Genomic DNA, 454,606 nt, shown 5'->3' on the forward strand with positions numbered 1-454,606 from the left:
CCGCCGCGCCCGAGGCCCAGCCGGCCGTCGTGGCGCAGAGCCAGGCGACCACGCACGTCGCCGTCCCCGTGCCGCAGGCCGCTCCTAAGGAGCAGGCGGTGACCGTGCCCGAGCCTGCCCCCGAGGCGTCGGCGGCCGTCGCCGCCGAGCCCGTCCAGGCGCCCGAGCCCGTGCTCGTACCGCAGCAGGAGCAACCCCTGGCCGCCGAACCGGCCGAGGAAGCGGCTGTGACCGCTGCCGAGGCCGAGCCTGCCGAAGCCGCGTCCGCCGCCGAAGAGCCGCTCGAAGTGATCAGCGCGCCGCAGCCCGCCGCCGTACCGGAGGCCGCCGCGGAGCCCGAGCCGGAGGCGCCCGCCGAGGCCGAGGAGCTCGCCGAGGCCGAGGAGCTCGCCGAGGTCTTCGAGGCCGCCGAGCAGGCGCCCGCCGCCCCCGGCTACGACGACGCCGAGCGCGAGGCCGTGCTCCGCGTCATGCGCGAGCGCCGCGACATCCGCAACGGCTTCCGCGGCGACCCCATCCCGCACGAGGTGCTGCTCCGCGTCCTGGAGGCGGCCCACACCGCGCCGTCCGTCGGCCACTCGCAGCCCTGGGACTTCGTGGTGATCCGGTCCGCCGAGACCCGTCGCACCATGCACGAACTCGCCCAGCGCCAGCGCGAGGCGTACGCCAAGTCGCTGCCCAAGGGCCGGGCCAAGCAGTTCAAGGAACTGAAGATCGAGGCCATCCTCGAAACCCCGGTGAACATCGTGGTCACCGCGGACCCGACCCGCGGCGGCCGGCACACCCTCGGCCGCTACACCCAGCCGCAGATGGCCCCGTACTCCTCGGCGCTCGCCGTCGAGAACCTGTGGCTCGCCGCCCGCGCCGAAGGCCTCGGCGTCGGCTGGGTCTCCTTCTTCGACGAGCGCGAGATGGTCCGCGCCCTCGGCCTGCCCGAGCACCTCGAAGTCGTGGCCTACCTCTGTGTCGGCTACGTCGACGAGTTCCCGGAGGAGCCCGAGCTGATGCAGGCGGGCTGGTCCAAGCGCCGCCCGCTGTCCTGGGTCGTCCACGAGGAGACGTACGGCCGCCGCGCGCTGCCCGGCGAGGACCCGCACGACCTCCTTGAGGAGACCGTCTCCAACATCCGCCCCCTGGACGCGAAGGCGCTCGGCGAGGCCTGGGAGCGCCAGAAGCGGATGACCAAGCCCGCGGGCGCGCTCGGCATGCTGGAGATCATCTCCGCGCAGCTGTCCGGCCTCTCGCGCAAGTGCCCGCCGCCGATCCCGGAGCCCGCCGCCGTCGCGATCTTCGCCGGTGACCACGGCGTGCACGCCCAGGGCGTCACCCCGTGGCCCCAGGAAGTCACCGGCCAGATGGTCGCCAACTTCCTCGGCGGCGGCGCGGTCTGCAACGCCTTCGCCAACCAGGTCGGCGCAGAGGTCTGCGTCATCGACGTGGGCGTCGCCTCCGAACTCCCGGCCACGCCCGGCCTGTTGCCCCGCAAGGTCCGCGCCGGCACGGCCGACATGACGACCGGCCCCGCGATGACCCGCGAGGAGGCGATCGCCGCCATCGAGGTCGGCATCGAGACCGCCCGCGACCTGGTGGCGGCCGGCAACAAGGCGCTCCTGACGGGCGAGATGGGCATCGCCAACACCACCGTGTCGGCCGCCCTGATCTCCCTCTACACGGGCGTCGACCCGGCCGAGGTCACCGGCCGCGGCACCGGCATCAACGACGAGACGCACGCCCGCAAGGTCGACGTCGTACGCCGCGCCCTCGACCTCCACCAGCCGGACCCGGCCGACCCCATCGGCGTCCTCGCCGCGGTCGGCGGCCTGGAGCACGCGGCCCTCGTCGGCTTCCTGCTCGGCGGCGCCTCGCTGCGTACACCGGTGATCCTCGACGGCGTGAGCACCGGAGCCGCCGCCCTGGTCGCCCGCGCGATCGCCCCCGAGGTGCTCTCCGCCTGCATCGCGGGCCACCGCAGCGCCGAGCCCGGCCACGTGGCCGCCCTCAACAAGCTGGGCCTGCGCCCCCTGGTCGACCTGGACCTCCGCCTCGGCGAGGGAACCGGCGCCCTGCTCGCCCTGCCGGTGGTGCAGAGCGCGGCCCGCGCGATGCACGAGGTCGCGACGTTCGACTCGGCGGGCGTCACCGAGAAGTAGCCCGTAGAGGTACGAGCGGGGGCCGGGGTCGCTGACCCCGGCCCCCTGCCCGTGCCGTACCACCCGCCCGCCCCTTAGGCTGTCCGCGGGACCGCGAACCCCCTCCCACCAGCCGCTTCACCGCAGCAGCGGCACACCGCACGTCACTCCGCCCGAGGAGCACCGCCGCCATGGTCGAACACCCCGCGTACCCCGTAGGCCTCCGCCTCACCGGCCGCCGCGTCGTCGTCGTCGGCGGCGGCCAGGTCGCCCAGCGCCGCCTGCCGGCCCTCATCGCCGCCGGGGCGGACATCACCCTGGTCTCCCCGAGCGCCACCCCCTCCGTCGAGGCCATGGCGGACGCGGGCGAGATCCGCTGGGAGCGGCGCCGCTTCGAGGACGGCGACCTGGCGGACGCCTGGTACGCGCTTGTCGCGACCGCCGACACCGAGGCCAACGAGCGCATCTCCGCCGAGGCCGAGCGCTCCCGCGTCTGGTGCGTACGCTCCGACGACGCGAGCGCCGCCACCGCCTGGACCCCGGCCACCGGCCGCTCCGAGGGCGTCACGGTCGCCGTCCTCACCACCGACAGCCCCGACCCGCGCCGCTCGGCCGCGATCCGGGACGCCGTCGTCGAGGGCCTGCGCGACGGCACCCTCGTCGCCCCGCAGCAGCGCACCCGCACTCCCGGCGTCTCCCTGGTCGGCGGCGGCCCCGGCGACCCGGACCTGATCACGGTGCGCGGCCGCAGGCTGCTCGCCGAGGCGGACGTGGTGATCGCCGACCGGCTCGGCCCCCGAGACCTCCTCGACGAGCTCCCTCCGCACGTCGAGGTGATCGACGCGGCCAAGATCCCGTACGGCCGCTTCATGGCGCAGGAGGCCATCAACAACGCGCTGATCGAGCACGCAAAGGCGGGCAAGGCCGTCGTCCGGCTCAAGGGCGGCGACCCGTACGTCTTCGGACGCGGCATGGAGGAACTCCAGGCGCTGGCCGAGGCCGGCATCACCTGCACGGTGGTGCCCGGTATCTCCAGCTCCATCTCGGTGCCGGGCGCGGCCGGGATCCCGGTCACGCACCGGGGCGTGGCGCACGAGTTCACGGTGGTCAGCGGCCATGTGGCGCCGGACGACCCGCGCTCGCTGGTCGACTGGAAGTCGCTGGCGCAGCTGCGCGGCACCCTGGTGATCCTGATGGGCGTCGACAAGATCGGCGCGATCGCGCAGGCGCTCGTCACGCACGGCAAGAACCCGGAGACCCCGGTCGCCCTCGTCCAGGAGGGCACCACCGCCGCCCAGCGCCGCGTGGACGCCACCCTGGGAAGCGTCGCGGAGGTGGCCAGGGCCGAGGAAGTGAAGCCCCCGGCGGTCATCGTCATCGGCGACGTGGTGACGGTGAACTCCCGCGGGTGACCGCCGTGAACCCACGCCCGTAACCAGCGCCCGAATCTTTGCCCCTTCGCCCGTAACCACCGGTAACGGATCTCCGTCCCAGCCGTTGGCACCTCACCCAGGACAAGGCAGTATCACCCTGTGGCCGATCTCATCACCGTCGAGGACCCCGACGACCCCCGCCTGCGCGACTACACGGGCCTGACCGACGTGGAGCTGCGGCGCCGCCGCGAACCCGCCGAAGGCCTCTTCATCGCCGAGGGCGAGAAGGTCATCAGACGGGCCAAGGACGCCGGCTACGAGATGCGCTCGATGCTGCTCTCGGCCAAGTGGGTCGACGTCATGCGGGACGTCATCGACGAGCTCCCGGCGCCCGTGTACGCGGTGAGCCCGGACCTCGCCGAACGTGTCACCGGCTACCACGTGCACCGGGGGGCGCTCGCCTCGATGCAGCGCAAGCCGCTGCCGGCCGCCGACGAACTCCTCACCACCGCCCGCCGGGTGGTGGTCATGGAGGCGGTCAACGACCACACCAACATCGGTGCGATCTTCCGCAGCGCCGCCGCCCTCGGCATGGACGCGGTCCTGCTCTCGCCGGACTGCGCGGACCCGCTGTACCGGCGCTCGGTGAAGGTCTCGATGGGCGCGGTCTTCTCGGTCCCGTACGCCCGCCTGGAATCGTGGCCCAAGGGCCTGGAATCGGTCCGCGGGGCGGGCTACAGGCTGCTGGCCCTGACCCCCGACGAGAAGGCCTCCGACATCGAGGACGCCGCCCCGCACAAGCTCGACAAGGTGGCCCTGATGCTCGGCGCGGAGGGCGACGGCCTCTCGACCCAGGCCCTTGTGGCCGCGGACGAGTGGGTACGCATCCCGATGGCCCACGGAGTCGACTCCCTGAACGTGGGCGCGGCGGCGGCGGTGGCGTTCTACGCGGTGGCGACGGGCAGGCCGACTGCCTGAGCGCCCCTTGGGCGTGCGGGGCTCAGAACTGCTTGACCGCAGCGATCCCCAGCAGCACGATCAGCGTCACCAGCACGAACACGGTGAGCCGCTGCCGCAGCAGCCGGGGGTTGGCGGGCCGCAGCCCGCCGGAGGTGCGGGACCCGGGCCGAGTGCCCGGACGCCCGCCGGGCCGGGAGGCGTTGCTGCGCGGCCCACCGGGACGCGAGCCCCCCGTGCGCGGCGCGGGCCGGGCCGCCGGGGCCCCAGTGCCCCGCCCGGCCTCGGTGTAGCGCTGGGTCCGGTCGTCGAGCCGCCCCGTGGGCCGGTCGAGCTCGACCCGCTCGCGCTGAGCCGGCGGCCGCGCCTCCGCGACCTGCCCGTGCAGCCCGCCCTGGGCCTCCCGCGCGGCGATCTCCTTGAGCCGCATGGAGAGCTGGAGCGTGCTGGGCCGCTCCTCGGGGTCCTTCGCCAGGCACGCCCGGACCAGCGGGGCCAGCGCGTCCGGCACGCCGCGCAGCTGCGCTTCCTCGTGCACCACGCGGTAGAGCATCACCTCGGAACTGCCGTGCCCGAAGGGCGAGTCGCCCATCGCGGCGTACGCCAGCGTCGCGCCGAGCGAGAAGACGTCGGTGGCCGGCGTGACCGCGGCGCCGCGCACCTGCTCGGGGGCGAGGAAGCCGGGGGAGCCGACGGCGGTGCCGACATGGGTCAGCGTCGAGGCACCGGTGGCCCACGCGATGCCGAAGTCGATGATCCTGGGCCCCTTCGGGGACAGCAGGATGTTGGACGGCTTGAGGTCCCGGTGGACGACTCCGGCCTCGTGCACCGCGACGAGCCCCTCGGACAGCGCGGCCCCGATCGCGGCGGCCTCGGAGGCCGTCAGCGGACCCTCCTCGGCGACCTTGTCGTGCAGCGAGGGCCCGGGGACGTACTGGGTGGCGAACCAGGGCCGTTCGGCTTCGAGGTCGGCGGCGACCAGCCGGGCCGTGCAACCGCCGCGGATCCGCCGTGCGGCCGAGACCTCACGCGCGAACCGGGACCGGAACTCCTGGTCCTCGGCGAGGTCGGGCCGGATCACCTTCAGGGCCACCCGCTGCCCGCGCCGGTCGGAGCCGAGGTACACGACCCCCATGCCGCCCGCGCCGAGACGCCGGTGGAGCCTGAACGAGCCGACGACACGCGGGTCCTCGCGCCGGAGCCGCATCATCGCCATTTTCATCCCCGCTGCCAGTCCTGTTGACGTGGCACAGCTTACGTACCCGTCGCCCGGTGTGCTCATAGGCCGCGCCCTCGCGGCCCGGGCGATTGTCAGTGCCGGGTGGGAAACTTGAAGAGTGGTCAGCAGCCCGTGGATCCAGGGCCGCTGACCCGTGTGAGATCTCAACGGTCCGTCGTAGAAGGGGGTTTGGATCTATGAAGGGTGACCGCGTGGAGATAGTGGTGGACGCGGGAGACACGACCCGGACGTACGAAGTGGTGGCAAGCCGGGCGGGGCGCAGGGTCGAGACGGCGGTCCGTCGCGGGGTGGTGGAAGTGAGTGAAGTCACGCGCAGCGGCACGGTAGTGCGCACGGCCCGCTTCATGGCCACCCGGGTGCTCGCCCTGGTCGAGCAGCCGGTCCCCAGGGAGGACGCGGGGGAGGCGGAGGCCCGTGCGCAGAGCCGCCCCCTCCGGGAAGACCCCAAGGCGTAGGGGGTCCGTCTCCACCCAGGGGAGTACTCCCGGGGGTGACGGCTCATCCCCTGGGAGGCCAGCAGATCGGTACGAGGGCATGACGTACGGCGCCGCACGGATCCCTACTGTTGAAGACAAGCGGCGGGTGGTGCACTCGTCCCCCGAGGTCAGACACCCGCCGCTGCCGACCAACTCAGAGACGTACAGGAGAGGACCATGGCGGACACGGCTGCGCGGACGATCATCCGCACGCAGGGACGCAGGGCGTACAGCGCCGCGTTCGGTGCCCGCCGGTCCGGCCCGCGCCATCCCTTGGTGGCAACGGCCATGGTCCTTCCCCTGGCGGCCCTGCTCGTAGTCGTCTTCGGCGGCTGGGACGCGGTGGTCACACAGGCGTCGTCCGTGGGCGTGATGCTGGGGCGCTGAGCGGCGCCCCGGACCCGGTAGAGCGGACCGGGTCGGGGACATCCGGCCATTACAGCCCCGTGGGGACGGGGGTGCGGCGGACGGCAGCAAAAAGGCGTTGCCCGATCGGCTGGGGAGCCGATCGGGCAACGCCTTTTACGCTTGCGGCGGGGCAGGCCCCGGCTGCCAACTGGACGTCCCGGCAGGGGCGTCCACCGCGCGGGCCGAACGACTGCGGGCCGAATGACAAAACCCCCGGCCTTCGAGAAGGCCGGGGGTTCCGGGTGGTGCGCGATACTGGGATTGAACCAGTGACCTCTTCCGTGTCAGGGAAGCGCTCTCCCGCTGAGCTAATCGCGCGGGACGGTCCCAAACCCTACGGGACCGGTTACTTCGCGTTACTGCGTGCGCGATACTGGGATTGAACCAGTGACCTCTTCCGTGTCAGGGAAGCGCTCTCCCGCTGAGCTAATCGCGCGGGACGGTCCCAAACCTTACAGGACCGGTTACTTCGTGTTACTGCGTGCGCGATACTGGGATTGAACCAGTGACCTCTTCCGTGTCAGGGAAGCGCTCTCCCGCTGAGCTAATCGCGCTTGGAGGTGGAGACGGGATTTGAACCCGTGTAGACGGCTTTGCAGGCCGTTGCCTCGCCTCTCGGCCACTCCACCAGGAGTGCATATGGGGTTCGGGAAGATCCCCCACATCGAGCGGACGACGAGATTCGAACTCGCGACCCTCACCTTGGCAAGGTGATGCTCTACCAACTGAGCCACGTCCGCTTGTCGTTTCCGTTTCGCTTGCGCGTCCCGGCGACGTGTTGAACTCTAGCGGATTCCGGGGCCAGTACAAAAACGCGTTTGTGCAGCGTGCTGCGTTGCGCCTGGTCCGGACCCCGGCCGGGGTCCGGCCGGGTGTTCGCCTCCAGGTCACTCAGGGGCACCCCACCTGCACCGGCCCTAGACTCACAACCGTGCACGACCTCGCTCCTCTGGCCCGCTTCGGCCACCTCGTCGCCTCGGACCTGCGTGATGTCACCAGCGACCCCGAGGCCCTCGACTCCGCCGGCTTCTGGGCCGTCTCCGCCGACTTCGAGGGCCGCCTCGTCTGCGCCCGCTTCGCGGACGTCCGCACGCGGCCGGTCCCCGAGCCCGTGCCCGGCGCCTGGCGCGGGCCCGCCGTCGGCGACTGGACGTCCTCTCTCGACCGCGCCGCGTACACGGCGGGGGTGCGCCGCATCCGCGAGCACATCGCGGCCGGCGAGGTCTACCAGGCGAACCTCTGCCGCGTGCTGACCGCGCCGCTGCCCGACCCGGCGGCTACCGACGTCGACGCGCTCACCGCACTGCTCGCGCGCGGCAACCCCGCGCCCTATGCAGGAACGATCCGGCTGCCCGCGCACGGGGTGGAGATCGCGACCGCGTCGCCCGAACTGTTCCTGCGCCGTACGGGACGGATCGTGGAGTCCGGGCCGATCAAGGGGACCGGGCGGACCGCGGCGGACCTTCTGGAGAAGGACCACGCCGAGAACGTGATGATCGTGGACCTCGTCCGCAACGACATGGGACGGGTCTGCGCCACCGGCTCGGTGACCGTCCCCGCACTGTGCGCCGTCGAGGAGCACCCCGGCCTCGTCCACCTCGTCTCCACCGTGCGCGGCGAACTGCGCGAGGGCGCGGGGTGGCACGAGCTGCTCGATGCCACGTTCCCGCCGGGCTCGGTCACCGGGGCGCCCAAGTCCAGCGCGCTGCGGATCATCGACGCGCTGGAGACGGCGCCGCGCGGCCCCTACTGCGGCGGCATCGGCTGGGTCGACGCAGACCGGGGCGCCGCCGAGCTCGCCGTCGGCATACGTACCTTCTGGGTCGACCGGCCGCACGGCGTGCTGCGCTTCGGCACCGGGGCGGGCATCACCTGGGGCTCGGACCCCGAGCGGGAGTGGGAGGAGACCGAGCTGAAGGCCTCGCGTCTCCTGGCGGTAGCGTCGGGCGCGTATGCCCACAGTGGGCACAGTGGAAGGACCGCGTAAATGCAGATCTGGGTCAACGGCGCTCTGCGCGACGCCGACGCCGCGCAGGTGTCCGTCCTCGACCACGGGCTCACCGTGGGCGACGGCGTCTTCGAGACGGTGAAGGCGACCGGCGGGAACACCTTCGCGCTCACCCGCCATCTCGACCGGCTGACCCGCTCGGCCCGCGGCCTCGGCCTGCCCGACCCCGACCTCGACGAGGTGCGGCGCGCCTGCGCGGCCGTCCTGGAGGCGAACCCCATGCCGCTCGGCCGGCTGCGGATCACCTACACCGGCGGGCTCTCGCCGCTCGGCTCCGACCGGGGGGACGCCGGGCCGACCCTCGTCGTCGCCCTCGGCGAGACGGCTCGCAGGCCCGACACCACCGCCGTGATCACCGTCCCGTGGACCCGCAACGAGCACAGCGCGGTGGCGGGCCTGAAGACCACGTCGTACGCCGAGAACGTCGTCGCCCTCGCGAAGGCGCACGGGGCGGGTGCCTCCGAAGCCCTCTTCGCGAACACCGCGGGGCAGCTCTGCGAGGGCACCGGCTCCAACGTCTTCGTGGTCGTCGACGGGCGCCTGCACACCCCGCCGCTCGCCTCCGGCTGCCTCGGCGGGATCACCCGCGCGCTGACCGTCGAATGGACCGGCGCGTACGAGACCGAGCTCCCGCTGGACGTCCTGGAGAGCGCCGAGGAGATCTTCCTGACCTCCACGCTGCGCGACGTACAGGCCGTACACCGCGTCGACGGGCGGCAGTTGGCCGCCGCGCCCGGTCCGGTCACGACGAAGGCCATGCGGATCTTCGACGAGCGGGCCGGATCGGATCTGGACCCGTAAAAGCTGGTGACGGGCGGCGCCGGGGCAGGTACAACGGCCTTGATGACCACCACCATTCGGCCGACCGAGCCGCTCCAGCAGGGCGCCGACGGCGCCAAGTCGCGTACGTACGACGTGTGTGTGAACAGCCGACGCGTCGGACTGATCCGCATCGCCACCGACACCTCGTTCGGGCCCCGCATGGGCCGGATCGAAGTGCTCCGCATCGACGAGGTGGACCGGGGCCGGGGGAGGGGCACCGTCGCGGCCCTGGCCGCCGAGGAGGTGCTGCGGGGCTGGGGGTGCGGCCAGGTCCGCCTCGCGGTACCGGCCGACGCCGGGGCGGCGCTGCGGATGGCCGGCGCCCTCGGCTACCTGGAGCGCAGCCGCAACATGGTCAAGCAACTCCCGCCCGTGGCACCGGAGTTGCCCGCCGGGGTGACCGGGCGGCCCATGAGCGCGGACGAGTTCGAGGACTGGCAGCGCGAGGAAGTGGAGAGCTACGCGCGCAGCTGGATCGAGCGGGGCGTGCCCGCCGCGGAGGCCCGGGACAGGTCCGCGGCGGAGCACCGCACCCTGCTGCCGGACGGCGTGGCCACCGCCGGGGCGCACTTCCTGGTCCTTGAGGACCGGGGGAGCGCGGTCGGCAGCGTGTGGGTGGCCCGGCGCTCGGCACCCGAGGAGGGCGCGTACGTCTACGACGTCGGGGTCGCCGAGGAGCACCGGGGCCGGGGCCACGGCCGCTCACTGATGCTGCTCGCGGAACGCGTGGCGCTGGCCGACGGCATGGACACCATGGGGCTGCACGTCTTCGCGGACAACACCCCGGCGCTACGCCTGTACGAGTCGCTTGCCTACCGGGTCACCAACTACAACCTCTACAAGCCCCTGCTCTGAGCCGCTCGGCTACTGGGCGAGCAGCCGGTCCGCGATCTCCTCGATGCGTGCGCGCAGCCCCTCCTGGCTCTTGCCGCCGTCCAGGCGCTCGTCGCCGATGACGTACGTCGGAGTGCCGGTCACGCCGATCGCCTTGCCCTCGGCCTGGTCGGCGTCGACGATCAGGATGTGCCGCCCGTCGATGAGGGCGGTCTCGAACTCGTCGGTGTCCAGGGCCAGTTCACCGGCCGCCTCGATGAGCGCGGGCTCGCCCTGTTCGGCGAGGCGCTCGGTGCGGGCGAGGACGGCCTCCACGTACGGCCAGCCGTGGCCCTGCTCGAAGGCCTCCTCGGCGGCCTGGGCCGCGGCGAAGGCGTGCTTGTGCTTCTCCAGCGGGAAGTGCCGCAGCCGGATGTCGAGGCGGTCGCCGTAGCGGGCGCGCAGCGCGCGGATGTCGTCGAGGGCGCTGCGGCAGTCGGGGCACTGCAGCTCGCACCAGACGTCGAGGACGACGGGGCCTGCGGTGCTTGAGGGGGTGGTGTCGCTCATGGGGTCCAGTCTCCCAGCAACCGGGACCTGGGGAGGATCCTGCCCCGGAGATCTCCCTGAGGTCGTGCCCGGCCGTGGCCCGCGGGGCGGGTTCCGGTGCAGGATGGAAGAAGCCATACCCCCCATGCCCGCCATACCACCCATGCCTGGAGGAACCGGATGCTTGCCGAGACCGTCTGCTCCGCCGTTTCCGCGGCCGGACTGGGCATCGCTGCCATCACGGCGTACCGCAAGCGCTTCCTCGCGGCTACGCGCATCGCCGCCTACTCGCTCGTCCCCGTCGGCCTCGTCATGACCGGTGTCGTGCAGTGGGTGTCCGGCATCGTCTTCAAGCCGAGCGTGTGGCTGGGCTTCGGGGTGCTCGGGGTCGCCTGGCTGCTGTTCATGACGACCCGGGCCATCGAGCGGCGCGGCGGCGGCACCCGCAAGGAGCGCAAGGCCGCCGCGGCCGCCGCCCAGCGCGAGGCGGTGGCCCCCGCGGCGTCCGCCCCCTCGCTCGGCGCGGGTCGCACCCCGGCCGCCCAGCCCGTACCGAAGGCGAAGGCCAAGCCCGCCGCGAGCGAGGACTTCAGCGACATCGAGGCCATCCTGAAGAAGCACGGCATCTGACGTTCCCCGGGCGCGCGGGGGCGCGGCGCCCGCGCGCGGCTGTGCCTCCGCGCGCCACAAGATCGGCTTCGCGCGCTACAAGATCGGGCGAACTGCCGCTGCTTATGGGCGTGTTGGTATACCCATGCGGTGCGGTTGGGTCATCATCGCCCCGAGATGCTGGACACTTCCCAGGGCTCCACCCCTGCACCGACCGACAAGCCGAGCGCGCCCGACCCGCAGGCGCGGGGCTGTCTCTTCGCGCTCTCCCAGCCACCCCTGATGATCTTTCTGGGGGTGATCGGCTGTCTGCTGCTCATGGCGGCCGTGCACGACCTCTTCCTGCTCTGAGAGCCGCTCTTGCGCAGGTGCTCAGCCTGCGGCTTCCTTGCGCCGGGCCCGGTACGCGGCCACGTGCAGGCGGTTTCCGCAGGTGCGGCTGTCGCAGTAGCGGCGGGAGCGGTTGCGGGAGAGGTCCACGAAGGCCCGTCCGCAGTCCGGCGCCTCGCACCGGCGGAGACGTTCCTGCTCGCCGGTCACCACGATGAAGGCGAGTGCCATGCCGCCGTCCGCGGCCAGGTGGTCGGCCACCGAGGCGCCGGGCGCGAAGTAGTGCACGTGCCAGTCGTAGCCGTCGTGGTCGGTCAGCTGCGGGGTGGTGCCGGCGGCCGCGACCAGCTGGTTGACGAGCTCGGCGGCGGTGCGGGCGTCGGGCGCCGCGAAGATCTCCGCGAACCTGCTGCGGACGCTCTGGACGCCCAGGAGGTCACCGGTGGAGAGTCGCTCCACACCGCTCACGCTGTGGTCCTGGACGAAGCCGTACAGCGCGTCCACGTCCGCGAGGCGGTCGCTGGCCCCGCTCTCCGGCGCGGTGTTCACCAGATCGACCACCATGTCGAGGGCGATCCGGGTGTCGTGAGGGATCAGCACGATTCGCTCCCTGGCCTGCGGCGGGCGGGCGCCCGTCGATGCTGGCCGACTCTAGCGGCTCGCGCGAACGGCGCACCGGCGCCGTCCCCCACGACGGCTTTCGTGGGGGACGGCGCCGATGGCTGCCGTTATGTGGTTGTCCGCGCGGCGCCGTCGCCCCGAGTCGGACGGCGCCGTGCGGCTCTCTGCCTGGCCTCAGTTGTTCTCGGCCAGGATGTGCGAGAGTTCCGTGTCGAGATCGAAGTGACGGTGCTCGGTGCCGGGCGGCACCGCGGCGTCGGTCCGTTTCAGGAACGACTCCAGGGCCCGCGCCGGGGCTTCGAGCAGGGCTTCTCCTTCCGGCGAGCTCAGGGCGATACAGACGACACCCTGGCCGTGACTGCGTGATGGCCAGACTCTGACGTCGCCGGTTCCGGTGGGCCGGTGCAGGCCCTCGGCGAGGAGGTCGCGAGCGAAGACCCACTCGACGGTTTCCTCGGCTCCGGTGTGGAAGGTGGCGTGCACGGCATAGGGATCGGCCGTGTCATACCGCAGGCCCGCGGGTACAGGCAGTGAGGACTCGCTCGACACAACGAGGCGCAGGTGCAGCTCGCAGCTGACCGTGGTGTTCATAAGCGCCAGGGCCTTTCGCTCAGTGTGCGCTCGGGGATTCGCACGTCGGCGAAATCGACATGCCACCTACGGTGCCGTTGTAAACCCCTCTGACCGTTTTGCAGGCGTTCACGTAGCTCGTACGGCGGACTATTACTTTGCGTTATAGGTCCATTTCGGTGAACCCGTTTCGAGACACCCGTCCGGTAGGTTGGAACGCATGGATACGGGGAGTGACGAACGGGCCGCCGCGGCCCTCGGCTCGCGTGCGCCGGCGTTCATCAAGGCGTCCAGGCCGCTGCACCTGAGCTGGCAGGTCGGCGTTTTCGTGGTGGGCCTGGCGGTCGTGGCCGCGGGCGTCGTGATGCTGCCGCTGCCTGGCCCCGGCTGGCTGGTGATCTTCGGCGGCATGGCGATCTGGGCGACCGAATTCGTATGGGCCCAGCTGGTGCTCCGCTGGACGAAGCGGAAGGTCACGGAGGCCACACAGAAGGCGCTCGACCCCAGGGTGCGGCGCCGCAACATCATCCTGACCGCGGTCGGCCTGGTGATCGTCGCCGCGCTCGTCGGCGTCTACGTGTGGAAGTTCGGCATCGTGGTGCCGTGGAAGATCAACGAGTGACCGCGCGTGGTCAAAGGCCCCGCTGACATGCGGTAATGTTTGCGGTGCGCCCGGGCGATTAGCTCAGTGGGAGAGCGCTTCGTTCACACCGAAGAGGTCACTGGTTCGAACCCAGTATCGCCCACCCGGACCGACGGCCCCGGAGATCATCGAGATCTCCGGGGCCGTCGGCGTTCCCGGCCCCCGCCCGTCCCGCAGACTGGGGGCATGGACTGGTGCCGCTACCGCTTCCGCAGTGTCTGGGACCTGCCCGCGGCGCCCGGCGTCGTGTACGCGGTCCTGGAGCGCGCCGAGGAGTACCCGCGCTGGTGGCCCGAGGTCCGCGAGGTCACCCCCGTCGACGAGCGCACCGCCACCGCCCGGCTCCGCTCGCTCGTCCCGTACGACCTGTTCGTCACCGCCCGTGAGAGCCGGCGCGATCCGGGGGCACGGGTCCTGGAGGTCGAGCTCTGCGGGGACCTCGAAGGGTGGGCGCGCTGGACGCTGTTCGCCCGCGGCGGCGGAACGCGGGCCGTGTACGAGCAGGAGGTCGAGGTGTGCAAGCCGCTGATGCGGCGGCTCGCGGTGCCGGGCCGCCCGGTGTTCCGGGCCAATCACGCGCTGATGATGAGGTCCGGGAGGCGGGGGCTCGTCCGCCTTCTGAATGCCGTTGAAAGCTGGGCCCGGGGGCCTGTATTGTTCAGTGCGTTCCCGGGCGATTAGCTCAGTGGGAGAGCGCTTCGTTCACACCGAAGAGGTCACTGGTTCGAACCCAGTATCGCCCACCGGGAAAGGCCGGTCCGTCATCGACGGACCGGCCTTTTTGCTGTCGACGCTCAGGCGGCCGCCGGGAGTTCGGGCCGCAGCGGCCACGCCGTGTCCACCAGCTCCGGGGTGCCCTGCCGGGTGAACCAGGCCTGCAGGCCGCGCGCCTGGGCCGCGTGCCAGGTCGCCTGGAGCGTGTGCAACTCCGTGGGCGTCAGCCGCTCCAGGCGGGATGCGAACCTGCGCCCCACGGCCCGTACGACCTCCAGGGCGGCCAGCGCGTCGGCGGCCGCGTCGTGCGCGCCCTCCAGCGTCACGCCGTAGTGCTCGCACAGGTCGGTCAGCGTGCGGCGGCCCTTGCGGTAGCGGTCCAGGTGCTTGTCCAGGACCCGCGGATCGAGGACGCGCAGCGGGTTCTGGCCCAGGTAGTGGGACAGCGAGGCCGCGCGGTGACGCCTCAACTCCCGGTCCAGGAGCGTCAGATCGAACGGCGCGTTCATGATGACCAGCGGCCGGCCCGCCGCGCACTGCTCGGCCAGCGACTTCGCGACCTCCTCCATCACGGGGGCCGGCCAGCGCCCGTTCAGCTGGAGGTGTTCATCGGTCAGACCGTGTACGGCCGTTGCGCCCGCCGGGACGGGTATGCCCGGGTTGACCAGCCAGCGGGTCGACCGCGGCCGGGCGTCCGGGCCGTCCTGGATGACCAGTGCGGCCGAAACTATCCGGTCCCCCTCGACGTCCACCCCGGTGGTCTCGGTGTCGAACGCCGCCAGGGGACCCTCGTACCAACACGTCATGTCTACTCAACTCCTCGCGCACTCCCGGCAGATGGCGTGCATCCCCTGCCCGATTCCGTGATACCCGGGCCGTTTGCGACATACGCCGTTTGCGGGGACCCGAGTGCGGAGACAACACAGGTGACGGGACTGGAGTTTGACGGGCCGTCACGGAGAAAGTTCGGCACAGTTCCGGAAGGCATACGACAGCCATGGCGCTCGCGCAGCCCGATCCGGCCGCGCCCGGGCACGGTCTGCTGCCCGAGCGGATCGCACCGCTGCGCGGCTCGCTCGCCACCACCGCCTGCATGGAGACCCTTCAGGTGGGCTACCTGCACGCGGTGGCGGCGGCAGCGGGGTGTTCGCTGTCGCAGCCCTTTCCGGACAACGGGATCGACTGGCACGTGAGCCACAGTGCTCCCGGGCACACGGTCGACGACGAAGTGACGATCAAGGTGCAGCTCAAGTGCACCTACCAGATTCCGCCGCATCCGCCGGGCGGGGCCTTCTCCTTCACGCTGGACAACGCGCACCTGGTGAAGCTTGCCCGCACGCCCGTGTCGGTGCACAAGATCCTGGTCGTGATGCTGGTGCCGAGGAGTCAGGACGAGTGGCTGCGCGCCGGCCACGACCGCCTGGCGCTGCGGCACTGCTGCTACTGGACCAATCTGGCCGGGCACCCGGTGACCGGCCGGCGCAGGACCACGGTGCGAATACCGACCTCGCGGATCTTCGACGACCGCGCGCTCTGCGAGATCATGACGCGGGTCGGGGTGGGAGGGAGGCCCTGATGCGCTGGTCCGACGATGAGCTCGGCGGGATTCTGCCGGGTCCCGGCCAGGTCGATCCGGCGGTGCTCGGGGTGCTGCTCCACCGGCACGGCTGGCGGCGGCGCGGGGGAGCGGCGGGGCGCTACGCGCGCTGGACGCCGCCCGGCGCGATCGGCTCCGGCATGAGCCTGCTCGTCCCGGAGAGCCGGGCCTACCCCGACAGCGAGGACCTGCTCGGCGAGGCCCTGACCGCGCTCGCCCGCAGCGCCGCGCCCTCCGCACGCGAGGTGCTGGTCTCGCTCGCGGTGCCCAGCGACGAGGTGCGGTGGTGGCGCGAGGTGCCCGAGGGGCCGGCCGGCGCCGCCTCCTGGAGCGAGCAGGAACAACTGCGCGGCGCCGCCCACCGGATGCTGGTCGCGGGCGCGCTGGCGGTGCGCGGCCCCGCCGGGTACTACGGGGCCCGCCACCGCAGGCAGGCCCTCGCCTCGCTGGAGGGCGTCCTCGTCGAGCCCGGACCGGGCGGCGGGCTCACCGCGTTCGTCCCGGCGGCGTCCGGGCGGCCCGCGGTGGTCCGCCTGTACGCGGCGCTCAACGCGGTGCGGGACGCGGTCGACTACCAGCGCACCACGGGCGGCATGGAGGCCTTCGACGCGGCCGTACGGGCGGGCGTCAGCAGAGAGCTGACCGAGTCCGTGGTCGCCCTGGTGCGCGGCACCGAAGGCGTCCGGGTCGCCCTCGAATGGGCCCCGGCGGCCGGGGTGCCCGCCGGGTGCGCGGCCCGGCCCGAACCCGTCGACTTCTCGCCCGGCGACCTGCCCGCGCTGCGTGCGGCCGGCGCCCGCTACCTGACCGACGAGCCGTCCCTGCCGGTGCGGATCACCGGCGCCGTGGTGCGGCTGCGCCGCTCGGGACCGCGCGGCTCCGGCGTCGTACGGCTGAGAGTGCTTGCCGGGGCGGAGGTGCCGCACGTGCGCATGGAGCTGGACGAGGAGGCGTACCGCATCGCCGGGCACGCGCATCTGGTCGGGCTGCCGATCCGGGTCGTGGGGCGCCTGGAGAGCCGGGGCGGATTCCGCAGGCTCTCCGCCGCCCGCGAGGTGACCCCGGTGCAGGTGGACGACGCCGAGCGGGACCGTCTGATGAAGTCCCTCCAGGAGAACCTCGACTTCTTCGAGGAGGCCTGCGGGGCGGATGCCGACCCGGCGGCCGACTGAGCGGGCCCCGTATCCGTTTCGCGGCTCACCCCACCGGCTCGGTAGGATCGTCTCGCGTACGCGGCACGCTGCGCGCCCCCCTACGGCAGGAGAAGTCCGGTGTCAGACGTCCGTGTGATCATCCAACGCGATTCCGAGCGGGAAGAGCGCGTGGTGACGACGGGCACTACGGCCGCCGAGCTCTTCGCCGGTGAGCGCACCATCGTCGCGGCCCGCGTGGCCGGCGAGCTGAAGGACCTCGCGTACGAGGTGAAGGACGGCGAGGAGGTCGAGCCCGTCGAGATCTCCTCCGAGGACGGTCTCAACATCCTGCGCCACTCCACCGCGCACGTCATGGCCCAGGCCGTGCAGGAGCTCCACCCCGAGGCCAAGCTGGGCATCGGCCCGCCGGTCCGGGACGGTTTCTACTACGACTTCGACGTCGAGAAGCCGTTCACGCCCGAGGACCTCAAGGCCATCGAGAAGAAGATGCAGGAGATCCAGAAGCGCGGCCAGCGCTTCTCCCGCCGCGTCACCACCGATGAGGCCGCCCGCGTCGAGCTCGCCGACGAGCCGTACAAGCTGGAGCTCATCGGCCTGAAGGGCAACGCCGCACAGGCCGCCGACGGCGCGGACGCGGAGGTCGGCTCCGGCGAGCTGACCATCTACGACAACCTCGACGCCAAGACCGGCGAGCTGTGCTGGAAGGACCTGTGCCGCGGTCCGCACCTGCCGACCACCCGGAACATCCCGGCGTTCAAGCTGATGCGCTCGGGCGGCGCGTACTGGCGCGGCAGCGAGAAGAACCCGATGCTGCAGCGCATCTACGGCACCGCCTGGCCGACCAAGGACGAGCTCAAGGCGCACCTGGAGTTCCTCGCCGAGGCCGAGAAGCGCGACCACCGCAAGCTCGGTGCCGAGCTCGACCTGTTCTCCATCCCGGAGGAGCTGGGCTCCGGCCTCGCGGTCTTCCACCCCAAGGGCGGCATCGTCCGGCGGGAGATGGAGGCGTACTCGCGCCAGAAGCACGAGGACGCGGACTACGAGTTCGTGAACACCCCGCACATCTCCAAGGAAGAGCTCTTCGTCACCTCGGGGCACCTGCCGCACTACGGCGACGGCATGTTCCCGCCGGTGGAGTTCGACGGGCAGAACTACCGCCTCAAGGCGATGAACTGCCCGATGCACAACCTGATCTTCAAGGCGCGCGGCCGCTCCTACCGTGAACTGCCGCTGCGGCTCTTCGAGTTCGGCACGGTGTACCGCTACGAGAAGTCGGGTGTGGTGCACGGTCTGACCCGTGCGCGCGGCTTCACCCAGGACGACTCGCACATCTACTGCACCAAGGAGCAGATGCCGCAGGAGCTCGACTCGCTCCTGACCTTCGTGCTCGACCTGCTGCGCGACTACGGCTTGGACGACTTCGAGCTGGAGCTGTCCACCCGCGACCCGGAGTCGGACAAGTTCATCGGCTCCGACGAGGCCTGGGAGGAGGCCACCGAGGCGCTGCGGCAGGCGGCCGAGAAGCAGGGCCTCCCGCTGGTCCCGGACCCGGGTGGCGCGGCGTTCTACGGGCCGAAGATCTCGGTGCAGGCCAAGGACGCGATCGGGCGGTCCTGGCAGATGTCGACCATCCAGGTCGACTTCAACCAGCCCGAGCGGTTCGGCCTGGAGTACACCGCGAACGACGGCACCAAGCAGCAGCCGGTCATGATCCACCGCGCCCTGTTCGGCTCCATCGAGCGCTTCTTCGCGGTGCTCCTGGAGCACTACGCGGGCGCGTTCCCCGCCTGGCTCGCCCCCGTCCAGGCGGTCGGCATCCCGATCGGCGACGCCCACATCCCGTACCTCCAGGAGTTCGCCGCCGAGGCGAAGAAGAAGGGGCTGCGGGTCGAGGTGGACGCGTCCTCGGACCGGATGCAGAAGAAGATCCGCAACCAGCAGAAGCAGAAGGTCCCGTTCATGATCATTGTCGGTGACGACGACATGAACGCGGGCACCGTCTCCTTCCGCTACCGCGACGGCTCGCAGGAGAACGGCATTCCGCGGGACGAAGCCATCGCGAAGATCGAGAAGGTCGTGGCGGAGCGGACCCAGGTCTGACGTCCTGCCGTACGCCGTGAGGGCCCCCGGGAAGCTCGCCTTCCCGGGGGCCCTCACGCGTTCTGCCACCGGCCACCCGGGCGACGCCCCGGAGCGCCGAAGTCATATGCTGCACACCATGACGACTGAGCCGGAGCAGCAGATCGGAGTGGGGACGCAGGACGCGTTCCAGCGCCTGTGGACGCCCCACCGGATGGCGTACATCCAGGGCGAGAACAAGCCGACGGGGCCGGGGTCCGGCGACGGGTGTCCGTTCTGCTCGATCCCGGCGAAGTCGGACGAGGACGGGCTGATCATCAAGCGCGGCGAGCACGTGTACGCGGTGCTCAACCTCTACCCGTACAACGGCGGGCACCTCATGGTGGTGCCCTACCGTCACGTCGCCGACTACACGGAGCTGGACGCGGCCGAGACGCTTGAGCTCGCCGAGCTCACCAAGCGGGCGATGGCCGCGCTGCGCACCGCGTCGGGGGCGCACGGGTTCAACATCGGCATGAACCAGGGCACGGTGGCCGGTGCCGGGATCGCCGCCCATCTGCACCAGCACATCGTGCCGCGCTGGGGCGGCGACACCAACTTCATGCCGGTCGTCGGCCACACCAAGGTGCTGCCCCAACTCCTCGCGGACACCCGCAAGATGCTGGCCGACGCCTGGCCGCAGGACTAGTCCTACGCGTCGTACAGGTCCGCCTTCCTCGGTGCCGGGTCCTGGACCATGCCACTGAGGATCATCGAGCGGTTGGTGAAGCGGTCGGTGTTCACTCCGTGCTCGTCGAGCACCTTCATGGCGGCGGAGTGCACCACCCGCAGCACGGGGGTGGCGGCCCGCATCGCGTCGTCGGCCATGAAGCGGTGCCGCCAGGGCTTGTCGGCCCAGGCGTGCCGAAGGCCGAACGGCTCCGGCAGCGCTATCTTGCCGCCCAGGTGGTCGAGCAGCGGCGGGTACCAGGTCAGCGGGGCCCGCGCGGCCAGGCGCACCACCTCGGTGGCGTCGACCAGGGGCAGCGCGATCGTCTTCTTCTCCCAGAACCGGAAGGTCTTGTCGACCTCCTTGGTCTTGGGCGCCGGCTTGGTGGTGAACAGGGCGTGCACCGGGCCCAGCGCGTGCCCGGTCACCTCGATCCGCAGCGTCTCGTGCAGCACGGTGACGGTGACCATCATGGTGATGACCAACTGGCCGTCCCAGAGCGTGAACTGGACGCCTAGGTAGTGCCGGTTGCCGCTGGAGAACTGCTGCTCGTTGCAGATCCGCTGGATCTCGTGGGCGCGCACCTGGAAGTTGTCGATGTCCTGGCCGCTGGGCCGGGACACCTCCTTGGCGCCCTCGCCGATCGGCGAGACCACCCAGTTCTTGATGGACGGGGTGGGGAAGCCGCCGGTGTGCAGGGGGCCGCGCTCCAGGAGCTGGAGGCGGTCCTGGATGGCCCGTATGACGTCCCAGCTGCGGAAGCCGTGGATCTCCTTGCCGGCTTCCTTGGGCTCCAGTTCCTCGGCGAGCTGCCAGCTGCCCCAGCGGGTGCCCATGCCCAGTATTCCCTTGGGCCCCGCGTAGAAGACGATGTTGCTCTGGTCCTCGGCGGCCAGCTTGACCAGGGACTGGCGCAACTGTTCCGCGGAGCCCGCCGCCGAGCTCTTGGGCACCGCTTCGGGGATCTTGGCGCCGATGCCGCCGCCGCCCAGCAGGCTGTCCCAGCGCGAGCGCAGGTCCCGCGCGGTCTTCTCGCAGATGAGCTTCGCCCAGTACCAGCCGACGATCGGGGCCACGATCATCGCGCGCAGGTACAGCGCGAGGAAGCCGTTGAAGGGCAGCTTGATCAGGAAGATCAGGGCGAGGATCCCGGCCGCCGCGAGCAGGATGCTGCCGAGCGCGCCGGCCCGCCGGTCCTTGGCGCCGGCCAGGGTGCGGCGCAGCTGGAAGAGGCCGAGCCAGAGCAGCAGGCCGGGCAGGAAGAGCAGCCCGAACACGACCATGACCAGGGTGAGTTTGGTGTCGCGCTCCTTGCGGATGCGGATCGAGGCCAGGCAGTGCTCGACGATGGTCCCGGGCTCGGTGCCGAACGACTGGATGATGCCCTTGCGGGTGGCGCCGAGCATCCGGGACTGCACGGCCCGCGAGAACGCCTCGCCGAGGTTGGGCTCGAAGAGCGACAGCTTGCCCTTCTTCACCTCGGACTCGTGCCATTCGCTGTTGGCCTTGAGTATGTCCTCGACCGGGCCGTCCCGGTACGCGGCCGAGGCGAGCGCCTGGGTCGCGGCCGTCTGGCCCGCGGAGCCCTGGAGCGGCACCTGTGGCCTGGGCAAGAAGTCGAAGAATGGCTCTTCCGTCGTCACTGCCGCCCCCATCGCCGCACACCGTCGCTCCGCGACCCGTTCCCGACTGCCGCACCCCGCACACCTGCTGAGCTGGGACCACAGCGTATCGGGGTCACAGGCTGCCCGTCAGGGGACGTCGGAATGCCGCCCGCCGCAAGGAGATTGCGGTGGGCGGCATTCTGATGACCTGTCAACTATCGCCCTTCTTCTGCCTGTTCGCGAATTTTGTCGGCGAGCTGGGGCGGCATCGGCTCGTGCCGCGCGTAGCTGCGGCTGAACCGTCCGGTGCCGTGGGACAGTGACCTCAGATCGAGCGCGTACCGGCCGATCTCGATCTCCGGGATCTCGGCGCGCACCAGCGTGCGGCCCGGGCCGGCCTGTTCGGTGCCGACCACCCGGCCCCGGCGCCCGGACAGGTCGCTCATCACCGGGCCCACGTAGTCGTCGGCGACCAGGACCTGGACCTCGGCGACCGGTTCGAGCAGATGGATACGGGCCTCGGCGGCCGCCTCCCGCAGGGCTAGCGCGCCCGCGGTCTGGAACGCCGCGTCGGAGGAGTCCACCGAGTGCGCCTTGCCGTCCAGGAGCGTGATGCGCACGTCCACGAGCGGATACCCGGCGGCCACGCCCTTCGCGGCCTGGGCCCGTACGCCCTTCTCGACGGACGGGATGAACTGGCGCGGGACCGACCCGCCGACCACCTTGTCCACGAACTCGATGCCGCTGCCCGGCGGCAGCGGCTCCACGTCGATCTCGCAGATCGCGAACTGCCCGTGCCCGCCGGACTGCTTGACGTGCCGGCCGCGCCCCGCCGCCTTCGCGCCGAAGGTCTCGCGCAGCGACACCTTGTGCGGCACGACGTCGACCTGGACGCCGTACCGGCTGCGCAGCCGCTCCAGGGCGACCTCCTTGTGGGCCTCGCCCAGGCACCACAGGACCAGCTGGTGGGTGTGCGGGTTCTGTTCGAGGCGCATCGTCGGGTCCTCCGCGACCAGGCGCGAGAGCCCCTGCGAGAGCTTGTCCTCGTCGGCCTTGCTGTGTGCCTCGATGGCCAGCGGGAGGAGCGGGTCGGGCATGTCCCAGGGCGCCATCAGGAGCGGGTCCTCCTTGGCGGACAGGGTGTCGCCGGTCTCGGCCCGGGACAGTTTGGCCACGCACGCGAGGTCGCCCGCGACGCACTTGGTGAGCGTGCGCTGCTGCTTGCCGAACGGCGAGGACAGCGCGCCGATCCGCTCGTCGACGTCGTGGTCTTCGTGGCCGCGGTCCTCCATGCCGTGGCCGGACACGTGCACCGTCTCGTCGGGGCGCAGGGTGCCGGAGAAGACCCGCACCAGGCTGATCCGGCCCACGTACGGGTCGGAGGAGGTCTTGATCACCTCGGCCACCAGTGGGCCCTCGACCGTGCACGAGGGGGTCGGCCGGGGCCCGCCCTGCGGGGTCGTGATCTCGGGCGCCGTCCGCTCCAGGGGGGAGGGGAAGCCGCCGGTGACGAGTTCGAGGAGTTCGATCGTGCCGAGGCCCTGCTTGGCGCCCTCGGCGGCCGGCGCCGCGGCCAGGACCGGGTGGAAGGTGCCGCGCGCCACCGCCCGTTCCAGGTCCGCCACCAACGTCTTGAAATCGATGTCCTCGCCGCCGAGGTAGCGGTCCATGAGGGTCTCGTCCTCGCTCTCCGCGATGATCCCCTCGATGAGCCGGTTGCGGGCCTCCTCGATCAGCGGGAGCAGGTCGGCGTCCGGCTGGGTCTCCTTGCGCTCGCCGGACTCGTAGTCGAAGACCCGCTGCGAGAGCAGCCCGGTCAGGCCGGTCACCGGCGCGTGCCCGTCGGGTCCGGCCGCGCCGTGCACCGGGAGGTACAGCGGGAGCACAGCGTCGGGGTCGTCGCCGCCGAAGGCCTCGGCGCAGATCGTCGTCATCGCGTCGAAGTCGGCACGGGCCGCCTCCAGGTGCGTGATCACGATCGCCCGCGGCATCCCGACGGCCGCGCACTCGTCCCAGACCATCCGCGTCGAGCCGTCCACCCCGTCCGCGGCCGAGACGACGAAAAGGGCCGCGTCCGCCGCTCGCAGACCGGCCCTGAGTTCCCCGACGAAGTCGGCGTATCCGGGGGTGTCCAAGATATTGATCTTGAAACCACCCCATTCGACCGGAACCAGCGACAGCTGTACGGAGCGCTGCTGCCGGTGCTCGATCTCGTCGTAGTCGGAGACGGTGCCGCCGTCCTCGACCCTGCCCGCCCGGTTGACGGCCCCGGCCGCCAGCGCGAGCGCTTCCACCAAGGTGGTTTTCCCGGATCCGCTGTGGCCGACCAGCACCACGTTCCGTACGGATGAGGGGTGGTCGGCCGCTGTAGCCCTGCCGGCGGCCCCGGGGTGTGCGTTTGCCTTGTCGCCCATGTCCGTTCCTCCCGGTTTCGTGCGCGGTGAGGTGGTGAGGGGGCGCGGACACGCGGACTCCGCGTGCGGAGGCGGCATCTGCGACGCCCGCGGTAATTCGAGCTTTCCACTCCGGTCACTGTGCGTCCATACGTCGTACGCGACCGCACGCGGACAGTGGCCCGCCGGTCACGCGGCGGGTGCCCGGCGGTGCGGCCGCGCAGTCGTGGCTACGATGGGTCGGCCGGTGGCCAGCAGGGGCCGCGCGGCCACACCGACCCCTCGGGAAGGCCATGCTGAACAAGTACGCGCGTGCATTCTTCACGCGTGTCCTCACGCCGTTCGCCGCATTTCTGCTCCGTCGCGGAGTCAGCCCCGACGCGGTGACCCTCATCGGCACGGCCGGAGTGATGGCGGGTGCGCTGGTCTTCTTCCCCCGTGGAGAGTTCTTCTGGGGCACCATCGTCATCACCCTCTTCGTCTTCTCCGACCTGGTCGACGGCAACATGGCCCGCCAGGCCGGGATCTCCAGCCGCTGGGGCGCCTTCCTCGACTCGACCCTCGACCGGGTCGCCGACGGCGCGATCTTCGGCGGCTTCGCCCTCTGGTACGCCGGGCAGGGCGACGACAACGCGCTGTGCGCGGTCGCCATCTTCTGCCTGGCCAGCGGCCAGGTGGTCTCGTACACCAAGGCGCGCGGCGAGGCGATCGGGCTGCCGGTCGCGGTCAACGGCCTGGTGGAGCGCGCCGAACGGCTCGTGATCTCACTGGTGGCCGCGGGCCTGGCCGGACTGCACAAGTTCGGTGTACCGGGCATCCAGGTGCTGCTCCCCATCGCGCTGTGGATCGTGGCCGTCGGCAGTCTCGTCACGCTGATCCAGCGCGTGGTGACGGTCCGTCGGGAGTCCGCCGAGGCCGACGCGCGGGCGGCCGGTGAGGCGGGCGCATGAAGGACAGGCTGACCGACGCGCTGTACGGCCTTGGCTGGGCCACCGTCAAGAAGCTGCCGGAGCCCGTCGCGAACGGGCTCGGCCGGCGCATCGCGGACCAGGTGTGGAAGCGGCGCGGCAAGAGCGTGCTGCGCCTCGAATCCAACCTGGCGCGGGTCGTGCCCGACGCCACCCCGGAACGGCTCGCGGCCCTCTCGCAGGCGGGCATGCGCTCCTACATGCGGTACTGGATGGAGTCCTTCCGGCTGCCGTCGTGGAGCAAGGACCGGATGGCGAACGGCTTCGTGCCCGAGGACGTCCACCATCTGACGGACGCCCTCGCCTCCGGGCGCGGCGTCGTCCTCGCCCTGCCCCACATGGGCAACTACGACCTCGCGGGCGCCTGGGTCACCACCAAGCTGGCCACCCCGTTCACCACGGTCGCCGAGCGCCTCAAGCCCGAGACGCTGTACGACCGCTTCGTCGCCTACCGCGAGAGCCTCGGCATGGAGGTCCTGCCGCACGTAGGCGGCTCCGCCTTCGGGACGCTGGCCCGACGGCTGCGCGCGGGCGGCCTGGTCTGTCTGGTCGCCGACCGCGACCTGTCGGCGTCCGGAGTCGAGGTCAAGTTCTTCGGCGAGCAGACCCGGATGCCCGCGGGACCGGCCATGCTGGCCCAGCAGACCGGCGCGCTGCTCCTCCCGGTGACGCTCTGGTACGACGACTCGCCCATCATGAAGGGCCGGGTCCACCCGCCCATCGAGGTGCCCGAGACAGGTGACCGGGCCTCCAAGACGTCCTTGATGACACAGACGCTGGCGGACGCCTTCGCCACCGGAATCGCCGACCACCCGGAGGACTGGCACATGCTGCAACGGCTGTGGCTCGCGGACCTGGAGGAGCGACGGCCGTGAAGATCGGCATCGTCTGCCCGTACTCGTGGGACGTCCCCGGCGGCGTCCAGTTCCACATCCGGGACCTGGCCGAGCACCTGATCCGCCTCGGCCACGAGGTCTCGGTCCTCGCCCCCGCCGACGACGAGACCCCGCTGCCGCCCTACGTCGTCTCGGCGGGCCGGGCCGTCCCGGTCCCGTACAACGGCTCGGTGGCGCGGCTCAACTTCGGGTTCCTGTCGGCCGCGCGGGTGCGGCGCTGGCTGCACGACGGCACGTTCGACGTCATCCACATCCACGAGCCGGCCTCGCCCTCGCTCGGCCTGCTCTCGTGCTGGGCGGCGCAGGGCCCCATCGTGGCGACCTTCCACACCTCCAACCCCCGCTCCCGCGCGATGATCGCGGCGTACCCGATCCTCCAGCCCGCCCTGGAGAAGATCAGCGCGCGCATCGCGGTCAGCGAGTACGCGCGGCGCACCCTGGTCGAACACCTCGGCGGCGACGCGGTGGTGATCCCCAACGGCGTCGACGTCGACTTCTTCGCGAGGGCCGAGCCGAAGAAGGAGTGGCAGGGGCAGACCCTCGGCTTCATAGGGCGCATCGACGAGCCCCGCAAGGGCTTGCCGGTCCTCATGAAGGCGCTCCCCAAGATCCTCGCGGAGCGCCCGGAGACCCGGCTGCTCGTCGCGGGCCGGGGCGACGAGGAGGAGGCAGTGGCCTCCCTGCCGGCCGAGATGCGCTCGCGGGTTGAGTTCCTCGGCATGGTCAGCGACGAGGACAAGGCGCGGCTGCTGCGCAGCGTGGACGTGTACGTCGCGCCCAACACCGGCGGCGAGAGCTTCGGGATCATCCTGGTGGAGGCGCTGTCGGCGGGCGCCGCGGTCCTCGCCAGCGACCTGGACGCCTTCGCGCAGGTCCTGGACCAGGGCGCGGCGGGCGACCTCTTCGCCAACGAGGACGCCGACGCGCTCGCCTCGGCGGCCGTACGCCTGCTCGCCGACCCGGCCCGCCGCGCGGGCCTGAGCGAACGCGGCTCGGCGCACGTGCGGCGCTTCGACTGGGCGACGGTCGGCGCGGACATCCTCGCGGTGTACGAGACGGTGACGCACGGGGCGGCGGCGGTGGCCACGGACGAACGCACCGGATTCCGGGCGCGGTTCGGGCTGGCCAGGGACTGACTCCGGCCCCGGCCGGGCTCGGCGGAGGCCGCCGCTCAGGCCGGGGTCAGCAGCGGCCACACATCGGCTGCGGCCGTGGCGCCCCACACCGGGTCGCCGTGGCCGTAACCCGCCACCACGCGGAAGCCGACCCGGCCGTTGCCGCCGGCCCGGATCAGCTCCGCGCCCCGGGGGTGGTCGCCCCGGCCGAGCTCCATGTTCACCCAGACCACCTCGGCCCGGATCCCCGCCCAGTCGATGGCGTACCCCGTCCCGTCGGCGGCCCAGACCGACATCAGGTCGCGCAGCAGCGCGTTCGGCACGAGCCCGCTGCCCAGCGCGGCGGTCGTCTCGGCCCACACCTGCAGCGGGGTGCGGCCGAGCGCGAACCGGTCCTCGGCCGGGGCCGCCCCGAACCCGTACGTCCCGGCGCTGAAGCCCTGCCGGTAGATCCAGTTGGTGAGCCCCGGCAGCGAAGCGGTGCGGATCAGCGCGAAGTGCGCGAGCCCCGCGTTGGTGAACCGGGCCGCCGGATCGACCGGCCACGGTGCCGCGCTCGCCCCGCCGGGATCGGCCACGGCCCGCGCCAACAGCCCTTTCAAGCCAGGGTCGTTGACGTACATGCCCTGGTCGATGAGCCTCTGGAGCGCGGTGCGTGACCGTGCCGCCCGTACCGCGAGACCGCCGGTGTACGGGCCCGTCGTGTCGAGGGCGACCACCCGGCGCAGCCCGTGCGAGGTGTCCTTGGACGCCAGGTCCAGGGCGAGCACCGCCCCGGCCGAATGGCCCACGAACTGGTGGGGGAGCGGCAGCACCCCGGTCACGGCGTCGATGACCGACCGGGCGTCGCGGGCGTGCGCGGCCAGGCCCCAGTCGGCCGTGATGTCGGCGGCGGAGGCCAGGTCCTCGCGCGGGCTGATCCCTACCACCAATTGGCCCGCACCGCGTAGGTGGTGGGCGAGATTGCGGGCGCGCGGCGTGAAGAAGTTCGCGGCGAAGCCGAGGCCGCCGCCGGGCAGCAGGAAGGCGATGCCGGTCGGCGCCCGCCGGGTGTCGGCCACCACGTCCACGCCGAGCGGCACGCCCCGGCCGGGGACCGTGAACCGGGAGTGCGCCCAGCCGTCCCCGGCCTCGACCCGCGTGTCCCGGCCGCCGAGCACCTCGGCGATCCGCCGCGCCGCGTCCCTCGGCACCGCCGCTCCGGCCGTGCCCCTGGTCGCCAACCGGCCTGCGCCCACAGTCCGTTCCCCCTGTCCGTCCGATCCGCCCGCGTCAAGGGACCCAGCCTTCCCTACGGCACCGCGCGTTCCAAGAGCGGGCTCGTCCCATGGGCGGGCCGGCCGTACCCGGCGCCCCGGTAGCCTTGCGGCCCGTGACCGTAACCCTCATCTGGATCGTCGTCGCCCTCGTCGCGATCGGCCTCTATCTCAGCTGGACCGCCGGCCGGCTCGACCGGCTGCACGCCCGCATCGACGCGGCCCGCGCCGCCCTGGACGCCCAACTGCTCCGCCGCGCCTCGGTCACCCAGGAACTGGCCACCAGCGGGGTGCTCGACCCGGCCGCCTCGATCGTCCTGTACGAGGCCGCGCACGCGGCCCGCCAAGCGGAGGAGGAGCACCGGGAGGTCGCCGAGAGCGAGCTCAGCCAGGCGCTGCGGGCGGTCTTCGGGGAGCCGGCGCAGGTGGAGGCCGTACGGGAGGCGCCCGGGGGCGTGGAAGCCGCCGAGGAGCTGGCGCAGGCGGTGCGCAGGGTGCCGATGGCGCGGCGCTTCCACAACGACGCCGTGCGGGCCGCGAGGGCGCTGCGCAGGCACCGTACGGTGCGCTGGTTCCGCCTGGCGGGCCACGCGCCGTTCCCGCTGGCCTTCGAGATGGACGACGAGCCGCCGACGGCCCTGGCCGACCGCCCGGGAACGTGATCTCGTAGCCACTGGGGGTGGCTGACCGGCGAAAACGATCCACCGGGTACACATTGGCCCTTGATGTGGACTGCTCCGCCAGGGTTCTCTCGGGGCAGCAGAATCCCTTCTTCACTCAGTGAGGTCGCTCCGTGTCCAGCACGCCTTCCAGCACCCCCCAGTCCGACAGCCCCGCCATCGGCACCGCCCGCGTCAAGCGCGGCATGGCCGAGCAGCTCAAGGGCGGCGTGATCATGGATGTGGTCAACGCCGAGCAGGCGAAGATCGCCGAGGACGCGGGCGCCGTCGCCGTCATGGCCCTGGAGCGGGTGCCGGCCGACATCCGCAAGGACGGCGGCGTGGCCCGGATGTCCGACCCGAACATGATCGAGGAGATCATCGGCGCGGTCTCCATCCCGGTGATGGCCAAGTCCCGCATCGGCCACTTCGTCGAGGCCCAGGTCCTGCAGTCGCTCGGCGTCGACTACATCGACGAGTCCGAGGTCCTCACCCCGGCCGACGAGGTCAACCACAGCGACAAGTTCGCCTTCACGACCCCGTTCGTGTGTGGCGCCACCAACCTGGGCGAGGCGCTGCGCCGCATCGCCGAGGGCGCGGCCATGATCCGCTCCAAGGGCGAGGCCGGCACCGGCAACGTCGTCGAGGCCGTCCGCCACCTGCGCCAGATCAAGAACGAGATCGCCAAACTGCGCGGCTTCGACAACAACGAGCTGTACGCCGCCGCCAAGGAGCTGCGCGCCCCGTACGAGCTGGTCAAGGAAGTCTCCGAGCTCGGCAAGCTCCCCGTCGTGCTGTTCTCCGCCGGTGGCGTGGCCACCCCCGCCGACGCCGCGCTGATGCGCCAGCTCGGCGCCGAGGGCGTCTTCGTCGGCTCCGGCATCTTCAAGTCGGGCGACCCGGCCAAGCGCGCCGCCGCCATCGTGAAGGCCACCACCTTCTTCGACGACCCGAAGATCATCGCGGACGCCTCCCGCAACCTGGGCGAGGCCATGGTCGGCATCAACTGCGACACCCTGCCCGAGACCGAGCGCTACGCCAACCGCGGCTGGTAGTCACTCATGCACACCCCCGTGATTGGTGTCCTGGCCCTCCAGGGCGACGTACGGGAGCACCTCATCGCCCTGGCCGCGGCGGACGCCGTGGCCAGGCCGGTCAGGCGCCCCGAGGAGCTCGCCGAGGTGGACGGCCTGGTCATACCCGGCGGCGAGTCCACCACCATCTCCAAGCTGGCCGCGCTGTTCGGCATGCTGGAGCCGCTGCGCGAGCGGGTCCGCGCGGGCCTGCCCGTGTACGGCACGTGCGCCGGGCTGATCATGCTCGCCGACAAGATCCTCGACCCGCGTTCGGGCCAGGAGACCATCGGCGGCATCGAGATGATCGTCCGCCGCAACGCCTTCGGCCGCCAGAACGAGTCGTTCGAGGCGACCGTGGAGGTTTCCGGCGTGGGTCCCGTGGAAGGCGTGTTCATCCGCGCGCCCTGGGTCGAGTCCGTCGGCGCCGAGACCGAGGTGCTCGCCGAGCACGGCGGCCACATCGTCGCCGTGCGCCAAGGCAACGCCCTCGCGACCTCGTTCCACCCCGAGCTGACCGGCGACCACCGCATGCACGCGCTGTTCGTGGACATGGTGCGCGCCGCACGGTGACGAGGTCCCGGTAGGATCTCTGCCGAACGACGCAGAATGGGTTACGCGAAGGAGACAGGCAGATGTCCGGCCACTCTAAATGGGCTACGACGAAGCACAAGAAGGCCGTGATCGATGCCAAGCGCGGCAAGCTCTTCGCGAAGCTGATCAAGAACATCGAGGTCGCCGCCCGCACCGGCGGCGCCGACATCGACGGCAACCCGACGCTCTTCGACGCCGTGCAGAAGGCCAAGAAGCAGTCGGTGCCCAACAAGAACATCGACTCCGCGCTCAAGCGCGGTGCCGGTCTTGAGGCGGGCGGTGCCGACTACGAGACGATCATGTACGAGGGTTACGGCCCGAACGGTGTCGCGGTGCTCATCGAGTGCCTCACCGACAACCGCAACCGTGCCGCATCCGACGTACGTGTCGCGATGACCCGCAACGGCGGCTCCATGGCCGACCCGGGCTCGGTCTCGTACTTGTTCAACCGCAAGGGCGTCGTCGTCCTGCCCAAGGGCGAGCTCTCGGAGGACGACGTCCTGGAGACGGTTCTGGAAGCGGGCGCCGAGGAGGTCAACGACCTCGGTGACTCCTTCGAGATCATCTCCGAGGCCACCGACATGGTCGCGGTCCGCACCGCGCTCCAGGCGGCCGGCATCGACTACGACTCGGCCGAGGCCAACTTCGTACCGACCATGCAGGTCGAGCTCGACGAAGAGGGCGCGCGGAAGATCTTCAAGCTGATCGACGCGCTGGAGGACAGCGACGACGTGCAGAACGTCTTCGCCAACTTCGATGTCTCCGACGAGGTCATGGAGAAGGTCGACGCGTAACGCTGCCGCGGATTGAGCGGTTCCGGCGGGCCGATGGGACACGTCCCATCGGCCCGCCGCCGTTGTCAGTGGCAGCGGATAGCCTGGCAGCAAGTCAAAGATCACCGAGGGGAGGGGCCGTGCGCGTACTGGGGGTGGACCCCGGCCTGACGCGGTGTGGCGTCGGCGTGGTCGAGGGGGTCGCGGGCCGGTCCCTGACGATGCTGGGCGTCGGTGTCGTACGGACGCCCGCGGACGCCGAGTTGGGCCACCGCCTCGTCGCCATCGAGCGCGGCATCGAGGAGTGGCTCGATGCCCACCGGCCCGAAGTCGTCGCCGTGGAGCGGGTGTTCAGCCAGCACAACGTGCGCACCGTGATGGGCACCGCCCAGGCCAGCGCGGTCGCCATGCTGTGCGCGTCCCGGCGCGGCATCCCCGTCGCCCTGCACACCCCCAGCGAGGTCAAGGCCGCCGTCACCGGCAGCGGCCGGGCCGACAAGGCGCAGGTCGGCGCCATGGTGACGCGGCTGCTCCGGCTCGACGCCCCGCCCAAACCGGCCGACGCGGCCGACGCGCTCGCCCTCGCCATCTGCCACATCTGGCGCGCCCCCGCGCTCAACCGGCTCCAACAGGCCCACGCCCAGCACTCCGTACGGAAGGTCACCCGATGATCGCCTTCGTCAGCGGCCCGGTCGCCGCCCTCGCTCCCGACACCGCGGTGGTCGAGGTCGGCGGCATCGGCATGGCCCTCCAGTGCACGCCCAACACGCTGGCCGAACTGCGCATCGGCCAGCACGCCAAACTCGCCACGTCGCTGGTCGTACGGGAGGACTCGCTCACCCTGTACGGCTTCGCGGACGACGACGAGAAGCAGGTCTTCGAGCTGCTCCAGACCGCCAACGGGGTGGGCCCCCGGCTCGCCCAGGCAGTCCTTTCCGTGCACACCCCGGACGCGCTGCGCCGCGCGTTCGCCACCGGTGACGAGAAGGCGCTCACCGCGGTGCCCGGCATCGGCAAGAAGGGCGCCCAGAAGCTCCTCATCGAGCTGAAGGACCGGCTCGGAGCGCCCGTCGGCAACGCCCCGGCGGTCGGAGCACCGGTCACCTCGGGCTGGCGCGACCAACTGCACGCGGCCCTCATCGGCCTCGGCTACGCGACCCGGGAGGCCGACGAGGCGGTCACGGCCGTGGCCCCGCAGGCCGAGGCCTCCGACAAGCCGAACATCGGCGCGCTCCTGAAGGCCGCCCTCCAGACCTTGAACCGCGCCCGCTGAGCCCGCGCACCACCCATCGCGACCACGATCCGAGGCACACGTCATGAACTGGGAAGACAGCTCCGACACGGCGGATCTGTCCGCGACGGCCGGGGACCGCCTCGTCGGGTCCGACGCCGACGGAGAGGACACCGCCGTCGAGGCCGCCCTGCGCCCCAAGGACCTGGACGAGTTCGTCGGCCAGGAGAAGGTCCGCGAGCAGCTCGACCTGGTCCTGCGCGCGGCCCGCGCCCGCGGCGCCACCGCCGACCACGTGCTCCTTTCCGGCGCCCCCGGCCTCGGCAAGACCACCCTCTCGATGATCATCGCGGCCGAGATGGGCGCCCCGATCCGCATCACCAGCGGCCCCGCCATCCAGCACGCGGGCGACCTCGCCGCGATCCTCTCCTCCCTCCAGGAGGGCGAGGTCCTCTTCCTCGACGAGATCCACCGGATGTCGCGGCCGGCCGAGGAAATGCTCTACATGGCGATGGAGGACTTCCGGGTCGACGTCATCGTCGGCAAGGGCCCCGGCGCCACCGCCATCCCGCTGGAGCTGCCGCCCTTCACCCTGGTCGGCGCCACCACCAGGGCAGGCCTGCTGCCGCCCCCGCTGCGCGACCGCTTCGGCTTCACCGGGCACATGGAGTTCTACGAGCCCTCCGAGCTGGAGCGGGTCATCCACCGCTCGGCCCGGCTGCTCGACGTGGAGATCGACACCGCGGGCGCCGCGGAGATCGCGGGCCGCTCCCGCGGCACCCCGCGCATCGCCAATCGGCTGCTGCGCCGGGTGCGCGACTACGCCCAGGTCAAGGCGGACGGCGTCATCACCCCCGAGATCGCCTCGGTCGCGCTCGGGGTGTACGAGGTTGACGCCCGCGGTCTGGACCGCCTGGACCGGGCCGTCCTCCAGGCCCTCCTGAAGCTGTTCGGCGGGGGCCCGGTGGGCCTGTCCACGCTGGCGGTCGCGGTGGGCGAGGAGCGCGAAACGGTGGAGGAGGTGGCCGAGCCGTTCCTGGTCCGTGAGGGTCTGCTGGCCCGTACTCCGCGGGGCCGGGTGGCCACACCCGCCGCCTGGGCCCACCTCGGTCTCGTACCGCCGCAGCAGGGCGGTGGCGCGGCAGGAAGCGGACAACAGGGTCTCTTCGGGGCGTGACGGCGCGGAGGGTCGCACCCCGAGGAACCCCGGTGGGATGCTGGGCGTTGTTCCATCTGTGCGGACTCGCTTAGACTCCGCCGATGCCGCCCTTCCCGGCCGGCGTACCCACCCCCAGATCAGGCCGCGCCCCAGGCGTGGTCATGCGAAGGAAGTTCCGTCCCGTGAGCCCTATCACTCTCCTCCCCTTCATTGTGCTTATCGGGGCCATGTTCCTGATGACCCGGTCCGCCAAGAAGAAGCAGCAGGCGGCCGCTGCCATGCGCAATGAGATGCAGCCCGGCACCGGTGTCCGCACGATCGGGGGCATGTACGCCACCGTCAAGGAGATCGGCGACGAGACGGTCCTCCTGGAGGTGGCTCCCGGCGTCCACGCCGTCTACGCCAAGAACGCCATCGGCGCGGTCCTGGACGACGCGGAGTACAACCGCATCGTGCACGGCGACACCGAAGAGGAGCTCCCGGCGGTGCCGGACGACGCCTCTTCGCTGACCGAGGCCGCCGAGGCCGACGCCGAGGACAGCAAGGACGCCAAGATCGACCTGGGCAAGAAGGACGAGGCGGAGGACGCCGCCGAGCTCAAGGACGGCAAGGACGGCAAGGCCGACGGCGGGGCCGACGCGAAGTAGTCACGCACCGGGACCGCACGGCGCCCGACCGGCGCGGGCGGTCCCCGGAGCGCGCCGACTTCCGCGGGGGACGTCCCCACAACACTTCGTGGCCGCCCACGCGCATACCCGGCGCAGGGTGGTTGGACAGGGAGAAACGACAAGGTGGCAGCACCGAACAAGGGCCGCAGGCCGGCGGCGGGGGGACAGAGCAAGCCGGGCCGCGCCCTGGCCCTGATCCTCATCGCCATGGTCGCGCTCGTCGGTGGGATGTTCATTTCCCACCACACCACTCCGAGGCTGGGCATCGACCTCGCGGGCGGTACGAGCATCACGCTCAAGGCCAAGGCCGAGCCCGGCCAGGAATCGGCGATCAACAAGAACAACATGAACACAGCGGTTTCGATCATGAACCGTCGTGTGAATGGTCTTGGTGTGACCGAGGCCGAGGTCCAGACCCAGGGCAGCGACAACATCATTGTCAACATCCCCAAGGGCACGAACTCGGAGCAGGCCCGTCAGCAGGTCGGCCAGACCGCCAAGCTGTACTTCCGGCCGGTCCTGACCGCCCAGCCGACGGCCGCGGTGCCCAACCCGAGCGCTTCCCCGAGCGCCTCGACCAGCGGCAAGCCGACCCCCTCGGGCACCCCGAGCGCCTCCGGCAAGGGCACGCCCAGCGCGGGCAAGCCGAGCGGCACCCCCCAGGGCCGCGCGCTCTCCGACGCGCTGAAGGCCTCGCCCACGCCCGGCGCGAGCAAGCCGGGCAGCCCCGCGCCGAACCCGTCGGCCCCCGCGGGTGACGCGACCGCCGCCCAGCTCCAGGCCAAGTTCGCAGCGCTCGACTGCTCCACCAAGGAAGCCCGCTCCAAGGCCGGCGAGGGCGCCAAGTCCTCCGAGCCGACCGTGGCGTGCGACAAGGACGGCGCGGAGAAGTTCATCCTCGGCCCGGCCGAGGTCGACGGCACGGACGTCTCCAAGGCGCAGGCCGTGATCAACCAGCAGAACGGTCAGTGGATCGTTCAGATGGACTTCACGGGCGGCGGCTCGAAGAAGTTCGCGGCGATCACCGGCAAGCTGTCCCAGCAGCAGTACCCGAACAACCGCTTCGCGATCGCCCTGGACAACCAGGTCGTCTCGGCCCCCACCGTGAGCTCCACGCTCAGCGGCTCCGCCGAGATCTCCGGCAACTTCAACCAGTCGAGCGCCCAGGACCTGGCGAACGTGCTGTCCTACGGCGCGCTGCCGCTCTCCTTCCAGGAGCAGAGCGTCACCACCGTGACCGCGGCCCTCGGCGCCGACCAGCTGCACGCCGGCCTGATCGCGGGTGCCATCGGCCTCGCGCTGGTCATCATCTACCTGGTGGCCTACTACCGCGGCCTCGCGCTGATCGCCATCCTCAGCCTCGTCGTCTCGGCGATCCTGACGTACGCGATCATGACGCTGCTCGGCCCGGGCATCGGCTTCGCGCTGAACCTGCCCGCGGTCTGCGGCGCCATCGTCGCCATCGGCATCACCGCGGACTCGTTCATCGTCTACTTCGAACGCATCCGTGACGAGATCCGTGAGGGCCGCACCCTGCGTCCCGCCGTCGAGCGCGCCTGGCCGCGCGCGCGGCGCACCATCCTGGTCTCCGACTTCGTGTCCTTCCTCGCCGCCGCGGTGCTGTTCATCGTGACCGTCGGCAAGGTCCAGGGCTTCGCGTTCACGCTGGGTCTGACCACCCTGCTCGACGTGGTCGTGGTGTTCCTGTTCACCAAGCCGGTGATGACGCTCCTGGCCCGCAAGAAGTTCTTCGCGAGCGGCCACCCGTGGTCCGGTCTGGACCCGAAGCGGCTCGGCGCCAAGCCGCCGCTGCGCCGCACCCGCCGCACCACCTCCGCCCCCGTCGACAACCCGAAGGAGGCGTGAGATGTCGAAGCTCGGCACTCTCGGCGCCAGGCTGTACCGCGGTGAGGTCGGTTACGACTTCGTCGGCAAGCGGAAGATCTGGTACGGCATCTCGATCCTGATCACCATCACGGCCATCGTCGGCCTGGCGGTACGGGGTCTGACGATGGGCATCGAATTCGAGGGCGGCGCGGTCTTCACCACCCCGAAGACCTCCATCTCGGCCCCGCAGGCCGAGAAGGACGCCGAGGCCGCGTCCGGCCACGACGCGATCGCCCAGAAGCTCGGCGACGGCACGATCCGCATCACCATCGGCGGGGTCGACACGGCCAAGTCCGACCAGATCAAGACCCAGCTCGCCAAGGACCTCAAGGTCGAGGCGAACAACATCAACGCCGACCTGGTCGGCCCCAGTTGGGGCCAGACGATCGCCAACAAGGCCTGGACGGGCCTGATCATCTTCATGATCCTCGTGGTGATCTACCTGGCCATCGCCTTCGAGTGGCGGATGGCGGTCGCGGCCCTCGTCGCCCTGATCCACGACCTCACGATCACGGTCGGGATCTACGCGCTGGTCGGCTTCGAGGTCACCCCCGGCACCGTGATCGGTCTGCTCACGATCCTCGGTTACTCCCTCTACGACACCGTCGTCGTCTTCGACGGACTCAAGGAGGGCCAGAAGGGGATCACCAAGCAGACCCGGGTCACCTACAGCGAGATGGCGAACAAGAGCCTCAACGGCACCCTGGTCCGCTCCATCAACACCACGGTCGTGGCGCTGCTCCCGGTGGCGGGCCTGCTGTTCATCGGTGGCGGCGTCCTCGGCGCCGGCATGCTGAACGACATCTCCCTCTCGCTGTTCGTCGGCCTCGCGGCCGGTGCGTACTCCTCGATCTTCATCGCCACTCCGCTGGTCGCCGACCTGAAGGAGACCATGCCGGAGATGAAGGCCCTCAAGAAGCGGGTGCTCGCCAAGCGCGCTGCGGCCGCCGCCAAGGGCGAGAGCGCGGAGCCCGAGGATGTGGCGCCGTTCGACGACGAGGACGACGACGCCGAGACGGCCGGTGCGGTCGTCGGCCAGCGCCGCCAGCCCACCCGCAACAACCGGAAGCGCCGATGACCGGCGTGTCCACCGAGACCGTGGGGCTGCTGCTCAGCCGCATCCGTGACGTGCCGGACTATCCGAAGCCGGGCGTGATGTTCAAGGACATCACCCCGCTGCTCGCGGACCCGGAGGCGTTCACGGCCCTCACCGACGCGCTCGCCGCGCTGTGCGTCCAGCACGGCGCGACGAAGATCGTCGGCCTGGAGGCGCGCGGCTTCATCCTGGCGGCCCCCGTCTCGGTCCGTGCCGGGATCGGCTTCATCCCCGTACGCAAGGCGGGCAAGCTCCCCGGAGCGACGCTCAAGCAGGCGTACGAGCTGGAGTACGGCACCGCGGAGATCGAGGTGCACGCCGAGGACCTCAGCGCGGGCGACCGCGTCATGGTCATCGACGACGTGCTCGCCACCGGCGGCACGGCCGAGGCCTCGCTGGAGCTGATCCGCCGGGCCGGAGCCGAGGTCGCGGGTGTCGCGGTCCTGATGGAGCTCAGCTTCCTCAGCGGCCGCGAGCGCCTGGAGGGCGCCCTGCGCGGCGCCCCGCTGGACGCCCTGATCACGGTCTGAGCAGGCCGCAGAACACCGCCAGGCGGGCCCGGAGGAATCCGGTGCCCGCCTCCGGTGTTTCTCCAGGCAGAGCCGTCACACCGGCCGAGGGCGAGCGGAGGCTCTTGGCTCGATACCATGGGTACTTCCGGGCCTGACCGGGGGACCCGGACCCTCCCCCAGACTCCGTCCGGGGGGACCCCCAGAGGAGCGCTTTTGCCAGACGAGGCCCAGCCACTCTCCGCCGCGCAGCCCGACCAGCAGGCCACACAGCCCGCGGCGGCCCCGGCCACGCCCTCCGAGCCCGCGGCGAAGCCGAAGCCCGCGGCGCCCGAGGGTGCGCCGGCCAAGGCACCGGCCGAAACCCCCGCTCCGGCGCCGGTCGCCAAGCCCGTGGTGCCGGCCGGCTCCGTGTCGCGCTCCGGCGGCGGCTCCTCCAACCGGGTGCGCGCCCGCCTCGCCCGGCTGGGCGTACAGCGCTCGTCCGCGTACAACCCGGTGCTCGAACCGCTGCTGCGGATAGTGCGCAGCAACGACCCCAAGATCGAGACGGCGACGCTGCGCCAGGTCGAGCGCGCCTACCAGGTCGCCGAGCGCTGGCACCGCGGCCAGAAGCGCAAGAGCGGCGACCCGTACATCACGCACCCCCTCGCGGTGACGACGATCCTCGCCGAGCTCGGCATGGATCCGGCCACCCTGATGGCGGGCCTGCTGCACGACACCGTCGAGGACACCGAGTACGGCCTGGACACCCTGCGCCGCGACTTCGGCGACCAGGTGGCGCTGCTCGTCGACGGCGTCACCAAGCTCGACCGGGTGCAGTTCGGCGACGCCGCGCAGGCCGAGACCGTACGCAAGATGGTCGTCGCCATGGCCAAGGACCCCCGCGTCCTGGTCATCAAGCTCGCCGACCGCCTGCACAACATGCGCACCATGCGGTACCTCAAGCGCGAGAAGCAGGAGAAGAAGGCGCGCGAGACCCTGGAGATCTACGCGCCGCTCGCCCACCGCCTGGGCATGAACACGATCAAGTGGGAGCTGGAGGACCTCGCGTTCGCGATCCTCTACCCCAAGATGTACGACGAGATCGTGCGCCTCGTCGCCGAGCGCGCCCCCAAGCGCGACGAGTACCTCGCCATAGTGACCGACGAGGTCCAGTCCGACCTGCGCGCGGCCCGCATCAAGGCGACCGTCACCGGCCGCCCGAAGCACTACTACTCCGTCTACCAGAAGATGATCGTCCGCGGCCGTGACTTCGCGGAGATCTACGACCTGGTGGGCATTCGGGTACTCGTCGACACGGTCCGCGACTGCTACGCGGCCCTCGGCACCGTGCACGCGCGATGGAATCCGGTCCCCGGCCGGTTCAAGGACTACATCGCGATGCCCAAGTTCAACATGTACCAGTCGCTGCACACGACGGTGATCGGCCCCAACGGCAAGCCCGTTGAGCTCCAGATCCGCACGTTCGACATGCACCGCCGCGCCGAGTACGGCATCGCCGCGCACTGGAAGTACAAGCAGGAGGCCGTCGCCGGCGCCTCCAAGGTGCGCACCGACGTGCCGCGCAAGACCGGCAAGGACGACCACCTCAACGACATGGCGTGGCTGCGCCAGCTGCTCGACTGGCAGAAGGAGACCGAGGACCCCAGCGAGTTCCTGGAGTCGCTCCGCTTCGACCTGTCGCGCAACGAGGTCTTCGTCTTCACGCCCAAGGGCGACGTCATCGCGCTCCCGGCGGGCTCCACCCCGGTCGACTTCTCGTACGCGGTGCACACCGAGGTCGGTCACCGCACCATAGGAGCACGCGTCAACGGACGCCTGGTCCCGCTCGAATCGACCCTGGACAACGGCGACTTGGTGGAGGTCTTCACCTCCAAGGCGGCCGGGGCGGGTCCCTCGCGGGACTGGCTCGGCTTCGTCAAGTCGCCGCGCGCCCGCAACAAGATCCGTGGCTGGTTCTCCAAGGAGCGCCGCGACGAGGCGATCGAGCAGGGCAAGGACGCCATCGCGCGCGCCATGCGCAAGCAGAACCTGCCGATCCAGCGGATCCTGACCGGCGACTCGCTGGTCACCCTCGCCCACGAGATGCGCTACCCCGACATCTCCTCGCTGTACGCGGCGATCGGCGAGGGCCATGTGGCCGCCCAGGGCGTCGTCCAGAAGCTGGTGCAGGCGCTCGGCGGCGAGGAGGCCGCCAACGAGGACATCGCCGAGTCGGCGCCGCCCTCGCGGGGCCGCAGCAAGCGCCGCAAGAACGCGGATCCGGGCGTGGTCGTCAAGGGCGTCGACGACGTCTGGGTCAAGCTGGCCCGCTGTTGTACGCCCGTCCCCGGCGACCCCATCATCGGCTTCGTCACCCGTGGCAGCGGCGTCTCGGTGCACCGGGCGGACTGCGTGAACGTGGACTCGCTGTCCCAGCAGCCCGAGCGGATCCTCGAAGTGGAGTGGGCGCCGACCCAGTCCTCGGTCTTCCTGGTCGCCATCCAGGTCGAGGCCCTGGACCGCTCGCGCCTGCTGTCGGACGTCACCCGTGTCCTGTCCGACCAGCACGTCAACATCCTCTCGGCCGCCGTACAGACCTCCCGCGACCGAGTCGCCACCTCGCGCTTCACCTTCGAGATGGGCGACCCCAAGCACCTCGGTCACGTACTGAAGGCGGTCCGGGGAGTCGAGGGCGTGTACGACGTGTACCGCGTGACGTCGGCGCGCCGGCCGTAGGACACGACGAAGCCCCCGGAACCGCAGGGTTCCGGGGGCTTCGCCATGGGGCGGCAGCCGGATCAGCCGCCGAACTCCTCAAGGCCCTTCAGGGCCTGGTCGAGCAGGGCCTGGCGGCCCTCCAGCTCGCGGCCCAGCTTGTCGGCCTTGGCGTCGTTGCCGGCCGCGCGGGCCGCGTCGATCTGCTTCTGCAGCTTGTCGACGGCGTCCTGCAGCTGGCCCGTGAGGCCCGCGGCACGCGCCCGCGCCTCCGGGTTCGTACGACGCCAGTCGGCCTCCTCGGCCTCCTGGATCGCCCGCTCCACGGCGTGCATCCGGCCCTCGACCTTGGGACGCGCGTCCCTGGGCACGTGGCCGATGGCCTCCCAGCGCTCGTTGACCGAGCGGAACGCGGCGCGGGCCGCCTTCAGGTCGGTCACCGGGAGGATCTTCTCGGCCTCGACGGCCAGCTCCTCCTTGAGCTTCAGGTTCTCGATCTGCTCGGCGTCACGCTCCGCGAACACCTCGCTGCGCGCCGCGAAGAAGACGTCCTGGGCGCCGCGGAAGCGGTTCCACAGCTCGTCCTCGGACTCGCGCTGGGCGCGGCCCGCCGCCTTCCAGTCCGCCATCAGGTCGCGGTAGCGCGCCGCCGTCGTGGCCCAGTCCGTGGACCCGGACAGGGCCTCGGCCTCGACGACCAGCTTCTCCTTGACCTTGCGGGCGTCCTCGCGCTGCGCGTCTAGCGACGCGAAGTGCGCCTTGCGGCGCTTGGAGAACGCCGAGCGGGCGTGCGAGAAGCGGTGCCACAGCTCGTCGTCGGACTTGCGGTCCAGGCGCGGCAGACCCTTCCAGGTGTCCACCAGGGCCCGCAGCCGCTCGCCCGCCGAGCGCCACTGCTCGCTCTGCGCCAGCTCCTCGGCCTCCGCGACAAGCGCCTCCTTGGCGTGCTTGGCCTCGTCGGTCTGCTTGGCCTTCTGGACCTTGCGCTCCTCACGGCGCGACTCGACGGTCTTGACGAGCTTGTCGAGGCGCCCCCGCAACGCATCGAGGTCACCGACCGCGTGATGCTCGTCCACCTGCGAGCGCAGATGGTCGATCGCGGTCTGCGCGTCCTTCGCCGACAGGTCGGTGGTCTTCACCCGCCGTTCGAGGAGGCCGATCTCGACAACCAGGCCCTCGTACTTGCGCTCGAAGTAGGCCAGAGCCTCCTCTGGAGAGCCCGCCTGCCACGATCCGACGACCACTTCGCCCTCGGCTGTACGCACATACACGGTGCCCGTCTCGTCGACGCGGCCCCACGGGTCGCTGCTCACAGCGCCTCCTCCACATGATGCCTGCGCGGGGGGTTCGTCCCCCGGGGCATCGTCCACAGTTTCCCGGCGGGTCTCGCCCGCCCTCCACAGCGCGTACGAGCCCGCGCTGCACAACGCCAATCTAGGCGACCGGCCGCCCGGCTGTCCGCACTCAGCGCGGCCGAATTCAGCGGTTCACGCTCGGTGCCGGGCGCCCGGGGGTGTCACTCTTTGGTGACGGCGGCCTTCTCGATGGTGACGGCCTTCTTGGGCGCCCCGTCGCCCGAACCGCCCTCGACACCCTCCTTGGCGACATCCTCGACGGCCTTGAGGCCTGCCGCGTCCATGGTGCCGAACGGCGTGTAGGTGGGCGGCAGTTTGCTGTCCTTGTACACCAGGAAGAACTGGCTGCCGCCGGTGTGCGGCTGGCCGGTATTGGCCATCGCGACCGTGCCCGCCGGGTAGGTCACCGTGCCGTCCGCGCCCGCCTTGCCGAGGCCGGTCAGGTTCTCGTCCGGGATCGTGTAGCCGGGTCCGCCCTGACCGGTGCCCTGCGGGTCGCCGCACTGGAGCACGTAGATTCCCTGCGTGGTCAGCCGGTGGCACTTGGTGTTGTTGAAGAAACCCTTGTCGGCGAGGTACTTGAACGAGTTCGCCGTGTGCGGGGTCTTCGCCGCGTCCATCACGAACTCGATCTCGCCCGCGTTGGTCTTCAGCGACATGCCGTACTTGGCCTTGGCGTCGACGGCCATCTTCGGCTCCGCCGACGCGCTGGGCTGCGCGGACGGGCTGTCCGACGGGGAGGCGGTGTCCGACTTCTTGTCGCTGTCGCCGGAGAAGGCGCCCGTCGCGTAGGCCGCGCCGCCCGCCGCCACGACCACCGCGAGGGCGGCCGCGATGACGGTGTTGCGGCGCCTGGCCTTGCGCCGCGCTTCCTCCCGGCGCTGCTGCTGCCGCTCGAACTTCTCGCGCGCGAGCTGGCGCCGACGCTGTTCGCTGCTGACCACCGGTCGTCTCCTTGTGCGGTCTCGTGGGGTACGGGTACGTGCGTACGAGCTGACTGTGCCCCGTACCGTATATGGGTTCGCTGTGACCGGAGCAGCGCCGGTAGGCTCTGAGCAGCCGTAATCACCCGCCGCGCAAGAAATCGAGGACGATCGTGCTGATTGCCGGGTTCCCCGCCGGGGCCTGGGGGACCAACTGCTACCTGGTCGCCCCCGCCGCAGGCGAGGAATGCGTGATCATCGACCCCGGCCACCAGGCCGCCCAGGGCGTCGAGGAAACGCTGAAGAAGCATCAGCTCAAGCCCGTCGCCGTCGTCCTCACCCACGGCCACATCGACCACTGCGCCTCGGTCGTCCCGGTCTGCGGAGCCCACGACGTACCCGCCTGGATCCACCCCGACGACCGCTACATGATGAGCGACCCGGAGAAGGCGCTCGGCCGCGCCTTCGGCGCGCAGCTCATGGGCGAGCTCACGGTGGGGGAGCCGGACGACGTCAAGGAGCTCATCGACGGCGCCAAGCTGGCGCTCGCGGGCATGGAGCTCACCGTGTCGCACGCGCCCGGCCATACCAAGGGGTCGGTGACGTTCGGGCTGCCCGAGGCGGAGGACATCCCTCCGATCCTGTTCTCGGGCGACCTGCTCTTCGCCGGCTCCGTCGGACGCACCGACCTGCCCGGCGGCAGCCACGCCGAGCTCCTCGACTCGCTGGGCCGCGTGTGCCTGCCGCTCGACGACTCGACCGTGGTGCTGTCCGGCCACGGCTCCCAGACGACCATCGGCCAGGAGCGCGCCACCAACCCGTACCTGCGGCAGGTGGCCGCCGGCCAGGGAGAGGGCATCGCCTCTCCCCGACGAGGAATGTGACGAGAAGTCTTCCCATGAGTACTTTCCAGGCCCCCAAGGGCACGTACGACCTGCTCCCGCCGGACTCGGCGCGCTTCCTCGCCGTGCGCGAGGCCATCGCGGCGCCCCTGAAGCGGTCGGGCTACGGCTACATCGAGACCCCGGGCTTCGAGAACGTCGAGCTCTTCGCGCGCGGTGTCGGCGAGTCCACCGACATCGTCACGAAGGAGATGTACGCCTTCACGACCAAGGGCAACGACAAGCTCGCGCTGCGCCCCGAGGGCACCGCGTCCGTGCTGCGCGCGGCCCTGGAGGCCAACCTGCACAAGGCGGGCAACCTCCCCGTCAAGCTCTGGTACTCGGGCTCGTACTACCGCTACGAGCGCCCGCAGAAGGGCCGTTACAGGCACTTCTCGCAGGTCGGCGCCGAGGCGATCGGCGCGGAGGACCCGGCGATCGACGCCGAGCTGATCATCCTGGCGAACGACGCGTACCGCTCGCTGGGCCTTCGCAACTTCCGCATCCTGCTGAACTCGCTCGGCGACAAGGAGTGCCGCCCGGTCTACCGCGACGCCCTCCAGGACTTCCTGCGCGGGCTCGACCTGGACGAGGACACGCTGCGCCGGGCCGAGATCAACCCGCTGCGGGTGCTCGACGACAAGCGGGACGCGGTCCAGAAGCAGCTGACGGGTGCCCCGCTCCTGCGCGACTACCTGTGCGACGCCTGCAAGGCGTACCACGAGGAGGTGCGCGATCTCCTGACGGCGGAGGGTGTCGCGTACGAGGACGACGCGCGGCTCGTGCGCGGCCTCGACTACTACACCCGCACGACGTTCGAGTTCGTCCACGACGGTCTGGGCTCGCAGTCCGCGGTCGGCGGCGGCGGTCGCTACGACGGCCTCTCCGAGATGATCGGCGGCCCCGCGCTGCCGTCGGTGGGCTGGGCGCTGGGCGTCGACCGGACGGTCCTCGCCCTGGAGGCCGAGGGTGTCACCCTCGAACTCCCCTCCACGACCAGCGTGTTCGCGGTCCCGCTGGGCGAGGAGGCGCGGCGCGTGCTCTTCGCGAAGGTCACGGAGCTGCGGCGGGCGGGCATCGCGGCGGACTTCTCCTTCGGCGCGAAGGGCCTGAAGGGCGCGATGAAGTCCGCGAACCGCTCGGGCGCCCGCTTCACCCTGGTCGCAGGCGAACGAGACCTGGCGGAGGGCGTGGCCCAGCTGAAGGACATGGAATCCGGGGAGCAGACCCCGGTGGCCCTGGATTCGATTCTGGACGCGGTGCGGGAGCGGCTGGGCTGAGGAGGGCGGGGTGGGCGCAGCCCCCAAGCTCTTGAGGAGCAGGGCGAAAATCAGCCCGTCCGGCGCTTGAGGATCGGGGTCCGGGGCGGAGCTCCGAAGGGGGTGCAGGGGGCGAAGCCCCCGCAGGGGGTCCGGGGGCGTTGCCCCCCCCGGACTCCCACCTCAGCCCCCTCTCACCCCCGGAGGGTCTCGGGAAGGGGCGGGGCGGGGGCTAAATCAGCCCCAACCCCATCGCCCGCGTAACCGCCGCCGTGCGGTCGTCCACCCCCAACTTCCCGAAGATCCGCACCACATGCGTCTTCACCGTCGACTCCGCGACGAACAACCGCCGCCCGATCTCGGCATTCGTGCACCCCTCGGCCACCAGCCGCAGCACGGACACCTCCCGCTCGGACAGCCGCGGCCGCTCCGGCCGAGCACGGAGCTGGTCGACGAGGCGCCCCGCGACGGAGGGCGCCAGAACCGTCTCGCCCCGCGCAGCGGCCCGCACCGCCTGCGCCAGCTCCCCCCGCGCGAGGTCCTTGAGCAGATACCCCGCGGCCCCCGCCTCCACGGCCCGCAGAATGTCCCGGTCCGTTTCGTACGTCGTCAGGACGATCACCCGGCACGGCAGCCCCGAGGCGGTCAGGCGGCCGATCGACTCGACCCCGTCGCCGCCGGGCATCCGCAGATCCATCAGCACGATGTCCGGCCGGAGCTCCGCGCACAGCGCCTCGGCCTGCGGGCCGTTGGCGGCGTCGGCCACCACTTCCAGGTCGGGCTCGGCCGCGAGCATCCCGCGCAGCCCCTCCCGTACCACCGGATGGTCGTCGGCGAGCAGGATGCGGATCACGGAGAGCTCCTCAAGTGCGGTGCGGGGGCGGGCAGTTGAACGATGACCGCGGTCCCCTCGCCCGGCGCGCTGCGGACCTCCGCGGTGCCGCCCACCTCGGCGGCCCGGGCCCGAAGACCGGCCAGGCCGTACCCCGTACGCGGCGCCGAGGGGTCGAAGCCGCTTCCCTCGTCCCGTACGGACACGGTCAACGAGGCCTCACCGTATGCGAGCGTGAGCCGCACCGGTGCCCCGGGGCCCGCGTGCTTGCGGGCGTTGGAGAGCGCCTCCTGGCAGGACCGCAGGGCCACCACTTCGAGCCCGGCGGGCAACTCCCGCACGGATCCCGTCACTTCGAGCCCGGACGGGGGCTCGTGCCGGTCGGTGAGGCGGCGTACCGCGTCGGGCAGTGAGCCGCCGTCCAGGTCCGCGGGGGCGCCGCCGGCGACCAGGGCCCGGGCCTCCGCCAGGTTCTGGCGGGCGGTGGACTCCATGAGGTCGAGATGGCGCCGGGCCAGCGGAACGTCGTGGTCCAGTTCCGTCTGGACGGCCTGCACCAGCATCAGCACGCTGGTGAAGCCCTGCGCGAGGGTGTCGTGGATCTCCCGCGACATCCGCTCCCGCTCGGTGAGCGCGCCGCGCTCCGCCGAGAGCCGGGCCACCTCCTCGCGGCTCGCCTCCAACTCCCCGATCAGCGAGGCCCGTTCCTTGCTCTGCTCGATGATCCGGATGACCCAGGCACCGAAGAACCCGGAGAAGGCGAGGGTGGCCACCGCGAAGACGGAGTTGAAGAAGACCACCTGGGACTCCGGCCGCCAGATCAGCGCCCAGCCCGCCACGGGCACGACGTTCACGACCGCCATCGTGACCATCGCCCTGCGCAGCGGCAGGAGCATGAAGCAGGGAGGCGCGAGCGCGAAGGTGATCAGCCGGGTCTCGCCGACCAGGAACGCGGGCGGCAGGAAGATCACCACCGAGGCCAGGATGTAGCGCAGGGACTGCCGCTCGTCGGCCCTGTCGCTGAGCATCGCGGGCCGCCCGGCCCGCAGATACCAGGGGATGAGCAGCGACATCAGCGCCACCGCGGTGATCCGGTACGGCAGCGACGGGAGGTCGGCGCCGAGCACGAACACCGCGGTCGCCAGCCACACCACCGTGAAGTAGGCGTCCCACGGCAGGAACGAGCGGTCCCACACGTGGGTGTCGCGCGCTCCCGCCGCGGCCGCGAACTCCGTCAGCCGTCGCGGCGGCTCTTCCACCTGAAGGTCAGCAGACACAGGACCAATCCTCCGATGCACCAGGCGCCGAGCACCAGCGCGATCCGTCCGAACTCCCAGGTGCCCGCCTGTTCGAGGACCGCGGCGGACTGCGGCAGGAACACCCCGCGGAAGCCCTGGCACATCCACTTCAGCGGGAACAACGCGCTGATGTCGAGCAGCCAGCCCGGCACCGTGCCCACCGGAATGTAGACACCGGAGATGAACTGGAGCACCAGGAACGGCAGGACGACCACCGAGCTCGCGCTCCTGCCCGACTTGGGCAGGCTGCTGATCGCGATGCCGAGCAGGGCGCAGCCGGTGAGGCCGAGGACGAAGATCCACGAGAACTCCAGCCACTTCGCCGCGGTCGTCGGCAGGTCGAGGCCGAACAGGGTCGAGCCGAAGACCAGCAGCACCGCCGTCTCGGCGACGCCGGTGGCGAGCACCAGCCAGACCTTGCCGAGGAAGTACGCGGCCGGCGGCATCGGCGTGCCGCGCAGCCGGCGAAGGACCTTCTCGTCCCGCTCGATGGCGATCGAGATGCCAAGGGACTGGAAGCTGACCGACATGATGCCCGACGCGATCATGCCGGCGGCGTACAGCTGTGAGGCGGTGATCCCGGCGCCCTCGACCTGGCCGCTGAAGATCGACGCGAAGAGGGCGAGGAAGACGACCGGGAAGGCGAAGGTGAAGATCACCTGGTCCCGTCGGCGGACGAACTGCTTGATCTCCAGGGCGCCGCGGCGCAGGCCGAGTGACCAGGTGCCGGGCAGCCGGGGAGCCGCCGCACGGGAGGAAACGAGGGTGTCGGTGGTGGTCATCGTGCTTCCTCCTGCTGCGGGTCCAGCTGGCCGGTGAGCCGCAGGTAGACGTCCTCAAGGGTGGGCCGGCCGATCCGGAGGCCCGGGATCTCGCCGTCGAAGCGGTGCATCAGCTCGGCGACGGTGCGGGTCGGCGTCTCGGTGCGCAGGGTGCGCGGCGAGCCGTCGGCCTCCGTCCACTCGACGGTGGCGCCGGTGCCGAGGCTCTGCCGCAGCGCGGCGGGCTCGCCCTCGGCGACGACCTTGCCGCCCGCGATCACCGCGAGCCGGTCGGCGAGCGCCTCCGCCTCCTCCAGATAGTGCGTGGTCAGGACGATGGTGGTGCCCTCGCCCGCCAGCAGCCGGATCAGCTCCCAGAACTGGCGCCGGGCCGCCGGGTCGAAGCCGGTCGTCGGCTCGTCCAGGAGCAGCAGTTCGGGGTCACCGATCACACCGAGCGCCACGTCCAGGCGCCGCCGCTGGCCGCCCGACAGGCCCTTGATCCGGGCCGACGCCTTCTTCTCCAGGCCGACCAGCGCGATGACCTCTTCCGGGTCGCGGGGCTTCGGGTAGTAGCGGGCGAAGTGGTGCACGGTCTCGCGGACCGTGAGCTCGGCGGGCGCCGACTCGTCCTGCCAGACGATGCCGACCCGCGAGCGCCAGGCCCGCCCGGCACTCGCCGGGTCGGCCCCGAGGACCGACACCTCGCCGCCGTCCCTGCTGCGGTGGCCCTGAAGGATCTCCACCGTGGTGCTCTTGCCGGCCCCGTTGGGGCCGAGGATGCCGAAGACCTCTCCGTGCCGGATCCCGAGGTCGAGTCCGTCGACCGCGGTGACCTCGCCGTACTGCTTGCGAAGTCCGCGTACATCAACCGCCAGTTGTGTCATGGCAAAGAGCGTCCCGCGGAGGCGTCGGCTCAGGCACCCTCGTGCGGACCTTCTTATGTCCATCGAACGGTGGACAGTGCGCCCGTGCGGCAGAATGAGGCGGCGGCAGCACAGGCAACCACGATGACGGGATGACGGACCGGCGCTATGACCACAACACTTGACGACGTCTCCTCCGACTCCGGACACCGAGAGGTGAGCAGCGAGGGGGCGGTCGGCGGCAGCCGCGCCTTCGCCTGGCTGCTCGTGATCACCGGCGTGGCCGGTCTGGTGGCGGCCTGGGTCATCACGCTCGACAAGTTCAAGCTGCTCGAAAACCCGAACTTCGTGCCGGGCTGCAGCCTCAACCCGGTCGTGTCCTGCGGCAACATCATGAAGAGCGACCAGGCGGCCGCCTTCGGCTTCCCGAACCCGATGCTGGGTCTGGTCGCCTACGGCATGGTCATCTGCGTCGGCATGAGCATCCTGGCGGGCGGCCGGTTCCGCCGCTGGTACTGGCTGACCTTCAACGCGGGCACGCTGTTCGGCGTCGGATTCTGCAGCTGGCTCCAGTTCGAGTCGCTGTACCGGATCAACTCGCTCTGCCTGTGGTGCTGCCTGGCGTGGGTCGCCACGATCTTCATGTTCTGGTACGTGACGTCGTTCAATCTCCGCAAGGGCCTGCTGCCGGCGCCGGCGTGGGCGAAGAAGTTCCTGTCCGAGTTCACCTGGGTGCTTCCGGCGCTGCACATCGGGGTCATCGGCATGCTGATCCTGACCCGCTGGTGGGACTTCTGGACCAGCTGACCTGGGTCCTTCCGGCTCCGGCGGCGTTGTCAGTGCCGTGACATAGGGTTCTTGACGTGGAACCCGACCTGTTCACCGCAGCCGCAGAGGACCGCCAGGAGAAAGACCCGGCGGGCAGCCCTCTGGCCGTACGGATGCGCCCGCGCGTCCTCGACGAGGTGGTCGGCCAGCAGCACCTCCTGAAGCAGGGCTCGCCGCTGCGGCGCCTGGTGGGGGAGGGCGCCGGCGGCCCGGCCGGACCGTCCTCGGTGATCCTGTGGGGCCCGCCGGGCACCGGCAAGACGACGCTCGCGTACGTCGTCTCCAAGGCCACCAACAAGCGGTTCGTCGAGCTCTCGGCGATCACCGCCGGGGTGAAGGAAGTCCGCGCGGTCATCGACGGGGCGCGCCGCGCGATCGGCGGCTTCGGCAAGGAGACCGTCCTCTTCCTCGACGAGATCCACCGCTTCTCCAAGGCCCAGCAGGACTCGCTGCTCCCCGCGGTCGAGAACCGCTGGGTCACTTTGATCGCGGCGACGACGGAGAACCCGTACTTCTCGGTGATCTCCCCGCTCCTGTCCCGCTCCCTCCTGCTCACCCTCGAACCGCTCACCGACGACGACCTGAAGGCGCTCGTCCAGCGAGCGCTCACCGAGGAGCGAGGTCTGGGCGGCGCGGTCACGCTGCCCTCGGACGCCGAGGCCCACCTGCTGCGCATCGCGGGCGGCGACGCGCGCCGGGCGCTGACCGCCCTGGAGGCGGGCGCCGGCTCCGCGCTCGCCAAGTCGGAGCAGGAGATCACGCTCCAGACGCTGGAGGAGACGGTCGACCGGGCGGCCGTGAAGTACGACAAGGGCGGCGACCAGCACTACGACGTGGCGAGCGCCCTGATCAAGTCGATCCGCGGCTCGGACGTGGACGCGGCGCTGCACTATCTGGCCAGGATGATCGAAGCGGGCGAGGACCCCCGTTTCATCGCCCGGCGCCTGATCATCTCCGCGAGCGAGGACATCGGTCTGGCGGATCCGACCGCGCTGCCCACGGCGGTGGCGGCGGCTCAGGCCGTTGCCCTGATCGGCTTCCCCGAGGCGGCCCTGACGCTGAGCCACGCCACGATCGCCCTCGCGCTCGCCCCGAAGTCCAACTCGGCGACGACGGCGATCGCCGCCGCGATGGAGGACGTCCGCAAGGGCTTGGCGGGCCCCGTTCCGCCGCACCTGCGGGACGGCCACTACAAGGGCGCGGCCAAGCTCGGCCACGCCCAGGGCTACGTCTACCCGCACGACGTGCCGGGCGCGATCGCCTCCCAGCAGTACGCCCCGGACGCGGTGGCGGACCGGCGCTACTACGAGCCGACGCGCTACGGAGCGGAGGCGCGGTACGCGGACGTGGTGGAGAAGGTGCGGGAACGTTTGGGCCGGGCCCAGGACTAGCCCCCACCCCGCCCCTTCCCGAACCCTCCGGGGGTTGTCGTTCGGGTGCGGCCCGGTGGTCGTTTCCTGGGGCTCCGCCCCAGACCCCAATCGCGCCTTAAGGGCGCTCGTCCTCAAACGCCGGACGGGCTGAAGATGCCGGTGCCGGCCAGGACCAACCTGCCAGGGGCGCGGGGAACTGCGCGACCAGCCAGCCACGGCCCGCAGTGGAAAACCGACCACATCTAGCCCCTCCGGCGTTTGAGGAGCGGTGGCCCGGAGGCAGCGCCCCCGGAACGGACCTCAGCTCACTCCCACCCTCGGAGGCCACGCGGCGGAGCCGCAGAGTGTCACAGCGGGAAGGGGCGGGGTGGGGACTACCCGGCCGCCGCCTCGAAGAGCTGGTGCATCGCGCGGCGCAGGGCCGTGATGTCCCCCACCGGATCGGGGAAGTCGAACCGCGCGTCGAAGGTGTGGCCGTCGGTCCGGCCGAAACGTACTCGCAGGCCGAAGCGGTCGAGCGCCAGCGGGGTGACCCTGGCCACCCCCTCCCGCTCCACGAGCCCGCAAAGCAGCCGCACCTGCTCGCCGTGCGCGGAGTCGAGGTGCTGGAGCAGCTCGGTCTCGTGCCGTACGAGGGGATCGGGCGCTGCCCGGGCGAAGTCCTCGGGGGCCACCGCGCTCGCGCCCCACAGGTCGTCCACGTAGGCGTCGCCGACTTCGAGGCGGAGCATCATGCGGCCCGGGCCCGCCTGCCCCGGCACCCGGGTCAGCCAGCCGGAGACCCAGGCCCGGCCCCGGATACGGTGGGGGACGGACACCGGAGCCACGTCAGTGATCTCCAGGACGGCCCGGACCTCGTCGTCCTGGGCGTGCGTTGCGGCCCGTACGGCCGGGGAATCGGCGGGGAAGTCCAGGAACAGGTCGCCGTCCGGACCGACGCTGCGGACGTCGGCCGTCAGCTGCTCCGGGCGGGCCCCGGCAAGGCCGGGTACGAGCAGCACCGCCGAGCAGGTACTATGTACGAGAGTTCGTGTGCGCTCGGCTGCTGACGGCATCCGCGCGATTTCAAGTCCGCTGGGACGCGGCTGACCACGATCTGATCGGACCTCCGTCACGTGCCCGGCCCCATGCTTCGACTGGGGGCTGGTGGAGTCGACCCCTCCTGTGGGAGCAAGGTCGGCCTTCTTCGTGCTGTCCGTGATGTGACTGGTGTTCCCCGGACGCGACATGCGATCTCCTTGAGTAAGGTGAGCCTAACCTAACCCAACCATGGAGGTTTGGAGAACGTGCCTAACCAGTCGCGTCCCAAGGTCAAGAAGTCTCGTGCGCTCGGCATCGCGCTGACGCCGAAGGCCGTCAAGTACTTCGAGGCCCGCCCCTACCCGCCGGGCGAGCACGGCCGTGGCCGCAAGCAGAACTCGGACTACAAGGTCCGTCTGCTTGAGAAGCAGCGTCTGCGCGCCCAGTACGACATCAGCGAGCGCCAGATGGCGCGTGCCTACGACCGCGCCAAGAAGGCCGAAGGCAAGACGGGCGAGGCGCTGGTCGTCGAGCTTGAGCGTCGCCTCGACGCCCTGGTTCTGCGTTCGGGCATCGCCCGCACCATCTACCAGGCCCGCCAGATGGTCGTGCACGGTCACATCCAGGTCAACGGTGGCAAGGTCGACAAGCCGTCGTTCCGCGTCCGTCCGGACGACGTCGTGACCGTCCGCGAGCGCAGCCGCGAGAAGGTCCCCTTCCAGGTTGCCCGCGAGGGTGGCTACGCCGGCGAGGGCGAGACCCCGCGCTACCTCCAGGTGAACCTGAAGGCCCTGGCCTTCCGCCTGGACCGCGACCCGAACCGCAAGGAAATCCCGGTCATCTGCGACGAGCAGCTCGTCGTCGAGTACTACGCCCGCTGATCCAGGCGTAACACCGGAGCCTCAGCGCTTCAGCCCGCCGTCCCCCCGCTCCGCACGGAGCGGGAGGCGGCGGGCTTTCGCATGTGCGGCCCCCTCGTGCGGCTGCCCCTCACATCCGGGCGCCAACTCCCGTACGCCGTCGGTCACTTGACCCAGCACCCGGGCCGCCGCGGCGTCCGTGTCGAGGCGGGCGCCGAGCCGCCGGTGCTCCTCGTACGCCGTGTCCCCGAGCCGCTCCCTGGTCCGCTCCTCGCAGAGGACGTGCGCCGCGTAGAAGTACGCCGAGCCGAACAGGGGCAGGCCCACCGATGGCCAGATCCGCTCGGCGGCCCCTTGCAGGACGGCCGCCTCCGCCGGATCCCCGGTGCCCACCTCGACGAGCGCCAGCATCTCCAGGGTGAGCACCGTGCCCACCAGATCGTGGAAGGCGTGGTTGACCGCGAGCGTCTCCCGGAGCAGCCCTTGCGCGCGCTCCGGATCGCCGCCGTACCAGGCCGCGTACGCCAGGACGTACAGCGCGTAGGCGCGCGCCCAGCGCTCCCCGTGGTCCTCGCAGATCTCCACGACCTGCTCGCACACCGAGACGGCCTCCTCAAGACGGCCCCGGAAACCCACCGCCATCGCCATCTCGACCTGGCCCATCAGCACATTGCTGTTGAGCTCGCCGACCTCGTCGTACCCGGCGAGGGCCTCGCGCGGCAGCTCCTCGGCGCGCGGCATGTCGTCGGTGACCAGGGCCAGACAGCCCGTGCGGTGCGCGGCGTACGCCGCGGCCACCGGATCGCCGCAGAGCTCGGCCTCCTCGCGGCACTCCTGCAGCGCGGCGATCGCCGCCACCGCGTCGCCCTGCAGCACCGCCACATGGCCGAGCACCCACAGCGCCTTGAGACGTGAACTGTCGTGCCCGCTCTCGGCGTCCAGCACCTGGGCCAGCCAGTGCCGCCCCTCGGCGAGGCGCCCGCAGCCGGCCCAGTAGAACCAGAGCGTGGCCGCGAGGTACTGGGCCAGGTGCGCGTCCTCGGGCGAGCCGAGCGAGAACTCCATCGCGGCGCGCAGATTGGGCAGTTCGCTCTCCACGCGCGCGGCCACCTCGGCCTGGCGGGGGCTGAACCAGTCCAGCTCGCACCAGGTGGCGAGCCCCAGGTACCAGTCGCGGTGGCGCCGGTGCAGCCGGTCCGCGTCGCCCGTCGCCGCCAGCCACTCGCCGCCGTACTCGCGGACCGTGTCGAGCAGCCGGTAGCGGATGCCGAAGGGGCCGCCCTCGCGCGTCACCACCGACTGGTCGAGCAGCTCGCCCAGGACGTCGAGCACCTCCGCCGGCGGCAGATCGGGGCCCACGCAGATGTACTCGACGGCCTCCAGGTCGAAGGCTCCGGCGAACACGGAGAGCCGCGCCCACAGCAGCCGCTGCGCCGCCGTGCACAGTTCGTGGCTCCAGCCGATGGTCGTGCGCAGCGTCCGGTGGCGGGGGAGCGCCCCGCGCCCGCCGCCGGTGAGCAGCCGGAAGCGGTCGTCCAGTCGGTGCAGCAACTGCTCCACCGACAGCGTCCCGAGCTGGCCGGCCGCCAGCTCCAGGGCCAGCGGAATCCCGTCGAGCCGGCGGCACAGCTCGGCGGCGGCCGCCTCGTGCCCCTCGGCCGGCCGCTCGCCGGCCCGGCCGCCGGCCGCGCGCTCCGTGAAGAGCCGCAGCGCGTCCTCGTCGTACATCGGGGCCAGCGTGAACACCTGCTCGCCGTCGATCCTGAGCGGCAGCCGCCCCGCCGCCAGGACCCGAAGGCCCGGGCAGGCGCGCAGCAGCTCGCGTAAGAGCTCGGCGCAGGAGTCCACCAACTGCTCGAACCCGTCGATCACCAGCAGGGGTTGGCGGTCGGCGAGGTGGTCGAGCAGCAGCCGGCGCGGCGGTCTCGCCGTGTGGTCGGTCAGGCCGAGCGCCTCGACGACCGCGTGGTCGAGCAGGCCCGGATCGTTCAGAGCGGACAGCTCGATCAGGCGGACCCCGTCGCAGTACCGTTCCTGCTCCGCCGCGGCGGCCGCGGCCCGCAGTGCGATACGAGTCTTGCCGACCCCGCCGACGCCGGTCACGGTGACCATGCGCGCCTCGCCGAGCAGTCGGTCCAGACGGTCCAGTTCTCGGTCTCGCCCGACGAAACGGTTCAACTCTGCGGGCAGGTGGGAGCGCATGGAACACGCGGCGTACTCAAGGGTATGCACTGCGTACAATCGGGTTGCGCCGCTCCGCTTGTGGCCGCCCGGAATGCGGTACGGGAAGCCATCCCCGGCGCGATAGGGTCGGAGGACTACCTTTTTCGAGGTTTTCGAGTTCCGACGGGTTGCGGGGAGCGGTGCAAGTGTCCGGTGGAGAGGTGGCCGGGATCCTGGTGGCCGTCTTCTGGGCGATCCTGGTGTCCTTCCTCGCGGTCGTTCTCGTGAGGCTGGCCCAGACGCTGAAGGCGACGACCAAACTGGTCGCGGACGTCACCGACCAGGCCGTCCCGTTGCTCGCGGACGCCTCCACCGCGGTGCGCTCGGCACAGACCCAGCTCGACCGGGTCGACGCCATCGCGTCGGACGTCCAGGAGGTCACCTCCAACGCCTCCGCGCTCTCCACCACCGTCGCCTCCACCTTCGGAGGCCCGCTGGTGAAGGTGGCGGCCTTCGGGTACGGGGTGCGCCGGGCGATCGGCCGCAAGGGCGCCGCCCCCGCCGATGTGCCCGCCCGGGAGAGCCGACGTAACGTGATCGTCGGGCGGACCGTGCCGTCCGCGCGGCGCTCCAAGCGAAAGGGCTGACGCTGCGATGTTCCGCCGTACGTTCTGGTTCACCGCGGGCGCGGCCGCCGGAGTCTGGGCCACCACCAAGGTCAACCGGAAGCTGAAACAGCTCACCCCGGAGAGCCTGGCCGCGCGCACCGCCGACAAGGCGGTCGAGGCCGGCCACCGGCTCAAGGACTTCGCCCTCGACATCAAGTCCGGCATGGCGCAGCGCGAGGCCGAACTCAACGACGTCCTGGGCATCGGCGAGAGCGAGCCGCCGCGCGAACTTCCCGCGCAGCGCCGCTTCGTCGCCATCGAGACCACACAACAGCAGCACACCAAGCATTCGTTCAACCGGAATGAGGACCACTGATGGAGTCGGCCGAGATTCGCCGCCGCTGGCTGAGCTTCTTCGAGGAGCGCGGGCACACCGTCGTCCCTTCGGCGTCGCTCATCGCGGACGACCCGACTCTGCTGCTCGTCAACGCGGGCATGGTCCCCTTCAAGCCGTACTTCCTCGGTGAGACCAAGCCGCCCGCGCCGCGCGCCACCAGCGTGCAGAAGTGCGTGCGCACCCCGGACATCGAAGAGGTCGGCAAGACCACCCGGCACGGCACGTTCTTCCAGATGTGCGGCAACTTCTCCTTCGGGGACTACTTCAAGGAAGGCGCCATCAAGTACGCCTGGGAGCTGCTCACCAGCTCCGTGGCGGACGGTGGCTACGGCCTGGAGCCCGAGAAGCTCTGGATCACGGTCTACCTCGACGACGACGAGGCCGAGCGCATCTGGCACGAGGTCGTCGGGGTGCCGAAGGAGCGCATCCAGCGCCTGGGCAAGAAGGACAACTTCTGGTCCATGGGCGTGCCCGGACCGTGCGGCCCCTGCTCCGAGATCAACTACGACCGCGGCCCCGAGTTCGGCGCCGAGGGCGGCCCGGCCGTCAACGACGAGCGGTACGTGGAGATCTGGAACCTGGTCTTCATGCAGTACGAGCGCGGCGCCGGGGAGAACAAGGAGGACTTCCCGATCCTCGGCGACCTGCCCTCCAAGAACATCGACACCGGTCTCGGTCTCGAACGCCTCGCGATGATCCTGCAGGGCGTGCAGAACATGTACGAGACCGACACCCTGCGCGTCGTCATGGAGAAGGCCACCGAGCTGACGGGCGTGCGCTACGGCGACAAGCACGAGTCCGACGTCTCGATGCGCGTCGTCGCCGACCACATCCGTACGTCCGTGATGCTCATCGGCGACGGCGTGACCCCGGGCAACGAGGGCCGCGGCTATGTGCTGCGCCGCATCATGCGCCGCGCCATCCGCAACATGCGCCTCATGGGCGCCACCGGCCCGGTCGTCCAGGACCTGATCGACGTCGTCATCAAGACGATGGGCCAGCAGTACCCGGAGCTCGTCACCGACCGCAAGCGCATCGAGACGGTCGCCCTCGCCGAGGAGGCCGCCTTCCTCAAGGCGCTGCGCGGCGGCACCAACATCCTGGACACCGCCATCACCGAGACCAAGGCCACCGGCGGCACGGTCCTGGCCGGCGACAAGGCGTTCCTGCTCCACGACACCTGGGGCTTCCCGATCGACCTCACCCTGGAGATGGCCGCCGAGCAGGGCCTCTCCGTGGACGAGGACGGCTTCCGCCGCCTGATGAAGCAGCAGCGCGACCAGGCGAAGGCCGACGCGCGCGCCAAGAAGACCGGCCACGCCGACCTGTCCGCCTACCGCGAGGTGGCCGACGCCTCCGGCGCGACCGACTTCACCGGCTACGCCTCCACCGAGAACGAGTCGACCATCGTCGGCCTGCTCGTCGACGGCGTGCCCTCGCCCGCCGCCACCGAGGGCGACGAGGTCGAGGTCGTCCTCGACCGCACCCCCTTCTACGCCGAGGGCGGTGGCCAGCTCGCCGACCAGGGCCGGATCAAGCTCGACACCGGCGCGGTCATCGAGATCCGCGACGTGCAGAAGCCGGTCCCCGGCGTCCACGTGCACAAGGGTGTCGTCCAGGTCGGCGAGGTGACGGTCGGCGCCTCCGCGTACGCCGCCATCGACACCAAGCGCCGCCGCGCGATCGCCCGCGCCCACTCCGCGACGCACCTCACCCACCAGGCGCTGCGCGACGCGCTCGGCCCGACGGCCGCCCAGGCCGGCTCCGAGAACTCGCCGGGCCGCTTCCGCTTCGACTTCGGTTCGCCCGCGGCCGTTCCCGGCACGGTCCTCACCGACGTCGAGCAGAAGATCAACGAGGTGCTCGCCCGCGAACTGGACGTGCAGGCCGAGGTCATGTCGATCGACGAGGCCAAGAAGCAGGGCGCCATCGCCGAGTTCGGCGAGAAGTACGGCGAGCGGGTCCGCGTCGTCACCATCGGCGACTTCTCCAAGGAGCTGTGCGGCGGCACTCACGTCCACAACACCGCCCAGCTGGGCCTGGTGAAGCTGCTCGGCGAGTCGTCCATCGGCTCGGGCGTGCGCCGCATCGAGGCGCTGGTCGGCGTGGACGCGTACAACTTCCTGGCCCGCGAGCACACGGTCGTGGCCCAGCTCCAGGAGCTGGTCAAGGGCCGTTCCGAGGAGCTGCCGGAGAAGATCTCCACCATGCTCGGCAAGCTGAAGGACGCCGAGAAGGAGATCGAGAAGTTCCGCGCGGAGAAGGTGCTCCAGGCTGCCGCGGGTCTGGTCGACTCCGCCAAGGACGTCCGCGGCACCGCGCTCGTCACGGGCCAGGTGCCGGACGGCACCTCCGCCGACGACCTGCGCAAGCTGGTCCTGGACGTGCGCGGCCGCATCCCCGGCGACCGCCCGGCCGTGGTCGCGCTGTTCACCACGGCCAACGGCCGTCCGGTCACGGTCATCGCCACCAACGAGGCCGCCCGCGAGCGCGGTCTCAAGGCCGGCGAGCTGGTCCGCACCGCCGCCAAGACCCTCGGCGGCGGCGGTGGCGGCAAGCCGGACGTCGCCCAGGGCGGCGGCCAGAACCCGGACGCGATCGGCGACGCGATGGACGCCGTCGAGCGCCAGGTCGCTGAGATCTCGTGAGCGACGAGCGCGCGGCCGCCGGGCCGCAGCTGACGATGACGCCCGCACCTCTGCGCCGCGCGGTCGGAGAAGCGAACAATCGGGCAGGTGCCTGATGCGCCGAGGACGCCGACTGGCGATCGATGTCGGTGACGCCCGGATCGGGGTCGCCTCGTGCGACCCCGACGGGGTGCTCGCCACGCCGGTGGAGACCGTGCCGGGACGCGACGTCCCGGCCGCTCACCGGCGGCTGCGGCAGCTCGTGGCGGAGTACGAGCCGATCGAGGTGGTCGTCGGACTGCCCCGCTCCCTCAACGGGGGCGAGGGCCCGGCGGCGGCCAAAGTCCGCCTGTTCACCCAGGAGTTGGCACGCGGCATCGCCCCGATCGGGGTGCGGCTCGTCGACGAGCGGATGACGACGGTGACGGCCAGTCAGGGGCTGCGCGCCTCCGGGGTGAAGTCCAAGAAGGGACGTTCCGTCATCGACCAGGCAGCCGCCGTGATCATTCTTCAGAACGCGCTTGAGGCCGAACGGGTGTCAGGTAACGCTCCCGGCGAAGGCGTCGAAGTGGTTATCTGATCGCGATACGGTAACGTTCCGGCCGATGCGGAGGCATTCGAACAGTCACCGCACAGCAAAAGAGGCGGACCGTCCGGATGCCTCGCGGCTCTAGGGGACCGATGACTGAGTATGGCCGGGGCGCAGGCTCCGAACCGTGGCACCCGGAGGATCCCCTCTACGGGGACCAGGGGTGGGGAGCGCAGCAGGCTGCCTCCGGTCAGCAGGCTCCGTACGGCGGCCACGAGCAGCAGCCGCAGCAGCAGTACCAGCAGCAACCTCAGCAGCAGTACTACCCGCAGCAGCCGCAGGACCCGTACGCGCCGCAGCCGCAGTACGCCGAGCAACAGTTCCAGCAGGGCTACGCCGAACAGCCCCAGCAGGGCTACCCCCAGCCGCAGTACGCGGACCAGTACGCGGCACAGCCCCAGCAGTACAACGGGAGCGGGGGCTGGGACACCACCACGGGCCAGCAGGCCGCCATGCCGTACGCGGGCCAGCAGCCCGACCCGTACAACAACGGCTACGCCGACGAGGGCCACGACCTCTACAGCACCCCCGAGGCGTATCCGCCGCCGCAGCCGCCCGGCCAGCGGACGGCGCCGGCCGTGCCCGAGGTGCCGGAGCAGGGCGGTGAGTGGGACGCCGAGCCGCAGGAAGAGAACCACCCGTTCTTCACCGGCGCCGATGATGGCGAACGCGAAGACGACGATCCGCGCGAGTCCCGCCGCGGCACCGGCGGCGGTGGCCGCGACCGGCGCGGCAAGACCAAGAAGAAGGGCAAGAGCGGGCGCGCCTGCCTGGTCCTCGCGGTGGTCTTCGCCGTCGGCGTCGGGGGCGTCGGCTACGTGGGCTACGACTTCTACCAGAAGAAGTTCGGCGCGGCCCCCGACTACGTGGGCGAGGGCAGCAGCGAGACCGTCACCGTCGAGATCCCGACGGGTGCGGGCGGCTCCGAGATCGGCCAGCTCCTCAAGCAGGCCGGTGTCGTCAAGAGCATCGACGCCTTCGTCCAGGCCCAGAACGACGACCCCAAGGGCAAGACGATCCAGGCCGGCGCCTACACGATGAAGAAGGGCATGTCCGCGGCCAACGCGGTCAAGCTCATGCTCAATCCGAGCAGCCGCAACTCCCTCATCATTCCCGAAGGCAAACGCAACTCCTGGGTCTACGGGGAGATCGACACCCGGCTCGGCCTGCGCCCGGGCACGACCAAGGACATCGCGCTCAAGAACGCCAACAGCATGGGTCTGCCCGACTGGGCCAAGGGCCACAAGAACGTCAAGGACCCGCTGGAAGGATTCCTCTACCCGGCGAGCTACCCGGTCGCCAAGGGCATGAAGCCCGAGGACGTACTGAAGAAGATGGTCAACCGGGCCAGCTCCGAGTACGGCAAGCAGGACCTGGCCACCGAGGCCAAGAAGCTCAACCTGGACGGCCCCTGGCAGCTCATCACCGTGGCCAGCCTCGTGCAGGCCGAGGGCAAGACGCACGACGACTTCCGCAAGATGGCCGAGGTCGTCTACAACCGCCTCAAGCCGGACAACACCCAGACCAACCAGAAGCTCCAGTTCGACTCGGCGTACAACTACCTCACGGGCAAGAGCAACATCAAGATCGGCCTGTCCGAGATCAACAGCAACCCGGACCCGTACAACACCTACAAGTGGCGGGGCCTGACCCCCGGACCGATCGGCAACCCCGGCACCGACGCGCTGGCCGCCGCGCTGAACCCGACGGGCGACGGCTGGATGTACTTCGTGGCCACCGACGGCGAGAAGAAGACCGAATTCGCCAAGACCCTGACCGAGTTCAACAAGCTGAAGGAAGAGTTCAATGCCCAGTCCGGCCAGTGAGGGCGCGCGACGGGCGGCCGTGCTCGGGTCGCCCATCGCGCACTCGCTCTCCCCGGTCCTGCACCGGGCCGCGTACGCCGAACTCGGCCTCGGCCACTGGTCCTACGACCGGTTCGAGGTCGGCGAGGCGGATCTCTCCCGCTTCTTCGCGGGCCTCGACACATCCTGGGCCGGCCTCTCGCTCACGATGCCGCTGAAGCGGGCGGTCATGCCGCTGCTCGACGCGGTCAGCGCGACGGCGGCCTCGGTCGAGGCGGTCAACACCGTCGTCTTCACGGACGACGGCCGCCGCCTCGGCGACAACACCGACATCCCCGGCATGATCGCGGCCCTGGGCGAGCGCGGAGTGACCCGGGTCGATTCCGCCGCCGTCCTCGGCGCGGGCGCGACCGCCTCCTCGGCGCTCGCCGCGCTCGCGCGCATCTGCACCGGCCAGGTCACGGCGTACGTACGCTCCGAGGCGCGGGCCGAGGAGATGCGCGGCTGGGGCGAACGGCTCGGCGTCGACGTCCGCACCGCCGACTGGTCGCGGGCCGCGGACGCCTTCGCGGCGCCGCTGGTCATCGCGACCACCCCGGCCGGCACCACCGACGCGCTGGCCGAGGCCGTCCCCGAGCGTCCCGGCACCCTCTTCGACGTCCTGTACGAGCCCTGGCCGACCGCGCTCGCGGCCGCCTGGTCGGGGCGCGGGGGAGCGGTCGTCGGCGGACTGGACCTCCTCGTGCACCAGGCGGTGCTCCAGGTCGAGCAGATGACGGGGTGCCCGACGGCCCCGCTCGACGCCATGCGCAAGGCCGGCGAGGCGGCGCTGGCTGCCCGATAGAGGGCACCGGAGGGGGTTTCACGTCCGTCTGATGGACCTCCCGCCGGGTCATCGCTCCGGCCATGGGAGGATCAGGGGTGGCGGGCCAGGGCCGCGCACCCCGGCCGCGCCGTCGGAGTACCAGGACGCGCGAGCAACGAGGAGCACCGTTGAGCAGGTTGCGTTGGCTGACCGCTGGGGAGTCCCACGGACCCGCACTTGTCGCGACGCTGGAGGGTCTTCCCGCCGGCGTGCCGATCACCACGGAGCTGGTGGCCGACCACCTGGCCCGGCGGCGGCTGGGCTATGGGCGCGGCGCCCGTATGAAGTTCGAGCGTGACGAGGTGACCTTCCTCGGTGGCGTGCGGCACGGCCTGTCGATGGGCTCGCCGGTCGCGATCATGGTGGGGAACACCGAGTGGCCCAAGTGGGAGCAGGTCATGTCGGCCGATCCGGTGGCGCCGGAGGTCCTCGCCGAGCTGGCCCGCAACGCCCCGCTGACCCGTCCGAGGCCCGGCCACGCCGACCTCGCGGGCATGCAGAAGTACGGCTTCGACGAGGCCCGGCCGATCCTGGAGCGCGCCAGCGCCCGGGAGACCGCGGCCCGCGTCGCGCTCGGGGCGGTGGCCCGCTCCTACCTGAAGGAGACGGCCGGCATCGAGATCGTCTCCCATGTGGTGGAGCTGGCCGCGGCCAGGGCCCCCTACGGGCTCTACCCGACCCCCGCCGATGTCGAGAGGCTGGACGCCGACCCGGTGCGCTGTTTGGACGCGGACGCGTCGAAGGCGATGGTCGCCGAGATCGACCAGGCCCACAAGGACGGCGACACTCTCGGCGGGGTCGTCGAGGTGCTCGCCTACGGCGTGCCGGTCGGTCTCGGTTCGCACGTGCACTGGGACCGGCGTCTGGACGCCCGGCTCGCCGCCGCCCTGATGGGCATTCAGGCGATCAAGGGCGTCGAGGTCGGTGACGGCTTCGGCCTGGCCCGGGTGCCCGGTTCGCAGGCACATGACGAGATCGTGAACACGGCCGGGGGCGTCCGGCGGACCTCCGGCCGCTCCGGCGGCACCGAGGGCGGCCTGACCACCGGTGAGCTGCTGCGGGTACGGGCCGCGATGAAGCCCATCGCGACCGTGCCGCGCGCGCTCGCCACCATCGACGTCGCCACCGGCGAGGCCGCCAAGGCCCATCACCAGCGCTCCGACGTGTGTGCCGTGCCGGCCGCCGGCATCGTCGCCGAGGCCATGGTCGCGCTCGTCCTCGCGGACGCCGTCGCCGAGAAGTTCGGCGGCGACAGCGTCCCCGAGACCCGCCGCAACGTCGAGTCCTACCTCGACCACCTGCAGATCCGGTGAGCACCGGACCGCTGGTCGTCCTGGTCGGGCCGATGGGCTCGGGCAAATCCACCGTGGGCGCGCTGCTCGCCGAGCGGCTCGGCGCGCCCTACCGGGACACCGACGCCGACATCGTGGCCGCCGAGGGCCGCGCGATCTCGGACATCTTCATCGAGGACGGCGAGCCGCACTTCCGCGCGCTCGAACGGGACGCGGTACGCACCGCGCTCGCCGAGCACACGGGCGTGCTCGCCCTCGGCGGCGGCGCGATCCTCGACGCCGACACCCGCGCACTGCTCGCGCCGTACCCCGTCGTCTATCTCTCGATGGACGTCGAGGAGGCGGTCAAGCGCGTCGGCCTGAACACCGCCCGCCCGCTGCTCGCTGTCAACCCGCGCCGGCAGTGGCGCGAGCTGATGGACGCGCGGCGCCATCTGTACACCGAAGTCGCCCGTGCGGTCGTCGCGACCGACGAGCGCACCCCCGAAGAGGTCGCCCAGGCGGTCCTCGACGCACTGGAGTTGAAGGACGCATGACGGAGCAGGCACCCACCCGGATCCAGGTCGGCGGCGCCGCCGGCACTGACCCGTACGAAGTGCTCGTCGGCCGCAACCTGCTGGGCGAACTGGCCGGACTCATCGGCGACCGGGCCAAGCGGGTCGCGATCATCCACCCGGAGGCCCTGGCCGGCACCGGTGACGAGATCCGCGCGGACCTCGCCGCCGAGGGCTACGAGGCCATCGCCATCCAGGTCCCGAACGCCGAGGAGGCCAAGACCGCCGAGGTCGCCGCCTACTGCTGGAAGGCGCTCGGCCAGTCCGGCTTCACCCGCACCGACGTCGTCGTCGGCGTGGGCGGCGGCGCCACCACGGACCTCGCCGGATTCGTCGCCGCGACCTGGCTGCGCGGGGTGCGCTGGATCTCGGTGCCGACCACCGTGCTCGGCATGGTGGACGCGGCCGTCGGCGGCAAGACCGGCATCAACACCGCCGAGGGCAAGAACCTCGTCGGCTCGTTCCACCCGCCCGTCGGCGTCCTGTGCGACCTGGCCGCGCTCGACTCGCTGCCGGTCAACGACTACGTGTCGGGCATGGCCGAGGTCATCAAGACCGGCTTCATCGCCGACCCGGTCATCCTCGACCTGATCGAGTCCGACCCGGCCGGCGCCCGCACCCCCGAGGGCCCGCACACCGCCGAGCTCATCGAGCGCTCCATCCGGGTCAAGGCCGAAGTGGTCTCCAACGACCTCAAGGAATCGGGCCTGCGCGAGATCCTCAACTACGGCCACACCCTCGCCCACGCCATCGAGAAGAACGAGCGCTACAAGTGGCGGCACGGCGCGGCCGTCTCCGTCGGCATGGTCTTCGCGGCCGAACTCGGCCGTCTGGCAGGGCGGTTGGACGACGCGACGGCGGACCGGCACAGCGCGATCCTGCAGTCCGTCGGCCTGCCGCTCACCTACCGCGGCGACCAGTGGCCCAAGCTCCTGGAGAACATGAAGCTGGACAAGAAGTCCCGCGGCAACCTGCTGCGCTTCATCGTCCTGGACGGCCTCGCCAAGCCGACCGTCCTGGAGGGCCCCGACCCGTCGGTGCTGCTCGCCGCCTACGGCGAGGTCTCCGCATGACCCGGCGGGTGTTCGTCCTCAACGGCCCCAACCTGGGCCGCCTCGGCTCGCGCGAGCCCGACGTGTACGGCGCCACCACCTACGCGGGCCTCGTCGAGGTCTGCGAGGCGCTCGGCAAGGAGCTCGGCTTCGAGGTCTCGGTCCGCGAGACCAACGACGAGGGCGAGCTCATCCGCTGGCTGCACGAGGCTGCGGACGGTCGGATTCCGGTCGTCATCAACCCGGGCGCCTTCACCCATTATTCGTACGGAATGCGCGACGCGGCCGCCCAGCGGACCGCGCCGCTCATCGAGGTCCACATCTCGAACCCGTACGCCCGTGAGCAATTCCGCCACACCTCGGTGATCGCACCCGTAGCCACCGGCACCGTCGCGGGCTTCGGCATCGGCTCCTACCGCCTGGCGCTGCGCGCGCTCGCCGACGAACTGGCGGACGAACTCGGCTGACGGGCACTGTCGCCGCTCCCCGGCCGTTCACACTGTGGCGGCCGGGAGAGGTACGGTTCTGCACCGGGCCGCCCCACACCGACGGGCGCCCGACCAGCGCCAGTTGCCTGTACGAGACGGAGTGGCACCGGATGCAGCACGCAGGGGGGGCTCCACTGCCGCCGCCCCACGCCCCGGGGCAGCCCCCGCACGACTGGGCCCAGCCGATCGAGCCGGAGGCGACGGCTCCGCTGCGCCCCGGCGCGCCCCCGCCCGCGCCGGGCGCCCCGCCCTACCAGCCCGGGCCCCCGCCCGGTTCCGGGCCCGCGACCGCCCAGCTCCCGGCCCACCCGCAGTCGCCGCCCGCCCCGGCCCATCACCCGGGAGCCCCGCACACGGCGGGCACCCAGCAGCCGCCCGGCCAGGGTTGGCACGGGCCCGCCCCGCAGCACGCCTCGGCCCGCCCGCCGTCCCGGGACACCACCGGGCACGTCGCGCTGCCGCCCGGCGGCCCGGTCCCGATCCCGCAGGCGCCCGAGGGGACCGGCGCCACCACGCTCGCGGTGCTCCTCATCGGCCCCGCCGGAGCAGGCAAGACGACCGTGGCCCGGTACTGGGCGCAGCACCGCCGCGTGCCCACCGCCCACATCAGCCTCGACGACGTGCGCGAATGGGTGTGCTCGGGGTTCGCCGACCCCCAGTCGGGCTGGAACGACCACTCCGAGGCCCAGTACCGCCTGGCCCGCCGCACCTGCGGCTTCGCCGCGCGCAACTTCCTGGCCAACGGCATCTCCTGCATCCTCGACGACGCGGTGTTCCCCGACCGGCCGGTCGTCGGCCTCGGCGGCTGGAAGCGGCACGTGGGCCCGGGCCTGCTGCCGGTCGTGCTGCTCCCGGGCCTCGAAGTGGTCCTGGAACGCAACGCGGAGCGCAGCGGCAACCGCCGCCTCTCGGACGAGGAGGTGGCCGGCATCCACGGCCGCATGGCCGGCTGGTACGGCTCGGGCCTGCCGATCATCGACAACTCCCAGTACGACGTGCCCACCACGGCCCGTCTCCTGGACGACGTCCTGGCCAGAACGATCGCGAGCCCGCCGAGCTGGTAACCCGGCCCCCGGTCGGACGCGCTGGAACGGCCGACCCGGCGCCCCGCTCATACGCTCGGGGCATGTCAGAGGTGTTCGCGGTGCGCCGCGGCTGGCTGCGGGACCGCTGCGCGGCCGCGGGCAGCGCGGCCGCGCTGGTCTCCCGCCCGGCCAATGTCCGCTACCTCGCTGGCGGCGCCCCGCCCGGCGCGGTCCTGCTCGTCGGCCCGGCCGAGGACGTGCTGCTGTGCCCGCGCACGCCGTCGGGCGACCTCATCGAGGGGCACCTCGACGAGCAGCTCCGGCTCACCGTGCTGCCCGCCCCCGGCGGCGACCCCGCCGTCGCGGCCGCCGACCTCGCCCAGACCAGCGGCGCCGACTCGCTGGCCGTGGAGGAGCACCACCTGTCGGTGGCCCGCCACCGCGCGCTCGGCTCGGTCGCGCCCCGGCTGCTCCTGGGCGACCTGGGCGGCGCGGTCGAGCAGCGCCGCCTGGTCAAGGACGAGGACGAGATCGCCTGCCTGCGCATCGCCGCCGAGATCACCGATCAGGCCCTGGGCGAGCTCCTGGAGTCGATCCTGGTCGGCCGCACCGAGCGTCATCTCGCCCTGGAACTGGAGCGCCGCCTGGTCGACCACGGCGCGGACGGGCCCGCCTTCATGACCTCGGTCGGCACCGGCCCCAACTCGGGCCGGGCGGGCCACCGTCCGGCCGACCGACGGGTCGAGGAGGGCGACTTCCTCTCGGTCTGCCTGGGCGCCACCTACCGCGGCTACCGCTGCGAGATCGGCCGTACGTTCGTGATCGGCACCACCCCCGCCGACTGGCAGATCGAGCTGTACGACGCCGTTTTCGCAGCCCAGCGGGCCGGCCGGGAGGCCCTCGTACCGGGCGCCGAGTACCGCGCGGTGGACCGCGCGGCCCGCCAGGTGCTGGACTCGGCGGGTCACGCGGAGGCCTTCGGACCGCTCACCGGACACGGCGTCGGGATCGAAATCGACGAGGAGCCGCAGCTCGCACCTGGAGCCATGGGTAAACTGGAGACTTGCGTGCCGGTCACCGTCGAACCGGGGGTCCACCTCCCGGGCCGGGGCGGCGTCCGGATCGATGACACGCTCGTCGTACGCCCCGAGGCGGACGGCGGCCCCGAGCTACTCACCATCACGACCAAGGAGCTGCTAGCGCTCTAGCACGCGTACGTGCCTCGTGTGCGTACCCTCGGTCGTCCACCAGCTTTCAGTCCAGGAGATTCCGCAACCGTGGCTTCCACGAACGACCTCAAGAACGGCCTGGTGCTCAAGCTCGACGGAGGCCAGCTCTGGTCCGTCGTCGAGTTCCAGCACGTCAAGCCCGGCAAGGGCCCGGCCTTCGTGCGCACCAAGCTCAAGAACGTGCTCTCCGGCAAGGTGGTCGACAAGACCTTCAACGCCGGTGTGAAGGTCGAGACGGCCACCATCGACCGCCGCGACATGCAGTTCTCGTACATGGACGGCGAGTACTTCGTCTTCATGGACATGGACACGTACGACCAGCTGATGGTCGACCGCAAGGCTGTCGGCGACGCCGCCAACTTCCTGATCGAGGGCTTCACCGCCTCGGTCGCGCAGCACGAGGGCGCGGTGCTCTACGTCGAGCTCCCCGCCGCCGTCGAGCTGGTCATCCAGCACACCGACCCGGGCGTCCAGGGCGACCGCTCCACCGGCGGCACCAAGCCGGCCACCCTGGAGACCGGTTACGAGATCGGCGTCCCGCTCTTCATCACCACCGGTGAGAAGATCAAGGTCGACACCCGCACCGGTGACTACCTCGGCCGGGTGAACAGCTAACCGTGGCTGCCCGGAACAAGGCCCGCAAGCGCGCCTTCCAGATCCTCTTCGAGGCCGACCAGCGCGGTGAGTCCGTGCAGACGGTCCTCGCGGACTGGGTGCGGCACTCGCGGTCCGACGACCGTCAGCCGCCGGTCGCCGAGTACACGATGCAGCTCGTCGAGGGGTACGCGGGCCACGTGGACCGCATCGACGACCTCATCTCCACGTACGCGGTGGGCTGGACGCTCGACCGGATGCCGGTCGTCGACCGGAACATCCTGCGGCTCGGTGCGTACGAGCTCGTCTGGGAGGACGAGACGCCCGACGCGGTCGTCATCGACGAGGCCGTCCAGCTGGCGAAGGAGTTCTCCACGGATGACTCGCCGGCGTTCGTGAACGGGCTGCTCGCCCGTTTCAAGGACCTCAAGCCGAGCCTGCGCCGCGACTAGCGTCGCAGGCAAAGGCCTACGAAGGGCCCGCAGCACCACGTGTGCTGCGGGCCCTTCGGCATCCCCGCGCCCCATACGCGAAAACGCCGTCGGGCCCGGTGGGAGCGGAGTGCTCCCACCGGACCCGACGGCACGTTTCTGCTGAAGGGGCGTCAGCCCTCTTCGTGGGCGACCGCACGGCGCGCGTCCGCGTCAAGGACGCCCCAGCTGATCAGCTGCTCGGTCAGCACCGAGGGGGACTGGTCGTAGATCACGGCAAGGGTGCGCAGGTCGTCCTGGCGGATCGAGAGGACCTTGCCGTTGTAGTCGCCGCGCTGCGACTGGATGGTCGCCGCGTAACGCTGCAGCGGGCCCGCCTTCTCCGGCGGGACGTGTGCGAGGCGCTCAAGGTCGAGGACCAGCTTCGGCGGCGGCTCGGCGGCCCCGCCCGGCGTGGTGCCCGGCAGCAGCTCCTGCACCGGAACGCCGTAGAAGTCCGCCAGCTCGGCAAGGCGCTGTACGGTCACGGCACGGTCGCCGCGCTCGTACGAGCCGACCACGACGGCCTTCCAGCGGCCCTGGGACTTCTCCTCCACACCGTGGAGGGAGAGGCCCTGCTGGGTGCGGATGGCGCGGAGCTTGGCCCCGAGCTGTTTTGCGTATTCGCTGGACATATAGCTCCCCGGACGCTGTGACAACGTGCGGCTCCGCCGCGCGGCTGTAACTCACTGTGAGGTTACGCAGCGTTACTTGGCCGCGTCAAGCCGAATGGTCCACACCCTCGCCCCGGAGGAGTGACAGGCTCCGCGTGGGCCGGGCCATACAGGTCACGGCGATTCGTCGGGCGCACTCACCCGTTCGAGTGATGGCCCGGTATTGGGTGCCTCCCGGCCCCTGGTACCGTTGGTGACGCAATTCCGACGTCCTTTAAGGTCCGTCCCGTGAGGCGGAGAAGGAGGTCCGTTTCATATGGACACGCAGCACCCGCAGAACCAGCAGGATCCGGCGCACCCCGATGCGGCGCGGCCCGTTCTCGAAGGCCCCGACATCGCCCGCGTCCTGACCCGTATCGCCCACGAGATCGTCGAACGCGCCAAGGGCGCCGACGACGTGGTGCTCCTCGGCATCCCGACCCGCGGCGTCTTCCTCGCCGAGCGGCTCGCCGTGAAGCTGGAGGAGATCACCGGGCGCAAGACCCCGGTCGGCTCCCTCGACATCACCATGTACCGCGACGACCTGCGGATGAAGCCCGCCCGGGCGCTCGGCCGCACCGAGATCCCCGGCGACGTCGACGGTCGCCTGGTCGTCCTCGTCGACGACGTCCTCTTCTCCGGCCGCACCATCCGCGCCGCCCTCGACGCGCTCGGCGACATCGGCCGCCCCCGCGCCGTCCAGCTCGCGGTCCTCGTCGACCGCGGCCACCGCGAACTCCCGATCCGCGCCGACTACGTCGGCAAGAACCTCCCCACGTCGCTGCGGGAGACGGTCAAGGTCCAGCTCGCCGAGGAGGACGGCCGCGACGCCGTGCTGCTCGGTGTCAAGCAGACCGCCCCGGCCGGCGAGCAGTAGGCCCCACACGACTCCGTACGGCCCACCCGGACCCGTACGGCCTGCTTCTGCGCGCCCGCATGCCCAAACCTCCACCACACCTGGAGAACCCCCAGATGATGCGTCACCTCATCTCGGCCGCCGACCTCACCCGCGACGACGCCGTCCTCATCCTCGACACCGCCGAGGAGATGGCCCGCGTCTCCGACCGGCCGATAAAGAAGCTCCCCGCGCTGCGCGGCCGGACGATCTGCAACCTGTTCTTCGAGGACTCCACCCGCACCCGGATCTCCTTCGAGGCCGCCGAGAAGCGCCTGTCGGCCGATGTCATCAACTTCGCCGCCAAGGGCTCCTCGGTCTCCAAGGGCGAGTCCCTGAAGGACACCGCGCAGACCCTGGAGGCGATGGGCGTCGACGCCGTCGTCATCCGGCACAGCGCGTCCGGTGCCCCCTACCGCCTGGCCACCTCCGGCTGGATCGACGCCCCGGTCATCAACGCCGGTGACGGCACCCACCAGCACCCCACCCAGGCGCTGCTCGACGCGTTCACCATGCGCCGCCGCCTGGTCGGCAAGGACGCGCTCGGCCAGGACCTGGCCGGCAAGCGGATCACCCTCGTCGGCGACGTGCTGCACAGCCGGGTGGCCCGCTCCAACGTGGACCTGCTGCACACGCTGGGCGCCGAGGTCACCCTGGTGGCCCCGCCGACGCTGCTCCCGGTCGGCGTCGAGCACTGGACCTGCGACGTGTCGTACGACCTGGACGCCGTGCTGCCGAAGTCCGACGCGGTGATGATGCTGCGTGTGCAGCGCGAACGCATGAACGCCGCCTTCTTCCCGACCGAGCGCGAGTACTCGCGGCGCTACGGGCTCGACGGCGAGCGCATGGCCAAGATGCCCGAGCACGGCATCGTCATGCACCCCGGCCCGATGGTGCGCGGCATGGAGATCACCGCCGAGGTCGCCGACTCCGACCGCTGCACGGTCGTCGAGCAGGTCGCCAACGGCGTCCACACCCGCATGGCGGTCCTGTACCTGCTGCTCGGCGGCAACGAGCCCGCCGTCAGCCACGCCCGTCCCACCGATTCGGAGAACAAGTAACCATGAGCAAGATCCTTATCCGTGGTGCGAAGGTTCTGGGCGGCGAGGTCCAGGACGTCCTGATCGACGGCGAGACGATCGCCGCCGTCGGCACCGGCCTGGAGGCGGGGGACGCGACCGTCGTCGACGCCGAGGGCCAGATCCTGCTGCCCGGCCTCGTCGACCTGCACACCCACCTGCGCGAGCCCGGCCGCGAGGACTCCGAGACCGTCCTCACCGGCACCCAGGCGGCCGCACGCGGCGGCTTCACCTCGGTCTTCGCCATGGCCAACACCTTCCCCGTCGCCGACACCGCGGGCGTCGTCGAGCAGGTCTGGCGGCTCGGCAAGGAGTCCGGCTACTGCGACGTGCAGCCCATCGGCGCCGTCACCGTCGGCCTTGAGGGCAAGAAGCTCTCCGAGCTCGGCGCCATGCACGACTCCGCCGCCGGCGTCACCGTCTTCTCCGACGACGGCAAGTGCGTCGACGACGCCGTGATCATGCGCCGCGCCCTGGAGTACGTGAAGGCCTTCGGCGGCGTCGTCGCGCAGCACGCCCAGGAGCCCCGCCTGACCGAGGGCGCCCAGATGAACGAAGGCATCGTCTCGGCCGAGCTCGGCCTCGGCGGCTGGCCCGCCGTCGCCGAGGAGTCGATCATCGCCCGCGACGTGCTGCTCGCCGAGCACGTCGGCTCCCGCGTGCACATCTGCCACCTGTCGACCGCCGGCTCGGTCGAGATCGTCCGCTGGGCCAAGTCGCGCGGCATCGACGTGACCGCCGAGGTCACCCCGCACCACCTGCTCCTCACCGACGAGCTGGTCCGCTCGTACAACCCGGTCTACAAGGTCAACCCGCCGCTGCGTACGGAGAAGGACGTCATGGCGCTGCGCGAGGCGCTCGCCGACGGCACCATCGACATCGTCGCCACCGACCACGCCCCGCACCCGCACGAGGACAAGGACTGCGAGTGGGCCGCGGCCGCCATGGGCATGGTCGGCCTGGAGACCGCGCTCTCCGTCGTCCAGCACACGATGGTCGAGACCGGAATGCTCGACTGGGCCGGCGTCGCCGACCGCATGTCCCACAAGCCCGCCCAGATCGGGCAGGCCACGGGCCACGGACGCCCCGTCTCGGCAGGCGAACCCGCCAACCTGACGCTCGTCGATCCGGCATACCGTGGTGAGGTGAACCCCGCGGGCTTCGCCTCCCGCAGCCGCAACACCCCCTACGAGGGCCGCGAGCTGCCCGGACGCATCACCCACACCTTCCTGCGGGGCCGGGCAACGGTCGTGGACGGGAAGCTGGCGTGACGTACGCATCACTGATCAATCTGGCCGCGGAGGAGAAGTCCGCCGAGGTGACCAACTGGGGCGGACGGATCGGCTGGCTCGTCGGTCTCGCGCTCTTCGTGGCGCTCGTCTACTGGCTGATGCGCCAGGGCTGGCAGTGGCGCGGCCGCCTCCAGGCCGACCTGCCCGACCTGCCCACCGCGCCAGAGACGCCGGGCGAGGCGAAACTGAAGCTGAGCGGCCGCTACCACGGCTCCACCACCGCCGGGCAGTGGCTCGACCGCATCGTGGCGCACGGCCTGGGCGTGCGCAGCAAGGCCGAGCTCACCCTGACGGACGCGGGCCTGGACGTCGTACGCCCCGGGGCGGACGACTTCTTCGTCCCGGCCGCGCAGCTGCGCGAGGCCCGGCTCGACAAGGGCATCGCGGGCAAGGTTCTCACCGAGGGCGGCCTGCTCGTCGTCACCTGGAAGCACGGCGACAAGCTCATCGACTCGGGCTTCCGCTCCGACCGGGCCGAGCAGCACCCGGCCTGGGTCGAAGCCATCAACTCCATGACCGAGACCTCTGAACAACCCACCAACACGACGGAAGGCGCCGCACGATGACGACCTCCACCCGGGGAGCCGCCAAAGCTCCCGCCGTACTCGTCCTGGAGGACGGCCGTATCTTCCGCGGCCGCGCCTACGGGGCCGTGGGGGAGACCTTCGGCGAGGCCGTGTTCTCCACCGGCATGACCGGCTACCAGGAGACCCTGACCGACCCGTCGTACCACCGCCAGGTCGTCGTGATGACCGCCCCGCACGTCGGCAACACCGGCGTGAACGACGAGGACCCCGAGTCCTCGCGCATCTGGGTGGCCGGTTACGTCGTGCGCGACCCCGCCCGCATCCCGTCCAACTGGCGCTCGCGCCGCTCCCTGGACGACGAGCTCGTCAAGCAGGGCGTCGTCGGGATCTGTGGCATCGACACCCGCGCACTGACCCGCCACCTGCGCGAGCGCGGCGCCATGCGCGTCGGCATCTTCTCCGGCGAGGCCGTCGCGGACGACGCGGCGCTGCTCGCCCGCGTGAAGGAAGCGCCCCAGATGGTCGGCGCGAACCTCTCCGCGGAGGTCGCCACCAAGGAGACGTACGTCGTCCCCGCGATCGGCGAGAAGAAGTTCACCGTCGCCGCCGTCGACCTCGGCATCAAGGGCATGACCCCGCACCGCATGGCCGAGCGCGGCATCGAGGTGCACGTGCTGCCCGCGACCGCCACCGCCGAGGACGTGTACGCGGTCAACCCCGACGGCGTGTTCTTCTCCAACGGCCCGGGCGACCCGGCCACCGCCGACGGCCCCGTCGCCGTCATGCAGGCCGTCCTCGCACGCAAGACGCCGCTGTTCGGCATCTGCTTCGGCAACCAGATCCTGGGCCGCGCGCTCGGCTTCGGCACGTACAAGCTGAAGTACGGCCACCGCGGCATCAACCAGCCGGTGCAGGACCGTACGACCGGCAAGGTCGAGATCACCGCGCACAACCACGGCTTCGCCGTCGACGCGCCGCTCGACAAGGTCTCCGAGACGCCCTACGGGCGCGCCGAGGTCTCCCACGTCTGTCTGAACGACCAGGTCGTCGAAGGCCTCCAGCTGCTCGACCAGCCGGCCTTCAGCGTCCAGTACCACCCCGAAGCAGCCGCGGGACCGCACGACGCCGCGTACCTCTTCGACCGCTTCGTAGAGCTCATGGAGGGCCAGCGTGCCTAAGCGCTCCGACATCCAGTCCGTCCTGGTCATCGGCTCCGGCCCGATCGTCATCGGCCAGGCCGCCGAGTTCGACTACTCCGGCACCCAGGCCTGCCGCATCCTCAAGGCCGAGGGCCTGAGGGTCATCCTGGTCAACTCCAACCCGGCGACGATCATGACCGACCCGGAGATCGCCGACGCCACGTACGTCGAGCCGATCACCCCCGAGTTCGTCGAGAAGATCATCGCCAAGGAACGCCCCGACGCCCTCCTGCCCACCCTCGGCGGCCAGACCGCGCTCAACACCGCGATCTCCATGCACGAGCAGGGCGTCCTGGAGAAGTACGGCGTCGAGCTCATCGGCGCCAACGTCGAGGCCATCAACAAGGGCGAGGACCGCGACCTGTTCAAGGGCGTCGTCGAGGCCGTCAAGGCCAAGATCGGCTACGGCGAGTCCGCCCGCTCGGTCATCTGCCACTCCATGGACGACGTCCTGGCGGGCGTCGAGACGCTCGGCGGCTACCCGGTCGTCGTGCGCCCCTCCTTCACCATGGGCGGCGCCGGCTCCGGCTTCGCGCACGACGAGGAGGAGCTGCGCCGCATCGCGGGGCAGGGCCTCACGCTCTCGCCGACCACCGAGGTGCTCCTGGAGGAGTCCATCCTCGGCTGGAAGGAGTACGAGCTGGAGCTCATGCGCGACAAGCACGACAACGTCGTGGTCGTCTGCTCCATCGAGAACTTCGACCCGATGGGCGTGCACACCGGCGACTCGATCACCGTCGCCCCGGCGATGACGCTGACCGACCGCGAGTACCAGCGGCTGCGCGACATCGGCATCGCGATCATCCGCGAGGTCGGCGTCGACACCGGCGGCTGCAACATCCAGTTCGCGATCGACCCGGCCGACGGCCGCGTCATCGTCATCGAGATGAACCCGCGCGTCTCGCGGTCCTCCGCGCTCGCGTCGAAGGCCACCGGCTTCCCGATCGCGAAGATCGCCGCCAAGCTCGCCATCGGCTACACGCTGGACGAGGTCCCCAACGACATCACCGAGAAGACGCCGGCCTCCTTCGAGCCGACGCTCGACTACGTCGTCGTGAAGGCCCCCCGGTTCGCCTTCGAGAAGTTCCCCTCCGCCGACTCCACCCTCACCACCACCATGAAGTCGGTGGGCGAGGCCATGGCGATCGGCCGCAACTTCACCGAGGCGCTCCAGAAGGCGCTGCGCTCCCTGGAGAAGAAGGGCTCGCAGTTCGACTTCACGGGCCCGGTCGGTGCCAAGGACGTCCTCCTGGAGGAGGCCAAGCGGCCGACCGACGGGCGCATCAACACGGTCATGTACGCGATCCGGGCGGGCGCCACCCCCGAAGAGGTCTTCGAGTCCACGAAGATCGACCCGTGGTTCGTCGACCAGCTCTTCCTGATCAAGGAGATCGCGGACGACCTGGCCGCCGCCGAGAAGCTCGACCCCGAGCTGCTCGCCGAGGCCAAGCGGCACGGCTTCTCCGACGCCCAGATCGCCGAGATCCGCGGCCTGCGCGAGGACGTCGTCCGCGAGGTCCGGCACGCGCTCGGAGTGCGCCCGGTCTACAAGACGGTCGACACCTGCGCCGCCGAGTTCGCCGCCAAGACCCCGTACTTCTACTCCTCGTACGACGAGGAGAGCGAGGTCGCGCCGCGCACCAAGCCCGCCGTGATCATCCTGGGCTCGGGCCCGAACCGCATCGGCCAGGGCATCGAGTTCGACTACTCCTGCGTCCACGCCTCCTTCGCGCTGAGCGACGCGGGCTACGAGACCGTGATGGTCAACTGCAACCCGGAGACCGTCTCGACGGACTACGACACCTCCGACCGCCTCTACTTCGAGCCGCTCACGCTCGAAGACGTCCTGGAGATCGTCCACGCCGAGACCCTGGCCGGCCCGGTCGCGGGCGTCGTCGTCCAGCTCGGCGGCCAGACCCCGCTGGGCCTGGCGCAGGCGCTCAAGGACAACGGCGTCCCGGTGGTCGGCACCCCGCCCGAGGCCATCCACGCAGCCGAGGACCGCGGCGCCTTCGGCCGCGTGCTCGCCGAGGCCGGGCTGCCCGCGCCCAAGCACGGCACCGCCACCACCTTCGCGGGCGCCAAGGCCATCGCCGACGAGATCGGCTACCCCGTCCTCGTACGCCCGTCGTACGTGCTCGGCGGCCGCGGCATGGAGATCGTGTACGACGAGGAGCGGCTGTCCTCGTACATCGCCGAGTCCACCGAGATCTCGCCGTCCCGCCCCGTCCTCGTCGACCGCTTCCTGGACGACGCCATCGAGATCGACGTGGACGCCCTCTACGACGGCACCGAGCTCTACCTCGGCGGCGTCATGGAGCACATCGAGGAGGCCGGCATCCACTCCGGCGACTCGGCGTGCGCGCTGCCCCCGATCACGCTCGGCGGCTTCGACATCAAGCGCCTGCGCGCCTCGACGGAGGCCATCGCCAAGGGAGTCGGCGTCCGCGGACTGATCAACATCCAGTTCGCGATGGCGGGCGACATCCTCTACGTCCTCGAAGCCAACCCGCGCGCCTCGCGCACCGTCCCCTTCACCTCGAAGGCGACCGCGGTGCCGCTCGCGAAGGCCGCCGCCCGCATCTCGCTCGGCGCGACCGTCGCCGAGCTGCGCGCCGAGGGCATGCTCCCGAAGGAGGGCGACGGCGGCACCCTGCCGCTGGACGCGCCGATCTCCGTCAAGGAGGCCGTGATGCCGTGGAGCCGCTTCCGCGACGTCCACGGGCGCGGCGTCGACACGGTGCTCGGCCCGGAGATGCGCTCCACGGGTGAAGTCATGGGCATCGACTCGGTGTTCGGCACCGCGTACGCCAAGTCGCAGGCGGGCGCCTACGGTCCGCTGCCGACGAAGGGCCGCGCGTTCATCTCGGTCGCCAACCGGGACAAGCGCACGATGATCTTCCCGGCGCGCGAACTGGTCGCCCACGGCTTCGAGTTGATGGCCACTTCCGGTACCGCAGAGGTCCTGCGCCGCAACGGCATCAACGCCACGGTCGTCCGCAAGCTCAGCGAGGGCGAGGGCCCGAACGGCGAGAAGACGATCGTCCAGCTGATCCACGACGGCGAGGTCGACCTCATCGTCAACACGCCGTACGGCACCGGCGGCCGCCTCGACGGCTACGAGATCCGCACGGCGGCGGTCGCCCGCTCCGTACCCTGTCTGACCACGGTCCAGGCGCTCGCGGCCGCGGTCCAGGGCATCGACGCCCTCAACCACGGTGACGTGGGCGTCCGTTCGCTCCAGGAACACGCGGAACACCTGACCGCGGCCCGCGACTAGCAGACGGCGACGAGGGGGACACCGGAAATCGGTGTCCCCCTCGTCATGAGCCCCTGAGGACACCGAGAAACATGTACAAGCTCTTCTTCAACCTCGTCTTCAAGCGGATGGACCCGGAGCAGGCCCACTACCTGGCCTTCCGCTGGATCCGCCTCGCGGCCCGCATCCCCGTCCTGCGCACCTTCGTCGCCGCCGTGCTCGCCCCCCGGTACAAGGAGCTGCGCACCGAGGCGCTCGGCCTGCGCATGCACGGCCCCTTCGGCCTCGCCGCCGGCTTCGACAAGAACGCCGTGGCGATCGACGGCATGTCCATGCTCGGGTTCGACCACATCGAGATCGGCACGGTCACCGGCGAGCCTCAGCCCGGCAACCCGAAGAAGCGCCTGTTCCGGCTCGTGCCGGACCGCGCGCTGATCAACCGCATGGGGTTCAACAACGAGGGCTCGGCGGCGGTGGCCGAGCGCCTGGCGGCACGCAAGGCGGTGTTCCGTACGACCGTGGGCGTCAACATCGGCAAGACCAAGGTCGTCCCCGAGGCCGAGGCCGCCGCCGACTACGTGAAGTCGACCGAGCGCCTGGCCGAGCACGCCGACTACCTCGTCGTGAACGTCTCCTCGCCGAACACGCCCGGCCTGCGCAACCTCCAGGCCACCGAGTCGCTGCGCCCGCTCCTGACCGCCGTGCGCGAGGCCGCCGACCGCAGCGTCCGGGGCCGTCGCGTCCCGCTGCTCGTCAAGATCGCGCCCGACCTCGCCGACGCCGACATCGACGCGGTCGCCGACCTCGCCGTCGAGCTCGGCCTCGACGGCATCATCGCCACGAACACCACGATCGCCCGGGACGGGCTCGGCCTGAAGTCCTCCGCCGACCTCGTCAAGGAGACCGGCGGCCTGTCCGGCGCCCCGCTCAAGGAGCGCTCCCTGGAGGTCCTCGGCCGCCTGTACGCCCGCGTCGGCGACCGCCTGGTCCTGATCGGCGTCGGCGGCATCGAGAACGCCGAGGACGCCTGGCAGCGCATCCTGGCCGGTGCCACCCTGGTCCAGGGCTACAGCGCCTTCATCTACGAGGGTCCCTTCTGGGGCCGCGCGATCCACAAGGGCCTCGCCGCCCGGCTCGCCACCTCCCCGTACGCAACGCTCGCCGAGGCCGTCGGCGCCGAGACCCGGAAGAAGGCCGCCGCATGATCCCCTTCGGTACCCGACTGCGCGAGGCGATGGACACCCGCGGCCCGCTCTGCGTGGGCATCGACCCGCACGCGTCCCTGCTCGCGGACTGGGGCCTGAACGACGACATCGCCGGTCTTGAGCGCTTCACCCGCATCGCGGTGGAGGCGCTGGCCGACCGGGTGGCCGTCCTCAAGCCGCAGTCGGCGTTCTTCGAGCGGTTCGGCTCGCGCGGCATCGCCGTCCTGGAGAAGGCCGTCGAGGAGGCCCGCGCGGCCGGCACGCTGGTCCTGATGGACGCCAAGCGCGGCGACATCGGCTCCACCATGGCGGCGTACGCGGCCACCTACCTGGACCCGGCGTCCCCGCTCTTCTCGGACGCCGTGACCGTCTCGCCCTACCTCGGCTTCGGCTCGCTGCGCCCGGCGCTCGACCTGGCCGCGAAGTCCGGCTCGGGCGTCTTCGTCCTTGCCCTGACCTCCAACCCGGAGGGCGCCGAGGTCCAGCGCTCGACGGCGGCCGACGGCCGTCCCCTTGCCCAGCTGATGCTGGACCACATGGCCGCCGAGAACGCGGGCGCCTCGCCGATGGGCTCGGTCGGCGCGGTGGTCGGCGCGACGCTGGGCGACGCCGGGGTGAACCTCGACATCAACGGCCCGCTGCTCGCCCCCGGCATCGGCGCCCAGGGCGCGACCCCGGCCGACCTCCCCGGCGTCTTCGGCTCCGCCGTGCGCAACGTCGTCCCGAGCGTCAGCCGCGGCGTCCTGCGCCACGGCCCCGACGTGAGCGCCCTGCGCGAGGCGGCGGCCCGCTACGCCGACGAGGTCCGCGCGGCGATCGGGCAGGCGTGATCCACCACGGCGCCCCGGTGTGACATACGTCGCACCGGGGCGCCGCGCTTCCCGGACGTGCGAGGACGGCCGCCGGACCGGTTCCCGGAACGCCGGGACCGCCCGTCCGGAGAGGTCGCGGGGTGCGCGCACACCGAACGTTGACAATTTCCTTACTCAAAACCAGGGTGTTTTGTCCGAAAAGTCCCGGTCGGCTGAGGCTGACCAGGACTTTTCGTCTGTTCTCGCTGACTGGAGCGGCCTTGGCCGCTAGTCTCCGACGAGAGCAGACGAGCACGTGCGCGAGTGCGTTGTTCGTTGCTCGCCTGGTGTGGGGCGATTAGGTTCCTCACCGGTCCGTATCCGACAGTTCGACATCCGAGGTGACGTAGGCGTGGCTCTTCCGCCCCTTACCCCTGAACAGCGCGCAGCCGCGCTCGAAAAGGCCGCCGCGGCTCGCCGGGAGCGGGCCGAGGTCAAGAATCGACTCAAGCACTCCGGCGCCTCGCTCCACGAGGTCATCAAGTCGGGCCAGGAGAACGACGTCATCGGGAAGATGAAGGTCTCCGCGCTCCTTGAGTCCCTGCCCGGCGTGGGCAAGGTCCGCGCCAAGCAGATCATGGAGCGGCTCGGGATTTCCGAGAGCCGCCGCGTGCGGGGGCTCGGCTCCAACCAGATCGCGTCCCTTGAGCGCGAGTTCGGCGGCTCCGGGGCCTGACGTCTCGGGCATACCCGAGAAGCTGGAATAATCGCCGCATGGCAGCAACACCCCGGGGGACCACCCCCGTACCCCCGGACGCACGTCCGCGGCTGACCGTGCTCTCCGGCCCCTCCGGGGTCGGCAAGAGCACGGTCGTCGCTCATATGCGCAAGGTTCACCCCGAGGTCTGGCTCTCGGTGTCGGCGACGACCCGCAAGCCGCGCCCCGGCGAGCGGCACGGCGTGCAGTACTTCTTCGTCGACGACGAGGAGTTCGACAAGCTCGTCGCCAACGGCGAGCTCCTTGAGTGGGCCGAGTTCGCGGGCAACCGCTACGGAACCCCGCGCAAGGCCGTGCTCGAACACCTCGAAGCGGGCGAGCCCGTCCTCCTGGAGATCGACCTCCAGGGCGCCCGGCTCGTACGCGAGTCGATGCCCGAGGCCCAGCTCGTCTTCCTCGCGCCGCCGAGCTGGGACGAACTGGTCCGCCGGCTCACCGGCCGGGGCACCGAGGCGCCGGAGGTCATCGAGCGCCGCCTGGCCGCCGCGAAGGTCGAACTGGCCGCCGAGGCCGAGTTCGATACGACACTGGTCAACACCTCGGTCGAGGACGTGGCCCGTGAGCTGCTAGCCTTGATGCGAGTTGTTTGATCGAGTCGTATGACGTCATTTATCTGACGCCGATTCGACTCATTTGATTCAGCTCACATCTTCGATCCCCATCGGAAGGCAGAGAGTGTCCTCTTCCATTACCGCGCCCGAGGGCATCATCAACCCTCCGATTGATGAGCTCCTTGAGGCAACCGACTCGAAGTACAGCCTGGTGATTTACGCGGCCAAGCGTGCCCGCCAGATCAACGCGTACTACTCGCAGCTCGGTGAGGGTCTTCTTGAGTACGTCGGCCCGCTGGTGGACACCCACGTCCACGAGAAGCCGCTCTCGATCGCGCTGCGCGAGATCAACGCGGGTCTGCTGACCTCCGAGGCCATCGAGGGCCCCGCCCAGTAGGCGACAGAACATCCCACCACAGGCCCGGCAGCGCGACTGCCGGGCCTGTGGTGTGTCATGGGTACGTACACGCATCAGGCGCGCGCGGGGAGAGGCGAGTTTTCCGATGGCCAAGCCGAAGGTCGTTCTGGGGGTCAGCGGCGGCATCGCCGCCTACAAGGCGTGCGAGCTGCTGCGCCGGCTGACCGAGTCGGGGCACGACGTACGGGTGGTGCCGACCGCGTCGGCGCTGCACTTCGTCGGGGCCGCCACCTGGTCGGCACTGTCCGGCCATCCCGTCTCGACCGAGGTCTGGTCCGACGTCCACGAGGTGCCGCACGTCCGGATCGGGCAGGACGCCGACCTCGTGATCGTGGCCCCGGCCACCGCCGACATGCTGGCCAAGGCCGCGCACGGGCTCGCCGACGACCTGCTGACCAACACCCTGCTCACCGCCCGCTGCCCGGTCGTCTTCGCGCCCGCGATGCACACCGAGATGTGGGAGCACCCCGCGACGCAGGAGAACGTGGCGACGCTGCGTCGCCGGGGCGCGGTCGTCGTCGAGCCCGCCGTCGGCCGGCTCACCGGCGTCGACACCGGCAAGGGGCGGCTGCCCGACCCGGGCGAGCTGTTCGAGGTGTGCCGCCGGGTGCTCGCGCGGGGGAGTGCCGAGCGGGATCTGGCCGGGCGGCACGTGGTGATCAGCGCGGGCGGCACGCGCGAGCCGCTCGACCCCGTCCGCTATCTCGGCAACCGCTCCTCCGGCAAGCAGGGGTACGCCCTCGCGCGGACCGCCGTCGCGCGGGGGGCCAGGGTCACCCTGATCGAGGCGAACACCGGGCTGCCGGACCCGGCGGGCGCCGATGTGGTCCGCGTCGGCACCGCCGTACAGCTGCGGGAAGCCGTCCTGAAGGCGGCCTCGGACGCCGACGCCGTGGTCATGGCGGCCGCCGTCGCCGACTTCCGGCCCGAGTCGTACGCCGCCGGGAAGATCAAGAAGAAGGACGGCGAGGAGCCCGCGCCGCTCACACTGGTCCGCAATCCGGACATCCTGGCCGAGATCTCCGCCGAGCGGGCCCGTCCGGACCAACTGGTCGTCGGCTTCGCCGCGGAGACCGACGACGTGCTCGCCAACGGCCGCCTCAAGCTCCGGCGCAAGGGGTGCGACCTGCTCGTCGTCAACGAGGTCGGCGAGCGCAAGACGTTCGGCTCCGAGGAGAACGAGGCCGTGGTCCTGGGGGCCGACGGCTCCGAGACGCCGGTCCCGTACGGCCCGAAGGAAGCCCTCGCCGACACGGTGTGGGATCTGGTGGGCCGGCGTTTCGGACAAACAGCCGCCGCGCCCGCCGACCGCCCGTAGCCCTCCCGGACCCGGGCCCGGGGGCATGATCCCGGGCCCGCGCGTAGTGTCGTCGACAGCCGAGACAGACGTTCGTACGAGCAGATCCGGAGATCTCCGGACTCCACGGATCGAGACACGTGGTCCAACGAGCAGAACCGACCGATAAACTGGTCTCGGAACCGCAGCCGGGCGCAGCTCCCGGCGCGACCGACCATGATCAGCCAGCAGCCGCTGCAACCCCAGGGAGCGTTGTGTCCCGTCGTCTCTTCACCTCGGAGTCAGTGACCGAGGGTCACCCCGACAAGATCGCTGACCAGATCAGCGACACGATCCTCGACGCGCTTCTGCGCGAGGACCCGACCTCCCGCGTCGCCGTGGAGACCCTCATCACCACGGGCCTGGTGCACGTGGCCGGAGAGGTCACGACCAAGGCGTACGCGCCGATCGCCCAGCTGGTCCGCGACAAGATCCTGGAGATCGGCTACGACTCGTCGAAGAAGGGCTTCGACGGCGCCTCCTGCGGCGTCTCGGTGTCCATCGGCGCGCAGTCCCCGGACATCGCGCAGGGTGTCGACACGGCGTACGAGAAGCGTGTCGAGGGTGACGAGGACGAGCTCGACAAGCAGGGTGCCGGCGACCAGGGCCTGATGTTCGGCTACGCCACGGACGAGACGCCCGAGCTGATGCCGCTGCCGATCCACATCGCGCACCGTCTCGCGCGCCGCCTGACCGAGGTCCGCAAGAACGGGACCATCCCGTACCTGCGACCCGACGGAAAGACCCAGGTCACCATCGAGTACGACGGCGACAAGGCCGTCCGTCTCGACACGGTCGTCGTCTCCACGCAGCACGCGAGCGACATCGACCTGGAGTCGCTGCTCGCCCCCGACATCCGCGAGTTCGTCGTCGAGCACGTCCTCAAGCAGCTCGTCGAGGACGGCATCAAGCTGGACACCGACGCCTACCGCCTCCTGGTGAACCCGACCGGCCGCTTCGAGATCGGCGGCCCGATGGGCGACGCCGGCCTGACCGGCCGCAAGATCATCATCGACACGTACGGCGGCATGGCCCGCCACGGCGGCGGCGCCTTCTCCGGCAAGGACCCCTCCAAGGTCGACCGCTCGGCCGCCTACGCCATGCGCTGGGTCGCCAAGAACGTCGTGGCCGCCGGCCTCGCCGCGCGCTGCGAGGTCCAGGTCGCCTACGCCATCGGCAAGGCCGAACCGGTCGGCCTGTTCGTCGAGACGTTCGGCACCAACACCGTCGACAACGACAAGATCGAGACCGCGATCAACCAGGTCTTCGACCTGCGCCCCGCCGCGATCATCCGCGACCTCGACCTGCTCCGCCCGATCTACGCCCAGACCGCCGCCTACGGCCACTTCGGCCGCGAGCTCCCCGACTTCACGTGGGAGCGTACGGACCGCGTGGAGGCCCTGCGCAAGGCCGCGGGCCTGTAGCCGACACGGCATCCTCACGAGGGCCCCGGACCGGGTTCGGTTCGGGGCCCTCGTGTGCTTGCTCCCGGAATCCGGTCATGACTCCGGGGGCGGGGTCTCGGCGGGGTCCTCGGGCATCCGGCCGTCGAAGCGGTATTTGATCCGGGCGGCGGCTTCGGTCTTTCCGTGTGCCTCGGCCACCTGGACCAGGTGCTCCGCGAACAGGGCCAGGTCGGGGTCGTGCGGGCCGAAGCCGAACCAGGCGATCACGTCGTCCAGTCGATGGCCCGGCGATGCCTCTGGCGGTTCCTCGTGCCGCTCCTGGGCGGATTCCGGACCGAGCGGGCTCTCCTCGTCGAAGTCCTGCTGCGGCGGAACAGGGGGAGGAGGCACCAGGTGCCGGAACTCCGGTGCCACCTCGTCGTTGTTGGCCGCGGCGGTAAGCCTGGCCAGGACGCCGATCCGGTCCACGGTCTCCTCGATCCGGTCCTCGTTGCGGGACAGCCACCACACCACCGCGCTGCCGGTGTCCTTGAGGACGTCGCCGCCCAGATAGTCGCGCTTGTTGCGTTCGTGGCTGCGCTCGTGCTCCCAGACGTCCCGCTCCTTGCGTACGGTCGAGAGTTTGGCCAGCCGTTCCAGATCCGGATCGGGAAGGCAGAGCGAGACATCCAGGGCCATGGCGAGCAGCCGTCCGCTGGAGTCGGCCTGCATCGTGGCGAGAGCGCCGTCGAGTCGGTGCTGTATCAGCGCGCTCCGGGACGGGGGCTGGCTCGCGGTTATCTCCCGGGCCCGGTGCAGGACGGCATCGACGGCGAGCCCGGACGGATTGATGAGGGCGGCCCCGTCGGGCGATTCGAGAAGGCTCCAGCGCACCGTGGCCGAGAACAGGAAGTCGTAGTCGGCGACCGCACTCGGCAGTGCGACGCCGCTGACGCGGATCTCCTGGCGCGGGGCGGGCGGTATGGGCAGATCGGGTTCCATGGCCAGGTGGGGCGGGAACCGGTCACGGTCCCCGGCCATGAGCCGATTGCCCGCCAGGGCGGCCGTGACCAGCACGGCGGCCAGGACGGGCCAGGCCCAGCGCGGCCACTGCAGTGCGACGCCCGCGATGACGAGCAGCAGCCCGAGCAGAAGGGTGACGAAGACCGTTATGGTGTTGCGACCTGAGCCGATCATGTTCTCCCCCGAGGAGTGTCAGACAGCGGGCACCAGGAAACTGAGCCCCTGGGCGAAGTTGATCTTCTGGACGAGCAGGCCCACGATGCGGGGCCCGTCGCCGGGCCTCGGCGGACGGGACCGCTCCCAGTCGCGGGCGAGCTGATAGAGGCCACCGAGCAGGGCGGCCTCATTCCCGCAGCCGTCCACGAGCACGTCGAGCAGCCGCTCCGAGCCGGAGCCGTCCACGACAGCCGTGAACCAGCGAACCGCATACGGGTGCCACTCCTCACGCGGAAGCTTCTGGAAGACCGCGGCCCAGCCGGCGGTGAGTCCCGCACGCACCTCCTGCGAGGCGGTGAGCCGCACGGACTGGGTGAGCGCGAGGAACAGACCGAGGTCCCTGGCCCAAGCCGATTCCACCAGGCTGCGACGGACGCGCTGGAGCAACAGGCGGTACATGCGGCTGTTGCCGAGCGCGAGGTCGAGCAGGGCACTGCGCGCGGTGTCCGCCACCCGCCCGTCCGCCCGGCGGTCCAGGTGGTGGAGCCGAACCAGCGCCTGGTGCGGGTGGCTGCGCCGCATGGTCTCCGAGCAGACCAGTACGAGCACTTGTTTGAGGTTCTGCGGCAGGTTTCCGGTGATCGACCAGTCGTAGATCCGCTGCCGGAATCTCTGGCCGTACTGCTCGTCGGCCAGACCGCGGTTGAGGGCCTGTGCCGCATCCGGGATGAGTCGGACCTGGCCGTGACGGCCAGTCCAGGCCTCGGCCAGCCACAGCAGGTCGTCGGGCCGGCCAGCCCTCAGACACTGCTCGGCGAACCGCGCGATGGCGGGACCGTGTTCGTCCTCGCCGATCCGGGGGCGTGCCAGGCAGTCATGGAACCAGCGGCGGAGCTGTTCGGTCAGATCCGGAAAGTATGTCCAGAAGTGTTCCCGGACGCCTCGGTCGTAGTTGTGCGTTCGGAACCGGACGAGCCCGTCGGGGCCGGTTTCCGCGCCCAGCTCGGTCAACTCGCGGTTCAGGTCTGTCTGTTCCAGGCGCGGCCGTTCGTCGGGTGGGTGGGACAGGGCCGACAACAGTGCGGAGGCGGTGCTCAGCACCGTGGCGGGCGGGGATCCGTGGAACATCGCGAGGGCGAGCAGCAGGGCCCGTCGACGGCCCGAGTCGTGGGTGGCCAGGTCCGCGGCGACCTCGGCGCTCCGGTCGGCCACCCGCTTGATGGCCCGGTCGCGCCAGCTGGGGAAGCCGCCGGGAAGGCCGTCGTCCCGCAGGCTGCGGATGCGGTCCGCGAGCTCGGCGACCTCCCGCATCGGAACTCTCGCCAGATGGTTCACGAGGCTCTGGACACCCAACTCCGCCACCGTCGGGCGGATGTTGTCGAGTTGGAGATACCGACTGAGTACGTCACGCGAAGAAGGCTTGGTGAGCTCCGCGGTGTAGGGCTTGAGCTCGACCCTCTGCAGGTAGGAGTGATGGTGCGGCAGCACGACGGCGAGCAGGGCCCGCCGCTCGACGAGTCTGGCCCGGAAGTCCGGCAGCCGGCGCTGGAGGGAGAGATAGCGGGCCTCGTCGACGGCCGACAGATCGAGCATCAGCCGGTCGCCCTCACTCACCTCACTCGCGTCGAGGACCGACCCGCTGTCGTCCTCGGTGTCCGGCAGTTCGTACAACCCGCCTGATCCGTCCGCGAGTTCGTGCAGGAGCATCAGGGCGGCGGCCCGCCTGCCCGACCCCGGGCGAGCCGAGAGCAGTACGACGGAGTTGGTCCGGAGTAGCGTGCGTGCTCGCTGCATTCCGCCAGGGGCGACGAACCTCTGGTCCAGCCAGTCGCCGTCGCGGTCCGTGATGCTGCGCAGACTCGGCCCTGCCTCGTGCCGTAGCCGGTCCGAGGCGAGAGCGAGGGAGATGTTGAGCTGGGTTCCGTCGCCGGTGTGCAGAGGACCGTAGGACTCGCTGACGTACGCGCTGTACGGCTCGGTCACTTCTCGGCCCCGGGGCGCTTCGCGTCGCCGAACCGCTGGCGGATGCCACCGTGATTGTCCCCGGCCACGTAATTGGTTCCGTCGCCGTTGATCTGAGGGCCGTTGACCTGGCTGCCGGATCCGGTGTGCAGGGGGCCGTGCGCCTCGTTGATGAACGAGCCGACGTCACCGTGCACGCCGCCTATGCCGCCGCTCTGCTGGTCATTGCGGATAGCCGTGGCGCCGGGGGATTCCTCGCTCGTGGGCTTGGATTCGGCCCCGTGGCGGTCCAGCGGGGCGAGGTCGGGCACCTGGCGGACCAGCCGGTCGCCGAGCCGAGCTAGATCGGCCTCGCCGGTGCGCATGGCGTACCGCTCGTACTGGCACTCGGCCAGGCTCTTCAGGGACCGGGGGAGCCGCAGCGGGTCGAGCTGCTCCACATGGCGTCCGAGGAGGACCGGCACCACCAGGACCCCGGCGGCGAAAGCCTCTTCGAGTTCGCGCCGCACCCAGTCGCCCGGGTTCGTGAGAGCCCGGCGGCCGGGCCGCTTCTGGTCCGGGGCATCGAGCCAATCGGTTCCGATCAGTGCGAGTAACACCCGGCAGCGGCGCACTCCCTTGACCAGGGTGTCGACGTAATTGGTTCCGGGGGCGATGGACTTCTGGGCGCGGAACACGCTGTCCGTGCCGAACCGCTTGGACAGCTCGTCGTCGAACCTGTGGGCAGTCTCTTTGCCGTCCTGGGTGCGGTAGTTGATGAAGAGCTCGTGCACGGGGTCGGTCCCTTCTCTGTGGACTTCGTCAGGAGTGGCGCGGCAGAACCGCGGTGAGCTGGGGAGCCACCTCACGTACACCGACGTTGCGCGGGTGCCGGGCGAGTAGCCGAGCGAGCCGCCGCAGATCGGTGGCGATGGTCGCCGAGTCGACCGCGGCGGCGGACGAGAGCAGCTCCGACGTGATGACGCAGGCCTGGTCGATGTCACCGGCGGCGGCGTGTGCGAGGGCGCGGCGTGCGCCGTGCCGGGCCCGTGCGCGCAGCGCATGGGCGGAGAGCTCGGCCGTTTCCCGGTCGAGGAGTTCGGCGGCCTGCCTCGGCCTGCCCAGTTCGTACAGGCACCAGCCCGTGTACATCGCGACGACATCGGGCACGTGCGAGGCCCCGAGCGTGGGTGTGTCGGAACCGGCCTTGTCCGCCGCGAGCAGTTCTCGCGCTTGGTCCAGGGACCGCATGGCCGCGCTGTGCTCACCTGTCACCGCGAGGCTCTGGGCCCGATGCTGGGCTGCCAGTCCGCGGACCCGCGGAGCCGCCGCACTGTGCAGTGCCTGCTCGGCCAGCTGCGTGGCCTGTGCCGGATCGCCGCCGAACAGGCAGATCAGCGACCGCCGGACCAGGGCGTACGCGGCCAGCGCGTCGTCGCCGCCCCCATGGGCGAGCTGCACGGCACGGTCCGTCCACCACAGGGCCGTACGGTCGTCACCGGCCTCCTGCGCCATCCAGCCCGTGTATTCCGCGTACCGCGAGGCGAGGACCAGCAGCTCGTTCCTCGTCCGGGGTCCGGCGAGCCGGGCCAGCTGTTCCAGGGAGTGGGTCTGGGCGATCAGCGCCGACAGCAGGCTCCGGGGCGTCGCGGCCTGGCCGATTCTGCGGAACTGGTCGAAGAGCATCCGGGATGCTTCGACGAGCGTGCCCGCTCCGGTGTCCACCGGTAGCGGGTCGCCGCCCAGCTGGAGTGAGAGAGCCGACGCCGCGCCGACCGCGATCAGGCTGCGGCGCTTCACCGGCTGGAGCGTGCTGTCGCCGTCCTTGTCGAGATACATCAACCACACCTCGTCGTCGCGCCCGGGAGCGGGCAGGGACATCGGTGAACCTGCCGGTTCCAGCAGCCGGGCCAGGGCGCCGTCGGCAGTGAGTTCGGTGTCGCACAGGCGGGCGAGCTCAAGACTCGGACGCTTGAGACCACGTTCCACCTTGCTGAGCTGGGCCTTGCTGTAGTGCACACGCTTGCCGAGCTGTTCCAGAGAGAGATCCGCCGCCAGACGTCGTCGGCGAAGTTCTTCTCCGAAGCCGTACGGGTGCTGCTGCACGTGAACCTCCGTCGCTGCCGTCCGGGAGGCCGGCGACGACGCGAATCAGCGTGCGGCAGCCGACTGAGCGGAACAAGGCGAATGGGGACGTTTCCCGTTTCCTCATCCGGAGGGAAGCGCACCCCTTTCAGGGTGTCGAGGGAGCCTGGCCCGAACCGGCCAGCAATCCGCGGCCGAGGCCGTTGTCAGTCCCGTCTGGTAGGAATTTGGCTGTGAGCAGCGAGAACGAACGGCAGGGTGGGGGCGCCGAGGGTGCGGGGCCGGAGCAGCTTGCGCTCATTCGGGAGACGGTGCGCAAGGCCAAGGTGCCCAAGGCCAAGCCGCGGACCTGGCGGGGGGCGGCGCTGGCCAAGGAGCTGCCGGTCGCCCGGGTCGTGGTGAACAAGGGCGTGCTCCATCTTGATCAGTACTTCGACTATGCCGTGCCGGAAGAGCTTGATGCCGAGGCGCAGCCCGGGGTGCGGGTGCGGGTGCGGTTCGGGGCCGGGGCGCGCAACGTGCGGGACGGGCGTCGGGAGGGCGGCGGTCTGATCGACGGGTTCCTCGTGGAGCGGCGGGCCGAATCCGACTATTCCGGTCCGCTGGCCGCGCTCGCCGGCGTCGTCTCGCCGGAGCGGGTGCTCAGCGCGGACATGCTGTCGCTCGCCCGGGCCGTCGCGGACCGGTACGCGGGCAGCCTCGCCGATGTGCTGCAGCTCGCCGTGCCGCCCCGCAATGCCAGGGCCGAGGCGAAGCCGTCGCCCGCGCCGGCCCCGCCCCCGGCCGAGCCGGCCGCCGGGACGTGGGAGCGGTATCGGCAAGGGCCCGCGTTCCTCAGGGCGTTGGCCACCGGCGGGTCTCCCCGTGCGGTGTGGACCGCGCTGCCCGGGCCGCACTGGGCACAGGAGATCGCCCGGGCCGTCGGGGCGACGCTCGCCTCGGGGCGCGGCGCTCTCGTCGTCGTGCCGGACGGGCGCAGCGCGGGCCGGGTCGACGCGGCGCTGACCTCGCTGCTCGGCGAGGGCCGACACGCGCTGCTCACCGCCGAATCGGGTCCCGAGCGGCGCTACCGGCAGTGGCTCGCGGTGCGGCGCGGCGCGGTCCGGGCCGTGGTCGGCACCCGCGCGGCGATGTTCGCGCCGGTCGAGCAGCTCGGCCTCGTCGTCGTGTGGGAGGACGGGGACGCCAGCCACAGCGACGACAACGCCCCGTTCCCGCATGTCCGCGAGGTGCTCGAACTGCGGGCCGCGCACGACAAGTGCGGCTTCCTGCTCGGGAGTACGAGCTGCACGGTCGAGGCCGCCCAGCTGGTGCAGAGCGGCTGGGCCGCGCCGCTGGACGCCGACCGCACGGTGGCGCGGGCCGCCGCCCCGCTCGTACGCACCGTGGGGGACGGGGAGCTGGCGCGGGACGAGGCGGCGCGGGCGGCCCGGCTGCCGAGCCTGGCCTGGCAGGCCGTGCGGGAGGGGCTGAAGAGCGGTCCCGTCCTCGTGCAGGTGCCGAGGAGGGGGTACGCGCCTCGGCTCGCCTGCGCGCGCTGCCGTACGCCCGCCCGGTGCGGACGCTGCGCGGGCCCGCTGGAGGCGCCGGACGAGCGGGAGCTGAGGTGTACGTGGTGCGGGACGGCGGAGGCCGACTGGCACTGCGCGGAGTGCGGGGCGAACCGGCTGCGGGCCCAGATCGTCGGCGCCCGGCGGACCGCCGAGGAGCTCGGCCGGGCCTTCCCCGCGGTGCCCGTACGGACCTCGGGGCGCGACCACGTCCTGGACAGCGTGCCCGGCCAGCCCTCCCTCGTGGTGTCCACGCCGGGCGCCGAGCCGGTCGCCGAGGGCGGCTACGCGGCCGCGCTGCTCCTCGACGGCTGGGCGATGCTCAGCCGGCCCGACCTCAGGGCGGGCGAGGAGGCGCTGCGCCGCTGGATCTCGGCGGCCTCGCTGGTGCGCGGCCAGGACGAGGGCGGCACGGTGGTCGTGGTGGCCGAGCCCACGCTGCGCCCGGTGCAGGCGCTGGTCCGCTGGGACCCGGTCGGGCACGCCCTGCGCGAACTGGCCGAGCGGGCCGAGCTCGGCTTCCCGCCGGTCTCCCGGATGGCCGAGGCCATCGGGCGCCCCGAGGCGGTCGAGGCCTTCCTCATGGCGGCCCAACTGCCGTCCGACGCCCAGGTGTTGGGGCCCGTCCCGCTGCCGGTCGCCGATCCCGGACGGCCGCGCCGGCCCGGCGATCCGCCGGCGGGGGAGCGGTGGGAGAGGGCGCTGGTGCGCGTCCCGCCGGGCAGCGGAGCGGCCCTGGCCGCCGCCCTCAAGGCCGCCCAGGCGGCACGGCTTGCGCGCGGCGGCGGCGACCCGGTGCGCATCAGGATCGACCCGCCGGACATCGGCTGAGGCCCGTGTCCTGGTGCCCCTCCGTGCCCGGGGGCCACATGGGTGTGCCCCCGCGACACGTACGAACGCGAGGGCACGAAGCGGTGGAGCGGGGTCACCCGTTGCGGGGGCCGGGGAAGGCGCTGGTGCGGACCTCCTCGCGCAGGGACTGGCTGCTCGCCGTCGGCTGCGGCGGCATCGAACGGGCGGCGGGCACCGCGGGCATGGGGGGCAGCGGCGGCAGCGTGCGGGTCGGCGCGGCCTCGACCGGACGCTCGGTGTCCACCTGGCCCGCGGCCGGGGCGGTCGCCCGGCGGGACCCGTAACGGCGGTGCACCGCCTGCTTGGTGACGCCGAGCGCCGAGCCCACCGCGTCCCAGGAGAAGCCGAGGGAGCGGTCGAAGTCCACGGCCGCGGTCACCAGCGTCTCGACGCTGTCCCGCAGCTCCTGGGCGAGCCGTACGGTCGGGGCCGGGGCGCGTCCGTACACGACGAAGCCCGTGGAAGGGCCGGAGCGGCGCGGGCGGTAGACGTTGCCCAGCTGCGCGGTGAGGGTGCGCAGTGCGTCCACCTGCCGGCGGACCCGCTCGATGTCCCGCACCAACAGGTGCAGGCTGGCCCGCGCTTGGGCGTCGTGGGTTGCGTGGTCGGCCATGAGCAAGCCTCTCGAACCGGCGATGAAAGGGATGGTGAAGACGGTGCTTGTGATGCGTTCTGCTGTGCTGTGTTGACGTGCTGGTAGTGCTGAAATGGCGCGGGCCGCAGAAGCGGCCCGGTTCGGTCAATCTCTCTTGACCAACGCGCTACCCGCTGTTGTGGTCACGCTGCGGGGGCGTATGGGCATATGCACAGGGCGCACAAGTCCCCGTACGCCCCTGCCGTAAGAGCGGCGGACGGGAGGGCCGCACCGTCCTCGACACCTGCGCGTACGCCCGCCGCCCAGGGGCCCATAGACTGAGACGCTGCTCTCGACAAAGCGAGGTAACCCCCAGTGAAGCTCGTCTTCGCAGGCACCCCCGAGGTCGCCGTCCCCGCCCTGGACGCCCTGATCGCATCCGGCCGGCACGAGGTCGCCGCGGTCGTCACCCGGCCCGACGCACCCGCCGGGCGCGGCCGCCGGCTGGTGGCGAGCCCGGTCGCCGAGCGTGCCGCGGAGGCCGGCATCGAGGTGCTCAAGCCCGTGAAGCCGCGTGACGAGCAGTTCCTGGCCCGGCTGCGCGAGATCGCGCCGGACTGCTGCCCGGTCGTCGCGTACGGGGCGCTCCTTCCCAAGGTCGCCCTCGACATCCCGGCGCACGGCTGGGTCAACCTGCACTTCTCGCTGCTGCCCGCCTGGCGTGGGGCCGCGCCCGTCCAGCACGCCGTCATGGCGGGCGACGAGATCACCGGCGCCGCCACCTTCCTCATCGAGGAGGGGCTCGACTCGGGCCCGGTGTACGGCACCGTCACCGAGGAGGTCCGGCCCACGGACACCAGCGGCGACCTGCTCACCCGGCTCGCGTTCGCGGGCTCAGGGCTGCTCGCGGCGACCATGGACGGCATCGAGGACGGCTCCCTGAAGGCCGTTCCGCAGCCCGCCGACGGGATCTCGCTCGCTCCGAAGATCACCGTCGAGATGGCGCACATCGACTGGGCGGCCCCCGCGCTGCGGGTCGACCGCGTGGTGCGCGGCTGCACGCCCGCGCCCGGCGCCTGGACCGTGTTCCGCGGCGAGCGCCTCAAGCTCATCCAGGCGGCGCTGGTCACCGACCGCACCGACCTCGCGCCCGGCGAGCTCTCCGTCGCCAAGAACAACGTGTACGTCGGCACCGGTTCGCACGCCGTGGAACTGCTCTGGGTCCAGCCCCAGGGCAAGAAGCCGATGCGCGGCGCGGACTGGGCCCGCGGGGTCCGCATCGCCCCGGGTGAGCGCCTGGGGGCGGCGGACGTACGCTGAGGGGGTTCGCCCCATCTGATCCGCGGAGCACCTTTCACGTGAACGATTCGCCACGTCGCAGCCCGAACCCCAACGCGGGCAAGGCCGGCAAGCCGTACCGCCGTCCCAAGAAGGACCCGGTCCGCATCCTCGCCTTCGAGGCACTGCGGGCCGTCGACGAGCGCGACGCCTACGCCAACCTCGTCCTGCCCCCGCTGCTCCGCAAGGCGCGCGAGGGCGGGAACTTCGACGCCCGGGACGCGGCGCTCGCCACCGAGCTCGTCTACGGGACGCTGCGCCGACAGGGCACGTACGACGCGATCATCGCGGCCTGCATCGACCGGCCGCTGCGCGAGGTCGACCCGCCGGTGCTCGACGTGCTCGCGCTCGGCGCGCACCAGCTGCTCGGCACCCGGATCCCCACCCACGCCGCGGTCTCCGCGAGCGTGGAGCTGGCCCGTGTGGTGCTCGGTGACGGGCGGGCCAAGTTCGTCAACGCCGTCCTGCGGAAGATCTCGGCGGACGACCTCGACGGCTGGCTGGAGAAGGTCGCGCCCTCTTATGAGGACGACGCCGAGGACCACCTCGCGGTCGTCCACTCGCATCCGCGCTGGGTCGTCTCCGCGCTCTGGGACGCCCTCGGCGGCGGCCGGGCCGGCATCGAGGACCTCTTGGAGGCCGACAACGAGCGCCCCGAGGTGACGCTGGTCGCCCGCCCGGGCCGCTCCACCACCGACGAACTCCTCGACGCGCTCGGCGAGGAGGGCGGCCTGCCCGGCCGCTGGTCGCCGTACGCCGTGCGGATGGCCGAGGGCGGCGAGCCCGGAGCCCTGGACGCCGTACGGGAGGGCCGGGCCGGCGTGCAGGACGAGGGCAGCCAGCTGGTGGCCGCCGCTCTCGCCAACGCCCCCCTGGAGGGCCGCGACGAGCGCTGGCTGGACGGCTGCGCGGGGCCCGGCGGCAAAGCCGCGCTGCTCGCCGCCCTGGCCGCCGGCCGCGGCGCCGCGCTGCTCGCCTCCGAGAAGCAGCCGCACCGGGCCCGCCTCGTCGAGCGCGCCCTGGCCGGCAACCCGGGCCCGTACCAGGTCATCGCGGCCGACGGCACGCGCCCGCCGTGGCTGCCCGGGTCCTTCGACCGCGTTCTGGTCGACGTGCCCTGCTCCGGGCTCGGCGCTCTGCGCCGCCGCCCGGAGGCCCGCTGGCGCCGCCGCCCGGAGGACCTGGAGGGATTCGCTCCGCTCCAGCGCGGGCTGCTGCGCGAAGCCCTGTCGGCGGTCCGCGTCGGCGGCGTCGTCGGATACGCCACCTGCTCGCCGCACCTGGCGGAGACGCGGATCGTCGTTGAGGACGTCCTCAAGGGCCGAGGCGGCGCCGAGCCCGTTGAGGCCGACTGGATCGACGCGCGCCCGCTCATGCCCGGCGTCGCGGGCCTGGGAGAGGGCCCCGACGTACAGCTGTGGCCGCACCTGCACGGCACGGACGCGATGTACCTGGCGCTGCTGAGGCGCACGGCCTGACGAGCCGGGCCCGGATCCGTCCGGGCCCGAACTCGGCGCCCCCGTACGGGAGTTGAGCGGATCACGGTTTGGCTGCCGGCGTGCCGAAAGGGCTCCTGTCGCACGCCCAGGCAGCCAAAGGATCACGCCCCGCAGCCTTCCGTATCCGCAGGATCGCCCGGTCCGCACGGATCCGGACAGGCTTCGACCGGCACTGTGGCAGGCAAGTTGCCCAGGGCATGGCAGGCTTGGGGCATGGCTCAGATCAACCCCAGCATCCTTTCCGCGGACTTCGCCAGGCTGGCCGACGAGGCAAAGGCCGTCCAAGGCGCCGACTGGCTGCATGTCGATGTGATGGACAACCACTTCGTGCCCAACCTCACGCTGGGGGTGCCCGTAGTGGAATCCCTCAGCCGGGCGACGAAGACGCCGCTGGACTGCCATCTGATGATCGAGGACCCGGACCGCTGGGCCCCGCAGTACGTGGAGGCGGGGGCCGGCTCGGTCACCTTCCACGTGGAGGCGGCGGCGGCCCCGGTCCGGCTTGCCCGGGAGATCCGTGCCAAGGGCGCCCGCGCGTCGATGGCGCTGAAGCCCGCGACGCCGATCGAGCCGTACGAGGACCTGCTCCCCGAGCTCGACATGCTGCTGATCATGACGGTGGAGCCGGGCTTCGGCGGCCAGTCCTTCCTCGACATCATGCTGCCGAAGATCCGCCGGACCCGTGAGCTGATCAGCAAACACGGACTTGAACTGTGGCTCCAGATCGACGGCGGCGTCTCGGCCTCCACGATCGAGCGCTGTGCCGAGGCCGGAGCGGACGTCTTCGTCGCCGGTTCGGCCGTCTACGGGGCCCACGACCCGGCCGAAGCGGTGCGCACCCTGCGCTCCATGGCTGAACAGGCGACGGCAGGCGCACCCTGGGCATGCGCACACTGAGCCGCCACTGAGTGAACGGAACCCTTCGGGGCTGATCAAGGACCGTTGGATCTGACAGGATGAACAGCGAGTCCGGTGCGTGAACAGCAGTTGTGAACAGCAGTGAGGAGATCGCGGTGTCTGCAATGTCGGCGGGTCGGTCAGCCCTGCGGATGGGACCCGCGGAGCTGGTGCAGGCGGCGGCCATGGCCCGCCGCTTCTACCTGGAGGGGAAGTCCAAGATCCAGATCGCCGAGGAGTTCGGCGTGAGCCGCTTCAAGGTGGCCCGGGTCCTGGAGACCGCCCTGGAGCGGGATCTCGTACGGATCGAGATCCGCGTCCCCGCCGAACTGGACGCGGAGCGCTCCGACGCCCTGCGCGCCCGGTACGGACTGCGGCACGCGGTGGTCGTCGAGTCCCCGGCCGAGGGCGAGGAGACCTCGCCCGACCCGGAGAACCTCGGAGAGACGGCCGCCGACCTGCTCGGCGAGCTCGTCAGCGAGGGCGACGTCCTGGGCCTGGCCTGGGGCCGCTCCACCATCCACATGGCCGCCGCCCTCGACCGGCTGCCGCCCTGCACGGTCGTCCAGCTGACCGGTGTGTACGACGCGGGCACCGCCGAGCGCGGCTCCGTCGAGGCCGTCCGCCGGGCCGCCCAGGTCTCCGGCGGCGAGGCCCACCCCATCTACGCCCCGATGCTGCTGCCCGACCCGGCCACCGCCGCCGCGCTGCGCAACCAGACCGGGATCGCCCGCGCCTTCGAGTACTTCGACAAGGTCACCGTCGCCGCGGTGTCCATCGGCTCGTGGGAGCCGGGCATCTCCACGGTCCACGACATGCTGACCGACGAGGAGCGGGCGCACTACGCCTCGCTCGGCGTCGCCGCCGAGATGTCCGCGCACCTCTTCGACGCGGAGGGCCGCCGGGTCGGGCGCGACCTGGGGGAGCGCTGCATCACCGTCGAGGCGGACCGGCTGCGCCGCATCCCGGAGGTCGTCGCGATCGCCGGGGGCCAGCGCAAGGCCGCGGCGATCGACGCGGTGCTCCGCTCCGGCCTGGTGACCAGCCTGGTCACGGACACGGCCGCGGCCGATTTCCTGCTCAACGAGACCGGGCCCAAGCCGCGGCCCGCCCTCGACCGCGCGGACCCGGACGGAATCTGACGTACCGGGGGCCCGCGCCCCCGGTACGACTCACGTGCCGTAGACCCGCTCGGCGTTGCCCGCCGACACCAGCGCCGCCACCCGCTCCGCGTCCGCGGCCGACCACGCCCCGGACCCGGTCCAGCCGTTCAGGAGCCGGTCCAGGGCCTCCCGGTAGAGCCGCGCCCCCACGACGTACAGCTCCGCGAGGCCGTAGGCGTCCGTCGAGAACAGCAGCTTGCCGAACGGGGCCAGTTCGAGGAACTCGGCGAGCACCGCCCCTGCCCGCGCCCCGGTGTGCGTGAGCGAGAGGCCCACGTCGGCATACACATGCGGGTACACCTGCGCCAGGTAGGCGGCGTTGCGGTGGTACGGATAGCCGTGCAGCAGGATCAGCCGGCAGCCCGTCGGGCGCACCGCCCGGATGAAATCGGTGAGCAGCAGCGGATCGCAGCGGTGCAGCCTGAGGTCGGGGTCGCCGAACCCGGTGTGCAGCTGGAGCGGCAGCCCCGTCCCCGCCGCCGACCACAGCAGATGGCGCAGCAGTACGGGCGAGGCGATCCGGCCGGCCCCGGCGGCCAGCCAGCCCGCGGTGGCCGCGCGCAGCTCGGCCGGGCCCGGCGGCTCGGGGGCGAGGTCCAGGCCGTACCGGTACCCGGCGACCGATTTGAAGCCCGCCGCGGTGCGGGCCGCGGCGGCTATGGCATCGGCGAGGGCCGCCAGGAACTTGTCCGGATCCCGCACCTCCTCGGCGACGCGCTCCGCGAGGAGTTCCAGGCGTACGATCTCGCGCGCCGCGGCCCCGCTCGCCTCGGCCAGCTCGGCCGGGCTCGTCAGGTCGCCGGTCAGCCCCGTGTCGACCAGGAACGTGCTGATGCCGCTGGCGCTCAGGAACAGCCGATTGGCCTCCTGGGCGCCCAGCTCGCGGCGGCGGGCCAGGTAGCGCTCCGGCGGGCAGTGCGCGTCGAGGCCGAGCAGCGGCGGGCACCAGCGGCGCACCGCGAAGCCGAGCTGGGTGTCGAAGAAGCTGGTGCCGGGCGCGGCCGGGGTGTCGGACTCGGTCAGGAACGCCTCGAAGGCGGCGTCGTCGGGGTCGGAGCGCAGCACGCCGTGACAGTGGTGGTCGACGAGCGGCAGCACTCAGTACCTCCCGCGCGTGGCCTCGGCGATCTCCTGCGGACTGTGGCCGTCGAAGAGCTTCGTCTCGGCCTGGCGCACCGAGACGATCGCCTCGAAGAGCCGGTCGCCGAGCGCCTCGCGCAGCACCGCCGACTCCGTGAAGTGGCTGAGCGCCTCGGGCAGCGAGGCGGGCAGCCGCCGGGAACCTCCGGCGTTGACGGGGTCGCCCGACACCGGCTCGGGCAGGCGCAGGCCCGCGTCGAGCCCGGCGAGCCCGGCGGCGATCACCGCGCCGGTCACGAGGTACGGGTTGGCGGCCGGGTCGAACGACTTGACCTCGGCGTTCGCCGCCTCCTCGGCGCCGGGCGGCCCGGCGACGAACCGCAGTGCCGCCTCCCGGTTCTCAGGGCCCCAGCACTGGAAGGCCCCGGCCCAGCGCGACGGCGCCAGGCGGAGGTAGCTCGCCGGGGTCGGAGCGCCGATGGCGAGCAGCGCGGGCAGCGCGTCGAGGATCCCGGCGAGGAAGGACTCGCTGGTCGACGTCATCCCACAGGGGCCGTCGCCGCCCCGGCACAGATTGCGGCCGTCCTGCCAGAGGCTGAGGTGGACATGGCCGCCGTTGCCGACGCCCTCGGGGTCGACGACCGGCCCGAACCACGGGGTCAGCCCGTGCTGGAGCGACACCGCCCGGATCGTCTCGCGGACAAGGACCACGAGATCCGCGGCCCCCACCGGGTCCGCGGGGGCGACCGAAACCTCGAACTGGCCCGGCGTGTACTCCGGGTGGATCTGGAGCACCTCGACGCCCTGCGCCTCAAGCGCGCCGACCACATCGCCCACGTACGCCGAGCGCTCGACGACCCGCGCCATCCCGTACGCCGGGCCCGCCAGCGGCGGGTCGACGATCCACTCCGTCTCGAAGCCCATCCGCAGCTCGATGCCGCGCTCGGCGGCCCGCTCGGTCATCCGGCGCGCGAACTGCCGCTGGCAGGCGTCGTAGGGCTGCCCCGACTGCTCGAAGCGGTCGATCGGCGCCCACGCCCAGCCGGGCTGGGCGGCGAGCACGGTGAGCCGGTCGAGGTCGGGGATGAGGCGGAGGTCGCCGTCGGGCCCGCCGATGTGCGCACTGCTGGTGACCGAGTCGTCCACCAGGTACACGTCGAAGACCGGCGACATGCCCACCCCGTGGGCCGCGACCTGGGCGAGCCGTGTGGTCGGCACGACCTTGACGCGGGTGAGGCCCGCGACGTCCACCCAGGTCAGCGCCACCGTCCGCACCCCCTCGGCGGTCAGCCTGGCGGCCGCGAGCCCCGCCTCCTGCGCCCGCCGTCGTGCCTGCTCCCGCTGCGCCGTGCTGTGACCCTGCTCCACCGGTTCAATCCCTCCCGCCGCGCAGTGAGATGACTGTCGCGACCGTGTCCGCATCCGAGGCCCTCTTGTCCTCGCGATAGCGCACTACCCGTGCGAACCGAAGTGTCACCCCTTCCGGGTACCGAGATGATCTCTGTACGCCGTCGAAGGCCACCTCGACGACGAGTTCCGGCCGCACCCGCACGCCCCACGGCTCCTCGGCCACCGCCAACTCCCGCAGCCGCTCCGTCTGCCAGGCGAGCAGCGCGTCGGTGAGCCCCTTGAACGTCTTGCCCAGCATCGCGAACGTGCCGTCCTCGCGGCGCGCCCCGAGGTGCAGGTTGGACAGCGTGCCGGTGCGCCGGCCGTGCCCCCACTCGGCCGCGAGGACCACCAGGTCGAGGGTGTGCACGGGCTTGACCTTCAGCCAGGAGGCGCCGCGCCGCCCCGCCGCGTACGTCGAGTCGAGCGCCTTCAGGACCACGCCCTCGTGCCCGCGCTCCAGCGTCGCGGCCGCGAACTCCTCGGCGTCGAGCCGCAGTTGGGGATCGGCCGGATCCGCCACCACGAACCGCCGTACGCGCCGGGGCTCGGGCGCGATGCGGGCGAGCTCGGCGTGCCGCTCGCGCACCGGCAGGTCGAGCAGATCCCGGCCGTCCACCGACAGCAGGTCGAAGAAGACGGGGGAGAGCGGCAGCCGGTCCTGGGCGCCGGCGACATCGAGCCGTGAACCGACGCGTCCCGCGATGTCCTGGAACGAACGGGGCCGCCCGTCGGGACCGAGCGCGATCACCTCGCCGTCAAGAACGGCGCGCTCTGCGCTCAACTCCTCTGCTACGGCCACCACTTCGGGCAAGCGCTCGGTGATCTCGTCAAGGGTGCGGGTGAAGACGCGTACGGCATCGCCGTCCTTGTGCACCTGGGCGCGGATGCCGTCGAGCTTCTCCTCGACCGCGCACGGGCCGAGCCGGTCGAGCGCCTCGGCGACGTCCTTGGCGCTCTGCGCGAGCATCGGCAGGACGGGGCGGCCCACGTCGAGCCGGAAGGCGGCGAGCGCGGCCGGGCCCTCCGCGAGCAGCGCCCGGGCCACGGTGCCGAGCGAGCCGCCCAGCATCACCGCGCGCCGCACATCCGCCACGGGGGCACCGGCCGCCGCCGCGAGCCCCTCGACGGCCGCCGCGTCCAGCGCGCCCTGCCGCACCTCGCCGGTGATCAGCGCGAACAGGAAGTGCTGCTCCTCCTCGGTGGCCGCCGCCATGAGCTCCCCGGCAAGCCGCCTGCGCTCACCCTGGGCTCCCTTTCCGGCCACGGCCGAGATCCGATCAAGCCGCTGGTCGACCTCCCGGACGGTCAAACGGGCCGAGGCGGCGGGCGGCGGCCGGTCCTTGAGCGAACTCCACCCGAGCCCGGTGCGCCGCTGGGGCAACCGCCCCGCGAGATAGGTGACGACCAGCGGCGCCTCGTCCGGCTCGGTGGCCGAGAACAGCCGGGCGAGCAGCGCGGACTTCGCCGAGCGCGAGGAGGTGGCGGCGATCTCGGCCGAGGTTCTGGCCACGTCGGCGAGCAGCATGCCTCCATCGTGACCCGGGGACATCTGGGTACGCATTCGCTCGTACCGCCATCGGATGGGAGCATCAGAGCATGATCAACAGGTTTGCCCGGATCGCCCTCGCCTCGGTGCTCGCGTGCCTCGCCGTGCTGCTCGTCGGCTGCGGCGGCAAGGACGCCGCGAAACCCGCCGGCCCGGGGCCCTCCGCGGCCGCCTCCGCCCCCGCCTGGGGCAAGGGCATGGCCACGGTCCCGGCCGCCCAGCTGCCGCCCGAGGCGCGCCAGACCCTCAAACTCATCGACAAGGGCGGCCCGTTCCCGTACAGCAAGGACGGCGTGGTGTTCGGCAACTTCGAGAAGCTCCTGCCGCAGCAGAAACGCGGCTACTACCACGAGTACACCGTCGACACCCCGAACTCCCGGGACCGCGGCGCGAGGCGCCTCATCACCGGGCAGGGTGGCGAGTTCTACTACACCGACGACCACTACAAGACGTTCAAGGCGGTACTGCGATGACGGCCGACCCGTTCACCGGCCTGCTCGCCGGCGCCCGCGCCGAGGGCTGGTCCCCGGTGCTGCTCGACCTGACCGGCGTCACCGCGAAGCCCGCCCTGATGGACCGCTTCGCCCGGGCCCTGGACCTCCCCGACTGGTTCGGCCGCAACTGGGACGCCCTGGCCGACTCCCTGGGCGACCTCCCCAGGGGCGAGCGGGGCCTGCTCCTGATCGTCACCGGCTGGCAGGCCTACGCCGAGGCACGCCCCGAGGAGTGGGCCGTCGCCCGGGAAATCCTGGACTCGGCGACGGGCCCGGACCTGTGCGCGGTGCTCGCTCTCGGAGGATCGCACTAGGCCCGACGTCCCGGCCCTGGACGATCGGCCCGGGCAGCGCAATCGTACGAACATGGGACAATGAACTACGTGCTTTTCCCCTGGCTGAAATGCCTGGGGCCACCTCGAACGACTGGGATGTTCAGCACGTGCGTTTCCTCAACGACATCAAGCCGCCGTACGACCTGACGTACGACGATGTGTTCATGGTGCCGAGCCGCTCCGCGGTGGGCTCCCGCCAGGGCGTCGACCTGGCCTCCCCCGACGGCACGGGCACCACCATCCCGCTCGTCGTCGCCAACATGACCGCGATCTCCGGCCGCCGCATGGCCGAGACCGTGGCCCGCCGCGGCGGCATCGTGGTGATCCCCCAGGACATTCCGATCGAGGTCGTCACCGACGTCATCTCGTGGGTCAAGACGCGTCACCACGTGCTCGACACCCCGATCGTCCTGGCCCCGACCCAGACCGTCGCCGACGCGCTGGCCCTGCTGCCGAAGCGGGCCCACAACGCGGGCGTCGTCGTCGACGCCGACCAGAAGCCGGTCGGTGTCGTCACCGACGCCGACCTGACGGGCGTCGACCGCTTCACCCAGCTGTCCGAGGTCATGTCCAAGGACCTGCTGCTCCTCGACGCGGACATCGACCCGCGCGAGGCCTTCAACAAGCTCGACGGCGCCAACCGCCGCTACGCCCCCGCCGTGGACAAGGACGGCCGCCTCGCCGGCATCCTGACCCGCAAGGGCGCCCTGCGCGCGACCCTCTACACCCCGGCCACCGACGCCGACGGCAAGCTGCGCATCGCCGCCGCCGTCGGCATCAACGGCGACGTGGCCGGCAAGGCCAAGCAGCTCCTGGACGCCGGCGCGGACACCATCGTGGTGGACACCGCGCACGGCCACCAGGAGTCGATGATCGCCGCGATCAAGGCCGTGCGCGGCCTGGACCCGCAGGTCCCGATCGTCGCGGGCAACATCGTCGCCGCCGAGGGCGTGCGCGACCTCATCGAGGCCGGCGCCGACATCATCAAGGTGGGCGTCGGGCCCGGCGCGATGTGCACGACCCGCATGATGACCGGCGTCGGCCGGCCGCAGTTCTCCGCCGTCCTGGAGTGCGCCGCCGAGGCCAAGAAGTTCGGCAAGCACGTCTGGGCCGACGGTGGAGTGCGTCACCCGCGCGACGTCGCCATGGCGCTCGCCGCCGGTGCCTCCAACGTCATGATCGGCTCCTGGTTCGCGGGCACCTACGAGTCCCCGGGCGACCTGCACACCTCCGCCGAAGGCCACCTCTACAAGGAGTCCTTCGGCATGGCCTCCGCCCGCGCGGTCAAGAACCGCACGAGCGACGAGTCCGCCTACGACCGGGCCCGCAAGGCCCTGTTCGAGGAGGGCATCTCCACCTCGCGCATGTTCCTCGACCCGGCCCGCCCGGGCGTCGAGGACCTGATCGACTCGATCATCGCGGGCGTCCGCTCCTCCTGCACCTACGCCGGTGCGTCCTCGCTCGCCGAGTTCGAGGCGAAGGCCGTCGTCGGCATCCAGTCCGCCGCCGGCTACGCCGAGGGCAAGCCGCTGCACGCCAGCTGGAGCTAGCCGCTCGACCGTCGTACGTCCCGGAGCCCCCGCGATTCCTTTCGCGGGGGCTCCGGCACGTACGGGGCCAGTGCCCTCGCCACCGCCGAGCCGAGGAGCGCATGTCCCTCGTCGTTCGGGTGCAGGCCGTCCGCGAGGTGATTCGGGGCCAACAGGCCCTGTCCAGGCAGTAGTTGAAGGGTGCGGTCGCCTGCCGCGATGAGGTGCCGCGTCGCGTCCTCCATGGCCGCGCGCAGCCCGGCCAGCGTCGCGCCCAGCGCGTTCGGGGTCCGCTCGGCCTCCGGGCGCAGCAGGGGAGAGAGCACGAGCAGCGGGGTCTTCGGGTGGCCGCGGCGTACGAGGCGTATGAAGGCCAGGGTCGTCTCGTGCATCAGGGTGGCCGAAAACGGTATGCGCGACCAGCAGTTGGTGCCGAACGCGAGCGTGATCACGTCGGCCGGGAGCCGTGCCAATTGCTCGGCGGTGGGGAGTTCGCCGCGCGCCGCGCCCGCGTAGCCGAGGTTCACCGTGTCCAGGCCGAGCGCGCGGCCCGCGACGGCCGGCCAGGCGTGTGCGGGCCGGGTCGACCACCAGCCCTCCGTGATCGAGTCCCCGTGCACGAGCCAGCGCGGGCCACGCGGCGCGGGCGTGATCGTGCCGCCGATCGCACGCACGCCGAGCACCACCGGGGAGCAGCTCTCGGGCGGATGGACCGTGAACATCCCGTTGTGGTGCGGGAGTTGGAGCGCGACCACCCCCTCCTCGACCGGTTCTGCGGCCGTCTCGTGGACCAGGTGGTCGCCCTCCCACAGCGCGAAGGTGTGGGCGAGCCCGGCCAGCTCGTCGTCCGGTTCCGACACCCGGGCGCGGTAGCGGATCTCCACCGCCGAGGCGCCCCGCGCCGTGAACTCGACCCGCATCCCGATGGGCAGCGCGGCCCGCTCGCCGGTGTCCCACGGCAGCCGCATCGTGTCGTCGGGGTCCGCGCGCACCGGCCGCCCTTCAGTGTCCAGCCAGGCCAGCCCACGCAGAAAAGGGCCCGGATCCAGCCAGCTCATGGCCCTCTCGTGCGACACGTCCAGCTCCATGGGGCGCGACCCTGCAACAGGCCTGACGAAGTGTCAAGGCAACCCGTGACCAGGACCACTGGACAGGGCCGTGAACAGGCCGCTGAGCAGGGCTTGCGCACGGATCGAACGTTGATGTGCAACAAACACCCATCCGTCGCTCTTGCGCGCAATGATCAACCGCCGATGCGCAAGGTTGCTGCATTACGACCGGGAAGCGGAACCCCATAAGGTTCTCGCCGTACGTGGAGTGGCGGGGATCGCCTGCTCGGCGGAACCGGCCACGGGAAGGCTCCATGCTGCCCGAAACATCCCTCTGTGCGGGAAGGCCGGGCCGTCGCGGTCACCCGCCGCCGATTGGCAGCGATAAGGAGCCACCTCAGTGTTGGATCACGGCGCAGCGCCACCCTCGACCGATGCCCCCGCCGCCGGGGGCCCGCGCCCCGGTCGCGGTCTGATGCGGCGCAAGCCGGTAGAAGCGCTGGTCGCGGAGGGCGGCCAGGGTGAGGGCGGCTCGCTGAAGCGGTCGCTCGGCATGTGGCAGCTGACCATGATCAGCATCGGTGCGACGCTCGGCACCGGCATTTTCGTGGTGCTCGGAGAGGCCGTCCCCAAGGCCGGACCCGCCGTCACGATCTCCTTCGTGCTCGCCGGCCTCACGGCACTCTTCTCCGCGCTTTCCTACGCGGAGCTCGCGGGCTCCATCCCGGTCGCGGGCTCTTCGTATTCGTACGCTTACGCAACGCTCGGCGAACTCGTCGCCTGGATCTGCGGCTGGTGCCTGATCCTGGAGTACGGCGTCTCGGTGGCGGCGGTCGCCGTCGGCTGGGGCCAGTACCTCAATGAATTCCTGGACGGCACGATCGGCGTCACCATCCCCGACGCGCTGTCCGCACCGCCCGGCGACGGCGGGATATTCAACCTGCCGGCCCTGATCGTCGTGATCCTCGCGATGGGCCTGCTGCTCGGCGGCGCCCGCGAGTCCGCCCGCATCAACACGATCATGGTCGGCGTGAAGATCGCCGCCCTGGTGCTGTTCTGCGTCATCGGCTTCATGGGCTTCAAGTCGGGCAACTACTCCAACTTCATGCCGATGGGCACGGCCGGAGTGAGCGGGGCCGCCTCGTCGCTGTTCTTCTCCTACATCGGCTTCGACGCGGCCTCCACGGCCGGTGAAGAGGCCAAGAACCCCAAGCGCGACCTGCCCCGCGCGATCATGCTCTCGCTCGTCATCGTCACCGCGCTGTACGTGCTTGTCGCCTTCGTTGCCGTCGGCGCCCGCCCCTGGAAGCAGTTCGAGGGCTCGGAGGCGGCGCTCGCCGGGATCATGAAGGACGTCACCGGACACTCCTTCTGGGCCACGCTGCTCGCGGCCTGCGCCGTGATCGCGATCGCGAGCGTCGTCCTGACCGTGCTCTACGGCCAGACCCGCATCCTCTTCGCGATGTCCCGCGACGGCCTCGTCCCCAAGGTGTTCGCCAAGGTCAGCCCGCGCAGCGGAACGCCCGTCGCCAACACCATCGCCGTATCGCTGTTCTGCGGTGTGCTCGCCGCCGCGGTGCCGCTCGGTAACCTCGCGGACGCCACCAGCATCGGCACGCTCTTCGCCTTCGCGCTGGTCAACGTGGCCGTCGTCATCCTGCGCGTGACCCGCCCCGACATGCCGCGCACCTTCCGGGTGCCGCTCGGCTGGGTCGTCCCGATCCTCGGCTTCGCCACCTGCGGCTACCTCATGTGGAACCTCTCCGGGGTCACCTGGGAGTACTTCGGATACTGGATGGCCGCCGGTCTCGTGATCTACTTCGCTTACGGCTACCGCCGTTCCAGGCTGGCCACCGCCTCACAGAAGTGATCCACCCGCAGTGCGACTGAATGACCTCGATGAACGCATCGTCCACGCGCTCGCCGAAGATGCCCGGCGCTCCTACGCCGACATCGGCTCCCTGATCGGCCTGTCCGCGCCCGCCGTGAAGCGGCGCGTGGACCGGCTGCGGGCCGAGGGCGCCATCACCGGGTTCACCGTCCGCGTGGACCCGGCGGCCCTCGGCTGGGAGACCGAGGGGTTCATCGAGATCTACTGCCGTCGCAACACCTCGCCCGACGCGATCAAGCGCGGGCTTGAGCGGTACCCCGAGGTCGCGTCCGCCTCCACCGTCACCGGTGAGGCGGACGCGATCGTCCAGGTCTTCGCCTCCGACATGCGGCACTTCGAACGGGTCCTTGAGCGGATCGCGGGCGAGCCGTACGTGGAGCGGACCAAGTCGGTGCTGGTGCTCTCGCCACTGCTCCGGCGCTATACGTCCGGCTCGCCCGCGTAGCCCTTCGGGCGGGGGCCGGCGCGGTGCGCCAGAACCGCCTAGCCCTTGGGCTGCTCGTATATCGGCTGCCACGGCAGCACCTTGAAGTCGCCGGTCCCTTCCTTGACCTTCTCGAAGGGCGCCGAGCTCATGCACTTCGGCAGCTGCTGGGTCTCGGAGTCCTTGCCTATCCAGCTGTAGCCGAGCCGGTCGTGCGTGCCCACGTCGTTCACCGTGACGCCGACCCGCTTGCCCTTGAACGGGGTGTCCGAGTCGGTCACGACGCCGGTGACCACCGCGACCTTCCCGCCCGTCACCAGGCAGTCCACCTTCGCCTTCGCCCAGCCGGACGTCCCGTCCGGGAAGACGTGCTTGAAGGAGAACGTGCCGTACGCCGCCTCCGGGTCCATGGTGTCCTTGGCCGCCAGATGGGCGTCGAAGCTGAACGTGATGTCGTCCCCGGCCGGCCGGTACAGCTTCGCGTTGCCGGTCAGTGCCGCGGCCTCCCTGGGCGCGTGGCCGTCGGCTCCGTTCCCGGCGGCCGTCGCCCCTCCGGTGACCACGGCGGCGATGAGCAGGGCCACGCCGAGGGCGAGGACACGGGTGCGGGTGGGGGCGAACGCGATGCGGGGCATGGCAGGACCTTCCGTACGGTCGTGAGATGAGGTGGCCCGGCCGTTCCGGGCATGACCAGCCTTCCGCGCCCGGCGGCCCGGCACATCACACCGTGGGGTGGACCGCTTCCCCCGCGCGGGGGAAGCGCACCCGGGACCTGAGGCGTAAGGGCGGCGTCAACGCGGCGCAACGAATCGCCGTCAATCGCTGATCACGCGCAATGAATCATGCGGCTGCGCGCAACGGTGGCGCCTTGTCCGGGCCGAACGGCGGAACGTACCGTCTAGTGACCCCACCCTGCACTTCCGCCCCTGCCGAGGACTGCCCATGCCGCCGTTGCGCACCGCCCTGCTCCAGAGCTCCGGCCGTCTCTCCGACGTCGCCGCGAATCTGAAGGTGCTGGACGAGGCGGCCGGAAGGGCGGCGGAGACCAGCGCCGGGCTGATCGTCTGCCCCGAGCTGTTCCTCACCGGGTACGCCATCGGCGACGACGTGGCGGAGCTCGCCGAGGCCGCCGACGGCCCCTCCGCGCAGGCCATCGCCGCCATCGCGGTCCGCCACGGCCTGGCCGTCGTCTACGGCTACCCCGAGCGCGACGGCGACACCGTCTACAACGCGGCCCAGCTCATCGGCCCCGACGGCAGCCGCCTCGCGAACTACCGCAAGACCCACCTCTTCGGCTGCTTCGAGCAGGAGGCGTTCACGCCGGGCGACGAGCCGGTCGTCCAGGCCGAGCTGAACGGCCTCCGCGTCGGCATGATGATCTGCTACGACGTGGAGTTCCCGGAGAACGTACGGGCGCACGCCCTGGCCGGCACCGACCTGCTCCTGGTGCCCACCGCGCAGATGCACCCCTTCCAGTTCGTCGCCGAGTCCGTCGTGCCGGTCCGCGCCTTCGAGAACCAGCTGTACGTCGCGTACGTCAACCGGACCGGCCCGGAGGGCGAGTTCGAGTTCGTCGGGCTCAGCTGCCTGGCGGGCCCCGACGGCGCCGCGCGGGCCCGCGCCGGACGGGGCACCGAACTGGTCGTCGGCGACGTCGACCCCGAGTTCCTGGCCGCCTCGCGCGCGAACAACCCGTACCTGCGCGACCGCCGCCCCGGCCTCTACGCCTCCCTCGTCTGAGCCCCGAGCCCTGAGCCACATGTCCTGAGCCCCGAGCTCCGATCCCCCGAGCCCTGGGTCCCGAGGCCCCGAGCCCCTCAACTTCCGTACTGTGCAAGGAGTCCGTACCCCATGACGTCCACGGTGCCCACCGCCGTCCAGCACATCGACGAGCAGCCGCCCGTCACGATGTTCGGGCCGGACTTCCCCTACGCGTACGACGACTTCCTCGCGCACCCGGCCGGGCTCGGCCAGATACCCGCGACCGAGCACGGCGCGGAGGTCGCGGTCATCGGCGGCGGCCTCTCCGGCATCGTCGCCGCGTACGAGCTGATGAAGATGGGCCTCAAGCCCGTCGTGTACGAGGCCGACCAGATCGGCGGCCGGCTGCGCACCGTCGGCTTCCCGGGCTGCGACCCCGAGCTCACCGCCGAGATGGGCGCCATGCGGTTCCCCCCGTGCTCCACCGCGCTCCAGCACTACATCGACCTGGTGGGCCTGGAGACCAAGCCGTTCCCGAACCCGCTCGCGCCGGACACCCCCTCGACGGTCGTCGACCTCAAGGGCGAGTCCCACTACGCGACGTCCGTCGACGAGCTGCCGCCCGTGTACCGCGAGGTCATGGACGCGTGGAACGCCTGCCTCGAAGAGGGCGCCGACTTCACCGACATGAACCAGGCGATCCGCGAGCGCGACATCCCGCGCATCCGCGAGATCTGGGCGAAGCTCGTCGACAAGCTCGACAACCAGACCTTCTACGGCTTCCTCTGCGAGTCGGAGGCCTTCAAGTCCTTCCGGCACCGCGAGATCTTCGGCCAGGTCGGCTTCGGCACCGGCGGCTGGGACACCGACTTCCCGAACTCCATCCTGGAGATCCTGCGCGTCGTCTACACCGAGGCCGACGACCACCACCGCGGCATCGTCGGCGGCTCCCAGCAGCTGCCGCTGCGCCTGTGGGAGCGCGAGCCGGAGAAGCTCGTGCACTGGGCGCCCGGCACCTCGCTCTCCTCGCTGCACGAGGGGACGCCCAAGCCGGCGGTGACCCGCCTGCACCGCACCGCGGGCAACCGCATCACGGTGACGGACGCGGACGGCGACATCCGCACCTACCGGGCGGCGATCTTCACCGCCCAGTCCTGGATGCTGCTCTCCAAGATCGCCTGTGACGACTCGCTCTTCCCGATCGACCACTGGACGGCGATGGAGCGCACCCACTACATGGAGTCCTCCAAGCTGTTCGTGCCGGTCGACCGGCCGTTCTGGCTCGACAAGGACGAAGAGACGGGCCGGGACGTCATGTCGATGACGCTCACCGACCGCATGACGCGCGGCACCTACCTCCTGGACGACGGGCCGGACAAGCCCGCCGTCATCTGCCTCTCCTACACCTGGTGCGACGACAGCCTGAAGTGGTTGCCGCTGTCGGCGAGCGAGCGCATGGAGGTCATGCTCAAGTCGCTCGGCGAGATCTACCCGAAGGTCGACATCCGGGGCCACATCATCGGCAACCCGGTGACGGTCTCCTGGGAGAACGAGCCGTACTTCATGGGCGCGTTCAAGGCCAACCTGCCCGGGCACTACCGCTACCAGCGCCGGCTCTTCACCCACTTCATGCAGGACTCGCTGCCCGAGGACAAGCGGGGCATCTTCCTCGCGGGCGACGACATCTCCTGGACGGCCGGGTGGGCCGAGGGCGCGGTGCAGACCGCGCTCAACGCGGTGTGGGGCGTGATGCACCACTTCGGCGGCACGACCGACTCGACCAACCCGGGGCCGGGTGACCTGTACGACTCGATCGCCCCGGTCGAGCTTCCCGAGGACTGAGCACGCCCTTGGGCTGAGGGGGTTGGGCCGCAACCCCCTCAGCAACCCCCTCAGTGGTTACAACCCCGCCGCCCGAGCCAGCTCGTACACCTCCGCCGCCACGTCCTTCAGCTCCTCCGCATCCCGCGCCGAGCCCTGCAGGTCCAGGAGGAACTCGCCCACGCCCTCGATGGCGTGTGCGGCCAGGTCCTCCACTATCTGCGGCGCGCTGCCCGTGAACGGGGGCCTGTCCGCGCCTTCGTACGGCTTCGCCGTGTGGCGGGTGTTGACGCGGACGCACACCTCGATGGGGCGGGTCCTGCCGCGCTCCTCGGCCAGGTCCTTCAGCCTCGTCCACTCCTCGGTGAGCTGGGCGACGCCCTGGGTCGCGGGCAGCCAGCCGTCCGCGCGGTCCACCAGGCGGCGCGCCGACCTCGGGCTCATCGCAGGGAGGTAGACCGGGATCGGGCGGGCCGGCTTGGGGCCGACGACGGAGGGGGCGATCGTCGTCAGCCCGCCCTGGTAGGAGACCGGATCGGGGCCCCACACCGCCGCGCACACGTCGAGCAGCTCGTCGAGGACCTTGCCGCGCTGCTCGAAGGGCGCCACGCCCGCCGCCGCGTACTCGTCGTGCGACCAGCCTGTGCCGAGCCCGGCGACGACCCGGCCGCCGCTCGCCGCGTCCAACGAGGCCAGCGAGCGCGCCAGTTGGAAGGGTATGTGCAGCGGAGCGACCAGGACGCTGGTGCCGAGCCGGGCCCGCTCGGTCGCGGCGGCCGCCAGCGTGAGGGTGATCAGCGGGTCGGCGACCGAGCGGTAGATGTCGGGCCAGGGCAGGCCCTCGACCCCGTACAGACCCTGGGTGGCGGGCTCGGGGAACAGCACCCGCTCGAAGACCCACAGGCTCTCGAAACCGATCTCCTCGGCCGCGCGCGCCACCGCGGGCACATCGTGGCCGAGGTCGTACTGCCTCATCTGCGGAAGGCCGAGTCCGAGCCGGATTGCCATGGAGCGCTCCTCAGTCGGGAACCGAAAGCGGTGTCAGCAGACATCGGGTCACCAGACCCACGCCCGCATCCAACCGATCAGTGAACTCCTGGGCCAGGCCCGGAAGTTCCCGCAACTGCCACAGGACTTTCGCCGCGGACCAGGAGGCGTCCCGCGCCCGGTCCAGGCTCCAGGACGCAAGGAGGTGGGTCATCGGATCGGCCACCTCGAAGAGGTCGGGCCCCGGCATGAGTTCCTCGCGGATCCGCTCCTCCAGGAGCGCCAGCGTGTCGCCGACCCGGTCGAAGTCCCGCTCCAGGAGGGCGGGTTCACAGCCGAGGCTCCGGCAGCTGTCCACCACGGCGAGCGTCAGATCGTGCCCGATGTGCGCGTTGATCCCGGCCAGCGCGAACTGCAGCGGCCGCACGCCCGGATGGCGCCGGTACTGGAACAGCGGACGCCAGCAGCCCGGTGGACGCCGGCCCGCCGAAGCCGCCTCCACGGCCGCGAGATAGCGCTCGGCGAAGAGCACGTCGAGGGTGGCCGCGGCCCGCGGGTCGGCGAAGCCGTCGTGCGCGATGAGCCGGGAGATCTCCTCGGTCACCGTCAGGTAGACGCGGTTGAAGACCGCGATGCCGTCCCGGGCCGGCAGATCGGCCCGCAGCGCGCGCATCCGCCGGACCACGGGGTCCAGCGGCGCGGCGAACCGGTGGGTGTGCGCGAGGTGTCCGGTCCGCGGCGATCCCGTTGGCGTCCATCCGGTCTGCGTCATGGGGGCAGCGTCCCAGCCCGCCGCCGCCCCGAGCACCGCCGTAAGGGGGCTTGACCGGAACGGATGAACCGCGGCCCGGGAGCCCGCTGCCGCTACGGCGCGGGAGCTACGCCTGGTCGTTCTCGTACGACGACGTGCCCGAATCCAGCAGCGGCTCCTGCTGCTTGAGGTGGGCCGGGGCGAGCGCGCGCAGCACGTGGTAGCCGGTGATGACCACGATCGTGCCGAGTGCGATGCCGCTGAGCTGGAAGTTGTCGGTGAACTTCAGGCTGACATCGCCGATGCCGATGATGATGCCCGCGGCGGCCGGCACCAGGTTCAGCGGGTTGCGCAGATCGACCTTCGCGTTGATCCAGATCTGCGCGCCGAGCAGGCCGATCATGCCGTACAGGATGACGGTGATGCCGCCGAGCACGCCGCCCGGGATCGCCGCGACGACCGCGCCGAACTTGGGGCACACGCCGAAGAGCAGCGCGAATCCGGCGGCGGCCCAGTAGGCGGCGGTCGAGTAGACGCGGGTCGCGGCCATGACGCCGATGTTCTCGGAGTACGTGGTGTTGGGCGGGCCGCCCACCGCGGTCGACAGCATGGAGGCGGCGCCGTCGGCGGCGATCGCGGTGCCCAGCTTGTCGTCGAGGTCGACGCCGGTCATCTCGCCGACGGCCTTGACGTGGCCCGCGTTCTCGGCGATCAGAGCGATGACTACGGGCAGGGCGACGAGGATCGCCGACCATTCGAAGCTCGGCGCGTGGAAGGCCGGCAGCCCGATCCAGTCGGCCTTGCCCACGCCCGAGAGGTCCAGGCGCCAGTGGTCCACGGCCTCCGCGCCGCCGTGCACCGAGTGGATCTTCCCGAAGACGCGGTCGAGCAGCCAGGAGATGCCGTACCCGAAGATCAGGCCGAGGAAGATCGCGATCCGGGACCAGAAACCGCGCAGGCAGACCACGGCCAGACCGGTGAACAGCATCACCATGAGCGCCGTCCACTGGTCCTGGGGCCAGTACGTGGACGCGGTGACCGGCGCCAGGTTGAAGCCGATCAGCATGACGACGGCGCCCGTGACGATGGGCGGCATCGCGGCGTGGATGATCCGCGCGCCGAACCGCTGCACCGCGAGGCCCGCGAAGAACAGCACCACGCCCACGACGAAGACCGCGCCGGTGACGGTGGCGCTGGTGCCTCCGGTGGCCCGGATCGCCGCGGCGACACCGACGAAGGAGAGCGAGCAGCCGAGGTAGCTGGGCACCCGGCCCTTGGTGGCGAGCAGGAAGATGACCGTCGCGATGCCGGACATCATGATCGCGAGATTGGGGTCGAGGCCCATCAGTACGGGCGCGACGAACGAGGCGCCGAACATGGCGACCACGTGCTGCGCGCCGAGGCCGATCGTGCGCGGCCAGGAGAGCCGTTCGTCGGGGCGTACGACGGCTCCTGGAGCGGGGGTCCGCCCGTCGCCGTGCAGGGTCCAGCGCACGCCGAGGCGCATGGGTCGCTCCAGTTCGTCTGTTGGGGTCGGTGATGCGAAAAGTCTCGAAAAGATCAGGCCAAATATTAATGCCGGATCACGGGCGCCACTCACCAGAGCGGCCGGGCCGAAGGTCCCATCCGTGAATCCGCGCCCGGGGCATTGTCAGCCGGAACGGCGGGCCCTACGCTCACACGGTCTCGTTCATGAATCACATTCACGTACATGACTGGGTGACTGCACCTCGCAGGCCCGAATCGACATCCGACTCGATGGGAGTGCCCGATGAGCGGAAGACCCCGCCGTGGGCTCGTCGCCTTGCTGTCCCTCGCGGTGGCGGTCGCCTCCGCACTGATACCCGCCACCTCGTACGCCGCTCCGGCCGCCGCCAAGGCGCCCCACACCGTGGTCCTGGACGGCAAGCGCCTCCAGGACGCCAAGCGGCGGCTCGGCCAAGGGGACGCCCAACTGCGTGATGCCGTAAGGAAGTTGACGTCAACCGCCGACGGCTGGCTCACCCAGGGCCCCTGGACGGTCGTCGACAAGCCGAAGCCGGCCCCGGGCGGCGATCCGCACGACTACCTCAGCCAGGCCCCCTACTGGTGGCCCTCCCAGCCGAAGACCGCCGACAACCCGTGGGGCTGCCCCTACGTCCAGAAGGACGGCCAGCGCAATCCCGAGGTCGACTCCGGCACCGACCGGCCCGACCTCGGCAAGGTCTTCAACTCGGTCACCAGCCTCAGCCTGGCCTGGTACTACACCGGCGAGAAGCAGTACGCCGAGCACGCCTCGGACATCCTGCGCACCTGGTTCCTCGCCCCGGCGACGCGGATGAATCCGAATCTGAACCACGGGCAGTTCATCCCCTGCAAGTACGACGGCCGGGCCATCGGCATCATCGACTTCTCGCAGCAGTACTCCAGCGTCCTGGACGCGGTCGCGATCCTGGAGACCGGGGCGCCCGGCTGGACGGCGAGCGATCACGCCTCAATGCTCGACTGGAACAAGAAGTTCCTGAACTGGGAGGTGAATTCGGCGTTCGGCAAGGAGGAGTCGGCGGCCCAGAACAACCACGGCACCTTCCAGGACCTCCAGATCGCCGCCCTCGCCTTCGCCACCGGAAACAAGGACCTGGCCCGACGGACCGTCCTCGGCGCCGAGAAGCGGCGGATCGACCCTCAGATCGCGGCCGACGGCAGCCAGCCGCAGGAGCTGGCCAGGACCCGGAGCTGGCACTACTCGACCTTCGACCTCGTCGCCTACACCCGGCTCGCCGCGCTCGGCAAGCAGGTCGGCGTCGACCTGTGGGCGTATCAAGGACCCCAGGGGCAGGGCCTGTTCAAGGCCGTGCGCTATCTGTTGCCCGCGGCCACCGGAGCCGCCGCCTGGCCGCATCCGGAGCTGGAGTTCTACCGGTACGCGGCGAGCGACGTCGTCCATGCCGCGGCCGACGCCGGGGACGAGGACGCGCGGGCGGCCGTGCCGCAGCTCCAGGCGCCGCCCGGCGGCGACCTGTGGGCCCTGCGTCCCGCCGCCGAACAGCTCGACTCCATCGCCGGCTGACCCGGGCGGCTGCGCGGCGCCGGTTCAGACCTGACGGACCGGCGCCGCGTCCACCACCTCACGGGGCCGGGCGCCCGCCCGCAGGACCCGCGCCCCCGCCACCAGGCCGAGCCCGAGCACGGTCACCAGGCCGAACGACACCACCAGCGAGGTCAGATCGGCGATCCCGCCGATCGCGGACGGGGCCACCAGGCCCGAGGTGTACGTGATGGTCGCGACCCCCGCGATGGCCTGGCTCGGGTTGGGGCCGCTGCGCCCCGCCGCCGCGAACGCGAGCGGCACGACGACCGCCACGCCCAGGCCCATCAGGCCGAACCCGGCCATCGCCACCGCCGGGCCCGGTGCCACCACCACGAGCAGACCGCCCAGCGTGGCCAGGACGCCTCCGCCGCGCACCGTACGCACGGCGCCGAAGCGGTCCACGCCCTTGTCGCCCGCGAGCCGGGCCGCCGCCATGGTCAGCGTGAACGCGGTGGTGCAGGCGGCGGCCGTGCCCGCCGAAGCGTCCAGTACGTCACGCAGATAGACCGCCGACCAGTCGAGGCTCGCGCCCTCGGCGAACACCGCGCAGAACCCCACCATGCCGATGACGAGCGCCGATTTGGGCGGCAGTGCGAACCGCGGCGGGGGCGCCTCGTCGGGGGCGCTGCGCAGATCGAGCACGCCCTGGCAGGCGGCCAGGCCGAGCAGGGTCAGCACGGCGGCGGCCACCGTGTGGTGCAGCCGCGCGTCGGCCCCGAGGTGCGCGGCGAGCGTCCCGGCCGCCGAGCCGATCAGCGCGCCCACGCTCCACATGCCGTGCAGCGAGGACATGATCGAGCGGCCGAGCCGGTTCTCGGTCTCCACGCCGAGCGCGTTCATCGCCACGTCCGCCATGCCCGCGCTCGCTCCGTATGCGAAGAGGGCCGCGCACAGCGTGTAGACGTTCGGTGCGAGCGCGGGCAGCGCGAGGGCCAGCGTCCACAGCGCGAGCAGCCCGCGCAGCGCATTCCGCGCTCCGAACCGGTGGGTGACGGCGCCGGACAGCGGCATCAGCAGGGACGAGCCGATCGCCGGGAAGGCGAGGGCGAGGCCGAGCTGTCCGGCGGACACCCCGGCGTGCTCCTGGATCCAGGGGACCCGGGTGGCGAAGTTGCCGGTCACCGCGCCGTGCACACAGAACACCGCGGCGATCGCGAGCCGCGCCCGCCTCAACTGCCGTGAATTCAGAGCCAGTTCGGCTGCCATCGAGCGGATTCCCTTCCCTCGTGGGCGGCCTCCCCGCCGCCGCGGCGTAAACTATCAGGAACCCTGCCTGATAAATAGAAGCGGTCGCGACCCGCCTTCGGTGATCTGGAAGGATTCCCGGCATGCCCGCATCCCCGAGCACCGCCCGGGCCATCAACGACCGGCTCGCCCTGCGCCTCCTGCAGGACGAGGGCCCGTTGACGGCAGGCCAGCTCAAGAACCTCACCGGACTCTCCCGGCCCACCGTCGCCGACCTCGTCGAGCGCCTCCAGGGCTCCGGCCTGGTCCACGTGGTGGGGGAGTCGGGCGCCGAGCGGCGCGGCCCCAACGCGCGCCTGTACGCGATCGTCGCCGACCGGGCCCATCTGGCGGCCCTGGACGTCCGCACCCGCAGCGTGTCCCTCGTCGTCGCCGATCTGCTGGGGGCGACGCTGGCCGAGGCGACCCTGCCGATCGAACCGGAAGCCGGGACGGGGCCCGCCGTCGAGCAGGTCGTGGCGCTTCTTGAACGCACCGCCAAGGAGGCGGGCGCCGAGCGGCTGCACAGCGTCGGGATCGGCGCGCCCGGCCTCGTCGACCCGGCGAGCGGCGAACTGCGCGACACCAGCGGGCTGCCCGCCTGGCACCGCGAACTCGTGCGCGTCCTGGCTCGGCGGCTGCCCGCCGCCGTGCTGGTCGAGAACGAGACCAACCTGGCCGCCGTGGCCGAGCAGCGGCTCGGCGCGGCCCGCGGCCAGGACACCTTCGTGCTGCTGTGGCTCGGGCAGGGCATCGGCGCGGCCGTCGTCCTGGACGGGAAGCTGCGCAGGGGCGCCTCGGGCGGCGCGGGCGAGATCGGGTTCATGCCGGTGCCCGGCACCGGCGGCCTGCCGTCCGCGACCGGTTGCGACGGCGGCTTCCACGCGCTGGTGCACGCGGGCGCGGTGTCCCGCCTCGCCGCCGCGCACGGCAGGGCCGGCAGTGCGGAAGAGGCCGTACGGGATGCCGACGGGCCCTTCCTCGACGCGCTGGCCGAACGGCTCGCGATCGGAGCGGCGGGCGTGGTCGCGGTCCTCGACCCCGGCCTGATCGTGCTCGGCGGCGAACTGGGCCACGCGGGCGGCCGGTTGCTCGCGGGTCGCGTACAGCGCGCCCTGGCCGCCCTGACTCCCCTCGCCACCGAGGTGAGGCCGAGCGAACTGGGCGACGGCGCGGTTCTGAGCGGCGCCCTGCTGACCGCGCGGGACGCGGCCCAGGACGACCTCTTCGCACCGAAAGCGTGACGGCGTCTCAGGTTTCGGAGCCCGACGGCGGCCAAGGGCCGGGAGACCGCCGCCGGGCGTATGGGGCGGGGAGTGGACCGGCGGCCGTCGAGGTGCTGCCGGACTCCCCAGTCACCGGTAGTACCCGGTTCCTCGCCCGCCGTCCACCACTTGGGCTCGCTGAGCTCGTTGAGCGGGAACCGTCCCGGTGCGCACACCGGCGGGCCTCTCCTCGGAGGTGACGCAGAGATTAAGAGGACTAGACCAGTTCGGTCAATGGGTATGGACCAAAAGGAAGGCCCGGCCCCTGGGGTGCCAGGGGATCCCCGCTGGAGTGCCGCTCGAATCCGGCCATCCTGTGAGCCAGCCCACACCCATCGACTCGCATGGCCTCCGATCGGGCGTGGCACACTGGCCCTGTACCAGCAGCAGCGCACTCCGGGGTCGGTGTAATTCCGAACCGGCGGTAATAGTCCGCGACCCGTCCGCATCCAGCGGCCGGTTGACCAGGTGAAATTCCTGGACCGACGGTGAAAGTCCGGATGGGAGGCAGTGCGCGGCGGGCGGACCGTTCCACGGTCGCGCCGGCCGTCTGTTACCGGTCGCCGTCCAAGGCACCGGTCTCTTTCGGCCGTGGCGTGAGCTGTGCGCGATGGTCTGTTTTCCCGCTCTCTGTCGTCATCGACAGGCCCCGGAGTCCGTGCCCGAAGAGGCAGGAGGACCCGGTGGCCACCGCAGCCGACGCAGACGCCATGCGCCGAGCCATTGAGCTCGCCGCGCGCGGACTCGGCTCCACCAGCCCCAACCCGGTCGTCGGGTGCGTCATCACCGACGCCCGCGGCACGGTCGTCGGCGAGGGCTTCCACCAGCGGGCCGGCGGCCCGCACGCCGAGGTCCACGCCCTCGAAGCCGCGGGCGAGCGCGCCCGTGGCGGCACCGCGTACGTCAGCCTCGAACCCTGCAACCACACCGGCCGCACCGGCCCCTGCGCCCAGGCGCTCATCGCGGCCGGCGTCACCCGCGTCTTCTATGCGGTCGGCGATCCAAACCCCCGGGCCACCGGCGGCGCCGACACCCTGCGCGCGGCCGGCGTCCGGGCCGAGCAGGGCCTCCTCGCGGCCGAGGCCGAGGCCGTCAACACCGCCTGGCTCACCTCCGTACGGCTCGGCCGCCCGCACGTCACCTGGAAGTACGCGGCGACCCTCGACGGCCGGACCGCCGCCGAGGACGGCACCAGCCGCTGGATCACCTCCGCCGAGGCCCGCGCCGACGTCCACCGGCTGCGCGCCGAGTGCGACGCCGTGGTCGTGGGCTCCGGCACCGCCCGCACCGACGACCCGCACCTCGCGGTCCGCGGCATCGATGGCTCAACTCAGCCCCTGCGTGTGGCAGTCGACACCAACGCCACCGCCGTCAAGCCCGGCGCCCGCATCCTCGACGACGCCGCGCCCACCCTGATCGCGGTCGCCGAGGACGCCGACGCGGCCCATCTGCCCCAAGCGGTGGTGCTGCGTATGCCGCGCGCCGCCAACGGTCTTGACATCCCGGCACTGCTCGCCGCCCTCCACGCGCGCGGCGTGCGCTCCGTACTCCTCGAAGGCGGCCCGACGCTGGCCGGGGCCTTCGTCGCCGCGGGCGCGGTTGACAAGGTCGTCGGCTACCTCGCACCCGTCCTGCTCGGCGCCGGGCCCACCGCGCTCGCCGGCGCGGGAATCTCCACCATCACCGAGGCGTTGCGGCTCGACATCACCGAGACCGTGCGCATCGGCCCCGATCTGCGCATCACCGCCACCCCTCTCGCCAAGGAGCGCTGAACGTGTTCACCGGAATCGTCGAAGAGCTGGGCGAAGTCACCGCCATCGAGAACCTCGGTGACGCCTCCCGCTTCCGCCTGCGCGGCCCCGTCGTCACCGAGGGCGCCGCACACGGCGACTCGATCGCCGTCAACGGCGTGTGTCTGACCGTCGTGGAGTTCGGCGACGGCGAGTTCACCGCCGACGTGATGGACGAGACGCTGAAGCGCTCCAGCCTCGGCGCCCTGGACGTCGGCTCCCGGGTCAACCTGGAGCGGCCCATGGCCGTCGGCGGCCGCCTCGGCGGGCACATCGTCCAGGGCCACGTCGACGGCACCGGCACGGTGCTCTCCCGCACCCCCTCGGAGAACTGGGAGATCGTCAAGATCGCCCTTCCCGGTGACCTCTCCAAGTACGTCGTGGAGAAGGGCTCCATCACCGTGGACGGCGTCAGCCTCACGGTCGTCGAGGCCGCCGCCGACTACTTCACCATCAGTCTCATCCCGACCACCCTCGCGCTGACCACGCTCGGCATCAAGCAGCCCGGCGACCCGGTCAACCTGGAGGTCGACGTCATCGCCAAGTACGTCGAGCGGCTGCTCGACGCGAGCCACGGGGGGAACGAGAAGTGAGCGCGGTGAACTGGCTGAACGGCGAGGCCTTCACGGTCCTCGGGCAGCACATCAAGTGGTCGGACATGATCGGCAACACGATCGGTCTGATAGCCCTCGCGCTCGGCTGGCGCCGGTCCATATGGACCTGGCCCGCCCAGTTCGTGTCGGGCCTCATCCTGTTCGTGGCCTTCGCCGCCGGGCACCTCTCCGGCAGCGCGGGCAAGCAGGTCGTCGTGATGGTCGTGGCCGCGGGCGGCTGGCTCGCCTGGAGCCGGGGCCGGCAGCAGGCGCAGGACGGCTCCATCGCCGTACGGTTCGCCACCTGGCGCGAGCGGGCCTTCCTGCTCGGCGGCGCCGCCCTCGGCACGGTCGCCGTCGCGGCCCTGTTCACCGCCTACCCGGCCCTCTCGTGGGACCCGTGGCCCGACGCCTACGTCTTCGTCGGCACCATCGTCGCGATGTTCGCCCAGGCCCGCGGCATGGTCGAGTTCTGGTTCGCCTGGCTGCTCGTCGACGTCGTCGGCGTCCCGCTCAACTTCGCCAACGGATACGCCTTCTCCGGCTTCGTCTACGTCATATACGGCGCGCTCGTCCTGTGGGGCATGCGCGACTGGTGGCTGCGCTCGCGCACGAGCGTCAAGCCCGTCCTGGAAGGAGCGACGGCATGACCACGCACGCACCCACCTGGTACTCCACCGACAACCGCGAGGACCTCTCCCTCGACCCCGTCGAGCAGGCCATCCGCGACATCGCGGCCGGCCGGCCCGTGGTCGTCGTCGACGACGAGGACCGCGAGAACGAGGGCGACCTCGTCGTCGCCGCCGAGAAGGCCACGCCCGAGATCGTCGCGTTCATGATGAGCGAGTGCCGCGGCCTGATCTGCGCGCCCATGGAGGGCGAGGACCTCGACCGGCTCGACCTGCCGCAGATGGTCGACCACAACACCGAGTCGATGAAGACCGCCTTCACCGTCTCCGTCGACGCGAGCGCCGAGCACGGCGTGAGCACCGGCATCTCCGCCGCCGACCGCGCCACCACGCTGCGCCTGCTCGCCGACGGCCGCTCCGCCTCCGGCGACTTCGTCCGCCCCGGCCACATCTTCCCGCTGCGCGCCAAGCCCGGCGGCGTGCTCGTGCGCAACGGCCACACCGAGGCCGCGGTCGACCTCGCCCGGCTCGCCGGGCTCGCCCCGGCCGGCGCCATCGTCGAGATCGCGGGCGAGGACGGCGTCATGCTGCGCCTCCCTGAGCTCGTCCCGTTCGCCCGCAAGCACGGCCTGACGATCATCTCCATCGAGGACCTGATCGCCTACCGGCGCTCCGCCGAGCCGACCGTGCGCCGCGAGGCCGAGGTCCAACTCCCCACCGCCGCAGGCGAGTTCACCGCGTACGGCTACCGCTCCACCGTCGACGGCGTCGAGCACGTCGCCCTGGTCCACGGCGACATCGGCGACGGCGAGGACGTCCTGGTCCGGGTCCACTCCGAGTGCCTGACCGGCGACATCTTCTCCTCGCTGCGCTGCGACTGCGGCCCCCAGCTCCAGGCCTCCATGGAACGCATCACCGAGGCCGGCCGCGGCGTCGTGGTCTACCTGCGCGGCCACGAGGGCCGCGGCATCGGCCTCCTTTCCAAGCTGCGCGCGTACGAACTCCAGGAGCGCGGCCGCGACACGCTCGACGCCAACCTGGAGCTCGGCCTGCCCGCCGACGCCCGCGACTACGCGGCCGGCGCCCAGATCCTCGTCGATCTCGGCGTGCGCAGCCTGCGGCTGATGACCAACAACCCCGACAAGATCACCGCGCTGGTACGGCACGGCCTGACGGTGTCGGGGCGCGAGCCCATGCCCGTCCAGGCGGGCGAGCACAACCTGAGCTACCTGCGCACCAAGCGGGACCGCATGGGGCACGACCTTCCGTGGCTGGACGCGGCATCGACGCCGATGTCCGCCTGCGGCAACCAGTAAGCACACCGGAAACACCTGAGGAGAGCACGTGAGTGGCAAGGGCGCACCCGAACTGTCCGTACGCAACTGCGGGGACCTCCGTGTCGCCGTGGTCGCGGCACAGTGGCACGAGAAGGTGATGGACGGACTCGTCGACGGCGCCCTGCGCGCCCTGCACGAACTCGGCATCGACGAGCCGACGCTGCTGCGCGTCCCCGGCAGCTTCGAACTGCCCGTCGTGGCGAAGGTCCTGGCAGGTCGCGGCTACGATGCCGTCGTCGCACTCGGCGTCGTCATCAGGGGCGGTACCCCGCACTTCGAGTACGTGTGCCAGGGTGTCACCAACGGCCTCACCCAGGTCAGTGTCGACACCGGCGTACCCATCGGGTTCGGCGTGCTGACCTGTGACACCGAGGAGCAGGCCCTGGACCGGGCCGGCCTCGAAGGGTCGAACGAGGACAAGGGTCATGAAGCGGTCACCGCCGCCGTGGCCACCGCCGCCACGCTGCGCACGGTCAGCGAACCCTGGCGCTGAGCGACCGGGCCCACCCTCTACTCTAAGAAGCATCATGGCGAACAAACCCTCCAAGAGTTTCGAAGAGCTCTTCACCGAGCTCCAGCTCAAGGCCGCCAACGGCGACCCCTCCACCTCCCGCACCGCCGAGCTGGTGGACCAGGGCGTGCATGCCATCGGCAAGAAGGTCGTCGAGGAGGCCGCCGAAGTCTGGATGGCCGCCGAGTACGAGGGCAAGGAAGCCGCCGCCGAGGAGATCTCGCAGCTGCTGTACCACGTCCAGGTGATGATGGTCGCGCGCGGGATCTCCCTCGACGACGTCTACGCCCACCTCTGAGCCCGCCCGCATTCCACACCACCCCGCACAAGAAGGAAGCTGACCTCATGCTGCGCATCGCCGTTCCCAACAAGGGTTCACTGTCCGGACCTGCGTCGGCGATGCTCCATGAGGCCGGCTACCAGATGCGCAAGGAGTCGAAGGAGCTCGTCCTCGTCGACCCCGTCAACGAGGTCGAGTTCTTCTACCTGCGCCCCAAGGACATCGCGATCTACGTGTCCGCGGGCAAGCTCGACATCGGCATCACCGGCCAGGACCTCCTGGTCGACTCCGGCGCCAACGCCGAGACGATCCTGCCGCTCGGCTTCGCCCGCTCCACCTTCCGCTATGCCACCAAGCCCGGCACCGCGAACGGCATCGCCGACTTCGGCGGCATGACGATCGCCACCTCCTACGAGGGCATCGTCGCCAAGCACCTCGCGGACAACGGCGTCGACGCCTCCGTCGTGCACCTGGACGGCGCCGTCGAGACCGCCATCGAACTGGGCGTCGCCCAGGTCATCGCGGACGTCGTCGAGACCGGCACCTCGCTGCGCAACGCGGGCCTCGAAGTCATCGGCGAGCCGATCATGAAGTCGGAGGCGGTCGTCATCCGCCGCACCGGCGCCGACGCGGACGACCCCAAGGTGCAGCAGTTCCTGCGCCGCCTCCAGGGCGTCCTGGTCGCCCGCAGCTACGTGATGATGGACTACGACTGCCGCGCCGAGCACCTGGAGCGGGCCGTGGCGCTCACGCCGGGCCTGGAGTCGCCGACGATCTCCCCGCTGCACAACGAGGGCTGGGTCGCCGTCCGTTCGATGGTCCCCGCCAAGGACTCCCAGCGGGTCATGGACGACCTGTACGAGCTGGGCGCCCGCGCGATCCTCACCACGGCCATCCACGCCTGCCGCCTCTGACCGGCCGGCCGAAGACAGCGCCGAAGAAGACAGCGACGAAAGCGAACGACACCGTGTCCGCCCCCGCGCCCCACACTCCTGCCCTGCCGGTCACCTTCAGGCCGACCCGCACCCGGGCCGTCCTGCTGACCAGCGCGGCCGCCATGTTCGTCGCCATGACGGTGATGTCGCTGCTCCTGGAGACCCTGAGCGGGGGCGAGCGGGGCAGCTTCATCCTGATGGCGGCACTCTTCGCCGGGGTCCTCGTGCTGCTCAGCCGGCCCAAGGTCGTCGCCGACGACACGGGCGTCACCGTCGTCAACCTCACCGCGAGGCGCCGCCTCGCCTGGGCGGAGATCCTCCGGGTGAACCTGCGCCCCGGCGACCCCTGGGTCTTCCTCGACCTCAGCGACGGCACCAGCCTGCCCGTGCTCGGCATCCAGCCCGGCATCGGCAAGGCGCGGGCCATCCGCGACGCCAAGGCGCTGCGCGCGCTCGCCGAAACCCACGGCACGGGTGCCGATTCACCCGGTGCGACGCGCGACAACGGCTGAGCCCCCTGCCCCACCTGGCAGCATCTTGATTACCCTGATGTCGGCGGCGCCGAGTGCGCCCCGCCCCGCACACGGGCCAGCGTCATCGGCCGCGGGGCACCAGCGACCCGAGGAGTGACTCCCTCCAGCAATGGACGGATCGTCCGGTAGTACCTGCGCCGCCCCCTCCCAGGAGGCGGCGGCATGACCATCACGTTTGTGCTGCTCTTCGCGGCATTCCTTCTGATCCTCGCCAACGGCTTCTTCGTGGCGGCCGAGTTCGGCCTGGTCACCGTCGACCGGCCGGACGCCGAGCGCGCCGCCGCCGACGGCGACCGCAGGGCCAACGCCGTGGTGCGCGCCCTGCGCGAGCTGTCCTTCCAGCTCTCCGGCACCCAGCTCGGCATCACCATCACCTCGCTCGTCGTGGGCATGCTGGCCGAGCCCGCGCTCGCCGACCTGCTCGACGGGCCGATCGGTGCCACCGGGCTTCCGGCGGGCGCCGTCTCCGGCATCAGTGTCGTCCTCGGCATGCTGCTCGCCGCCGCCGTGCAAATGGTGATCGGCGAGCTCGTCCCGAAGAACTGGGCGGTCTCCAAGCCGCTCCAGGTGGCCCGCTTCGTGGCCGGACCGCAGGACCGCTTCTCGCGGCTCTTCCGCCCGGTCATCGCCCTGCTCAACACGGTCGCCAACCGCCTGGTGCGGGCGCTCGGCGTGGAGCCCGCCGACGAGCTGGCCTCCGCCCGCACGCCCGGCGAACTGGTCTCCCTGGTCAGGCACTCGGCGCGGGCCGGAGCCCTGGAACAGGACACCGCCGACCTCTTCGTGCGGACCCTCTCGCTCGGCCACCTCACGGCCGAGAACGTGATGACCCCGCGCGTCAAGGTCAGCGCCCTGCAGACCACGGCCACCGCCGCCGACGTCCTCAACCTCACCCGCGCCACGGGCCTGTCCCGCTTCCCGGTCTACCGGGAGCGGATCGACGAGGTCGTCGGCATGGTCCACCTCAAGGACGCGCTCGCCGTCCGGCCGCCCGAGCGGCTGCGCACCGCGGTCGGCCTGATCGCCGTGCCGCCGCTGCTCGTCCCGGAGACGCTGCCCGTGCAGCAGCTCCTGGAGCGGCTGCGCAGCGAACAGCCGATAGCCGTCGTCGTCGACGAGTACGGGGGCACGGCCGGCGTGGTCACCCTTGAGGACATCATCGAGGAGCTCGTCGGCGAGGTCCGCGACGAGCACGACGGCGCGGACGCCGCCCGGCCCGAACTCGCCGTGGTGGCGGGCGAGGACGGCCGGCCCGCCTGGGAGGCCGACGGCAGCTGCCGCGTCCTCTCGCTCGGCCGGATAGGCCTCGAAGCCCCCGAGGGCCCGTACGAGACCGTCGCGGGACTGGTCGCCGATCTGCTCGGCCGGATCCCGGTTCCCGGCGACCGGGTCGAGGTGCCCGGCTGGCGGATCCAGGTCCGCCAGGTCGAGCGGTACCGCGCCGAGCGGGTCCGCTTCGTGCGGTCGGCCGACGCGCCGGCCCTGGAGGCGGCCCGATGAGTCTGCTCCAGCTTCTCTTCGCGCTGCTGCTCGTGCTCGCCAACGGCTTCTTCGTCGGCGCCGAGTTCGCGCTCGTCTCCGTACGCCGCAGCCAGATCGAACCGCTGGCCGCGGCCTCCGCGCGGGCCCGCCAGGTGCTGCACGGCCTGGAGAACCTGCCGCAGATGATGGCCGCCGCCCAATTCGGCATCACCGTCTGCTCGTTGACGCTCGGCGCGGTGGCCGAGCCGACCGTGGCGCGGCTCCTGGAGCCCGTCTTCCAGGCGGCCCGGATCCCCGAGGGCCTCGTCCACCCGCTCGGCTATGTCATCGCGCTCGCCGTGGTGGTCTCGCTGCACCTCGTCATCGGCGAGATGGTCCCCAAGAACCTGGCGATGGCGGCGCCGGAGAAGACCGCGCTCTGGTTCAGCCCGGGCCTGGTCGCCTTCGCCCGGGTCTGCAAGCCGGTGACGATTGCGCTCGGCGCCTGCGCGCGGCTCATCCTGAAGCTGTTCCGGGTCGAGCCGAAGGACGAGGTGGAGGCCGTCTTCACCAGCGTCCAGCTCGGCCGCCTCGTCGAGGACTCCGGCCAGGCCGGGCTCCTGGCACCCGAGGCGCAGGAACGCCTGGAGGACGCCCTGGAGCTGGGCAGCCGCCCGGTGACGGACGTCCTGCTCGACCGGGCGTCCCTGGTCACGGTCGGCTGCTCGGTGACCCCGAGGGAGCTGGAGGAGCTGACGGTACGCACCGGATTCTCCCGCTTCCCGGTGTGCGCGGAGGGCGGCGCCTTCATGGGCTTCCTGCACGTCAAGGACGTGCTCGACGTGGAGGACCGGGAGCGCGCGGTGCCGCAGCAGCTGTGGCGGCCGCTCGCCACCCTGCGGGCCGAACTGCCCCTGGACGACGCCCTCACCGTGATGCGCCGCGCGGCGACCCACCTCGCCCAGGTGGCCGACGGCTCCGGCCGGGTGCTCGGCCTGGTCGCCATGGAGGACGTCCTCGAAAAGCTGGTCGGCGAGGTCCGCGACCCCGCCCACCGCGAGGAGCCCACCCCGCTGGCCCGCCTGGCCGAGCCCCGCGGCGAACAGGCCCAGCAGGCGCTGGCCGGATAGCTAGAGGGGATCCTGCGGGTCGCGGCGAGCGGGGCCGCGACCCGACAGGACCTCCCCGTACGCCTGCATCAGATCGGGCAGGCGCAGGGTGGACAGGTCGTCCCGGGTCGGAAGCGTCGGGTACATCGACAGCCTCAGGTCCCGGTAGGCGCAGCTCTTCTCGTAAAGGGTCCGCAGGAATCGGCCGTTGCCGAGCTCGTCGATCCAGCCCTGGTCGACGACGTGCCCGCTGATCGAGCGCAGCTCCTCAAGTGCCTCCTCGTCCCAGGCGTCCCCGTTCTCACCGGCGAGCACCTCGCCGATCGAGGTGAGTTCGAGGGGGCGGTAGGAGGGGAAGTCGACGCGGGTGGTGAACCGGGAGGACAGTCCCGGATTGGTGGCGAGCAGCCGGTCCATGCCCTCGGGGTAGCCGGCGAGGATCACCACCAGGTGGTCGCGGTTGTCCTCGGCGCGCTTGAGCAGCACCTGGAGCGCCTCGTCGCCGTACGCGTCGCCCTTGCTGTAGCCGGAGTTGGAGAGCGAGTACGCCTCGTCGACGAAGAGCACGCCGCCCAGCGCCGAGTCGATCAGCTCGTTGGCCTTGACGGCGGTCTGGCCGAGGAACTCGCCGACCAGGTCCGCTCGTTGGGCCTCTACGAGATGGTCGCCGCCGAGCAGTCCGAGCGCGTAGAAGACCCGGCCCAGGATGCGCGCTACGGTGGTCTTGCCGGTGCCGCTGGGGCCGGAGAAGACAAAGTGACGTTTCGGCGGCTGGACCGGCAGGCCCTGACTGGCCCTGAGCCGCGCCATGTTGAGCTGCGCGGACAGCGCCTTGACCTGACGCTTGACCGGTTCGAGCCCCACCATCCGCTCCAGCTCCGCGAGGGCTTCGGCCAGCAGCACGGGGTCGGTGGGCCCGGACGGGAACGGTGGAGGGCCGGTCTGCGCCGGAATGCCTGGCTTGTGCCGTACGCCGTCGCGCGCGGCCTCCGGCGGACCGGCCAGGGGCGTCTGCGGCTCGCCGCCGAGCCGGAGCTCGCGGCCCTCGGGCTGATCCGTGCCGAGGGCGGCCTCGGCCTCCGCCTCCACGGTGTCGCCGAAGCCGGACAGGGCGACCGCGGCCAGGTCGGGGGAGTCCTCCGAGCCGTCGAACCCGTCGTTCTCGGTGATCGCGGTGAGCCGCGCCGAGGTGTCCATGAACGCCGGGTCGACCCGGTGCACCGCCCGGTACAGCGGGAGGGCCGCGGCGGAGCGGCCGGTGCCCTCGTGGGCGCGGGCCAGCCAGTAGCGCAGTTCCTTGCGCTGGGGCTGTTCGCTGCGACAGCGCATCAGGGCGGCCGAGAGCAGTGGCTCGGCCTGGCCGAACATCTCCAGGCGGACCCGGGCCATCCCGCCGAACAGGCCCGCCTCGATGCCGAGCAGCGGATCGTCGACCAACGGCTCGGTGTGGCGCACCAGTTGCTCCCAGTCCTTGACCAGGTAGGCGCGGCAGGCGTGCAGGAAGCGCACCTGTGGATCGGTGTCGACGGGGGGCAGCCCGGCCAACGCCCGGTCCAGCTCGGGGACGTGGCGCCCGTCGAGCCAGTGCGAGGCGTGGGCGAGCAGCAGGTCACGGGGGCTCTCCAGGACCGGCTGGACCCACCAGCCCAGCCAGTACCAGGAGTTGAGCGTCCTTCGGTGTCCTGCCCGCTGTTCGCCGAAGCGTTCGCGATGCCGGTACATGCGAAGCAGCGCGGTCGTCGTGTCCACGCGCAGCGCGTGCAGCCCGAGCCAGCCGTCCGCCATCGAGGGATCGAGCCGCACCGCCGTGCGGAACTCCTCCTCGGCCTGCGGATACGCGCCCATGGTGTACGCATCCACACCGCGCAGCCAGGCGAGATCGGCCGGGGCGTGTGCGCCCGTAGTGCCGAAGTCCATCACGTCCCCCACCACCGTGCCCCGTGCTGAACCGCCCATTCACACAACGGAATTGACGGGAGTTGACCGCACCGATGTGCATCGTACCTGCGGGAAGGCCTGCTGCCGAAGGGGGCGCGGGGGGAGCATCGGTGGTGACGCAGGGTGAGTGAAATGCCCTGCGTGACGGCCCGGTTGAGGGGCGAGGGGCAGAACGAAGCCCCCGATCACGGGGGAACAACCGGGGGCTTCGCGTCCGCGGCGGCTTCGGAAAGCCGCACATTGAGAACGTAAGACCTGTATGGCCCCTGGGTCAAGCGGAGTTGAGGCACTCGGTGGGCTGTTTTGCGACTGTTCAGTCCGGCGGGGCGAGGTCGTCACTGTGGGTGAGGAAACGATCCGCGCGAGGTGCCGAATCGGGCCCCGGGAGCCACTCGTACCCCTCCTGCACCTGGCGTACCAAGGTGTCGGCGAAGGGTCTCGACGGGTCCTCGGCGAAATGGCGCATCTCCGCCGCCGTCCAGTCGTCCCAGAAAGCGGAAAGTCCGATTCCGTCGCGGCGCCGGCCCCGCTCCCAGGAGGACTCCGCGGCCAGCTCCATCCACACGAGCAGGGCGAGCGAGGGCCGCAGCGCCCGGCGTCCGGCCCCGACGCCCTCGATCAGCACCACGGGCGCGGGCTCCAGGGCCCGCGCGGCCCCGAAGCGCCGCAGGTGCCAGTCGTACGGGTCGTACCTCGCGGCCTCGCCACGCGCGAACGGGTCGAGCACCTGGCGGTAGAACCGGTCCGTCCAGCCGAAGAACTCCTCGTGCGTGGCCAGATCGTCCAGGTGCAGCACCGGCGCCCCGCCCAGCGCCGCGGAGAGGCGGGCCGCGAACGTGGACTTGCCGGAGCCCGCGTGCCCGTCCACCCCGACCAGCCGGACCGGCCCGCACGACGGCGGCAACTCCCTTACCAGGGCGGCCAGTTCGGTCACGGCGGTGCCTGGGCGCGGTGTGCTGTTCATGCGTCCTGCCTGGTGGTCCGGGGGTCGGCGACTGGTGTCCCCCGGGGCGGGAGTTCCGACCGTACCCGGTGCGCGGGGTGCGGTGTCCGATGCCGTTGCCGCCACGGCCGGTTCTCCGGGCCTCGGCTCCCGCCCAGGTCACGCCAGTGGTCGAGACCAATATTGGGAGCGGGACGCGTGCCGAATCACTGGCCGAAGGGCCTCGGACCCGAGATAGTTGGCCCGCTGTCGTGCACTCGCCGCCCCATCCGTGACCGACCGGGGGTCCTCACCGTGACCAGCCCAACCCCGCGCAGAACCGTCCTCGCCGCGGCCGTCGCCGCCGCGGTCGGTGCCGTCGTGACCGCCTCCTCAGGACCCGCGGCCGCGTCCGTCGGCGCGCCCCGACTCAAGCAGGGCCAGCAGCTCGTGGACGATCAGGCCTGGACCTCGCACGCCCAGTGGTGCTCGGGCACCGGGCACGGCGTGCGCGTCGAAGGGGGCCGCCGCCCCGGCATCGTCATCGACCGGCCCGCCGGAACCACCTCCTACACCGACCCGCACACCAACAGGACCGCCACCTGGGAGTACGCGAGCTGGACCTCCCCGGTCCACCGCTCCGGCGTCCCCGCCACCGAGGCCGTCGCCCACTGGAACGCGGACGCCCCGGCCGGCACCTGGCTCCAGGTCGAGCTGCTCGGCACCTATACGGACGGGTCCGCCACGCCCGCGTACGTCATGGGCCGCTGGACGGCGGGGGACGGCGACGCGGACATCCGGCGCACCTCCCTCGACGGCCAGAGCGACGGCAAGAGCTCGATCTCGACGGACACCTTTGCGATCGACGCCCCCGCCACCGGCCTGCGGCTCGCCTCCTACCAGCTGCGGATCACCCTCTTCCGCCTCCCGGGCAGCCGGCTCACGCCGGCCGTGTGGCGGCTCGGCGCGATGGCCTCCGACATCCCGGACCGGTTCACGGTCGACGCATCGACCCCCGGCTTCGCGGGCGAGCTGGAGGTGCCGAGCTACTCGCAGGAGATCCACAAGGGCCAGTACCCGCAGTACGACAACGGCGGCGAGGCCTGGTGCAGCCCCACCTCCTCGCAGATGATCATCGAGCACTGGGGGCGGAAGCCGAACCCGGCGGACCTCGCCTGGGTCGACCCGTCCTACGCCGACCCGCAGGTGTGCCAGGCCGCCCGGCGGACCTACGACTACCAGTACGCGGGCTGCGGCAACTGGCCCTTCAACGCCGCGTACGCCGCCACGTACCGGGACATGAGCTCCGCCGTGACCCGGCTGGGGTCGCTGAACGACGTGGAGACGTTGGTCCGCGCGGGCATCCCGGCCATAACGTCCCAGTCCTTCCTGGCCGCCGAGCTGACCGGCGCGGGCTACGGCACCGCGGGGCACCTGATGACGGTGACCGGCTTCACCGCCGACGGCGACGTGATCGCCCACGATCCGGCGGCTCCCGACGACGCGGCCGTGCGCCGCGTCTACAAGCGGCGGGAATTCGAGAACGTGTGGCTGCGGACCAAGCGGTACAACGCGAGCGGGAAAGTGGTCTCCGGCACAGGAGGCGTCTGCTACCTCTACTGGCCCGCGTACCCGACGGCCAGGCAGGCCAAGGCGCTCGCGGCCGTCGGCATCCGCTGAGCGGACCGCCGGCACCCCGGGGCAGTGACGAACGTCTCTACCCCGGGGGCCCGCTCCGATGGCACCGTGGAACGGTCACCGGGGGGACCGTGCACCACCACACGACCGAGTGAGTCGCCATGACCCTGCCTGCCACGACCGTCGACGACCCCCGCGCCCTGGCCGAGCTCCGCGCCCGCACCGGCGGCCCCAAGGACACCGGCCCCAAGATCCTTGAGCACGTCCTGGGCTGGACGCTCGTGGTGGTCATCGCGATGCTGGTCACGCAGACGGGTCTGCTGTAACCATCCGCTCTCACTCATACGTGAGCTCAAGGTCGGCTCTCCAGTGCCGCTTCGGGATGCCGACCAGCCCGTAAAGGAGCCGCACGGGCGACCTCCGGGCCAGCAGCACCACCCCCGCCAACACGGCGAAGAGTGCGAGCCCCAGAGCCCACCCCACCAGGCGCACCAGCACGCTCGCACCGACCGCGCCCACGAACGGCAGCCCATAGACCCCGGCTGCCGCGATGGCCACCGCTACCACTCGCGGCACTCTGCGGTCCTCGTCCGCCCCCGGCAGCTCCCAGCCCTCCATCAGCCAGCCGATCTCCGTGATCAGCATCGTGCCGATGACGGCGGCCCCGAGGACGAGCAGCGCGAGGAACGTCCCCGACGTCAGGAAGTGCAGCAGATTGTTGATCACGCTGTCCTTCGGCCAGTCCCGCAGCGCGCCCCGGCTCGTGGTGAGCAGCCGCCGGTAGCCCGTCCCGTCCCAGCCGTGGACCAGCACCGCGAACAGCAGGAAATGCGCGCCCACGCTCTGCAGATACGCCCAGTAGCCCGCCCCCACCAGCACGAGCGACTGCGCCACGAGGAAGCCGAGCAGCGCCGCGACGACGGTGCCGCCCGCGTAGAACAGCACGAATCCGGCCCAGATCCCGTGGCGGTCGCCGGCCACCTGCATGGTCGCCCACGACGGGTTCTGCCACATCATGAAGAGCCCCGTGGGCACCAGGAGCACGGCCGCGAACAGCACGGTCAGCATCAGGTACGGGTTGGCGGCGCGGCTGCGGGTGCGTACCCCTTCCTCGTGCACCGAGCGCTGCCACCACTGGAGCTGGCGGGCCGCCGAGACCGCGAAGGTCGCCCCGGTTCCGTACGCCCAGAAGAGCGCGGCCTGGATCTGGATCACGATGCCCCCAGCGTCAGTCCGTTCGCGACGATGGAATCCGAGGTGACGAGGGCCTGTTCGGCCGTCACGTCGGTCATGAAGACGAACGGCGGGACGATCGGCGGCACCGGCAGGGTGTCGGGGTCGAAGGTGATGCAGAGCAGCCCTTCGAGGCAGCCGCTGAACTTGGTGAGGTAGAGCGTCACATGACCGCTGAGGTCCAACGAGCTTGCTCCCAGGGCGAGTTCGTCGTGGCCGTCGCGGGTGGCAAGGCGGTAGTCGGTGAGCGAGGCCGAGTTCATCTTCAGGACCATCACCTTGAGGGGGCCGTGCGCGGTGGGCACGGTCGTCACCCCGGCGAGCAGGAAGCCGTTGGGGGCGAACCGGGTCGTGGTGACGGTCGGCGGCACGGCGGGGGCGGTGACCGGGCCGGGCTGCGGCACCTGCTCGACGCGCTGCCCGCCGAGCGTGGCGAGGAGGGCGAGCGGCAGGGCCGCGGCGAGCGTGCGCTGGGTGCGCACGTTCGGCACCCGCCCCGTCGCCTCCTCCTTCGGCGTCCAGCCGAACCCCATCGCGCTGCCCGCGATGCCGAGCGCCATCCCGACCAGGAACCCGCCGAGGTTGGTGGCCGCGAAGGAGAGCACCGACAGGATCAGGGCGTTGATCGACACGTAGTGCCGGGTGTGCGGCAGGAACCAGAGGAAGAGCCCGGCCGCGACGAGGGCGAGTCCGATGCCGATCGCGGCGATCCCGCCGAGCCCGAGGCTGACCAGGATCGTCAGCGGCGACAGCGGCACCACGAGCAGTTCGAGACCGCCGAGGACGAGGAGGAGCCCCGCCCAGAACGGTCGCGTCCGCCGCCAGCTCCGTAAGGCCCGCCGGGCCTCGGGCAGCGGCAGCCGCTCGTCCAGGGCCGGGATCCGCACCCGGCTCTCCTCCGGCTCGCCCCAGGAGGCACGCCGCGGTTCGCCGGTACGGGGCCCCGCACCCTGGCCGGTCCGCGCGCCGGGACCGGACCCGGCGTGCGGACCGACGTCGTCGCCCGGCCGAGGAGCGCGCGGACCACCTTGCACCCGGACCGGCGGCGCGGGCGCCGCGGCGCCGTCGCGGGGGAGCCTGAGCAGCCCCAGGCGTCTCAGAAGCACTTCTTGCCGCCGATGCTCACATCGACCTTCATCCCCTTCAGCCGGAAGTTGCCGCCGGTCGCCGACCAGGCATGCGACTTCACGCCGTTGACCTCGATGTTCCCGGCCTGCAGCCCGAACTTGCCCGGCTCGCCCTGAACTCCCTTGACCGCGTCCAGAGTTGAGGCATCCCGGCCGATCTGGGCCGTGCCGAACTGGGCGTCGCCGACCAGGTCCTCGCCGTCGATGACGAGATTGCTTGCCGTGACCTCGCCCGCGTTGCCGCCCGCCGTCAGCTTGAACACGACGGTGCCGACGGGGGTGCTGACCTCGGCCGACTGGCAGATGTCGCTGAGCCTCGCGTCGCCGATGCCGAGCAGCGCCACCGGGTGGCCCTTGCCGTCGACGGACCTGTCGGTCTGTACGTACGAGGAGAGCCCCGAACTGGACAGCTTCCCCGACGACACCTGGAAGCTGGTCCCGGAGACCGCGAACGACGCGGCCAGCGCGCCCTCGGCCATCACATTGGCCATGACCCCGACGGCGACGACCGCCGGCAGGGCGACGACCGCGGTCTTCTTCCAGGCGGTTCTGCCTTCGGCCAACGGCCGCTTGGCTGCGCTCACTTGATCCTCCCGTACGACACGTCGTCCAGTGGTGCAGGGGGAGTGCGAATGCAGGTCTGCCATACTGCGGGCATCCTGTGGCAGTTGGAGACTAGGGCCGAATTTGAATAATAGTCAACAGGGTGGCGCGACCGAGAGATCCCAGGTCCGCCGCTCCGAACTCATCGCAACGGGCCGGAAGTTGTTCGCCGACACCTCGTACGACGCGCTGTCGATGGACGACATCGCCAAGCACGCCGGGGTCGCCAAGGGCCTGATCTACTACTACTTCAAGTCCAAACGGGGCTACTACCTGGCCATCGTCGAGGACTCCGTCGCGGATCTCGTGTCCCGCGCCGGAAGCGACACCGAGCTGCCCCGCGCCGAACGCGTCCACCGCACCGTCGACGGCTACCTCCTGTACGCCCAGCACCACCAGGCCGCGTACCGCACGATCGTCACCGGCGGCGTCGGCTTCGACACCCAGGTGCAGGCCATCCGGGACGCGGTGCGCGAGGAGCTGATCGCCACCATCGCCGAGGGCGCCTACGGCACCCGGGGCATACCGGTGCTCGCCCGGCTCGCGCTGCTCGGCTGGCTGGGCAGCGTGGAGAGCGTCACGCTGGACTGGCTGGCCACCATGGAGCCGCCGCGCGACACCGTGCGCGAACTCCTGGTGCGGATGCTGCGGCGCACCCTGGACACCATCGAGGAGTTCGAGCCGTCCTGCCCCTCCCCGGAGCCGGCCTAGACGCGCCGGAGGGGCGGGCGGCCAGTCGCCACCCGCCCCTCCAACTCCCCTGCTAATGGATCGACTTGATGAGCTCACCGTTGCCGGTGTCGCCGCTCAGCTCCCAGAAGAAGGTGCCGCCGAGCCCCTGGTTGTTCTTGTAGGCCATCTTCCCGGCGATGGTGGCCGGGGTGTCGTAGCTCCACCAGTTGTTGCCGCAGTACGCGTACGCCGTCCCCGCGACCGTCCCGTTGGCGGGGCAGGTGTTCTTGAGCACCTTGTAGTCCTCGATGCCCTGCTCGTACGTTCCGGCCGCGGGCCCGGTCGCGGTGCCGCCCGGCTCCTTCTGCGTCACACCCGTCCAGCCGCGCCCGTAGAACCCGATGCCGAGCAGGAGCTTGCCGGCGGGGATGCCGAGGCCCTTCAGCTTCTGGACGGCCGCATCCGTGTTGAAGCCCTGCGTGGGGATCCCGCTGTAGGAGGTCAGCGGGGAGTGCGGGGCGGTCGGGCCCTGGGCTGCCCAGGCGCCGAAGAAGTCGTACGTCATCGGGTTGTACCAGTCGACGTACTGGGCCGCGCCCGCGTAGTCGGTGGCGTCCATCTTGCCGCCCGCCGAGGCGTCGGCGGTGATCGCGGCGGTCACCAGACTGGAGCCGCCGAACTTCGAACGCAGCGCTGCCAGAACGTTCTTGAAGGCCTCGCGCCCGCTGGTGTCGCAGGACAGACCGCAGGCGTTGGGGTACTCCCAGTCGATGTCGATGCCGTCGAAGAGGCCCGCCCAGCGCGGGTCCTTGACCAGGCTGTAGCAGGAGTCGGCGAACGCGGCGGGGTTCTTCGCGGCCTCGCCGAACCCGCCCGACCAGGTCCAACCGCCGAACGACCAGAGGACCTTGAGCCCGGGGTGCTTCTTCTTGAGCTCGCGCAGCTGATTGAAGCTGCCCGCGACCGGCTGGTCCCAGGTGTCGGCGGTGCCGTCCACGCTGGAGGCGGCGTCGTACGTCTTCTGGTAGTCCGCGTACGCGTCGCCGATGGCGCACTTGCCGCCGGTGACGTTGCCGAACGCGTAGTTGATGTGGGTCAGTTTGGCCGCCGAGCCGGACGTCTCGATGTTCTTCACGTGGTAGTTGCGCTGGTAGACGCCCCAGTCGGTGAAGTACCCGACGACTTTGGATCCGGCGACGGCCGCCTGCGGTGCCGGGGGAGCCTTTTCGGGGGAGGCGGTGGCGCTGCCCGCGCCGGCGAGCAGGCTGACGCCGAGCGCGGCGGTACACGCGGCGGCGATCAGCGCCTTGAACTTGGGGAGTGGGGGGCGGGGTCCGAGCATCGTGGTCTCCTCGTGGGGAGGGGAGAGTGGGGCCGTGCACGACTGCCGTGAGGTGTTCTTTGACATGAACGCACTAAGGCGTTGAGGGGAACGCTAGAAGGACTAGACCAGTGCGGTCAATGGTTCGGACCAATTCCGGAGCGCCCAATTCCAGCGTGCCGCCCGGCGCGAAGCGGGCCTGGAGCGCGGGTAAATCGTGATCTTGGAGCCAGTGACGGGACGCGTCCGATCGGGCATACTCACAGCGCCACGGCCGCCCGCCTGCTACTTCCGTGACCCGGGAGGGAAGGTATCGGCCGTAGAGCAGAGTCACCGGCGGCGCCGCCACACCCTGCGCGTGCGTCCGCCGAAGCGCCCGACAGGGAGGAGAGCGCCGCCATGCCCGACCGTGCCCCACAGCCGGTGGAACGACAGCTGCCCACCGAGGAGGCCCGGGACCTTGTCGCGCTGGTGCGCGACATCGTCCAGCGGGAGATCGCGCCTCGCGCCGCCGAGCAGGAGGACGCCGGGCACTTCCCGCGCGAGATCTTCACCCTGCTCTCCGAATCCGGTCTTCTCGGCCTCCCGTACGACTCCGAGTTCGGCGGCGGCGACCAGCCCTACGAGGTCTACCTCCAGGTGCTCGAAGAGCTCGCCTCGGCCCGCCTCACGGTCGGCCTCGGCGTGAGCGTCCACTCGCTCGCCTGTCACGCGCTCGCGGGCTACGGCACCAAGGAGCAGCAGGCCGAGCACCTGCCCGCCATGCTCGGCGGCGGACTGCTCGGCGCGTACTGCCTCTCGGAGCCCTCGTCGGGATCGGACGCGGCCTCGCTGCGCACCAAGGCGGTGCGGGACGGCGCCGACTGGGTCATCACCGGCACCAAGGCCTGGATCACCCACGGCGGCATCGCCGACTTCTACACCGTCCTCGCCCGCACCGGCGGCGAAGGAGCCCGTGGCATCACGGCCTTCCTCGTCCCGGGCGACGCCGAAGGGCTCAGCGCGGCCGCCCCCGAGAAGAAGATGGGCATGAAGGGCTCGCCCACCGCCCAGCTCCACTTCGACGGCGTACGCGTCCCCGACGCGCGCCGCCTCGGCGAGGAGGGCCAGGGCTTCGCGATCGCGCTGTCCGCGCTCGACTCGGGGCGGCTCGGCATCGCGGCCTGCGCCATCGGCGTCGCCCAGGCCGCCCTCGACGAGGCCCTCGCGTACGCCACCGGGCGCGAGCAGTTCGGCCGGCCCATCGCCGACTTCCAGGGCCTGCGCTTCATGCTGGCCGACATGGCGACCCAGATCGAGGCGGGCCGCGCGCTGTACCTGGCCGCCGCCCGGCTCCGCGACGCGGGGCGCCCCTTCTCCCGCCAGGCCGCGATGGCCAAGCTGTTCTGCACGGACGCGGCGATGAAGGTGACCACGGACGCGGTCCAGGTCCTGGGCGGCTACGGCTACACGGCCGACTTCCCGGTCGAGCGCTTCATGCGCGAGGCGAAGGTCCTGCAGATCGTCGAGGGCACCAACCAGATCCAGCGCATGGTCATCGCCCGCCACCTCGCGGGCCCGGAAACCCGCTGACCCCAGGGGGCGCGGGTGCCGACGCGAGCCACGGGTGGCCGGCCGCGCCCACGCGGCGGAGCCGCAAAGTGTCACAGCCCTGCGCCCCTAACCCCCTGCCCGGCCGCGGATCGTGCGTGGTGCTCGCGCCGTTCCCCGCGCCCCTTTAGGGCACCCGGCGCCGCCGGTCGCGCCCCGCGCTGGCAGGCATTCCCAGCCTGTCCTGCGTTTGAGGACGAGCGCCCTTCAGGCGCGAACGGGGGTTCGGGGGCGGAGCCCCTGAAGCGGGGGTGCAGGGGACGGAGTCCCCGCCGGGGGTCCGGGGCGCAGCCCCGGGGCTCAACCTTCTCAACTCCCTGCACGGGCGGGTGGGTGGGCAAACCCGCCGGGGTCTGGGGCGGAGCCCCAGGGCCCCCCACCCCCGCTCGGGGTATGGCGAGGCAAGCCGAGCTGACGTACCGTCAGCTTCCGCCGCTCATACGGAGGTTGCCGATGCCGCAGGACCGCCCGATCCCCCTCGACGAGTACCCCATCCACCAGACCCCGCTCTCGATGAAGCACGTCGCGACGGGCGACCGCAACGCCTATGACCGCTGCATCTTCCACGTCTTCGACCACCAGGGCCGCGCCCTGCTCATCGCGGGCCTCGGCGTCTACCCCAACACCGGGGTGATCGATGCCTATGCCACCCTGCGCGTAGCCGACCGACTGCACGCCGTCCGGGCCTCCGACGCGCTCACGGACGACCGTATGAACCTCGGCGTCGGTCCGCTGCGGATCACCGTCGACACCCCGTTGCGCCGCCTCACGCTGCACTGCGCTCCCGATCCGGACGACCCGAATTCACTCTCGTACGACATTGTCTGGAACGCGGACTTCCCCGCACTGTGGGAACCCCATCATGTGCAGCGCAAGGGCGACCGGCTCACGCTGGAGGGGCGCCGGTTCGTGCAGGCGGGCCATTGCACCGGGCTCATCCGCGTCGGCGGCGAGGAGATACCCGTCACGGCGGGGGAGTGGACCGGGACGCGCGACCGCAGTTGGGGGGTGCGGCCGATCCCCGGCGAGGAGGCCGGGCGCGGCGACGAGTACCGGCCCGAGGGCTTCCACTGGCTCTGGGTGCCGGCCCGGTTCGACGACCGGTTCGTCATGGTCATCGCCCAGGAGGACGCCGACGGCTACCGCACCCTCAACGAGGCCGTGCTCGTGCGCGACGGCCACCCCGACGCCCAACTCGGCTGGCCCCAGGCCGACATCACCTACCGTCCCGGCACCCGTCACCCCGAACGCGCCGTCATCCACCTGACCGACCAGTCCCGCAAACCCCTCGAACTCGGCGTCGAGGTCCTCGCCTCCTCGCCCCTCGCGGTCGGTGCCGGCTACCCGCCCGCCGACGGCTGGCAGCACGGCACCTGGCAGGGCCGCGGCTGGACCGACCGGCAGGTCTACGACCTGTCCGACCCGTCCGCCCACCCCATGGCCGCGTACGGCGTCACCGACCACGCCGCCCGCTTCACCCTCGACGGGCAGACCGGCTACGGGATCTTCGAGCACGGCAGCTTCGGCCGCCACGACCCCAGCGGCTTCGCCGACTACACCTCCGTCGCCCCCTGAGAGCCGCTCGTGAAGGGAGCACCGCCATGGCCACCGCGCCACGCCCCCGCACCTCCACCCGTGACCCCGAGGACATCGGCCGCCGGCTCACCGTCTGGCTCGCTGCCCGCCTGCCGGGCGTCCGGGTCACCGACATCCGGGTCCCGTCCTCCAACGGCATGTCGAGCGAGACCCTCCTCTTCGACATCGAGCACCCCGAAGCTCCCGTCCGCGCCTGCGCCCTGCGGCTCGCCGCCGACCCGGCCGCCTACACCGTCTTCCCCGTGTACGACATGGGCCGCCAGCACCGCGTCATGCGCCTCGTCGCCGAGCACACCGACATCCCCGTGCCGCGCGTCCGCTGGCTCGAAGAGGACCCGGCCCCGCTCGGCGCCCCGTTCTTCGTGATGGACCGGGCCGACGGGCGCGTACCGCCGGACGTCATGCCCTATACGTACGAGGGCAATTGGCTGCACTCGGCCACCGACGCCGAACGCGCCAGCCTCCAGGACGCCACCGTCGGCGTCCTCGCCCGGCTGCACGACCAATTCCCGTCCCAGGAGGCCGAGTTCCTGCTGCCGGACCGCTTCCCGAAGGGGTCGGCCCTGAGTCGGCATGTCGCCGCCCAACGGGACTACTACGAATGGGTGGTTGACAAAGTTCCGCGCTCGCCCCTCATAGAGGCGGCCTTCGACTGGCTCGACGCGCACTGGCCCGACGACGAGGGCCCCTCGGTCCTCAACTGGGGCGACGCCCGCATCGGAAACATCATCTACGACGGCTTCGAACCGGCGGCCGTCCTCGACTGGGAGATGGCCGCCTGCGGCCCCCGCGAACTCGACCTCGGCTGGACCGTCTATCTGCACCGCTTCTTCCAGGACCTGACGGTGAGTTTCGGCCAGCCCGGCCTTTCCGGCTTCCTGCGCCGCGACGACATCGAGCGCCGCTACGCCGAACTCACCGGCCACACCCCGCGCGACAGGGAATTCCACACCCTGTACGCGGCACTGCGGCACGCGGTGGTCATGCTCCGGATCGCCTACCGCCAGCTGCACTTCGGCGAGGTCGCACCGCCCGCCGACCCGGACGCGCTGATCATGCACCGAGACAGCCTGGAGGCCATGGTGGGCGGCACGTACTGGAGTTGAGCGGTCATCGGCCGGACGCCCCCCTGTGGCGTCCGGCCCGTACGGAGGCTCTGCGCGCTCGGGTCAGGCGGCGCGGCGCATCCCCGGCACGCGCAGCGGGCGCGAGCCCGGGCCGCCGACGTGCGAGAACGGCTGGGTGCGCCAGTCGAGCCCCTGCGGGAGCGTGAGCAGCAGCGCGGTGTCCTGCTCCTGGACGTCGAGCGACTCGTCCGCCGCCTTCGCGTCCGAGGCCGAGCGCCCGGTCCCGGCACACACCGTCAGGACGAACGGGTTCCACTTGCTCGGGCACAGCGCGTGCTCGGGCAGCTCGTCCTCGTCGGCGAGCAGCGCGATCGGCTGGGCACAGTCCGGGCAGATCACCCGGTACATCTCGAACGTGTCGTACGCGTCGAGCGAGTCCTCCGCGTCGATCAGGTCGGTGTTATCGACAGGCTCCGGTTCGTCACGTTCACGTTCCGTACGTCCGGTGCGCTTGGGATTCTGCATTGGGACACTCCCCCTCGGGTGGGCCGGCATTGCGCCGCGGCCGCGACCAAAGCAAGCACTTCCCGCCAAGTCCCGGCGATAACCGCGCGACCCCCACCGAGGCGTCCGCAAACCTGTGGCGTTCGTCACATGCCGCCCGCAACTGCCCATTCCGGCGGCGCCCGACTGTGCCGGAAGCGATCCGGGGCAATAGGTTGATCGCCATGGAGGAGCTGGACCGTCAGATTGTGGATCTGCTCGTCAAGGACGGGCGGATGAGCTACACCGACCTGGGCAAGGCCACCGGCCTGTCCACCTCGGCGGTGCACCAGCGGGTACGCCGTCTCGAACAGCGCGGGGTCATCCGCGGATACGCCGCCGTCGTGGACCCGGAGGCGGTGGGCCTGCCGCTGACCGCGTTCATCTCGGTCAAGCCCTTCGACCCCAGCGCCCCCGACGACATCGCCGAGCGCCTGGCGGGCGTACCCGAGCTGGAGGCCTGCCACAGCGTCGCCGGGGACGAGAACTACATCCTCAAGGTGCGCGTGGCGACCCCGCTGGAGCTGGAGCACCTGCTGACCCGCATCCGCACCCTGGCCGGCGTCTCGACCCGTACGACCGTCGTCCTGTCCACCCCGTACGAGGCACGGCCGCCGCATATCTAGGCTGTCCTCCATGAGTTCCGCGAGTTCCGCACCCGAAGAGACCGCCCACCGCACCGTCCTGCTGCGCGGCGGCGACGTGCACAGCCCCGCCGACCCCTTCGCCACCGCGATGGTCGTCGAACGCGGACACGTCGCCTGGGTCGGCTCGGAGGGCGCCGCGGACGCCTTCGCCAGTGGTGTCGACGAGGTCGTCGACCTCGAAGGCGCCCTGGTCACTCCCGCGTTCACCGACGCACATGTGCACACCACCGCCACCGGCCTCGCCCTGACCGGCCTCGACCTCTCCTCGGCCCGCACGCTCGCCGAGGCCCTCGACGCCGTACGCGCCCACGCCGCCGCCCGCCCCGACGACAAGGTGCTGCTCGGCAACGGCTGGGACGCCGCCCGCTGGCCCGAGCGGCGCCACCCCTCGCGCGCCGAGCTCGACGCGGCCACCGGCGGCCGCCCGCTCTACCTGCCCCGCATCGACGTCCACTCGGCCGTCGTCACCACCGCCCTGCTCGACCTGGTCCCCGGCGTGCGCGAGCTGGCCGGATTCCGCGACGGCGAGCCGCTGACCGGCGCCTCGCACCACGCCGTGCGGGCCGCGGCCCACGGCGCGATCACCCCGCGCCAGCGCGCCGAGGCCCAGCGCGCGGCGCTGCGCGAGGCCGCCTCGCTCGGCATCGGGACCGTCCACGAGTGCGGCGGCCCCGACATCTCCGACGAGGACGACTTCACCTCGCTGCTCGCCCTGGCCCGCGACGAAGCCGGCCCACGGGTCTACGGCTACTGGGCCGAGCGCGTCGCCGGCGCCAAGGACGCCGATCGCATCCGCGAACTCGGCGCGGTCGGCGCGGCCGGCGACCTCTTCGTGGACGGCTCGCTCGGCTCCCACACCGCCTGCCTGCACGCCCCCTACGCCGACGCCCCGCACACCGGGACCGGCCACCTCGACGCGGCCGACGTCGCCGACCATGTGGCCGCCTGCACCGAGGCCGGACTCCAGGCCGGCTTCCACGCCATCGGCGACGCCGCCGTCACCGCGGTGGTCGATGGCGTACGGGCCGCCGCCGAGCGGGTCGGCCTCGCCCGGATCCGCGCCGCCCGGCACCGCGTCGAGCACGCCGAGATGCTCACCCCGCACACGATCGCCGCCTTCGCCGAGCTCGGCCTCACCGCTTCCGTGCAGCCCGCGTTCGACGCGCTGTGGGGCGGCGAGGAGGGCATGTACGCCGAGCGGCTCGGCGCCGAGCGGGCCCGCACCCTCAACCCGTACGCCGCCCTGCTGAGGGCCGGAGTGCCGCTCGCCTTCGGCTCCGACTCCCCGGTGACCCCGCTGGACCCGTGGGGGACCGTGCGCGCGGCTGCCTTCCACCGCACCCTTGAGCACCGTATTTCCGCCCGAGCCGCCTTCACCGCCCACACCCGGGGCGGCTGGCGCGCCCTCGGCCGGGACGACGCGGGCATCCTGGTGCCCGGCGCCCCGGCCGACTACGCGGTCTGGCGCGCCCAGGACCTCGTGGTCCAGGCCCCGGACGACCGGGTGGCCCGCTGGTCCACCGACCCGCGCTCGGGCACCCCGGGCCTGCCCGACCTCACGCCGGGCACCGCGCTGCCAGTCTGTCTGCGCACCGTGGTGTTCGGACAAACGGTATTCGCGCGCCCGAACGAGTGACATAGGGGCATTTCGCACCATCGGCGGGCGGCCGTCACGGCATCGCCACGACCTGCGGATCTTCGGCGCTGACCTGGCGATTCGCAAAAACGTCGCAGCTCAAACGGCTGTTGACAGAAAGCGTGCGGGGGCCGGTAGGTTCGGCCGAGTCCACCACAGGACGTCCGACCGGTTAAAACCTCCACGCAGTCGTCGAACGCCGCTGGGTCATGGGGCGGTGTGCCGCACCGGCACACCGTCACTGGGAGCCAGGTTCAGCGCCCGCGCCTCGGGGGCGAGGGAAGGTTTCAGCCGCGAGGGTGTCCCCCCTGCCCCGTCGGGCCCGGGGGAAGGTGCGACCCGGGTGGGGCCCGGACGCTCAGTAGACAACGGCTCTCGGTCGACCCGCAGCCAGCGGGTCCCAGGTCGGCCCGAAGGGCGCCGGGCCCCGGTACCGATACGGCTCCCGCGCGACACCGTCCAGAGGTCCCTTCACGAAGCCGACTCGACCTCCCTTTGAGACATCGTCCCGACATCCGGCATTCCGGCCGATCCCCGCCGCCATCCGGGCGCATCCGACACCACACACCCTCGCGGTACGGGCTGATCACGACCGCTCGCTATGGTGGACCCCTGCGTACGGACAATAAGGGGCAGCAGTGAACGACGGCGGTCAGAGGCGGTACGGCCCGCTGGGCAAGGCCTTGGTGATCATTCCGACCTACAACGAGGCGGAGAACATCAAGCCGATCGTCGCCCGCGTCAGAGCGGCGGTCCCCGAGGCCCACGTTCTGGTCGCCGACGACAACAGCCCCGATGGCACGGGCAAGTTCGCGGACGAGATCGCGGCCGAGGACGACCAGGTGCACGTGCTGCACCGCAAGGGCAAGGAAGGTCTCGGCGCCGCCTACCTGGCCGGCTTCCGCTGGGGCATCGAGCACGACTACGGCGTCCTCGTCGAAATGGACGCCGACGGCTCCCACCAGCCCGAGGAACTGCCCCGGCTGCTCACCGCCCTCAAGGGCGCCGACCTGGTGCTCGGCTCCCGCTGGGTGCCCGGCGGGCGGATCGTGAACTGGCCCAAGTACCGCGAGTTCATCTCGCGCGGCGGCTCCACCTACTCCCGGCTGCTCCTCGGCGTCCCGATCCGCGACGTCACCGGCGGCTACCGGGCCTTCCGCCGCGAGACCCTCGAAGGCCTCGGCCTCGACGAGGTCGCCTCGGCCGGGTACTGCTTCCAGGTCGACCTGGCCCGCCGCGCGGTCGGCGCGGGCTTCCACGTGGTCGAGGTGCCCATCACGTTCGTCGAGCGCGAACGCGGCGACTCCAAGATGAGCAACGACATCCTGGTCGAGGCGCTCTGGCGGGTCACCGCCTGGGGCGTCGGCTCCCGCGCCAACAAGCTCCTGGGCCGCAAGCCCTCCTGAGCGGGGCCCCGGGCTGTCATGAGCAGGGCGTACTGATCACCTCCTTACGCCGTCCGGATCGGCTCCCAGGCACACTGGGAGCATGACGACCGGCACTCCGCCTCCGACAGTTCCCAAGCGCTCACGCGCCCGCACCTTCGTACCTCTGGGGATCGCCGCCTGGCTGGTCCTGGAGATCTGGCTGCTCACCGTGGTGGCCGGCGCCACCAGCGGGCTCACGGTCGTGCTGCTGCTCGTCGGCGGCCTGCTGCTCGGCAGTTACGTGATCAAGCGGGCCGGGCGCCGCGCCTTCCGCAATCTCACGGAGACGTTCAAGGAGCAGCAGCCGGGAGCCGCCCCCGCCACCGCCAAGCCCGGTAGCGAGGGCAACGCGCTGACCATGCTGGGCGGGCTGCTGCTGATCATCCCCGGGTTCCTCTCGGACGCGCTGGGGCTGCTCTGTCTGCTGCCGCCGGTGCGGAAGTCCGCGGCCCGCTTCGCCGAGCGCTCGCTGCAGAAGCGGATGCGGGCGGCCACTCCCGGCAGCTTCGGCGACGCCTTCCAGCAGGCCCGCATCCACTACCCGGACGGCAAGGTCGTGCCGGGCGAGGTCATCCGCGAGGACAGCCCGTCCTCGTACCCGCCGCCGCGCGAGGACCGGGGCCCGCGCCCGCCGCTGACTCCCTGAACGCGCTGACTCCTTGAACACAGAGACGGCAGACAACAGCTGAGGGCCGGTCACACCAGGTGGTGTGACCGGCCCTCAGCTGTTGTGCGCTGTATCGCCGAACTGCGCGATCAGGCGGACTTGCGGCTGTCGCGCGGATGCACGGCAATGTTCATGGTGCCGGAACGAAGGACCTCCAGCCTCTCGGCCAGAACCTCCTCCAGCTCCTCGCGGGTGCGCCGCTCCATGAGCATGTCCCAGTGCGTACGCGCGGGCTTGCCCTTCTTCTCTTCAGGACCGTCGCCGTCCACCAGGAGTGCGGGGGCCCCACAGACCTTGCACTCCCACTCCGGCGGGATCTCCGCCTCCACCGAGAAGGGCATCTCAAAGCGATGTCCCTTCTCGCATGCGTACTCCACGGCCTGGCGCGGGGCCAGATCGATGCCGCGGTCGGTCTCGTAGCTGGTCACCACGAGGCGCGTGCCGCGAAGAGCTCGCTCACTCATGAATCGTGCCTCCCGGGCTTGTCGCCCACAGGACAGGTGTCACTGTCGTCGTCATCCGGTCAACGTCCGGTCGGCGGTAAAGATTCCCGTTCTGGGTCATGCGTCGCCGTCGTGCCGCCCCTTGTTGTACCCACCAGTGACCGGTTTGTCACATCTGACAGCAGATGTCACCCAGCGTCTTCACTACTTGAGCACGCAGTAACGGTCCGCCTGGCAGGCCAAAGGCGTACACTACCGGCCTTTCACTTCAACGTCTAAATCCGCGCCGGAACCGGGTTCCCGGCGGCTGCCACGGCGGCCCGCACCGGGACCCGGGCGAGCAGCACGAACCCGGCCGCGAAGAAGACCACCAGCGAGATGATCGCATCCCGGTAGCTGCCGGTCAGCTGATACGCGAGACCGAACACCAATGGCCCCAGCCAGCTCAGGCCCCGGTCGCTCATCTCGTAGGCCGAGAAGTATTCGGCCTCCTTGCCGCTCGGCACCATGTGTGAGAAAAGCGACCGTGAAAGCGCCTGGCTGCCGCCGAGGACCGTCCCGATCGCGCCCGCGAGCACGAAGAAGAGCACCGGCTGGCGGGCCGGCAGGAAGAAGCCGGCCCCGAGGATCACCGCCCACACGGCGAGCGAGCCCAGAATCGTCCGCTTCGCGCCGTACGTCTGGGCCAGGCGCCCCATCCCCAGCGCGCCCGCCACCGCCAGGAGCTGCACGAGGAGCACGGCCACGATGAGCGTGTCCTGATTGAGGCCGAGCTCCTCGGACCCGTAGATGGAGGCCTGCGAGATCACCGTCTGGACGCCGTCGTTGTAGATCAGGTACGCCGCCAGGAAGGCGAGGGTCAGCGGGCGGGCCCGCATGCCCCGCAGCGTGGAGATCAGCTGCCGCCAGCCCGCGCCGACCTTCCCCTCGGCCGCCGCCACGGCGGCCACCTTGCGGTCGCGCAGCCTTCTGAGCGGCACCAGCGTGAACGCGCCCCACCAGATCCCGGCCGAGGCCAGGCAGATCCGCACCGCGGTCGACTCCGATACCCCGAAGCTGTCGTGGCCCGAATAGAGGACCAGGTTGAGGACGAGGACGCCCGCGCCCGAGGTGTAGCCGAAGGCCCAGCCCCGCGAGGAGACCCGGTCGCGTTCCTCGGGGCCCGCGATCTGCGGCAGATAGGCGTTGTAGAGGACCATCGACACCGAGAGCGACGCATTCGCGACGATCAGCAGCACCGCGCCCAGCAGATAGCGGTGCCCGTCCAGGAAGAACATCCCGGCCGTCGCGGCCGCGCCCGTGTACGCGGCGGCCGCCAGGAGCGGCTTCTTGCGGCCGCTGCGGTCGGCCGCGGCGCCCACGATCGGCATCAGGACCACCGCGAGGATCACCGAGGCGGAGACCGCGTAGGCGAAGAGCGAGCCCGCGCGCACCGGGATGCCCAGCGGATGCACGAACCCGTCGGGGTCCGCCGCCGACTTGGCTATCGACGTCAGATAGGGGCCCAGGAACACCGTGAGCACGCTCGTCGAATACACCGAGCAGGCGAAGTCGTAGAAGTACCAGCCGCGTTGCTCCCGCTTGCGGTCGGGCGTGCTCACCGGCTGTTCCGCCCGGTCCGTGATGTCGGCGATCTCAGCGCTCAACCCGCGCCCCCTTGCTCGTCCCCGTACGCGAGCGGTGGCTGCCGGGTGGTCAGTGCCAGACTCCCCGGTCGGTCAGTACCGTGCGCAGCGTCTCCAGATGATCGGTCATGATGCCATCCACTCCCAGGTCCAGGAGAGCCCTCATCCGATCGGGATCGTTGATGGTCCACACGTGGACCTGCAGGCCAAGAGCGTGCGCGGTCCGTACGAAGCGCCGGTCCACCACCGGGATGCCGCTCTGGCTCTCGGGAACCTGGGCGCTGACGGCGCCCGCGCGCAGCGGCACGGGGATCCCGTACGAGCGAAGCCGCAGCGCGGCGACTCCCCGCACACCGTACGAGGTGGCCAGGCGCGGGCCCGCGAGCCGGTGCGCCCTCGCCACCCGGGCCTCCGAGAACGAGCCGACGCAGACCCGGTCCCAGGCGTCGGTGCGGCGGATCAGGTCGATCAGCGGGAGGAGCGCGGACTCGGCCTTGAGGTCGACGTTCCAGCGGACCTCGGGGAAGGCTTCGAGGAGCTCCTCGAACAGCGGCAGCGGCTCGCGCCCGGCCACCCGGGCCTGACTGACCTCGGCCCAGGGCAGCTCGGCGATCCTTCCCCGGGCGTCGGTGACGCGGTCCAGCGTCGCGTCGTGGAAGGCGACCAGGCGCCCGTCGGGCCGTGGTGTGCACATCGGTCTCGAAGTAGCGGTACCCGGCCTCGGCGGCCCGCGCGAAGGCGGCCGCGGTGTTCTCGATGCCGTCCGCCGCCCCGCCGCGGTGGGCGAACGGGATCGGCGACGGATGGTCCAGATAGGGGTGGCGTACGCGAGTCACCGGGGAAGTATCGCGCGCCGGGGCGTCGGCTCCGCGACGGCCGTGCTGCGCGCGAGTGCCGGGGACGTGACGTCCAGGGCCTGCTCCGCCTTCTCCCGCGGCGCCGCTTCGGGGATCGCGAAGATGCGCAGGAAGAACTGGGCGAGCGGCCCGATCGCCAGCGCGTAGAGGACCGTGCCGATGCCGAGCGAGCCGCCGAGCAGGAATCCGGTCGCGACCACGACCACCTCAAGTGACGTACGGACAAGGCGAATTGAGCGGCCCGTCACCTTGTGCAGGCCCGTCATCAGGCCGTCGCGCGGGCCCGGACCGAAGCGGGCCGAGATGTAGAGGCCCGTCGCGGCCCCGTTGCAGACGATCGCGGCGGCCGTCAGCGGAACCTGTGCGAGCAGACCGTGTACATCGGGGACGACGGCGAGCGTGGCGTCCATGAAGATGCCGATCGCGAAGACGTTGGACACGGTGCCGAGCCCCGGCCGCTGCCGCATCGGTATCCAAAGGAGCAGCACTGCGGCCCCGACGATGATCGACACGACGCCGATGGAGAGCCCCGTGTGCTCGGCGAGACCCTGGTGCAGCACCCCCCACGGTTCGAGACCGAGCCCGGCACGGACGAGCAGCCCCGAGCTGACGCCGTACAGCGCGAGGCCGACGTAGAGCTGCAGCAGCCTCCGCGTGAGGTGCGTGGACAAGGTGATTCCCCCTTGGGTGGATCCGGTGTGGTGATGGTGGACTGACTCATGACACTCTGTGGCGGGGAAATGGACTCCAACCATGGCCAATTCGAGGAAGGTGGACTGACTTCATGGCTCAGTGGACCTCGGCGATCGGGCCCGCCCAGCTCGCCCGTCAACTCCAAGCACAGCAGCCCCGCCCGGTCGGCGCCGGACTGCGCAAGCCGCCCGCCTACCGGGCGCTGGCCGACGGGATCCGGCTGCTCGTCCTCGAAGGCCGCGTCCCGGCCGCCGCCCGGCTGCCCGCCGAGCGCGAACTGGCCGTCGCCCTGTCGGTGAGCCGCACGACGGTCGCCGCCGCCTACGAGGCGCTGCGGGGCGAGGGCTTCCTCGAATCCAGGCGCGGCGCGGGCAGCTGGACCGCCGTGCCCGCAGGCCATCCGCTGCCCGGCCGCGGCCTCGAACCGCTCCCGCCCGAGTCGCTCGGCTCGATGATCGACCTGGGCTGCGCGGCCCTGCCCGCCCCCGAGCCCTGGCTGACCCGGGGCGTACAGGGCGCGCTCGAAGAGCTTCCGCCGTACGCCCACACCCACGGCGACTACCCCGCGGGCCTGCCCGCGCTGCGCCAGATGCTCGCCGACCGCTACACCGCGCGCGGCATCCCCACGATGCCCGAGCAGATCATGGTGACGACGGGCGCGATGGGGGCGATGGACGCCATCTGTCATCTGTTCGCCGGACGCGGTGAACGCATCGCCGTCGAATCACCCTCGTACGCCAACATCCTCCAGCTCATGCGGGAGGCGGGCGCCCGCCTCGTGCCGATCGCCATGGCCGAGGGGCTCACCGGCTGGGACCTGCCGCGCTGGCGACAGGTGCTGCGGGACGCCGCGCCCCGGCTCGCGTACGTCGTCGCCGACTTCCACAACCCCACGGGCGCGCTCGCCGACGAGGACCAGCGCCGCCAGCTCGTGGACGCGGCCCGCTCGGCCGGCACGGTGCTCGTCGTCGACGAGACGATGAGCGAGCTGTGGCTTGACGAGGACCTCGACATGCCGCGCCCCGTGTGCACCTTCGACCCGGCCGGGGCCACGGTGCTCACCGTCGGTTCGGCGAGCAAGGCGTTCTGGGCGGGCATGCGCATCGGCTGGGTGCGGGCCGCCCCCGACATCATCCGCTCGCTGGTCGCCGCCCGCGCGTACGCGGACCTGGGCACCCCGGTCCTTGAGCAGCTCGCCGTCAACTGGCTCATGGCGACGGGGGGTTGGGAGCAGGCGGTCGAGCTCCGGCGCACCCAGGCCCGGGACAACCGCGACGCCCTGGTGACGGCGGTGCGCCGCGAACTCCCCGACTGGGAGTTCCACGTGCCGCGCGGCGGCCTCACGCTGTGGGTCCGTACGGGCGGCCTGTCGGGATCACGCCTCGCGGAGGTCGGCGAACGCGTCGGAGTGCGGGTGCCGTCCGGCCCCCGCTTCGGAGTGGACGGCGCCTTCGAGGGCTACGTGCGCCTGCCGTTCACGGTGGGCGGCCCGGTCGCCGAGGAGGCCGCGGTGCGGCTGGCCGCGGCCGCGCGTCTCGTGGAGACGGGCGGAGGCTCGGGGAGCGCGGAGCCGCCGCGGACGTTCGTGGCCTGAGTGCGGACTTCCTACCCCTCTGCCGGAACCGCAGCCGCCTCCACCGCCTCCACCGCCGCCTCCCGCGCCGGGAGGAGGTCCAGGACCGCCTGCCGGTGGGCCTCTGGCGTCGCGTCGTCGTACGGGTCCGGGGTGGCCGGGACCTGGAGGCGCAGGACGGGGCCCGTGCCCAGGCGGGCGTAGCCGCGGCCCGGGGGGACGTCGGGAGTCGGGGTGGTGTGCGGGGGGACGCCGAGCACCGACTCGACCTCGCCCGGCGAGGCCGGGCCCAGGACCACCCGGGCCCGGGTGTGTGAGCGCACGGGCTCGGACAGGTCGTCCAGGGTGTCGAACTGTTCGGCGACCACGACCGTCACCCCGGCGGCCCGGCCGTGCCGCAGCGGGACCTGGAGCAGGTGCTGGGGGTCGATCCGGCCGTCGGCTGCGGCCAGGTCGGCCAGCACGCTGGGCCGGTCGAGCAGGATCCACAGGGGGCGCTTGGTGTCCTCGGGCGCCGGGTGGCCCGCCTGGCGGGCCCGGTTCGCGGCGATCAGGCGGCGCTCCGTCTCGTGCGAGGCCCATTCCAGGGTGGCGAGCGCTCCGGTGAGCCCGCACTCGACGGCGAGGACGCCCGAGCGGCCCGCGAGACAGGCGTACTCACCGGTTCCGCTGCCCTCGACGACCAGCAGGTCGCCGTTCTGGAGGACCTGGAGCGCGATGGAGCGGAGCAGGGTCGTGGTGCCCGTACCCGGCCGGCCGACCACCAGGAGGTGGGGCTCGGTGGAGCGCGGCCCGGTGCGCCAGATCACCGGCGGGGCGTCCTGGTGCTCCTCGTCCGCGGTCACCGGCACCGTCCGCCGCACGGCGTCCGCGTCGGTGAAGCCGAGGACGGTCTCGCCCGGTGACGTCACGAAGCGCTGGGCGGCGATGGAGGTCGGCAGCGCGCCGAGCACGCTCATGACGAGCTGGCTGCCCTCCTCGTCCCAGGCGAAGTGGTACTCGCGGCCACGCCCCGACTTGGCGTGCAGAAGCTGTTCGATGCGGGCGCGCGCGTCGGCCTCGCTGTCGGTGAAGTACGCCGGGTAGCGCACCTGGAGCCGGGTGAGCCGGCCGTCGTCGTCGAATGCGAACTCGCTGAAGGCCGTGTCCCACTCGCCCGAGTAGGAGAACAGCGGGCTCGGGTCCTCCGGGACGGAGAAGTACGGCACGAGCGCCTCGTAGAGGGCCTGGAGGCGCGCGAGTTCGCCCTCGTCGGGGCCGGTCTTGACGACCGGCCGCTCGCGGCCCATCCAGCCGGCCGCGCCCATCACCGTGATCAGGGCGAGGAGCGGCCCGTACGGGATGAGCGCGACGACCAGGACGACGGCCGCCGTCAGGAACAGTGCGGGACCACGCCGTTCCTTGGGGGTGGCGGCCCATTTGGCGTGCAGGGCGGCGACGATCAGCCGCAGGCCGCGGCTGATCGTGATGAGCGGATGGAGAACGTCGGTGGCGTTGTCGGCGGCCGTGCGCGCGATCTCGCGGCTGCGAACGACGGGTGCGCTGCTGCTCAGAATGCGGGGGAGCGGTCGCCGGGCCACATCGTTCTCCTGGAGTTGTGTCCGCGGCGGTGTCCGCGGCCCTGTCTGCTGCCGTTCGCAGGACGGCGGGAGGTCAGAACTTGATCCCGCCCAGCATGTTGGCCAGGCTCGCGCCCCCGGCGGTGATGCTCGGGGCGATGGCGGTGCCCGCGAGGTAGAAGCCGAAGAGCGCGCACACGAGCGCGTGCGAGGCCTTGAGTCCGTCTTTCTTGAAGAAGAGGAAGCAGACGATTCCGAGCAGCACCACGCCTGAGATGGAGAGGATCATTTGGGGATCTCCTGGTCGAGGGGACGGTCACCATGAGTTCTTCCAGGCTCACAGGAAGTATCTATGCGATAAAAGGTGCAAACGGGTGAAATCCTGCCAATTTCACTGGAGCGGCGGATATGAAAAGCGGCCCGGAGCGGCACACTGTGCGGCCGCAGGGACGCGAAACCGTCACTCGCGGTGATCTTTGCCGCCGCAGGGCCGCGTCATGTCCCCCCTCGGGCAGTACCCTGTCGATTCACTCGTACGGCTCTGTCGCCGTGCGGGTTTGTTCCGTTGCCCCTAAGGAGTTTTCGATGAGCGAGGAACTCGATCCCGAGGTGGTCGAGCTGGCGGCCAAGATCTTCGAGCTGGCCCGTCAGGGAGACGCCGAGGCGCTCGCCGCGTACGTCGACGCCGGGGTGCCCGCGAACCTCACCAACGACCGCGGCGACTCCCTCGTGATGCTGGCCGCCTACCACGGGCACGCCGAGGCGGTGGCCGCCCTGCTGGCCCGCGGCGCCGAGGCCGACCGCGCCAACGACCGCGGCCAGACCCCGCTCGCCGGCGCCGTCTTCAAGGGCGAGGACGCCGTGATCAAGGCCCTCCTGGCCGGCGGAGCCGATCCTTCCGCCGGGACGCCCTCCGCGGTCGACACGGCCAGGATGTTCGGCAAGACGGACCTGCTCGCCCAGTTCGGGGCCAACTGAGCGTCCACCAAGCGTTTACGGGGGATCCACCGAAGAGCCCGCTGAGAGAGGCGCCGTAAATGTGGTCGCGATGGCGAAATGGCTGGGTCATCATGACGTCGAACCCCTACATCGGGGGCAGGGTCCCTACATCGGGGACCGCGACGAAAGGCAGGAAGATGGTCTACACCAAGCAGAAGACGGCGGGCGACCCCTCATGTTGCTGCGCGGCCTAGGGCAAGGCACGAATCCCCGGTTGCGTCGACAGCTTGATGTGAGGCTATTTCCATGTTCGATCCAGTCATAGCGCCGAGCGGCACGCTGCTCGGTCTGCTGCAGCGGGGCCGTGGCGACGGCACCCTGCACGCGCTGGCCGCCCCGCGCGACGAGGCCCTGGCGGCCCTCAACCACTGCGTACTGAGCGACCCCCGCCACGACTGGCAGGTCGAGAACCGCTCGCTGTACTACGCGCGCCTCTTCCTGGATCTCGACGGCGGGCTCGACCAGGTCGAGCGCCACCTCTTCGGCGCCGAGGACATCCTCGACACCGAGGACTCCAGGACCGGGCTCGCCCTCGCCGTCCTCGGCCACCTCGCCTCGTACGGCAGGAACGACGCGCTCGCGCTGCTCCGCCGCTACGCCGCGACCGGCTCCAACTGGGCCTGGGCCCTCGACGAGCTCGCGCTGCGCGACGACGACGGGGGCCTGCGCGGCCTCGCCACGTCCGTGCTCGGCCGGTTCCCCGCCACCGCGGAGGGCGAAGCCGAGCTCGCCGCCACCGTGCGTGACGCCTACGAGCCGCGGCCCTGGCGGCTGTGGGCCGAGGATCCGCGCGAGAGCGTGGGCGCCCGGGTGCGGGCCGCCCAGGAGACCGGCTCCTTCGACCGCTGGCAGCGCCAGATGCGGCCGTCGGGACCCCGCCCCGGATGGAGCGTCCGGGCCGTCTTCGACTGGGCCGACGAAGGCTTGGAACGCGGCGCGGTCCTGCACCTTCCCGCGGCCAGGTGCCTCGGCGCCGTCGCCGGGCCCGAGGACCGGGACGCCATCATCGAGGCGGCCCGCTCCGGCACCGACGGAGCGCGCGGCGCCGCCCTGCACTATCTCGCCGAGTCCCGCGACGCCCGCGTGCTCGACCTGATCGAATCCGCCGTCTCCACCGGTTCACGCCTCGCCGCCGAGGCCGCCGTGCACGCCTTCGAGCGGATGTGCGGCCCCGAGGCCGTCGACCGGGCCCGCGGCTGGGTCCAGCGCCCCGACGAACTCGGTGCCTCCGCCGCCAGCGTGCTCGCCTCACGCGGCGAGGCGGGCGACGAGAAGCTGGTGCTCGGCGCGCTCCGCGAGACCGTGCGTGCCGAAGGCCCCGACGCGCCGCTCCTTCGGGCGCTCGTCGACGGGGCGGGAAGGCTCGGCATCTGCTGCGCCGCCCCCGTTCTGCGGCACGTCTACCGCGAGACCGCCTCCTCCCAGTTGCGCGGCCGCACCGCCCGCGCGCTCGCCGCCACTGACCCCTCCTTCGCCACCGGCTTCGCCGTCGAATGCCTGTGGGACTGCGAGGAGACCACCAGAGAAGTGGCCGCCCAGTACGCCGAGCTCGTCGACGCCCGCGTCGCGGAGCGGCTGCGCAGGCTCGCCGCCGACCCGGCCGAGGAGGCCGAGGTGCAGAGCGCCATCCACGACCGGCTCGGCCCGGACCCCACGGCCGTGTGACCCACGGCGACCGGAGCAGGGCCGTGCGATCCACGGCCGGACCCCGGTGAGACAACGCTCATGGGACGTTCCCCGGGCGGAAAGATCCAAGTCGGCCGGGCCACTTCCGGCGCGACGACAACACGGGTATGCGTGTCGTCATCGTCACCGAATCCTTCCCGCCCGACGTCAACGGCGTTGCCCACTGCGCCCTGCAGACCGCCCGGCATCTCGCCGCACGCGGTCACCAACCGCTCGTCATAGCCCCGGCCACGGCCACGGGGGAGGGCTCTGACGCGCCGTGCCCCGTCATACGGGTGCCCTCGCTGCCACTGCCCGGCTATCCGGAGGTCCGCCTCGCGCTGCCCAGCCGCCGGGTCGCCGCCGCGATCGCGGCCCACCGGGCCGACCTCGTCCACCTGGCGAGCCCCTTCGTCCTCGGCGTACGCGGCATGGCCGCCGCGGCCCGCCTGAACGTGCCCGCCGTCGCCGTCTACCAGACCGACCTTGCCGGATATGCCCGCACCTACATGGGCACCGGCGAAGGCACCGCCTGGCGGCGCCTGAGAGCCGTGCACTCGGCCGCCGACCGCACCCTCGCGCCCTCCACCTCGGCCCTGCGCGACCTGGAGGAGCACGGGGTGCGGCGGGTGCGCCTGTGGCCGCGCGGCGTCGACACCGATCGCTTCCGGCCCGAAAGGCGCGACGCCGCCCTGCGCCGCGAACTCGCCCCGCACGGCGAGCTCCTGGTCGGCTACGTCGGCCGGCTCGCCCCGGAGAAGCAGGTGGAGCTCCTCGCGGACGTCTGCGCCCTGGACGGCGTACGCGTCGTCGTCACCGGCGACGGGCCGAGCGCGCCCGCCCTGCGCGCCGCCCTGCCCGGCGCCGTCTTCCTCGGCCGGCGCACCGGCGACGAACTCGCCCGGATCCACGCCTCGCTGGACGCCTTCGCACACACCGGCCCGTACGAGACGTTCTGCCAGACCGTGCAGGAGGCCATGGCGAGCGGAGTGCCCGTGATCGCGCCCGCGGCGGGGGGCCCGCTCGATCTCGTGGGCCACGGACGCACCGGACTCCTCGTGCCGCCGAGGGATGCCGGGGCCGTCCGCGACGCCGTCCTGAAGCTCGCCGATCCGGGGCTGAGAGCCGCCTATGGACAGGCCGGGCGGGCCGCCGTGCGGGGCCGCACCTGGGCCGCCGTCGGCGATCTGCTCCTGGACCACTACGCCGAGGTACTCGGCGCACGCGCGGCGGTGGCGGCATGAGCGGCCTCAGGATCGTGCGGCTCGCCAACTTCGTGACCCCCGCCTCCGGCGGCCTGCGCACCGCGCTGCGCGAGCTCGGCCGGGGCTATCTGGCGGCCGGGCACGACCCCGTGCTCGTCGTGCCGGGCGAGCGGGCGCGGGACGAACTCACCGAGCAGGGGCGGGTGATCACCCTGCCCGGCGTCGTGCTGCCGGGCACCGGCGGCTACCGGGTGCTCGCCGACCGGCGCCGGGTGCGCCGGATCCTCGAAGACCTCGCGCCCGACCGCATCGAGGTGTCCGACCGCACCACCTTGCGCTGGACCGGGGAGTGGGCGCGCCGCGCCCGGGTCCCCTCCGTGATGGTCTCGCACGAGACGGCCGACGGCGTCCTGCGCACCTGGGGCCTGCCCGAAGCCGTGGCCACGGGCGCGGCCGACCGGCTCAACCGGCGTACGGGCTGGGCGTTTTCACGGATCGTGTGCACCACGGAGTGGGCGGAGCGCGAGTTCGTACGGATCGGCGCGCGCAACGTGGTCAGGGCCCCGCTCGGGGTCGATCTGGCGCAGTGCAGGCCGGGGCGGCGCTCGACGGTGCTGCGGGCCCGGCACGCGCGCGGCGCCCGGGTGCTGCTCCTGATGTGTTCGCGGCTCTCGGTCGAGAAGCGGCCGGGTCTCGCCCTGGACGCGCTCGCGGCGCTGCGGCACGCGGGCGTGCGCGCGGCGCTGGTAGTCGCGGGGGACGGCCCGCTGGCGGGGAGCCTGGAGCGCCGGGCGGCCGCGGAACGGCTGCCGGTCGAGTTCCTCGGCCATGTCGCCGACCGCGAAACGCTCGCCGACCTCCAGGCCGCCGCCGACATCTGCCTGGCGCCGGGCCCGGCGGAAACGTTCGGCCTCTCGGCCCTTGAAGCGCTGGCCTGCGGGACCCCCGTCGTGTGCAGCGCGTCGTCCGCCCTGCCGGAGGTCATCGGCGACGCGGGGCTCGCGGCCGGGAGCAAGGGCGGGGAATTCGCCACAGCGGTACGGGAGTTGCTCGCAAGGCCCGAGCGGGAGCGCCGGGCGGAGGCGCGGGCGAGGGCCGAACTGTTCGGCTGGGACGCCTCGGTGGCGGCCTTCCTCGCCGCACACGAGGCGCCGGTGCTGCGGCCCGGCACCGGCCGGACGACGCCGGGGGTGATCGTGTGACCGCCGCGGCCCCCGCCCTCGCCGGTGAAGCGGTTGAACGTCCTCTCCGGGATCTGCGGTTCGCGGCCCTCGGCGACTCGCTCACCGAAGGTGTCGGCGACCCGGTGGCCGGCGGATGGCGCGGCTGGGCGGCGCTGCTCGCCGGTCACCAGCCGGGCTGGGAGTTCCGCAATTTCGCCGCCAGCGGAGCGCTCACCCTAGACGTCGCGGAGCAACAGGCGCCTATGGCAAGGGAGTTCGCCCCGCACCTAGCCTCGGTCGTCGTCGGCGTCAACGACACACTGCGCCGCTCCTTCGACATCCACCGCGTCGCGGTACGCCTGGACGCGGTGTACGGCGGCCTCACCGGGCAGGGAGCGGTGCTGCTCACCGCCTGCCTGCCCGACCCGGGCGCCATGCTCGGGCTGCCGGGGCCGCTCGCCCGCCCGCTAGCCAGGAGGCAGCGGGCCGTCAACGCCGTGGTGCACACCCTGTCCGCGCGTTACGGAGCGGTCCATCTGCACCTCGCCGACCCCGCCTGGGTCGAGGACCGCGCCCTGTGGAGCGCGGACCGGCTGCACCCGGGCGAGCGCGGGCACCGGCTGATCGCGGCCCGCTGCCACGCGCTGCTCGCCGAGCGCGGCCTGGCACCGGGCGCCCCGCCCCCGGTCGAACCGGAACAGCCGCCGCCGAGTGCCGCCGCCTCGCTCTTCTGGCTGGCCACCTCGGGCACCGCCTGGCTGGCCCGCCGCTCCACCGACCTGCTGCCCCAGCTGCTCCGGCTGGCCGGTGAGGAGCTGCGCCACGCGGCGCGGCTCGATGTGCGGGCCGCCGAAGCCCTGACGTCCGCGCTGGCGGCCGTCTCGCCGGGTCAGAGCCGGCCCACCGGCGCGAACCTCAGTGGCATGCCCACGGTGGCCTGAGCCGCGGCCGCCAGGTCGGGTTCGGGGACCACGCCGATCACCGGGTAGCCGCCGGTCGTCGGGTGATCGGCGAGGAACACCACCGGACGTCCGTCCGGCGGCACCTGGACCGCGCCCAACACCATTCCCTCGCTGGGGAGTTCACCCTCGACGGCGCGCCGCAGCGCGGGCCCCTCGGTGCGCAGCCCGATGCGGTTGCTCGCCGAGGACACCCGGTAGTGCCCGCCCGCCAGAACGGCCGTGGCGTCCGCCGTGAACCAGTCCGCGCGCGGCCCCGGGCGCACCCGCAGCACCAGCTCCTGGGGCACGCCGGGCGCGGGCGCCCCGTCCACGGGTGGGTACGCGGCGGCCGGGCTGCCCAGCGGCAGCACGGCGCCGTCCCTGAGCAGCGCCGGGCCCAGGCCCGACAGGAGGTCGGTGGAGCGGCTGCCGAGCACCGGCTCGACGGTGATGCCGCCGGCGAACGCGAGGTAGGAGCGCACCCCGTGCGTCGCCGCGCCCACCTCGACCACGGCCCCCGAAGGCACCCGCACCGGGGCGCCCCACGCCACCGGACGGCCGTCCAGCGTGACCGGGCAGGGTGCCCCGGTCACCGCCACGGTGACCGCGCAACGAGGCCGTACCGCACACCCGTTGAGGGTCGTTTCGAGGACGGCCGCCCCCATGGTGTTGCCGACCAGGCGGTTGGCGAGACGGCTCGCGGGCAGATCGAGCGCGCCCGAACGCGGCACCCCCAGGTGCGCGTGGCCGTGTCTCCCCTCGTCCTGTACTGAGGTGAGCGCTCCGGCCCGTACGACGCACAGGGCCCGGTCGGTCATCGTGCCGCCCGGGGCACGAATCGGACCGGGGTGCCCGGGCCGAGCAGGGCGGCGGGGTCGCGGTGCGGGTCCCACAGGGCGGCGTCCGTGCTGCCGATCAGCTGCCAGCCGCCGGGGGAGGAGCGCGGATAGACACCGGTGTACGGGCCCGCGAGGGCCACAGACCCGGCCGGGACCGAGGTGCGCGGGGTGTCCCGGCGCGGCACGGCGTACCGCTCGCCGAGCCCGGTGAGGTAGGCGAAACCGGGCGCGAACCCGCAGAAGGCGACCCGGAACTCGGCCGAGGAGTGAATGCGCACCGCCTCCTGTTCCGAGACCTGCCACAGGGCCGCGACGTCCGCGAGGTCGGGGCCGTCGTAGCGAACGGAGATCTCGACCGTCTCCTGGGCGCCCGCCTCCAAAGGAGGGATGCGCCACGTCGTCAACTGGGCGGCGAGCGCCTGGGGATCGGTGACGCCGTCGAGCAGTACGGTGCGGGCCGCGGGCACGATCTCCCGTACCGGAGGGAGCGTTCCGGCCGCGCGGCGGCGCAGCAGCTCGGCGTGCAGCGCCCCGGCCGCCTCGCCGTCCTCCAGCTCGACCAGCAGGGCGTGTTCCCCGACCGGCAGGGTGCGCGGGGTGCTCACGAGAACGCCGCGACCCGGACGCCCGCCGACTCAAGCGCCGCCCGCACCCGGCGGGCCAGGTCCACCGCGCCCGGGGTGTCGCCGTGCAGGCACAGCGAGCCCGCGCCGACGGGGACCGGCTCGCCGGACTCGGCCACGACCGTGCCGTCCAGGGCCATCGTGACCGCTCGCGCGACCACGGCGTCCGGGTCACTGACGACGGCGCCGTCCCGGCCGCGCGGTACCAAGGTGGCCCGCGCGGTGTAGGCGCGGTCCGCGAACGCCTCGGTGACGACGCCGAGCCCGGCCGCCTCGGCCGCCGAAAGCAGCCGGGAGCCCGGCAGCCCGAGGACCGGCAGCGCGCCGCCCGCGAGGAGCACCCCTTCGACGACGGCGGCCGCCTGCTCCTCGTCGTGCACGACGCGGTTGTAGAGCGCGCCGTGCGGTTTGACGTACGAGACCCGGCTGCCCGCGGCGCGCGCGAAGACCTCCAACGCGCCGATCTGGTAGGCGACTTCGGCGGCCAGCTCATCGGGCGGCACGTCCATCGAGCGGCGGCCGAAGCCCGCCAGATCCCGGTAGGAGACCTGGGCGCCGATGCGTACGCCGCGCTCCGCCGCCAGGGCGCAGACCCGCCGCATGATGGCCGGGTCGCCCGCGTGGAAGCCGCAGGCCACATTGGCGCTGGTGACAACGGACAGAAGTTGTTCGTCGTCGGTCAACCGCCAGTGGCCGAAGCCCTCACCGAGGTCGGCATTGAGGTCGATCGACGTCGTCGCGGACCGGGTCATGGGGGTGGGATCTCCTGTTCGGGGTGGTGCGACGTGTTCGTGGCCCTGTGATGCAGTCTGCCCCGGGCGGGGCGAGGACGCTCGGGAACGGGGCGCGAGCCCCGCTCGCCGGCCTTGAGGAGGTGGGCGGTGCAGCGTTCACGTGTTCACAGGAGTTCCTGTCCGCGCGTCTCGGGCAGTCCGAGCAGGGCCAGCACGGCGATGGCGTAGCCGACCGCGCCGAACACCAGGGCGCCGCCCACGCCCCAGCTGTCGGCGAGATAGCCGACCAGGGTGGGGAAGAACGCGCCCACGGCCCGCCCGGTGTTGTACGTGAAGCCCTGGCCGGTGCCGCGCACGGCGGTCGGGTACAGCTCGCTGAGGAACGAGCCGAAACCGCTGAAGATCGCCGACATGCAGAAGCCGAGCGGGAAGCCGAGCACCAGGAGGAGGGTGTTCGCCCCGGACGGAAGGTGCGTGTAGAGAAGGATGCAGACGGCCGACAGGACCGCGAACAGGGCGATGTTCTTCTTCCGGCCGAGCCGGTCGGTGAGGTATCCGCCGGTCAGATAGCCGATGAAGGCGCCGGAGATCAGGAACGCCAGATAGCCGCCGGTGCCGACGACCGTGAGGTGTCGGTCGCTCTTGAGGAAGGTGGGCACCCAGGTGGCGAGCGTGTAGTAGCCGCCCTGGACACCGGCCGAGAGCAGCACCGCGAAGAGCGTCGTGCGCAGCATCGGGCCCCGGAAGATGGCGGCGAAGGTGGCGCCGCCGCTCGTGGTGCGGGCCGTGGCGAGGCGCTGCTCGGTCGCCTGGGGCGCGTCACTGACGTTGCGGCGTACGTAGACGAGCAGCAGGGCGGGGAGCGCGCCGGTCCAGAAGACCACGCGCCAGGCGGTGTCCGCGGCCACGTACTGGAACACCAGCGTGTACACGACGACGGCGAGCGCCCAGCCGGCCGCCCACGCGCTCTGCACCGCGCCCAGGGTGCGTCCGCGGTGCTTGGCCGAGGCGTACTCGGCGACCAGGATCGCGCCGACCGCCCACTCGCCGCCGAAGCCGAGCCCCTGGAGGGCGCGGAACACCAGCAGCGTCTCGTAGTTGGGGGCGAATCCGCAGAGCACCGTGAAGACCGCGTAGGTGCCGACGGTGATCATCAGCGCCTTGACCCGGCCGATCCGGTCCGCGATCACCCCGGCGAACGCGCCGCCCACGGCCGACACCACCAGCGTCACCGTGGTGAGCAGCCCGGTCTCGCCGGTGTCGAGCCCGAAGTGCGCGGAAATCGCGACCATGGTGAGCGGGAGCGTGAAGAAGTCGTACGAGTCGAGGGCATAGCCCCCGAAGGCGCCCGAGAAGGCGCGGCGACCATCGGGGCCGAGCGCGCGCAGCCATCCGAACGGGCCGTTGTCGTGCGGGTGTTGACCGTGCTGCGGCTGTGCCTTGGTCGTGCTCATGTGCACCTCGCAGGAGGGGACGAGAGGGCTGCCGAGACCGTGCGGGGCCGGAGCGGGGTCCGGTCGTGGGGTTCCTTGAGCGCGCATCCGGGGTGCGGTTCCGGTGGGTGGTGCCGGTGGGTGGTGCCGGTCGGTGGTTCCCTCAACGTAGGGGATTGTTGAACGATCCGACAAGACTCATGTCGAGACGTTCCTGTTTCCTCACGTGCTCACGTCCTCACGATGCTTCTACGATGGGCGCACGCGTCGGCGGGAGCGGCCGGCGGGGGAGAGAGGGCGCTGTGGCGACAACGGACTCCGGACCCGGCGGACTCGCCGAGGACCGCGCGCTGCTCGGCCGCACCAGTACGGCGGAGCGGGTCGCGGACATCCTGCGCAGCCGGATCGCGGAAGGCTTCTTCCCGCCGGGGGAGCGCCTCGCGGAGGACGCCATCGGCAAGGCTCTGGGGGTCTCGCGCAACACCCTGCGCGAGGCGTTCCGGCTGCTCACCCACGAACGGCTCCTGGTCCACGAACTCAACCGCGGGGTCTTCGTCCGGGTGCTCGCCGTCGAGGACGTCGCCGACATCTACCGCACCCGGCGCCTGGTCGAATGCGCCGTCGTCCGGGGGCTCGGCGAGCCGCCCTACCCGCTCGACGGGCTCACCGCAGCCGTCTCGGGCGGCGAACGCGCGGCCGAGCAGGGCGACTGGCAGGGCGTCTCCACCGCCAACATCCACTTCCACCGCGAGCTCGTGGGCCTCGCGGGCAGCGCCCGCACCGACGAACTGATGCGGGGCGTGCTCGCCGAACTCCGCCTGGCCTTCCACGTGGTGGACGACCCGCGCCGACTCCACCAGCCCTACCTCGTACGCAACCGGGAGATCCTCGAAGCGCTGCGCGCGGGGGAGCGGGCGTCGGCCGAGGGGCTGCTCGCCGCCTACCTCGACGACTCGCGTGCCCAGCTCGTCGAGGCGTACGGGAAACTGGTCGCGCACGCCCCCGCGTAGCCACTGCGAGAGGCCGTGGGCAGCGGGCTGTTCTGCGCCGTTTCGACCGTTGTCAGTGCGAGGACCTAATCTGTCCACCGTGACTTCGCCTGCCTCGACGGAACCCGTTCCGCCCCAGCTCAGCGCGGCGGCGCGCCCCGCACCGGGCCCGGCCGCCGACGAGGGGCTCGCGCGGCGGCTGCGCGCGCTGGCGTGCACCGCGCCGCTGCACGACCTCGACGTGCGCAAGGCCAACCTCGCGGGCGAGTACTCGGTGTACGCGATGGCGGAGGTGGCCCTGGCCTCCATCGACCTCGTCACGCTGAACATGGACTTCGACACGGGCGCCGACCACGAGCAGATCGTGGCCCGGCTCATCCCGCGCGTGGCCGCCCAGGCACCGGCCCGGCCCGCCGCCGAGCACGAGCGGGTGGCCCGCTGGGTCCTGGAGAACCTGATCAACGTGGGCAGCGTGGACCGCGGCTTCCGCGCGGTGTACGGCACGTTCAACCCGGACGGGGTCTACGTCCGCAGGGACTACGACTTCAAGCTCCTCGAAGAGGTCCCCGGCTACGGCGGCGCCGTGTACCTGCGCACCACCGACGAGGCGGTCAACGTCCTGGTGGGCGCCCTCGACACCGACGTCACCAGCGCCCAGATCGCGGCCGAGGTCAAGCTGGAGGTCCTCATCAGCCGCGGCCGCCTGGCCGACGCCCAGCTCGCCGCCGAACAGGCCCGCTACCGCACCGTGCAGTACGCCGAGACGCTGCGGCGCACCCTGGAGGCCACGCGGCGCAACGTGCGCGCGGTCGACTGGCTCAACGCCGTGCCGGACATGATCGCCGAGGCCCTCGACCACGTCGCCGACCGCTACCGGCACGAGAACGCGATCCTCACCAACATCCGCAAGGCGCGCGACGAGGCGGAGGACCCGGAGCACAAGCGCCGCGCCGCCGAGCTCGTCGACATCGTCAAGGACTGCATCCGCCGCCACACCCAGCTCCAGTCCCGCCTCCTGGAGGCCGGCCCGCTCTTCCGCGCGGAACAGGACCGCCAGGCCTTCGCCCGCCCGGCCGCCCGCTCCGGCCTCGACCTGTACGGACAGCTGGTCGCGCCCGTGCTGCCGCTCCCGGTGGAACAGGCGATCCGCGTCACCGACGCCTTCTTCGCCCGCGGCACGGGCCTGCGCACCCCGGTGTCCGTACGGGTCGGCGACCTGGTGGACATACTGCTCACGCCGCCCATGGAGCGTGAGCACCTCGGCGCGGAGATGCCCGAGCCGGACCTGATCGCCACCCCGGACGACAGCCGGTTCAGCGACGAGCAGCTCGCCGCCGCCATGGAACTGCTCGACCTGGAGCACGACGCCCCGCGCCGCCTCTCGGGCCTGCTGGCCGAAGCCCGCCGCCTCGACCCCGAACTGCCGTACCTGGTCGCCCTGCTGGCGGTCCACGCGGCGAGCCCGCCGGTCGGCACCGCGTACCGCCAGGGCGAAGAACGCCTCCTGTTCGCGGTGGACGACGGCACCCAGCTGGACGACCCGGAGTTCGGCGGCGCGGACCTGATCGTGGGCACGGCGCTGCTCGACGCGGCGGGGATGGCAGCGGGCCGGACGGAGGCGGCGTGAGGTTCGCCCCGGACCCGGCGGGGGCTGCGCCCCCTGCACCCCTGCTCCGGGGGCTCGGCCCCCGAACCCCCGTTCCTCAAACGCCGGAGAGGCTGGACTCGACCCCCGAGCGGGGTCGAGGGGCGCAGCCCCCGTGGGGGTCTGGGGGCGGAGCCCCCAGAATGAACACCCTCCCTTTTCCCACTCACCGCCGGAGGCCCGCGGCGGAGCCGCTGAGTGTCACAGCGGGAAGGGGCGGGGTGGGGGAGAAGCCCGCCGCAGGCGCCCACCCCGCCGCGCTCAGCAACGTACGCACCAAGGAGAAGCACCCGTGACCGACCACCACCCCGAGCCCGCGTTCGGCGACGACGCCGAGGCCCCGGCGCCCGCCGCGACCGGCACCGGCGGCGAAGGCCGGATCACCCCCGCCGACGCCGCCGACGCCGCGCGGCTCGTCGCCTTCGGCCTCCAGCCCAAGCTGCTCCCGGCCAGGGACGCCGAGTACAGCGAGCTGCTGAGGCGCCACCGCGAGGACCCCGCGTTCGCCCGCCTCGCGGACGCCGTCGCCGCCGGCCTCGGCCTGATCGTCCTGGAGGTGTCGCCCCGCGCCGGCATGGCCGTGACGGCCGCGGAGGACTCGGTCTTCGCCGTCCGCATGGGCGACTACGCGCGCCGCGCCGCCGCCCCCGACTCCGCCGACCGCTTCCTGCACGGCCTGGCCCATCTCGCCGTCGCCGCCATGGCGTACCCCCGGCCCGAGGACCTCGCCGACGACGGCTACATCGGCCGGATCACCGTCAACGGCGTGGACGCCTTCGTGCGGCAGGCCTGCCGCCGCATGGAGGAACGGGCCGAGGAGGTGGGCGAGAACACCGACCCCGAGAGCGGCGCCCCCGGCCTGGAGGCCGCCTGGCGGATCTACGCGCGGCGCAGCTCCACCGGCGCGACCAAGGACGCGCGCCGGCTCGCCGGATCGACCACCGGCATCGTCGCCAAGGCCGTCGCCTTCCTCACCGAGTCCGGCTTCCTCCAGCGGACCGGAGACGACGCGGGCGGCGCCTACCGCACCACCGCCCGCTACCAGTTGCAGGTCCGCGACATGGCGGGCAGCGCCGCCCTGTCCGAGCTGATCGAGCTCGGCGTGGTCGCGGTCACCGACGGCGGCGCCACCCTGCTGCCGCCGACCGACGCCGACGACCTGGAACTGGCGGCCGACGCCGGGCTGCCGTTCCACTCCTGACCCCGCTTCCCGCCTCCCACCACCACGAGAGTCCGCCGACATGTACGAGCTGTCCCGGGTCCGCCTCTACTCCATCGGGCCTGCCGGTGCGCGCTACGCCGACACCGTGCTTGACCTGCGGGGAGTCGGCGCGCCCGTGCCCAACCCGGCCCCCGCGCAGGCCGAGTTCTTCGAGGACGAGCCGGTCGGCCCGCCGCGCCGCCCGGCGCCCGCGGGCGTGCTCTTCCTGGAGAACGGCGGCGGCAAGTCCGTACTCCTCAAGCTGATCTTCTCGGTGATGCTGCCCGGCCACCGCAACACCCTGGGCGGCGCGAGCTCCGGCGTGCTGCGCAAGTTCCTGCTCGCCGACGACTGCGGGCACGTCGCCCTGGAGTGGCAGCACACCCTCACCGGCGAGCTCGTCGTGGTCGGCAAGGTCAGCGAATGGCGCGGCCGCCAGGTCTCCAACGACCCGCGGAAGTTCGCCGAGGCCTGGTACTCGTTCCGGCCGGGCCCCGGGCTCAGCCTGGACTCGCTGCCGGTCGCCGAGTCCAGCGCGATGCGGCCGTCCACCGAAGGCGCCTCGGGCGCGCAGGGCCGCCGCCGCACCATGAAGGGCTTCCGCGACGCCATCACGGAGGCGACCAAGGCGTACCCGCACCTGGAGGTGTACTGGGAGGAGATCCACGACCGCTGGAACGAACACCTCGGCGACCTGGGTCTGGACCCCGAACTCTTCCGCTACCAGCGGGAGATGAACGCCGACGAGGGCGAGGCCGCAGGCCTGTTCGCGGTCAAGAAGGACTCCGACTTCACCGACCTGCTGCTGCGCGCGGTCACCGACACCCGCGACACCGACGGGCTCGCCGACCTGGTCAGCGGCTTCGGCAGCAAGCTCGGCCGCCGCGCCGAACTCACCGCCGAACGCGACTTCACCGCGGGCTCGGTGGACCTGCTGAACCGCATCGTCGAAGCCGCCGAGACCCGGGCACGTGCCCGCGACGTCCATGCCGGGGCCGAGCGGCGCACCCGCACCCTCGCCCGCCGCCTCTCGGCCCGCGCCGCCGACGAGCGGGGCCGCGCCACCGACCTCGCCCAGCAGGTCACCGCCGCCGCCCACCACGTCACCCTCGCCGAGCAGACGCGCGGCCGCAGCTCCCTGATCGCCTCCGAACTCGCCTACCGGCACGCCTCGTTGGCGCTCGCCGTCGCCGAGAAGGCCGCCACCGCGCAGCGCCGCGAACTGGCCGACGCCCGTACGCTGCACTCCGCCTGGCAGGCTGCCGAGGCGGTCCTGCGCCACCGGGCCGCCGCCGACCGCTCCGCGCGCGTCGCCGCCGCCATCCAGGAGGCCGAACGGGACGCGGCCCCCGCCCTGGCGGCCCGCGCCAAGGCCGCCGCCGATCTCGTACGGGCCCTGCACGCGGCCGCCGAGGACGGCGAGCGCGTGGCGGCCGAGGAAGAAGAGCGTTCCGCGGGCCTCCAGGAAGCGGGCGAGGCCGCCCACCGCGACGCCACCGCCGCCGCGACCGAGGCCCAGCGCGCCCGCAGCGAGGCCGGGCACCTGCGCCAGCGCCTGGCGGAGGTCGAGCAGGAGACCGCCGAGGCGGTACGCGCCGGATGGCTCGACGACAGCGCGCCGGACGCCGACCCGGCCCGCGCCGCGCTCGCCGCCAGCGACGCAGAGAAGACCGCGGTGGCCGGCTGGGACGCGGCCCGCGAAGCCGCCCGCACCGCCGCCGACCGGGCCCGCGAGGCCGCCTCCGTCGAGGCCCGCGCCGAACTGGCAGCGGCCCGCGCCGAGGACGCCGCCCGAGCCACCGAGAACGCCTACGACGCCGAGCGCCGCGCCGCCGAATCCATCGCGTCACAGGAGCGCCTGGCCGAACTGCTCAGCCTGCCCGGCGCCCCAGCCTCCGTGCCCGGACCGCGCCGGCCCGATGGTGAGGGCGCCCAAAGCCCGCTCACCGCCGAGGAGTTGGACCGCGCCGCGGATGAACTGCGCGCCCTCCTCGACCAGGGCGTCGCCTCCGCCGAGCGCCAACTCTTCGAACTGCGCACGGCCGCCGCCGACGACGCGCGCATCCTCGGCGCCCTCGGCGACGGCGGGCTGCTGCCGCCCAGTCCGGACGTCCTCGCCACGGTCGAGTACCTCGGCGAGCACGGCATCCCGGCGCTGCCCGGCTGGCGCTACCTCGCCCAGGCCGTGGCCCCCGCCGACCACGCCGCCGTGCTCGCGGCCCGCCCCGAGCTCGTCGACGGCGTGGTGATCACCGACCCCGCCTCGCACGCCCGGGCCCGCGAGGCGCTGGCGAGCGCCGCCCTGCTGCCGCGCTCCGCGGTGGCCGTCGGCACCACTGCCGCACTGCTCGCGCCCGTTCCCTCCGCGGACTCGGGCGGGGACAGCGGCATCTTCCTCGTCCCGCCGAACCCGGCCATGCACGACGAGGGCGCCGCCGACGAGGAGCGCCAGACGCTGCGAGCCCGCGCCACCGCCCGCGACGAGGAGATCCGTACGCTGGCCGCCCGGCTCGCCGGGGACCGGTCGCTCGCCGCCCGCATCGGATCCTGGCGCGCCGACTGCCCGCCCGGCATGCTCGCCGAGCTCGCCACCGCCGCGCACGGCGCCCGCGAGGCCGCCGGGCAAGCCGCACAGGAACTGACCGAGGCCCGCACCGTACGGGCCGAGGCGGACGAGGCGGCCGCCGACACCGCACGGGTACGCGAGGAGCGGCAGGAGGCCGCCCAGCGCGCCCGGCGCGCCGCCGACGCGCTGGCCGGACTCGCCTACCGGCTCCGCGAGCGGGCCGGCTGGCAGGTCAAACTCCGCGAACTCGCCGACGACGCGGCCGAGTCGGAGGCCCGCGCCCAGACGTTCCTGGAGCGCGCCAAGGCCGCCGACGAGGACCGTCGCGCCGCCCAGCGCGCCGCCGACGACGCCCACCGCACCTCCCGCGCGCTGCGCGCCGAGCGTGCCGAGATCGCGGGCGCCCCCGAAACCCTGTCGGAGCCCGACGCGGACGCCCCGCGCGCCGCGCTGCCCGCCCTGCGCGAGGCCTACCGCGCCGCGTCCCAGCTGTACGAGAAGGTCGGCGTCGGCGCCGATCTGCGAGCCGAGCAGGCCCGCGCCGAGAGCGACGAAAGCGCGGCTCTCGCCGAGCTCGACCGCCTCACCAACAAGGTGCGCACCCGCGCCGCCACCCTCCTCGAAGGCACCGACGGCGCGGACGGCCCCTCCCGTCAGGCGGCCGCCGCCCGCGCCGAGTCGCTCGTACAGATGCTGGAGACCCGGGCGTCCACAGCGAGCGAGCAGCTCGGCCGACTGCGCGGCGAGGCCGAACGCCTGGCACCCGCCGACGGCGAGACCCACACCGAGCTCCCCGAGGACCAGGTGCCCGCCGACGCCGAGCAGGCCCAGGCCCTGCTGCGCACCGCGACCGGCGAACTGGCCGCGCGCACCGACGAGTTGGACACCTCGCGCGCCGCCCACGCCGAACTCCTCACCGCCCACCGGGCCGCCGAGGACGCGGCCGGCGGCTTCGACGAGACGGCCGCGCTGCTGCGCGACCTGCTGCGGGACAACGGCCAGGGCCCGGACGAGGAGAGCGCCCCCGAGCCGTACCCGGGCAGCCTGGAGGAGGCCCGGCAGTCCGCCGCCGAGGCGCGCCGCTCGCTGCGCGGCTGCTCCGGCGACCTCTCGGCCGCCGACTCCGCGGTCCGCGAGGCGTCCGACATCCTGGTCCGGCACGCCAACGCCACCCGCTACGAGCAGGTCCGCACCCCGGCCCGCCAGCAGATCCGCGAACTGCCCGCCGCGGCCCTGCCCGAGCACGCGGCCGCCTGGGCCGCCGCCTTCGAACCCAGGCTGCGCGTCCTGACCGACGAGCTGGAGCAGTTGGAGCGCAACCGCGACTCCATCGTCGACCGGCTGCGCGGCCTGGTGGACTCGGCGCTCACCACGCTCCGCTCCGCCCAGCGCCTCTCCCAGCTCCCCGAGGGCCTCGGCGAATGGTCGGGGCAGGAATTCCTGCGGATCCGCTTCGACGAACCCGACCAGGCGACCCTCACCGAACGGCTCGGCGAGGTCATCGACGAGGCCACCCGGGCCGCCGTCAAGAAGAACTCCGACATGCGCCGGGACGGCATGTCCCTGCTGCTGCGCGGAGTGCAGGCGGCACTTGAGCCGCGCGGCATCTCCGTGGAGATCCTCAAGCCGGACGCGGTGCTGCGCGCCGAGCGCGTCCCCGTCGGGCAGATGGGCGACGTGTTCTCCGGCGGCCAGCTGCTCACCGCCGCGATCGCGCTCTACTGCACGATGGCGGCGCTGCGCAGCAACGACCGTGGCCGGGACAAGCACCGCCACGCCGGGACGCTCTTCCTCGACAACCCGATCGGCCGCGCCAACGCGACGTACCTCCTGGAGCTCCAGCGGGCCGTGTCCGACGCGCTCGGTGTCCAACTCCTCTACACCACGGGCCTGTTCGACACGACCGCGCTCGCCGAGTTCCCCCTGGTGATCCGGCTGCGCAACGACGCGGACCTCAGGGCGGGCCTGAAGTACATCAGCGTCGAGGAGCACCTGCGGCCCGGCCTGCCCCAGCAGGACACCGCGGGCGAGACCGTGCACGGCGAGATCACCGCGACGCGCATGTTCAAGAAGCCCGCCTGACCGAGGAGTCGAGGCACCCGGCGCGGCATGCCGGGGCGGAAGCGGCGGCCGGGCGGCTCAGGCGCGGGACAGCCGCTGCCCCGAGCCGTCGGCGGACCGTATTCGCGCCGCCCGCTCGGCCGTGCGGGCGGCCCGCCGGGCCCGGCGGCGCTCCTTGCGCAGGTTGCGCGCCGTGCTGCTGGGCATCGACACCACGCCGTTGCGCTGGTTCCACACCTGGCGGGTGACCCAGACGTCGAGCACCCCCCAGGTGGCGAGCACGGTGCTTCCGACGCTGCTCAGCACCATCGGGAAGGCGAGCCACGCCCCGGCCAGTGTGCACAGGACGGCGACCATCGCCTGTATCAGCGTCGCCGCGACGATGATGACCGCGCGCACGGCCGCGATGCGGACCGGGTCGGGCAGCCGCGGCCGCACGGCAGGTTCCTCGACCCACAACGGCTGCTGCTCAACGCTCATGCCTTCATTCCTCCCCACCCGCGGAGCCCCGATGCCCCCCACAGATACCCCCGCATCAGACATCCCGTAACAGACCTCCCGCACAGACAGACGAACGGAACTCCCCGAAGATTCCCGGGATTTGCCCGGAACGCAGAATTCCAGCCATCTGCCACAGTGGTCGAAAAGCCGCCATGGCGGGTGTCCTCGGCCAGGGACCGGGTCGTCATCTCCCGGAATACCAGGACAACTCATGATCACCGTCCGCGACGGCGGCCGAAAATCGCCCGGACGTGCCTTCGAGTTGTCTGTGTGTCAGTAGTAGGCTCACGCCGTTTGTTGACGGTTGATCTGGGGGAGGCCATGCGCTTTCGCGGGAAGTCCATCCGCAGGAAGATCGTGGCGTTGCTGCTCGTGCCGCTCGTCTCCCTCACCGCGCTGTGGGGGTTCTCCACCTATCTCACCGGCCGGCAGGCCAACGAGCTGCTGGACGTGGCGAACATCGTCAAGAGGGTCGGCTACCCCATCGAGGACACCGTCCGCGTCATCCAGCAGGAGCGCCGCCAGACCCTGGTCTACCTCGCCGACGAGCGCCCGTCCGACGCCCTCGCCGCGCTGCGCAGCCGCCGCTCCGCCACCGACACAGCGATGGCCCAAATCCGGGCAGCGGCACAGGACTCGGACGTCCGCGGCGACCTCCAGCCCGTCGCGAAGGCCCGTCTCAAAGCCGTGCTCGACGGCTTCGACTCCATGGCCTCGCTGCGCCAGTCCATCGACCAGGGCAGTGTCGACCGGCAGCAGGCGCTGGAGTTCTACAACCGCCTCGTCGACCCCTGCTACAGCTTCCTCATGAATCTCCACGCCCTGGAGAACGTGGAGATGGACAAGCAGGGCCGGGCGCTCGTCGGCATCACCCGGGCCCGGGAGATGCTGTCGCGCGAGGATGCCCTCGTGGCCTCCTCGCTGATCACTCCGAAGACGACGGCCCCCGAACTGCGCCGGATCTCCGACCTGGTGGCCAACCGGCAGCTGCTCTACGAAACCAACCTGGAGATCCTGCCCGCTTCCGAACGCGACGTCTTCGAGCAGTACTGGCGCGGCCCCGACACCGAGGCCCTGCGCACCGCCGAGGCCGCCATCATCGACGCAGGGCCCGCCAAGGACCCCCGGCACATCGACGCCGCCCGCTGGCAGCAGGCCGCGACTCCCGTCCTCGACCACCTCGCCCAGATGGGCACCGACGCCGGAAACCGCTACCAGGACCGCGTCGAGCCGGTCGCCTTCAACGTGCTCATCAAGGCCGGGCTCGCCGGTGTGCTCGGCTTCCTCGCGCTGCTGATCTCGCTGTTCATGTCCGTACGCGTCGGCCGCGAGCTGATCCGCGACCTCACCCGCCTCCGTAAGGAGGCGCACGAGGTCTCCGGCGTGCGGCTGCCGAGCGTGATGCGCCGCCTCGCCGCCGGCGAACAGGTCGACGTCGAGACCGAGGCGCCGCGCCTCGACTACGAACGCGACGAGGTCGGCCAGGTCGGCCAGGCCCTCAACACCCTGCAACGCGCCGCCGTCGAGGCCGCCGTCAAGCAGGCCGACATGCGCCGCGGCGTCTCCGAGGTGTTCGTCAACCTCGCGCGCCGCAACCAGGTGCTCCTGCACCGCCAGTTGACGCTTCTGGACACCATGGAGCGGCGCACCGAGGACACCGACGAGCTCGCCGACCTCTTCCGGCTCGACCACCTCACCACCCGCATGCGCCGGCACGCCGAGGGTCTGGTGATCCTGTCCGGCGCGGCTCCCTCCCGCCAGTGGCGCAAGCCCGTCCAGCTCATGGACGTCGTACGGGCCGCGGTCGCCGAGGTCGAGGACTACGAGCGCATCGAGGTGCGCAGGCTGCCCAGGCTCGGGGTCGGCGGCCCGGCCGTCGCCGACCTCACCCACCTGATCGCCGAACTCCTGGAGAACGCCACGGTGTTCTCGCCCCCGCACACCGCCGTCCAGGTGCACGGCGAGCGGGTCGCCAACGGCTTCACCCTGGAGATCCACGACCGCGGCCTCGGCATGGCCCCGGAGATGCTCCTCGACGCCAACCTGCGGCTCGCCGAGACCCCCGAGTTCGAGCTCTCCGACACCGACCGGCTCGGCCTGTTCGTGGTCAGCCGGCTCGCCCAGCGCCAGAACGTACGCGTCTCGCTCCAGCCGTCTCCGTACGGAGGCACCACCGCCGTCGTGTTCATCCCGGCGACGCTGCTCACCGACGCGCCCGACACCGAGGGCACCGGGTTCCGGCTCGACCGCAAGGCCGCCAAGGGCGACGGCAAGAGCGTCCCGGACGTGCCGCGCCGCGCGCTCTCCCCGCTGCCCGTCGGCATTCCCGGCCAGTCGGTCCTGGACGGCCCGGTCGAACTGGAGCCGCCGCTCGACCAGTTGGGCCTGGAGGTGCCCTCCGTTCTCGAAGCGCCCCCGGGGCTCGACGAGATCGAGGCGTCCCGCGGCGGACTCCTCCGCTCGGCCCGCCGGGTCCCCGAGCCGGCCGACGACCGCCAGCAGCACCAGCAGGCCGCCGACGAGGGCGAGGAGCAGGGCCCCGTGCCGCTGCCGCGCCGCCACCGGGTGCCGACCCTGGTCAGCGACAACGGCCGGCGCGTGGACGGCCCCGGGCGCGGCCACCCGGCCCCCGAGCCGGAGCCGGCACCCGCGGAGGGCCGCGCCTTCGGGAACCGGCTGCCCGAACGCCGTACGCCCCAGGCGCCGCGGTCCTCGGCTCCCGGGGCCCCGCAACCTCTCAGGCCCGCGCCCGCGCCGTCAGGACTGACGCCGGTGAAGCCCGCGGGCCTCTCCGAGCCGCCCGGGTCGGGGCCCGCCAACCCGGCCGACCTGCCGGGCGCGCCCAGCTCCGCGCCGTCCTGGGGCAGCCTGCCCGGGCCGCAGCGGCCCGAGGACGAGACCCCGCTCGGCGGGCTGCCCCGCCGGGTCCGCCAGGCCAGCCTGGCCCCCCAGCTCAAGGGCGCCCCCGACGGCCGGCACCCCGGCCCCGAGCCCGACGACGGGCCCGAGCCGGAGCGCGACGCCGACGAGGTGCGCGACCGCATGGCCGCACTGCAGCGCGGCTGGCAACGCGGCCGCCGCCAGAACGCCGCACCGGACACCGCGGAAGGACCGTCCGCGCCCGCCCGGGGCGACACCGCACGACGAACCACACCGGAGGGGGACGGTCGATGACCGCGCCACAGGACTCAGCCGCAGCACGCAACGCAGGGAGCGGTTCCGGCGAACTCAACTGGCTTCTCGACGAGCTGGTCGACCGCGTCGGCTCCATCCGCAAGGCCCTGGTGCTCTCCAGCGACGGCCTCGCCACCGGAACCTCCCGCGACCTGACCCGCGAGGACGGCGAGCACCTGGCCGCCGTCGCCTCCGGCTTCCACAGCCTGGCCAAGGGCGTCGGCCGCCACTTCGAGGCGGGCAAGGTCCGCCAGACCGTCGTCGAACTCGACGACGCCTTCCTCTTCGTGACGGCCGCCGGCGACGGCAGCTGTCTGGCCGTCCTGTCCGACGCCGACTCCGACGTCGGACAGGTCGCGTACGAGATGACACTGATGGTCAAGCGGGTCGGCGTCCATCTGACCACCGCACCACGGACCGGCCTGCACACCGGAGGGTGAGTGGGGTACGTCATGAGCGGGGGACGCGATGAGTGACGCAGACCAGCGGGCCCAGGACCGGCTGCGCGACCCGTCGGGGGCAGCGGCCCCGGGGCGGCCGCACCACTGGTTCGACGACGACGCGGGGCCGGTGGTGCGTCCGTACGCCATGACGCGCGGCCGCACCACCAGCGTCGGCCAGCACCGTCTCGACCTGATCGCCGTGGTCGTCCCGGAACCCGCCGCCGACGACCCGGGCCGCGACCAGACGCTCTCCCCGGAACACGTGGAGATCGTCGAACGCTGCGGCGACTCCCCGCAGTCGATCGCCGAGCTCGCGGCCGGGCTCGACCTCCCCGTCGGGGTGGTCCGGGTCCTGGTCGGCGATCTCGTCGCCGACGCCCTGGTGCACGTAACCCGACCCGTTCCGCCGGCCGAGCTGCCGGACGAGTCCCTTCTCCGCGAGGTGATCAATGGCCTTCGGGCGCTCTAGCCGCAGGAAGCGGCACGTCGATCCGGTGACGCTCAAGATCCTCGTCGCCGGCGGCTTCGGCGTCGGCAAGACCACCCTGGTCGGCGCGGTGAGCGAGATCCGGCCACTGCGTACCGAGGAACGCCTCAGTGAGGCGGGCCGCCCGGTCGACGACCTCGCGGGCGTGGAGGGCAAGAGCACCACCACGGTCGCCATGGACTTCGGGCGCATCACGCTCCGCGAGGACCTGGTGCTCTACCTCTTCGGCACCCCGGGCCAGGACCGGTTCTGGTTCCTGTGGGACGAGCTCGCGCAGGGGGCGCTCGGCGCGGTCGTCCTCGCCGACACCCGCCGCCTTGAGGACTGCTTCGCCGGCATCGACTACTTCGAACGGCGCGGCATACCCTTCACCGTCGCCGTCAACTGCTTCGACGACGCGGCCCGTTACCCCGTCGACACCGTACGTGCGGCCCTCGACCTCGACCCCGAGGTGCCGCTCCTGATGTGCGACGCGCGGGTCCGCGAGTCCGTCAAGGAGATCCTCGTCGGTGTGGTCGAGCACGCCATGGCGATGTCCGCGAAGTCCCGCCAGCCCGCCACCACGTGAGGCCCCGCGCCCAAGGAGTGCAGCGCGGCCCGTACCCCCACCGACCGGGGTACGGGCCGCGCGTCCGTGGGGGGCCTACCGGCCGCCCTCCTCGTGCCAGCCGAGGCTGCGCTCCACCGCCTTGCGCCAGTTGGCGTACTCGCGCTCGCGGACCTGGCCCTCCATACGCGGAGACCATTCCACATCGCGCTGCCAGTGCGCCTTGAGTTCGTCGAGGTCCGACCAGACACCGGTGGCAAGACCGGCCGCGTACGCCGCTCCCAGGCACGTCGTCTCGGACACCTTGGGGCGGATCACGGGGACCCCGAGCACGTCCGCCTGATGCTGCATCAGGAGGTTGTTGGCGGTCATGCCGCCGTCCACCTTGAGCGTCGTGATCTGCACTCCCGAGTCCTGGTACATGGCGTCGACCACCTCGCGGGTCTGCCAGCTCGTCGCCTCCAGGACGGCGCGTGCGAGGTGCGCCTTCGTCACGTACCGGGTCAACCCCGTGATGACGCCCCGCGCATCGGAGCGCCAGTAGGGCGCGAAGAGCCCGGAGAAGGCGGGCACGATGTAGGCTCCGCCGTTGTCGTCGACGCTCGCCGCGAGCGTCTCGATCTCGTCCGCGCTGCGGATGATGCCGAGCTGGTCGCGGAACCACTGGACCAGGGCCCCGGTGATCGCGATCGACCCCTCCAGGCAGTAGACCGGCGCCTGTTCACCGATCTTGTACCCGACGGTGGTGATCAGCCCGTTCTTCGAGGGGACCGGCCGGGTGCCGGTGTTCAGGAGCAGGAAACTCCCCGTCCCGTACGTGTTCTTCGCCGTCCCGGTGTCGTAGCAGGCCTGTCCGAAAATCGCCGCTTGCTGGTCGCCGAGCGCAGAGGCGACGGGAACGCCCGCCACTTGGCCGACGGCGGTGCCGTAAACCTCCGCCGAGGACCTGATCTGAGGGAGCACCGCGCGGGGCACGTTCATCGCGGCGAGGATCTCGGGGTCCCATTGCAGGGTCTCCAGGTTCATCAGCATCGTCCGCGAGGCGTTGGTGACGTCCGTGACGTGGACGCCGCCGGAGGTGCCGCCGGTCAGGTTCCAGATCAGCCAGGAGTCGATGGTCCCGAACGCGATCTCGCCGCGTTCGGCGCGGGTCCGCAGACCGGGGACGTTGTCGAGCAGCCAGGCCGCCTTGGGCCCGGAGAAGTAGCTCGCGAGCGGCAGCCCGGTGGCCTCGCGGAACCGGTCCTGCCCGTCGGTGGCGCCCAGTTCGTGGCAGAGCGCGGAGGTCCGGGTGTCCTGCCAGACGATCGCGTTGTGCACGGGCTTGCCGGTCGCCCGGTCCCAGAGCACCGTCGTCTCGCGCTGGTTGGTGATGCCGAGCGCGCTGAGCTGCTCGGCGCGCAGCCCGGCCCTGGCGAGCGCGCCCGCGACCACGGCCTGCACCTTGGACCAGATCTCGGTGGCGTCGTGCTCCACCCAGCCGGGTTTGGGGAAGATCTGCCGGTGCTCGCGCTGGTCGACGGCGACGATCGCCCCGTCCTGGTTGAAGATGATGCAGCGGCTGGAAGTGGTCCCCTGGTCGATCGCGGCGACGAACTTGTCCGTCATGGCTACCCCTGGTTCTGAAGGCTGCGGGTCAGAAGGCTGCGTGGTGGATGAGGCCGCCCAGCGCCCCGCCGATCAGGGGCCCGACGACCGGGATCCAGGCGTAACTCCAGTCGGAGGTCCCCTTGTTGGGGATCGGCAGCAGGGCGTGGACGATGCGCGGACCGAGGTCGCGTGCCGGGTTGATGGCGTACCCCGTGGGGCCACCGAGCGAAAGGCCGATGCCGACCACGAGCAGCGCCACGACGAGCACCGTGACGCCGGATTCGCCGAGGCCCTTGGTGTTGCCGAAGGCGAGAACCGGCAGGACGAGCCCGATGGTCGCGATGATCTCGGTCACCAGGTTGGCGACCGGGTTCCTGATCTCGGGAATCGTGGAGAAGATGCCGAGCGTCGGCAGCGCGTCGTCCTTGTCGGCGTTGGCCTGGAACTGCGCGAAGTAGGCGAGATAGGCGAGAACGGCGCCGAGGAGCGCGCCCGTCATCTGGCCACAGAGATAGATCCACACCTTGTCCCAGCTGCCGGTGTCGATCGCGATGCCGATGGTGACGGCCGGGTTCAGCTGACCGCCCGAGAGCGGCCCGGCGGTGTAGGCTCCGGCGAGCACGCCGAAGCCCCAGCCGAACGCGATGACGACCCAGCCGGCCGCCCTGGCCTTGGAGTGCTTGAGGGTGACGGCGGCACACACCCCGGCCCCGAACAGGACCAGGATCGACGTGCCGAGCACTTCACCGACGAATATGTCCCCGTTGCTCATCGCGGCTCCTAGGCCCTCGCCCGGGGGGTGCCCCGGTCTCCGTGCAGGGTGCGCGTTTCCCATGGCGGCAAGACCGGCCGAGGGGCAGACCCGGACGCCGGCCGGCGTCGCGTCGAGCGTGCCCCTGTGGCGAAATCACCCGTGGCGGCGGCGCCGGACAGCCGTGCGCCTGCCGCGCGGCCGGGAGCCGGGAAACGGCGATGCCGAGAGACAACGGGAAGTTTTCACCGGCGGTGATGGACCGTCAAGGTCGCCGACAGCATGGGCTGTTGGCGTGCGGTGAGAAGAATACGGGCGGGTACGTTCCGGATGCCCGGTACGTGTCCAGGTGATCGGGCATGTCGGTTCAGCGCACCGCCACCACCGAGGAGCCATGTCCGAAAAGGCCCTGGTTCGCGGTGATTCCGACCCGGGCTCCGGCGACCTGTCGAGCTCCCGCTGTGCCCCTCAACTGCCAGGTGAGCTCGCATACTTGGGCGATGGCCTGGGCGGGCACGGCCTCCCCGAACGACGCCAATCCGCCACTCGCATTGACCGGGATCCGCCCCCCGAGCGCCGTCGCCCCGTCCCGCACGAGCTTGGCCCCCTCGCCCGGGCCGCACAGCCCGAGGTCCTCGTACCACTCCAGCTCAAGCGCGGTGGACAGGTCGTACACCTCGGCCAGCGACAGCTCCTCGGGCCCGATGCCCGCCTCTTCGTACGCGGCCCGCGCGATGGACGCCCGGAACGAGTGCGGCGAGGGCTCGACGGCGGCCGCCGAGTCGGTCGCGATGTCGGGCAGGTCGAGCACCGCCTTGGGGTAGGTGGGGGTGACCGTGGAGACCGCGCGGATGCGGACCGGGTCGGCGGCGCCGTGCCGGCGGGCGAAGTCCATGCTGGTCAGGACGAGCGCCGCGGCGCCGTCCGAAGTGGCGCAGATGTCGAGCAGCCGCAGCGGGTCCGCGACGACGGCCGAGGCGGCGACCTCCTCGGCGCTGACCGCCTTGCGGTAGCGGGCGTTCGGATTGAGCGCGCCGGCCGCCGCGTTCTTCACCTTGACCTGCGCGAAGTCCTCGACGGTGTCGCCGTGCAGCGCGATGCGGCGGCGGGCGTACAGCCCGAAGTAGGCCGGGTTGGTCGCGCCGAGCACCCGGAACCGCAGCCAGTCCGGGTCGTCGTGGCGGTCGCCCCCGGCCGGCGCGAAGAACCCCTTCGGCGCGGCATCGGCCCCCACCACGAGCACCACGTCCGCCATCCCGGCCAGGATCTGCGCCCGCGCCGTGTTGATCGCCTGCGCACCGGAGGCGCAGGCCGCGTACACGCTGGTCACGCGCGCGCCCTGCCAGCCGAGTGCCTGCGCGAAGGTCGCCCCCGCCACATAACCGGGGTAGCCGCCGCGCACGGTGTCCGCGCCGACCACCGCGTGCACGTCCGTCCAGTCGATCCCGGCATCGGTGAGCGCGGCCCGGGCCGCGACCGTCCCGTACTCGATGAAACTCCGTCCCCACTTGCCCCACGGGTGCATTCCCGCACCCAGGACCGCGATGTCGCCGCTCATGCCGCCACCTCCACGGGCCGCCAGTGCCAGGTCGTCCAGGTGGTCTCGGCATCCTCGTTGAGCACGCCGGGCACCACCTCGACCTCCATCCCGACCGCCAGATCGGCGGTGCTCACCCCCGGCGCGGCCTGGCCGAGCACGACCATCCGCTCGGCCGCCAGCTCGACGGCGACCAGGACATAGGGCTCCCACTCCACATGTGGGTCGGGCGCATAGGGTGCGGGCGGCCGGTAGCGGCCGTCGGTGTACGACCACACACGGCCTCGCGGGGAGAGTGGCACCTCTTCCAGCTCGCCACCCGCGCAGCCGGGGTTGCGGCAGAAGGAGTCCTCGCGCGGAAAGAAGACGGAGGAGCAGGCGGCGCACCGGGTGCCGAGCAGCCGGAAGTCCTGCCCCGCGGCGTTCGTGAACCAGCCCGCGACCACAGGCGTGCGTGTGCGTGCGTCTGTCAAGTCCCCTCCAGGTACTCACTTCTGACGGAACGTCAGAAGTGTGCCACGGGCAACCGGAGTTGGGGAGGGGCGGTCGGGGCCGGGTCCTGGCTCAGCGGTTCTCGGCCAGCCACTTGGCGGCGATCTCCCCGAGTTCGCGGTCGCGCCCGGCCAGCATCATCGAGATCATCTGCCGGTCCCCGCGCAGCGACCAGCCGGGGTGTCCGAAGCTGGCCGGGTTGTTCTTCTCGATGAACCAGTGCGCGGGCCAGGCGGTCCCGTACCCGATGAGCGGCAGCGCGAGCGCGTACCGCTTGCGCCCGCGCGCGAGCCCGTAGGCGCTGAGCGCGAGCCCGGTGAGGGTGCCCGCCAGATGGACCCAGCGGGTGGCGGCCCTGGAGTGCATCGCCACGTAGTAGGGCCAGAACTCCTCGTACGAACCGAACGTCGGCTTCGTCGTGTGCGTCATGCGGCAGAACCTAATCGCTCTTCGGAGAACCGGATACGGCTGCTGTGCGTCCGAGAAGACAGAGCGGGCGCCCGGGACCCACGGGGGTGGCCCCGGACGCCCGCTCAACCTTCAAGCGGAACCAGGCATCGCAGGCATTCGCACTGGCCGTGACGGCGAGACTGGCAGGACCGGAAGTCAGTGTCCGGCCACGGACCGCCATGCCACGGGGAAGTCGAAGTAGGTGTCCGGGAAGGTCTCGGGCTGGTAGGTGAAGTGCCACCACTCCTCGGGCAGATTGACGAAGCCCTGCGCCTCAAGGGTGCTCTTCAGGAACTGCCGATTCGCCCGCTGGGCACCCTGGATGCGCGGGTCGTCGGTGTGCGCCAGGGTGTCGAAGCAGTCGAAACCGGTGCCCATGTCGACGGAGTTGTCGGGGAACCGCTCGCTCTTCGGCGCGTAACAGGGCACGAGCGGCTGCCCCGGGTGGTACGGCCGGGTGGGCAGGGCGGGCAGCTTCACGATGGTGAGATCCATCGTGCTGCCCCGGCTGTGCCCGGACTTCTCGGCGATGTACCCGTCCGCGAACAGCCTCGACTTGTCGACACGTGGATAGAACTCCGCCTTCATCCGCTCGTCGTCCAGATCCTTCGCCCAGCGCACGAAGTGGTCGACGGCCCGCTGCGGCCGGTAACAGTCGTACACCTTCAGGGAGTAGCCCTGCCGCAGCAGCTTCAGCTGCGCCCGGTGCAGCGCCTCGGCGGCCGGCCGGGTCAGGATGCACAGGGGCTGTCGGTAGCCGTCGATGGGCTCGCCCACGAAGTCGTGGGGGGTGATGTAGCGCATCTCCTGAATGATCGAGGGATCGACGGAACTCAGCGCCACGAACGCCTCGGGCGCCTTGGGTTCCGGCGCAGCCTGTGCGGCGGGGGAGAGGGCGGTGACGGTGAGCAGGGCGGCAGCACCGGCGAGGAGCCCGCGCCAAGTCCGCAACGCCCGCGACGGTGTTCGCCGGGAGGTGATGTCCTGCCGTTCGGTACGTCGTGTCATGTGCACACCCTCTATCAGGTCAACTGGTGGGCGGGAAAGGGCAGTTGGCTCGGGCCTTCGGTTGAGAAACGGGCGTCGACTAGAGTCCGCGCGTGACCGTGCCCCTGAAGCAGCCCATCGACGACTCCCACTGCGCTGCGTGCGGAGCACCGTACGCCGCCCCGTACGCCGCCCCGGACGGCGACTGGCCCCGCGCCTGCACGGCCTGCGGCACGGTCGCGTACCGCAATCCGCTCCCCGTCGCGATCGCGCTCCTGCCGGTTGTCGACGCGCGTGGCACCGGGCTCGTCGTGATCACCCGCACCATCGAGCCGCAGCTGGGCGGCCTGGCCCTGCCCGGCGGGTTCATCGACCTCGGCGAGACCTGGCAGGACGCGGTCGTACGCGAGCTCCACGAGGAAACCGGCATCGAGGCCCCGGTCGCGGAGGTCCGCCTCGCCGACGCCCTGAGCTCCCCCGAGCACCTGCTGCTGTTCGGCCTGTTGCCCGCCCGCCCGGCCGACACCCTGCCACCCGCGCGGCCCACCGACGAGACGGAGGGCTGGGAACTGCTGCGCGAACCGGCCGAGTTGACGTTTCCGCTGCATACCGAGGCGGTACGGAAGTGGTTCGCGGGGGAGTATGGCCAAGGGCGGCCGCCGCGTTTCTGACGAGGCGTCAGCATCACGGGTGGACGGTCGGCATCACCCGTGGACGGTCGGCTCAGCGCACCGCCCCCCGCACCCGCACCGGGTACCCGACGTCGCCGCCCGCCCCGCCGTCCACCCGCTCCACCACCACCCGGCCGTTGGCCACCCGCGTCGAGAACCGCTCGACCCTCGCCGGCTCCCAGCCGTCGCCCGCGTCCCGCACCACGACCCCGCCCCCGGTACGTCCGGCGGCCGGCGCCCACACCTCAAGCTCCAGGCCGCCCCCGTCGCCCCGTACCGGGATCACCGAACCGGCCCGGGCGAGGACCGGGATCCGGGACAGGGGGGCGTTGAGGAGCACCGTGCCCGGGCCGTCGTGGGCCTCGCCGGTCGTGGTGTCGTACCAGCGCCCGCGCGGCAGCCGCACCGCCCGCCGGTCGGCGCCGCGCTCCAGGACCGGGGCCACGAGCAGCGCGTCGCCGAGCAGGAAGGAGTCCTCGCAGTCGCGCAGCGCCCGGTCGGCCGGCGCGCTCCACCACACCGGGCGCACATAGGGCGCCCCGGTGAGCCGCGCCAGCTGGGCCAGCGTCACGAAGTACGGGTGCAGCCGCTGCCGTTCGGCCAGCGCGGCCCGCGCGCCCTCAAGGACCTTCGGGCCGAACTCCCAGGGCTCCCGCCGCCCCGCCCACTTCGCGGCGTGCGTACGGAACAGGGGCAGCCAGGCGCCCAGCTGGAACCAGCGCAGATACAGCTCGGGAGAGGGGCTGCCCGTGAAGCCGCCCACGTCGGGGCCCGAGTACGGCACGCCGCACAGGCCGAGGCCCAGCACCAGGGACAGCGAGGCACGCAGCCCGGGCCAGCCGGTCGCCACATCGCCGGACCAGGTGCCGCCGTAGCGCTGCATCCCGGCCCAGCCGGAGCGCGAGAAGAGGAACGGCCGCTCGGCGGGGCGCAGCCGGCGCAGCCCCTCGTACCCGGCGCGGGCCATGGTGAGGCCGTACACATTGTGGGCCTCGCGGTGATCGCCGCCCCGGCCGTCCAGGTCGTGCCGCGCGGACCTGGGCAGCGTCGGATCCCCGAACGGCGCGAAGGCCACCGGTTCGTTCATGTCGTGCCACACCCCGGCGAAGCCCTGGTCCAGCCGCTCCTGGTAGAGCCCGCCCCACCAGGTACGCGCCCTGGGGTCGGTGAAGTCCGGATAGGCGCACTCCCCGGGCCACACCTCGCCGTGCACCTCTTGCCCGTGGGCGTCCTTCACGAAGGCCCCGGCGGCGACGCCGCTCTCGTACACCGGATTCCCGCGCTCCGCCCGGACCGCCGGATCGACGATCGACACCAGCCGCACGCCCTCCTCCGCCAGGTCCTTCGCGAGGCGCGGCACATCGGGAAAGGCCTCCCGGTCGACCGTGAAGACCTGGTGGGCGTCGTAGTGGTCGATGTCCAGGTGCAGCGCGGACAGCGGCAGGCCGCGCTCGGTGTACCCGCCGACGATCCGCCGCACCTCGCGCTCGCTGCCGAACCCCCAGCGCGCGTGCTGGGGGCCGAGCGCCCACGACGGGGGCAGCGCGGGCGCGCCGGTGAGCGCCGTCCAGCCCTGGAGCACCCGGGCCGGTGTGCCCGCCACCACCCAGCAGCGCAGTGGTCCGCCCTCCATGCGCAGCTCGCTGCCGCCGGGCCGGTCGTGCCCGGACCCCGCGCCCTCCTCGCCCTCGCGCAGCACCACCCGCCCGTCCCACGTGCTGTCGTAGAACGCGAGGTGGGTCCCCGCGTCCGCGACGACCAGCTGCACGGGCATCGTGATGTACAGCGGATCGTCACCCGGACCGAACCCGCCCCCGGGATCGGTGTTCCACAGCCGGTACGCACCGTCTCGCAGCCGGGGTCCGTGCGCCCGCCCGCCCAGGCCGAAGAACCGGGCGTCGGCGGCCACTTCGGACCGCTGCAGCCAGCGGGCAGAACCGCCGCCGACCGGCTCCCACCAGCGCGGCGGCAGCTCGCGCCGCAGCACCACTCCGCCCGGTGTGCTCACCTCCACCGCGCCGTGCCGGGAGACGACCACGGTCAGCCGCTCGGACACGACCCGCCAGCCGCCGTCCTTGTCCGGTTCGAGGACCGCCCGCGGATCCGGCTCGGGCGCCCGGCCGCTCAGGGCGTACGACGGCTCCGGACCAGCCCCGTCCCAGCCCCAGAACACCGCGCCGCCCACCGCGACCCGCACCTCCAGCTCGGAGCGGGCGAACCGCACCACACCGCCGCCGGCGCGCGGCTCGGCCTCGGTCACCGCCCCCGGCACCCGGGCCCGCTCCGGTCCGCGCGCGGGCAGGTCCCGCGCGTCCGCCCGGCGCCGCCGCAGGGCCGAGCGCATCGCCCGCAGCCCCCGCACCGAGCCGACCGCCTTCACCGAGCGCACCAGGTCATCGCCGTTCATGCAGCTCACCCTGCCACCCGGACGGCCCCGTGTGCGGATCGTTCAACTGCCGTTCACCCGTGGTCGCGCCACATGCCCGGGCAGCCGACTATGGGTGGGGGACCCTGGTGCGGAAGACGATCACATGGCATCGTCCCTGTCAGCCGCCTCACGCGCACACCCCTCGCGTGTGCGCGGGAAACACGCACATCACGCGTTACAGCCCGGGAGCCGACCCATGACCTCAGCAGCGAACCCCGCTCCGCAGCCCGCGCCCCTGTGGCAGCCGGACTCAGACCGCATCGCCGCCGCGCGGATCACCCGCTTCCAGGCCTGGGCGGCCGAGCGCTACGGGGCACCGGCCGAGGGCGGGTACCCGGCTCTCCACCGCTGGTCGGTCGCCGAACTCGACACCTTCTGGCAAGCCGTCGCCGACTGGTTCGACATCCGGTTCTCCTCCCCCTACGAAGCTGTCCTTGCTGATCGAACGATGCCCGGCGCGCAGTGGTTCCCGGGGGCCACCCTGAACTACGCGGAACACGCGCTGCGCACCGCCGAGGACCCCGCGCGGGCCGGTGACCCGGCCCTGCTGCACGTCGACGAGACCCACGAACCGGTCGAGATCAGCTGGTCCGCACTCCGCCGCCAAGTCGGCTCGCTCGCCGCCCAGTTGCGAGCCCTCGGCGTACGCCCCGGCGACCGGATCAGCGGCTATCTGCCCAACGTCCCGCAGGCGGTGACCGCGCTGCTCGCCTCGGCGGCCGTCGGCGCCGTCTGGACCTCCTGCGCCCCCGACTTCGGCGCCCGCAGCGTCCTCGACCGCTTCCAGCAGGTCGAGCCGGTCGTCCTGTTCGCCGTCGACGGCTACCGCTACGGCGGCAAGGAGCACGACCGCACCGACGTCGTCGCGGAACTGCGCAGCGAGCTGCCCACCCTGCGCGCCGTCGTGCACATCCCGCTGCTCGGCACGCCCGCCCCCGAAGGCGCCCTCGAATGGTCCGCCCTCACCTCGGACGAGGTGGAGCCCGTCTTCGAGCAGGTGCCGTTCGACCACCCCCTGTGGGTGCTCTACTCCTCCGGCACGACGGGCCTGCCCAAGGCGATCGTGCAGTCCCAGGGTGGCATCCTCCTGGAGCACTTCAAGCAGCTGGGCCTGCACTGCGACCTCGGCCCCGAGGACCGTTTCTTCTGGTACACCTCCACCGGCTGGATGATGTGGAACTTCCTCGTCTCCGGCCTGCTCACCGGCACCACCGTCGTGCTGTACGACGGAAGCCCCGGCTACCCCGACACCGGCGCCCAGTGGGGCGTGGCGGAGCGCACCGGCGCCACCCTGTTCGGCACGTCGGCGGCGTACGTCATGGCCTGCCGCAAGGCCGATGTGCACCCGGGACGCGACTTCGACCTGTCCCGCGTGAAGGGCGTCGCGACCACTGGTTCGCCGCTGCCGCCCGACGGGTTCCGCTGGCTCCACGACGAGGTGCGCGAGGACCTGTGGATCGCCTCCGTCAGCGGCGGCACCGACGTCTGCTCGTGCTTCGCGGGAGCGGTCCCCACGCTGCCCGTGCACATCGGCGAGCTCCAGGCCCCCTGCCTCGGCACCGACCTCCAGGCCTGGGACGCGCAGGGCCGGCCCGTCATCGGCGAGGTCGGCGAGCTCGTCGTCACCAACCCGATGCCTTCGATGCCGATCCGCTTCTGGAACGACCCCGACGGCAGCCGCTACCGCGAGAGCTACTTCGACATGTTCCCGGGGGTATGGCGGCACGGCGACTGGATCACCATCACGGACCACGGCTCGGTGATCATCCACGGCCGCTCCGACTCGACCCTCAACCGTCAAGGCGTGCGCATGGGTTCGGCCGACATCTATGAGGTCGTCGAGCGCCTTCCGGAGATCCGCGAGTCCCTCGTCATCGGTCTCGAAGAGCCGGACGGCGGCTACTGGATGCCCCTGTTCGTGCACCTCGCCGAGGGCGCGGTCCTGGACGAGGCACTGCGTACGAGGATCAAGCAGGCGATCCGGGAGCAGCTCTCGCCCCGTCATGTCCCCGACGAGATCATCGAGGCCCCGGGCGTCCCGCACACCCTCACCGGCAAGCGCATCGAGGTCCCCGTGAAGCGCCTCCTCCAAGGCACGGCCCTCGACAAGGCTGTCAACCCCGGCTCGGTCGACAATCTCGACCTGCTGCGCTTCTACGAGGACGTCGCCCGCAAGCGCGGCTGATCAACCGCCGTAGGTGGCCTCGGACTCGCCAAGCACGTCGGCGAAGTCCGAGGCCAGCCGCGCCGCCTCCGAACCGTCCAGGCCGGCCACGGTGATGCGTACGCCAGGAGCCGACGCCATACGGAAGCGGGCTCCGGCCGCCACCCACCAGCCGCGCGTACGCAGCCCGTTGACGACGGCCGACTCGTCGCGCACCGGCACCCACACATTCATCCCGCTCTCCCCGTGTGCCGGAATCCCGCGCTGGGCCAGCTCCTTGACGAATGCCGTACGACGCTCCCCATAGGTGTCCTCGGCCCGCGTCACCAATAGCTGGGCCGACGGGTCGTCCAGCAAGGCCAGCACGGCCGCCTGCAGCAGATGGCTCACCCACCCGGAGGTGAGCAGCAGCCGCCCGTCGTGCCGGGCCAGGGTCACCGGATCGCAGGCGGCGGCCGCCCACCGCAGGTCCGTGCCCAGATATTTGGTCACGGTCCGCACCTGCGCCCACCGCGAAAGCCCGCCCTCCGTAAGAGAGTTGAGCTCCGCACCCGCGATCTCGGCGGCATGGTCGTTCTCGATCACCAGCACCTCGGGCGCCTGCCGCAGCACCTCGACCAGCTCGTCGCGCCGTGCCTCGGAGAAGCGGCCGCCGTACGGATTCTGCGCCCGGGGGCTGCACACGACGGCCCGCGCCCCGCCGCGCAGCGCCTCCCGCAGCTCCTTGGGCCGCATGCCCTCGTCGTCCACGGCGACAGGGATCGTGCGCAGCCCCATGGCGTGGAGCAGATCGAGCAGATGGTGGTACCCGGGGTCCTCCATCGCCACCGCGTCCCCGGGCCGCAGCTCCGTGGTCAGCAGCCGCGCGATGCAGTCGAGCGCCCCATGGGCGAACGTCACGCACTCGGACGGCACCCCGTCACCCTCGAACCACGCGCGCACCCGCTCCTCCAGCTGCGGCAGCCGCGGCGTGGACCGGTGCGAGCGGGGCCCCGTCGACGGCGCGACGAGCCCCGGCAGATCCGGCAGGAAGGCCGAGTCGGGGTGGCCGCCCGCCAAGTCCCGCAGCCCTTCGGGGACTTTGGGCGGCCGCCGGGAAGCGACGGCGGGCTCCGCGGCCACCACGGTTCCGCCGCGCCCACGGGTCACGACCACACCGCGCCGGCGCAGCTCCTTGTAGGCGGTGGCGACCGTGCCGGGACTCACCGCCAGCTCATCGGCCAGCCTGCGCACGGGAGGGAGCGCGTCGCCGGGGCCCAGGCCCCCGTCGGTGACCGCGCGCTCGACGGACGCGGCAATCCCCTTGGCTGTCGTACCAGAGATCGAATATTGTGCTGCCACGTAAAGAATTCTGTACCAATACATAAATTCCGTCAAGGGGGAGCAATGAGCTGGAGCCGCCGCCGCGCAGCGCTGTGGGAACGCATCCCGGGAGGCCTCGACGGCCGCCGGATGCTGTCGGTCGCCTTCGTGGACAGGACCGGAAGCGGCCTCTGGGAAGCCGTCTCCGTTCTCTACTTCACCTACGTGGCCGGGCTCTCGCTGGCCCAGATCGGCACCCTGGTCGCCGCGTCCGGAGCCGTCGGAATCGCGGGGGCGCCCATCGGCGGCCGCATCGCCGACCGGCTGTCGCTGACCCGCGTCCTCGTCGGCCTCCAATCGCTGCGCGCCGTCGCCGCGTTCGCGCTCCTGACCACCGACAACTTCGTCCTGCTGCTCCTGATCGCCTCCGTAGGAAGCTTCGGCGACCGCTCGGCCAACGTCCTCACCAAGCTGTACGCCGCCCGGATCGCGGGCCCCGACCGCGTCCGCTACCAGGCCGTCAGCCGGACCGTCGCCAACGCGGGCTGGGCCGTCGGCGGACTGGCCGCCGCAGGAGCCCTCGCCATCGGCTCGGTCTCCGCCTACGAGTGGCTCCTGGCGGGCAACGCGCTCTCGTTCGTCGGCTCCGCCGTCATCACAGCGCTCTGCGCCGAACCCCCGGCGCCCTCGCGCACGGTCGCCAAGTCCGGCGATCCGACGGCCAGGCCGAATCCGACCAACCCCTGGCGCGACCGCCGCTACCTGGCCTTCGTGGCCAGCGAAACGGTGCTCTTCCTGGACGACGCCGTGTTCAAGATCGGCCTCCCGCTCTGGACCGTGCATGCCACCGACGCCCCGCACGGCCTCGTCCCGCTGCTCATGGTGCTCAACAACGTGATGGTCGTCGGCCTTCAGGTGCCCCTCGCGCGATTCGGCGCCACCACGGCGGCGGCCCGGCGGCTCCTGTTCCCGCTCTCCGCGATCTTCGCGCTCTCGGGCGTGGCCATCGCAGCCTCCGCGGTACACGGCGCCGCACTCGCCACCGCCTTCCTCCTGACCGCGACGGCCGCCTTCACGCTGGCCGAGATCATCCACGCGACGATCTCCTGGGAACTCTCGATCGCCCTCGCACCCGACGCGGCACAGGGCGCCTACCTCGGAGTGCACGGCCTGGCCCAGTCCGTGCAGCGCAGTGTCGGACCCCTCGCCGTGACCGCGGCCATCGCGACCGGACCGGCCGGCTGGATCACCTTCGGCACCGTCATCGCGGGAACCTGCCTGGTCCAGCACCGTCTCGCCCGGCCGGGATTCCGGCGGACGCCGCTGTCAGTGCCTTCGGTTACGGTGAGTGAGCATTGATCAACACCGTGCTCAGGGGGAAACATGGCGCACGCCAATCACATCAGGGCCATCCGGCGCACACTCCGCCGTGAAATGCCGAGCACCGTCGGCCTGATCGCCGACGCGCACGACTTCACGGCCATGACGAGATACCGATCCTTCGCCTTCGACGACCACACGGCCTACCTCCGCCAGGTCGAAGGGCTTCTCCGCTCACTCGCCGCCCAGGGCGCGCACACGACGGTGGCGCTCTTCGACCCGGACGAGTTCACCGAGTTCTGTGTGTCGGAGGGCCTCGACCCGGACACGGCGGACAGCCGCACCCGCTTCACAGCCGAACTGGCAGCGGGCGGCGCCTGCGTCGCCTACGCGGGCCAGCCCATCGACAGCCTGGTCCCACAGCTCATCAACAAGGCCGTCCGCAAAGCGACTTGGGAGTACGCGACGCTGCTCCTGGCCGAGGCGGGGGAGTGCGCGGAATGCGGCCAGGACATCGGCAGAGCGGCCTTCGACCGTGCCTCGCACCTCGTCCTGAGCCTGCTGGAGGCGGCCGGCCCGGGCACCCACCACCTGGTGTGCAGCATCCCCGCCCAGGTGGAGCAGCTCATCGCCGTCCTCCACGCCGACCGGGAGGGCTTCGACCCGGTACGCCTCGACGAGACGGACGCGGCCGAGTTCGTGACCGTCCTCGCGGCGGGCATCGCCCTGCACAGCGTTGGAGGGCTGGTACTCCGTACGACTGAATCGGGCACCCCGGACCGGCTGCACGGCTGGCGCCTGAACCAGGGCCGGCTCGACCCACTGACCGCGGGCGAGGTCTTCAGCGCCTACTGCACCGACGCGGCGACGGGCGACCCCCTCGCCCCGGAACCCGACGTCGAATACCGCGCCGGATTCGCCATCGACCAGCCCGACAGCCACCACTGAAGCAACAACAAGGGGGAGGCACAGAAGAGGGGCTCCCCGCCGCACCGCGACGGGAAGCCCCTCTCACACGGGTCTCACGACCACACCGGTCTCACGACCGTCCGGTCACTCGCCGGACAGCACCGCCTGAGCGGCCTTGCGCGCATCCTCGGCAGTGTCCGCGGCACGAGCCGCGGACGCCGCACGCTCGCACTGGGCCAGCGTGTACTTCGCCAGCGTCGCCCGCACGTAAGGAATGGAAGCCGCACCCATCGACAGGCTGGTCACACCAAGACCGGTCAGAACACAGGCCAGCAGTGGATCGGAGGCAGCCTCGCCACACACACCACAGCTCTTGCCCTCGGCCTTGCCGGCCTCGGCGGACATCGAGATCAGGTCGAGCAGCGCGGGCTGCCACGGGTCCTGAAGCCGGGACACCGCGCCCACCTGGCGGTCGGCGGCAAAGGCGTACTGCGCGAGGTCGTTGGTGCCCAGCGACAGGAACTCGACCTCCTGCAGGATCGAGCGGGCCCGGAGCGCGGCGGAAGGGATCTCCACCATCGCACCGAACTTCGCCCGCAGCCCGGCTTCCCGGCACGCGTCGGCAAACGCCTTGGCGTCGGTTCGGTCGGCCACCATCGGCGCCATGACTTCGAGGTACACCGGCAGACCCTCGGCCGCCTTGGCCAGCGCGGTCAGCTGCGTACGCAGCACCTCGGGGTGGTCGAGCAGCGAGCGCAGACCACGCACACCGAGCGCGGGGTTGGGCTCGTCGGCCGGGGTCAGGAAGTCGAGCGGCTTGTCGGCGCCCGCGTCCAGAACCCGCACCACGACGCGCCCCTCGGGGAACGCCTCAAGCACCTTGCGGTACGCCTCGACCTGCTTCTCCTCCGACGGCGCCTTGGCGGAGTCGTCGAGGAAGAGGAACTCGGTACGGAACAGACCGACGCCCTCGGCGCCCGCCTCCACCGCGGCCGGAACATCGGCGGGACCGCCGACATTGGCCAGCAGCGGAACCTTGTGGCCGTCCGAGGTGGCACCCGGACCGGACGAGGCGGACAGCGCGGCCTTGCGCTCGGCGGCGGCCCGCTTGAGCTCGGCCTGCTTCTCCTCGCTCGGGTCGACGAAAATCTCGCCCGTGCTGCCGTCCACGGCGACCAGCGTGCCTTCGGCCAGCTCACCGGCGCCGGGCAGCGCCACGATCGCGGGAACACCGAGCGCCCGCGCCAGGATGGCGCTGTGGCTGGTGGGCCCGCCCTCCTCGGTCACGAAACCGAGCACAAGGGCCGGGTCGAGCAGCGCGGTGTCGGCCGGCGCGAGGTCCCGGGCGATGAGCACGTACGGCTCGTCACTGTCCGGCACACCCGGCATCGGCACGCCGAGCAGGCGCGCCACGATCCGGTTCCGCACGTCGTCGAGGTCGGCGACGCGTCCCGCCATGTACTCGCCGGCACCCGCGAGCAGCTCGCGGTAGTGCGAGAACGCGTCGTACACGGCGCGTTCGGCGGTGCTGCCGACGACGATGCGCCGGTCGACATCGGCCATCAGCTCCGGGTCCTGGGCGATCATCGCCTGGGCCTCGAGCACGGCCTGCGCCTCACCGCCGGCCAGATTGCCACGCGCCATCAGGTCGGCCGCCACAGCTTCCACGGCCTGGCGAGCGCGCCCCTGTTCGCGCTCGTGCTCCGATGCCGGAATCTGCTTGGCAGGCGGTTCGAGAACCGCCGTGCCCATGTGCCGAACCTCGCCGATCGCCACACCGTGGCTCACGCCGACGCCTCGCAGCGTTGTCTCCATCTCACCCGTCTCCGATAGTCGCGGCGGTCAGTGCCGCCGCCGTTGTTGTCCGTCCAGCGCGCCGTCGCAGCGGCGCGGGCGTCACTGCCAGCCGAACAGCGCGTCGCCGGCCTTCACGTCACCGCTGTCGACGACACCGGAGAGGGAGTCAGTGGTGGCCTCAAGAGCCACGATGGGACAAATGGGGGACTTGCCGGCGGCCTCGACGGCGGCCGGGTCCCAGCGCACGACCTCCTGGCCGCGCGTCACGGTGTCGCCCTTGTTGACGAGGAGCTCGAAGCCCTCGCCGTTGAGCTGAACGGTGTCGATTCCGAGGTGCGTCAGCACACCGTGGCCTTCGGCGTCGACGACGACGAAGGCGTGCGGGTGCAGGGACACAACGACGCCATCCACGGGCGCCACGGCCGCCGACGGCTCACGTACGGGATCAATAGCGGTGCCGGGGCCCACCATCGCGCCGGAGAAGACGGGGTCGGGCACTGCAGCGAGCCCGATGGCCTTTCCAGCAAGTGGGGACGTCACGCTAGTCATGGGGAGCCTCCCAGGGGCGGAGCTTCTAGTGTCGCCGTCACTACCTGTCCTGGACGGCGTACTGTTCAGAAGGGTAAGTCATAAGAAGTCCTAGTTCCGCACGACAGGTGACGGTTGGCGGACCTAGATGCACACCGGAAACGATTTGCCTCAACTCCCGGTGGCCTGTACTGTCGTACTCCTGCCTGACCCCATCACGACACTGTGATTCGGCGGTCGGCGGCGCCTACCAAGTCCCGATCCTAACCCGGATTTCCGACTCTGCATGCTGTGGAGACGGTGGTCAGGGAGGCGGAAAAGACTTGCTAGAGTCTGAATCGCCGGAAAGCCGATAAGACTGGAAAGCGAAATCCCCGCTCCAGCGGGTGGCAGAAACGGAAATCGGGTCTGCTAAGCTGGAAACACGAAATACCGAAGGGAAGCGCCCGGAGGAAAGCCCGAGAGGGTGAGTACGAAGGAAGCGTCCGTTCCTTGAGAACTCAACAGCGTGCCAAAAGTCAACGCCAGATTGACAACCCCGTATCCGCTTCGGCGGATCGAGGTTCCTTTGAAAAGTCCACTCGCCCCCTTGGGGTGTGGGTGGCGATTACACAGCGAGGACGCTGTGGACGACCGGCCTCATTCCGGCTTGGTCGTCCCGCTCTTACGTGATGTGTGCACCCGATTACGGGTAAACATTCATGGAGAGTTTGATCCTGGCTCAGGACGAACGCTGGCGGCGTGCTTAACACATGCAAGTCGAACGATGAAGCCCTTCGGGGTGGATTAGTGGCGAACGGGTGAGTAACACGTGGGCAATCTGCCCTTCACTCTGGGACAAGCCCTGGAAACGGGGTCTAATACCGGATAACACTTCCTGCCGCATGGTGGGGGGTTAAAAGCTCCGGCGGTGAAGGATGAGCCCGCGGCCTATCAGCTTGTTGGTGGGGTGATGGCCTACCAAGGCGACGACGGGTAGCCGGCCTGAGAGGGCGACCGGCCACACTGGGACTGAGACACGGCCCAGACTCCTACGGGAGGCAGCAGTGGGGAATATTGCACAATGGGCGAAAGCCTGATGCAGCGACGCCGCGTGAGGGATGACGGCCTTCGGGTTGTAAACCTCTTTCAGCAGGGAAGAAGCGAAAGTGACGGTACCTGCAGAAGAAGCGCCGGCTAACTACGTGCCAGCAGCCGCGGTAATACGTAGGGCGCAAGCGTTGTCCGGAATTATTGGGCGTAAAGAGCTCGTAGGCGGCTTGTCACGTCGGATGTGAAAGCCCGGGGCTTAACCCCGGGTCTGCATTCGATACGGGCTAGCTAGAGTGTGGTAGGGGAGATCGGAATTCCTGGTGTAGCGGTGAAATGCGCAGATATCAGGAGGAACACCGGTGGCGAAGGCGGATCTCTGGGCCATTACTGACGCTGAGGAGCGAAAGCGTGGGGAGCGAACAGGATTAGATACCCTGGTAGTCCACGCCGTAAACGTTGGGAACTAGGTGTTGGCGACATTCCACGTCGTCGGTGCCGCAGCTAACGCATTAAGTTCCCCGCCTGGGGAGTACGGCCGCAAGGCTAAAACTCAAAGGAATTGACGGGGGCCCGCACAAGCAGCGGAGCATGTGGCTTAATTCGACGCAACGCGAAGAACCTTACCAAGGCTTGACATATACCGGAAACGGCCAGAGATGGTCGCCCCCTTGTGGTCGGTATACAGGTGGTGCATGGCTGTCGTCAGCTCGTGTCGTGAGATGTTGGGTTAAGTCCCGCAACGAGCGCAACCCTTGTTCTGTGTTGCCAGCATGCCCTTCGGGGTGATGGGGACTCACAGGAGACTGCCGGGGTCAACTCGGAGGAAGGTGGGGACGACGTCAAGTCATCATGCCCCTTATGTCTTGGGCTGCACACGTGCTACAATGGCCGGTACAAAGAGCTGCGATGCCGCGAGGCGGAGCGAATCTCAAAAAGCCGGTCTCAGTTCGGATTGGGGTCTGCAACTCGACCCCATGAAGTCGGAGTTGCTAGTAATCGCAGATCAGCATTGCTGCGGTGAATACGTTCCCGGGCCTTGTACACACCGCCCGTCACGTCACGAAAGTCGGTAACACCCGAAGCCGGTGGCCCAACCCCTTGTGGGAGGGAGCTGTCGAAGGTGGGACTGGCGATTGGGACGAAGTCGTAACAAGGTAGCCGTACCGGAAGGTGCGGCTGGATCACCTCCTTTCTAAGGAGCACTTCTCACCAGGTTCGCCTGGTCAGAGGCCATTTCGTCGGCAAACGTCCGACGGTGGTCAGCTCATGGGTGGAACGTTGACTATTCGGCACGATGCTTCAGGGTCACCAGTACTGCTTCGGCGTGGAACGTGAACCAGGGAGGATCGGGTCGGGCACGCTGTTGGGTGTCTGAGGGTACGGACCGTGAGGTCTGTCCTTCTGATGCCGGCCCCAGTGAACTCCACCACGATGTTGGTGGGGTGATGGGTGGCTGGTCGTTGTTTGAGAACTGCACAGTGGACGCGAGCATCTGTGGCCAAGTTTTTAAGGGCGCACGGTGGATGCCTTGGCACCAGGAACCGATGAAGGACGTGGGAGGCCACGATAGTCCCCGGGGAGCCGTCAACCAGGCTTTGATCCGGGGGTTTCCGAATGGGGAAACCCGGCAGTCGTCATGGGCTGTCACCCATACCTGAACACATAGGGTATGTGGAGGGAACGAGGGGAAGTGAAACATCTCAGTACCCTCAGGAAGAGAAAACAACCGTGATTCCGGGAGTAGTGGCGAGCGAAACCGGATGAGGCCAAACCGTATGCGTGTGATACCCGGCAGGGGTTGCGCATGCGGGGTTGTGGGATCTCTCTTCTGTCGTCTGCCGGCGACAGGACGAGTCAGAAACCGTTGGTGTAGGCGAAGGACATGCGAAAGGTCCGGCGTAGAGGGTAAGACCCCCGTAGCTGAAACATCAACGGCTCGTTTGAGAGACACCCAAGTAGCACGGGGCCCGAGAAATCCCGTGTGAATCTGGCGGGACCACCCGCTAAGCCTAAATATTCCCTGGTGACCGATAGCGGATAGTACCGTGAGGGAATGGTGAAAAGTACCGCGGGAGCGGAGTGAAATAGTACCTGAAACCGTGTGCCTACAAGCCGTGGGAGCGTCGCTGGCAGCACTTGTGCTGTCAGTCGTGACTGCGTGCCTTTTGAAGAATGAGCCTGCGAGTTAGCGGTGTGTAGCGAGGTTAACCCGTGTGGGGAAGCCGTAGCGAAAGCGAGTCCGAACAGGGCGATTGAGTTGCACGCTCTAGACCCGAAGCGGAGTGATCTAGCCATGGGCAGGTTGAAGCGGCTGTAAGAGGTCGTGGAGGACCGAACCCACCAGGGTTGAAAACCTGGGGGATGACCTGTGGTTAGGGGTGAAAGGCCAATCAAACTCCGTGATAGCTGGTTCTCCCCGAAATGCATTTAGGTGCAGCGTCGTGTGTTTCTTGCCGGAGGTAGAGCACTGGATAGGCGATGGGCCCTACCGGGTTACTGACCTTAGCCAAACTCCGAATGCCGGTAAGTGAGAGCGCGGCAGTGAGACTGTGGGGGATAAGCTCCATGGTCGAGAGGGAAACAGCCCAGAGCATCGACTAAGGCCCCTAAGCGTACGCTAAGTGGGAAAGGATGTGGAGTCGCAGAGACAACCAGGAGGTTGGCTTAGAAGCAGCCACCCTTGAAAGAGTGCGTAATAGCTCACTGGTCAAGTGATTCCGCGCCGACAATGTAGCGGGGCTCAAGCGTACCGCCGAAGTCGTGTCATTCCAGCATATAGGGCCAACGCCTGCTGGGATGGGTAGGGGAGCGTCGTGTGCCGGGTGAAGCTGCAGCGGAAGCTAGTGGTGGACGGTTCACGAGTGAGAATGCAGGCATGAGTAGCGATACACACGTGAGAAACGTGTGCGCCGATTGACTAAGGGTTCCTGGGTCAAGCTGATCTGCCCAGGGTAAGTCGGGACCTAAGGCGAGGCCGACAGGCGTAGTCGATGGACAACCGGTTGATATTCCGGTACCCGCTTTGAAACGCCCAGTATCGAGCCCATTAATGCTAAGGCCGTGAAGCCGTTCCGGACCCTTCGGGGAATGGAAAGTGGTGGAGCCGCCGGCCCAAGGTGGTAGTAGGTAAGCGATGGGGTGACGCAGGAAGGTAGTCCAGCCCGGGCGGTGGTTGTCCCGGGGTAAGGGTGTAGCCCGTCATCTAGGCAAATCCGGATGACATATAAGGGTGAGACCTGATGCCGAGCCGATTGTGGTGAAGTGGATGATCCTATGCTGTCGAGAAAAGCCTCTAGCGAGTTTCATGGCGGCCCGTACCCTAAACCGACTCAGGTGGTCAGGTAGAGAATACCGAGGCGTTCGGGTGAACTATGGTTAAGGAACTCGGCAAAATGCCCCCGTAACTTCGGGAGAAGGGGGCCACGTCCGGTGATGAGTCTTGCACTCTGAGCTGGGGGTGGCCGCAGAGACCAGCGAGAAGCGACTGTTTACTAAAAACACAGGTCCGTGCGAAGCCGTAAGGCGATGTATACGGACTGACGCCTGCCCGGTGCTGGAACGTTAAGGGGACCGGTTAGTCACATTTCGGTGTGGCGAAGCTGAGAACTTAAGCGCCAGTAAACGGCGGTGGTAACTATAACCATCCTAAGGTAGCGAAATTCCTTGTCGGGTAAGTTCCGACCTGCACGAATGGCGTAACGACTTCTCGACTGTCTCAACCATAGGCCCGGTGAAATTGCACTACGAGTAAAGATGCTCGTTTCGCGCAGCAGGACGGAAAGACCCCGGGACCTTTACTACAGTTTGATATTGGTGTTCGGTTCGGCTTGTGTAGGATAGGTGGGAGACTTTGAAGCGGCCACGCCAGTGGTTGTGGAGTCGTCGTTGAAATACCACTCTGGTCGTGCTGGATGTCTAACCTCGGTCCGTGATCCGGATCAGGGACAGTGTCTGATGGGTAGTTTAACTGGGGCGGTTGCCTCCTAAAGAGTAACGGAGGCGCCCAAAGGTTCCCTCAGCCTGGTTGGCAATCAGGTGTTGAGTGTAAGTGCACAAGGGAGCTTGACTGTGAGACCGACGGGTCGAGCAGGGACGAAAGTCGGGACTAGTGATCCGGCGGTGGCTTGTGGAAGCGCCGTCGCTCAACGGATAAAAGGTACCCCGGGGATAACAGGCTGATCTTCCCCAAGAGTCCATATCGACGGGATGGTTTGGCACCTCGATGTCGGCTCGTCGCATCCTGGGGCTGGAGTCGGTCCCAAGGGTTGGGCTGTTCGCCCATTAAAGCGGTACGCGAGCTGGGTTTAGAACGTCGTGAGACAGTTCGGTCCCTATCCGCTGCGCGCGCAGGAACATTGAGAAGGGCTGTCCCTAGTACGAGAGGACCGGGACGGACGAACCTCTGGTGTGCCAGTTGTCCTGCCAAGGGCATGGCTGGTTGGCTACGTTCGGAAAGGATAACCGCTGAAAGCATCTAAGCGGGAAGCCTGCTTCGAGATGAGTGTTCCCACCTCCTTGAGAGGGTAAGGCTCCCAGTAGACGACTGGGTTGATAGGCCAGATGTGGAAGCCCGGTAACGGGTGGAGCTGACTGGTACTAATAGGCCGAGGGCTTGTCCTCAGTTGCTCGCGTCCACTGTGTTTGTTCTGAAGCAATGAACAGCCGTCAGAGCCCCTGGTTTCAGTGGGTTCCGGTGTTCAACTTCATAGTGTTTCGGTGGTCATAGCGTTAGGGAAACGCCCGGTTACATTCCGAACCCGGAAGCTAAGCCTTTCAGCGCCGATGGTACTGCAGGGGGGACCCTGTGGGAGAGTAGGACGCCGCCGAACAAATTTTGGGGAAAGCCCCGCACCAGACCGTAGGAATACGGTCACGGTGCGGGGCTTTTTCACGTTTCAGGGGCCGCTTTTACGGCCCTCGGACCGAGTACTCGTACCCCAGTGCCTCTGGTGACCCTTCCTGACGGTAGGGTCAGGGGGCATCGTCGGCACATTTCCCACAGGAGGCCCCCGGGTGGAGGTCCAGGAGACTCGCGTTCAGACGGACCGGGTGCTCACCATCCCCAACATTCTCAGCATGGCGCGCCTGGTCGGCGTACCGCTCTTCCTGTGGCTGATTCTCCGCCCTGTCTTTGGCGGGCCGAACAGCGATGGCTGGGCCCTGCTGGTGTTGGCGCTGAGCGGTGTCAGCGACTACTTGGATGGGAAGCTGGCCCGGCGGTGGAACCAGATCAGCAATCTGGGGCGGCTGCTCGACCCGGCGGCCGACCGGTTGTACATCCTTTCCACGCTGGTCGGTCTCACCTGGCGGGAGATCCTGCCGATTTGGTTGACGGCTGCCCTTGTGGCCCGTGAGCTGATGCTTCTGGTGATGGTGGGAATCCTTCGCCGGCACGGCTATCCGCCGCCTCAGGTGAACTTCTTGGGTAAGGCCGCGACGTTCAACTTGATGTACGCCTTCCCGCTGCTGTTGCTCAGTGACGGAAGTGGATGGCTTGCCTCCCTTGCGGCGATTTTCGGATGGGCGTTCGCAGGATGGGGTACAACTCTCTATTGGTGGGCAGGCATCCTGTATGTGGTTCAGGTCCGCCGGTTGGTGAAGGCGGACGTAGCGGCCGATTGAGCTCGGCGACCAGCGGGCCCCGGCGGCGAGTCGGCAGCCGCGTGTGACGCCAGAGGCCTGCCCGTTCGGGCGCAGTCGGCCAAACCGTCGTCTCTTCAAGGAGGACGTTTCCGACATGAAGGCCGTCGTGATGGCTGGTGGCGAGGGCACACGCCTTCGCCCCATGACCTCGAGCATGCCCAAGCCGCTCCTGCCGGTGGTCAACCGGCCGATCATGGAGCATGTGCTGCGGCTGCTCAAGCGGCATGGGCTCAATGAGACTGTCGTGACCGTGCAGTTCCTGGCGTCGCTGGTCAGGAACTATTTCGGTGACGGAGAAGAGCTCGGAATGGAGCTCACCTATGCCAATGAAGAGAAGCCCCTCGGTACCGCGGGCAGCGTCAAGAATGCCGAGGAAGCTCTCAAGGACGATGCCTTCCTGGTCATCTCGGGTGATGCCCTCACCGACTTCGATCTGACTGATCTCATCAATTTCCACAAGGAGAAGGGCGCACTCGTCACGGTGTGCCTGACCCGCGTGCCCAATCCCCTCGAATTCGGCATCACCATTGTCGATGAAGAGGGAAAGGTCGAGCGGTTCCTGGAGAAGCCGACGTGGGGGCAGGTTTTCTCCGACACCGTGAATACGGGCATCTATGTGATGGAGCCCGAGGTATTCGACTACGTTGAGGCGGACAAGTCCGTCGACTGGTCCGGTGACGTCTTCCCGCAGCTCATGAAGGAAGGCAAGCCGATCTACGGCTATGTCGCCGAGGGCTACTGGGAGGACGTCGGCACCCACGAGAGTTACGTCAAGGCACAGGCCGACGTGCTCGAAGGCAAGGTCGACGTGGAGATCGACGGCTTCGAGATCTCCCCAGGGGTGTGGGTCGCGGAAGGCGCGGAAGTGCATCCCGACGCCGTGCTTCGCGGGCCTCTTTACATCGGGGACTACGCGAAGGTCGAAGCGGATGTGGAGATCCGCGAGCACACCGTCGTCGGATCGAACGTGGTCGTCAAGAGCGGCGCATTCCTGCACAAGGCCGTCGTCCACGACAACGTCTACATCGGCCAGCACAGCAATCTGCGTGGCTGTGTGATCGGAAAGAACACCGACATCATGCGGGCCGCCCGGATCGAGGACGGTGCCGTCATCGGGGACGAATGCCTCGTCGGCGAGGAATCGATTGTCCAGGGGAATGTCAGGGTCTACCCCTTTAAGACCATCGAGGCCGGCGCCTTCGTCAACACCTCGGTGATCTGGGAGTCGCGGGGCCAGGCCCACCTCTTCGGGGCCCGGGGCGTCTCCGGGATCCTCAACGTCGAGATCACGCCGGAGCTGGCCGTACGCCTCGCGGGTGCGTACGCGACGACGCTCAAGAAGGGGTCGACCGTCACCACGGCGCGTGACCACTCCCGTGGTGCGCGGGCGCTGAAGCGGGCCGTCATCTCGGCGCTGCAGGCCAGCGCCATAGACGTACGGGATCTGGAGAACGTACCGCTGCCGGTCGCGCGGCAGCAGACCGCGCGGGGCAGCGCCGGCGGGATCATGATCCGTACGTCGCCGGGTGTGCCGGACTCCGTCGACATCATGTTCTTCGACGAGCGGGGCGCCGACCTCTCGCAGGCCGGGCAGCGCAAGCTCGACCGGGTCTATGCGCGTCAGGAGTACCGGCGGGCGTTCCCGGGGGAGATCGGCGATCTGCAGTTCCCCTCCAGCGTCTTCGACTCGTACACCGGATCGCTGCTGCGCAAGGCCGACACCACCGGTATCGCGGAGGCCGGGCTGAAGGTCGTCGTCGACGCGTCCAACGGAAGTGCCGGTCTGGTGCTGCCGAGCCTGCTCGGCCGGCTCAAGGTGGACTCGCTGACGATCAATCCGGGTCTGGACGAATCCAGGCCCACCGAGTCCGCGGAGAGCAGGCGGGCCGGGCTCGTGCGGCTCGGGGAGATCGTGGCCTCGGCGCGGGCCGCGTTCGGGGTGCGGTTCGACCCCGTCGGTGAGCGGCTCTCGCTGGTCGACGAACGGGGCCGGATCGTCGAGGACGACCGGGCGCTCCTTGTGATGCTGGACCTGGTAGCCGCCGAGCGGCGCAGCGGGCGGGTGGCCCTGCCGGTCACGACCACCAGAATCGCCGAGCAGGTGGCGGCGTACCACGGCACTCAGGTGGAGTGGACGACCACCTCGCCGGACGATCTGACGAGGGTGGGCCGCGAGGAGTCCACGATCTTCGGTGGTGACGGGCGCGGCGGGTTCATCGTGCCCGAGTTCAGCAGCGTCTTCGACGGCGCTGCCGCGTTCGTGCGGCTCATCGGGCTGGTCGCCCGCACGCAGCTCACCCTGAGCCAGATCGATGCTCGGATACCGCAGGCACATGTGCTGAGGCGGGACATTCCGACGCCGTGGGCGGTCAAGGGCATGGTGATGCGCCGGGTCGTGGAGGCGGCCGGGGGCCGGTTCGTCGACACGACCGACGGCGTACGGGTCGTCGAGGCCGACGGCCGCTGGGTGATGGTGCTGCCCGATCCGGCCGAGGCGGTCACCCATCTGTGGGCCGAGGGGCCCGACGACGTGTCGGCGCAGGCGTTGCTCGACGAATGGGCCGCGGTGGTCGACAGCGCAGGTCACTGACGTCGTAGAGGTGTGCCGGGCCGGGCCTGGAGGCGCGGCCCGGCACACCGGTGGGGCCATTCGGTGGTAGCGGTGCCGACGTGCGACGATGTGCGGCATGCCGCAGCAGCCCCCCGTTCGGAGCACGCCGTCTCCGCCTCCGCGTCCCGACGCGTCGATGTCGCTGCTGACCAATGTCATGGACCACGCGCTGGACGACGGCTATGCGGAGGCGACCGCTCGCCGCAAGGCCGAGGGCGACGCCGGGATGCCGCGGACGCTGAAGGCCAAGCTCGGTCTCGCGGCCGGTCTGGTGCTCGCCGCCCTCGTGGTGACGGTCGGGGCCGCGCAGGCCCGCATCACCGCTCCTGTGGTCGCCAAGGAGCGCCAGGAGCTGATCAACCGGGTCGAGTCGGAGACCAAGGCCGCGGACAAGCTGCAGAGCGATGTGGACGGGCTGCGGACCGAGGTCGGCGACCAGCAGCGCAAGGCTCTTGAGAAGCACGGCGGCGACCAGGGCGAGCTCGTGGCGCTGCTGTCCGGTGCCACCGAAGTGCACGGGCCGGGCGTGAAACTGGTCGTGGACGACGCCAAGGACACCGCCCAGGGCGACGGCAGCCAGCCGCGCGAGAGCACGACGTTCGCCGACACCGGCCGGGTGCGGGACCGCGACATGCAGCGCGTGGTCAACGGGCTGTGGCAGTCGGGCGCGGAGGCCATCGCCATCAACGGGCAGCGCCTGACATCGTTTTCGGCGATCCGGGCCGCGGGCGACGCCATACTGGTCGACAACAGGCCACTGGTGCCGCCGTACACGGTGCTCGCGGTGGGGGACGGCAAGAAGCTGAGTACGGACTTCCAGGACAGCGCGGACGGCCAGTACCTGCATGTGCTGGAGCAGAACTACGGGATAAGGTCCAGCATTTCGGCCGAGGGCGACGTGCGTCTCCCGGCGGCGCCGAGCCTGACCGTACGTACAGCAAAGCCAATGGCCACGGGCGCCGGTAAGGGCGCGGCCGACACAGGGAAGGGCACATCGTGATCGCCGTACTTGGCCTCGTCGTGGGAGTCGTGGTCGGACTTTTCGTCCGGCCCGAGGTGCCTGCGGTGGTCGAGCCGTATCTGCCGATCGCCGTGGTGGCGGCACTCGACGCGGTCTTCGGCGGGCTCCGTGCCATGCTCGACGGCATCTTCGTCGACAAGGTCTTCGTCGTGTCCTTCCTGTCGAACGTGGTGGTCGCCGCGCTGATCGTGTTCCTCGGCGACAAGCTGGGCGTGGGCGCGCAGCTGTCGACCGGCGTGGTCGTGGTGCTCGGCATCCGGATCTTCTCCAACGCGGCCGCCATCCGCCGGCACGTCTTCAGGGCCTGAGGCCGATGAGCGACATGGAAAACACCGATCAGGGTGACGGCGACGAGGAGCGGCCCGTCGACGCGCCGGATGAACCGGGCGAGGAGAAGGCCCAGCTGACGGGGCGCCAGCGGCTCGCCGCGGGCCTCTGGCCGCCGAGGGTCAGCCGGGCGCAGCTCATCGTGGCGCTGCTGCTGTTCGTCCTCGGCCTCGGTCTCGCCATCCAGGTCCGCTCCAACAGCGACAACAGTGCGCTGCGCGGTGCCCGCCAGGAGGATCTGGTGCGCATCCTGGATGAACTCGACTCGCGTACGAAGCGTCTTGAGGATGAGAAGCAGCGTCTGGGGGGCCAGCGCACCGAGCTGGAGACCAGCTCGAACCAGGCGGAGGAGGCGCGGAAGCAGACCGTGGAGAAGGAGCAGCAGCTCGGCATCCTGGCAGGCACGGTCGCGGCGCAGGGTCCTGGCATCACGTTGACGATCAGCGACCCCAAGGGTGCCGTCGAGTCCGACAAGGTACTTGACACGGTGCAGGAGCTGCGCGCGGCAGGGGCGGAGGCGATTCAGATCAACGACGTCCGTGTGGTGGCCAATACGTACTTCTCGGACGAGACCGGCGGCATCGGCGTCGACGGCAAGAAGGTCGCCGCGCCGTACGTCTTCAAGGTGATCGGAAGGCCGCAGGATCTGGAGCCGGCGCTCAACATCCCCGGCGGGGTCGTGCAGACTCTGGAGAAGGAGCAGGCCACCGCCACAGTGGCCCGCTCGGAGAAGATCGTTGTGAACGCCTTGCGAGCCGCGAAGCGGCCTGACTACGCTCAGTCGTCCTCGCACTGATGAGAGTGGGCGTGAGACCTGCCGCACAAGGGCAGGAGGTTGCGGGGGGTCGCCGCTCCGTAACAGTGGTGCGTGGTGGAAACTGTTTGGCGGATACGGACGTTGTGAGGATGTCCGGGTCGGCCGGTGTGTTGAATCTGGGTTCGTCCTGCCCCACGGGCGGGTCTATTTCGGTCAAGGGGAATCGCCCGTGAAGTTGTTTGGGAAGTTGTTCGGCAAGAGCGCACGCCAGGACGGCGGCAGCGCCGCCAGGCACCGTGCTCAGCGCCCCGGAGGGGCGGAGGAGCAGGGCGGCGAGCGTCCGCTGTTCCGCGATGAGGTGGCTGGTTCCGGTGGTGACATTCCGGGCGCGTCGTCTGTTGACCCTGCGGGTGCAGGGCGCATAGGTTTCGGGGAACCGTCAACCTCAAGTACGGGTGGAGGGTTTGGCTCCGACCCGTATGCCACCAGTGCCCACGCGGTGCCGCCGCGGCAGGAGGATCCGTCGATGTCGGGCATGCCTGTTTGTACGAGGTGCGGGCACAGCAATGCCGCCGCCAGCCGCTTCTGTTCCAACTGCGGTGCCCCGCTGCGGCCGGGTGTCGTTCCGGAGCGCGCCTCCGAGACCACCTCGACCATCTCGATCTCCGGCCTTGAGGCGTACGACGCCGAGGTGACCGGCCAGACGCAGCTGCCCTCGCTCTCTCCGGAGGCGCAGGCCGCGGTCGACGCCCTGCCGCAGGGTTCGGCGCTCCTGGTGGTGCGCCGCGGGCCGAACTCGGGAAGCCGCTTCCTCCTGGACGGCGAGCTGACCACGGCCGGCCGTCACCCGCAGAGCGACATCTTCCTGGACGACGTGACGGTTTCGCGCCGCCACGTGGAGTTCCGGCGCGGTCCCGACGGGCGATTCACCGTCTCCGACGTCGGCAGCCTCAACGGCACGTATGTGAACCGCGAGCGGATCGACTCCGTCGAGCTGGCCAATGGCGACGAGGTCCAGATCGGGAAGTACCGGCTGGTCTTCTACGCGAGCCAGCGCGCGCTCTGAGACCCGGCCGGGGAAGGTTCATGCTGCAGACACCGACGGGCGGTGCCGGATCCGGCACCGCCGCCGCGGGCGGTCGGCTGATGAGTATCGGCGGGGTGCTCAACCAGCTGCGCGAAGAATTTCCCGAAGTGACGATCTCGAAGATCCGGTTCCTGGAGTCCGAGGGCCTGGTGGAGCCCCGGCGTACGCCGTCGGGGTACCGCAAGTTCAGTGCCGAGGACGTCGAGCGCCTCGCCCAGGTGCTGCGGATGCAGCGGGACCACTATCTGCCGCTCAAGGTCATCCGTGAGCACCTGGACGCGCTCAGCCGGGGTGAGCGGCCCTCCGTGCCGGCTCAGGGCGGCCCCCGGGAGCTGCTCGACGGTCTCGGCGAGCCGGGTGCGGACCGGCCCACGGCCGCCCGGGTGGGCCGTGCGGAGCTGCTGGCGGCCGCCGAGGTCACCGAGGCGGAACTGGCCGAATGGGAGTCGTACGGCCTGCTCACGCCCGGGCCCGAGGGCGGCTTCGACGCGGAGTCGGTGAATGTGGCGCGACTTGTGGCGGATCTGGGGCGATTCGGCCTGGAACCGCGTCATCTGCGCGCCATGAAGGCGGCCGCGGACCGGGAGGCCGGGCTGGTCGAGCAGGTGGTGGCGCCGCTGCGGCTGCACCGCAATCCGCAGACCAGAGCCCATGCGGAGGCCACCACGAAGGAGCTCGCGGCGCTGTCCGTGCGGCTCCACGCGGCACTGGTGCAGACCGCCCTGGGTGTCCGGCTTCACTGATCTTGTAGGTGCCCGACTACCCAAACCTGCCGAGCACGTCCTAGGGTTGCTGTGTGAACGAGCTCGACGTCGTGGGTGTCCGGGTGGAAATGCCCTCCAACCAACCGATCGTGCTCCTGCGTGAAGTGGGAGGCGATCGGTACCTCCCCATCTGGATCGGTCCAGGGGAGGCGACCGCGATCGCCTTCGCTCAGCAGGGGATGGCTCCGGCGCGGCCGCTGACGCACGACCTTTTCAAGGACGTGCTGGAGGCCGTGGGCCAGGAGCTGACCGAAGTCCGCATCACGGACCTGCGTGAAGGCGTCTTCTACGCGGAGCTGGTCTTTGCCAGTGGTGTGGAGGTGAGTGCCCGGCCGTCCGACGCCATAGCGCTGGCGCTGCGCACCGGAACGCCGATCTACGGCAGTGACGGGGTCCTCGACGACGCGGGGATCGCGATCCCGGACGAGCAGGAGGACGAGGTCGAGAAGTTCCGCGAGTTCCTCGACCAGATCTCGCCCGAGGACTTCGGCACCAACAGCCAGTGAGCACCGGATACGAGTGATCCGGGGGCCGTCCCAGAGGTGCCGTGTGCGGCGCGTACGCCGGGGGAGTTTCGGCGCATTCGAGTAGCCTTTCCCGCTGGAGAGACACGGGAAACCACTCTCAGGGTGATTATCACTCGGCGTGCCGAGTGTGGCGATCGTTGACGCACCCCGAGTGACTGCCTACCGTCGAGTGGGCAGGTCAAGGACGGAGGGTCGGCGTGAGAATGAGCGGCGACGGTACGGCAGGGGGCGCTCCCGGACGCAGTCCGGGGGAGAGCGGGCCGTACCCGCTTCACGGCAGTGCGGCCGACCCGAGTACCGAAACGATCGGATACCGGGGGCCGACCGCGTGCGCGGCGGCGGGGATCACCTACCGACAGCTCGACTACTGGGCCCGTACGGGCCTGGTCGAGCCCAGTGTTCGTCCGGCCTACGGCTCGGGCACCCAGCGTCTCTACAGCTTCCGGGACGTCGTCGTCCTGAAGATCGTCAAGCGCTTCCTCGACACCGGTGTCGCGCTCCAGAACATCCGCGCCGCCGTGCAGCACCTGCGCGAGCGCGGCTTGGGCGACCTGGAGCGGATGACGCTGATGAGCGACGGGGCCACGGTGTACGAGTGCTCGTCCCCGGACGAGGTCGTGAACCTGCTCCAGGGCGGCCAGGGGATCTTCGGGATCGCCGTGGGCGTGGTGTGGCGGGACGTCGAGACGGCGCTGTCGCAACTGCACGGCGAGCGCGTCGACACCGGCGAGACCCTGGTCGGGCACAACCCGGCCGACGAGCTGGCCAGGCGCCGCAACCGCGCCGTCTGAGCCGCCCGGCGGCCGTGCCGGGGCCGATTGTCAGTGGCGTACGGCAGCATCAGTGATGTGAGAGCCGCGCCGACCATCCTGCATCTGGACATGGATGCCTTCTTCGCCGCCGCAGAGCAGGCGTCGAAGCCCAGCCTGCGCGGAAAACCGGTGATCGTGGGCGGCCTCGGCCCGCGAGGGGTGGTCTCGACGGCGTCGTACGAGGCCAGGCGCTTCGGGGTGCGCTCGGCGATGCCGATGGCGCAGGCCCGGCGGCTCTGTCCGAACGCGGCCTATCTGGTGCCGCGCTTCCAGCTGTACCGCACGGTCAGCGAGCAGGTGATGGAGCTCCTCGGCCGACTGTCGCCGCTGGTCGAGCCGCTGAGCCTGGACGAGGCCTTCGTGGACCTGGAGGCCGGCGGGGTGGCCTTCGGGTCGGCCGCCGCGCGGGAGGCCGGTGAGCGGCTGCGCAGGGACATCAGGGCGGTCACGGGGCTGAGCGGGTCGGTCGGGCTCGCCGGATCCAAGATGCTGGCCAAGATCGCCTCCGAGCAGGCGAAGCCGGACGGGCTCGTGCTCATAGAACCCGGCACGGAGCGGGGGCTCCTCGCCCCGATGCCGGTGCGCACCCTGCCGGGTGTGGGCCCGGCCACCGGGGAGCATCTGCGGCGGGCCGGGATGACCACGGTGGCCGACCTCGCGGAGGCGGGCGAGGACGAGCTCGTACGGCTCCTGGGAAAGTCGCACGGGGCGTCGCTGTACCGGATGGCGGCCGGGCACGACGACCGGCCCGTGGTGGCCGAGCGGGACACCAAGTCGGTGTCGGTGGAGGACACCTTCGACGTGGACCTGCACGACCGGGTGCGGATCATGGCCGAGGTCGGGCGGCTCGCGGACCGGTGTGTGCAGCGGCTGCGGGCGTCCGGGCACTCGGGCCGCACCATCGTGCTCAAGGTCCGCCGCTACGACTTCTCGACGCTGACGCGGTCCGAGACGCTGCGCGGGCCCACGGACGACCCGGGGGTGGTGCGGGAGGCCGCCGGGCGCCTGCTCGACTCCGTGGACACCACGGGCGGCGTGCGGCTGCTCGGCGTGGGCGTCAGCGGGCTCGCCGACTTCACGCAGGAGGACCTGTTCGCGCAGGCCGCGGAGGAGCTGGCCGCGGAGGAGCGGGCCGAGGAAGGGCGGGCCGAGGAGCAGCCCGAGGGCGAGGAGACGCCGGCAGCCGCCGCGCAGGCCGAGCCCGTGGAGGATGCGGCTCAGCGCCGGTGGCTGGCCGGGCACGACGTGACGCACGCCGAGTACGGGCCGGGATGGGTGCAGGGCAGCGGCGTCGGGCGGGTCACCGTGCGGTTCGAGACACCGACGTCGCTGGTGCCGGGCCGGGTGAGGACCTTCAGGGTGGACGACCCGGGTCTGGCGCCGTCGGAGCCGCTGCCCCTGGTGGAGAAGCCGGAGACAGCGGCCGAGGGCGAGGCCCCGGTGGGTCAGGAGTCGCCGTTGGCAAGGCGGCCGAAGTCACGGTCGGAGGGCGGCGGGCCGGGGTCGGGGGCCGCGATGTCCAGACCGTAGTGGTGGTAGAGCTGGAGCTCCTGTTCCGGGGAGAGATGGCGGCCCACGCCGAAGTCGGGGGCGTCCTTGATGAGGGCGCGCTCGTAGGGGACGTGCAGCGCCTCGTCGACCAGGGTGCTGGGTTCGAGCGGGACGAAGGCGTCTCTGCTGAACAGGCCGGTGCGCACCGCCGCCCACTCCGGCGCGCCGGTCGCGTCGTCGAGGTAGACCTCGTCCACTGTTCCGATCTTGCGTCCACTGCGGTCGTACGCCTTGCGGCCGATCAGGCTGCGCGGATCGACATCGGTCTGCACGGTCCCTCCAACTGGTCGCAACCGTTCACAACTGCTCCACAAACACTACGAAAGTGCACATCGTGGGTGTTGGCCACTTGAGCGCTTGAACAAAGATTCGGTCTCGGACCTCGCTGGTAGGCTGGCGATGGCTGCTGACCCCGTGCGGGAGAGTCCTCCGAAGTGCTCACTGAGTTCTCGGCGGGCGCCGAAGGAGCAACTCCTCCCCGGAATCTCTCAGGCCCACGGACCGCACGGACGAGGTCACTCTGGAAAGCAGGACGGGGGATGCACGGGCACTTCGGCCCGGGCGGAACCTTTCCTCACCGACGGTGAAAACCGGGTCGCGCCCATGCGCCCCGGTGAAGCTCTCAGGTTGAGATGACAGAGGGGGAGGCCGTCCGGGTACCCGCGTCGTGGTGCCCCTCGCAGGTCGTGCGACCAGGAGGCCTCCGTAATGACCGCCAACCGCATTTCGCTCAGCCAGCTGGAGCGTGGCATCCCCTTCGAGCAGCGCCACATCGGCCCCGATGCCGAGGCTCAGGCGAAGATGCTCGCGCAGGTCGGCTACGGCTCGCTCGACGAGCTGACCGCCGCCGCCGTTCCCGACGTCATCAAGAGCGCCGGAGCGCTGGGGCTGCCCGAAGCGCGGACCGAGGCCGAGGTGCTCGCCGAGCTGCGCCGGCTCGCGGACCGCAACCAGGTGCTCGCCCCGATGATCGGCCTCGGCTACTACGGCACCTTCACGCCGCCGGTGATCCTGCGCAACGTCATGGAGAACCCGGCCTGGTACACGGCCTACACGCCCTACCAGCCGGAGATCTCGCAGGGCCGCCTGGAGGCGCTGCTCAACTTCCAGACCATGGTCGCCGAGCTGACCGGCCTGCCGACCTCGGGCGCCTCGCTGCTCGACGAGGGCACCGCCGCGGCCGAGGCGCTCGCCCTTTCGCGGCGTGTGGGCAAGGTCAAGGGCGGGGTCTTCCTCGTCGACGCCGACACCCTGCCGCAGACCGTCGCCGTGATCCAGACGCGCGCCGAGCCGACCGGTGTCGAGGTCGTCGTCGCCGACCTGAGCGAGGGCATCCCGGCCGAGATCGCCGAGCGCGGTGTCTTCGGCGTGCTGCTCCAGTACCCGGGTGCCTCCGGCCGGGTCCGTGACCTCAAGCCGGTCATCGACGCGGCCCACGAGCTCGGCGCGATCGTCACCGTCGCCGCCGACCTGCTCGCCCTCACCCTGCTCGCCTCGCCCGGCTCGCTCGGCGCGGACATCGCCGTCGGTACGACCCAGCGCTTCGGCGTCCCGATGGGCTTCGGCGGCCCGCACGCCGGGTTCATGGCCGTCCAAGAGAAGTTCGCCCGCTCCCTGCCCGGCCGCCTCGTCGGCGTCTCCGTCGACGCGGACGGCAACAAGGCGTACCGCCTGGCCCTGCAGACCCGCGAGCAGCACATCCGCCGCGAGAAGGCCACCAGCAACATCTGCACCGCCCAGGTGCTGCTCGCCGTCATGGCCGGGATGTACGCCGTCTACCACGGCCCGGACGGCCTGAAGCAGATCGCCCAGCGCACCCACCGCTACGCCGTCGTGCTCGCCGAGGGCCTGAAGGCCGCCGGTGTCGACGTCGCCCACGGCGCCTACTTCGACACCCTCACCGTGCGGGTCCCGGGCAAGGCCGCCGACGCCGTCGCCGCCGCCCGCGAGGGCGGGGTCAACCTGCACCTGGTCGACGCGGACACCGTCACCATCGCCTGTGACGAGACCACCACCCGGGCCCAACTGGCCGCCGTCTGGGCCGCGTTCGGGGCCGACGCCGATGTGGAGGCGCTGGATGCCGCGGCCGCCGACACCCTGCCCGCCGCCCTGCTGCGCGGCGACGAATTCCTGACCCACCCGGTCTTCCACCAGCACCGCTCCGAGACCGCGATGCTGCGCTACCTGCGCAAGCTCGCCGACCGCGACTACGCGCTCGACCGCGGCATGATCCCGCTCGGCTCCTGCACCATGAAGCTGAACGCGACCACCGAGATGGAGCCGGTGACCTGGCCCGAGTTCGGCCAGATGCACCCCTTCGCGCCGGTCGAGCAGGCCGCCGGCTACCTCACGCTCATCCGTGAGCTGGAGGAGCGGCTCGCCGAGGTCACCGGGTACGACGCGGTGTCCATCCAGCCCAACGCCGGTTCGCAGGGCGAGCTCGCGGGCCTCCTCGCCGTCCGCGCCTACCACCGCGCCAACGGCGACACCCAGCGCACCATCTGCCTCATCCCGTCCTCCGCGCACGGCACCAACGCCGCGAGCGCCGTGATGGCCGGCATGAAGGTCGTCGTCGTCAAGACCGCCGACGACGGCGAGGTCGACGCCGCCGACCTGCGCGCCAAGATCGAGCAGTACCGCGACGAGCTCTCGGTGCTGATGATCACCTACCCGTCCACGCACGGCGTGTTCGAGGAGCACGTCGCCGAGATCTGCGGCCTGGTCCACGAGGCCGGCGGCCAGGTGTACGTCGACGGCGCCAACCTCAACGCCCTGGTCGGGCTTGCCAAGCCGGGCAAGTTCGGCGGCGACGTCTCGCACCTCAACCTGCACAAGACGTTCTGCATCCCGCACGGCGGCGGCGGCCCCGGCGTCGGCCCGGTCGGTGTGCGCGCGCACCTCGCGCCGTACCTGCCCAACCACCCGCTCCAGCCGACCGCCGGTCCGGAGACGGGCGTGGGCCCGATCTCGGCCGCCCCGTGGGGCTCGGCCGGCATCCTGCCGATCTCGTGGGCGTACGTGCGTCTCATGGGCGGCGAGGGACTCAAGCGCGCGACCCAGGTCGCCGTGCTCGCCGCGAACTACATCGCCAAGCGCCTGGAGCCGCACTACCCGGTGCTCTACACGGGCCCCAACGGGCTCGTCGCGCACGAGTGCATCGTGGACCTGCGGCCGCTGTCCAAGGCGACCGGCGTCAGCGTCGACGACATCGCCAAGCGCCTGATCGACTACGGCTTCCACGCGCCGACCATGTCGTTCCCGGTGGCCGGCACGCTGATGATCGAGCCCACCGAGTCCGAGGACCTGGCCGAGATCGACCGGTTCTGCGACACGATGATCGCGATCCGCGGCGAGATCGAGAAGGTCGCCTCCGGCGCCTGGCCCGCCGACGACAACCCGCTCGCCAACGCCCCGCACACCGCGGCCGCGCTCGGCGGCGAGTGGAACCACGCCTACAGCCGCGAGGACGCCGTCTTCCCGGCCGGCGTGTCGGCCGCCGACAAGTACTGGCCGCCGGTCCGCCGCATCGACGGCGCCTTCGGCGACCGCAACCTGGTCTGCTCCTGCCCGCCGCTGGACGAGTACGACCACTGATCCCATACATGCGTAAGGGCCGGTTCGGGGGGTGTTCCCCGGGCCGGCCCTTGTGTTTCCGTACGGGACGAGTCCGCTGGGGATGCGTCCGTACGAGAGCTGTCCGTGCGAGGCCGCGCTAGGCGGCCGTCGCCACCTGCTCGGCCGTGAGCGACCGGTGCGGGGCGATGATCTGCCCGTCCGGCAGCAGCTCACCGGTGTCCTCGAAGAGCAGGACACCGTTGCACAGCAGGCTCCAGCCCTGCTCCGGGTGGTGTGCCACGGGCTTCGCGGCTTCCCGGTCGGCGGAGAAGGCAGTGGGGCAGGCTGGCTGGTGCTGGCACATGGATGCGTTCTTTCGCTGCGTCGTGGTGAGTGTGCTGCGGCTTGATACGTTGTTGTTCATGGCCGCCCCCCGTAGTAAGTCGGTCGGTCCGATCCCAGTGTTGCCCCACGGGCGTCAATCCGCAGGGATTTCGCGGCAGCGCTTCCTACTGCTTAATGACGTATCACCCGCACGGACGGTTCACCTCAACTGGCTTGTCTTTTCGGGTGGTTCGCAGTGGCCCGGCAGGGCTAGCCCGTATGGCGGAGGCGGCGCGTACGCAGCATAGACACACCGGTGCCCCGCGGCCACACCGGTCGCGGGGCACTTTTTCGCGCGTCGCCGAAGGCGAGGTCAGACGGGCTGGCCGAGCAGCGGTGCGGGGGCCAGGCGCAGGGTGAGGACCGGCAGCAGTTCGCTGACCCGCAGCGGGCGGTGGGCGCAGATGCCGGGCGGGGCGGGCGCCAGCGGCACCAGCAGATCGTTCGGTGCGGGCGTGCCCGAGGCCCCGTCGGCGGTGGTGGCGCCGTGCAGCCACAGCGTGAGCATGTACAGCTCGGGGACCGAGAGCAGCCGGGGCTGGTAGTGCGTGGTGAGCAGTTCCGCCTGGCGCAGGGCGCGTGCGGTCGAGGCGATGTAGGGGCCCTCGAAGAAGTGCGAGAAGGCCCAGCCGTCCGGCGTGAGCCGGGTGTCCGCGGCGGCGACCGGATGGTCGGTGTCGCTGATGAGGAAGCGCCAGCCGGCCAGGCGGGTGCGCGGGGTCCGGCCGCCCGGGGTGATTCCGTCCAGGACGTGGAGCGGGAGTGGGAGTTCGGGGGTGAGTGGACCTGGGGCGGAGCGGAGGGCCGGGGTGCGGGCCTCGCGGACGGCGGTGGGGGAACCGAGTGCCGCGAGGACGCTGCGCAGGGCGGGCGCGGGGGCCGGGGGGACATGCAGCGGCATGGTGGGTCGCCTCTCACTTCGGAGACACGGTGATGCGTGGGCGGTGCGGACGGCGCTGTCTGCGGTGCGGGGTCAGAGGGGGCCGACGATCGATGGCCGGGGCGCCAACTCTCTGCCTCGTTTGCGGAGTTTATACGACACGTGTTCACGCAGTGTTTCGGCTAGCTGTCGTCGATATTGCCCGCAAGTCGGTATCAGGTCCTTCTGTGCGGGCGATTTACCCGAGGAAATGTCCTGTGCGACGCCCCCACCTGGAAAGGTGCCCCGCCGGGGGTCGGCCGAATCTCGTCGGTGTTTTTCACCATTGCCACGACTGCGGTAACTGCCCGTTGCGGTATGCCCGCTGAATGTGCCGGAGGCCGTAGCCTCTGAGGCTACTCTTCCGGCGCTGCCCGCGGAGGCGTTATGGATCAGTGAGGCTGGGCATTATCGACCGTGACGCGAGCGGCCGGTGTCGCTGGCTGCCCATTCGAGGAGGGACCCTTCGATGGGGGAGAAGGTCGTGGCAGGCGGATTCGACCTGTCCGATCGGCACCGCTACCGGGACAAGCTACAGCAGTGCCTGGAGGGGCTCGGGAGGCTCCTGGCCCAGAAGCGGTTCGACCGCCCAAGGAACATGATGGGCCTTGAGATCGAACTGAATCTCGCGGGTCGCGACGGTATGCCGCGCATGATGAATGCCGAGGTGCTCGAACGCATCGCGAGCAGGGATTTCCAGACCGAACTCGGAATGTTCAACCTGGAAGTGAACATAGCCCCGCACCGACTCGGCGGCCGGGTATTCGATCAGCTCGCCGAGGAGTTGAGGACCGGGCTCGGGTATGCCGATCGCAAAGCCTCCGAGGTCGACGCGGGCATCATCATGATCGGAATTCTGCCGACCCTGACCCAGGACGATCTCGTACCCGGGAATCTTTCCGACGTCGACCGCTACGCCCTGCTCAACGATCAAATAGTGGCGGCCCGCGGGGAGGATTTCACGCTCGACATCCAGGGGGTGGAACGGCTCGTCTGCACCTCCGCGTCGATCACCCCCGAAGCGGCCTGCACCTCCGTGCAGCTGCATCTCCAGGTGACGCCCGCGCGGTTCGCCGCGGTGTGGAACGCGGCGCAGGTGGCCACGGCCGTGCAGATCGTGGTGGGCGCCAACGCGCCCTTCCTGTTCGGGCGGGAGCTGTGGCGCGAGTCGCGGCCGCCGGTGTTCGAGCAGGCCACCGACACCAGACCGGCCGAGCTGCGCGCCCAAGGGGTGCGTCCGCGCACCTGGTTCGGCGAGCGCTGGGTGACATCCGCCTACGAACTCTTCGAGGAGAACCTGCGCTTCTTCCCGCCGCTGCTGCCCATCTGCGACGAGGAGGAGCCGCTGCGCGTCATCGCGGAAGGCGGGGTGCCGCGCCTGAAGGAGCTGGTGCTGCACAACGGCACGATCTACCGCTGGAACCGGCCGGTGTACGGGATCGCCGACGGCGTGCCACACCTCAGGGTGGAGAACCGGGTGCTCCCGGCCGGGCCCACCGTCACCGACGTCCTGGCCAACGCGGCCTTCTACTACGGCCTGGTGCGGGCGCTCGCGGAGGAGGCCCGGCCGGTGTGGACGCGGCTGCCCTTCGAGTCGGCGGCCGCCAACTTCGACACCGCGTGCCGGTACGGCATCGACGCCGAGCTGCTCTGGCCGGTGCCCCGGCGCGGCGGCGGCCTCGCCCGGGTGCCCGCGGTCAAGCTCGTACGCGATGAGCTGCTGCCGCTGGCGGCGGCCGGGCTCGACGCGTGGGGGGTCGAGCCGGCCGACCGGGACCACTACCTCGGCATCATCGAGGAGCGGTGCCGGCGCCGGGTGAACGGGGCGTCCTGGCAGGTCGAGACCTACCACCGGGCGCGGGCGGCCGGGCTCGGCCGGGAAGCGGCCCTCGCGGCCACCACCCGGCGCTATCGGGAGCTGATGCTCGGGGGCGAGCCCGTGCACACCTGGCCGACAGGCTTTCCCGGCCAGTGGGACCGTCAGGGCTAGCCGTGGTGCTGGGCCTGGCCCAGGGCCATGATCGCCTGGAGGATCACGGCCTGGATGTCGGCCGGGTCGTTCACCTGGTACCCGGCGCCGCCGGTCGCCTTCGCGATCTGCCGCACCTCGTCCTTGTCGGCGTCCGGGCCGACCGCGATGGCGATCAGCGGCACCGGCTTCGAGGGATCGGTGAGCTTCTGCAACTGGGCGACGAGGTCGGCCCGCGAGATACTGCCGGGGTCCTCGTTGGCGCCGTCGGTGAGCAGCACCACCGCGTTGAACTTGCCGCGCGCGTACGTGGAAGTCGCCTCCTTGTACGCGGCCAGCGTCGTGTCGAAGAGCCCGGTCGCGCCGCCCGGCACCGGCTGGAGTGCGGCGAACGCGGCCGACAGCCGGTCGCGCTGGGTGCGGCCGCCGGCCGCCGGGTCGCCGAGCCGGGCGGTCGGCACCAGGCGGCGGTAGTCGCGTGAGCCGTCGAGGTGGGTGGAGAAGTCCCACAGCCCGATCTCGTCCTCGGGCGTGAACTGCGAAAGAGCCTGGAGCAGCGAGGCCTTGGTGACCTCCATGCGCGAGCGCCCGCCGGAGCCCGGCACGGTGGCCGCCATCGACCCCGACGCGTCCACCACTGTCGTCAGGCGTGCGCTCTGCACGGTGATCGTCCACATGCCGAGCGCGTCCTGCAGCTCCTGGGCCGACGGCGGGTCGGCGGTGGCGCTCGCGTACGGCTGCGGCGAACTGCCCCCGGCGGCCGAGGCGACCGGGCCGACGGCGGGCCGGCCCGGCGTGCGAAAGCCCTGCCCGGCGAGCACCCGGACGGACTCGGGGTCGCCGAGCAGCGTCAGGAAGCGCATCGCCGCCCGGCTCTCATTGGTGCTCATGCCCGCCTCGCGGACCATCGTGTACGGATAGTCGAGCTGCGCCGCGCCGTCCTTGGGGTAGAAGAGCCGCACCCCCTGACCCGCGCCGCGCGCGGCGTTGTACGCGAAGGCCGCCTGCTCGGACAGGACCACCGCCTGGTTGCGGCGCGGATCGCCGGTCTCGGCCGCCGAGTTGTCGCGGGCGAGGGTGTTCGCCACCTGTCCGTCGCTGTCGGAGACCCGCTGCGAGAGGAGTTTGGCGAGGGCCGCGGTCCGGGTGCTGCCCTCCGGTCCCCGGCTCGCCGCCGATTTGCCGATGCAGCTCAGCGCGAGCAGCCCGGCGGCGCTGTGCGCCGGATCGGCCGAGCCGAGGCGCCCCTTGCCGTCCTGGGCTGCGGCTTCGGTCAACTCGGCCCAGGTGTACGTCTTTTGAGGCCAGTCGAGCGTTTTGGCGGTGGCAGGCACCGCGGCGAGGGCGATGGGGGATGCGGCGACCTGGCCCGCGGTGACGACGGTGGCCGAGCCGCTGGTGTCCTTCGCCCGGTCCACCCACAGCGAGGAGTCGGGAATCCACACCGAGAAGTCGGGTTTGGCACCCGAAGTGAAGGAAGCCGCGACCTTGTAGGAGTCCCGGGCGGTCACCCGGACGTCCATGCAGGAGCCGTCCGAGGTGATCTTCTCCGTGCGGGCCCGGTCCGCGACGGCCTTCACCGCGGGCGCCGCATCGGGCGAGGCGACCAGATCCAGCCGCACGGCGGAGGCCGCGCAGGAGTGGCTGAAGGTGAGCAGCCCGCGCTGTACGGCGATGGCGGTGCCCCCGGCCACGGCCAGGACGAGAGCGGTGGCGAGGGCGACCGTGCGCCGCCGCGCGGAGGCCCTGCCCTCCCCGGTGCTGCCGGTCGCGGCGTCGTCGGGCAAGCTGTGACGTCCCATGGCGGTGGTGCCCCTCCTTGAATCCCACAAGGAAAAAGGGAGACCGCACCGTCGCAATGGCGCCCGTCCCCCGGCCTGTCGCGCGCGATCTTCGTAAGTTCTTTCGAGACCCTAGCGGGGCGGCGGTGGGGATGGAACGCGATTCGTCAACTGGAGGCAGGTGTGCAGGTGGAGGCCGAGCGCGTGGCTGATTCTCTTCCCGAAGAGGGGACTTCACCGCGGATCTTGCGGTCCGAGACCGTGCTCGTACTCGCGCTCTCGCTGGGCGCGAGCGGCGTGTCGGCGCTGATCAGCTTCATCGGCTCGCTCACCAAGCCGGGCGGTCTCAAGCACCAGGCGGCCAATCTCAACACCTCGTACGCTCCCGGGCGGCCGTGGCTCGATCTCGCCTGGCAGCTCTTCGGCATCGCGACGGCGCTCGTGCCGGTCGCGCTCGTCGCGCACCTGCTGCTTCGCGAGCGGACCGGTGGCCTGCGGGTGATCGGCTTCGACCGGACGCGACCCTGGTCGGACCTCGGCCGGGGCGTGCTGATCGCCGCCGGGATCGGCAGCGCGGGACTCGCGTTCTATCTGGTGGCGCGGGCGGCGGGCGGCAATCTGACCGTCGTCCCCGAGTCGCTGCCCGGCGTGTGGTGGAAGTACCCGGTGCTCATTCTCTCGGCGCTGCAGAACTCCGTGCTCGAAGAAGTGATCGTCGTCGGGTATCTGCTGCGCAGGCTCGGCCAGTTGGGGTGGACGCCGATGGCCGCCCTGGTCGCGAGTTCCGTGCTGCGCGGCTCCTACCACCTCTACCAGGGCATCGGCGGCTTCATCGGCAACATGGTGATGGGCGTGGTCTTCGTCCTGCTCTACCGGCGCTGGCAGCGCGTCGGGCCGCTCGTGGTGGCGCATTCGCTGCTCGACATCGGGGCCTTCGTCGGGTACGCGCTGCTCGCGGGGAAGGTGAGCTGGCTGCCGACGATGTGAGCCGGAGCCGGAGCGGCTCGGAACGGTAAGGGGCGTACGTCTATTGCGTACGCCCCTTACGTCGTTTGGGGCGTGCCCCTGGGGCACGTCGTTGAGGCGGGTCCCTGGAGCGCGTCTTGAGGCGTGCGCCTAGGGCGCGGTCAGCAGCTCGCCGTCAATGACGGTCACCGCTCGGCCGGTGAGCAGGGTGCGCTCGCCGCGCACCTCCGTGCGGACGAGCCCGGAGCGGGCCGAGGCCTGGAGGCCGGTCAGCTCGGCCCGGCCGAGGCGCGCCGACCAGAACGGTGCGAGCGCGGTGTGGGCGCTGCCCGTCACCGGGTCCTCGTCGATGCCGACGTTGGGGAAGAAGCAGCGCGAGATGTAGTCGTACCCGGCGCCGGGATCCGAAGCGGCGGCCGTCGCGATGACGCCGCGCTTGGAGTGCCGCCCCAGCGCACGGAAGTCGGGCGCGAGGGCGCGTACGGCCGCCTCGCCGGGCAGCTCCACCAGCAGGTCGCCGACGTGGGCCGAGGTGTCGTGCACCGAGACGATCGGGGCGCCGAGGGCCTCGGCGAGGCCGTCCGGGACGGCCTCCTCCTCTAGGGCGGAGGTCGGGAAGTCCAGGGTGATCGTGCCGTCCGGGGAGGCGGTCGCCTTGAGGATGCCGCAGCGGGCGGCGAACCGCACCGTTCCGGTCGCCGCCCCCGTGGAGCGCAGGACGTGCGCGGTGGCCAGCGTGGCGTGGCCGCACATGTCGACCTCGGTGGCCGGGGTGAACCAGCGCAGTGCCCAGTCCGCGTCCCCGCCGGGCGGCAGCGGGTGCGCGAAGGCGGTCTCGGCGTGATTGACCTCGCGGGCCACGTCCTGGAGCCATTCGTCGGCCGGGAAGGCGTCGAGCAGCAGGACGCCGGCGGGATTGCCGGCGAAGGGGCGGTCGGTGAAGGCGTCGACGATTCGAATGCGCATGGCGGCACCGTACGGGACGGGAAAACCCGCAGGCCAAGGCCAATTCGCGGTGGCTGGACCGCTTCCGGGGCGGCGCCAGTTCGGAAGAGGGTTGCCAGGCGACTGTCACCGATATATCGTTGACGCATCGCGACAGATCAACGATGGAAGGAAGCGAACCATGCGTTCACATGGATATGGGCAGCACGGACAGCAAGGACCCGGCCATCGCGGTCGGGGCGACTCCGAGGGGCGGCGTGCCGCCTTCGGGCCCTTCGGTCCCGGCTTCGGCGGGGGACCGTGGGGCGGACCGTTCGGTCCCGGCGGCCGTGGCGGCCGGGGCGGTCCGCGGGGCAGGGCGCGGCGCGGCGATGTCCGCGCGTCGATCCTGGCCCTCCTGAAGGACCGGCCGATGCACGGCTACGAGATGATCCAGGAGATCGGCGAGCGCAGCGGCGGGGCCTGGAAGCCCAGCCCGGGCTCGGTCTACCCCACCCTCCAGCTCCTGGAGGACGAGGGCCTGATCACCAGCGAGAGCGAGGGCGGCAAGAAGCTGTTCACGCTCACCGACGCCGGGCGCACGGAGGCCGAATCGGGAGCCGAGGCTCCTTGGGAGGACGCCGGGCGCGGAGTCGACTGGGAGGCCATGCACGAGATCCGGCAGGCCGGCTTCGGTCTGATGGAGGCGTTCGGCCAGGTCTGGAAGACCGGCTCCGCCGACCAGCGGCAGAAGGCACTCGGAGTCATCAACGACGCCCGCAAGAAGCTCTATCTGATCCTTGCCGACGAGGACTGAACCTCGCGCGGAGCAAAGCCCGACGACCCCTCGGTGAATTCGAGGGGTCGTCGCAATCCGTGGTCGGTCGATGAGGCCGCGAGCAGTTCAGGCAATGCTGTCGGCTGGGCCATCCAGCTGACAGCATTGCCTTGGACCCCCGCCCTCGGCAGCCATGGGTGACGCTTCCTCTGTCCGGCCGTTAAGGCAGGCATGAACATTCGACACTCTGTTCCTGCCCTCGGCGCCCTTGCCGCAGCCGCCCTGCTGGCGATGTCCGCCGCCTCCGCGCAGGCCGACCCCGGACCCGAATACAGCAGAGTCGCCCGGGTCGGGGGCGTCTGGGACTCCTCCGGTCGCTGCGTCGAGGGTCCGCTGTATCTGACGAAGGAGGAGGCGGCGGAATTGGGCCGGGAGATGGCCTACGTCGCCGTGACCTCGGCCGACCGTCCCAACACCCCGGGAGATCAGGGGTGTTCGCTGGGTCGGACCCAGTGACGCCGGTGACGAATTGATCCGAGGCGCCGTTGCGGCACTAGATGTCTGATCGGATCGCAATTAGCTTGAGCAGGCGCTCGGCTGGGCTTTCCCAGCCGAGCGTTTTGCTTGGTCGGAGGGTTGGTCCCGACGATTCGGCCGCGAGGCATTCGCGGGCTCAGACGCACAGGCCCCCGAGCTTGCGCAGCGACTCGTTCAGGGCGGCCGTCGCCGAGTCCTTGAGCTTGCCCGCCATGAGCGAGACCGCGGCGCCCGTGAACTCGCCGTCGATGCGGACCCTGGTGGCCGCGCCGTCCGCGATGACCGTGTACCGGTTGGCGACGTTCACGCCCATCGGCCCCTTGCCGCGGATGCCGAACACCCGGCCGGCCTCGAACTCGTCCACCGTCCATGCCACTTCGGCGGGGAAGCCCATGAGCTTCATGTTCTCCGCGTAGGTCGCGCCCAGCTCCAGCTTCTCGGGGCCGCCCGCGGGGAAGCTGGTGTGCGTGGCGTTCCACTCGCCGTACGAGGCGAAGTCGGTGAGCTGTGCCCAGACCTTCTCGGCCGGAGCCTCGATGCGTGCCTCCGCGCTGACCTCGGCCATGCGACCACTCCTTCGTGGGACTGTGACGGGGACGTGCGCGGAACGTAGCGGGAGCCGGACGAACATTCAATACTGATGAACCGTCAGATTCTCGGGGTCCGCGGGGTCCGCGGGGTCCGCCCCGGGCTGCCTCGTGTCCGCCGCTCAGATCTTCTGGGTCTCCAGCGCCCAGATCCGCGCGGAGTCGAACAGGTCCGAGGCGCGCGGGCGCGCGGACTCGTCGTGGCAGTGGAACGCGGCCCAGAACAGATCGCCCGGCAGCGCCTCGCGCGGCGCGTACACCCGGTACACGTACTGCAGTCCGTCCTGGGCCAGGAGGGCGACCATCCAGCACATCGGCGCTCCCTCGGCGGGCGGTGGGGACGGCTGTGTCATGCGGGAAGGACGAGTCCGGGCGGCGTCGCGGTTGCGCCGGGGGAGCGGGGCAAGGCGACACGCGCCGTTGGGTTGCCCTCAAGGGGGAGATTTCCGAGATCTCATCCGTAAGGAGGAGAACCCGGTCATCCGTGCCCAACTTTTGCGGGAGGGCGAATGCTCCCCCACGGGGATGTTCTTCGAGTCATCGGCTGATGAGGTTGAGGGGTGCACAGTCCTATCCCAGGGGCCTCTCACCAGGTCCCGTCCCCCGCAGACATCGAAGCCCGACTCACCGCGGAGCTGGCCTCGGTGGTCGCGGGCGCCCGCAGGCGTGCGCTGCGCGACGGGGACCGGCAGCTGGACACCGCGCACCTGCTGCACTCGCTGATGGAGAGCGACCCCGAGGTGCGGGCCGTGTTCGAGGACGGGCCGCAGGTGGCGCGTGTGCTCGGGTACCTGGTGCAGCGCAGCATCGGGTACGGCCTGCGCTGGCAGGGATCCGTCGAGGACTCGGGGGCGGTGCCCCTGATGACCCAGCCCGGCTGGTCGCCCAGCGCCCTGACGGCGATGGAGTACGCGCTGCGCCGGGCCACCGCGCGCCGCGGTGAACAGGTCACCGGACGGGACCTCCTGGCCGCGCTCGCCGCCGACCCGGAGTGCCGGGCCGTCCAGGTGTTCCAGCACGCGGGAGTGGACGCGGCCGCGCTGACCGGCCGCCTGGGAGAGCCGTCCGGCCAAGAGCTGACCGACCGCGCCGCAGAGCCCTCCCCGCAGGTCTGAAAGCCTCAGGTCTGAAAGCCGCTGAACCGGGCCGCTTCGAGGCCTTGCGCACGACTGAATTCCGCCCCTCCGTCTCGACAGGTGTCACGCGGATGACGGTCCTGACCCGGGCTGCCATGATGTGCCGATGCACGCGTCTCAGGGAAGAAGCGTCGGCCTGGGACTCGCCCTGGTGTCGGCCTTCGCGTTCGGTGGTTCAGGTGTGGCGGCCAAGCCGCTCATCGAGGCGGGGCTCGACCCGCTGCACGTGGTGTGGCTGCGGGTGGCCGGGGCCGCGCTCGTCATGCTCCCGGTGGCCTGGCGCCACCGCCGCCTGGTGCTGCGCAAACCGGCGCTGCTCGCCGGGTTCGGACTCCTTGCCGTCGCCGGCGTCCAGGCCTGCTACTTCGCCTCCATATCGCGCATACCCGTCGGCGTCGCCCTCCTCGTCGAATATCTGGCGCCCGCGCTCGTCCTCGGCTGGGTCCGGTTCGTGCAGCGCAGGCCGGTGAGCCGCGCCGCCGCGCTCGGTGTGGTGCTCGCCGTCGGCGGGCTCGCCTGTGTCGTCGAGGTCTGGTCCGGGTTGAGCTTCGACGCGGTCGGACTGCTCCTCGCGCTCGGCGCGGCCTGCTGCCAGGTCGGCTACTTCGTCCTGTCCGACCAGAACGGCGAGGGCGAGGACGCGGCCGACCCGCTCGGCGTCATCGCCCACGGCCTGCTTGTCGGCGCGCTCGTCCTGACCGTCGTGGCCCGGCCCTGGGACATGAAGTGGTCGGTGCTCGGCGGCAGCGCCGACATGAACGGCTCCCAGGTCCCCGCCGTGCTGCTGCTCTGCTGGATCGTGCTGATCGCGACCGTCGTCGCGTACGTCACCGGCGTCATCTCGGTGCGCAAGCTCTCCCCGCAGGTGGCCGGCGTGGTCGCCTGCCTGGAGGCGGTGCTCGCGACCGTCTTCGCCTGGGTCCTGCTCGGCGAGCACCTCTCGACGCCGCAGATCATCGGCGGCGCGGTGGTCCTGACCGGCGCGTTCATCGCCCAGTCCGCCGCCCCCAGAGCGGCCTCGGGGCCGGTCGCCTCGGGCGGTCCCGCGCCCGCCGAAGGGGAGTTGTCGGCCGGGCGGTCCGCCGCCTAAGGTGACGATCATGCATTCGACCGTACTGCCGCCTCCCGCCGCGTAACGCGGGCGGCCGCTCCTGACGAAGACCCGGCTCGGGCAGTCCCCGAGCGGCTCGTCGCTGCCCGCGTACTCCACGCCAGCGTCCAGCCAGCTGTCTTCCTCCTCGGAGTACGTACGTGTCGAACTCTTCAACGGGCCTTGCCATGGGCCCCTCCGCCACCCTGGCCGTCGGGCGCGGTCTGCTCTATCTCGCCTTCGCCGGAGTCGCCTGGGGCACCGCGGGCGGCGCCGCCGCCCTGGTCTTCGGGGCCAGCGACCTCGGGCCGCTCGCCCTGTCCTTCTGGCGCTGCGCCGGCGGACTCGTCCTCCTGCTCGGCGCGCGGGCGCTGCGCCGCCGCCCCGCCACCAAGGCGGCTGAACCGCGCGGCCGCCGGCTGCTGCGCATCCTCGGCAGCGGCATCGGCCTGATGATCTTCCAGAGCGCGTACTTCGCCGCGGTCGAGGCCACCGGGCTCGCGGTCGCGACCGTGGTGACCCTCGGCGCGGGCCCGGTCCTCATCGCGCTCGGCGCCCGCGTCGCCCTGGGCGAGCGGATCGGCTGGGCCGGCGCCGCGGCCGTCGCCGGGGCGCTGGCCGGGCTCGCGGTCCTCTGGATCGGGAACGGCGGCGGCACCGTCCGGCCCGCCGGGGTCGTCCTCGCCCTGGTGTCGGCCGCCGGGTACGCGGCCATCACCCTGCTGACCAGGTGGCTCGGCCGCGACGGAGGCACCGCCGACGCGTCGGCCACCACGGCCTGGGCCTTCGGCGTCGCGGCCCTGTGCCTGCTCCCCTTCGCGGGCGCGGAGGGCCTGCTTCCGCACACCGTGGAGCCGCTGCGGGTGGTCTTCCTGCTCCTCTACGTGGCGGCCGTGCCCACCGCGCTCGCGTACGCGCTCTACTTCGCCGGGGCCGCGGTCGTCCGCGCCGCGACTGTGTCCGTGATCATGCTGCTCGAACCGGTCGGCGCGGCCGTGATCGCGGTGTCGGTGCTCGGCGAACGGATCACCGCGGCGACCGCGGCCGGCACCACGCTGCTGCTCCTCGCGGTGATCGGGCTCGCGGCGGCGGAGACGAGGCAGGCGGCGAGGTCGCGCCGCGCGCCGGTGGCGCCGTAGCGGGTGGTGGGCCCCCGTCGGACAGGGGCCCACCACCCCTTCGTGACCCGCGGCCGCGTCAGAGCGCCGACAGGTAGCCGGGCACGGGACGCGCCGGGTCCAGACCGTCCGCCGGGAGGGGGGCGCCGTAGCCCGGGGCGAGCGGCAGGACGCCGGACCAGTGGGGGAGCGCGAGGTCCTCGGGGTCGTCGTTCGGGCCGCCGGTGCGGAGCTTCGCCGAGACCTCGTTCAGGTCGAGGCTGATCACCGCGGTCGCGGCCAGCTCCTTCGCGTTGGCCGGGCGCGAGTCGAGGGAGCGGCCCGGGACGACGTGGTCCACCAGTGCGTCGAGCGCGGCGCGCTTTTCCTCGGGGTCGGTGACCTCGTGGGCGATGCCGTGCACCACCACCGAGCGGTAGTTGATCGAGTGGTGGAAGGCGGACTTGGCCAGGACCAGGCCGTCGACATGGGTCACGGTCAGGCACACCGGGAGGCCGGGATCGGCCTGGCCCGCCGCGCGCAGCGGGCGGGAACCGGTCGAGCCGTGTATGTAGAGCCGCTCGCCGACCCGGCCGAAGAGCGTCGGCAGCACGACGGGCGCGCCGTCGCGGACGAAGCCCAGGTGGCAGACGTACGCCGCGTCGAGGATGCCGTGCACCAGCTCGCGGTCGTACGAGGCCCGCTCGCGCGAGCGGGTCGGTACGGTGCGGTCGGTCGCCTGATAAGGGGCTGCGGTCGCGGTGTCCGACATTGCGTTCTCCATTGCACTAGTGCATAATCTGGTTTGTGCTAGGAGAATATCGGATCGAGGGGCGTCGCGCATCGGAGATTGCCGAGAGCGTGGAGCGCGCGGTGGGTGCCGGAGGGCTCGAACCGGGCCAACTGCTGCCTCCGCTGCGGGAGTTGGCGACCGAGCTCGGCGTCAATCCCAATACGGTCGCGGCCGCCTACCGGCTGCTGCGCGACCGCGGGGTGATCGAGACGGCGGGCCGGCGCGGCAGCCGCGTGCGCCCGAGGCCCGCGAGCACCGCCCGCGACCTCATCCGCGTGGACGTGCCCGACGGCGTGCGCAACATCGCCGACGGCAACCCGGACGCGGCGCTGCTCCCGCCGCTCGGCGAGGCACTGGCGGCCGTCGCCCGCAGCAATGCCGAACGGCCCGCGCGCTACATGTACGGGCAGGAGCCCGTGGACGAGGAACTCGCGAGCCTGGCCCGCGCCGACTTCGACGAAGGAGGCGTGCCGGACGGGCCGGTCGGCGTGCTCTCGGGTTCGCTCGACGCCATCGAGCGGGTGCTCACCGCGCACCTGCGCCCCGGCGACGCCGTGGCGATCGAGGATCCCGGCTGGGGCGCGCTGCTCGACCTCGTACCGGCGCTCGGGCTGCGGCCCGAACCCATGGCGCTCGACGACGAGGGCCCACTGCCCGACGGGCTCGAACGCGCCCTGGCCGCGGGGGCGAAGGCCGTCGTGATCACCTGCCGGGCGCAGAACCCGACGGGCGCCGCCGTGAGCGCGGCCCGCGCCCGGGCCCTGCGCGAACTGCTGGCCGCGCACCCCGGGGTGCTGCTCATCGAGGACGACCACGGCCACGGCATGGTCGACCTGCCGCTGCATCCGGTCGCCCCGGTCACCGAGCACTGGGCCTTCGTGCGGTCCGTGGCCAAGGCGTACGGGCCAGATCTGCGGCTCGCCGTGCTGACCGGGGACGCCGTCACTCTCGACCGGGTGCGCGGGCGCCAGCGGCTCGGGCCCGGCTGGGTCAGTCGACTGCTCCAGCGGGCCGTCGTCGAGCTGTGGACGTCGGGCGCCGTCGACCCGGCGAAGGTCGCGCGCTCGTACCGCGAACGGCGCGAGGGCCTGTTGCGGGCGCTGCGCGAGCGGGGCGTCGAGGCGCGCGGGCGCAGTGGCTTCGTGGTCTGGGTGCCGGTGCCCGACGAGACGGGCGCGGTGTCCCGGCTGCTGCACGCGGGCTGGGCGGTGGCGCCCGGCGCCCGCTTCCGGATGGCCTCCGCGCCCGGCGTGCGCCTCACCGTGTCGAGCCTGGCCCAGGACGACATCGGGCCGCTCGCGGACGCGATTGCCTCCGCGATCGGCCCGGGCCCCGGGACGCGCTACGCCTACTGAGAGCCTGTGTCTGAACCCCGCCCGGGCCCGCGACGCCTGGCACGCACTCCCCCAAGGTCTCAGGGACCAGGGGGGACCCCCATGCGGCGTTGGCCGAAAGCCCTGGTAGCTCCTCCCCCAAGGCCTGAAAGGCCAGGGGGTACCCCCATCAAGGACTTCCAGCCGCCTTGCGATCGCACGCACCAGACGCCGCGGTCTGATCCGGACGGGGTTCAGACACAGGCTCTAAGCCTTCTTCGAACGGGCGCGGCTCTGGGCCAGGGCCGCGCCCGCGAGCACGATGGCCGCGCCGACCGGCGTGTTCCAGCTGAGGCTCTCGCCGAGGACCGCGACACCGGCCGCCGTGGCGATCACCGGGATGAAGTAGGTGACCATCTGCGCCGTGGTCGGGCCCACCTCGTTGACGAGCCCGTACTGGACGAGCACCGCGAGACCCGTGCCGAGTGCGCCGAGCGCCGCGACGGCGAGCAGCGGGACGAGCGGGAAGGAGCTCGGGAAACCGGCGAACAGCGGGGTGACCAGGGCCAGTTGGAGGGTGGCGACGCCGAGCTGCGAGCCGATCAGGGACAGGTTGGAGTGGCCGCTGCCCGCGAGCGTGCGCCGGACGTAGATCCAGCCGATCGGGTAGCAGAGCGAGGCCAGCAGCGCCATCGCGGTGCCCGTGACGTCCAGGCCGTGGAAGCCCTGCCAGGCGCCGAGCACCGTGAGCACCCCGAGGAAGCCGAGGCCGAGACCCGCGACCCGGCGGCGGGTCGGCCGGTCCTCGGAGAGCGCGACCAACGACAGCGCCATGCCCCACAGAGGCGAGGTCGCGTTGCAGATGCCGGCCAGTGTCGACGGAATCGTCAGTTCCGAGTAGGCGAAGAGCGAGAACGGCGCGGCGTTGAGGAGCAGCGCCGCCACGGTCAGATGCAGCCAGGTGCGGCGCCCGCGCGGCAGCCGCTCGCGCTTGACGGCCATCGCCGCGGCGAGCACCAGCGTGCCGAAGAGCAGTCGTCCGAAGGTCACCTGGAACGGGGCGTAGCCGTCCGTGCCGACCTTGATCAGCAGAAAACTGAAGCCCCAGATCAGCGAGAGCGCCGCGAACCGGATGCGCCAGTCCAGGGCGGGGCGGCGCAGGGTGGTCGTCGGGATCGGTGGGGAGGAGGTGGCCCGGGACGGGGCGCTGGTGCTCATGACGACCAGAATGCGGCCCAGAACTACGTAGCACAAGCGAGAAATCATGCGCGGGATAAGTTAGTATCGCTTACATGTTGAATCTGGAGCGCCTGCGCATCCTCGACGCGGTGGCCCGGCACGGCTCGGTGGGCGGCGCGGCCGACACCCTGCACGTGACCACCTCCGCCGTCTCCCAGCAGCTGGCCAAGCTGGAGCGGGAGGCCGGCCAGCCGCTGCTCGCCAAGAACGGGCGTGGCGTGCGGCTCACCGACGCCGGCCAGCTCCTTGCCGAGCACGCCGCGCGCATCCTGTCCCAAGTCCAGGTCGCCCAGGCCGAGTTGGAGGCCCAGCGCGGCCGAGTCGTCGGTGAGCTCAGGATCGCGGGCTTCGCCACCGCCGCCCGGGGGCTCTTCCCCGCGGCGCTCGCCTCGCTGCGCGCCGAGCACCCGCAGCTCGCCGTCCGCTCCGACGAGCTGGAGGCCGACGAGTCGGTGCGGGGCGTGCTGCTCGGCGACCTCGACCTCGCGCTCGTACTCGACTGGTACAACAAGCCGCTGCCGCTGCCCGACGGGCTCGCCAAGCGGGCGGTCCTCGACGACCTCGCGGACGTCGCCCTGTCCGCCGGGCACCCGCTGGCCGGCCGGGATGTGGTGGACCTGGAGGAGTTCGCCGACGACGAGTGGATCACCTGGCCCGAGGGCGAGTTCTGCAACGAGTGGCTGATGTTCACCCTGCGCGGCAAGGGGATCGAGCCGAGGATCGCCCATGTGGCCCGCGAGCACGCCACCCAACTCGCCCTGGTGGAAGCAGGGTTGGGGGTCAGCATCGCTCCGCGCCTCGGCCGCGGCCCGATCCCCGACGGGGTGCGGGTGGTCCCGGTGCGCGACGCGATGAGCCGCCATGTGTACGCGGTGTGGCGCGCCGATGCCGACCGCAGGCCCTCGATCCGGGCGGCGGTCGACGCGCTGGCGGCGGCGGGGGAGCGGCTGGCCTAGGGGGCCTCGCTACCGCCCGAAGTCGCCGCCCAGCTTGCGGAAGTCCCACGACACCACGGTGTCCGGCGTCAGCCGCAGCCACGCGTGCCGCCCGTCGTGGAACATCTCGTCCAGACCGAAGTTCTTCGCCGCGAACTCCCGCTCCACATCGAGGAGTTCGGGACACGGCTCCCCGGTGCGCGGAGCCTCACCGACCGGGACGACGCTGCCGCTGAGCTCCACCCCGCGCAGCTCCCCGTACTCCGTGCCGTCGTCCACCACCACCGCGACGCGCGGGTCCTTGCCGAGCTGGGTCCAGCGGCGGCTGCGGGTGATCGAGTACAGCCAGAGCGAGCCGCCGTGCCAGACGTACCAGAGCGGGGCGACGTGCGGCCTTCCGTCGGCCGAGACGGTGGCGACCCGGCAGGTGCGCTGCTCGCCGAGGAAGGCGTCGCGATCCTCGTCGGTCATCATGATCCGGCGGCCCCGGCGCTGCGTGGCGGTCATCTGCGCCATCCCTTCCACGAGTGCGTGCAAGCATTCTGACGATGTGTCAGAAATGATGGCTCGCTCTTCCCTCGTAACGCAATGGCGGTTAGCCTCCCGCGCCATGGCGACGAAGGAACTCCTCGCGGAACAGCTCGACCCCGCCTCCACGGTCCTGCTGACCGTCGAATGCCAGCAGGGCGTGGTGGGCGCGGACAGCGCACTGCCCGAACTCGCCAAGGTGGCTAGGGGGTCGGGGGCCCTGCACAACGTGGCCCGGCTGGTGGCCGGCGCGCACGAGGCGGGCATCCAGGTGCTGCACGCGGTCGCGGAGCGCCGCCCCGACGGGCGCGGGGCCAGCCGCAACGCGCGCCTGTTCCGGGCCGCTGAGCGGCTGCCCGTGCAGCAGTACTCGGGCTCGCGGGCGGTGCGGATCGCCGAGCCCATCGAGGTGGCCGACGAGGACATCGTCGTACGCCGACTGCACGGCCTCTCGCCCGTGGCCGGCACGGACGTGGACCCGCTCCTTCGCAACCTCGGCTGCCGCACCCTGATCGTCACCGGCGTCTCGGCGAACGTGGCGATCCCCAACGCGGTCTTCGACGCGGTCAACCTCGGCTACACGGTGGTGGTCGCGGCCGACGCGATCGCGGGGGTGCCGGCCGACTACACCCCCGCGATGATCCGCAACACCCTCGCGCTGGTCGCCACGGTGGCCGCCACCGACGACATCCTGGGCTGCCTCAAGGTGACCCGCCGGGTCACGCGAGCTTGATCGAACCCCCCTCGACGGAGATCGCGGCGGCGGGCAGCGGGGACGGCGCGGGGCCGCCCTTGACGCTGCCGTCCGCGACATCGAACTTGCTGCCGTGGCAAGGGCAGTTGATGGTCCCGCCCGACACCGACGACACGGCGCAGCCCTGATGCGTGCACTTCGCCGAGAACGCCTTGAACTGCCCCGCGGTCGGCTGGGTGACCACGACGCCCTGCGCGGCGAAGATCTTTCCGCCACCCTGCGGGATGTCCGACGTCTTGCCGAGCACGCCCCCGGCGTCCTTGCCGCCGCCGTTCCCGGCGGGCTTGGCGCCGTCGGACCCGCCCGCGTTGTCCGAGCCGCCCCCGCAAGCGGTGAGCGCGGCGGCGAGCCCGGCAGCGCCGACACACGCGATGACGGTGCGGCGCGCCGGTACCTGCACGGGTACGGACTGCGATTCGGTGCTCATGCTGACTGTCCTCTCGACGTACGACGCGTAGCTGCGTGAGGGTGTACGGGAGTGGCGCCCGGGGCGTTCAGCGATCCGCCCGGTTCTCAGGAACCGGGCGGTCGGGGCTGGGTGGTCGGGGCTGGGTGGTCAGACCCCCGTCGTCAGCTTGCAGGGGACCTGGAGGGTGACCGTCGTCGGGCCGCCCGGGGGGCTGCTGATGCCCAGGGTGCCGTCGAAGGCGCCGATGCGGCGTTCGATGCCGAGCAGGCCACTGCCCGCCTCGGCGCCCGCGCCGCCGTGGCCGTCGTCCGTGACGGTGATGAAGAGGGCGCCGGCGCGGTGCTGAAGGTCGATCAGGACGCGGCGGGCGCCGGAGTGCTTGGTCGCGTTGGCCAGCAGCTCGCAGACGGCGAAGTAGCCGGCGGATTCCACGGCGGGCTCCGGCCGGGCCGGCAGGTTCGCGGTGACGTGGACCTGGAGGTGGCTCTCCAGGGCGAGGGAGCGTACGGCGTCGACCAGGCCCCGGTCGGCGAGCACGGGCGGGTGGATGCCGCGGACCAGATTGCGCAGTTCCTCCAGCGCCTGCACCGAGGCGTCCCGGGTCTCGGCCAGCAGGGCGCGGGCGGCCTCGGGGTTCTGGTCGAGGAGCGACTCCGCGGCGCCGATCTTCATGCCCATGGCGAGCAGGCGTGCCTGCGCGCCGTCGTGCAGGTCGCGCTCGATGCGGCGGATCTCGGCGGCGGAGGAGTCCACCACGTCGGTGCGGGTCCGGGCCAGGTGCTGGACGCGGTGCGACATGCGGGACCGCTCGGTGGGGGCGAGCACCGAGTGCGTCAGACGGGCGTGCAGGTGCAGTACGTACGGTGCGATGAAGAGGCCGACGGGGATCTCGACGAAGCCGAGCACGGCGGCCATGACGGCGTCGTCGTGGTCGTTGAGCGGGATGAACATGTACCAACTGCCGTCCCAGGCGGTGACCACAGGCTCCCAGATCAGCGGCAGCAGCAGACCGAAGACGCCGTGCGCGAGCATGCCGAAGGGGATGATCGCGAGCAGTCCGCCGACGGTGATGGCGACCTGCGCCCACAGCAGGTCACGCCAGGTGGCGCTGTCGGTGAAGAGCGCCTCGCACCTGCGCCAGGCGCCCGGCCAGCCGCTCCGCGCCGGGGGAGCGGCCCGGTAGGGGGAGGCGATCTCCACCCCGCTCGCGGCGGTCATCCGGCGCTGCGCCTGCGCCGACCAGCGCACCGCCGCGACCATGGGCGGGACCAGGAACAGGCCGACGCCTATGAGCACCAGGGACATCGCGGTGAGCGCGAACCAGGCGAGGAACACGGCAAGCAGCCCCAGGCCGAACATGGCGAGCCCGCGGCCCATCGCCACCCAGCCCGCCGTGAACCACGAGCGTCCCTGCCGCACTCCGTGCGGGGAACCGGTCGAACCATCCGTCATGTCAGTCGTCTCCATGTTGCTCGGCCCGGGAGGATCACCCCCGTTGTCTTACGTTGATCATCTTGGGCGTCGCGCAGGGGAAGGCCAGTAGGCCTAGGCCTAGGCCTACCTCTTGCGGGAGGTGACACCCGTCCCGCGCGCGGGTGCCTGGAGCCGCAGGCCGCGGCCGGAATTCCGGTGCCGGGAGTGTGCGTGCGCGGGATGCGCCCACCGGGGGCCTGGGTCGGATCTGCGATCAATGTGGTCACTTGGGACACACCGGCGAACGAACGAGTCATTCAGGTTCCGCTGCGCGTGATGATTCCCACAGCGCGTCGGCGGCCGGGTCTCCAGGCATCACCGCATTCACGACACTACGGACGCGTTACCCTAACGATTCCTTAATGGTCTGCACCTCTACTTAATGATCTTCCCTGCTCCGGCTGAGATTTGCCAAACAGAGCTGATTCGCCGGAATTGGTGTGGGCCGGGGTGGGCCAGTGACTGTTGTCGTAATGGCCGCGATGGCCGAACTTTCTTATGGCTGACGGCTGTTGAGCCGGGAGTTGCGAGACGGACGCTCCATTCCGGCAGCCTCCTCTGATCGAGCGTGCCGCCCGCTCCAGTCGCAGCACCGACCGGCGCCACTCGCCGGTCACCCCGCCGCGGCCCGGCCGAGGAACCGCGTACGGTTGCTCGGGTGCGACCCCTCTCGTACGGGGGAGTCGCTGAAACCGTCCAGGGACGAGGGGTGTCGGAAGTGATTCGAAAGCTGCAGGCGGTCGCGCTTGACTGTGCCGATCCGGTACGGCTCGCGGAGTTCTACGCGGATCTGCTCGGCGGCCGGGTGGTCGCGGACTCGGAGGATTCCGACTGGGTCGAGGTGCACGGGTTCGAGGGAACGCCGCTGGCCTGCCAGCGGGTGGACGGATACCGGCCGCCCGAATGGCCCAGCCAGCAGCACCCGCAGCAGATCCACCTGGACTTCGACGTGGACGACCTGGAAGGGGAGGAGAAGCGGGCGCTCGCCCTCGGCGCGACCGTCCTTGAGCGGACGGACCAGGTTCGCCCGGAGGCCAACTGGCGGGTCTACGCGGACCCGGCCGGCCATCCGTTCTGCCTCTGCCTCCACTGAGTCCACGGGGCCTCGCAGTAACTACCCCCCATGCATGCCGTTGATTGCAACGCCAAAGAGAACGCCGAAGAGATGGATGGCCCGGGAAAATGTTGAATGAGGTCGTCGCGACCCGGTACGTCACGCCGTTGCGTGAGGGCGGGTCGCTTCCGGGCATCGTCGAGGCCGACGATCTCGGAACGTACGTCATGAAGTTCACCGGGGCCGGCCAGGGCCGCAAGACGCTCGTCGCGGAGGTCATCTGCGGCGAGCTCGGCCGGCGGCTCGGGCTGCGCGTCCCGGAACTGGTCACCATCCAGCTCGACCCGGTCATCGGCCTGTCCGAGCCCGACCAGGAGGTGCAGGAGCTGCTCAAGGCGAGCGGCGGCCTCAACCTCGGGATGGACTACCTGCCCGGCTCGCTCGGCTTCGACCCGCTCGCCTACCAGGTGGACGCGGTGGAGGCCGGCAAGGTCGTCTGGTTCGACGCGCTGATCAACAACGTCGACCGGTCGTGGCGCAACCCCAACATGCTGGTCTGGCACGGCGACCTGTGGCTCATCGACCACGGGGCCACGATGATCTGGCACCACAACTGGCCCGGCGCCGCGGCGTCGGCGGCCAAGCCGTACAACGCCTCCGATCACGCGCTCGCGCCGTTCGGCCCCGACATCGCCGTCGCTGCCGCCGAGCTGGCGCCGCTGGTCACAGAGGAGCTCCTGACCGAGGTCGCGGCCCTGGTGCCCTGCGAGTGGCTGGTCGACGAGCCCGGGTTCGACACCACCGACGCGCTGCGCCGCGCCTATGTCGAGCCGCTGCTCGCCCGGGCCGCCGATATTCACGAGCGGATCACGTTTGACGCGCCGGTGAAGACAAAGGCGCCGCAACCCCCGGGCTGGCTGACCGAGCACGCCAAGCCCTGGCCGCACCCCACCAAGAACAGCAAGAGCCGCGAGAAGGATGCCGACCGTTGAGCAAGCGCGATGTCTTCGAGTACGCGCTGCTGCGCGTGGTGCCACGCGTCGAGCGCGGTGAATGTTTCAACGCTGGCGTGCTGGTCTATTGCCGCGCCCACTCCTTCGTCGCGGCCCGCACCCATCTGGACGAGGCGAAGCTGAAGGCGCTCGACCCGGCCGCGGACGTCGTGGGCGTGCGGGCCGCGCTGCGCGCCGTCGAAGGCGTCTGCGGCGGCGGCGAGGGAGCCGGACAGGCAGCGGGCGACGACGCCGGCCGCCGCTTCCGGTGGCTGATCGCGCCACGCTCCACGGTCGTCCAGCCGGGCCCGGTGCACACCGGCCTGACCGCCGATCCGGCGGCCGAGGCCGAGCGGCTGCTCGACCTCCTCGTGCGCTGATTTCCGCCCCTGCGGGGGTGTGACATGCGCCGGGGGATCCGTGGGCCGTTGACACCGGGTGCCAGGGCTTCTAGCGTCTCGACTGCTGAAGCTACTAAGCGGTTGCTCAGTGACTGAGGGCCGCGGATCCCAGGGCGAGGAGAACAGCATGTCCACCACCGAGCAGCGTGTCGCCATCGTGACCGGGGCGGCGCGGGGCATTGGCGCCGCGACCGCCGTCCGGCTTGCGGCCGAGGGCCGGGCCGTCGCCGTACTCGACCTCGACGAGGCGGCCTGCAAGGACACCGTCGACAAGATCACCGCGGCGGGTGGCCGGGCCGTCGCCGTCGGCTGCGACGTGTCGGACAGCGCCCAGGTGGAGGCGGCCGTCGAGCGCGTGGCGGCCGAGCTCGGTGCGCCGACCATCCTCGTCAACAACGCGGGCGTGCTGCGCGACAACCTCCTCTTCAAGATGAGCGAGTCGGACTGGGACACCGTGATGAACGTGCACCTCAAGGGCGCGTTCCTGATGGCCAAGGCCTGTCAGAAGCACATGGTGGACGCCAAGTGGGGCCGCATCGTCTCGCTCTCCTCGTCCTCCGCGCTCGGCAACCGCGGCCAGGCCAACTACTCCGCCGTCAAGGCCGGCCTGCAGGGCTTCACCAAGACCCTCGCCAAGGAGCTCGGCAAGTTCGGCATCACCGCCAACGCGGTCGCCCCCGGCTTCATCGTCACCGAGATGACCGCGCAGACCGCCGCCCGGGTCGGCATGGGCTTCGAGGAGTTCCAGGCCGCGGCCGCCACCCAGATCCCCGTCCAGCGCGTCGGCTTCCCCGAGGACATCGCCAACGCGATCGCCTTCTTCTCGGGCGACGCCGCCGGCTTCGTCTCCGGCCAGGTCATGTACGTGGCCGGCGGACCGCTCAACTAAGGCCAGGGGCAAGGGACATGACTGAACTTCCTGAACTGTCGGGCAAGGTGGCCCTGGTCACCGGAGCCAGCCGCGGCATCGGCTACGGCATCGCCGAGGCGCTCGTCGCCCGCGGCGACCGGGTGTGCATCACCGGACGCGGCGAGGACGCCCTCAAGGAGGCCGTCGAGCGGCTCGGCTCCGACCGGGTCATCGCCGTCGCGGGCAAGGCCGCCGACGAGGCCCACCAGGCCACCGTCGTCGAGCGCACCATGGAGGCCTTCGGCCGGGTCGACTTCCTGGTCAACAACGCCGGCACGAACCCGGTGTTCGGCCCGATCGCCGAGCTCGACCTGAACGTCGCGCGCAAGGTGTACGAGACGAACGTGATCTCCGCGCTCGGCTTCGCCCAGCAGACCTGGAAGGCCTGGCAGAAGGACAACGGCGGCGCGATCGTCAACATCGCCTCCATCGCCGGCGTCTCCGCCTCGCCCTTCATCGGCGCGTACGGCATGAGCAAGGCGGCCATGGTCAACCTGACCCTCCAGCTGGCGCACGAGTTCGCGCCGGTGGTCCGGGTCAACGCGATCGCCCCGGCCGTGATCAAGACCAAGTTCGCCCAGGCGCTCTACGAGGGCCGCGAGGCGGAGGCCGCCGCGGCCTACCCGCTGGGCCGGCTCGGCGTGCCCGCCGACATCGGCGGCGCGGCCGCCTTCCTCACCTCCGAGCAGTCGGACTGGGTCACCGGACAGACGCTGGTCGTCGACGGCGGGCTGTTCCTGAACGCCGGAGTCCACTGACGCTAGAGGTCCGCGAAAACTGAGCGGATTTGCTCCTGAATATTCCAACGTGCCCTGCTGAGACGGTCGGTCGACCCAGCGGGGCACTGCGGTATGGTCTGCCGACCCATGGCCGATCGAGGAGCGTGCACGTGTTCAAACGGACCATCTGCCGGCGCACCATGGCGGCCCTTGCGTCCATATCCCTGCTCGGCGGCTGCGGACTGCTCTCGGGGGGCGGTTCGCAGGCGCAGCAGGAGATAACAGTGGGGACGACAAGCGAACCGAGCACGCTCGACCCGGCCGCCTCCTGGGACGGATCGTGGGAGTTGTACCGGAATGTCTTCCAGACTCTGGTGGCCTTCCCGACCGGCAGCAGCGCGCCGCAGCCCGACGCCGCGCAGTCCTGCCAGTTCCAGGACAAGTCGAGCCGCACGTTCACCTGCACATTGCGCAAGGGAATGACCTTCTCCGACGGAACGAAGCTCGACGCGAACGCCGTCAAGTACTCCATCGACCGGATCGTGAAGATCAATGTGAAGGCGGGCCCGAAGGGGCTGCTCACCAGCCTCGACAACGTCACCGTCGACAACGACCTGACCGTCACCTTCCACCTCAACAAGCCCGACGCGACCTTCCCCTACGTGCTCGGCGCGCCCGCCATGTCGATCGTGGACCCCAAGGCGTACCCGGCCGACAAGCTCCGCGACGACGGCGGGCTCACCGGCTCGGGCCCGTACACGCTCGACTCGTACAAGGCGGGCGACCGCGCGGTCCTGAAGAAGAACGACAGCTACCAGGGCTTCGCACAGCGCAAGAACGACGGCGTCACCATCCGCTACTTCCGCGACTCCAAGACCATGGTCGACGCCCTCAAGGACAAGCAGATCGACGTCACCTACCGCGGCATCACCGCCGACGAGGTCGAGGACGTACGCAACGAGAAGGCCGCCGGCAAGCCGCTCGAACTCGTCGAGAACACCGGCACCGAGATCCGCTTCCTCGTCTTCAACCCCAAGGACCCAGAGGCCGCGAACCCGGCGGTACGCCGCGCGGTCGCCCAGCTCGTCGACCGCGACGCCCTGGTCGCCAAGGTCTACAAGGGCACCGCCGAACCGCTGTACTCCATGGTCCCGACCGGCGTGAACGGGCACACCACCAGCTTCTTCGACGCCTTCGGCTCGCCCAGCGTCCCCAAGGCGAGGGACATCCTGCGCAAGGCCGGCATCACCACCCCGGTCCCGCTCACCTTCTGGTACACCACCGACCGCTACGGCTCCTCCATGGTGGCGGAGTTCCAGGAGCTCAAGCGGCAGCTCGACTCCTCGGGCCTCTTCGACATCACGCTCAACAGCCGGCCCTGGAAGACGTACACCGAGGGCTTCCAGGCGGGCGACTTCCCCGTCTTCGGGCGCGGCTGGTTCCCCGACTTCCCCGACCCGGACAACTTCATCGCGCCGTTCGTCGGCAAGGAGAACGCGGTCGGCACGCCCTACGATCCGCGCGAGATCACCACGCAGCTGATCCCGCAGTCCCGCGAGATCTCCGACCGGGGCGCGGTGAGCAAGCAGTTCGAGCGCGCCCAGGACATCCTCGTCGACGACGTACGGCTGCTGCCCCTGTGGCAGGGCAAGCTCTACATCGCGGCGAGCGACGACATCGCGGGCGGCGAGCGCGCCATGGACCCGCAGACCGTCATGCAGATGTGGGAGCTGTACCGCAAGACCAGCTGGTAGGGGCGGGCGCGGACGGCGTTGTCAGTGGCTCCGGGTAGGTTCGGAAATCCGCAACGAGAGTGCGGTAACCGAATGTCCCACGGAGGTTGTTGACGTGACCGATATCGCCATGCTGCCCGAGTCCTGGCAGGGCGTCCTCGGCGAGGAGCTCCAGAAGCCGTACTTCAAGGAGCTCACCGCGTTCGTCGAGGAGGAGCGGGCGAAGGGCCCCGTCTTCCCGCCGCGCGAGGAGGTCTTCGCGGCCTTGGACGCGACGCCGTACGAGAAGGTGAAGGTCCTGGTCCTCGGCCAGGACCCGTACCACGGCGAGGGCCAGGGCCACGGCCTGTGCTTCTCGGTGCGGCCCGGCGTCAAGACGCCGCCGTCGCTGCGCAACATCTACAAGGAGATGCGCGACGAGCTCGGCCTGGACATCCCGGACAACGGCTATCTGATGCCGTGGGCCGAGCAGGGCGTCCTGCTGCTCAACGCGGTGCTCACCGTGCGCTCCGGAGAGGCCAACTCGCACAAGGGCAAGGGCTGGGAGAAGTTCACCGACGCGGTGATCCGCGCGGTCGCCTCGCGGCCCGACCCGGCGGTCTTCGTGCTGTGGGGCAACTACGCGCAGAAGAAGCTCCCGCTGATCGACGAGGAGCGCCACGTGGTGGTCAAGGGCGCGCACCCCTCGCCGCTCTCGGCCAAGAAGTTCTTCGGCTCGCACCCGTTCACGCAGATCAACGAGGCGGTCGCGGCGCAGGGTCACGCCCCGATCGACTGGCGCGTGCCGAACCTGGGCTGAGGCGGACCGGCCGAGGGGCGTGATCGTCGGCCGGGCGTTGTGACGGCGTCCGGCTGACAGCCCCGGGGCCCCGCCCGAGCCTGAGGCCGATTGTCAGTGGCGGCGGATAGCGTCGAAGTCGTTCGGCTTTTCGTGACGACTGGACGACTGGTGGAGACAGCGGTGACGGACATGCAGGAAGCCCCGGGGGACATCGTGATGACCCGGATCGGGCAAGCGATGATGCTGCTGCACGGCGGGGACCGCGAGGAGGCCCGCAACCGCTTCGGAGCGCTGTGGACGGAGATCGGCGAGGACGGCGACGCGCTCCACCGCTGCACCCTGGCCCACTACATGGCGGACGCGCAGGACGACACGGGGGACGAACTGGCCTGGGACCTCAGGGCGTTGGCGGCGGCCGACGGCCTGAGCCAGGAGCGCCTCACCGAGCACCACGCCTGGCTCGCGGTGCGGGCCTTCTACCCCTCGCTCCACCTCAACCTCGCCGCCGACTACGTAAAACTGCACCGTCCGGAGGAGGCACGGCTCCACCTCGGCCGGGCCCATGCCGCCCTGGACGCGCTGTCCGACGACGCGTACGGGAACGACATCCGTGAGGCGCTGCGCCGGCTTGAGCGGCAGGTGGACGCCATGTGACCCACCATCAGCCCCTCAGCTCGATGGCGTGCGGCCGACCGTCAGTCCGCGGCCTCGGGCGCCCATCGGGAGATGACACTTCGGCCGAGTGTGACGGATCGTCAATTACCGTATGCCTCGCGGCAAATGCGGGCCTCCGGGCTGTCCGCCTGCCAGCCGCCGTACCCCTGGCCCAGCGCGCAGATGCCGCCCGAGGCGGGCGGCGCGGGGGCGGGCCGGGGGTGCTGCTTCCTGGGGGCGGCCGGGTAGTGCCTGGGCTGCTCGGCCCGGGAGTGGTGGTGATGGCGGGGCGCGTCCGGCTGCTCGGCCTTCGGCGGCGGGGGAGGCGAAGGGGAGGGGGTGTCCGGCGGCAGAACCGTGTCCAGGGCCTCGCGGGCCGGGGCCTGGACGATCTGCGGCTGCGGAGCGACCTCGCCCTGCGGTCGGGCGGGCGGGGCGGCGGGTGGCTGGGAGGGCGTGGTCCGGGCGTCGACGGAGACGCAGCCCGAGACGCATCCGCAGACGGTCAGGGCTGCCACGGCCGTCATGAGCTTCAGCGCGTTCCTGGTTCGGTGCATCTGGCAACTCTGCTGGCTACGGCGGGAGTTGGGCGATAGTACGGGCCTATAAATGGCCCGCACGAGTGATCCGGCCGCCTCCGTGTTTCCGCGGGCTCAGTCGCCCGTCGAGCCGTCGAGCGCCTCGCGGATCAGGTCGGCGTGGCCGTTGTGGCGGGCGTACTCCTCGATCATGTGGGTGTAGATCCAGCGGAGGCTGAAGTGCTGCCCGTCGCGGGCGGTGCCGACGCTGAGGTCGTCCAGGTCGCGCTTGGCCGCGTGCGATCGGGCCGTCGCGACCTCACGCTGCCACGTGGCAAGGGCGTCCGCGTACGTGTCGTCGGGGCCGAAGTGGAAGTCGCCGTCCGGGTCCTCCTCGGTTCCGTACACCCAACCGTCGGGCTCGCCGCCGAACACCGTGGTGAACCACCAGCGTTCGACCTCGGTCAGGTGCCGCAGCAGGCCGAGCAGGGTGAGTGTGGAGCTCGGCACGGCGGCCTGCTTGAGCTGCTCGTCGGTGAGCCCGGAACACTTCCAGACCAGCGTCCGGCGGTGGTACTCCAGCCAGCCGTCGAGCATGGCCCGCTCGGCCGCGTCCAGTGCGGGCTCGTTGCGCTCGGTCGTCTCGGCGGGCGGTACTTCGGAGGTCGTCATGGCGTCATCCTCTCCGACGGCCTCGGCCGGAGCCAACGGTTATCGGAGCGGCGGCCCGGCCAGCATGCCGCGAAGGAGCTCGGTGAAGCCGCGCCGGATCTCCGGCTCGGACGGCACCTCGGCGTGGTAGGAACCGGCCACGCAGGAGAACATCAGGCCCTCGCTGAACGAGATCAGGGAAAGCGCGTGGCGTTCGGGCGCGCTCGATCCCGCAGCCTTCATCAGCGCCACGAGCGGCGCCCTGAACTGACGTCCGGCCGCGTCGTAGTACGCGCGGAGCTCCGGGCGCCGGGTCGCCTCCAGGGCCAACTCGTAGCGGGACACGAGCAGTTCGCGGTGGCCGGTGAGGTGGCGGTGCAGAGCCAGGGCCAGCGCGCCGGCCAGTTCGTCGGGGCCGCTCCCGGGCGCCGGCATCTCGGCCGGGACGAGCACCTTGGCCTCGCGTTCGGCCTGCCGCCGGACCGCCGCTTCGAGCAGCGCTTGGCGGGTCCGCGCCTGGTTGGAGGTCGAGCCCTGCGGCAGCCCCGCCAGCTCGTCGACGGCCCGGTGGGTGAGGCCGCGCATGCCCCGCTCGGTGAGCAGGGCGAGCGCGGTGTCGGCGATGAGATCGGCACGCGAGGTGCCCGGGGTGCGTGCGGCCATGAGGTCAATCTATCCCGCGCACTACAGCTGTAGTACCGTTGGCTTCTCACTACAGGCGTAGTCGGCAGGGGGCGTCATGGACGTGTACGGCGGCAACGGAACATCCCGCGCGGTGGTCGTCGGCGGCGGAATCGGCGGGCTCACCGCCGCCCTGGCCCTGGTCCGGCGGGGCTGGCGGGTCACCGTTCTGGAGCGGGCCGCTGAGCTGAAGCCGGTCGGCGCGGGCATCGGGCTCGCCCCCAACGCTCAGCGGGCACTCGATGTCGTCGGCCTCGGTGACGCCGTCAGGGCGCTCGCCGCCTGGCAGGGGGAGGGCGGCCTGCGCACACCGAGCGGCCGCTGGCTCTCCCGTACCGATCCGCAGGCCGCGGCCGAGGCCTTCGGCGGCCCGATGGTCCTGCTGCACCGGGCGATCCTGATCGACACCCTCGCCGCAGCGCTGCCCGAAGGAGCCCTGCGCACCGGCGAGTTGGCGGAACTGGCCGACCGCGGAGCGGTCGACCGCCCCGCGGTGGTGCGCACCGCCACGGGGGACATCGAGGCGGACCTGGTCGTCGGCGCCGACGGCATCAACTCCGCTCTGCGCAAAGCCCTGTTCCCCGCCCACCCCGGCCCCGCGTACGCAGGCTTCACCACCTGGCGCGTCGTGGTGCCCGACCCCGGCCGGCCCTTCGCGCCGCACGAGACCTGGGGGCCCGGCCGCATCTGGGGCACCCAGCCCCTCAAGGACGGCCGCCTCTACGCGTACGCGGCGGCCAGGATCCCGCGCGGCGGGCGCGCCCCCGATGGTGAACTGGCCGAGCTGCGACGGCTGTTCGGCGCCTGGCACGACCCGATCCCGGCCGTCCTCGATGCGGCCGAGGGAGGCCCGGTGCTGCGCAACGACGTCCACTGGATGGCCGAGGCCCTGCCCGCCCACCACCGCGGCCGGGTCGCCCTCATCGGCGACGCCGCACACGCCATGGCGCCCACGCTCGGCCAGGGCGGCAACCAGGCCATCGAGGACGCCATCGTCCTGGCCCACCACGCGGACCCGCACGGCGACCTCGCCACCGGCCTCGCCCACTACACCGCCGAGCGGCTGCCCCGCACCATGGGCATCGTCCGCAAAGCGGAGCGGACCGCACGGATCAACATGCTGCGCAACCCGGTGGGCATCGCGGTCCGCAACACTCTGATCAGCGCGGTCTCCGTACTTTGCCCTGCTTTCCCGCTGCGCTCCTTCGCGGACATCGCCACCTGGCAGCCGCCTGGGCGCACGTATGCTGACCAGGCAAGGAAGCAGGACACCCCTCGGCAGAAGGAGACCCCGTGAAGGTCGGATGCATCGGACTCGGGGACATCGCGCAGAAGGCCTATCTGCCGGTTCTGACCACGCTGCCGGGCACGGAACTGCATCTGCAGACCCGCACCCCGGCCACCCTGGCCGCGGTGGCCGACACCCACCGCATACCGGCCGCGCAGCGCCACACCGACCTCGAATCGCTGCTCGCGCGGGACCTCGACGCGGCATTCGTGCACGCGCCGACCGCGGTGCACCCCGAGATCGTGGCCCGGCTGCTCGAAGCGGGCGTACCGACCTATGTCGACAAGCCGCTGGCGTACGAACTCGCCGACTCCGAGCGGCTCGTGGCGCTCGCCGAGCGGCGCGGCGTCAGCCTCGCCGTCGGCTTCAACCGGCGCCTCGCGCCCGGCTACGCCCAGTGCGCCGACCATCCCCGCGAGCTCATCCTGATGCAGAAGAACCGCGTCGGGCTGCCCGAAGACCCGCGCACCCTCGTGCTCGACGACTTCATCCATGTCGTGGACACGCTCCGCTTCCTGGTGCCGGGACAGATCGAGCACACCGTCGTACGGGCCCGCGTGCGCGAGGGGCTGATGGAGCACGTCGTCCTCCAGCTCTCGGGCGACGGGTTCACCGCGATCGGCACCATGAACCGGATGAACGGGTCCACCGAGGAGATCCTGGAGGTCTCCGGGCAGGACACCAAGCGCCAGGTCCTCAACCTCGCCGAGGTCGTGGACCACAAGGGCCAGCCGACCGTGCGCCGCCGCGGCGACTGGGTGCCCGTCGCCCGCCAGCGCGGCATCGAGCAGTCCGTCCTCGCCTTCCTCGACGCCGTACGGGCGGGCAAGACGCTCAGCGCGCAGGACGCGCTGGCGACTCATGAGCTGTGCGAGAGGGTGGTGCGGGAGGCTCTGGAGCAGGCCTCCTGAGCGCACGCACGCCCTCGGCCGCGCAGAACAGGGCGAGGGCGCCGAGCGCCGAGTACACCGCCCAGTCGCCGAGCCGCACAAAGGGAGTGGTGCCGGTGGCGAGCGGCACGTCGTACACCGCGGAGGTGCTCGCGGACGTGCCGATCCAGTTGCCGATCCGCTCGCCTTCGGGGCCGTAGACCGCGCTGATGCCGGTCAGCGTCGCGTGGACCATCGGGCGGCCCGTCTCGGCGGCGCGCAGCGCGGCCAGCGAGGCGTGCTGGGCGGGCGCCCAGGTGTCCTGGAACGTGGAGGTCGAGGACTGCGCGATGAGCAACTGGGCGCCCATGCGCACCAGATGACGGCTCATGTCGGGAAACGCGGACTCGAAGCACACCAGCGGCCCCACCCGTACCGCGGACGGCAGCGTCATCACCACGGGCGTCGTGCCCCGTTGCCGGTCCTCGCCCGCCGCCTTGCCGACCGAGGTCGCCCAGCCGAGCAGCGAACGCGCCGGGATGTACTCGCCGAACGGCACGAGCCGCATCTTGTCGTAGCGCTGCCCGGTCGGACCCCCGGGCCCGACGAGGACCGAGCTCTTGAAGATTCCCGGCTTGTCGGACCTGCGCGCGTCCACATTCACCAGGATGTCCGCGTTCAGGTCCTTGGACAGCGTCGCGATCCGCGCGGCCAGATCCGGCCGGGCCGCCAGATCCTGCCCGACGCTGCTCTCGCCCCACACGACCAGGTCCACGTGCTGCCCGGCCAGCGCACGGGTCAGCGCCTCGCTGCGGGCGAACCGGGCATCCCCGTTCTCGATCACACCCGGCTGCACCACGGCGACCCTGATCCGGCCGTCCCGCTGCATGTGCGGAGCCCACATCCACACGGCCCCCGTGGCGAGGGCGCACACCACAAGGAGGGAAACCATGGCGGTACGCACAGGGGGGAACGCCACACACAGCGTGACGGCAGTGTTGACCGCCACAACCAGCAGGCTCACCAGCCATACCCCGCCCACCGACATCAGCCGCAGTGCGGGAGCGACCTCCCACTGGCTCGCGCCGAGCAGCCCCCACGGCCCGCCGAGCCCCTGCCACGACCGGGCGAGCTCCACCATCAGCCAGCCCGAGGGCACCACCGCCACGGCGGCCAGCGCGCGCAGAACGGAGGGCCCGCCGCCCAGCGTCGAGCGCACCAGGACGCCCCACGGCGCCCACAGCAGCCCGAGCAGAGCGGCCAGGACCACGATGAAGACATTGAGGCTCGGCAGCAGCCAGTGATGCACCGCGAGCATGAACCCGATGCCGCCGAGCCAGCCGTCGAGCGCTGCCCGCCGCACGCTGCCCGCGGAACGGATCAGGAGCAGCCAGGGCACGAGGGCGACGTAGGCGAACCACCACAGCGAGGGCGCCGGGAAGGCCAGCGAGGGCAGCGCCCCGGCGAGCACCGCGGCCGCCCCGCGCCACCAGGCGGAGCTCAGACGCGGTGTGTGACGGCCGACCGGAATCCGCATACCGCGCCTCCTTGCCCGCCCCCGTGATCCGTTGGGTTCCCCTGCCAGTGTGCGGGTCGGGCGTCGCCGCGCACAGACGGCCCGGCGCCCGGCGCGTCCCGCCCGCGCGCTCAGCCCCCGGCGAGCGCCCCCGACATCCGCCGCCACTTCTCGTGCACGGTCACCGACCGCAGCCGCCAGCCCGCGTCCGTGCGGACCAGCGAGAACGTGTAGCGACCGCCGGCCTCGAAGTCGGGCGTGGGCGGGGTGCCGTCGCCGTTGGCGCCCAAGCACATCGGGTTGAGGTAGTCGGCGCGCAGTTCGGCCCGGTCGCCCGGGTAGCCGCCGAGATCCTGGAGGGTCAGCAGCCGGTTGGTGATCAGGTGCTGGCGGACCGGGAAGAGCCGCATGGTCTCCGCGAGCCAGCGGGCCACCTCCTCCGCCGGGCCCTCGATGCCGCCCGCCGGGCGGTAGTCGGCGCGGCCGTCGGCGGCGAACAGGGCGCGGTAGGCGGTCCAGTCCCCGTCGTCGACGGCCGCGGCATATCCGGTGATGAGTTCGTCGATGGCCAAACGGTCGAGCAGGGTCCCGAGATCCACGCGCTGCGTCATCGGTTCAGTCTGTGCCAGCGGGACCGGAACGCCAAGAGCCCTGCACTTGTGGCTGGTTGGCGACCCGTGCTACCGCTGGCGCCATGACTGACGAGACGGCTCCAGCGGTACGCAGCGAACGGCACGGTCCGGTCACGACGGTGGTCCTTTCGCGGCCCGGCGCGCGCAACGCGGTGGACGGCCCGACCGCGAAGGCCCTGGCCGACGCCTTCCGCGCCTTCGAGGCCGACGAGCAGGCCGCGGTGGCGGTGCTCTGGGGCGAGGGAGGCACTTTCTGCGCGGGCGCCGACCTCAAGGCGATCGGCACCGACCGAGGCAACAGGGTCACCGAGGACGGCGACGGCCCGATGGGCCCCACCCGGCTCAGGCTCTCCAAACCGGTGATCGCGGCCGTCGCCGGGCACGCGGTGGCGGGCGGCCTCGAACTCGCGCTGTGGTGCGATCTGCGGGTGATGGAGCAGGACGCCGTGTTCGGAGTCTTCTGCCGCCGCTGGGGCGTGCCCCTGATCGATGGCGGAACGGTACGGCTGCCGAGGCTCATCGGGGCGGGCCGCGCCATGGACCTCGTACTCACCGGGCGACCGGTGGACGCGGCCGAGGCCCACGCCATCGGCCTCGCCGACCGGGTCGTACCGAGCGGCACCGCCCGCGCCGCGGCGGAAAAGCTGGCTGCCGAGATCGCCGCCTTCCCGCAGACGTGCCTGCGCCACGACCGGATGTCCCTGCTCGAACAGGAGGGCCGCACCGAGCCGGAAGCCCTGCTGGGCGAGGTGCGGCACGGCGCCCAGGCTCTGGGGGAGGCGGCCGAGGGAGCGGCGAGGTTCGCGGCGGGGGCGGGCCGGCACGGCGCGTTCGAGGGCCGGTGCTGACCGCCGGCGGCTCCTACGGCTGCCGGATGTACGGCGTCGTCACCGTCAGCGGGGTGAAGCCGAGGCGCCGCAGGATGGGGCGGCTCTGGTCGGAGGCGTCGACCTGGAGGTAGCGGTAGCCGCGCTCGGCGGCGATCCGGGTGCGGTAGGCGATCAGGGCGCGGTAGATCCCCTTGCCGCGCCACTCGGGCAGGGTGCCGCCGCCCCACAGGCTGGCGAACTCCGTGCCGGGGTGGAAGTCCATGCGGGCCGCGCTCACCGGCACGTCCCCAGCCATGGCGACGACCGCGGTGAAGGTGTCGGGGGCCTCGGCGAACTGGGCGAGGAGGCGCGCGCGGAACCGGGCCCCGTCGTTGGCGAAGGCCCGCTCGTGGACGTACGCCATGAGGTCCACCCCGGCCGCGTCGGTGACCGGGCGCAGCGTGATGCCGTCGGCGGGCTCGACGTCGAGGGGGAGGTCCGCGACCCGGGCGACCATGACGGTCTCCGCGGGCTCGGCCTCGAACCCGGCAGCGAGCAGGCGCCGGCCGAGGTCGGCGGGGCAGTCGTGGGCGTACAGCTTCCACTCGCACTCGTTGCCGAGGGAGGCGAAGTGGCGGGCCTGTGCCGCGATCTCCGCGTCCGCGTTCGCCGCGGTCAGGTCCGACCAGAGGATGCCGTTCCACACGTGGCCCGGACCCACCTGCCGTACGACGTCGCCGGTCCGCTCGACCGTCGCGCCGGGACCGTCGGGCAGGGCGTTCTCCCGCAGCTGCCGGTCGAAGATCGCGAGCAACTCGTCATCGGTGTCGCTGTTCAGCGCGTCGGTGTCCATCCGGCCACTCCAACACCGTGACGAGGGCCACAGCAACTGGAATTCGCGCGGCTCAGGTCCGCCGCCGCGAGGGGGCTCCCGCCGCCACCGGGGCACTTTCGCCCACCGCCGCGGCCCACTCGGCGAGCAGCCGCTCGTACTCCTCCGCGGGCCAGTGCTCGTCCGCGCCGTCGACGAGCGCACGGATGGCGTCGTTGGCGGCATCCGCGTCGGACGGCACGGGGCCGGACCGCTCGGGGGAGGAAGACATGCGACCAGGCTACGGGTCCGGTCGGACAACCGACCCCGCCAAATGCGCCGAACCCCAGGTGGGAGCGGTGCGGGGTGGCCAAGATCACAGGGTGTGGGACGTTTGGCCCGCCCGGTGTCAGGCTGCCTGGGCGGTGTCTTGGCGCACGGCCGCGGCCCACTCGACCAGGAGCCAGTGGTAGCGCTCCTCCTCTTCGGGCGAGAGGCGTCCGTCGGACCGCTCCCACAGCGAGCGGATCTCCGCGTTCACCACGTCGGCAGGGCGAAGGCAGCGGCGGTCGAAAGTCGGGGGCATGGGGACAACCCTACGGCCATCAGGTGACCCACCGCCACGGAGTGGGAACTCTCAGCCAACATGCCACAGTTGAGTGGCGTGGGAGGGCCGCAACCGGTGGGTTGCCGGGGGCGAGATCCGGACAGCTGGCCGTACGGACGTGGCAACTGCCCGGCGCGGTCGGGGCGTTGTCCGGCGCCCGGGCGGGCGTCGCCGCCTATCCTCGCGGCATGGAGCAGAGCGAGGTTCTCAAGCGAGTGATCGGCATTCTCACCGAGGCCGGGGACTACCGCCGCCGCATCGAGGCGGAGGCCGAACGGGGAGCCCCCGACACGGAGATCGGCATCGTCACCGCTCTGCTCAACGAGACGATGCCGCACATCGAGATCCCCGCCGACGCCACCCCGCAGGAGATGGCCACCCTCGTGGCGCGGGAGGTCGGCGGGGCCATCCGGCAGCTCGTGGCCGCGTTCAGCCTGGCGTTCGTGGCCCTCGCCCAGGTCCACGACTCCGGCGAGCGGGACGTGACATCGGCCGATGTGCTCCAGGACCTGGCACTGCGCGCGGAGGAGCTCAAGGGGGACGGCCCCGAGGAGTCGGCGGGCTGAGCGCCTCAACTCCCGTATGCAGTGAGTGAGTCAGAGCCCGCCACCCGCGTCCGGGCTGAGGGTGCCCGCGGCGATGAGGGCGAACAGGGCGATGCCCAGGACGATGCGGTACACCACGAAGGGCATGAAGCTCTTGTTGGAGATGAAGGCCATGAACCACGCGATGACCGCGTATCCCACGCCGAAGGCGATGACCGCGGCGAAGAGCGTCGGAAGCATCGGGGCCTGGCCCGGGCCGCCCGCGTCCTTCAGCTCGAAGACCCCCGAGGCGAGGACGGCCGGGATGGCGAGCAGGAAGGAGTAACGGGCCGCCGCCTCGCGGGTGTAGCCCATGAGGAGGCCGCCGCTGATGGTGGCGCCGGAGCGCGAGACACCCGGGATCAGAGCCATGGCCTGGCAGATGCCGTAGATCAGACCGTCCTTGGTGCTGAGTTCGCGCAGCGACTTGCGCTCCTTGGCTGCCCGGTGGCGGCCGCCCGACTCGTCGCGGGCTGCGAGCCGGTCGGCGACGCCGAGCACGACGCCCATCACGACCAGGGTGGTGGCGATCACCCGCAGATCGCGGAAGGACGTGTCGATCTGGTGCTTCAGGACGATGCCGAGCACCCCGATCGGGATCGAGCCGACGATGACGAGCCAGCCCATCCGCGCATCGTGGTCCCGGCGCAGGGAGCGGTCGGTGAGCGAGCGGAACCAGGTCGACACGATCCGCGCGATGTCCGTACGGAAGTAGATGAGGACGGCCGTCTCGGTGCCGATCTGTGTGATCGCCGTGAACGCAGGACCCGGGTCCTGCCAGCCCGCGAAGGCGGCCGTCAGCCGCAGGTGCGCACTGGAGGAGACGGGCAGGAACTCCGTGAGCCCCTGGACGAGCCCGAGTATGAACGATTCGAACCAAGACATGGGTTGCTGCGCCATCCAAGAGGGTCGGGGCCACGGCCGGTCGGGCACGACGGGGGACCGGCCGGAGCACCGGAGGCAGCACGGCTGCACCCGGAGATCTTGCGCGGATCGAGGGCACGGTAACGGCCGTGGGTGAACGGATGGTTGACGCGGCGAGGCCTGGGGGAAGCGTGGCCGTCCGGATTGTGGTGGGCCTCCGCCCAACCGCTACCGCTGCCGCAGCCGGTGCCGCTTGCGCCAGCCCACCACGGCGGCCGCGGCCCCGCTCAGCACGATGAAGCCCATGGCGATCAGGAAGGCGGACGAGGTGGGCGACGAGGCGCTGCTGCCCGCGACGACGTACGCGAGGGTGTTGGGCACCGAGCCGAGGCCCGTCGCGAGCAGGAACGGCGCCCAGCTCATGCGCGAGACCGCCGCGCAGTAGTTGGCGCCGGCGAACGGCACGCCGGGGAAGAGCCGGATCGCCATCATCGAGCGGAACCCGTGCCGCGACAGCTGGCCGTCCGCCGCCTTCAGCCAGCGCCCGCGCAGCAGGGGCCGCAGCGCGTCCTGCCCGAGCACCCGGCCGAGCCCGAACGAGATGCCCGCGCCGAGCACCGTGCCCACCAGCGAGGACGCGAATCCGGCCCAGGTGGCGAAGAGCGCCCCGGCGGCCAGATTGAGGATCGGACGCGGCACGAACGCCGCCGTGCACAGCCCGTACGCCACCGCGAAGAGCACGACGGCGCCGGCCCCGCCCACCTGCGGCGGCCAGCCCTCGGCGAGCAGCCGCTGCGGCTGGAGGACGAGGACGGCACTCCCGGCGGCCGCGAGCACCACGACGAGCAGCCCCAGCCGCGCCCAGGGCGAGAGCACTGCTCTCGTACAGCGGGCGGCGAGGCCGGGGGACGGGCGGACGGCGGGCTCCGGCATCCGGGGAGACTAACCGACGCGGGCGGTCGCCCGCCGCAGGCGAAGCCCCGGACACCCTCCCCGTACCGTGGGCCCATGACCCCTCGCGCGCCCCGCAGCCCGCTCGCCGACGACGTGCTCGGACGGCTCGTCCGGGTCTATCCCGGGGGTGGGGATCCGCACCGGGCCGCCGAGATGGTCGCGTACATGAAGGGCATCGCCCCCTTCCTCGGCATCCGCACCCCCGAGCGGCGCGCGCTGTCGCGGGCCGTGCTCGACGGGCTCGCGCGGCCCACCGAAGCGGACTGCGCCGCTGTCGCGCTGCGGTGCTGGGAGCTGGCCGAGCGCGAGTACCACTACTTCGCGGTCGACTACCTGCGGCGCAACGTCCGGGTCTGCTCGTCGGGATTCCTGCCGGTCGCCCGGCACCTCGTCGCCACCACCTCCTGGTGGGACACCGTCGACCACCTCGCCGCCCACGTCGTCGGCCCGCTCGTCGCCGCCGACGACGAGCTGACCGCCGTGATGGACGAGTGGATCGACGACGACCACCTCTGGATCGCCCGCACCGCCCTGCTCCACCAGCTCGCCCACAAGGAACACACCGACCCCGACCGCCTCTTCGACTACTGCCTGCGCCGCGGCACGCACCCGGACTTCTTCATCCGCAAAGCCATCGGCTGGAGCCTGCGCGAGTACGCCAAGACCGATCCGGGCGCGGTCCGCGCCTTTGTGACGGCCGAGCGCGAACGTCTGTCGCCGCTGTCGGTGCGCGAGGCGCTGAAGAACCTGTAGGCGGCGTTTGCCGCCCCAACTTCCGCCCGCCGAAAACCATTCGACGCGCCGCCGCCCACCAGGGATGATCGGCGACATGTCCAGGTACGCCTTCCTCGCAGCGCCGTCCGCAGTCGCGGACGCGCCGAAGGCTGCCGTCTTCACAGCGGCCGAGGCATTCACGGCCGCGGCGCCCCTCGGCGGCGCCCGAAGCTGACCCTTCCCGGAAAGTCCGGCGGACCCCGCACGGGGAGGGTCGGCCGGATTCAGGGGTCCCAGCACGCTCAGCGACCACGCGAGGGACATTCAGCCATGCCCAAGACGGCATACGTACGCACCAAGCCCCACCTCAACATCGGCACCATGGGCCACGTCGACCACGGCAAGACGACCCTGACCGCCGCCATCACCAAAGTGCTCGCCGAGCGCGGCAGCGGCACGTTCGTGCCGTTCGACCGGATCGACCGGGCCCCGGAGGAGGCCGCCCGCGGCATCACCATCAACATCGCGCACGTCGAGTACGAGACCGACACCCGCCACTACGCGCACGTCGACATGCCGGGCCACGCCGACTACGTCAAGAACATGGTCACCGGCGCCGCCCAGCTGGACGGGGCGATCCTCGTGGTCTCCGCGCTCGACGGGATCATGCCGCAGACGGCCGAACACGTCCTGCTGGCCCGCCAAGTGGGCGTCGACCACATCGTCGTCGCGCTCAACAAGGCGGACGCGGGCGACGAGGAGCTGAGCGACCTGGTCGAGCTGGAGGTCCGCGAGCTGCTCTCCGCGCACGGATACGGGGGCGACTCCGTGCCCGTCGTACGGGTCTCCGGCCTCAAGGCCCTGGAGGGCGAGCCGCGTTGGACCGAGGCGATCGGCGCGCTGCTCGACGCCGTGGACACCTATGTGCCCATGCCCGAGCGCTATGTGGACGCGCCGTTCCTGCTGCCGGTCGAGAACGTGCTCACCATCACCGGGCGCGGCACCGTCGTCACCGGAGCCGTCGAGCGCGGCACCGTGCGGGTCGGCGACCGGGTCCAAGTCCTGGGCGCGGACGTCGAGTCGGTGGTCACGGGCCTGGAGACGTTCGGCAAGCCCATGGAGTCGGCGCAGGCCGGCGACAACGTGGCGCTGCTCCTGCGCGGGGTGCCACGTGACGCGGTCCGCCGCGGACACGTGGTCGCCGAGCCCGGCAGCGTCTCGCCACGCCGGAGGTTCACCGCCCAGGTGTACGTCCTCTCCACGCGCGAGGGCGGCCGCTCGACGCCGATCGCGACCGGCTACCGGCCGCAGTTCTACATCCGTACCGCGGACGTGGTCGGCGACGTCGACCTCGGTGAGCTCGCGGTCGCGCGGCCCGGCGACACGGTCACCATGACCGTCGAGCTCGGCCGTGACACGCCGCTTGAGCCGGGCCTCGGCTTCGCCATCCGCGAGGGCGGCCGCACGGTCGGCGCCGGGACGGTCAGCTCGGTCCTGTGACCAGCGGGCCCGCCTTCCCCAACACCCCGGGGGAGGCGGGCCGTTGGCGTTCGGGCACACTGCGATCATGACGGACACTGCACTGGTACTCGGTTCGGGCGGGCTCACCGGAGTGGGCTGGGAGACCGGCATCCTGTACGGGCTCGCGGAAGCGGGCGTGGACCTGACCGACGCCGGCCTCGTCGTGGGAAGCTCGGCGGGCGCGGTCGTCGGCGTGAACACGAGCGCACGCCGGATATCCCTCGCCGAGCTGTACGGGCGTCAACTCGCCGAGCCCGAGGGGGAGATCGCGGGCCACCTCGGAGCCGGCAAGCTCTTCCGCTACGCGCGGGCCGTGATCGGCTCCCGTACGCCCGAGGACTACGGCGCGAAGATGGGCCGCTTGGCGCTCGCCGCGGACACCCCGAGCGAGGCCGACCGGCGCGCGGTCATCGCCGCCCGGCTGCTCACGCACGCGTGGCCCGAGCGGGCGCTGAAGCTGACCGCGGTCGCCGTCGACACCGGCGAGCTGAGGGTCTTCGACAAGGACAGCGGCGTGTCGCTCATCGACGCGGTCGCCGCGAGCTGCGCGGTGCCGCTGGTGTGGCCGCCGGTCACCATCGACGGGTGCAAGTGGATCGACGGCGGCCTGCACTCCACGGCCAACGCCCACCTCGCCGCCGGCTGCCGCCGCATCGTGATCATCGCGCCGAGCCCGGCCGGCGGCGGCCCGCTCGATTCCCCCGCCGCCCAGGCCGCGAAGCTCACCGAGGCGGGCGCGAAGGTGGAGCTCATCACCCCCGACGCCGCCGCGAAGAAGGCCTTCGGGCGCAACAGCCTCGACCCGGCGCGGCGCGCCCCGGCCGCCCGGGCCGGCCTCGCCCAGGCCGTCGCCCACGTCGACGCCGTCAAGGCGCTCTGGGCCTGACGCACGCCGCCCGGCGATCCGCATCCGGCCGCCGGGCGCACAATGGGACGGTGAACGACGACCCGAGCGCCGAGCCGATACCCGTCATCCGGGAGGTCGACTGGGGCACCGCCAAACTGCTGCCCGACGTCGACCGCGAGCGCGGCTGGCTGCTGACCGTCAATGGCGCCCCGCAGTCGTACGTGGACCTCGACGACCCGACCTACATCGAGTTCGAGTACGTGGGCCGGCTCGCCCACGTCGTCGACTGCGCGGCCGACGAAGGCGCCCCCCTCGACGTGCTGCACCTCGGCGGCGGGGCGCTCACCCTGCCCCGCTACGTCGCGGCGACCCGGCCGGGCTCGCGGCAGGACGTCGTGGACGCCGACCGCGCGCTCGTCCAACTCGTCCGCGAACACCTGCCGTTGCCCCCGGACGCCGGGATCACCCTGCACGCGGCGGACGCCAGGGCCTGGGCCGAGCGGGCGCCCGCCGCCTCCGCGGACCTGCTCGTCGCGGACGTCTTCGGCGGCTCGCGCGTGCCCGCGCACCTCACCTCGATCGAGTACGCGCGCGTCGCCCAGCGGGTCCTCAAGCCCGGCGGCATCTACGCGGCCAACCTCGCGGACGGCGCGCCGTTCGCCTTCCTGCGCTCCCAACTGGCCACGTTCCGGGCGGTGTTCGCAGAGGTCGCGCTGATCGCCGAGCCGTCGGTGCTGCGCGGGCGGCGCTTCGGGAACGCGGTACTGCTCGCCTCGGCGCGCCCGCTGGACGTCGCGGCGCTCGCCCGGCGCACGGCGGGGGACGCCTTCCCGGCCCGGGTCGAGCACGGCGACTCGCTGCGCCGCTTCATCGCGGACGCCCGGCCGGTCGGCGACGCGGAAGCACAGCCCTCACCCGAGCCGCCCGACGGCGCCTTCAGCATCGGCTGACACCTCGGGCCCGCCCGCGGCCACCGGCTCGGTGCGCCGGGTCAGGCGGCGTACGTCCGGCACGCACAGGACCGCCGCGGTGAGCAGCACGATCAGCGCCGAGCAGCCCCACAGCGCGGACGTACGGCCGACCGCGTTCTGGGCGGGCCCGGCGAGGGCGGTGGCCAGCGGCACCATCGCGATCGAGCCCAGCCAGTCGTAGGCGGAGACGCGCGAGAGCTTCTCCTCGGGGATCTCCTGGTTGAGGGCGGTCATCCACGAGACGCCGAACACCTCGATCGAGACGCCCGTCACCAGCATGACCGCCGCGAGCGTGGCCACCGGCAGCGGCACCGCCAGCGCCGCAGAGGGCAGGGCGAGCGGGAAGACGCACAGGCTGCCCGCGAGCAGCAGCCGGCGCGGCTTCCAGCGCATCATCAGGAGCGCGCCGCAGAACGTGCCGACGCCGAACGCGGCGAGCGCGAGCCCCCACGGGCCGGGACCGCCCAGCTCGTCGCGGGCCACCAGCGGTCCGTACACCGCCTCGGCCGCCGCGACCACGGCGTTGACCACCGAGAACTGCACCACGATCGACCACAGCCACGGCCGTGTGACGAACTCCCGCCAGCCCTCGCGGAGATCGGAGATCATCCCGCCGCCCGCCTCGCGCGGCGGGATGTGGCTCACGTCGAGGAAGGCCCGCAGCGCGCCCGCCACCGCGAAGGCCGCCGCGTCGATCGCGAGCACCCAGCCCGCGCCGAACACGGCGATCAGCGCGCCGCCGAGTGCGGCCCCGCCGATGCCCGCGCCGTGCATCGCCATCCGGTAGAGCGCGAAGGCCCGGCCCGCCTCCCTACCGCTCACGCTGGACATGAGCATGCCCTCGGAGGCCGGGCCGAAGAACGCCTGGCCCACGCCGCCGAGCGCGGTGAGGGCCATCATCTGCCAGAGCTTCGGGTCGCCGGTCAGGACGAGGAGCGCGAAGGCGCCCTGGGAAAGGAAGTTGAGGGTGTTGGCGGCGACCATCACCCGGTGCCGCGCAACGCGGTCGGCCAGCGCGCCGCCGACCAGCAGGAACAGGACGAGCGGCACGGTGCGGGCCGCCGCGACCAGGCCCACGTCGCCGCCACTGCCGCCGGACTGGAGCACCGCGAACGCCGCCGCGATCAGGGCGCCCTGGCTGCCCAGGTTGGTGACGACCGCGGCGGCGGTCAGCAGGGTGTAGTTGCGGCCCGCCCAGGACGGGCGGCGTGCGTGCGAAGGGGTGGCGGCGGCGGAAGTCACTCAGGGACTATCGCCGCCGCCACCCCGTGGCGACAAACGGTTTGCGGCCTCGCTCGCGGCAGGAACCCGGCCCCTGTCAGGACCGGATCGCGTCACCGGTGCGCGTTACCGGTGCGCGTCAGGAACCGGAGTCGGTGACCGGCACGAGCCGTATGGTGCCGAGGATCTTCTGGATGGTGTCCTCGTCGACCGCGCCGGGCACGCCCGTGTTGGCGATGAAGCTCCAGGCCGCGAGGTCGCCCTTGGCGGTCTTGAAGCCGAATAGCACGGACTGGCCCTCGGTGGAGCACTTGTCCGTCTTCTTCGCGCCCGTCGTCTTGGCGCGGACCACGCTGCCCTGAAGACCCGACTTCGTCGTGAAGGGGACCGGCTTCTCGGAGGTGATGTGGTTCTTGTCCGGCTGGGTGTAGGCGTAGTACAGCCAGTCGTCGGCCTGCTCGGCCGCGTCGTCCGTCGACTTGGCGCCGTTCGCGCCCTTGGTGCCGATCTGGGCGAGAGCGGTGTTCTCGTCGCGACCGCTGCCGTTCTTGGTGGTGCACCACTTGGACTTGTAGTAGGCGGGGGAGGACATCATCATGCCGCCGAACCCGTTGGGGTCCGCCTTGTCGGACCAGCCGACGCTCATGCCGGGGCTGTCGACCTCCCAGTCCGGCGGTACGTCGAAGGCGTCGCCCTTGGTGGGGTTCACCACGACCTTCCAGCCCGCGATCACCGGCTGGACCTGGGTGCCCGCGCCACGCGGGTTGGCGGCCGGGGAGGACGGCGCCGCCGGAGACGAAGCCGCGGGCGACTTCTTGTCCTTGCCGTCGGCCTTGGTGTCGCTCTTGCCGTCGTCCTTGAGGACCACCACGCCGGTCACGGCGGCGGCCACGACCACGGCGGTGGCCGCGATGATGGCGATGAGGGTGGTCTTCTTCTTGTCGTTTTTCTCCGGTGGCTGCGGCGGCCCGGGCGGGCTGCCCACGGGGTACTGCGGCACCGTGGGCTGCTGGTACGGGTTAGGTGTCTGGTAACCCTGCTGCGGCGGATACCCCGGCGGCGGCGCGGGCTGCTGCCCCGGCTGCGTATAGGGATTCGGCTGCTGGTACCCCGGCTGCTGGTACGGGTTCTGATTCGGATCCTGCGGGTTCTGCTCGCCCCCGGGCGGCTGCTGTCCTGGCCACATGGCCAGTAACCATAGAGGTGCACTCCCGCTCCTGCTACGGCCGCCCCCGTCAGGGGATGGCCAATGGTGGCTACCCATGGGTAACATCGGCCCCATGAGCGCTGATCAGATGTCCGTGGGCGAGATGCTCGCCGCGACCGTTCCCATGGCCCGCACCCTCAACCTGAAGTTCCTGGAGACCACCCCCGAGCGTGCCGTGGTGGAGCTGCCGGACCAGTCCGAGTACCACAACCACGTGGGCGGACCGCACGCCGGAGCGATGTTCACGCTCGCCGAGTCCGCCAGTGGCGCCATCGTCATCGCCGCCTTCGGCGACCAGATGAACCGTGCCGTGCCGCTCGCCGTCAAGGCGGAGATCGGCTACAAGAAGCTCGCCATGGGCGTCGTCACCGCCACCGCGACGCTGGGCCGCCCGATCGCCGACGTGGTGGCCGAGCTCGACGCAGGGCAGCGCCCCGAGTTCCCCGTCGTCATCGAGATCCAGCGCGCGGACGGCGCCGTGACCGGCGAGATGACCGTTGTGTGGACGCTTCGCCCCAACTCCTGATCACTCCGTGGCGCAGGCTACGGAACCCGAAGGCGTCCCGGCTCCGGCCGGGGCGCCTTTTCCATGTCCTGACGGCCGCCCCGTTCACCTTCATTGACTCTTCCACCGGACGGTCCTACGTTTCCCGGCGCCTCGTGGCGCCTGACGGGTTGTCAACTCGGTCGTGACGCATAGTGCGTTCACAGGTCGAACGCCGGCCCGCCGCCTGCTGTGCCGCGGTCCACCACGTCGTGCCCGCACACAAAGGAGTGACGGTCCATGTCCGACACCGTTTCCCGAAGGTCAGCACTGCGTCTGCTCGGCGGCGCCGTCACCGTCGCGGCCACCGCGACCGGCACCCTCGCCGCCCCCGCCCGCGCGTTCTGGGCCACCCCGGCCTCCCGCCGGGTGGAAGCGCTGATCGCCCGCCTCACTCTGGACGAGAAGGTCGGCCTCCTGCACGGCGCGGACGATCCCAAGAGCCTCGGCCAGGCCGGCTACGTCCCCGGTGTGCCCCGGCTCGCGATCCCTCCGCTCAGACTCGCCGACGGACCGGCCGGGGTCCGCGTCACCGCCCACGCGACCGCGCTGCCGGCCCCCGTGCTGCTGGCCTCCGCCTTCGACCCCGCGCTCGCCCGCGAGTACGGCGAGGTCATCGGCCGCGAGGGCCGCGCCCTCGGCCAGGACGTCCTCCTGTCGCCCATGGTCAACCTGATCAGGACCCCGTACGCCGGACGCAACTACGAGACCTTCTCCGAGGATCCGCTGCTCGGCGCGGACCTGGTCGCCGAGGAGATCCGCGGCATCCAGAGCCAGGGCCTCATCGCCACCGTCAAGCACTTCGCCCTGAACAACCAGGAGAAGGACCGCATGTCCATCGACGTGCGGATCGCCGAACAGCCCCTGCGCGAACTCGAACTCCGCGGCTTCGAAGCGGCCGTAGCCGCCGGAGCGGGCGCCGTGATGGGCGCGTACAACAAGGTGAACGGGACCTTCGCCTGCGAGAACAAGCCAATTCTCGGCGACATCCTGCGCGACGACTGGGGCTTCGACGGCTGGGTCATGACCGACTGGTTCGCCGCCCACAGCACCGTCGCCGCCCTCACCGCCGGGCTCGACATGGAGATGCCGAGCGGCAACTACTTCGCCGACGCCCTCAAGAAGGCCGTGCTCGACGGCAGCGTCCCCGAGGCGCTCGTCGACCGTTCCCTGCGCCGCGTCCTGTCCGTCATGGACCGGTTCGGGCTCCTCGACGGGAGCGCTCCCGCCCGGCCCGGCCGCGACCCGCGGGCCGGTGCGCGCACCGCGCTCAAGGTCGCCAAGGCCGGCGCCACCCTGCTCCACAACCGGCACGCCACCCTCCCCCTCACCGGCCGCGCCGCCCGGAGCATCGCCGTGATCGGACCCACCGGAACCATCCCGTTCGTCAGCGGCGGCGGCAGCGCCCACGTCGTGCCCGACCACGCGCAGAGCCCCCTCGACGCCCTCGGGGCCCGGGCCGGCCAGGGCGCCCACGTCGGCTACGCACTCGGCGAGGACCTCTTCGGCAAGCCGCTCCCCGGCACCTCCGCGGGCGCCGACTTCGAGGGCCAGGGTGTCGCCCCGGGCGCCACCTGGACGTACGACGGCACGCTCGCCGTCGACGACGCCGACGAGTGGACCTTCTACATCCACTACTCCGGCGACCGCCCCAAAGTGCTCCTCGACGGCACCGAACTCTTCCCGCCCGCGCCCGGCCTCGGCGAGTTCTTCGCCGGCGGACTCATCGGCGCCGCACCCGACGGGCTCACCGTCCGCCGCAGCACCCTGGACCTCACCGCCGGGGCACACCGGCTCACCATCACCGCCAAGGGCCGCGACAAGGGCCAGCTCTTCCGCCTCCGCCGCACCACCGGAGCCACCCGGGCGGCCGACGTCGCCGAGGCGGTGGGCGCCGCCCGCGCGGCCGAGAGCGTCGTCCTCTTCGCGTACGAGGACGCCACCGAGGGCGCCGACCGCACCGCTCTCGCGCTGCCCGGCCACCAGAGCGAGCTGATCGAAGCGGTCGCCGCCGCCAACTCCCGCACCACGGTGGTCCTCAACACCTCGTCGTGCACCACCATGCCGTGGCTCGGCCGCGTCGGCGCCGTACTGCAGATGTACTACCCGGGGCAGGAGGGCGCGGAGGCCACCGCGGCCGTCCTGTTCGGGGACTGCGACCCCGGCGGCCGGCTCACCCAGACCTTCCCCGTCTCCGAAGACCGGCACCCGGTGGCCGGGGACCCGCACCGCTACCCCGGAGTGGACGGCACCGAGGAGTACTCCGAAGGCATCCACCTCGGCTACCGCTGGTACGACGCCGAGGACGTGGCGCCGCTCTTCCCCTTCGGGCACGGCCTGTCGTACACGAGCTTCGAGTACGCGGAACTGGGCGTGCGGCCCGACGGCGACGGGCTCGCGGTCGGCTTCACCGTCCGCAACACCGGCCGCCGTACCGGCACCACGGTCGCCCAGGTCTACCTCGGCCCCTCGCCCGACCTCCGCCTCGACCAGGCGCGCCGCGCACTGGCCGGCTACCGCCGCCTGGAACTGGAGCCCGGCCGCGAGCAGCGCGTGACCGTACGCATCTCCGCGCGCTCGCTGTCCTCGTGGGACCCGGAGCGGCACGGCTGGGTGCTCGGCACCGGAACGCGCGAGGTGAGCGTGGGCGTCTCGGCGCGCGAACAGCGGCTCGTCGGCCGTGGCCAGGTCCGTTTCCGCGCCGCGGCCGGCCGGCCCTGACCGGGTAGGCTTCCCGGCGTGCGCCAGGGGGGCGCACGCCGGGCTCCGGCCCGGTGCGAGCGGGAGGAAGCGGCGTTGCACATCCAGGAGTGGCTGGAGCACATCCCCGCCGTCAGTGTCTATCTCCTGGTGGCGCTGGTCATCGGGGTCGAAAGCCTCGGGATCCCGCTGCCCGGCGAGGTCGTCCTGATCAGCGCGGCACTGCTCGCCTCACAACAGGGCCACATCGACCCGGTCGTGCTCGGCGCCTGCGCGACGGCCGGCGCGGTGATCGGCGACTCGATCGGCTACGCCATCGGCCGCAAGGGCGGTCGGCCACTGCTCGCCTGGCTCGGCCGCAAGTTCCCCAAGCACTTCAGCGAGGGCCATGTCGCCCTGGCGGAACGGTCCTTCCAGAAGTGGGGCATGTGGGCCGTCTTCTTCGGCCGCTTCATCGCCCTGCTCCGCATTTTCGCGGGCCCGCTCGCGGGCGTACTGCACATGCCGTACTGGAAGTTCCTCATCGCCAACGTGCTCGGCGGGATCTGCTGGGCGGGCGGTACGACGGCCGTCATCTACTACCTGGGCATCGTCGCGGAGTCCTGGCTGAAGAACTTCTCCTACCTGGGTCTGGTCGCCGCGCTGCTGATCGGCGTCGTCTCGATGCTGGTGGTCAAGAACCGGGCGAAGAAGTCGATGGCTGAGGCTGAGGCGGGGCAGTCCACGGCGGAGAACGTTCCGGCCGCGGACTGAGCTCCCGCGGGTCTGTTGGTCCGGTGCGGGCCGTCCGTAGCTGGTCGAGCCCGCGCGGCGGAGCCGCACCATGTCACAGCCCCGCGCCCCTTAAGCGGGTTCGGCAGCGCCAAGTCGCGGCGCTCAGGGGGTTCTGTCCCGCAGCAGCACCCTCACCGCTCGGCCGAACACCACGCGCCCAGCCCTCGCCGTCAACCCGTCCAACGCGCGCGGGAGTCCGCGTACGCGCAGGTCCTCTCGCCAGACCACGTACGACCCCGCCCCTGCCCGGCCCACCTCGATCTCGGCCCAGCCGGTGACCGTCCGGCCGCGCTTTTCCAGGCGGCACACGCCCGGGCCGGTCCCGGTCGGCGGCTGCCAGCGGGTGATCTCCATCCGGTCGTCGAAGCCCAGGGGGCCGAGACCGGTGCGGGCCACGAGGACCGTGCCGGTGTCGGACGGCGGCGGGGTGTGCACGGTGACCCGGGTCAACGGGACGCTGTCGCCGTGCCGTTCCCAGTCGGTGAGCCGGCGCCACGTCTCGGTGGGGGCGAGCCGGGTGCGGCGGGCGATCCGGAAGAGTGCCATCGCGTGATCGTAAGCGGCCCCCCGGCCGCGCGGGCCCAGGCGCGGTCGCTTAGCGTGACACCCGGCGCGATGGCATCCGTACCGGGATCCGTACAAGGAGTGGCGCATGGCAGAGCAGGCGATGGTCGTGGCAGTGGGCGGCAAGACGCCCGAGATCGCCCCGACCGCATTCACCGCACCCACCTCCGTGGTGCTCGGCGAGGTCACCCTCGGGGCGGGCGCGAGCGTCTGGTACCACGCGGTCCTGCGGGCCGACTGCGGGCCGATCGTGATCGGCGCCGAGAGCAACATCCAGGACAACTGCACCGTGCACGTGGACCCGGGCTTCCCGGTCAGCGTCGGCGAGCGGGTCACCGTCGGGCACAACGCGGTGCTGCACGGCTGCACCGTCGAGGACGACGTCCTTGTCGGCATGGGGGCCACCGTCCTCAACGGGGCCCGGATCGGCGCCGGTTCGCTGATCGCGGCGCAGGCCCTGGTGCCGCAGGGCATGGTCGTGCCGCCCGGCTCCCTGGTCGCGGGCGTACCGGCGAAGGTGCGGCGCGAGCTGACCGACGAGGAGCGCGAGGGGATCAAGGTCAACGCCCTGATGTACCTGGGCCTGGCCGAGGACCACCGCAAGGCGCACGGCGCCTGAGCCCGCGCTGAGCGGAAGATCACAGGCGTCGGCCCTGATCGGCCGGGTCGGCGATGAGTACCGTGTGCGGGTGCCCAAGAACAGAAACACGTTCTCATCGCTGACCGCCTGGCGGCGCAGGATCGCCTCCCGCGTGGTCCACGGCGGTTGGGGCTGGATCAGGGAGGCCGGCGCGGTCACCGCCGAACACCCGGGGAAGTTGCGCTTCCGCCGGATCGGCGCCGGAACCCGTCTCGCCTTCCCGCAGGGCACCGTCTTCGGTGAGCCCTGGATCGAGCTGGGCGACCATTGCATCATCGCCGAACAGGTCACCCTCACGGCCGGGATGATGCCCGGCCTCGACCTCGGCGCGGAGCCGATACTGACCCTGGGCAACGGGGTCGTGCTCGGCCGGGGCAGCCACGTCATCGCCGATACGACGGTCACCATCGGCTCGGACACGTACTGCGGCCCGTACGTCTACATCACCTCGACGAACCACAGCTACGACGATCCGCACCAGCCCGTCGGCAAGCAGTGGCCCCGCATGGAGCCGGTGGAGATCGGGCCCGGCTGCTGGCTCGGCACGGGCGCCGTGGTGCTGCCCGGCGCCCGGCTCGGCCGCAACGTGGTCGTGGCGGCGGGCGCGGTCGTACGCGGTGAGGTGCCCGACCACGCGGTGGTGGCCGGGGCGCCCGCGCGGATCGTCCGTACCTGGGACGAGGAGAACGGCTGGCAGCCGCCGCTGCGCACGCCCGCGCCGGTGCCCATCCCGGAAGGCATCACCCCTGAACAGCTGCTTGCCATCGCGGAGTTGACCACCGAAGAGGCCTGATCAGCCGGTCGCGAGCAGCACGGTGCCGACGAGCGCCAGCCCCGCGCCCGCCGCCTGCACCATGCGCAGCCGCTCCTTGAGTACCCCGCGCGCGGCCAGCGCGGTGACCACCGGGTAGAGCGAGGCGAGCACCGCGGCGATGGTGACCGGGCCCTGCTGTGCGGCGATCGAGTACGTCCCGTTGGCGGCCACGTCGGCCAGGCCCACGAAGGCGAGCGCGGGCAGCGAGAGCCGGACCAGGCGCAACCCGCCGTCCTCGGGCAGGGCGCGGGCGCCGCGCCGCACCGAGACGAACAGGGCGCCGCCGCCGACGGCGATGTTGGTGACGCGCTGCACGAAGAGCGCGAGGAAGAGCCCGGTCACGGTCGTGGAGGCCTCGGAGATCAGCGCCATCACCGCACCGAAGCCGAAGGCCGCGAGCAGCGTGAGCAGGACGGCCTGGCGGCGCACCGCCGCGCCGCGGAACTCCGGGCCGCCTGCGAGCAGGATGCCCACCACGGCCACCGCGATCCCGGCGAACTGGAGGATGCCGGGGCGTTCGCCGAGGACGAGCCCGACGCCGACCGGCACCGCGACGCCGAGGGAGCCGAGCGGCGAGACGACGCCCATGGGGCCGAGCGCGAGAGCCTTGTAGAAGCTGAGCATGGCGACCGGGCCCACGGCGCCCGCCGCGACCGCGAACCAGAGCTGCGGGCCCGCCTCGTGCCAGCCGCCGGTCGCGACGACGACCGCACCGAGCACGACCACGGCGACCGACTGCGAGGCGACCACGACGGTCAGCGCGGGTATGCGCCGGGTGAGCAGCCCGCCGCCGAAGTCGGCCAGGCCCCACAGGAGGCTGGTGGCCAGGGCGAACAGTGCTGTCATGGGGGGCCTCGCAGTACAGTGCGGTGACACAGGGGATTCAAGGGGGTGCACTCCACCGTAGTGCAGCATATTGAACTCTGTCATCAAAAATATTGGACGGCCTCTCTGGGGCCCACCTCATGGACGGAATGTGTCGGACCTCGAACTGCTGACCCAGTCACTGGCCCGCAACGTCAAGCGCTGGCGCACCGAGCGCGGCTTCACGCTGGACGCGCTCGCGACCCGCGCCGGGGTCAGCCGCGGCATGCTCATCCAGATCGAGCAGGCCCGGACGAATCCCAGCGTGGGCACCGTGGTGAAGATCGGTGACGCGCTCGGCGTGAGCATCACCACCCTGCTCGACTACGAGAGCGGCCCCAAGGTCCGCATCGTTCTGCCCGAGCAGGTCGTCCGGCTCTGGTCCACGGAGCAGGGCAGCTACAGCGCGCTGCTCGCCGGGACCGAGGCGCCGGGCCCGTTGGAGATGTGGGAGTGGCGTCTGATGCCGGGGGACGCCAGCGCGTCGGACCCGCATCCGGCCGGCACGGTCGAGCTGATCCATGTGACGGAAGGCACGTTGACCCTCGTCGTGGACGGCGTCGACTACTCGGTCCCGGCGGGCCATTCGGCATCGTTCGAGGCCAACGCGGCGCACACGTACGGGAATCGGGGTTCCGAGCCGGTCGCGATGACGATGGCGATCTCGGTCCCGTTCGAACGCTGAGACGCTCAACCGGCTTACGGGGACGGCCTGTTGGCTTTCTGGCCGTACGCTTGTCAGGATGGCGAAACGGGGATCCCGAGCCCGAATGTGAGCCGGTGTGCGCCCTCGGGGCGCGCACCGTGATCGGTTCAACCTCGCGTTCTGGACGATTTTGGCCTTGTATCTGGTGTTCAGGGCCGAGTCGGGTGGAGGCTGACTATCGTCACTCTCGCGACCGAGGGGGCGACGAAAGCGGAGTTCATCTCGGACGAAACCACTCGTGCGGGTGGTTTTGGCGCCAACGCCGAACCTGGGCACGGGCCAACGCAGTTGTGGTCTCCCGGGGAGGCGGCAGTGGTCGGACCAGTCGCTCGTGGCGCATGAGCGCACATGGGCACGGCGTGCGGCCGAATTGCGCGACCTGCGAAAAGCCCATGCATTGTTCTATGAGCCGTGTTCTGTGCAGTGATCCAGAAGGCCTTGCTGCGAAAACGGCGCTACGATCCGAAAGGCGCTCACGTGGAAGCTCTCGTCTCGGCGGCCGAACGGCCCGGCCCCGCCCCGCACAGGCCGGCCAGCAGGCGGCTGCCGCTGGTGAAGCGGGCAGCGGCGCAGAGTGCCGGGAAGGCTCCGGCGAGCCTGACCAGGGTGATGACAGCAGGCGGGAGCGCCGGCGTTCCCGGCACCTCCGCCTTCCAGTCGGCGCTCTGACGGGCGGAACGACTCCCCCCATGGACGGGACCGACCGGCCGATTCAGCCTGCCCTGTCGCAGTTCGTGCTGAAGGTGCACAGCCGCTGCGATCTGGCCTGCGATCACTGTTATGTCTACGAACACGCGGACACGAGCTGGCGCGGGCGGCCCCGGGCCGTCTCCGAGGACATCCTGGCGCAAGTGGCGGACCGGATCGCCGAGCATGCCAGACGTCACCAACTCCCCACGGTCCACGTCGTTCTGCACGGCGGCGAGCCCCTGCTCGCCGGGCCCGACCGGATCCGGCGGGCAGCCGAGGAACTCCAGCGGGCCCTGCACTCGGTGAGCGCGCTCGATCTGCGCATGCACACCAACGGCGTGCTCCTCGACGAGAAGTTCTGTGAACTCTTCCTCGAATTCGGCATCAAGGTCGGGGTGTCCCTCGACGGCGACAAGGCCTCCAACGACCGCCACCGCCGCTACGCCGACGGCCGCAGCAGCCACGCCAAGGTCATCCGCGCGGTGGAGCTCCTCAACCGCCCGCGCTACCGGCGGCTGTTCGCCGGACTGCTCTGCACCATCGACGTGGCGAACGACCCGGTCGCCGTCTACGACGCGCTCGTCGAACTCGCGCCGCCCCGCATCGACTTCCTCCTCCCGCACGCCACTTGGGACACCCCGCCGCCCCGCCCCGGCGGCGCGGCCACGCCCTACGCCGAGTGGCTCGACGCGATCTACCGGCGCTGGGACGCGGCGGGGCGGCCCGTGCCGGTCCGCATCTTCGACTCCGTACTGCGCACCCTGCGCGGCGAGAGCAGCCTCACGGAATCGCTCGGGCTCGCCCCGGCCGACCTCGTCGTGATCGAGACCGACGGCACCTTCGAGCAGGCCGACAGCCTCAAGACGTCGTACGACGGGGCCCCGGCCACCGGCATGGACGTCTTCACGCACTCGCTCGACGACGTGCTCCAGCACCCCGGCATGCTGGCCCGCCAGCAGGGCATCGAGCAGCTCTGCGACCAGTGCCGGAGCTGCCCGGTCGTCCAGTCCTGCGGCGGCGGCCTCTACGCCCACCGCTACCGCACCGGCAACGGGTTCGACAACCCCTCCGTGTTCTGCCCCGACCTGCTGACACTGGTCACCACCATCCGAGACCGGGAGGCGGCCGTGCCCGCACCGACGCCGACGCCCTCCGAACTGCCCCTGGACCAGGGCGACTTCAAGGCTCTGGCCGCGGGCTTCGGCGGCGCGGAGACCGTCGCGCGCCTCGCGGCGGCGCAGCTGGAGATCAACCAGGAGCTGCTCGCCGCCGTCAGCGAACACATCGCGCTCTCCGACCGCGAAGGCGCCGAGGCCTGGGAGCTCCTGACCCACCTGGACGCCGAGGCGCCCGCCGAACTAGACGCCGTCCTCGCCCACCCCTACACCCGGCCGTGGGCCCTGAGCGTGCTCGAAGGCCGGGCGGCTCCCGCCGGCGGCCTCGCCGAGATCGCGGCCGCCACGGTGCTGCGGGCCCGCCTCGGCCAGAAGGTCACCGTGCCGCTGCGCGGCGGGGCCCTGCGGCTGCCCGGGCTCGGTGACGTACGGCTCGACGGCGGGGCCGGCCGCGCCGAAGTGACCGCGGGCGCCGACGGGTTCACGGTGCGGGCCGGCTCCGGGCGGCTCGACATCGGCTGGCACGAGGGCCTCGACGGGCCGACCCCGCACTGGCACCCCGTACGCCTCTTCGAGGGCGAGGGCTGGAGCGTGGCCATCGAGGACACCGACCCGCTGCGGGACTCCCACAAGTGGCCCGTCTCCGCACGGCTCGCGGCCGACGAGGTCAAGCTGTGGGCCGAGGACCTGACCGGCGCCTGGTCCCTGATCCGCCGCGAACTGCCCGCCTACGCGGACGGCGTGGCCGCGGGACTGCGTCTGATCACCCCGCTGCACGCACCGGACGGCAGCAACGTCAGCGCCGCCTGCAAGGAGGCCTGGGGTGCGATCGGGGTCGCCAGGCCCGCATCGCCGGACCAGCTCGCCCTGTTGATCGTCCACGAGTTCCAGCACGTGAAACTCGCCGCGGTCCTGGACGCCGTCGACCTGTACGACAAGGCCGACCGGAACCTGTACTACGCCCCCTGGCGCGACGATCCGCGGCCGATCGGCGGCCTGCTCCAGGGAACGTACGCCCATATCGCGGTGACCGACTTCTGGCGGGTGCGCCGCGCGACCGCCAAGGGGGCTCGTGAACGCGGCACCGCCGAGGCGCAGTTCGCCCGCTGGCGCCGGCAGACGGCGGAGGCCGTCGAGGAGCTGCTCGGCTCGGGAACCCTCACCGACCTGGGACAACGCTTCGTCGGGAGCATGGGCCACACGGTGCGCGGCTGGCTGGACGAACCCGTCTCGGGGGCCGCTCTCACCGCCGCGGCCGACTCGGCGAAGCGCCATCGGGCCGAGTGGAAGGCCCGCGTCCAAGCCTCGCGCTGAGTGAATTCCCCCTCGAATTGAGCGAATTCTCCCGCTAATTGATTGATCCACTCGCCGGGCGGCGCATGATTTCGGTCATGATCTGATCGAAACTCCGTGAGTGGATCAACCATTGGGTTTGTTCGTTCTGTTCCGCCGGAGAATCCTCCGTTCCTACACTGAGGACCCATCCACTTGGACCGGGGGAGACAGTGGTGCAATCAGTGGGGGCCGGGGGCGACGAGCAGAAGCCGTACTTCTTCCTCAGCTACGCGCACACGCCGAAGAGCGACCCCAAGGAGCGGAACCCCAACCTCTGGGTGGAGCGCTTCTTCCGGGACCTCTGCGCCCATGTGATGCAGCTGACGTCCCTGCCGGCCGGCAGCGCCGGCTTCATGGACCAGCAGATGCAGCCCGGCGAGGGATGGCAGGAACGGCTCTCGGACGCTTTGGCGTTCAGCAAGGTGTTCGTGCCGCTCTATTCGCCGCGCTATTTCCTCAGCGAACAGTGCGGCCGGGAGTGGTTCGCCTTCTCCAGCCGGGCCGCCGCCCAGAACCCCCGTAACAGCCACAACAACAGCAACCCCGTCACCGGAATCGTGCCCGCGCTGTGGGTGCCCGTGCCGACCAGACAGCTGCCGCAGCCCGCCGAGCGGCTCCAGTTCAACCACGCCACCTTCGGCGACGAGTACGCCGACGAGGGCTTCTACGGCCTCATCAAGCTCAACTACCTGCGCGACCAGTACGAACGCGCCGTCTACCAGCTCGCCAAACGCATCGTGAGCGTGGCCCAGCAGATCCGCCTGGAGCCCGGCGACCCGCACCAGGACTACGCGAAGGTGCCGCCCGCCTTCGGGCCGGCCGGCGAGCCCGCCCGTGAACTGGAGGTCTCCGTCCTGGCCTGCTCGCGATCCACCCTCCCGACCGGACGCAGCCCGGACTGCTACGGATCCGAGGCCCTCGACTGGAACCCGTACCATCCGGCCTCCTCCAGACCGCTCGCCGACCACACCGTCGACGTCGTACGCGGCCTGGACGAATACACCGTGCACCTCAGCGACTTCGAGGCCGAGCCCGAGCGGCTCCTCGACTCGGAGCCGCCCGCCGGGCCCGGTCTGCTGCTGCTCGACCGCTGGGCCCTGGACGCCCGGAGCCGCCGCGAACTGATGGCCCAGCTGTGCGCCACGCCCCGGCCCTGGATCAGCGTCCTGGTTCCGGGCAGCGAGGCCGACCCCCAAACCCGGGCGCACGACGGCGAGTTGTCGCGGCAGACCGACGACGCGCTCGCCACCCGGGGCGACGAGAGCGACGGACATCGCACACCGAGCGCCGGACTGCCCACACTGGAAGCCTTCAGCAAGGCGATCCCGGGGGCCGTGAAGTCGGCGGTCAGATACTACGAGGCCAACGCGCCGACCTATCCACCGCCCGGAAGCGGTGGGCCGATGCCCCGGGTGCTTCCGCGCGGCATCGGCTACGGCGTCAGTGGCCCCGGTGGCCGCGGTCAGAGCACGGACCAGGACAAGAACAACGGTGATAAGGCGGAGGGCTCATCAGATGACTGAGAACCGCAACGGGACCGTCGTCACGTTCTATTCGTACAAGGGCGGCACCGGACGGACCATGGCGCTGGCCAACTGCGCATGGATCCTGGCGGCCAACGGATACCGGGTGCTCGCGGTCGACTGGGACCTGGAGGCGCCGGGCCTGCACCGGTTCTTCCACCCCTTCCTCGACCTCGCCGACCTGGAGGCGACCCCGGGCCTGATCAACCTGATCACCGACTACCAGGACGAGGCCCGGCGCCCCGCCGACCGCGCCCCCGACTGGCACCGCGACTACGCCCGGGTGCGCCCGCACGCCACCTCCCTGAACTGGAACTTCCCGCAGGGCGGCAGTCTGGACTTCCTCTCGGCGGGGCGGCGCAACCGCGACTACCCGTCCATCGTGGGCAAGATGGACTGGGACGACTTCCACGAGCGGTTCGGCGGCGGCCAGTTCTTCGACGCGATGCGCGACGACATGCAGCGCCACTACGACTACACCCTGATCGACAGCCGTACGGGCCTGAGCGACATCGCCGACATCTGCACCGTCCAGATGCCCGAAGTCCTCGTCGTCTGCTTCACGTTGAGCGACCAGAGCATCGACGGCGCCTCGGCGGTGGCCCGCGACATCGAGGAGCGCTACCACGAGCGGCACATCCGCATCCTGCCCGTCCCCATGCGCATCGACGACGGCGAGAAGGAGAAGGCGGACGCCGGCCGCGCGCTCGCCCGCGAGAGCTTCCCCGGTTTCCCCAGCGGACTGAGCACCGAGGAACTCGCCAACTACTGGGGCACGGTGGAGGTTCCCTACCGCCCCTTCTACGCCTACGAAGAGATCCTGGCCACCTTCGGCGACGCGCCCAACGTCAGCAGCTCCATGCTCAGCGCCTGCGAACGGCTCACCTCCGTCCTCACCGGCGGCCTGGTGAACTCGCTGCCGCCCATCGACGAGGCCGACCGGCTCACCCATGTCGCCGCCTACACCCGGCGCAGGCCCATGCCGCCGTCCAATGTGGTCCTCACCCATGTCGCCGAGGACCAGATGTGGGCGGACTGGCTGGTGCACGTGCTGACCGTCGGCGGGTTCCACGTCGTGCCCATCGACGTACGGACACCCCGGGCGGCCACCGTGGAGGCCGAGTTCACCTCCGGCACCGGATACCGCGTCATCCCCGTCGTCTCGCAGGCCTACCTCAACACCGAGCGCGCCCGCGGCTTCTGGGAGACCGGCGCCGGCCTCGACGCGGCCGGCGGGCGGCGCCAGATACTCCCGGTGCGGGTCGGCGACGTACGGCTCGCCCCGCCGCTCAGCAGCCGCGGCCTCATCGACCTCGTACGCCTCGACGAGAACGACGCGGGGGCCGCCGTGCTGCACGCTCTCGACCGGGCCGAAGCGGTCAACGCCCTGACGGCCGGGCCGGCCGGGCCCCGCTATCCGGGCAGCGTGCCCAAGATCTGGAACGTACGGCCCCGGCACGCCTGGTTCACCGGCCGCACCTCCGTCCTGGAGAAGCTGCGCGACCAGCTGCGTGGCGACAGCCGCTCCGCTCAGCGCTTCCCGCAGGTCCTGTACGGGCTCGGCGGCGTCGGCAAGACGCAGGTGGCCCGCGAGTACGCGCACCGCTTCCGCGCCGACTACGACCTGGTGTGGTGGATCGAGTCCGAGCAGCCCGACCGGGTGGTGTCCTCGCTGGCCGAGCTGGCCGCCGAGATGGACCTCAGGGCCGGTGACGTGGTGGCCGAGGCCGCGACGGCCGCCATGCAGGCGCTGCGGCGCGGCGCGCCCTACTCCCGCTGGCTGCTGATCTTCGACAACGTGGAGGACCTCGACCGGGCGCTGAAACTCCTCCCGGAGGAGACCGAGCCGATCTCCGGCGAAACGTACGGCCACATACTCGCCACCTGCCGCAACAAGCCGGCCTCGACCAAGGTGGAGGCCATCGAGGTCGAGGTGTTCACACGCCCCGAGAGCGTCGAGCACCTGTGCCGCCGGGTCACCAAACTCCCCGCTTCGGACGCCGACCGGGTCGCCGACGCGGTCGGGGACCTGCCGCTCGCGGTCGAGGTCGCGGCCGCCTGGCTGGCCGAGACGGCGACGCCCGTCGACGCCTATGTGGAACAGCTCAAGGAGCAGAGCACCAAGGTCCTCTCACTCGGCAAGCCCGAGGACTACTCGGAGCAGATCGGCGCGACCTGGAACATCTCGATCAGTCGGCTGCGCGACGAATCCAAGGCCGCGGTACGCCTGTTGGAGCTCTGCTCGTTCTTCTCCGCCGAGCCCATCTCGATGCGGCTGATCGGCAGCGACTCGATGTTCGAGTCCCTCCTGCCGTACGACCCGGACCTGCGCGAGCGGTACATGCTGGGCAAGGTCATCCAGACCCTGAACCGGTTCGCGCTGGCCAAGGTCGACCCGGCGGACAGCAGCATCCAGGTGCACCGGCTCGTCCAGGCCGCGGTGCGGTCGGGACTGACCGAGGAGGAGGTGGACACCGCCAAGCACGAGGTCCACCGCATCCTCGCCGAGGCCCGCCCGGTCGAGGGCGTCGACCGCGACAACCCCGTCAACGACCCGAAGAGCTGGCCCAGTTTCGAGCTGATCTGGCCGCACCTGAGCGCCTCCGGCATCGCCGACTGCGACGAGGAGAAGGTCCGCCAGCTCATGGTCGACCGCATCCGCTACCTGCTCAAGCGCGGTGAGCTGGAGAGCGCCCGGGTGCTCGGCACCCAGCTCAACAAGGTCTGGACGCGCGAGCTCGGCGAGAACGACCTCCAGACCCTCAACATCCGCTTCGAGCTCGCCAACGCGCTGCGCGCCCAGGGCAAGTACCAGGAGGCCCGGGCGATGGACGAGGACACGCTCGCCCGCCAGATCAGCGTCCTGCACAAGGACCACCCGGGCGACGACCACCCCAGCATCCTCATCACCACCGGCAGCCTCGCCGCCGATCTGCGCGCGCTCGGCCGGTTCGACGAGGCCCTCACCCGCGACCTCAGGATCTACCACGGGCTGCGGCAGATCTTCGGCGAGAACCACCCGCGCACCCTGATCGCAGCCAACAACCTCGCCATCGACTACCGGCTCAGCGGCGACAGCGAGGCGGCCCGCAGGCTGGACGAGGAGACGGTGGAGCGCCGCAGCGCCTTACTGGGCGACGAGCACCCCTTCACCCTCACCACCAAGGGCCACCTCGCGCGGGACCTGCGCGAGAGCGGCGAGTACGTGGCCTCGGTACAGGTCCTGCGGGAAGTGGTGGCGGCGTTCGAACGGGTCCTGAACGCCGATGTGCCCGAGGCGCTGCGCACCGCCAAGAGCCTCGCGGTGTCCCTGCGCAAGGCGGGCCACCCGCACGAGGCGAAACGTCTGACCGAGGAAACGTACAACCGCTACCGCGGCCGGTACGGGACCAAGGCGCCGGACGCGCTTGCCTGCTGTCTCAACCTGGCCGCCGACTTCTCGGCGACCGGCGACAAGCAGGCCGCCCTCGACCTCGCCGTCCAGGCCCTTGAGGGCTACCAGAGCACGCTGGGCGAGGAGCACCCCTTCACGCTGGCCTGCCGCAACAACGTCTACATCTACCAGCGCGGGCTCGGCGCGGCCCAGGAGGCGGCGCGCGGCGGCGAGGACGTGCGGGCGGCGCTTGAGGAAGTCCTGGGCGCACGCCACCCGTTCACGCTGTGCGCGGCGATCAACCTGGCCAACGCCTACGGCGACATGGGCCGCCCCGACCTCGCCGAACGCTGGGAACGGACCGCGCTCAAGGGCCTGTTGGAGCGGTTCGGGCCCACTCACCCCGATGTGCTCGCCTGCCGCTCCAACCTGGCGATCACGCTGCGGTCGGCCGGCCGGGAGGAGGAGGCCCAGCGGCTGCGGTCCTCCATCCTGGAGCCGGCCGCGAAGCAGCTGGGCGTGGACCATCCGATCGCCGAGGCGGCGCGTGCCTGGCGCCGGATCAACCGGGACCTGGAGCCGCAGCCGGTGTGAGCGGGACGGGGAGTGCTCGGGCCACGGGCCCGGGCGCTGCCCCGGTTCGGACCGCGAAACTCACCAAGTCGCCCAGCTCAGCACCCGGGTGAGCGCCCGCAGCGCCCCGAAGTGTGCCGCCCCGCGCTCGACGATCATCTGCGCGCCGGGGATCCGCTCGGCCAGCCAGCGCGTGTGCTGCACCGGTGCGAACACGTCCTGCTCGCCGTGCCACAGCAGTACCGGCGCGTGGATGTCCTCCAGGTGGAACTGCCAGTCGGTGCTGAACGCCATCACGTCGTCGACCCAGCCGTCGGCCGAACTGCGCAGCCCTTCCTCGAAGTTGCGCTCCAGCATGGCCCGGATGCCCGCGTCGGCGACGATGCCCCGGTCCGGCTTGGGCAGCCCGGGCCGCATGTCGTTGACCGAACGGCGCGGATCGGCGCGGATCGTGATCGACCGCATCTCCAGGGAGGTCGTCAACTGCCCTTTCCCGGCAGCCGCGTTGATGTATTCGCGCACGTTGGACTCGGTCATCCCCTCGAACCAGTCGAGCCCCTGGGCGTCCCGCGGCGCGAGCCCCACCAAGGCCGCGGCCCGCGCCGTGCGGTCCGGGAGGAGCGCCGCGCAGGCCAGTGCGTGGGGCGCGCCGCCGGACCGTCCGACGACGGCGAACTCGTCGATGTCCAGAGCGTCGGCGATCGCCTCCACATCCGCCGCCGCATGCGCGACGCGGCGCCCCGGCAGCCGGTCCGAATCGCCGTATCCCGGCCGGTCGAACGTGATGAGGCGGACGCCGAGGCGGTAGAGCACCGCACTGCGAGGCGCCGGGCCGAGCCGGCTCCCCGGGGTGCCGTGCAGCAGGAACACCGGTCTGCCCTGCGGGTTCCCGTAGTTCTCGACCGCTAAGTCCCGCCCGTCCCTGGTGCGAATCAGCTCCCCCAACTGGTGCCTCCCCGTAGGTCTGGTAGGCGACAGTATGAGCGTGTGCCATTCAGTGGTACATACCCGCACTCGTTGAATGCGGGGCCGGAACCCGCCCCGGTCAGCCGAGCCGGGGGATCTCGATCGCCGGGCAGCGGTCCATGACCATGTCGAGCCCGGCGGCGCGGGTGCGGTCGTAGGCGTCCTCGTCGATGACCCCGAGCTGGAACCAGACGGCCTTGGCGCCGATGGCGACGGCCTGGTCGGCGACGGCCCCGGCGAGGTCGCTGTTGACGAACACGTCCACCACATCGACCGGGAACGGGATCGCGTCGAGCGAGGCGTACCCCTGCTCGCCGTGGACGGTCTCGGCCTTGGGGTGCACCGGGACGATCCGCTTGCCGTAGCGCTGGAGGACGTCCGCGACTCCGTAGGCGGCTCGGCGCTGGTTGGAGGAGAGGCCGACGACGGCCCAGGTGTCTCCGGTGGCGGTGAGGATCTTGCGGATGATTTCCTGCTCGGACTGCTCGGACTGCACGGGGGTCTCCTCGAATGGGCTGTCCACGGTCATGGACGGAACGCTCACGGCCGTGGACGGCATTCCTGTCACGCCTCGTGGGCCGCGAAGCTCTCCCTGCGGCCGAGCTCCCGCCGCATGCGCCGGGCCCGGGCGTACTCCCGCAGCAGCACCCGCACCGCGCCCGGCGCCGAGGGCCGGGCCGAGCCCTTCAGCAGGCCGGCGCCCTTCCTGGTGGCCGCTGTGAGGGTGAGCTCGTCGAAGGCGATCAGGGCACGCACCAGCGGGCGTCCCTGCGCGGGGACGAGACCGGTCAAGGGCCGGCCGGCGGCGAGGGTGGTGCGGGCCTGCCCGAGCACGAAGGTGATCAACTCCCGGGCGCCGGGCAGGTCCCGGGCCTGCTCCAGGTCCTCGCGGGTGACCCCGCAGCGCTCCAGCGTCTCGCGCGGGATGGTGAGCCGCCCGTCGGCGAGGTCCTCCGCGAGGTCGTTGACGAAGTCGAGGCGCTGGCTGGCGTCGATGTACGTACGGCACCCCGCGCGGAAGTCCGCGGCGTCGTCCTGCGGCGCGAGCAGGCAGGCGACCAGCATGAAGGCGGGCAGTGAGTACTGGTCGATGTAGGCCTGGTGGTCCGCCTCCGTGGCGAACCCGGCGAACTCCAGGTCGGCGCGGGCGGTGAGCAGATATTCCTCGACATGGCCGCGCAGCCGGGGAAACGCCGTGCTGGTGTGCAGCAGCGGACGGATCACCGGGTGGCCGCTGTCGCCACCGGCCAGGCCCTCGCGTACGTGCTTCTCCCACTCGGCGTAGGCCGCCGCACGTTCGTCCTTCGGGCCGCTGTCGAGCAGGTTGTCGCTGTGGTGCATGAAGGCGGTCGCGGCGACCACGTGCGGGAACAGCGGGCCGGGCAGCAGCATGCGCGCGGCCAGGTAGGCGCTGCGCTTGAAGCGGGCGGCGAGTTCGCGCTGGCGCGTGTAGTCGGCGCGCAGCCCGGGATCGCGGATGCCCGCGGCGTCGAGGGCCTGGTTCCACGCGCTCATGTCTGGTGTCTCCTGGTGCTGGTCCCGGTTCGTGCTGTTGGGGGTGTCGAAAACCCGGGACCAGTTGATCACGGCGTTGGTCCACCCGGCCCTCCGGAAAACCCCGTGCACCGGGACCGGTCGGCTCCCTACACTCGCCACTGCGCGCCGCCGACAGGGCGTTGCGCGCCTCATGTCGAGTGACGAGCGTCGAGTGAAGAGAAGGGGAGCCGGGTCATGCGTACGCACCACACCGCGGCCATTGCTCCCCCGTCCCGGTACGACGTGATTTTGGTGTCTCGCATCGCTCGGTGACGGCTGCGCGGCCTTCACCGGATTTCTGTGACGTAGCGTCAGATCCCTTTGTTCGCCGTGCTGTTGTGACGTGTCGTCACGGCTGAGCCGACCGGGTTCTCGTCGTCCTGAATCGCGCTGCCTGCTTGCCCAGTCCGTCCCTGGGCATCCTCAGCGAAAGCATTCGAAAGGCCTCAGGCCATGCGTACCAACACGCGACCCCTCGCCGCGACTTCTTCCCTCTCCGCCGTTCGCAACCTCGGCATCCTCGCCCACGTCGACGCGGGCAAGACCACCGTCACCGAACGGATCCTGTTCGCGACCGGTGCCGTCTACAAGCGGGGCGAGGTGCACGAGGGGACGACCGTCACCGACTTCGACGCGCAGGAACGCGACCGCGGCATCACCATCTTCGCGGCGGCCGTCAGCTGCCGCTGGGACGGGCATCGCATCAACCTCATCGACACCCCGGGCCACGTCGACTTCGCGGACGAGGTCGAGCGGTCCCTGCGGGTGCTCGACGGGGCCGTCGCGGTGTTCGACGCCGTCGCCGGAGTCGAGCCGCAGAGCGAGTCGGTCTGGCGACAGGCCGACCGGCACGGTGTGCCGCGCATCGCCTTCGTGAACAAGCTGGACCGGACGGGCGCCGACCTCGACGAGGCGGTCGCCTCGATCCGGGAGCGGCTCGGCGCCGTACCCCTGGTGGTCCAGCTGCCCATCGGACGCGAGGACGGGTTCACCGGCGTCGTCGACCTGGTGCGCATGCGCGCCCTGCGGTGGCACGACGACACCTGCACGAGCGGGCCGGTCGACGGCGCACTGCTCGACGAGGCGACACGAAGGCGCCGCCTCCTTGAGGAGACGGTGGCAGAGCTCCATCCGGACGCCCTGGAGGAGTTCTGTGCGGCCTCGGCGCTGACCGAGCGGACCCTCGTACGCGCCCTGCGCGAGCTGACCCTGAGCGGGGACGCCGTGGTGGTGCTCTGCGGTTCGGCCTACCGCAACCGCGGGATCGAGCCCCTGCTGGACGCGGTGCTCGCCTACCTGCCGTCGCCCGCCGACATGCCGCCCGTGCGCGGCATCACGGCCGGCGTCGAGCAGGAGCGGGCGCCCGATCCGGCGGAGCCGTTCGCGGCGCTGGCCTTCAAGGTGGCGGCCACCACGCGCGGTCGCCTGACCTATCTGCGGGTCTACTCGGGCACCCTGCTCAAGGGCGACTCCGTACGCGACGCGGCGACCGGCCGCATCGAACGCGTCGGCCGGATCCTGCGCGTGCAGGCCGACCGGCACGAGGAACGGGAGGAAGCGATGGCAGGCGACATCGTCGCCGTGGTGGGCCTCAAGGCGACCCGGCCCGGCGCGACCCTGTGCGCGCCGGACGCACCCGTGCTCCTGGAACCGCCCTCGGTCGCCGAACCGGTGGTGTCGGTCGCCGTCGAGGCCAGGCGCAGCACCGACACGGGCCGGCTCGCCGCGGCGCTGGCACGCCTCGCCGAGGAGGACCCGTCGCTGGTGGTGCGGTCCGACGCGGAGACCGGCCAGACCGTGCTCTCCGGCATGGGCGAGCTGCACCTGGAGGTCGCGGTGGAGAAGATCCGCCGCGACCAGGGCGTGGAGGTCACCGTCGGCCGGCCCCAGGTCTCGTACCGCGAGACCGTCCTGCGCGGCGTGACCGGCCTCGTATACCGGCACGTCAAACAGGACGGCGGGGCCGGGCAGTTCGCGCAGGTCGTCCTTGATGTGGAGCCCTTGGAGGAGGTGGGATTCGAGTTCCGGTCGACGGTGGTCGGCGGCCGGGTGCCGCAGGAGTACGCGCGCGCCGTGGAGGCGGGCTGCCGCGACGCCCTCGCCGAGGGCCCGCTCGGCGGCCATCCGGTCACGGGCCTGCGGGTCACGCTCACCGACGGGGCGACCCACGCCAAGGACTCCTCGGAGCTGGCCTTTCGCACGGCCGGTCGCTTCGCCCTGCGCGAGGCGCTGCGGGCGAGCGTGATGGGGCTCCTCGAACCGGTCGTCGAGGTGACGGTGACCGTGCCCGAGGACGGCGTCGGCGGCGTCCTCGGCGACCTCGCGGCCCGCCGCGGCCAGGTGTCGGCGTCCACCGCCGGAGCCCGTTCCGCGGTGATCACGGCGACGGTCCCGCTGGCCGAGTTCTTCGGGTACGCATCCCGGCTGCGCGGCCGGACCCAGGGCCGGGGCACCTTCACCACCCGGCCCGCGCCGCTCGCGCCGGTACCGGCCGCGGTCGCCGACGCGCTCCTGACGCGGTAGCCGCCGCTGCCTGTCCCGCCCCGGTCGGCCGGGGCGGGACAGGCGCATAGGGTGGGCGGATGCAGGAGCAGTACCGCACCATCGCCCGCGAGGGCGTGCACGAGAGCGAGATCAACAGGTCGCGCTTCATCTGCGCGCTCGCGCCCGCCGCGACCGAACAGGAGGCGCAGGCGTTCGTCGCCCGCATCCGCAAGGAGCACCCGACCGCCAGCCACAACTGTTTCGCGTACGTCATCGGAGCCGACGCCTCCGTACAGAAGGCGAGCGACGACGGCGAACCCGGCGGCACCGCGGGCGTGCCGATGCTCCAGATGCTGACCCGGCGCGAGGTGCGGTACGTCGTCGCCGTGGTCACCCGTTACTACGGTGGAGTCAAGCTTGGCGCGGGCGGTCTGATCAGGGCGTACGGCGGTGTCGTCGGCGAAGCCCTGGACGCGCTCGGCACCATCGTGCGCCGGCGGTTCCGCCTCGCCAGCGTCACCGTCGACCACCAGCGCGCGGGCAAGCTGGAGAACGACCTCAGGGCGACCGGCCGCGCGGTGCGCGAGGTGCGGTACGCGGAGGCCGTCACGATCGAGCTCGGGCTGCCCGAGGCCGACGTCGAGGCCTTCCGCGGCTGGCTCGCCGACGCCACCGCCGGCACCGCGACGCTGGAGCTGGGCGGGGAGGCGTACGGCGATGCGTGAGCTCGGCGGCAGCCGCACGGGAGGGCTGAGGCGGGGGGAACAGCCGGATGTCCCGGTAACCGCCCGTGATGTCAGACCCCACCGTTACCCTCGGGGATCATGAGATTCCTGCACACCTCGGACTGGCACCTGGGCCGGTCCTTCCACCGGGTCGACCTGCTCGACGCCCAGGCGGCGTTCGTCGACCACGTGGTGGCGACGGCGAGTGACCGGGGTGTGGACGCGGTGCTGGTGGCGGGGGACGTGTACGACCGGGCGGTGCCGTCGCTCGCGGCCGTCGAGCTCTTCGACCGGGCGCTGCACAGCCTCGCAGGCCTCGGCGTGCCCACCGTGATGATCTCCGGCAACCACGACTCGGCGCGCAGGCTCGGCGTCGGGGCCGGCCTGATCGAGCGGGCCGGGATCCATCTGCGGACCGACCCGGCGGGCTGCGGCACGCCGGTCATGATCGGCGACGTGGCCTGCTACGGGCTGCCCTACCTGGAGCCCGCCCTGGTCAGGGACGAACTGGCGGCGCCGAAGGCCGGGCACGAGGCGGTCCTTGCCGCGGCGATGGAGCGCGTACGGGCCGACCTCGCGACCCGCCCCGACGGCACCCGGTCCATCGTCCTCGCGCACGCCTTCGTGGCCGGGGGCGAGCCGAGCGACAGCGAGCGCGACATCACCGTAGGGGGAGTCGCCGCCGTGCCCGCCGGGGTCTTCGACGGCGTCGACTACGTGGCCCTCGGTCACCTCCACGGCAGCCAGGTGATCACCGACCGGGTCCGCTACTCCGGCTCCCCGCTCGCCTACTCCTTCTCCGAGGCCACCCACCGCAAGTCCATGTGGCTGGTGGACCTCGCCGCCGACGGAGCCGTCACCGCCGAACGCGTCGACTGCCCGGTGCCGCGCCCCCTCGCCCGGATCCGGGGGCACCTCGACGAACTCCTCGAAGACCCGGCGCTGGCCCGGCACGAACAGGCATGGGTGGAGGCCACGTTGACCGACGCGCAGCGCCCGGCCGACGCCATGGCCCGGATCAGCACCCGCTTCCCGCACACCTTGAGCCTCGCCTTCGACCCCGAGCGGGCCGACGGCGACCCGCACGCCTCGTACGCGCAGCGGCTCAGCGGCCGCAGCGACCAGCAGATCGCGGAGGACTTCGTGGCGCACGTGCGCGGCGGCAGCGGCCCCGACGACCGGGAACGCGCGGTGCTGCAAGGTGCGTTCGACGCCGTGCGCGTGGACGACGGCGTGCGCGAGGTGGCCCGGTGAGGCTGCACCGCATGCGCGTCACGGCCTTCGGCCCCTTCGCGGGCAGCCAGGAGGTCGACTTCGACGCGCTGTCCGCCGCGGGCCTGTTCCTGCTGCACGGACCGACCGGCGCGGGCAAGACCTCGGTGCTCGACGCGGTCTGCTTCGCCCTGTACGGAGCGGTCCCCGGCGCCCGGCAGAGCCCCGGCACCCCCCTGCGCAGCGACCACGCCGCACCCGACGTCTTCACCGAGGTGCTGCTCGAACTGACCGTGGGCGAGCGGCGGTTGGAGATCACCCGCCGCCCGCAGCAGGACCGGCCCAAGAAGCGCGGCAGCGGCTTCACCACCGAGAAGGCGCAGACCTGGCTGCGCGAGTACGACCCGGCCGACCGCGCCTGGCGGGCGCTGAGCCGCTCGCACCAGGAGATCGGCGAGGAGCTCGGCCGGCTCATCGGGATGAGCCGGGAGCAGTTCTGCCAGGTCGTGCTGTTGCCGCAGGGCGAGTTCGCCAAGTTCCTGAGGTCGGACGCGGAAGCGCGCGGGCGACTCCTTGGCAGGCTCTTCGACACCCGCAGGTTCGCCGCAGTGGAGGACCGCCTGGCCGAGCTGCGCAAGACCGCCGAGCGTCAAGTCAAGGACGGCGACGACCAGTTGCTCGCCCTCGCCCAGCGCATGGCGCAGGCCGCGGGCGACAGCGCAGACGCACGCGCGTGGCCGCTGCCCGACGCACGGCCGGGGGACCCAGGCCTGGCGTCGGCCGTCCTGCAATGGGCGGCCGTCGCGCGGGGTGGGGCGCGCGAGCGCCTCGACATCGCCTCGGCCGCCGTGGCTGCCGCCGAGAGCAGGCAGGCGGCCGCCCGACGCATCGCCGAAGAGGCCCGGCAGCTGGCGGCCCTTCAGGAGCGGTACGCCGAAGCGGCCCGCAGGGCGGAGGAGTTGGCGGCCCGCCGTCCCGAACAGGACGAGCTGCGGGCCCGTTTGGAGACGGCCCGCAAGGCAGAGCTGGTCTCGCCCGCGCTGGAATGGTGGGAGCAGGCCCAGCGCGCCCACCGCACGGCCACCGCCGAACGGGACCGCTCCCGCGCCCGGCTGCGCCCGGACCTTGCCGACGCCGGGGCCGATCAACTCGCCGCCCTGGAACGGAGGATGCGGCAGGATCTCGGCGCCCTGGAGTCCGCTCGCCGGGCCGAGCGCCGCAGCGCGGAGATCGACGACGAGCGCGCCCGCCTCGATCGGCAGGCCCGCGCCGACGAGGACGCCCTCAGCGATACCGCGGCATGGCTTGCGGGCTGGGAGACCACTCGGACCGATCACCAGACCCGCATCGAGCGGGCCCACGAAGCGGCGACCCGCGCGGAACAGCTCGCCGGACAGCTCGATCCGGCCCAGCGGCGGCTCGCGGCAGCCCGGGAGCGCGACGCGCTGCAGGCCCGCCTGACCGAGGCCGACCGGCGGCATGCCGGCGCCCGCGAGGCCGCCAACGCCGCTCACGAACACTGGCTGGCGTTGCGCGAGGAGCGGCTGCGTGGCATCGCGGCCGAGCTGGCGGCGCGGCTGCGCGAGGGCGAGCCGTGCGCGGTGTGCGGCTCGGCCGACCACCCCGCGCCCGCGCGCCCCGGCACCGGCCAGATCGACCGCGCGACCGAGGACGCCGCGCAACAGGCTTACCGGCACGCCGACCGGGCCCGAGCCGAGGCCGAGGCCGCGTTGTCCTCCCTGCGGGAGGAGCTCGCGGGTGCGCGGGCCGCGGCGGGCGCGGCGAGCGTGGCCGAACTGGCCGGTGCGGCGGGGGAGTTGCAGCGGGCGCACGGCGCGGCGCGGGACGAGGCGGCCGGGCTGCACGAGGCGCGGCTGGCGCTCTCCTCGGCAGAGGGGGAGTACGAACGGCGGCTGACCGCCCAGCGCACGGCCCAGCAGAACATCGCCGCTCGGACCGCGAGCCGCGAGGCTCTGGATCGCGAACAGGCCGCCCTGGAGCGGGAGTTGAGCGAGGTGCGGGCGGGTGCGGCCAGCGTCGCGGAGCAGGCCGGGCTGCTCGAACACCGGGCGGCCATCCTCGCCGAGGCGGTGGAGGCGGTCCGCGCCGTCGAGGACAGCGCCGAGCGGCTCAAGGAGGCCGACGGCCGGCTATCGGAGGCGGCGTTCCGGGCCGGATTCGACACCCCGGCCGCGGCATCTGCGGCGCTGATCGACGAGCGGGGCCAGCGCGACATTCAGCACCGGCTCGACGAGTGGCAGCACCAGCGGGCCACGGTCACCGCGCGCCTCGCCGAGCCGGAGACGGCAGCGGCCGGTCTTGCCGCGCCGGCCCGTACCGAGGAGGCGGCGGCCGGGTCCGCGGCGGCCGAACGGGCCCTGCGGGAGGCGGCGTCGGCGCTCTCGGCGGCCCGGGCCCGCTGCACGGAACTGCACGCGCTGAGCCGTCGGGCCACCGAGGAGACCCGCAGGATCGGCCCGCTGCGCGAGGAGTACGAGCGGGTGGCCCGCCTCGCCGGGCTCACCGCGGGCACCTCCGCCGACAACGAGCGCAAGATGCGCCTGGAGTCGTACGTGCTGGCCGCCCGCCTCGAACAGGTCGCGGCCGCCGCGACGGCCCGGCTCCAGCGGATGTCGGGCGGGCGGTACACGCTGGTCCACTCCGACGCGAAGGGCGGCCGGGGCCGCTCGGGGCTCGGGCTCCACGTGGTCGACGCCTGGACGGGCCGCGAGCGCGACACGGCGACGCTGTCGGGCGGCGAGACGTTCTTCGCCTCCCTCGCGCTGGCCCTGGGCCTGGCCGACGTCGTCACCGACGAGGCGGGTGGGGCGCGCCTTGACACCCTCTTCATCGACGAGGGCTTCGGCAGCCTCGACGACCAGACGCTGGACGAGGTCCTGGACGTCCTGGACTCGCTGCGGGAGCGGGACCGCAGCGTGGGCATCGTGAGCCACGTGGGCGACCTGCGGCGCCGCATCCCGGCACAGCTGGAAGTGGTGAAGGACCGGGCGGGCTCGTCGGTGCGGCTGAGGGGGGTGGCAGCTGGGGCTCCGCCCCAGACCCCGTAGGCCCCCACCCCGCCCCTTCCCGAAACCCGCCGGGGGTGAGTGTTCGAGTGCGGACCGTGGCTGGCTGGTCGCGCAGTTCCCCGCGCCCCTAGCAGGATGGTGCTGGCCCGGGTCGGCATCTTCAGCCCGTCCGGCGTTTGAGGACGAGCGCCCTTCAGGCGCGAACAGGGTCTGGGGCGGAGCCCCAGGAGGCCTTCAATCCCCGGAGGGCACGCGGCGGAGCCGCAGAGTGTCACAGCGGGAAGGGACGGGGTGGGGGCATCCGGGGTCTGGGGCGGAGCCCCAGCGCACCCGGCTGCCCCGCTCAGTGGCCGATCGCCCGACGCGGGAGCGGGGACGAATACACCACGCTCGTCGTCACGGACCCCAGCGTCCCGATCTTCCCCGAGATCTCCTCCAGGTGGCTCATCGACCGCGCCCCCACCTTGATCACGAAGCAGTCGTCGCCCGTCACATGGTGGGCCTCCATGATTTCCGGCGTCGCCTCCACCAGATCGTGGAACGGCTTGTAATGGCCGTTCGGATAGCGAAGCCGGACGAAGGCGAGGATCGGCCGGCCGAGGCGTTCCTGGTCGACGACGGCCGTGTAGCCCGCGATCACCCCGGCCTCTTCGAGCCGCCGCACCCGCTCGGTGACGGCGCTCGCCGACATGGAGACGGTCCGGGCCAGCTCGGCGAACGTGGCCCGGCCTTCCTGCTGGAGGGCTTCCAGAATGCGCCAGTCGGTGGCGTCCGGGGAATACGCGGTCATGCCGCCCAGACAACCGTGAAATCCCCGGCGGATCAAGAGTTGTTCCGGGGATCGGACCTTCCCGGAGTTGATCACTGGCGCATAGATTTTCAGCCATGACGACACAGCTGACCGCCCCCGCCAACCCCGTCCTGCGCGTGGCCCCGGCCGCCCCCGCCGACGCCGCCGCCTACTTCCGCGCGAGCCTGGTCTTCCACGCGGACGTCTCCGACGTGGCTTCCGCATTCGCCGTCGAGGGCGACCCCGGATTCGTGGTCCTGGACTCCCGCTCCACCGCGTCCTGGGACCAGGGCCATGTGCCCGGCGCCGTCCACCTGCCGACCGCGCTGATCGCCGAGCAGGCCGAGCAGCTCCTGGACAAGGCCGTCCCGGTCGTCACGTACTGCTGGGGACCGGGCTGCAACGGCGCCACCCGTGCGGCCCTCGCGCTCGCCGAACTCGGCTTCCAGGTCAAGGAGATGCTCGGCGGATTCGAGTACTGGGTCCGCGAGGGCTTCGCGTTCGAGACGTGGGAGGGCGGCGAGAAGCGCGCCGCCGACCCGCTGACCGCGCCCGTCGATTCCGAGGACTGCGGTTGCTGAACCCGGAGGGCACCGAGGGGGCGGGGCGGCCCGGTCGACGGACCGCCCCGCCGGCACCTCAGAGCTTGGACAGCTCGTCGACCAGGTCGTCGAGGCCGAGCGAGCCCTGCGAGAGGGCCGCCATGTGCCAGGCCTTCGGGTCGAAGGCGTCACCGTGGCGGGCCCGGGCGTTCTCACGGCCGAGCAGCCAGGCGCGCTCGCCCAGCTTGTAGCCGATCGCCTGCCCCGGCATCGACAGATAGCGGATCAGCTCGCTCTGTACGAAGTCCGCCGGACGGCTGCTGTGGCCGCCGAAGAACTCGTGCGCCAGCTCCGGCGTCCAGCGCTCACCCGGGTGGAACGGCGAATCCGCCGGAATCTCCAGCTCCAGGTGCATGCCGATGTCGATGATCACCCGGCAGGCGCGCATCATCTGCGCGTCCAGGTAGCCGAGCCGGCGCTCGGGGTCGGTGAGGAAGCCCAGCTCGTCCATCAGGCGCTCCGCGTACAGCGCCCAGCCCTCGGCGTTGGCGCTGACGTGACCGACGGTGGCCTGGTAGCGGGAGAGCTGGTCGGCGACGTGCACCCACTGGGCGATCTGGAGGTGGTGGCCCGGCACGCCCTCGTGGTACCAGGTCGACACCAGGTCGTACACCGGGAAGCGGGTCTCGCCCATGGTGGGCAGCCAGGTGCGGCCGGGCCGCGAGAAGTCCTCGGAGGGGCCCGTGTAGTAGGGGGCGGCCGCGCCGCCGGGCGGTGCGATGCGGGACTCCACCTTCCGTACCCGCTCGGCGAGTTCGAAGTGCGTGCCGTCCAGCGCTTCGATGGCCTCGTCCATCAGGGACTGCAGCCAGTCGCGGACCTCGTCGACGCCCTCGATGTGCGCGCCGTGCTCGTCGAGGTGGGCCAGCGCCTCCCAAGGGCCCGCGCCGGGCAGGATCTTGGCGGCCTCGGTCTTCATCTCGCCGAGCAGCCGGTGGTACTCGGACCAGCCGTAGGCGTACGCCTCGTCGAGGTCGAGCGCGGTGCCGTTGAAGTACTGCGACCAGCGCTGGTACCGCTCGCGGCCCACCGTGTCGGCGGATCCCTCGATGGCCGGCGCGTACACGTCGCGCAGCCAGTCGCGCAGCGCGACAAGGGCGGCGGACGCCTCGCCCGCCGCCGTGTCGAGTTCGGTGCGCAGCGACTCGGGGCCCGGCGCCGCGAGCCCCTCGAAGAAGCCGGTGTCCACCCACTCGCCGAGCTGGCCGATGACGGTGTCGGTGGCGCGCGGCCCGCCGAACAGCTTGCGTTCCAGGCCGAGTTCGAGCGAGGACCGGTAGCCCTCGATGGCGGCGGGCACCGCGCGCAGCCGGGAGGCGACCGCCCGCCAGTCCTCTTCGGTCTCCGTGGGCGTCATGGTGAACGCCATCCGGACGCTGTGGGCGGGCGAGTGCAGATTGCTGACCGCTCGCAGGCCCTCGTCGGCTTCGTGGACGGCGAGTTCGGAGGTCAGTCGCTCCCGCAGCAGCCGGCCGCAGCGGCGCTCGGCGTCGCTGTCGGCGCCGGGCTGCCGCTCGGCCTCGTCGAGGCGGGCGAGCGTGGTGCGCGCCAGGTCGGCCACGGCCGCCTGTCCAGCGGGGGAGAAGTCGGGCAGGAGGGCGTGGCTCGCCCTGACGCCCAGATAGCTCCCGGTGATCGGGTCGAGTTCGATGAGTGCGTCGACGTAGGCGTCGGCGATCTGGCGGGGCAGCGCGCTGCTGGAAGTGACTGACATGCGGACATCCTCTCCGAGCGAGGGCTCCGCGTCACCACCAATCTTGCCGGAACGCCTGACCGGGTCGCCGAGAACCGATCCGCTCAGCGCTGTTCGAAGTGCCCGCGGCGGCCGGCGGAGCTCATCGGGGCCGTCTTGTCGAGGCGGGCGGTGACCACCAGGGTGCCCTCCTCGACCTGGTAGTCCAGCGGCAGGCCGAGCCCGCGCATGGCCGCGACCATGCCGGTGTTGGAGGCCTGGGTGACGGCGTACATGCTGTCGCAGCGGGCTTCGACGGCCAGGTCGGCCAGGCGGCGCAGCAGTTCGGAGCCGATGCCGCGGCGCTGCCAGGAGTCCTCGACGAGCACGGCCACCTCGGTCTCGTCGCCGTCCCACAGCAGGTGGCCGAGCGCGACCAGGCGTCCGGAGGCGGTCTGCACGGCGAGGGTGCGGCCGTAGCGCGGGCTGAGCAGATGGCCGAGGTAGCGGTCGGCGTCGGCGACGGGGCCGTGGTAGCGCAGGCCGAGCGTGCGGTCGGAGCACCGCTCGTGCATGGCCTTGGCGGCCTCGATGTCGCTCTGGTCGGCGCGCCGTACGGTGATCTCGTTGCCCTCGGGCAGCGTCAGGACGTCCTCGCTGCGCGGGACGCGCGGGCCGAGCCGGGCGTCCAGCTCGACCAGCGCCCGGGCCCGGGCGAACTCGGTGGGGGTGAACGGGAGATGGGGCCGCTCGATGGTGATCGCCCCGCCGTTCGGGTCGCGAAGCCGCATGGTCGTCGACTCCAGTACCCCCTCGACGGGAGCCGTCTCGCCGGTGGGGCGGCCGGTCAGGGAGACCGCGGGCAGCGAGTGGATGGTGCAGCGGCCGAGCAACTGGCGCAGCGCGAGCGGGAGTTCGGCCGCATCCAGCGCGGTTCGGGTGGCGAGGCCGAGCACCCGGGTCGGCGCGTCCACGAGGTCGTGGGCGTCGGCCCGCTCGGTCCAGGTGTCGTGGCCGCCCGCCGCGGAGATCACCCGGGAGAGTTCGGCGGCCGACAGCTCGGCAGGCGTACGCAGCAGGAACTCGTCCACGGTGCCTTCCGCGAGCGGGTGCGTCTGGAGCGTGAGGATGTCCACGCGGTGCCCGGCGAGCGCGGTGCACAGCGCGGCGAGACTGCCGGGCTCGTCCCGTACGGTCGTCCGCATCCGCCAGAGCGCCGTCTCGCGGGGCGCGCCGTCGGCTCCCGAGACGGCGTCGGTATCGCCCGTGTCGCCGGTGTCCGGGAGCGGTGGCGCATGGCTGTGGCGGCGGGCCCACCAGGTGTGGAACGCCGCCGTGGCGACCAGTGCCAGCGCCGAGGCGACCAGCAGGAACGGTCCGTCGGGGCCGTGCGCGACCAGGTTCGCGAGTCCGTCCGCGACGGCCACGGCCGTGAACAGCGCGGCGAGCTCGACGAGGTCCCGCCGCCAGTGGTGACGGCGGCGGGTGTGCTTGTTGGACAGCTGTCCTTGCGTACCAGTCATGGCATCACTGTGACTCAGCGGTGTTGCGTGATCACGAACGCTTTGTGACTGACGGGTTAAGTGTGCTTCTGATGCTCTTTTGGCTGTTTTCTGCCGGGTATGGCCTGGAGTGTTCGTCTCCGTCTCCCGGCCTGACCATCACCGGCCCCAGGGTCACTGACCCACGAGCCCGGGCCGCAGCACCTGGGTGAAGAGTACCGAACCGCCCTGCGCCCGCAGCCGCACGGTCAACTCGCCGGAGCCGCCGTCGATCTCGATCTCGCCGAAGTTCGGCGGCGCCTCCATGGGCGAGGCGTTGGCCGTGGCCGGGGCGTGCACGAACACCTGCCGGGGGCCGAACGTGCCGTCCACCTTGTCCGGGGGAAAGCCGCCCGCGGCGAGCGGCCCCGACACGAACTCCCAGAACGGGGCGAAGTCCTTGAACGCGGCCCGCGACGGGTCGTAGTGCTCGGCGGCCGTGTAGTGCACGTCCGCGGTGAGCCACAGCGTGCCCGTGATCCGCTGGTGCTTGATGAACCGCAGCAGCTCGGCGATCTGCAGCTCGCGCCCGAGCGGCGCGCCCGGGTCGCCCTGGGAAACGGCCTCGAAGTCGGTCGCGCCGTCCACGACGACGAGGCTGAGCGGCATGTCCGCGGCGATGACCTTCCACACCGCCCGCGACCTCGCCAACTCCCGCTTCAGCCACTGGAGTTGCTCGGCTCCGAGGATGCCGACCCTGTCGTCGGGCTGTCGGTCGGGCGAGTTGGCATCGCGGTACGTCCGCATGTCGAGCACGAACACATCGAGGAGCGGGCCGTGCCGCAGCACCCGCTGCACCCGCCCCGCGCGGTCGCCGGTGCCCAGCGTCGAGATCGGGAAGTACTCGCTGAACGCCCGCCGCGAACGGGCCGCGAGCACATCGAGGTTCTTCTCCGTGTAGCGCGCGTCGTCCAGGATCTGCCCCGGGTACCAGTTATTACGGACCTCATGGTCGTCCCACTGCACGATGGACGGCACCTGGGCGTTGAACGCGCGGACGTTCTCGTCGAGCAGGTTGTACCGGAAGTTGCCCCGGTACTCGGCGAGGGTCTCGGCGACCTTGGACTTCTCCTCCGTGGTGATGTTGCGCCACACCCGGCCGTCGGGCAGCGTCACGCTCGGCAGGATCACGTTGTCGGCGTAGATGTTGTCGCCGCTGCACAGGAAGAAGTCCGGGTCCAGGCGCCGCATTTCGTCGTACACGCGGTAGCCGCCGATGTCCGGGTTGATGCCCCAGCCCTGCCCGGCGATGTCCCCGGACCACAGGAACCGCACGTCGTCGCGCCGGCTGTCGGGCGCGGTGCGGAAGGTGCCGTGGACCGGCCGGCCGGTGCGCCTCGGGTCGTCGGGGTCGGCCAGGGTGACCCGGTAGTGGATCTGCTCGCCGGCCGGAAGCCCGCGCAGCGACGTCGTGCCGGTGAAGTCCGTACCCGGCCCGAGCAGCGGCCCCTGCCATCTGCGGGCGCGCCGGAAGGACTCCGTCGCGGACGTCTCCACGACCATCCGGGCCGGACGGTCGGAGCGCGCCCAGATGAGCCCGGACGAGGCGGTGATGTCGCCGGCCTGCACACCCCAGGAGGCGCTCGGCCGGCCGGAGCGGGCGAACGCGGGCGCCGCGGCGAGCCCGGCCGGCAGGGCGAGACCCGCCGACGCGGCGAGCGAACCCTTCAGTACGGTACGGCGGTTGGGCATCGGTGTCGCCTCCTGGGGAGGTTGGTCGCTGGGTGCCCTGCCATGCCTACTGCCCGGTGGCGGCGCGAGCGCGAACACCGGGTGAACAACCGGACCGGGCCGAGGGAACCGGAACCAGGGACCGATCGGCTCGCCGATGCCGCTCTGGCGGGCAGCCCCCTCGCCTGCCTCCAACTCGGCCTCAAATTAGGCGAGTTGGACTGTCGATCGGGTTGGCACCTCACCGACCGGGCGGCTTCCGTCCAGGATGACCCGGGTGACCAGGGCGGGGTCGTCGTTCATGGGGACGTGGCCGCAGCCGGGCAGCCGCACGAGCCGGGCCCCCGGGACGGTGTGCTTGGCGCGGACGCCCTGGCGGCGCAGGAGCAGCCGGTCCTTGCTGCCCCAGGCGACGGTCACCGGCACCCCGGGCACGTCGTCGGTGAACAGGACGCCCTGCCCGGCGGCCAGGGTCTGCTCGAAACCCGGCGCGGTGCGCAGCGCCAGCGTCTCGGCGACGACGGCCTCCGGCGAACGCCGGGCGGGGCGGGCGTAAATGGTGCTGGTCAGCGCGGTGCGCCCGGCGGCGGTGCGGGACATCCGCTCGACGACCGGGAGCGGCAGCGCCTGCGCCACCTGCCGCATCATCCGCAGAACACTGAACGCATACTGCCGCTCGGACGGCGTCCAGAAGCCGGCGGGGGAGAGCGCCGTCACCGACCGTACGAGCTTCTCGCGCCCCAGCTCCAGGGCGAGCAGGCCGCCCAGTGAATTCCCCGCGACGTGCGGCCGCTCGATGCCGAGGGCCTCGCACAGCGCGCCGAGGATCGGGACGACGGTGGAGAGGCCGTAGGAGACGCCGTCCGGCAGCGCGGGCGAGGCGCCGAAGCCCGGCAGGTCGATGGCGATCACATCGCGGTCGGCAGCCAGCAGATCGAAGACCGGGTCCCAGGCCTGAAGGTGGTGGCCTATGCCGTGGAGCAGCAGGAGCGGCTCGCCCGTGCCCTCGCGCCGGTAGGTGACCGAGGTGGAGCGGCTCCCCAGGGGAGTGTCGAAAGTGAACGAGACCTCTGCGGTCATGGGGCTGCTCCCTGTCCTGGGATCCACACTTAGACGTCCTGTCAGCAACAACTACCGCTCGGTAGCCTGGAGTTCAAGAGGCATAACGGACATGTCGGCGGCCGGCGGCTTTTCCGGAGTCCGGCTCGTCGCCCCGGGGCCCTCGCGCGGCACGGCCGTCACCGGGGCGCGAACGTCGTGTGAACGCTCTGCGGCAACCCTCGTGCGCGCTCCGTAACGGAACGAGGATTGGTCTTGACCAAGGGGGTGGGCCGCCCTATGGTCGCAGAGTTAGTGCAGGAACCTTTAATAAACAAGGGCACGGAAAGCCGCCGCGGACACGGCGATTGCGGAGGATCAGGGTGGGGACCACGCAGCTGGAATCGGTGCCGGAACCGAAGTACTGGCACCTCAAGACGGTACTCAGCGAGGCGCTCGACTCGGACTTCGCGGTGGGCGAGATTCTGCCCAACGAGCGTGACCTCGCGGCCCGGTTCGGCGTCGCACGCGCCACGCTCCGCCAGGCACTGGAACAGCTCGAACTCGAAGGCCGGCTCCAGCGCCGCCGCGGCGTCGGCACCACCGTCGCCCCGCCCCGCACGGCCGTCCCGGTCTCCACCGCCCAGCACGACTGGCCCGGTGCGCCCGGCGATGCCTGGCAGACCGCGGATGCCACGGCCGCCGTGCCGCCGGTCGCGGTCGCCCGCCTCTTCGACACCCCCGTCGGCGAGGAGATGCACACCGTCCGCCGGACCCGGGTCGCCCACGGCCAGGCCGTCGCCGCCGAGCTCCTCTACGTTCCGGTCGGCTCGGTGCCCGAGCTCTCCGCGATCGACGTGCCCTCGGGCCCGGCCCGCGGCCGCGCCGTCCTGCGTGAACTGCAGCGCCTGGAGCTCGAAGGCCAGGACCGCGCCGTGGAACTCGGCTCGGCGCGCGCCGACGACGCCAAGGAACTCGACCGGCTGCCCGGCGCGCCCGTCCTCGTCGTGACCACCCGGTACTTCGCCGAGGGCCGCACCGCGGCCGTCTCCGTCGCCACCTACCGCGCGGACACCTGCCGCCTCACCTTCGGCGACTCGGTCGATGTGGAGATCAACCACCCCGGCCCGCAGCGCCGGGCCTCCTGACCCCGGTCCACGACTCGCAAAAACCGCACGGCCCGCAGCTCCCGAAGCTGCGGGCCGTGATGTGTTCCGAAGGTGCCTCGGTACGGTCGCCTCGGGGCGCCTCGGCGCGCTCACTCGGCTCAGCGCCGCGCCGTCACCGTTCCCTCGACGGCGAACAGCTCTTCCTCCACGTGATCGAGGGCGAGCCGCAGCGCGCCGGTCGCCACCACCGCCTCACCCAGCATCGAGAGCACCACGCGAGGCGGCCGCAGACAGTACCGCGCCAACTCCCTGCGCAGCGGCTCCAGTACGCCGTCGATGCCGGCCGCCCAGCCGCCCACGACGACCAGTTCCGGATCGAGGGCGAGCACCAGCGCGGCCACGTCGTGCACCAGCCGCTGAAGGAACCGCTCCACCGCGGCCTGCGCCCGCGCATCGCCCTGCCGGGCCAGCGCGAACACATCGGCGACGGCCTGCTCGTCCAGCGGGTGCAGCGGCTCGTCCGTCGTCGAGAGCAGCTTCTCGGGGGTGACGTCGCGGCCGAGCAGGTGCAGCGCGCCGATCTCGCCCGCCGCGCCGCCGAAGCCCCGGTGCAGCCGGCCGCCGATCAGCGAACCCGCTCCCGGGCTCAGACCGGCCATGACGAAGACGATGTCGTCGGAGTCGGCCGCCGCGCCCTTCCAGTGCTCGGCGACGGCCGCGGCGTTGGCGTCGTTCTCGACCAGCACGGGACAGCGGAAGGAACGCCGCAGCCGCTCGCCCAGCGGCAGACCCGTCCACTCGGGCAGCGCGGTGCCCAGCCGCACGGTTCCGTCGGCCTCGACGATGCCCGGGCTGCCGACGCCGACAGCACGCAGCGAACTGCGCGCCACACCGGCTTTGCGCAGCACATCGGCGACGGTCATCCGGACCCGTTCGAGGCGCTCGTCGGCCGAAGCCGTCTCGGGTACCTCGCGGGAACCCGCGCCGAAGATCCGGCCGTCGAGGCCGGAGAGCAGGGCGGCTACCCGGTGCGGACCGATCTCTATGCCGAGCAGATGCCCCGCCTCGGCCCGGAACCTGAACCGCCGTGCGGGCCGGCCCTGACGCCGCGCCTCGCCCTCCTCGGGCGCCGACTCGACAACGAGCCCGGCCTCCATCAGGCCGTCGACCACGCCCTCGACCGTCGGCCGCGACAAACCGGTGATCCGGGTCAGATCGGTCAGTGTGGGAGATTCCGCGCCCCTGAGGGCGTGCAGCACCACCGCGGAATTGATCCGCCGCAGCAGAGAGGGGTCCCCGCCGGTCAGCCGCCCCAACGTGTGTCCTCCCAGCTCGTGCGCGTGTCTGCCGGATCGTACTCGCTGGTCAGGTGTACGGCGAGCGGCGGCCGGTAACGGAGGCGCATCAGCTCGGGGCCACGAAACCGGACTCGTACGCGGCGATGACCGCCTGGGTGCGGTCCCGGGCACCCAGCTTCGCGAGCACCGCGCTCACGTGCGTCTTCACGGTCTCCGTGCCGACGATGAGCTTGGCGGCGATCTCCGCGTTGGAAAGTCCCCGCGCCATCAGGCGCAGCACCGCGGCCTCCCGGTCGGTGAGCGCCGCCTCGGCGAGCGCCGAGCGCGCCGCACCGTTGCCGTACTCGGCGGCGAGCGCGCGCACCGCCGCCGGGAACAGCAGCGAGTCGCCCTCCGCCACGAGCCGGACCGCGTTGACGATCTCGGCGGGCCGGGCCCGCTTGAGCAGGAAGCCGTCGGCCCCGGCCCGCAGCGCCTCGTACACGTACTCATCGTTCTCGAAGGTCGTCACCACCAGGATCTTCGGCGGGTCCTCCACCGTGCGCAGCACCGCCCGGGTCGCCTCTATGCCGTCCAGGAGCGGCATCCGCACATCCATCGCGACGACGTCCGGCCGCAATTGCCGCACCAGCGGGATCACGGCCGCCCCGTCGGCCGCCTCGCCCACCACCTCGATGTCGGGCTGCGCTTCGAGCACGGCCCGCAGACCCGCGCGGACCAAAGGCTCATCGTCGACCAGAAGTACGGTTACCGGCATCCGGCCAGCCTAGTCGCAGGCCAGAGGGGCACCCGGGGGCCTGTGGACAACGCCGGATCCGGTGCCTGGCACCGGGGTCGGACGCCATGTCGAAGGCCAGGCCATCAGAAGGCCAGGTCATCAGGACGGGTGTCAGCCCAGCGGCGCGGCCAGGCGTGTGGCCGGACCTGTGGCCAGCTGTGCGGCCGGATGCGCGGCCGCACATCCGGCCGGACGCAGGCTCTGACGTCAGATCAGCGTGTCCAGCGGCAGCCGCACCCGCACGCGCCACTCGCCTTCGTGCGCCCCCGTCTCCGCCTCCCCTCCGAGCAGAGCGGCCCGCTCCCGCATCCCTCGCAGACCGCTGCCTCCCTTTCCACCGGGCGCCGCCCCCGTCAGCGGGTTGGTCACATCCATCTCAAGTCGCCTGCCCAGCACGGCCATTCGGATCCGCACGGGTACGGGCCCCGAGTGCCGCAGCACATTGGTGAGTGCCTCCTGCAGGATGCGGTAGCCCTCCCGCGACACCGGACCGGGCACCTGCTCCAGCGGGCCGGAGAACTCCGCGTCGACCTCGGCGCCCGAGCCGCGGGCCGACTCGATGAGCCGGTCGGCCTCCAGGAGTGTGGGGCGCTGACTGGCCGGCAGGCCCGTTTCGCGCAGGACGAGCAGTACCCGCTCCAGGTCCTCCAGGGCGGCCCGGCCGGTCTCCTCGATCGCCGCCAGCGCCCGGTCGGTGAACGCGGGGTCGCCGGCCGCGCGGGCCGCGCCCGCCTGCACCACGGCGACGGTCAGCGCATGGCCGATGGAGTCGTGGATCTCGCGGGCGATGCGGTTGCGTTCGAGGAGCAGCTCGGTCCGCTCTTCGAGCGCGCTGAGCCGCTCGCCGGCCGAAGGGCCGAGCAGCTTGCGCGCGATGAAGGTGATGAGGTTCCCGGCCAGCACCAGACAGGCCGGCATGACTATGAGCGGCACCAGCGCGAGCGGCACGAGCCAGCCGTGGGGCGCAAGGCCGGGCGCCAGCCATCCGAAGACGAGCGGAGCGCCGCCCAGTCCGCGCGCGACCAGGTCCACGGACACCGACGGAAGCCAGACGGTGCCCGCGATCGCCAGGCCGGACAGCACGAGCCGCGCCTCCAGCCAGAGCACGGTCCGCCAGCGGTCGCGCCAAGTGGCCGACGGCGCGGCCGAGATGGACGCGTCGGGCCTGCCGCGCTCGCCAGGGGTGAGAAGGAGCTGCGCCTGAATGCCCTCTTCGAGACGCACCGCCGGTATCAGCCCGAGCGGTACGACGAGCAGCCCGAGGACCCACACGCGCTGCATGTCGATGAAGAGCCAGATCGCCACGAACGCGATCGGGATCAGCAGATGCAGCCAGCGCGTGTAGGTGACCGGGCGGGTCAGCGGGCGAAGTGAGCGGTGCATTCGCCCATCGTCCCAGCGCGCCGATCGATCCGGCTTCCCCGTGCGGGGGAGAAGCTCCCCTCCGCCGGGGGAGGCGGCTGACCTGCGCGGACGGCGACGCTTGAGGCATGACAAGGATCGACGTCCAAGAGCTCCGCAAGGAGTACGGCACCACGCGAGCCGTGGACCGGCTCACCTTCGCGGTCGAGCCCGGCCGGGTGACCGGCTTCCTCGGCCCCAACGGCGCGGGCCAGTCCACCACCATGCGCATCCTGCTCGGCCTCGACCGGCCGACCTCCGGCACCGCACTGATCGGCGGCCGCCGGTACGCGGACCTGACGGAGCCGTTGCGCGAAGTGGGCGCCCTGCTCGACGCACAGGCCGCGCACGGCTCCCGCACGGCCCGCAGCCATCTGCTGGCCCTCGCGGTGAGCAACCGCATACCGGTGCGGCGCGTGGCCGAGGTCCTGGAGGAAGCCGGGCTCGCGGGGGTCGCGGGCCGCCGGATCAAGACGTTCTCGCTCGGGATGCGGCAGCGGCTCGGGATCGCGGCAGCCCTCCTCGGCGACCCGGCGGTCGTGATCCTGGACGAGCCGTCCAACGGCCTGGACCCCGAAGGGATCATCTGGACAAGGGAGTTGATGCGCGGTCTCGCACGGGAGGGCAGGGCGGTGCTCGTCTCCAGCCATCTGATGAACGAGACCGCGTCGTTCGCCGACCACCTGGTCGTGCTCGGCCGCGGCCGGCTCCTCGCCGACACCCCGATGCGGGACTTCATCGACTCCCGGATCCGGCCCAGGGTCCGGCTGCGCACCACCGAAGGCTCCCGGCTGCGGGCCCTGCTGCTCGGCAAGGGCTTCGACCCGGTCCAGGCAGAGGACGGACGCTGGACGGTGGAGGGCGCACGCGTCGACGAGATCGGCCCGATCGCCGCACGCGAGGGCATACCGATCCTCGAACTCGCCGATGAGGAAGCCACGTTGGAGCAGGCCTACCTCGATCTGACCGCCGACCAGGCGGAGTACACGTCCTCCCGCGCGCCCCAGTCCCAGGAGGTTTGAACCATGTCGTTCCCCGCGGTACTCCACACCGAGTGGATCAAGGTCCGTTCGCTGCGTTCCCTGGTGGGCTCCCTGCTGACCGTCCCCGTGGCGACGGCGGGCCTCTCCCTCCTCGTCTGCGCCGCGCTGGGCCGCCCACAGCCCGGCAGCACGGACTTCGACCCGGTGCTGTTCTCCTACTACGGCCTGAATTTCGGGCAGTTGGCAGCGATCATTTTCAGCGTCATAGCCATGGCGGGTGAATACAAGAACGCGGGGATCCGGATATCCCTGGCGGCCGTGCCCGACAGGACGCTGTTCTACGGCGCCAAACTCGCGGTGATCGGCGGGTGTGTCCTCGCGGTCGGCCTGGTGGCCGGCCTGATCAGCTTCCTCGGCGGCCAGGCGCTGATGGACCGGGGCTTCGGCATAGGCATCGCGGATCCGGGCGCGCTGCGCGCGGTCGTCGGCTGCGCCTTCTATCTGGCCCTGATCAGCCTGCTCTCGGCCGGAGTCGCCGCCCTGCTGCGCAGCGTCACCGGCGCGCTGAGCGTGCTCGTACCGCTGTTCCTGATCGTCCCGTTCGTGGTCGGAGACGTGTCGCAGGGCGGCAGCGGGGCCGACTTCCTGCCGGACCGGGCGGGCCAACAGGTCCTGCTCCAGCACCCGGTCGGGACGCTCGGGCCGTGGAGCGGGATGGCCGTCCTGGCGGCCTGGACGGCGCTCGCGGCGGGCGCCGGCTGGTGGGCGCTGCGGCGGCGCGACGCCTGACCGGATGGCGGCTGTCCAGTTGCTGACGGCACGCCAATTGTCAGTGCCGGGCGGTTTACTGACGACATGACCACCGCTCTGTATCTCCAGCACATCGACCGGCTGCGCTCCCGGGAATTCCCCGCGGAGCGCAGCCGAAGCGGCGCGGATGTGAGCGGCCCGGGATATCACTGCGCATGCCTGAGCGCCGACGAGGAGGAATGGGAGGACCTGACCGAACGACTGGAAAAACGTGCCCAATGCGTCGCCGACCACGACGCCCTGGTGGCCGAGCTCACCCGACGCTGGGAGGAACCGCAGTGGATCAGCCTCTGGAGCGCCCAGGCCCGGCTGGTCGCGGGCGAGGCGATACCGGAGCCCTGGGCGGAGTTCGCCGTCGGCTTCGACTTCCTGAACCTGTGGCGGGTCGAGGGCAGATGGATAGCCGTGGGCCTGGACCTGGAGGCGGAGGGCCCGGGCTGGGACCTGAGCGTGACGGTGACGGAGGTGGACCCGCCGTAGTGGCCGGGACGCCTGCCCCTGTGCAGGGGGGAGCGCCCCCGACGGCGCGGGTCAGTCGAGGCCGGCCTGCGCGGCGACGCGCAACCGCCCGTACTCCTCGGCCATCGTCTGCGCGGTCCAGTGCGCGTTCAGCCCGCTGGGATTGGGCAGCGCCCAGACCCGGGTCGTGCCGATCGGGTGGTCCTGGGGGCCGATCTGGGCCCGGCGGTCGCCGAAAGCCGTGCGGTAGGCGGTCACGCCCACCACGGCCAGCCAGTCGGGCCGGAGCCGCTCGACCTTCGCCGCCAGCAGGCGCCCGCCCTCGCGGAACTCCTCGGCGTCGAGTTCGTCGGCCCGCGCGGTGGCCCGGGCCACCACATTGGTGATGCCGAGACCGTACGAGAGGAGCTCGCCCTGCTCGGCGGGCTTCAACTGCCTCGGCGTGAAGCCGGACAGGTGCAGCACCGGCCAGAAGCGGTTGCCCGGGCGGGCGAAGTGGTGGCCCGTGGCCCCGGACATCAGGCTCGGGTTGATGCCGCAGAACAGCACGGACAGGCCGCCCGCGATCACGTCGGGGATGACGGTGTCGCGGGCGGCCTGGAGTTCCTCGGGGCTCAGCACGGGTGCGGGATCAGAGGATCGAGCCCGGGGCGTAACCGGCGGCCGCGGGATGCTGCTTGACGATCTCCTCGATGCGGGAGACCACGGCGGTGACCTGGTCGCCGGCGGCACCGGTGAAGGACAGCTTGTCGGCCATCAGGCCGTCGAGCTGGGCGCGGTCGAGCGGCATGCGCTCGTCGGCGGCCAGCTTGTCGAGGAGCTCGTTGCGCTCGGCGCCCTGCTCGCGCATCGCGAGGGCGGAGGCGACGGCGTGCTCCTTGATGACCTCGTGCGCGGCCTCGCGGCCCACTCCGGCGCGGACGGCGGCCATCAGGACCTTCGTCGTGGCCAGGAACGGCAGGTAGCGGTCCAGCTCACGGGCGACGACGGCGGGGAACGCGCCGAACTCGTCGAGGACCGTCAGGAAGGTTTCGAGCAGGCCGTCGAAGGCGAAGAACGCGTCGGGCAGCGCGACCCGGCGGACCACCGAGCAGGAGACGTCACCCTCGTTCCACTGGTCGCCCGCCAGCTCGCCGGTCATCGAGGCGTAGCCGCGCAGGATGACCATCAGGCCGTTGACGCGCTCGCAGGAGCGGGTGTTCATCTTGTGCGGCATCGCGGACGAGCCGACCTGGCCGGGCTTGAAGCCCTCGGTGACCAGCTCGTGCCCGGCCATCAGCCGGACCGTCTTGGCGACCGAGGACGGCGCGGCGGCCAGCTGCACAAGGGCGGTCACCACGTCGTAGTCGAGGGAGCGCGGGTAGACCTGGCCGACCGAGGTGAAGGCGTGCGCGAAGCCGAGGTGGCCCGCGATGCGCTGCTCCAGGTCGGCGAGCTTCGAGGCGTCGCCGCCGAGCAGGTCGAGCATGTCCTGGGCGGTGCCGACGGGGCCCTTGATGCCGCGCAGCGGGTAGCGGGCGAGCAGATCCTCAAGGCGGCCGTACGCCACCAGCAGCTCGTCGGCCGCGGTCGCGAAACGCTTGCCCAGGGTCGTGGCCTGCGCGGCCACGTTGTGCGAGCGCCCGGCCATGACCAGCTCGGCGTACTCGCCGGACAGCTTGCCGAGGCGGGCGAGGACCGCGACCGTGCGGTCCCGCATCAGTTCGAGGGAGAGCCGGATCTGGAGCTGCTCGACGTTCTCGGTCAGGTCGCGCGAGGTCATGCCCTTGTGGACCTGCTCGTGGCCGGCCAGCGCGTTGAACTCCTCGATGCGGGCCTTCACATCGTGCCGGGTGACCTTCTCGCGCTCGGCGATGGAGGCGAGGTCGACCTGGTCGATGACGCGCTCGTAGTCGGCGAGTGCGGCCTCGGGCACCTCGATCCCCAGGTCCTTCTGGGCGCGCAGCACGGCGAGCCACAGCTGGCGCTCCAGCTTGACCTTCTGCTCGGGGGACCAGAGGACGGCGAGCTCCGCGGAGGCGTAGCGGCCGGCCAGAACGTTCGGGATGCGAGGCTTCGCAGACACAGCAGTCACGTGTCCAGAGTCTACTGGCGATTTCTGCAGGCCAGTGCCCCACCCCGGTTTGTGCCTTGCTACGAGAAGGTACGCCGCTGCCGAGGCCGGGCGCACCGCTCACGGAGCGGAACGGGCGGTCGGCTCGCGGTGACGGCCGTGCTCACGCCTCCACCGCGTCGCCGAGCTCGAAGCCGAGGGCCTCGGCCGCGGCGGCAGGGGTGGGCTGGGCCCAGCGGCCGGCCATCGCCTCCCGCGAGGACAGCGAGCGCAGCTCCGCGCGGTCCAGGTACAGCGTGCCGTCGAGGTGGTCGGTCTCGTGCTGGACGATGCGGGCGGGCCAGCCGGTGAACACCTCGTCCACCGTGCGGCCGTGCTGGTCGAGCGCGCGCAGGCGTACGTTCGCGTGCCGGGCCACGACAGCGCCCCAGCCCGGCACGCTCAGGCAGCCCTCGAAGAACGCGGCCCGGCCGGGCCCGACGGGCTCGTACGACGGATTGATCAAGACCCGGAACGGCTGCGGGACGCGGCCGCGGACCTGCCTGATCTCCTGCGAGACCTCCGCCGCGTCCTCGATGACCGCGAGCCGCAGCGGGAGGCCCACCTGCGGTGCGGCGAGGCCGACGCCGGGAGCGGCGAGCATCGTTTCGCGCATCGCCCCGATCAACCGGTCGAGACGCTTGCGGTCCAGGCGGTCGTCCACCGGTTCGGCCGGCCGGCGCAGCACGGGGTCGCCGGCGGCGACGATCGGCAAGGGGCCGGAACCGGCGAGCAGTTGGTCGACGAGGTCGGTGAGTGCGGGGGACGACATGCCCACAGCATGCCAAGAACGATCACTCGGCGCGCAGCCGGGTTCATGTCCGCCTTGTGAACAATCCGGTCTTCCGGGAATGCGCGGCCGGAATCGGATCTTTCATGTGAGGGAGCCCGGAGCGATCGGCGTCGAGGTCGAAGTCGAGGTCGAAGGCGCAGACAGCGGCCCCCGAGCCCCGGCGTTGCCTCATCCGACGTTGCCTCATCCCGAGCGAGGAGATCATGACCAACGCGTCCGTCCGCACCGAGACCCCGGCGCATCCGCTGGACAACCCCGCGTACGCCTCGCTGACCGGGCCGCACGCTCGGTTCGCCGAGGTGCGCGGCAGGGTGCTGCGCTACGAGACCGACGTCTCGCCCTGGCTCGGGCTGCCCGTGGACCCGGACGCCGGCGACTGGGCGGACCTGGCCGCGCTCGCCGGGCCCGGTGCGGAAGTGGCGCTCCCCGGGGTGCGGGTCGAGCTGCCCGAGGGCTGGGAGATCACCTTCGACCTGGAGGGCGTCCAGCTCGTCGACGAGGCGATGGACGCCCGTCCCGACGAGGAGGCGATACGGCTCGGCGCGGACGACGTGCCCGACATGCTCGCCCTCGTGGAGCGCACCCGGCCCGGGCCGTTCCTGCCCCGCACCGTGGAGCTCGGCACCTATCTCGGCATCCGCCGCGAGGGCCGGCTGATCGCGATGGCCGGCGAGCGGCTGCACCCGCCGGGCTGGACCGAGATCAGCGCGGTCTGCACCGACGACGCGTTCCGCGGCCAGGGCCTCGGCTCCCGCCTCGTCCGCGCGGTCGCCTTCGGCATCAGGGAGCGGGGCGAAACACCGTTCCTGCACACCGCGGCCACCAACACCGCCGCGATCAGGCTGTACGAATCGCTGGGGTTCCGGCTCCGCCGCACCACCCGGTTCCTCGCGGCCCGGGTGCCGGAGCCGAGCACGGCGGGGTGACGAGCCGTCGGGCCTGCAACTCCTGTTCGGCGAAGCCGAGTTGATGATGGGTCAGTGCGGTGAAGCCGAACTGATGCCCCGTCAGTCCTCGACCCGGGCCCACCCCGACACCGGCCCCGCGGCCACCCCGTCCCCCGGCGTGACCCAGAACGCCCGTCCCCGCGCGGCGTCGAGGTGGGCGCCGCTGCGGCCGTCGCCGGAGGAGCGGCCGGTGATGCGGCGCCCGATCCAGGGCACCAGGTGTTGGCGGGCGAAGCGGAGGTCGGCGGTGCGGCTCGCGGCCCAGCCGGGGCGGACCGGCGGGGGCAGGGGGGAGCGCCAGTCGTCCTCGGCGTCCAGGCCCAGCGTCTGCCAGACCGCCTCGGCCACCCTGCGGTGCCCGTCCTCCGTCAGGTGCAGCCGGTCCACGTCCCAGAGCCGCTGGTCGCCGAGCACCGGCGCGCCGTACAGGTCGACCACCAGCGCGCCGTGCCGCTCGGCCAGTTCATCGACGTACGAGAAGAGCTCCTCCATGCGCGGGCGGAAGCGGTCGAGGACGGGGCCGTTGCGGCCCGGGCTGCGCATCAGGACCAGCTGCTTGCAGGAGGGGGCGAGCTGCTCGACCGCCTCCGTCAGGAGGTCGCGCACCCGGCCCATGTCGCACTGGGGCCGCAGGGTGTCGTTGAGGCCGCCGACCAGCGTGATGACGTCCGGGCGCAGCGTCGCCGCCGCGGCCACCTGCTCCTCGACGATCTGCCCGATGAGCTTGCCGCGCACGGCGAGGTTCGCGTACCGGAAGCCGGGTGTGCGGGCCGCGAGCCGAGTGGCGAGCACATCGGCCCAGCCGCGGTAGGACCCGTCGGGAAGCCGGTCGGACATGCCCTCCGTGAAGGAGTCGCCGATCGCGGCAAAGCTGGTGTATGAGGCATTCATCTCCATGGCGGAGCGATCGTACCGCGCGGTAGTGACAGTGGCTCGGGGGCGTCAAAGCCCTCGTGGGGACCGTGATCGCAAGGAGGCCGACCAGGCCCTTTCGGCGGTGCCCGTTCCGCGGTATGCCAGGAGCACATCAACTTTTTGGAACCCGGCCGGGCCCGGCCGTCGAGAGAGCGAGCGTGCGATGTTGTTCACCGCGGCCTTTTGGAAAGCCACCGCCGAGCGTGCCATCCGCACCTTCGCCCAGGCACTCGCCGCCGTCCTCACGGCCGGCGCGACCAACCTCCTCGACGTCCACTGGACCGCGGCGTTCGCGACCGCGGGCATGGCCGCGGTGCTCGCCGTCCTGATGGCGGTCGGCTCCTCGCAGCTGGGGCAGCCGGGCCCGGGCCTCACCGAGACCACGAACCCGGCCACTCCCGCCAAGCCGGTTCAGTGATCGGCTAGGCCGCGGCCGCCGGCGGGCCCACGAGCTCCCGCAGGACGTCCTCCATCGTGACGAGCCCCGCCAGCTTGCCCTCATCGCCGAGGACCGCCGCCAGGTGCGTACGGCTGCGCCGCATCGCGGTCAGGACGTCGTCGAGGGGGGTCGCGGCGCGCACCCGGGCGATCGGCCGCAGCGCCGCGACCGGGAAGGCCACGTCGCGCGGCGCCGCGTCCAGGGCGTCCTTGACGTGCAGATAGCCCAGGATGCGGCTGTCCTCGTCGACGACCGGGAAGCGCGAGAACCCGGAGCTCGCCGACAGCCGCTCCAGCTCCTCCGGAGTGGTGCCGACCGCGGCCCGTACCACCTTGTCCAGCGGTACGACCACATCGCGCACCGGCCGTCGTCCCAGCTCAAGGGCGTCGTGCAGCCGCTCGGCCGCCCGGTCGTCGAGGAGCCCGGCATGGCCCGCGTCGGTCACCAGGCGGGCCAGCTCGTCGTCCGAGAAGGTCGCCGCGACATGGTCCTTGGCGTCCACCCTGAGCAGTTTCAGGATGGTGTTGGCGAAGGCGTTGATCGCGAAGATCGCCGGGCGCAGCGCCCGCGCCAGCGTCACAAGAGGCGGGCCGAGGAGCAGCGCAGTGCGCGCGGGCTCGGCCAGCGCGATGTTCTTCGGCACCATCTCGCCGAGCAGCATGTGCAGATACGTGGCGACCGCGAGGGCGAGCACGAACGACACCGGGTGGATGAGCCCGTCCGGCACGCCCACCGCGTCGAAGGCCGGTGCGACCAGGTGCGCGATGGCTGGTTCGGCGACCACGCCGAGCACCAGGGTGCACAGCGTGATGCCGAGCTGTGCCGCGGCCATCAGGGCCGAGACGTGTTCCAGGCCCCAAATGACGCTGCGGGCGCGGCGGTTGCCGTCCTCGGCGAGCGGTTCGATCTGGCTGCGGCGCACCGAGATCAGGGCGAACTCGGCGCCGACGAAGAAGGCGTTGACGACCAGCGTCGCCAGGCCGATCAGAATCTGGATGGCGATCATCGGCCGGCCTCTTCGTCGTCGCCCTCGGGGTTCAGGGGTGCGTGCAGCAGGACGCGGGCCGCGCGCCGGCCGGACGCGTCGACCACGTCCATGCGCCAGCCAGCCAGCTCCACCCGGTCGCCGACCGTCGGAATCCGGCCAAGTTCGGTGGCAATGAGACCTGCGAGGGTCTCGTACGGGCCGTCCGGCACGCGCAGGCCGATGGCCGCGAGCTGGTCGTCGCGGGCGGCGCCGTCCGCGGAGTACAGGGAGCGGCCGTCGGCGTCCTGCCCGGCGGGGGCGAGGTCGGGGGTCTCGTGCGGATCGTGCTCGTCACGGACCTCGCCGACGACCTCCTCCACGATGTCCTCCAGGGTGACGACGCCCGCGGTGCCGCCGTACTCGTCGATGACGACGGCCATGGTGCGCTTGCCGTACAGCTGGTCCAGGAGCCGGTCCACGGTGAGCGTCTCGGGCACGAGGAGCGGTTCGCGCAGCAACGACGTCACCGGGTGCAGCCGCCTGCGTTCGGCCGGTACCGCGAGGACGTCCTTGATGTGCGCGATGCCGACGACCGAGTCGAGGCTGCCCCGGTAGACGGGGAAGCGGGACAGGCCCGTGGCGCGGGTCGCGTTCGCGACGTCCTCGGCGGTGGCCTGGATGTCGAGCGCGGTGACCTGCACGCGGGGCGTCATCACGTTCTCGGCGTTGAGCTCGGCCAGGTTGAGGGTCCGCACGAACAGCTCGGCGGTGTCCGCCTCAAGGGCGCCCTCCTTGGCCGAGTGCCGGGCGAGGGCGACCAGCTCCTGCGGGCTGCGCGCGGAGGCCAGCTCCTCGGCGGGCTCCAGGCCGAAGCGGCGCACCAGGTGGTTGGCCGAGGTGTTGAGGTGGCTGATCAGCGGGCGGAAGGCCGCGCTGAACGCGCGCTGCGGGGCCGAGACGACCTTCGCGACGGCGAGCGGCGAGGAGATCGCCCAGTTCTTGGGGACCAGCTCGCCGACGACCATCAGGAACACGGTGGAGAGCACCATGCCGAGCACCAGGGCCACCGAGCTCGCGGTGGTCGCGGACAGGCCGAGTCCTTCGAGCGGGCCGGTCAGGAGCTTGGCGATCGACGGCTTGGCGATCATGCCGATGACGAGGCCCGTCACGGTGATGCCGAGCTGGGCGCCGGACAGCTGGAAGGTGAGGCTCCGCACGGCCTTCAGCGCGCTGGCGGCACCTCGTTCGCCGCGCTCGACGGCTCGCTCCAGATCGCTGCGCTCGGCGGTGGTGAGGGAGAACTCGGCCGCGACGAAGACCGCGCAGACCAGCGAGAGCAGTACGGCCGCCAGGAGCAGGAGCACTTCGGTCATCGGGTCACCTCCGTCCCATGATCGGCCAGGGGGAGGCGGGGCGCGCGGTGTCGCGCGGCGGTGCTGGTACTGGGAGGCTCGCCCATGGGCGGACGCTCACACCTTTCAGTCGATGGGTAGAGGTTCACCCATGGTAAAGCACTGGCAAAGAGAAGTGGCCCGGCCGCTCAGCCCAGCGGCTTCACCCAGCGGCGCCACTGCTCCTCGGGCCCGTAGCCCGCGGCCTGCCAGGCGTGCTGCGCGAGCTCGTTGCGGACCAGGACCATGGCGTCCGCGCGACGCCCGCCGAGCGCGACGAACCGGTCCTCGGCCGCGGCGAGCAGCGCCCCGCCGATGCCCTTGCGGCGGTGGTCCGGGTGGACGGCGAGGCGGTACAGATGGCAGCGCCACCCGTCGAAGCCCGCGATCACCGTGCCGACAAGATCGTCGCCCGTCTCGGCGAGGATCAGCGTCTCGGGGTCGCGGGCGACGAGGCGCTCGACGCCCTCGCGGTCGTCGCTGATGCTGGTGCCCTCGGCGGCCGTCTTCCAGAAGGCCAGCACCGCGTCCAGGTCCTCGGGCCCGGCGTCCCGGATGCGCAACTCGTTCATGGCGTTCATCCCACCACCGGGCCGTGACCCGCGGCGAACCGTTTTGCCATACGGACGCCGATCCACGTGGACGCCGATCCACGCGGACCCCGATCCATGCGGACGCCGGTCGATGCGGAGCTGATCGATACGGACGCCCGCCGCCCGCTCATTCGCCCCGCAGCTCCTCGATCACCGCCCCGAACTCCTCCATGTACGGGTCCAGGACCGTGAGGTACGAGAAGCCGTAGCGCTCCCGCTGGGCGCGCAGTTGGTCCGCCATCTGTCGCACCGTGCCGATGAGCAGGACCGGCAGGTCGAGCATCTCGTCCTCGGTGAGATGAGGAAGGCGGTGCAGCGATTCGCGCACCGAGGCCCGCCGGTCCCGGGTCACGGCCACCCACTGGATCAGCAGGTTGAGCTCGGCCGGAGTCTCGCGCCCGGCCGCGAACCGCCGATAGGTGGCGACCCGCTCCGCCAGGTCGTCGGCGTTCATCACGGTGAGCGTTCCATCGACGGGCGAGGTCCGCGCCCCGGTGAACGCGGCGATGTCCGCGTGCTCGGCGGTCAGCCGCAGCATCCGGTCGCCCTTCGCGCCGATGAGCAGCGGCGGCCGGGGCCGCTGCACGAGCTGCGCCGCGTGCGCCTCGTCGCCGAGAAGGCGCTCCAACTCCCTTACCGTACGGGCGAGATGGTCGACCCGGCCGCCCGGCGTGCGCCACGCGACCCCGGCCCGCTCGTGCTCCTCGCGTACGTAACCGGTGCCGAGCCCGACCTCCAGGCGGCCGTCGGTCAGCGCGTCCACCGTGGCGATCTCGCGGGCGAGGAGGGCCGGCGTCCAGAACGCGGCGTTGAGCACGAACGGCCCGACCCGGGGCCGCTCCGTGGCGTACGCGGCGGCGACCACGGCGGGGAACGGCGCGGGCATGCCGAGGTGGTCGGCCACCTGGATCACGTCGTAGCCCAGTTCCTCGGCCCGGCGGCAGCGCTTGCGCCACTCCCCGCCCACCGCCGGGGTCACCATGTTCACAGCGAAACGGAACGGACGGGTCATCAACTCTCCTCAGAGGTCCGGGAGTTACTCGTGCGCGATGGCGGCCAGCACATTCATCCGCGAGGCCCGCAGCGCGGGCAGCAGCGCCGCCACCAGGCCGACGGCCACCGAGCCCACCGCGACCGCGACGATCGTCGACCACGGCACCGCGAACGCGGTGAGGCCCTGGAGCGCGAGCACCTGCTGTACCGCCACCCCCCACACCATGCCCAAGGCGAGCCCGAGCAGTGCGCCGAAGACGGCGATCACGACGGATTCCAGCCGGATCATCCGCCTCAACTGCACCCGGGAGAGCCCGAGGGCTCGCAGCAGCCCGATCTCTCTGGTCCGCTCGACCACCGACAGGGCAAGGGTGTTGACCACCCCGAGCACCGCGATCACGATCGCCAGGCCCAGCAGCGCGTACACCAGGTAGAGCAGCACCGCGATCTGGTCGTGCACCAGCTTCTTGTAGTCGTTCTGGTCCCTGACCTGGACCTGGGGATACGAGGTCAACGTCGTCTTCAGCGCCGCGCGCAGCTGGTCGGCGGGTGTGCCGCTCGCCGCGTTCACATAGACGGCGGCGTCCTGACCGCCGGGCACGTACCGCTCCAGCGTGGCCAGGCCCATGAAGAGGCCGCCCTCGGTCGCGAATCCGCCGTTGCCCTGGTTCATGTCGGTCAGCGCCGTCACGGTCAGGCGCGCCTGCTGCCCGGAGGAGAACAGCACGGGCAGCGAGTCGCCGATCCGCACGTCGTGGTCGTGGGCGTACGTCTTGTCCATCGCGAGGCCGTCGGCGGCGAGCGCCTGCGCCGTGCCGCCGCTCGCGTACGTCAGATGGGCCACGTCGTCGAGCTTCGGATCGTAGCCGGACGCCGTCGTGTCGGCCTTCTTCCCGTCCGGCAGGGTGACCCGCACGGGCGCGAACCGCTGCCGCACCACGGTGCCCACGCCCTTCGTGGCCCGGATCCGCTCGGTGATCTCCTGCGGGAACGGCTGGAAGTTGGCGTTCTGGATGACGAAGTCCGCGCCGAGGACCCGGTCGATCTGCTGGTCGAAGGACTTGGACATCGAGGTGCTGGCCACCGAGAGCCCGGTGACCAGGGCGATGCCGACCATGAGCGCGGACGCGGTCGCTCCGGTGCGCCGCGGATTGCGCAGGGCGTTGCGCTGGCTCATCCGGCCCACCGGGCCGAACACCTTCGGGAACGCCCCGCCGAGCACCCGGATCACCGGCCGTACCAGAAGCGGACCCGCGACGACGGTCGCGATCAGGGTCAGTACGAGGCCAAGTCCAAGGAAAGAAGAGGCAGTTGAGGCCTTGCCGCTGGCCGCGCAGCCCGCCAGGGCCGCCGCTCCGGCCGCGCCGAGGAACGCGCCCACCACGGCCCGTACCCGCAACGGCCGCCCCGCGCCCGCCACTTCGGCGTCCACGAGCGCGGCCATGGGGGAGACCTTGGCCGCCCGGCGGGCCGGAAGGTAGGCGGCGACGAACGTCACGCCGACGCCCACCGCGTAAGCGGCCACCGGGGTGGGCCAGTTGACCACCATCTCGGCGGCGCTCAGGTTCATCCCGAACAGGCTCATCAGCGCGATGAGCCCGGCGGCGAGCCCGACGCCGACGGCGAGGCCGAGCGTCGATCCGACCAGACCGAGCAGGAGCGCCTCCAGGAGCACCGAACGGCGCACCTGCCCGCGATCGGCACCCAGAGCCCTCAACAGGCCCAGTTCCCGGGTGCGTTGGGCGATCAGCATGGAGAAGGTGTTGACGATCAGGAAGATCCCGACGAGCACGGCGATGCCCGCGAAGCCCAGCATCAGGTACTTGATGACATTGAGGAACCCGCCGAGCTGCGCGGCGTCCGACGTCGCCTGCTCGGCCGCCGTCTTCAGGTCGTACCGTCCGCCGAGCCGGTCCGCGACGCGCTGCTTCAGTACGTCGTCGCTGACGCCCGGGGCGGCGTCGACCGAGATGCTGGTCGCCGCGTCCGGCTTGCCGAGCAGCCGGGACTGGGCGGTCGGGGTGTCCAGGAAGACCAGGGCCGCGCCCGGGTTGGTGGTGGTGAACGTGGCGATCCCGACCACGCCCACCTTGAACGAACCGGGCCCGGCGAGCACGGTGAGGGTGTCGCCGATCCGCACCTTCTTCTTGTCCGCGGTGTCCTTGTCGAGCAGCGCCTCGTGGGGCCCGCTGGGTTCGTGACCACTCGTCAACTTCACCGGACTGCGTTTGTCCACGTACCAGTTGGTGGCGATCGTGGGTCCGCCGGTGGTCGGCCCCACCACCTGGTCGCGGGCATCGACGACGGTGATGCCGGAGACGGCCGCGTCGATGCGGGCGGCCGCGACGCCGTCGACGCGGGCGAGCTGAGCGGCGAGCGAGGCCGGCACGGTGGGTGTCTCGCCGGACGGCAGCGCGGTGTCGATCTCCTTCTTCGGCGAGACGGTCACGTCGGCCGACGTCGAGGCGAAGAGCCGGTCGAAGGTGCGCGCCACGGTGTCCGAGAAGATCAGCGAACCGGCGACGAAAGCCACTGAGAGCACCACCGCGAGGGCGGAGAGGAGGAGCCGTCCCTTGTGTGCGAGGAAGCCGCGCAGGGTCGCCTTCAGCACGGCGGTCAGCTCTTGCGCGGTGCGTCGTCAGGGGCGCCGAGGTGCGGCCGGGCGCCGGAGAAGAGCCGCATCCGCTCCAGGACGGCCTCCGCGGTGGGGCGCTCCATCCTGTCCACGATCCGCCCGTCGCCCAGGAAGAGGACCAGATCGGCGTGGCCCGCGGCGCCCGGGTCGTGCGTCACCATCACCACGGTCTGCTCCAGGCTGTCCACCGCCTCCCGCAGGAACGAGAGGACCTCCGCGCCCGCCCGCGAGTCCAGGTTGCCGGTCGGCTCGTCCGTGAAGATCAGCTCCGGCCGGGACGCGAGGGCCCGCGCGCACGCGACCCGCTGCTGCTGGCCCCCGGACAACTGCGCCGGGCGGTGCTTGAGGCGGTCGCGCAGGCCGAGCGTGTCGATGACCCGGTCCACCCACGCCCGGTCCGGGGTGCGGCCCGCGATGTCCATAGGCAGTGTGATGTTCTCGGCGGCGGTGAGCGTGGGCAGCAGGTTGAACGACTGGAACATGAAGCCGATCCGGTCCCGCCTGAGCCGGGTGAGCTCCCGCTCCTTGAGCCCGGTGATCTCGGTGTCCCCGAGCCACACCTGCCCCGCCGACACGGTGTCGAGCCCGGCCAGACAGTGCATCAGGGTCGACTTCCCCGAACCCGAAGGACCCATCACCGCGGTGAAAGCGCCCCGCGCGATGTCCACGTCGACCGAGTCCAGGGCGAGCACCGTGGTCTCGCCACTGCCGTACGCCTTGGTCAGTGCGCGCGCCCGCGCGGCGACCGGCGCCGCGGGCTCCGTGCCGTACGCGTGTGCCGTTGCAGGTGTGGACAAGGCCGCCTCCCCGATTGTGGCGTCATGGCCGCTCCAACTCCCGTACCGCATAAGAGAGTAGAGGCCGGGGCCGAGCCGTCGCCATCCGTCGCGGGGCCCGGTGTGGGGAGGCGGATGTAAGGGCCACGTGCCACGCTCGGACGGCGGCTCCTACTCGGACCCGGGCTCCTGTTCGTCCGGGCCGAGCGCCGGGCGCCGCGCCACCCCGAGCACACACGGCGAGGACGGCGATGCGACGCCCTTGGCGGGCACCCGCAGATGGCGGTAGCCGACGATCTCGAAGCCCGCCGCCTCGATCGCGCCCAGCGGATCGCGCGCGGTGTGGCAGCCGCCGAACAGCAGCGGCCACACCGTGCGGTCCAGGCCGCGCTGCACCGTCGCGAGGGCCCGGCCGTCCGCCCGGCCGTGCTCGAAGAACCGCAGCTCGCCGCCCGGGCGCAGCACCCGGCGGATCTCACCCAGCGCCCGCGAGAGGTCGCGTACCGAGCACAGCACCAGCGAGGCGACCGCCGCGTCGAAGGCCTCGCTCTTGACCGGCAGGGCCTCAGCGGCGCCCGGCACCACGTCCACCGGAACCTCCGCCTGGAGCGCCGCGCGGACCGCCAGCTGCCTCAGCGTGCGCTCCGGTTCGATCGCCACCACCTCGGACACGGCCGCCGGATAGTGGGCGAAGTTGAGCCCGTTGCCCGCGCCGATCTCGATGACGCGCCCCGAGAGCCCGTCGAGCAGTTCCCTACGGTGCTCGGCGATGCCGGCTCTCAGGTCCATCGCCTCGCTGAAGCGCGCGTAGAAGCGGGCGAACACGGGGTGGTGCACGGCATCCGGGGCGATCTTGGTGCGCTGCGCCATGTCGGACCTCCTGAGCCTCGGGCAGCCGGCCGGTTGCCGGCATCCTGCGGGCAGCCGGTTACCGCCATTGTCCCCGCGGCGCGCCCGCTCACCCGTCCGTGGACTCCACGAAGCAGAACTCGTTGCCCTCGGGGTCCCGCATCACCTGGAAGGCCCCCTGGGCGTCGGTCACGGTCTGGCCCACGGGACGCGCCCCGCGCCGCACGGCCGCCGCCCGCGCCCGGCGCACGTCCTCGACCGCGAGGTCCAGGTGCAGCCGGTTCTTGCCGGCCTTCTCCTCAGGTACGCGCTGGAAGGCGAGGCGCGGCGCGCCCGGCGGATCGACGTACGCCCACGAGGAGTCGCGCACCACGGGGCGCCCGCCGAGCAGCCCGGCCCAGAAGCGGGCGAGCCGCCCCGGGTCGGCGCAGTCCACGACGAGCTGCCCGAGGCGGGCCCGTAAAACAGCCATCAGATACTCCAAACGCCGCCGAGCGCCGGGGCGAGCCAACCGGCCGCTCGGGTACGGAAGTCGGCGGGCGCCAGCCGTCCGGCGCCCTCGGGCACAGTGCCGAGCAAGCGTGCCCCGGCCGCCTCTGGAAGGTCCGCGAGATTGCATCGCGAGGCCAGATCCGGCTCGGCCGGCCAGCTGCCCACGACGACCCCGGCGAATTCGAGATCCCGGGCCCGCAGGGCCTCGCCGGTCAGGGCCGTCGAGTTCAGTGTGCCCAGTCCGGCGGGCGTCACCACCAGGACGGGGGCACCGAGCAGCCGGGCCGCGTCCGCGAGCGTGCCGCCCTCGTCGTCGAAGCGGACCAGGAGACCGCCCGCGCCCTCGACGAGGACCAGGTCGTGCTCGGTGGCCAGTTTCGCCGCGGCCTCCGCCACTTCCTGGGGGCCGATGGGCGTCATACCGGCCCGGCGGGCCGAGGTGTTGGGCGCCAACGGCTCGGGGAACCGGGCCAGTTCGACCCCGGTCACCGACTCGCCGGCGAGCCGTCGCACCTCGAAGACGTCACCGGGCTCACCCGGCGCGACCCCCGTCTGAGCCGGTTTGAGCACGGCCACCGAGCGGCCGGCGGCGAGCGCCAGGGCGGCGACGGCCGCCGTGGTGATCGTCTTGCCGATCTCGGTGCCCGTACCGCTCACGACCAGAATCGCCATCTCAGCCCTCCCGCGCCGCCGCGCACACCGCACGGCAGATACGCGCCAGATCGTCGTCGCCCGTCACATAGGGCGGCATCGTGTAGATCAGATCCCTGAACGGCCGCAGCCACACGCCCTCGCGCACGGCCGCCGCGGTCGCCGCCTTCATGTCGACGTCGTGGTCCAGCTGGACGACGCCGATGGCGCCGAGCACCCGGACGTCCCGTACGCCCTCGATCGAGCGGGCCTGCTCAAGGCCGTCGAGCAGGCCCCTCGCGATGCGCTTGACCTCGCCCTGCCAGTCCTGGCCGAGCAGCAGGTCGATGGAGGCGAGCGCCACCGACGCGGCCAGCGGGTTGCCCATGAACGTCGGACCGTGGGCGAGCACGGGGACCTCGCCCGAGGAGATGCCCTCGGCGACCCGGCTCGTGCAGAGCGTCGCCGCCATCGACAGATAGCCGCCGGTCAGCGCCTTGCCGACGCACATGACGTCCGGCGAGAGCGCCGCGTGGTCGGCCGCGAACAGCGCGCCGGTGCGGCCGAAGCCGGAGGCGATCTCGTCGAAGACGAGCAGCACGCCGTGCTCGTCGCAGGCCTCGCGCAGCACCCGCAGGTAGGCGGGCGAGTGGAACCGCATGCCGCCCGCGCCCTGCACCACCGGCTCCACGATCACCGCGGCCAGCTCGTCGGCGTGCCGCGCGATCGTCTCGCGCAGCTCCCGGGCGTACGACTCCTCGAACTCCGCGGGCGGAGCGCCGGCGAAGATCTGGCGGGGCAGCGCGCCCTGCCACAGCTCGTGCATCCCGCCGTCGGGGTCGCACACCGACATCGGCTGCCAGGTGTCGCCGTGGTAGCCGCCGCGCCAGGTGAGCAGACGCTGCTTGCGCGGCTGCCCGACCGAGCGCCAGTACTGCAGGCACATCTTCACGGCGACCTCGACCGCGACCGAGCCCGAGTCGCTGAGGAAGACGTGCTGGAGCGGCCCGGGCGTGATCTCGACGAGCCGGGCGGCGAGCCGGACGGCGGGCTCGTGGGTGAGCCCGCCGAACATGACATGGCTCATCCGGTCCAGCTGGGAGCGCGCCGCCTCGTTGAGCACCGGGTGGTTGTAGCCGTGCACGGCCGACCACCACGACGACATCCCGTCGATCAACTCGCGCTGACCGTGGGCCGGTTCGGCAAGGCGCAGCCGTACGCCCGACGCCGACTCGACGAGGAGCTGCTCCTGCCGGCCCGGCATCGGGCCGTACGGATGCCAGACGTGCCGGCGGTCCAGGTCGAGCAGATCGGTGGGGGAGTACTCAGGCATTGGGCGCGAGATCCGTCCCCGCGCCGCGGCGGCGCACGGCCACCAGATCGGTGCGCGCCTGGTCCGCGGGCGCCTGCTCGGGTACCTCGACAGCGCTGTGGCCACCGCAGGGCCCGCAGCCGCCGCCTTCGTGGGAGCCGCAGCCGCTCTCCTCCTGCGAACCGCAGGCGCCGGCGCCCGTACCGCAGCCCGCGGCGGCGACCGCGTCCGCGCGGTGCTTCGGAAGTGTCGTGGTGCCCGCGCCCTCCACCTCGAACCCGGCGTCCGCGATCATGTCGAGGTCGGTCTGTCCGGCCTGGCCCTCGCTGGTCAGGTAGTCGCCCAGGAAGATCGAGTTGACCAGGTGCAGGGCGAGCGGCTGCATCGAGCGCAGATGCACCTCACGGCCACCGGCGAGCCGCACCTCGACGTCCGGGCACACGAACCGGGTCATGGCGAGGATGCGCAGGCAGCGCTGCGGCGTGAGGTTCCACTCCTTGCCGAGCGGGGTGCCCTCGAACGGGATGAGGAAGTTCACCGGCACCGAGTCCGGGTCGAGGTCGCGCAGCGCGAAGACCACGTCCACCAGGTCCTCGTCCGACTCGCCCATGCCCGCGATCAGACCGGAGCAGGCCGACAGACCCGCGTCGTGCGCCTTGGTCACGGTGTCCACGCGGTCCTGATAGGTGTGCGTGGTCGTAATGTCCCCGTACGTCCCTTCGGACGTGTTCAGGTTGTGGTTGTACGCGTCGGCCCCGGCGGCGCGCAGCCGCTCGGCCTGGCCGTCCGAGAGGAGACCGAGGCAGGCACAGACCTCGACGCCCTCGTTCTGCTCCTTGATCGTCTCGATCGTCTCGGAGACCCGGGCGATGTCACGGTCCGTGGGGCCGCGGCCGCTGGCCACCAGGCAGACCCGCTTGGCGCCGCCCGCGACGCCCGCGGCCGCGGCCTTGGAGGCCTCGTCGGGCTTGAGCCAGGTGTACTTCAGGATGTCGGCCTTGGAGCCGAGCCGCTGGGAGCAGTACGAACAGTCCTCGGGGCACAGGCCCGACTTCAGGTTGACCAGATAGTTCAGCTTCACCCGGCGTCCGAACCACTGGCGGCGCACCTTGCCGGCCGCGGCCACCACATCGAGCAGTTCGTCGTCGGAGGTCGCCAGCACGGCGAGTGCCTCTTCGCGGGTCGGCAGTTCGCGCCGCAACCCCTTGTCCACCAGCGTGTTCAGCAGGTCCATGGCGCCGATCTTCGCGCACGGCACCGCCTGTGGCCAAGGTAGGGATCCCACAACACGGGCCGTTTGAGGTGTGTGTATCGCCACACCCTGACCTGGCATGGCACCGGCTAGGGTCTGTCGGCAGCCTACAAAAAGGGACTCCACCATGTCGCGAGCGCCGTTCGACTGGATCGACGGAGAATCGGAGCGCCGCGAGCGCGCCGGTCTGGTCCGCACCCTGCGGCCGCGCCCCGCCGACCAGGATCTCCTGGACCTGGCGAGCAACGACTACCTGGGGCTCACCCGGCATCCCGCGGTCACGGCGGGCGCGGCCGAGGCGGCCCACCGCTGGGGCGCGGGCGCCACCGGCTCCCGCCTGGTCACCGGCACCACCGCGCTGCACACGGAGCTGGAGCGCGAACTCGCCGAGTTCTGCGGCTTCGAGTCGGCCCTGGTCTTCTCCTCCGGGTACGCGGCGAACCTCGCGGCGCTCACCGCGCTCGGCCCGCACGGCTCCCTGATCGTCTCCGACGCGGGCAACCACGCCTCCATCGTCGACGGCTGCCGGCTCGCCCGCGCTCGTACCGAGGTCGTTCCGCACGCCGAACCGGAAGCGGTCCGCAAGGCCCTGGACGCCCACGGCGGGCCCGGCCTCGTGGTGTCCGACTCCGTTTTCTCGGTGGACGGCGATGCCGCTCCGCTGGCTCAACTCGCCGCGGCCTGCCGGGAGTTCGGGGCCGCCCTGATCGTGGACGACGCGCACGGGCTCGGGGTGCTCGGCGACGGCGGGCGCGGCGCGCTGCACGCGGCCGGGCTCGCGGGCGCGGACGACGTGGTCGCCACGGTCACCCTGTCCAAGTCGCTCGGCAGCCAGGGCGGCGCGGTCCTCGGCCCGGCCCGGGTCATCCGCCATCTGGTGAACGCGGCCCGGACCTTCATCTTCGACACCGGGCTCGCCCCCGCGTCGGTCGGCGGGGCGCTCGCGGCCCTGCGACTGCTGCGCGCGCAGCCGGAGTTGGCGGGCCGGGCCCGCGCCGTCGCCGCCGAACTGCACGGCCGGCTCACCGCCGCCGGGCACCTGGCGGTACGTCCCGATGCCGCGGTCGTCTCCGTGCGGGCCCCCTCGCCGGAGGCCGCGGTGGCCTGGGCGGGGGACTGCCGCGAAGCCGGGCTCGTGGTCGGCTGCTTCCGGCCGCCGTCGGTGCCGGACGGCATCTCGCGGATCCGGCTGACCGCCCGTGCGGATCTGACGGAGCGCCAGATCGACAGGGCCGTGGGCGCGATCCTGAGGACCGCGCCCACGGCCTGACGGCTCGTCAATTCGCTGTGCTGCCCCTCAATTCGCTGTGCTGAGAGTGGAGATGAAGCGTTGCCAGGCCGGGGCGCCGAAGAGCAGCGCGGGCCCGTCGATCCGTTGGGAGTCGCGGACGGCAAGCAGCTCGCCATTGAGCCGGGCCGTCTCGACACAGTTGTTCATGCCCACGCTGCGGCTGCTGCGCCGCCAGGTGGCAGTCGTGAGGGAAGTACTGGAAGGAACGTGCGCAGGGCGTGCGGACATCATGCCTCCCCACTCGCCATGAACTAGCCCGGTTCCCCCCGGGCTATCCGGGCGATGAGATCCAACGAGTCCTCGGAGGAGAGCGCGAGTGCCTGGACGGTCAGGAATGCGGCACTGTACGCCTCAAGGTCTTCTCTCCGTTCGAGGTAGAGGCTACTCGTCAGATGGTCGATAACAACCACATCCAGATCTGAAATGGCCGGAAATGAAAAGATAATGAAAGGGCCGGTGAGGCCGACATAGCCGCCGTAATGGAAAGGGATGACCTGCAACCGCACGTGCGGCAGTGCGGCGAGCTGCAGCAAATGCCGTAACTGGTCCCGCATGGCCGCCGGGCCGCCCACTCGCCGACGCAATACCGCCTCGTCGAGCACCGCGCTGAGCACCAGCGGCGGATCGCCGCGCAGCACCTCCTGGCGGGCGATCCGCACCTCCACGAGCGAGTCCACCTTGTCCGACGGCAGCCCCCCGAGCGCGGCCCGCGTCACCGCCCGCGCGTACGCCGGCGTCTGCAAAAGCCCCGGCACCACCGAGGTCTCCAGCGTGCGAGCCGAGCGCGCCTGCGACTCCAGGCTGATGAAATCGCGGTACTGCGTCGGCAGCAGGCCCCGGTACGCATGCGCCCAGTCCACCCCGGCGCCGCCCGCCGAATCGGCCAACGCCTGCAAAAGCGCGCGGAGTTCGGGGTCGCGCACCCCGTACGCTTCGAGCAGCCGGGCCACGTCCGCCGGCTTCACGCCACTGCGACCGGTCTCGATCCGGCTCACCTTCGACTGGTGCCAGCCGACCAGACCGGCCGCCTCACCACTCGTGAGACCCGTGTCGTCGCGCAGCTTGCGCAACTCCTCGCCGAGCTTGCGTCTGCGCACCGCCGGCCCGTGCCCCATAGCCGCCTCCTTCGTCTCCGGCGATGGGTAAGTGTGAGCCCAAATACGGTCTACCGTCGGAGAGTTCACTGCTTTGAGCGACAGATATATGCATATCTTGGTGGATCGCACCCGAGACCGGCACGATGAGTGGCACTCTGACGCGAAGCACAATCCGAGGCCGATGTCGTCTTCGCGAGCGCTCAACCGCTACGAGTCTTCAAGCCGGCCCGGGTGGGAAAGGGACAGCGTCGCCATGGCAGACCACCTCGAAGCAACCCTCACTCTGCCGAGCGATCCCGCCTCGGTCTCCGCGGCACGGAGGTACGTCGCCGGGGTCCTTGCCGACTGGGGCCTGCCGACCGACGCCGAGGCCGCCGACACGATCCGCCTCATCGTCTCCGAGCTCGCCACCAACGCCGTGCAGCACACCTTCGGCCAGTCGCCCACCTTCACCGTGGACGTCCAGCTGGAGCGCGAGGAGGAGCTGCGGATCGGGGTGACCGACAGCCACCCGCGCTGGCCGAAACGATTGCCCGCCGCCGTCCAGCAGGACAACGGCCGGGGCATGGTGATCATCCGCTGGCTCGCGGCCGAGTGCGGCGGCCGGCTCTCGGTCGCGCCCACCGCGGACGGCGGCAAGACGGTCTGGATCGCCCTGCCGTGGACGGCGCCGGTCCAGAGCGGCTAGGGCCGCGCGTCCCAGACAAGATCCGCCGGACAGGCCCTAGAGACGTGCCGAGGGCGCCCGAGGGCGTCCCGGTGCGCGGGACACGCACCGGGACGCCCGGTCTGGCGGCGCGTCAGCCCACCCGCCCGTACAGGACGCTGTGGCTCCAGATCCGCTCCAGGCGGACCACCGTGCCGGCCTTGGGGGAGTGCCAGATCCTGCCGTTCCCGGCGTAGATCCCCACGTGGTACACCCGGCCTCCCGAGTGGAAGAACACCAGGTCCCCGGCCTTGCGGGACGAGGCCGAGACATGCCGGGAGCCGTTGTACTGCTGCTGGGCGGTGCGGGGCAGCTTGCGGCCCGCCTGCTTGAACGAGTAGAGCGTGAGCCCCGAGCAGTCGAACCGGTACGGGCCCGTGGCGCCGAACTGGTAGGGCGATCCCTTCTTCGACGCGGCCACGTGGAGCGCCCTGGTGGCCACGGCGGCGGCGTTCGCCTCGGGCGTGCTGCCCGGTGCCAGCGTCATCGCGCCCGTCACGGCGAGGGTGAGGGCACAGACGGTGCCGAGGCGGACCGCCAGCGACGAGACGTGTGTGTGCGCGGTCATGCGCAACCCTTCGTCAAACCGCCTGCGAAGGATGACCTGTCGGGTTCGGACTGGCGAAGACGCCCGGCCGCGCATGCGGCTTCACCCCGAGGGACGGCCGGGGTACGGCCCTCCCGAAGTACTCGGGTCCTCCACTCCTGCCGGTCCACTCTTGTCGACCAGTCGTCCGGAACGGCGGCAGGACTCGGCGTCCGCCCGGACCGCCCCGCCGCGGTGGCGGGGGCTTGTCGTCCTAGGGATCTTCACGCACCGACTGTCGGATTTACGGCCCGAAACGGCTTTGTGTGAGGGTGCTCACGACTGCCTGGTTCGGGTGGACAGGGGCCGTTCGGCGCTACTGCAAATGGGGCTGACGAGCCCTGTACCAGCAACGGAAGGATCGATTCAGCAGATTGTCCACGGCCCGTAAGCAACTCATAAGGGCCGGCGAAAGTAGCCGCCGGTGGGCCGAACGGGGGTAGCCCGTCTGGTGCGTTTCGTCGGCCCTATGAGCGCGTCGGGTATCCCTCGCGGTTCCGGGTGCACTCACCCCGTCGTCTGCGGGGGCACCGTGAGCCGCCCCGCGCGGCGCTCGCCGTCCAGGATCCGCAGCGCCCGCGTCAGCGTCTGCGCGTGTACATGGGCCTCCCCGCGCTGGTGCATCAGCGTCAGGGCCTCCTTCAGCGCGGCCGCCCGGCCGACCAGGGCCTGGGCGGCCCTGAGGGCGGCGTACGTGTCGTGGCCGTGCGCCGGATTGATCCGGCCGAGCAGGTCGACCACTTCGAGGTAGGAGTCGATGAATTCGGCCTCGGCGCGCGTCAGCGCGGGCAGCGGCGGCAGTTCCGGTGGCAGCACGGCGGTTCACCTCCCGCGCAGCGACGTCTTGCGGCTTTCGAGTACGTGATCGGCGAGCCCGTACGCCACGGCGCCCGCGGCGTCGAAGACCACGTCCCGCTCGATGTCGGCGGTCACCTGCTCCGGGGTCCTTCCCGTGTGCCGAGCGAGGAGTTCGGTCAACAGCACGCGCCCACGCAGGATTTCGGCCGCCTGGATCTCCAGATCGGACGGCTGCCCCTGCACCGCCTCCTCGATGGCCGGCTGCTGGAGGAGCACCCGGGAGCCGGGCTGTACGGCGCGCTTTCCGGGCGCGCCGGCCGCGAGCAGCAGCGCGGCCACCGAGCTCGCCTGGCCCAGGCAGAAAGTCTGCACATCGCAGGTGACGAACTGCATCGTGTCGTGGATCGCAGCCATCGCGGTGAGTGAGCCGCCGGGGGAGTTGATGTAGAGCGAGATGTCCCGGTCCGGGTCCGCGTGCTCCAGGTGCATGAACTGGGCCATCACGTCGTTGGCCGAAGCGTCGTCGACCGGGGTGCCGAGAAAGATGATCCGCTCCTCGAAGAGCTTGGAGTACGGATCGAGCGTGCGGATGCCCGAGGCGGTGCGCTCCTGGAACTCGGGCAGCACGTAGCGGGCGGCAGGGCGGTGGTTCATGACATACCTCTCCTCGACCGGAGGCTCCGAAGACCTCTGTAAAAAATGTACAGGACGTACAGAACCATGGTGAGGTGTTGTCCGGAGATCGCGGAGAAGTGGCAGGTCAAAGGGTGTTTCGCTGTCGGCGAGTGGGCGGTTTTGGCCGCCGAGGGCGGCGGGCCTTGGCTCAATAGGCCCTCTCCCGGCGATCTCCGCGGGTGGCTAGCGTGCGTCGGCGCGGGGGTCACCTGGGGAGAGGGCTCACTGAAGTGTTCTATTTCGCATTCCGTCTCGTGGTGCTGGTGCCGCTGCTGCGGTGGCTGTTCCGCCCGTGCGTCGAAGGGGCCGGGCGAGTACCCGAGGCAGGTGCGGTGATCCTCGCGGGGAATCACCAGTCGTTCACCGACCAGTTCCTGCTGGGCGTGACGCTCAGGCGCCGCCTCACCTTCCTGGCCAAGCAGGAGTACTTCACCGCGCCGGGCCTCAGGGGCCGGGCGACCGCGGCGTTCTTCCGTGCGCTCGGCCAGATCCCGGTCGACCGCTCCGGCAAGGACGCGGCACAGTCGGCGCTCGACACCGCGCTCCAGGTCCTGGGCGACGGAGGGGTGTTGGGGGTCTTCCCCGAAGGGACGCGGTCGCACGACGGGCGGCTGTACAAGGGCAAGGTCGGGGTCGCGGCGATGGCGTTACGGTCCGGCGCCCCGGTCGTCCCGGTCGCGATGATCGGGACGTTCGAGGCGCAGCCGAAGGGCCGCCGACTGCCCCGGCGCGTGCCGATCACCCTCCGCTTCGGCGAACCCCTGGACTTCTCGCGCTACGCCGGGATGGAGAACGAGCGCCTGGTGCTGCGAGCCGTCACGGACGAGATCATGTACGCGGTGCAGAAGCTGTCGGAGCAGGAGTACGTGGACGTGTACGCGGCCGAGGCCCGCACGGCCTGGGAAGCGGCCGCCGCGGCCGCCTGACCCGTTCGCGCACGGCACGGCGGGGCCCTGTCCGGGACGCACCTCCACGGCCGGGGCCCCTTCGCGGACCGAGCCCGCCGCACCCCTGTGACCTGCGCGGCTGCCGTTTCTCGCGGACCCAACGGCGCAGGTGGGCGGAGTCTAAGCTGGGTGCATGGCCTACGAGATTCCGGTGACGCAAGCCCGCGCAGAGCTCGCGGAGCTGATCAACCGCGTTGTGTACGGCGGGGAGCGGGTCGTGGTGACGCGCCACGGGAAGCCGCTCGTCGCCCTGGTCTCCGCCGCTGACCTGGCGAAACTGGAGTCCGAGCAGGAGCAGGAGCCGCAGCAGGAGCAGGAGGAGCAGGCGACCAGCTCCGTCTCGTTCGTGCACCCCCTGCCGAGGTCCGCCCCCGCGGAGCCCCGGCGCTTCGGGATCGCCGCGGAACACCGAGGTCCGCGCATCGGCGACTGAGGGCCAACGCACGCGTCGCGGTGTGAGTGTCCCATGCACCGATCTGCCCCGCCGAGGCGCCCCCTCGCTGATCATGGGTTCTTAAAGCGCCAGTTAACGCGCTGGAAAAACTTCCGCTCTAACGTGCAATGCCTGGCCAAGGGGCCCGGAGATGGCGCTCAACAGGATGTTGAAGTCGGATACGGTTCCGCTGCGTTCGGGCGGAGAACACCTGTCCGGTCGGTCTCCGCCCTCGACGCCAGCTGGGTCCGTCCATGGCTGTCCGTGGGCGGAAGGGCACGACTGTGAGGTGGGAAGCGTGCAACTGACGCCGCACGAGCAGGAACGGCTGCTCATCCATGTAGCCGCGGATGTCGCAGAGAAGCGCAGGGCCCGCGGGGTGAAGCTCAACCATCCCGAGTCCGTCGCGCTCATCACCTCGCACATCCTCGAAGGCGCCCGCGACGGTCGCACCGTCGCCGAACTCATGGCGTCCGGGCGGAAGTTGATCACCCGTGACGAGGTCATGCCCGGCATCCCGGAGATGATCCACGACGTCCAGGTCGAGGCGACCTTCCCGGACGGCACCAAGCTCGTCACCGTCCACGAACCGATCGCCTGACGGGGGAGCGCCGCCGTGATTCCCGGAGAGATCCTCTTCGCCGAGGACCCCATCGCGCTCAACGAGGGCCGTGAGGTCGTGCGGCTGACCGTCCTCAACGCCGCCGACCGGCCCGTCCAGGTCGGCTCCCACTACCACTTCGCCGAGGCCAACCCCGGCCTCGACTTCGACCGTACGGTTGCCCGGGGCAAGCGACTCAACATCGCCGCGGGCACCGCCGTCCGCTTCGAACCCGGCATTCCCGTCGACGTAGAACTCGTCCCCCTGACCGGCCGGCGCATCGTGCCGGGGCTGCGCGGCGAGACCGGAGGTTCCCTCGATGACTGACCTCGACCGCGCCGTGTACGCCGACCTGTTCGGCCCCACCACCGGCGACCGCATCCGGCTCGCCGACACCGATCTCCTGGTCGAGATCGAGGAGGACCGCTCGGGCGGGCCCGGGCGCTCGGGCGACGAGGCGGTGTTCGGCGGCGGCAAGGTGATCCGCGAGTCCATGGGGCAGGCGCGGACCACGCGAGCCGAAGGCGCGCCCGACACCGTTGTCACCGGGGCCGTGATCATCGACCACTGGGGCATCGTCAAGGCGGACATCGGCATCCGCGACGGGCGGATCACCGGGATCGGCAAGGCGGGCAACCCGGACACCATGGACGGCGTCCACCCCGAACTCGTCATCGGCCCCGAGACCGAGATCATCGCGGGCAACGGGAAGATCCTCACCGCGGGAGCCGTCGACACCCACGTCCACTTCATCTCGCCCACGCTCATCGACCAGGCGCTCTCCTCCGGCATCACCACGCTGGTCGGCGGCGGCACGGGACCCGCCGAGGGCACCAAGGCCACCACCATCACGCCGGGCCCCTGGCATCTGGCCCGCATGTTCGCCGCGCTGGAGAACGCGCCCGTCAACATCGGGCTGCTCGGCAAGGGCAACACCACGTCCCGCGAGGCCATGTACTCCCAGCTGCGCGGCGGCGCCCTCGGATTCAAGATCCACGAGGACTGGGGTGCCACCCCCGCCGTGATCGACGCCTGCCTCGGCGTCTGCGACGAGACGGGCGCCCAACTCGCCATCCACACCGACACGTTGAACGAGGCGGGCTTCGTCGGCGACACCCTCGCCGCCATCGCGGGCCGCTCGATCCACGCGTACCACACCGAAGGCGCGGGCGGCGGGCACGCGCCCGACATCATCACCGTGGTCTCGCAGCCCAACGTGCTGCCCAGCTCCACCAACCCGACCCGGCCGCACACCGTCAACACCATCGAGGAACACCTCGACATGCTGATGGTGTGCCACCACCTCAACCCGGCCGTGCCGGAGGACCTCGCGTTCGCCGAGTCCCGGATCCGGCCCTCGACGATCGCGGCCGAGGACTTCCTGCACGACCTCGGCGCCATCTCGATCATCTCCTCCGACTCCCAGGCGATGGGCCGCATCGGCGAAGTCGTGCTGCGTACGTGGCAGACGGCGCACGTCATGAAGGTCCGGCGGGGCGCGCTGGCCGGGGACGGGCACGCCGACAACCACCGGGTGCGGCGCTACGTCGCCAAGTACACGATCAACCCGGCCGTCGCCCAGGGCCTCGACCACGAGATCGGATCGGTGGAGAGCGGCAAGCTCGCCGACCTCGTGCTGTGGGAGCCCGCGTTCTTCGGGGTCAAGCCGCAGCTCGTCATCAAGGGCGGCCAGATCGCCTACGCGCAGATGGGCGACGCGAACGCGTCGATCCCCACCCCGCAGCCGATCCTGCCGCGCCCCATGTTCGGCGCGTACGGCAAGGCGCCCGCCGCCAACTCCCTCAACTTCGTGTCCCAGGCCGCGCTGGAGGACGACCTCCCCGAGCGGCTCGGCCTGGACAAGCGGTTCGTGGCCATCAAGAACACCCGCCGGGTGGGCAAGGCGGACATGCGCGAGAACGACGCGCTGCCGGACGTCAAGGTCGACCCCGACACGTTCACGGTGACCATCGACGGTGATGTGGTGGACCCGGCGCCGGCTGCCGAACTGCCCATGGCCCAGCGCTACTTCCTCTTCTGACGGGCCGTCACCACATGAGCCGCGCAGCCCTGCTCGTCCTCGCCGACGGCCGTTTCCCCGCCGGCGGCCACGCCCACTCCGGCGGCGCCGAACCGGCCGTCAAGACGGGACGCATCCGTAACGCCGCCGACCTCGCGGAGTTCTGCCGGGGCCGGCTGCACACCGCCGGCCTCACCTCGGCCGCGCTCGCCGCCGCGGCCGCCGCGGGTCTCGACCCGCTCGCCCTGGACGAGGCCGCCGACGCCCGCACCCCGTCCCCGGCCCTGCGGGCCACCGCCCGCAAGCTCGGCCGCCAGATGATGCGGGCGGCCCGGGCGACCTGGCCGTCCGCCGAACTCGACGCGCTGGCCGCCGCCCGGCCGCGCGGCGTTCACCAGCCGATCGTGCTCGGCCTCGCCGCCCGCGCGGCGGGGCTCGGTCCCGAAGACGCGGCGCACTGCGTGGCGTACGAGGTGGTGAGCGGGCCGGCCACGGCCGTCGTACGGCTGCTGAGCCTCGACCCGTTCGACGCGACGGCCGTCCTCGCCCGGCTCGCGCCGGACCTCGACGCGGTGGCTCGGCGGGCCGCTGTCGCCGCCACGGAGGCGGTGCTCGACGGGCTGGACGCGTTGCCCGCGGCGTCCGCTCCGCTCCTGGACGTCATGGCCGAGGCGCACGCGGCTTGGCCGGTGCGGCTGTTCGCGTCGTAGGAAGGTGCGGCACCGCTGCCCGGGGGCTTTGCCCCCAGACCCCCGTTCGCACCTTGAGGGCGCTCGCCCTCGAACGCCGGACGGGGCCGAAAGGGGTTCCCCCCCCCACACAACACACAACCTGGAGAGCCACATGCACCTCGACCACTCCCACGAAGGCCCCGCCGCCATCAGTGCCGACGCCCACCGACCCGACGGCACCCGGCGGGCCCTGCGCGTCGGGCTCGGGGGGCCCGTCGGGTCCGGGAAGACCGCCACCGTCGCCGCGCTCTGCCGCGCCCTGCGCGACCAGCTCTCCATCGCCGTCGTCACCAATGACATCTACACCCGCGAGGACGCCGCCTTCCTGCTGCGCAACGCCGTGCTGCCGCCCGAGCGGATCCAGGCCGTCGAGACCGGGGCCTGTCCGCACACCGCCATCCGCGACGACATCTCCGCCAACCTCGAAGCCGTCGAGGACCTGGAGGACGCGGTCGGGCCGCTCGACCTGATCCTCGTCGAGTCCGGCGGCGACAACCTCACCGCCACCTTCTCCAAGGGCCTGGTCGACGCCCAGATCTTCGTCATCGACGTGGCGGGCGGGGACGACATCCCGCGCAAGGGCGGACCGGGCGTCACCACCGCCGACCTGCTCGTCGTCAACAAGACCGACCTCGCGCCGTATGTCGGGTCCGACCTCGGGCGGATGGCCCGCGACGCCAAGGAGCAGCGGGCCGAACTCCCCGTCGTCTTCCAGTCGTTGCGGTCCGACGAGGGCGTCGACCAGGTCGCCGGCTGGGTGCGGGAGCAGCTCGCGGCATGGGCGGCCTGACCCTCGGCGCGCCGGGGGTGCGCGCCACCGCCCGCATCGTCGCCACCCCCGAAGGCCTGCCCGTACTGGAAGGGGAGGGGCCGCTCGCGCTGCGCCGCACCCGGGCGCGCGGCCCGTACCACCGGGTCACCGTCGTGGGCGCGATGAGCGCCCCGCTCGGCGGCGACCGGATCGCCGTCGAGGCCGAGGTGCGCGACGGAGCGCGGCTCGACGTCGACTCGGCCGCCGCCACCATCGCGCTGCCCGGCCGCGACGGCGAGCGGGCGCACTACGACGTACGCCTCGCCGTGGGCGAGTCCGCCGAGCTGCGCTGGCTTCCCGAGCAGCTCATCTCGGCGCACGGCAGCGACCTCGCGATGCGCACCCGGATCGACCTCGCGGCCGGAGCCCGCCTCGTGTTCCGCGAGGAACAGGTGCTCGGCCGCCACGGCGAGGCCCCCGGCACCCTCGCCACCCGCCTCACCGTGCACCGCGCCGGCCGCCCGCTGCTCGACCAGGAGCTGGCGTACGGGCCGGGCGCACCCGGTGGCTGGGACGGGGGAGCGGTGCTCGGCGGGCACCGGGCAGCGGGCCAACTGCTCGTCGTGGCACCGGAGTTCACCGATCGACCGGCCGAGACCAGGATGCTCGGCGAGAGCGCCGTGCTCACCCCGCTCGCCGGGCCGGGCTTCCTCGTGACGGCGGTGGCCGCGGACGCCCGGCTGCTGCGCCGGACCCTCGACGACGTACTGCACACGCACCTCGCGACACGCTGACCGCTCAGCGGAACACCACGCACCGGCTATCGGTTCGGTAAAAAAACACCTGTACGGCCTGTGCACAGTGGCCTCACAGACGAAAGGATCCCCCGACAGGCCCAAATGGCGCGCTGAGACTGACAGCGCACTTCAGCAGGGGGAGGTACCACTTGAGACGCACCGCAGTGCTCGGCTCGGCCGGCACACTGATCGCGGGCACGCTGATGGTGGGCGCGATAGCGGCTCCGGTCGCCAACGCCGACAACCGCGACCACGGTTGGTCCGAGGCGCGTGGCGCGCAGGTCGCCGCCGACAGGGCGGCCAAGCAGGGCATCAAATGGACGGACTGCCCCGCTGACTGGGCGATCGCCAAGCCCATTCAGTGCGGCTACGTGAGCGTCCCGCTCGACTACTCGCGGCCCAACGGCAAGCAGATCAAGCTCGCCGTCGACCGCATCGGCAACACCGGCACCAAGGCCGAGCGCCAGGGCGCCCTCGTCTACAACCCGGGCGGCCCCGGCGGCTCGGGCATGCAGTTCCCGACCCGGGTGACCAAGAAGAACCCGCTGTGGACGAACACCTCGAAGGCGTACGACTTCGTGGGCTTCGACCCGCGCGGCGTGGGCCACTCGACGCCGATCTCCTGTGTGGACCCGCAGGAGTACGCCAAGGCGCCGAAGGCCGACCCGGTGCCGAGCAGCGAGGCCGACAAGCGCGCCCAGCGCAAGCTCGCCGCCGAGTACGCGGACGGCTGTGCCGAGCGCAGCGGCTGGATGCTGCCGTACATGACCACGCCCAACACCGCCCGCGACATGGATGTCATCCGCGCCGCCCTCGGTGAGAAGAAGCTCAACTACCTGGGCGTCTCCTACGGCACCTACCTGGGCGCGGTCTACGGCACGCTGTTCCCCTCGCACGTCCGCCGCATGATCGTGGACAGCGTGGTCAACCCGGACCAGGACAACATCTGGTACCAGGCCAACCTGGAGCAGGACGTCGCCTTCCAGGCCCGCTGGAACGAGTGGGAGGACTGGGTCGCCAAGTACGACTCCAAGTTCCACCTCGGCACCACCCGGGCGCAGGTCGAGGCCCAGTGGCTGAAGCTGCGCGCCGACGCCAAGAAGAGCCCGCTCGACGGCAAGGTCGGTCCGGCCGAGCTGCTCGGGTACTTCCAGAAGGCCCCGTACTACGACTCGTACTGGGTGCCGGTCGCCAAGGCGCTCAGCGCGTACGCGGCGGGTGACATCAAGCCGGTCGTCGCCGCCTCCGCTCCCGACATGTCGGACATCGCGGGCAACATCGCCTCGGAGAACGGCAACGCGGTCTACACCGCCGTCGAGTGCGCGGACGCCAAGTGGCCCACCAGCTGGCGCAAGTGGGACCGCGACAACACCAAGCTGAACAAGGACTACCCGTTCCTGACCTGGTCCAACGCCTGGATGAACCTGCCGTGTGCCACCTGGTCCACCAAGCAGCAGAACCCGGTCGAGGTCAAGACGGGCAAGGGCCTCCCGCAGGTCCTGATCGTGCAGTCCACCAATGACGCCGCCACCCCGTTCCAGGGCGCCGTCGAGCTGCACAAGGCCTTCAAGAACTCGCGCCTCATCATCGAGAAGGGCGCCGGTTCGCACGGTGTGACCGGTCTCGTCAACCCGTGCATCAATTCGCGCGTGGACGACTACCTGCTCACCGGCAAGACCGACAAGGCGGACTACACCTGCACTCCGCACGCAACTCCCGTGCCGTAGGCGTTAGTTGAGCCGAGGGGGCGGCCGGAGATTCTCCGGCCGCCCCCTTTGCCTTCATGTCCTACGCCCGCCCGGCCAGCCAGGCGTCCTCGGCCGCGTAGTCGAACAGGCCCACGGCCGCGTAGTTCTTGGCCATCTTCGGGAACGCCTCGCTCCACTCCCGGCCCTTCAGCTGCCCGGCCAGCCACTCGACCGTGGCGGGCAGCGACTCCACGTACCCGGTCACCGGCCGGTAGCCCAGCTCCCGCTCGGCCGCGCCCATGTCGTAGACGATCGGATGCGGGGTGCTCCACGGCGTGATGCCTACCGTGCCCTGCGGCGCGCCCTCCACCAGGACGAGCTCGCTGCGCGCCCCGAGGATCTCGTCGACGGCCGCGCTGATCTCGGCGACCGTCGGGGCTTCGCCGTCCGCCGCGTTGAGGACCCGGTCGCCGGGCCTGTCCGCGGCAAGCCGGATCAGCTCCGCGATGTTGGAGACGTGCGCCGGATGGAACCGGCTCTCCCCGTTGTACGCGAGCACCCGCACCGGCCGCCCGTCCAACGCCCGCTTCACGAAGTGCAGTTCACGCGGCGTCTGGCAGTACGGCCCGTGGACCGCCCCCGCGCGCAGCAGCGTCGAGGGGATCGACGAGCCGAGCAGCTCCTGCTCAAGGGCCACCTTCCGGGTGCCGTACGTCGCCTCGCCGGGAGCCACGGTGGCCAGCGACTCCGGGATCGGGACCGGGTAGCACGGCGACCCGTCGGGCTCGCCCTGGGTGTCGAAGCCGCGCCCCTCGTCGTCCTCGTACACCGCGCCGCTGGAAATCACCACCGCGGAGCCGATGTGGTCGCCGAGCCCCGCCAGCTGCCGGGCGTGGTCCTGCCCGTACGCGACCATGTCGACCAGTACGTCGACGCCGTCCCCGAGTGCGGCGGCGAGGGCCGCGTCGTCCTCGCGGTCGAGGCGCACCCGCTGTACGTTCCCCGGCCAGGCGGCGTCCCCGCCGCCTCCTCGTGACGCGGCCCGCACCTCCCAGCCATCCTCGGCGAGCGCGCGCACGGCGGCCCGCCCGATCTGTCCGGTAGCTCCGATGACGAATGCAGTTCCCTTGGCCATGGCCCGGACGCTACGCCCGCGCCGATCAAGGCGGCCAGGGCGTTTCGCCCTGCGCGGATCCGCCCAGGGCCGAGCGGTCCGGGGAACTTCCGGACACGGCCTCTCAGCTGATGATGCCCCGGAACCTGCGCGACTCCTCGGCCTTCACGTCGGCCGCGTACCGGTCCACGTACTCCTGGCCCGACAACTCCATGACCTTGTACATGATCTCGTCGGTGACCGCCCGCAGGATGGCCTTCTCGCCCTCCATCCCCTCGTACCGCGAGAAGTCCAGCGGCTCGCCGAAGCGGATCGACACCCGCTTGATCTTCGGTACGACCTGGCCGGGCGGCTGGATCTCGAAGGTGCCGACCATCGCGCACGGGATCACCGGAACTCCGCCCCGGATGGCCATCACCGCGACGCCGACCTTGCCCTTGTACAGCTTGCCGTCGTGCGAGCGGGTGCCCTCCGGGTAGATGCCGAGCAGCTCGTCCTTGGCGAGCACCCCGAGCCCCTCCCGGATCGCGGCCTGCCCCGCCTCCTTGCCGGACCGGTCCACCGGGATCTGGCCGATGGCCCGGAAGAACGCGGCGGTCAGCCGACCCTTGATACCGGGCCCCGTGAAGTACTCCTGCTTGGCGAGGAAGGTGATGCGCCGCTTCAGCATCACCGGCATCAGGAAATGGTCGGAGAAGGAGAGGTGGTTTCCCGCGACGATCGCCGCGCCCTCCTCGGGAATGTGCTCAAGTCCTTCCAGTCTCGGCCGGAACAGCAGTCTCAACAGGGGCCCCAGGACTGCGTATTTGAGGATGTAGTAGAGCACCCGCAAGCTCCTCACCATGCAGAAGGGGGGCCAGTGTAGGGGGAGGTCCCCGCCCCTGTAACCACCGGAGACGGGCCTGACGGCGGATCGATCAATCGATCATTTGTGCGCGAGTTCTTGAGCGAACGAAGTGCGAAGAGTAGAAACCGTTCACGTCACCGCGTGAACCCCTCCCTCCCCTTCCCTCCCACTCCTCGGGCTGGAGTCCCCATGACAACTCCCTGGTCCCGCCGTGCCTTTCTGTATGCCACGGGCTCCTCGGCCCTCGCCCTGGGGATCGCCGGGGCCCCGCGGGCCGAAGCCGCCGACGCCTACGACGCGCTGCGCGCCACCTGGCGGACGCTGATCCTCGGCACCGGCTTCAGCCCCACCGCCGAACCGTTCAAGTCCAGGCTCGCCGACCTCGGCTCCGCCGCCTCGGCCCTGCTCTCGACGATGGCCCCGGTGAGCGGATCCCTGTGGCCCGACGCCGTCTACGCCGACCCGGACCCGGACACCGACCAGGAGTCGTACGGCTACTCGGCCCGCATGAACGACAGCTACTCCCGGCTGCGCACCATGGCCGAGGCCTACAGCCGGCCGGGCACCGGAGTCACCGGCGACAGCGCCCTCGCCACCGCCATAGCCACCGGCCTCGACCACCTCCACAGCGACGTCTACAACGAGGGCCGGGCCGCCTACGGCAACTGGTACAACTGGCAGATCGGCGCCCCGCAGGCCCTGCTCGACAGCAGCGTCCTGCTGTACGACCATCTTTCGTCGGCCCAACTGGCCAGCTATCTCACGGCAGTTGACCACTTCGTGCCGGACAGCGCCGTCTCCGTCTACTCCGGTACGAGCACCGGAGCCAACCGCGTCGACCTGTGCCGGGTGCTCGCGCTGCGCGGAGTGCTCGGCAAGAGCTCGGCGAAGCTCTCCCTGGCCGCGAACGCGCTCTCGCCGGTCTTCCCGTACGTGGCCTCGGGAGACGGGCTCTACGCCGACGGCTCCTTCATCCAGCACACCTATGTGCCGTACACCGCCTCCTACGGGTCGGTGATGCTCGGCGGCCTCGGCATGCTGTTCGCCCTGCTCGCCGGCTCCGCCTGGCAGGTCACGGACCCGGCCCGGCAGATCGTCTTCGACGCGGTCGAGAACGCCTGGGCGCCCTTCCTCTACAACGGCCTCGCCCTGGACGGCGTCGCGGGCCGCGCCATCAGCCGGGGGATCTCCGCCGCGGGCGGCCCTCAGCAGGACGACCATGCGCGCGGCCACTCGATCCTCGCCTCGATCGTGCTGCTCGGGCAGGGTGCCAGTAGCGCCGAGAACGCCCGCTGGCGCGGGCTCGTCAAAGGCTGGACGCAGCGCGACTACTACAGCCCGCCGCTGGACGACGGCTTCCTGAACATCTCAAGTCTCGCCCGCATCAAGGGAGTTCAGGACGACAGTACGGTGTCCGCGATCGCCGAACCCGTCGGCCACCGCCTCTTCACGCACATGGCCCGTGCCACCCACCGCCGGCCCACCTGGGCCGCCGCCATCAGCATGGCCGACAAGCGGATCACGTACTACGAGACCGGCAACGGCGAGAACCTGCACGGCTGGCACACCGGGTCCGGAATGCTCTACTGGTGGGGCGACACCTATGCGAACGGCCAGTACAGCGACGCCTTCTGGCCCACCGTGGACCCGTACCGGCTGCCCGGCACCACGGCCTCGCGCAAGGCCCTCGCGGATGCGGCGGGCGGTGACTGGGGAGCGTCCAGACCGGACGTGAACTGGGTGGGCGGCGCGACCGACGGGCAGCGGGCCTCGATCGGCCAGTACCTCAAGGGCCTGGGAAGCACCCTGCTCGCGAAGAAGTCCTGGTTCTGCCTCGATGACGCCATCGTGTGCCTGGGCGCGGGCATCTCGTGCACGGACGGCACGGCCGTCGAGTCGACCGTCGACAACCGCAACCTCGGGCCGACCGGAAGCGCCGCCCTCACCGTCGACGGGACCGTGCAGCCGCTCGCCCACCCCTGGTCGGCGACCCTGACCGGCGCCTCCTGGGCCCACCTCGCGGGCCACGGCGGCTACGTCTTCCCCGGCCGGGCGACCGTACAGGCCAGGCGCGAGGAGCGTACCGGCCGCTGGAGCGACATCAACAAGGGCAGCTCGACGACGCCGATCAGCCGCCGCTACCTCACCCTGTGGGCCGACCACGGCACGAACCCGTCCGGCGCCGGATACTCCTACGTGCTGATGCCGAGCGCATCAGCCGCCCAGACCGCCGCCCGCGCCGCCGACACCGGCTGGCTGAGCGTGCTGGCCAACACCGACAACCAGCAGGGCGTCCAGGTGCCCTCGCTCGGCTTCACCGGGGTCAACTTCTGGTTCGGCGGCACCGTCGGCGCGCTCACCGCCAGCGCGCCGTGCGCCGTGATGATCGGCGAGCGGAGCGACGGCACCGCGGTGATCTGCGTCAGCGACCCCATGCGGATGCAGACCTCGCTGACCCTCACCTGGAGACGGGCCGTCGCCTCGGTGACCTCCCGCCCGGCCACCGTCACCGGCGCCACCACGGGCTCGTCCCTGACCCTCACCTTCGGCGACCTCAGCGGCACCGGGGGAGCCACGCAGCAGACCACCGTCAGGCTCGGCTGACCGGGCTCACGTGCTGCGCGACGTCGCGGCCGTCCCGATCGCGGTGAGCCCGAGCACCACCCAGCCGAACCACAGCCAGCCGCTGCTGCCGAGCGCCACCGTGTACGCAGTGATCACCACCAGCATCACGAGGGTGAGCACCATCATCGACTTCGTCGAACGGGGCATAGCGTCCCCTTCCTCCCGGCGGGCGCCGTGAAGACCATGGTCTCTCCGGGAGGGGCCGCCGCGCTACTGCCCGCGCGTGTTCAGTGAGGCGAGATAGGCGTTGTAGGCCTGAAGTTCCTTGTCGCCGTTGCGGTCGGCGGCCCGGTCGGTGCGGCGCGCGTGCCGCTTCTCGGTGGCGTACCACTGGAAGACGAGCGCGATCAGGACGAGCACCGAGGGGATCTCGCTGAACGCCCAGGCGATGCCGCCACCGGCCTGCTGGTCGGTGAGCGCGTCGATGCCGAGCGAGGCCGGCGGGTTCTTGTACGTGCCGATCATGGGCTCGCTGGCCATCATCAGGGCGATGCCGAAGAAGGCGTGGAAGGGCATGCCGGCGAAGAGCTCCAGCATCCGCATCACATAGCCGGGCCGGTGCGGGCCCGGGTCCACGCCCATGATCGGCCAGAAGAAGACCAGGCCGACCGCGAGGAAGTGGACCATCATCGCGATGTGCCCGGTCCTGGACTCCATCAGGAAGTCGAAGATCGGCGTGAAATAGAGCCCGTACAGGCTCGCGATGAAGAGCGGGATCGTGAAGGCCGGGTGCGTGATGATCTTCATGTACCGGCTGTGCAGCAGCATCAGGAGCAGCTCGCGCGGGCCCTTGCGGCCGCGCGGGGCGACCGGCAGCGCGCGCAGCGCGAGCGTGACCGGCGCGCCGAGCAGCAGCAGGATCGGCGACAGCATGCTGATCACCATGTGCTGCACCATGTGCACGCTGAACATGACCATGCCGTAGTCGTTCAGCTTGGTGCACATGACGAGCCCGATGGTCAGGACGCCCACGGTCCAGAAGATCATCCGGCTGACCGGCCAGCTGTCACCGCGCCGCCTGAGCCGGACCACACCCCACGCGTACAGGCCGAGCCCGAGGAGGCAGCCGATGAGGAAGAAGGGGTCCGCCGACCATTCGAGGCCCCGCGCCAGCGTGAACGGCGGCAGGTCCATGTTCATGTCCATGCCGTGCCCGCTGTGATCCATCCGCTGACTCCTGATTCGTACCGGTTGTCCCGCACCAGACTAGAACCGCCCCCGGCCGGTGATGCGGCCGGGGGCGGTTCATTGCGTACAAAACAATCCGGAAGCGGACGGTGCTGTGCGGCCGGGGGCTAGAGCACGCACTCCGCTTCGGCGTACCGCTCGGCCGGGACGGTCTTCAAGGTGGCCGTCGCCTCGGCGAGCGGGACCATCACGATGTCGGTGCCGCGCAGCGCTGTCAGCATCCCGAACTCGCCGCGGTGGGCGGCCTCGACCGCGTGCCAGCCGAAGCGGGTGGCGAGCACCCGGTCGTACGCGGTGGGCGTGCCGCCGCGCTGGACGTGGCCGAGGATGACCGGCCGGGCCTCCTTGTCCAGGCGCTGCTCCAGCTCGATGGAGAGCTGGCGGGCCACGCCCGCGAAGCGCTCGTGGCCGTAGACGTCCGTGCCGCCCACGTCGAACTGCATCGAGCCCTCGCGCGGTTTGGCGCCCTCGGCGACGACGACGATCGCGAACTTCTTGCCCGCCGAGAAGCGCCGGCCGACCAGCTCGGTCAGCTCGTCGATGTCGAAGGGGCGCTCGGGCACCACGATGGCGTGCGCACCGGCGGCCATGCCCGAGTGCAGTGCGATCCAGCCGGTGTGGCGGCCCATGACCTCGACGATCAGCACGCGCTGGTGCGATTCGGCGGTGGTCTTCAGACGGTCGAGGGCCTCGGTCGCCACTCCCACGGCGGTGTCGAAGCCGAAGGTGACGTCGGTCGAGGCGATGTCGTTGTCGATGGTCTTGGGCACGCCCACGATAGGGAGCCCCGCCTCGGAGAGCAGGGTCGCGGCCTTCAGGGTGCCCTCGCCGCCGATCGGGATGATCGCGTCGAGACCGAGCTCGGCGACGTGTCCCTTGGCGCGCTCGACGCCGTCGCGCAGATGCGCGGGCTGGACGCGGGAGGAGCCGAGGATGGTGCCGCCACGGGCGAGGATGCCGCCGACCGCGTCGAGGTCGAGCTTGCGGTAGTCGGCTTCGAGCAGGCCCCTCCAGCCGTCGTGGAAGCCGATGACCTCGTCGCCGTGGTCGACCACCGCGCGGTGCACGACGGATCGGATGACGGCGTTCAGGCCGGGGCAGTCGCCGCCGGAGGTGAGCACACCAATTCGCATTGCCCGGAGAACCTTTGCAACGTGGGCCGACGACCGGACCACGTCGTCCGGTTGGATCCCCGTCACCCTACCGGCGCAGGGTGACGGGGGCCGAATCGGAGGTCCGACTGATGGACGTGGTACGAACGTACGAACCGTCCACCAGCCGGACCGAGTTGCCCAAGGTGTCCGCTCTTGCCTGTTTCGAGCGTTACGCGGGCTGGGTCGCCGACGCGATGCGCTCGGCGCGCAGCGCCTCGTACCAGCGGTCGTCGGTCGGCGGCAGTGCGTTCACGTCGAGGGCCAGCTTCAGGAGCATGTCCGCGATCTGCGGATTGCGCGCGAGGACCGGGCCGTGCATGTACGTACCGAACACGGTGTCGTTGTACGCGCCCTCGGTGCCGTCTCCCGTGCCGTTGCCCTTGCCCAGGCGGACCCGGGCGAACGGGCGGGCGGTCGGGCCGAGGTGGGTGACGCCCTGGTGGTTCTCGAAACCGGTCAGCTGGGGCAGCCCGAGCCGCTCGTCGATGTCGCCGAGCACGTCGCCGACGCAGCGCTCGCCCTCGCCGCGCGTCGAGATCACGTCGAGCAGGCCGAGGCCCGGCTCGCGCTCGCCGAGGTCGTTGATGAACTCGTGGCCCAGGATCTGGTACCCGGCGCAGACCGAGAAGATGATCGCGCCGTTGGACGCCGCCCGGCTCAGGCCGGTGTCGCGGCGCAGCCGCTCGGCCGCGAGCCGCTGCGGCCGGTCCTCGCCGCCGCCGATGAGGTAGATGTCACCGGAGGTCGGGATCGGCTGGTCGCTGCGGACGTCGAGCCGGTGCACGTCCAGGCCGCGCTGGCGCGCCCGGCGCTCCACGACCAGGGCGTTGCCCTGGTCGCCGTAGGTGCTCAGCAGGTCGGGGTAGACCCACACGAGGCGCAGGCTGTTGTCTGCCATGTCGCTTGCTTGCTCCTTCCTTGGTCAGTTGCCGACGACGCGGCGGACGTCCTGGAACGCGGTGTAGTTGGCGATCAGCTCGATCCGCCCGGGCGGCGCCAACTGGGCGCACTCCTCCAGGCTTTCGCAGACCCGGAAGTCCAGGTTCGCGACCTCCAGACGCACCGCGAGGTCCAGCTTGCGGTCGCCGATCACGAAGATCGGGTGGCCGGCGAGCCGGGTGTAGTCGACGTCCCACAGCCAGGAGGTGTCCGTGCCGTCGGCGCCGCGGGCGTTGACGGACAGGATGACCGGCGTGGGCGGCGGGTCGATGAGGGAAAACGTTTCGAGCCAGCCCGCCGGGTTCTTCGCGAGCAGCAGCCGCAGCTCACGGCCCTGGAAGCTGACCACGTCGTAACGTCCCGCGACCGCCTGCACCTGGTACATGCGCTCAAGGGCGACCTGCGGCGGCACCCCGAACACCGCGGCGACCGCGGCGGAGGTGGCGGCGTTCGCCTTGTTGGCGCGGCCGGGCAACTGGAGGTGGATCGGCCAGGCCGACCCGTGCGGGTCCAGTACGTAGTCGCCGTTGAGGACCCAACTGGGCGCCGGGCGGCGGAAACCGCACTCGCCGCAGAACCAGTCGTCGCCGGGCCGCTGCATCACGCCGCCGCAGGCGGGGCACGACCAGGCGTCGTCCTTCCACTCCTGACCGGCCGCCACCCACACCACGTTGGGGGAGGAGGACGCCGCCCACACGACCAGCGGGTCGTCCGCGTTGGCGATCACCACGGCCTTGGAGCCGGACAGGCCCTCGCGCCACTTCTCGGCGAGCATGCGGGTCTCGGCGGCGCGGTCGAGCTGGTCGCGCGAGAGGTTGAGCAGCGCGATCGCCTTCGGCGTCACATCGCGCGCGACACCCGCCAGATACTTCTCGTCGACCTCGATCACGCCGTACTTGGCGTCCGAACCGCCCGCCAGCGCCGACGTGATGCCGGCCGGCATGTTGGCGCCGAGCGCGTTCGACACCACCGGGCCGCTGGCCCGCAGCGCCTCGGCGATCAGCCGGGTCGTGGTCGTCTTGCCGTTCGTCGCCGACACCAGGACGACGTCCAGATGAGTGGCGAGCCGCCCGAGCAGATCGGGGTCGAGCTTGAGCGCGACGCGCCCGCCGATCACCGATCCACTGCCCCGGCCCGCCGCGCGCGACACCGCCGCGGCGGCCTTGCCCGCGGTCACCGCCAGCTTGGCTCGCGGTGACAGGGGCCCGGCACCTCCAACGTGTCCTGACATCGTCCTTGATCCTCCTTGCGCCTGGGTCGGGTGTCAGCCTATCGAGATCCGGTCAGCGCCCCGAACCGCGCCACCATCCGGAATGGCCTCCACCCCTCGGAACGTACTCTTGCGCCCATGCGCCACCGTCCCATTCCCGGCAGTTCCGGCTCCGTACGAGAGATGAGTCTCCTCGGCGACCGGTTGCTCCACGCCCCCTGCGAACCCGTCACGGACTTCGGGCCCGCGCTGCACCGCCTCGTCGAGGACATGTTCGCCACGATGTACGCGGCCGACGGTGTCGGCCTGGCGGCGAACCAGATCGGCGTCGCCCAGCGGGTGTTCGTGTACGACTGCCCCGACGACGAGGACGTGCGGCATCTGGGGTACGTCGTCAACCCCCGCCTGGTGGAGGCCGACGGCATAGAGGTGCGCGGCCCCGAGGGCTGCCTCTCCCTGCCGGGTCTGGAGGCGCCGACCTCGCGCTTCGACCGGGCGGTGGTGGAGGGCGTGGACCTCTCGGGCGCGCCCGTACGCATCGAAGGCACCGGGTTCTTCGCCCGCTGCCTGCAGCACGAGTGCGACCACTTGGAGGGGGTGGTGTACGCGGACCGGGTCACGGGGTGGCGTCGGTCCCGGTTGCGGCGGGCGATCCGCAAGGCGCCGTGGGGCGGACGGGCGCACTGGCCCCACCCCGCCCCTTCCCTCAACCCTCCGGGGGAATAAGTCCGGCTGCGGACCGTGGATGGCTGGTCGCGCGGTTCCCCGCGCCCCTGGCAGGGTGGATGCGCGCATACCCAGCCCGTCATGGGGGTCCCCCCTGGCCCTTAAGGCCTTGGGGGAGTTTGAGGACGAGCGCCCTTCAGGCGCGAACGGGGTCTGGGGCGGAGCCCCAGGGTCCTTCACCGCCGGAGGCTCTCGGGAAGGGGCGGGGTGGGGGATCAGAAGCCCGGTCCGCCCACCCGGTCGCCCGCCGCAGCCAGCCGCCCCCACAACAGGTCGGCCAGCGCCTGCACCAACTCCGCGCGGGAGCACGGGCGTTCGCCCAGCCACCAGTCGCCCGCCGCATGCATCATGCCGACGATCCCGTGCCCCCAGACCCGCGCGAGCACCTCGCTGCCCGGCCCGAGATCGATCCGCTCGGCGATCACCACGCCCAGGTCCTCGCCCATGCGGCGGAGCAGCGGCGCGGAGTGCCGGCCCACGTCGAAGCCCTGCTCGGACTCCGGTGCCGGGGAGTCCTCCGCGGGGTGCATCAGGAACCGGTACACCTGAGGCCGCGCCTCGATGGCCGTCAGATAGGTCTCCAGCGTCGCCTCGACCCGCTCGCGCCGCTCGGCGGGCGCGTCGAGCGCGGCCCGCAGTGCGGAGAGCAGGGCGTCGGTGTGGCGCTGGGCCAGCGCGCGGTAGAGGCCGCCCTTGTCGCCGAAGTGGCGGTAGAGGATGGGCTTGGTGATGCCCGCCTCGGCCGCGATCGCGTTCATGGAGGCCTTCGGGCCGTCCCGGAGCACCACCCGGTCCGCCGCCTCCAGCAGTTCGCGCCGCCGGCGCTCGGCCGCCGTTCGCTGCTGTGCGGCCTGCTGTGTGGTCTCCATGGGTTCTTCTCCCCGCCCGTACTGCATTTTCCGTGGGTTCCATCTTTCGAAAGCCTTGCGCAACGTAACACTCCGCCCGGCGGCGGCGCTGGGCGCCCGGTGGTCGGTTGACAGGGGCTACCCGTCGGTAACAGACTGCGGTTACCGCAAGTAACGCTTGGAGTGGTGGAGGGGACATGGCCGAGTTCACGATGGATCTCAACGACGACCAGAAGCAGGTCCGGGACTGGCTGCACGGGTTCGCCAAGGATGTGATCCGCCCCGCGGCCGCCGAGTGGGACGAGCGCGAGGAGACCCCCTGGCCGGTGATCCAGGAAGCGGCCAAGGTCGGAATCTACTCCCTCGACTTCTACGCGCAGCAGTTCTTCGACCCGAGCGGCCTCGGCATCCCGGTCGCCATGGAGGAGCTGTTCTGGGGCGATGCGGGCATCGCGCTCTCCATCGTCGGCACGGGCCTGGCCGCCGTCGGCGTCCTCGCCAACGGTACCGAGGAGCAGATCGGCACCTGGATCCCGCAGATGTACGGCGACGTGACCGACGTCAAGGTCGCCGCCTTCTGCTCCTCCGAGCCGGACGCGGGCTCCGACGTCGCCTCGATGCGCACGAAGGCCGTGTACGACGAAGCCAAGGACGAGTGGGTCCTGAACGGCACCAAGACCTGGGCCACGAACGGCGGCATCGCGAACGTCCACGTCGTGGTCGCCGTGGTCGACCCGGCGCTGGGCTCCAAGGGCCACGCCTCCTTCATCGTGCCGCCGAACACCCCCGGCCTGACCCAGGGCCAGAAGTTCAAGAAGCACGGCATCCGCGCCTCGCACACCGCCGAGGTCGTCCTCGAAGACGTACGCGTACCGGGGCACTGCCTCCTCGGCGGCAAGGAGAAGCTCGACGAGCGGCTCGCCCGGGCCCGCGAGAGGGCGAAGGCTGGTGCTGGTGAGCGCGTGAAGAACGCCGCGATGGCCACTTTCGAGGCGTCCCGCCCGGCCGTCGGCGCGATGGCGGTCGGCACCGCACGGGCCGCGTACGACTACGCGCTCGAATACGCCAAGACCCGCGAGCAGTTCGGCCGCCCGATCATCGACAACCAGGGCATCGCCTTCCAGGTCGCCGACATGCGCACCCAGATCGACGCGGCCCGCCTGCTCGTGTGGCGCGCGTCCTGGATGGCGACGACGGGCAAGAAGTTCGAGTCGGCCGAGGGCTCGATGTCCAAGCTGTACGCGAGCGAGACGGCGAAGAAGGTCACCGCCCAGGCGATCCAGATCCTCGGCGGCAACGGCTTCACACGCGAGTACCCGGTGGAGCGCATGCACAGGGACGCGGCTATTTACACCATTTTTGAGGGTACGAGCGAGATCCAGCGGCTCGTCATCGCCCGCACCCTGTCGGGCATGCCGATCCGCTAGCGGTCGGCTGGCAGGAGCGGGGCTGCCCCGCTCCGGTTGTGCCAAGGCGCCCCCCTCGCGCGAGGGGGGCGCCTTGGCGTCAAGTCCCGGATCAGGCAGGCAGGTTGGCCTCGATGAGGGCGACGACCTCGGGGGCCTCCGGCTCCGTGCGGGGGCGGATGCGCGCGGCGACCTCGCCCCGCGGGGAGAGCAGGAACTTCTCGAAGTTCCACTGGATGTCGCCGGCCTCGCCGTCGGCGTCCGCGGTCTTCGTCAGCTCCGCGTAGAGCGGGTGCCGGCCCTCGCCGTTCACGTCGGTCTTCTCCAGGAGCGGGAAGGTCACGCCGTACGTGGCCGAGCAGAAGGTGCCGATCTCCTCGGCGGTGCCGGGCTCCTGGCCGCCGAACTGGTTGCACGGCACGCCGAGCACGGTCAGACCGCGGTCGCCGTACTCCTTCTGGAGCCGCTCAAGACCGGCGTACTGCGGGGTCAGGCCGCACTTGGACGCCACGTTCACCAGGAGCACGGCCCGGCCCTTGTAGTCGGCGAGGGAAGTCGGCTCGCCGGTCAGGGTGCGCAGCGGGATGTCGTACAGGCTCATCGGTAACTCCTTCTGGAAAAAGGTGAGTTGATCAGTCGCCGGCGGCGGTCAGCGGGCGGAAGAGGCCCTCCTGGACCACCGACACCAGCAGTTCGCCCTCGCGGTTGTAGATCCGGCCGCGGGCCAGGCCCCGGCCGCCCGTCGAGACCGGGGACTCCTGGTCGTACAGGAACCACTCGTCGGCGCGGAACGGGCGGTGGAACCACATCGCGTGGTCGAGCGAGGCCATGTCGAAGCCGCGCGGCCCCCACAGCGGCTCGACCGGGATGCGCACCGCGTCCAGGAGCGTCATGTCGCTCGCGTACGTCAGCGCGCAGGTGTGCACCAGCGGGTCGTCGCCCAGCGGGCCGACCGCGCGCATCCAGACAGCGCTGCGCGGATCCGCGCCCTTGATCTCCTCGGCCGTCCAGCGCAGCCGGTCGACGTACCGGATGTCGAAGGGCTGGCGGCGCGCCATCCGCTCCAGGGCCTCGGGCAGGGCGCCCAGGTGCTCGCGGATCTCCTCGGCGACCGTGGGCAGCGACTCCGGTTCCGGGAAGTCGAGGCGCGGAGGGAGCTGGTGCTCGATGCTGCCGGGCTCGGGGCGGTGGAAGGACGCGGTCAGGTTGAAGATCGTGCGGCCCTGCTGGACCGCGGTGACCCGCCGGGTGGTGAAGGACCGCCCGTCGCGCACCCGCTCCACCTGGTAGACGATCGGCACGCCGGGCCGCCCCGGCCGCAGGAAGTACGCGTGCAGCGAGTGCACCGGACGCTCGCCGTCCGTGGTGCGCCCGGCCGCGACCAGGGCCTGGCCCGCGACCTGCCCGCCGAAGACCCGCTGGAGGGACTCCTGCGGGCTGCGGCCGCGGAAGATGTTGACCTCGATCTGCTCCAGGTCGAGCAGATCGACGAGTCTCTCCGCCGGATTGGTCATGTCGTCGCGGTCCTCTCGGGTCGGTGCCGGGGTCGTCGCAGCCGGGGTCAGAGCTCGCCGACGTCGGTGACGCGCACCACCGCGCGGCCCTCTTCGTCGGACGCCGCCAGGTCGACCTCCGCGCTGATGCCCCAGCCATGGTCGCCGTTCGGGTCGGCGAACGTCTGGCGGACGCGCCACAGGCCGTGCGCCGCGTCCTCCTCGATCGCGAGCAGCTTGGGGCCGCGCGCGTCGGGACCGGTGCCGAGGTCGTCGTACTCGTCCCAGTACTTGTCCATCGCCTCGCCCCACGCGTCCGCGTCCCAGCCGGACTCCGCGTCGAGCTCGCCGAGCGCGTCGACGTTGTCGAGGGCGGCCAGCTCGACCCGGCGGAACATCGCGTTGCGTACGAGCACCCGGAAGGCGCGGGCGTTGGCCGTGACCGGCTTGACCTCGTCGGCCTTCTCCTGCGCCTCCTCGGCGGTCTGCACCTCCGGGTTGGCGAGCTGCTCCCACTCGTCCAGGAGCGAGGAGTCCACCTGGCGCACCATCTCGCCCAGCCAGGCGATCAGATCCTCCAGGTCCTCGGTCTTCAGGTCGTCCGGGATGGTGTGGTCGAGCGCCTTGTACGCGCTCGCCAGATAGCGAAGGACGATGCCCTCGGTGCGCGCGAGCTCGTACCAGGAGGTGAACTCCGTGAAGGTGAGCGCCCGTTCGTACATGTCACGGATGACCGACTTCGGCGAGACCGGGTGGTCACCGACCCACGGGTGCGACTTCTTGTACACGTTGTAGGCGTGCCACAGCAGCTCTTCCAGCGGCTTCGGGTACGAGATGTCCTGGAGCCGCTCCATGCGCTCCTCGTACTCGACGCCGTCCGCCTTCATCTGCCCGATGGCCTCGCCGCGCGCCTTGTTCTGCATCGCGGCGAGGATCTGGCGCGGGTCGTCAAGGGTCGACTCGACGACCGAGACCATGTCGAGCGCGTACGACGGCGACTCCGGGTCCAGGAGGTCGAAGGCGGCGAGCGCGAACGTCGACAGGGGCTGGTTCAGCGCGAAGTCCTGCTGGAGGTCGACGGTGAGCCGGATCGTGCGGCCCTCGGCGTCGGGGGTCTCCAACTGCTCCACCACGCCGCCGTCGAGCAACGAGCGGAAGATCGCGATGGCCCGGCGGATGTGCCGCAGCTGCGCCTTGCGCGGCTCGTGGTTGTCCTCCAGGAGGTGCCGCATCGCCTCGAAGGCGTTGCCTGGCCGGGCGATCACCGAAAGCAGCATGATGTTGGTGACCCGGAAGCGCGAGGTCAGCGGCTCGGGATCGGAGCCGATCAGCTTCTCGAAGGTGGTGTCCGACCAGGCCACGAAGCCCTCGGGGGCCTTCTTGCGGACCACCTTGCGGCGCTTCTTCGGGTCGTCGCCGGCCTTGGCGAGCGCCTTCTCGTTCTCGATGACGTGCTCGGGCGCCTGTGCCACCACGAACCCGGCGGTGTCGAACCCGGCCCGCCCGGCGCGGCCCGCGATCTGGTGGAACTCACGGGCCCGCAGCGTGCGGACCCGGTTGCCGTCGTACTTGGTGAGCGCGGTGAACAGGACCGTACGGATGGGCACGTTGACGCCGACGCCGAGGGTGTCCGTGCCGCAGATGACCTTCAACAGGCCCGCCTGCGCGAGCTTTTCGACCAGGCGGCGATACTTGGGCAGCATGCCCGCGTGGTGCACCCCGATGCCGTGGCGGACGTAACGGGACAGGTTCTGGCCGAACTTGGTGGTGAAGCGGAAGTTGCCGATCAGGTCGGCGATCTTGTCCTTCTCCTCGCGCGTACACATGTTGATCGACATCAGCGACTGCGCCCGCTCGACCGCCTGCGCCTGCGTGAAGTGCACGATGTAGACCGGCGACTGCCGGGTTTCGAGGAGCTCGGTCAGCGTCTCGGTGATGGGCGTCGTGACGTACTCGTACGAGAGCGGCACGGGCCGGGTCGCCGAGCGGACCACCGCGGTCTCGCGGCCGGTGCGGCGGGTGAGGTCCTTCTCGAACATCGCGACGTCGCCGAGGGTGGCCGACATCAGGACGAACTGCGCCTGGGGAAGTTCCAGGATCGGGATCTGCCAGGCCCAGCCGCGGTCGGCCTCGGCGTAGAAGTGGAACTCGTCCATCACGACCTGGCCGATGTCGGCGTGCTTGCCGTCGCGCAGCGCGATGGAGGCGAGCACCTCGGCGGTGCAGCAGATGACGGGCGCGTCCGCGTTCACCGAGGCGTCGCCGGTCAGCATGCCGACGTTCTCGGTGCCGAAGAGCTTGCACAGGTCGAAGAACTTCTCCGAGACCAGCGCCTTGATCGGCGCGGTGTAGAAGGTCACCTCGTCCCGGGCCAGGGCCGCGAAGTGCGCACCCGCCGCCACCAGGCTCTTTCCGGAGCCGGTCGGGGTGGAGAGGATCACGTTCGCCCCGGACACGACCTCGATCAGCGCCTCCTCCTGGGCCGGGTACAGGTTGATGCCCTGGTCCTCGGCCCAGGTGGAGAAGGCCTCGAAAAGGGCATCGGGGTCGGCACTCGGCGGCAGCTGATCGATAAGGGTCACGCCCCCATCTTGCCTGGCGCACGGCCGGAAGCGGGAACCGGCCGCCGACCCGAAGATCATCGCAGGTAGGCTGCCAGCTCGGCCCGTCCGCGGACGGGCCGTCAACTGACGCACGGAACAAGAGGAAATGGGGCGGGGCACGGTCATGATGGGACCTGCGCACTCACTGTCGGGGGCCGCGGCCTGGCTCGGGGTGGGCGCGGCAGCGGCCGCCGCCGGACACCCCATGCCGTGGCCGGTGCTCGCCGTGGGCGCCCTGATCACGGCGGGTGCGGCCCTCGCGCCCGACCTCGACCACAAGTCGGCGACCATCTCGCGCGCCTTCGGGCCGGTGTCGCGCGGTTTGTGCGGCATCGTCGACGAGCTGTCGCACGCCGTCTACAAGGCGACCCGCGGCCCCGGCGACCCGCGCCGCAACGGCGGCCACCGCACGCTGACCCACACCTGGCTGTGGGCCGTCCTGATAGGGGCGGGCGCCTCCGCGGCGGCGGTGTTCGGCGGGCGCTGGGCGGTCCTCGCGATCCTCTTCGTGCACCTGGTCCTCGCCGTCGAAGGCCTGCTGTGGCGGGCCGCCCGGGTCTCCAGCGACGTGCTGGTGTGGGCGCTCGGCGCGACCAGCGCGTGGATCCTGGCCGGCGTCCTCGACCAGCCGGGCAACGGCTCGGACTGGCTGTTCAGCGGCCCCGGCCAGGAGTACCTGTGGCTGGGCCTGCCCATCGTGCTCGGCGCCCTCGTCCACGACATCGGCGACGCCCTGACCGTCTCGGGCTGCCCGATCCTGTGGCCGATCCCGCTGGGCCGCAAGCGCTGGCACCCCATCGGCCCGCCGAAGGGCATGCGCTTCCGGGCGGGCAGCTGGGTGGAGCTGAAGGTCCTGATGCCGGCGTTCATGGTGCTCGGCGGGATAGGCGCGGCGGGCGCGCTGAACTTCATCTGACCCCGCCCCGCCCCTTCCCGCTGTGACACTCTGCGGCTCCGCCGCGTGGCCTCCGGGGGTTGGGAAGGGGCGGGGTTTCCTGGGGCTCCGCCCCAGACCCCGTTCGCGCCTTGAGGGCGCTCGTCCTCAAACTCCCCCAAGGCCTTAGGGGCCAGGGGGGACCCCCATGACAGGCTGGGGATGCCCGTACCGCATGCCGCTAGGGGCGCGGGGAACTGCGCGCTCAGCCCCGCACGGCCCGCGCCGAACAACGAACCGGGGGCCGGGGGCCGGGGCAGGAGCCCAGCACCGGAGTGCCGAGCCCCCCCCCGCGCCGCAGGCTAACCGTGCCAGGACCGCCACAGTGCCGCGTACGCGCCGTCCGCCGCGACCAGCTCGTCGTGGCTGCCCAGCTCGCTGATCCGGCCGCGCTCGACCACCGCGATGACGTCCGCGTCGTGCGCGGTGTGCAGCCGGTGCGCGATCGCCACGACGGTGCGGCCGTCCAGGACGCGGGCAAGGGAGCGCTCCAGGTGGCGGGCCGCCCGCGGGTCCAGGAGCGAGGTCGCCTCGTCCAGGACCAGCGTGTGCGGGTCCGCGAGCACCAGCCGGGCCAGCGCGATCTGCTGGGCCTGTGCCGGGGTCAGCGACAGTCCGCCCGAGCCGACCTCCGTACCGAGGCCGTCGTCGAGGGCCCGCGCCCAGCCGTCCGCGTCGACCGCCCCGAGCGCCGCCCACAGCTCGGCGTCGTCGGCGCCCGTACGGGCGAGCAGCAGATTGTCCCGCAGCGAACCCACGAACACGTGGTGCTCCTGGTTGACCAGGGCGACATGTTCGCGCACCCGCTCCGCCGGCATCCGCGACAGCTCGGCCTCGCCAAGAGTGACGCGGCCCTCGCGCGGGGAGTAGATCCCGGCGAGCAGCCGGCCGAGGGTCGACTTGCCCGCGCCGGACGGCCCGACCAGGGCGACCCGGGTGCCCGGGGCCACCGACAGCGACACCTCGTGCAGCACGTCCACGCCCTCGCGGTAGCCGAAGCGGACCCCGTCCGCCGCGACGTGCCGCCCGTCGGGGCGCACCCCGGCGTCACCCGCGTCGGGCTCGATGTCCCGCACGCCGACCAGGCGCCCGATCGACACCTGGGCCACCTGGAGCTCGTCGTACCAGCGCAGGATGAGCCCGACCGGCTCGACCAGCATCTGGGCGAGCAGCGCGCCCGTGGTGAGCTGGCCGACCGTGATCCAGTCCTTGAGGACGAAGACCCCGCCGATCGTCAGCACCGACACCATGATCGTCATGTGGCTGACGCTGACCACGGGGAAGAGCACCGTCCGCAGCCACAGCGTGTAGCGCTCCCACGCCGTCCACTCCTTGACCCGCTGGTCCGAGAGCGCGATCCGGCGGGCGCCGAGGCGGTGCGCCTCGACCGTGCGGCCCGCGTCGACCGTCTCGGTCAGCGCGGAGGCGACCGCCGCGTAACCGGCGGCCTCCGAGCGGTAGGCCGCGGGCGCGCGCCGGAAGTACCAGCGGCAGCCCACGATGAGCACCGGCAGCGCGATCAGCACCGCGAGCGCCAGCGGCGGGGCCGTGATCCCGAGCGCGCCGAGCAGCAGCGCCGCCCACACCACACCGATCGCCAGCTGCGGCACGGCCTCGCGCATCGCGTTGGCAAGACGGTCGATGTCCGTGGTGATCCGGGACAACAGGTCGCCCGTACCGGCCCGCTCAAGGACGCTCGGCGGCAGCCCGACCGACCGCACCAGGAAGTCCTCGCGCAGATCGGCCAGCATCTCCTCGCCGAGCATCCCGCCGCGCAGCCGCACCATCCGCACGAACACCGTCTGGATGATCAGCGCGACCGCGAACAGGGCTGCCACGCGGCCGAGTTGCAGGTCGCGGGACCCCTTCGACAGGTCCTCCACGACGCCGCCGAGGAGGTAGGGCCCGACCATGGAGGCGATCACGGCGACCGCGTTGACCCCGATCAGGACCGAGAACGCCTTGCGGTGACGCCGCATGAGTTCCCTCACGTACGAACGCACCGTCGCCGGGGTGCCCACCGGCAGGGTGGTGGCCGACTGCGGGGCCGCCGGGTCGTACTCCGGTGCTGCCACGCCGATCATGCCGTCTCCTCCACTTTCTCCATCGCCCGTGACGGCGCCTGCGGCATCGTCTTCGACTCTTCCTCGTCCGTCTCGCGGGTGACGACCGCGCGGTAGCGGGCGTCGGTGTGCACCAGTTCGCGGTGCACGCCCACCGACGCGACCTCGCCGTCGTGCACGAACACGATCCGCTCGGCCAGGTCGAGCAGCAGCGGCGACGACGTGAAAACGACCGTCGTCCGTCCCGCCCGCAGCCGCTTGATGCCGTCCGCGACCCGCGCCTCGGTGTGCGAGTCGACCGCCGAGGTCGGCTCGTCGAGCACCAGGACCTCGGGGTCGGACACCAACGACCGGGCCAGGGCCAGACGTTGACGCTGCCCGCCCGAAAGCGACCGGCCGCGCTCGGTGATCCGGGTGCCCATCGGGTCCTGGCCGTCGTCGACCGAGGCCTGTGCGAGCGCCTCCAGTACGTCACCGCACTGCGCCGCGGCCAGCGCGTCCGCCGCCTCGACCTGCCCGGACGAGGGCACGTCGAGCAACTCGCGCAGCGTGCCCGAGAGCAGCACCGGATCCTTGTCCTGGACGAGGACGACGGTGCGGGCGTCATCCAGCGCGAGCCCGTCGAGCGCGACCTCGCCGAGCAGCACCGAAGGAAGCTCGTCCGGCTCGGCGGCATGCCCGCCGAGCCGGTCCGCGAGCCGCCCGGCCGCGTCCGGGTCACCGCACACCACGGCCGTGAACCGGCCCTCGGGTGCGAGCAGCCCGGTCCCCGGGTCGTACAGATCACCGGACGGCAGAGCCCGCCCCGGCCCGGACGACACCCCCGTGTCCGTCCCGGCCGGGGCGGTGACCCGCTGGAGCGCGAGCACCCGCGCCGCCCGCTTCGCGGAGGGCCGCGAGAACGAGTACGCCATCGCGATCTCCTCGAAGTGCTGCAGCGGGTACAGCATCAGCGTCACCGCGCTGTACACGGTGACCAGTTCGCCCACCGCGATCCGCCCGTCGAGCGCCAGGCGCGCGCCGTACACGACGACCGTGATGAGCAGCAGGCCCGGAAGCAGCACCTGGACCGCCGAGATCAGCGACCACATGCGGGCGCTGCGCACGGCCGCGCGGCGGACCTCCTGCGAGGCCTCGCGGTAGCGGCCGAGGAACAGCTCCTCGCCGCCGATGCCCCGCAGCACGCGCAGCCCGGCGACCGTGTCGGACGCCAACTCCGTTGCCCGGCCCGCCTTTTCGCGCTGGATGTCCGCGCGCTTGGTGGCGCGCGGCAGCAACGGCAGGACGGCCAGGGCGAGTACGGGCACGCCGATCGCGACGACGATGCCGAGCGCGGGCTGGTAGATCAGCAGCCCGACACAGATGATCACGAGTGCGGCGGCGGCCGCCGCGAAGCGCGAGAGCGCCTCCACGAACCATCCAATTTTTTCCACGTCACCCGTCGATACCGCGACCACTTCGCCCGCCGCGACCCGGCGCGTGAGCACCGAGCCGAGCTCGGCGGTCTTGCGCGCGAGCAGCTGCTGCACCCGGGCGGCCGCGGTGATCCAGTTGGTGACCGCGGTGCGGTGCAGCATCATCTCGCCGACCGCGATGGCCACGCCGAGCAGCACGTTCAGCGCGGCCGCGAGCGCGAGCCGGTTGCCCGAGCGGTCGACGGCCGCCTGCACGGCGAGCCCGACGGTCAGCGGCAGCCCGGCGATGCCGCACTGGTGCAGCAGTCCCCAGGCGAGGGCCTTGAGCTGGCCGCCGAGCTGATTGCGGCCCAGCCAGTAGAGGAAGCGGGGACCCGAGCGGACATCCGGTTCGCCTGGATCCGTAAAGGGAAGATCGCGAATCTGCATGACGTCCCGGGATTCCTTGCATCGAGTGGCCTGAGCCGTGCAAGGTTCGCCCTTTCCGCTTGCGGATTTCAATCGATTTTTCCGCGTTGGGGCACAGAACCCGCCAAGGTCCGCCCCTCGGGTCTGGCGTCCCGGCCGCGCTCGCGCTTCACTCCTGACCCATGAGACGACGAAAGATCATGTCCATGCTCGGCGGCCTCACCCTGGCCGCCGGTCTGGTGCTCGGCGCGGGCCCGGCCGCCGCTGCCGACACCCCGCCCGCCGAGTTCGGCACCGACTGGCACGACCCGCTGACCGCGGCGCCGCCGGTGGCCACCCCGCACACCAAGTCCTGCCAAGTCACCCTGGCTGAGGCCCAGTTCCGCGACTACACGCCCTACAAGGGGAGTTACGCACCCCCCAAGGGTTGCGGCGACCGCTGGAGCAAGGTGGTGCTGCACCTCGACGGCAAGGTCAAGGGGCGCCAGTACGACCGGCTCGGCTATCTCCACGTGGGCGGCGTGGAAGTGCTGCGCACCTCGACGCCGGAACCCTCGGTCGACGGCATCGCCTGGAACGTCGAGAAGGACGTCACGCGCTACAGCGACACCTTCCGCGCCGCCCAGCCCGTCGAGATGCTCATCGGCAACGCCGTCGACGACACCTACACCGGCGTCATCGACGTCAAGGTGACCCTCACCTTCTACGCCGCCGAAGGCCGCACCGCGCCCGCCGCGACCCCCGACAAGGTGCTCCCGCTGGACACCGCGCAGGTCACCACCCCGCGCAACGCGGAACGCGTCGTCGCCGAGGTGTACGCGACCGGCTCGGGCGGCGGCTGCGAGGAGTTCTGGTACCTCGCGGTCCCCGACCCCGCCGCCTACTCCTGCAAGGCGCCGGCAGGGCCCAACCGGGAGGTGCAGATCAAGGTCGACGGCCAACTCGCCGGAATAGCCGCCCCGTTCCCCACCGTATGGACGGGCGGCTGGTCCAACCCCTTCCTCTGGTACGTCGTCCCCGCACCCCGCGCCTTCGACGTGAAGCCCGTCGAATACGACCTGACGCCGTACGCGGCGCTGCTCAACGACGGCCGCCCGCACCAGGTCGAGGTCTCCGTCGCCGGGGTCCCCGCCGGGCAGGCCGGCTGGTCCACTCCGACGAACCTGCTCATCTGGCAGGACAAGGGCAGCAAGGTCGTGACGGGCGGGCTGACCCGGCACGACGAGACGGCGCCGGTCAACTCGACGACGTACAAGCCGGGTTCACCGGAACTGCGGCTCGACGCGAGCAGCAGCCACCGGCTCACCACGGCCGGCTACCTCAACACCTCGCACGGCCGCGTCACCACGACGGTGGCCCGTTCGGTGTCGGCCGACTCGGTGCACCGCTGGGCCGAGGGCGAGAACACCGATGCGCTGAAGGGGAGTTGGCGCGACGACCAGAGCGTGACGACATCCGGCCGGGGCCCCGCCGTGACGGCCCGCGACAACCGCACGTACACGATGGACGGCACCACGACCATCGGCGCCGACGGCCGGCTGCGCACCGTCATCAGCCTCGGCGACCGGGCGGACGCCCTCACCCTGCGCGGCGCGCGCCCCACCGTCTTCTCGCACCTCGACGACACCTATCAGGGTGACGCCTCCTGGACGATGAACGTGCCGCGCGAGCAGCGCCACGCGGTGGGCACCTCCGCCGAGCGCTACCGCCTGTACGGCTCGGACGGCTGCTACGACCGCAGCTTGAAGACGGCCCAGGGCACCCTGACCGAGGACGTCCGGCACTGCTGAGCGGCCGCTGCCCCCGGCCGGCAGAGGCCGGGGGTACCCGCGGCTCACACCTCGACGGGCTTCTCGGAATCCATCCCGGGGCGGGACTTCTTCCACTCACCTCGTGTGAAGTCGGGAATCTGCTGCGGCATGCCGCGCTGCTTGATCGACAGATTACTCAGCGGGACCGGAGAGGTCCACGTCGCCGCGTCGTACACGTCGAAGTCGGGCACGAGCCCCAGGCGCACGCACTGCATCAGCCGGAACACCAGCATGTAGTCCATCCCGCCGTGCCCGCCCGGCGGATCGGCGTGCTCCTTCCACAGCCAGTGGTCCCACTCGGCGTACTTCGAGAAGTCGCCCCACTCGTCGTTCTTGTGGTCCGGCTCGATGTAGATCCGCTCGGGGTAGTCCTCGAAGAGCCCCTTGGTGCCGCCGAGGCTGTTGATCCGGCTGTAGGGATGCGGGGTCGAGACGTCGTGCTCAAGCCGGATCACCCGGCCCTTCGCGGTCTGCACCAGGCTGATCGTGCGGTCGCTCTCGATGTACGTCTCCTTCCAACTCGGGTCGCCCGCAGGCATGTTGGCGGCCCGGTACTGGGCCAGACCGAGCGAGGGCGAGCCGACGCTGACGATGCTGACCGCGCGGTCGCCCCGGTTGAGGTCCATGTAGTTGGCCACCGGCCCGAAGCCGTGATTGGGGTACAGGTCGCCGCGCAGCCGGGTGTGCCAGAGCCTGCGCCACGGGCCCTCGTAGTACGCGGGGTCGAACATCAGGCCCCGCAGATCGTGGTTGTACGCGCCCGCGCCGTGCAGCAGATCCCCGAACTTGCCCGCGTGCGCCATGCGCAGCACCCGCATCTCGTTGCGGCCGTAACAGCAGTTCTCCAGCTGCATGCAGTGCCTGCGGGTCCGCTCCGAGAGGTTCACAAGGCCCCACAGCTCGTCGAGCTGGAGCGCGATGGGGCATTCCACGCCGACGTGAACTCCGTTGAGGAGCGCCGACCTGGCGATCTCGAAGTGCGAGTCCCAGGGCGTCGCGACGTGCGCGAAGTCGATGTCGCCGCGCTTGAGCAGCTGCTCGTAGTCGTGGTCGCCATGCGCATACACGGCCGGCGCGGGCTGCCCGGCGGCCGTGACCTTGGCGGCGGCTCGCTCGGCTTTCGCCTTCACCGGATCGCACAGCGCCACCACCTTGACGCCCGGAACGGCGAGGTACAGGTCGATCATCGCCCCGCCTCGATTGCCGAGCCCGATGAGCGCGACGCGCACGGTCGAACGCCGCTGGAAGGGCACCCCGATCATGCTCCGGCCCTGGCGTCCGGGTTCCTGAGCGGGCGCCTCCTCCGCTGCCGCGGGCGTGGCCCCGAACGCGAGGCCGGCACTGGCGGCCCCCGCAGACCACAGAACGGACCGCCGACTGACGTCGTGCTGCTCCGGTACCGCGTCGTTCATCGAACCTCCAGGCGATCGACGAGACTTGCATGGGCAGCCATTTGCGCGCCCTTTACCGAACTCAGGTAAGGACTTTGAAGGGTGGGACAGGTGATGCGCAAGAGTGCGGGGTGCGCGTGTCGCCCGGGGGTGACGTGCTGGGCGCCCTACCAGGGGCGCGGGGAACTGGCATCGTGCGGCTCAGCCGCGATGGGGGGAGAAGCCGAAAACTTGGGGGAGCGCTCAGCCACGCATGGTCCGCGGTCGACTACGCGCCCAACTCCGCTAACTCCGCCTGAGGTACTCCGGCCCGGGCCGAGTCGCCCGCTCAAGCTCCAGAATCACGGAGTAGTAGCGCCGCCCCGTACCCCGCTCCAACCCCACCTCACACATCCGGTTGGCCGACAAGTGCGCCTCGTACCGGCGCGAACAGACCTCCGCCGCCTCCCGGGCCGTAGCCGAAGCCGTGAGCTCCGGATGCAACATCCCCCGGTCCCCGGCGAACCCGCAGCACCCCGCGTCGTCCGGTACGACCACCTCCTCCGCACAGGCCGAGGCGACGGCCAGCAGCTCCGCCTCGTCGCCCAAGTGCCGCATGGAGCACGTGGGATGGAGGACGGCGGACCGTGCCGTGCGCAGAATCGTCAGGCGCGGAAGCAACTCCTCCGCGGCCCACACCACCGAGTCGACCACCTTCAGCTCGCGGTGCAACTCCCGGTTGTCGGCGGTGAGATACGGCACCACCTCGTGCCCGATGCCGAGCGTGCACGACGACGCGTCGACGACCAGGGGGAGCCGGCCCCCGGCGGTCCAGCCCCACGCGGCCTCGACGATGCGGTTGGCCATGACCGCGTTGCCCTCGACGTATCCCTTGGAGTGCCAGATCGTGGCGCAGCAGGTGCCCGACACGTCGTCCGGGATCCACACCGGCCGCCCGGCCCGCTCGGAGACCGCCACCAGCGCCTGGGGGAGCGAGGGCCCCCGGAAGCCCTCGGGTTCGCCGAAGATGCGGTTGACGCAGGCCGGGTAGTAGACGGCAACGGCGCCGACGCGTTCGGTGCGGGGGAGCGTGGCGCGGGCCGCGCCCGGGATCTGGGGCAGCCACTGCGGCACGAGATCGGGGCGCACGGCTCGGCGGGCGAGCCCGGTGACCCGCTCCAGGAGCCGGTCACCGACCTTGTCCGCCGCCGCCACGGCGAGCCGCGCCGAGGCCTCGACCGCCTTGAAATTCCGGGCGGCGAGCGCCGCGACCCGCTCCTCGCGCGGGCTGTGCCGGCGGTGCCGGAACTCCCTCATCAGGGCGCCCGTGTCGATGCCCACCGGACAGTCGAGGGCGCAGGTGGAGTCACCGGCGCAGGTGTCGACCGCGTCATGACCGTACGCGTCGAGCAGGCCGGACTCGACCGCTGAACCGTCCGGCTGGCGCATCAACTCCCGGCGCAGCACGATCCGTTGGCGGGGTGTGGTGGTCAGGTCGCGGCTGGGGCAGGTCGGCTCGCAGAAGCCGCACTCGATGCACGGATCGGCGATCGGCTCCACCTGCGGGATGGACTTGAGCCCGCGCAGATGCGCCTGCGGATCGCGGTCGAGCACGATGCGCGGCGCCAACACTCCGTCGGGGTCGATGACTTGCTTGGTCCGCCACATCAGCTCGGTCGCCTTCGGCCCCCACTCCAGCTCCAGGAACGGCGCGATGTTGCGGCCCGTGGCGTGCTCGGCCTTGAGCGATCCGTCGAAGCGCTCCACCGTGAGGCGGCAGAACTCGTCCATGAACGCCGCGTACCGCTCGACGTCGGACGGCTTCGCCGCGTCGAAGGCCAGCAGGAAGTGCAGGTTCCCGTGCGCGGCATGACCGGCGACGGCCGCGTCGAAGCCGTGCCGGGCCTGGAGTTCGAGCAGCGCCGCACACGCCTCGGAGAGGCTGGGCGGCGGCACCGCGAAATCCTCCGTGATCAGTGTCGTACCGGCGGGGCGGGACCCCCCGACCGCCGTCACGAAGGCCTTGCGAGCCTTCCAGTACTCGGCGATCGTCCGCGCGTCCCGGGTGAGTTCGTTGGTCACCGAGGCGACGGGCGCGACGAGTTCGAGCCCGGCCATCACCTCGGTCGCGGCCCGCTCGTACGCCTCCTGGGCCGCCTCGTCGGGCGCCCGGAACTCCACCAGGAGCGCGGTGGTGTCCTTGGGCAGCCCGGCCCAGTCGGCGGGCACCCCCTTGACGCTGACGGAGGCCCGCAGCGTATTGCCGTCCATCAGCTCGACGGCGATCGCGCCCGCCTCGTTGAACAGCGGCACTGCCGCCGCCGCGGCGGGCAGCGAGGGGAAGAAGAGCAGCGCCGTGGACACCAGGCGGTCCAGCGGCAGCGTGTCGAAGACGACCTCCGAGATGAAGCCGAAGGTGCCCTCGGAGCCGACCATGAGCCCGCGCAGGATCTCGACCGGCGTCGACCCGTCGAGGAACGCGTCCAGGCGGTAGCCGTTGGTGTTCTTGATCTCGTACTTGGCGCGGATCCGGGCGGTCAGCTCCGCGTCCGCCTCGATCTCCGCCTTGAGCGCCAACAGGCCCTCGCAGAGCCGGGGTTCGGCATGCGCGAGGTCCTCGTCGGCTCCCGGGTCACCGGTGTCGACGACCGTGCCGCCGGGCAGCACGAAGGTGAGCGAGGAGACGGTCCGGTACGAGTTGCGGGTGGTGCCCGCGGTCATGCCCGAGGCGTTGTTGGCGACGACCCCGCCGATCGTGCAGGCGATCGCACTCGCCGGATCGGGCCCGAGGACCCGGCCGTGCCGGGCGAGCGCGGCATTGGCGCGGACGACGGTGGTCCCCGGGAGCACCCGCGCCCGCAGCCCGTCGTCGAGCACCTCGATGCCCGCCCAGTGCCGGCGCACGTCGACCAGGATGTCCTCGCCCTGAGCCTGCCCGTTCAGGCTGGTGCCCGCCGCCCGGAAGACGACTTCACGGCCCCTGCCGTGCGCGTACGACAGGACCGTGGAGACGTCGTCGATGTCCTCGGCGATGACCACGACCTGCGGGACGAAGCGGTACGGGCTGGCGTCCGAGGCGTACCGCACGAGGTCGGAGACCTTCCAGTACACCTTGTCCGCGCCGAGCAGCGCGATCAGCTCCGAGCGCAGCGGCTCGGGGGTGCCGCCCGCGAGGCGGTCGGGGACGCGGTCGGGAGAGGGCTCGCGGCGTCCCGCGGGGCGGAGGCTTCGCGGATCGGGCTCAAGCAGCGGCATGGCCACGGCCTCCTCGGGTCCGTCAGCAGCGGCGCTCCGGAGATCCGTCCACCAGAGCCGTCAGCAGCCCGCCGAGCACCTCGCGCTGGTCGGCGGTCAATGGAGCCAGGATCTCCTCTGCGGCGCCCCGGCGCGCGCTGCGCAGGGCGCGCAGTGTGGCGCGGCCCGCGTCCGTGAGCTCGATGCGGATCACCCGGCGGTTGGTCGGATCCGGCACCCGGCGCACGTCCCCGCTCTCCTCCAGCGCGTCCACCAGCGTGGTCACGGCGCGCGGGACCACTTCGAGGCGCGCGGCGAGATCGGCCATGCGCGGCGGCTCGTTCCAGTGCGCGACGGTGCGCAGCAGCCGGGACTGCGCGGGCGTGATGCCGACCGGCTCCAGGTGCTGCTTCTGGATCCGGTGCAGTCGGCGGGTCAGCCGCAGCAACTGCTCGGCCAGCAGGCCGTCGGCGTCGGGGGCCCGGGAAATGTGTGGCTGCATACGGGAACAATAACAGGACCCCGTTCATTGTGAGTATAGGTAACAATGAGCTATGCTCCCGAAGTCATCGCCGTTCCGCCCCCGGGCGGAGGCCCTCACACCCCTCGAAGGAGCCCATGCGCCCCGAACAATCCACCTGGACACCCCCGCCCCGCGGCACCGAGCCGCAAGAGCCGGCCCAGGTCAGCCGCATCCTCGGCCTGTTCCGCCCCTATCGCGGCAGGCTCGCGATCGTCGGCCTGCTCGTCGCCGCGTCCTCGCTCGTCTCGGTCGCCTCGCCGTTCCTGCTGCGCGAGATCCTCGACGTGGCCATCCCGCAGAACCGCACGGGCCTGCTGAGCCTGCTCGCCCTCGGCATGATCGCCACCGCCGTCGTCAACAGCGTGTTCGGCGTGCTGCAGACCCTCATCAGCACCACCGTCGGCCAGCGCGTCATGCACGACCTGCGCACCGCCGTCTACGCCCAGCTCCAGCGGATGCCGCTCGCCTTCTTCACCCGGACCCGCACCGGCGAGGTGCAGTCCCGCATCGCCAACGACATCGGCGGCATGCAGGCGACCGTCACCTCCACCGCGACCTCGCTGGTCTCCAACCTCACGGCCGTCGTCGCCTCCGTCGTCGCGATGCTCGCGCTCGACTGGCGCCTGACCGCCGTCTCGCTGCTCCTGCTGCCGGTGTTCGTGTGGATCAGCCGCAGGGTCGGCCGCGAACGCAAGAAGATCACCACCCAGCGCCAGAAGCAGATGGCCGCCATGGCCGCCGAGGTCACCGAATCGCTCTCGGTCAGCGGCATCCTGCTCGGCCGCACCATGGGCCGCTCCGACTCGCTGACCAAGTCCTTCGCCGCCGAGTCCGAGCGCCTCGTCGACCTCGAAGTCCGCTCCAACATGGCCGGGCGCTGGCGCATGTCGACCATCGGCATCGTCATGGCCGCCATGCCCGCCGTCATCTACTGGGCGGCCGGCCTGGCGCTCCAGACCGGCGGCCCCTCCGTCTCCATCGGCACCCTCGTCGCCTTCGTCTCGCTCCAGCAGGGCCTGTTCCGGCCCGCCGTGAGCCTGCTGTCCACGGGCGTCCAGATGCAGACCTCGCTCGCCCTCTTCCAGCGGATCTTCGAATACCTCGACCTGCCGGTGGACATCACCGAGCCCGACGAGCCGGTACGCCTGACCAAGGCGCGCGGCGCGGTCCGCTTCGAAGGCGTCGACTTCCACTACGACGAGAAGCAGGAGCGGCCCACCCTCGCCGGTATCGACCTGACCGTGCCCGCGGGCGGCAGCCTCGCCGTCGTCGGCCCCACCGGCTCCGGCAAGTCCACGCTCAGCTACCTGGTGCCCCGCCTGTACGACGTGACCGGCGGCCGGGTCACCATCGACGGCGTCGACGTGCGCGAGCTGGACTTCGACAGCCTGGCCCGCTCGGTCGGCGTGGTCTCCCAGGAGACGTACCTCTTCCACGCCTCGGTTGCCGAGAACCTCCGCTTCGCCAAGCCGGAAGCCACCGACGAGGAGCTGGAGGAGGCCGCCCGCGCCGCCCAGATACACGACCACATCGCCTCGCTGCCCGACGGCTACGACACCCTGGTCGGCGAGCGCGGATACCGCTTCTCGGGCGGCGAGAAGCAGCGCCTGGCCATCGCCCGTACGATCCTGCGCGACCCGCCCGTCCTCATCCTCGACGAGGCGACCAGCGCGCTCGACACCCGTACCGAACACGCGGTCCAGCAGGCCATCGACGCGCTCTCCGAGGGCCGCACCACCATCACCATCGCCCACCGCCTGTCCACCGTGCGCGACGCGGACCAGATCGTCGTCCTCGACGGCGGCCTGATCGCCGAGCGCGGCACCCACGAGGAACTCCTCGACCAGGACGGCAGATACGCGGCGCTGGTCCGCAGGGACGCCGAGCTGGCCCCGGTCCAAAGCTGAGCCCCGGTGTCCCCGCACACGGCGACGCCGCCGCTCCCGTGGGACGGGGAGCGACGGCGCCGGACGTGACGATCGTCAGACGAGCCAGCCGATGAAGTGGAGGACGCCGGCGAGCAGGCCAGTAATGAGGTTCATGGTGGTGCTTTCTCCTTGTGCGGTGGGCATCAGACAGATGCCGCTGTGGGACTGCGCAACACCGGTCTGCAGCCCGTCGCTTGCGCCCCTCAAGCATCCGTCGCCACAAGGGAGTTGAGCAACGAATGCCGTGACGATCACGCGTACCAGCGAACAACCGATCCCCTGTTCGTGTGTTCCCCAAGGTTGGGCACGTCGCGTGTCGACCACTGGCGAATGTCTGATTTGTCTGATATCTGGGGGTAGCGTGCCGCCATGAGTGAGACCTCGTACCGTCGACGGGTCCGGCTGTCCCGCCGTGGCCGGCTGCTCCTCCTGCTGGCGCTCGCGCTGCTCGTGGTGAACGCTGTGGTGCTCTTCCTGCTGCTGCGGGAGGCCGGCGCCCCGGTCCGGACGCTGGTCGTGCCGGAGGGGTGGCGGGCGAGCCAGGTGTACGCGGCCGTCGACAAGCGCCTCGATCTGCCGCCCGGCACCACGAAAGCGGCCGCAGCCAAGGCGCAGCTCAAGCTTCCCGCCGAGGCCAAGGGGAACCCCGAGGGGTACCTGTACCCGGCGACGTACCCGATCACGGACGACACGACCCCGGGCGGGCTGCTCGCCTACATGGTCGAGACCGCCAACAAGCAGTTCGGGCAGGACCGGATCACCGGGGGCGTCCGGCGCGGCAGGCTGACGGCGTATCAGATGGTGACCATCGCCGGAATCGTGCAGGCCGAGGCCGAAACCCCGGCCGACATGGGCAAGGTCTCGCGCGTCATCCGCAACCGCCTCGCCCGCGGCATGCCGCTCCAGATGGACTCGACGCTGAACTACGCGCTCAACCGCTCGACGCTGACCACCACGGCGGCCGAGACCAGGACCGAAAGCCCGTACAACACCTACGAGCACCAGGGTCTGCCGCCGACCCCCATCGGAAACCCGGGGCAACAGGCGATGAGCGCGGCGCTCAACCCGACCCCGGGCAACTGGCTGTACTTCGTGACGGTGGCCCCCGGCGACACCCGCTTCACCGACAGCTATGCCCAACAGCGGCTGAACGTAAGGGAGTTCAACGAGAACCAGAAGAAGACGGCCAAGGCCGACTGAGGCAGTAGGCCGCCCCCTGGGCATGGCCTGAGCGGCCAGGCCGCACCCCGGCCGCTACACCCCGACCGGTTGCCGATCGAGCAGCCGCTCGATCTCGCGCACCGCCGCCCGCCCGGCCCGGTTCGCGCCGATCGTCGACGCCGACGGGCCGTAGCCGACCAGGTGGACGCGCTCGTCCCGGACCGCCCTGGTGCCCTCCACCCGGATGCCGCCGCCCGGCTCGCGCAGACGCAGCGGGGCGAGATGATCGATGACCGGGCGGAAACCGGTGGCCCAGAGGATGACATCGGCCTCGATGCTGCGCCCGTCGTCCCAGGCCACCCCGTGCTCGGTGATCCGGTCGAACATCGGCAGCCGGTCCAGGACGCCCTTGGTCCGGGCCGCCCGGACGGCGTCGTTCAGCGGCAGTCCCGTCACCGAGACCACGCTCCTCGGCGGCAGCCCGAGCCGCACCCGCTCCTCGACCATAGCCACGGCCTCGCGCCCGGCCTCCTCATCGAAGGGGCCATCGCGGAACACCGGCGGCCGGCGCGTCACCCACGTCGTGTCCGCCGCGACCTCGGCGATCTCCATCAGATGCTGGGTGCCCGAGGCCCCGCCGCCGACCACGACGACCCGCAGCCCCGCGAACGCGTCCGGCCCCGGATAGTTCGCGGTGTGCAGCTGCCGCCCCCGGAACGTCTCCTGGCCCGGATAGCGCGGCCAGAACGGCCGGTCCCAGGTCCCGGTGGCATTGATCAGCGCACGCGCGGCACAGCTCCCCTCGGAGGTCTCGACGAGCAGCCGCCCTCCTTCGCCGTCCCGTACGGCGCCCACGTCGACGGGCCGGTGCACCCGCAGGTCGAAGGCGTCCTCGTACGCGGCGAAGTACCCGCCGATGACCTCCGAGGAGGGGCGGTCACCAGCGGCCCCCATCAGCTCCATGCCGGGCAGCGCGTGCATGCCGTGCACCTTGGCGTACGTGAGCGAGGGCCAGCGGAACTGCCAGGCGCCGCCCGGGCGCGGCGCGTGGTCGAGCACCACGAAGTCGCGGTCGGGCTCCAGGCCCGCCCGCCGCAGGTGGTGGGCGCCGGACAGACCCGCCTGCCCGGCGCCGATGACCACCACGTCCACGTCTCGCACCCCGAAGTCGTTCACGGTTCTACCAACCGCGAGGGGTGCGAGGATCTTCCCCGGGCGGCGAGATCAGCGCCCGCCGCCCACCAGGAGCGGCGCCCCGCCCGGCGCGGAGGCCGGGCGCCCGTTCGCGGCCGGCACCCCGAGCAGCGGCGAGGCCGGGATCCTCGGCAGCAGGCCGCGCGCGGCGAGCTCGGGCGTCACGCCCTCGCCGAACCAGTACGCCTCCTCCAGATGCGGGTAGCCGGAGAGCACGAAGTGCTCGATGCCGAGGTCGTGGTACTCCTCGATCCGGTCGGCCACCTCCGCATGGCTGCCGACCAGCGCCGTGCCCGCGCCGCCCCGTACGAGACCCACGCCCGCCCACAGGTTCGGCGAGATCTCAAGATCGGCCCGCGAGCCGCCGTGCAGGGCGAGCATCCGCTGCTGGCCCACCGACTCGCTCCTGCCGAGCGCCTGTTGGGCCGCCGCGATCGTCTCGGCGTCGAGATCGCCGAGCAGCCGGTCGGCCGTCGCCCACGCCTCGCGCGACGAATCCCGCGAGATGGTGTGCAGGCGGATGCCGAACCGGACGGTGCGCCCACGCTCCTCGGCGAGCCCCCGGATCCAGTCGATCTTCCGCTTCACCTGCGCGGGCGGCTCGCCCCAGGTCAGATACACATCCGCGTGATCGGCGGCCGCCGGCCCGGCCGCCGGCGAGGAGCCCCCGAAGAAGATCTCCGGCAGCGGGTCCGGCGGCAGCGCGGTCAGACCGCCCTCCACCTGGTAGTGCTCGCCGTCGAAGTCGTACGGCTGCCCGCGCCAGGCACTCCGTACGACCGAAAGGAACTCCGACGTGCGCGCATAGCGCCGGTCGTGGTCGAGGTGGTCGCCGAAGCGGCGCTGCTCGGTCGAGTCGCCGCCGGTCACGACGTTGAGCAGCAGCCGGCCGCGCGTGATGCGCTGGTAGGTGGCCGCCATCTGCGCGGCGAGGACGGGGGAGATGACGCCGGGCCGGAAGGCGACCAGGAACTTCAGCCGCTCGGTGTGCTGGGCGAGCGCCACCGTCGTCAGCCAGGCGTCCTCGCACCAGGTACCCGTCGGCGTCAGGACCGCCTCGAACCCCAACTGCTCGGCGGCTTTGGCGATTTGGGCCAGATACTCGATGTCCGGCGCGCGCACCCCGGTGACCGGGGTGATCCGCGAGCGCTTGATGCCGCCGTCGGTGTAGGCGTGCCGGTCGACCAGAGTCCGGCCGTCACCGCCGGTGGGCAGGAACCAGTGCAGATGGACGGTCATCAGGAGGAGGCCTTTCCGTACGAGCGGGGCGCGGTGGTGGAAGGGGGCAGCGAACCGTTGAACCGGGTGTCGACGTAGTCCTTGAAGGAGAAGCGGCGCGGGATCAGCCTCAGATCGGCGAAGGTGTCGGCGATCTGCTGCTCCGAGGCGATCGCCGCCGGGTCCACGGCCACCGCGACCCGCGTTCCGTTGCTGCGCTTCACCGAGTCGATCGCCACGGAGTAGGGAAGGCCGGTCTCCTTCGACCAGACCTTGGCCCAGGCCTCGGGGTGCTTGAACACCCAGTCCTGGGCCCGGTTGAGGCGCTGAAGGTAGTCCCCGACGGCCTTCGCCTTCGCCGGGTCGCCCAGCGCGGCGGGCGCCGCGACCTGGAACCCGAGGCCGTTGACGACCCCCTCGCCGGTCGCCAGGACCCGCCCCTTCTTCGAGCCGAGGACCTGCGCGGTGTACGGGTCCCACACCGCCCAGGCGTCGACCTTGCCGCGGCTGAACGCGGCGAGCGCGTCGGCCGGCTGGAGGTAGTTGAGTTTGACGTCGCCGATGCCGAGCCCGGCCTTCTTCAGCGTGGCCAGCAACTGGTAGTGGGCGGAGCTTCCTTGGGCCACGGCGATCGACTTGCCTTTGAGGTCCGAGGCCTGCTTCAGCGGGGAGTCCTCCGGCACGAGGATCGCCTCACCCGCGGACGAGCCGTGGCTGGCCGCCACCACCTTGATCTTCGAGTCGGCTCCCGCGGCGAACACCGGCGGAGTGTTGCCGACCGCTCCGATGTCGACGGCCTTGGCGTTGACCGCTTCGAGCAGGGGCGGCCCCGAGGTGAACGTGGACCACTTGATCTTGTAGTCGAGGTGGTCGAGCTCACCGGCCGCCTTCAGGATGGCCTCGGAACCGCCTTTCTGGTCACCGACGTTGAGCGTGACCCCGCCGGAGCCCGAACCGGACCCGGTCTTGGTGTCGGCGGCCGAGTTCCCGCCGCAGGCGGCGACGAGCAGGGCGAGCGGCAGGAGCAGAACGGGCAGGGTGTGGCGTCGCATGAGTACGTGCTTCCTTCGCAGGGGGTTGAGCAGGGGCTTCAGAGGGAGGGGACGGCGGGCTGTGCCACGCCCAGTTCGGTGAGGAGCCGGGATCGCAGCGCCGCGAATCCGGGCGCTCCGACCGTGCGGGGCCGGTCGAGATCGACGGGTGTGTCATGGGCGATGCCGCCGTCCCGCATGACAAGGACGCGGTCCGCGAGGAGCAGCGCCTCGTCCACGTCGTGCGTGACGAGCAGCACCGCGCAGCCGCGCCGCTGCCACAGCTCGGCGACCAACTGCTGTGCCTTGATCCGGGTCAGCGCGTCCAGCGCGCCGAACGGTTCGTCGAGCAGCAGCAGATCGGGCTCGCGCACCAGCGCCCGGGCCAGCGAGGCACGCTGGGCCTCCCCGCCGGACAGCGTCTTGGGCCAGGCCCCCGACCGATGTCCGAGCCCCACCTCCTCCAACGCGCTCTCGGCGAAAGCGCGTTGGGGCTTTCCCGGAAGCCCGAGGAGTACGTTGCGCCACACCCGCTTCCACGGCATCAGCCGGGGTGCCTGGAAGGCGACGGCCCGCCGCTTGGGCACCAGCACCGTGCCCTCGATCTCCCGGTCCAGCCCGGCGAGGACCCGCAGCAGCGTCGACTTGCCGCAGCCGCTGCGCCCGAGCAGCGCGGTGAACTCGCCTGCCCGCAGGGTGAGATCGAGCCGGTCGATGACGGGCCGCCCGTCGAAGGCGCGGGTCAGCCCCTCGACCCGTACGGCATCGGCGGTGGCCGTGGTGGTGGTCACTGGCCCGTGAAGGTCGGTCGCCATTGCAGCAGCAGCCTTTCGAGAGTGCGGACGACGGCGTCGGCGAGCAGGCCGAGGAAGGCGTACACGACCAGGCAGACGACGATCACGTCAGTGCGGAAGAACTCGCGGGCCTGGTTCATCAGGAAGCCGATCCCGGCGTCCGCGTTGATCGACTCGCCGAACACCAGGGCCAGCCAGGCGGTGGCGAGCGAGTAGCGCAGCCCGGTCATCGCGCCGGGCAGGGCGCCCGGCAGCACGACGTGGCGCACAAGACCCCAGCGCCCCAGCCCCAACGCCTGCCCCGCCTCGACGAGTTGGGCATCGACGCCCCGGATCCCGGCGTACACGTTCAGATAGAGATGGAAGGCCACGCCCAGCGCGATCAGGGCCACCTTGGGGGCCTCGCCGATGCCGAGCCAGATGATGAACAGCGGGATCAGGCCCACCCAGGGCACGGTGCGCAGCATCTGCACGGTGGCGTCGATCAGGTCCTCGCCGAGCCGGGAGAGCCCGGAGGCCAGGGCCAGCGTGATCCCGGCCGCGCCGCCGATGAGCAGGCCGACGGCCACCCGCTGGAGCGAGATGGCCATCGCCGCCGGCAGCGTTCCGTCCCCGATCAGATCGGCCCCGGCGCGGGCGACGGTGCCGGGCGAGGCGAGGGTGTCGGCGCTCAACACCCCAGTGGCGCTGAGGACTTGCCACAGAACGAGCAGCGTCAGCGGCCCGACGGTACGGCGCAGCCAGCGCGGCACGGAGCGCAGCCGGCCGCGCCGGGAAGCGGCGGGAACGACCGGTTCGAGGGCGGGGCCGGACGGTGCGGCCACGGCGGCCTCATCCGAATCCGATTCAGCCGAAATATCCGGCGGGGCATGGTCGACGGTCATGGGGACTCCATGGAGAGGGCGAGGAGGGAGGGTGGGCCTCGGGGGCAGCGGCGGCCGCCACCACGGCGCGGACATGCGCGGACGCGCGCCCTCGCCGGGCGGTGGTGCGGGGCGTGTGCGTCCGGCCGCACGCGTCGGCGGGCGACGGCAGGCGCAGGCGCAGGAAGGCTCGGGAAGGCTCTGGAAAAGAGGAGAGGCGTACGACGTCACGGGTCGCGACGGGCCGGGGAAGGAGGCCTCAGCAGCCGTGACCTGCGGAAAGAAACGTCAGCACGTCACAGAGAGGTGCCCGCCTGAAAGGACGTCAGCAGCCGCGACAACAGGCGGCGGACGCCACCCGCAGCAGGTCGATGTGACCGCGCGTGGTGAGCAGGGCTGTACGCAACATGGCGTGAACGTAGCGACCCGTTCCGGACGGGGTCAACGGTGTCTCGCCCATCGGACGCGCGATCTTGCCCGTTGGGCGCGGCCCCGGTGCGGCTGCCGCGCGTACCCGGCGCCCGGGCGGGAGGATGGAGCCATGTCCGACGCCTTCACCACCCGCATCCTGAACATCGCGACCGGCTCCCGCGAGACGGTCACCGATCTGACCGAGGACTGCGAGGAGTTCCTGACGCAGCGAGCGGCCGGCCGGGACGGCCTGCTCAATGTCTTCGTGCCGCACGCCACGGCCGGCATCGCGGTCCTGGAGACCGGCGCGGGCAGCGACGACGACCTGCTCGCCGCCCTGCACACACTGCTCCCCGCCGACGACCGCTGGCAGCACCGGCACGGCAGCCCCGGCCACGGCCGCGACCACGTCCTGCCCGCCCTGGTGCCGCCGCACGCCACGCTGCCGGTGATCGGCGGGCGGCTCGCGCTCGGCACCTGGCAGTCGGTGTGCCTGGTGGACACGAACAAGGACAATCCGAACCGGCAGGTGCGGCTGAGTTTTCTCGGCTGAGTCCGGCGAAAGGCACTTCAACAGTAGGCGAGTTGAGGGGTGTGGCATCATGGCCGCGTTGTCTGCCCGGGGATTCGGCAGGCTGAATCCCCGGCACCACTGAAATCGGCATTGCAACGGCCTGCTTCTCCAGCGTGGAAGGCGTGGAAGGCTAAAGGATGAAGGTGTCTGGCTCTGCGTTACCGTCGCCGGAGGACCGTCGGCTCAGGCGCCGTCTCAAAAAGGTTCGTCAAACCTGTGAGGCGCTGCTCGCGGACTGGGGCATGGAGCACGGCTGCGGCATCGATGAACTGCACCACTATCTCAGCACGCAGAATCAGCGGCCGATCCATCTCATTCCGATGCCCTTCCCGGAACGTCATCTCTTCGGCCTTTGGCTGAAACTCGACGACTTCGACATCATCGCTTACGAGAAGGCCGCCTCCGCGTCACACAAAGAACACATCATTGCCCATGAACTGTCCCATATCGCCTTCGCCCACCGAGGGTCCGTGGAATTCGACCACAGTGATACGAGTCAGTTGTTCACGGATGTCGAACCGGCGGTGGTCCAGAGCATGTTGATGCGTTCCCGCTACAGCGACGACGAGGAGCAGGAGGCCGAGACGATGGCCTCGCTGATCCTGGCCCGCGCCACCAAGAGGTGGCTGGAACCCGCCTGGGGCGTGCCGGAGGAGGCCGCGGAGATCGTCGCCCGCATCGAGAACGGCGTCGGCAATCCGGATCAGTCATGAATACCGTCAACCTCGTCCTCACCTGGGTCTGTTCCCTCGGCGGCCTCGCGGCGTTCGGTTACCGGCTGCCGGATCTGCTGCGCAGAAAGCATGACGTCGCCCTGTGGGCGCTGTGCGTCTACTTCCTGTGTTCCGGGATCAGTTTCCTGGTCGACCTGGACGCGCTGCGGGTGCACATTTCCGACTTGTTCGGCCTGCCCAACATCACGTCGCTGATTGTCCAGGTCGCCGTCGTCGTCCTCACCGCGGCGCAGCAGGTCGTCCTCGTCTACTGGTCGTCACCGCCCGAAGAGGCCCGGCTCAGGGCAAGGCTCCGGGTGCTGTTCTTCGGCGCCGCGCTGTGTGTCCTGGTGGTGGCCTCGCTCGCGGTCAGCCCGGTCGCCAGCGCGAAAACGGCCACGTCGACGATCCTTCTCAGCATTCAAGACGGCCGCTACGCGCTGTACATGTCGTTCTATCTCGTCATCTGCGGCATCGGGCAATTCGAGACGGTCCGGCTCTCGCTGCGCTTCACGAAGATGGCCAACCGGCAATGGCTCAAAGTCGGCATGCGCACCGTGACCGTCGGCGCGAGCCTGATCCTGGTCTACTGCGTCACCCGCAGCATTCAGATCGCCGGCACCAGGCTGCACTTCGACGCCTCGGCCCTCGACCCCGTCCAGTGGTCGTGCGGCACCATCGGCGCGCTGCTCCAGATCACCGGCTGGACCATTCCGTCCTGGGGCATCCACCTCACCCGCGCCGCGGGCTGGCTGCGCAGCTACCGCTCCTACCTGCGGCTGCGCCCCCTGTGGTGGGCGCTGTACCAGGCCTCGCCGGACATCGCGCTCGACCCGCCCCGGTCCTGGGCGCGGGACCTCGTCCCGCCGCGCGATCCGCACTACAGCCTCTACCGGCGCGTCATCGAAATACGCGACGGACAGCTGATGCTGCGCACCTCGCTCTCGCTGGCCGACTTCTCCCGGGTGGCCCGCTCCCTCGACCTCCCCGAGGACCCCACGTCGCCGCTCGGCGAGGCGCTCCAGGTGCGCGCCGTCCTGAACCGCCCGGCCGAGGAACGGGACGAACAGGCCGACGCCGCCGACATTCCGGCCCGGCCGCCGTACGACGACTTCCGCGACGAGGTGGAGTGGCTGACCCGGGTCGCTTCCTCGTTCACCGCCCTCACCCAGGGCCGGGCGGTGCGCGCGGCAGACAGAATCCCCTCATGACGCAGGCGGGCCCCCCAAGACGCGACGCGAACGGCCGTGAGCACCTGACTCCCTTCGCGCTGCGCGCAGTTGAGCGCCTCGTGGCCCTCGACGCCGGGCACGGCGCGACAGCCGCGGTGCCCGCCGTACGCGACCTGCTGCACGGCGTCCCGGAGCTGTCGGCCGACCCCGCCGCCCTGCGCGACGAGGAGAGCGACCTGCTCGCCGCCCTCGCCGAACTCTGCGAAGTGATCGGCTGGATCCTCTTCGACGCGGGCCTGAACCGCACGGCCCACCGCATGAACACCCGCGCCCTGGCCCTCGCGGAACTCTGCGGCGACCGCGCCACCGCCCGCCTGGTGCTGCTCAACGACAGCATGCTGCACGCCCGCACCGGACACCCGAGGGCCGCCCTGGAATCCGCCGCCCGGGTGGTCGGACCCCGCCCGCTGCCGACCCTGGTCGGCACGCTCGTCCTGGTCCGCCGGGCGCACGCGGCCGCCATGCTGGGCGGCCGCCGGGACGCCGACGAGCTCATCTCGCGTGCCCGGAGCCGGTTCCTCGACGGCGCCTCGCGCCAGGACCCGCCCTGGGCCTGGTGGATCGACCAGGCCGAACTCACCGGCCACCACGGCTGGGTGCTCGCCAGGCTGCACGACTGGGACCGGGCCATCCCCCTGCTGTACGAGGCCGCCACCGCCCCCGGCCCCTCCTACCGCCACCTCTTCACCGCGGAACTCCTCGCGGCCCTGGCCGGCGCCGAGGCCTGGAGCGACGCCGAGGACCTCATCGCGGACCTCGCCCCGCGCGCCGCGAGCATCGGCTCCGTACGGACGACCGAGACCCTCGCCCGTACCGCCGCCCGCTTACGCGGCTGCCCGGCGGCGCCCGTGAACCTGCGGGACGCGGCGGCCTTCCTGCTCGCGTCCGTCCCCTCGCCCTCCTACGGCCAGGACGCTCCTTCCCGCTAGGACCCCCTGGCACCGCCAGGAACAACCCCCACCTCAAGCCGACAGACAGGGACAACATGCTCCAGATCCGGGTGTCCACGCCCGCGGCCGCCGCATTCGTGGCGGTCGTCCTCCTCTTCGCCACCGGAGGACCGGTGTCCGAAGTCGCCTACGGCACGTCCGCCGCCGCGTCGACGCAAACGCAGACGGCCGCCTCCGGCAGCCCCTATCTGGCGACCCATCTCTACTTCGGCACAGGCCGCCACAACGGCGAACCACCCATAACCGACGACCAGTTCATGAAGTTCGTCGCCGACGTGATCACCCCCCGCTTCCCGTCCGGGCTGACCATCCAGCAGGGCCGCGGCCAGTGGCGCGACAAGACCGGATCCATCAACCGCGAGATCTCATACGAGCTGACGGTGCTCTATCCCGCCCGCGAGGCCCACACCCACGACCCCGACATCGAGTACATCCGCAACCTGTACTGCGCGATGTACGGCCTGGAGTCGGTGGGCCGGGCCGACGTGAAGGCCCAGGCCGACTTCTGAGCCGGACCGGCCCCGCTGCCCGGCGCGCGGTGCTCACAGCCTGAGCCGCCGTACGACGAAGAGCATCGCGCCCAGCAGCACCAGAACCGTCCCCGTGATCAGCGAGTCGAGGTCGGTGACCCCGGCGATCGCGAGCCGCCGCCCGTCCGCGGCGGCCTCGCGGGGCGTGACGGTGACGGGCACGGCACCGGCCGCCCGGTCCGCGCCGGTCGCGGGTGACGGGGACGGCGCCGGCGAAGGCGAGGGGGAAGCCGTCGCACAGTTCAGTACGCCGCTCACGTCCTGACGGAAGCCGTCCGGGCCGAGGACCGTGAAGCGATAGCTCTGGCGGTCGGCGACCGGAACCAGGATGGTCCGCGACCGGCCCGGTGCCACGGCGGCCGAGACACCGGCCAGTTGGAAGGTGAACGGTGCGTCGCCCCCGTTGCTCGCCGTGACGTCCACGCCGCCCCGGGCGCAGTCGTCCACCGCGGCGACGGATGGCTGGGGCCCCCGCGCGGGCAGGGCCGCGGCGGTGCTCGCGACCGCGCTCAGGGTCGCGAGCAGCACGGCCCAGCGGGCCGCACTCCGCTTCGATGCGTGCCTCACGAAAGGCCCTTCGCGCCGAGGGCTGGGACGCCCTCCAGTACGGAAACGGTCGGCCCGATGTTCAACAGGCGTCAGCAGAAGGGCCGTTGAGGCACTCGATCCTCACAGCCCCGGCGCGCCCCAGACCGGGAACCAGCGGGACAGGTCGCCCTCGATGCGCAGGTCGTCCGCGACGACCGCCCTGATCCGCAGCTCAAGCGCGTTGTCCCGCTTCTCCCCGGACAGCGGCGCGAACGGGTAGAACGTGCCCCGCTTGTAGAGGTACACCAACGCGAACGTCCGGCCCTCCACGTCACTGAACCCGACCAGGGAACACAGGAGTTGGGGGCCGAAGCCGGATCCTTCAAGCGCGGTGTTCACGGCGTGCAGATCGCCGACGAGCGAGGCCAGGTCGTCGGGGCCGCGACGGGACAGGAGCCACGAGTATCCGTAGGAGTCGCGGCTGAACTCCACCGAGGACGCGTCCCGTTCGGTGTCCGCGTTGAGCAGATCCGTCACGTCCTGGCGGATCCGGGCGAACGCCGAGCCCTCCACCGTCGTGAAGCACACCGAGCCCCGCCCGGTCGGCGTGAACCCGGCGGCGGCCTGCAGCGTGACCGCCGCCGACGGGAGCCCGAACAGCCGGTCCAGGTCGGGGGCCGCGGGCCGGGTGCGGCCGAGCAGGATGTCCAGGAAGCCCATGCGCTCCGTCCTCGGTCGGGGGGTGGCGGTCATGCCGGGCGGCCGAGCTCCGCGGAGATCTTCGCCAGGCTGTCGAGGCGCTGCTCAAGCGTCGGGTGGGTGTTGAAGAGGCGGGACAGGCTGCTGCCCTTGCCGAAGGCCGGGACGAAGTAGAACGCGTTGAACGCGCTCGCCGTGCGCAGGTCCTTGCTGGGGATGCGGGCGATGTCCCCGTCGAGCTTGGTCAGCGCCGATGCAAGGGCCGAGGGATGCCCGGTGAGCAGCGCCCCCGCCCGGTCGGCGGCCAGTTCCCGGTAGCGGGACAGCGCCCGGATGAGGAGGAAGCTGAGCGAGTACACCGCTGCCGAGACCGCCATCACGCCGAGCAGTACGACCATGGTGTTCTGGTCGCGCCGCCCGCGGCCCCCGTACATCTGGGAGTAGAAGGCGAAGCGAACGATGAGCCCCGCGATGACGCCCAGGAACGAGGCGACGGTGATCACCGCGACATCGCGGTGCGCGACGTGCGACAGCTCGTGCGCCAGGACGCCCTCCAGCTCGTCGGGCTCCAGGCGGCGCATCAGCCCGGTGGTGACGCAGAGCACCGCGTGATCGGCGTTGCGGCCGGTGGCGAACGCGTTGGGGAGGTCGGTGTCGGAGACCGCGACCTGAGGCCTCGGCATGTCCGCGGTCGCGCAGAGCCGGTCCACGATGCCGTGCAGCTGGGGCTGCTCCTCGCGGGTCACGACGCGGCCGTGCATCGCGTACAGGGCGATCCGGTCGGAGAACCAGTACTGCGACACGAGGACGGCCGCCGCCACCACGACGACCACGAGCGTCGACTTCAGCAGGACCAGGAGGGCCCCGACGAACGCCACGTACAGCAGGCCGAGCAGAAACAGGGTGACCAGCATGCGGGCGGTCAGCTGCCGGTCGGGCTCGAAGCGACTGTGCACGGCCTTCACACCCTCGCCGGAGCGATACGGGCCGTCCGCATGCGGGCCCGCGCGGCCGGGGCCGGGGGTCGGAGGAGGGGCGGCACATTCCTCTTGATCATGGCGTTCTCCAGGACCGGTGAAGTGGTGCTCACTCTCCACAATGCCACCGCGCCGACCGTTCAGCGCAGCTGCCGCCGGACCAGTTCGTGCAGGCGTCCACGGGGGTCGGCGAGGAGCTCGGCGGGCGGCCCCTGCTGCACGATCCGGCCCTCCGACATGACGATCACGCGGTCGGCGTCCAGGACGGTGGAGAGCCGGTGGGCGATCACGACGCGGGTGGCCCGCAGGCTCCGGGTGCTCTCGATCACGATGCGCTGGGTCTCGTTGTCGAGGGCGCTGGTGGCCTCGTCGAAGAAGAGGACGCGGGGCCGCCGGACCAGCGCCTGGGCGATCATGAGGCGCTGGCGCTGGCCGCCCGAGATGGCACCGCCGCCGGAGATCATCGTGTGCAGCCCCATCGGCATCCGCTTGATGTCCTCGGCGAGGCCCGCCATCGCGGCGGCCTCCCACGCCTCCTCCTGCGTGAACACCTCCGCCCCGCAGATGCAGTCCAGGATCGACCCGGTGAGCGGCTGGGCGTTCTGCAGCACGACCCCGCACTGGCGGCGCACGGCCGCCCGGTCGAGGGCCGACAGGTCCTGGCCGTCGTACAGCACACTGCCGGAGACCGGGTCGTCGAAGCCGATGAGCAGCCGCAGCAGCGTCGACTTGCCGCAGCCGCTCGGGCCGACGACCGCCACGAACTCGCCCGGCGCCACCTTCAAGGACACGCCGTCCAGGACCAGCGGCCCGTCGTCGGTGTAGCGGAAGGACAGGCCCCGTGCCTCGATCTCACCCGACAGCGCGCCGGGCTGCGTGCTCGCCCCGCGCACCTCGGGCGCCTCGTCGAGCACCGGCTTGATCTGCTCGAACATGGGCAGCACGGCGGCGGCCGAGATGAACGCGCCGGTGAGCTGCGTGACCGCGGTGAGCAGCATCGTCATCGCGGTGTTGAAGGTCAGGAACGCGCTGGCCGACAGGGAGCCGCGGGCCGGGCCCGCGAGCAGGACGAACAGGAGCAGTGAACACAGCGGCAGGTAGACGGCGTTGAGGACCGTCGTCAGGTTCTTGATCCGGCCCGCCCGCTTCTGCAGCTCCCGGCTGCGCGCGAACTCGCCCGCCCACGCCCCGTACGCGAAGCTCTCCGCCGCCGCGACCCGCAGCTTGGGCAGTCCGCGCAGGGTCTGGAACGCCTGGTTGTTGAGCTTGTTGCCGAGCTCGACCAGGCGGCGCTGCCAGCGCAGCTCCCACATGCCCATGGCGAGGAACACCGCGGCGATGACGATCAGCAGGGCGATCGCCACCAGCGCGAGCGGCACGCTGAAGCAGAGCAGCAGGACGAGGTTCATCACCCCGACCGTGCCGGCCTGCACGGCGACCGGGCCGATGCCCGACAGGACCCGCCGGATCGCGCTGACCCCCATCGCCGCACTCGCCAGCTCGCCGGTGGAGCGCTCGGCGAAGAACTTCGTGGGCAGCCGCAACAGCCGGTCCCACACGGCGGGTTGAAGGGTGCTCTCGATCCGTCCTTCCATGCGCAGGATGGTGAGGTTCTGGAGCAGCGTGAACGCGGCCGACACGACGCCGGAGACGATCACGGCGAGCGAGACCTGCACGATGAGGCTGTTCTCGGCGCGCGGCACGTAGACGCCGAGCACCTGCCCGGTCGCGATCGGCACGAGCGCGCCGAGCGCCACCGTCACCAGACCGGCGAGCAGCAGATTGCGTACGTCGGCGCGGGTGCCGCGCAGGCTGAACCGCAGCAGCCCCCACTTGCCGGGCACCCGCTCCGGCAGCGGCCGGTAGAACATGACGGCCCGCCGCTCGAACTCCTCCGCGTTGTCCGCGTCCACGCGGGTGCGGCGCCCGGACACCGGATGCACCGCCTCGTAGCCGCCGCGCCGCCACAGCAGGGCGACCGTGGTGCCGCTGGTGCGGTGGCCCACCAGCGGGCCGGAGTCCTCGCGCCACCAGCGCCCCTCCAGCCGCACCGGCCGGGTGCGGATCCGCGAGGCGACCGCGACCCGCTCCACCGCGTCGATCCGGTCGCTGACCGCGCCGCCGAGCGCCGGGTCCGCGAGCGTGATCCCGGCCGCGTCCGCGACGAGGCGGCACGCCGCGTACGTCGCGTCATCGCTCGCACCCGCCGTACGCGAAGGCGCCTTGCGGGTGCGTCCGATCGAGGTGAGCAGCGCCCGGTCGGCTTCCTCGCGGACGGCTTCGCCCGCCTTGATGCCGGCCGCGGTGCGGTCCTCGTGGGCGCGCTCCAGACGCTCGATCCAGCGGTCGAGGGCGGAGAGCAGCCGGTACTGCTGGTTGACCATGCCCTGCCACAGGGCGCCGTCGACCAGCAGATCGCCGGCCGCCTCCGCGCTGAACGCCGCCCCGTACTGCACACTGCCCGGCGACACCGGGAGCCACAGGATGTCGTCGTCGGCCACCGCCTCGTCGAGGGCGGTGCGGCCGTCCAACGGGGCCTCGAACAGGACGCGTTGACCCCGACCGACCCCGAGCGAGAAGGCGTGCTCCAGGAGGCTGAGCGCCGCGTCCCCGGTGTCGTACTGGCTGAGGTGCTGCCCCTCGTAGCCGCCCGATTCCGGGTACCGGTACAGCTCGCGCAGCGGGATGCGGCGCAGCACGCACTCGCGCAGCGGGCGGCCGACCAGCGTGTGCTGCGGGCCCTCGACCGGGCCGAGCAGCAGCGTGCCCGGTTCGAGCCGGCCGAGGAAGTGCCAGTGCCCCTGGGCCACCGCGTCGACCGCGAACAGGTCGAGCGCGCCGCTGACCACGAGCCACAGCACCTGCGGCCCGTCCAGCGAGAAGCTGCGCAGGCCGGCGCAGTCGATGTGCTGCCCGAGCCCGCCGAGCGCGCCCACGACCGGATCGGCGCCGGGCTCGGCGACGGGGTGTACGGAGGTCACCTCAGTGCTCCCTGACCAGCTCGGCGTACGGTCCCGCGGCGGCGACCAGGTCCTCGTGCCGGCCGCGCTCCACGACGGTCCCGTGGTCGAGCACCACGATCTCGTCGCTGTCGCGGACCGTGCTGAGCCGGTGGGCGATGACGACGCAGGCGCAGCCGCGGCGGCGCAGATTGTCGATGATGACGTGCTCGGTCTCGGCGTCCAGGGCGCTCGTCACCTCGTCCAGGACCAGGATGCTCGGCCGCCGCACCAGTGCCCGCGCGATCTCCAGACGCTGACGCTGGCCGCCGGAGAAGTTGCGCCCGTCCTGCTCGACCCGGCTGTGGATGCCGCCGGCCCGGCGCGCGACGACCTCGTACAGGGCCGCGTCCCGCAACGCGGCCACGACCGCGTCGTCCGGGATCGAGGGGTCCCACAGCGCGACGTTGTCGCGGACCGTGCCCTCGAAGAGGAAGACGTCCTGGTCGACGAAGGAGACCGAGGCGGCGAGTGCCCCGCGCGGAATGTCCTCCAAGCGCTGCCCGTCGATGCGGATGGTGCCCTCCCAGGGCGCGTACAGGCCCGAAATGAGCCTGGACACCGTCGACTTGCCGCTCCCGGAGCCACCGACGAGGGCCACCTGCTGACCCGGGCCGACGGTCAGCGAGAACCCGGTGAGCAGGGGTTTGTCGAGCGGGCTGTAGCCGAAGGTGATGTCTTCGAGCGTCACATGGCCCGTGAGGCGGCGCGTGCTCGCGGCCGGCTCGGGGCGGGTGTGCAGCGCGTCGACGGGGAAGTTCTCCACGTCCTTGAGCCGGGCCACGTCGGCCGCGAAGTCCTGGATGCGGCCCGCCACGCCGTTGAGCCGGGTGACCGGCGCGGTGAAGCGGGTCACCAGGGCCTGGAACGCGACGAGCAGACCGATCGAGATGTGCCCCTCCACCGCCCGCAGTCCGCCGATCCACAGGATCAGCGCACTGTTCAGCGTGGCGAGCGCGGGAGCGACGACACCGAGCCAGGCGCTCGGCACACCCAGGCGCTGCTGCTCCTCCAGGGTCGTGGCGTGCTGCCCGGCCCAACGCCGGAAGTACCCGTTCTCGCCGCCGGTGGCCTTCATCGTCTCGATGAGCTGGAGCCCGGTGTACGAGGTGTTGGTGAGCCGGGCGCTGTCGGCGCGCAGCTTCTGCGTGCGAGTGGCCCGCAGCCGTACGACGATGCGCATCGCCACCACGTTGAGCAGCGCGATGCCCACCCCGATGACGGTCAGCTGCGGATCGTAGGTCCACAGCAGGAAGGCGTAGAGCAGCACGACGATGCCGTCCACGGCCGCCGCCGTCAGGTCGCGCGCCAGCGTCTCGGCGACCGCGTCGTTGGACTGGAGCCGCTGCACGAGGTCGGCGGGGCTGCGCTGCGCGAAGAAGGTGACCGGGAGCCGCAGCAGATGCCGGAAGAAGCGGGCGCTGCTGAGCGTGGAGGAGATGATGCGCCCCCGCAGCAGATTCGCCTGCTGGAGCCAGGTCAGCACCACGGTGAGCGCCACCATGGTGCCCATCGCCGCGAACAGCACGCCGAGCAGAGAGGTCTGATGACCTATCAGGAACAGGTCGATGTACGTACGGCTCAGGGCGGGCAGCGTCGCGCCGACCGCCACGAGGAGCAGGCTGGCGAGCAGCGAGGCCAGCATGGTGCCCGTGGTGCCGCGAAGGCGCGCGGGCAGCGCGCCCATGACGCCGGGCTTGCGGCCGCCGCGCCGGAAGTCGGGACCGGGTTCCAGGACCAGGACGACTCCGGTGAAGCTGGTGTCGAAGTCCTCCGTCGGCACGAACCGGCGGCCCTTGTCCGGGTCGTTGATGTGCACGCCCCGTCGGCCCAGGCGCCGCCCCATGCCGTCGTAGACGACGTAGTGGTTGAACTCCCAGAACAGGATGGCGGGCGCCTGGACTTCGGCGAGCGCCGCCGGCTCCATCTGCATGCCCTTGGCCGTGAGCCCGTAACTGCGGGCCGCCTTCAGGACGTTGCTGGCCCGTGAGCCGTCGCGCGAGACGCCGCACGCGATGCGCAGCTCTTCGAGGGGCACGTGGCGGCCGTGGTGGGCGAGCACCATGGCGAGGGAGGCGGCGCCGCACTCCAGGGCCTCCATCTGGAGGACCGTGGGGCTGCGCACGGTCTTGGTGCGCCCGGCCCTGGGTGCCTGCCGACCGCGTGAACGGCGGCTGCGGTCGGGGGAGTTGGCGGGTCGTCGGCGGCCGTGACCGGTGGGCGGGAGCTGTGGGGCGGCGGGCGATGCGTGCGGTGCGGTCACGGGAGCAGCCAATCGATGGGACGCCGGTCGGCCAGCTGGACGGTGCCGGTGGCCAGGGTCATGGAGTCGACGGCGAACGGCGGGCCCTCGGCCGACGACCAGCGGTAACCGGACTTCGTGCCGGGCGCGGCATCGAGCACCACCTGGACCCCGACGGGCCTGCCGTGCTGCGAGAACTGCTCGGCGAGCTGGGCGTCGCCGAGGAACGCGGCGATCTGCTGCTGTGTCTGCGGAGCCCTGCCGACCGCGGCCACCCGGCCGCGCAGCACCCCGTACTGTTCGGCCGGCACGGACTGCACGGTGAGGTCGACCGAGGCGCCCACGGGGACGCTCGCGACGCTGTCGCCGGGCAGGTAGAGCATCACCACCAGAGGGTCGTCGGCGCCGCCGGTCCGCTCCACGCTCGCCACGTTCGCACCGGTGGCGACGACCGAGCCGATGGTGGCGGAGAGGCTGGTGAGGCGGCCCGCGGCGATCGCCCGGACGGTCCGGTCGCCCTGCGCCGTACGGACCTTGAGGAGCGGCGCGTCGGCGGCGAGGGTCTGGCCCTCCTTGGCGAAGACGCCGGTGATCTGGCCCGCGACCGGGCTCTGCAGGACGTAGCTGCCCTGCGCGTGCGTGAGGATGCCGGGTGCGTCGATCGTGGCGGAAACGGAACCCGTCACGGCCCAGAAACAGGCCGCGGCCATGACCAGCACAGTGACAAGAAGGACGAGCCTGCCCTGCGGGCGCGCGAAACGCACCGGCAGGTCGAGTTCCTCCGGTGACTGCAGTTTGGAAAGGGCCTGTTGGCGAAACTGCAAGAAACTCTTTCCTTAACCGTGAACCATCCGCAAATCATCCGCAAAGCCCCGGAACCGAGGGGGTTCCGGGGCTCACGCGCGATCTCAGAGACCGGCGACGAGGCCCGTGGCCAGGCCGGTGACGGCGCCGGTGTTCACGCCGGTGACCGAGCCGACGAGGCCCGTGACGGAGCCGACGATGCCGGAGACCGGGAGGATCGAGTCGGCGGTGCCGGTCACGTTGCCGAGCGCGGTGCCGACGAGGCCGCCGGACACGTTGTCGAGGTCGGCGTCGGAGATCTCAAGGGTCTCAACCTGGGGAGCGTTGTTCATGGTGAGTACTGCCTTTCATGGGGACATTTCCTATCGGGAACTCCTTGCCGGGGCTCCCGCAGTGGCCAGGATCAAAACACGCCGAGAGCTTTCACAGCCAATCGCCGAGGGACTGATCAGGGGTTGGTGGGCGCCATGAATTGCGGTCGCGTGCAGGTGTGTTCATGATTTGGGGTCAGATTCTTCACGAGCTTCACGAGATGAATTCCTGGCGCTCAGTGTTCACTTTTCTCAACTGGGACACTCCCGCCCCAAAGCCCCTGCCGCCGGTCCGGACCCGAGGCCGGTCCGTGACCTCGGTGACGGGGTTGCGCATGGGGTGTGCAGGTTTTCGGAAGGCGACCCTCCGTTTGCCTCCGAGGCATGCGCCCGGCGTCGGGCCGCGCAGAACAAGCGGCTCAAGCCACCTGCGCTTCATGATCCATAGGGGTACGGTTCGGGACATCTCCCTTCCCAGCGCCCGAGTTGGGGTGGACCGGCCGAGACAGGAGACGGGCCCATGCGTGCCGAGGAGTCCAGCGATGTGGATGCCACGCCCGAAGACGGGCCGTCCGGCGAGGGCATGGAGCCGTGGCCGGTTCAGCTCGCCACGGCGCTGAGCGAGGGGGCCGGGGAGCCGCAGGGGGTGGGCCGGGCAGCGGCTGAACTGGCGCGCCTGGAGGGCCGGGCGCCGTTCCGGGTGGTCCACGACTGGTACGCGTCCACGGTCGTGCCGATGCTGGTGGAGGCGGCCACCCGGCGCGGCGAGGACGCGGGCCACCTTGCAGCCGTCGGGCGGCTGCACACCCGCGCCCTCAACGGGGAGCGGATCGAGGCGGCCGAATGGACGGCCACCCTCGAACCGGCGCTGCGCGAGCTGTACCGCTCCGCCTACCCCTATACCGAGGCACATGCCACCGCTACCGCGAACGCCCACGCGTACGCGATGGCCAACGACTACGGCGCGGCCGAGGCGACGCGGTTCGCGGCCGGCTACGCGGAGCTCAACACCACGGCCAACGCCCGCTCCTGCGCCGTGGCGAACGCCCTCGCCAACGCGCGGGCCGTCGCGCTCGCCTACGCGGACGCCGACGGGCGGGCCTATGCGGCGACCTACCCCTACGCCCGCGTCAATGCGTGCGCCTTCGCGCTCGCGGGCCCGGACACAGGGGAGGGCGAGGAAGGGAGCGAGGGGCGGCGGGTGGCTTTCGGGCGGCTGGCCGACGGCTTCGCCGACAGCCTCGCCCGCGTCTGACCGGCCCGAGTCCGACCCGCCCGGGTCCGAGGCAGGCCCCGGCCGCCCTCAGGCCAGCGGGCGCTGCCCGTTGATGGCGACGCGGCGGCCGTACCGCGAGTGCGGGTAGTAGTCCCAGGTCGCATGGTGCTGTACGCAGCGGTTGTCCCAGAACACCAGCGTGTTCGGGGTCCACCGCACCCGGCAGTTCAGGAACGGGGTGCGGGCGATCTGGTCGTACAGCATGGCGAGCAGCGCCCCGCTCTCGGCGCGCGACAGCTGCACGATGTGCGAGGTGTAGGCGCCGTTCACGAACAGCAGCTTGCGGCCGGTGTCCGGGTGGCGCACCACCACGGGGTGTTCGGTCCTGGGGGCGACGTATCCCTCGGGCGGTGTCGCGCCCTGCCACGGCAGCAGCCCGTCGTGCACGGCGGTGAGCCCGTCGAGCAGGGACTTCATGTGGGGCGACAACATCTCGTACGCCAGATGCATGTTGGCGAACAGGGTGTCGCCGCCGCTGCCCGGCTCGGGTGTGTGGGTGATGTAGAGCATGGAGCCGAGGGAGGGCTCGGCGTCGGCCGTCCCGTCGGCGTGCCACCCGTTGCCGGCCACCGCGCGCGAGTCCTTGGTGGTGCTGATTTCGAGGACGTAGGGATCGGAGCCCTCGGCGGGCAACGTCACCGGGTGGAGCTCGCCGAAGTGCGAGGCGAGCCGCTTGTGGTCCGCGTCCGACAGCTCCTGGTCGCGGAACACGAGAACGTGGTGGGCGAGGAATGCCCGTCTCAGCTCGCCGAGTTGATCGTCCGTGAGCTCCTTGGACAGGTCGAGCCCCGACACCTCGGCGCCGATCAGTGGTGTCAACGGGTCGAGGGAGAGGGTGTGGTGAGCCTCCGGCGGGCGGGTGGTGATGCGCTCGATGGCGTCCAGCGCGAACTGTTCCATGTGTCCTCCTGATGGGGGGTGGGGGCGTCGTTCAAAGCCCCCGCGCAAGCAGATCCGCCAGGATCAGCCGGCCGAAGGCGAGGTTGCCGTGGATGGTGTCGTCGGGCTCGCAGAACTCGGCCCGCTGCACCCCCTGTTCGTCCGCGACGCGAGACCGCAGGTCCACGATGTCCACGCCGAGCTCGACGAGAGCCCGGCGGACGGTTTCCTGGGCCGCCATGAAGACGGCCGGGTCGGACAGGCCGGGGACGCGCTGCGGAGGCATCACCGCGAGGACCGTGAGACCCAGGGAGCGCGCATGGCCGTAGAAGGCGAGCGCGTCGCGCACCGTGGCGCGGACGACGGCGTCGAAGAGTCCGCTCGCCAGGAAGCCCGCAGGGAAGCCGCCGCCGGGGACCCGGTAGATCCGCCAGTTCTCGGTGGTCGCGAGGAAGTGCGCGCTGAACCCGAAGGTGCACACCAGCGGGATCCCGATACGGCCGAGGCCGGTGACACCCAGCCCGGCCAGGAACCTGCGGTAGAGCGCGTCCGCCTCCGCCTTGCGGAAGACGACATCGTCCCCGCGCACGTCGAAGAACTCCGCGTTGAACTCCCGCCCGGCACCGATCGGACCGCCCTGGAAGGGGATTCCGGCACCCTTGGCGGCTCGGCCGACCGGCCCGGCGTGGGAATCGCCAAGTAGGAGGAATCTGAAGGGAGTTGGTGGCCTATCGGGGACTGTAGTAGTCGAGTACGGCGTCATCGCACCAGAGGTCCTCTCCCGCTCGGGGCCGGGCGGCGCGGCCCGGGCGGGGCTCGCTGGGGCGCCGGGCGAGCGCGTCGAAGAAGCGGCCCATGACGAAGGCGACGCCCCCGGGGGTGACGGTGCGCAGGTTCGGCTCGAAGAAGGCCGCCTTGAACGGGAAGCCGGTGACGATCTCGTACGCCGGGAAGTAGTCGACGTACGCGCACTCCTCGGCCAGCTGTCCGGCCACGGCCCGCAGTACCGACTTGGAGTACGTCGTCGCGGTGAGCGCGTGGCCGCCGGTGGCCGTCGCCGTCAGCGGCACGGGTGACACGGTGAGCAGGACGCGCAACCCCGGATTGGCGGCGCGGGCCAGCCCGATCGCCGCAGCCAGATCATGGTGGACCTGGGCGAAGGTGTAGTTGTGGAACACATGCTGTTCGGGGTCGAACGTGCCGCGTATGGTGCCGGGGCACACTGGATGGACCGTGCCGTGTATGCGGTCCCGCCATGCCTCGGTCAGGCCGAGCGTGAAGACGAGACAGCTCGCCTCGGCGACGGCGGCACGGATCGCGGCGAGCGTCGCCCCGCGCGCCGAAAGCACCTCGTCGGCGGAGGCGTGACCGTTGGGTTCGACGCTCGGCCGGAACGCGTCGAAGAAGCGGCCGTCCTCGTGCCAGACCCCCTCGGGCGCCTCGGTCTCGCCGTACGCCCAGCTGAGCCACTGCCGCAGCATCGCGGCGGTGTAGACATGGCCCGTGCGGAACGAGAACACCCCGTAGTGCCGGGCCTGTCGTTCGGTCTCGCTGAGCCCCGGCGGCGCGGGCTCCGCCTCGCGCCAGTTCATGCCCCGCTCGACCAGGGCGCGCCCGATGTGCCGGGCGAAGCACGACCCGGCGGTGAGGACGACGTCGTCCTGGCCCACGGCGAACTTCGGGCTCCACAGCCCGTCGATGTCCAGCGGGTCCGGCTCGGCGACGGCGGTGCGCCAGAACGAGCGGGCAGGCAGCGAAGAGTACGGGTTCATGGGGTGGGCCTCGACTCGTCGGACGAAGTAGACAAACTGGACAAAGGGGGCAGGGGAGGGAGTGAGGGCGGAGGCTCTGCGTTGATCGTGTGCGCGATGGCTCGCACATGCGGCGGCCTCATGAGGCCGTAGTGGGTGGTGTCGAGACACTCGTAGTCGCCGAGGTTCGCCAACTGGTCGTGCCACAGGGCCAGTTGGTGGTCGATGGCGCCTAGTTCCGGGAGGCCGGGCACCGGTCTGCTCGCCAGCCGCAGCCGGGTCGGGGTGGTGGGCAGGGGCGGCAGTTCGTGCCGCGCCATGCTCGCCAGATTGGCCCGGCAGCAGCGCGCGAGCCGCTCGGCGTACGTCAGCGTCTCCTCGCTCGCGGGAGCTCCGGTGCCGCCCTGGCCCAGCTCGTGGGCGAAGACCGCCTCCAGTTGGCTGCCGTCGTACGCCGCGAAGCGCGGGCCGGCGTCGGGCGGCGGCGGGTCGAGCAGGCAGAGCCCCGCGACGGGCCGCCCGGCAGCCTCCGCCTCGGCGGCCATCGCGTGCGCGACCCAGGCGCCGAAGGACCAGCCCGCGAGCCGCCAGCGCCAGGGGCCGTGCGGGAAGCGGGCCTGGAGGGCGGCGTGGTAGTGCCGGGCCCGGTCGGCGAGGGACCAGGGCGCCGGGTCGGCCGCGCGCAGCGCCGGGTCCGCGATCAGGCAGACGGTGAAGCGCGGATCCAGCGCGGAGACCAGCGCCCGGTAGGCCTGGATGTCGCCGCCGACCGGATGCACCAGACACACCACCTCGCGTCCGGTGCCGTGCTGCCAGACCTCCACCGGCACCGGGTCGCCGCCCGGCTCGTCCTGGTCGAGCAGGCCGAGGATCTCGGACAGGCTCGCTTCATGGGTGAGTTGGGACAGTTCGAGGTCGATCCCGCAGTGCCGCTTCACCTTGCCGATCAGGTCGAGCATGGTGAGGGAGTCGGCGCCGTAGTCGTAGAGGGAGACCTCCGGATCGAGATCGTCCAGGCCCAGCCACTCGCGCAGCCAGTCTGCGAGCAACTCGGCGATGGACGCGGTTGCCCCTGTCGGGGCTTCGTCGGCGGGCGCCTCATAGAACGCCCGAGCTTCCTCAACTGCCGTGGTGGATATGAGGAGTTGGGGGAGCTGGAGGCGCAGGGCCCGGGCGAAGAGGCGCTGTCCCTCCTTCAGGGTCAGGCCGACCGCGAGGTGGGCCTGATGCCGCCGGTCGGTGGCCAGCGCGCCCCGCGCCATGCCGACCTCGTTCCAGATGTCCCAGCCGATGCCGATCCGTACGGTGCTCTCCGAGGCGTCGCCCCGATGGCGTGCGAAGCCGTCGAGGAGGCCGTTCGCCGCCGCGTAGTCGAACTGGCCGACACCGCCGAGCAGGGCCGACATCGACGAGCAGTACGCCGCGAAGCGCGGCCGGTGCCGCGCGATCAGCCGCTCGACGAGGAGCGCGCCACCCAGCTTGGCCGCGGTGGCGGCCCGCATCGCGGCGCCGTCCCGCCCGCCGATGAGACCGCCGCCCGGTACACCCGCCGCATGGACCACCCCGTCGAGGCGATGGCCGAGCCGGTCGATGCGGGCCAGGATCGTCCGGGTGTCCTCCTCGGCGAGGTCGGCGGCGATCAGCTCGACGCGGTCCGCCCACGGTGCGAGGTCGGCGGGCAGCCGGGGCCGCCGGGCCAGCAGGATCACCCGGCCGTCGGACTGCGAAAGCAGCCAGGCCGCGATGCCCGCGCCGATGCCCCCGGTGCCGCCGAGGACGAGGTGGACTCCGTGGGCCGCCAACGGCGCGGGGGGCGTCTCGGTGGCGGTCACCCCCAGGAGCGCCTGCTGCCACCAGTAGCCCTGCCGCAGCGCCAGCCGTCGCGGCAGTGCAGCCCGGTCCTCGGCGAGCACCGCCACAAGCAGCGCCGCCCACTCGGCGAGATCGCCGTTCGGCAGATCGAGCCAGCGGCAGTCCACCCCGTACTCCTGTGGCCCCACCTCGCACGCCCCGGCGAGCAGCCCCAACTCCGGTCGCTGTACGTCCTGTTCGACGGGCTGGGCCTGGTGCGAGAGCCACCAGAGCCGCACGCGTTCGGCACCGGGGAAGCCCGCCAGTGCCTGGAGGAGGGCGGCGGGCGCGTCGAGGCAGGCCCGGCGGGCGCGCTCCATCGTGTCCGCGCCGACCTCCCCGTCGACGGCCAGCGGCAGCGCGTGCAGCCAGTCGATACGCTCCCCGCCGGCGTCCGGCAGCGCGTCGAGCAGCCGGCGCAGCGACACCGGGTCGGTCGGGTCGACGCCGAAGCGGTCGTCGGCCAGCCGCGCGAACGCACCGGCCGCCTCGACCCGTACGACCCGGCCACCGCCGGTATTCAGGCCGCGCAGCGCCTCGGCCGCCAGCGGGCCGGCGGTCACCACCACGAGCAGCCCGGGTGTCCCTGGCGCGGGTACCGCGCGGCCGCGTCGCACCCAGTGCGGCTGGTGCAGCCACGCGTCCTCGGGCAACCGCTGCGGCCAGGGCGCGGGCTCGGCCGCCGCCCGAGGCTGCTGCGGCCCGGGCTCGGACGCCGCCCGGGGGAAGTCGTACTCGGCCAGATCGAAGGCGGGCGGCGGGAAGTCCCAGGGCGCCTGGGCCGGCCCGGACGGCCACGCGAGGGCGTCACCGCCGAGCCAGGCGGCCACCAGTTCCGCGGGCGCCGATTCCTCGGCCCGGCGGGTCCGTCCGCTCGGCACCGGGTCGACCCCGGCGGCCGTTCGCAGCCAGGCCACCGCGGCGGCCGCGTCCGCGCACACAGCCCCCGCCCGGTACCGATGCGTCGGCCGCCCGGCCTGAAGGTGGCGCAGCACCTGCCGGTAGGCCTCGGGCCGGGATCGAAGGTAGTCGGCGATGCGCTCGGCATCGATGCGCAGCGCCGCCTCACTGCGGCCGGAGAGGAGGAGGGCATCATGTTCGGCAGTGCTCAACTCCCTTGTCCGTTCGGCGTGTTCGAGGATCAGATGCGCATTGGTGCCGCCGATGCCGAAGCTGCTCACCGCCGCCACGCGGGGCCGGTCGGCGGGCCAGGGCCGGGCCTCCGTCGGGATGTGGAACGGGGCGGCCTCGGCGCCGATCCGCGGATTGATCCGCCGGAAGTCGGCGGTCGGCGGGATCACGCCGTGGTGGACCGCGAGCGCGGCCCGCACGAGGCCCACCACGCCCGCCGCCGCGCCCAGATGCCCGATCTGGCTCTTCACCGACGAGAGCGCGCAGTGGGCCCCCTCGGCGGGATCGAGGTCGTACGCCTGGCGCAACGCGCCGACCTCGACCGGGTCGCCGAGCCGGGTGCCGGTGCCGTGCGCCTCGACGTAGCCGAGGTCGGCGCCGGTGCGGCCGCTGCGGCGCAGCGCGTCACGGATCACCCCGCGCTGCCCCGCGAGCGAGGGTGCGCTGTAACTCAGCTTCCCCGCACCGTCGTTGTTGAGCGCCGAGCCGGTGATCACCGCGTACACCGTGTCGCCGTCGCGCCGCGCGAGCCGCAGCGGTTTCAGCACCACGACGCCGACCCCGCTCGCGCCGACGGTGCCGCCGGCGTCGTCGCTGAACGGGCGGCAGTGGCCGTCGGGGGAGAAGATGTGCTGCGGCCGGTAGGTGTAGCCGTCGCTGAGCAGCGTGTCGACCAACACGCCGCCCGCCAGCATGAGTTCGGCCTCGCCCTGGCGCAGCAGACCGGCGGCGACGTGCACCGCGACGAGTGAACTCGCGCAGGCCGCTTGCACGGTGAAGGCCGGGCCCGACAGGTCGAGGTGGTAGGCCACCTTGGTCGCGAGGAAGTCCTTGTCGTGGTGCAGGGCCAGCTGGAATCCGTCGGGCAGCCGCTCGGGATCGGCCTCGCGGAGCAGGGACTGGAAGTACGTGTTCTCGCCGCAGCCCGCGACGATTCCGATGCGCCGCTCGCCCGGATCGGCGATCCCGGCGTGGGCCAGCGCCTGCACGGAGCTCATCAGGAGGTGCCGCTGCTGCGGATCCATCAGGCGGGCGTCGTGAGGGCTGATGCCGAAGTGCTCCGGATCGAAATCAAGCAGCCCCGCCATCTGGCTGCGGGCTCCGACCAGCCCCTCGGCGGCGTCGAAGTGCTCGATGCCGCGCCCGCCCGACGTCACCAACTCCCAGAAGGCGCCGAGGTGTTCGGCGCCGGGCAGTCGCACCGTCATGCCGACGACGGCGACGGGTTCGTCGGCCGGGCCCGTACGGTCGGAGCGCTGCGTCACCTCGCGCAGGCCCGGCGCGGCGGCTCCCGCGCGCCCGTCGAGGAAGCCCGCAAGGCTCCGTATGGTCACGTGCTCGAACAGGTCGGGGATGGTGAACTGCGGGCCGGGCTCGGCGGTGCAGCGCAGCTGGAAGCGCATCAGGTCCAGGCTGGACGCGCCCGCTTCGAAGAACCGCTGCTCGGGACCGACCGGCCTGCCCGTCACCTCCTGGAACAGCTCGCTGAGCCGCGCCTCGCGCGCCGACCGGGCAGGTGCCGAGGCGGCGCGCGGGCGCAGCTCCTCGCCGGGCGCGGACAGGGCCGTACGCCGGTCGAGCTTTCCGCTCGGCGTCAGCGGCAGCGCGTCGAGTCGCCGAAAGCGGTCGATGCGTACGTACGGAGGGAGCAGCGACGCCACATGGCTCGCGAGGCTCTCCGGCGTGGGCGCTTCGCCCCGGCACTGCAAGCAGGCCACGAGGCGTTCGCCGTCGTGCACCACCACCGCGTTGACGATGCCCGGATGGCGAAGGAGCGCCGACTCGATCTGGCCCAGCTCAAGGCGGTGCCCGCTGAGTTTGATCTGCTGGTCGTCGCGGCCCAGGTAGTGGAGCAGGCCCCGGCGGTCGAAGCGGGCCAGGTCGCCGCTGCGGTAGAAGCGGCCGAGGCCCGGCAGCTCGACGAAGCGGGACTCGTTGAGCGCCGGGTCGCCCAGGTAGCAGGGCGCGGCCATCGGTCCGCCGATGAGGAGACGGCCGGGCGCGCCGGGCGGCACGGCCTCGTCGTGCTCGTCCACCACGCGCAGCCGGGCCCCGGCCACGGGACGGCCGATGGCGGGACGGGCCGGCCACTGCTCGGGGTCGCCGTCGAGGCACAGGCTGCTGACCACATGCGTCTCGGTCGGCCCGTAGTGGTTGAAGAGCCGCGCGCCGGGCATCCCGGCGAACCATCGGCGGATGGCGTCGGTGCACAGCAACTGCTCACCGGCGGTGACCACTTCACGGAGCCGCGACGGGTACTGACCGAGCCGGACGCCGTGTTCGGCGAGGAGTTGCAGGGCGACATAGGGCAGGAAGATCCGCTCGACACCGGCCGAGTCGAGCTGGTGCAGCAGAGCCGGCGCGTCCTGCCGCAGGCCCGGCCGGACCAGGTGCAGGGTGCCGCCGCCGCACAGGGTGGTGAAGACCTCCTGGAACGACACATCGAAGGACAGCATGGAGAACTGCTGCGTGACGGCGCCCCCGGCGAGCCCGCCCGCCTCGCTCTGCCAGTGCAGCAGGTTGCACAGGGTGCGGTCGGGCACCTGGACGCCCTTGGGCGTGCCGGTGGACCCCGAGGTGAACAGGGTGTACAGCGGCCGGACCCCGTCGTGCAACGGCAGCGCGGCAGCCGGAGCGGTCGACAGCGTGACGGCGTGCCGCAGGAGTCCGGCGGGCGCGATCGCGTCGACGGCGGCCTCGCCGGCCGGCGCGACCAGGACGCACAGCGGCCGCACCTGGTCGAGGACCTGCCGCAGCAGCGCCGGGGGATAGGCCGGGTCGAGGGGCACGATGGTGAGGTTGAGCCGCGCGAGCGCGAGCAGCGCGACGACGTGCTCGACCGACGGCTCGAAGTACAGCGCGACACTGCTGGACGGCGGGGGCAGGGGGAACCGGGCCTGCAACTGAGACGCCAACGCGGCCGCATATACGTCGAGTTGGAGATAACTGACGGTGCGTTCGCCGGTGACGAGAGCGGTCGCGTCGGGTGCGAGCCGGGCCTGGCGGGCGAAGCCCTCGGCGATGGTGGTGACGGGGAGGGGTGTCGTGGGGCCGGTGCCGGGGTCCGGCAGGCCGCGCCGGTAGGGGGCCACCAATTCCGCCAAGGTCGGATCGCCGCAATCGGCGGCCAGAGCGTCGAGGCCGCGCCCCAACAGCTCGTCCATCGCGCGCACTTCGGCCGCCTCGAAGTGGTCGTCGGCGTACTCCCACAGGCAGTCGAGGCCGCTCTCGTGCTCGATCACGGACAGGGTCAGGGGACACTTGGCATCGGCCGGGGCGAGCCACTGCGGTCGGGTCTCGCAGCCGGGCAGTGCCAGCGCGCCGAAGTCCGTGTTTTCGAGTACGAACATGAAGTCGAAGGGCGGGTCGTCGGGGCGTGCGCCACGGTCGGCCAGGACGTCGGCGAGCGCCACGTCCTGCCGGTCGAGCACGGCCTGAATGTCGGCGGCCTGCCGTGTGAGCTGCTGGCGCAGGGTTTCACGCGGCGCCGAACTGGCGGGCAGGAGAACGGTGTTGGCGAACATGCCCACACTGGCCTCGAACTCCCGCACCGGCCTGTTGGCCACCGGCCCCGCGATCCTCGGGCGAGTGCTCCCCGTCACCCCGTACAGGCTCCACGAGAAGACGCTGAGCAGGATCTGGAAACGCGTGAGCCCCAGCTCGGCGCTCAGCCGGTCGAGGGTGGCGCGACGCCCGGGATCGAGCGAGGAGTGCAGCAGTCGGCCGACGGAGTGGGGGCGCAGTGGTTCCAGCGGCGCGTCCTTCGGACCGTCGCCGGTGAACTGCCTTGCCATTGCGTCGCGTTGGGCTGCGTAGGAGGGGCTCGCGAACCAGTCGGATTGCCAGACGGCGTAGTCGAGCGGTGTGGGGGGAGCCTCCTCGTTCGGCATCGGCTCCCCGGTCAGCGCGGCCGCGTAGTCGGCCGACAGCTCGCGGAAGAGCACATTGAGCGACCAGCCGTCGACCGCGATGTGGTGCAGCTGGAGCAGCAGGACACGGCCGTCGCCCTCCGGCAGCAGGCACGCCCGCACGAGGCGCGGATCCGACAGGTCGAACGCGGTGGAGAAGAGCTGGTCGGCGAAGGCGCGCCAGTCGGGGGCCGCGCCGACATCCGGCTCCAGCCACGGGTCGTACTCCTCCAAGACCTGCTGCGTCAGCCCCTCGGGCGTGGGCGCGAAGGCGGTGCGCAGAGCGGGATGGCGGGCCACGAGCCGGCGCAGTGCCCTCCGTAGCGCGGCGGTGTCGAGCACGCCCTCCAGACGGAAGGCGAGGCCGACGTTGTACGCGGTGGAGCCTGGGTCCCGCTGGTGCAGCAGCCAGAGCCGCTGCTGCTCGGAGGTGGCCGGAGCCGAACGCGCACCCGCGGGAGCGGCGGGCACCGGATAGGGCGACTCCTGCGGGCGGCCCGGGCTGATCGCGGCGGCCAGTTGCGCGAAGTCGCCTCGCAGAACCACGGACGGGGGCAGTTCGCAGCCCCACCGGTGCCGGATCTCGAAGCGAAGGCGCAGCGCCTTGAGGGAGTCCCCGCCGTTGGCGATCCAGCTGTCGCCGAGCCGCAGCCCGGGCACGTCGAGGATGCGCGAAGCAATGTCAAGTACCGCTTGTTGATGGGGAGTTGCCGGGACCGGTGCTGTCTCGGCGCGCCAGGGCGGGGTCCCGGCGGACAGAAGTGCCGCCTGGTCGACCTTGCCGTTGGCGTTGAGGGGCAGCTCGTCCACCAGATGGACCCGGTGCGGTCGCATATAGGAGGGCAGCCCGTCGGCGAGGTGTCGGGTGAACTCGGCGTACGACAGGTCGGCTCCGAGCACCACATAGGCGAGGAGCTCGTTCGCGCCGTGGTCGGCGTCGCGGCGGGTGCAGACGTAGGCCCGGCGTACGGCGGGGTGGGCGACGATCCGCCGTTCCAGCTCGCCGGGTTCGATGCGGAAGCCGCGCACCTTGACCTGCCGGTCGGCACGTCCCACATAGCTGAAGCTGCCGTCGGCGTGCGGGCGCACCAGATCGCCGGTGCGGTAGTGGCGGACGCCGCCGAGCCACGGCAGCCGGACGAAACGGCGGGCGGTCTCGTCGGGAAGGTTGCGGTATCCGACGGCCAACCCCTCCCCGGACAGCAGGAGTTCGGCCACCTGGCCGGGCTCCGCCGGTCTGGTTCCGTCGATCACCGCCACCGCGGATGTGCCGGGCAGGGCGCGCCCGATCGGCACCACCTGGTCGTGGAAGTCGCGGGGGATCGGGTGGATGAGGGCGAAGGTGGTGGACTCGGTGGGGCCGTACACGTTGTAGAGCCGGGTCGTGCTTTCGGCGTTGTCGCGGTACCAGCGCCGGATCAGCCCCGCGTTGAGCTGCTCGCCGCCCACCAGGACCTGGCCCACCCCGGCGAAGCAGTGCGGCATCCGGTCGACCACCGCGTTGAACAGCGCGACGGTGATGAACGCCGTGTCGATGGCCTGTGCCTCAAGGGCTGCCGCGAGAAGGTGCGGCGTCTGGCAGGTCTCGTCGTCGAGGATCACACAGCGGCCGCCGGTCAGGAGCGGGACCCACACCTCGAAACTCAGCGCGTCGAAGGCGGGGTTGGAGAGGCAGGCGTAGCGCGCGTCGGCGCCGAGCTCGATGTAGCCGGGGCGTGCGAGGCGAAGGATCCCGGCGTCTCGCACCTCGACGCCCTTGGGGCGGCCGGTGGTGCCGGAGGTGTAGAAGAGGAAGGAGGGGCAGAGCGACTCCGGCACCGGATCGTGCGGCAGACCATCGGGTCTGCGTCCGTCGCTCTCGTCCAGCAGAGCGTCGACGCTCAACTGACGCACACCATTGGGAAGTTGCGGTCCACCGCCGTGAATCACCGCCACGCTCGCGGAATCGGCGAGGATGTGGTTGCGGCGCTCCGGCGGGCTCTGTGCGTCGAGGGGTACCACCACCGCGCCGAGCCGCCGGATGCCGAGCATGACGCAGACCAGCTGCCAGGAGCGCGGCAGGCACACGGCCACGGCCTGGCCCGGTCGCAGCCCGCGACGGTGGAGGGCCCGCGCGAGGGACGCGCTCGCGGTGTCGAGCTCCGCGTAGGTGAGGGACCGCTCGCCATCGACGACGGCGACCGCGTCCGGGGTGCGGCGCGCCTGTGCGAGCACGCTTTCAGCGAGGCTCAGGGAGGCGGACGGGGCGTCGTCCGGTCTGGCTGCCATCATGACTCCTGGGCGCTGGCCGAGGCGGACTGCCGTGTGGCAGAGGGGGGTTGGGGCGCCGTGCCGCCGGTACGCAGTCGCACCAGCTCGGCGTCGATGAGCGCTGCCACTCGGGGCAGCGCGGGGTGCTCCAGGACCTCCCAGTGGTCGCAGTCCAGCGGCTCCACGACGAGGCCGCCCCGCGTGCGGCTCGCCCAGAACTCCCGTACTCGGGAGGGCGATTGGGGATCCTGAGTGCCGCCCAGGGCTTGGGCGAGTACCAGGCGTGCGGTGGTCGGCGCGGGCCGGTGGTCGCGGGCGGACAGTCGGTTGTGGTTGTAGAGGTGGAAGTACTGGTCGATCTGGCGGTCCTCGATGCCGGGGTACATGCCGTTGAACTTGACGAGCTTGTCGCGGAACTCGGCCATCTCCACGGGTTCCACCAGCGCCTGCGCCACCGGATCGTCCGTGGCCTGCGTGTCGAGCAGGACGACGCTCAGCTCGGTGTGCCCGGCGAGCGCGAGTCGGCGGCCCATCTCGTGGGCGATCAGACCGCCGTAGGAGAGGCCGGTCAGGACGAGCGGCCCGTCGGTGAGGGGCTCGATGAGGCGGAGATACTCCTCGGCCATCGCCTCGACCGTGGGCAGGAAGGCTTCGCCCGGGTTGACCCCGGGTGACTGGATTCCGTACGCGCCGTACGAGCCCGGCAGCGACTTGGCCAGCGAGAGGTAGCAGAAGGCGGTGCCGCCCGCCGGATGGACGCAGACCACCCGCCCGGCGCCGTCGCCCGCGCGGAACTCGATCAGGTTGCTCGGCGGCGGACCCGTGACGCCCTCGCGCAGCCGTCCGCCGAGCGCCTCGATGGTGGGGTGCTGGAGGATGTCGCGTACCGGCAGGGTCTCGCCGAACGCCTCGCGGATCGCGTGCGCCAGCTTGATCGCGGAGATCGAACTCCCGCCGATGTCAAAGAAGTTGTCACCGATTCCGATCTCGGTCTGTAGCAGCAGGCGTTGCCATATCTGATAGAGCGTCAGCTCGATGTGGTCGCGCGGGCTCGCCCCATTGACCTGGGTGGGGCCGCCGGCGTGGGCGAGTTCGAGCAGGGCCGTGCGGTCGAGCTTGCCGTTCGGGGTCTGCGGCAGCCGGGGCAGTTCGATGAAGAGCGCCGGGATCATGTAGTCAGGGAGCCGTCGCGACAGGGCGGCGCGCCATTCGGAGAGCAGGCGCGGCTCGCCCCCGCTGCGGCCGACGGCGGCGACCAGGCGCTGTTCGCCCGTCGCGACCCGGTCGGCGAACACGGCGGCCTCGTACACGCCGGGCTCTTCAAGCAGCGCGGTCTCGATCTCGGCCGGTTCGATGCGGAAGCCGCGCAGCTTGAGCTGCTCGTCGCCGCGGCCGACGTACTCGGCGTTGCCGTCCGGCAGCCAGCGCGCCAGGTCGCCCGTGCGGTAGACGCGCGCTCCGGGGACGAAGGGGTCCGGCCGGAAGCGCTCGTCGGTCAGGTCGGGCCGGCCGAGATAGCCGCGGGCCAGACCTGCGCCGCCGATGTAGAGCTCGCCCGGCACGCCGATCGGCACCGGTTCGAGGTGCTCGTCGAGCAGGTACACCCGGGTGTTCGCCAGCGGTTTGCCGATGGGGCACTGCCGGGCCAGGGGCTGCGGGTCGAAGTAGGCGGTGCTGTAGAGCGTGGCCTCGGTCGGCCCGTACCCGTACAGGACGCGCAGCCCCGGCAGCACCTGCGTCATGCGGTGCAGGGCCCGCTCGGGCAGCGACTCGACGCCGGTCAGGAGCCGGCGCAGCGCGAGGCCGGCGAGCCGGTGCTCCGGATCCTCGTCGATCCACTTGACGAAGGCGGGCGGCAGGAAAGCCTGCGTGACGCGGTGGGTGCGCAGCCAGTCCATGAGCGCCGCGGGATCGCCGCGCAGCTCCTCGGGCACCAGGTGCAGGGCGGCCCCGGTGGTCAGCGGCAGCAGGATCTCGTGCACCGAGGCGTCGAAGCCGATGCTCGACCACATGGATGCCGCTTCGCCGGGGGCGGCGCCCATCCGGTCCAGCCAGTGGCCGAAGAGGTTGACAACGTTGCCGTGCGTCACCGCGACGCCCTTGGGTCTGCCGGTCGAGCCCGAGGTGTACATGACGTACGCGAGGTCGTCCGGGGCGACCGGGACGCGAGGCGCGACGTCGCCGAGGCCTTCGGCTTCGACCGCGGGCAGCGACTGCCAGCCGTCCGGGGGCGCCGACGCGTCGCTCAGCACCAGGGCCGGGGCGGCGTCGGCGACCAGGTGGGCCAGGCGTCCGGCGGGCAGCCCCGGGTCGAGCGGCAGGTAGGCGGCGCCGGCCTTGAGGATCCCGAGGACGCCCACCACCAGCTCGGCCGAGCGCCCGGTGTGCAGGCCGATCAGCTGATCCGTACGGACACCACGGGCGATCAGCGCGTGTGCCAGCCGGTTGGCGCGCCGGTCGAGGCTCGCGTAGTCGAGCCGCTCGCCGCCGCTCCGCACGGCCAACTGCCCGGGTCTGAGCCGTACTTGGTCCTCGAAGCGTTCGATCAGACTTGTCCGGGACACTGGACGGGCCGTGTCGTTCCAGTCCACGACGAGTCGTCGGCGCTCCCGCTCGTCGAGCAGGGACAGCGTGGCCGCTTCCCGCTCGGGGGCCTCGACCATCTGCTCAAGAACACGCTTCAAATGACGGGCATAACGTTCGGCGGTTTCGGCGTCGAAGAGCGCCTCGGCGTAATCCAGCGTGCCGACCACCCGCCCGTCCTCTTCTCCCAAGGACAGCGCCAGGTCGAATTTCGCGGCGGTGGACGGAGAATCCAGTCGAGCCACGTCGATACCCGGCAGCTTCAACTCGCCTTCTTCATTGTTCTGCCAGGCGAACATGGTCTGGAAGAGGGGAGTGTGGGCGAGTGTGCGGGGCGGATTGACGAGTTCGACGACCTGCTCGAACGGCAGATCCTGGTGCTTGAGGGCCGAGAGTGCCACACCGCGTACGCGGCTGAGCAGCTCGGCGATCGAAGGGGCGCCGGAAAGGTCGATGCGCAGAGCAAGAGTGTTGACGAAGAAGCCCATGAGGCCTTCGAGTTCGACGCGGCGGCGGTTGGCGACGGGCGTGCCTATCACCAGGTCGCGTTGTCCGGAAAGCCGGGAGAGAACCAGGGCCCAGCCAGTCAGCACGGTCATGAACAGAGTGCTGCGGTGACGTCGGCTGAAAGCGGTGAGTGCGGCGGTCAATTCCTCGCCGAAGGCGATCCGAACCTGTCCGCCGATGTAGTTCTGCTCTGCCGGACGCGGTCGGTCGACGGGAAGTTCCAGCAGCGCGGGAGCGCCCTTCAGGGCCTCCTGCCAATAGCCGGCCTGCACGGCCAGTGCGCCCTCGGACAACAGTCGGCGCTGCCAGGCGGCATAGTCCGCGTACTGCACGTGGAGCGGTGGCAGCGGATCGGGGTCGCCCCGGGTGAACGCGGCGTACAGCGCCCCGAGTTCACGGGTGAACACGCCCATGGACCAGCCGTCCGAACCGATGTGATGCATCGTCAGGAGTAAGGCGTGTCTGTGTGGTCCCAGGGTGACCAGGAGCCCCCGGATCAGAGGTCCCCGCTCCAGGTCGAAGGGGGCGGCCGCTTCCTCGCGTTGAAGCGCGGTAAGCCGTTCGTCCGCGTCGGGCAGGCCAGTGAGGTCGTGGCGCCGCAGGGCGAAGCCCGATTCGGGCGGGTCGACTCGCTGGAAGGCCTCGCCCGCCACCGATACCAGGCGGGTCCGCAGCACTTCGTGCCGGGCGACGAGCGCGTCGAGCGCGCGGCCCAACACCCCTTGGTCCAGGGCGCCTTGGAGCATCAGCGCGAGCGGCATGTGGTACGCCTCGCTCGCGCCCCGCAATTGCGACAGGAACCACAGCCTCTGCTGCGCGAAGGACGGGACCAGCGGTGCGGCGCGGTCCGTCTTTGTTACTGCCGAGTTCTGTGAATTCCGCGCGTTCGGCGCGTGGTGGGCGTTCTGGTTCCGGGTGTTCTGCTTCGGCTCCGAAGGCGGCTGCTCGGTAAGGGAATGGGAGGTCGTTCGGTTCGCGGGCACAGCGGTTCTTCCCCTCTGCGGGAGGCTTGTTCAAGGGGGCGCGGGGGATCGCAGGGGTTGCTGAATTTCGGTCAGGGTGATGCGGCGGGTCGGGAAAGGCGTAGCCCGGCGCAGGGGAGCTGAGGGGGAAGTTCCCGCCGCCGTCGGGGCATGCGATCGAGGGCCGCACTCGCACCGTCGGCCGGTCTGGTCTGACCGCGATGATTGATCAGCGCCGCCGAACCTGTCAATGGTCGGCTGTTCGCATCCGCCCCAACTCGGCTGTCATGCCTGGCATTCCTGGGGCGGTACGGTCCGGCCGGGCGGATGTAGCGAGAAGTTAAGGACATTGATCAAGGTATTGCGTATTCGCATCGGCATCAGGCAGATTGAGTCAGCCGATCGGAGGGGCTTGTTCCCGCCGCGGTACCCGGGGGATGTGCCATTGCTACCGAGACCGCATCGACGGTGACAGGACGTGTTCGATGTCCGCTGCCCCTGCCGAGTCCGACCCCGAGCCGCCCTCAGCAGCCCCCGCCCTCCGCACCCGACCACATCCCGCTTCGCCGCGTCCCGCCTCCGCCGCGCAGAGCGGCATCTGGTTCAACGAGCGACTCGACGACTGTCTGACGGTCCATCATCTGCCCTTCTCCGTACGCTTCGAGGGCGATCTGGACGTGGCCGCGCTGCGCCGGGCCGTCGCCGCCACCGTGCGCAGGCGCGAGGCGCTGGCGAGCGCGGTCGAGGACCGGGCGGGCGCGCCCTTCCTGGTCCCGGCTGCCGCGCTGCCCGAGCTTGTCGTCGAGCGGGACGGCCCGGGTGCGGTGCGGCGGCACATCGTCGCGCCCTTCGACCTCGCCCGCGGGCCGCTCTGCAGGCTGGTGCTGCTGAGCGCCGGCCCGCGTGAGCACCGACTGCTCGTCGTCGCCCACCACCTCGTCTTCGACGGGCAGTCGATGGGCCTGCTCCTCGCCGACCTCGCGGCCTTCTACCGGGCGGAGGCGACGAGAGCCGACGTGGGGCTCCCGGAGCTCCTCCCGGCCGAAGCGCCGGGCGCCGAGGAGGATCGGATCGCCACCAACTTGCCCTTGGCGCAAGCCTATTGGGCTGGCCATCCGCTCGCTGACGACGAGTTGATGCTGCCCGGGCTCGACCGCCCCGCCCACGGGGTGACCGAGGGGGAATCGGTGGAGTTCCGCTTCCCCGACGATCTGCGCGAGGGGCTCGGCCCGGTGGCGCGCCGGATCGGCGTGACCCGCTTCGAGCTGATCGTCGCGTCCCTGCACGCCCTCCTGTTCCGGTACGGAAACCGCACGCCGGTCACCGCGATCGACCTCGGCACGCGCACCCCCGAGCAGCAGGACCGTATCGGCGTGTACGTGAATGAGCTGCCGTTCTCCTCCGCGCCGGAGGCCGACGCCACGTTCGGGGAGTTCGCCCGCGCGGTGCGGGCGGGGCTGCGCGAGCTGTACCCGGTGCGTGATGTGCCGCTCGGGCGGGTCGGTGCCGGGGTGAGGCCGGGCGTCGCGCTGGCGCAGGTCTCGATGTCCTACCGCCGCCCGGAGGCCGTACCCCACTTCCGCGGGCTCACGGCGCGGGCCGACTGGTCGCCCTCCAGCCACACGGCCCGCAACGCCCTGCGCATCGAAGTCGCCGACGCGCCAGGGGAGTTGAGTGTGCTCCTTCAGTGCCCGAAGCGGGATGCGTGGCCCGACGCGCCGCGGAGCATCGCCCGTCACTGGCTGACGCTGCTCACCCGGGTCGTCGCCGACCCGGACACCGCGCTCACGCACCTGCCGCTGCTCGATGCCGATGAGCGCGAGCGCCTGCTCGTCGAGTGGAACGACACCGCTGTGGAACAGCCTGGGAAAACGCTCCCGGAACTGTTCGCGGAACAGGTGGCCCGCACGCCCGACGCGGTGGCCGTCGTGCACGCCGACCGCCGGCTCAGCTACGCCGAGCTGGACGCCGCGGCCGAACGCCTCGCGCACCGGTTGCGGGGCAAGGGCATCGGCCCCGGCGACCTCGTCACCGTACGGGCGAAGCGCTCGGAGCGGCTTGTGGTGGCGCTGCTGGGGGTGCTCAAGTCGGGGGCGGCATACATTCCGCTGGATCCCGAATACCCCGCACAACGCCTGGAGTTCATCGCGGCGGACTCGAAGGCCGCTCTCGAACTCGGCGACGCCGATCTTGTCGCATGCGCCGACACCGCAATATCTGATGCAGTGTCAAATACGGCGCCTGTGAATGCCGGGCGGCGCCCCCGGCAGGCCGCTCCCGCCGATCTCGCGTACGTCATCTACACCTCCGGTTCTACCGGCCGCCCCAAAGGCGTGCAGATCGAGCACCGTTCGCTGACCAATCTCCTGCTGTCGCTGCGTGACCTGCTCGACGCCCGGCCCGCCGACAGGTGGCTCGCGCTGACCTCGGTGTCGTTCGACATCTCAGGCCTCGAACTGTTCCTTCCGCTCGTCACCGGCGCCACGGTGGTGGTGGCGGGCCAGAGTCAGACGCGTGACGGTGCGGCGCTGGGCGAACTCGTGGCCCGGCACGGCATCACGCACATCCAGGCCACCCCGACCGGCTGGGCGATGCTCCTGGACGCGGGCTTCGACGACCCCACCGTCACCGCGCTGACCGGCGGCGAGGCGCTCCCGCCCGCGCTCGCGCGCCGGCTGCGGCCCATGGTCGGACGGCTGGTCAATGTGTACGGGCCGACGGAGACCACCATCTGGTCGACCGCGGACGAGGTCACCGAGGGCGAGGTCACCAGGGAACCGGACCGAGTGGCGATCGGCCGACCGCTGGCCAACACCCGTACCTATGTGCTCGACGCACACCTGTCGCCGGTCCCTGTGGGTGTGGCGGGCGACCTGTACATCGCCGGGGCCGGGCTCGCCCGCGGCTACCTCGGGCGGCCCGACCTGGACCGGGAGCGCTTCCTGCCCGACCCGTTCGGGCCGCCCGGCAGCCGGATCTACCGCACTGGCGACCGGGCGCGGTACCGGGACGACGGGCGCCTTGAATTCCTGGGCAGGAACGACGACCAGATCAAGCTCCGGGGCTATCGGATCGAACTCGGCGAGATCGAATCGCGGCTCCTCGCCGTGCCCGGCGTGGACCGGGCGGCGGCGGCCGTACGGGACGGGCGCCTCGTCGCCTACCACGTCGGCGATGCGGACGCGGGTGCCGTACGGCGGGCGCTGGCGGCGGAGCTCGCGGCGTACATGGTTCCGGAAGTCCTCGTCGCGCTCGACGCCCTGCCGCTCACACCGAACGGAAAGCTCGACAGGCGAGCGCTGCCCGCCCCGCCCGATGTGCCCGCCCCCGCAGCCGCGGCGGGGGACACCCCGCTGGAGGCGGTACGGGAGGTGTGGTGCGAGGTGCTGCGGCTGCCCGACATCGGCGACACCGAGGACCTGTTCGACCTCGGGGGCCACTCGATCACGATGACCCAGATCTCGGCGCGGCTCCTCGACCGGCTCGGCGTCGACGTCCCCCTGGACGCGTACTTCGAGGACCCGACCGTGCGAGGGATCGCGGCGGTCGTGGCCGAGCTCACCCGCCAGAATTGGTCACCTGTACAGAAGATGAATCAGAGGTGAATAGCGCCGGGCGGTGGCTTTGTCCGCAGGCGGCCGGACATGGATCGGCCATGAAACTCATCCATGGGTGGATGGGGGTGGTCCTCCGGGTGAAGTGTGCGCGAGGATGGCGCCATGACCGCGGCTCATCGCGCCATGGACCAGTTGAAATCATGGCCGAACCTGGTAAGTGGCCCACCCCGGTGCGCAGTCGGGGAGGCTCTTTTCACGGCGGAATACGAAGTGGTGCATTTCCATTCCGGATTCGCGGCCGACCTGCATCTCACCCACATGGCGATCGAGCGGCTGCGTCCCGAGCTGCGGCACAGCACGGCGATCCGGCTGAAGCCCGGGTCGGCGTGGGTGACCGTACTGCTCGACTGCGACTCGGATGTGGACCTGCTGCTCACGCTGGTCAGCGTCGCCCTCAAGGCCCACACCGGCAGCCCGCCGCACCCCCTTCCCGCGCCGTGCACCTGGTACCGCCCCGCCGCCGTGCTCCAGCGGGTGCCGGAGCGGACCGTCCTGGAGCTCCCGGCCGCGGGCATGTTCCCCGCGGCGAGGCGGGCGGTCGGCCGGTTCCTGCCGCATGGCCCCCGGGCTGTGTGAGGACTGCCGTGCGGTGGGGCCTGCCGACATGTGCGGGCCCACGGCCATGTGCGGGCCCGCTATGTGCGGTGCAGCCATGTGCGGGAGTCAACGACCTTGCAGCGCCTTGACGTTGTCGCCGAACGTCCAGTTCTTGGAGCCGTCCCAGTTGATGGACCACGTCATCAGGCCCTTGAGCGCACCACTGTAGGTGTTCCAGGCCTGGGACACCTGACTTGATGTCATGTAGCCGCCACCAGCGCCCGGTTGGGCGGGCAGGCCCGGCACCTGCTTGTCGTACGGCACCTTGATCGTGGCGCCCTGGACGACGAGGCCCTTGTTGAGGCAGGTGGTCTGCGCGGTGAACCCGGCGACCGTACCGGCCTCGTACGCGTCACCGGAGCAGCCGTACATGCTGCCGTTGTAGTACTGCATGTTGAGCCACCACAGCCGGCCGTTGTCCGCGTACTTCTTCACGACGGGCAGGTACGCGCCCCAGATCGAGCCGTACGTCACGCTGCCCCCGGTGACGTACGCCGTCTCCGGGGCCATCGTCAGGCCGAAGTTCGAGGGCATCTGGGCGAGCACGCCGTCGATGATGCGGATGAGGTTGGCCTGCGAGGCCGACAGGGTGTTGATGTTCCCGCTGCCCACCAGGCCGGTCTCGATGTCGATGTCGATGCCGTCGAAGTTGTACTGCTTGAGGATCGGCACGATGGTCGCCACGAACCGGTCGGCGACAGCGCTCGAACTGAGGTCGATGCCGGCCGCGGCCCCGCCGATGGACATGAGGATCGTCTGGCCGCCGGCCTTCGCCTGGCACATCTCGGCGGGCGTGGGCACCGTCACCGTCGAGTCCATGCCGTCCTCCCACAGCACGGTGCCGTCCGAACGGATCACCGGGAAGGCGGCGTTGATGACGTTGTAGCCGTGGCCGCCGATGCGGGAATCGGTCACCGGGATCCAACCCAGCGGCGGATGTACGCCGTTGGCGGCGCCGTCCCAGTTCTCCCAGTACCCCTGGAGCACCTTGCCCGAGGGTCTCGACTTGACCGCGCAGGTGTCGGCCCGAGGCGCGCTCGGCGCCGCGGCCACCGGGGCCTGCGTGGCGAGAGCCAGCACCACTCCGGCTCCCAGCAGACGCAACGTACGACCGATCATGCTGTGCTCCTTGCCTCCGGGAGCGGCCGCGGTGGGGGCGCGGCGACTCCTGGACCGTGGGGGACCTGAGGAGGTGCGAGGGGTGGCGACCCACACCGTAGATTGGTCCAGACCTGCCGTCAATCGCATCGGACGCACCAGATCCTGGACCTGTTGGACCATCAGATCCGAGAGGCGACTGGATCTGTTGGCCCATCAGGCGGCTTACACGCAGCGGGTGTTGGGGTTCACGCCGACGCCGTCATCCAGTCGTAGGCACGCTCGGCGCTGAACTCCCCCTGGCCGCCCGGGAAGAGCAGGCCCGCCGTCGCGAACGCCGGGTCGTCGGCGCTCTGCGGCAGATAGGGGACGGCGATGCAGCGCATCCCGGCGGCGTGCGCCGCTGCCGCTCCGGGCGGGGCGTCCTCCAGGATCACGCAGTCGGCGGGGGCCGCGCCGAGACGGCGGGCGGCCTCCAGGAAGACGTCGGGCTCGGGCTTGCCGTGCTCGACCTCTTCGGCCGACACCACGAGCTCCATGAAGGAATCGAGGCCGGTGCCCGCCAGGATCGCGTCGATCGCCGAGCGCGAGGAGCCCGATGCCACCGCCATCCGTACGCCCTCCGCGTGCAGCCGCTCCACGAACTTGCGCATCTCGGGGAAGACCTCGGTGGAGGCGCGGGCCAGCTCCAGATAGGCCGCGTTCTTCGCCGCCAGCATCTCCTCGATCGGCCCGGTCAGCGTGTGCTGCCGGTCCAGGATCTCCAGCGTCTCGCGGGTTCCGATGCCGATGAAGCGGGCGTGCTGCTCCCAGGTGAAGTCGGGCAGGCCGTAGCGCGCGAGCACCTGACGCGCGGCCTGGTAATAGTTCGGCTCGCTGTCCACGAGTGTGCCGTCGAGATCGAAGATGACCGAAGTGGTACGTGATGTGCGCATGCGTCCCAGCATGCCAAGGGGTGGGGGCGTCGCGCGTCGGTCACTTGGCGGAGGGGTCCGACGCGGTGCACTCGGGGCCTTGTCCTGCCCACTCGCGGGAGCGGGCCGAGCCGCTCACTTCGCGGAGGCGCGCCCCACCGACTCGACCAGCGGCAGCAGCCGGTGCGCCACCCGCTCGCGCAGCGCCACTTCCGTACGCGTGCGGACGACGCCCGGGAGCTGGATGAGGCGCTGGATGACGTCTTCGAGATGGGCGTTGTCGCGGGCCGCGACCCGGGTCAGGAGATCGCCGCCGCCGGTGATCGAGAACGCCTCGATGATCTCGGGGACTGCGGCGAGCGCGTCGCCGACCTCGTCGAGGTGGCCCTGGGTCACCTCGATGTGGACGAAGGCGAGCACCGGGTGGCCGAGGGCCGCGGGGGAGAGCGCGGGGCCGGTGCCGGTGATCACGCCGTCCCGCTCCATCCGGTCGAGCCGGGCCTGGAGCGTGCCGCGGGCGACGCCGAGGATGCGCGCGTACTCGCGGATGCTGGTGCGCGGCTGCTCGATGAGCAACCGCAGGATCCGGGTGTCGAGTGTGTCCACCGTCACGTCCCGATGGCTCCCTTCTGGTCCTGTCAACAGGGCTTCGACTGTACCAATGGCGCAGTGATCCGGAGCTCGGTTGAGCCAGTGTCACTCCGGATGTTTTCCTCTGGAGGTAGATGGCGCCGCGCAGCGCGCGGGACGGTGACGATGCCGGTCCTGGCCCAGCGGCGCCTTTGTCATGCCTGAAGCGAATGTTCACGTAAAGGGGGCGCGGCGACCGCCGTGAAGAGGATGTTTGTGGCTCCGGACCCGGGGCTTTTGCGACTGCGTGTTTCGCTGCGAGCCGTTGTCGGCGTGAGCCTGTCGGTGACCGCCGCGGGACTCTGCGGGCTCTCCCTGCCCGCGTCGATCACCGCGGGCCTCGCCTCGCTGCTCGCCCTGTTCACGGTCGGCGACGCCACCGTCCGTGCCCAGGCGGCCACCACCGCGCTGCTCCCGGCCGTCGGTTTCCCTGTGCTCGCCCTGGCGGCCGCGCTGCACGGCACCCCGCTGCTGCGCGACGCCTGCTGGCTCGCGGTGATCTTCGCGGGGGTGTACGCCCGGCGCTGGGGCCCGCGCGGCCAGGCGCTCGGGATCTTCGCCTTCATGATGTTCTTCACGACCCAGTTCCTGCACGCGGTTCCCTCTCAACTGCCCGAACTGTACGGGGCAGTTGCACTCGCGATCGCGGCCTCGGCGGGTGTCAGGTTCGGGGTGTGGTGCATCGAGCGGCGCACCGCCCCGCCCGCGGCCCCGGCTGCGCTCACCGGTCGCGGACTCGCCCGCCCCACCACCCGCCAGGCCTTCCAGGCGACGGTGGCCTGCGCCATCGCGCTCGGCGTGGGCCAGGTGCTCTCCGAGGCCCGCTGGTACTGGGCCGTCGGCGCCGCCTGGTGGATCTTCGTGAACACCGCGTCGCGCGGCGAGACCCTGGTACGCGGCTTCCGCCGGGTGCTCGGCACGGTCACCGGCATCGCCGCCGGGCTGCTCATCGCGATCCCGCTGCACGGAGCGCCGGCCCCGACCGCCGTGCTGGTCGCGGTGTGTGTCTTCGGCATCTTCTACACGGCCGCGCCCAGCTACAGCTGGATGATGTTCTTCGTCACCGTCATGGCGGGCCTGCTCTACGGCCTGCTCGGCGTGCTGCACCCCGGGCTGCTCGTGCTCCGCGTCCAGGAGACGGCGGTGGGCGCCCTTGGCGCGGTCGTCGGCGTCGCCCTGGTCCTGCCGGTCAGCACGCACGCCGCCACCGACGCGTGGATCCAGCGGGCCCTGCACTGCGTACGCCGCTGCACCGCGGCGGCCGCGCACCGGCTCGCCGGGGACGAGAGCGCCGACCCCGCGCCCCGCGCCGCCGAACTGGAGATCCTGCTCGGCCGCGTACGCCTCTCGCTGGCCCCGCTCGTCCACCCCCTGAGCCCGCTGCGCGCCCGCAGGGCCCGCGCCCACCAGGTCCTCGTCCTGCTCGACGACTGCGCCCGCGAGGTGCGGGGCCTCGCTGCGGTGGCCGCCGACCCGGCCGCCTCCCACGACGCCCGCCTCACCGCGGCGTGCCAGCGCGTGGAGGCGGCGGTGGCGACCCTGGTCTCCCCGTCGCCGGACCCGTCCCCGTGGACCGCCCTCACCGCGCTCCCGGCCCCCCACCACCACCCGGGCGCGGAAGCCGCCCTCACCCACCTGCACGGCTTGGAGCGTGCCCTGGGAGAGCTGGCCGCACCACTGCGGTCCTCGCCTCGGGCGGCCTTGGCTGTGGCTTGAGCCGGGCCAGCCTCGTCACCGAGTAGATGGCGGGGCGGCGTCAGGCCTGGCGTTCCACGACCGGTACGCCCCTGCTCCAGAGCTCCTCGGCGTGCTCCGCGAACCGGTCGAACATGCCGCCGTCGCCATGGCGCCGCAGGTGCATCAAGGGCGAATCGTGGCCGACCAGCCTCGCGAGGTGCGGGGTGACCAGCGCGTCGTGGTCGAACCGGAACACGGACAGCGACACATGGTTGATGGCATCCAGAGCGTCGCTGAAGCGAGCCTCCAGCCCTTCCACGGCGAGACGGTCCAGGTGCTCCAGCGTGATCCGGATCCGGGTGGACACGCTCAGGGCCACGTCCTCGATGGCCTCCCGCTGCCGTGTCACCTCGCCTCCGGGGTCGCCCAGCAGGAACCGCACCCGGCACCCTGACTTCACCTTCCGGCGAAGCGTCTCGGGGAACGCCGGGACCTGTGTGAAGAAGAAGTAGTTCGTGTACCCCGAGAGGAACAGCTCTTCCTCGGCCCCTTCCACCAGCTCGGCCCACACGGTGGACGGGCAGGCGGAGCGATACGGGTACGAGTGCACGAGCTCGCGGTCGTTGCCCGTCTTGATCCGGTCCTTCACGGCTTGCGGCCACACCATCTCTTCATCCACTCCCAGCGCCCGGCAGGCATCGGCCCTGTTCCTCGCGTGCGGTGTCAACTCGGCGTCACCGAGCCATCGTTCCACCTGCTTCGCCGACACCCCCACCAGGTTGGCCGGCCTGCGGGGGGTCATGCCCGCGTCGTCCAGGGCTGAGCGCAGTCCCGTATTCACCTGTCAACCCCCTTGGTGCGGACGTTTGGGCCTTCTCCGAAGCTACCGCCGAGGCGTCCCAACTGGTGCTGGTTCGGGGAGAGATACGTCCGAGAGGGCGAGCGACGATCTCCCAGCCGCCTGTAGCGGGCCGGCCCGATCCAAGGGAGCAACCCATGTATGCCAGCCATCCGCCGGGCAACGGCGACTACGAGATGCCGCCCTCGGCCCCGCCGATCCACGGAGTGCAAGGGTGCGGACCGTGCTCCCTCCTCCTCGCCGAGCTTCGCCACGTGGTGCAGGGCGGCAACGCCTCGGCCGAGGTGGACGCGCGGGTGAAGATCAGGCGTCACATGCGCCAAGTGCACGGCACGGAGATCCCGTTCTTCGCGGGCTGAGCGGCCGAGCACACCCCCAGCTGGTCTAGACCCCCCTGCTACCGTCGCCGGAGCACAGCGGTGTGCGGGCCGGGTCCCGGAGTGCGGGGCGGTCACGGTGGAGAGGGGCTGCAGGGTGGGCACGGACAGCGTCGCGCGGGCATTCATCGGGTCGTTCACCACGGCGGGCGGGCACGGGGTGACCGCGGTCGCCGTGGACGAGGTCACCGGGGCGCTCACCCCGCTCGGGTCCACGGACGCCCTCGCCAATCCTTCGTTCCTGGTGCTCTCCATGGACGGGGCCCTCCTGTACGCCGTGGGGGAGAACGCCGACGGGACGGCCGCCGCCTTCGACGTCGGCGAAGACGTTCCACGGCTCCTCGGCGAGCCCGTGGCCGTACGCGGCGCCGGGCCCACCCATCTCGCCCTCGCCGCCGGGCATCTCGTCACCGCCAACTACGACTCCGGCAGCGTCACCGCGCTCCCGGTCCGTCCCGACGGCAGCCCGGGCCCGGCCGCGGCCGTGCTCGCGCACCACGGCTCCGGCCCGCACCCCGACCGCCAGCAGGAGCCGCACGCCCACCAGGTGCTGGCCGACCCGAGCGGCCGCTGGGTCGTGAGCGTCGACCTCGGCACCGACTCCGTACGCGTCTGTGCGCTCGATCCCGGGACCGGCGCCCTGCGACTGCACGCCGAGACCGCCCTGCGGCCCGGGACCGGCCCCCGCCACCTCGCCTTCCACCCCGGTGGACGCCACGCGTACGTCCTCAACGAGCTCGTGCCGACGCTCACCGTGTGCCGCTGGGACGCGGAGGGCGGCAGCCTCGAAGCCCTCCACGAGGTGCCCGTCGTCGAGGACGGCGTGCGTACGGCGACGTACCCCTCGGAGGTCGTCGTCGCGCACGACGGGCGCTTCGTCTGGGCGGCCAATCGCGGGCACGACTCGATCGCGGTTCTCGCGCTCGACACGACGGGCGAGCAGGCCCGCCTCGTCACCACCGTGGACTGCGGCGGGCACTGGCCGCGCGATCTCACCCTGGACCCGTCCGGGCGCCGCCTGTACGCCGCCAACGAGCGCTCCGGCGACGTGACCTGGTTCGACATCGACCCGGCCACCGGCATCCCCGCCCGGGCCGGCTCCATCGAGGCGCCCGCCGCCTCGTGCGTCGTCTTCCGCTGACCGCTGACGCGACGGGGCCCGCACCGGACGTCCGGTGCGGGCCCCGCCTCTCACGTCGTACGTACGGTCAGTGGACCGGCGATCCCTGCGGCTGCGGGGTGATGCCCAGCGCGGCCGCGTACTGCGACAGGACCAGCTTGCCGATCGCCGGGTAGGCGCCGAGCGCCTCGGCGACGGCGCACTCGGCTTCCTTGGCGGCGGCGTCGAGCAGCCCCTCGGCCACCTCCGGGCCGATCAGGTACGGGGCGACGGCGAGCTGCACCGAACCCGAGCCGCGCAGCTGTGCGGCCATCGCCGCGATCGCGCCCTCCTGGTCGAGGGCCGCGGCCATCACCGGCACGGCGAGGCGCGCGGCGAGCAGCATGCCGGTGATCCCGGCGGCCTGCACGGCCTCCTCGCCGCCCACCGTCGCCAGGATGATCCCGTCGGCGGCGGTCGCGACCGTGAAGAGCCGGGCGCGGTCGGCGCGGGCCAGACCGGCCTCGGAGAGCCGCACGTGCAGGCCCTCGGCGAGCAGCGGGTGCGGGCCGAGCACATCGGTCAGCTCGGCGGCCGCGCGGCTGTCCATGACCGCCTGCCGTATCCGGCGGATCAGGGCGCTGTCGGGGCCCGCGAGCAGCGGGACGACCACGGCGGCCGGGCCCTCGGGCTCGGCGACCTCGCGGCCCGCGGCACGCGCCTGCTCGACGCGCGCGCTGCGCTCGGCGGCGGTGTGGGCGAGAACGGCGTCGAGCGTGGGGTACTCGGCGGATTCGGCTTCGTTGCTGTCCAGGTAGCCGATACGGGCGTGCAGGCCGGGCAGCTCGGAGCGGGCGATGCTGATGACCTCGTCGGCCAGGCTGCGCACAGCCGGGCCGGGGACGCCGGGAACGGCGAGAACGAGCGCGGGCGCGCCCTCCGGAGCAACCACCGGTTCCGGGCGGCGGTGCCGGCCGGACTGGCGGGGTCGCGGCATTCGTACGGGCAGGCCGGATGCTGGCCCAGTGGGGGTGCTCATGGCGTCGCATGCTACTGGTTTTGCGTGGGCGGCTGTTCGGGGAGGGGACATCTGAGCGGTATCTGTCCCGTTTTTCCCGGAGAGTGGCATAAAGATCAACTGTCCTGGTCTGTCTCGGCGCTCACGCGCGCTCACTCGGTCGCGATCCACAACATGCGCGGGTCCCGCGGCAGTCGCAGCCCTCCGCCCGCGAGGCCCGCCGCGATGAGCAGCGAGCCGTCGAGCGGATCCCCGGCCGCCTCGACCGTGCGCGCATACGGCAGTTGACGGCGGAACTCCTCCCTCAGCGGTACGAGAAGAGCCTCGCCCAGTTTGAACAGGCCGCCGGTGAGCGCCACTTGGGGCTCTACGCCGATGTCCGCGGGGCAGACCGCGGCGGCCGCCTCGACGATGTGCCGGGCCGCGTCCCGCAGGATGCCCGCGGCCACCGGGTCGGCCTCGGCGCAGCCCGCGACCTCGGGCGCGAACGAGGCGAGCACGGCGGGCCGGTCGCTCCGCGGATACAGCAGTCCCGGGAGGTCCCCGGGCGCACCGAACACCGCCGTGAGGCGGTCGAGCAGCGCCGCCGAACCGCCCCGTCGCCCGTCGTGGCTGCGCAGCGCCGCCTCCAGACCGGCCCGGCCGATCCAGGCGCCGCTGCCGCAGTCGCCGAGCAGATGCCCCCAGCCGTCGGCTCGCCGCCACCCTTCGAGATCCGTGCCGAGCGCGATCATCCCGGTCCCCGCGGCGACGACCGCCCCCGCCCGCTGGCCGAGCGCGCCCGCGTACGCGGTGACCGCGTCGGCGGCCAGGGCGAGCGTGCGCACGCCGAGCGAACGGGCCAGGGCGCCGGGCAGTTCGGCCCGCAACTCGTCCCCGAGCGTGGCCATCCCGGCAGCTCCCACCGCCACTGCCGCGATCCGGTCAGCCCCGGCGCGCACCCTCAACTCCTCGACGGCCGGGAGCAGTTGACCGAGGAGATGCCCGGCGTCGATCCCGCCGGGACCGGTCCGTACCGGCTCCTTCGAGGTGATGACCTCGGCCGGGGAGCCCGGCTCGGCACGGCGCAGCGCGAACCGTACGCCGGATCCCCCGGAGTCGACCCCCAGCACCCAGGGCGCGCCGCCGTCCGTCACGGCAGGCGCCAGTCGACGGGCTGCGCGCCCTGCCGCTGAAGAAGTTCGTTCGTACGGCTGAAGGGGCGCGAGCCGAAGAAGCCGCGGTCCGCCGACATGGGGGAGGGGTGCGCGGACTCGATCGCCGGGAGGTCGCCGAGCAGCGGGCGCAGATTGCGGGCGTCGCGGCCCCACAGCACCGACACCAGCGGGGTGCCGCGGGCGACCAGCGCCCGGATGGCCTGTTCGGTGACCTCTTCCCAGCCCTTGCCCCGGTGGGCGGCGGGCTTGCGGGGTGCCGTCGTGAGCGCCCTGTTGAGCAGCAGCACCCCCTGTTTCGTCCAGGGCGTCAGGTCGCCGTTGGCCGGCCTCGGCGCGCCCAGGTCGGAGTTCAGCTCGCGGAAGATGTTCTCCAAGCTGCCCGGCAGCGGCCGCACTTCGGGCGCCACCGAGAACGACAGGCCCACCGCGTGCCCAGGTGTCGGATACGGGTCCTGGCCGACGATCAGCACCCGCACCTCGTGGAACGGCTGCTGGAAAGCGCGCAGCACATTCGGTCCTGACGGCAGGTAAGTGCGTCCTGCCGCGATCTCCTCCCGGAGGAAGTCGCCCATCGAGGCGACCCTTCCGGCCACGGGTTCCAGTGCGTCCGCCCAGCCGGGCTCGACGATCTCTTTCAACGGTCGTGCTGCCACGGCCGTCACTCTACTGGCGCAGCACCCGCCGCATTCCCGCCCCCGTCAACCGATCACCGCCGCCCGTACGCACAGCACGTCCGGCAGGTGCGAGGCGAGCAGGCTCCAGCTGTCGCCGTCATCGGCGCTCGCGTACACCTCGCCGTTGCGGTTGCCGAAGTACACCCCGGCCGGATCGGCGTCGTCGGTGCACAGCGCGTCGCGCAGCACCGTGCCGTAGTGGGCGTCCTGCGGCAGGCCCGCCGAGAGCGGTTCCCAGTTCTTGCCCGCGTCCTCGGTGCGGAAGACCCGGCACTTGTTGTCCGCCGGAACCCGGTCGGAGTCGGCCGTGATCGGGAAGACGTAGGCGGTGCCGGAGCGGCGCGGATGAGTGGCGGCCGCGAAGCCGAAGGTGGAGGGCAGGCCCGCGCCGATGTCCGTCCACTGCTCACCGGCGTCGTCGCTGCGGTAGACGCCCCAGTGGTTCTGCAGATAGAGCCGGTCCGGGTCGGCCGGGTCCTGGGCGATCTTGTGGACGCACTGGCCGAACTCCGGGTTCGGGTCCGGCAGGAACACCGCCGAGACGCCCTTGTTCGCGGGGGCCCAGCTCTCCCCGCCGTCCTTGGTGCGGAACACCCCCGCCGTCGACACGGCGACCGTCAGCGCCCGGGTGTCGCGCGGGTCCGTGACGATGGTGTGCAGTCCCTCGCCCCCGCCGCCGGGCACCCACCGCGAGCGTGTCGGATGCTCCCACAGGGGCCGTACGAGCTCGAAGCTCTCCCCGCCGTCCGTCGAGCGGAACAGCGCGGCCGGCTCCGTCCCCGCGTAGACCACACCCGGCGCCTCGGGCCCCGCCGGGCGCAGCTGCCACACCCGCTCCAGCGAAGCGCCCGTGAACTCCGGGAATTTCACCGCCGGTTGCTTCGGCTCGGTCCAGGTGCGGCCCAGGTCGTCGGAGTGGAACACGGACGGCCCCCAGTGCGCGCTGTCCCCGCCGACCAGGAGCCGGGGCGACGGTTCGTACCGGGTGTCGATGGCGACGGAGTACACCGCCTGGGCGTTGAAGTGCGGCCCCTCGAAGTCCCAGGTCCCGCCGCGCCTGCGGCCGACGAAGAGCCCCTTGCGCGTACCCACCGTGAGCAATACCTCGGTCATGCCGGTCCCTCCAAAACGCCGTTGTTCCGGATAGTGGCCAGTGTGCACCCGGCCACTGACAACGGCCCACATGGCGGGAGAGCGGCAGCTCAGAAGGGTCTCGTCACCGCTTCCACGAGGTAGGGCAGGAACCGTTCGGCAAGGGCGCCGGGTGCCAGGACATCCGGCTCCACGTAACTCTGGCCGAGCGCCCCCTCACGCAGCGCGACCACGACCCGCACGAGTTCCGCCAGATCCCCGCGCGGCCGGAGCCCGGCCCTCGCGAGGAGGTCGCCGAGCAGGCCCGCCGCCTCCTCGCGCAGGCGTGCGTCATGATCGGCGAGCCGGGCGGCCGCCTCCTGATTGCGGATCGCGTACAGCGTGAACTCGGTGGTCACCAGGAACCAGGTGCGCTCGTCGGGCTCGACGTGCGCGAGCAGGGCGGCGATCCGCGCCGCTGACAGGTCGCTGTCGTCCGTCTCGTCGGCCAGCCTGGTGATCCGCTCCAGCTCGCGTGCCGCGTGCGCGTCGAAGAGGGCGAAGAACAGCTCCTCCTTGGAGGAGAAGTTGGAGTAGAAGGCGCCCCGGGTGTAGCCCGCGCGCCGGCAGACGTCCTCGATCCTGGCCGCCCCGAACCCCGACTCGGCGAACACCTCCAGCGCGGCGTCGAGCAGCCGGGCCAGCGTCTGAGGCCGGCGCTTCGTCGTTCCCTTGGGCACTCGTCACTCCCGGACCCTTGACAGCGCGTACGCACTCGGAAAGCATCCGAACGCGTATCGGATACGCGAATGTATCCGATGCGGGCTCCCCGGCAACTCCCTTCACCCCACCCGCAACTCCCTCCAGGAGGAACGCACATGAGTGACGAAGGCGCGGCCCCCGCCCCCGCCGAGCTGATCGCGGGCGCGGCGGGCCCCATGCCCGAAGGGGTCACCGTTCCCATGCCGCCCACCTTCGAGGACGTCGAGGAGGAGCGTCGCTACCGCAAGGAGCAACTGGCCGCCGGATTCCGGCTGTTCGGCCGCTTCGGCTTCTCCGAGGGCGTGGCCGGGCACATCACCGTCCGCGACCCGGAGCACCCCGACCGATTCTGGGTGAACCCGTTCGGCATGGCCTTCAGCCGGATCAAGGCGTCCGACCTGATCCTCGTCGACCACGAGGGCAACCTCGTGCACGGCACCCGCCCGGTCAACCGTGCCGCTTTCGTCATCCACGCGGCCGTCCACCAGGCGCGCCCCGACGCGATCGCCGCCGCCCACGCGCACTCCCTGCACGGCAAGGCGTTCTCCTCCCTCGGCATCCCGCTCGACCCCATCACCCAGGACGCCTGCGCCTTCTTCGAGGACCACGGTCTCTACAGCGACTACCGGGGCGTCGTCAGCGACGCCGAGGAAGGCAAGCGGATCGGCGCCGCACTCGGCGCGTACAAGGCGGTGATCCTCCAGAACCACGGGCTGCTCACCGTCGGCCACTCCGTCGCCGAGGCGGTGTGGTGGTTCACCACCATGGAGCGCTCCTGCCAGGCCCAGCTCCTCGCCATGGCCGCCGGCACCCCCAAGCACATCGACCGCGACACCGCCCTGCACACCCGAGGCCAGCTCGGCGGCCACTTCGCGGGCTGGTTCCAGGCCCAGCCGCTCTACGAACAGATCGCCGACTCCGACCCCGATCACGTCAACTAGCCTGCTCTGTATGGTATTTCGAGCCGGGCGCGGCATCGCCGACATCACCGGGGAGGCCGCCGAGTGCGGCATGCTCGGCTACGGCAAGGCGGACCAGCAGAGCGCGGGCATCCACACCCGCCAGCGCGCCCGCGCCTTCGCCTTCGAGGCGGGCGGGGCCCGGCTGCTGCTCGTCGTGTGCGAACTGCCGCTGATGTCGGACGCCGTCGTGCGGGAGGTGCTGCGGCGCCTTCCCGACGGCTACGGCGCGGCCAATGTGATGCTGACCGCCACCCACACCCACTGCGGGCCCGGCGGCTACTTCCACCACGCGCTCTACAACAGCAACACCGGCGGCTTCCGCGAGCAGACGTTCCGCGCGATCACCGACGGCATCACGGAGGCCGCCCGGGCGGCGATCGCCGACCTGGCGCCCGCTCAACTCAGGCTCTCTCGTGGTGAGTTGACCGACGCCAGCGTCAACCGTTCGCGCCGGGCCTTCGGGCGCAACCCGGCGGCCGACCGCGCGCACTTTCCCGGCGCCATCGACCCGGCAACCACTCTGCTCACCGTCGAGCGCGACGGCCGACTCGCGGCGGCCGTCAACTGGTTCGCCACCCACAACACCAGCATGACCAACCGCAACCGGCTGATCAGCGCCGACAACAAGGGCTACGCCGCCCTACGTTGGGAGCGCGAGGTGGCCGGGGTGGACCATCTCGCCGACACCGCACCGGAATTGGTGACCGCCTTCGCGCAGACCAACGCGGGCGACATGTCGCCGAACCTGGGCCTGGCGCCCGGGTGCGGACCGACCGGCGACGAGTTCGAGAACACCCGGATCATCGGCACCCGCCAGTACGAGGCCGCGGCCGCGCTCACCGGTGGCGAGGAGATCTCCGGCGGGCTCGACTCCCGCGCCACCCACGTCCACCTCTCCGCCGTCGACGTGCGCCCTGAATTCACCGGCGACGGGCGTACGCACCGCACCTCGCCACCCGTCGCCGGAGCGGCCGCGTTCGCCGGCGCCCGGGTCGACGGCCCCGGCTTCAAGGGGTTCCGGCCCGGCGCCAACCCCCTGTGGGACGCGGTCTCGCGGCGGCTCGTCTACCCCTTCGCGCCCGCCCTGCGCGACGCCCAGTACCCCAAGGCGCTCGCCCTGCCAGCGGGCCCCGTCAACCGAATCCTGCCGATGGTCCAAGAGCGTGCGGCCGTCCAACTCCTGCGCATCGGGCCGCTGTTCCTCATCGGCGTGCCCGGCGAGGTCACCATCGTCGCCGGTCTGCGGCTGCGGCGTACGGTCGCGGCGATCGTCGGCGCGGAGCTGTCCGACGTCCTGGTCGCCGGGTACAGCAACGGGTACATCCACTACGTGACGACGCCCGAGGAGTACGACGCGCAGGAGTACGAGGGCGGCAGCACGCTCTTCGGGCGCTGGGAGCTGCCCGCGCTGTGCCAGACCGTGGCGGGCCTCGCCACCGCGATGCGCGACGGCACCCCGGTCGACCCCGGCACGCCGGAGCCCGCCGTGCCGGTGGGCCGGCGGCACCGCCGCACGGCCTCGGACGCCCCGCACCCGGGCCGGCGCTACGGCGACGTGCTGGACTTCTCGCTCATCGGCCGCCGCGCCACCGCCTCCTTCGTGGCCGCCCACCCCTCCAACGACATGCGCAGGGGCGGCAGTTACCTGACCGTGGAGCGCCGGGGCGACGACGGATCATGGACGCGCACCGCGGACGACGGCGACTGGTCCACGGTGTTCCGCTGGGTCCGCTCCGGCGGCGCGACCTCGGTCGCCACGGTCACCTGGAACATCCCGCCGGACACACCGCCGGGCTCCTACCGCATCGCGTACCACGGCGACAGCGCGACGAAGGGCCCGTTCACCGGAGTGAGCGAGCCCTTCGAGGTCGGGTGAATGCCGGTGGGGCTCAGACCGACCGGTGGTACTGCTGCGGCACGCGCACTTCGCCGCCCAGCTCACGGGCCGCCTGGCGGGCCCACGACGGGTTGCGCAGGAGCTCGCGGCCCAGCAGGACCGCGTCCGCCTCGCCGTTCGCGAGGATCTTCTCGGCCTGCACCGGCTCGGTGATCAGGCCGACGGCCGCGACCGCGAGCGGGCTCTCGTTGTGCACCCGCTCGGCGAACGGCACCTGGTAGCCGGGCCCCGTAGGGATGCGTACGCCCGAGGCGTTTCCGCCGGTCGACACGTCGAGGAGGTCCACGCCGTGCTCCTTGAGCAGGGCTGCCAGGCGGACCGTGTCGTCGGCGTCCCAGCCGCCCTCCTCCAGCCAGTCGGTGGCGGAGACGCGGAAGAAGAGCGGCAGTTCCTCGGGCCACACCGCCCGTACGGCGTCGGTGACTTCGAGGGCGAAGCGGGTGCGGTTCTCGAACGAGCCGCCGTACTCGTCGGTGCGCCTGTTGGAGTGCGGGGAGAGGAACTCGCCGATCAGGTAGCCGTGCGCGCCATGGATCTCGACGACCTTGAAACCGGCGTCGAGAGCCCGGCGGGCGGCGTCGGCGAACTGGCCGACGACCTCCTTGATCTGATCGACCGTCAGCTCGGTGGGAACGGTGTGGCCCTCGTCCCAGGCCACCGGGCTCGGACCGAGCGGCTGCCAGCCCTCCTCGCTGTCCGGGCCCAGCGGTGCGCCGCCCAGCCAGGGGCGGTCCGTGGAGGCCTTGCGGCCGGCGTGCCCGATCTGGATGCCGGGGACGGTGCCCTGGCTCTCCAGGAAGGTGGTGATCCGGCGCAGCGCCTCGACCTGGGTGTCGTTCCAGATGCCGAGGTCCGCGGGCGAGATCCGGCCCTCGGGGCTGACGGCCGTGGCCTCGACCAGGATCAGGCCCGTGCCGCCGGCGGCACGGGCCGCGTAGTGGGCGAAGTGCCAGTCGTGGGCCACGCCCGCGTTCGGCCCGAAGACCTCGGCCGAGTACTGGCACATCGGCGCCATCCAGACCCGGTTCGGGACGGTCACGGACCGCAGGGTGTAGGGCTCGAAGAGGGCACTCGCAGCAGACACGACAGACTCCAGTCGAAACGGCCCGGGGCGCCGGTGCGGCGCCGGGAACGCTTCGTACGATAGCTCTCGTAGTACGGGAGATGTCAAACTACGATGAGTCTCGTACAATAGCGTCCGTGACCACCCCGACGAACACCCGTGAACTCGCCCACCCGGCGCGCGACGAGATCCGCCTGGAGTGCATCCTGCACGCACTGTCCGACCCCATGCGGATGCAGGTGGTCCGGGCGCTCGCCACGACCGATGGCGAGCTCTCCTGCTCGCACTTCGTGCTGCCCGTCACCAAGTCGACGACCACCCACCACTTCCGCGTGTTGCGCGAGAGCGGCGTGATCCAGCAGGTCTACCGGGGCACCGCCAAGATGAACGGCCTGCGCCGCGCCGACCTCGACGCCCTCTTCCCCGGTCTGCTCGACACCATCCTGGACGCGGCCGGACGGGAGGCCGAGCGGCTCGGCGACGTCGCCTGAGAGCCGGCCCGCCTCAGCGCGGGTCCAGCGCGGCCGCGAGCAGCCCGTCCCAGTCGGGGATCTTCACCGAGCGGCGCCCCAGCGACTGCCCGAGCTCGGCCTCGGCGCGCTCGATCGCCAGCCAGCCCTGCCAGGTGACCGGGTGAAGTCCCAACTCCCGTAGTGCGTCGAGCGGTTCGGCCGCCACCGGGCGCTCGGCCAGGTGCGGGGCGTCCTGGAGGAGCGAGGTCACCGTCTCCTTCGCACAGGGGCGGTTGGTGCCGATCACGCCCGTCGGGCCGCGCTTGATCCAGCCCGCCACGTACTCGCCCGGCGACGGCGCCCCCTCGCGCAGCACCCGGCCCGCCGCGTGCGGCACGGTCCCCGTCGCCGGGTCGAACGGCAGCCCCTGCGGCGGCACCCCGCGGTAGCCGACCGCCCGCAGCACCAGCTGTGCCTCGATGTCCTCGTACGTCCCGGTGCCGAGCACCCCGCCCGCGCCGTCCGGCACCGTCCGCTCGAAGCGCACCGCGCCCACCCTGCCGTCCCGCTCCACAAGCTCCACGGGGCGCAGATAGAACCGCAGATGAAGTTGGCGTACGCCCGGTCGCTGCCCGCGCCCCACCCAGCCGCGCAGCACCTCCACATTGCGCCGGACCGCGCCCGGCAGTGCGGACGGATCGGCGAAGTCCGGGTCCCGGGCCAGCTCGGCGGCGTCCACCGTCGCGTCCGCGCCCGGCAGCGCGCCCAGCTCCCGCAGCTCCTTGGTGGTGAACCGGGCCTGCGAGGGGCCGCGCCGGGCCGCCATGTGGACCTCGCGCACCCGGCTGACGGCGAGCGCGTCGAGCGCGGACTGCGGCACGTCGGTCGGCCGCAGCTCGTCCGCGCCGCGGGCCAGCATCCGCGCGACGTCCACCGCCACATTGCCCGCACCGATCACCACGGCCGAACGCGCGCCCAGGACAAAGGAGTTGGGGTCACTGTCGGGGTGCGCGCTGTACCAGGACACGAACTCGGTCGCGGAGAAACTGCCCGGCAGGTCCTCGCCGGGAATCCCCAGATGCCGGTCGGATTTGGCGCCGACGCAGTACACCACCGCGTGGTAGAGCCGCAGCAGCAGCTCCGGCGGGACGCCGCCCGGGCCCACCTCGACGTGCCCCAGGAAACGGATGCGGCCGTCCTCAAGGACGGTGCGGAGATTGTTCTGCAGCGACTTGATCTTCTCGTGGTCCGGGGCGACCCCGTAGCGGACCAGGCCGTACGGGCACGGCAGCCGGTCCAGGACGTCCACGTGGACCTGTGCGACCGCGCTCTGCTCCAGCAGGCTCTGGGCGGTGTAGACCCCGCTCGGCCCGGATCCGACGACGGCGATGCGCAGCATGGCGGGTGCTCCTTGGGAGAGAGAACCGCAGAAGTCCGCAGAGGACCTTCAGGATGGCACCGCTGTGTGCACGGCGGGTAGACATGCGCCGCCGGTCAGGGGGCCGGTTCGGGCGGCACGCCCAGCTCCCAGTCGAGTCCGTACCGCTGGAACAGCTCGGCCCGCAGGGTCGTCGCGTCCATCGGCGCGCCCGGAAGCAGCGCGGCGAAGACGGCGCCCATCAGGTTGGCCCGCAGCAGCGGGTACTCGGCGTCCACGTCCTGCGAGCCGTAGCGCTCCACGGTCTCCCGCAGAAGGGCGGCCAGGCGCTGCTGCTCGGGGCACTGCACGAACCCCTGGGCCTGCAGGATCCCCGCCATGTGGGCCCGCATGAGGACCGGCTGGGAGTGTGTGAGCCCGAGGATCGCGTCTATCGCGCGGGCCAGCCGCTCGCGCCCGTCGGCGCTCTGCGGCTCGCGCTCCAGGCCCGCCTCAAGCGTGAGATGCATGAGGCGGTGCACCGCGGACTGGAGCAGCTGGCGCTTGCCCGGGAAGTAGTACGACACCAGGCCGCGGGCCGAACCGGCCCGGTCCGCGATGTCGCCGAGAGTCGTCGACTCATAGCCACGTTCCGCCACCAGCTCCACAGTGGCTTGCAGCAGCCGCTCGCGAGAACGTCTGCGCAATTCTTCATTGACCGATGCGCTGCGCGGGGACATGCTGTAACTCCTGCGTTGACTGGCTTGGAGCCAATATACTCAGGTGGTCGCGGGACGGTACCCCTTCGCCGGGGCCTGACCTGCGGCATGGGCTGCTCGTTCGGGGTGACGCGGGGGATCACCCCGGACGGGTGGCCCCCTTTTCCTCCAGCCCCTTCCGGTCACTCCTTGCGGCTGTTCAGCGGCCGCCCCCGGCCAGCGCGAGCACCGGCAGCAGGGCGTCCGGACGCTCGTCCACCGGCAGGTGGTCGACGAAGTGCACCGCACAGCCGAGCGCCGCGGCGCCGCCGTCGGCCCGCCGGTCGTCGCCCACCATCAGGACCTCGCGCGGGTCCTGCCCGAGCGCCTCGCAGGCCGCCCTGAACAGCCGCTCGTCCGGCTTCTGCACCCCGTGCTCGAAGGACAGTACGTACGCGTCCACGAAGTCGTCCAGGCCGTGCGCGCGGAAGACCGGCCGCAGGTCCCACCCGATGTTGCTCACCACGCCGACCGTGATGCCGCGCTGCCGCAGCCCTTCGAGGACCTGCTTCGCATCGGGGTACGGCTGCCAGGCGGCCGGGGTCTTGTGGCGGTCGTAGAGCAGGTCGTACAGGCGCGGATCGGGCAGCTCCACCTGCCGTGCGAGACCGGTGTACGTCTCGCGGTGGAGTTCGCCGCTCCGGTCGCGCACGGCCCACAGGTCGGCCAGCTGGTCGGGCAGCCGCAACGGGTTGGCGCCGCCGGGCAGTGCGCCCGCCTCCTCCAACTCCCTTGTGCAGCGAGCGAGTTCGGCGTCCGGCAGCGCGATGCCGGAGGCGTCGAGGACGGCGGAGAGCCATGTGTCGACCGGCTCGATCCGGAACAGGGTGCCGGAGAAGTCGAAGAGAACGCTCTTGATCGTCATGCTCGTGATCCTCGCGTGCTCATCCCCGCCGGTTCAAGGCCCATCGCTGGTGGGCCGCCGCGCTCAGCGTGACGACCGCCACGCCGATCAGCCAGCCGCCCACCACGTCCGAGAGCCAGTGCACGCCCAGGAACAGCCGCGTGAACCCCACGCCGAGCGCGGAGACCACCCCGATCGCCGGCACGGCCGTACGGGTCCGGCGCCCGGCCCCGTGCAGCGCGAGCAGCCACACGAGCAGCCCGAAGGCGACCGTCACGCTCAGCGCGTGGCCGGACGGGAACGCGGCGTACCCGGCGGAGTCCACCGGGTCCGGCCACCGCGGCCGGTCCCGGTCCACCGCCGCCTTCAGCCCCTGCTGCACGGCCGTACCGAGGCCGCTCGTCGCCGCGACCCACAGCGCGAGCAGCCGCTCGCCGCGCCACAGCAGGACCCCGACGACCACCGCGAGCAGAGCCCGCATCGCCCACGGATCCCACACCCAGTCGGTCAGGACCCGGTTGACGTGGGTGAGGCCGGGGTCGGCCACGGCCCGGCGGTGCAGTCCGTCGGCGACCGCCCGGTCCAGCGCCATCAGCGGGCCCCACTGGGCCACCACCAGAACCAGCAGGACCCCGGCGAGCAGGGCGCAGACGAGACCGGCCCGGAGCGGCCCGGTCGGGCGCGGGCGGGCCTGGGAGGGGGCGAGCAGCATGCGGATGATCCAAGCCGATCGGGCCGGGGTACGGCTAGCCCAAGGCGTGCAGGCCCGGCACGAGGGCGACGACCAGCGGCACGGCCGGCACGAGCGCGGCGTACGCCGTCAGCCGCAGGCGGTGGCTCGCGGGCAGCCTCGGCGCCGCCGACAGGAGCCGGTGCACGCGCTGGGGGAGCTGGCCGTCCGGGGTGGGGCAGGGCCCGAACACCCCGCGGTGCTCGTTGAGTTCGACCAGTGCGAGCGCGATCGTGAGGCGGCCGAAGCGGCGCGACGCCACGTCGTCGGCGGCCAGTTCCACCAGGCGGTGCATCTCGTCGCGGAACGCGGCGAACACCGGAACCTGCGGGAACCCCCGGGCGAGCGCGCCGGAACAGTGCAGCAGCCAGTCGTGCCGGGCCCGCGCGTGGCCGAGCTCATGGGCGAGCACCGCATCGAGCTGACGGCCCTTCAGGCGCTGAAGTGCCGCTGTGGTGATGACCAGTTGGGGTGTCTGGCCGGGCAGCCACCAGGCATCCGGGCGGGCCGCCTCCAGGACGACCAGACGCTCGCCGGAGGGCTCCTCGCCGGGCAGCAGCGGCGAGCGGAGGCGCAGCTCCGCCCGGCGCCGGCGACGGCGCGCCCAGCTGTCCCTGATCTCCCGGGTGAGCATCGCCCCGGTCCAGGCGCCGCCGAGGAAGAGCACCACCGCGAGCGCCGCCGACCAGGGACCGTACGGCCCGAGCGCGTAGGCCTCGACGACGGCGCGGGGCGCGGGCGCGAAGACCTGGCCGCGCACGGTCTGCCAGGCGGAGGCGGCGCTGAAGACCATCGCGAGCCCGAAGCAGAGCAGGACCGCCGCCACCACGCACTGCCACACCCACAGCGCCACCACCGGCTCGCGCTCGACCCAGTCGGCGCGGGCGAGGACTCGCGGGGCGGCGACGGCGGACACCAGGCCGAGCACCAGCAACGCGAGGGAGACCGTCATGGTCTCAGCCTATGAGCGGGGCCGCCGTCATAGGTATGGCCGCGGACGCCAAGTGACGCACGCCACGACGGGGCCGCGTGTGTCCGTCGCGCGGGGAGCTTCGGCGCCCGCTTCCCGGTGGGGGACTCCGGCCGGACCTCGTCTCCGGGCGAGCCCTGGATGCCCATGCGCCCGAGCGCGCCGCCCACCCCGCGGGGCGCCTCAGACCATCCCCAGCATCGCGAGCATGGCGATCCCCATCGAAAGGCGGCAGGCCAGCGCCAGTTCGGGCCGCGCGCCCCAGGAGACGGCCGCCACGGATCCGCCCCCGCTCGTCGTGGGCAGCAGCCGCGCCCCCGCCGACAGGACATAGCCCGCGAAGTACAGCAGCAGCGCCCCGGTCAGCAGCGGAACGCCGCCCGCCGCATGCCCCTCGTGCCCGGCGTGCGCGCCGCCCCCGGCCCCCGGCGCCATCGCGAGCGCCATGTAGACCATGGCCAGCGAGCCCACCACGTGGTGCAGATGGTGCACCCCGCCCCGCGCCAGCCACAGCGCCCGCAGCGCGGCACCGCCGAAGATCACCGCGTACCCCGCCGGCAGCCACGGTGGTGGGGACAGGAACGCGCCCGGCACGGCCATCGCGGCCATCCCGAATCCCATCACCGCCTCGCCGCCCGCCGCCCCACGGGCTTGCGCGGAACCGCTGCGCATCCGCAGCAGACAGTACGAACCGGTCGCCGCGCACAGTGCGACGAGCAGCCAGCCGGGCAGCACCGGACCGTGCACGGCGTACCTCCCCCGCTCGATGGATGGCCCTGCCGACAGGTCGATGCCCGGCCGGGGGGCCGCATACGCGGGCGCAGGGACACACAAGGGGAGCGCGCGGGAGATCTTCGCCGGTCAGAGCCGGGGCCGCCGGACGGCCCCGGACGCCGGGAGCCGCCGAACGCCGTGCCGTGTCGTCAGGGGCGGAAGCGCAGTGGGTGGTCGGCCGGGACCTCCACGACCGCGATGCGCACCCCGTCCGGGTCCTCGATCCACATCTCGACGAGCCCCCACGGCTCGCGCACCGGCGGCCGCGCGACGGCCACCCCGCGCGCCACGAGCTCCTCGTGCGCCCGCGCCACATCCGCCACCTGGAGCCACAGCTGGAGGCCCGGCGCCGGCGGGTGCTCGGCGCGGCCGGACACCTCAAGGAAGCCGCCGCCCAGGAAGTACACCGTGCCGCGCTCCGGCCCCGTACCGAACTCGCGGTAGACGGCGAGCCCGAGCTGTTCGCCGTAGAAGGCGCGCGAACGCTCGGGGTCGGTGGGGCGCAGAAGGGTCCGGCTGCTCAATACGTGCACCATGGCAAGGGACCCTAACGGGCCGGGTTACGCTCGGGAGGCCGCCGCAGCGCAAATCGATCAGCAGGGAGACCGCACGATGGACACCGCAAGGCGTGTCGCCGGAGAGCTGAGCTACCGGGACGCCACCGAAGCCGACGTCGAGGCGCTGGTGCCGCTCATCGAGTCGGCCTACCGCGGGGACTCCAGCCGCGCCGGCTGGACCACCGAGGCCGACATCCTGCAAGGCCAGCGCACCGACCCCGACGGAGTGCGCGCGGTCATCACGACGCCGGGCAGCAAGCTGCTCACCGTGGAGCGGGACGGGGTCCTCGTCGCGTGCTGCCAGCTCGAACACCGCGGTGACGCCGCCTACTTCGGGATGTTCGCGGTCTCTCCCGCGCTCCAGGGCGCGGGCCTCGGCAAGCAGATCATCGCCGAGGCGGAGCGCACCGTCCATGCCGAGTGGGGCGTGCGCGAGATGCACATGACCGTGATCTCGGTACGGGACGAGCTCATCGCCTTCTACGAGCGGCGCGGCTACCGCCGTACGGGAAGGATGACGCCCTTCCCGTACGGCGACGAGCGCTTCGGCCTGCCGCAGCGCGACGACCTCGAATTCGAGCTGCTCGTCAAGGAGTTGGGCTGACCGAGCGCTACGCGGTGAAGCGGCCGGTGCGGCGGATCTCGGGGTAGTCGGTCGTCGCGCCGTCCAGTTGCAGGGCGCGCACGAGGCGCAGCTGGTCCTGGGTGTTCACGGTCCAGCCGATCACCTTGAGCCCCGCCGCGTGAGCCTGCTCGACCGTCTCCAGGGTGAGCCGGTGGATGCTCAGGACCAGGGTCTTCGCGCCGACGGCCCGGGCCCGGTCGATGAGATCGGGGCCCCAGCTGTCGTCGACGAGCCCGGTGCGCACCCCGGGCACGAGGGAGGCGATCTCGGCGAGCGCCTCGTCGTGGAACGACAGGACCTCCACCCGGCTCGCCAGATCGCGCCGCTGGATCACCTCGGCGAGCGAGCGGGCCGCGGCGACGTCCTTGATCTCTGCCTGGACCGGGGTCTTCACCGCGTCGAGCACTTCCTCGAACACGGGGATGCGCTCGCCCTGACCCGCGTCCAGCTCCCGCAGCTCGGCCAGGGTCATCTCGCCGATGGGGCCCCTTCCGTCCGTGGTGCGGTCGACCTCGGCGTCGTGCATGACGACGAGGGCGCCGTCCTTGCTGAGGTGCAGATCGAGTTCGATGACGTCCATGCCCGCGCGTTCTGCGCGGACGAAGGAACGCAGGGTGTTCTCCGGCTCGACACCCATGACCCCGCGATGACCGATGGTGAGGAACGTCAAGACAGGCCTCGCTTCCGTCGACGGCGGTATTGGCGCGTGCGGGAGTCCCGTGCGCACGCGGCAGCCGCAGCCTAACGGCCCGCCACCGCAACGGACCCCGGCTCGCGCGGGGCATCGGACTCCTCCGCGCGGGTTGACGCGATCCCGAGGATGAGGCCGGTGATGACGGCTGCGACAAGCACTGCGCGGGTACTCACGGGGGCGGCTCCGGGGTGCGGGCGACGGACGGAAGGACTCCGTCCTACCTGTGCGCACCCCGCGCGGGCCAACCCGTGTCACCCGCCCGTGGGCGATTCCTCCGGCCCTTGACGTCCTGGGCGTCCGGGCCTCATCAGGGGCCGGGCCAGCCGTCGTGATTGTCCGGTTCTCCACCCTGCTCTCCACCCTGCGGCGGCGCCAGCCGGTCCAGGTCGGCGAGCATCGCCCGTGCCAGCTCCAGTTCGGCCAGCTCCCGCAGCTCGCTCCAGCGCAGCGCGATCCGCGGATGTGCCCACTGTTCGTCGTCCTCGGTACGGGCCAGCGCGGCCCGCACCTCCTTCAGCTCGGCCTCGGTACGGGCGAGGTGCTCCTCGATCAGGGCGCGCAGCCGGTCCGGCGCCGCCAGGTGCCCGAGCCAGATCCGCAGCACCAGCGGATGCTTGAGGACGGGCGGGCCCGCGGCTTCCGGGGAGTCGGCCCACTCGGCGAGCGCGTCGCGGCCGGCCTCGCTGATCGCGTAGCGCCGCTTGGCGCGCGGCTCCTCGGGCCCCGAGCGGCGGGACGTGGCGTACCCGAGCGCCTCCAGGCGGCGCAGCTCGGCATAGATCTGGCTGATCGCGGGGGACCAGTAGAAGAACCGCAGGGAGCCGTCGGCCCACTTCTTGAGCTCGTAGCCGGTCCGCTCGCCGGGGAACGAGAGCAGCCCGAGCACCGCCCATGCCGTCGGCGGCAACCGCCGTGCCGCGTACTGCCCGTTGGGGAACTGACGACTAGTCATATGGCGAATTGAAGTAAGCGCGGCGCGCGGGCACAACCCCTGAAGGGCCCGTGAGAAGCTCCGTGATCCTGGAGGCGCGGTTGGCGGATCCCACCGATCCGCGTCGGCGCCGTTGCGATCCGTACCGATCCGCATCGGTCGGTTTCAGCCCACGCCCGATCATGCCGGTGTCCGCCCGATCGCCGAAGGCCGGGTCGCGATCACCGGCCGCGCCGCAGCCATAGCCGTGCCATTGCGTTAACACAGGAAGAAGAGCGGCGCGAAAGCGGGATGGCAGGATAATTTATTGAGATACCTCTTGAGCGGGGGAACCGAACGCGGATACGGTGTCTTAACGCGAGGTTCTCCTGTGGAGGAAGTGACATGACGGAAATTCTTGTGCAGGACCCGGCCGTGGGGGGCGCAGTATCCGACCGGCGGGTGGTCGACCACCCCGCATGGACCGCGCTCAAGAATGCCGTCGAGGAGATCCGGCCCTGGCAGTCCAAGGACGGCTCGATCGACTTCGACGCCGAGGGCGCCCCGCTCCGCGCCGTCGTCGAGGCCACCCTGGACCAGGTCATAGCCGCGGTCGAGCAGCTCTCCCCGCTGCTCCCGCACGACGCCGTCTACCACCACGCGCTGGTCGGCGACCTGCGTAAATGGGCCGACAGTGCCTTCGACGTGCCGGACTTCCTGGACTCGCTGATGCGGTTCCATCCGGCCGCCGACCGCGCCGACGGACTCCAGCGCCTGGTCCTGTTCCCCATGTACACGCAGAACGGCAACCCCGACCGCAATCTCGAAGCGGTCGTGCTGCGCATGGTGTGGCCCGAGTGGCTCGCCGAGCTGGAAGCCACGCGCTACGACAACCCGCTGTTCTGCGGCATCACCTTCGAGGACTTCACCTCGGGCTACGACACGCACTCGGCCGTCCTCTTCCCCGAGACGATCGCCGTGCGCGAGGCCCCCGAGCGCTTCACCTGGGGCGGCATCTTCTGCGACCGCGAGGCGGCCCGCTTCCGCGCCGTCACCGAGGCGTCGGTACGCATCCTCGGGCTCGAACTGCCCGAGGACATCCGGGGGATGGTGGCCGACCAGGAGCGCTGCGAGCAGGCCTTCGTGCTCTGGGACATGGTCCACGACCGCACCCACAGCCACGGCGACCTGCCGTTCGACCCCTTCATGATCAAGCAGCGCCAGCCGTTCTGGATGTACGGCCTCGAAGAGCTGCGCTGTGACCTCACCGCCTTCAAGGAGGCCGTGAAGCTGGACGCCGAGGGCAACCGGCACGGCCGTGACGTCCAGTACGCCGTGCTCTTCGACCGGATGTTCCGCTTCCCGGTCTCCGGCGACCGCGTCCGCAACTACGACGGGCTCGGCGGCCAGCTCCTCTTCGCCTACCTGCACAAGCACGACGTGGTGCGCTGGACCGACAACAAGCTGCACATCGACTGGGACCGCGCCCCGCAGGTCACCAACCAGCTGTGCGCCGAGATCGAGAAGCTCTACCGCGGCGGCATCGACCGGCCGAAGCTGGTGCACTGGTTCGCCGCGTACGAGCTGGTCTCCACCTACCTCGCCCCGCACCCGGGATCGCGCTGGGCCAAGGGCCCCGACGCCCTGGACCTCTCCCAGCCGCCCCGCAAGCTCGTCGACGACGTGCTTCCGGACGAGTTTCCGCTCAGCATGTTCTATGAGGCGCTCTCCAAGAAGCTGAAGGACGTGATCGCCTCCACCAAGGGGATCACCGCCGCTTCCGGCTCGGTCGGGGCTGCCGCGTGAGCTCTCGTACGGAAGGGGCGAGGAAAATGAACAACGGACCTCTCAACGGCGCCGTCGTCGCCGTGGCGGGAGCCGCGGGGCCGGCCGGCCGGGCCGCCCTGCTGCGGCTCGCCGAGGCGGGCGCGATCGTCGTGGGCGCCGACGCGGACGCCGCGCGCCTGGCCGAGGCCGTGGACGCCGCGCGGTACGCGCACGGCGGCGCCACCGTCACCGGGGACACCGTCGACCTCCTCGACCTCCAGGCCACCCGCGACTGGGCCGACCGCATCCAGAAGGACTTCGGGCGGATCGACGGCATGGTCCACCTCGTCGGCGGCTGGCGCGGCAGCACCTCCTTCCCGGAGACCGACCTGGCTGACTGGGAGCTTCTGGAGAAGCTCCTGATCAAGACCGTCCAGCACACTTCGCTGGCCTTCCACGACCCGCTGCTGCGCAGCGACCGGGGCCGTTTCGTGCTGGTCAGCCAGTCCGGCGCGCACAAGCCCACCGCGAACAACGCCGCGTACAACGCGGGCAAGGCCGCCGCCGAGGCGTGGACGCTGGCGCTCGGCGACTCCTTCCGCAAGGCGGGGGGCGAGGACGGGCCGACGGCCGCTGCTGCGATCCTGGTGATCAAGGCACTGGTGCACGACGCGATGCGCGCCGAGCGACCCAATGCGAAGTTCGCGGGCTTCACCGACGTCAAGGAACTGGCCGACGCCATCGCCGGCGTCTGGGACCGGCCCGCCCAGGAAGTGAATGGACAGCGCCTGTGGCTGACCCCCAAGCCGTGAGGACCGACGCGCGACAGCACCACGACCCGGCGGTGCGCGGCTTCGCCAGCGACAACTACGCCGGCGCGCACCCCGAGGTCCTCGCGGCCCTCACGCTCGCCAACGGCGGTCACCAGATCGCGTACGGCGAGGACGATTACACCGACCACCTCCAGCGCGTCATGCACAGCCACTTCGGCGCGGGCGCCGAGGCCTTCCCGGTCTTCAACGGGACCGGGGCCAACGTCACCGCGCTGCAGGCGCTGACCGACCGCTGGGGCGCGGTCGTGTGCGCCGAGACCGCCCACATCAACGTCGACGAGGGCGGCGCTCCCGAGCGCATGGCCGGGCTCAAGCTGCTCACCGTGGCGACGCCCGACGGGAAGCTGACGCCCGAGCTCATCGACCGGCAGGCCTGGGGCTGGGAGGACGAGCACCGGGCGATGCCGCAGGTCGTCTCGATCACCCAGAACACCGAGCTGGGCACGGTCTACACGCCCGACGAGATCAAGGCGATCTGCGAGCACGCCCACGAGCGCGGCATGAAGGTCCACCTCGACGGGGCCCGCATATCCAACGCGGCCGCCTCGCTGAACGTTCCGATGCGTACGTTCACCAACGCGGTCGGCGTGGACGTCCTGTCGTTCGGCGGCACCAAGAACGGGATGCTGTTCGGCGAGGCGATCGTCGTCCTCAACCCGGACGCGGTCCAGCAGATGAAGCACATCCGCAAGATGTCCATGCAGCTGGCGTCCAAGATGCGCTTCGTCTCCGTGCAGTTGGAGGCGCTGCTCGCCAAGGACCTGTGGCTGCGCAACGCCCGGCACGCCAACGCGATGGCCCAGCGCCTCGCCGAGGGCGTGCGCCAGGTCCACGGCGTGGAGATCCTCCACGAGGTGCAGGCCAACGCCGTCTTCGCGCGCCTGCCGCACGACGTGAGCGAGCGGCTCCAGAAGCGCTACCGCTTCTACTTCTGGGACGAGAACGCCGGCGACGTCCGCTGGATGTGCTCCTTCGACACCACCGAGGACGACGTCGACGGCTTCCTGGCGGCGCTGAAGGAAGAGATGGCCCGCTAACCGGCCCAGACGCATTTGGATACCTATGCGGCCGTCCGTAAAGTCATTGACTTGCGGGCGGCCGCATTCGTACGCTCGCCTGCCATGGAACTCATCCAGCGCCATCCCCAACTCGCCGCCTACCTCGCTGCGGACGAGGTCATCGACCATGAGCACCCGCTCGTGCGCGAGACGGCCGCCCGGCTTGCGTCCGGCGCCACGGACACATACTCATACGCCAAAGCCGCCTACGAATTCGTCCGGGACGAGATCCCGCACTCCCAGGACTCCGGCGACCTGCGGGTGACCTGGCGGGCCTCCGACGTCCTCGCCGAGCGCACCGGAATCTGCTGCGCCAAGTCGCACGCCCTGGCCGCGCTGCTGCGCGCCGAAGCGATCCCGGCCGCCTTCTGCTACCAGCGGCTGGCCGACGACGACGGCTCCAACCCCTTCATTCACGGCCTGGTCGCCGTCCGGCTGCCCGGCGGGAACGCGTGGGCGCGCATCGACGCGCGCGGCAACAAGCCGGGGGTCGACGCGCGGTTCTCGCTCGACGAGGAGCGCCTTGCGCGGAAGGCCCGGCCGGAGTTTAGTGAAGTGGACTACCCAGTGCTTTACGATGTACCTCATCCGGCGGTCATGAGCGCTCTGCGAGCCGCCCCCGACCGGCCGTCGCTGTGGCCGATCTACCCGACCGAACTGTGAGGCACCACCGATCATGACGCTCACACTCACCGTGTCCGACGACGTCAGGGCCATCGCGCCCGGCTTCACCCACGTCGCCGTCGAGGCGTACGGACTCGTCAACGGACCCAGTGACGAGGCGAGTTCGGCGCTGCTCGACGACGCCGCGCGCCGGCTCGCCGACCGGCTCGATGGCCGGGCCCCGCACGAGGATCCGCACATGGCCGCCTGGCGCGCCGCCTACACCGCCTTCGGCTCCAAGCCGAACCGCACCCGCAACTCGGCCGAGGCGCTCGCCAAGCGGGCCCTGGCCGACGGCGGGCTGCCGCGCATCAACCGGCTCGTCGACGCGTACAACGCGATCAGCGTCGCCCACCTCGTCCCGGTCGGCGGCGAGGACACCGATCACATCAAGGGGTCGATGCGTCTGGTGCGGGCCACCGGCGAGGAGCCGTTCCACACGGTTGCGGGCGGCGAGGCGGTCGTGGAGCACCCGGACGCGGGCGAAGTGGTGTGGTGCGACGACGAGGGCGTCACCTGCCGCCGCTGGAACTGGCGCCAGGGAGTGCGGACCAGGCTCACCGAGGAGTCGGTCAACGCGCTCTTCCTCCTGGAGGGCATGGCGCCGCACTGCGACCTGGTCACGGCCGGCGCCGAACTGGCCGAACTCCTGGAGAAGTTCAGCCCGGGGGCGCGGATCACCGTCCGCCCCCCGGTCGCCGCATCCGTACTGGAGTGACGATTCAGCCCTTGGCCTCGGCGGCCTTCACCTGCTCGGGCGTCGGCGCCGTACCGCCCAGGTGGGCCGGCACCCACCAGGTGTCGCTCGCGTCCTTCGGGCGTACGGGATAGGCGCGCTGGGCGGCTTCGAGGAGCTCCTGGCAGCGCTCGCGCAGCCGCCGTGTGATGGCGCCCGCGTACTGGTCGGCGGGCGCCTCCACGGGCTCGCCGACGCGGATCGTGACGGGGATGTGGCTGCGCTTGAAATTGCGCGGCCGCCCCTTGGTCCACACCCGCTGGGTGCCCCACAGCGCCATCGGGACCAGCGGAACCCCGGCCTCCTGGGCGAGCCTCGCCGCACCCGACTTGAAGCTCTTCAGCGTGAAGGACTGCGAGATCGTCGCCTCCGGGAACACACCGATCACCTCACCGGAACGCAGCGATGCGAGCGCGTGCTGGTAGGCGTCCTCGCCCTGCTTGCGGTCGACCGGAATGTGCTTCATGCCACGCATCAGCGGGCCGGAGATCTTGTGCCGGAACACCGACTCCTTGGCCATGAAGCGCACGAGCCGCTTCTGCGGCAGCGCCGCGAGCCCGGTGAAGATGAAGTCGAGGTAGCTGATGTGATTGCTGACGAGCACCGCCCCGCCCGTGCGCGGGATGTTCTCCGAACCCTGGGTGTCGATCTTCAGGTCGAGCGCCTTGAACATCGTGCGTGCGGCGCCGATGACCGGCCGATAGACGAGTTCTGCCATCTGAGGGGAGACCCTTCGTGTGCCCGGGGAGGGTGCTCCCGGAGAATAAGTTACGCAGCCGTAGGTTTTAGGCTTTGGGCAGATGGTGCCCGATGCGCGCCGAGCTGGCCAGTCCTGGCGCTGTGCGCAGGGGAGATTCTCGTCACGTCTTCGCAGGTCGGGGCCGGGGGAATCATTGCGGACCGATACGCGCTGCAACCGTACGACAGTGCAGGTAGTGGCCGTGTGAAGACATGGGCGGGGCAGTGGCAGTGGGAGGCGGCGTGGTGGACGACGGCGGGCGCAGGCTCGGCGAGGCCGAGCTGGGGTGCGGGCTCGGGCGGCGGGCCACGTTGGTGCAGTTCTCCAGCGCGTTCTGCCAGCCCTGCCGGGCGACGCGGCGCACCCTGGCCGAGGTGGCCGCGATGGTGGACGGCGTCGCGCACGTGGAGATCGACGCCGAGGAGCGGCTCGCGCTCGTACGGGACCTGGAGATCGCGCGCACCCCGACCGTGCTCGTGCTCGACGCGACGGGCCGCATCGTGCGCCGGGCGTCCGGACAGCCGCGCCGCGCCGACGTCATCGCGGCGCTCGGGCGGGCGGTGTGAGGTGCGCGCCGGTTTTCTCGTCGCGGCCCGCAGTGAGGCATCTCCCATATCCCGGAAGCCACTTGACTGCGACCGTGCCGAATCGTCAATCTGACGATGTGCCGACAGATCTCCTTCTCCATGGACGCGCCCACGTGGACCTCGCCCGCAACGCGAGCGCGCGCTGTCCGGGCTGCTGAACACCCGCAGCCCCCGTCGCACCCATCGCAGAAGGACAATTCCATGACGGCCTCGCCCGAGCTCGGTACCTCTCAGACCGCCTCTCCCGAACTGCTCAAGTCGGTCTTCCGTCAGCACGCCGCGGGCGTCGCGGTGATCACCGCCCAGCGCGGCGGCCGACCTGTCGGCTTCACCGCGACCTCGCTCAACTCGGTGGCCGCGGAGCCCCCGTTGATCTCCTTCGGCATCGGCACCGGGTCCTCCAGCTGGCCCGTCGTCGCCGAGGCCGACCACATCGGCGTGCACATACTGGGCGAGCACCAGCAGGACCTGGCCGCCACCTTCGCCCGCAGCGGCGCCGACCGGTTCGGCCCGGCCACCGACTGGCGCACCGGCCCCGAGGGCGTGCCCGTCCTGGACGGCGTCCTTGCCTGGCTGGTCTGCAAGGTCGTGGCCCGCATTCCGGCCGGCGACCACCGCATCGTGCTCGGCCAGGCCGTCGTCGGCGACCCCGCGGGCGCCGGCCGCCCGCTGCTCTACCACCAGGGCCGCTTCAACGCGCTGCGCGACTGAGAGTTCCTCACCGGTTCGATTACTCAGCGTTGGCAAGGTCACAGTTCAAAGCGCTTGCTTACTGGGAACAAGCTGGGTGTACTGGCGAGTAATATTTCGTTCGGAGCGCCGGTCGCCCCGACCGGAAACCGCCCCATCAGGCGCCTATGCTGCGTGCATCAAGGCAGCCCAGAAATGACGATGCAGTAGGAGAGCCGGCGTGAGCTTGAGGATCGTTGTCTGTGTGAAGTACGTGCCCGACGCCACCGGCGACCGGCACTTCGCCGATGACCTGACCGTCGACCGCGACGACGTCGACGGCCTCCTTTCGGAGCTCGACGAGTACGCGGTCGAGCAGGCACTGCAGATCGCCGACGAGGCGGACGACGCGGAGATCACCGTGCTGACCGTCGGCCCCGAGGACGCCAAGGACGCGCTGCGCAAGGCGCTTTCGATGGGCGCCGACAAGGCCGTCCACGTCGAGGACGACGACCTGCACGGCACCGATGTGATCGGCACCTCGCTGGTCCTGGCCAAGGCCGTCGAGAAGACCGGCTACGACCTGGTCATCTGCGGCATGGCGTCCACCGACGGCACCATGGGTGTCCTGCCGGCGCTGCTCGCGGAGCGCCTCGGCGTCCCGCAGGTCACGCTGCTCTCCGAGGTCTCCGTCGAGGACGGCACGGTGAAGGGCCGCCGTGACGGCGACACCGCCTCCGAGCAGCTTGAGGCGTCCCTGCCGGCCGTCGTGTCGGTGACGGACCAGTCGGGCGAGGCCCGCTACCCGTCCTTCAAGGGCATCATGGCCGCCAAGAAGAAGCCGGTGGAGTCCCTGGACCTGGGCGACCTGGACATCGACGCCGACGAGGTCGGCCTCGAAGGCTCCTGGACCGCGGTGGACTCCGCGGCCCAGCGTCCGGCCCGCACGGCCGGCACGATCGTCAAGGACGAGGGCGAGGGCGGCAAGCAGCTCGCAGAGTTCCTGGCGAGCCAGAAGTTCATCTAAGTGTTCCGCCGGTCCGGGAACGTTCCGGGCCGACCCCGCACTTAGGGCTCGCCGAGCCCCTCAACTGCCCGTCTTTTCTTCGCACTTGCAGGAGATTGAAGTCCCATGGCTGAAGTTCTGGTCTACGTCGACCACGTGGACGGTGCCGTCCGCAAGCCCACCCTTGAGCTGCTGACGCTGGCCCGCCGCATCGGCGAGCCGGTCGCCGTCGCCCTCGGCGCGGGCGCCGAGAACACCGCCGCCGCGCTCGCCGAGCACGGCGCGGTCAAGGTCCTCACCGCCGACGCCCCCGAGTTCGCCGAGTACCTCGTCGTACCGAAGGTGGACGCCCTCCAGGCCGCGTACGACGCCGTTTCCCCGGCCGCCGTGCTCGTCCCGTCCTCCGCCGAGGGCAAGGAGATCGCGGCCCGCCTCGCGGTCCGCATCGGCTCCGGCATCATCACCGACGCCGTCGACCTGGAGGCCGGTGACGAGGGTCCGGTGGCCACGCAGGCCGTGTTCGCCGCCTCCTTCACCACCAAGTCCCGCGTCTCCAAGGGCACCCCGGTCATCACGGTCAAGCCGAACTCGGCCGCCGTGGAGGCCGCCCCGGCCGCGGGCGCCGTCGAGGCCCTGTCGGTCACCTTCTCCGCGCTGGCCACCGGCACCAAGGTCACCTCGCGCACCGCGCGCGAGTCGACCGGCCGCCCCGAGCTGACCGAGGCCGCGATCGTGGTCTCCGGCGGCCGCGGCGTCAACGGCGCCGAGAACTTCGGGATCATCGAGGCCCTCGCCGACTCGCTCGGCGCGGCCGTCGGCGCCTCGCGCGCCGCGGTGGACGCCGGCTGGTACCCGCACTCCAACCAGGTCGGCCAGACCGGCAAGTCCGTCTCGCCGCAGCTCTACATCGCCAACGGCATCTCCGGCGCCATCCAGCACCGGGCCGGCATGCAGACCTCGAAGACCATCGTGGCCGTCAACAAGGACGCCGAGGCCCCGATCTTCGACCTGGTCGACTACGGCGTGGTCGGCGACCTGTTCCAGGTCGTCCCGCAGCTGACCGAAGAGGTCAACTCCCGCAAGGGCTGACCTGCGAGTTCTATCCGGCCCGGGGGCCGCGCGGTGATCTTCACCGCGCGGCCCCCGGGCGTTTCGGACAACCATTGACGTAGGCGAGGCGGCCTACTAACTTCGCCATACGGATTGTTGATTCCGTGCAGCGGAAAAGTTCGACAGTGTGGAGGGTGCAGGATGGGTCAGCAGGAGCAGGTGGCAACGAGCCTCGCCGGCGTCGTCAGCGAGGAGATCAGTGCCTCCCTCGTGGCGGTGGACGAGGAGCTCGCCCGCCGATACCCGGGCGACCCCGGCACCCGCCAGCCCGTACACACCGTCTACGTACCCGGCGACGTCTTCGACGCGGACACCGTCCGCGCCTGGGGCGACCAGGCGCTGGCCGCCCTCGACGAGCACGCCCCGGACGCCGCGTCCTTCGCCAAGGTCCTCGGCATCGCCGACGAACTCGCCCAGCCCGTGTACGACCGCGTCCGCGCCAAGCTCCGGCGCGAGCCCATCGAGGACCTGCGCGTCGACTTCGAGGACGGCTACGGCCCGCGCCCCGACGCCGAGGAGGACGCCGACGCCGCCCGCGCCGCCCGCCTCATCGCCGAGGCCTTCAAGAACGGCACCGCCGCCCCGTACATGGGCATCCGCATGAAGTGCATGGAAGCCGCCGTCCGCGACCGAGGCATCCGCACCACCGACGTCTTCCTCACCACGCTGATGCGGCACGGCGGCCTGCCCGACGGCCTCGTGCTCACGCTGCCGAAGGTGACCTACCCCGAGCAGGTCACGGCCTTCGTACGGCTGCTCAGCGCCTTCGAGAAGGCGCACGAGCTGCCCGATGGCCGGATCGGCTTCGAGATCCAGATCGAGACCAGCCAGTCCATCCTGGCCGCCGACGGCACCGCCGCCGTCGCCAAGATGATCGACGCCGCCCAGGGCCGCGCCACCGGCCTGCACTACGGCACCTTCGACTACAGCGCCTGCGTCGGCGTCTCCGCCGCCTACCAGGCCAGCGACCACCCCGCCGCCGACCACGCCAAGGCCGTCATGCAGGTCGCCGCCGCGGGCACCGGCGTACGCGTCTCGGACGGCTCGACCAACGTGCTGCCCATCGGCTCCACCGAGCACGTCCACGAGGCCTGGCGCCTGCACTACGGCCTCACCCGCCGCGCCCTGGCCCGCGCCTACTACCAGGGCTGGGACATGCACCCCGGCCACATGCCGACCCGTTACGCGGCCGTGTACGCCTTCTACCGCGAGGGCCTGGAGCAGGCCGCCGGACGCCTCGCCGCGTACGTCGCCAAGACCGGGGGCGACGTCATGGACGAGCCCGCCACCGCCAAGGCGCTCAGCGGCTACCTGCTGCGCGGCCTGGACTGCGGCGCCCTCGACAACGCCGAGGTGGCCCGCCTGACCGGCCTGACCCGCGCCGACCTCGACGCGTTCGCCTCGCCCCGCCGCGGCACCCTCACCGTCACCGCCCCGTAGCGGAAACGGGACCGGACGTCCCGAAGCACTGTCACCACTGCCCCGTACCCTGTACGCGACCACAATCGCCACACAGGGACGGGGCAGCGGTGTCTACGGGGGAGAGCCAACTTCTGGCGGGCCGGTACCGCGACCAGCTCGGCGCCGCAGGCCTGAACACGGCCGCCCCCGCCGCGAGCCCCACGCCCAACTCGCCCTCGTCCAAGCCGAGTTCGAGCCCGAAGCCGTCCGCCAAGGGTGACGCCGGCGCGGGCGACGACGCGAAGAACGGCCCGGGACGTGCCGATCCGCGCGCTACGCGTCCGCGGGCGGGGGGATCTCGCCCGAGCCGCGCTGGATCAGCACGGTGGGCAGTTCGACGCGGGTCGGCGTCTCGTCGGCGCCGTCCAGACGCCGGAAGAGCAGCTCCGCCGCCGTGCGGCCGAGGGTTGCGGCGTCCTGCGAGATCACCGTGATGCCGAGCAGGTCGGCCAGTTCGATGTCGTCGAAGCCGACCAGGGCCACTGGGCGCTCGCGGCCCGCCAGGACCCGTACCGCCGTGACCGTCACCCGGTTGTTGCCCGCGAACAGCGCCGTGACCGCGTCCGGCCCCGCCAGCATCGACTCGGCCGCCGCGCGCACCCGCTCGGGGGAGGTCGAGCCCAGCGACACCCAGGCGTCGTCGACCGGCAGATCCGCGTCCGCCATCGCCGCGTGGTAGCCGCGCAGTCGCTCGGTGGCCGTGTGGATGCGGGGCTGGTCGCCGATGAAGCCGATCCGCCGGTGACCCTGCGCGACGAGGTGGGCGACGCCCGCGCGGGCGCCGCCGAAGCTGTCGGACAGGACCACATCGGCGTCGATCCGCCCGGCCGGGCGGTCCACGAACACCGTCGCCACGCCCGCCTTTATCTCCGGTTCGAGATAGCGGTGGTCGGACCCGGCGGGGATCACGATGAGGCCGTCGACCCGGCGGGCACAGAACGCGAGGACCAACTCCTGCTCGCGGTCCGCGTCCTCGGCGCTGGAACCGTTGATGAGCAGCGCCCCGTGCTCCCGCGCGACCTCCTCCACGGCCCGGCTGAGCGGCCCGTAGAACGGGTCGGCGAGGTCTTCGAGGACCAGGCCGATCGACGCGGTGCGGCCCTTGCGCAGCACCCGCGCACTGTCGTTGCGGCGAAAGCCCAGCGCCTCGATGGCCTCCTGCACCCGCCGCTCGGTGTCCGGGGTCACCCCGGGCTCACCGTTGACCACCCGGGACACCGTCTTGAGGCCGACACCGGCGCGCGCGGCGACATCCTTCATCGTCGGACGGTTGCCGTAGCGAAGCTCGTGGTGGCGGGCGTTCTCGGCCACAGTGCGCTGTCCTGTCGTCGTCGGGAGCCGTCCGGCGCGGTCGAGTGCCATAACGGTGCGTGTGGCGTCGAGCATAGGCCCTGGACAACGTTGTCACATGCATGGAGACTCTCATCTTGACCTGCTGTTACCCGGCCCTCACCAGGAGATCCGACCTCGATGCACACCGACCTCGTGGCCGCGCTCGACATCGGCGGCACCAAGATCGCCGGAGCTCTGGTGGACGCCGCCGGACGGCTGCTCGTCCGCGCCCAGCGGCCGACTCCCGCCCATGAGGACGGCGACACGGTGATGCGCGCGGCCGAGGCGGTCCTCGCCGAGCTGACCGGATCCCCGCTGTGGGAGCGTACGGGCGCGGTCGGCATCGGCAGCGCCGGGCCCGTGGACGCCTCGGCCGGCACGGTCAGCCCCGTCAACATCCCCGGCTGGCGCGGCTTTCCGCTGGTCGAGCGGGTGCGCGCGGTCACCGGCGGCCTCGACGTCGAGCTCGTCGGCGACGGCGTCGCGATGACCGCCGCCGAACACTGGCTCGGCGCCGCCCGCGGCCACGACAACGCCCTGTGCATGGTCGTGTCGACCGGCGTCGGCGGCGGCCTCGTTCTCGGCGGCAAACTGCACCCCGGCCCCACCGGCAATGCGGGCCACATCGGCCACATCAGCGTCGACCTCGACGGCGACGCCTGCCCGTGCGGTGCGCGCGGCTGTGTGGAACGGATCGCCAGCGGGCCCAACATCGCCCGCCGGGCCCTGGAGAACGGCTGGCGCCCCGGCCCCGACGGCGACGCCTCGGCCGCCGCCGTCGCCGCGGCCGCCCGGACCGGCGACCCCGTCGCCGTCGCCTCGTTCGAGCGTGCGGCCCAGGCGCTGGCCGCCGGCATCGCCGCGACCGCGACGCTGGTCGAGATCGACATCGCGGTGATAGGCGGGGGAGTGGCCGGCGCGGGCGACGTCCTCTTCACCCCGCTGCGCCGGGCCCTGCGCGACTACGCCACGCTCTCTTTCGTCCAGCGCCTCACTGTCGCGCCCGCGCTGATGGGTACGGACGCGGGTCTGGTGGGGGCGGCCGCGGCCGCCTCGGCGCGGCGGTCGGACGAGGCGGCGTTGCTGAAGTAACTGCTCCGATGTCTTTGCCCACGGAGCCAAAAAGGGGCAAGGTAGGACGACTTCATGCCCCTGCCAACCGCCCACCAGTGACGAGCGTTTCCGGTAGGGCTTGTTGGAGTCTGTTGGATGAGAAGCGGTAACGGTTGCTCGGTTTTGCGTCAAAACCCTTGACGACGCCCTGACTTGGGGGTGTGATCCAAGCCTCGCGTTTGGTTGTGTTGGGTTGCACCCCGGAGGAGGGGGACATGGCGCAGTCATCGTTCAACGGTCCTACAACGCCCAGTAGCGTGGCAGGACATCGGATGTCCCGGCGGAATCTTCTGCGTGGTGCGGCGATCGGAGCCGGGGCGGTCACGCTGCCCTCGCTGCTCACGGCGTGCGGCAGCGGACCCGGCGGGGACACCAAGACGATCCGGATGGGCTCGAATTCCTCGGACGCCGTCCCCAAGAAGGCCTTCGCCGACGCGTTCGCGGCGTACGAGAAGCAGTCCAAGGAAGGCCGCAAGATCAAGGTCAACACCGTTGACCACAACACCTTCCAGGAGAACATCAACCGCTATCTGCAGGGCAAGCCGGACGGCGTCTTCATGTGGTTCGCGGGCTACCGCATGCAGTTCTTCGCGCAGAAGGGGCTGCTGTACGACATCAGCGACCTGTGGTCGGGCTTCCAGGGCTTCTCCGACGCGCTCAAGGCGCAGTCGACCGGCGCGGACGGCAAGCAGTACTTCGTGCCGTACTACTACTACCCCTGGGCGGTCTTCCACCGGGCGAGCGTCTTCGAGCAGCACGGCTACACCGCGCCGAAGACCTTCGACCAGTACGTGGACCTGGCCAAGCAGATGCAGAAGGACAAGCTCGATCCGATCGCGTTCTGCGACAAGGACGGCTGGCCCGCCATGGGCACCTTCGACTATCTCAACATGCGCACCAACGGTTACGACTTCCACAAGTCCCTGATGGCCGGCAAGGAGGCGTGGACCGACAAGCGGGTCAAGGACGTCTTCGACAGCTGGCGCCGCATCCTTCCGTACTGCCAGCAGGGCGCCAACGGGCGCACCTGGCAGGAGGCCGCGCAGAGCCTCCAGAAGAAGCAGTCGGGCATGGCGGTGTTCGGGCTGCCGCACGTGGGCCAGCAGTTCCCCCAGGCCGACCAGGACGACATCGCGTTCTTCCCGTTCCCGGAGATCGACCCGCAGTACGGACAGGACGCGGTCGAGGCACCCATCGACGGCTTCCTGCTCGCCAAGAACGCCAAGGAGCTGAAGAACAAGCAGTCCATGGAGAGCGCCAAGGACCTGCTCAAGTGGCTCGCCACGCCCAAGGCGGAGGACGTCTACCTCGCGGGCGACCCGAACAACATCGCGGTCAACTCCGGGGCGGACACGGCGAAGTACAGCGCGCTGCAGAAGAAGGCCGTCGAGCTGGTCTCGGGGGCCAAGCAGATCTCGCAGTTCCTCGACCGCGACACCCGCCCCGACTTCGCCTCCACCGTGATGATCCCGGCCATCCAGAAGTTCATCGGCAACCCGAAGGACGTCGACGGCCTCGTCAACGACATCGAACGGCAGAAGAAGTCCATCTTCGCCACCGAGGGCTAAGAGCCCGGGCCCAAGGGGCCCCGCGCTCCTCCAACTGACCGACGACTGCTTCCACTTGGAGTACTCAGCCGTGGCGCTCATCACCGCGCGGCGCGCAGGACGACGGGGCCCCAGGCGGTTCACCGCCCGCGACCTCGTCGTCCTCGGCGTGCTGCTTGGACTGCCCGTCCTGCTCGACATCGCCATCGTGTGGGGCCCGACCCTCGCCTCCGTCGTCCTGTCCTTCACCAGCTGGGACGGCATCGGCGACATCAAATGGGTCGGCACGCAGAACTACACCGACCTCTTCACCAACTACCCGCCGTTCTGGCCTGCGGTCCGGCACAACCTGATGTGGCTGGGCGTACTCGGCTTCGTGGCAACGCCGTTCGGGCTGCTGCTCGCCGTCCTCATCGACAAGGGCGTGCGGTTCAGCCGCTTCTACCAGTCGACGCTGTACATGCCCGTCGTCCTCTCCCTCGCCGTCGTCGGGTTCATCGCCCAACTGGTCTTCTCCCGCGACCAGGGAGCGCTCAACGCCGTGCTCGGCGACAAGAGCAATCCGACCGACTGGCTCGGCGACCCGAACCTGAACATCTGGATGATCCTGCTGGCCGCGGCCTGGCGGCACACCGGCTACGTGATGATCCTCTACCTCGCGGGGCTGAAAGCCGTCGACCCCTCGCTCAAGGAGGCCGCGGCCATCGACGGCGCGAGCGAGCGCCAGACCTTCTTCCGGGTCGTCTTCCCCACGCTGCGCCCGGTCAACGTCATCGTCGGCGTCATCACGGTCATCGAGTCGCTGCGCGCCTTCGACATCGTGTACGCCGTCAACCACGGGCGCAACGGCCTCGAAGTGCTCTCGGTGCTCGTCACCGACAACATCATCGGCGAGGCCAGCCGCATCGGGTTCGGCTCGGCGATCGCCGTGGTGCTGCTGACCGTCTCCCTCGGGTTCGTCATCACGTACCTGGTCCAGGAGATCCGAGGGGAGAAGAACCGATGACCACCCACACCGCCCCCGCGCCCACGACCACCGCCCCGGCGACGGCCCCCGTCTCCCGTCGGCGCCGGGTGCGCCCGGGCCGCCTCGGCGTGCACGCGTTCCTGATGGCGGTCTCGCTCGCCTTCCTCGCGCCACTGCTGCTCGCCGTGTACGCGTCGCTGCGCCCGTACGAGGAGACCTCGCGCGACGGCTACTTCTCGCTTCCCAAACACCTCTCCTTCGCCTACTACAAGCAGGCGTTCACCGACTCGGGCATGACGAAGTACTTCGTCAACACCCTGATCATCGCGGTGCCGGGCGTGATCCTCGTCCTGTTCTTCGCCGCGTTCGTGGCGTTCGCCGTGTCCCGCCTCAAACTCCGGGGCGGAATCGCCTTGTTGATGCTGTTCACGGCGGGCAACCTGCTGCCCCAGCAGGTGATCGTGACGCCGCTGTACGTCGTGTTCAACCGCATCCCGCTGCCGTACTGGATGTCCGACTCGATGACGATGTTCGACTCGTACTGGGCCGTCATCGCCGTCCAGGTCGGCTTCCAGATCGGGTTCTGCGTCTTCGTGCTCGCCAATTTCATGCGCACCCTGCCGCAGGAGATCCTGGAGGCGGCGATCGTCGACGGCGCTGGCGTGTGGACCCAGTACTGGCGCATCACCCTGCCGCTGTGCCGCCCGGCCCTCGCGGCGCTGGCGACCCTCCAATTCACCTGGATGTACAACGACTTCCTGTGGGCCCTGGTCTTCATGTCCGACGGCGACAAACTCCCCATCACCTCGGCGCTGAACAATCTGAGAGGCCAATTTTTCACGGACTACAACTTGTTGGCGGCGGGCTCGGTGATCGTCGCGCTGCCGACCCTGATCGTGTTCCTGCTGCTGCAACGGCACTTCATCGCGGGGCTCACGCTGGGGTCGAGCAAGGGATAGCGGTTAGTTGACGGACCGTCAGAGAGACGGGCCCGGCCGGGAAACCAGTCGGGCTCGTCGTCCCCGCGACCGGCCGTCCAGGCCGGCTCAAGCGGCAATCCAGGGCCCCTCAAGGCGTCCGCCAGAAGGTCTGCGACCCTAAGCAGATACGCGCCTGCCACGCCCGGCCGCCGCACGGGCAGTCGCAGCCTGAACTCGGAGGTCGCCATGACCGTCGAACTGCACGTAGCCACCGCGCTCCTGCACGACTTCGATTCCGCGCACAACCCGTTGCCCGGCCGCGAGATAGCCCGTCGGCCGAGTCCCGTGAACCCCACCGTCACCATCCTCGACCTGGAGACGGCCGACGCACCCGAGGGGGCCGCCCTCATGGACCCCATCTTCCAGCGCACCGGGTTCCACGACGTGCGCATCACCGAGATCCGCTGGTACGACCGGGACGGCTACTTCATCGCGCCCAGCATCCCGCTCGCGGCCTGAGCGCTGATCGAAATTCCCTCGCTCTGCCGGTCAGGATCGGTCAAGCTGCAGGCGACAGCACCCTTCCCTGGAGCAAGCAGTGATCGACCTCGACCGTATCGTCCCGCCCGCAGGCCTGGTCGCCGCCATCGACGCCGGCCACGTCGTCCGCAAGGCGCACCCCGAACTGCCGCTGTCGATCATCTCGTACACGAGGGCGTGCCAGTACGAGCAGGCGTGGGACGAGGTGACCACGCGCTGCCGCGGACTCGTGGTCGACGACGTGAGCGGGACGGTCGTCGCGCACTGCCTGCCCAAGTTCTTCAACGTGGGCGAGCACGCCCACGGCCGTCCCTACGCGCCGCCGCTGCCCGACGAGCCGTTCGAGGTGTACGACAAGGTCGACGGCTCGCTCGGCATCGCCTTCCACTACGAGGGCCGCTGGCAGGTCGCCTCCCGGGGCTCGTTCACCTCCGAACAGGCCGCCTGGGCGACCGCCTGGCTGGAGGGGCGGGACACGACGGCGCTGCGGCCCGGCGTCACCTACCTCGCGGAGATCCTCTACCCCGAGAACCGGATCGTCGTCGACTACGGCGGCCGCCGGGACCTCGTGCTCCTCGCCGCGTACGACGCGACGGGCGAGGAGATCGGTCTGTCCCGGGCCGCCGAGGACTGGGCGTCCGTCGGCTCGGTGACGCGCACGTGGCCCGCGATGCCGCTCGCCGAACTCCTCGCGCGCGCCGAGTCCAACGTGCACGCCGACGGCCGCGAGGCGACCGGCACGGATGCCGAGGGCTATGTCCTGCGGTACGCCTCCGGCCTGCGGGTCAAGGCCAAGATCGGCGAGTACGTACGGCTGCACAAGGTGCTCACCGGCATCACCGAGCGGGACATCTGGCGCTTCCTCGGCATCCGCCGGTTCGCCGGCGAGGCCCCCAAGCGGGTCGCCCAGGCGCTCGGCTGCGCGCCCGGCGAGATCGAGGAGCTCACCGCGGACGGCGCCGATCCGCTGGAAGTTATGCTTCAGCAGGTCCCCGACGAGTTCGACACCTGGGTGCAGAGCGTGGCGGCGCGCCTGGACGGGCAGGCCGCCGAACTGGCCCGCCTCGCCGCCGAACGGTTCGGCGAGATCGCCCGACTCGCCGAGGACCGGGGCGCGTTCGCCCGCGCCGCCCAGCAGATCCAGGACCGCACCGTACGCGCGGCCGTGTTCCAACTGCTCGACGGCCGCGGCATCGACCTCATGATCTGGCGGAGCGTCAAGCCGACGGCCGCCGACCCGTTCACGAACGACGAAGAAAGCTGAACTTTTCCATGCCCACCGTGCACGTCATGACCGGACTGCCCGCCTCCGGCAAGACCACCGCCGCCCGCAAGCTCGTGGCGGACTCCGACGGCCAGTGCCGCCGCGTCAACCTCGACGACCTGCGCGGCATGTTCGACAACGCGGGCGAGGGGCGGGAGCGGGCGTACACCGCCGAGCAGACCGTCCTCGCGGTCCAGGACGCGGCCGTGCGCGAGACGATCGCCGCCGGGTTCGACGTGGTCGTCGACAACACGCACCTGACCCCGAACATCCCCAAGCGCCTCAAGGCGGCCGTTGCGGGCCGGGCCCGGTTCGTCGTGCACGACTTCACGGACGTGCCCGTCGAGGAGTGCCTGCGACGCGACGCGGCCCGCGCCAACCCGGTCGGCGAGGACATCATCCGCCTGCTCGCCGACAAGCACGCCAAGGCCGTACGCAACGGCTGGCGGCTCACCGACGCCTGGCTGAACGACACCGTCGTCCTCGCCGAGGTCGAGCCCTACACCCCGGACGAGACCCTGCCCAGCGCCGTGATGTGCGACATCGACGGCACGCTCGCCATCAACCTCAACCGCAACCCGTACGACTTCACGCGCTGCGAGCAGGACGGCCTCAACGGGTCCGTCCGCGACGCCCTGACCGGCTTCCGGCAGGCGCACGGGGACAAGGTCGTGCTGCTTTCGGGCCGGGGCGAGGAGTTCCGGCCGCAGACCGAGGCCTGGCTCGCCGCGCACGACGTGCCGTACGACGAGCTGTGGATGCGGCCGGCCGGTGACGGGCGGCGCGACGACCTGGTGAAGGCCGAACTCTTCGACGCGCACGTCCGTCACCGGTTCAACGTCCGCGTGAGTCTCGACGACCGGGACCGGGTCGTCGCCGTCTGGCGCCGCATGGGCCTGCCCACCTGGCAGGTCAACTACGGTGATTTCTAAGGGAGTTCGCTCCTCAGGCCGCGTCGTGGAAGACGAGGCCGAGGGTGCGGCGGTGCCCGGTGCGTACGGTGCTGACGCCGTGCCGCACCGGCGCCGCCGACCAGCCGCGCCGGGAGGCCACCGGCCGGTCCCGGGTGGTGAAGACCAGCCCGTGGCCCTGCGGAATCAGGGTCGCGGTGCCCCTGGACTGGGCCCGCGGCCGCTGCTCCACAAGCAGGAACTCGCCGCCGGTGTAGTCGGCGCCGGGCGCGTCCAGAGCGACGACGACCTGGAGCGGGAAGACCGCCTCGCCGAACACGTCGCGGTGCAGGGCGTTCCAGTCGCCGGGCTCGTAACGCAGCAGGATCTGCGCACATTTGGCCTGCCCTGCCTCGTGACACCGGGCCAGCCACTCCTCAAGGGTGTCCGGCCACGGAGCCGGCCGCCCCAGCCTCGCCGCCCAGTCGCGGGCGATGGGCAGCAGCAACGGATAGAAGGCCGCCCGCAGTTCTCGGACGAGGTCCGGCAGCGGCTCGGCGAAGTAGCGGTACTGCCCCGATCCGAAGCGGTAGCGCGCCATGTCGACCGTCGCCCGGAACCGGGTGGCCTGGTCGTACGCCTCGGCCAGTGACCGGCACTGGGCCGCGGTGAGCAGGCGGTGGGTCGGCGCGCAGCCGTACGCGTCGAGCTCCTCGACGATCCTCGGCCAGTCGCCCGCGCTCACGCGGTCGGCCGTGCGGGTGCTGGACATGGGGACCCTCCGATGTGCGGGGTACCGGGCTCGTACCCGGACCGTTCTCCACCATCGAGGGTCGCGCCGTCGGCCCGCGCCGACCGGCGGAATCCGGACGTCGCGCTGAGCGCGGGCGCAGCAGCCTCAGCCGACCGGCTCCGGAACGGGGCGGGTGACGACGACCAGGAAGGCGTCGCTCTCCAGGTCCATCACGACCTCGGCCGCGAGCCCTTCGTTCCTGCGGTCGCGTGCGAACTCCTCGGCCGGCCAGTGGCCGCGCGGGCCGCCCGCGGGAAAACGTTCCAGTACCGTACGACGCATTTCGTCGCACCCCCTTGTCGTCTCTTTTGGCACCCGCACAACGACGTCCGCGCCGTCGGCGTTACGGCCCCCCGTGGCCGGTGCTCGTACACCAAGACGCCGGGCGGGGCCAGAAGGTCGCGCCCCGCAGGCAACGGCCCGGCCACAGTTGGGTATGCGATCAAGGAGGGCCACAGCCGGGGCGCGGGTTTCCGTGGCAGGGTGTTGCGGGCAGTCCACTGGGGGCTACCGAAGAGGGGGAACCGTGATCGTCTGGGTCAACGGTGCGTTCGGCGCGGGCAAGACCAGCACCGCGCGCGAGCTGATCGACCTGATCCCGAACAGCACGTTCTACGACCCCGAGGTGATCGGCGGGGCACTGCGGCACCTGCTGCCGCAGAAGATGCTCGACCAGGTGAGCGACTACCAGGACCTGCCGATCTGGCGGCGTCTGGTGGTGGACGGCGCGGCCGCGCTGCACGCCGAGGTCGGCGGCGTGCTCGTGGTGCCGATGACCCTGCTGAGGCAGGAGTACCGGGACGAGATCTTCGGTGGGCTCGCGGCCCGCCGCATACCCGTACGCCATGTGGTCCTCACCCAGGAGGAAACGATCCTGCGGGCGCGCATCGCGGCCCGGGTGGAGTTCCCCGACGACCCCGAGGCCGACGAACAGCGCGTCCGCAAGTGGGCGTACGAGCACATCGAGCCCTTCCGGCGCGCGCTCGGCTGGATCGTCGCCGACGCGCACCCCGTCGACAACAGCGCGCTCACCCCGCGCGAGAGCGCCGAGCGAATAGCCGACGCGGTCCGCTCCGGAGCGGCCCGCGCGTGCGAGATCGTGCAGACCCCCGAGCCCACCGCCGAGACGCTCGCCGCCGGGGTGCTGCTCTTCGACGACCAGGACCGGGTGCTCCTGGTCGACCCCACCTACAAACCCGGCTGGGAGTTCCCCGGCGGCGTCGTCGAGCGCGGCGAGGCCCCGGCCAGGGCCGGCGTCCGCGAGGTCGAGGAGGAACTCGGCGTCCGGCTCGACCGCGTACCGAGGCTGTTGGTGGTCGACTGGGAACCGCCCAGACCGCCCGGGTTCGGCGGCCTGCGGATGCTCTTCGACGGCGGCCGGCTCGACAGCGCGCGGGCCGGACAGGTGCTGCTGCCCGGCGCCGAACTGCGCGGCTGGCGCTTCGTCAGCGAGCAGGAGGCCGCGCACCTGCTGCCGCCCGCCCGCTTCGAGCGGCTGCGCTGGGCGCTGCGGGCGAGGGAACGGTCAACCGTGCTCAACCTGGAGGCCGGAGTCCCGGTCGGCTGAGGCCTTCATGACCGCCGCCGTGTTCTCGGTCAGCGGGTCGCCGTGCCCGAAACAGACGGTGTCCGCGCCGAGACCGGCGAGGCGGCGGAACGAGGCGAGCGCCCGCTCCCGGTCGGTGTTCATGACACCCACTATCACCTGGCCGACCCCGGCCACACTGTCACCCGTGAACAGCACGCCGTGGCCCGGCAGATGGACCGATATGGAACCGTCGGTGTGGCCGGGGGAGTGCACGACCACCGCGCCGTCCCCGAAGTCCAGCGCGTCCCCGTCGCCGACCTCGCGGTCCACCCGGGTCGGCGGTGCCTCCGGAAGCGTCAGCCCGCGCTCGTACAGCGGAACTTCCCAGTCCAGGAGCACCGGCTCGGTCATCGCCGCCTCGCCCCTGATCACCGGGGCGTCGAGGCGGTGCGCGATCACCTCGGCGCCGTACCGCTCGGCGAGCTCGCCGGCCGCGCCGAAGTGGTCGCGGTGGCAGTGCGTGATCACGATGCGGCGGATCGCGGCGGGGTCGAGCCCGAGCCCGCGGATCGCCTCCTCGATGGGCGCCGCGGCGTTCAGATCGCCGGCGTCGACAAGCGTGAGCCCGTCGTCGTCGCGCCACAGATACGCCTGGCCGATGGGGAAGCGGAACATGTGCAGCCGGGGGAGGACTTCTACGAGATCCATGCGGCGAACGTACGTCGGTGACGCCGCTCGCCGCATGGATCTACGCTCTGGGCGATGTCCGCCGAGCGCTTAACCCCGCGGCCGCCCGTACGGGCTCAACTCCGCTTGGACTCCGCGTAGTTGACCAGGAAGTGCGCCTCGGCGACCGACAGGCGCTCCAGTTCCTGGGGCGACACGCTCTCGTTCACCGCGTGGATCTGCGCCTCGGGTTCGCTGAGGCCGATCAGCAGGATCTCGGCCTGCGGGTAGAGCGCCGCCAGGGTGTTGCACAGCGGGATCGAGCCGCCCATGCCCGAGGACTGCATCTCCTCGCCCGGGTAGGCCACCGCCATCGCCTCGGCCATCGAGGTGTACGCCGGGCTGTTGATGTCCGCGCGGAACGGCTGGCCCTGGCCGACCTGCTCGAAGCCGACCCGGGCGTTCCACGGGACGTGCTTCTCGATGTGCGCGTAGAGCAGCTTGGTCGCCTCGGCCGCGTCCTGGCCGGGCGGCACCCGCAGGCTGATCTGCGCGCGGGCGGTCGCCGGGATGGACGGCGTCGCGCCGGCCACCGGGTGGCAGTCGATGCCGATCACGGTGACGGCCGGGCGGGCCCAGATGCGGTCGGCGACGGTGCCGGTACCGGGCAGCGACACCCCGTCGAGGACCTTGGCGTCCTGGCGGAACTCCGCCTCCGGGTACTGCAGACCGTCCCACGCGGAGTCCGCGGCGAGGCCCTCGATCACGGTCTGGCCGTTCTCGTCCCGCAGCGAGTCCAGCACGCGGATCAGCGCGGCCAGCGCGTCCGGGGCGGCGCCGCCGAACTGACCCGAGTGCAGATTGCCCTCAAGGGTGTCGATCTGGACGCGGATCATGGTCATGCCGCGCAGCGTCGCCGTCACCGTGGGCAGGCCGACCCGGAAGTTGCCGGTGTCGCCGATGACGATCGCGTCGGCGGTGAGCAGCTCGGGGTGCGCCTCGGCGTACTGTTCGAGGCCGCCGGTGCCCTGCTCCTCCGAGCCCTCCACGATCACCTTGACGGAGACGGGCACGCCGCCGTTCGCCTTGAGGGCGCGCAGCGCGAGCAGGTGCATGATGAACCCGCCCTTGCAGTCCGCGGCGCCGCGCCCGTACCAGCGGCCGTCGCGCTCGGTCAGCTCGAACGGCGGGGTCACCCACGCGGACTCGTCCAGCTTGGGCTGCACGTCGTAGTGCGCGTAGAGGAGCACCGTCGGCGCGCCGACCGGGCCGGGCAGCAGCCCGTACACCGACTGCGAACCGTCCGGGGTGTCGAGCAGGGCCACGTCCTGGAAGCCCTCGGTGCGCAGCGCGTCGGCCACCCAGTTCGCGGCGGCCTCGCACTCGCTCTTCGGCGCCACCGCCTCGTCCGCCACCGATTGGAACGCGACCAGCTCCGTGAGCTCCGTCTTGGCGCGGGGCATCAGTGAGGCGATGGTCTCGGCGATCGGATTGGCGGTCATGGGCACGCTCCTCGTGGGTGCGACGTTGTATGTACAGATACGCAGGTGCACGTGTGTGTACGGCGAAGATATGGCCGATCCTCCCACAGCGGGCCAGGACGGGAGGGCGGGGCTACTGCCCCGTAGGATGCGGTCGTCAACAGGGGCCACTGGTCGGACGGGGAGCAAAGGCACATCGTGAGCAGCGAGAACGCAGACGCCGGGACGGACGGACCGCTGGAAGAGCACCAGGGCGAGCCCGCCGCCGAATCGGTGACCGGACCGGGTGCGGGGCCCGTCTGGGATGTCGTCGTGGTCGGCGCGGGCCCCGCCGGAGCATCGGCCGCGTACGCGGCGGCGGCCGCCGGGCGCAAGGTGCTGCTCCTGGAGAAGGCCGAACTGCCCCGCTACAAGACGTGCGGCGGCGGCATCATCGGCCCCTCGCGCGACGCCCTGCCACCCGGCTTCGAACTGCCGCTCCAGGACCGGGTGCACGCGGTCACCTTCTCGCTCAACGGGAAGCTGACCCGCACCCGCCGTTCCAAGAACATGCTGTTCGGCCTGATCAACCGGCCGGAGTTCGACGCGGGCCTGGTCGCGGTCGCCGAGAAGGAGGGCGCCATCATCCGTACCGGCGTCACCGTCTCCAAGGTCGAGCAGCACGGCTCGGCCGTGCCCGACCGGCGCACCGTCGCCGTGGTCCTCTCCGACGGGGAGACCGTGCTGGCCCGCGCCGTCGTCGGCGCCGACGGCAGCGCCAGCCGCATAGGGGCACACGTCGGAGTGAAGACCGAGCAGGTCGACCTGGGTCTCGAAGCCGAGATTCCGGTGCCGCCGAGCGTCGCCGAGGACTGGGCCGGACGGGTGCTCATCGACTGGGGCCCGATGCCCGGCAGTTACGGCTGGGTCTTCCCCAAGGGCGACACCCTGACCGTCGGCGTGATCTCGGCGCGCGGCGACGGCGCCGCCACCAAGCGCTACCTGGAGGACTTCATCGCCCGGCTGGGCCTGGCGGGCTTCGAACCGGCCGTCTCCTCCGGGCACTTGACGCGCTGCCGCAGCGACGACTCGCCGCTGTCCCGCGGCCGCGTCCTGGTCTGCGGCGACGCGGCGGGTCTCCTTGAGCCGTGGACGCGGGAGGGCATCTCCTTCGCCCTGCGCTCCGGCCGCCTCGCCGGCGAATGGGCGGTGCGCATCGCCGAGTCGCAGGACGCCGTCGACGCCCGCCGCCAGGCGCTGAACTACGCGTTCGCCATCAAGGCCGGCCTCGGCGTCGAGATGGGGGTGGGCCGCCGCATGCTCACCCTCTTCGAGAAGCGCCCGCTGCTGCTGCACGCCGCGATCACCGGATTCCGGCCCGCGTGGAAGGCCTTCGCCGACATCACCCGCGGTGCCACCACGCTGGCCGGTCTGGTCCGCTCGCACCCGATGGCCCGCCGCGCCCTGGACGCCGTCGACCGCTGACCGGCCCGGGCCGGGGCCGACCAGCCCCGGCCCGCCCGGCTCAGCCGATGCCCGCGAGCGCGCTCGCCGCGGCCGCCGGGTTGGTCTCGGCCTTCAGATAGCCGTGGTCGAGCAGCCACTTGACGTTGAGGGACTGGCCCTGCCCCGGGTCGACGAACGCCGGGTCCAGCTTGATCTGCCGACCGCCGCCGGGCTGGTCGAACCAGGGCGCGATCCGGCCCTGCCACACGGTGAACGACTTCACGACCTCGTACGCGTGATAGGCGCACGGGTAGGCCGCCTCACGGGTGATCAGGCTCTGCGGGGGCAGCGCCCGCTCGCTGTAGCGGGCCCCCGCCGGGGCGAGGAACGAGCCGTACTCCGAACCGAACCGGTCCAGGTCCTCGCCGACGCGCAGCGCGACCGCGTGCTTGTCCGGGGTGCCGTCGGGATGGTTGGCGAAGCCGTCATTGGGCGGGTACTTCCAGGACCCGGCGGTCGTGTCCCAGAACGTGGCGAGGAACGTCCCCGGGGTGAGGTGCCCGGTGCGGTGGTAGCCGAGGACCAGCGGCCCCACCGGTCCGTTCCACGGCCGGGGCAGGTTCTGCGGGCCGAGCCGCTCGTCGCCCTGGTACGTGCCGGAGCACGCGGCCGGATGCTGGGCCGCAAGAGCGACCGGCGCTGTGCCGCCGTCCGTGGCCGCCTGCGCGGTGCCGGTGCCTATCAGCGCGGTGGCGGCCAGGGCCGCGAACGCCGTCCCGACGAGAACGCGCAGTCTGCGCAGGGGTTTCACCGAGATCCTCCTCAGAGATGATGAGTCATCACATCTACTGGGAAGAAAGTGACTTGTGGGTCCCCGGTCGCAAGTTCGGCCGAATAGCGGCCGGTCGGGGGCCGGATCGGGACCGTTGCGGGCAGCCCAGGCGACCCCATCCGGTGGAGCACCCCAACGACACGGCTCCGGGCTCTTGACGCCCGGCGGCAGAAGGCGCTTTCATCCAGCCAGTGGCCCGGACCGCGGCTTGGTCCGGCACCGCGAGAGGTGCGCCCAGCCGACAAGGTCCCCCGACCGGGGTCCAAGGACCGGCCCGAGTCGCCAGGATCCGACCCCGGGTCCGAGGCGGGGACGTACCCGCGAGGGATGGAGCGGATCATGCCCGCCGGCCCGGATCACTCCACCGCCCCTTCGTCCCGCAGAGCGCCGGACCGCCGCGCGCTGCTGAGGGCCTCGGCGGGCTGCGCGGTGGCCGCCGTCGCCGCACCGGCCCTCGCGGCCTGCGGCTCCGCCGAGGGCGTCGCCCCGGACGGCACTGTGACGGTCGAGCTCTGGCACGGCCAGACCGACACCTCGAAGAAGGCGATCGAGGCCCTGGTCGCGGAGTTCAACCGCACCCACGCCAAGATCCACGTCGACACGGGCGGCGGGGCCACCTCCGATGTGATGCTGCAGAAGGTGACGGCCGCGCTCGCCTCGGGCTCGTACCCGGACATCGCCTACGTCTTCGGCTCGGACATCGCGAGCATCGCCCGCAGCCCCCGCGTCGTCGACCTCACCACGGCCCTGCGCGCCGGGCCCGTGCCCTGGACCGACTACTGGCCCTCGCTGCGGGACGCGGTCACCGTCAACGGCAAGGTGCGCGCCGCGCCCTCGTTGGTCGACTCCATGGCCGTCGTGTGCAACAAGACCCTGTTCCGGCGGGCGGGGCTTGAGCTGCCCCAACCCGGCTGGAAATGGGCCGAGTTCATCGACACCGCCCACAAACTCACCGACGCGTCCAAGGGCGTCTTCGGCACCGGCTGGCCCGGCGTCGGCGACGAGGACACCACCTGGCGGCTGTGGCCGATGGTGTGGGACCTCGGCGGGGAGATCATCGGGCCGGGCGGCAAGAGCATCGGGTTCGCCGACCAGGGCCGCCGGGCCCTGGAGACCATCGCCTCGCTCGTCGCGGGCAAGAGCGTCTACATAGACCCCAAGCCGGGCAGCGCCCAGATGTACCAGGTCTTCCTGTCCGGACGCATGGGCATGGTGATGGGCGGCCCCTGGACGCTGGCGGACATCATCACCGCGAAGGTGGACTACGCGGTGGTGCCGCTGCCCTCGTTCAGCGGCCGGCCGATCACCATCTCGGGCCCCGACACCTGGACCGTCTTCAACAACGGCTCCGCACGCTCGAAGGCCGCCGTCGAATTCGTCCAGTGGCTCATCGCGCCCGACCAGGACGTCACATGGGACATGGGAGCGGGCAGCCTGCCGCTCAGCGTGGAGAGCGCACGCCTGCCCGCCTGGGCCGACCACTCCGCGAAGACCGTCGGGCTGCCGGTGTTCACCAAGGCCCTGGAGTCGGCGCGGGTGCGGCCCGTGCACCCGGCGTACCCGCAGATCTCGCAGGCGTTCGGCGAGGCCGTCGTCGCGATCCTGCTGGGGCGTTCCTCCCCGGACAAGGCCATGCGCCAGTGCGTCGAGAAGGCCGACGCCGCCCTGCTGATCCCGCGCTGAAGCCGACCCCGTGACCAGAAGGGTCCGAGAGATGAGAAGTACTGGGCCGCGGACTCCCCGCCCGCTCACGCTCGACCCGACCCCGGCCGCCCGCGCCGCCAGGCGCCGCCGGGTGCGCGGCGAGACCGCCACCGCCTGGGCCTTCATCAGCCCGGCCGTCCTGGTGATCCTCGGGCTCAGCGTCGTACCGCTGCTGTGGTCGCTGCTGCTCTCCTTCCGCGCGGACGACCTGGTCACGCCGGGCCGCTGGGTGGGGCTCGACAACTACCACGCCCTCAGCAAGGACCCGGCGTTCCGTACCGCCGTGAAGAACACCCTGATCTACGCGGGCGTCTACGTACCGCTCAGCCTGGCCGGCGGGCTGGCGCTCGCCCTCGCCCTGAACCGGCGCATCCGGCTCGTCGGGCTCTACCGCACGCTGGTCTTCATCCCGTTCGTGGTCTCCGCCACCGCCCAGGGCGTGCTGTTCTCGTTCATCTTCGACCCCGAGTTCGGCGTGGCCAACGCGCTCCTGCACCACCTCGGCGTCTCCCCGCAGGGCTTCCTCTCCGACCCGGGCCAGGCGCTCTACGTCCTGCTGCTCATCTCGCTGTGGAGCGGCATCGGCTTCTGCGTCATCGTCTACCTCGCCGCCCTCCAGGACGTACCCGCCGAACTCGTCGAGTCGGCGCGCCTCGACGGGGCGAACCGGGCCCAGGTGCTGCGCCACGTCACCCTGCCCTCGCTGACCCCGGTCACGGTGTTCCTGCTCCTGTGGCAGTTCATCATCGCCCTCCAGGTCTTCGACCTCGTGTACGTCACCACCAAGGGCGGCCCTCTCGGCGCCACCACCGTCATCGTGTACTTCGTCTGGGAGCAGGCCTTCCAGAACTTCACCGCCGGATACGGCGCCGCCGCTGCCTATGTCCTCGCGGTCGGCCTGGTGGCGGCGGCCGTCGTGCTGCGCCTGTACCGGCGCCACCGGGAACGTACGGGAGCAACTCCCGTACAGGGAACGGGTGTTGCCCAACCGGAAGGAGCGGGCCGATGACCGCGCCCACGATGACCCAGGGGGCGGCCGCCTCCGTCAGCGCCCCCGCCAGCCGCACCTCCCGGCGCCGCCGGCTGCCGTTCAGCCCCTGGCACCTGCTCCTCGCCCCGCTCTCGATCGGCTTCGCGCTGCCGCTGGTGTGGCTGATCCTCAGCTCCGTGATGAGCGACGCGGAGATCAACCGGTTCCCGCCCGCGCTGTGGCCGCACGGCATCCACCTCGGCGGGTACCGCTACGTCCTGGGCAACGCGATGTTCCCGCGCTGGTTCCTGAACTCGTGCATCGTCGCGTTCGTGGCCGTCACCTCGAACCTCGTGCTCGGGGCGCTAGGCGGCTACGCCTTCGCGCGGATGCGGTTCGCCGGGTCGCGGCTGCTGCTCGGGCTGATGCTCGCGACGATGGCCGTGCCGTTCCAGCTGACCATGATCCCGACGTTCCTGGTGATGAAGTGGCTCGGGCTCATCGACACGCTCGGCGCGCTGATCGTGCCGTCCCTGGTCACGCCGTTCGCGGTGTTCCTGTTCCGGCAGTTCTTCCTGTCCCTGCCCAGGGAGCTGGAGGAGGCGGCCTGGATCGACGGGTGCTCGCGGCTGCGGGTGCTGGTCTCGATCGTGGCGCCGCTGGCCCGCCCGGCACTGGCCACGGTCGCCGTCCTCACCTTCCTCGCCACCTGGAACGACCTCTCCTGGCCGCTCATCGCCATCAACCACGACGCGCACTACACCCTGCAACTGGGCCTGACCACCTTCCAGGGCCAGCACCACACCAAGTGGTCCGCGGTGATGGCGGGCAACGTCGTCACGGTCCTTCCGGTCCTCCTCGCGTTCCTGTTCGCGCAGAAGACCTTCATCCAGTCGCTGACGTCGAGCGGGCTGAAGGGGTGAGGGAGCACGTCATGACCGAGACCAAGATCGCCTTCATCGGCGCCGGCAGCGTGGAATTCACCCAGGGGCTGCTCGCCGACCTGTTCGCCTTCCCCGAGTTCGCCCGCGCCCGCATCGCACTCCACGACATCGACCCCGAACGCCTGGCCACCAGCGAGGCGGCGGCCCGCCACATCGCGGCAGAGCTGGGCGCGGCGCCGCTCGTCAGCGCCCACCCGGAGCGGCGCGCGGCGCTCGACGGCGCCGACTTCGTCATCAACACCGTCCAGATCGGCATGAACCGGGCCACCCGCACCGACTTCGAGATCCCCGCCCGCTACGGGCTGCGCCAGACCATCGGCGACACCCTCGGCATCGGCGGCATCTTCCGCGCCCTGCGCACCTTCCCGCTGCTGCGCTCGCTCGCCGCGGACATGGCCGAACTCTGCCCGGACGCCCACCTGTTGAACTACACCAACCCGATGGCCATGAATCTGCTCTACCTGCACCGGGTGGCCCCCGCGCTGCGGGCCGTCGGCCTGTGCCACTCCGTGTACTGGACGATGCACGACCTGTCCGAACTGATCGGCACGCCCTTCGAGGAGGTCTCCTACCTCGCCGCCGGGGTCAACCACCAGTCCTGGGTGCTGCGTTTCGAACGCGCCGGCCAGGACCTGTATCCCCTCCTCGACGAGGCCATCGCCAAGGACCCGGAACTGCCGCGCCGGGTACGCGTCGACATGTACCGCAGGCTCGGCCACTACCCGACCGAGACCAGTGAGCACTCCTCGGAGTACGTGCCCTGGTATCTGCACCACGACGCGGAGGTCGCCCGGCTGCGCCTGCCGGTCGGCGTCTACCTCGACATCGTCGAGGAGAACCTCGCCACCTACGCCCGCACCCGCGACGCGCTCGCCTCGGGGCGGCCGCTGCCGGTGGAGGGGACCATGGAGTACGCCCCGCAGATCATCCACAGCATCGTCACCGGCACCCCGCGCACCGTCTACGGCAACGTCCCCAACCACGGTCTGATCGACAACCTGCCCGCCGACTCGGTCGTCGAAGTCCCCTGTCTGGTCGACGCGTTGGGGGTGCAGCCCACCAGGATCGGCGCCCTGCCGCCGCAGTGCGCGGCGCTCAACCGCGCCTACGTCTCGGTGACCGACCTCGTGGTACGGGCCGCCGTGCTCGGCGAGCCGCGCCACATCCGGCACGCCGCGATGTGCGACCCGGCGACCGCGGCGACGCTGCCCGTCGAGCGGATCTGGGACCTCTGCGACGATCTCGTACGGGCCCATGAGCCGCTGCTGCAACCGGAGTTGAGGGCGGTACTCGGACACTGACCCCGCGGACGGGGGCTTGAGGTGCCGGGTGGGGTCACCGGGTCATCGTGACGCGGAAGACGGGGTGGTCGGGGGCGATCCGGCGGAGCTCCTCGTCGCTGGAGTCGGGGCCGACGCCGTTGAAGAAGACGCCGACCTCGGCCTTCCAGCGCTTGAGGTAGGCACGCAGCAGGGCGGGCTTGTCGTCGTCGGGGACCTCGACCGCGGTGAACGCCTCGGCCTTCTTGCCGAGGTGCAGCTCGCCGCCGCCGGCCGCCCGCATGTTGTGCGTCCACTGGACGTGCCCGCGCGGGGCCACCAGGTACTGCTCTCCCTCGAAGGTCATCAGGTTGACCGGGGTGCGCCGCCACTCGCCGCTCTTGCGGCCGCGGACCGCGAGGACCCGGGAGCCCCAGACGCTCAGCCCGCGCCGGGTCAGCCAGGCGACGGACCGGTTGAGGACGTTGACCGTGAACCAGCCGGGCTTCTGGACGTGTGCGGATGCGGACATGGTGTGTCTCCCCTGGGGGTGAGTGGGCCAGTGGGCGAGTGGCGGGCGAATCGTGGTCGAGAGCGGTGCTCTCGTTCGTGAGCAGTCTGCACCGAAGCGGCGCTCCAAATCAAGAGCAGTGCTCTCATAAATGTTCACCGCTCCGATTTCAGTGCGGCAGTCGCGTTCTTGGCCACTGCTCTCCAAACTGGCAGACTGGCGCCATGAGCACCGTCCAGGGAGCCCGCGCACGGGCACGTATCGAAGTCACCGAGGCCATCAAGGACGAGGCCAGAAAGCAGCTGGCCGCCGACGGCGCGACGAAGCTCTCGCTCCGTGCCGTCGCCCGCGAGCTGGGCATGGTCTCCTCGGCCCTCTACCGGTACTTCCCCAGCCGCGACGACCTGCTGACCGCCCTCATCGTCGACGCCTACGACGCCGTGGGCGAAGCCGCCGAGCGCGCCCTCGCCGAGCAGCGCGCCGCGGCGTCGCCCGCGACCCGCTGGACCGCCGTCTGCCGTGCGGTGCGCACCTGGGCGCTGGCCCACCCCCACGAGTACGCCCTGATCTACGGGTCGCCCGTCCCCGGCTACACCGCGCCCGAGGCGACGATCGGGCCCGCCGCCCGGGTCGGGCTCGTCCTCATCTCCATCGTCCGCGACGCCCACCAGGGCAAGGGCATCGCCCCGCCGCCGCTCGCCGCACCCGTGCGCGCCGAGGCCGAGCGGATGGCCGCCGACTTCGTCCCCGACCTGCCCCCGGCGGTGGCCGTCGCCCTGGTCGCCGCCTGGTCGCAACTGTTCGGCCTTGTCTCGTTCGAGGTGTTCGGCCAGTTCCACCGGGTCGTCGAGGACCGCGAGCCCTTCTTCACGCACTCCGCCGAGCAGCTGGCCCGCTCGGTGGGCCTGGTGCTCCCCGGGTAGCCCGGCACTCCCCGCGCGGCCGGTACTCCCTGCGGAGTACGTGTGATCACCTCGCTCGGCTGACGCCCCGGCCGCCGTCCCCGGTCTAGCGTGGCCGGTATGGAAGAGCAGCAGTCACCGCGCGCCACCGGCCACGGCGGCCCACCCTGGCACCAGGAGGGGCCGCCTCCGTTCGTGCGGCGCTGGGTGCGGGGGCCCGACGGCGAGGACCGGCCCAGTGCCCGGCTGCCGTGGCCGTCGACGGCCGCGCTCACCGTGTTCGTCCTGGTCGGATCCCACTTCGCTGAACACTCCCAGGCAGGCCGGGCCCCGCTCGACGCCTTCGCCCACGTACTCCTCGTGGCCAGTTGCGCGGTGCTCCTGATCCGCCTGCGCCACCCCGTCGTCGCGGCCTTCGCCGCCTCGGCGGCCGCCATGGTCTACCTCGGCGCCGGATATCCCTACGGGCCGGTCTTCCTGCCCGTCATGGTCGGCTGCTTCGCCGCGGTCGTCGCCGGATGCCGCCGCCAGGCGTGGGGCGCGATCGCCATGCTCTGGCTCGGGCACCTGCTCGTCGCGCACTGGCTCTACCGCTGGCTGCCGCCGGCGCGCGACACCGCCGCGCCCTGGAGCCAGGAAGTGGGCGTCGCCGCCTGGGCGGTGGCCATCATCGCGGTCGCCGAGCTCGTTCGCGGACGGAGGGAGCAGTGGGCCAGGGAGCGGGCCGGGCGGGCCGCCGCGGCGAAACGGCGGGCCGACGAGGAGCGGCTGCGCATCGCCCGCGAACTGCACGACGTGCTTGCCCACAGCATCTCCGTCATCAACGTCCAGGCCGGCGTCGGCCTCGCGCTGCTCGACTCCGACCCCGAGCAGGCCCGCACCGCGCTGACCACCATCAAGTCCGCGAGCAAGGAGGCGCTCGGCGAGGTGCGCCAGGTCCTGGAGACGCTGCGCGCTCCGGGGGAGGCCCCGCGCTCCCCGGCCCCGGGCCTGGACCGGCTCCCCGAACTCGTCGAGCAGGCCGCGAGCGCCGGACTCACCGTCGAGACCACGACGACCGGCAGGCCCGAGGCGCTGCCGCCCGGCACCGATCTGGCCGCCTTCCGCATCGTGCAGGAGGCCCTCACCAACGTCGTACGCCACTCGGCGGCGCGTACCGCGCGGGTCGCGGTCGGCTACGAACCCGGCGCTCTGGTGCTGCGCATCGACGACGAGGGACCGCCGTCCGGCGGCGAAGCGGGCGGCAGCGGCAACGGCCTGATCGGCATGCGGGAGCGGGCCGCCGCGCTCGGTGGCACGATCGACGCGGGACCGGTCCCGGCCGGCGGCTTCCGCGTGACCGCCCGGCTTCCGCTGGCCGCCCACCCGAAGGAGACCCCTTGATCCGCGTACTGCTTGCCGACGACCAGCTCCTGGTGAGGGCGGGGTTCCGGGCGCTGCTCGACGCCCAGGGCGACATCGAGGTGGTGGGGGAGGCCGCCGACGGCGAGGAGGCGTTGGGCCTGGTGCGCCAACTGCGGCCGGACATCGTCCTGATGGACATCCGGATGCCCCGGCTCGACGGCCTCGCCGCCACCCGCCGGATCACGTCCGACCCGGACCTGGCCGCGGTGAAGGTGGTCATGCTCACCACCTTCGAGCTCGACGAGTACGTCT

At 71.4% G+C, this 454,606-nt stretch carries 408 protein-coding genes, 7 tRNA genes, 3 rRNA genes, 1 pseudogene and 3 riboswitches (2 of these 422 running past the window's edge); of the genes and pseudogenes, 237 read left to right on the top strand and 182 right to left on the bottom strand.

Features of this window, described 5'->3' with window-relative positions; all coding sequences use genetic code 11:
* The 3 genes from cobT to OHA17_RS32150 all read left to right on the top strand — a co-directional run.
* Positions 1-2,150 carry the 3' portion of a nicotinate-nucleotide--dimethylbenzimidazole phosphoribosyltransferase gene (gene cobT, locus OHA17_RS32140; protein WP_406509426.1) on the top strand. The gene continues 1,249 nt to the left of window position 1, outside the view, so only the last 2,150 of its 3,399 coding nucleotides appear in the window; its start codon lies beyond the left edge, outside the window; it ends in the stop codon at positions 2,148-2,150.
* A 170-nt stretch (positions 2,151-2,320) separates the two neighbouring features.
* Entirely contained in the window at positions 2,321-3,541 is a 1,221-nt protein-coding gene (gene cobA / locus OHA17_RS32145) for a uroporphyrinogen-III C-methyltransferase (protein WP_406509427.1), read from the top strand.
* A 120-nt stretch (positions 3,542-3,661) separates the two neighbouring features.
* The gene (locus OHA17_RS32150; protein WP_053723603.1) at positions 3,662-4,480 is read left to right on the top strand and encodes an RNA methyltransferase; all 819 of its coding nucleotides are present in this window, start codon (positions 3,662-3,664) and stop codon (positions 4,478-4,480) included.
* 22 nt (positions 4,481-4,502) lie between these two features.
* Here OHA17_RS32150 and OHA17_RS32155 read toward each other — a convergent pair whose 3' ends face one another.
* Positions 4,503-5,675, bottom strand: coding sequence for a serine/threonine-protein kinase (locus OHA17_RS32155; protein WP_406510870.1), 1,173 nt, complete (start codon positions 5,673-5,675; stop codon positions 4,503-4,505).
* A gap of 200 nt (positions 5,676-5,875) precedes the next feature.
* Here OHA17_RS32155 and OHA17_RS32160 point away from each other — a divergent pair, with 200 nt between their 5' ends.
* Both OHA17_RS32160 and OHA17_RS32165 read left to right on the top strand, forming a co-directional pair.
* Positions 5,876-6,154: a hypothetical protein gene (locus OHA17_RS32160; RefSeq protein ID WP_386010188.1), complete on the top strand. Its 279-nt coding sequence runs from the start codon at positions 5,876-5,878 to the stop codon at positions 6,152-6,154.
* A 198-nt stretch (positions 6,155-6,352) separates the two neighbouring features.
* Positions 6,353-6,562 carry a hypothetical protein gene (locus tag OHA17_RS32165; protein ID WP_053723606.1) on the top strand — a complete coding sequence of 70 codons (210 nt, stop codon included), beginning with the start codon at positions 6,353-6,355 and terminating at the stop codon, positions 6,560-6,562.
* Positions 6,563-6,826: 264 nt separating this feature from the next.
* On the opposite strand, the gene OHA17_RS32170 is transcribed toward OHA17_RS32165, so the two are convergent.
* From OHA17_RS32170 to OHA17_RS32190, 5 genes are all read right to left on the bottom strand, one after another.
* Positions 6,827-6,901: transfer RNA gene (locus tag OHA17_RS32170), tRNA-Val, on the bottom strand.
* 46 nt (positions 6,902-6,947) lie between these two features.
* Positions 6,948-7,019: transfer RNA gene (locus tag OHA17_RS32175), tRNA-Val, on the bottom strand.
* Between the two features lie 46 nt (positions 7,020-7,065).
* Positions 7,066-7,137 (bottom strand) — tRNA-Val (locus tag OHA17_RS32180).
* A 1-nt stretch (position 7,138) separates the two neighbouring features.
* Positions 7,139-7,212, bottom strand: a tRNA-Cys gene (locus OHA17_RS32185).
* Positions 7,213-7,250: 38 nt separating this feature from the next.
* Positions 7,251-7,323 (bottom strand) — tRNA-Gly (locus tag OHA17_RS32190).
* A 191-nt stretch (positions 7,324-7,514) separates the two neighbouring features.
* Between OHA17_RS32190 and OHA17_RS32195 the strand changes: the two genes are divergently transcribed.
* The 3 genes from OHA17_RS32195 to OHA17_RS32205 are packed head-to-tail and all read left to right on the top strand — an operon-like array spanning position 7,515 to position 10,268.
* Positions 7,515-8,570, top strand: a complete 1,056-nt coding sequence (locus OHA17_RS32195) for a chorismate-binding protein (RefSeq protein WP_406509428.1) — start codon at positions 7,515-7,517, stop codon at positions 8,568-8,570.
* Entirely contained in the window at positions 8,571-9,392 is an 822-nt protein-coding gene (locus OHA17_RS32200) for an aminotransferase class IV (protein WP_053723608.1), read from the top strand.
* Positions 9,393-9,434: 42 nt separating this feature from the next.
* Positions 9,435-10,268, top strand: a complete 834-nt coding sequence (locus tag OHA17_RS32205) for a GNAT family N-acetyltransferase (protein ID WP_406509429.1) — start codon at positions 9,435-9,437, stop codon at positions 10,266-10,268.
* A 9-nt stretch (positions 10,269-10,277) separates the two neighbouring features.
* On the opposite strand, the gene OHA17_RS32210 is transcribed toward OHA17_RS32205, so the two are convergent.
* The gene (locus OHA17_RS32210; protein ID WP_398882256.1) at positions 10,278-10,796 is read right to left on the bottom strand and encodes a DsbA family protein; all 519 of its coding nucleotides are present in this window, start codon (positions 10,794-10,796) and stop codon (positions 10,278-10,280) included.
* 159 nt (positions 10,797-10,955) lie between these two features.
* Here OHA17_RS32210 and OHA17_RS32215 point away from each other — a divergent pair, with 159 nt between their 5' ends.
* On the top strand, positions 10,956-11,405 hold the full coding sequence (locus OHA17_RS32215) for a hypothetical protein (protein WP_398882257.1): 450 nt from the start codon (positions 10,956-10,958) through the stop codon (positions 11,403-11,405).
* A gap of 156 nt (positions 11,406-11,561) precedes the next feature.
* Positions 11,562-11,735 (top strand): hypothetical protein, encoded by a 174-nt coding sequence (locus tag OHA17_RS32220; protein WP_162952646.1) that lies wholly within the window; start codon positions 11,562-11,564, stop codon positions 11,733-11,735.
* Between the two features lie 21 nt (positions 11,736-11,756).
* On the opposite strand, the gene OHA17_RS32225 is transcribed toward OHA17_RS32220, so the two are convergent.
* Together OHA17_RS32225 and OHA17_RS32230 are read right to left on the bottom strand one after the other, a co-directional pair.
* Positions 11,757-12,314 (bottom strand): CGNR zinc finger domain-containing protein, encoded by a 558-nt coding sequence (locus tag OHA17_RS32225; RefSeq protein WP_406509430.1) that lies wholly within the window; start codon positions 12,312-12,314, stop codon positions 11,757-11,759.
* Positions 12,315-12,509: 195 nt separating this feature from the next.
* The gene (locus OHA17_RS32230) at positions 12,510-12,926 is read right to left on the bottom strand and encodes an SsgA family sporulation/cell division regulator (protein ID WP_053723613.1); all 417 of its coding nucleotides are present in this window, start codon (positions 12,924-12,926) and stop codon (positions 12,510-12,512) included.
* Positions 12,927-13,125: 199 nt separating this feature from the next.
* Between OHA17_RS32230 and OHA17_RS32235 the strand changes: the two genes are divergently transcribed.
* From OHA17_RS32235 to OHA17_RS32250, 4 genes are all read left to right on the top strand, one after another.
* Positions 13,126-13,527, top strand: coding sequence for a TIGR02611 family protein (locus OHA17_RS32235; protein ID WP_406509431.1), 402 nt, complete (start codon positions 13,126-13,128; stop codon positions 13,525-13,527).
* 52 nt (positions 13,528-13,579) lie between these two features.
* Positions 13,580-13,651: transfer RNA gene (locus tag OHA17_RS32240), tRNA-Val, on the top strand.
* A gap of 83 nt (positions 13,652-13,734) precedes the next feature.
* Complete coding sequence (locus tag OHA17_RS32245; RefSeq protein WP_406509432.1) at positions 13,735-14,229, top strand: SRPBCC family protein; 495 nt, start codon at positions 13,735-13,737, stop codon at positions 14,227-14,229.
* A tRNA-Val gene (locus tag OHA17_RS32250) sits at positions 14,220-14,291 on the top strand. The genes OHA17_RS32245 and OHA17_RS32250 overlap by 10 nt, the downstream gene beginning before the upstream one ends.
* 51 nt (positions 14,292-14,342) lie before the next feature.
* Here the strand turns inward: OHA17_RS32250 and OHA17_RS32255 are convergent.
* Positions 14,343-15,068: a 3'-5' exonuclease gene (locus tag OHA17_RS32255; RefSeq protein ID WP_398882264.1), complete on the bottom strand. Its 726-nt coding sequence runs from the start codon at positions 15,066-15,068 to the stop codon at positions 14,343-14,345.
* 191 nt (positions 15,069-15,259) lie between these two features.
* On the opposite strand from OHA17_RS32255, the gene OHA17_RS32260 reads away from it, so the two are divergent.
* From OHA17_RS32260 to OHA17_RS32275, 4 genes are all read left to right on the top strand, one after another.
* Entirely contained in the window at positions 15,260-15,838 is a 579-nt protein-coding gene (locus tag OHA17_RS32260; protein WP_053723617.1) for a DUF4365 domain-containing protein, read from the top strand.
* A complete protein-coding gene (locus tag OHA17_RS32265) occupies positions 15,838-17,031 on the top strand; it encodes a hypothetical protein (RefSeq protein WP_398882267.1) in 1,194 nt (397 codons plus the stop codon). Before OHA17_RS32260 ends, OHA17_RS32265 begins: the two co-directional genes overlap by 1 nt.
* A gap of 99 nt (positions 17,032-17,130) precedes the next feature.
* Positions 17,131-19,113: a threonine--tRNA ligase gene (gene thrS / locus OHA17_RS32270; protein ID WP_398882269.1), complete on the top strand. Its 1,983-nt coding sequence runs from the start codon at positions 17,131-17,133 to the stop codon at positions 19,111-19,113.
* Between the two features lie 106 nt (positions 19,114-19,219).
* Positions 19,220-19,780 (top strand): HIT domain-containing protein, encoded by a 561-nt coding sequence (locus tag OHA17_RS32275; protein WP_053723620.1) that lies wholly within the window; start codon positions 19,220-19,222, stop codon positions 19,778-19,780.
* Positions 19,781-19,782: 2 nt separating this feature from the next.
* Here OHA17_RS32275 and OHA17_RS32280 read toward each other — a convergent pair whose 3' ends face one another.
* A complete protein-coding gene (locus OHA17_RS32280) occupies positions 19,783-21,456 on the bottom strand; it encodes a hypothetical protein (protein ID WP_406509433.1) in 1,674 nt (557 codons plus the stop codon).
* Positions 21,457-21,620: 164 nt separating this feature from the next.
* Positions 21,621-23,819, bottom strand: a complete 2,199-nt coding sequence (locus OHA17_RS32285) for an elongation factor G-like protein EF-G2 (RefSeq protein WP_053723622.1) — start codon at positions 23,817-23,819, stop codon at positions 21,621-21,623.
* A 272-nt stretch (positions 23,820-24,091) separates the two neighbouring features.
* Between OHA17_RS32285 and pgsA the strand changes: the two genes are divergently transcribed.
* Genes pgsA through OHA17_RS32300 form a run of 3 tightly spaced genes read left to right on the top strand, consistent with a single transcriptional unit; the run spans position 24,092 to position 26,798 of the window.
* Positions 24,092-24,748, top strand: coding sequence for a phosphatidylinositol phosphate synthase (gene pgsA / locus OHA17_RS32290; RefSeq protein ID WP_053723623.1), 657 nt, complete (start codon positions 24,092-24,094; stop codon positions 24,746-24,748).
* Positions 24,745-25,641 (top strand): phosphatidylinositol mannoside acyltransferase, encoded by an 897-nt coding sequence (locus tag OHA17_RS32295; RefSeq protein ID WP_406509434.1) that lies wholly within the window; start codon positions 24,745-24,747, stop codon positions 25,639-25,641. The genes pgsA and OHA17_RS32295 overlap by 4 nt, the downstream gene beginning before the upstream one ends.
* The gene (locus OHA17_RS32300) at positions 25,638-26,798 is read left to right on the top strand and encodes a glycosyltransferase family 4 protein (protein ID WP_053723625.1); all 1,161 of its coding nucleotides are present in this window, start codon (positions 25,638-25,640) and stop codon (positions 26,796-26,798) included. Before OHA17_RS32295 ends, OHA17_RS32300 begins: the two co-directional genes overlap by 4 nt.
* Before the next feature lie 35 nt (positions 26,799-26,833).
* Here OHA17_RS32300 and OHA17_RS32305 read toward each other — a convergent pair whose 3' ends face one another.
* Entirely contained in the window at positions 26,834-27,970 is a 1,137-nt protein-coding gene (locus OHA17_RS32305) for a hypothetical protein (RefSeq protein ID WP_406509435.1), read from the bottom strand.
* 179 nt (positions 27,971-28,149) lie between these two features.
* Here OHA17_RS32305 and OHA17_RS32310 point away from each other — a divergent pair, with 179 nt between their 5' ends.
* The 12 genes from OHA17_RS32310 to OHA17_RS32365 all read left to right on the top strand — a co-directional run bounded on the left by OHA17_RS32310 (position 28,150) and on the right by OHA17_RS32365 (position 40,403).
* Positions 28,150-28,695, top strand: a complete 546-nt coding sequence (locus OHA17_RS32310) for a hypothetical protein (RefSeq protein ID WP_344376053.1) — start codon at positions 28,150-28,152, stop codon at positions 28,693-28,695.
* 131 nt (positions 28,696-28,826) lie between these two features.
* Positions 28,827-29,747, top strand: a complete 921-nt coding sequence (pdxS, locus tag OHA17_RS32315; protein ID WP_053723628.1) for a pyridoxal 5'-phosphate synthase lyase subunit PdxS — start codon at positions 28,827-28,829, stop codon at positions 29,745-29,747.
* 6 nt (positions 29,748-29,753) lie between these two features.
* A complete protein-coding gene (gene pdxT / locus OHA17_RS32320; RefSeq protein ID WP_053723629.1) occupies positions 29,754-30,338 on the top strand; it encodes a pyridoxal 5'-phosphate synthase glutaminase subunit PdxT in 585 nt (194 codons plus the stop codon).
* Positions 30,339-30,400: 62 nt separating this feature from the next.
* On the top strand, positions 30,401-31,153 hold the full coding sequence (locus OHA17_RS32325; RefSeq protein WP_398882278.1) for a YebC/PmpR family DNA-binding transcriptional regulator: 753 nt from the start codon (positions 30,401-30,403) through the stop codon (positions 31,151-31,153).
* A 119-nt stretch (positions 31,154-31,272) separates the two neighbouring features.
* A complete protein-coding gene (gene ruvC, locus OHA17_RS32330) occupies positions 31,273-31,803 on the top strand; it encodes a crossover junction endodeoxyribonuclease RuvC (RefSeq protein WP_398881883.1) in 531 nt (176 codons plus the stop codon).
* Positions 31,800-32,405 carry a Holliday junction branch migration protein RuvA gene (ruvA, locus tag OHA17_RS32335; protein WP_406509436.1) on the top strand — a complete coding sequence of 202 codons (606 nt, stop codon included), beginning with the start codon at positions 31,800-31,802 and terminating at the stop codon, positions 32,403-32,405. Before ruvC ends, ruvA begins: the two co-directional genes overlap by 4 nt.
* Before the next feature lie 43 nt (positions 32,406-32,448).
* Positions 32,449-33,540 carry a Holliday junction branch migration DNA helicase RuvB gene (ruvB, locus tag OHA17_RS32340; RefSeq protein WP_406509437.1) on the top strand — a complete coding sequence of 364 codons (1,092 nt, stop codon included), beginning with the start codon at positions 32,449-32,451 and terminating at the stop codon, positions 33,538-33,540.
* A 164-nt stretch (positions 33,541-33,704) separates the two neighbouring features.
* Positions 33,705-34,169, top strand: coding sequence for a preprotein translocase subunit YajC (gene yajC / locus OHA17_RS32345; RefSeq protein ID WP_398881877.1), 465 nt, complete (start codon positions 33,705-33,707; stop codon positions 34,167-34,169).
* A 144-nt stretch (positions 34,170-34,313) separates the two neighbouring features.
* Positions 34,314-36,056, top strand: coding sequence for a protein translocase subunit SecD (gene secD, locus OHA17_RS32350; RefSeq protein ID WP_406509438.1), 1,743 nt, complete (start codon positions 34,314-34,316; stop codon positions 36,054-36,056).
* 1 nt (position 36,057) lies between these two features.
* Positions 36,058-37,155 carry a protein translocase subunit SecF gene (gene secF, locus OHA17_RS32355; RefSeq protein WP_053723636.1) on the top strand — a complete coding sequence of 366 codons (1,098 nt, stop codon included), beginning with the start codon at positions 36,058-36,060 and terminating at the stop codon, positions 37,153-37,155.
* Entirely contained in the window at positions 37,152-37,703 is a 552-nt protein-coding gene (locus tag OHA17_RS32360) for an adenine phosphoribosyltransferase (protein WP_406509439.1), read from the top strand. The genes secF and OHA17_RS32360 overlap by 4 nt, the downstream gene beginning before the upstream one ends.
* A gap of 195 nt (positions 37,704-37,898) precedes the next feature.
* A complete protein-coding gene (locus OHA17_RS32365; RefSeq protein ID WP_406509440.1) occupies positions 37,899-40,403 on the top strand; it encodes a RelA/SpoT family protein in 2,505 nt (834 codons plus the stop codon).
* Between the two features lie 62 nt (positions 40,404-40,465).
* Here OHA17_RS32365 and OHA17_RS32370 read toward each other — a convergent pair whose 3' ends face one another.
* Together OHA17_RS32370 and OHA17_RS32375 are read right to left on the bottom strand one after the other, a co-directional pair.
* Positions 40,466-41,695: a DUF349 domain-containing protein gene (locus OHA17_RS32370; RefSeq protein WP_398881871.1), complete on the bottom strand. Its 1,230-nt coding sequence runs from the start codon at positions 41,693-41,695 to the stop codon at positions 40,466-40,468.
* 203 nt (positions 41,696-41,898) lie between these two features.
* Positions 41,899-42,681, bottom strand: coding sequence for a peptidylprolyl isomerase (locus tag OHA17_RS32375; RefSeq protein ID WP_406509441.1), 783 nt, complete (start codon positions 42,679-42,681; stop codon positions 41,899-41,901).
* Between the two features lie 152 nt (positions 42,682-42,833).
* Between OHA17_RS32375 and OHA17_RS32380 the strand changes: the two genes are divergently transcribed.
* Positions 42,834-43,544 carry an MBL fold metallo-hydrolase gene (locus OHA17_RS32380; RefSeq protein WP_406509442.1) on the top strand — a complete coding sequence of 237 codons (711 nt, stop codon included), beginning with the start codon at positions 42,834-42,836 and terminating at the stop codon, positions 43,542-43,544.
* Between the two features lie 14 nt (positions 43,545-43,558).
* The gene (hisS, locus tag OHA17_RS32385; RefSeq protein ID WP_406509443.1) at positions 43,559-44,821 is read left to right on the top strand and encodes a histidine--tRNA ligase; all 1,263 of its coding nucleotides are present in this window, start codon (positions 43,559-43,561) and stop codon (positions 44,819-44,821) included.
* A 211-nt stretch (positions 44,822-45,032) separates the two neighbouring features.
* On the opposite strand, the gene OHA17_RS32390 is transcribed toward hisS, so the two are convergent.
* The 4 genes from OHA17_RS32390 to OHA17_RS32405 are packed head-to-tail and all read right to left on the bottom strand — an operon-like array spanning position 45,033 to position 48,578.
* The gene (locus tag OHA17_RS32390) at positions 45,033-45,653 is read right to left on the bottom strand and encodes a response regulator transcription factor (protein ID WP_053723643.1); all 621 of its coding nucleotides are present in this window, start codon (positions 45,651-45,653) and stop codon (positions 45,033-45,035) included.
* Complete coding sequence (locus OHA17_RS32395; RefSeq protein WP_406509444.1) at positions 45,650-46,909, bottom strand: sensor histidine kinase; 1,260 nt, start codon at positions 46,907-46,909, stop codon at positions 45,650-45,652. Before OHA17_RS32395 ends, OHA17_RS32390 begins: the two co-directional genes overlap by 4 nt.
* Positions 46,867-47,712, bottom strand: coding sequence for an ABC transporter permease (locus tag OHA17_RS32400; protein ID WP_406509445.1), 846 nt, complete (start codon positions 47,710-47,712; stop codon positions 46,867-46,869). Before OHA17_RS32400 ends, OHA17_RS32395 begins: the two co-directional genes overlap by 43 nt.
* The gene (locus OHA17_RS32405) at positions 47,709-48,578 is read right to left on the bottom strand and encodes an ABC transporter ATP-binding protein (RefSeq protein ID WP_406509446.1); all 870 of its coding nucleotides are present in this window, start codon (positions 48,576-48,578) and stop codon (positions 47,709-47,711) included. The genes OHA17_RS32400 and OHA17_RS32405 overlap by 4 nt, the downstream gene beginning before the upstream one ends.
* A gap of 147 nt (positions 48,579-48,725) precedes the next feature.
* Between OHA17_RS32405 and OHA17_RS32410 the strand changes: the two genes are divergently transcribed.
* Positions 48,726-49,364: a vitamin K epoxide reductase family protein gene (locus OHA17_RS32410; RefSeq protein WP_406509447.1), complete on the top strand. Its 639-nt coding sequence runs from the start codon at positions 48,726-48,728 to the stop codon at positions 49,362-49,364.
* Between the two features lie 56 nt (positions 49,365-49,420).
* A complete protein-coding gene (locus OHA17_RS32415) occupies positions 49,421-50,776 on the top strand; it encodes a replication-associated recombination protein A (RefSeq protein WP_398881853.1) in 1,356 nt (451 codons plus the stop codon).
* A gap of 356 nt (positions 50,777-51,132) precedes the next feature.
* Here the strand turns inward: OHA17_RS32415 and OHA17_RS32420 are convergent, their stop codons facing one another.
* A complete protein-coding gene (locus tag OHA17_RS32420; protein WP_406509448.1) occupies positions 51,133-51,813 on the bottom strand; it encodes a DUF2470 domain-containing protein in 681 nt (226 codons plus the stop codon).
* Positions 51,814-52,044: 231 nt separating this feature from the next.
* Between OHA17_RS32420 and rpsD the strand changes: the two genes are divergently transcribed.
* Positions 52,045-52,659 carry a 30S ribosomal protein S4 gene (gene rpsD / locus OHA17_RS32425; protein WP_053723667.1) on the top strand — a complete coding sequence of 205 codons (615 nt, stop codon included), beginning with the start codon at positions 52,045-52,047 and terminating at the stop codon, positions 52,657-52,659.
* A gap of 21 nt (positions 52,660-52,680) precedes the next feature.
* On the opposite strand, the gene OHA17_RS32430 is transcribed toward rpsD, so the two are convergent.
* A complete protein-coding gene (locus tag OHA17_RS32430; RefSeq protein WP_406509449.1) occupies positions 52,681-54,840 on the bottom strand; it encodes an ATP-binding protein in 2,160 nt (719 codons plus the stop codon).
* A gap of 167 nt (positions 54,841-55,007) precedes the next feature.
* On the opposite strand from OHA17_RS32430, the gene OHA17_RS32435 reads away from it, so the two are divergent.
* The 14 genes from OHA17_RS32435 (at position 55,008) to nusB (ending at position 68,378) form a co-directional block, all read left to right on the top strand.
* On the top strand, positions 55,008-55,448 hold the full coding sequence (locus OHA17_RS32435; protein ID WP_053723652.1) for a DUF948 domain-containing protein: 441 nt from the start codon (positions 55,008-55,010) through the stop codon (positions 55,446-55,448).
* A 7-nt stretch (positions 55,449-55,455) separates the two neighbouring features.
* Positions 55,456-55,785, top strand: coding sequence for a DUF6167 family protein (locus tag OHA17_RS32440; RefSeq protein WP_406509450.1), 330 nt, complete (start codon positions 55,456-55,458; stop codon positions 55,783-55,785).
* Entirely contained in the window at positions 55,785-58,454 is a 2,670-nt protein-coding gene (gene alaS / locus OHA17_RS32445; protein WP_406509451.1) for an alanine--tRNA ligase, read from the top strand. The genes OHA17_RS32440 and alaS overlap by 1 nt, the downstream gene beginning before the upstream one ends.
* A gap of 94 nt (positions 58,455-58,548) precedes the next feature.
* Positions 58,549-59,013 (top strand): Holliday junction resolvase RuvX, encoded by a 465-nt coding sequence (gene ruvX, locus OHA17_RS32450; RefSeq protein ID WP_398881844.1) that lies wholly within the window; start codon positions 58,549-58,551, stop codon positions 59,011-59,013.
* 101 nt (positions 59,014-59,114) lie between these two features.
* Positions 59,115-60,848, top strand: coding sequence for an endolytic transglycosylase MltG (gene mltG, locus OHA17_RS32455; RefSeq protein ID WP_406509452.1), 1,734 nt, complete (start codon positions 59,115-59,117; stop codon positions 60,846-60,848).
* A complete protein-coding gene (locus tag OHA17_RS32460) occupies positions 60,829-61,671 on the top strand; it encodes a shikimate dehydrogenase (RefSeq protein ID WP_406509453.1) in 843 nt (280 codons plus the stop codon). The genes mltG (OHA17_RS32455) and OHA17_RS32460 overlap by 20 nt, the downstream gene beginning before the upstream one ends.
* Positions 61,672-61,820: 149 nt before the next feature.
* Entirely contained in the window at positions 61,821-63,005 is a 1,185-nt protein-coding gene (gene aroC / locus OHA17_RS32465) for a chorismate synthase (protein WP_406509454.1), read from the top strand.
* Entirely contained in the window at positions 63,002-63,520 is a 519-nt protein-coding gene (locus tag OHA17_RS32470; protein WP_398881836.1) for a shikimate kinase, read from the top strand. Before aroC ends, OHA17_RS32470 begins: the two co-directional genes overlap by 4 nt.
* Positions 63,517-64,611, top strand: a complete 1,095-nt coding sequence (gene aroB, locus OHA17_RS32475; RefSeq protein WP_053724518.1) for a 3-dehydroquinate synthase — start codon at positions 63,517-63,519, stop codon at positions 64,609-64,611. The genes OHA17_RS32470 and aroB overlap by 4 nt, the downstream gene beginning before the upstream one ends.
* Positions 64,608-65,057, top strand: coding sequence for a type II 3-dehydroquinate dehydratase (gene aroQ, locus OHA17_RS32480; protein WP_406509455.1), 450 nt, complete (start codon positions 64,608-64,610; stop codon positions 65,055-65,057). Before aroB ends, aroQ begins: the two co-directional genes overlap by 4 nt.
* A 131-nt stretch (positions 65,058-65,188) precedes the next feature.
* Positions 65,189-66,142, top strand: a complete 954-nt coding sequence (locus OHA17_RS32485) for an AAA family ATPase (RefSeq protein ID WP_406509456.1) — start codon at positions 65,189-65,191, stop codon at positions 66,140-66,142.
* 62 nt (positions 66,143-66,204) lie between these two features.
* A complete protein-coding gene (locus OHA17_RS32490; RefSeq protein ID WP_406509457.1) occupies positions 66,205-67,311 on the top strand; it encodes a M24 family metallopeptidase in 1,107 nt (368 codons plus the stop codon).
* A gap of 69 nt (positions 67,312-67,380) precedes the next feature.
* Positions 67,381-67,947, top strand: coding sequence for an elongation factor P (gene efp, locus OHA17_RS32495; RefSeq protein WP_406509458.1), 567 nt, complete (start codon positions 67,381-67,383; stop codon positions 67,945-67,947).
* Between the two features lie 2 nt (positions 67,948-67,949).
* On the top strand, positions 67,950-68,378 hold the full coding sequence (nusB, locus tag OHA17_RS32500) for a transcription antitermination factor NusB (RefSeq protein ID WP_189962228.1): 429 nt from the start codon (positions 67,950-67,952) through the stop codon (positions 68,376-68,378).
* A 152-nt stretch (positions 68,379-68,530) separates the two neighbouring features.
* Here nusB and bldD read toward each other — a convergent pair whose 3' ends face one another.
* Positions 68,531-69,031, bottom strand: a complete 501-nt coding sequence (bldD, locus tag OHA17_RS32505; RefSeq protein ID WP_014044812.1) for a transcriptional regulator BldD — start codon at positions 69,029-69,031, stop codon at positions 68,531-68,533.
* 295 nt (positions 69,032-69,326) lie between these two features.
* On the opposite strand from bldD, the gene pyrR reads away from it, so the two are divergent.
* From pyrR to metK, 13 genes are all read left to right on the top strand, one after another.
* Positions 69,327-69,926: a bifunctional pyr operon transcriptional regulator/uracil phosphoribosyltransferase PyrR gene (pyrR, locus tag OHA17_RS32510; protein WP_398881827.1), complete on the top strand. Its 600-nt coding sequence runs from the start codon at positions 69,327-69,329 to the stop codon at positions 69,924-69,926.
* A gap of 95 nt (positions 69,927-70,021) precedes the next feature.
* Positions 70,022-71,005 carry an aspartate carbamoyltransferase catalytic subunit gene (locus tag OHA17_RS32515; protein WP_053724512.1) on the top strand — a complete coding sequence of 328 codons (984 nt, stop codon included), beginning with the start codon at positions 70,022-70,024 and terminating at the stop codon, positions 71,003-71,005.
* A gap of 2 nt (positions 71,006-71,007) precedes the next feature.
* Positions 71,008-72,294, top strand: coding sequence for a dihydroorotase (locus OHA17_RS32520; protein WP_406509459.1), 1,287 nt, complete (start codon positions 71,008-71,010; stop codon positions 72,292-72,294).
* Positions 72,291-72,881, top strand: a complete 591-nt coding sequence (locus OHA17_RS32525) for a hypothetical protein (RefSeq protein ID WP_406509460.1) — start codon at positions 72,291-72,293, stop codon at positions 72,879-72,881. The genes OHA17_RS32520 and OHA17_RS32525 overlap by 4 nt, the downstream gene beginning before the upstream one ends.
* On the top strand, positions 72,878-74,020 hold the full coding sequence (gene carA / locus OHA17_RS32530) for a glutamine-hydrolyzing carbamoyl-phosphate synthase small subunit (protein ID WP_398881823.1): 1,143 nt from the start codon (positions 72,878-72,880) through the stop codon (positions 74,018-74,020). Before OHA17_RS32525 ends, carA begins: the two co-directional genes overlap by 4 nt.
* A complete protein-coding gene (gene carB / locus OHA17_RS32535; protein WP_406509461.1) occupies positions 74,013-77,321 on the top strand; it encodes a carbamoyl-phosphate synthase large subunit in 3,309 nt (1,102 codons plus the stop codon). The genes carA and carB overlap by 8 nt, the downstream gene beginning before the upstream one ends.
* A 71-nt stretch (positions 77,322-77,392) precedes the next feature.
* Positions 77,393-78,505 (top strand): quinone-dependent dihydroorotate dehydrogenase, encoded by a 1,113-nt coding sequence (locus OHA17_RS32540; protein ID WP_406509462.1) that lies wholly within the window; start codon positions 77,393-77,395, stop codon positions 78,503-78,505.
* Entirely contained in the window at positions 78,502-79,335 is an 834-nt protein-coding gene (gene pyrF, locus OHA17_RS32545) for an orotidine-5'-phosphate decarboxylase (protein ID WP_398881820.1), read from the top strand. Before OHA17_RS32540 ends, pyrF begins: the two co-directional genes overlap by 4 nt.
* 373 nt (positions 79,336-79,708) lie before the next feature.
* Positions 79,709-80,032, top strand: coding sequence for an integration host factor (locus tag OHA17_RS32550; RefSeq protein WP_053724505.1), 324 nt, complete (start codon positions 79,709-79,711; stop codon positions 80,030-80,032).
* 38 nt (positions 80,033-80,070) lie between these two features.
* A complete protein-coding gene (gmk, locus tag OHA17_RS32555; RefSeq protein ID WP_053724504.1) occupies positions 80,071-80,664 on the top strand; it encodes a guanylate kinase in 594 nt (197 codons plus the stop codon).
* Positions 80,665-80,749: 85 nt separating this feature from the next.
* Positions 80,750-81,022: a DNA-directed RNA polymerase subunit omega gene (gene rpoZ, locus OHA17_RS32560; RefSeq protein ID WP_005319902.1), complete on the top strand. Its 273-nt coding sequence runs from the start codon at positions 80,750-80,752 to the stop codon at positions 81,020-81,022.
* 106 nt (positions 81,023-81,128) lie between these two features.
* Entirely contained in the window at positions 81,129-82,361 is a 1,233-nt protein-coding gene (gene coaBC / locus OHA17_RS32565) for a bifunctional phosphopantothenoylcysteine decarboxylase/phosphopantothenate--cysteine ligase CoaBC (RefSeq protein WP_406509463.1), read from the top strand.
* Positions 82,362-82,594: 233 nt separating this feature from the next.
* A complete protein-coding gene (gene metK / locus OHA17_RS32570) occupies positions 82,595-83,803 on the top strand; it encodes a methionine adenosyltransferase (RefSeq protein ID WP_053724502.1) in 1,209 nt (402 codons plus the stop codon).
* Between the two features lie 75 nt (positions 83,804-83,878).
* Here metK and OHA17_RS32575 read toward each other — a convergent pair whose 3' ends face one another.
* Genes OHA17_RS32575 through OHA17_RS32590 form a run of 4 tightly spaced genes read right to left on the bottom strand, consistent with a single transcriptional unit; the run spans position 83,879 to position 88,990 of the window.
* The gene (locus OHA17_RS32575; RefSeq protein ID WP_406509464.1) at positions 83,879-84,961 is read right to left on the bottom strand and encodes a hypothetical protein; all 1,083 of its coding nucleotides are present in this window, start codon (positions 84,959-84,961) and stop codon (positions 83,879-83,881) included.
* 18 nt (positions 84,962-84,979) lie between these two features.
* Complete coding sequence (locus OHA17_RS32580; protein ID WP_406509465.1) at positions 84,980-86,926, bottom strand: hypothetical protein; 1,947 nt, start codon at positions 86,924-86,926, stop codon at positions 84,980-84,982.
* Positions 86,923-87,678, bottom strand: a complete 756-nt coding sequence (locus OHA17_RS32585) for a toll/interleukin-1 receptor domain-containing protein (RefSeq protein ID WP_406509466.1) — start codon at positions 87,676-87,678, stop codon at positions 86,923-86,925. Before OHA17_RS32585 ends, OHA17_RS32580 begins: the two co-directional genes overlap by 4 nt.
* Positions 87,679-87,706: 28 nt before the next feature.
* A complete protein-coding gene (locus tag OHA17_RS32590; protein ID WP_406509467.1) occupies positions 87,707-88,990 on the bottom strand; it encodes a helix-turn-helix domain-containing protein in 1,284 nt (427 codons plus the stop codon).
* Between the two features lie 212 nt (positions 88,991-89,202).
* Between OHA17_RS32590 and OHA17_RS32595 the strand changes: the two genes are divergently transcribed.
* Positions 89,203-91,350 (top strand): primosomal protein N', encoded by a 2,148-nt coding sequence (locus OHA17_RS32595; RefSeq protein WP_406509468.1) that lies wholly within the window; start codon positions 89,203-89,205, stop codon positions 91,348-91,350.
* A 94-nt stretch (positions 91,351-91,444) separates the two neighbouring features.
* Here the strand turns inward: OHA17_RS32595 and OHA17_RS32600 are convergent, their stop codons facing one another.
* Positions 91,445-91,984 (bottom strand): hypothetical protein, encoded by a 540-nt coding sequence (locus OHA17_RS32600; protein WP_053724497.1) that lies wholly within the window; start codon positions 91,982-91,984, stop codon positions 91,445-91,447.
* A 336-nt stretch (positions 91,985-92,320) separates the two neighbouring features.
* On the opposite strand from OHA17_RS32600, the gene fmt reads away from it, so the two are divergent.
* From fmt to OHA17_RS32620, 4 genes are all read left to right on the top strand, one after another.
* Positions 92,321-93,265, top strand: a complete 945-nt coding sequence (gene fmt, locus OHA17_RS32605) for a methionyl-tRNA formyltransferase (protein WP_406509469.1) — start codon at positions 92,321-92,323, stop codon at positions 93,263-93,265.
* 38 nt (positions 93,266-93,303) lie between these two features.
* Complete coding sequence (locus tag OHA17_RS32610; RefSeq protein ID WP_406509470.1) at positions 93,304-94,761, top strand: RsmB/NOP family class I SAM-dependent RNA methyltransferase; 1,458 nt, start codon at positions 93,304-93,306, stop codon at positions 94,759-94,761.
* Positions 94,762-94,995: 234 nt separating this feature from the next.
* Entirely contained in the window at positions 94,996-95,679 is a 684-nt protein-coding gene (gene rpe, locus OHA17_RS32615; RefSeq protein WP_398881287.1) for a ribulose-phosphate 3-epimerase, read from the top strand.
* Positions 95,680-95,771: 92 nt separating this feature from the next.
* A complete protein-coding gene (locus tag OHA17_RS32620; RefSeq protein WP_078966155.1) occupies positions 95,772-96,821 on the top strand; it encodes a sugar-binding transcriptional regulator in 1,050 nt (349 codons plus the stop codon).
* Positions 96,822-96,851: 30 nt separating this feature from the next.
* On the opposite strand, the gene OHA17_RS32625 is transcribed toward OHA17_RS32620, so the two are convergent.
* Genes OHA17_RS32625 through OHA17_RS32635 form a run of 3 tightly spaced genes read right to left on the bottom strand, consistent with a single transcriptional unit; the run spans position 96,852 to position 100,839 of the window.
* Positions 96,852-97,940 carry an amidohydrolase family protein gene (locus OHA17_RS32625; protein ID WP_406509471.1) on the bottom strand — a complete coding sequence of 363 codons (1,089 nt, stop codon included), beginning with the start codon at positions 97,938-97,940 and terminating at the stop codon, positions 96,852-96,854.
* Complete coding sequence (locus OHA17_RS32630) at positions 97,941-99,290, bottom strand: glutamine synthetase family protein (protein WP_406509472.1); 1,350 nt, start codon at positions 99,288-99,290, stop codon at positions 97,941-97,943.
* A gap of 4 nt (positions 99,291-99,294) precedes the next feature.
* Complete coding sequence (locus OHA17_RS32635; protein WP_406509473.1) at positions 99,295-100,839, bottom strand: ATP-dependent DNA ligase; 1,545 nt, start codon at positions 100,837-100,839, stop codon at positions 99,295-99,297.
* 71 nt (positions 100,840-100,910) lie between these two features.
* Between OHA17_RS32635 and OHA17_RS32640 the strand changes: the two genes are divergently transcribed.
* From OHA17_RS32640 to OHA17_RS32650, 3 genes are all read left to right on the top strand, one after another.
* Complete coding sequence (locus OHA17_RS32640) at positions 100,911-101,333, top strand: ribonuclease domain-containing protein (RefSeq protein ID WP_406509474.1); 423 nt, start codon at positions 100,911-100,913, stop codon at positions 101,331-101,333.
* Positions 101,330-101,668 carry a barstar family protein gene (locus tag OHA17_RS32645; RefSeq protein WP_406509475.1) on the top strand — a complete coding sequence of 113 codons (339 nt, stop codon included), beginning with the start codon at positions 101,330-101,332 and terminating at the stop codon, positions 101,666-101,668. Before OHA17_RS32640 ends, OHA17_RS32645 begins: the two co-directional genes overlap by 4 nt.
* 89 nt (positions 101,669-101,757) lie before the next feature.
* Positions 101,758-103,239 carry a GuaB1 family IMP dehydrogenase-related protein gene (locus tag OHA17_RS32650; protein WP_406509476.1) on the top strand — a complete coding sequence of 494 codons (1,482 nt, stop codon included), beginning with the start codon at positions 101,758-101,760 and terminating at the stop codon, positions 103,237-103,239.
* Here OHA17_RS32650 and OHA17_RS32655 read toward each other — a convergent pair.
* Positions 103,236-104,276, bottom strand: a complete 1,041-nt coding sequence (locus OHA17_RS32655; protein ID WP_406510871.1) for a GDSL-type esterase/lipase family protein — start codon at positions 104,274-104,276, stop codon at positions 103,236-103,238. The genes OHA17_RS32650 and OHA17_RS32655 overlap by 4 nt on opposite strands.
* A 391-nt stretch (positions 104,277-104,667) precedes the next feature.
* Between OHA17_RS32655 and OHA17_RS32660 the strand changes: the two genes are divergently transcribed.
* The gene (locus OHA17_RS32660) at positions 104,668-106,137 is read left to right on the top strand and encodes an amino acid permease (protein WP_406509477.1); all 1,470 of its coding nucleotides are present in this window, start codon (positions 104,668-104,670) and stop codon (positions 106,135-106,137) included.
* A 10-nt stretch (positions 106,138-106,147) separates the two neighbouring features.
* The gene (locus OHA17_RS32665; RefSeq protein ID WP_053724485.1) at positions 106,148-106,603 is read left to right on the top strand and encodes an Lrp/AsnC family transcriptional regulator; all 456 of its coding nucleotides are present in this window, start codon (positions 106,148-106,150) and stop codon (positions 106,601-106,603) included.
* Between the two features lie 38 nt (positions 106,604-106,641).
* Here the strand turns inward: OHA17_RS32665 and OHA17_RS32670 are convergent, their stop codons facing one another.
* Entirely contained in the window at positions 106,642-107,217 is a 576-nt protein-coding gene (locus tag OHA17_RS32670; RefSeq protein ID WP_406509478.1) for a hypothetical protein, read from the bottom strand.
* Between the two features lie 307 nt (positions 107,218-107,524).
* On the opposite strand from OHA17_RS32670, the gene OHA17_RS32675 reads away from it, so the two are divergent.
* Both OHA17_RS32675 and OHA17_RS32680 read left to right on the top strand, forming a co-directional pair.
* Positions 107,525-108,322 (top strand): carbon-nitrogen hydrolase family protein, encoded by a 798-nt coding sequence (locus tag OHA17_RS32675; protein ID WP_406509479.1) that lies wholly within the window; start codon positions 107,525-107,527, stop codon positions 108,320-108,322.
* A gap of 111 nt (positions 108,323-108,433) precedes the next feature.
* Positions 108,434-110,125: a flavin monoamine oxidase family protein gene (locus OHA17_RS32680; RefSeq protein ID WP_398881307.1), complete on the top strand. Its 1,692-nt coding sequence runs from the start codon at positions 108,434-108,436 to the stop codon at positions 110,123-110,125.
* Between the two features lie 57 nt (positions 110,126-110,182).
* On the opposite strand, the gene OHA17_RS32685 is transcribed toward OHA17_RS32680, so the two are convergent.
* The 3 genes from OHA17_RS32685 to OHA17_RS32695 form a co-directional block, all read right to left on the bottom strand.
* Positions 110,183-111,112, bottom strand: coding sequence for an LLM class F420-dependent oxidoreductase (locus OHA17_RS32685; RefSeq protein ID WP_406509480.1), 930 nt, complete (start codon positions 111,110-111,112; stop codon positions 110,183-110,185).
* A 10-nt stretch (positions 111,113-111,122) separates the two neighbouring features.
* The gene (locus OHA17_RS32690) at positions 111,123-111,863 is read right to left on the bottom strand and encodes a DUF5995 family protein (protein ID WP_406509481.1); all 741 of its coding nucleotides are present in this window, start codon (positions 111,861-111,863) and stop codon (positions 111,123-111,125) included.
* Positions 111,864-111,969: 106 nt separating this feature from the next.
* Positions 111,970-113,349 (bottom strand): uracil-xanthine permease family protein, encoded by a 1,380-nt coding sequence (locus tag OHA17_RS32695; RefSeq protein WP_406509482.1) that lies wholly within the window; start codon positions 113,347-113,349, stop codon positions 111,970-111,972.
* A 264-nt stretch (positions 113,350-113,613) separates the two neighbouring features.
* On the opposite strand from OHA17_RS32695, the gene OHA17_RS32700 reads away from it, so the two are divergent.
* Positions 113,614-114,891 (top strand): alginate lyase family protein, encoded by a 1,278-nt coding sequence (locus OHA17_RS32700; protein ID WP_406509483.1) that lies wholly within the window; start codon positions 113,614-113,616, stop codon positions 114,889-114,891.
* A 24-nt stretch (positions 114,892-114,915) separates the two neighbouring features.
* Here OHA17_RS32700 and OHA17_RS32705 read toward each other — a convergent pair whose 3' ends face one another.
* Complete coding sequence (locus tag OHA17_RS32705) at positions 114,916-116,118, bottom strand: MFS transporter (RefSeq protein WP_406509484.1); 1,203 nt, start codon at positions 116,116-116,118, stop codon at positions 114,916-114,918.
* Positions 116,119-116,240: 122 nt separating this feature from the next.
* On the opposite strand from OHA17_RS32705, the gene OHA17_RS32710 reads away from it, so the two are divergent.
* From OHA17_RS32710 to OHA17_RS32760, 11 genes are all read left to right on the top strand, one after another.
* A complete protein-coding gene (locus OHA17_RS32710) occupies positions 116,241-117,380 on the top strand; it encodes an ROK family transcriptional regulator (protein WP_406509485.1) in 1,140 nt (379 codons plus the stop codon).
* A 408-nt stretch (positions 117,381-117,788) separates the two neighbouring features.
* A riboswitch (FMN riboswitch) is annotated at positions 117,789-117,919 on the top strand.
* A gap of 165 nt (positions 117,920-118,084) precedes the next feature.
* Positions 118,085-119,173 (top strand): bifunctional diaminohydroxyphosphoribosylaminopyrimidine deaminase/5-amino-6-(5-phosphoribosylamino)uracil reductase RibD, encoded by a 1,089-nt coding sequence (ribD, locus tag OHA17_RS32715; protein ID WP_406509486.1) that lies wholly within the window; start codon positions 118,085-118,087, stop codon positions 119,171-119,173.
* Positions 119,174-119,175: 2 nt separating this feature from the next.
* A complete protein-coding gene (locus OHA17_RS32720; protein ID WP_398881321.1) occupies positions 119,176-119,784 on the top strand; it encodes a riboflavin synthase in 609 nt (202 codons plus the stop codon).
* Between the two features lie 5 nt (positions 119,785-119,789).
* Positions 119,790-120,434 carry a nicotinamide riboside transporter PnuC gene (pnuC, locus tag OHA17_RS32725; protein ID WP_406510872.1) on the top strand — a complete coding sequence of 215 codons (645 nt, stop codon included), beginning with the start codon at positions 119,790-119,792 and terminating at the stop codon, positions 120,432-120,434.
* The gene (locus OHA17_RS32730; protein WP_406509487.1) at positions 120,431-121,729 is read left to right on the top strand and encodes a bifunctional 3,4-dihydroxy-2-butanone-4-phosphate synthase/GTP cyclohydrolase II; all 1,299 of its coding nucleotides are present in this window, start codon (positions 120,431-120,433) and stop codon (positions 121,727-121,729) included. The genes pnuC and OHA17_RS32730 overlap by 4 nt, the downstream gene beginning before the upstream one ends.
* 28 nt (positions 121,730-121,757) lie before the next feature.
* Positions 121,758-122,243, top strand: a complete 486-nt coding sequence (gene ribH, locus OHA17_RS32735; RefSeq protein WP_053724473.1) for a 6,7-dimethyl-8-ribityllumazine synthase — start codon at positions 121,758-121,760, stop codon at positions 122,241-122,243.
* A 34-nt stretch (positions 122,244-122,277) separates the two neighbouring features.
* Entirely contained in the window at positions 122,278-122,559 is a 282-nt protein-coding gene (locus tag OHA17_RS32740; protein WP_053724472.1) for a phosphoribosyl-ATP diphosphatase, read from the top strand.
* A 47-nt stretch (positions 122,560-122,606) separates the two neighbouring features.
* Positions 122,607-123,455, top strand: a complete 849-nt coding sequence (hisG, locus tag OHA17_RS32745; RefSeq protein ID WP_398881325.1) for an ATP phosphoribosyltransferase — start codon at positions 122,607-122,609, stop codon at positions 123,453-123,455.
* Between the two features lie 53 nt (positions 123,456-123,508).
* Complete coding sequence (locus OHA17_RS32750) at positions 123,509-123,988, top strand: PH domain-containing protein (protein WP_053724470.1); 480 nt, start codon at positions 123,509-123,511, stop codon at positions 123,986-123,988.
* A 183-nt stretch (positions 123,989-124,171) separates the two neighbouring features.
* On the top strand, positions 124,172-125,509 hold the full coding sequence (locus tag OHA17_RS32755; RefSeq protein ID WP_406509488.1) for a hemolysin family protein: 1,338 nt from the start codon (positions 124,172-124,174) through the stop codon (positions 125,507-125,509).
* A complete protein-coding gene (locus tag OHA17_RS32760) occupies positions 125,506-126,600 on the top strand; it encodes a hemolysin family protein (protein WP_406509489.1) in 1,095 nt (364 codons plus the stop codon). Before OHA17_RS32755 ends, OHA17_RS32760 begins: the two co-directional genes overlap by 4 nt.
* Here OHA17_RS32760 and OHA17_RS32765 read toward each other — a convergent pair whose 3' ends face one another.
* Together OHA17_RS32765 and OHA17_RS32770 are read right to left on the bottom strand one after the other, a co-directional pair.
* Complete coding sequence (locus OHA17_RS32765) at positions 126,601-128,496, bottom strand: AAA family ATPase (RefSeq protein ID WP_406510873.1); 1,896 nt, start codon at positions 128,494-128,496, stop codon at positions 126,601-126,603.
* A 334-nt stretch (positions 128,497-128,830) separates the two neighbouring features.
* Entirely contained in the window at positions 128,831-129,481 is a 651-nt protein-coding gene (locus OHA17_RS32770; protein WP_406509490.1) for a uridine kinase, read from the bottom strand.
* A 273-nt stretch (positions 129,482-129,754) separates the two neighbouring features.
* Here OHA17_RS32770 and OHA17_RS32775 point away from each other — a divergent pair, with 273 nt between their 5' ends.
* Both OHA17_RS32775 and OHA17_RS32780 read left to right on the top strand, forming a co-directional pair.
* Entirely contained in the window at positions 129,755-131,119 is a 1,365-nt protein-coding gene (locus OHA17_RS32775; RefSeq protein ID WP_406509491.1) for a peptidase C39 family protein, read from the top strand.
* Between the two features lie 119 nt (positions 131,120-131,238).
* Entirely contained in the window at positions 131,239-131,403 is a 165-nt protein-coding gene (locus OHA17_RS32780) for an SCO1431 family membrane protein (protein ID WP_107090466.1), read from the top strand.
* A gap of 10 nt (positions 131,404-131,413) precedes the next feature.
* Here the strand turns inward: OHA17_RS32780 and OHA17_RS32785 are convergent, their stop codons facing one another.
* The 3 genes from OHA17_RS32785 to OHA17_RS32795 all read right to left on the bottom strand — a co-directional run bounded on the left by OHA17_RS32785 (position 131,414) and on the right by OHA17_RS32795 (position 134,021).
* Positions 131,414-132,292, bottom strand: coding sequence for a hypothetical protein (locus OHA17_RS32785; RefSeq protein ID WP_406509492.1), 879 nt, complete (start codon positions 132,290-132,292; stop codon positions 131,414-131,416).
* Positions 132,289-133,197 (bottom strand): DUF6114 domain-containing protein, encoded by a 909-nt coding sequence (locus OHA17_RS32790; protein WP_406509493.1) that lies wholly within the window; start codon positions 133,195-133,197, stop codon positions 132,289-132,291. The genes OHA17_RS32785 and OHA17_RS32790 overlap by 4 nt, the downstream gene beginning before the upstream one ends.
* A 209-nt stretch (positions 133,198-133,406) precedes the next feature.
* Positions 133,407-134,021, bottom strand: a complete 615-nt coding sequence (locus OHA17_RS32795) for a DUF6230 family protein (RefSeq protein ID WP_406509494.1) — start codon at positions 134,019-134,021, stop codon at positions 133,407-133,409.
* A gap of 103 nt (positions 134,022-134,124) precedes the next feature.
* Here OHA17_RS32795 and OHA17_RS32800 point away from each other — a divergent pair, with 103 nt between their 5' ends.
* Positions 134,125-134,751: a TetR/AcrR family transcriptional regulator gene (locus OHA17_RS32800; RefSeq protein WP_398881342.1), complete on the top strand. Its 627-nt coding sequence runs from the start codon at positions 134,125-134,127 to the stop codon at positions 134,749-134,751.
* Between the two features lie 52 nt (positions 134,752-134,803).
* On the opposite strand, the gene OHA17_RS32805 is transcribed toward OHA17_RS32800, so the two are convergent.
* Complete coding sequence (locus tag OHA17_RS32805; RefSeq protein WP_406509495.1) at positions 134,804-136,054, bottom strand: glycoside hydrolase family 18 protein; 1,251 nt, start codon at positions 136,052-136,054, stop codon at positions 134,804-134,806.
* Between the two features lie 378 nt (positions 136,055-136,432).
* Between OHA17_RS32805 and OHA17_RS32810 the strand changes: the two genes are divergently transcribed.
* The 3 genes from OHA17_RS32810 to OHA17_RS32820 all read left to right on the top strand — a co-directional run bounded on the left by OHA17_RS32810 (position 136,433) and on the right by OHA17_RS32820 (position 140,325).
* A complete protein-coding gene (locus OHA17_RS32810; RefSeq protein WP_406509496.1) occupies positions 136,433-137,605 on the top strand; it encodes an acyl-CoA dehydrogenase family protein in 1,173 nt (390 codons plus the stop codon).
* A gap of 471 nt (positions 137,606-138,076) precedes the next feature.
* Positions 138,077-139,198, top strand: coding sequence for a hypothetical protein (locus OHA17_RS32815; RefSeq protein ID WP_406509497.1), 1,122 nt, complete (start codon positions 138,077-138,079; stop codon positions 139,196-139,198).
* 26 nt (positions 139,199-139,224) lie between these two features.
* Positions 139,225-140,325 carry a phosphotransferase family protein gene (locus tag OHA17_RS32820; RefSeq protein WP_406509498.1) on the top strand — a complete coding sequence of 367 codons (1,101 nt, stop codon included), beginning with the start codon at positions 139,225-139,227 and terminating at the stop codon, positions 140,323-140,325.
* 63 nt (positions 140,326-140,388) lie between these two features.
* On the opposite strand, the gene OHA17_RS32825 is transcribed toward OHA17_RS32820, so the two are convergent.
* On the bottom strand, positions 140,389-140,811 hold the full coding sequence (locus OHA17_RS32825) for a hypothetical protein (protein WP_053724458.1): 423 nt from the start codon (positions 140,809-140,811) through the stop codon (positions 140,389-140,391).
* 203 nt (positions 140,812-141,014) lie between these two features.
* Here OHA17_RS32825 and OHA17_RS32830 point away from each other — a divergent pair, with 203 nt between their 5' ends.
* The 4 genes from OHA17_RS32830 (at position 141,015) to fxsA (ending at position 145,185) form a co-directional block, all read left to right on the top strand.
* On the top strand, positions 141,015-141,455 hold the full coding sequence (locus OHA17_RS32830; protein WP_053724457.1) for an Lrp/AsnC family transcriptional regulator: 441 nt from the start codon (positions 141,015-141,017) through the stop codon (positions 141,453-141,455).
* Positions 141,456-141,465: 10 nt separating this feature from the next.
* Positions 141,466-143,112: an amidohydrolase gene (locus OHA17_RS32835; protein WP_406509499.1), complete on the top strand. Its 1,647-nt coding sequence runs from the start codon at positions 141,466-141,468 to the stop codon at positions 143,110-143,112.
* A 638-nt stretch (positions 143,113-143,750) separates the two neighbouring features.
* Positions 143,751-144,518 (top strand): polyprenol monophosphomannose synthase, encoded by a 768-nt coding sequence (locus tag OHA17_RS32840; RefSeq protein WP_398881354.1) that lies wholly within the window; start codon positions 143,751-143,753, stop codon positions 144,516-144,518.
* 82 nt (positions 144,519-144,600) lie between these two features.
* Entirely contained in the window at positions 144,601-145,185 is a 585-nt protein-coding gene (gene fxsA / locus OHA17_RS32845; protein WP_406509500.1) for an FxsA family membrane protein, read from the top strand.
* A 110-nt stretch (positions 145,186-145,295) separates the two neighbouring features.
* On the opposite strand, the gene OHA17_RS32850 is transcribed toward fxsA, so the two are convergent.
* From OHA17_RS32850 to OHA17_RS32865, 4 genes and pseudogenes are all read right to left on the bottom strand, one after another.
* Positions 145,296-145,670 carry an RNA polymerase-binding protein RbpA gene (locus OHA17_RS32850; RefSeq protein ID WP_053724453.1) on the bottom strand — a complete coding sequence of 125 codons (375 nt, stop codon included), beginning with the start codon at positions 145,668-145,670 and terminating at the stop codon, positions 145,296-145,298.
* Positions 145,671-145,924: 254 nt separating this feature from the next.
* The gene (locus OHA17_RS32855) at positions 145,925-147,295 is read right to left on the bottom strand and encodes an MFS transporter (protein ID WP_406509501.1); all 1,371 of its coding nucleotides are present in this window, start codon (positions 147,293-147,295) and stop codon (positions 145,925-145,927) included.
* Positions 147,296-147,344: 49 nt separating this feature from the next.
* Positions 147,345-148,110 (bottom strand): annotated as a pseudogene (locus OHA17_RS32860) (glycerophosphodiester phosphodiesterase).
* Positions 148,107-148,886 carry a YitT family protein gene (locus tag OHA17_RS32865; protein ID WP_406509502.1) on the bottom strand — a complete coding sequence of 260 codons (780 nt, stop codon included), beginning with the start codon at positions 148,884-148,886 and terminating at the stop codon, positions 148,107-148,109. Before OHA17_RS32865 ends, OHA17_RS32860 begins: the two are co-directional and overlap by 4 nt.
* Positions 148,887-148,915: 29 nt before the next feature.
* On the opposite strand from OHA17_RS32865, the gene OHA17_RS32870 reads away from it, so the two are divergent.
* Entirely contained in the window at positions 148,916-150,418 is a 1,503-nt protein-coding gene (locus OHA17_RS32870; RefSeq protein WP_053724450.1) for a PLP-dependent aminotransferase family protein, read from the top strand.
* Between the two features lie 11 nt (positions 150,419-150,429).
* Here the strand turns inward: OHA17_RS32870 and OHA17_RS32875 are convergent, their stop codons facing one another.
* On the bottom strand, positions 150,430-151,977 hold the full coding sequence (locus tag OHA17_RS32875; protein ID WP_406509503.1) for a hypothetical protein: 1,548 nt from the start codon (positions 151,975-151,977) through the stop codon (positions 150,430-150,432).
* A 73-nt stretch (positions 151,978-152,050) separates the two neighbouring features.
* On the bottom strand, positions 152,051-152,245 hold the full coding sequence (locus OHA17_RS32880; RefSeq protein WP_398881365.1) for a hypothetical protein: 195 nt from the start codon (positions 152,243-152,245) through the stop codon (positions 152,051-152,053).
* Between the two features lie 296 nt (positions 152,246-152,541).
* Between OHA17_RS32880 and OHA17_RS32885 the strand changes: the two genes are divergently transcribed.
* From OHA17_RS32885 to OHA17_RS32905, 5 genes are all read left to right on the top strand, one after another.
* Positions 152,542-152,934, top strand: a complete 393-nt coding sequence (locus OHA17_RS32885) for an ankyrin repeat domain-containing protein (RefSeq protein ID WP_406509504.1) — start codon at positions 152,542-152,544, stop codon at positions 152,932-152,934.
* Positions 152,935-153,201: 267 nt separating this feature from the next.
* Positions 153,202-154,620, top strand: coding sequence for a HEAT repeat domain-containing protein (locus tag OHA17_RS32890; protein ID WP_406509505.1), 1,419 nt, complete (start codon positions 153,202-153,204; stop codon positions 154,618-154,620).
* Between the two features lie 128 nt (positions 154,621-154,748).
* A complete protein-coding gene (locus OHA17_RS32895) occupies positions 154,749-155,864 on the top strand; it encodes a glycosyltransferase family 4 protein (RefSeq protein WP_406509506.1) in 1,116 nt (371 codons plus the stop codon).
* On the top strand, positions 155,861-157,027 hold the full coding sequence (locus OHA17_RS32900) for a glycosyltransferase (protein WP_406509507.1): 1,167 nt from the start codon (positions 155,861-155,863) through the stop codon (positions 157,025-157,027). Before OHA17_RS32895 ends, OHA17_RS32900 begins: the two co-directional genes overlap by 4 nt.
* The gene (locus tag OHA17_RS32905; RefSeq protein ID WP_406509508.1) at positions 157,024-157,929 is read left to right on the top strand and encodes an SGNH/GDSL hydrolase family protein; all 906 of its coding nucleotides are present in this window, start codon (positions 157,024-157,026) and stop codon (positions 157,927-157,929) included. Before OHA17_RS32900 ends, OHA17_RS32905 begins: the two co-directional genes overlap by 4 nt.
* Here OHA17_RS32905 and OHA17_RS32910 read toward each other — a convergent pair.
* The 4 genes from OHA17_RS32910 to OHA17_RS32925 all read right to left on the bottom strand — a co-directional run bounded on the left by OHA17_RS32910 (position 157,878) and on the right by OHA17_RS32925 (position 161,579).
* Complete coding sequence (locus tag OHA17_RS32910; RefSeq protein WP_406509509.1) at positions 157,878-158,747, bottom strand: biotin-dependent carboxyltransferase family protein; 870 nt, start codon at positions 158,745-158,747, stop codon at positions 157,878-157,880. The two genes, OHA17_RS32905 and OHA17_RS32910, sit on opposite strands and share 52 nt — an antisense overlap.
* Positions 158,744-159,373, bottom strand: a complete 630-nt coding sequence (gene pxpB / locus OHA17_RS32915) for a 5-oxoprolinase subunit PxpB (protein WP_406509510.1) — start codon at positions 159,371-159,373, stop codon at positions 158,744-158,746. The genes OHA17_RS32910 and pxpB overlap by 4 nt, the downstream gene beginning before the upstream one ends.
* Positions 159,370-160,143: a LamB/YcsF family protein gene (locus tag OHA17_RS32920; protein WP_406509511.1), complete on the bottom strand. Its 774-nt coding sequence runs from the start codon at positions 160,141-160,143 to the stop codon at positions 159,370-159,372. Before OHA17_RS32920 ends, pxpB begins: the two co-directional genes overlap by 4 nt.
* A 146-nt stretch (positions 160,144-160,289) precedes the next feature.
* Positions 160,290-161,579 carry an MFS transporter gene (locus tag OHA17_RS32925; protein ID WP_406509512.1) on the bottom strand — a complete coding sequence of 430 codons (1,290 nt, stop codon included), beginning with the start codon at positions 161,577-161,579 and terminating at the stop codon, positions 160,290-160,292.
* A 281-nt stretch (positions 161,580-161,860) separates the two neighbouring features.
* Between OHA17_RS32925 and OHA17_RS32930 the strand changes: the two genes are divergently transcribed.
* From OHA17_RS32930 to OHA17_RS32945, 4 genes are all read left to right on the top strand, one after another.
* Positions 161,861-162,568 (top strand): GntR family transcriptional regulator, encoded by a 708-nt coding sequence (locus tag OHA17_RS32930; RefSeq protein WP_406509513.1) that lies wholly within the window; start codon positions 161,861-161,863, stop codon positions 162,566-162,568.
* A 79-nt stretch (positions 162,569-162,647) separates the two neighbouring features.
* A complete protein-coding gene (locus tag OHA17_RS32935; protein ID WP_406509514.1) occupies positions 162,648-164,174 on the top strand; it encodes a hypothetical protein in 1,527 nt (508 codons plus the stop codon).
* A 310-nt stretch (positions 164,175-164,484) separates the two neighbouring features.
* Positions 164,485-165,393 carry a hypothetical protein gene (locus OHA17_RS32940; RefSeq protein WP_406509515.1) on the top strand — a complete coding sequence of 303 codons (909 nt, stop codon included), beginning with the start codon at positions 164,485-164,487 and terminating at the stop codon, positions 165,391-165,393.
* Between the two features lie 40 nt (positions 165,394-165,433).
* Positions 165,434-170,041 (top strand): hypothetical protein, encoded by a 4,608-nt coding sequence (locus tag OHA17_RS32945; protein ID WP_406509516.1) that lies wholly within the window; start codon positions 165,434-165,436, stop codon positions 170,039-170,041.
* 57 nt (positions 170,042-170,098) lie between these two features.
* Here OHA17_RS32945 and OHA17_RS32950 read toward each other — a convergent pair whose 3' ends face one another.
* A complete protein-coding gene (locus OHA17_RS32950; RefSeq protein ID WP_406509517.1) occupies positions 170,099-170,563 on the bottom strand; it encodes a hypothetical protein in 465 nt (154 codons plus the stop codon).
* A 279-nt stretch (positions 170,564-170,842) separates the two neighbouring features.
* On the opposite strand from OHA17_RS32950, the gene OHA17_RS32955 reads away from it, so the two are divergent.
* Genes OHA17_RS32955 through OHA17_RS32970 form a run of 4 tightly spaced genes read left to right on the top strand, consistent with a single transcriptional unit; the run spans position 170,843 to position 175,193 of the window.
* The gene (locus tag OHA17_RS32955) at positions 170,843-173,695 is read left to right on the top strand and encodes a nitrate- and nitrite sensing domain-containing protein (RefSeq protein ID WP_406509518.1); all 2,853 of its coding nucleotides are present in this window, start codon (positions 170,843-170,845) and stop codon (positions 173,693-173,695) included.
* Complete coding sequence (locus tag OHA17_RS32960; protein ID WP_053724433.1) at positions 173,692-174,135, top strand: roadblock/LC7 domain-containing protein; 444 nt, start codon at positions 173,692-173,694, stop codon at positions 174,133-174,135. Before OHA17_RS32955 ends, OHA17_RS32960 begins: the two co-directional genes overlap by 4 nt.
* 28 nt (positions 174,136-174,163) lie before the next feature.
* Complete coding sequence (locus tag OHA17_RS32965; protein WP_078966150.1) at positions 174,164-174,607, top strand: DUF742 domain-containing protein; 444 nt, start codon at positions 174,164-174,166, stop codon at positions 174,605-174,607.
* Positions 174,588-175,193, top strand: coding sequence for an ATP/GTP-binding protein (locus tag OHA17_RS32970; protein WP_053724432.1), 606 nt, complete (start codon positions 174,588-174,590; stop codon positions 175,191-175,193). The genes OHA17_RS32965 and OHA17_RS32970 overlap by 20 nt, the downstream gene beginning before the upstream one ends.
* 75 nt (positions 175,194-175,268) lie before the next feature.
* Here OHA17_RS32970 and glpK read toward each other — a convergent pair whose 3' ends face one another.
* From glpK to OHA17_RS33000, 6 genes are all read right to left on the bottom strand, one after another.
* Positions 175,269-176,780: a glycerol kinase GlpK gene (glpK, locus tag OHA17_RS32975; protein ID WP_406509519.1), complete on the bottom strand. Its 1,512-nt coding sequence runs from the start codon at positions 176,778-176,780 to the stop codon at positions 175,269-175,271.
* Positions 176,781-176,808: 28 nt separating this feature from the next.
* Entirely contained in the window at positions 176,809-177,534 is a 726-nt protein-coding gene (locus tag OHA17_RS32980; protein WP_406509520.1) for an MIP/aquaporin family protein, read from the bottom strand.
* 346 nt (positions 177,535-177,880) lie between these two features.
* Positions 177,881-179,071 carry a lipid-transfer protein gene (locus OHA17_RS32985; protein ID WP_406509521.1) on the bottom strand — a complete coding sequence of 397 codons (1,191 nt, stop codon included), beginning with the start codon at positions 179,069-179,071 and terminating at the stop codon, positions 177,881-177,883.
* The gene (locus tag OHA17_RS32990; protein ID WP_406510874.1) at positions 179,068-179,496 is read right to left on the bottom strand and encodes a Zn-ribbon domain-containing OB-fold protein; all 429 of its coding nucleotides are present in this window, start codon (positions 179,494-179,496) and stop codon (positions 179,068-179,070) included. The genes OHA17_RS32985 and OHA17_RS32990 overlap by 4 nt, the downstream gene beginning before the upstream one ends.
* Positions 179,497-179,614: 118 nt before the next feature.
* Positions 179,615-179,971, bottom strand: a complete 357-nt coding sequence (locus OHA17_RS32995; RefSeq protein ID WP_406509522.1) for an Mpo1-like protein — start codon at positions 179,969-179,971, stop codon at positions 179,615-179,617.
* Between the two features lie 177 nt (positions 179,972-180,148).
* The gene (locus OHA17_RS33000; protein WP_406509523.1) at positions 180,149-181,000 is read right to left on the bottom strand and encodes a M15 family metallopeptidase; all 852 of its coding nucleotides are present in this window, start codon (positions 180,998-181,000) and stop codon (positions 180,149-180,151) included.
* 92 nt (positions 181,001-181,092) lie between these two features.
* Here OHA17_RS33000 and OHA17_RS33005 point away from each other — a divergent pair, with 92 nt between their 5' ends.
* Complete coding sequence (locus OHA17_RS33005) at positions 181,093-181,650, top strand: NUDIX domain-containing protein (protein WP_406509524.1); 558 nt, start codon at positions 181,093-181,095, stop codon at positions 181,648-181,650.
* 52 nt (positions 181,651-181,702) lie between these two features.
* Here the strand turns inward: OHA17_RS33005 and OHA17_RS33010 are convergent, their stop codons facing one another.
* Entirely contained in the window at positions 181,703-184,057 is a 2,355-nt protein-coding gene (locus OHA17_RS33010) for a glycoside hydrolase family 31 protein (protein ID WP_406509525.1), read from the bottom strand.
* Positions 184,058-184,274: 217 nt separating this feature from the next.
* Between OHA17_RS33010 and OHA17_RS33015 the strand changes: the two genes are divergently transcribed.
* A complete protein-coding gene (locus OHA17_RS33015) occupies positions 184,275-186,263 on the top strand; it encodes an acetoacetate--CoA ligase (RefSeq protein WP_406509526.1) in 1,989 nt (662 codons plus the stop codon).
* Here the strand turns inward: OHA17_RS33015 and OHA17_RS33020 are convergent, their stop codons facing one another.
* On the bottom strand, positions 186,264-187,583 hold the full coding sequence (locus OHA17_RS33020) for an aminotransferase class I/II-fold pyridoxal phosphate-dependent enzyme (protein WP_406509527.1): 1,320 nt from the start codon (positions 187,581-187,583) through the stop codon (positions 186,264-186,266).
* 45 nt (positions 187,584-187,628) lie between these two features.
* Between OHA17_RS33020 and OHA17_RS33025 the strand changes: the two genes are divergently transcribed.
* Both OHA17_RS33025 and OHA17_RS33030 read left to right on the top strand, forming a co-directional pair.
* The gene (locus OHA17_RS33025; protein ID WP_406509528.1) at positions 187,629-188,903 is read left to right on the top strand and encodes an MFS transporter; all 1,275 of its coding nucleotides are present in this window, start codon (positions 187,629-187,631) and stop codon (positions 188,901-188,903) included.
* Positions 188,904-188,927: 24 nt separating this feature from the next.
* Positions 188,928-189,812, top strand: a complete 885-nt coding sequence (locus OHA17_RS33030) for a hypothetical protein (RefSeq protein ID WP_406509529.1) — start codon at positions 188,928-188,930, stop codon at positions 189,810-189,812.
* A 105-nt stretch (positions 189,813-189,917) separates the two neighbouring features.
* On the opposite strand, the gene ptsP is transcribed toward OHA17_RS33030, so the two are convergent.
* Positions 189,918-191,588, bottom strand: a complete 1,671-nt coding sequence (ptsP, locus tag OHA17_RS33035) for a phosphoenolpyruvate--protein phosphotransferase (protein WP_406509530.1) — start codon at positions 191,586-191,588, stop codon at positions 189,918-189,920.
* 81 nt (positions 191,589-191,669) lie between these two features.
* Complete coding sequence (locus tag OHA17_RS33040) at positions 191,670-192,119, bottom strand: PTS glucose transporter subunit IIA (RefSeq protein ID WP_053724419.1); 450 nt, start codon at positions 192,117-192,119, stop codon at positions 191,670-191,672.
* Between the two features lie 677 nt (positions 192,120-192,796).
* Between OHA17_RS33040 and OHA17_RS33045 the strand changes: the two genes are divergently transcribed.
* The 13 genes from OHA17_RS33045 to OHA17_RS33105 all read left to right on the top strand — a co-directional run bounded on the left by OHA17_RS33045 (position 192,797) and on the right by OHA17_RS33105 (position 208,209).
* Positions 192,797-194,322: ribosomal RNA gene (locus OHA17_RS33045) — 16S ribosomal RNA — on the top strand.
* 304 nt (positions 194,323-194,626) lie between these two features.
* A 23S ribosomal RNA gene (locus tag OHA17_RS33050) occupies positions 194,627-197,750 on the top strand.
* A gap of 92 nt (positions 197,751-197,842) precedes the next feature.
* Positions 197,843-197,959 (top strand): 5S ribosomal RNA (gene rrf, locus OHA17_RS33055).
* The 16S, 23S and 5S rRNA genes sit together here, the layout of an rRNA operon.
* A gap of 184 nt (positions 197,960-198,143) precedes the next feature.
* A complete protein-coding gene (locus OHA17_RS33060) occupies positions 198,144-198,752 on the top strand; it encodes a CDP-alcohol phosphatidyltransferase family protein (protein WP_189960694.1) in 609 nt (202 codons plus the stop codon).
* Between the two features lie 115 nt (positions 198,753-198,867).
* On the top strand, positions 198,868-201,363 hold the full coding sequence (locus tag OHA17_RS33065; protein ID WP_053729715.1) for a mannose-1-phosphate guanyltransferase: 2,496 nt from the start codon (positions 198,868-198,870) through the stop codon (positions 201,361-201,363).
* 88 nt (positions 201,364-201,451) lie between these two features.
* The gene (locus tag OHA17_RS33070; RefSeq protein ID WP_199827090.1) at positions 201,452-202,384 is read left to right on the top strand and encodes a DUF881 domain-containing protein; all 933 of its coding nucleotides are present in this window, start codon (positions 201,452-201,454) and stop codon (positions 202,382-202,384) included.
* A complete protein-coding gene (locus OHA17_RS33075) occupies positions 202,381-202,713 on the top strand; it encodes a small basic family protein (protein WP_031069011.1) in 333 nt (110 codons plus the stop codon). The genes OHA17_RS33070 and OHA17_RS33075 overlap by 4 nt, the downstream gene beginning before the upstream one ends.
* Before the next feature lie 5 nt (positions 202,714-202,718).
* Positions 202,719-203,528: a DUF881 domain-containing protein gene (locus OHA17_RS33080; RefSeq protein ID WP_406509531.1), complete on the top strand. Its 810-nt coding sequence runs from the start codon at positions 202,719-202,721 to the stop codon at positions 203,526-203,528.
* A gap of 82 nt (positions 203,529-203,610) precedes the next feature.
* Positions 203,611-204,555: an FHA domain-containing protein gene (locus tag OHA17_RS33085; RefSeq protein WP_406510875.1), complete on the top strand. Its 945-nt coding sequence runs from the start codon at positions 203,611-203,613 to the stop codon at positions 204,553-204,555.
* Between the two features lie 20 nt (positions 204,556-204,575).
* Entirely contained in the window at positions 204,576-205,319 is a 744-nt protein-coding gene (locus tag OHA17_RS33090) for a MerR family transcriptional regulator (protein WP_406509532.1), read from the top strand.
* Between the two features lie 53 nt (positions 205,320-205,372).
* A complete protein-coding gene (locus OHA17_RS33095) occupies positions 205,373-205,846 on the top strand; it encodes a bifunctional nuclease family protein (RefSeq protein WP_006123076.1) in 474 nt (157 codons plus the stop codon).
* A gap of 224 nt (positions 205,847-206,070) precedes the next feature.
* Positions 206,071-206,658, top strand: coding sequence for a MerR family transcriptional regulator (locus OHA17_RS33100; RefSeq protein ID WP_406510876.1), 588 nt, complete (start codon positions 206,071-206,073; stop codon positions 206,656-206,658).
* Between the two features lie 57 nt (positions 206,659-206,715).
* Positions 206,716-208,209, top strand: a complete 1,494-nt coding sequence (locus OHA17_RS33105) for a DNA polymerase IV (RefSeq protein WP_406509533.1) — start codon at positions 206,716-206,718, stop codon at positions 208,207-208,209.
* On the opposite strand, the gene OHA17_RS33110 is transcribed toward OHA17_RS33105, so the two are convergent.
* Complete coding sequence (locus tag OHA17_RS33110) at positions 208,125-208,502, bottom strand: PRC-barrel domain-containing protein (RefSeq protein ID WP_053729709.1); 378 nt, start codon at positions 208,500-208,502, stop codon at positions 208,125-208,127. The two genes, OHA17_RS33105 and OHA17_RS33110, sit on opposite strands and share 85 nt — an antisense overlap.
* 135 nt (positions 208,503-208,637) lie before the next feature.
* Positions 208,638-208,744, top strand: a riboswitch (glycine riboswitch).
* A 194-nt stretch (positions 208,745-208,938) separates the two neighbouring features.
* Here OHA17_RS33110 and gcvP point away from each other — a divergent pair.
* A complete protein-coding gene (gene gcvP / locus OHA17_RS33115) occupies positions 208,939-211,824 on the top strand; it encodes an aminomethyl-transferring glycine dehydrogenase (RefSeq protein WP_406509534.1) in 2,886 nt (961 codons plus the stop codon).
* A gap of 118 nt (positions 211,825-211,942) precedes the next feature.
* Here the strand turns inward: gcvP and OHA17_RS33120 are convergent, their stop codons facing one another.
* Together OHA17_RS33120 and OHA17_RS33125 are read right to left on the bottom strand one after the other, a co-directional pair.
* Positions 211,943-212,149 (bottom strand): DUF5999 family protein, encoded by a 207-nt coding sequence (locus tag OHA17_RS33120; protein WP_053729707.1) that lies wholly within the window; start codon positions 212,147-212,149, stop codon positions 211,943-211,945.
* Between the two features lie 333 nt (positions 212,150-212,482).
* Positions 212,483-213,070, bottom strand: coding sequence for a hypothetical protein (locus tag OHA17_RS33125; RefSeq protein ID WP_053729706.1), 588 nt, complete (start codon positions 213,068-213,070; stop codon positions 212,483-212,485).
* A gap of 487 nt (positions 213,071-213,557) precedes the next feature.
* On the opposite strand from OHA17_RS33125, the gene OHA17_RS33130 reads away from it, so the two are divergent.
* A complete protein-coding gene (locus OHA17_RS33130; RefSeq protein WP_406509535.1) occupies positions 213,558-215,078 on the top strand; it encodes a glutamate--cysteine ligase in 1,521 nt (506 codons plus the stop codon).
* Here the strand turns inward: OHA17_RS33130 and OHA17_RS33135 are convergent.
* Positions 215,075-216,859, bottom strand: a complete 1,785-nt coding sequence (locus tag OHA17_RS33135) for an extracellular solute-binding protein (RefSeq protein ID WP_406509536.1) — start codon at positions 216,857-216,859, stop codon at positions 215,075-215,077. The genes OHA17_RS33130 and OHA17_RS33135 overlap by 4 nt on opposite strands.
* 183 nt (positions 216,860-217,042) lie before the next feature.
* Here OHA17_RS33135 and OHA17_RS33140 point away from each other — a divergent pair, with 183 nt between their 5' ends.
* Positions 217,043-217,825 carry a CPBP family intramembrane glutamic endopeptidase gene (locus OHA17_RS33140; protein WP_406509537.1) on the top strand — a complete coding sequence of 261 codons (783 nt, stop codon included), beginning with the start codon at positions 217,043-217,045 and terminating at the stop codon, positions 217,823-217,825.
* A gap of 129 nt (positions 217,826-217,954) precedes the next feature.
* Here the strand turns inward: OHA17_RS33140 and OHA17_RS33145 are convergent, their stop codons facing one another.
* Positions 217,955-218,770 (bottom strand): PhzF family phenazine biosynthesis protein, encoded by an 816-nt coding sequence (locus OHA17_RS33145; RefSeq protein WP_406509538.1) that lies wholly within the window; start codon positions 218,768-218,770, stop codon positions 217,955-217,957.
* Between the two features lie 160 nt (positions 218,771-218,930).
* Between OHA17_RS33145 and OHA17_RS33150 the strand changes: the two genes are divergently transcribed.
* Entirely contained in the window at positions 218,931-219,545 is a 615-nt protein-coding gene (locus OHA17_RS33150) for a PadR family transcriptional regulator (protein ID WP_398882178.1), read from the top strand.
* 192 nt (positions 219,546-219,737) lie between these two features.
* Complete coding sequence (locus OHA17_RS33155; protein WP_406509539.1) at positions 219,738-220,022, top strand: hypothetical protein; 285 nt, start codon at positions 219,738-219,740, stop codon at positions 220,020-220,022.
* Positions 220,023-220,179: 157 nt separating this feature from the next.
* On the opposite strand, the gene OHA17_RS33160 is transcribed toward OHA17_RS33155, so the two are convergent.
* Entirely contained in the window at positions 220,180-220,608 is a 429-nt protein-coding gene (locus OHA17_RS33160) for an SRPBCC family protein (RefSeq protein WP_406509540.1), read from the bottom strand.
* Between the two features lie 144 nt (positions 220,609-220,752).
* Positions 220,753-220,944 carry a hypothetical protein gene (locus tag OHA17_RS33165; RefSeq protein WP_398882196.1) on the bottom strand — a complete coding sequence of 64 codons (192 nt, stop codon included), beginning with the start codon at positions 220,942-220,944 and terminating at the stop codon, positions 220,753-220,755.
* Between the two features lie 246 nt (positions 220,945-221,190).
* On the opposite strand from OHA17_RS33165, the gene OHA17_RS33170 reads away from it, so the two are divergent.
* From OHA17_RS33170 to OHA17_RS33180, 3 genes are all read left to right on the top strand, one after another.
* Positions 221,191-221,745 carry a Clp protease N-terminal domain-containing protein gene (locus tag OHA17_RS33170; protein WP_406509541.1) on the top strand — a complete coding sequence of 185 codons (555 nt, stop codon included), beginning with the start codon at positions 221,191-221,193 and terminating at the stop codon, positions 221,743-221,745.
* A gap of 127 nt (positions 221,746-221,872) precedes the next feature.
* Positions 221,873-222,856 (top strand): EamA family transporter, encoded by a 984-nt coding sequence (locus tag OHA17_RS33175; protein WP_406509542.1) that lies wholly within the window; start codon positions 221,873-221,875, stop codon positions 222,854-222,856.
* Between the two features lie 188 nt (positions 222,857-223,044).
* A complete protein-coding gene (locus OHA17_RS33180) occupies positions 223,045-223,995 on the top strand; it encodes a DMT family transporter (RefSeq protein WP_406510877.1) in 951 nt (316 codons plus the stop codon).
* A gap of 58 nt (positions 223,996-224,053) precedes the next feature.
* Here OHA17_RS33180 and OHA17_RS33185 read toward each other — a convergent pair whose 3' ends face one another.
* Positions 224,054-224,725, bottom strand: coding sequence for a pyridoxamine 5'-phosphate oxidase family protein (locus tag OHA17_RS33185; protein WP_406509543.1), 672 nt, complete (start codon positions 224,723-224,725; stop codon positions 224,054-224,056).
* 35 nt (positions 224,726-224,760) lie between these two features.
* On the opposite strand from OHA17_RS33185, the gene OHA17_RS33190 reads away from it, so the two are divergent.
* The gene (locus OHA17_RS33190; protein WP_406509544.1) at positions 224,761-226,101 is read left to right on the top strand and encodes an aminotransferase class I/II-fold pyridoxal phosphate-dependent enzyme; all 1,341 of its coding nucleotides are present in this window, start codon (positions 224,761-224,763) and stop codon (positions 226,099-226,101) included.
* 225 nt (positions 226,102-226,326) lie between these two features.
* Here OHA17_RS33190 and OHA17_RS33195 read toward each other — a convergent pair whose 3' ends face one another.
* Positions 226,327-227,277 (bottom strand): DMT family transporter, encoded by a 951-nt coding sequence (locus OHA17_RS33195; protein ID WP_406509545.1) that lies wholly within the window; start codon positions 227,275-227,277, stop codon positions 226,327-226,329.
* A 74-nt stretch (positions 227,278-227,351) separates the two neighbouring features.
* Between OHA17_RS33195 and OHA17_RS33200 the strand changes: the two genes are divergently transcribed.
* On the top strand, positions 227,352-228,254 hold the full coding sequence (locus OHA17_RS33200; protein ID WP_406509546.1) for a LysR family transcriptional regulator: 903 nt from the start codon (positions 227,352-227,354) through the stop codon (positions 228,252-228,254).
* Between the two features lie 9 nt (positions 228,255-228,263).
* Here OHA17_RS33200 and OHA17_RS33205 read toward each other — a convergent pair whose 3' ends face one another.
* Positions 228,264-228,740, bottom strand: coding sequence for a pyridoxamine 5'-phosphate oxidase family protein (locus OHA17_RS33205; RefSeq protein WP_406509547.1), 477 nt, complete (start codon positions 228,738-228,740; stop codon positions 228,264-228,266).
* A 103-nt stretch (positions 228,741-228,843) separates the two neighbouring features.
* On the opposite strand from OHA17_RS33205, the gene OHA17_RS33210 reads away from it, so the two are divergent.
* Positions 228,844-229,494, top strand: a complete 651-nt coding sequence (locus OHA17_RS33210; protein WP_406509548.1) for a cysteine hydrolase — start codon at positions 228,844-228,846, stop codon at positions 229,492-229,494.
* On the opposite strand, the gene OHA17_RS33215 is transcribed toward OHA17_RS33210, so the two are convergent.
* Positions 229,481-229,942, bottom strand: a complete 462-nt coding sequence (locus tag OHA17_RS33215; protein WP_406509549.1) for a Rieske (2Fe-2S) protein — start codon at positions 229,940-229,942, stop codon at positions 229,481-229,483. The genes OHA17_RS33210 and OHA17_RS33215 overlap by 14 nt on opposite strands.
* A gap of 129 nt (positions 229,943-230,071) precedes the next feature.
* Entirely contained in the window at positions 230,072-231,376 is a 1,305-nt protein-coding gene (locus OHA17_RS33220; RefSeq protein WP_406509550.1) for a sensor histidine kinase, read from the bottom strand.
* A 739-nt stretch (positions 231,377-232,115) separates the two neighbouring features.
* On the opposite strand from OHA17_RS33220, the gene OHA17_RS33225 reads away from it, so the two are divergent.
* From OHA17_RS33225 to OHA17_RS33260, 8 genes are all read left to right on the top strand, one after another.
* Positions 232,116-232,490 carry a VOC family protein gene (locus tag OHA17_RS33225; protein WP_398881731.1) on the top strand — a complete coding sequence of 125 codons (375 nt, stop codon included), beginning with the start codon at positions 232,116-232,118 and terminating at the stop codon, positions 232,488-232,490.
* Between the two features lie 89 nt (positions 232,491-232,579).
* The gene (locus OHA17_RS33230) at positions 232,580-233,443 is read left to right on the top strand and encodes a HipA family kinase (protein WP_406509551.1); all 864 of its coding nucleotides are present in this window, start codon (positions 232,580-232,582) and stop codon (positions 233,441-233,443) included.
* Positions 233,440-233,823 (top strand): DUF3037 domain-containing protein, encoded by a 384-nt coding sequence (locus OHA17_RS33235; RefSeq protein ID WP_053724272.1) that lies wholly within the window; start codon positions 233,440-233,442, stop codon positions 233,821-233,823. Before OHA17_RS33230 ends, OHA17_RS33235 begins: the two co-directional genes overlap by 4 nt.
* A 148-nt stretch (positions 233,824-233,971) precedes the next feature.
* Entirely contained in the window at positions 233,972-234,733 is a 762-nt protein-coding gene (fabG, locus tag OHA17_RS33240; protein ID WP_406509552.1) for a 3-oxoacyl-ACP reductase FabG, read from the top strand.
* A 17-nt stretch (positions 234,734-234,750) separates the two neighbouring features.
* On the top strand, positions 234,751-235,512 hold the full coding sequence (locus OHA17_RS33245) for an SDR family oxidoreductase (RefSeq protein ID WP_406509553.1): 762 nt from the start codon (positions 234,751-234,753) through the stop codon (positions 235,510-235,512).
* Between the two features lie 161 nt (positions 235,513-235,673).
* On the top strand, positions 235,674-237,227 hold the full coding sequence (locus OHA17_RS33250; protein WP_406510878.1) for an ABC transporter substrate-binding protein: 1,554 nt from the start codon (positions 235,674-235,676) through the stop codon (positions 237,225-237,227).
* 94 nt (positions 237,228-237,321) lie between these two features.
* Positions 237,322-238,005, top strand: a complete 684-nt coding sequence (locus OHA17_RS33255) for a uracil-DNA glycosylase (RefSeq protein WP_053724269.1) — start codon at positions 237,322-237,324, stop codon at positions 238,003-238,005.
* A 162-nt stretch (positions 238,006-238,167) separates the two neighbouring features.
* Entirely contained in the window at positions 238,168-238,641 is a 474-nt protein-coding gene (locus OHA17_RS33260) for a hypothetical protein (protein WP_406509554.1), read from the top strand.
* Between the two features lie 101 nt (positions 238,642-238,742).
* Here OHA17_RS33260 and OHA17_RS33265 read toward each other — a convergent pair whose 3' ends face one another.
* The 3 genes from OHA17_RS33265 to OHA17_RS33275 form a co-directional block, all read right to left on the bottom strand.
* Positions 238,743-239,198 (bottom strand): hypothetical protein, encoded by a 456-nt coding sequence (locus OHA17_RS33265; protein ID WP_406509555.1) that lies wholly within the window; start codon positions 239,196-239,198, stop codon positions 238,743-238,745.
* Between the two features lie 96 nt (positions 239,199-239,294).
* A complete protein-coding gene (locus OHA17_RS33270; protein WP_406509556.1) occupies positions 239,295-239,831 on the bottom strand; it encodes a DinB family protein in 537 nt (178 codons plus the stop codon).
* A 39-nt stretch (positions 239,832-239,870) separates the two neighbouring features.
* Positions 239,871-240,473 (bottom strand): TetR/AcrR family transcriptional regulator, encoded by a 603-nt coding sequence (locus OHA17_RS33275; RefSeq protein WP_406509557.1) that lies wholly within the window; start codon positions 240,471-240,473, stop codon positions 239,871-239,873.
* 76 nt (positions 240,474-240,549) lie between these two features.
* Here OHA17_RS33275 and OHA17_RS33280 point away from each other — a divergent pair, with 76 nt between their 5' ends.
* Complete coding sequence (locus OHA17_RS33280; protein WP_406509558.1) at positions 240,550-241,788, top strand: FAD-dependent oxidoreductase; 1,239 nt, start codon at positions 240,550-240,552, stop codon at positions 241,786-241,788.
* Positions 241,785-242,690 (top strand): Gfo/Idh/MocA family protein, encoded by a 906-nt coding sequence (locus OHA17_RS33285; protein WP_406509559.1) that lies wholly within the window; start codon positions 241,785-241,787, stop codon positions 242,688-242,690. The genes OHA17_RS33280 and OHA17_RS33285 overlap by 4 nt, the downstream gene beginning before the upstream one ends.
* On the opposite strand, the gene lnt is transcribed toward OHA17_RS33285, so the two are convergent.
* Positions 242,614-244,185 carry an apolipoprotein N-acyltransferase gene (lnt, locus tag OHA17_RS33290; protein WP_406509560.1) on the bottom strand — a complete coding sequence of 524 codons (1,572 nt, stop codon included), beginning with the start codon at positions 244,183-244,185 and terminating at the stop codon, positions 242,614-242,616. The two genes, OHA17_RS33285 and lnt, sit on opposite strands and share 77 nt — an antisense overlap.
* Positions 244,186-244,295: 110 nt before the next feature.
* Positions 244,296-244,775 carry a nuclear transport factor 2 family protein gene (locus OHA17_RS33295; RefSeq protein ID WP_406509561.1) on the bottom strand — a complete coding sequence of 160 codons (480 nt, stop codon included), beginning with the start codon at positions 244,773-244,775 and terminating at the stop codon, positions 244,296-244,298.
* A gap of 83 nt (positions 244,776-244,858) precedes the next feature.
* Between OHA17_RS33295 and OHA17_RS33300 the strand changes: the two genes are divergently transcribed.
* A complete protein-coding gene (locus OHA17_RS33300) occupies positions 244,859-245,644 on the top strand; it encodes a crotonase/enoyl-CoA hydratase family protein (RefSeq protein WP_406509562.1) in 786 nt (261 codons plus the stop codon).
* A gap of 13 nt (positions 245,645-245,657) precedes the next feature.
* Here the strand turns inward: OHA17_RS33300 and OHA17_RS33305 are convergent, their stop codons facing one another.
* From OHA17_RS33305 to OHA17_RS33315, 3 genes are all read right to left on the bottom strand, one after another.
* Positions 245,658-246,458, bottom strand: coding sequence for a GNAT family N-acetyltransferase (locus OHA17_RS33305; protein ID WP_406509563.1), 801 nt, complete (start codon positions 246,456-246,458; stop codon positions 245,658-245,660).
* Between the two features lie 52 nt (positions 246,459-246,510).
* Positions 246,511-246,708 (bottom strand): hypothetical protein, encoded by a 198-nt coding sequence (locus OHA17_RS33310; protein ID WP_406509564.1) that lies wholly within the window; start codon positions 246,706-246,708, stop codon positions 246,511-246,513.
* 117 nt (positions 246,709-246,825) lie between these two features.
* Entirely contained in the window at positions 246,826-247,002 is a 177-nt protein-coding gene (locus tag OHA17_RS33315; protein ID WP_406509565.1) for a hypothetical protein, read from the bottom strand.
* A gap of 209 nt (positions 247,003-247,211) precedes the next feature.
* On the opposite strand from OHA17_RS33315, the gene OHA17_RS33320 reads away from it, so the two are divergent.
* The gene (locus OHA17_RS33320) at positions 247,212-247,589 is read left to right on the top strand and encodes a hypothetical protein (protein WP_398881760.1); all 378 of its coding nucleotides are present in this window, start codon (positions 247,212-247,214) and stop codon (positions 247,587-247,589) included.
* A gap of 30 nt (positions 247,590-247,619) precedes the next feature.
* Here OHA17_RS33320 and OHA17_RS33325 read toward each other — a convergent pair whose 3' ends face one another.
* Positions 247,620-248,492 carry an undecaprenyl-diphosphate phosphatase gene (locus OHA17_RS33325; protein ID WP_406509566.1) on the bottom strand — a complete coding sequence of 291 codons (873 nt, stop codon included), beginning with the start codon at positions 248,490-248,492 and terminating at the stop codon, positions 247,620-247,622.
* A gap of 207 nt (positions 248,493-248,699) precedes the next feature.
* Positions 248,700-249,404: a TVP38/TMEM64 family protein gene (locus OHA17_RS33330; RefSeq protein WP_406509567.1), complete on the bottom strand. Its 705-nt coding sequence runs from the start codon at positions 249,402-249,404 to the stop codon at positions 248,700-248,702.
* Positions 249,405-249,479: 75 nt separating this feature from the next.
* Here OHA17_RS33330 and OHA17_RS33335 point away from each other — a divergent pair, with 75 nt between their 5' ends.
* From OHA17_RS33335 to OHA17_RS33350, 4 genes are all read left to right on the top strand, one after another.
* On the top strand, positions 249,480-250,178 hold the full coding sequence (locus OHA17_RS33335) for a DNA alkylation repair protein (RefSeq protein WP_406509568.1): 699 nt from the start codon (positions 249,480-249,482) through the stop codon (positions 250,176-250,178).
* 291 nt (positions 250,179-250,469) lie between these two features.
* Complete coding sequence (tuf, locus tag OHA17_RS33340; protein WP_406509569.1) at positions 250,470-251,639, top strand: elongation factor Tu; 1,170 nt, start codon at positions 250,470-250,472, stop codon at positions 251,637-251,639.
* Positions 251,640-251,706: 67 nt separating this feature from the next.
* Positions 251,707-252,546, top strand: a complete 840-nt coding sequence (locus tag OHA17_RS33345) for a patatin-like phospholipase family protein (protein ID WP_406509570.1) — start codon at positions 251,707-251,709, stop codon at positions 252,544-252,546.
* Positions 252,547-252,596: 50 nt separating this feature from the next.
* Positions 252,597-253,457, top strand: coding sequence for a spermidine synthase (locus OHA17_RS33350; protein ID WP_406509571.1), 861 nt, complete (start codon positions 252,597-252,599; stop codon positions 253,455-253,457).
* Here the strand turns inward: OHA17_RS33350 and OHA17_RS33355 are convergent.
* Entirely contained in the window at positions 253,419-254,720 is a 1,302-nt protein-coding gene (locus OHA17_RS33355; RefSeq protein WP_406509572.1) for an MFS transporter, read from the bottom strand. The genes OHA17_RS33350 and OHA17_RS33355 overlap by 39 nt on opposite strands.
* 118 nt (positions 254,721-254,838) lie before the next feature.
* Positions 254,839-255,885 carry a hypothetical protein gene (locus OHA17_RS33360; RefSeq protein ID WP_406509573.1) on the bottom strand — a complete coding sequence of 349 codons (1,047 nt, stop codon included), beginning with the start codon at positions 255,883-255,885 and terminating at the stop codon, positions 254,839-254,841.
* Between the two features lie 109 nt (positions 255,886-255,994).
* On the opposite strand from OHA17_RS33360, the gene OHA17_RS33365 reads away from it, so the two are divergent.
* The 3 genes from OHA17_RS33365 to OHA17_RS33375 all read left to right on the top strand — a co-directional run bounded on the left by OHA17_RS33365 (position 255,995) and on the right by OHA17_RS33375 (position 259,903).
* Positions 255,995-256,432: a DUF4442 domain-containing protein gene (locus tag OHA17_RS33365; protein WP_399490222.1), complete on the top strand. Its 438-nt coding sequence runs from the start codon at positions 255,995-255,997 to the stop codon at positions 256,430-256,432.
* Positions 256,433-256,690: 258 nt separating this feature from the next.
* The gene (locus tag OHA17_RS33370) at positions 256,691-259,171 is read left to right on the top strand and encodes a beta-glucosidase (protein WP_406509574.1); all 2,481 of its coding nucleotides are present in this window, start codon (positions 256,691-256,693) and stop codon (positions 259,169-259,171) included.
* Between the two features lie 75 nt (positions 259,172-259,246).
* Complete coding sequence (locus tag OHA17_RS33375; RefSeq protein ID WP_406510879.1) at positions 259,247-259,903, top strand: DedA family protein; 657 nt, start codon at positions 259,247-259,249, stop codon at positions 259,901-259,903.
* A 123-nt stretch (positions 259,904-260,026) separates the two neighbouring features.
* Here the strand turns inward: OHA17_RS33375 and OHA17_RS33380 are convergent, their stop codons facing one another.
* On the bottom strand, positions 260,027-260,470 hold the full coding sequence (locus tag OHA17_RS33380; RefSeq protein ID WP_406509575.1) for an SRPBCC family protein: 444 nt from the start codon (positions 260,468-260,470) through the stop codon (positions 260,027-260,029).
* A gap of 106 nt (positions 260,471-260,576) precedes the next feature.
* On the opposite strand from OHA17_RS33380, the gene OHA17_RS33385 reads away from it, so the two are divergent.
* Positions 260,577-261,107, top strand: coding sequence for a gamma carbonic anhydrase family protein (locus OHA17_RS33385; RefSeq protein WP_406509576.1), 531 nt, complete (start codon positions 260,577-260,579; stop codon positions 261,105-261,107).
* A gap of 70 nt (positions 261,108-261,177) precedes the next feature.
* Positions 261,178-261,921, top strand: coding sequence for an acyltransferase (locus tag OHA17_RS33390; protein WP_406509577.1), 744 nt, complete (start codon positions 261,178-261,180; stop codon positions 261,919-261,921).
* Here OHA17_RS33390 and OHA17_RS33395 read toward each other — a convergent pair whose 3' ends face one another.
* Positions 261,922-262,788 (bottom strand): EamA family transporter, encoded by an 867-nt coding sequence (locus tag OHA17_RS33395; protein ID WP_406509578.1) that lies wholly within the window; start codon positions 262,786-262,788, stop codon positions 261,922-261,924.
* A gap of 130 nt (positions 262,789-262,918) precedes the next feature.
* Between OHA17_RS33395 and OHA17_RS33400 the strand changes: the two genes are divergently transcribed.
* The 5 genes from OHA17_RS33400 to fxsT all read left to right on the top strand — a co-directional run bounded on the left by OHA17_RS33400 (position 262,919) and on the right by fxsT (position 272,142).
* Positions 262,919-263,491, top strand: a complete 573-nt coding sequence (locus OHA17_RS33400) for a helix-turn-helix domain-containing protein (protein WP_053724245.1) — start codon at positions 262,919-262,921, stop codon at positions 263,489-263,491.
* A 498-nt stretch (positions 263,492-263,989) separates the two neighbouring features.
* Positions 263,990-264,181, top strand: a complete 192-nt coding sequence (locus tag OHA17_RS33405; RefSeq protein WP_398881791.1) for a hypothetical protein — start codon at positions 263,990-263,992, stop codon at positions 264,179-264,181.
* A gap of 20 nt (positions 264,182-264,201) precedes the next feature.
* Entirely contained in the window at positions 264,202-266,631 is a 2,430-nt protein-coding gene (locus tag OHA17_RS33410) for an FxsB family cyclophane-forming radical SAM/SPASM peptide maturase (RefSeq protein WP_406509579.1), read from the top strand.
* 194 nt (positions 266,632-266,825) lie between these two features.
* Positions 266,826-268,175, top strand: coding sequence for a TIR-like protein FxsC (locus tag OHA17_RS33415; RefSeq protein WP_406509580.1), 1,350 nt, complete (start codon positions 266,826-266,828; stop codon positions 268,173-268,175).
* Positions 268,168-272,142, top strand: a complete 3,975-nt coding sequence (gene fxsT / locus OHA17_RS33420; RefSeq protein WP_406509581.1) for an FxSxx-COOH system tetratricopeptide repeat protein — start codon at positions 268,168-268,170, stop codon at positions 272,140-272,142. Before OHA17_RS33415 ends, fxsT begins: the two co-directional genes overlap by 8 nt.
* Before the next feature lie 60 nt (positions 272,143-272,202).
* Here fxsT and OHA17_RS33425 read toward each other — a convergent pair whose 3' ends face one another.
* From OHA17_RS33425 to OHA17_RS33435, 3 genes are all read right to left on the bottom strand, one after another.
* On the bottom strand, positions 272,203-273,066 hold the full coding sequence (locus tag OHA17_RS33425; protein ID WP_406509582.1) for an alpha/beta fold hydrolase: 864 nt from the start codon (positions 273,064-273,066) through the stop codon (positions 272,203-272,205).
* A gap of 100 nt (positions 273,067-273,166) precedes the next feature.
* Positions 273,167-273,616, bottom strand: a complete 450-nt coding sequence (locus OHA17_RS33430) for a CoA-binding protein (RefSeq protein WP_406509583.1) — start codon at positions 273,614-273,616, stop codon at positions 273,167-273,169.
* Positions 273,617-273,651: 35 nt separating this feature from the next.
* Entirely contained in the window at positions 273,652-274,602 is a 951-nt protein-coding gene (locus OHA17_RS33435) for a phytoene/squalene synthase family protein (RefSeq protein ID WP_406509584.1), read from the bottom strand.
* Between the two features lie 474 nt (positions 274,603-275,076).
* Between OHA17_RS33435 and fusA the strand changes: the two genes are divergently transcribed.
* The 4 genes from fusA to OHA17_RS33455 all read left to right on the top strand — a co-directional run bounded on the left by fusA (position 275,077) and on the right by OHA17_RS33455 (position 282,112).
* Positions 275,077-277,146: an elongation factor G gene (fusA, locus tag OHA17_RS33440; protein ID WP_406509585.1), complete on the top strand. Its 2,070-nt coding sequence runs from the start codon at positions 275,077-275,079 to the stop codon at positions 277,144-277,146.
* 59 nt (positions 277,147-277,205) lie between these two features.
* On the top strand, positions 277,206-277,832 hold the full coding sequence (locus OHA17_RS33445; protein ID WP_398877791.1) for a YigZ family protein: 627 nt from the start codon (positions 277,206-277,208) through the stop codon (positions 277,830-277,832).
* Positions 277,833-277,931: 99 nt separating this feature from the next.
* Complete coding sequence (locus OHA17_RS33450; RefSeq protein ID WP_406509586.1) at positions 277,932-279,086, top strand: exonuclease SbcCD subunit D; 1,155 nt, start codon at positions 277,932-277,934, stop codon at positions 279,084-279,086.
* The gene (locus OHA17_RS33455) at positions 279,083-282,112 is read left to right on the top strand and encodes an AAA family ATPase (RefSeq protein ID WP_406509587.1); all 3,030 of its coding nucleotides are present in this window, start codon (positions 279,083-279,085) and stop codon (positions 282,110-282,112) included. Before OHA17_RS33450 ends, OHA17_RS33455 begins: the two co-directional genes overlap by 4 nt.
* Before the next feature lie 304 nt (positions 282,113-282,416).
* Here the strand turns inward: OHA17_RS33455 and OHA17_RS33460 are convergent, their stop codons facing one another.
* On the bottom strand, positions 282,417-282,863 hold the full coding sequence (locus OHA17_RS33460) for an Lrp/AsnC family transcriptional regulator (RefSeq protein ID WP_406509588.1): 447 nt from the start codon (positions 282,861-282,863) through the stop codon (positions 282,417-282,419).
* Positions 282,864-282,958: 95 nt separating this feature from the next.
* Between OHA17_RS33460 and OHA17_RS33465 the strand changes: the two genes are divergently transcribed.
* On the top strand, positions 282,959-283,444 hold the full coding sequence (locus tag OHA17_RS33465) for a rhodanese-like domain-containing protein (RefSeq protein ID WP_406509589.1): 486 nt from the start codon (positions 282,959-282,961) through the stop codon (positions 283,442-283,444).
* Positions 283,445-283,502: 58 nt separating this feature from the next.
* On the opposite strand, the gene OHA17_RS33470 is transcribed toward OHA17_RS33465, so the two are convergent.
* From OHA17_RS33470 to OHA17_RS33485, 4 genes are all read right to left on the bottom strand, one after another.
* On the bottom strand, positions 283,503-285,179 hold the full coding sequence (locus OHA17_RS33470; protein WP_406509590.1) for a DUF885 domain-containing protein: 1,677 nt from the start codon (positions 285,177-285,179) through the stop codon (positions 283,503-283,505).
* Positions 285,180-285,262: 83 nt separating this feature from the next.
* A complete protein-coding gene (locus OHA17_RS33475; RefSeq protein WP_406509591.1) occupies positions 285,263-286,660 on the bottom strand; it encodes a GNAT family N-acetyltransferase in 1,398 nt (465 codons plus the stop codon).
* A 153-nt stretch (positions 286,661-286,813) separates the two neighbouring features.
* Entirely contained in the window at positions 286,814-288,370 is a 1,557-nt protein-coding gene (locus tag OHA17_RS33480) for an alkaline phosphatase D family protein (protein ID WP_406509592.1), read from the bottom strand.
* 186 nt (positions 288,371-288,556) lie between these two features.
* On the bottom strand, positions 288,557-289,429 hold the full coding sequence (locus OHA17_RS33485) for an alpha/beta fold hydrolase (RefSeq protein WP_406509593.1): 873 nt from the start codon (positions 289,427-289,429) through the stop codon (positions 288,557-288,559).
* Positions 289,430-289,770: 341 nt separating this feature from the next.
* On the opposite strand from OHA17_RS33485, the gene OHA17_RS33490 reads away from it, so the two are divergent.
* Positions 289,771-290,535, top strand: a complete 765-nt coding sequence (locus tag OHA17_RS33490) for a GntR family transcriptional regulator (RefSeq protein WP_406509594.1) — start codon at positions 289,771-289,773, stop codon at positions 290,533-290,535.
* 119 nt (positions 290,536-290,654) lie between these two features.
* Here OHA17_RS33490 and OHA17_RS33495 read toward each other — a convergent pair whose 3' ends face one another.
* From OHA17_RS33495 to OHA17_RS33505, 3 genes are all read right to left on the bottom strand, one after another.
* Complete coding sequence (locus OHA17_RS33495; RefSeq protein WP_398877813.1) at positions 290,655-291,812, bottom strand: ROK family transcriptional regulator; 1,158 nt, start codon at positions 291,810-291,812, stop codon at positions 290,655-290,657.
* Positions 291,813-291,900: 88 nt separating this feature from the next.
* Positions 291,901-292,551 carry a response regulator transcription factor gene (locus OHA17_RS33500; protein WP_053724229.1) on the bottom strand — a complete coding sequence of 217 codons (651 nt, stop codon included), beginning with the start codon at positions 292,549-292,551 and terminating at the stop codon, positions 291,901-291,903.
* Between the two features lie 228 nt (positions 292,552-292,779).
* Entirely contained in the window at positions 292,780-293,955 is a 1,176-nt protein-coding gene (locus tag OHA17_RS33505; protein ID WP_406509595.1) for a sensor histidine kinase, read from the bottom strand.
* 107 nt (positions 293,956-294,062) lie between these two features.
* Here OHA17_RS33505 and OHA17_RS33510 point away from each other — a divergent pair, with 107 nt between their 5' ends.
* The 3 genes from OHA17_RS33510 (at position 294,063) to OHA17_RS33520 (ending at position 296,246) form a co-directional block, all read left to right on the top strand.
* A complete protein-coding gene (locus OHA17_RS33510) occupies positions 294,063-294,995 on the top strand; it encodes an ATP-binding cassette domain-containing protein (protein ID WP_406509596.1) in 933 nt (310 codons plus the stop codon).
* Positions 294,996-294,998: 3 nt separating this feature from the next.
* A complete protein-coding gene (locus tag OHA17_RS33515; protein ID WP_406509597.1) occupies positions 294,999-295,745 on the top strand; it encodes an ABC transporter permease in 747 nt (248 codons plus the stop codon).
* 66 nt (positions 295,746-295,811) lie between these two features.
* The gene (locus tag OHA17_RS33520) at positions 295,812-296,246 is read left to right on the top strand and encodes a hypothetical protein (protein WP_398877821.1); all 435 of its coding nucleotides are present in this window, start codon (positions 295,812-295,814) and stop codon (positions 296,244-296,246) included.
* A 51-nt stretch (positions 296,247-296,297) separates the two neighbouring features.
* Here OHA17_RS33520 and mug read toward each other — a convergent pair whose 3' ends face one another.
* From mug to def (OHA17_RS33535), 3 genes are all read right to left on the bottom strand, one after another.
* Positions 296,298-296,843, bottom strand: a complete 546-nt coding sequence (gene mug / locus OHA17_RS33525) for a G/U mismatch-specific DNA glycosylase (protein ID WP_406510880.1) — start codon at positions 296,841-296,843, stop codon at positions 296,298-296,300.
* A gap of 13 nt (positions 296,844-296,856) precedes the next feature.
* Complete coding sequence (gene purB, locus OHA17_RS33530; RefSeq protein WP_398877823.1) at positions 296,857-298,299, bottom strand: adenylosuccinate lyase; 1,443 nt, start codon at positions 298,297-298,299, stop codon at positions 296,857-296,859.
* 142 nt (positions 298,300-298,441) lie between these two features.
* On the bottom strand, positions 298,442-299,089 hold the full coding sequence (gene def, locus OHA17_RS33535; RefSeq protein WP_406509598.1) for a peptide deformylase: 648 nt from the start codon (positions 299,087-299,089) through the stop codon (positions 298,442-298,444).
* A 224-nt stretch (positions 299,090-299,313) separates the two neighbouring features.
* Here def (OHA17_RS33535) and OHA17_RS33540 point away from each other — a divergent pair, with 224 nt between their 5' ends.
* Positions 299,314-300,036, top strand: a complete 723-nt coding sequence (locus OHA17_RS33540; protein ID WP_406509599.1) for a GNAT family N-acetyltransferase — start codon at positions 299,314-299,316, stop codon at positions 300,034-300,036.
* A gap of 81 nt (positions 300,037-300,117) precedes the next feature.
* Here OHA17_RS33540 and OHA17_RS33545 read toward each other — a convergent pair whose 3' ends face one another.
* The gene (locus OHA17_RS33545) at positions 300,118-300,954 is read right to left on the bottom strand and encodes an SGNH/GDSL hydrolase family protein (protein ID WP_406509600.1); all 837 of its coding nucleotides are present in this window, start codon (positions 300,952-300,954) and stop codon (positions 300,118-300,120) included.
* Between the two features lie 181 nt (positions 300,955-301,135).
* Between OHA17_RS33545 and OHA17_RS33550 the strand changes: the two genes are divergently transcribed.
* Complete coding sequence (locus tag OHA17_RS33550) at positions 301,136-301,390, top strand: holin (RefSeq protein WP_199826865.1); 255 nt, start codon at positions 301,136-301,138, stop codon at positions 301,388-301,390.
* Between the two features lie 4 nt (positions 301,391-301,394).
* Here OHA17_RS33550 and OHA17_RS33555 read toward each other — a convergent pair whose 3' ends face one another.
* From OHA17_RS33555 to bioB, 11 genes are all read right to left on the bottom strand, one after another.
* Positions 301,395-302,417 carry a hemolysin family protein gene (locus tag OHA17_RS33555; protein WP_406509601.1) on the bottom strand — a complete coding sequence of 341 codons (1,023 nt, stop codon included), beginning with the start codon at positions 302,415-302,417 and terminating at the stop codon, positions 301,395-301,397.
* The gene (locus OHA17_RS33560) at positions 302,414-303,751 is read right to left on the bottom strand and encodes a hemolysin family protein (protein WP_406509602.1); all 1,338 of its coding nucleotides are present in this window, start codon (positions 303,749-303,751) and stop codon (positions 302,414-302,416) included. The genes OHA17_RS33555 and OHA17_RS33560 overlap by 4 nt, the downstream gene beginning before the upstream one ends.
* Before the next feature lie 167 nt (positions 303,752-303,918).
* Positions 303,919-304,407, bottom strand: coding sequence for a GNAT family N-acetyltransferase (locus OHA17_RS33565; protein ID WP_406509603.1), 489 nt, complete (start codon positions 304,405-304,407; stop codon positions 303,919-303,921).
* Positions 304,408-304,489: 82 nt separating this feature from the next.
* The gene (locus OHA17_RS33570) at positions 304,490-305,374 is read right to left on the bottom strand and encodes a TIGR03621 family F420-dependent LLM class oxidoreductase (protein WP_406509604.1); all 885 of its coding nucleotides are present in this window, start codon (positions 305,372-305,374) and stop codon (positions 304,490-304,492) included.
* 24 nt (positions 305,375-305,398) lie between these two features.
* Positions 305,399-307,966: an ABC transporter permease gene (locus OHA17_RS33575; RefSeq protein WP_406509605.1), complete on the bottom strand. Its 2,568-nt coding sequence runs from the start codon at positions 307,964-307,966 to the stop codon at positions 305,399-305,401.
* A gap of 5 nt (positions 307,967-307,971) precedes the next feature.
* Positions 307,972-308,787, bottom strand: a complete 816-nt coding sequence (locus OHA17_RS33580) for an ABC transporter ATP-binding protein (protein WP_406509606.1) — start codon at positions 308,785-308,787, stop codon at positions 307,972-307,974.
* Positions 308,788-308,937: 150 nt separating this feature from the next.
* Positions 308,938-309,636 (bottom strand): class I SAM-dependent methyltransferase, encoded by a 699-nt coding sequence (locus OHA17_RS33585; RefSeq protein WP_406509607.1) that lies wholly within the window; start codon positions 309,634-309,636, stop codon positions 308,938-308,940.
* Positions 309,637-309,724: 88 nt separating this feature from the next.
* Positions 309,725-310,087, bottom strand: a complete 363-nt coding sequence (locus OHA17_RS33590) for a VOC family protein (RefSeq protein WP_406509608.1) — start codon at positions 310,085-310,087, stop codon at positions 309,725-309,727.
* The gene (gene bioD, locus OHA17_RS33595) at positions 310,087-310,779 is read right to left on the bottom strand and encodes a dethiobiotin synthase (protein WP_406509609.1); all 693 of its coding nucleotides are present in this window, start codon (positions 310,777-310,779) and stop codon (positions 310,087-310,089) included. The genes OHA17_RS33590 and bioD overlap by 1 nt, the downstream gene beginning before the upstream one ends.
* A 1-nt stretch (position 310,780) precedes the next feature.
* Positions 310,781-312,070: an adenosylmethionine--8-amino-7-oxononanoate transaminase gene (locus tag OHA17_RS33600; protein ID WP_406509610.1), complete on the bottom strand. Its 1,290-nt coding sequence runs from the start codon at positions 312,068-312,070 to the stop codon at positions 310,781-310,783.
* Positions 312,063-313,283, bottom strand: a complete 1,221-nt coding sequence (gene bioB, locus OHA17_RS33605; protein WP_398877848.1) for a biotin synthase BioB — start codon at positions 313,281-313,283, stop codon at positions 312,063-312,065. Before bioB ends, OHA17_RS33600 begins: the two co-directional genes overlap by 8 nt.
* A gap of 145 nt (positions 313,284-313,428) precedes the next feature.
* Between bioB and OHA17_RS33610 the strand changes: the two genes are divergently transcribed.
* On the top strand, positions 313,429-314,571 hold the full coding sequence (locus OHA17_RS33610) for an 8-amino-7-oxononanoate synthase (RefSeq protein ID WP_406509611.1): 1,143 nt from the start codon (positions 313,429-313,431) through the stop codon (positions 314,569-314,571).
* Between the two features lie 27 nt (positions 314,572-314,598).
* Here OHA17_RS33610 and OHA17_RS33615 read toward each other — a convergent pair whose 3' ends face one another.
* Complete coding sequence (locus tag OHA17_RS33615) at positions 314,599-314,823, bottom strand: DUF397 domain-containing protein (RefSeq protein ID WP_406509612.1); 225 nt, start codon at positions 314,821-314,823, stop codon at positions 314,599-314,601.
* A 20-nt stretch (positions 314,824-314,843) separates the two neighbouring features.
* Positions 314,844-315,707: a helix-turn-helix transcriptional regulator gene (locus OHA17_RS33620; protein WP_053724207.1), complete on the bottom strand. Its 864-nt coding sequence runs from the start codon at positions 315,705-315,707 to the stop codon at positions 314,844-314,846.
* A gap of 235 nt (positions 315,708-315,942) precedes the next feature.
* On the opposite strand from OHA17_RS33620, the gene OHA17_RS33625 reads away from it, so the two are divergent.
* Positions 315,943-316,377, top strand: a complete 435-nt coding sequence (locus tag OHA17_RS33625) for an ATP-binding protein (protein WP_406509613.1) — start codon at positions 315,943-315,945, stop codon at positions 316,375-316,377.
* A gap of 112 nt (positions 316,378-316,489) precedes the next feature.
* Here the strand turns inward: OHA17_RS33625 and OHA17_RS33630 are convergent, their stop codons facing one another.
* The 3 genes from OHA17_RS33630 to OHA17_RS33640 form a co-directional block, all read right to left on the bottom strand.
* Positions 316,490-316,963, bottom strand: coding sequence for a C40 family peptidase (locus OHA17_RS33630; protein ID WP_398877856.1), 474 nt, complete (start codon positions 316,961-316,963; stop codon positions 316,490-316,492).
* A 3-nt stretch (positions 316,964-316,966) separates the two neighbouring features.
* A riboswitch (cyclic di-AMP (ydaO/yuaA leader) is annotated at positions 316,967-317,150 on the bottom strand.
* Positions 317,151-317,488: 338 nt separating this feature from the next.
* Positions 317,489-317,797 carry a hypothetical protein gene (locus OHA17_RS33635; protein WP_406509614.1) on the bottom strand — a complete coding sequence of 103 codons (309 nt, stop codon included), beginning with the start codon at positions 317,795-317,797 and terminating at the stop codon, positions 317,489-317,491.
* 6 nt (positions 317,798-317,803) lie between these two features.
* Positions 317,804-318,433, bottom strand: coding sequence for an ATP-dependent Clp protease proteolytic subunit (locus OHA17_RS33640; protein WP_398877860.1), 630 nt, complete (start codon positions 318,431-318,433; stop codon positions 317,804-317,806).
* A gap of 251 nt (positions 318,434-318,684) precedes the next feature.
* Here OHA17_RS33640 and OHA17_RS33645 point away from each other — a divergent pair, with 251 nt between their 5' ends.
* The 9 genes from OHA17_RS33645 (at position 318,685) to OHA17_RS33685 (ending at position 326,461) form a co-directional block, all read left to right on the top strand.
* The gene (locus OHA17_RS33645) at positions 318,685-319,380 is read left to right on the top strand and encodes a 1-acyl-sn-glycerol-3-phosphate acyltransferase (protein WP_053724202.1); all 696 of its coding nucleotides are present in this window, start codon (positions 318,685-318,687) and stop codon (positions 319,378-319,380) included.
* 154 nt (positions 319,381-319,534) lie between these two features.
* Positions 319,535-319,834, top strand: a complete 300-nt coding sequence (locus OHA17_RS33650) for a type II toxin-antitoxin system Phd/YefM family antitoxin (RefSeq protein WP_406509615.1) — start codon at positions 319,535-319,537, stop codon at positions 319,832-319,834.
* A 298-nt stretch (positions 319,835-320,132) separates the two neighbouring features.
* The gene (locus OHA17_RS33655) at positions 320,133-320,435 is read left to right on the top strand and encodes an urease subunit gamma (protein ID WP_406509616.1); all 303 of its coding nucleotides are present in this window, start codon (positions 320,133-320,135) and stop codon (positions 320,433-320,435) included.
* A gap of 15 nt (positions 320,436-320,450) precedes the next feature.
* A complete protein-coding gene (locus tag OHA17_RS33660; RefSeq protein ID WP_053724199.1) occupies positions 320,451-320,762 on the top strand; it encodes an urease subunit beta in 312 nt (103 codons plus the stop codon).
* Positions 320,755-322,476 (top strand): urease subunit alpha, encoded by a 1,722-nt coding sequence (locus tag OHA17_RS33665; RefSeq protein WP_406509617.1) that lies wholly within the window; start codon positions 320,755-320,757, stop codon positions 322,474-322,476. The genes OHA17_RS33660 and OHA17_RS33665 overlap by 8 nt, the downstream gene beginning before the upstream one ends.
* 14 nt (positions 322,477-322,490) lie before the next feature.
* Positions 322,491-323,165, top strand: a complete 675-nt coding sequence (locus OHA17_RS33670) for an urease accessory protein UreF (RefSeq protein WP_406509618.1) — start codon at positions 322,491-322,493, stop codon at positions 323,163-323,165.
* A 133-nt stretch (positions 323,166-323,298) separates the two neighbouring features.
* Positions 323,299-323,976: an urease accessory protein UreG gene (gene ureG, locus OHA17_RS33675; protein ID WP_406509619.1), complete on the top strand. Its 678-nt coding sequence runs from the start codon at positions 323,299-323,301 to the stop codon at positions 323,974-323,976.
* The gene (locus OHA17_RS33680; RefSeq protein WP_398877873.1) at positions 323,964-324,731 is read left to right on the top strand and encodes an urease accessory protein UreD; all 768 of its coding nucleotides are present in this window, start codon (positions 323,964-323,966) and stop codon (positions 324,729-324,731) included. Before ureG ends, OHA17_RS33680 begins: the two co-directional genes overlap by 13 nt.
* Positions 324,732-324,937: 206 nt before the next feature.
* Positions 324,938-326,461, top strand: coding sequence for an alpha/beta hydrolase (locus OHA17_RS33685; RefSeq protein ID WP_406510881.1), 1,524 nt, complete (start codon positions 324,938-324,940; stop codon positions 326,459-326,461).
* Positions 326,462-326,522: 61 nt separating this feature from the next.
* On the opposite strand, the gene OHA17_RS33690 is transcribed toward OHA17_RS33685, so the two are convergent.
* Both OHA17_RS33690 and OHA17_RS33695 read right to left on the bottom strand, forming a co-directional pair.
* Entirely contained in the window at positions 326,523-327,557 is a 1,035-nt protein-coding gene (locus OHA17_RS33690; protein WP_406509620.1) for an NAD-dependent epimerase/dehydratase family protein, read from the bottom strand.
* Between the two features lie 103 nt (positions 327,558-327,660).
* Entirely contained in the window at positions 327,661-328,362 is a 702-nt protein-coding gene (locus OHA17_RS33695) for a 1-acyl-sn-glycerol-3-phosphate acyltransferase (RefSeq protein WP_053724192.1), read from the bottom strand.
* Between the two features lie 210 nt (positions 328,363-328,572).
* Here OHA17_RS33695 and OHA17_RS33700 point away from each other — a divergent pair, with 210 nt between their 5' ends.
* Complete coding sequence (locus tag OHA17_RS33700) at positions 328,573-330,987, top strand: polysaccharide lyase 8 family protein (RefSeq protein WP_406509621.1); 2,415 nt, start codon at positions 328,573-328,575, stop codon at positions 330,985-330,987.
* Between the two features lie 6 nt (positions 330,988-330,993).
* On the opposite strand, the gene OHA17_RS33705 is transcribed toward OHA17_RS33700, so the two are convergent.
* The 5 genes from OHA17_RS33705 to OHA17_RS33725 all read right to left on the bottom strand — a co-directional run bounded on the left by OHA17_RS33705 (position 330,994) and on the right by OHA17_RS33725 (position 335,520).
* Entirely contained in the window at positions 330,994-331,155 is a 162-nt protein-coding gene (locus tag OHA17_RS33705; RefSeq protein ID WP_199826864.1) for a hypothetical protein, read from the bottom strand.
* A gap of 63 nt (positions 331,156-331,218) precedes the next feature.
* Positions 331,219-332,175, bottom strand: a complete 957-nt coding sequence (locus OHA17_RS33710; protein ID WP_406509622.1) for a cytochrome c oxidase assembly protein — start codon at positions 332,173-332,175, stop codon at positions 331,219-331,221.
* 128 nt (positions 332,176-332,303) lie between these two features.
* On the bottom strand, positions 332,304-333,329 hold the full coding sequence (locus OHA17_RS33715; protein WP_406509623.1) for a 6-phosphofructokinase: 1,026 nt from the start codon (positions 333,327-333,329) through the stop codon (positions 332,304-332,306).
* 190 nt (positions 333,330-333,519) lie between these two features.
* A complete protein-coding gene (locus tag OHA17_RS33720; protein WP_053724188.1) occupies positions 333,520-334,248 on the bottom strand; it encodes a type 1 glutamine amidotransferase in 729 nt (242 codons plus the stop codon).
* Between the two features lie 24 nt (positions 334,249-334,272).
* Positions 334,273-335,520 carry a MurT ligase domain-containing protein gene (locus tag OHA17_RS33725; RefSeq protein ID WP_386007316.1) on the bottom strand — a complete coding sequence of 416 codons (1,248 nt, stop codon included), beginning with the start codon at positions 335,518-335,520 and terminating at the stop codon, positions 334,273-334,275.
* A 117-nt stretch (positions 335,521-335,637) separates the two neighbouring features.
* On the opposite strand from OHA17_RS33725, the gene def (OHA17_RS33730) reads away from it, so the two are divergent.
* Entirely contained in the window at positions 335,638-336,225 is a 588-nt protein-coding gene (def, locus tag OHA17_RS33730) for a peptide deformylase (RefSeq protein WP_406509624.1), read from the top strand.
* 215 nt (positions 336,226-336,440) lie between these two features.
* Here the strand turns inward: def (OHA17_RS33730) and OHA17_RS33735 are convergent, their stop codons facing one another.
* Complete coding sequence (locus OHA17_RS33735) at positions 336,441-337,094, bottom strand: TetR family transcriptional regulator (protein WP_053724185.1); 654 nt, start codon at positions 337,092-337,094, stop codon at positions 336,441-336,443.
* A gap of 176 nt (positions 337,095-337,270) precedes the next feature.
* Here OHA17_RS33735 and OHA17_RS33740 point away from each other — a divergent pair, with 176 nt between their 5' ends.
* The gene (locus tag OHA17_RS33740; RefSeq protein ID WP_406509625.1) at positions 337,271-338,500 is read left to right on the top strand and encodes an acyl-CoA dehydrogenase family protein; all 1,230 of its coding nucleotides are present in this window, start codon (positions 337,271-337,273) and stop codon (positions 338,498-338,500) included.
* A 91-nt stretch (positions 338,501-338,591) separates the two neighbouring features.
* Here the strand turns inward: OHA17_RS33740 and OHA17_RS33745 are convergent, their stop codons facing one another.
* From OHA17_RS33745 to OHA17_RS33755, 3 genes are read right to left on the bottom strand one after another with little or no spacing between them, the layout of a single operon-like run.
* Positions 338,592-339,080, bottom strand: coding sequence for a glutathione peroxidase (locus OHA17_RS33745; RefSeq protein WP_406509626.1), 489 nt, complete (start codon positions 339,078-339,080; stop codon positions 338,592-338,594).
* Between the two features lie 31 nt (positions 339,081-339,111).
* Positions 339,112-339,993: an acyl-CoA thioesterase gene (locus OHA17_RS33750; protein ID WP_406509627.1), complete on the bottom strand. Its 882-nt coding sequence runs from the start codon at positions 339,991-339,993 to the stop codon at positions 339,112-339,114.
* 47 nt (positions 339,994-340,040) lie between these two features.
* Positions 340,041-342,614: a DEAD/DEAH box helicase gene (locus tag OHA17_RS33755; protein WP_406509628.1), complete on the bottom strand. Its 2,574-nt coding sequence runs from the start codon at positions 342,612-342,614 to the stop codon at positions 340,041-340,043.
* Positions 342,615-342,699: 85 nt separating this feature from the next.
* On the opposite strand from OHA17_RS33755, the gene OHA17_RS33760 reads away from it, so the two are divergent.
* Positions 342,700-343,491, top strand: coding sequence for a metal-dependent hydrolase (locus OHA17_RS33760; protein ID WP_053724280.1), 792 nt, complete (start codon positions 342,700-342,702; stop codon positions 343,489-343,491).
* Positions 343,492-343,811: 320 nt separating this feature from the next.
* On the opposite strand, the gene OHA17_RS33765 is transcribed toward OHA17_RS33760, so the two are convergent.
* Complete coding sequence (locus tag OHA17_RS33765; protein WP_406509629.1) at positions 343,812-345,593, bottom strand: ABC transporter ATP-binding protein; 1,782 nt, start codon at positions 345,591-345,593, stop codon at positions 343,812-343,814.
* Positions 345,590-347,416: an ABC transporter transmembrane domain-containing protein gene (locus OHA17_RS33770; protein ID WP_406509630.1), complete on the bottom strand. Its 1,827-nt coding sequence runs from the start codon at positions 347,414-347,416 to the stop codon at positions 345,590-345,592. Before OHA17_RS33770 ends, OHA17_RS33765 begins: the two co-directional genes overlap by 4 nt.
* Positions 347,417-347,577: 161 nt before the next feature.
* On the opposite strand from OHA17_RS33770, the gene OHA17_RS33775 reads away from it, so the two are divergent.
* Positions 347,578-349,185, top strand: coding sequence for a peptide-N4-asparagine amidase (locus tag OHA17_RS33775; RefSeq protein ID WP_406509632.1), 1,608 nt, complete (start codon positions 347,578-347,580; stop codon positions 349,183-349,185).
* A 44-nt stretch (positions 349,186-349,229) separates the two neighbouring features.
* Here OHA17_RS33775 and OHA17_RS33780 read toward each other — a convergent pair whose 3' ends face one another.
* The 3 genes from OHA17_RS33780 to OHA17_RS33790 all read right to left on the bottom strand — a co-directional run bounded on the left by OHA17_RS33780 (position 349,230) and on the right by OHA17_RS33790 (position 354,312).
* Positions 349,230-350,618: a Gfo/Idh/MocA family protein gene (locus OHA17_RS33780; protein WP_406509633.1), complete on the bottom strand. Its 1,389-nt coding sequence runs from the start codon at positions 350,616-350,618 to the stop codon at positions 349,230-349,232.
* A 264-nt stretch (positions 350,619-350,882) separates the two neighbouring features.
* Positions 350,883-353,831, bottom strand: coding sequence for an FAD-binding and (Fe-S)-binding domain-containing protein (locus tag OHA17_RS33785; RefSeq protein WP_406509634.1), 2,949 nt, complete (start codon positions 353,829-353,831; stop codon positions 350,883-350,885).
* Positions 353,832-353,853: 22 nt separating this feature from the next.
* Positions 353,854-354,312, bottom strand: coding sequence for a MarR family winged helix-turn-helix transcriptional regulator (locus tag OHA17_RS33790; protein ID WP_053728482.1), 459 nt, complete (start codon positions 354,310-354,312; stop codon positions 353,854-353,856).
* Between the two features lie 116 nt (positions 354,313-354,428).
* Here OHA17_RS33790 and OHA17_RS33795 point away from each other — a divergent pair, with 116 nt between their 5' ends.
* Complete coding sequence (locus tag OHA17_RS33795; protein ID WP_406509635.1) at positions 354,429-356,240, top strand: ABC transporter ATP-binding protein; 1,812 nt, start codon at positions 354,429-354,431, stop codon at positions 356,238-356,240.
* 75 nt (positions 356,241-356,315) lie between these two features.
* Here the strand turns inward: OHA17_RS33795 and OHA17_RS33800 are convergent, their stop codons facing one another.
* Positions 356,316-356,516, bottom strand: coding sequence for a hypothetical protein (locus OHA17_RS33800; protein ID WP_406509636.1), 201 nt, complete (start codon positions 356,514-356,516; stop codon positions 356,316-356,318).
* A gap of 114 nt (positions 356,517-356,630) precedes the next feature.
* On the opposite strand from OHA17_RS33800, the gene mltG (OHA17_RS33805) reads away from it, so the two are divergent.
* Positions 356,631-357,461 (top strand): endolytic transglycosylase MltG, encoded by an 831-nt coding sequence (gene mltG / locus OHA17_RS33805; protein WP_406509637.1) that lies wholly within the window; start codon positions 356,631-356,633, stop codon positions 357,459-357,461.
* 54 nt (positions 357,462-357,515) lie between these two features.
* Here mltG (OHA17_RS33805) and OHA17_RS33810 read toward each other — a convergent pair whose 3' ends face one another.
* From OHA17_RS33810 to OHA17_RS33830, 5 genes are read right to left on the bottom strand one after another with little or no spacing between them, the layout of a single operon-like run.
* On the bottom strand, positions 357,516-358,598 hold the full coding sequence (locus OHA17_RS33810) for an NAD(P)-binding domain-containing protein (RefSeq protein ID WP_406509638.1): 1,083 nt from the start codon (positions 358,596-358,598) through the stop codon (positions 357,516-357,518).
* A 48-nt stretch (positions 358,599-358,646) separates the two neighbouring features.
* The gene (locus OHA17_RS33815; RefSeq protein WP_406509639.1) at positions 358,647-359,855 is read right to left on the bottom strand and encodes an LLM class flavin-dependent oxidoreductase; all 1,209 of its coding nucleotides are present in this window, start codon (positions 359,853-359,855) and stop codon (positions 358,647-358,649) included.
* Positions 359,855-360,886 (bottom strand): ABC transporter substrate-binding protein, encoded by a 1,032-nt coding sequence (locus tag OHA17_RS33820; RefSeq protein WP_406509640.1) that lies wholly within the window; start codon positions 360,884-360,886, stop codon positions 359,855-359,857. Before OHA17_RS33820 ends, OHA17_RS33815 begins: the two co-directional genes overlap by 1 nt.
* 38 nt (positions 360,887-360,924) lie before the next feature.
* Positions 360,925-361,680, bottom strand: coding sequence for an ABC transporter ATP-binding protein (locus tag OHA17_RS33825; protein ID WP_406509641.1), 756 nt, complete (start codon positions 361,678-361,680; stop codon positions 360,925-360,927).
* The gene (locus tag OHA17_RS33830) at positions 361,653-362,543 is read right to left on the bottom strand and encodes an ABC transporter permease (protein ID WP_406509642.1); all 891 of its coding nucleotides are present in this window, start codon (positions 362,541-362,543) and stop codon (positions 361,653-361,655) included. The genes OHA17_RS33825 and OHA17_RS33830 overlap by 28 nt, the downstream gene beginning before the upstream one ends.
* Before the next feature lie 520 nt (positions 362,544-363,063).
* On the opposite strand from OHA17_RS33830, the gene OHA17_RS33835 reads away from it, so the two are divergent.
* The 5 genes from OHA17_RS33835 (at position 363,064) to OHA17_RS33855 (ending at position 366,911) form a co-directional block, all read left to right on the top strand.
* The gene (locus tag OHA17_RS33835; protein WP_053728490.1) at positions 363,064-363,486 is read left to right on the top strand and encodes a secondary thiamine-phosphate synthase enzyme YjbQ; all 423 of its coding nucleotides are present in this window, start codon (positions 363,064-363,066) and stop codon (positions 363,484-363,486) included.
* Positions 363,487-363,650: 164 nt separating this feature from the next.
* Complete coding sequence (locus OHA17_RS33840) at positions 363,651-364,220, top strand: hypothetical protein (RefSeq protein WP_406509643.1); 570 nt, start codon at positions 363,651-363,653, stop codon at positions 364,218-364,220.
* Positions 364,217-365,431, top strand: a complete 1,215-nt coding sequence (locus tag OHA17_RS33845) for an MAB_1171c family putative transporter (RefSeq protein ID WP_406509644.1) — start codon at positions 364,217-364,219, stop codon at positions 365,429-365,431. The genes OHA17_RS33840 and OHA17_RS33845 overlap by 4 nt, the downstream gene beginning before the upstream one ends.
* A complete protein-coding gene (locus OHA17_RS33850) occupies positions 365,428-366,381 on the top strand; it encodes a DNA-binding protein (protein ID WP_406509645.1) in 954 nt (317 codons plus the stop codon). The genes OHA17_RS33845 and OHA17_RS33850 overlap by 4 nt, the downstream gene beginning before the upstream one ends.
* A gap of 56 nt (positions 366,382-366,437) precedes the next feature.
* Positions 366,438-366,911 (top strand): DUF3574 domain-containing protein, encoded by a 474-nt coding sequence (locus tag OHA17_RS33855; protein ID WP_406509646.1) that lies wholly within the window; start codon positions 366,438-366,440, stop codon positions 366,909-366,911.
* A gap of 33 nt (positions 366,912-366,944) precedes the next feature.
* On the opposite strand, the gene OHA17_RS33860 is transcribed toward OHA17_RS33855, so the two are convergent.
* From OHA17_RS33860 to OHA17_RS33890, 7 genes are all read right to left on the bottom strand, one after another.
* Positions 366,945-367,499, bottom strand: a complete 555-nt coding sequence (locus OHA17_RS33860; protein ID WP_406509647.1) for a phospholipase domain-containing protein — start codon at positions 367,497-367,499, stop codon at positions 366,945-366,947.
* A 102-nt stretch (positions 367,500-367,601) separates the two neighbouring features.
* Positions 367,602-368,180, bottom strand: coding sequence for a hypothetical protein (locus tag OHA17_RS33865; protein ID WP_406510882.1), 579 nt, complete (start codon positions 368,178-368,180; stop codon positions 367,602-367,604).
* Between the two features lie 29 nt (positions 368,181-368,209).
* Positions 368,210-369,115 carry a zinc metalloprotease HtpX gene (gene htpX, locus OHA17_RS33870; protein WP_406509648.1) on the bottom strand — a complete coding sequence of 302 codons (906 nt, stop codon included), beginning with the start codon at positions 369,113-369,115 and terminating at the stop codon, positions 368,210-368,212.
* Positions 369,116-369,276: 161 nt separating this feature from the next.
* On the bottom strand, positions 369,277-372,117 hold the full coding sequence (locus OHA17_RS33875; RefSeq protein WP_406509649.1) for an NHLP bacteriocin export ABC transporter permease/ATPase subunit: 2,841 nt from the start codon (positions 372,115-372,117) through the stop codon (positions 369,277-369,279).
* 1 nt (position 372,118) lies between these two features.
* Positions 372,119-374,398: an NHLP family bacteriocin export ABC transporter peptidase/permease/ATPase subunit gene (locus tag OHA17_RS33880; protein WP_406509650.1), complete on the bottom strand. Its 2,280-nt coding sequence runs from the start codon at positions 374,396-374,398 to the stop codon at positions 372,119-372,121.
* A complete protein-coding gene (locus tag OHA17_RS33885) occupies positions 374,395-375,201 on the bottom strand; it encodes an HlyD family efflux transporter periplasmic adaptor subunit (protein ID WP_406509651.1) in 807 nt (268 codons plus the stop codon). The genes OHA17_RS33880 and OHA17_RS33885 overlap by 4 nt, the downstream gene beginning before the upstream one ends.
* An 84-nt stretch (positions 375,202-375,285) precedes the next feature.
* Entirely contained in the window at positions 375,286-375,513 is a 228-nt protein-coding gene (locus tag OHA17_RS33890) for a hypothetical protein (RefSeq protein ID WP_053728499.1), read from the bottom strand.
* Positions 375,514-376,012: 499 nt separating this feature from the next.
* Between OHA17_RS33890 and OHA17_RS33895 the strand changes: the two genes are divergently transcribed.
* Positions 376,013-376,747 (top strand): SpcZ, encoded by a 735-nt coding sequence (locus OHA17_RS33895; protein WP_406509652.1) that lies wholly within the window; start codon positions 376,013-376,015, stop codon positions 376,745-376,747.
* A 48-nt stretch (positions 376,748-376,795) separates the two neighbouring features.
* Here the strand turns inward: OHA17_RS33895 and OHA17_RS33900 are convergent, their stop codons facing one another.
* The 5 genes from OHA17_RS33900 to OHA17_RS33920 are packed head-to-tail and all read right to left on the bottom strand — an operon-like array spanning position 376,796 to position 392,611.
* Positions 376,796-377,668 carry a TauD/TfdA dioxygenase family protein gene (locus tag OHA17_RS33900; protein WP_406509653.1) on the bottom strand — a complete coding sequence of 291 codons (873 nt, stop codon included), beginning with the start codon at positions 377,666-377,668 and terminating at the stop codon, positions 376,796-376,798.
* Between the two features lie 31 nt (positions 377,669-377,699).
* Positions 377,700-378,410, bottom strand: coding sequence for a hypothetical protein (locus OHA17_RS33905; protein WP_406509654.1), 711 nt, complete (start codon positions 378,408-378,410; stop codon positions 377,700-377,702).
* Positions 378,376-379,419 carry a GSCFA domain-containing protein gene (locus OHA17_RS33910; protein ID WP_406509655.1) on the bottom strand — a complete coding sequence of 348 codons (1,044 nt, stop codon included), beginning with the start codon at positions 379,417-379,419 and terminating at the stop codon, positions 378,376-378,378. Before OHA17_RS33910 ends, OHA17_RS33905 begins: the two co-directional genes overlap by 35 nt.
* Positions 379,416-388,556: an amino acid adenylation domain-containing protein gene (locus tag OHA17_RS33915; protein ID WP_406509656.1), complete on the bottom strand. Its 9,141-nt coding sequence runs from the start codon at positions 388,554-388,556 to the stop codon at positions 379,416-379,418. The genes OHA17_RS33910 and OHA17_RS33915 overlap by 4 nt, the downstream gene beginning before the upstream one ends.
* Positions 388,556-392,611: a non-ribosomal peptide synthetase gene (locus OHA17_RS33920; RefSeq protein ID WP_406509657.1), complete on the bottom strand. Its 4,056-nt coding sequence runs from the start codon at positions 392,609-392,611 to the stop codon at positions 388,556-388,558. The genes OHA17_RS33915 and OHA17_RS33920 overlap by 1 nt, the downstream gene beginning before the upstream one ends.
* Before the next feature lie 464 nt (positions 392,612-393,075).
* On the opposite strand from OHA17_RS33920, the gene OHA17_RS33925 reads away from it, so the two are divergent.
* Positions 393,076-396,195 carry a non-ribosomal peptide synthetase gene (locus tag OHA17_RS33925; protein ID WP_406509658.1) on the top strand — a complete coding sequence of 1,040 codons (3,120 nt, stop codon included), beginning with the start codon at positions 393,076-393,078 and terminating at the stop codon, positions 396,193-396,195.
* 135 nt (positions 396,196-396,330) lie between these two features.
* A complete protein-coding gene (locus OHA17_RS33930; RefSeq protein ID WP_406510883.1) occupies positions 396,331-396,783 on the top strand; it encodes a luciferase family protein in 453 nt (150 codons plus the stop codon).
* Between the two features lie 87 nt (positions 396,784-396,870).
* Here OHA17_RS33930 and OHA17_RS33935 read toward each other — a convergent pair whose 3' ends face one another.
* The 3 genes from OHA17_RS33935 to OHA17_RS33945 all read right to left on the bottom strand — a co-directional run bounded on the left by OHA17_RS33935 (position 396,871) and on the right by OHA17_RS33945 (position 399,428).
* Positions 396,871-397,923 (bottom strand): chitinase, encoded by a 1,053-nt coding sequence (locus OHA17_RS33935; RefSeq protein WP_406509659.1) that lies wholly within the window; start codon positions 397,921-397,923, stop codon positions 396,871-396,873.
* Between the two features lie 227 nt (positions 397,924-398,150).
* Positions 398,151-398,849: an HAD family hydrolase gene (locus tag OHA17_RS33940; RefSeq protein ID WP_406509660.1), complete on the bottom strand. Its 699-nt coding sequence runs from the start codon at positions 398,847-398,849 to the stop codon at positions 398,151-398,153.
* Positions 398,850-398,951: 102 nt separating this feature from the next.
* Positions 398,952-399,428, bottom strand: coding sequence for an Lrp/AsnC family transcriptional regulator (locus OHA17_RS33945; protein ID WP_053728505.1), 477 nt, complete (start codon positions 399,426-399,428; stop codon positions 398,952-398,954).
* A 228-nt stretch (positions 399,429-399,656) separates the two neighbouring features.
* Between OHA17_RS33945 and OHA17_RS33950 the strand changes: the two genes are divergently transcribed.
* Positions 399,657-401,162, top strand: coding sequence for an FUSC family protein (locus tag OHA17_RS33950; protein ID WP_406510884.1), 1,506 nt, complete (start codon positions 399,657-399,659; stop codon positions 401,160-401,162).
* Positions 401,163-401,202: 40 nt separating this feature from the next.
* Here the strand turns inward: OHA17_RS33950 and OHA17_RS33955 are convergent, their stop codons facing one another.
* Complete coding sequence (locus OHA17_RS33955) at positions 401,203-401,964, bottom strand: XRE family transcriptional regulator (RefSeq protein WP_406509661.1); 762 nt, start codon at positions 401,962-401,964, stop codon at positions 401,203-401,205.
* A gap of 155 nt (positions 401,965-402,119) precedes the next feature.
* Between OHA17_RS33955 and OHA17_RS33960 the strand changes: the two genes are divergently transcribed.
* The gene (locus OHA17_RS33960; RefSeq protein ID WP_406509662.1) at positions 402,120-402,341 is read left to right on the top strand and encodes a hypothetical protein; all 222 of its coding nucleotides are present in this window, start codon (positions 402,120-402,122) and stop codon (positions 402,339-402,341) included.
* A gap of 115 nt (positions 402,342-402,456) precedes the next feature.
* The gene (locus OHA17_RS33965; RefSeq protein ID WP_406509663.1) at positions 402,457-403,500 is read left to right on the top strand and encodes a lactonase family protein; all 1,044 of its coding nucleotides are present in this window, start codon (positions 402,457-402,459) and stop codon (positions 403,498-403,500) included.
* Positions 403,501-403,567: 67 nt separating this feature from the next.
* Here the strand turns inward: OHA17_RS33965 and OHA17_RS33970 are convergent, their stop codons facing one another.
* The 5 genes from OHA17_RS33970 to OHA17_RS33990 all read right to left on the bottom strand — a co-directional run bounded on the left by OHA17_RS33970 (position 403,568) and on the right by OHA17_RS33990 (position 408,118).
* Positions 403,568-404,497: a sirohydrochlorin chelatase gene (locus OHA17_RS33970; protein WP_406509664.1), complete on the bottom strand. Its 930-nt coding sequence runs from the start codon at positions 404,495-404,497 to the stop codon at positions 403,568-403,570.
* 131 nt (positions 404,498-404,628) lie between these two features.
* Complete coding sequence (locus tag OHA17_RS33975; protein ID WP_406509665.1) at positions 404,629-405,612, bottom strand: N-acetylglucosamine kinase; 984 nt, start codon at positions 405,610-405,612, stop codon at positions 404,629-404,631.
* Positions 405,609-406,286: a uracil-DNA glycosylase gene (locus tag OHA17_RS33980; RefSeq protein WP_406509666.1), complete on the bottom strand. Its 678-nt coding sequence runs from the start codon at positions 406,284-406,286 to the stop codon at positions 405,609-405,611. Before OHA17_RS33980 ends, OHA17_RS33975 begins: the two co-directional genes overlap by 4 nt.
* Before the next feature lie 45 nt (positions 406,287-406,331).
* Positions 406,332-407,420: a WD40/YVTN/BNR-like repeat-containing protein gene (locus OHA17_RS33985; protein WP_406509667.1), complete on the bottom strand. Its 1,089-nt coding sequence runs from the start codon at positions 407,418-407,420 to the stop codon at positions 406,332-406,334.
* Positions 407,421-407,509: 89 nt separating this feature from the next.
* Complete coding sequence (locus tag OHA17_RS33990; RefSeq protein WP_406509668.1) at positions 407,510-408,118, bottom strand: TetR/AcrR family transcriptional regulator; 609 nt, start codon at positions 408,116-408,118, stop codon at positions 407,510-407,512.
* Positions 408,119-408,256: 138 nt separating this feature from the next.
* Between OHA17_RS33990 and OHA17_RS33995 the strand changes: the two genes are divergently transcribed.
* Together OHA17_RS33995 and OHA17_RS34000 are read left to right on the top strand one after the other, a co-directional pair.
* Entirely contained in the window at positions 408,257-409,081 is an 825-nt protein-coding gene (locus tag OHA17_RS33995; RefSeq protein WP_406509669.1) for a class II aldolase/adducin family protein, read from the top strand.
* 10 nt (positions 409,082-409,091) lie between these two features.
* Positions 409,092-410,978: a neutral/alkaline non-lysosomal ceramidase N-terminal domain-containing protein gene (locus tag OHA17_RS34000; RefSeq protein WP_406509670.1), complete on the top strand. Its 1,887-nt coding sequence runs from the start codon at positions 409,092-409,094 to the stop codon at positions 410,976-410,978.
* Positions 410,979-410,991: 13 nt separating this feature from the next.
* Here OHA17_RS34000 and OHA17_RS34005 read toward each other — a convergent pair whose 3' ends face one another.
* Positions 410,992-412,083, bottom strand: coding sequence for an NADH:flavin oxidoreductase/NADH oxidase (locus OHA17_RS34005; RefSeq protein WP_406509671.1), 1,092 nt, complete (start codon positions 412,081-412,083; stop codon positions 410,992-410,994).
* Positions 412,084-412,163: 80 nt separating this feature from the next.
* Here OHA17_RS34005 and OHA17_RS34010 point away from each other — a divergent pair, with 80 nt between their 5' ends.
* Positions 412,164-412,553, top strand: coding sequence for an ArsR/SmtB family transcription factor (locus OHA17_RS34010; protein ID WP_406509672.1), 390 nt, complete (start codon positions 412,164-412,166; stop codon positions 412,551-412,553).
* 13 nt (positions 412,554-412,566) lie between these two features.
* Here the strand turns inward: OHA17_RS34010 and OHA17_RS34015 are convergent, their stop codons facing one another.
* The 7 genes from OHA17_RS34015 to OHA17_RS34045 form a co-directional block, all read right to left on the bottom strand.
* A complete protein-coding gene (locus OHA17_RS34015) occupies positions 412,567-413,913 on the bottom strand; it encodes an FAD-dependent oxidoreductase (protein ID WP_406509673.1) in 1,347 nt (448 codons plus the stop codon).
* A 95-nt stretch (positions 413,914-414,008) separates the two neighbouring features.
* Positions 414,009-414,611, bottom strand: a complete 603-nt coding sequence (locus OHA17_RS34020; protein ID WP_406509674.1) for a TetR/AcrR family transcriptional regulator — start codon at positions 414,609-414,611, stop codon at positions 414,009-414,011.
* 178 nt (positions 414,612-414,789) lie between these two features.
* Entirely contained in the window at positions 414,790-415,494 is a 705-nt protein-coding gene (locus OHA17_RS34025) for an HAD family hydrolase (protein ID WP_406509675.1), read from the bottom strand.
* Between the two features lie 19 nt (positions 415,495-415,513).
* Positions 415,514-416,185: a phosphatase PAP2 family protein gene (locus tag OHA17_RS34030; RefSeq protein ID WP_406509676.1), complete on the bottom strand. Its 672-nt coding sequence runs from the start codon at positions 416,183-416,185 to the stop codon at positions 415,514-415,516.
* A gap of 34 nt (positions 416,186-416,219) precedes the next feature.
* Positions 416,220-417,155 carry a M56 family metallopeptidase gene (locus OHA17_RS34035; protein ID WP_406509677.1) on the bottom strand — a complete coding sequence of 312 codons (936 nt, stop codon included), beginning with the start codon at positions 417,153-417,155 and terminating at the stop codon, positions 416,220-416,222.
* 201 nt (positions 417,156-417,356) lie between these two features.
* Positions 417,357-417,920, bottom strand: coding sequence for a DUF5134 domain-containing protein (locus tag OHA17_RS34040; RefSeq protein ID WP_406509678.1), 564 nt, complete (start codon positions 417,918-417,920; stop codon positions 417,357-417,359).
* Between the two features lie 176 nt (positions 417,921-418,096).
* Positions 418,097-418,483, bottom strand: coding sequence for a VOC family protein (locus tag OHA17_RS34045; RefSeq protein ID WP_406509679.1), 387 nt, complete (start codon positions 418,481-418,483; stop codon positions 418,097-418,099).
* Between the two features lie 76 nt (positions 418,484-418,559).
* On the opposite strand from OHA17_RS34045, the gene OHA17_RS34050 reads away from it, so the two are divergent.
* On the top strand, positions 418,560-419,108 hold the full coding sequence (locus tag OHA17_RS34050) for a GNAT family N-acetyltransferase (RefSeq protein ID WP_406509680.1): 549 nt from the start codon (positions 418,560-418,562) through the stop codon (positions 419,106-419,108).
* A 7-nt stretch (positions 419,109-419,115) separates the two neighbouring features.
* Here OHA17_RS34050 and OHA17_RS34055 read toward each other — a convergent pair whose 3' ends face one another.
* A complete protein-coding gene (locus OHA17_RS34055; protein WP_406509681.1) occupies positions 419,116-419,799 on the bottom strand; it encodes a glycerophosphodiester phosphodiesterase in 684 nt (227 codons plus the stop codon).
* 331 nt (positions 419,800-420,130) lie between these two features.
* Positions 420,131-420,775 (bottom strand): PadR family transcriptional regulator, encoded by a 645-nt coding sequence (locus tag OHA17_RS34060; protein WP_406509682.1) that lies wholly within the window; start codon positions 420,773-420,775, stop codon positions 420,131-420,133.
* A 363-nt stretch (positions 420,776-421,138) separates the two neighbouring features.
* Between OHA17_RS34060 and OHA17_RS34065 the strand changes: the two genes are divergently transcribed.
* From OHA17_RS34065 to OHA17_RS34085, 5 genes are all read left to right on the top strand, one after another.
* On the top strand, positions 421,139-422,539 hold the full coding sequence (locus tag OHA17_RS34065; RefSeq protein ID WP_406509683.1) for a DUF6421 family protein: 1,401 nt from the start codon (positions 421,139-421,141) through the stop codon (positions 422,537-422,539).
* 26 nt (positions 422,540-422,565) lie between these two features.
* Entirely contained in the window at positions 422,566-423,312 is a 747-nt protein-coding gene (locus tag OHA17_RS34070; RefSeq protein ID WP_053728524.1) for an SDR family oxidoreductase, read from the top strand.
* Positions 423,309-424,370 (top strand): threonine aldolase family protein, encoded by a 1,062-nt coding sequence (locus OHA17_RS34075; protein WP_406509684.1) that lies wholly within the window; start codon positions 423,309-423,311, stop codon positions 424,368-424,370. Before OHA17_RS34070 ends, OHA17_RS34075 begins: the two co-directional genes overlap by 4 nt.
* Before the next feature lie 84 nt (positions 424,371-424,454).
* Positions 424,455-425,054 (top strand): transglutaminase family protein, encoded by a 600-nt coding sequence (locus OHA17_RS34080; RefSeq protein ID WP_406509685.1) that lies wholly within the window; start codon positions 424,455-424,457, stop codon positions 425,052-425,054.
* A 13-nt stretch (positions 425,055-425,067) separates the two neighbouring features.
* A complete protein-coding gene (locus OHA17_RS34085) occupies positions 425,068-425,772 on the top strand; it encodes a B3/4 domain-containing protein (RefSeq protein ID WP_406509686.1) in 705 nt (234 codons plus the stop codon).
* Between the two features lie 4 nt (positions 425,773-425,776).
* Here the strand turns inward: OHA17_RS34085 and OHA17_RS34090 are convergent, their stop codons facing one another.
* Positions 425,777-426,508 carry a lysophospholipid acyltransferase family protein gene (locus tag OHA17_RS34090; RefSeq protein ID WP_398878003.1) on the bottom strand — a complete coding sequence of 244 codons (732 nt, stop codon included), beginning with the start codon at positions 426,506-426,508 and terminating at the stop codon, positions 425,777-425,779.
* Between the two features lie 263 nt (positions 426,509-426,771).
* Here OHA17_RS34090 and OHA17_RS34095 point away from each other — a divergent pair, with 263 nt between their 5' ends.
* From OHA17_RS34095 to OHA17_RS34115, 5 genes are all read left to right on the top strand, one after another.
* On the top strand, positions 426,772-427,095 hold the full coding sequence (locus OHA17_RS34095) for a TlpA family protein disulfide reductase (RefSeq protein ID WP_406509687.1): 324 nt from the start codon (positions 426,772-426,774) through the stop codon (positions 427,093-427,095).
* A 222-nt stretch (positions 427,096-427,317) separates the two neighbouring features.
* The gene (locus OHA17_RS34100) at positions 427,318-427,827 is read left to right on the top strand and encodes a flavin reductase family protein (RefSeq protein ID WP_406509688.1); all 510 of its coding nucleotides are present in this window, start codon (positions 427,318-427,320) and stop codon (positions 427,825-427,827) included.
* Between the two features lie 199 nt (positions 427,828-428,026).
* Positions 428,027-428,812 (top strand): electron transfer flavoprotein subunit beta/FixA family protein, encoded by a 786-nt coding sequence (locus tag OHA17_RS34105; protein WP_053728531.1) that lies wholly within the window; start codon positions 428,027-428,029, stop codon positions 428,810-428,812.
* Positions 428,813-428,917: 105 nt separating this feature from the next.
* The gene (locus OHA17_RS34110; RefSeq protein ID WP_053728532.1) at positions 428,918-429,880 is read left to right on the top strand and encodes an electron transfer flavoprotein subunit alpha/FixB family protein; all 963 of its coding nucleotides are present in this window, start codon (positions 428,918-428,920) and stop codon (positions 429,878-429,880) included.
* A gap of 162 nt (positions 429,881-430,042) precedes the next feature.
* Positions 430,043-431,341: a DUF6986 family protein gene (locus OHA17_RS34115; protein WP_406509689.1), complete on the top strand. Its 1,299-nt coding sequence runs from the start codon at positions 430,043-430,045 to the stop codon at positions 431,339-431,341.
* Positions 431,342-431,635: 294 nt separating this feature from the next.
* Here OHA17_RS34115 and OHA17_RS34120 read toward each other — a convergent pair whose 3' ends face one another.
* Positions 431,636-432,673 carry a LacI family DNA-binding transcriptional regulator gene (locus tag OHA17_RS34120; RefSeq protein WP_406510885.1) on the bottom strand — a complete coding sequence of 346 codons (1,038 nt, stop codon included), beginning with the start codon at positions 432,671-432,673 and terminating at the stop codon, positions 431,636-431,638.
* A gap of 159 nt (positions 432,674-432,832) precedes the next feature.
* Between OHA17_RS34120 and OHA17_RS34125 the strand changes: the two genes are divergently transcribed.
* From OHA17_RS34125 to OHA17_RS34155, 7 genes are all read left to right on the top strand, one after another.
* The gene (locus OHA17_RS34125; protein ID WP_398878009.1) at positions 432,833-433,786 is read left to right on the top strand and encodes an ROK family protein; all 954 of its coding nucleotides are present in this window, start codon (positions 432,833-432,835) and stop codon (positions 433,784-433,786) included.
* 293 nt (positions 433,787-434,079) lie between these two features.
* Positions 434,080-435,375 carry an ABC transporter substrate-binding protein gene (locus OHA17_RS34130; RefSeq protein WP_406509690.1) on the top strand — a complete coding sequence of 432 codons (1,296 nt, stop codon included), beginning with the start codon at positions 434,080-434,082 and terminating at the stop codon, positions 435,373-435,375.
* 70 nt (positions 435,376-435,445) lie between these two features.
* Positions 435,446-436,360, top strand: coding sequence for a carbohydrate ABC transporter permease (locus tag OHA17_RS34135; RefSeq protein WP_053728538.1), 915 nt, complete (start codon positions 435,446-435,448; stop codon positions 436,358-436,360).
* On the top strand, positions 436,357-437,280 hold the full coding sequence (locus OHA17_RS34140) for a carbohydrate ABC transporter permease (protein ID WP_406509691.1): 924 nt from the start codon (positions 436,357-436,359) through the stop codon (positions 437,278-437,280). Before OHA17_RS34135 ends, OHA17_RS34140 begins: the two co-directional genes overlap by 4 nt.
* A gap of 207 nt (positions 437,281-437,487) precedes the next feature.
* Complete coding sequence (locus OHA17_RS34145) at positions 437,488-437,760, top strand: hypothetical protein (RefSeq protein ID WP_398878015.1); 273 nt, start codon at positions 437,488-437,490, stop codon at positions 437,758-437,760.
* A gap of 79 nt (positions 437,761-437,839) precedes the next feature.
* Entirely contained in the window at positions 437,840-439,045 is a 1,206-nt protein-coding gene (locus tag OHA17_RS34150) for a T4 RnlA family RNA ligase (RefSeq protein ID WP_406509692.1), read from the top strand.
* Positions 439,046-439,071: 26 nt separating this feature from the next.
* Positions 439,072-439,977, top strand: a complete 906-nt coding sequence (locus OHA17_RS34155; RefSeq protein WP_406509693.1) for an AAA family ATPase — start codon at positions 439,072-439,074, stop codon at positions 439,975-439,977.
* Between the two features lie 13 nt (positions 439,978-439,990).
* Here OHA17_RS34155 and OHA17_RS34160 read toward each other — a convergent pair whose 3' ends face one another.
* Together OHA17_RS34160 and OHA17_RS34165 are read right to left on the bottom strand one after the other, a co-directional pair.
* Positions 439,991-440,707, bottom strand: coding sequence for a 2OG-Fe(II) oxygenase (locus OHA17_RS34160; protein ID WP_406509694.1), 717 nt, complete (start codon positions 440,705-440,707; stop codon positions 439,991-439,993).
* 126 nt (positions 440,708-440,833) lie between these two features.
* Positions 440,834-441,010: a hypothetical protein gene (locus OHA17_RS34165; RefSeq protein WP_199827044.1), complete on the bottom strand. Its 177-nt coding sequence runs from the start codon at positions 441,008-441,010 to the stop codon at positions 440,834-440,836.
* Between the two features lie 244 nt (positions 441,011-441,254).
* On the opposite strand from OHA17_RS34165, the gene OHA17_RS34170 reads away from it, so the two are divergent.
* Positions 441,255-442,295 (top strand): NUDIX domain-containing protein, encoded by a 1,041-nt coding sequence (locus OHA17_RS34170; protein WP_406509695.1) that lies wholly within the window; start codon positions 441,255-441,257, stop codon positions 442,293-442,295.
* Here the strand turns inward: OHA17_RS34170 and OHA17_RS34175 are convergent.
* Both OHA17_RS34175 and OHA17_RS34180 read right to left on the bottom strand, forming a co-directional pair.
* Complete coding sequence (locus tag OHA17_RS34175) at positions 442,254-442,964, bottom strand: MBL fold metallo-hydrolase (protein ID WP_406509696.1); 711 nt, start codon at positions 442,962-442,964, stop codon at positions 442,254-442,256. The two genes, OHA17_RS34170 and OHA17_RS34175, sit on opposite strands and share 42 nt — an antisense overlap.
* Positions 442,965-443,059: 95 nt before the next feature.
* Complete coding sequence (locus OHA17_RS34180; RefSeq protein ID WP_406509697.1) at positions 443,060-444,424, bottom strand: dipeptidase; 1,365 nt, start codon at positions 444,422-444,424, stop codon at positions 443,060-443,062.
* 177 nt (positions 444,425-444,601) lie between these two features.
* On the opposite strand from OHA17_RS34180, the gene OHA17_RS34185 reads away from it, so the two are divergent.
* On the top strand, positions 444,602-445,867 hold the full coding sequence (locus OHA17_RS34185) for a geranylgeranyl reductase family protein (RefSeq protein WP_406509698.1): 1,266 nt from the start codon (positions 444,602-444,604) through the stop codon (positions 445,865-445,867).
* A 40-nt stretch (positions 445,868-445,907) separates the two neighbouring features.
* Here OHA17_RS34185 and OHA17_RS34190 read toward each other — a convergent pair whose 3' ends face one another.
* Entirely contained in the window at positions 445,908-446,645 is a 738-nt protein-coding gene (locus tag OHA17_RS34190) for a TNT domain-containing protein (protein ID WP_406510886.1), read from the bottom strand.
* A 354-nt stretch (positions 446,646-446,999) separates the two neighbouring features.
* Between OHA17_RS34190 and OHA17_RS34195 the strand changes: the two genes are divergently transcribed.
* The 4 genes from OHA17_RS34195 to OHA17_RS34210 are packed head-to-tail and all read left to right on the top strand — an operon-like array spanning position 447,000 to position 451,579.
* Positions 447,000-448,343, top strand: a complete 1,344-nt coding sequence (locus OHA17_RS34195) for an ABC transporter substrate-binding protein (RefSeq protein ID WP_406509699.1) — start codon at positions 447,000-447,002, stop codon at positions 448,341-448,343.
* A 31-nt stretch (positions 448,344-448,374) separates the two neighbouring features.
* Positions 448,375-449,373 carry a carbohydrate ABC transporter permease gene (locus OHA17_RS34200; RefSeq protein WP_406509700.1) on the top strand — a complete coding sequence of 333 codons (999 nt, stop codon included), beginning with the start codon at positions 448,375-448,377 and terminating at the stop codon, positions 449,371-449,373.
* A complete protein-coding gene (locus OHA17_RS34205) occupies positions 449,370-450,257 on the top strand; it encodes a carbohydrate ABC transporter permease (RefSeq protein ID WP_398878036.1) in 888 nt (295 codons plus the stop codon). The genes OHA17_RS34200 and OHA17_RS34205 overlap by 4 nt, the downstream gene beginning before the upstream one ends.
* A gap of 11 nt (positions 450,258-450,268) precedes the next feature.
* The gene (locus OHA17_RS34210) at positions 450,269-451,579 is read left to right on the top strand and encodes an alpha-glucosidase/alpha-galactosidase (RefSeq protein ID WP_406509701.1); all 1,311 of its coding nucleotides are present in this window, start codon (positions 450,269-450,271) and stop codon (positions 451,577-451,579) included.
* A gap of 34 nt (positions 451,580-451,613) precedes the next feature.
* Here OHA17_RS34210 and OHA17_RS34215 read toward each other — a convergent pair whose 3' ends face one another.
* Entirely contained in the window at positions 451,614-452,069 is a 456-nt protein-coding gene (locus OHA17_RS34215) for a nitroreductase family deazaflavin-dependent oxidoreductase (RefSeq protein ID WP_053728551.1), read from the bottom strand.
* Positions 452,070-452,272: 203 nt separating this feature from the next.
* On the opposite strand from OHA17_RS34215, the gene OHA17_RS34220 reads away from it, so the two are divergent.
* From OHA17_RS34220 to OHA17_RS34230, 3 genes are all read left to right on the top strand, one after another.
* The gene (locus OHA17_RS34220; RefSeq protein ID WP_406509702.1) at positions 452,273-452,971 is read left to right on the top strand and encodes a TetR/AcrR family transcriptional regulator; all 699 of its coding nucleotides are present in this window, start codon (positions 452,273-452,275) and stop codon (positions 452,969-452,971) included.
* Positions 452,972-453,070: 99 nt separating this feature from the next.
* Positions 453,071-454,333, top strand: a complete 1,263-nt coding sequence (locus OHA17_RS34225; RefSeq protein ID WP_406509703.1) for a sensor histidine kinase — start codon at positions 453,071-453,073, stop codon at positions 454,331-454,333.
* Positions 454,330-454,606, top strand: partial view of a response regulator transcription factor gene (locus OHA17_RS34230; protein WP_053728554.1) — the 5' portion only. 389 nt of this gene lie beyond the right edge of the window; the window shows 277 of its 666 coding nt (coding positions 1-277); its start codon is at positions 454,330-454,332; its stop codon lies beyond the right edge, outside the window. The genes OHA17_RS34225 and OHA17_RS34230 overlap by 4 nt, the downstream gene beginning before the upstream one ends.

The organism is Streptomyces sp. NBC_00212, from assembly GCF_045206365.1.
GTDB lineage: Bacteria > Actinomycetota > Actinomycetes > Streptomycetales > Streptomycetaceae > Streptomyces.

What these genes read in the sequence shown, in the direction of transcription:
- OHA17_RS32885 (WP_406509504.1), top strand. Translation starts at nt 152,542, where the DNA reads ATGAGCGAGGAACTCGATCCCGAGGTGGTCGAGCTGGCGGCCAAGATC.
- OHA17_RS34205 (WP_398878036.1), top strand. Translation starts at nt 449,370, where the DNA reads ATGACCGCGCCCACGATGACCCAGGGGGCGGCCGCCTCCGTCAGCGCC.
- OHA17_RS33015 (WP_406509526.1), top strand. Translation starts at nt 184,275, where the DNA reads ATGACCTCAGCAGCGAACCCCGCTCCGCAGCCCGCGCCCCTGTGGCAG.
- OHA17_RS33365 (WP_399490222.1), top strand. Translation starts at nt 255,995, where the DNA reads ATGTCCGTGGGCGAGATGCTCGCCGCGACCGTTCCCATGGCCCGCACC.
- mltG (WP_406509637.1), top strand. Translation starts at nt 356,631, where the DNA reads ATGAGTGAGACCTCGTACCGTCGACGGGTCCGGCTGTCCCGCCGTGGC.
- OHA17_RS33280 (WP_406509558.1), top strand. Translation starts at nt 240,550, where the DNA reads ATGGACGTGTACGGCGGCAACGGAACATCCCGCGCGGTGGTCGTCGGC.
- OHA17_RS32895 (WP_406509506.1), top strand. Translation starts at nt 154,749, where the DNA reads ATGCGTGTCGTCATCGTCACCGAATCCTTCCCGCCCGACGTCAACGGC.
- OHA17_RS33185 (WP_406509543.1), bottom strand. Translation starts at nt 224,725, where the DNA reads ATGTCGGACACCGCGACCGCAGCCCCTTATCAGGCGACCGACCGCACC.
- OHA17_RS32970 (WP_053724432.1), top strand. Translation starts at nt 174,588, where the DNA reads ATGGCCTTCGGGCGCTCTAGCCGCAGGAAGCGGCACGTCGATCCGGTG.
- OHA17_RS33555 (WP_406509601.1), bottom strand. Translation starts at nt 302,417, where the DNA reads ATGATCGCCATCCAGATTCTGATCGGCCTGGCGACGCTGGTCGTCAAC.
- OHA17_RS33065 (WP_053729715.1), top strand. Translation starts at nt 198,868, where the DNA reads ATGAAGGCCGTCGTGATGGCTGGTGGCGAGGGCACACGCCTTCGCCCC.
- OHA17_RS33700 (WP_406509621.1), top strand. Translation starts at nt 328,573, where the DNA reads ATGACAACTCCCTGGTCCCGCCGTGCCTTTCTGTATGCCACGGGCTCC.
- OHA17_RS33775 (WP_406509632.1), top strand. Translation starts at nt 347,578, where the DNA reads ATGAGACGACGAAAGATCATGTCCATGCTCGGCGGCCTCACCCTGGCC.
- OHA17_RS33325 (WP_406509566.1), bottom strand. Translation starts at nt 248,492, where the DNA reads ATGTCTTGGTTCGAATCGTTCATACTCGGGCTCGTCCAGGGGCTCACG.
- OHA17_RS34225 (WP_406509703.1), top strand. Translation starts at nt 453,071, where the DNA reads ATGGAAGAGCAGCAGTCACCGCGCGCCACCGGCCACGGCGGCCCACCC.
- hisS (WP_406509443.1), top strand. Translation starts at nt 43,559, where the DNA reads ATGAGTACTTTCCAGGCCCCCAAGGGCACGTACGACCTGCTCCCGCCG.
- OHA17_RS32985 (WP_406509521.1), bottom strand. Translation starts at nt 179,071, where the DNA reads ATGAGCGGCGACATCGCGGTCCTGGGTGCGGGAATGCACCCGTGGGGC.
- OHA17_RS32360 (WP_406509439.1), top strand. Translation starts at nt 37,152, where the DNA reads ATGACCGGCGTGTCCACCGAGACCGTGGGGCTGCTGCTCAGCCGCATC.
- OHA17_RS33905 (WP_406509654.1), bottom strand. Translation starts at nt 378,410, where the DNA reads ATGACGCCGTACTCGACTACTACAGTCCCCGATAGGCCACCAACTCCC.
- OHA17_RS34080 (WP_406509685.1), top strand. Translation starts at nt 424,455, where the DNA reads ATGGAACTCATCCAGCGCCATCCCCAACTCGCCGCCTACCTCGCTGCG.
- OHA17_RS34145 (WP_398878015.1), top strand. Translation starts at nt 437,488, where the DNA reads ATGACCGTCGAACTGCACGTAGCCACCGCGCTCCTGCACGACTTCGAT.
- OHA17_RS34160 (WP_406509694.1), bottom strand. Translation starts at nt 440,707, where the DNA reads ATGTCCAGCACCCGCACGGCCGACCGCGTGAGCGCGGGCGACTGGCCG.
- OHA17_RS33985 (WP_406509667.1), bottom strand. Translation starts at nt 407,420, where the DNA reads ATGACCGAGGTATTGCTCACGGTGGGTACGCGCAAGGGGCTCTTCGTC.
- tuf (WP_406509569.1), top strand. Translation starts at nt 250,470, where the DNA reads ATGCCCAAGACGGCATACGTACGCACCAAGCCCCACCTCAACATCGGC.
- OHA17_RS33770 (WP_406509630.1), bottom strand. Translation starts at nt 347,416, where the DNA reads ATGCAGATTCGCGATCTTCCCTTTACGGATCCAGGCGAACCGGATGTC.
- OHA17_RS32820 (WP_406509498.1), top strand. Translation starts at nt 139,225, where the DNA reads ATGGCCACCGCGCCACGCCCCCGCACCTCCACCCGTGACCCCGAGGAC.
- OHA17_RS33710 (WP_406509622.1), bottom strand. Translation starts at nt 332,175, where the DNA reads ATGGATCACAGCGGGCACGGCATGGACATGAACATGGACCTGCCGCCG.
- OHA17_RS34050 (WP_406509680.1), top strand. Translation starts at nt 418,560, where the DNA reads ATGGACACCGCAAGGCGTGTCGCCGGAGAGCTGAGCTACCGGGACGCC.
- OHA17_RS33865 (WP_406510882.1), bottom strand. Translation starts at nt 368,180, where the DNA reads ATGGGCTTCCTGGACATCCTGCTCGGCCGCACCCGGCCCGCGGCCCCC.
- OHA17_RS34025 (WP_406509675.1), bottom strand. Translation starts at nt 415,494, where the DNA reads ATGACGATCAAGAGCGTTCTCTTCGACTTCTCCGGCACCCTGTTCCGG.
- OHA17_RS32805 (WP_406509495.1), bottom strand. Translation starts at nt 136,054, where the DNA reads ATGCTCGGACCCCGCCCCCCACTCCCCAAGTTCAAGGCGCTGATCGCC.
- OHA17_RS32460 (WP_406509453.1), top strand. Translation starts at nt 60,829, where the DNA reads ATGCCCAGTCCGGCCAGTGAGGGCGCGCGACGGGCGGCCGTGCTCGGG.
- OHA17_RS32575 (WP_406509464.1), bottom strand. Translation starts at nt 84,961, where the DNA reads ATGATCGGCTCAGGTCGCAACACCATAACGGTCTTCGTCACCCTTCTG.
- lnt (WP_406509560.1), bottom strand. Translation starts at nt 244,185, where the DNA reads ATGCGGATTCCGGTCGGCCGTCACACACCGCGTCTGAGCTCCGCCTGG.
- OHA17_RS32925 (WP_406509512.1), bottom strand. Translation starts at nt 161,579, where the DNA reads ATGAGCACGACCAAGGCACAGCCGCAGCACGGTCAACACCCGCACGAC.
- OHA17_RS33305 (WP_406509563.1), bottom strand. Translation starts at nt 246,458, where the DNA reads ATGGACACCGACGCGCTGAACAGCGACACCGATGACGAGTTGCTCGCG.
- OHA17_RS33705 (WP_199826864.1), bottom strand. Translation starts at nt 331,155, where the DNA reads ATGCCCCGTTCGACGAAGTCGATGATGGTGCTCACCCTCGTGATGCTG.
- OHA17_RS32275 (WP_053723620.1), top strand. Translation starts at nt 19,220, where the DNA reads ATGCTGCACACCATGACGACTGAGCCGGAGCAGCAGATCGGAGTGGGG.
- OHA17_RS33445 (WP_398877791.1), top strand. Translation starts at nt 277,206, where the DNA reads ATGCAGGAGCAGTACCGCACCATCGCCCGCGAGGGCGTGCACGAGAGC.
- OHA17_RS33545 (WP_406509600.1), bottom strand. Translation starts at nt 300,954, where the DNA reads ATGGAGATGAATGCCTCATACACCAGCTTTGCCGCGATCGGCGACTCC.
- OHA17_RS32680 (WP_398881307.1), top strand. Translation starts at nt 108,434, where the DNA reads ATGACGTCCACGGTGCCCACCGCCGTCCAGCACATCGACGAGCAGCCG.
- OHA17_RS33680 (WP_398877873.1), top strand. Translation starts at nt 323,964, where the DNA reads ATGGGCGGCCTGACCCTCGGCGCGCCGGGGGTGCGCGCCACCGCCCGC.
- OHA17_RS32995 (WP_406509522.1), bottom strand. Translation starts at nt 179,971, where the DNA reads ATGACGCACACGACGAAGCCGACGTTCGGTTCGTACGAGGAGTTCTGG.
- OHA17_RS32710 (WP_406509485.1), top strand. Translation starts at nt 116,241, where the DNA reads ATGCCCGCATCCCCGAGCACCGCCCGGGCCATCAACGACCGGCTCGCC.
- OHA17_RS32640 (WP_406509474.1), top strand. Translation starts at nt 100,911, where the DNA reads ATGATCAACAGGTTTGCCCGGATCGCCCTCGCCTCGGTGCTCGCGTGC.
- OHA17_RS33765 (WP_406509629.1), bottom strand. Translation starts at nt 345,593, where the DNA reads ATGATCGGCGTGGCAGCACCGGAGTACGACCCGGCGGCCCCGCAGTCG.
- OHA17_RS32160 (WP_386010188.1), top strand. Translation starts at nt 5,876, where the DNA reads ATGAAGGGTGACCGCGTGGAGATAGTGGTGGACGCGGGAGACACGACC.
- OHA17_RS32205 (WP_406509429.1), top strand. Translation starts at nt 9,435, where the DNA reads ATGACCACCACCATTCGGCCGACCGAGCCGCTCCAGCAGGGCGCCGAC.
- OHA17_RS34110 (WP_053728532.1), top strand. Translation starts at nt 428,918, where the DNA reads ATGGCTGAAGTTCTGGTCTACGTCGACCACGTGGACGGTGCCGTCCGC.
- OHA17_RS33725 (WP_386007316.1), bottom strand. Translation starts at nt 335,520, where the DNA reads ATGTCAGGACACGTTGGAGGTGCCGGGCCCCTGTCACCGCGAGCCAAG.
- OHA17_RS34220 (WP_406509702.1), top strand. Translation starts at nt 452,273, where the DNA reads ATGAGCACCGTCCAGGGAGCCCGCGCACGGGCACGTATCGAAGTCACC.
- OHA17_RS34175 (WP_406509696.1), bottom strand. Translation starts at nt 442,964, where the DNA reads ATGGATCTCGTAGAAGTCCTCCCCCGGCTGCACATGTTCCGCTTCCCC.
- OHA17_RS32755 (WP_406509488.1), top strand. Translation starts at nt 124,172, where the DNA reads ATGACCATCACGTTTGTGCTGCTCTTCGCGGCATTCCTTCTGATCCTC.
- OHA17_RS32765 (WP_406510873.1), bottom strand. Translation starts at nt 128,496, where the DNA reads ATGGACTTCGGCACTACGGGCGCACACGCCCCGGCCGATCTCGCCTGG.
- OHA17_RS32235 (WP_406509431.1), top strand. Translation starts at nt 13,126, where the DNA reads ATGGATACGGGGAGTGACGAACGGGCCGCCGCGGCCCTCGGCTCGCGT.
- OHA17_RS32955 (WP_406509518.1), top strand. Translation starts at nt 170,843, where the DNA reads ATGCGCTTTCGCGGGAAGTCCATCCGCAGGAAGATCGTGGCGTTGCTG.
- OHA17_RS34015 (WP_406509673.1), bottom strand. Translation starts at nt 413,913, where the DNA reads ATGCTGCGCATCGCCGTCGTCGGATCCGGGCCGAGCGGGGTCTACACC.
- mltG (WP_406509452.1), top strand. Translation starts at nt 59,115, where the DNA reads ATGACTGAGTATGGCCGGGGCGCAGGCTCCGAACCGTGGCACCCGGAG.
- OHA17_RS34020 (WP_406509674.1), bottom strand. Translation starts at nt 414,611, where the DNA reads ATGTCCCCGCGCAGCGCATCGGTCAATGAAGAATTGCGCAGACGTTCT.
- OHA17_RS33370 (WP_406509574.1), top strand. Translation starts at nt 256,691, where the DNA reads ATGTCCGACACCGTTTCCCGAAGGTCAGCACTGCGTCTGCTCGGCGGC.
- OHA17_RS33590 (WP_406509608.1), bottom strand. Translation starts at nt 310,087, where the DNA reads ATGGCTGTTTTACGGGCCCGCCTCGGGCAGCTCGTCGTGGACTGCGCC.
- gcvP (WP_406509534.1), top strand. Translation starts at nt 208,939, where the DNA reads ATGACCGCCAACCGCATTTCGCTCAGCCAGCTGGAGCGTGGCATCCCC.
- bioD (WP_406509609.1), bottom strand. Translation starts at nt 310,779, where the DNA reads ATGGCGATTCTGGTCGTGAGCGGTACGGGCACCGAGATCGGCAAGACG.
- OHA17_RS32830 (WP_053724457.1), top strand. Translation starts at nt 141,015, where the DNA reads ATGGAGGAGCTGGACCGTCAGATTGTGGATCTGCTCGTCAAGGACGGG.
- OHA17_RS32520 (WP_406509459.1), top strand. Translation starts at nt 71,008, where the DNA reads ATGAGCAAGATCCTTATCCGTGGTGCGAAGGTTCTGGGCGGCGAGGTC.
- OHA17_RS33475 (WP_406509591.1), bottom strand. Translation starts at nt 286,660, where the DNA reads ATGACTGGTACGCAAGGACAGCTGTCCAACAAGCACACCCGCCGCCGT.
- OHA17_RS32675 (WP_406509479.1), top strand. Translation starts at nt 107,525, where the DNA reads ATGCCGCCGTTGCGCACCGCCCTGCTCCAGAGCTCCGGCCGTCTCTCC.
- ruvB (WP_406509437.1), top strand. Translation starts at nt 32,449, where the DNA reads ATGAACTGGGAAGACAGCTCCGACACGGCGGATCTGTCCGCGACGGCC.
- OHA17_RS33515 (WP_406509597.1), top strand. Translation starts at nt 294,999, where the DNA reads ATGTCGTTCCCCGCGGTACTCCACACCGAGTGGATCAAGGTCCGTTCG.
- OHA17_RS33550 (WP_199826865.1), top strand. Translation starts at nt 301,136, where the DNA reads ATGTTGTTCACCGCGGCCTTTTGGAAAGCCACCGCCGAGCGTGCCATC.
- OHA17_RS33160 (WP_406509540.1), bottom strand. Translation starts at nt 220,608, where the DNA reads ATGGCCGAGGTCAGCGCGGAGGCACGCATCGAGGCTCCGGCCGAGAAG.
- def (WP_406509598.1), bottom strand. Translation starts at nt 299,089, where the DNA reads ATGTCGTCCCCCGCACTCACCGACCTCGTCGACCAACTGCTCGCCGGT.
- OHA17_RS33215 (WP_406509549.1), bottom strand. Translation starts at nt 229,942, where the DNA reads ATGAGCACCGAATCGCAGTCCGTACCCGTGCAGGTACCGGCGCGCCGC.
- OHA17_RS34010 (WP_406509672.1), top strand. Translation starts at nt 412,164, where the DNA reads ATGTCAAACTACGATGAGTCTCGTACAATAGCGTCCGTGACCACCCCG.
- hisG (WP_398881325.1), top strand. Translation starts at nt 122,607, where the DNA reads ATGCTGCGCATCGCCGTTCCCAACAAGGGTTCACTGTCCGGACCTGCG.
- ruvA (WP_406509436.1), top strand. Translation starts at nt 31,800, where the DNA reads ATGATCGCCTTCGTCAGCGGCCCGGTCGCCGCCCTCGCTCCCGACACC.
- OHA17_RS34180 (WP_406509697.1), bottom strand. Translation starts at nt 444,424, where the DNA reads ATGACCGCCAATCCGATCGCCGAGACCATCGCCTCACTGATGCCCCGC.
- OHA17_RS33220 (WP_406509550.1), bottom strand. Translation starts at nt 231,376, where the DNA reads ATGACGGATGGTTCGACCGGTTCCCCGCACGGAGTGCGGCAGGGACGC.
- OHA17_RS33740 (WP_406509625.1), top strand. Translation starts at nt 337,271, where the DNA reads ATGGCCGAGTTCACGATGGATCTCAACGACGACCAGAAGCAGGTCCGG.
- OHA17_RS33270 (WP_406509556.1), bottom strand. Translation starts at nt 239,831, where the DNA reads ATGACGACCTCCGAAGTACCGCCCGCCGAGACGACCGAGCGCAACGAG.
- OHA17_RS33910 (WP_406509655.1), bottom strand. Translation starts at nt 379,419, where the DNA reads ATGAACCCGTACTCTTCGCTGCCTGCCCGCTCGTTCTGGCGCACCGCC.
- OHA17_RS33230 (WP_406509551.1), top strand. Translation starts at nt 232,580, where the DNA reads ATGTTGAATGAGGTCGTCGCGACCCGGTACGTCACGCCGTTGCGTGAG.
- OHA17_RS33130 (WP_406509535.1), top strand. Translation starts at nt 213,558, where the DNA reads ATGGGGGAGAAGGTCGTGGCAGGCGGATTCGACCTGTCCGATCGGCAC.
- OHA17_RS33895 (WP_406509652.1), top strand. Translation starts at nt 376,013, where the DNA reads ATGCGTGCCGAGGAGTCCAGCGATGTGGATGCCACGCCCGAAGACGGG.
- OHA17_RS33520 (WP_398877821.1), top strand. Translation starts at nt 295,812, where the DNA reads ATGACCACCGCTCTGTATCTCCAGCACATCGACCGGCTGCGCTCCCGG.
- OHA17_RS33510 (WP_406509596.1), top strand. Translation starts at nt 294,063, where the DNA reads ATGACAAGGATCGACGTCCAAGAGCTCCGCAAGGAGTACGGCACCACG.
- OHA17_RS32945 (WP_406509516.1), top strand. Translation starts at nt 165,434, where the DNA reads ATGTACGAGCTGTCCCGGGTCCGCCTCTACTCCATCGGGCCTGCCGGT.
- OHA17_RS32410 (WP_406509447.1), top strand. Translation starts at nt 48,726, where the DNA reads ATGACCACAACACTTGACGACGTCTCCTCCGACTCCGGACACCGAGAG.
- OHA17_RS32890 (WP_406509505.1), top strand. Translation starts at nt 153,202, where the DNA reads ATGTTCGATCCAGTCATAGCGCCGAGCGGCACGCTGCTCGGTCTGCTG.
- bldD (WP_014044812.1), bottom strand. Translation starts at nt 69,031, where the DNA reads ATGTCCAGCGAATACGCAAAACAGCTCGGGGCCAAGCTCCGCGCCATC.
- OHA17_RS34030 (WP_406509676.1), bottom strand. Translation starts at nt 416,185, where the DNA reads ATGCTGCTCGCCCCCTCCCAGGCCCGCCCGCGCCCGACCGGGCCGCTC.
- OHA17_RS33000 (WP_406509523.1), bottom strand. Translation starts at nt 181,000, where the DNA reads ATGACACGACGTACCGAACGGCAGGACATCACCTCCCGGCGAACACCG.
- OHA17_RS32255 (WP_398882264.1), bottom strand. Translation starts at nt 15,068, where the DNA reads ATGACGTGTTGGTACGAGGGTCCCCTGGCGGCGTTCGACACCGAGACC.
- OHA17_RS32645 (WP_406509475.1), top strand. Translation starts at nt 101,330, where the DNA reads ATGACGGCCGACCCGTTCACCGGCCTGCTCGCCGGCGCCCGCGCCGAG.
- OHA17_RS33150 (WP_398882178.1), top strand. Translation starts at nt 218,931, where the DNA reads ATGCGTTCACATGGATATGGGCAGCACGGACAGCAAGGACCCGGCCAT.
- OHA17_RS33735 (WP_053724185.1), bottom strand. Translation starts at nt 337,094, where the DNA reads ATGGAGACCACACAGCAGGCCGCACAGCAGCGAACGGCGGCCGAGCGC.
- OHA17_RS33165 (WP_398882196.1), bottom strand. Translation starts at nt 220,944, where the DNA reads ATGTGCTGGATGGTCGCCCTCCTGGCCCAGGACGGACTGCAGTACGTG.
- OHA17_RS33345 (WP_406509570.1), top strand. Translation starts at nt 251,707, where the DNA reads ATGACGGACACTGCACTGGTACTCGGTTCGGGCGGGCTCACCGGAGTG.
- OHA17_RS34035 (WP_406509677.1), bottom strand. Translation starts at nt 417,155, where the DNA reads ATGACGGTCTCCCTCGCGTTGCTGGTGCTCGGCCTGGTGTCCGCCGTC.
- secF (WP_053723636.1), top strand. Translation starts at nt 36,058, where the DNA reads ATGTCGAAGCTCGGCACTCTCGGCGCCAGGCTGTACCGCGGTGAGGTC.
- OHA17_RS33250 (WP_406510878.1), top strand. Translation starts at nt 235,674, where the DNA reads ATGGCGGCCCTTGCGTCCATATCCCTGCTCGGCGGCTGCGGACTGCTC.
- OHA17_RS32690 (WP_406509481.1), bottom strand. Translation starts at nt 111,863, where the DNA reads ATGACGCAGACCGGATGGACGCCAACGGGATCGCCGCGGACCGGACAC.
- OHA17_RS33120 (WP_053729707.1), bottom strand. Translation starts at nt 212,149, where the DNA reads ATGTGCCAGCACCAGCCAGCCTGCCCCACTGCCTTCTCCGCCGACCGG.
- OHA17_RS33825 (WP_406509641.1), bottom strand. Translation starts at nt 361,680, where the DNA reads ATGGCGACCGACCTTCACGGGCCAGTGACCACCACCACGGCCACCGCC.
- OHA17_RS33310 (WP_406509564.1), bottom strand. Translation starts at nt 246,708, where the DNA reads ATGTCTTCCTCCCCCGAGCGGTCCGGCCCCGTGCCGTCCGACGCGGAT.
- bioB (WP_398877848.1), bottom strand. Translation starts at nt 313,283, where the DNA reads ATGGACCTGCTGAACACGCTGGTGGACAAGGGGTTGCGGCGCGAACTG.
- OHA17_RS33205 (WP_406509547.1), bottom strand. Translation starts at nt 228,740, where the DNA reads ATGACCGCCACGCAGCGCCGGGGCCGCCGGATCATGATGACCGACGAG.
- OHA17_RS33395 (WP_406509578.1), bottom strand. Translation starts at nt 262,788, where the DNA reads ATGACAGCACTGTTCGCCCTGGCCACCAGCCTCCTGTGGGGCCTGGCC.
- OHA17_RS32490 (WP_406509457.1), top strand. Translation starts at nt 66,205, where the DNA reads ATGTCAGAGGTGTTCGCGGTGCGCCGCGGCTGGCTGCGGGACCGCTGC.
- OHA17_RS33465 (WP_406509589.1), top strand. Translation starts at nt 282,959, where the DNA reads ATGACGACACAGCTGACCGCCCCCGCCAACCCCGTCCTGCGCGTGGCC.
- OHA17_RS33620 (WP_053724207.1), bottom strand. Translation starts at nt 315,707, where the DNA reads ATGGGGCACGGGCCGGCGGTGCGCAGACGCAAGCTCGGCGAGGAGTTG.
- OHA17_RS34085 (WP_406509686.1), top strand. Translation starts at nt 425,068, where the DNA reads ATGACGCTCACACTCACCGTGTCCGACGACGTCAGGGCCATCGCGCCC.
- OHA17_RS32245 (WP_406509432.1), top strand. Translation starts at nt 13,735, where the DNA reads ATGGACTGGTGCCGCTACCGCTTCCGCAGTGTCTGGGACCTGCCCGCG.
- OHA17_RS32600 (WP_053724497.1), bottom strand. Translation starts at nt 91,984, where the DNA reads ATGGCCGACCACGCAACCCACGACGCCCAAGCGCGGGCCAGCCTGCAC.
- OHA17_RS33560 (WP_406509602.1), bottom strand. Translation starts at nt 303,751, where the DNA reads ATGACCGAAGTGCTCCTGCTCCTGGCGGCCGTACTGCTCTCGCTGGTC.
- OHA17_RS32230 (WP_053723613.1), bottom strand. Translation starts at nt 12,926, where the DNA reads ATGAACACCACGGTCAGCTGCGAGCTGCACCTGCGCCTCGTTGTGTCG.
- OHA17_RS32285 (WP_053723622.1), bottom strand. Translation starts at nt 23,819, where the DNA reads ATGGGCGACAAGGCAAACGCACACCCCGGGGCCGCCGGCAGGGCTACA.
- OHA17_RS33265 (WP_406509555.1), bottom strand. Translation starts at nt 239,198, where the DNA reads ATGCACCGAACCAGGAACGCGCTGAAGCTCATGACGGCCGTGGCAGCC.
- OHA17_RS34090 (WP_398878003.1), bottom strand. Translation starts at nt 426,508, where the DNA reads ATGGCAGAACTCGTCTATCGGCCGGTCATCGGCGCCGCACGCACGATG.
- OHA17_RS32260 (WP_053723617.1), top strand. Translation starts at nt 15,260, where the DNA reads ATGGCGCTCGCGCAGCCCGATCCGGCCGCGCCCGGGCACGGTCTGCTG.
- OHA17_RS34065 (WP_406509683.1), top strand. Translation starts at nt 421,139, where the DNA reads ATGACGGAAATTCTTGTGCAGGACCCGGCCGTGGGGGGCGCAGTATCC.
- OHA17_RS33650 (WP_406509615.1), top strand. Translation starts at nt 319,535, where the DNA reads ATGGCCTACGAGATTCCGGTGACGCAAGCCCGCGCAGAGCTCGCGGAG.
- OHA17_RS33335 (WP_406509568.1), top strand. Translation starts at nt 249,480, where the DNA reads ATGACCCCTCGCGCGCCCCGCAGCCCGCTCGCCGACGACGTGCTCGGA.
- OHA17_RS32540 (WP_406509462.1), top strand. Translation starts at nt 77,393, where the DNA reads ATGTACAAGCTCTTCTTCAACCTCGTCTTCAAGCGGATGGACCCGGAG.
- ureG (WP_406509619.1), top strand. Translation starts at nt 323,299, where the DNA reads ATGCACCTCGACCACTCCCACGAAGGCCCCGCCGCCATCAGTGCCGAC.
- OHA17_RS33540 (WP_406509599.1), top strand. Translation starts at nt 299,314, where the DNA reads ATGACCAACGCGTCCGTCCGCACCGAGACCCCGGCGCATCCGCTGGAC.
- OHA17_RS32210 (WP_398882256.1), bottom strand. Translation starts at nt 10,796, where the DNA reads ATGAGCGACACCACCCCCTCAAGCACCGCAGGCCCCGTCGTCCTCGAC.
- gmk (WP_053724504.1), top strand. Translation starts at nt 80,071, where the DNA reads ATGGCAGCAACACCCCGGGGGACCACCCCCGTACCCCCGGACGCACGT.
- OHA17_RS33850 (WP_406509645.1), top strand. Translation starts at nt 365,428, where the DNA reads ATGACGCAGGCGGGCCCCCCAAGACGCGACGCGAACGGCCGTGAGCAC.
- glpK (WP_406509519.1), bottom strand. Translation starts at nt 176,780, where the DNA reads ATGACGGACAAGTTCGTCGCCGCGATCGACCAGGGGACCACTTCCAGC.
- OHA17_RS33890 (WP_053728499.1), bottom strand. Translation starts at nt 375,513, where the DNA reads ATGAACAACGCTCCCCAGGTTGAGACCCTTGAGATCTCCGACGCCGAC.
- OHA17_RS33745 (WP_406509626.1), bottom strand. Translation starts at nt 339,080, where the DNA reads ATGAGCCTGTACGACATCCCGCTGCGCACCCTGACCGGCGAGCCGACT.
- OHA17_RS32770 (WP_406509490.1), bottom strand. Translation starts at nt 129,481, where the DNA reads ATGAACAGCACACCGCGCCCAGGCACCGCCGTGACCGAACTGGCCGCC.
- OHA17_RS33210 (WP_406509548.1), top strand. Translation starts at nt 228,844, where the DNA reads ATGGCGACGAAGGAACTCCTCGCGGAACAGCTCGACCCCGCCTCCACG.
- OHA17_RS32650 (WP_406509476.1), top strand. Translation starts at nt 101,758, where the DNA reads ATGCCTGGGGCCACCTCGAACGACTGGGATGTTCAGCACGTGCGTTTC.
- OHA17_RS33760 (WP_053724280.1), top strand. Translation starts at nt 342,700, where the DNA reads ATGATGGGACCTGCGCACTCACTGTCGGGGGCCGCGGCCTGGCTCGGG.
- OHA17_RS33970 (WP_406509664.1), bottom strand. Translation starts at nt 404,497, where the DNA reads ATGAGCACCCCCACTGGGCCAGCATCCGGCCTGCCCGTACGAATGCCG.
- OHA17_RS32485 (WP_406509456.1), top strand. Translation starts at nt 65,189, where the DNA reads ATGCAGCACGCAGGGGGGGCTCCACTGCCGCCGCCCCACGCCCCGGGG.
- fxsT (WP_406509581.1), top strand. Translation starts at nt 268,168, where the DNA reads ATGACTGAGAACCGCAACGGGACCGTCGTCACGTTCTATTCGTACAAG.
- OHA17_RS33950 (WP_406510884.1), top strand. Translation starts at nt 399,657, where the DNA reads ATGTTTGTGGCTCCGGACCCGGGGCTTTTGCGACTGCGTGTTTCGCTG.
- OHA17_RS33145 (WP_406509538.1), bottom strand. Translation starts at nt 218,770, where the DNA reads ATGCGCATTCGAATCGTCGACGCCTTCACCGACCGCCCCTTCGCCGGC.
- aroQ (WP_406509455.1), top strand. Translation starts at nt 64,608, where the DNA reads ATGACCCGGCGGGTGTTCGTCCTCAACGGCCCCAACCTGGGCCGCCTC.
- OHA17_RS33030 (WP_406509529.1), top strand. Translation starts at nt 188,928, where the DNA reads ATGGCGCACGCCAATCACATCAGGGCCATCCGGCGCACACTCCGCCGT.
- OHA17_RS32440 (WP_406509450.1), top strand. Translation starts at nt 55,456, where the DNA reads ATGTTCCGCCGTACGTTCTGGTTCACCGCGGGCGCGGCCGCCGGAGTC.
- OHA17_RS33080 (WP_406509531.1), top strand. Translation starts at nt 202,719, where the DNA reads ATGAGCGACATGGAAAACACCGATCAGGGTGACGGCGACGAGGAGCGG.
- OHA17_RS33685 (WP_406510881.1), top strand. Translation starts at nt 324,938, where the DNA reads ATGGTGGGCGCGATAGCGGCTCCGGTCGCCAACGCCGACAACCGCGAC.
- OHA17_RS34070 (WP_053728524.1), top strand. Translation starts at nt 422,566, where the DNA reads ATGAACAACGGACCTCTCAACGGCGCCGTCGTCGCCGTGGCGGGAGCC.
- OHA17_RS32515 (WP_053724512.1), top strand. Translation starts at nt 70,022, where the DNA reads ATGATGCGTCACCTCATCTCGGCCGCCGACCTCACCCGCGACGACGCC.
- OHA17_RS33785 (WP_406509634.1), bottom strand. Translation starts at nt 353,831, where the DNA reads ATGCCGCTGCTTGAGCCCGATCCGCGAAGCCTCCGCCCCGCGGGACGC.
- OHA17_RS33630 (WP_398877856.1), bottom strand. Translation starts at nt 316,963, where the DNA reads ATGACCGCGCACACACACGTCTCGTCGCTGGCGGTCCGCCTCGGCACC.
- OHA17_RS34210 (WP_406509701.1), top strand. Translation starts at nt 450,269, where the DNA reads ATGACCGAGACCAAGATCGCCTTCATCGGCGCCGGCAGCGTGGAATTC.
- OHA17_RS33125 (WP_053729706.1), bottom strand. Translation starts at nt 213,070, where the DNA reads ATGCCGCTGCATGTCCCCCCGGCCCCCGCGCCCGCCCTGCGCAGCGTC.
- OHA17_RS32265 (WP_398882267.1), top strand. Translation starts at nt 15,838, where the DNA reads ATGCGCTGGTCCGACGATGAGCTCGGCGGGATTCTGCCGGGTCCCGGC.
- OHA17_RS32430 (WP_406509449.1), bottom strand. Translation starts at nt 54,840, where the DNA reads ATGCGCTCCCACCTGCCCGCAGAGTTGAACCGTTTCGTCGGGCGAGAC.
- OHA17_RS32635 (WP_406509473.1), bottom strand. Translation starts at nt 100,839, where the DNA reads ATGCTGCTCGCCGACGTGGCCAGAACCTCGGCCGAGATCGCCGCCACC.
- fabG (WP_406509552.1), top strand. Translation starts at nt 233,972, where the DNA reads ATGTCCACCACCGAGCAGCGTGTCGCCATCGTGACCGGGGCGGCGCGG.
- OHA17_RS33410 (WP_406509579.1), top strand. Translation starts at nt 264,202, where the DNA reads ATGGACGGGACCGACCGGCCGATTCAGCCTGCCCTGTCGCAGTTCGTG.
- ptsP (WP_406509530.1), bottom strand. Translation starts at nt 191,588, where the DNA reads ATGGAGACAACGCTGCGAGGCGTCGGCGTGAGCCACGGTGTGGCGATC.
- OHA17_RS32685 (WP_406509480.1), bottom strand. Translation starts at nt 111,112, where the DNA reads ATGGCAATCCGGCTCGGACTCGGCCTTCCGCAGATGAGGCAGTACGAC.
- OHA17_RS33295 (WP_406509561.1), bottom strand. Translation starts at nt 244,775, where the DNA reads ATGACGCAGCGCGTGGATCTCGGGACCCTGCTCGACCGTTTGGCCATC.
- OHA17_RS33600 (WP_406509610.1), bottom strand. Translation starts at nt 312,070, where the DNA reads ATGCCTGAGTACTCCCCCACCGATCTGCTCGACCTGGACCGCCGGCAC.
- OHA17_RS33715 (WP_406509623.1), bottom strand. Translation starts at nt 333,329, where the DNA reads ATGCGAATTGGTGTGCTCACCTCCGGCGGCGACTGCCCCGGCCTGAAC.
- OHA17_RS33200 (WP_406509546.1), top strand. Translation starts at nt 227,352, where the DNA reads ATGTTGAATCTGGAGCGCCTGCGCATCCTCGACGCGGTGGCCCGGCAC.
- coaBC (WP_406509463.1), top strand. Translation starts at nt 81,129, where the DNA reads ATGGCCAAGCCGAAGGTCGTTCTGGGGGTCAGCGGCGGCATCGCCGCC.
- aroB (WP_053724518.1), top strand. Translation starts at nt 63,517, where the DNA reads ATGACGGAGCAGGCACCCACCCGGATCCAGGTCGGCGGCGCCGCCGGC.
- OHA17_RS34060 (WP_406509682.1), bottom strand. Translation starts at nt 420,775, where the DNA reads ATGACTAGTCGTCAGTTCCCCAACGGGCAGTACGCGGCACGGCGGTTG.
- cobA (WP_406509427.1), top strand. Translation starts at nt 2,321, where the DNA reads ATGGTCGAACACCCCGCGTACCCCGTAGGCCTCCGCCTCACCGGCCGC.
- OHA17_RS33505 (WP_406509595.1), bottom strand. Translation starts at nt 293,955, where the DNA reads ATGCACCGCTCACTTCGCCCGCTGACCCGCCCGGTCACCTACACGCGC.
- OHA17_RS32155 (WP_406510870.1), bottom strand. Translation starts at nt 5,675, where the DNA reads ATGGCGATGATGCGGCTCCGGCGCGAGGACCCGCGTGTCGTCGGCTCG.
- fxsA (WP_406509500.1), top strand. Translation starts at nt 144,601, where the DNA reads ATGACGACCGGCACTCCGCCTCCGACAGTTCCCAAGCGCTCACGCGCC.
- OHA17_RS32705 (WP_406509484.1), bottom strand. Translation starts at nt 116,118, where the DNA reads ATGGCAGCCGAACTGGCTCTGAATTCACGGCAGTTGAGGCGGGCGCGG.
- OHA17_RS33820 (WP_406509640.1), bottom strand. Translation starts at nt 360,886, where the DNA reads ATGCGACGCCACACCCTGCCCGTTCTGCTCCTGCCGCTCGCCCTGCTC.
- OHA17_RS33435 (WP_406509584.1), bottom strand. Translation starts at nt 274,602, where the DNA reads ATGAGCGCGTGGAACCAGGCCCTCGACGCCGCGGGCATCCGCGATCCC.
- OHA17_RS32730 (WP_406509487.1), top strand. Translation starts at nt 120,431, where the DNA reads ATGACCACGCACGCACCCACCTGGTACTCCACCGACAACCGCGAGGAC.
- OHA17_RS34140 (WP_406509691.1), top strand. Translation starts at nt 436,357, where the DNA reads ATGACCACCCACACCGCCCCCGCGCCCACGACCACCGCCCCGGCGACG.
- OHA17_RS33315 (WP_406509565.1), bottom strand. Translation starts at nt 247,002, where the DNA reads ATGCCCCCGACTTTCGACCGCCGCTGCCTTCGCCCTGCCGACGTGGTG.
- OHA17_RS33790 (WP_053728482.1), bottom strand. Translation starts at nt 354,312, where the DNA reads ATGCAGCCACACATTTCCCGGGCCCCCGACGCCGACGGCCTGCTGGCC.
- OHA17_RS33025 (WP_406509528.1), top strand. Translation starts at nt 187,629, where the DNA reads ATGAGCTGGAGCCGCCGCCGCGCAGCGCTGTGGGAACGCATCCCGGGA.
- rpe (WP_398881287.1), top strand. Translation starts at nt 94,996, where the DNA reads ATGGCTCAGATCAACCCCAGCATCCTTTCCGCGGACTTCGCCAGGCTG.
- OHA17_RS33070 (WP_199827090.1), top strand. Translation starts at nt 201,452, where the DNA reads ATGTGCGGCATGCCGCAGCAGCCCCCCGTTCGGAGCACGCCGTCTCCG.
- OHA17_RS33915 (WP_406509656.1), bottom strand. Translation starts at nt 388,556, where the DNA reads ATGGCAGCCAGACCGGACGACGCCCCGTCCGCCTCCCTGAGCCTCGCT.
- OHA17_RS32865 (WP_406509502.1), bottom strand. Translation starts at nt 148,886, where the DNA reads ATGGTTGGAGTCCATTTCCCCGCCACAGAGTGTCATGAGTCAGTCCAC.
- OHA17_RS34200 (WP_406509700.1), top strand. Translation starts at nt 448,375, where the DNA reads ATGAGAAGTACTGGGCCGCGGACTCCCCGCCCGCTCACGCTCGACCCG.
- OHA17_RS33940 (WP_406509660.1), bottom strand. Translation starts at nt 398,849, where the DNA reads ATGCTGGGACGCATGCGCACATCACGTACCACTTCGGTCATCTTCGAT.
- OHA17_RS32980 (WP_406509520.1), bottom strand. Translation starts at nt 177,534, where the DNA reads ATGAGCAACGGGGACATATTCGTCGGTGAAGTGCTCGGCACGTCGATC.
- OHA17_RS32700 (WP_406509483.1), top strand. Translation starts at nt 113,614, where the DNA reads ATGAGCGGAAGACCCCGCCGTGGGCTCGTCGCCTTGCTGTCCCTCGCG.
- OHA17_RS34195 (WP_406509699.1), top strand. Translation starts at nt 447,000, where the DNA reads ATGCCCGCCGGCCCGGATCACTCCACCGCCCCTTCGTCCCGCAGAGCG.
- OHA17_RS34155 (WP_406509693.1), top strand. Translation starts at nt 439,072, where the DNA reads ATGACCGGACTGCCCGCCTCCGGCAAGACCACCGCCGCCCGCAAGCTC.
- OHA17_RS32200 (WP_053723608.1), top strand. Translation starts at nt 8,571, where the DNA reads ATGCAGATCTGGGTCAACGGCGCTCTGCGCGACGCCGACGCCGCGCAG.
- pdxT (WP_053723629.1), top strand. Translation starts at nt 29,754, where the DNA reads ATGCACACCCCCGTGATTGGTGTCCTGGCCCTCCAGGGCGACGTACGG.
- OHA17_RS32400 (WP_406509445.1), bottom strand. Translation starts at nt 47,712, where the DNA reads ATGACCACCACCGACACCCTCGTTTCCTCCCGTGCGGCGGCTCCCCGG.
- OHA17_RS33470 (WP_406509590.1), bottom strand. Translation starts at nt 285,179, where the DNA reads ATGTCAGTCACTTCCAGCAGCGCGCTGCCCCGCCAGATCGCCGACGCC.
- OHA17_RS33195 (WP_406509545.1), bottom strand. Translation starts at nt 227,277, where the DNA reads ATGAGCACCAGCGCCCCGTCCCGGGCCACCTCCTCCCCACCGATCCCG.
- OHA17_RS33925 (WP_406509658.1), top strand. Translation starts at nt 393,076, where the DNA reads ATGTCCGCTGCCCCTGCCGAGTCCGACCCCGAGCCGCCCTCAGCAGCC.
- OHA17_RS33245 (WP_406509553.1), top strand. Translation starts at nt 234,751, where the DNA reads ATGACTGAACTTCCTGAACTGTCGGGCAAGGTGGCCCTGGTCACCGGA.
- OHA17_RS32900 (WP_406509507.1), top strand. Translation starts at nt 155,861, where the DNA reads ATGAGCGGCCTCAGGATCGTGCGGCTCGCCAACTTCGTGACCCCCGCC.
- OHA17_RS32835 (WP_406509499.1), top strand. Translation starts at nt 141,466, where the DNA reads ATGAGTTCCGCGAGTTCCGCACCCGAAGAGACCGCCCACCGCACCGTC.
- OHA17_RS33330 (WP_406509567.1), bottom strand. Translation starts at nt 249,404, where the DNA reads ATGCCGGAGCCCGCCGTCCGCCCGTCCCCCGGCCTCGCCGCCCGCTGT.
- OHA17_RS32850 (WP_053724453.1), bottom strand. Translation starts at nt 145,670, where the DNA reads ATGAGTGAGCGAGCTCTTCGCGGCACGCGCCTCGTGGTGACCAGCTAC.
- OHA17_RS33755 (WP_406509628.1), bottom strand. Translation starts at nt 342,614, where the DNA reads ATGATCTTCGGGTCGGCGGCCGGTTCCCGCTTCCGGCCGTGCGCCAGG.
- OHA17_RS34100 (WP_406509688.1), top strand. Translation starts at nt 427,318, where the DNA reads ATGACGGCCTCGCCCGAGCTCGGTACCTCTCAGACCGCCTCTCCCGAA.
- OHA17_RS32960 (WP_053724433.1), top strand. Translation starts at nt 173,692, where the DNA reads ATGACCGCGCCACAGGACTCAGCCGCAGCACGCAACGCAGGGAGCGGT.
- OHA17_RS32810 (WP_406509496.1), top strand. Translation starts at nt 136,433, where the DNA reads ATGCCCGACCGTGCCCCACAGCCGGTGGAACGACAGCTGCCCACCGAG.
- OHA17_RS33380 (WP_406509575.1), bottom strand. Translation starts at nt 260,470, where the DNA reads ATGGCACTCTTCCGGATCGCCCGCCGCACCCGGCTCGCCCCCACCGAG.
- pyrR (WP_398881827.1), top strand. Translation starts at nt 69,327, where the DNA reads ATGGACACGCAGCACCCGCAGAACCAGCAGGATCCGGCGCACCCCGAT.
- OHA17_RS32405 (WP_406509446.1), bottom strand. Translation starts at nt 48,578, where the DNA reads ATGACACAACTGGCGGTTGATGTACGCGGACTTCGCAAGCAGTACGGC.
- OHA17_RS32420 (WP_406509448.1), bottom strand. Translation starts at nt 51,813, where the DNA reads ATGCCGTCAGCAGCCGAGCGCACACGAACTCTCGTACATAGTACCTGC.
- OHA17_RS33360 (WP_406509573.1), bottom strand. Translation starts at nt 255,885, where the DNA reads ATGTGGCCAGGACAGCAGCCGCCCGGGGGCGAGCAGAACCCGCAGGAT.
- OHA17_RS33780 (WP_406509633.1), bottom strand. Translation starts at nt 350,618, where the DNA reads ATGAACGACGCGGTACCGGAGCAGCACGACGTCAGTCGGCGGTCCGTT.
- OHA17_RS33960 (WP_406509662.1), top strand. Translation starts at nt 402,120, where the DNA reads ATGTATGCCAGCCATCCGCCGGGCAACGGCGACTACGAGATGCCGCCC.
- OHA17_RS33450 (WP_406509586.1), top strand. Translation starts at nt 277,932, where the DNA reads ATGAGATTCCTGCACACCTCGGACTGGCACCTGGGCCGGTCCTTCCAC.
- OHA17_RS33275 (WP_406509557.1), bottom strand. Translation starts at nt 240,473, where the DNA reads ATGGCCGCACGCACCCCGGGCACCTCGCGTGCCGATCTCATCGCCGAC.
- OHA17_RS33900 (WP_406509653.1), bottom strand. Translation starts at nt 377,668, where the DNA reads ATGGAACAGTTCGCGCTGGACGCCATCGAGCGCATCACCACCCGCCCG.
- OHA17_RS34045 (WP_406509679.1), bottom strand. Translation starts at nt 418,483, where the DNA reads ATGGTGCACGTATTGAGCAGCCGGACCCTTCTGCGCCCCACCGACCCC.
- carA (WP_398881823.1), top strand. Translation starts at nt 72,878, where the DNA reads ATGACGACCTCCACCCGGGGAGCCGCCAAAGCTCCCGCCGTACTCGTC.
- OHA17_RS32760 (WP_406509489.1), top strand. Translation starts at nt 125,506, where the DNA reads ATGAGTCTGCTCCAGCTTCTCTTCGCGCTGCTGCTCGTGCTCGCCAAC.
- OHA17_RS33795 (WP_406509635.1), top strand. Translation starts at nt 354,429, where the DNA reads ATGCGCCCCGAACAATCCACCTGGACACCCCCGCCCCGCGGCACCGAG.
- fusA (WP_406509585.1), top strand. Translation starts at nt 275,077, where the DNA reads ATGCGTACCAACACGCGACCCCTCGCCGCGACTTCTTCCCTCTCCGCC.
- OHA17_RS33480 (WP_406509592.1), bottom strand. Translation starts at nt 288,370, where the DNA reads ATGCCCAACCGCCGTACCGTACTGAAGGGTTCGCTCGCCGCGTCGGCG.
- OHA17_RS33300 (WP_406509562.1), top strand. Translation starts at nt 244,859, where the DNA reads ATGACTGACGAGACGGCTCCAGCGGTACGCAGCGAACGGCACGGTCCG.
- OHA17_RS34215 (WP_053728551.1), bottom strand. Translation starts at nt 452,069, where the DNA reads ATGTCCGCATCCGCACACGTCCAGAAGCCCGGCTGGTTCACGGTCAAC.
- OHA17_RS33585 (WP_406509607.1), bottom strand. Translation starts at nt 309,636, where the DNA reads ATGGCGCAGCGCACCAAGATCGCCCCGGATGCCGTGCACCACCCCGTG.
- OHA17_RS33430 (WP_406509583.1), bottom strand. Translation starts at nt 273,616, where the DNA reads ATGACCGTGGACAGCCCATTCGAGGAGACCCCCGTGCAGTCCGAGCAG.
- OHA17_RS33690 (WP_406509620.1), bottom strand. Translation starts at nt 327,557, where the DNA reads ATGGCCAAGGGAACTGCATTCGTCATCGGAGCTACCGGACAGATCGGG.
- OHA17_RS32910 (WP_406509509.1), bottom strand. Translation starts at nt 158,747, where the DNA reads ATGACCGACCGGGCCCTGTGCGTCGTACGGGCCGGAGCGCTCACCTCA.
- OHA17_RS33100 (WP_406510876.1), top strand. Translation starts at nt 206,071, where the DNA reads ATGAGCGGCGACGGTACGGCAGGGGGCGCTCCCGGACGCAGTCCGGGG.
- OHA17_RS33720 (WP_053724188.1), bottom strand. Translation starts at nt 334,248, where the DNA reads ATGGCAGACAACAGCCTGCGCCTCGTGTGGGTCTACCCCGACCTGCTG.
- OHA17_RS33010 (WP_406509525.1), bottom strand. Translation starts at nt 184,057, where the DNA reads ATGAACGGCGATGACCTGGTGCGCTCGGTGAAGGCGGTCGGCTCGGTG.
- OHA17_RS33570 (WP_406509604.1), bottom strand. Translation starts at nt 305,374, where the DNA reads ATGACCCGTCCGTTCCGTTTCGCTGTGAACATGGTGACCCCGGCGGTG.
- OHA17_RS32965 (WP_078966150.1), top strand. Translation starts at nt 174,164, where the DNA reads ATGAGTGACGCAGACCAGCGGGCCCAGGACCGGCTGCGCGACCCGTCG.
- OHA17_RS34115 (WP_406509689.1), top strand. Translation starts at nt 430,043, where the DNA reads ATGGGTCAGCAGGAGCAGGTGGCAACGAGCCTCGCCGGCGTCGTCAGC.
- OHA17_RS32880 (WP_398881365.1), bottom strand. Translation starts at nt 152,245, where the DNA reads ATGATCCTCTCCATCTCAGGCGTGGTGCTGCTCGGAATCGTCTGCTTC.
- OHA17_RS32215 (WP_398882257.1), top strand. Translation starts at nt 10,956, where the DNA reads ATGCTTGCCGAGACCGTCTGCTCCGCCGTTTCCGCGGCCGGACTGGGC.
- ruvX (WP_398881844.1), top strand. Translation starts at nt 58,549, where the DNA reads ATGCGCCGAGGACGCCGACTGGCGATCGATGTCGGTGACGCCCGGATC.
- OHA17_RS32950 (WP_406509517.1), bottom strand. Translation starts at nt 170,563, where the DNA reads ATGTCTGATGCGGGGGTATCTGTGGGGGGCATCGGGGCTCCGCGGGTG.
- OHA17_RS32815 (WP_406509497.1), top strand. Translation starts at nt 138,077, where the DNA reads ATGCCGCAGGACCGCCCGATCCCCCTCGACGAGTACCCCATCCACCAG.
- OHA17_RS33625 (WP_406509613.1), top strand. Translation starts at nt 315,943, where the DNA reads ATGGCAGACCACCTCGAAGCAACCCTCACTCTGCCGAGCGATCCCGCC.
- OHA17_RS32825 (WP_053724458.1), bottom strand. Translation starts at nt 140,811, where the DNA reads ATGCAGAATCCCAAGCGCACCGGACGTACGGAACGTGAACGTGACGAA.
- OHA17_RS32780 (WP_107090466.1), top strand. Translation starts at nt 131,239, where the DNA reads ATGACCCTGCCTGCCACGACCGTCGACGACCCCCGCGCCCTGGCCGAG.
- OHA17_RS33815 (WP_406509639.1), bottom strand. Translation starts at nt 359,855, where the DNA reads ATGACCGTCCATCTGCACTGGTTCCTGCCCACCGGCGGTGACGGCCGG.
- OHA17_RS33040 (WP_053724419.1), bottom strand. Translation starts at nt 192,119, where the DNA reads ATGACTAGCGTGACGTCCCCACTTGCTGGAAAGGCCATCGGGCTCGCT.
- OHA17_RS33835 (WP_053728490.1), top strand. Translation starts at nt 363,064, where the DNA reads ATGTCCGACGCCTTCACCACCCGCATCCTGAACATCGCGACCGGCTCC.
- OHA17_RS33385 (WP_406509576.1), top strand. Translation starts at nt 260,577, where the DNA reads ATGGCAGAGCAGGCGATGGTCGTGGCAGTGGGCGGCAAGACGCCCGAG.
- OHA17_RS32295 (WP_406509434.1), top strand. Translation starts at nt 24,745, where the DNA reads ATGAAGGACAGGCTGACCGACGCGCTGTACGGCCTTGGCTGGGCCACC.
- OHA17_RS33670 (WP_406509618.1), top strand. Translation starts at nt 322,491, where the DNA reads ATGAGCCGCGCAGCCCTGCTCGTCCTCGCCGACGGCCGTTTCCCCGCC.
- OHA17_RS33995 (WP_406509669.1), top strand. Translation starts at nt 408,257, where the DNA reads ATGAGTGACGAAGGCGCGGCCCCCGCCCCCGCCGAGCTGATCGCGGGC.
- OHA17_RS34130 (WP_406509690.1), top strand. Translation starts at nt 434,080, where the DNA reads ATGTCCCGGCGGAATCTTCTGCGTGGTGCGGCGATCGGAGCCGGGGCG.
- OHA17_RS33640 (WP_398877860.1), bottom strand. Translation starts at nt 318,433, where the DNA reads ATGAACCACCGCCCTGCCGCCCGCTACGTGCTGCCCGAGTTCCAGGAG.
- OHA17_RS33175 (WP_406509542.1), top strand. Translation starts at nt 221,873, where the DNA reads ATGCACGCGTCTCAGGGAAGAAGCGTCGGCCTGGGACTCGCCCTGGTG.
- OHA17_RS32870 (WP_053724450.1), top strand. Translation starts at nt 148,916, where the DNA reads ATGGCTCAGTGGACCTCGGCGATCGGGCCCGCCCAGCTCGCCCGTCAA.
- def (WP_406509624.1), top strand. Translation starts at nt 335,638, where the DNA reads ATGCGCCACCGTCCCATTCCCGGCAGTTCCGGCTCCGTACGAGAGATG.
- OHA17_RS33935 (WP_406509659.1), bottom strand. Translation starts at nt 397,923, where the DNA reads ATGATCGGTCGTACGTTGCGTCTGCTGGGAGCCGGAGTGGTGCTGGCT.
- OHA17_RS32220 (WP_162952646.1), top strand. Translation starts at nt 11,562, where the DNA reads ATGCTGGACACTTCCCAGGGCTCCACCCCTGCACCGACCGACAAGCCG.
- OHA17_RS33610 (WP_406509611.1), top strand. Translation starts at nt 313,429, where the DNA reads ATGTCGCGAGCGCCGTTCGACTGGATCGACGGAGAATCGGAGCGCCGC.
- OHA17_RS32325 (WP_398882278.1), top strand. Translation starts at nt 30,401, where the DNA reads ATGTCCGGCCACTCTAAATGGGCTACGACGAAGCACAAGAAGGCCGTG.
- OHA17_RS32740 (WP_053724472.1), top strand. Translation starts at nt 122,278, where the DNA reads ATGGCGAACAAACCCTCCAAGAGTTTCGAAGAGCTCTTCACCGAGCTC.
- OHA17_RS33845 (WP_406509644.1), top strand. Translation starts at nt 364,217, where the DNA reads ATGAATACCGTCAACCTCGTCCTCACCTGGGTCTGTTCCCTCGGCGGC.
- OHA17_RS32670 (WP_406509478.1), bottom strand. Translation starts at nt 107,217, where the DNA reads ATGCCCCGCATCGCGTTCGCCCCCACCCGCACCCGTGTCCTCGCCCTC.
- OHA17_RS34165 (WP_199827044.1), bottom strand. Translation starts at nt 441,010, where the DNA reads ATGCGTCGTACGGTACTGGAACGTTTTCCCGCGGGCGGCCCGCGCGGC.
- OHA17_RS32655 (WP_406510871.1), bottom strand. Translation starts at nt 104,276, where the DNA reads ATGAGCTGGCTGGATCCGGGCCCTTTTCTGCGTGGGCTGGCCTGGCTG.
- OHA17_RS32920 (WP_406509511.1), bottom strand. Translation starts at nt 160,143, where the DNA reads ATGACCCGGTCCGCGACGACGTCGATCGACCTCAATGCCGACCTCGGT.
- OHA17_RS33090 (WP_406509532.1), top strand. Translation starts at nt 204,576, where the DNA reads ATGCTGCAGACACCGACGGGCGGTGCCGGATCCGGCACCGCCGCCGCG.
- OHA17_RS33855 (WP_406509646.1), top strand. Translation starts at nt 366,438, where the DNA reads ATGCTCCAGATCCGGGTGTCCACGCCCGCGGCCGCCGCATTCGTGGCG.
- OHA17_RS32280 (WP_406509433.1), bottom strand. Translation starts at nt 21,456, where the DNA reads ATGGGGGCGGCAGTGACGACGGAAGAGCCATTCTTCGACTTCTTGCCC.
- pyrF (WP_398881820.1), top strand. Translation starts at nt 78,502, where the DNA reads ATGATCCCCTTCGGTACCCGACTGCGCGAGGCGATGGACACCCGCGGC.
- OHA17_RS33830 (WP_406509642.1), bottom strand. Translation starts at nt 362,543, where the DNA reads ATGACCGTCGACCATGCCCCGCCGGATATTTCGGCTGAATCGGATTCG.
- OHA17_RS33930 (WP_406510883.1), top strand. Translation starts at nt 396,331, where the DNA reads ATGGACCAGTTGAAATCATGGCCGAACCTGGTAAGTGGCCCACCCCGG.
- OHA17_RS33750 (WP_406509627.1), bottom strand. Translation starts at nt 339,993, where the DNA reads ATGACCAATCCGGCGGAGAGACTCGTCGATCTGCTCGACCTGGAGCAG.
- OHA17_RS34000 (WP_406509670.1), top strand. Translation starts at nt 409,092, where the DNA reads ATGGTATTTCGAGCCGGGCGCGGCATCGCCGACATCACCGGGGAGGCC.
- OHA17_RS33485 (WP_406509593.1), bottom strand. Translation starts at nt 289,429, where the DNA reads ATGACCGCAGAGGTCTCGTTCACTTTCGACACTCCCCTGGGGAGCCGC.
- OHA17_RS33135 (WP_406509536.1), bottom strand. Translation starts at nt 216,859, where the DNA reads ATGGGACGTCACAGCTTGCCCGACGACGCCGCGACCGGCAGCACCGGG.
- OHA17_RS33320 (WP_398881760.1), top strand. Translation starts at nt 247,212, where the DNA reads ATGGAGCAGAGCGAGGTTCTCAAGCGAGTGATCGGCATTCTCACCGAG.
- OHA17_RS34125 (WP_398878009.1), top strand. Translation starts at nt 432,833, where the DNA reads ATGCACACCGACCTCGTGGCCGCGCTCGACATCGGCGGCACCAAGATC.
- alaS (WP_406509451.1), top strand. Translation starts at nt 55,785, where the DNA reads ATGGAGTCGGCCGAGATTCGCCGCCGCTGGCTGAGCTTCTTCGAGGAG.
- OHA17_RS33615 (WP_406509612.1), bottom strand. Translation starts at nt 314,823, where the DNA reads ATGATGTCCGCACGCCCTGCGCACGTTCCTTCCAGTACTTCCCTCACG.
- OHA17_RS32165 (WP_053723606.1), top strand. Translation starts at nt 6,353, where the DNA reads ATGGCGGACACGGCTGCGCGGACGATCATCCGCACGCAGGGACGCAGG.
- OHA17_RS33180 (WP_406510877.1), top strand. Translation starts at nt 223,045, where the DNA reads ATGGGCCCCTCCGCCACCCTGGCCGTCGGGCGCGGTCTGCTCTATCTC.
- OHA17_RS33155 (WP_406509539.1), top strand. Translation starts at nt 219,738, where the DNA reads ATGAACATTCGACACTCTGTTCCTGCCCTCGGCGCCCTTGCCGCAGCC.
- pgsA (WP_053723623.1), top strand. Translation starts at nt 24,092, where the DNA reads ATGCTGAACAAGTACGCGCGTGCATTCTTCACGCGTGTCCTCACGCCG.
- OHA17_RS33460 (WP_406509588.1), bottom strand. Translation starts at nt 282,863, where the DNA reads ATGACCGCGTATTCCCCGGACGCCACCGACTGGCGCATTCTGGAAGCC.
- OHA17_RS32695 (WP_406509482.1), bottom strand. Translation starts at nt 113,349, where the DNA reads ATGCGCCTCGGCGTGCGCTGGACCCTGCACGGCGACGGGCGGACCCCC.
- OHA17_RS33665 (WP_406509617.1), top strand. Translation starts at nt 320,755, where the DNA reads ATGACTGACCTCGACCGCGCCGTGTACGCCGACCTGTTCGGCCCCACC.
- OHA17_RS33500 (WP_053724229.1), bottom strand. Translation starts at nt 292,551, where the DNA reads ATGCCGGTAACCGTACTTCTGGTCGACGATGAGCCTTTGGTCCGCGCG.